Raw genomic sequence first — 455825 nt, 5'->3', positions numbered from 1 at the left:
GTGAGGTGTGGGTACAGACCGCACTTCGCTTCGCCGGCTACCACGGCAACCCGGACCTGACGGCAGACACCCTGGTGGATGGTTGGGTACGCACCCGAGATGTCGGCCACCTCGACGGGGATGGCTACCTGTACCTGGTGGACCGGTTGCAGGACCGGATCCTCACCCGCCGGCGTAGCTGGCCGATCTACTCCCGGCCGATCGAGGACGCGCTGGCGGGGCATCCCGACGTCCGGGCGGCGGCGGTAATCGGAGTACCCGACGAGGTGGCCGGCGAACTGCCGTACGCCTACGTGGTGCCGAGGCCCGGTGCGGCGGTGACCGACGCGGAGCTGATCGACGTGGTGACCGCCGCGCTCAGCGACACCTGGGCACCCGGCGGGGTGGAGTTCGTCGCCGCGCTACCCCTGAACCGCGCCAACAAGGTCGACAAACGGGTCCTTCGGGCGCGGTACGCGGCCAGCCACCCGTCGGCCGTCGTGCACCCGGAGGCGTCGATCGGCCGTCGCGCGTGACCCCACGGCGAGAACTGGTCGCGCTCGTCGGCGCCGACCTGCTCTCCAACCTCGGTAGCCGAATCTCGATCCTCGCCATTCCCTGGCTGGTGCTGGAGACAACCGGCAGCCCGGCGAAGATGGGGCTGGTCGCCGCCGCCGAGACCCTGCCCTACCTACTCTCCAGCGGCCTCGGCCCTCCGCTGGCCGACCGGATCGGCCTTCGCCGCACCGCTATCCTCGCCGATCTGGGTAGCGCCGCGCTGATGGTGGCGGTGGCACTCACCCCGTGGCTCGGCTTCGGCGCGCTGCTGGTCCTGGTGGCCCTGGTGGGAACGCTGCGCGGCGTCGGCGACCGGGTCAAGCACGTGATGTTCCGCCCGGCCGCGTTAGCTGCCGGGGTCCGGTTGATCCGGCTCACCTCGGTCTACGACGGGATGTCCCGGCTGACGACCCTACTCGGGGCGAGCGTTGGTGGCCTGCTCATCTGGTGGCTCGGCGCCACGTTGGCGATTCTCGTTGACGCGGCGACCTTCGCGGTCTGCGCGCTACTGATTTCCACCCTGGTACGTCGCAGCACCGGTAGGCCGGCCAGTTCGACGCCGGAACGCTATTCACGGGCACTCGCCGGCGGCCTCCGGTATCTCCGGCAGGACCGGATGGTGCTCACCATGCTGCTGGTGATCTCCGCACTGAACATGGTGGTGAACGCGAGTATCGCGGTCTACATCCCGCTCTGGGTGGCCGACGTGTTGGGCAACCCGGCCGGATTGGGGCTGGTGCTCGGTGCCTTCGCCGCCGGATCCCTGCTCGGAAACGTGCTGTTCACCAGCTTCGGCTCGCGGCTCCGCCGGGACCTGACCTTCGCGGTCGGCGCCGCGGTCAGTGGCCCACCCCGGCTGCTGGTCCTGGCCCTCAGCGACAACCTCACGGTCGTGGTCGTGGTGACCTTCGTTTCCGGGGTCGGCATCGCCGTGGTCAACCCGCTGCTCGGCGTCGCGCTCTACGAACGTCCCCCGGCCGAGCTCCAGGCCCGGGTGATCGGGCTGGCCGGTGCGCTTGCCTTCGCCGGCCTACCCCTGGGTGCCCTGCTCGGTGGCGCGTCCGTCACCACCCTCGGCCTCCAGTCCGCGCTGCTGATCGCGGCCCTGTTCATCTTCGCCGCCACCGCTGTTCCCCTCGCCGCTGTTCTGCGCCGGATCCGGACGGAAGCGCCGTTGATCGATTCCTCCGACCAAGGACGGATCTCCGCTTAGCGCCCCGGCGTCTCCTGCGCTAACGTCCGAAGATGGCAGCGACGCAGAGCGAGGCCACCGACCCTTACTGCCTTTCGGCACAGGAAAGCCATGCCCTGCTCCAGGGACATCCGTGGCGACGCTTCGTGGTGCTGGGCGACAGCGTCGCGGAAGGACTCTGTGAGCCGGTAGACGGCTACCCGGAGGTGCAGTTGGCCGACCGGATCGCCGCCGAGCTACGCGCCCGGGCGCCGGAATTCGCCTACCGCAATCTTGGGTTGCGCGGGCTGCGGGCGTACCAGGTCCGGGCCAGCCAGCTCGGCCCGGCACTGGAGTTCGCACCGGATCTCGCCCTGGTCGTCTGTGGCGGCAACGACGCGTTCCGGCCCAGTTATGACCCCGCTGCGGTGGACGCCGAGATCGCCCAGATGGTCGAAGCGCTACAGCACGCCGGGGCGACGGTCATCACGGTGGGCATGTTCGACGTCTCGCAAAGCCCCGCCATACCGCAGGTGCGCCGCGCCGGCCTCGGTCTACGCCTGCGCCGGCTGGCCGAACACACCCGTGCGGTGGCCAACCGACTCGACACGGTCCACGTACACCTGACCGACCATCCGTTGACCGCCGACCCCTCCATCTACAGCAGCGACGGCCGCCACGGGAGTGCCCGCAGCGACGCCGTCGCCGCGGCGGAGACGCTCCGTCGCCTCGCCCACCATCTCGGTGCGACGGGCACTGACCGGAGCAGTCTCCGCTGACGGGTGGCCAAGGCGGGCCGGTGGTCAGCCTTGGCGGGGCCGGCTCCCGGTGAAAGTCCCGCACGACCCGGGGGGTCAGGACCGCGGCGGGTCGGTCACCAGCAGGCCGGAGATGAGCACGCCGCGGGCCAGGTTGAGCACTCCCTGGCTACCGGGGAAGCCGATGCGAACACAGGCGCCCGCCGGCTTACGGCCGAAGAGATACGGGGCGATACTGTACGGCACCTCCGCGGTGACCAGTTCCCCGCTCTCCATGTGCACGAACTCCACCGGCACGTCGTCAGCGCGCACATAGCGTTGCAGAATGAACCCGCCCTGCGGGGCGAACCGGCCCAGCGCCTCCCGCCAGGCGTCCGCTTCGGTTTCCCGGCCGATCAGCACGTTCATCCCGGCGGATCCACCGGATGGCTTGACCACCAGGTCGTGCCGGTCCGCCACCGCCTGCTCGACCAGGTCCGGAGTGAACAGCCAGGTCTGCGGCACATACCGGTGGATCAGATCCCGGTCGACTGCCGGCAACGCATCAGCGTCCGCCCAGAGCCAGGCGAGCACCTGCTTGTTCCCCAGCAGCCACGCTGCCGCCGACACCCACATCGGGACGGTTCCCGCCCGCACCGCCGCTTCCAGGGCCTCCACCCCGGCGCTGGGCGTAACCCGGTTCGGCACGAAGAGCCGGAACAGCCCGTCAACCGGGCTGCCCCGGACGACCAGTCGCCCCTCGGTGTCCTGGGTGGCCTCGCCAACCGGTGCGACGACCAGATCCAGGCCGGCGACGGCGGCGCGGTCAACCAGCGGCGCCAACTTCCGGTAGAAGCGCTCCGGGTTCTCCAGCCCCGGATACTCGCCGTCAAAGTCGATCAACAATGCGAGCCGCGCCCCGACCGCCAAGCCAAGACCGTCCCGAATCGCGGCAAACCGCATGTCCACCGCAGATGGCGCCGCTTCCATCCGGACCCGGTCAAGGCCGCGCCGCCGGTAGAGATCAACGAAACGGCGTACTGTCGTGTCCGCATCGAGTACCCCACCGAGGCTACTGTCGATGTTGTACTCCACCACCCGCGGCACCCCGTCACTCAGCAACACATCCGGGCGGAAGCCGGCGAGCAACGCCTCCGTGAGCGGCTCGGCCTCGTCGAGCAACCGGTTCTGCCCCACGGGCATGCCGAGCAGGTGACGCAACTCCCCCGCCGTCCTGGCCCGCCGCTGACACGCTTCGAAGATCAGCTGGGCGAGCCGGTCACAGACGGAGTTGAGCACCCGCAGCGAGACGCGGTCCATCACCGGTGGTCGGGCCAGCCGCCACTGCTGGTTGTACGAAGCCCGGCCGTCGAAGACCTCGCGCCAGGACTCCACCCCGGCAGAGACCAGGTCGGAGCGGAGGTCAGCGGGCAGGTCCAGCCAGGCCTGCGCGGTGGACGGCCAGCGGTAGTCAACATCGGTCATGTGGTCATCCATCCTTGCTGACGTGGGCGATGGCGTGCCGCAACAGCTCACGGCCCGGTTGTACGGCTCGGTCCAGGACCGGGGCGAACGGCAACACCGCGCCGTCCGGGCGGGTGACCCGACGCGGCGGCGCATGCAGTCGGACCTGTTCGACCACGGTGGCGATGACCTCACCGGCGATGCCGCAGGAACGGTTCGAGTCGTCCACCACCACCAGCCGCCCGGTCCGGGCCACCGAGCCGAGCAGTCCGTCCCAGTCAAACGGGTACAGGGTGCGCGGGTCGAAGACCTCCACCGAGACCTCGCCGGCCAGTTCGTCGGCGACAGCGAGCGCATCGTGCACCAGATGCCCGACGGCGACCACCGTCACATCGTCGCCGGTCCGATGCACCCGCCCCCGCCCCAACGGCACCGGCACCGGGTCACTGACCTCGGCGCGGAGTTCCATCGCCGCGGCCGGGGCGAACACCACCACCGGGTCGTCGCAACGGATCGCCGACACCAGCAGTCCGTACGCGTCCGCCGGGGTGGCCGGCACCACAGTGGTCACCCCGGCATGGGCGAAGAGGCTGTACGGATGGTCGGAGTGCTGCCCCGCCCACCCGGTACGCGACCCGGACCCGGGCACCAGGTAGGTGACCGGCACCGCGCACTGGCCGCCGGTCATCAACGGGAACTTGTGCGCGTGGTTGACAATCTGTTCGAAGACCAGAAACAGCAGTGCCGGGATCTGGAACTCCACCACCGGCCGAGCCCCGACCAACGCCGCACCGGTGGCGAAGCTGGTGAACGCCTGCTCCGAGAGCGGGGTGTCGCGGACCCGCTCGGGGCCGAAGCGCTTCAGTAGACCGGCGGTGACCGCCGACGCGGCGACCCGGATGTCCTCCCCGAGCAGGAACACCTCCTCGTCGCGGGCCAACTCGTCGGCGAGCGCCCGGTTGAGCGCTTTGCGGTAGGACAGCCGCGGCATCTATCCACCTCCGGTACGGGCGGTCAGCCCACTGGCATACAGATACTCCAGCGCGGTGGCGGGGTCGGGCTCGGCGGCGGCGAGCGCCTGCGCCACCGCCGCCTCGAGCACCGCCTCCACGTCGGCGTCGACCGCCGCCCGATCGGCGGCCGGCAGCCGGGAGCCGGCGATTCGCACCGGATCCCGGGACCGCCCCCGCGCGACCTCCTCCGGTGAGCGATAGTCGAGGCGGACCGCGTGTTCGAAGGTGTGGTGGGCGTCAAACCGAAACGTGCGGGCCTCCAGGAACTCGGGACCCCCATCGGCGCGCATCCGGGCGAGGGCGGCAGCGGTGCTGGCGTGCACCGCTGCCGGGTCCTGACCATCCACCGTGCTCGCCCGGATGCCGAAGGCCTCTGCCCGCGCCGAGATACTGCCCGCCACCGCGTCGGCCACCGGCATGGTGGTGGCGTAGCCGTTGTTCTCGCAGACGAACAGCACCGGCACCCGCCAGAGTGCGGCCAGGTTGAACGCCTCCAGCAGCATCCCCTCATTGACCGCGCCGTCACCGAAGAAGCTGACCCCCACCAGGTCCTCGCCGCGCCGACGCCGAGCCCAGACGGCGCCGGTCACGATCGCACCGCCCGCGCCGACGATGGCGTTGGCCCCGAGAACGCCGGCGGCGAAGTCAGCGGCGTGCATCGACCCGCCCCGGCCCCGGTTCAGGCCCGTCACCCGACCACACAGCTCCGCCATCATCTGGCCCGGGTCAGCGCCCTTCGCGAGCACGTGCCCGTGCCCCCGATGGGTGCCGGCGACCACGTCGTCGGGGCGCAGCGCCGCGCACACCCCGGCCGCGATCCCCTCCTGGCCCAGGTACGGATGGATGCCGCCGACGATGTCCCCGGAGCGGACGAGTGCGATCGCCCGCTCCTCGAACCGGCGGATCAGCCGCACCGTACGGTAGAGCCGGATCGGGTCGGCTCCGCTCACCCGCGCCCCGAAGCCGCTGCCGGGGCCCCCTTGACCGCGGCAAAGATGTCGTCCCACAACCGGGCGCGGGCGGTGAGCGCGGTGTTGACGACATCCGCGCACTCCTGCCACCTGGTGTCGTCGTCGCCACAGAGGTCGGCGAGCATCTGCATGGCCATGGGGGTGTGCTGCTCGCCATCGACCTCGATGTGTCGCTCCAGGTAGTCCACGAACCGGGTCAGTCGTCCGGACTGGTGGTTGACGGCGACTACCTGGGTGAACATCTCCGGGATCAGATCCTCCCGACCGAACGCGAACGCGGCGGCCTGGCAGTGCACCGGCGTGGTGTCGATGATCCGCCAGGTGGTGCTGGCGAACGCCATGGACGGGGCGGGCACCCCGGCCGCCGCCAACGATTCGGTTACCGAGCGGCCGGCGCGCAACGACTCGATCAACTCCTCCACCGGCTTCGTGTCGGCGCCGGCCTCGGTCATGCCCTGCATGTACAGCTCGAAGTGGCTAAGGTAGCCCGACCCCAGTTCGTCACTCTCCTCGACCATCACGATGTCGTTGATCAGGCGGCGGCTGCCGGTCGGCCCGGTCGGGATCCACGGCACCGTCACGCAGGTGAGCTGCCGCTGCAGCGACTTGAGCAGGGACATGAAGTCCCAGACCGCGAAGACGTGGTGCTCCATGAAGGTGACCAGCGCCGAATGGTTGTCAAGGCTGGCGTACAGCGGATGCTTGACCACCCGGTCTCGGCTGTCCGCCACCGCCCTTTCCAGCCGCTCGATCCCCGGGTGCGTCTTTCCCCAGTCGTACCGTGACATGACTCAGCCTCCCTGCTTGGCGTGGTGACGCCAGATGACCGGGCAATATTCGGGGTCCGCGTAGTCCGGCCGCCCGTCGTCGGTACGGCGAACCAGCACGTCGTGGTTGTACGCGGCGTTCTCACCGGTGGAGAGCGGATACGCCCGCCACCGGTTGTCGCCGTCCTGCAGGTGCAGCGAGATCGCCTGGCGGGGCTGTCCGCTGACGTTCGCACCGCTGCCGTGGTAGGTCCGGCAGTGGTGGAAGCTCATGTGCCCCTTCGGGATCACCATCGGGATCTTCCGGACTTCGGCGTCGTTGTGTCCGGCGTTGCGGGCCAGCATGTCGTCGAGTTGGTCGCGGTCACGGTCAGCGAAGTGCCGCACCACGGTGTCGTCGGCGCCGACCTCGACCCACCGGTGTGAGCCGTCGACCATGACAATGGTGCCCAACTCCTCCCCGCAGTCGTGGAACGGGATGAAGGCGGTCAGCATCCGCTCCGACGACGAGGACGCCCAGTAGTGCTTGTCAAAGTGCCAGGGCACGATGTTCGACGGCTCCCCGTCGATGGGCGGCTTGAGGATCAACGTGGACTGGAAGATCCGGATCTCGTCGGCCTGCGCCAGCCGGGCGGCGACCGCCCCGATCAGCCGCTTGCGCAGGATCGCCCCGAGCCCGTCGTGCTCGTGGTGGACGTAGTCGTTGTGCCGCTGCACCGCGCCCCTGGCCGGCTCCCAGTAGGCGAGCTTCGGGGGCCGCACCGGTAGCCGGCGGTGCCGTTCACCGGCGTAGTACCGGTCGGTAGCCGCGGCGAGGGCGTCCACCTCGTCGTCGGTGAGCAGTTTCTTCGACAGATACCAGCCGTGCTCGGCATAGAATTCCACGTCCTCGTCGGACGGGAGCAGCGACCTTTCCTCATCGGTCAGGCATGATTCGAAATCGGTAATAGTCATCCCGTCACCTCCTGGGTAGCGGCCAAACCTCCGGCGGAGGCCACCACCGCCAATTCCCGCTCCTTGGCCTCATAGAGCGCCTTGATGTTGCCGCTGCCGAAGGTCCGCGCTCCACGCCGCTCGATCAGCTCCAGGAAGAGCGTGCGGCGCACGTGCATCGACTCAGTGAAGATCTGCAGCAGTTGGCCGTCGTGGTCCCGGTCAACCAGTACCCCGAATTCCCGCAACTGCTCCACGGACCCGTCGACCTGGCCGACCCGGTTCTCCAGGTCGTCGTAGTAGGCCGCCGGCGTGCGCGCGAACCGCACCCCGCGCTGGCGCAGCGCGCCGATCGCCGCGATGATGTCGTCGGTGCGCAACCCGAGGTGCTGCACGCCCGCACCGGAGTGCTGGGCGAGGAAGGCGTCGATCTGCCCGGCCCGCCGACGGGTATCCGGTTCGAGCAACACCAACGTCACCCGCCCGGACCGGCTCTGCACCACGGTGGAGTTCATCGCCTGGCCGTCAACCTCCACGTACTCGTGGAAGATCTCGTCGAAGCCGAAGACCTCGCGGTAGCCACGAACCGTCTCGGCGAGTTGCCCGGGCGGCACGCACACGGCCAGGTGGTCGATCTCGGCAAGCAGGTTCTCGGCGGCATGTACCGGCGGCAGCTCCGCCAGGCCCGGCAGGAAGTCACCACCGCCTCGACGGCGCTCGACCAACCGGTGCCGCACATCGGCGAAACCCGCCACCTCGGCGATGACGACCTCGGCGTCCGCACTGGTGATGGTGGTCGGCGGCAGCTCACCGATTGCCCCCCGGGCCAGCAGTTCGGCGTACGCCTCGGCGGCGTCGTCAACCGCCAGGGCGACCACCGCGATGCCGTCGCCATGCCGCCGCACATACGCCGCCGCCGGATGATCGGCGGTCAGCCCGGAGGTGAGCAGCAACCGGATGTCCGCGTGCCGGAGCAGCAGCGATCGCTGCCCGGTCAGCCCGGTCTCCGGGCCACCCTGGCCGCGCGGCCGCAGCCCCACCGCGTTGCCGAAGTAAGCGGCTGCCTCGCGGGTGTCGTCTACGTAGAGTTCGATGTGGTCTATTCCACGGATGTCCATGTCCCAGCCTTTCCCACAGATCCCCCGCGCTGGTCGTGCGGGCGCTCCGCCCGCGAAGGTCGCACCGTCATGTCCGCGGCCGGGTGGCTCGCGCGAGTAGCAGGCTCACGTTCTGCCCCCCGAACCCGAAGGAGTTGGTCAGCGCATAGCCGGTCTCGGTCGCCCGGGGCTCCTTCCGGATGTGATCAGCCGGGCAGGCCGGGTCCGGGTCATCGAGGTTCCAGGTCGGCGGAAGCAGGCCCCGCCCAAGTGCCAGGGCGGTCGCCGCCGTCTCCAGTACTCCGGAGGCCCCGAGCAGGTGGCCGGTGAGCGCCTTGGTGGAGCTGACCGGTACCCCGTTCGCCCCAAAGACCTCGGCGAGTGCCGTGGTCTCGGCGATGTCGCCGAGTGTGGTCCCGGTGCCGTGCGCGTTGACGTAGCCGACTTCGGCCGCCGGCACCGGCACGCGACGGCCGGTGAGCGCCCGCCGGATGGACTCCGCCGCGCCGGTGCCGTCGGGCCTGGGTGCGGTCGGATGGTAGGCGTCGGTCGTCACGCCGTACCCGGCGATCTCCGCGTACCCGGTGGCACCCCGGGCCGCGGCGTGGGCGGCGCTTTCCAGCACCAGCAGGACCGCTCCCTCGGCGAGCACGAACCCGTTCCGGCGAAGGTCGAACGGTCGGCTGGCCTCCGTCGGGTCGGCCCACCCGCGGGCGAGAGCGCGGGCGTTGCCGAAGGTGTCCGCGAAGGTCGGGAAGAGCGGCGCCTCGCTGGCCCCGCAGAGCACCACGTCCGCCTCGCCGGCCTGGATCAACCGAACGGCGTCGGCGACCGCCTGGACACCGGAGGCGCAGGCGGTGCCGACCGAAGAGCTGTAGCCCCGGATTCCGTGCCGGATCGCGATCCGGGCCGACGGCATGTTCGGCAGCACCCCGGTGAGCAGGTACGGGCTGACTCCCGCTCGCCCCCGGGCCGCCCGGGTGAGCACCTGCGTCTCCAGGGTGGCCAGCCCGCCGACCCCGCCGACGATCACCGCCGCCCGCTCTGGGGCAACGTCCCGACCCACCTCGAGACCGGCATCGGCGAGGGCGTCCGCGGCGGTGAGCAGGGCGAGCAGCACGATCCGGTCCAGGACCCTGGTGTCCGGACCGGTGGATACCGACCGCGGGTCGATCGCCGGTAGCACCCCGGCGACCTCCAGGCTTGCGGCGGCGGGGTGGTCGGCCGGCGGACGGGCCAGCCCGGAGCGGCCGGTGCACAGCGCCTCGAAGGTGGCGGCAGCCCCCCGGCCTACCGGGGTGTACAAACCCATCCCGGTGATGACCGCGGTCATCGGGACGCCTCGCTCAGGTAGCGTTCCCGCAGCGCCACCTTGCGAACCTTGCCCGTCACCGTGACCGGAATGTCGGCGGAGCGGACCGGAACCACCCGCCGTAGGGTCGCCCCGACCTCCCCACCCAGCGCCTCCCGAACCGCCGCGGTGCGGTCCGTGGTCTCGTCCGCGTCGGTGGCCAGTTCCAGCAGCACGTCGGTGACGACACCGGCCGGCTGGCGCACCATGACCACCGTGCAGTCGGTGACCTCGGGGCAGGCGGCGAGGATTCGTTCCTCGGAGAGCGCGGTGTAGAAGCGCTTTCCGTCAACCGAGTCGACCGAGTCGACCGCCCGGTCCAGGTGGTAGTACCAGCCGTCGGCGTCGGCGTAGACCAGGTCTCCGGTCAGGTACCAGCCACGCTGACGGTGGCGGTGGGTGGTGACCGAGTCGTTCCAGTAGCCGCGGAACAGCGACGGCGAGTCGATACCCAGCCAGCCGGCCTCGCCGGTGGGCACCGGCTCGCCCGCCGCGTCCAGCACGGCGACCTTCGTGAACCGGTACGGCCGACCAATGCACCGCCCGTACCGCTCGGTCTCCCGGGTGTGGGTGATGTGGAACATGGAGTGTCCCATCTCGGAGGAGCCGAGACCGTCGATGAACACTGAGCCCGGCACCCGGGTGACCCCCGTGCGGGTCATCATGTCCCGGGAGCCGACCGCCACCAGGTGCCGGATGTGTGGCTCGTGCGACGAGTCACCGGTGTTGAACCACAGCCGTACCGAGGCCAGGTCGTACCCGGCCAGATCACACCGGGCCAGCTCGGCCCAGGTGACCGAGAAGCCGAACACCCCGTCCGGGCGCCAGCGCTGGATGGCGTCCAGGACCCGCTCCCCACCTTGTTCGGAGAGGAGGAGCATCTCCGCGCGGTTGCCGAGCACCTGGTTGACCATGAGGACGGTGGCGGTGTGTGGGGCGGGCAAGGCACTCAGGATCCGGCTGGTGCCCTGCGCCTGCGGCATGCTCAGTAGGTGCCGGGTCGCCGCGAAGAGGCTGGCGTGCGAGTGCAGCACCGCCTTCGGCACTCCGGTGGTGCCGGAGGTGTGAGTGATCACGATCGGGTCGTCCGGGTGGTGCCGGTAGTGGGCGGGCGCCGCGTCCGGGTCACCGCTGCCGGCCTCGGCCGGGGTGCCCAGCACCGGGACGCCAAGGTCGTGTTCGGCGAGCAGCGTGCGGTGTGCCTCGTCGGCGAGCACCGCGACGCCCCGCAACCGCCGGATGTACTCGGCGGCGATGGTCGGCTGCAGCTGCCCGTTCATCAGCGCCGGGATCGCGCCCAGCCGGGTCAACGCGAGGTAGCTCAGCACCATGTCAGCAACCGCGGTGGCCCAGACCGCCACCGGGTCACGGGGACCGATTCCCCGTTCGTGCAGCCAGGCGGCCCGAGCTGCCACCCGACGGTCGAGCTGTCCCAGCGTGAGCGCCGTCTCGGCCGGGTGCCCGTCCAGCGCTGTGTCGAAGGTCAGGCAGGGCGTATCCGGGTCGGTGCCGTGCGCAAGCACCCGCTCGAGCACGTTCCCGGCGCCAATCTGACTATCCGCGGCGAGCGGCCCACGAATTCCCCTTGGTCTCATGGTCGGTCTCCTCCCCCCAGCAGCACGGCGACAGCTGACTCCACATCGCCGTCGTCCGGTGCCGTGTCGATCAGGATCAGCAACACCGCGTCGGCGTCGCCGTCGTACAGCAACAGGTCGGCCTGGGCGAACCCGGCCGCCCGCGGGTCGTCGGTCGGCGCGAGGCAGACCACCGGTCCACCCAGCCCCCAGCGGGCGGCCACGTGACCGGCCACGCTGTTCGGCACCGACTGGAAAAAGAACAGCGGTCCCGGCCGACGGTCGGCGGCGACCGCGGCCCGCACGTGCGCCGCGCTGGCCTCGTCGCCGGTCGGGCTGACCAGCACGATCGCGGTACGCTCGGCGTCGGCGTCGGCGTCACGGGCCGGCGTGGCACGGTGCGCCCGGCGCAGGCACCGATCCGCTACCGCCGCCACCAGCGGGTTGAACGCCGAGTGGACGAATCCTGGTAGCGGCGGTACCACGTCGTCGCCCGGCTCCGGCCAGGCCGCCTGGGCTCGAATGGACAGTCCACTTGGGCCGGTCACGTCGCCCCCACCAGCAGCGCGGTGCTCGCGCCGCCGAAGGCGGCGTTGAGGGTGAGCGCGTAGCCGGTAGCCGCCGGTCGGGGCGCGTCCCGGATGACATCGAGCGGGCAGTCCGGGTCCGGTCCAAGCCAGCCGGCGTTCACCGGCAGCTTGCCGCGCTGCAGCGCGAGCACCGTCACCACCAGTTCCAGTAGGCCGGACGCCTCCAGGGCATGCCCGTGCAGGGCTTTGGTGGAGCTCACCGGTACCCGCTGGGCCGTCGGGCCCAGCGCGGTCCGCAGCGCCGCCGCCTCGGCCGCGTCGCCCGGCCCGGACCCGGTGGCATTGGCGTTGACGTAGCCGATCTCCGCTGGGTCACGGCCGGCGCGGACCAGCGCGGCGGTGATCGCCCGGGCCAGGCCACGGCCCTTCGGTTCCGGCTGGCACGGATGGAAGGCGTCACCCGCCCGTCCCCAGCCGAGCAGGCCGGCGATCGGTTGCCGGGCGGTGTCGGCGCGTTCCAGCACCACCGCCGCCACTCCGTCGCCGAGCAGCAGGCCGGTCCGCCCGAGGCTGAACGGTCGCACCGCCGCATCGGTGGCGAGTGCCCGGCCGACGTCGAAGAGGGCGTACTGGTCGGGCTCGACCAGGTAGCCGGCGGCGACCACGGCCCGGTTGACCTCGCCGCGACGCAGCAACACCGCCGCGTCGGCGACCGCGTTGGTTCCCGAGACACACGCCGTGGTGTATGTGCGCACGGCGGGGAAACCGGTGGCCGTGGCGAGGCCAGCGCTCAACGCCGGTACGGACCTCCCGCCGTGCATCGCGAGCAGCAGAGCCGCCTCAGCGCGTTGGGACGCGGTGAGCCCCGCCGAACGACACGCCATCATCACCGCCTCGGTCAGTTCGTCGGCGAGCGAACCGGTGTCCGGCAGGGTGGCCGCCGCGTTGATCCGCCGGGGGCTGGTGTTGAACCGACGGACCGGCCGGAACGCGGGGATTCCGGCAAGCACCCCGGCCACCTGCGCCGCGGCACCCCGACCGAGTGCACTGGTCGCGTGGACACCGGTGAGGAGAACATCGGCCGGCTCACCCATTGGCGGCGGCCAGGGCGGTCTGGAACACCACCAGTGCGTCGTCAACGGTGCGCATCCCGGCGAGTTGGTCGTCGGTGAGGTCGAGTCGCCGGTCATAGCGCTGCTCGACCAGGTGCACGAGCCAGGCCAGCTCCATCGAGCCGATCCGCTCGGGCTGGCCCATGGGTCGGTCGGTGAGCTGGGCGAGCATGGCCACCAGGTCGCCTCGCACCAGGTCGGGTTGACCGGCCATCAGGAGCGGTCGCTCGGCGCCCCGGCAACCCGGTTGGCGACCATCGTGGTGAACTCGCCCACCGTCATCAGAGCCAGCTGCTCCGACTCCTCCTCGGCGAACGTCAGCCCGTACCGGTCCTCGACCCGGACAGCCAGGTCGGCGAGGGCCAGGGACTCCAGGTCCACTCCCGCAGGCCCGAGAGTGGCGTCGTCGTCGATCCCCTCCACGTCGTAGTTCATGTCGGTAAGTTGCTCGATGACGAAGGCGCGGACCTCGGCTCGCATGGTTAACCTCTCTCCGTGAACCTGTCACCGGTGTCCGGTCGGGACACCGTTTACGTCTGGATCGGTCGGGGTGTCGGCGGTCAGCCGGCCTCAGCCGAGTGGCTGCTGCGACAGGCCGCCGCTGGTGTGCTGGACTGTCCGAAGGCGGACCTCGTGGTGACCCACCGGCCTGGCGCGGCTGCGCTGGTCACCAGGGACACGGGCCGGGGCCGGGTCACCGTGCCGGCGAGTGTGAGCCGTGGCGGCGGCGTGACGGTGGTCGCCGTCCGGACCGGCGGGCCGGTGGGGGTGGACGTCGAGCAGTGCCGTCAGCTGCCCGCGCTGGGCCTGGCCCACCGCTGGTTCGACTCGGCCGAAGTGGCCTGGCTCGCCGCCCGCCCCGAAGCCGGACAGAGTCGGGACTTCCTGCGGTTGTGGACCGCGAAGGAGGCCGTCGGCAAGGCACTCGGCCTCGGTCTGCGCGCCGGGGGTCCGGCCCGGCGGATGCCGATCCCCGGCCCCGGAGGGATGCGCCCGGTGCCAGCTGTCGCCGATGTCTGGGTCGGCCATCCCCACTGTCCCGGGACGCTGCTCCTGGCGGTGGCGGCGGTCGGCGGCGAAGCTGAGATGGTCGTCGTCGGGGAGGCGGAGCAACCTGGTCACGATGTCCCTGCCGTCCGCAGTGTGTCCACCGAGCGGACCAGCTTGCCGGTGGTCGTGCGGGGCAGTTGGTCGAGCAGCCGCAGGGTACGGGGCCGCTTGTAGCTGGCGAGCCGCTCGGCGAGCTGTTGGTCCAGGGCCGCCTCGGTGAGGGTGCCCACCGGCTGCACGTACGCGGTGATGCCGTCGTCCCAGACCACCACCGCGGCGGCGACCCCAGGAAGGTCGGCGACCGTGTTCTCCACCTCGGTGAGATCGACCTTCATCCCGCCGACGGAGACCTGGGAGTCGAGCCGGCCCCGGATGGTCACCAGGCCGCTGGCCGGGTCCACGGTGCCCGCGTCCCGGGTGTGTAGCCAACCTTCGGACCAGCGGGACGGATCGGTGCCGCCGAGATACGGGGAGGCGGGGCAGCTCACCCGTAGCTCGCCGGCGATCTCGCGAACCTCGACGCCGGGGGCGGGGATGATCCCTGGCCGGTGTCGTCCATGCAGGTCCGTGCCGATGACTCCGACCTCGGTCATCCCATACATGTTGCCCAGCGGCACGCCGAACCGATCGGTGAAGGAGCGAGCCGTGGCGGCCGGCACCAGTTCCCCGCCGGTGATCATCCGGGCAAACATGGGCAGTGGCCGGTCGAGCTGGGTCGCGGCCAGTAGTCCGATATGGAAGGGAACGCCGAGAACGGTGGCCGGGCTGTCGGCGGCGCCGATCGCATCGAGCACCGCCGCGCCGCTGAGTCGTTCCGGTGGGACCAGTTCGACGCCGGCGTGCAGCCCGTAGAGCAGGCCACCGACGAGGCCGAGCACGTGCACCATGGACGGAAGCAAAATGAGTCGTTCGCCGGGTAGGGCCACACCATCGAGCTGGGTGTAGCGACGCACCTCAGCGATCAGGTCGGCGGCGGTCCGACCGATCACCTTGGCGGGCCCGGTGGAGCCGGAGCTGAGTTGGACCACCGCGTGGTCGGTGGCGGCCGGGCGGTCGCCGTACGCGGTGACTCCCTCGGTGACCTCGACGAAGACTCGTAGTGCCGCGCCACCGGTGCGGACCGGCGCCACGACCACCTGTGGGGTGAGCCGTCGCAGCGCGCGGTCGGCCTCGTGGTCGGTGAGGCGATGGTCCAGCAGGATGGCCTGGGCACCGCTCCGCCAGGTGGCGAGCAGGTTCACCACGTACGCCAGGGACGGCGGCAGCCGTAGCGCGACGGCACCCCCGGGGCGCAGTCCAGCGGCGCCGAGGCGGGTCTGCGCCTCGGTGACCAGCCGGTGTAGAGTGCCGCGGTCAACCGGGGCGGGAAGCCGGAAGCAGACGTCGGCCGGTTTGCCGGTAAACAGAAAATCGTCCACCCAGTCGGGATCGGTCGAATTGGAATAGTGGGGGGAGGGTTTCCCGTTCACTGCCGTTCACCGCCCAGCGCAAATAAGGGCATTCCTGCCCTTGAGGAAGTTTCACTGAGATGCTGAGGCCGACCCTACGGCAGACTTCAGATCCGCTAACAGGTGCGAAAGGATAGATCAAAAAAAGCGGGTGGCCGGATTGCCGGCAACCACTTCGCCGTGCAGGATCGCGCGCGTGCACCCACACCGAAACCAACGGGTGACCCTTCATGCGTTAGGAGGACCTTCAATACCCGAACGCATGATGCGCCGCCCCCACGACCGCCTCCCCCGCCGATCGCATCCGCGTGCGGGGATACCCATCCTCAAATATGACATTTATTCTTCCACACCTATTGCCCAAATAAGCCGGGTAATAGGGCAGCCGTACTTCGTAACCAAGCTGTCGGAGCACCCTTGTGGGTAGACATGCTGGTGCGTCGGTGCGGGCGGCTGCTTGCGGTTCGAACAGGAACGACAACCGTCAGGTGGGGTTGCCGTAGGGTCGAGGCCATGTCGCTGCCTGTACCCGATGGCGTCCTGGCCGCTGTGCGGGACTTCGTGGCCCGGATCGACGCGCTGGAACCGGGCGCGCCGCCTCTGGGGGACCTGACGATCTGTCTGAACGGGCAGGAGTCGCGGCTGGCTTTGCGCACCCCGGTCGCCCGGGCATTGGTGGCGGCGTTGCGGGGATACCACGATCCGCGGGACCGGGGTCGCTGCGACCATTGTGGTAGCCCGCGGCTTGACGACAACTTCCTGTGTCGGGACTGCGGACGACCCAACGGGCTATTTGGGCAGATGCTCGCGGAGCGGGCAGCGCGGCACGCCGAGCCGGCAGCGATTTCGGCCACGCCGGTCGACGAGAGCCGGCACGCGCGGCCGCGCCCGGCGGGTCAGTTCGACTGCTCGAGCAACTCCGAGTAATACTTCACCAGGTCGTCGAAGGAAGGCGGCGAACCGGCGCGGCTCGTCGACCTCGACGACCCGGGCCCGCACCACCATGTCCGGGAGAACACCACCGTGACCTTCCCGCCCTCGACCGGCTCGACATCCACCCGGAAGCCGCACCACGAGGAGTGTTCACCGCGTGAACCGGTCATAGCAAACTGCCATTACAGGACCGCGTGGGGCAAGGGCACACGCCACGGCCATGCCGGGCGGGCCGGCATGGCCGTGGGCGCTGCGCCAGTCAGTCGTGGCAGGAGCCCGCTGTCGCGTCGCCGTAGCTGGCCAGCCAGGGTGCGCGATGGCCGTGGTGCCGTCAGGGCAGAGTGGGAGTCTGGGCAAGAATGTGGAAGCGCAGGGAGCGGGCATCGGTGAAACACTCCCGCATCGGGCGAACCAGGTCACGGTGCTCCGGGCTCCGCTCCCACGCCTCGAAGTCCGCCAGACTCGCCCACTCGCTGGTGATCAACCACTGCTCCGGGTCCGCCGCCGACCGGCACACCTGGTCAACCCGGTGTCCCGGCACCCCGTCCGCGACGAGGTGGCGCACCGCCTCGTACGCGGCCAGGAACGCCTCCGTCCGCTCGACCGGCACCCGCACCAGGAACACCACCCGCGCCTGCGCCGCACCGACGCCAGACCGGGTCAACGCCTTTCGCTCGTCCAGTTCGGTCACTACTCACCGCCGTCACTCGGCGCCGCCCCAAGCAGGACCAGCGCACTGTTGAACCCGTCGAAGCCGCGGGCGCAGACCAACGACAACCGGTTTACCGGCCGCCGCTGCTCCCGCAGGAAATCCAGCTCGCAACCCGGCGCGACCTCCTCCGGTCCCGCGGATGCGGGCAGCGTGTCATGCGCGAAGGCCAGCAACGCGGTCGCCACGTCCAAGGCGGCTCCCCCCTGATGGGCCCGCCCGGTCAACGACTTCTGCGTGGTGACCGGGGGCAGCCGATCCCCGAAGACAGCGCGCAACGCGATCGCCTCGCTGCGGTCGTAACGCGGCACCCCCAACGCATCCGGCACCACCATGTCGACCGCGTCCGCGCCGACCCCCGCCCGGTCCAGCGCCAGCCGCATCGCCCGGGCGTACTGCACCGGGTCCCCCGCTGTGTCCGCAGTGGTGTGCGCGCCGTCGTGGGTGGCACCCCACCCCATCACCTCACCGTAGATCCGGGCCCCGCGGGCCAGGGCATGGCTCAACTCCTCCACGACGAAGACCGCACCCCCCTCGGCCGGCAGGTAACCACTCGCCGACGCGTCGAAGGGTCGGTACGCCCGCTCCGGGTCCGCCCCCTCGCTGAGCATCCCGGAGGCGAGCTGACAGGCGAGCGCGTACGGGCTCAACGGGCACTCGGTCGCCCCCGCTATCACCACCGGGGTCCCCCGGCGGACCGCCCGGGCGGCGTGCGCCAGGCTGTCCAGCCCACCGGCGGTCTCGGACACCAGCACCCCGCACGGCCCCTTGAACTGGTGGTGGATCGAGAGCTGACCGACGCTGGCGGCGTAGAACCAGGCGATCGACTGATACGCCCCGACCGTCCGGCTGGACCCGCCCCACAGCCGTTGCAGCTCCCGCTGCCCAAACAGGTTCCCCCCGGAGGAACTGGCCAGGGCGACCGCGTAGCCGTACGGGTCCGGAGCCCGCGGGGGCAGTCCCGCGTCGGCCAGGGCCAGCCGGGTGGCGGCGAACCCGAGATGCGTCCACCGGTCGGTCTGCACCAACCGGCGGTTGTCGGCGTAGGCGGCGGCGTCGAACCCCGACACCTCACCGCCGAAACGGGTCGGGTAGCTGGATGGGTCGAACAGGGTGATCGGCCCGGTGCGGCGGGTTCCGGTCCGCACCGTCTGCCAGTGCGCGTCCGCGCCGATACCGCTCGGCGCGACCACCCCGATCCCGGTCACCACCGCCCGCGCGGTCACGACGTCACCGCCGACAACCGCCGGAACACCATCGCGGACTGGAACCCGCCGAACCCGCTGCCCACCGACAACGCCACGTCCACCGGCAGTTCCCGCGCCTCGTTCGGCACGTAGTCCAGGTCGCACTCCGGGTCGCGCGTCGCCCAGTTGGCCGTCGGTGGGACCACGCCGAACTCGATGGCCAGCGCGCAGGCGGCCATCTCGATCGAACCGATCGCACCGAGAGAGTGCCCCACCATCGACTTGATCGAACTGATCGGCACCCGGTACGCGGACTCCCCGAGCGCCCGCTTGAACGCCGCGGTCTCATGCCGGTCGTTCTGTCGGGTGCCGGAGCCATGGGCGCTGATGTAGGAGACCTGATCGGCCCGGATCCGCCCCTGGCCGAGCGCGTCGGTGATGGCGAGCCCCATCTCCAGCCCATCCGGACGGAGCCCGGTCATGTGGTAGCCGTTGCTGCGGCCGGCGTACCCGGCGACCTCGCAGTAGATGTGCGCGCCCCGCCGCCGGGCCCGCTCCTCCTCCTCCAGCACCAGCACCGCGGCGCCCTCGGCGAGGACGAAGCCGTGCCGGTCGGCGTCGAACGGGCGGGAGGCGTGCTCCGGGTCGTCGTTGTCCGGGCTGGTCGCCTGGATGGCGTCGAACGAGGCGACGGTGACCGGGGAGATTGGCGAGTCGGCGGCGCCGCTGAGCACCACGTCCGCCTCCCCGTCGGCGATGAGTTGGTGGGCGTGGCCGATCGCGTCGATCCCGGACGTGCAGCCGGTGGAGACCACCTGAACCGGGCCGTGCAGCCCGTGTCGGCAGGCCACGTCGGCGGCGAGGCTGCTCGGTACCAACGCCTGGTACAGGTATGGGCCACCCAGGGCGGCGTCAACCAGCCAGTTCCGACCGCCGTCGCTGACCGTGACGTACTCCTTCTCCAACGCCATCGTCCCACCGACTGCGGTGCCCAGGACCACCCCGGTGCGATCACGCAACGCCTCGGTGAAGTCCAGGCCGGCGTCAACGACCGCCTCGGCCGCGCAGGCGAGCGCGAACTGCACGTACCGGTCAGCACGACGCTGTTCGGGAATGCTGAGGCCGGCGGCCACCGGCTCGAAGTCACACTCGGCGGCGATTCGCGACCGGAACGGCGACGGATCGAAGAAGGAGATCCGCCGGGTCGCCGTACGCCCCTCGGTGATCGTCTTCCAGAACCTGTCCCGAGTGGCGCCACCCGGCGCGACCACCCCGACGCCGGTCACCACCGAGCGGCGCCCGGTCACGGCGCCACTCCGATCTTCCCGGTCATGACCCACCTCGTTGCGTGACGAGTTCGGTATCGACGTGGCCCAGTTCGGGACGGGGAGCGAGCGGACCGAGGTGGAACACGACCTCGGCGTCCACGGTGCCGGTGTTGCGCAGTCGATGCCGGACGTTGATCGGGACGAAGAGCGCCTCGCCGGTCGCCAGCGGGACCGGCGCGTCGTCCAGGTCTACGGTGATCGCACCCTGTGCGACGTAGAGGAACTCCTCGCTGTAGGGGTGGTAGTGCTCGGCGATCCGCTCCCCCGGTCGCAGCGTCGCCACCCCCATGAAGCCGGAGGTGCTGCCGACCGTCCGCGGACCGAGCAGTACCCGCAGCTCGCCGCCGCGGCGGGTGTCGGCGGCCACGTCCGCCGCGGCCACCACCCCGGGCTCCCGCTCACTCATGCCCGGCTCCCGTCTCCTGCGCGGCCCGCCGTTCGATCTTCTCCTTGATCACCGCGAGCTGCACCGCGCTGTTGGTGTTGATCCGATCGGTCATCTCGGCGTTGGTCAGCGGGGCGGTCGGCTTCATGGCGAAGTCCTGCGTCCAGATCATCCGGGTGCCACCGGCCTCCTCGACGTAGCGCCAGTGGATCCGCATGTACTCGAACGGCCCCGGCTCCACCCGCTGCGCGTGGACCTCCCGACCATCCGGATCGGCCGTGCGCTCGCTGACCCAGCTCCACGCGACTCCGTTCTCGTCGGGGTGCATGGTGAGCCGGAACCGGACGGTGTCCCCCTCCCGGTGCAGGATCTCGGCCACCGCGTACTCGGTGAACAGGTCGGGCCAGCCGGCGACGTCGTTGGTGACCTCCCAGACCAGCGCTAGGGGTGCGGCGATCACGATCTCGTTCTCCGTGTGCCCGGCCGGCTCGACGCGGCGGGCGACCAGATCCGCGACGCCGGCGATGCTGAGCTGGCCGGTCTCCTCGGGAATTCGCACCTGCCACCGGTCGGCGACCACGGCGGAGAGTTCGAGCAGGGCCAGGGAGTCCATGCCCAGCTCCTCCAGCGAGGCGGCCGGGGCGCGGGTGGCGGCGTCGGCGTCGAGCCCGCAGTGGGCCACCAGGATGTCGGTGATGTCGGCGGCCAGTGGGCGGCCGTCGGTAACGGTCATGCGTTCCTCCTCGGTTGCTTGGGCAGATCGGCGAGTAGCGTCTCGACCAGACCGGTGCAGTGGCGGCCCTTACGGAACCCGGCGTCGTCGAGCACCCGCCGGACGAACGGGATGGTGGTGTGGACGCCGGGGCCAGCGACGTCGAACTCGCCGAGGGCACGTTCCAGCCGGTTGAGGGCCAGCTCCCGGTCCGGAGCCCAGACCGCCACCTTGGCCAACAACGAGTCGTAGTGGGGGCCGACGACGTAGCCGGGATACCCGTGGGTGTCGACCCGGGTGAAGGGGCCGCCCGGGGGGACGAACCGCTCCAGCCGGCCGGGAGTCGGTGCGAAGTCCCGATCCGGATCCTCGACGTTGACCCGGCACTCGACCGCGACGCCGTGCGTCACGATCTCCTCCTGCCGCCACCGCAGCGTTCCACCAGCGGCCAGGTGCAGTTGCTCGTGCACCAGGTCGATTCCGGTCACCATCTCGGTGACCGGGTGCTCCACCTGGATCCGACAATTGATCTCCAGGAAGTGGAACTGTTCCGCCGGATCAACCAGGAACTCCACTGTCCCCGCACCGGTGAATCCGGCCTCCAGCGCGCCGCGCAGCGCGCTGTCGGCGATCGCGTCGAGGACGGTCGCGGACAGGGCCGGGGCGGGCGCCTCCTCCACGAGCTTCTGGTGTCGGCGCTGCACCGAGCAGTCCCGGGTGCCCAGGTGCACTCCGTTGCCGTGGGCATCGCAGAGCACCTGCACCTCCACATGCCGGGCGTTGCCGAGGTACCGCTCGACGTACACCCGGTCGTCACCGAAGGCGACCTGGGCGGCGGCCCGGGTCCGCGCGTACGCGCGCGGCAGCTCGGCCGGCGCGGAGACGACGGTCATCCCCCGGCCACCGCCCCCGGCGGCGGCTTTCACGATCACCGGGTAGCCCACCTCGGCGGCCACCCGGGCGGCGTCGGCGGCGGTCGGCACCGGTGCGATGCTGCCCGGTGGCAGCGGCAGGCCGGCGCGGCTCATCAGCGCCCGAGCCGACGACTTGTCGCCCAGGACGGCCATCACCTGCGGCGGCGGCCCGACGAAGACGAGGCCGTTGTCGGCGCAGATCTCGGCGAAGTCGGCGTCCTCGGAGAGGAAGCCGTAGCCGGGGTGCACCGCCTGCGCGCCGACCAGGCGGGCCGCCTCGACGATGGCCGCCGGGTTCAGGTAGCTGCGGCGGCTCGAGGCCGGTCCGATCAGGACCGCCTCGTCGGCGAGCCGCACCGCGGCCGAGTCAGCGTCCGCCGTGGAGTAGACCACCGCGGTACGGATTCCCAACTCGCGGCAGGCGCGCAGCACCCGCAGCGCGATCTCGCCCCGGTTGGCGATGAGTACCTTGCCGAACATCAGCCCACCCACCTCAGGCCGAATCCACCGCGAGCAACGGCTGGTCGTACTCCACCGGTTGGCCGTCGTCGACGAGGACCTCGGTGATGCGCCCGGCGCGGTCAGCGGTCACCTCGTTCATCAGCTTCATCGCCTCGACGATGCCGACGACCTGGCCGGGATGGATCTGGTCGCCGACGGCGACGAACGGCGCAGCGCCGGGCTCCGGCGCCCGATAGAAGGTGCCGACTATCGGCGACCGAACGGCGTGCCGAGTGACGGGCGTGGCTGCTGGTTGCGGGGGGACGACCGGCGCCGTGGCGAGGAGCGGTTGCGAAGGGACGACCGGCGGCCCGGCGAGGACCGGCTGCGGGGGCGGTTGTCCGGCGTCAGCCGCCGCGTGCCACTCCACCTCCAGGATCGCGTCGCCGCTGGCCAGCCGGATCCGCCGGATCGGCCCGGCCAACTCGGCGAGGAGCTCCCGGGCCTGTCGGCGCAGCCCGGTCAGCGCGGCGTCCGCCGCAACGTGGGATACCGCGGCCGCAGTGGCGTCGAAGGCGCCGGCGGCCCCCGGTTCCGGGTCCGCCGTCGCGTCACCGTTGAGAGTCGTGACGCCGATCGGCGCCAGTTCGGCGGTCATCGGGCACCCGCCTTGGCTCCGAGGCCGGCGGCACCGAACCGACGGAACCGCCGCCTCCGTTGGCGAACCAGGGTCACGGTGGGCACGTCGAGCAAGGGCATCAGGTGCGCCAGCACCGCCTCCCGCACCGCCTGCATCGCGGCCGGCGGGTCGTGGTGCGCGGCTGGTGCCGGTTCCGGCACCACCGCGTCCACCACCCCGAGACGACAGAGGTCGCCGCTGGTCAGCCGCAGCGCGCGGGCCGCCTGCGGCGCCGCGGAACGGTCCGGCCAGAGAATCGCCGCACACCCCTCCGGGCTGATCACCGAGTAGACGGCATGTTCCAGCATCAGCACCCGGTCGGCGACCGCGAGCGCCAGCGCGCCACCGCTGCCGCCCTCACCGGTGATCACCGCGACGACCGGGGTTGGCAGCATCGTCAGGGTCAGGATGTTCTCCGCGATCGCCGCGGCCTGGCCTTGTTCCTCCGCGCCCACGCCCGGGTCGGCACCTGGGGTATCGACGAGGGTGACGACGGGCAGCCCCCACCGCGCGGCCAGCCGGACCAGCCGGAGCACCTTCCGGTGCCCGGCCGGACTCGCCATTCCGAAGTTACGCGCCATCAGGTCGGCGGTGGTGTGGCCCTTCTGGTGGCCGACCACCAGGACCGGGCGGCCGGCCAGCTCCGCCACACCGCCGACGACCGCGGGGCAGTCCGCGCCCAGCCGATCACCATGTAGCTCGATGAAGCTGTCGAAGGCCGTCTCCAGATAGTCCAGGGTGGTTGGTCGACCCGGGTGCCGGGCCAGCCGGACCGTCTCCCAGGCATCCCGTCCGTCGGCACCGTGCCCCGGTGCCGACGGGCCTTCCACAGGTGGGCGCTCCGGTTGGGGGTCGACGCCCGCCCGTGGGCGCCCGCCGGATGCGGCGGCGAGCAGCGTGGCGAGACAACCGCGGAGGGCGTGCCGGGGCACCACCAGATCAACCTGGCCGTGTCGCAGCAGAAACTCGGCGGTTTGGAACCCGTCGGGCAGCTCCCGGCCGGTGACCTGGCGAATCACCCGAGGACCGGCGAAGCCCATCCGGGCGCCGCTCTCGGCCACCACCACGTCGGTGTTGGTGGCGAACGAGGCGGCAACGCCGCCGTACGTCGGGTCGGTGAGCACACTGACGCTCGGCACTCCGGCCTCCCGCAATGCGGCGACGGCCTGGCTGACCGTCGCCATCTGCATCAGCGACAGCACCCCTTCCTGCATCCGCGCTCCGCCGGAGGCGGTCACCACCACCAGCGGAACCCGGTCGGCGAGGGCACGTTCGGCGGCCCGGGTGATCAGCTCTCCGACCGCGCAACCGAGGCTGCCGCCGAGGAAGCGGAAGTCCATCACGGCGATCACACAGGGCATGCCGGCCACTGCGGCGGTACCGCAGACGACCGCCTCGGCCAGCCCGGTGCCGCTGCGCGCCGCGGTGAGCCGATGCGGGTAGGGAACGACGTCGACGAAGCCGATCGGATCCACCTCCGGCGCCGGGTCAGCGAGCGCGGTGAACGATCCGGGGTCCACCAGCTGGGCCAGGCGGGCCGGCGCGTCAAGCCGGGAATGTGCGCCGCACTCCGGGCACACGTCCAGGTTCCGCCGCAGCCGCTTGCGATACAGCAGGCTGGCGCAGCCGCCGCAACGCGACCAGAGCTGCCCGCCCCGGGGCGTGGTCGGGTTCACGGCCGGGTTCCAGGAGCATCGAACCGGTAGACACACCGGGCCATCGCGTCTCGCGGTTCCCGCCAGGTCGGCAGGTACGGCGAGACGTACGGACGCAACCGCTCACTGACCCGGACGAACTCCGGGTGCTGCCGGGCCCCGGCGACCGCCGTCTCCCCCGGTAGCTCCGTCTCCAGGAGGTGCAGGTACAGGTCTTGTAGCCGGTACAGCGACCGGTGCTGGACCCCGGCCAGGCGAGGCAACTCGGTCGCGTCGGACTCGGCGAAGATCTCGGCGATCCGCTCCTCCGCGCTCGGGTCGACCTTCGCGACGATCAACGAACGCTCCATTGATGAACCTCCCCCAACGGCTGCGGGCGCCGGCGGCGCCGTACGCCGAAAAGCCGGATGACTATGCGCACCATGGCGGCGCCACCGTCACCGGGGCGTCACCGGAGCCGTCCCCAGCCCAGACTTTGGTGACGGTGCGTTGACGCTGACTGTGTAGGAGCTGTGACATGCAACCTGCACATAGTGGCCTATCCCCAGTTCAGAGCGGGTTTCATAGCAGTCACACACCGATCGGGGATGTTGACGGTGCGTGACTAGATTGATAATCTCCGTCACGGTTAACCCGGTGGCCGTGACCCGACGCCGTGCCGCGGGACCAGCTACCCCGACCTGTGGGGTCACGGGCAGCCGCGCCGGGGGACACAACCGAGGAACATTCCGCAGGGGGTCCGCCATGGCCGCTGGTCCGTCCATGCCGACCGCCGGGGACCGTCCGGGTACTCCGATCCGGCTGCACCTGCTGGGCGGGTTCCGGCTGTTGCACAGCAACGCCCCGGTGGTCGTACCGCGCGGGCTGCAACGCGTACTCGCGCTGGTCGGCCTGCGCCCCGGCACCACCCGCAGCCACCTCGCCGGGCTGCTCTGGCCAGACACGCCGGAGGAGCGCGCCCTCTCCTCGCTCCGCACCGCCCTGTGGCGGTTACGGCAGGACCCCTACTGCCCGCTGCACACCAGTGGGGACACCCTCCGACTCGGACCCGGCGTCCAGGTCGACGTGGACGCGCTGGTCGGCATGGCCGCCCGGATCCGGGACGGGGACGACCCGAACACCGCCGCGGCCGTACTCGCGAAGGGCCGCCACGACCTCCTGCCCGGCTGGTACGACGACTGGGTGTTGGCCGAACGGGAGCGGCTACGCCAGCTGCGACTCCACATGCTCGAGGAGCTGGCCGACCACTATCTGGCAGCGGGCCGGCACGGTGAGGCGCTCGAAGCGGCGTTGGAAGCGCTGGCCGCCGAGCCGCTCCGCGAGACCCCCCACCGCCTGGTGGTCCGCATCCACCTCGCCGAGGGTAATGCCTTCGAGGCGGTGCACGCGTTCTACGTCTACCGAGACCTACTGCGTCGAGAGCTACGGCTCGAGCCGTCGGCCGCGATGACCGCCCTGCTTGACGACACGCTCCGGCCGATCCGGCAGGCCAGCCGTGACCCCCACGGACGCCGACAGCCGCCGACTCCCCGCGTCACCAGGACGGACATGGATGTGACGGGCAGGTGACAGGGAGCTCGGCAGCGTGGAGACGGCATCCGCCCCGAACCGGCCGCACGGGGCACCACGGTGGAAGGAATCTTCAAAATGAGCCGACTACTGATCGTCAGCAGGATCGTCCCCGGCGCGGAGGGACGGGTGGCCCAGATCTTCGCTGAGTCCGACGCCACCGAGTTGCCCAGCCTCACCGGCGTCCGGCACCGCTCCCTGTACTGCCTGCATGACCTGTGCGTCCACCTGATGGAGACCGCCGACGTGGACCCGGACACCCTGGCCGGCGCCCGGAACCATCCGCTCTACCGACAGGTCAACGAGCGACTCTCCGCACACACCTCCCCGTACCTGCCGACCTGGCGCTCACCGCGCGACGCCATCGCCGGCTGCTTCTACCGTTGGGACTCCGCGGCTGCCGCCGCGCCCCACGTGGCGGGCTGACGCCCACGTGTCCCGCGACCAACCGCACGTTCTGATCATCGGGGCGGGGACCGGTGGGCTCTGCCTGGCGCAGGGACTGCGCCAGGCCGGAATCGCCGTGACCGTCTATGAGCGGTACCGCACCCGAGGCGATGGCCTGCTCGGTTACCGGGTGGGCATCGGACCAACCGGCAGCCGGGCGTTGCGCGAGTGCCTGCCGTCCGACCTTTTCCACACCTACCTGGCCACCTGTGCCAAGTCCCCCCGCTACTTCAACGTCATCACCCAACGGCTCCGGCAGACCGCGTCCTTTCCGCTACGACCGGAGACCGACCTGGTGAACACCGAGCGCTCCGTCGCCCGGATGACCCTGCGCCAGGTCCTGCTCACCGGACTGGAGGACGTGGTCCACTTCGACAAGGCCCTCACCCACTTCGAGCAGCGCGATGACGGCAGCGTCACCGCGTACTTCGCGGACGGGGACAGTGCCACCGGCGACCTGTTGGTAGGCGCCGACGGCACCCACTCGGCGGTCCGGCGCCAGTATCTGCCGCACGCCGTCACCCGAAACGCGGGCACCATCAACATCGCCACCCGGGTCCCGTTCACCGAGGAGGTACGGGCGCTGCTGCCGGAGCGGATCGAGCAGGGCATCTCGCTCATCTTCGGCAGCGGTGGGGTGATGGGTGTCCTGCACGTCATGGAGTTTCCGTGGGACCGCTCGGGCGCCCTCAAGGACGGCCTCGATCCGGCCGACGTGGCGCTGTTGAACCGCTGGCCCGGCCGGGCGCACGACAGCACCCGCGACAACGTGAACCTGGTGGTCTGGAGTACCGCCCGGCGGTTCCCGCCGGACATCATGCGCCAACGCGGCGACGAGCTGATTCGGACCGCGCTCGGCCTGACCCGCAACTGGCACCCGCACCTGCGCCAGCTGCTGGACATCGCCGACCCGGCCAGTGCGCTGCCGGTCAAGGTCTCCACCAGCGAACCGGTTCCGCCCTGGAAGAGCAGCACTGTCACCCTGCTCGGCGACGCCATCCACACGATGACGCCGGGGCGCGGGGTGGGTGCGAACACCGCCCTGCGGGATGCCGCCCTGCTGACCCGGCAGCTGTGCCATACCGCCGCCGGGGAGAAGACGCTGTTGCAGGCGGTAGCCGACTACGAGGCGGCCATGCTGCCATACGGCTTCGCGCGGGTGGCGGATTCGTTGAACCGCAGCGGCACCAGCGGCGACGACCCCATGTACAAGCCGGTCGTCGGGCGGCTCGCCCTGCTCGGGGCCCGGGGCTACTTCGGCGTCACCAGCCGGGTGCCGCGGCTCGCCCGTCGGTTCGTCGATGACTTCTACAGCTACCGAGGCGAGGAGGAGGACTGACCACAACGGCCGGACCCCAGCCCGGGGTCCGGCCACGCCAACCCTTAGGCGACGTTGAGTTGCGCCGTGACCACTGTGGGTGTGCTCCGATCTGGCTACGAGCTGTGTTACCTGGCCATGCTGTCGTACCGCACCGGGAATGTGGCAAGCTGCGGCGAGCTTTCTCGACTAACTCGCTAAATCGAAAAGGGGAGGTCTGCCGTGGCGTGGTCGGACTGGCCGTTGATTGTCGTGGCCCTGCTAGTGGGCGCCGCCGCCGGCTGGGTGGTCCGCGGCCGGCGTCAAGCCGCGCGGGGTGACACCACTGGGGATGGTACGCCGGCACCCGCGACGAGGATCGCCGTAGGGGAGCCCGCCCCCACCTCCACCGACCGCGACACCAGCACCAACACCAACACCAGCGCCAACACCAACGGTCCTGACGCGACCGCACCGGCTCCGGCCCCGGCTCCTGCCGCGTCAGAGCCGGCGTCGGCGACAGAGCAGATCGACCTGGCGCCAGCGGCCCGGGAGCACACCGCGACGGCCGACAGCGGCCAGGCCGAGGAGCCGGCCGACGCCGACACGACGGCGCCCCCGGTGGCCGCCCCACAACCGGTGGCGCCCGACACCGAGCCGGCGGACCCGGCCCCGGTCGCCGCGGAGTCCGGACCGGAGCCGGACACCACGGACGACTTCCGCCGAATCCAGGGGGTCGGGCCGAAAATGGCCGCGGCGCTCCACGCCGCCGGCATCCGCACCTACCGGCAACTCGCCGAGTTGGACGAGCCGGCGCTGCGGGAGATGATTCGCGCCGCCGGCCTGCGTGGCGCGGCCAGCCTGCCGACCTGGCCTCAGCAGGCGAAGGCGCTGGCGAAGGCGCCCGAGCCAGCGGGTGCGCTGCCGACCGAGAGCGGCTCGGGCACCTAACGGCGTGGCCCGGCGACACCGGCCGACGGACGTCCGACCGCACCGGGGACGGCTCTGCCGTCCCCGGTGCGGTCGGATACCCACCTGATCGCGGGTGGTGTTACCGGAAGCAGTTCAGCACCGGGCCGGTGCTACCCAGACAGTTGGTCTGCTGGTTCTCCCCGACCACAGTCTGCGAGTCCAGCGTTGCCTGCGCCTTGTCCACAAGCAGACCGCCGGCCGGCAGCGTTGACTGGTTCCCGGTTACGTGACTGCGGTAGAGCGCGATCCGGCCCATGCCGACCGCGATCCCGCCGCCGGTGGACTTCGCTGCGACGGCGCGGTTGTTCCGGACCGCACTGTCCCGAACCAACAGGTTCGACTTGGCCGCGTGAATGCCGCCGCCCGAGCCGTGTGCCGTGTTGCCCTCCACCACGCTGTCATCCAGCGGCACGAGGCCCTGGGAGGTGGATACGCCGCCGCCGTTGCCGGTCGCGAGGTTGTCCCGGATCTCCATTCCCCGCAGGAAGATCAGCGCGTCCGAGTTCGCGATCCCACCCCCGGTTCCCGCCTGGTTGCCGACAACGGTCGAATCGGAGACGCGGGTACGGGCCGAGAAGCTGGCCAGACCCCCACCCTGCGCCGCCGAGTTCTGCTCGAAGGTGCTCGTGTGCACCTCCGCCGCGGCCTGGTAGTTGCCCAGCCCGCCGCCGTAGGCCGTGGCGCTGTTACCCGTGAAGGTCGAAGAGTGCAGGGCCAGCACCCCGTTGTTGAGCAGCCCCCCACCCTTGCCCGCCGCTCCGAGGGCGTGGTTGTTGATCAGCGTGCTGTCCCGAACGACCATGTTGCCGTCGTTGAACAGGGCTCCCCCGCCGCCCTCCGCCGAGGACGAGGTGTTGTTCATCGCCGTCACCTGCTCGATCAACGCCGATGCGCCGTGCACCACGTGGACAGCACCTCCCTCGGCGTCCGAGTGACCACCGACGAGCCGGACGTTACGCAGAGTTAGCTCACCGGCATCACGGACAGTGAAGAAACGGAACACCTCGGCATCCTGCGCACGCTCGATCGTGGCCTGCTCACCTTCGATGGTGACCGGGTGGTAGATGACCGGCAGCCCCGCCTTGTCGTCGGCGGGGTCACGCGGCGGCTTCTCGGCCGCGCCCGGGTTCTCGGCCGCGTCCGCCGCCTCCCGCGCGTCCCGGATCCCACCGTCGTACAGATCGGGCTGCTGGAAGGCGTCGGTGAGCGTGTAGGTACACCTCGGCGCGAGCCGCAGCACCCCGCCGCCCTCAGCGTTGACCCGGACCAACGCGGCGATCAGCTGGGCGCTGTCACAGGGCACCGGCGCCCCGAGGGACTCTCCGCCGAGTTCACCGGCGGAGTCACCCTGGGCCACGGAGGCGTTCTCGCTGCCGTGCGGTCGCTCGTGCGCCGCGGCCGTGCCGGCGAACCCCGCCGCTCCGACGACCAGGCCGCTGGCTACCAGCCCGCCGGCGAGCAGCCGTCGGGGCCGGCGCCGGCCCCCCGGCGGTCGCTGGCTGTCGTGATACGTGGACATCGTGCTCTCCTGCCTTCCCCTCGCACCTGAGCCGACCGGACGATTCCGGACGGTAGGGCACCGACCACGTGGTCGTCACCGAACGTCACGGTACGGACCAAAGAGAGAGCGGGCTCGACAACGTGAATAAATCACCTCTTTACCTCACATTCTGGAACGCAGTGCCAACCGGCGGCCGACCGGCCGATGGTCGGCATCGCCGGCGGCCGCACCGCCCCCCACGGCTCGTGGACAACCAAAAACGACATCCTCATCCCACTTTGGGGAGATATCCTCGTATTCATACTGTTTTGACGTTTGTGTCGGTTTAGCTCAAGGATGGTTGCTACCGCCTGCCTGGTAGCCGAGGAACGGCACCCGGCTCCGTCCGGGTGGCTGACTTCTCATCCGCGACAGGGAAGGACACCAAGACCGCGATGAACCATCCGCACCACGACCACGACCACGACCACGAACCAACCCCGCCAGGTGGAGGCCGGACGAGAGGACGATGGTGGACCCTCGGGCTGGCCGGGGTAGCAGGCCTGGCCTTGACCGCCGCCGCCGCCACCCCGGCCGCCGCCGCCATCGGGCGCACTCTCGCCCCCGACGACCGACCCTCCGCCGACGGGCACCGCGAGGCGAACAAGGGCGACGGCAAGGGACGCAAGGAGAACAAGGCCAAGGGCACCCCCGTCCCCTGCAGCGCGGACAAACTCATCGCCGCGATCACCCTCGCCAACGCCCGCGGCGGCGGCATCCTCGACCTCGCCAAGGACTGCACCTACCTGCTCACCACCAACATCGAAGGCAACGGCCTCCCCGCGATCACCACCCCAATCACGCTCAATGGCAGCAAGCACACCACCATCGAACGCTCCACCGCCGCCGATCCATTCAGAATCCTCAGCGTCGACACCGGCGGCAACCTCACCCTCAACAAACTGTCGATCACTGGCGGTGTGGCCGAGGAGGACGGCGGGGGCGTCCTCGTCAACCAGGGCGGAGAGTTGACCGTCACACACAGCACCATCACCCGCAACATCGCCGAGGACAACGGCGGCGGCATCGCCAACAACGGCACCACCAGGGTCAAGGGCTCCACATTCACCCTCAATCGAGCCCAGGTGGGTGGTGGCATCCAGAGCAACGGCCACCTCAGTGTGGCCGAAACAGAGATCAACCTCAACGCCGCCGGGGATGTCGGTGGCGGCATTGACGTAGGCGAGGATGGCACCGCGCTGGTGCACAAGAGCGTGGTGAACGACAACACGGCGGAAATTGCCGGCGGACTGAACATCGACTCCGGGATTCTCCGGCTCACCCACTCGGAAGTCGTCGGCAACTCCGGCGCCGATGACGGTGGCGGAATCGTCCTCGGCGAGGCGCAAGCCACGCTACAGCAGGTGAAGATCGTAAAGAACACCTCCTTCGAGGGCGCGGGAGTAGCCGTCTTCTCCGATTCCACGCTGGTGGCCGAAAAGACCCTGATCAAGAACAACATCTCCCTTGGGGAGGGTGGCGGAATTTACAACGACGGCCAGGCCGTACTGCGCAAAACCGAAATCGTCAGCAATCTTGCGGACGAGGCGGGTGGCGGCATCTTCAACGACAGCGACGGCACAATCAGCCTCTTCACCACCAAGGTCATTAAAAACATCTCCGCCGAGGACGGTGGCGGGATCTTCAACGAAGCCGGCGGCACGGTGAACCTCAACACCGCCACCGGCACCGTGGTGGCCAAGAACCGGCCGAACAACTGCTCCGGCGACGTGCCTGACTGCGCCGGATAACAGCATCCGAACGCCTCGGACCCGAGGGGTTTCGTTCCCGCCAGCTGTCGGTGGGGGGCGGAACCCCTCGAGTCGCGCCGCCGCCCCGCCCGGCTCAGTCCCCGTTCAGGACTCGGCTACGACCACGAAACTCGGCGATCACCACATTGTCGGCTCTGGTGACCGTGACGTCGTAGATCCCGCTGCGGCCGTAGCGGAGGCGTTCGGCGGCGTGGGCAAGCAGCAGATCCCCCTCGCGCGCCGGCCGGACGAAGATGATGTCACCGCCGGCCGCTACTGTCACCGGTCCGTGGCTGTTACCGGCCAATGCGAAGGCGGTGTCGGCGAGCAGGAACAGATAGCCGCCGTGGGCGATACCGTGACCATTGACCATCGCCCCGGTTACCCGCATCCGGGCCACCGCCGCCCCCGCCGCCGCCTCAACCAGCTCGATACCGAGCGCACGCGAGGCGACATCAGCAGCAAACATGTCGTACGCGGCGTTGCGCCGTGGTGGCTGGGGCGGACGATCCGACATCGCCGCTCTCCTCACTGCGCCGAACGAACGCTTCGACGATCTTGCCACCGTACGCCACCGCCGCGGGTCCGGCACCACCGACGCCCGGCCGGACCCCGCTACCGCGTGGCCGTGCTGCCCCGCCGTTAGGGTGGGCTCGGTCAACGGCGGGGTGGATGGGGGAACGGGTGTCCGGACCGGAGCAGCGACGCGTCGACCCCGACGTCGACCTGGCCGTGCCCGCCGATCGCGCCGAGCTGCCCGCCCGCCCGGCCGCGGTGCTCGCCGCCGTCTCCGCCGGCGGTGTGCTGGGCGCGCTGGCCCGTGCCGGCCTCTCGGCTGCGCTGCCGCACGCTCCCGCGGGCTTCCCGTGGCCGACGTTCGCGGTCAACCTGAGCGGATGTCTGCTCATCGGCGTGCTGATGGCGGTGCTCGCCAAGCGGGCCGACCCACCGGTGCTGGCCCGGCCGTTCCTCGGGGTCGGGGTGCTCGGCGGCTACACCACCTTCGCCACCCACGCCGTGGAGGCGCGGCAGTTGGCCGCCGACGGCGCGGCGACGACCGCCCTGGCATACCTCGTGGCGACCCTGGCCGGTGCGCTGCTCGCCGTCTGGGTCGGCTACGCGGCCACCGACCGGTTCACCCCATCGGTCGGCGGGACCGGGACGGAACAGCGGGCGGTGCGCAGATGACCGCGCTGCTCGTCGCGCTCGGCGCGGCCGTCGGGGCGCCGCTGCGCTACCTCGCCGACCGAGCGGTACAGGACCACTTCGGTGCCCGCTTCCCCTGGGGAACGTTGACCGTCAACGTGGCCGGCTCGCTGCTACTCGGGTTCCTGCTGGGACTCCCGCTCCCGCCGGCGGCCGGCGTGCTGCTCGGCACCGGGCTCTGCGGCGCCCTCACCACATACTCGACAGCCAGTTACGAGACCCTGCGCCTGGCCACCGCCGGTCGGTTTCGTCCGGCGGCGGCCAACGCGGTACTCGGCGTCGCCGCCGCGGTGGCCGCGGCGGCGCTCGGCCACCTCGCGGCGACCGCCCTGCCCTGGGCGTGAGCCGGGCCCGCCGTGCTCCTCACCAACCCGGAGTGGGTCACCCGCGCGGCAGCCGCCCTCCGGGAGCCAGCTCAGTGGCCCGACGTGGCCAGAACGGGCTCCGCGGCGAACGCCGCGACCAGACCGACCACGAAGACCGCCGGGGGACACACGCCCGCCCGAGCCGCCACCGCAGCGATCTCGTCCAGGCGTGCCGGCAACGAACGCTGCCCCGTGTGGCCGGCGTCCTGCACGGCGAGGGCCGGGGTGTCCGGGGCGCGCCCGTGCGCGATCAGCTCCGCGGCGACGGCGCCGATCGTCTCGACTCCCATCAGCACCACCAGCGTGCCCCGGGACCGGCCCAGCGCCGCCCAGTCGACCAGCGAGTCCGGATGTCCCGGCGGTAGGTGCCCGGAGACGACGGTGAACTCGTGCGCCGTCCCGCGATGGGTGACCGGCACCCCGGCCAGGGCCGCCGCGGCCACCGCGCTGGTCACCCCCGGCACCACGGTCACCGGAACCCCGGCCGCCGCGCAGGCCAACACCTCCTCGTGTCCGCGTCCGAAGACATACGGGTCGCCGCCCTTGAGCCGGACCACCCGCCGCCCGGCACGGGCGTGCCGGACCAATGCGGTGTTGATGGTCTCCTGCCCGACGGAGGGTCCCCGGGGTGACTTCGCCGCGTCCACCACCTGCACCCCCGGGCGTAGTCCGGCGAGCAGTTCCTGCGGGGCGAGCCGGTCCACCACCACCACGTCGGCGACCGCCAGCAACGCCCGGCCTCGGACGGTGATCAGGTCTGCCGGACCCGGCCCGCCTCCGACAACCGCCACCGCACCCGGCCGCAACACGGGCTCGGGATGCTGGTGCTGGTGCTGGTGCTGGTGCTGGTGACTGTGCCCGCCCACCGGGTCGTCCGGATGGTCGTGCGGGGTCTGCGGTCGACCCACCTTGTCGACGAAGCCCGGCATCGACACCCGGTACGCGCAGGTGTCGCAGTTCATCCGGATGTCGCCCCGCATGGCCTCGGCGTGGCGTTCCAGCACCAGGTCGGCGAGGGAGTCGCAGTCACCGATCAGGTCCGCCACCCGCAGGTCCAGCCCCGGGTGGGCGGCGGCGTACTCCCGGGACTGGGCCCGAATGCGATCCGGTAGCACCCCGGCGAAGAGGAAGTACGGAGCGACGACGATCCGCCGCGCCCCGAGCCGGCGCAGCCGATCCAGGACCGCCGGCACGGACGGCTCAGCGAGCGAGATGAAGCCCGGCTCAACGCCCGCGTAGCCCCGTCCCTCCCACAACAACCGGGCCACCTTGGCCACCTCGGCGTTCGCGTCCGGGTCGGTGGAGCCGCGCCCGATCAACGCCACCCAGGTGTCGGCCCGATCCGCACCGCCCAGCGCGGCGTCAATCCGCTCCTCGAGAGCGGTGTGCAGCAACGGGTGCGGGCCGAGCGGTCGGCCATAGGCGTAGGACAGGCCGGGGTGGCGCTGCTGTTCCCGAGCCAGCGCGGCCGGGATGTCGCCCTTGCCGTGTCCGGCCGCGGTCAACACCAGCGGCAGCGCCACCAGTGCCCGGTGTCCCCGGCCGGCGAGCGCGCCGACCGCGTCGGTCAGGGGCGGACGAGACAACTCGATGAAGCCGCCCTCGACGTCGCCGACCGTACCGCCGGCACGAGTGCGGACCCGTTCGACCAGCGCGGCGAACTGCGCCACCCCCTCGGCGCTGCGGGTACCGTGCCCGACGATGACCAGTGCGGTCACTCTTCCCCCTCCACATAGAGCAGGGCGTTGAGGGCGGCGGCGGCCACCGCCGACCCGCCCTTCTCGCCCCGGTTCGAGATTCCCGGCAGGCCGCTGACCCGCAGCGCGGCCTTCGACTCCGCGGCGCCGACGAAGCCCACCGGTAGGCCGACCACCAGGGCCGGCCGGGCATCCAGAGCGAGCAGTTCGGTCAGCGCGGTGGGTGCACAGCCCACCACCCACACCGCACCGGGCCCCACCCGGTCCAGGGCGATGCGCACCGCGGCGGCCGAGCGGGTGATCCCGGCCTGCCGGGCCAGCGCGGCGGTGCCCGCCTCGGCAACCGGGCAGACCGTTTCCCGGCCGGTGATCCCGGCGGCGACCATCGCCACATCGGCCACGACCGGCGCACCGGACCGGAGCGCGGCCAGCCCAGCGGCCAGCGCGGCCTCGTCACAGACCAGATCTGTCACGTAGCTCAGGTCCGCGCTGGCGTGTACCACCCGCTCGATGACCGCGCGGGTCAGCGGCGACAGGTGCCGAAGATCAACCCGCTCCCGCAGAATCCGGTACGACTCGACCTCGATCGGATGCACCGGCCGGCTCACCCGTCCTCCCGCACCGCTGCGGCGTTGTCCGGGATGATGATCATCGACTCCTCCTGTCGCGGGCCGGCGGTGCGGATGGCACCAACCGGGCAGATCTCTAGACACTCCAGGCAACCGGTGCAGCGGTCGGCCCGGATGACGAGGCCGCCGGGCACCGGCCGGATGGCGTGCGTGGGGCAGGTCAGCAGGCAGGCCCCGCAGCCCTGGCAGCCGTCAACCCGCACCGGAGCGGGGCCGGTCACGTCCGCCACCGGTAGCCGCGCGGGGTGACCATCCGGCCGGCGACCCGGCGCGTCTGGCTACTGCCCACGACCACGACGCTGTACATGTCGACGATCGCCGGGTCAAGGGTCGCCAGGGTGGCCAGGTGCACCCGCTGCCCGTCCCGGCTGGCGTTGCGGACCACCCCGACGGGTGTATCCGGCGGTCGGTGCTCCGCGAGGAGCCGCAGCGCCGCCGGCAACTGCCAGTCCCGGTTGCGGCTACGCGGGTTGTAGAGCACCGCGACGAAGTCCCCCTGCGCCGCGGCGGCCACCCGACGGGCGATGACCTCCCACGGGGTGTGCAGGTCGGACAGGCTCAGGTAGGCGTGGTCGTGCCCCAGCGGCGCCCCGAGCAGGGCCGCCGCCGCGAGGGCGGCGGTCACCCCGGGCACACCCACCACATCGACCCGCCCGTCGGCGTACTCCAGGGCCGGGCTCGCCATCGCGTACACCCCGGCGTCGCCGGATCCGACCAGGGCGACGGCCTGGCCGGCAGTGGCCTCGGCGACGGCGGACCGGGCCCGCTCCTCCTCGGCGCCGAGCCCGCTGGCGAGCACCCGGGTCCCCGGGCGCAACAGGTCGCGGATCTGGTCCAGGTACTGGTCCAAACCGACCACGACAGCGGATCGCCGTAGCTCGGTCACCGCCCGGGGGGTACGCAGTTCGGCCGCTCCGGGTCCGAGGCCGACCAGGGCGAGCCGGCCGCGCGGCGCATGCCGGGCGACCGCGACGGTCGCCATCGCGGTCGCGGTCTTGGCTACCAGCAGCTCAGCGTCCCCGCCGAGTAGGGCCGCGGCCTCCGCGACGCTCGGCGTGCCGACCGCGGCGCGAACCACCTCGCTGGGGTTGGGCACCGCAACCGCCGCGAGTTCCGCGGCGGACCAGGTCGTCAGGGGTATCCGCAGCGCGTCGGCGGTGGTGCGAATACCGTCCTCATCGGCCTTGATGTCGGCGCTGGCCAGACAGCGCAGGCTCGCCGCGCTGAGGCCCGCGGTGGCGAGCACCCGATCCAGCAGGGCACGCACCTCCGCCGCTGGCACGCCGCGGCTCGCCCCAACCCCGGCGACCAGTGCGGGGGGCCGAAGCACGGCGGTCCGCTCATCCAGGGGCACGATCCGGTCGGTGACCAGCACCCGGTAGCCCGCCGCGGGGGCACCGGCGGGGCCGGCCGGGACGACCTGGACGTTGGCTGGCAGTGCCGGCAGTGGCCAGGGCGCGTCGGCGACCACCGTGACCGGCTCGCCGTCCAGAATCGCCCGGCTTACCGCGGCGACCGCCCCTTCGACCGGCCAACCCAGGGTGTCCAGGCCGGGCAGGTCGACCGCATCGGTGGCGGTGGTGACCACCGGCGCCGCGTCGAGTAGCGCCCCGACCTCGGCAGCGAGGGCGTTGGCGCCCCCGGCGTGCCCACCGAGCAGGGCCACCGCGTACCGGGCCGCCTCGTCCACCGTCACCACCGCCGGATCGCTACGCTTGTCGTCGAGCAGCGGTGCAAGGAGACGGACCACCGCTCCGGTGGCCAGAAACGCGACGACCTGGTCGCACTCCAACCAGGCGGCCCGGAGTCCGGCGGCGGCGCTCTCCGCCTCCAGCAGCCGGGCCTGTGGCCAGGCATCGGCGAGGACACGGGCGTGCCGGCGCCCCGCCGCGGTGACCGCGACCAGACCGATCCGACGCGACCGAGTCTCGGTGCGTTCAACGTGCTTCACAGGAGCTCCCCGGTGAGGACGACCACCGGATTGGTGGCCGCGAGACGGATCGACCCGCCGGGCAGGTCGGCGAGGCGGGCGGCGGAGAGTTGGACACCGTTGACCAGGTAGCCGGCGACACGCAGCACGTCCCGGGCCGGGGCGACCCGGTCCAGCGCGGCGAGCGCGACGAGCACCCGCGCCGGCCGGCGGGCCGCCACCGCGGCGAGCACCCCGGTGCCGCCCCCGCCGACGAAGACCGCGTCGGCGTCGGGGAGCCCGTCCAGGGCGGCCGGGGCGGCACCGGGAACCACCCGTACGTCCACGCCGTGCCGAGCGGCGTTGCCGTGAACCAGGTCCACGGCGGCGGGATCCCGCTCCACCGCGACGACGGCCGCGCCGAGCAGGGCACACTCGATGCCCACCGAGCCGCTGCCGGCGCCCACGTCCCATACCAGCCGGCCGAGCCGGGGCCGCAGCCCGGCCACGACCAGCGCCCGCACCTCCGCCTTGGTAATCATCGAATCGCGGTGCCGGTACGCCCCCTCGGGCAGCGCCCACCCCACGGCTGGGGCGGCGGCCGGCTGGTTGTCCACCCGGGCCGCTCCGACCGGTCCGGGGGCGAGGCTCAGCAGCACGTGCGGATCGGTCCAGTTACCGGCCGCCGCCTCCGCCGGGGTCGTCCAGGTGATCCGTTCGGCGTCGGTGCCGAGGTGCTCGGCCACCACCAGACGACGCGACCAGCCGGCCAGACCGGCGCCGAGCTCCGCGGCCCCCGCGCCCGGCGCGGTGAGCACCGCGACCCGGGGCAGTGCCCGGCAGGCGTTGAGCGCCTCCCGAACATCCCGGCCGTGGGCGCTGACCACGGCCGCGCCATCCCAGGAGAGCCCGGCGCGGGCGAAGGCGGCGGCGACGCTGGACACCGCCGGTAGCACCCGCACCGGCAGCCCGGCTGCCCGCAGTCGCCGCACGATCCCGAAGCAGCCCGGATCACCGCTGGCGAGGACGACGGCCGGGGTGCCGGCGGCAACCGCGGTGGTGAGCCGCTCCAGGGCCGGCACCAACGGACCGAGCACGACCGTCTCCACGCCGGCCGGCACCGGCGCAGCCGCCAGGTGCCGGGCCGCACCGACCACAAGCCCCGCCCGCGCCAGCTCGGCGGCGAGGGCGGGGTGGGCCGGGTTACCGGCGGCGTCCACACCGGCCACCGTCACCACCGTCGCACCGGCACCGGCACCGGCACCGGCTCCATCGACGACGGAGTCACCGACGCCGTCGGCACCGGTCTCCCGCCGATCCACCCCCGGCGTACCCGTCACCGGGCCCACCGCCCGCTGGCGGCCACGCATCGCCGCCCGGTGAAGTCCACCATCGCCACGTCAACGGCGACGGTGTCCTTGGCGAAGCGGCGCAGCACCGCGCGGACCTGACCGCAGAGCAGGTCACCGGCGGGACCGAGCAGGCCGGCGGCCTCCCACAACTCGTACGCGTGCCGACCGGTGTTGGCAGCGGTGACGGCGGCGGCCAGCTCGGCGGTGCCGCCCGCCTCGACGGTGACGGCGCCGAGGAGCGACAGATCCACCTTGGAACGGGTGTAGTGGGTCATCAGCACCCCGGCGGCGAGCTTGGCCAGTTTGCCGGCCATCCCGACAAAGGCCACTCCGGACAGTCCGTGCGTGACCGCGGCGGTGACCGCCGCACCGGTGAAGTCACCCACCTCCACGAAGCACACCTCAGGCAGCTCCGGCAGCAGCGCTCGGGCGGCCCGCTCGGTCCGCCCACCCGTGCACAGCACCACGGTCGACTCTCCCTGAGCGGCCGCCACCTGTACGGCCTGCACGACACTGGCCCGCCAGGACGCGGTGGAGAACGGCCTGACCACGCCGGTCGTACCGAGGATCGAAATGCCGCCGAGGATGCCGAGCCGACGGTTCGTGGTCTTCCGGGCCATGATCTCGCCACCCGGGACACTGATCACCACCCGGACGCCGAGGACGGCCAGGTCGACCAGCTCGGCGACCGCCGCGCCGATCATCTGGCGCGGGGTGTCGTTGATCGCCGGTCCGCCGACCGGCAGTCCCAACCCCGGCTTGGTCACCGTGCCCACCCCGGGCCCACCCGCCAGGGCCAGCCCCGGGACCCGTCGCCAGCCGACCGTGGCGGTCAGCTCGGCGCCGTGGGTGACGTCCGGGTCATCGCCGGCGTCCTTGACCACCACCGCCTCGGCGCCGTCAGCCGTACGGTCGCAGCGGGCCACCGGGAAGCGCACCCGCCGCCCGGCCGGCAGTCCGATCTCGACCTGCTCCGGCGACACGCCGGTGACCAGGGCGGTCAGCGCAGCCTTCGTCGCGGCCGTCGCGCAGGCGCCGGTGGTCCAGCCGGTACGCAGCGCCACGGGCCGGACCTTCGCGGTACGCGGCAGGTCCGGCTCACGCAACGGCGGCACATCGTAGGCCATCAGGTCGGCCGATCCGCCCGAGCGGTGACCTCCTGACGAAGGGCGGCCCGCGCGGCCGGCTCCGCCCGCCGGTGACCGTGGAAGTGCCCCGGATGGTAAAGGTGCGAACGGGTACCGGCGGCCGCCAGCGCCGGCCCGACCAGGATGAGGGTGTGCTTCCAGAGCCGGTGTTCCTTGACCGTCGCCGCGAGGGTGCCGACGGTACAGTGCGCCACCAGTTCGTCCGGCCAGGTCGCCTGATACGCCACGACCGCCGGGGTGTCGGCCGAATACCCCCCGGCGAGCAGCTCGGCCTGCACCTGACCGGAGCGGGCGGCGGAGAGGAACAACGCCATCGTCGTGCCGTGCCGGGCGAACTCGCGCACCCGCTCCCCCGGCGGCATCGGCGTCTTCCCACCCTCCAACCGGGTGAGGATGACCGACTGGGCGATTTCGGGAACGGTCAGCTCCCGACCGATCCGGGCGGCGACCGCGGTGAACGAGGAGACCCCCGGCACGATCTCCACGGCCAGCCCGAGCGCCCGACACAGGTCAAGCTGCTCCTGCACCGCTCCCCACAGCGCCGGATCGCCCGAGTGGATCCGGGCCACGGTCAGCCCGTCGGCGGCGGCCCGGCGGAACAGGGGCAACACGCCCTCCATCGGCAGCCGCGACGAGTCGACGATCTCGGCGTCCGGTCGGGCGTGCGCCAGCACGTCGGCGTGGACCAGGCTGGCCGCCCAGACCACCACGTCGGCGGCGGCGATCACCCGGGCCGCGCGCAGGGTCAGCAGATCCGCCGCACCGGGTCCCGCACCCACGAACCAGATGGTGCCGCTCACAGTTTCCCCCCTCGGCGGTCCCGGCGGGCCGGGACCAGCAGTGTCGACAGGTACGGCGGGTCGTCCCCGGCCTCGGCGGCCGGACCGACGCGGTCGCCGGCCAGGCCCAGCCCGCTACCCAGCACCGCGTCGGTGAGTCGACCCTGCCGGCGGAGCTCGGCCAGCAACTCCGGGTGCCGCCGCCACCCCTTGTAGGCGACGACCGTGCCCGGCCCGGCGACCGCGTCGGCGAAGAGCGCCAGCCCGGCGGTTGCCGGCAGCAGGGTCAGTGGCTCTCGCCCCTCGCAGAGTGGAACTCCGCTTCTGGCGGCGAGTTCCTGCATGGCGGTTATGCCGGGGACGGTGTGCACGGCGACCGCCGGCCGCAGTTCGCGGAGGGTCTGCGCCAGATAGCCGAAGGTGGAGTAGACGTTGGGGTCGCCGATGGTGGCGAAGGCCAGAGCCCGGGCGCCATCGTCGACGGCGGTGGCGACCGCCTGCGCGGCGGCGTTCCACGCGCTCTCCCGCCGGCGGGTCACCCCACCCCGGTCGTCCAGGGCGAACGGCAGCCGGCGCAGCCGCTCCGGCGGAAGGTACGGGGCGATCGTGGTCTCGGCCCGGCCGGGAGCCACGGCGCCCGCCGGCCGGTCCAGCACGGGTACGAAGACCACGTCGGCCTCGCGCAGCACCCGTACCGCGCGCACGGTGAGTAGCTCGGGGTCGCCGGGGCCCACCCCGACCCCGGTCAGCGTCACGGTCATCGGGTCGCCGCCGCTACCAGCCGCCGGGCTGCTCGGGGATGGCCGGCCCAGTGGGTGTGCAGGTACGAGGCGTGGATCCGGCCGGCGACAAAGCCGTGCGCGGCCCCGTCCCAGCGCCATGCCGGCTGCTCACCATGACCGGGATCGGTGCCGGTGCGGTGGAACTCGTGCCCACGGACCAGGTCCCCGGCGGCGTGCGGCACCGAATCGGCGGCGGCGACCGCCGCCCGGTAACCAAGGGTGAGCCGTCCGGTCATCCGGGCGGTCAGGTCAAGTCGGCCGCACATCGGCACCCCGTCCAGTTCGCGTCCCAGATAAAGCAGTCCGGCGCACTCGGCCACCACCGGTCCGTCGAAGGCGGCCAGATCAGCGCGCAGCCCGGTGTTGGCGGCGAGCGCCTCCACATACACCTCGGGAAAGCCGCCGCCGACAACCACGGCCCGGGTACCGGCGGGCAGCGCCTCATCTCGCAGCGGATCGAACGGCACCACGGTGGCACCGGCAGCCGTGAGCAGCTCGGTCGACTCGATGTAGCCGAAGGTGAAGGCCGGGCCACCGGCGACGGCGACCACCGGACGGTCGGATCCGGCCGGTCCGCCGACGGCGGCGGTCGGGTCCCAGGCCGGCGCGGTCAGTGGCGGCGCGCTTCGGGCCAACTCCAGCACCGCGTCGAGGTCCACCGTCGCTCCCACCAGGTCGGCCAGCGCGTCAACCACGGCGATCGACTCGGCGGCCCGCTCGGCGACCGGCACCAGGCCGAGGTGGCGGGCGGGAGCGGCGACCTCGGCAGCCCGGGTGACCGCGCCCAGCACGGGTACGCCGACCTCGGCCAGGGCCTCGCGCAACAGCGACTCGTGCCGGGGCGAGCCGACCCGGTTGAGCACCACCCCGCCGATTCGCACCGCCGGGTCGAAGGCACCCATTCCGAGGGCCAGGGCGGCGGCGCTGCGCCCCTGGCCGGTGGTGTCGAGCACCAGCAGCACGGGCGCGGCGACGAGCCGGGCGACGTGGGCGGTGGAGGCGTACCCGCGCTGGCCGACCGCACCGTCGTGCAGCCCCATCACCCCCTCGATCACGGCGATGTCGGCGGGGCGGGGCATGGCCGCGCCGTACCGCAGCAGACCGGCGATCCGCTCCTCCCCCACCAGCCACGGGTCGAGGTTGCGGCCGGGTCGGCCGGCGGCGAGGGCGTGGTAGCCGGGGTCGATGTAGTCCGGACCGACCTTGTGTGGACTGACCAGGTGGCCCCGACGGCGCAGCGCGGCGAGCAGCCCGGTGGCGATCGTGGTCTTGCCGTGGCCGCTGGCCGGCGCGGCGACCACGACCCGCGGCAGGGACCAGGGGACGCTCACCATTCGATGCCCTTCTGGCCCTTCTGGCCGGCGTCCATCGGATGCTTCACCTTGGTCAGCTCGGCAACCAGGTCGGCGGCGGCCACCAGGCGCGGGTCGGCGTCCCGACCGGTGATGACGACGTGTTGAAACCCGGGTCGGGTGGTGAGGGTGTCGACCACCTCGGCGACGTCCACCCAGCCCCACTTCATCGGGTAGGTGAACTCGTCGAGCACGTAGAGGCCGTACCGCTGGGCGGCCAGGTCGCGCTGGATCTGCCGCCACCCCTCGCGGGCGTCGGCGGCGTGGTCGGCCGCGCCCTCACGCTGGATCCAGGACCAGCCCTCACCCATCTTGTGCCAGCTCACCGGGGCGCCCTGACCGGTCTGCTCGTGCACCTCGCCGAGGGCGCGGAAGGCGCTCTCCTCCCCCACCCGCCACTTGGCGCTCTTGACGAACTGGAACACCCCGATCGGCAGGCCCGCGGTCCAGGCCCGCAGCGCGAGACCGAAGGCGGCGGTGGACTTCCCCTTCATCGATCCGGTGTGGACGACCAACAACGGGCGGTTTCGCCGCTGCCGGGTCGTGAGCCCGTCGGCCGGCACATGCGTCGGCTTACCCTGTGGCATCAGTGCACGCTCCGCTCGACGGCGACACCGGCGGTCGCCAAGGCCGCCAACGGGGCGGTCGTCACGGTGGGCAGGGGGTGGTGGGCGGCGGCCAACTGGGTGGCCAGGCGGCGGGCCAGATCGAGGCGGACGGGGCCGGACTCGCAGTCCACGACGACACAGGGCGTGCCGGTCGCGCGTAGCACCGCCGCCGCCCGCGCCGCGCGGGGCAACGGGTCGGCGCCGGCGGTGGCCCGACCATCGGTCAGGACCAGGGTCAACGGTTGCCGGCGGGGGTCCCGCAGGCGCTCCACCCGCAGCAGCTCGGCGGCGGCGAGCAGGCCCTCCGCGAGCGGGGTACGCCCGCCGGTGGGCAGCTCGGCCAGCCGGGTGGAGGCGGCGAGCACCGAGGCGGTAGCGGGCAGCAGGACCTGCGCGCCAGCACCACGGAAGGCGACCACCGCCACCTTGTCGCGGCGCTGGTAGGCGTCGGTGAGCAGGGCGAGCACCGCGCCCTTGACGGCACTCATCCGCTGCCGGGCACCCATCGAACCGCTGGCGTCCACCACGAAGAGCACCAGGTTGCCCGCCCGCCCCTCCCGAACCGCCTCCCGTACGTCAACCGGGTGTATCTGCAGCGGTCCACGCGTCCGTCCCCGGGCGACCTGGTGTCCGGCGGCGGCCCGGACCGTCGCCGGCAGGTGCAGCGCACCGAGGCGGCCAGCCGGCACCCGGGCGCCGGTGGTGCGGCCGCGCCCGGTCCGCGCCCGCGACCGCCGGCCCGGCACCCCCTCGCCGATGCCCGGCACGGTGAACAACCGCGCCCGGAGCCCGAGCTGCGGCGCGGCCACCGGGTGCGGGACCCCACCCGGATGCGCGTCCCGGCTCGGATGCGCGGACCGGGGCGCACCGTCCTCGGGGCCTACGGGCCGTTGCGAACCGGACGGGTCAGCCATCGAGTCGGCGCTGCCACCGGGATGGATGTCTGCCGCGGAGCCGATATCGGGCTCGGGCCCGGTGTCGCCAGCCGGGCCGCCCGCACCACTGGGGCCGGTGTCCCCGCCCGGGCCACCGTCGGGTGTGGTGCCACCCCCCGGACCACCGTCGGGACCGGCGTCATCTCCCGGACCACGGTCGGGACCGGTGTCGTCGTCCGGGTCATCGGGATGCTCCTCCTGCGCCCGGTTCAGCGCCTCGTCGAGGCGTTGCTCGTCCAGTCCCGGCGGGTCGAACGGGTCCCGGCGGCGACGGTGCGGCAGAGCGAGTCGGGCGGCCACCCGAACGTCTTCCGCGGTCACCCGGTCCCGGCGCTGCCAGGCGGCGTGCGCCACGGCCGTCCGGGCGGTGACGATGTCGGCCCGCATCCCGTCCACGTCGAACGCCGCACAGACCTCGGCGATCTGCCGCAGTGCCGCGTCGGTCAGCACCACCCGGTCCAGCCGGGCGCGGGCGTCGGCCACCCGCCCGGCGACCGCCGCGTCCTCCCCCGCCCAGCGGGCGGCGAAGCCGGCCGGGTCCGCGTCGGCGTCGAGTCGGCGGCGCACCACCTCCACCCGTACCGCCGGGTCGCGGCTGGCCGTCACCTCCACGGTCAGCCCGAACCGGTCGAGGAATTGTGGACGCAGCTCCCCCTCCTCCGGGTTCATCGTGCCGACCAGCAGAAACCGGGCCGCGTGGCGGACCGACACGCCCTCCCGCTCCACGTGGCAGCGCCCCATCGCGGCGGCGTCCAACAGCAGGTCAACCAGATGGTCGTGGAGCAGGTTCACCTCGTCGACATAGAGCACCCCCCGGTGGGCGGCGGCGAGCAGGCCGGGCTCGTAGGCGCGGACCCCGTCGGCGAGCACCCGCTCCAGGTCGAGCGAGCCGACCACCCGGTCCTCGGCGGCGCCGACCGGCAGCTCGACCAACGCGGCCGGGCGACGTTCGGTCGCCGGCGCCGCCGGGTGGGGCCCGTCCGGGCAGCCGGGGTCGGGCGTCCGCGGATCGCAGGCGAACCGGCAGCCGGCGACCCGGACCACCGGCGGCAGCAGGGCGGCGAGGGCGCGCACCGCGGTTGACTTGGCGGTGCCCTTCTCGCCCCGCACCAGCACCCCGCCGATCGTCGGGTTGACCGCGTTCAGCAACAGCGCCAGGCGCATGTCGGCCATGCCGAGTACGGCCGAGAACGGGTAGTTCGCCCCGGGGGCCTCCGGTCGCGGCGGCCGTGAGACCCGCAGTCCCGGTTCACTCGTCGTGCTCATCCGCGGTCCTCCAGATCACCCTCGCTGGCCAGATACGTCTCCCGAAGCCGGTCCAGGGTGCTCGGCTCCGGCTTTGCCCACAGCCCCCGGTCGGCGGCCTCAAGCAGCCGCTCGGTCATGCCGCGCAGCGCCCACGGGTTGGACCGCTCCAGGAACTCCCGGGTCTCTTCGTCAAACAGGTACGCCTCGGCGAGCCGCTCGTACATCCAGTCGTCGACCACGCCCGCGGTGGCGTCGTAGCCGAACAGGTAGTCGACGGTGGCCGCCAGCTCGAATGCGCCCTTGTAGCCGTGCCGGCGCATCGCCGCGACCCACCTCGGGTTGACCACCCGGGCCCGGAACACCCGGCGGGTCTCCTCGCTGAGGGTGCGGGTCCGCACGTCGTGCGGCATCGCCGAGTCGCCGACGTACGCGGCCGGGGCGGTGCCGGTGAGGTGCCGGACCATCGCCACCATCCCGCCGTGGTACTGGAAGTAGTCGTCGGAGTCGACGATGTCGTGCTCCCGGGTGTCCTGGTTCTTCACCGCCACGGCGATCCGCGCGAAGGCGCGTTCCATGTCGGTGCGGGCCTCCCGGCCGTCCAGCCCCCGCCCGTACGCGTAGCCGCCCCACACCGCGTACACCTCGGCCAGGTCGGCGTCGCTGCGCCAGTTCCGGGCGTCGATCAGCGGAAGCAGCCCGGCCCCGTAGGCGCCCGGCTTCGACCCGAAGATCCGGGCGGTGGCCCGGCGCTCGTCGCCGTGTCCGGCGAGGTCCTCGGCCACGTGTGCCCGGAGGTGGTTGTCCGCGGCCGACTCGTCCAGCGCGGCCACCTGTCGTACCGCGTCGTCCAGGAGCACCACCACGTGCGGAAAGGCGTCCCGGAAGAAGCCGGAGATACGGACGGTCACATCGATGCGGGGACGACCCAACTCGGCCAGGGGCACCACCTCGACCCCGGTCACCCGCCGGGACCGGTCGTCCCAGGTGGGTCGACAGCCGAGCAGCGCGAGCACCTCGGCGATGTCGTCGCCCTGCGTCCGCATGGCGCTGGTGCCCCACACGGTGAGCCCGACCGAGCGCGGGTACGCCCCGGTGTCGGCGAGGTGCCGGCTCAGCAGCGAGTCGGCCAGGGCCACGCCGACGTCCCAGGCGTTGCGGCTCGGGATCGCCTTCGGGTCGACCGAGTAGAAGTTGCGTCCGGTGGGCAGCACGTTGACCAGGCCCCGGGTGGGTGAGCCGGACGGACCCGGGGGCACGAACCGCCCACTGAGGGCGGCGAGGGTGTGCGCCAGCTCGTCGGTGGTGCGCTCCAGCCGCGGCACCAGTTCGGTGGCGGCGAAGCGCAGCACCGCGGCGGCCTCCGGAATCGCCCGACCGGTGACCTCGGAGACGACCTCCTCCGTCCGGTCGGAGGGCCAGCCGAGCGTCTCCATTCCCAGAGCGAGACGCCGGGCCACACCCTCGATCAGATCGACGGCGTCGGCGGCGGTGCTGGCGGGCCCGTCGGCCGCCTCGGCCAACGGGGCCGGCACCCGCACCCGGGCTCCGGGCGCGGCGAGCAACGCGGACTCGTCCAGGCCGTAGCTGGCGGCGAGAGCCTGCCGCAGGCCGGGCAGGGCCCGGGTCCCGCCCCACACCTGTGGGGCGCGCAGCACGGCGAGCACCAGGTTGACCCGCGCCTCGCCGACGGGTGCTTCGGCCAGCACGTGCAGGCCGTCGCGGATCTGCACGTCCTTGACCTCGCAGAGGTAACCGTCGAGGTGCAACACGAAGTCGTCGAAGTCGTCGGCGGCCGGCATCTCCGACTGGTGCAGGTCGTGGTGCAGCTCCGCGGTACGCACCAGCTCCCAGATCTGTCCCCGGACGACGGGCACCTTCGCCGGGTCGAGCGCCTGCACGGTGGCGTACTCGTCGAGTAGCTGCTCCAGCTTCGCCAGGTCCCCGTACGTCTCGGCGCGGGCCATCGGCGGCACCAGGTGGTCGACGACGACCGCGTGTGCGCGGCGCTTGGCCTGCGTCCCCTCTCCCGGGTCGTTGACGATGAACGGGTACACCAGCGGCAGGTCGCCGAGGACCGCGTCCGGGGCGCAGTCGGCGGCCAGTCCGAGGCCCTTGCCCGGTAGCCACTCCAGGGTGCCGTGCTTGCCCAGGTGCACCACGGCATCCGCGCCGAAGCCGCCCGTCGCGGCGGGGGCGGCGAGCCACCGGTACGCGGCCAGGTAGTGGTGACTCGGGGGCAGGTCCGGATCGTGGTAGATGGCGATCGGGTTCTCCCCGAAGCCGCGGGGCGGCTGGATCAGCAGGACCACGTTGCCGAACTGCAGGCCGGCCAGGACGAGGTCGCCGCCGTCGGTGTACAGCTCGCCCGGCGGCTCCCCCCAGTGCCTGACCAGGTCGGCGCGCAATTGCGCCGGCACCTGGTCGAACCACCGCCGGTACGTCTCCCGCGGCACCCGCGCGCTGGCGGCGGCGAGCTGCTCGGGGGTGAGCCACTCGACGTCGTGGCCGCCGGCGGCGATGAGCGCGTGGATGAGGGCGTCCCCGTCGTCCGGGACCGGCGCCGCGCCGAGGTCGTAGCCGGCGGCGGCGAGCGCGGCGAGTAGCCGCACCGCGCTGGCCGGGGTGTCCAGGCCAACGGCGTTGCCGACCCGGGAGTGCTTCGTCGGATACGAGCTGAGCACCACCGCCACCCGTTTGTCGCCGTTCGGCAGGTGCCGCAGCCGGGCGTGCCGGACGGCGATTCCGGCCACCCGGGCGGCGCGCTCCGGCTCTGGCGCATAGACCGACAGCCCGTCGGCGTCGAGCTGTTTGAACGAGAACGGCACGGAGACGATCCGCCCGTCGAACTCGGGGATCGCCACCTGCATCGCCGCGTCCAACGGGGACAGTCCGGCGTCGCTGTCGGCCCACTGCTCCCGCGTGCTGGTGAGGCAGAGCGCCTGGATGACCGGCAGGTCGAGGGCGGCGAGCGCACCCACGTCCCAGGCGTCCTCGTCGCCCCCGCCGGCCGCGTCGGCGGCCACGGTGCCCCCGGCGGCGAGCACGGTGACCAGCAGCGCGTCGCAGCGGGCGAAGAGTTCCAGTGGGCCCGCGCCGGCGGTCAGCCCGCGCAGCGAGCCGCAGAAGATCGGCACCGCGTTGCCCCCCGCGGTCTCCACGGCGTCGGCGAGCGTGTCCACGAAGGCCGTGTTGCCGGCGAGCGCGTGCGCCCGGTAGAAGACGATGCCGACGGTCGGCCGGTCTGGGCTGATCGACCGTTCCCCGTGCGTCCCGTACGCCGGGGTCGGTGCGGGGGGCGCGAACCCCTCCCCGGTGAGCAGCACCGTGTCGGAGAGGAACCGGGCCAGCTGCGCCAGGTTCTCCGGGCCCCCCTCGACCAGGTAGGACAGGGCTTGGGTGGTGACACCGGAGGGCACGGTGGAGGCGGCGGTCAGCTCGGCGTCGGGGACGCTCTCCCCGCCCAGCACCACCGTCGGCACGTCCGAGGCGAGGACCGCGGCCAATCCGTCCGGCCACGCGGCCCGGCCGCCGAGCAGGCGTACGACGGCCAGGTCCACGCCGTCGAGCAGTTCCGGTACGCCGTCAACGGCGACCCGGGTCGGGTTGGCCAGGCGATAGTCGGCCCCGCTCGCCCGCGCGGCGAGCAGGTCGGTGTCGGCGGTGGAGAGCAGCAGAATGCGCACGGCAAACTCCGGAGAGTGACGCCCGCGCGGAGGTGCGGGCGATCAGCGGAATGGGAGACGATTCGGCTTCACGGGCGCCGCCTCGGGCCACCCGACCGGGCGGCCGACTGGGCGCGCGTCAGGCAGCGATCAACCGCGGGCAGCGGGGCGAAGAGCGACGGCACCAATCACGGCAGTGGGGCCACTCTCGACAGCGGGCCCCATCACGGCAGCGGGCCCCATCACGGCAGGGGGCCCCATCGCGGCAGCGCCGGGCCGCGGACCGATCGCGGGCACACCGCCACCCGCCAGGTTGATACGACATCTGTCGATGAATGGGATGCTATGTGCATCGGGTCCTCCTCGGGTATCCACGCCCTGGGGTGCGCCGACGGCCGAAGTATCCTGGCTCCCGGATCGACGCTCACCCCCGGCCTTCCAACCGCGCGACGCACGGTCGTGGCTCCACAAGGAGGATCGCTCCCCGGTGACAGTGGCGGGACCGCGCCGGATTCACACCGGCTTCCTTCACTGCCGTCCGGCCGCGAACTCTGCCACACCGCTACGTCCCGGTCAACGCAACCGAGGTGCGACCAGAGGTCAACCGGTCCCGGAGCCATGGCCCCGGGCGCGGCGACTACCGAAGGCGCCGCTCCGGGTGGGCCCGGTTCCAGGCACGCATCCGCTCCGGATAGCCCATCTTGGCCGCTTCGTACAACGGCAGGGCCAGCCGGCGGGCAAGCTCCGCGGCAACCCGTGGCGACCTGGTACGGCGGCGAATCCACTCACCGTCGTGCGCGATCGCCACCACCGTCGTGTCCGTCGCCGTCGTCTCCGGCTCCAGGTAGAACTCGACTCCGGTTCGGCTGGCGACGAACTGCTCCAGCGCCACCAGGTCCGCACGGTTACCCTCCCGGTCGAGCTTGGTCGGCACCCCGTCAGACCCCCAGGTACGCGACCGCTTCCGACTGAACCAGCCCATGCCGCTCCTCCTTGCGTCTCCGGTGCCGCCGGCCTCCAGTGCACCACCCTTGGCTGAGCGCCGGCTGTACACCCCCTGACGCCGAGCTGAGGGTGCGCCGCCAGCGGGTGTGGCCAGGTCCGCAGGGCCGGCCGGCTCAGCGCGCCGGGGGCGGGAGTGAGGCATGCGTCACCGCGAGCACGAGCCGGTCCCAGGAGTCGTTCAGACTGCGGCCGGTGAGCTCGGTGAGCCGGCGGAGCCGATGGCGCATGGTCTGCGGGTGCAGTCCGATCGCGGCCGCGGCCTCGATCGCCGACCCGTGGGTGAGGTACGCGTGCAGCCCTTCGCGCAGGTGGGCGTTGGCGGGGGTGAGCACCGGCCCGAGGACCGCGGCGTGCAGTGCGGCACGGTCAACGGGGGGCGCGCCGTGCAGTACCGCGACGGTGAGCGCGTCGCCGCGGTCGAGGAGGGTCCGGCGGGCGAACGCCGCCACGGGTGCATGCTCGAGCGCGGCTACCGCAGCCCGGTAGTCCTGCGGCAGGGTCGCCGGGGAAGCGCCACTGATCAAGCAGGCCCGCCAACCGCCGGCGGCCACGGCCGCCGCGACCGCGGACTGATCGTGCTCGTCCGGGAGCAGCAAGACGCCCGCGCCGGCCCGCACCGTGCTCAGCAGCGCACCGGTACTCAAGTCGACCGGGCCGTGGTCCGCGCCGACGGCTGGCGACGCAACGAGCGCGGCGACGCGGGCCGGGTGGGTCTCCGGACTCGTCGGGTCGCCGACGGCGAGGAGGAGGCCGAAGCTGGCGGGAACACGGACGTTGAGCTGCTCGGTACGGTCGGCGAGGGCCCCGGCTGAGGTCTGGCGACCGGCGAGCAGATCGTGCAGGAACTCGTCGATCAGTCGACGCCGGTCGGTGACCAACTCGGCGGCCTTGTGCTGGTAGCCGTTGGCCAGCGCCTCGGACAGCTCGTCGAGCGCGGCGACGAGGGCCTGCACCAGCGCGGCGAGGTCGGCGACGGTCAGCCCGGGCGGGGCGTGCTCGGCGACAGCGTCGGTGATGATGGCCGCCGCGACCCGATAGGCACGCAGCACCGCCAGCAGTGGTCGACCGTCGGTGGCACGGGTGGCACCGATGCCCCGAAAGCGGCCGATGTCCCGGACGGTCAGCCGAGTGCCATCCACCCACATCTCGGTGAGCCGGGTGACGGCCCACTGGGCGATGGCCGTAACCTCCCGCAGTTGGGTGTCGCTGAGTTCGCGGTAGATCGGGACCTGGTCAACGACCGCGCCGACCATCTCGTCCACGAGGGTCGAGCTACGCTCGGTGAGCATTCGATGCACGACCAGGCGTTCCGCGAGGCCCACCCCGGTCACCGCCCCTCGCACTGCCAGCCGGCACGACCTCCCCGGACCGCGCGGATTGACAATACTCATGCTCACCTGGCGCGGAAGTGGTGGCGTCGCCCGGTTGGCTGCGGCACGGTGGGGCAACCCCCGGCGCCGCCCCGCTCCCGCGAGCGGCCCGGAAGCGGGTCACTGCCCGCCCGCACCGATAGGAGGCAGCCGTGGAAGCTGACGTCGTCGTGGTCGGAGCCGGTCTGGCCGGGCTGGTCGCCGCCGCCGAGGCGGCAGACCTCGGCCGGAGCGTGCTCCTCGTGGACCAGGAGGGGGAGCAGAACCTGGGCGGGCAGGCCTTCTGGAGCCTGGGCGGACTCTTCCTGGTTGACAGCCCCGAGCAGCGGCGGATGGGCGTCCGGGACTCCCTCGAGCTGGCCCGGCAGGACTGGTTCGGCAGCGCCCAGTTCGACCGGGACGAGGACCGGTGGCCACGCGCCTGGGCCGAGGCCTACCTGGAGTTCGCCGCCGGAGAGAAACGGTCCTGGTTGCGGCAGTACGGGCATCGCGTCTTCCCGGTGGTCGGCTGGGCCGAACGCGGCGACGGCCGGCCCGGTGGGCACGGCAACTCGGTTCCACGGTTCCACATCACCTGGGGCACCGGTCCCGGCGTGGTGGAGCCGTTCGAGCGACGGGTACGGGCGCACGTCGACACCGGGCGGATCCGGTTCGCGTTCCGCCACCAGGTTGACGGGCTACTCGTGGAGGCCGGTGCGGTGGTCGGGGTGCACGGCAGCCGGCTGGAGCCGACCACGGCCGAGCGCGGCCGGCCGAGCAGCCGCACCGTGGTCGGCGAGTTCCAGGCCCGGGCCCAGGCCGTCATCGTCACCAGCGGCGGCATCGGTGGCAACCACGACCTGATCCGCCGGGCGTGGCCGGCACGGCTCGGCAGCCCGCCGAAGCGGATGGTGGCCGGAGTGCCGGCCCACGTGGACGGCCGGATGCTGGGCATCGCCGAGGAGGCCGGCGCCAACATCATCAACCCGGACCGGATGTGGCACTACGTCGAAGGGCTACGGAACTGGGATCCGATCTGGGAGAACCACGGAATTCGCATCCTGCCCGGCCCCTCCTCTCTCTGGCTGGACGCTGCCGGCAACCGGCTGCCGGCTCCGTACTTCCCCGGCTTCGACACCCTCGGCACCCTGCGCCACCTGCGCCGCAGCGGCTACGACTACTCCTGGTTCCTGCTCACCCAGAAGATCATCGAGAAGGAGTTCGCGCTCTCCGGCTCCGAGCAGAACCCGGACCTGACCGGCAAGGACCTCAAGCTGCTGCTGTCCCGGGTACGGGCCGGCGCTCCGGGGCCGGTCGAGGCGTTCAAGCGGCACGGCGAGGACTTCGTCGTCGCGGACACCCTCGACGACCTCGTCACCGGGATGAACCGCATCGCCGACCCCGACGTGCCGGCGATCGAGGTAGGCCGGATCCGTACGCTCGTCACCGAACGGGACCGGCAGCTCACCAACACCTTCTGCAAGGATGCCCAGGTCAAGGCGATCCGCTCCGCCCGCAACTACCGCGGTGACCGGCTCCTGCGGGTCGCCGCGCCGCATCGCCTCCTGGACCCGAAGGCCGGGCCGTTGATCGCCGTACGGCTCAACATCCTCTCCCGCAAGACCCTCGGTGGGCTGGAGACCGACCTGGACGGTCGCTGCCGCACCCGCGACGGCGACGTCTTTCCCGGTCTCTACGCCGCCGGCGAGGTGGCCGGGTTCGGCGGTGGCGGCATGATGGGCTACAACGCCCTGGAGGGCTCCTTCCTCGGCGGCTGCCTCTTCTCCGGCCGGGTCGCCGGCCGCGCCGCCGCCCGCCAGCTCAGCTGACGGGCTGGGCCGGGCGGGGCCACCGTTCGAAGGTGTGGATCCACAGGCCGTGGGCGACGCCGACCTGCACCGCGGTCGGGCCGAGCACCGCGAACGCAGTGACCAGGCACGTCAGCAGGGCCCGGCCCGGCCGGGACGGTCAGCGGGGAGGCGGGTCACCGGTAGCAACGCCAGCGACGGCAGCAGCAGCACCGGCACGACCAGCAGGGCATGCAGCGTCCCGACCCGGTCCCCGAGCAGGCCCAGCAGCGGTGGTCCGGCGAGGAACGCGGTGTAGCCGATCACGGCCACCACGCTGACCCGGGCCGCGGCGTGCTCCTCCTCATTGGCCGCAGCGCTCATCCCCACCGGGAAGCTGAGGGAAATGCCGAGGCCCCACAGCGCCACGCCGGCGACCGCAACCGGTCCGGAACCGGCCAGCACCGCCACGCCCACACCGACCACGGCGAGCAGGATCGTGATGCCGAGCACGGGCACCCGGCCCCAGCGGTCCAGGGCGAGGGTGCCGACGGTCCGTCCTAGGGTCATGCCGATCACGAACACGCCGTAGACGGCGGCTCCGGCCGCCTCGGTGACGCCGTAGCCATCCACGAACGCGACCGCGACCCAGTCGGTGGCGACCCCTTCACTGAACGCTGCTACCAGCACAAACAGGCCAATCAGCAGGGTCCGTGGTTCCCGCCAGGCGGCCAGCACCGCCCGGCGGCGGGCCGGGGAGCCCCCGTCGGCGTCCGGCGTCGGCTCGGGGACCGGTAGGAACGCCCGGGTGCCGAACACCGTGCCGAGCAGCACCGCTCCGCCAACGAGCGGCAGGTGGACCGCCAACGCCAGCCCCACCTCAGCGGCCACCGCACCGAGGCCAGCCCCCGCCACCGAGCCCAGGCTCCACGCCGCGTGGAACCGCGGCATCACCGTACGACCGAGCCGCCGCTCCACCACGGCACCCTCGATGTTCATCGCGACATCACAGGTACCGGTGCCGTAGCCAAGGACAACCAGACCCACCGCCACCCCGGGCAGCCAGCCCGCCGCGCTCGCGCTGACGCCGGCGATCCCCAAGCCCACGGAGACCAACAGGGTCGCCAGCGCCACCGTCCGGGCGGTGCCCAGTCGCTGGGCGACCAGACCGGAGGTGGGCATCGCCAGTACCGCTCCCGCCGACATCGCGAGCAACAGCAGCCCGAGCCGGCCCGCGGACAGATCAAGCGCCTCCCGGACCGCCGGCACCCGGGCGAACCAGGACCCGATGGCGAGGCCGTTGAGGGCGAACACCACCGCGACACCGGTGCGGGCGGTGCGCACCAACCGGTGTGCGGCAGCGGGCGCGGCCGGGGTTGTGACGCTGCTCACCACAGGTTCCTTTCGCTTGAGTATTGGTCCTGGCTGCACGAGCACACCCCTGAGAACGTTCTCAGTGCAAACCGAAAAGTACTCACAGGCCGCCGCCGTCGGGCCGAGCAATAATGTCCTGACGACAAGCGTCGCCCCGGCGACGGGAACGGGGGGGACCACGATGCCGGCACCGCAGCGCGCGCCGACCCTGGCGGATGTGGCTCGGGTGGCCGACGTCTCCCGGGCCACCGCCTCTCGGGTACTGGCCAACAACGGGTACGCCGCGGCCCATACCCGCGACCGGGTCACCGCCGCCGCCGAAAAGCTCGGCTACGTGCCGGACCCGGCCGCCCGCGCCCTGGTCCGGGGCACGGGTGTGCGGCTGGTCACGGTGGTCCACGGCACCTCGCCCCGGGTGCTCGAGGACCCGTACGTCGACCAGGTTGTCGGCGCCGCCGCCCGGGTGTGCGCCCCGCACGGCGTCGGTGTGGCCCTGCACTGGCTACCGACCCGGAACCTGGCCCAGCTGCGCCAACTCGGCGAACAGCGCGGGGTGAGCGGGCTGATCCTGGTCAACACCACCCCTGCGGTCCTGGCCGCCGTGCCGCCCACGCTGCGCGGCCGGGTCGCCTCGCTCGGCGTCGGCTCCCCCGTGGTGGCCTCCTTCGACATCGACAACGGCGGCGGCACCACCGCGCTGGTGGAGCACCTCTACGCGACGGGCCGCCGCCGCATCGCCATGATCAGTGGTTCTCGCTGGCTGCCCTGCGCCGGCCGCTCGGTACGCGCCTACCGGGGAGTGCTGCGCGCGGCGGGGCTACCGCCCCGGCTGGTTCGGGGTGACTTCACCGCGGGCCGAGGGCGTGCCGCAGCCCGGGAGGTGCTGGCCCGCTGGCCAGACACCGACGCGATCGTCGGCGCCAGCGACGTGACCTCGTTCGGCGTGATCAACGGGCTTCTCAGCGATGGTGTCCAGGTCCCCGGGGACATCGCGGTGACCGGCTTTGACGACACTCCACTGGCCGCGATGACCAACCCCTCGCTCACCACGTCCACCCACCCGGTGGCCGGAATCGCGACAGCGGCCGTGACCGCCGTACTCAACGGCGATGCGGTCCTACCGCCAACGCTCTTTCCGTCCCGCCCGGTGCACCGGATGAGCGGCTGACGCAACACGCCACTGCGCATAATAGATCCCGTTTCCACCTTTACCTCAGAAGGACGTGGCGATGACAGGCACTCCAGCCGACCCGGGTGTCCTACATCCGATGCCCGAACAGCCACGGCTGGTGCTGTTGAAGCCACTGATCACCTCGCCGCTGATCGACGTCGGAGAGTTCACCTACTACGACGACCCGGACGATCCGACGGCTTTCGAGGTTCGCAACGTCCTCTACCACTACGGGCCGGAGCGACTGGTAATCGGGAAGTTCTGCGCGTTGGGCGAGGGCGTACGGTTCATCATGAACGGCGCCAATCACCGCATGGACGGGCCCTCAACCTTCCCGTTTCCGATTATGGGTGGCTCCTGGAGCGAACACTTTGACCTCATCACCAACCTGCCCGGGCGGGGAGACACGGTGGTGGGTAACGACGTGTGGTTCGGTTACCACACCACGGTAATGCCCGGCGTCCGTATCGGCAGCGGGGCAATCGTTGCTTCTGGATCTGTCGTCGTTGACGATGTCCCCGAATACAGCATCGTCGGCGGCAACCCGGCCCGGGTGATCCGCCGCCGCTTCCCCGAAGGAGAGGTCGCCCGCCTGATGGCGCTGGCCTGGTGGGACTGGCCGCTACCACTCATCACCGATCACATTCGCACGATCATGTCCGGCAGCATCGACGCCCTGGAGACCGTCGCGCCGCCACAGGGCTGACGGGTCTCATCCATGGGAATCATCAATTCGGGCCGCTGCGGGGAACGACTCATTCGTCGTTCCCGGCGGAACCGGCATACTTCCGGTCTGCTCGCTGTCGAGCTGCCCCATGAGGAGGGGCACGACGGGCGCACGACGTTCAGTCGTATTGCTGGGGCAGCTCGACAGTGGCCGGACCAAGAACCATCAGGCCGGGCGCCCTTTGATGACCCGCCATCGGCGTCCGCCTCAGAGTTTCCTCCGCCAGCTCGGCTCCCTGGAACAGCGACGATTCGTTGATCACCGAGCCCCGCCCCGCCACCGAACCACCGCCACCCTGGGCAGCCAGCCGACAGCGCTCGCACAGACACCGGTTACTCGAGCGGTGGCGCTGGGGCCGGGCCGCACGAGCACACCCCGAGAACCTTCTCCACCCGCACCGAATCTCCCCGCGCCGGCTCGCGGGCAGTCAGCCGAGCGCAGATCGGCACGCCGCGCCGCTGCCGCCCCACTGGCCCGGTCCTTGTTAACGTGAGTACGCGGCGACACCGCACCTGCCGGCACTCCCCTCGTACCTGGCACCGACCGCACCACCCTTCGGCCCGGCGGACCGGTTGACGGACGAGGGAGGCGACATGGCCGACGGCCCGCCGGCGGAGGCTCCCCCGCCGCCCGTAGCCCCCGATCCGGATCAGCACCGCCAGGCCGCTCCGGGCGCCACGCGACCTGGCCGCTGGGCCCGGCCGGTGCGGGCATGCCGACGGAGCGCGACACGGCTGGCAGCCGGAGCACGGCGAGTAGCCGCCCGGCTGACACCAACGGCCCGTCGGTTCGCCACCCAGCTGGTCTCGGCGGTCCGGCGACTCACCACCTGGCTGGCACCGACCACCCGGCGGCTGTGGCGGTGGCTGCTCACCGTGGCCCGTACCGTCGACACGGCCGCGAAGCAGGGGCCAGCCCCGCCTCCGCCACCGGATCCGATCGAGCGGCGGGAGCCGGCCGGTCCGATCACCGTCTTCGCCCGGGGCTACGTCTTCACCTTCACCATCCGCGCCGACCTCACCTGGCGTTCGCAGGGACTGCGACCGGATCAACTGGCCTGGTACGCCCACTACTTCCTGCCACCGGCCAGCCAACGGCTCACCAGCATCGCCGCCGATCTCGCCCGCACCGTCGCACCGCACCGGGCCGGTGAGCTGGAAGCGCAGCTGCAGCGGAAGCTCGCCCACCAGGAACCGTGGTCGTTCGAGCGCGGCGGTCAGACGATCACCTGCCGGCCCGAGGCGTGGGTGCAACTCGACGAACGAGTCCGTCAAGCCCTCCAGCCCTACTGGGAACGGGTGATCGCGCTGGACTGCCGGCACGAGGAGCTGCTACGCCGCGCCCGCTACGCCGAGCAGCTCAACCGCCGCTGGTCGGCGATTCTCGCCGACCTGCCCGACGGCGATGTCCCGGAGACGGTCCGCGAGGAGCTCGCCCGCGCCCGGGAGCGGACCCTCTCCGAGCAGCGGGCCGCCGCGCGGTGGAGCGGCGAACTACTACGCCAACGCCACACCGGCCCGGAGTCCGAAACGGAGCCGGAGGTCTCCGGCTAACGCCCCGGACTCGGGCTGCGCGCCGCTCAACTGGGAACGTCGCGGCGGCGGAAGCCGGCCAGCCCGGCGGCGATCAGCGCACCGGCCACGGCGGTGAGCAGCACCAGCGGCAGCACGGTCGCCTCGACCGCCGGCACCGCCGGGACATGGGTGTACGGCGAGAGGTTGAGCACCGCCTGCGGCAGGTCGAGTGCCGCGCCGAGCTGCCCCAACAGCAGGAATCCGATCAGCACCGCCCAGGACAGCGACACCGACCACCGGGGAACCAACCCGAGCAGCGCGGTCACCAGGCCCGCCACCACCAGCAACGCCGGTAGCAGGAGCAGCCCGGTCCCGCCCAGTTCAAGCGCGCACCGGCCCGGATCGCCGGCTGCGAGTCCGTAGCCGAAGCCAGTCGCGAGCCCGGCCAGCAGCACGAGGACCGCCGCGCCCAGGACGGCGCCCACCACCTGGGTGGCCAGCCAGCGAACCCGGCCCACCGCGGTCGCGAGTACCGCCTCCAGGACGCCGCCCGACTCGTCGGCGCGGGTACGCAGCAACGCCTGCACCACGTACGCGCCGATGGCCAACGCGAACACTCCCAGCATCGCGGCGAGGAACGCGTCAACCAGGTCGTCGGCCCCGCCCCCCATCGCGGCGATCAGGTCGGCGGCAGCGGGATTCTCGGCGATCACGTCGTTGACCTCGTCCGCGGCGAAGCCCATCGAGACCCCGAGGATCACCACCGCCACCGACCAGCCGACCAGGGAACCGCGGTGCAGCCGCCAGAGCAGTCCGCTCGGGCTGAGCAGGCCGGCGGCGGCACGGGCCGGCCCCCGGCGGTCACTGAGCAACCCGGCGCCGAGGTCCCGCCGACGGGCGAGACCGAACGCGGCCAGGGTGGCGCCGACCAGCAACACGACCGGCAGGCCCAGAACCCACCACCGTTCCGCGCCGAATGCGCGTACCTGATTGCCCCAGCCGAGCGGGGAGAGCCAGGACGGCCAGGCGCTCACCAGGTGCAGGCCGTCCCGCTCACCGAGGACATCCCCGGCGGCGCGGAGCAGGAACGCCACCCCGACGGTGGCCGCGGCCAGCGCGTTCGCACCACGGGAGGTAACCGTGAGCTGGGCGGCGACGGCGGCGAGGGCGGTGAAGGCGACACCGACTCCGCCGACCGCCCCACCGGCGGCGAGGGATCCGGCCAGCGGCAGGCCGGCGGCCGCGAAGGCCAGCCCGAGGAGGAGGGCGGCGGCGATGTTGGCCCCGACGACCACGAGCAACGGGGCGGTGAGCAACGCGTGCCGGCCGACGACCGCCGCACCGAGCAGCTCCGCCCGGCCGGTCTCCTCGTTCTGTCGAGTGTGCCGGACGACGGCGAACGTGCTGACCAGGGCGGCAAGCAGGGTTAACGTCAGGTACGCCTCGGCGACGACGATCGAGCCCAGGTCGGCGTTGAAGATCGGCCCGTTGAAGGCGCGTGCCACCACGCTGGTGAGCGCGGTGTCGGCATAGCTGAGGCGAGCGGCCTCGTCGGGATAGAACTCGATGACACTACCGGCGAGGGCGAAACCGAGTAGCGGCGTACCGAGCAGCCAGGCCCCGAGCTTGATCCGGTCGCGGCGCAGGACCAGCCGGGCCAGTCGGCCGGTGCCGGTGAATGCGCTCACCGGGCCCGCTCCGCGCCGCGGTCGGCGACGACCTGGCCGTCGTCGGCCCCGTCGTAGTGCCGCAGGAACAGCTCCTCCAGAGTGGGTGGTGCGCTCACCAGCGCCCGGACCTCGAAGCGGATCAGGTGGGCGAGCAACGCGTCGAGGTGCTCCGGCTCAACCTCCACCCGGACCCGGCCGTCAACGGCCCGGACCTCGTGCACGCCGGGTAGCTCCGCGACACCGGTCAACGGGCGCACCGTCTCGACGGTGACCGTCGTGCGGGCGAGGTGCCGCAGCTCGCTCAGGGAGCCGGACTCGACGGTCCGGCCGGCGCGGATGATGCTGACCCGGTCGCAGAGCGCCTCCACCTCGGCGAGCACGTGACTGGAGAGCAGCACCGTGGCGCCGTTGCCGGTGAGCCGCCGCACCTCTTCCTGGAACACCGCCTCCATCAACGGGTCGAGCCCGGAGGTCGGCTCGTCGAGCACGTACAGCTCGACCTCGGAGGCGAAGGCGGCGACGATCGCCACCTTCTGCCGGTTGCCCTTGGAGTAGGCCCGGCACTTCTTGGTCGGATCGAGGTCGAATCGCTCCAACAGCTCGTCGCGACGGCGCTGGTCCAAGCCACCGCGCAGGGCCCCGAACAGGTCGATCGCCTCCCCGCCGGAGAGGTTGGGCCACAGGTTCACGTCGCCCGGCACGTAGGCGAGTCGGCGGTGCAGCGTCACCGCGTCGCGCCACGGGTCACCGTCGAGGAGCCGCACCGTGCCGGCGTCACCGCGCAGCAGCCCGAGCAGGACGCGGATGGTGGTGGACTTCCCGGAGCCGTTGGGCCCGAGAAAGCCGTGCACCTCCCCCGCCTCCACCTGCAGGTTGAGCCCGTCGAGCGCCCGGACCGCGCCGAAGCTCTTCACCAGGCCGTCAATCGCGATAACGGGCATGGGATCTCCTGTCGCCGTCAGTTCGCGCCAGGTGCGCGCGTCGGTACCCCCGCCCGGGTGAACCGGTCGCCACCACCCTAGGGGGCCCGCGCCACGCTATACCGGTCGCGGGTCCGCCTCGACGCTCGGTCCGGACGGCGAAGCGCCACCGGTGCGCCGGTCGCCGGCTGGCCGACCACGACGCCCGATGCTGGCCGCGGGAGAACACTGCGTGGTCTGGCCGGTGCCGGGCACCGGGGCGGGTTTGAGTGACCCCGAGCCCGGGTACCCGGCGCACCCGTCCGCGGGACGGGGCCCGGGCCAGGCCCGGTGGCCAGGTGAAACGGTGCGACGGGACGGTGGCCATGGATTCGACGCTCGGCCATCGGCCCTCCCGGACCGCCGGACAGCGGCCAGAGGGGCACTGAGCGTGTGCGGCATCAGCGGGGAAGCGCGTTTTGACGGATCGAGGCCGGACACCGAGGCGGTGATCCGGATGAGCCAGGCGATGGAGTCCCGCGGCCCGGACGACACCGGCCACTGGACGGACGGCTGGGTAGCCCTCGGACACCGCCGGCTCACCATCATCGATCTCTCCGACGCCGGTGCTCAGCCGATGGTGCGCGAGGACCTCGGCTCAGCGCTGGTCTTCAACGGGTGTATCTACAACTATCCGCAGTTGCGCGAGGAGCTCCGAGCCGCCGGGCACACCTTCCGCTCCACCAGTGACACCGAAGTCATCCTGGTGGCGTACGCCGAGTGGGGGGAAGCCTTCGTCGACCACCTGGTCGGCATGTTCGCAATCGGGCTGTTCGACCGAACCCGCCAGCGGCTGCTGCTGGCCCGCGACCGGCTCGGCATCAAGCCGCTCTACCTGGCGGAGTCCCCCGGTCGCCTGCGCTTCGCCTCAACCCTGCCCGCGCTACTGCACGCCGGCGAGGTGGACACCGACATCGACCCGGTTGCCCTGCACCACTACCTCTCCTGGCACTCGATCGTGCCGGCGCCGCGGACCGTACTGCGCGGCGTCCGGAAGCTGCCCCCGGCGACGCTGCGGGTGGTCGAGGCGGACGGGCGCAGCCGCGAACACGTCTACTGGCGGCCGGAGTACGCCCGCGACCCCGCCCACGCCGGTCGGGATGCCCGGGACTGGCAGGCAGCGGTCGGGGACGCCCTGCGCGCAGCGGTTCGCCGGCGGTTGGTGGCGGACGTCCCGGTCGGGGTGCTGCTCTCCGGTGGACTGGACTCCAGTCTCATCGTGGCCCTGCTCGCCGAGGCGGGCCAACACCAGCTGCAGACGTTCAGCATCGGGTTCGACAGCCAGGGCGACGAGGTCGGTGACGAGTTCCACTACTCCGACCAGGTGGCCCGGGCCTTCGGCACCGACCACCGGCGGATCCGGCTCGCCGACAACGACCTCCTGCCGGCGGTGCGGGCCACGATCGCCGCGATGACCGAGCCGATGGGCAGCCACGACGTGGTGGCCTTCCACCTGCTCAGCGAGCAGGTGGCCAAGCACGTCAAGGTGGCCCAGTCGGGGCAGGGCGCCGACGAGGTGTTCGCCGGGTACGGCTACCACCAGCCGCTCGCGACGGCACCCCGGGACGGGGCGGCGGAGGTGTTCGCCGCCTCCTTCTTCGACCGTGACCACGCCGAGCTGTCCCGGGTTGTCAGTCCGGCGTACGCCCATGACCGGGACGCCAGCCGGGAACTGCTCGTCGCCGAGTTGGCCGCGCCGGGCGCGGAGACGGCGCTGGACGCGGTGCTACGCCTGGATACGCACCGGATGCTCCCCGATGACCCGGTCAAGCGGGTGGACAGTATGTCCATGGCGTGGGGCTTGGAGGTCCGCACCCCCTTCCTGGACCAGGACCTGGTCGCGCTCGCCGCGGCCTGTCCGCCTGAGCACAAGGTGGCGCAGGGCGGCAAGGGCGTGCTCAAAGAGATCGCCCGGGAGGTGCTCCCGGGCGAGGTGATCGACCGGCCGAAGGGGTACTTTCCGGTGCCGGCGCTGCGCAACGTCTCCGGGCGGGTGCGAGAGCTGGTGCTCGACGCGCTGCGGGCACCGGCCGCCCAGGAACGGGGGCTGTTCCAGCCCGAGTATGTTGACGAACTGCTCGCCGATCCGGCGGCGACGCAGGCCGCGGCCGGCAGCAACAAACTGTGGCAGCTCGGACTGCTGGAGCTGTGGCTGCAGACACACCATCGGTAGGGCGGGCGGCCGCTACGACGGGCTTCAGCCCAGCGGCAGGACGGGCGGTCCGGCTCAGGCCGGGACGGGGCGGGTCTGTGCGGCCAGGTGGGCCAGCACGGCGCGGACATCGCAGCCGGTCCGCTCCAGTATCCGACGCTGTCGTGCCGCACCGGTGCCCTCGTCCCGGAGCCGAGTTAGCTGGTCGCGCACATACCCCCGGTCGCCCTGACGCTCCAGGGCGGGCGTGACGAGGGCGAACATCTCGTCCACCAGGTCCCAGGCCGGCCGGGCGTGCCCGGTACGGAGGTCCACAAGGTCACCGTCGAGCCCGTCGTGAGCGGCTCGCCAGTGGGCGGCGGAGACCAGGCAGCCACGGATCCGGGTCGCACGGGCACCGTCCCGGACCTCCGCCGCGAGGGTCGCGACGAGGGCTCGTACCAACGCAGCCACCAGCACCGTGTCGTCAACCGTGGGACAGACGTCGCCGACCCGCACCTCGACCGTGGGGTACGCGACGGAGGGCCGGACATACCAGTAGACCATTCCGGCGTCGAGCATGATCCCCGCCTTGATCAGATCCGCCACCGTGGCGTCGTAGTCGGCGGCCGAGTCGAAGTAGGGGGTGGGGCCGATACTCGGCCAACGCTCCAGCTGCATTCCTCGCCAGCTCGCGTGCCCGGTGTCCTGGCCGTCGTGCAGCGGGGAGTTGACGGTGAGGGCCTGCACGACCGGCAACCACGGGCGCAGGTGATTGCAGACCTGGACCGCCAGTTCCCGATCGGGCACGCCGACGTGCACGTGGCAGCCGCAGACCGCCGGGTCGTGCGCGACCGGTCCGAACCGCCGGGACATCGCGTGGTAGCGAGGTTCGTCCGGTACGGTCCGGTGCGCCTCGTTCACCGGAGTCGCTCCCACCGCGACGAGGCGGGCGCCGGCGGCCTCGGCCGCGTCAATGGCGGCGGTGCGCAGCGCCACCAGGTGTCGCCGCAGCTCCGTCAGGTCGGATACGACCGGCGTGACCATCTCGACCATGCTGTGTCGAAACTCCTGCCGGCTCTGCTCATAGGCGGTGCCGGACAACCCGTCGAGTACCCGAGCGGCGACCGGCATGCTCTCCCCCGTATTGGAGTCCAGCAGCAGAAACTCCTCCTCCACCCCGAGGGTGAGGGTGTCCAGGTCGGGACGGTCGGTGGCCGGACGGTACGTCATGGCGATCGGCGTCCGTTCGTCGGGCGGCGCGCGAGACGCCGCGTTGCCGGGGTGCCGCAGTGCCGATTTCCCGGCCGGCGGGGCGGGAAACACCCCGGCTCATGACAGCCCGACAGCGGTCAGGACGCGGCGCAGGCGGCGCAGTTGCCGAAGATCTCCAGGGTGTGCCCGACCTCGGTGAAGCCGTGCTCGGCCGCTACCTGGTCGGCCCAGCGTTCGACCGCCGGGCCGGCCACCTCCACGGTCCGGCCGCAGGACCGGCAGACCAGGTGGTGGTGGTGACGACTCTGGCTGCACTGGCGGAAGAGCTGTTCGCCGCCGGGCAGCCGGGTGGAGTCGATCTCACCGGCGTCCACCAGAAGCTGCAGGGTGCGGTAGACGGTGGTCAGGCCCACCCGGGCGTCGCGGTCGCGGAGCATCTGGTGCAGTTGCTGCGCGGTATGGAACCCGTCGACTTCCCCAAGCAGTGCGAGCACCTCGGCTCGCTGCCGGGTGTTCCGGGTTGCGTTCGGAATCGTCTGCGGCACCGTACTCCCCACCATCTCACGTGTGCTGACTGCCGGGGCAGCTCCGGCGTACCCACATTATGCGCGGTCGGGTCGACCCAGCCCGCGGCGTCCACCCGCGGCGCCGGCCGCCCCGTCGATCCCGCCGCCGACGGTTCGACCTGACCATCGGGTCAGGTCGGCACGCCGGCGCCCGAGTGGAACCCAGACCTCGTGGTTGCGAGGAATCTTAACCCTGATGCCTTGCAACCGCCGGGAAGAAGCGGGTCAACAGCTCTTGGATGCAGACGCTAGGGTGATCGGGTGACGAGGTTCCGGATCGGGGAAGCGGCCGAGCTGCTCGGGGTGAGCGCCGACACCGTCCGCCGCTGGATCGACGCCGGGCGCATTCGGGCAGAACGCGACGAGCACGGACACCGCGCCGTGGACGGGGTGGATCTGGCGGCGTTCGCCCGCGCGCAGGCGGCCGAGCGCGACGAGCGGTCCGACGCCTCGTCGGCCCGCAACCGACTACGCGGCATCGTCGTCGGCGTCGTCCGGGACACCGTGATGGCCCAGGTCGACATCCAGGCCGGCCCGTTCCGCATCGTCTCCCTGATGAGCCGGGAGGCCGTTGACGAACTGGACCTGCGGGTCGGCTCGCTGGCCGTCGCCGTGATCAAGTCGACGAACGTACTGGTCGAGCGGGCTACGCCGCCGGCCGGCACCCGGGGAAGGCCGGTGCCGTGAGGCCGCGCACCGCGGTCATGGCGGGCGCCGTCACGCTGGTCCTGGCCGGCTGTGGCGCCCCGGGCGGCGAAACCGCCGACGGTGGCGTGACCGGCACGGTGACCGTCTTCGCCGCCGCGTCCCTCACCGCGACGTTCGACCGGATCGGACGCGACTTCGAGGCAGCCCACCCGGGCAGCACCGTCGTGTTCAACTTCGCCGGCAGCTCCGCCCTCGCCACCCAGATCACCGAAGGCGCCCCGGCGGATGTCTTCGCCTCCGCCGCCCCGCACCACCTGGCCGCCGTCACCACCGCCGACGGCACGGACGGCACACCGGCCGTCTTCGTCCGCAACCAGCTCGTCATCGCGGTCGCCGCCGGCAACCCCGAGGGGGTACGGAGCCTGGGTGACCTGACCCGGCCCGGGCTGAAGGTGGCGCTCTGTGCCGAGCAGGTGCCGTGTGGGTCGGCCGCCCGGCGGGCGCTCGACGTCGCCGGAGTCGCGCCGACCCCGGTCACCCTGGAGGCGGACGTTCGGGGGGCCCTGGCGAAGGTACGGCTGGGTGAGGTGGACGCCGCCCTCGTCTACCGCACCGACACCCGGGCCGCCGCCCCGGAGGTGGCGGCGGTGGAGTTCCCCGAGTCCGCCCAGGCCGTCAACGATTACCCGATCGCCGTGTTGGCCGATGCGCCGAACCCGACCGCGGCCCACGCGTTCGTGACCCACGTCCGGTCCGCCGAGTCACAGGCGGTGCTCACCGAGGCCGGGTTCCAGGCGCCGTGACGCTCATCGACCAGCCGGTCCGGCCGGCGGGCTCCCGCCGGCCGCGTAGTGCCCGGCGGCCGGGCAGTGGCGTTCCGGTCGCGTTGCTGCTGCCGGCGCTGCTCGGTCTGGCCTTCCTGACCCTGCCGCTGATCGGTCTGCTGGCCCGCACCCCGTGGAGCACCCTGCCGCAGCGGCTCGCCGAACCCGGGGTGCTCGCCGCGCTGCGGCTGTCGCTGCTCACCGCCACCCTGGCGACCCTGCTCTGCCTGCTGCTCGGGGTACCGCTGGCGTGGCTGCTCGCCCGGGTGGAGTTCCCCGGCCGGCGGCTGGTGCGCGCCCTGGTGACCGTGCCCCTGGTACTCCCACCGGTGGTGGGCGGGGTGGCCCTGCTGCTGGTCTTCGGTCGGCGCGGGCTGATCGGCGGCTGGCTCGACCAGACCTTCGGATTCACGCTGCCGTTCACCACCACCGGCGTGGTGTTCGCCGAGGCGTTCGTGGCAATGCCGTTCCTGGTCATCGCCGTGGAGGGGGCACTACGCGGTGCCGACCGCCGGTACGAGGAGGCCGCGGCCACCCTCGGCGCCGGCCGGTGGACCACGTTCACACACGTCACCGTGCCACTGGTCGGCCCAGGCCTGGCCGCCGGCGCGGTGCTGTGCTGGGCCCGCGCGCTGGGCGAGTTCGGTGCCACGATCACCTTCGCCGGCAACTACCCGGGCCGGACCCAGACCATGCCGCTCGCGGTCTACCTGGCGCTGGAGACCGATGTCGAGGCCGCGATCGTACTCAGCCTGGTTCTGCTCGTCGTCTCGGTCGTGATCCTGGCGGGGCTACGCGACCGATGGATCACCACACCATGACCGGGCACCTCCTGGACGCGCGCCTCGCGGTGGAGCGGGGCGACTTCCGGCTGGACGTACCACTGCGAGTCGCCGCCGGTGAGGTGGTGGCGCTGCTGGGTCCAAACGGCGCCGGCAAGACCACCGCCCTACGGGCGCTTGCCGGTCTGCAGCCCCTGACCGCCGGCCACATCACGGTGGCGGGCAGCGACCTGGACCGGCCGGACCGGCGCACGTTCGTCCCCGCCGAGCACCGTTCGGTCGGCGTGGTCTTCCAGGACTATCTGCTCTTCCCCCACCTGAACGCGCGCGACAACGTGGCCTTCGGCCCCCGCCGGCACGGCGCCAACCGGCGGACGGCCCGGCGCAGCGCCGGCGAATGGCTGGCCCGGGTGGGGCTGGTCGAGCACGCCCGCCGGCGACCCGGGCAGCTCTCCGGCGGGCAGGCCCAGCGGGTGGCGCTGGCCCGGGCGCTCGCGGTACGGCCGGCCGTGCTGCTGCTCGACGAGCCGCTGGCCGCCCTGGACGCCCGTACCCGCCTGGAGACCCGCGCCGAGCTGCACCGGCACCTGGCCGCCCACCCCGGCGCCACCGTGCTGGTCACGCACGACCCGCTCGACGCACTGGTGCTGGCCGACCGGCTGGTGATCGTGGAGGAGGGCCGGGTGGTCCAGGAGGGGGATGCGGCCGCGGTCACCGCCCGGCCCCGTACCGACTACGTCGCCCAGCTGGTCGGGCTGAACCTGCACCGGGGCCAGGCCGAGAACAACTCTGTTCGGGTCGCCGACGACCTCCTGCTCACCGTCCCGGAGCACCTCGACGGGGACGCCTTCGTCGCGTTCCGCCCCTCGGCGGTGGCGCTGCACGACGACCAGCCCGCCGGTAGCCCACCCAACACCTGGCCGGCGACGGTCGCCGGGGTGCAGCGCCATGGCGACAACCTGCGGGTGCAGTTGGACGGGCCACTCCGGGCGGCGGCCGACGTACCACCCGCGACCGCGGCGACCCTGCGCCTGATCCCAGGCCAACGGGTGTGGGCCGCGGTCCGGGTGGCGGAGACGCACGCCTACCCGGCGGGCTAGTTCGGGCCCCTCAGGTGCCGGGGCGGTACGGGGCGAGCGGGTTGGCCAGCGTGCCGACGAGTTGCAGCGCCCCGGCCGGGTCGGCGAGGTCAACCATCTGCTGGTTGTCGCGCAGCTGCAGCCGGTTGAGGCAGGAGAGCGCGAACTCGGGCGCGAAGAGGTCGTACCGGCGGGCCCGCTCGGCCAGGTGCGGCACCCGGTCCAGGTATCCGGCGGCGGATTCGGCGACCGTCCGCCAGAAGGTCTCCTCCGGGCAGACCCCTGCCTCGACCAGCACGGCGTTGAGGTGCCGCAGGAAGCAGTCGATGACGTCAGTGAAGATCGACAGCAGTCGCATCTCTTCCGGTACGTCGGCGCGGATCCGCTCCACCGCCGGCGGCAACGGCGCGTCGGCGCTCATCACCGCGATCTCCTCGGCGATATCCTTGAAGATCACCCGCTCGACCACGCCCTCGTGCAGGACCAGGATGACGTTCTCGCCGTGCGGCATGAACACGAGGTCGTGCGCGTAGAAGGCGTGCAGCAACGGCACCAGGTAGGCGTCGAGGTAGCGGCGGAGCCAGGCCGCCGGGGTCAGCCCCGAGGCGGCGATCAGCGCGGCGGTGTGGGACCGGCCGTCCGGGTCAACGTGCAGGAGCGAGGCCATGGTGGCCAGTCGCCGGCCCGGCGCCAACCCCTGCACCGGGCTCTCCCGCCACAGCGCCGCCAGCATCTTTCGGTACGGGGAGTAGCGATCTGTCGCCGCCTCGTACTGCCGATGCCGGTAGCCGACGGCAGCCCGCTCGCGCAGGATGGTCAGGCCGGTGCCGCGGAACACCTCGTCGCCGTCGATCAGGTCGGCGAGCCAGTCGTTGATGGCCGGGGTGGCCGCCATGTAGGCGGCTGACAGGCCCCGCATGAAGCCCATGTTCAACACGGACAGCGCGGTCTTCACATAGTGCCGGCCGGGTTCGGTCAGGTTGAAGAAGGTCCGGATGGACTGCTGGGCCCGGTAGTCGTCCGGCCCCGCACCGAGGTAGACCAGGTGCCGGCGGGCCACCTCCCCGGCGAAGGTCACCGAGAGCTTGTGCTGCCACTGCCAGGGATGCACCGGGATGAGGTGATGGTCGGCGAGGTCCAGGCCGAGCCCGGCCAGGATGGCGGCGAACCGGGCCCGGGTCTGCTCATCCAACTCGGCACGGATCAGGGTGTCGTAGTCCAGCTCGGCCGAGCAGCTGAAGGTCGAGTGGTCCCGGTGCGCGGCGAGCCAGCTGAGCCGCACCGGCGCGGCGGCCTCCGGCGCGTACCGGTGGTACTCGTCAGAGCTGAACCCGAGGCGGCCGTTGTTGGCCACGAAGCAGGGGTGCCCCTCGGTCATCGCCGACTCCACGGTCTGGAAGTCGGCGGCGACCAGTTCCTCCGCCGCCGGCCCACCTCGGGCGAGCTTGTACGCGGTCCCGGCGAGGGTGGCGGTGATCTCCTCCAGGTAGACGGGCAGGACCCGGTCGGAGAGACCGAGCGCGCCGCGCAGCTCCAGGCAGAAGTCGCCGGCGTCAACGGACAGCTGCCCGGACTCCCCGTGTCGGGTGATGCTGTCGGGGTCGATCTGCCAGTGCTCCAGGGCGAGCAGCCGGGCGGTGAAGCGGTACTCGATCATGCCGTCGTCGCTGCGGACGCGGTAGCGCCCCGGCTCGGCCGGCATCGGCTCCGGGGTGAGCAGCCGTTCGTGCGCGAACTCGGCGAGGGCCTTGCGCACCAGCAGCCGGTTGGCCTGCTCCCAGCGCGCCGGGGTGAGGTGCGTGACGGCATCGCCGGGGTTCATGCGGGCGCTCCTTCGGTGGCGGCGCGGAAGGCCGCGCGGGTGCAAATGCTCAGGAGGGCGGTCTTCGCCGGTAGCTGCACCGGGCCGACGACCTGGAAGCCCACGGCGGCATTGCGGGCGTGGACAGCGGTGTTCCGGATGTCCGGCTCCACCACGACCCGCTGGGTGGCGGGGTCGGCGAAGAGCCAGTCCAGCACCGTCGTGAGGACGGCATGGGTGAACCCGGGCACGGGCGTCTCGGTGGGCGCGCAGAGGAAGTGCATACCGACATCACCGGGGTGCGCGTCGTACCGGCCCACGAGTTCCACGTGGGCCGGGTCGTAGCGTTCGGCGAGGAACACCGGCGTCCCCTCGTGCCACCCGAGGTACGCGTCGTGGTGCGGGTGGTCGGCGATGCGCCGGTACTCGGCGGCGACCTGCGCCACGTCGGCGTCCTGCATCAGCCAGAAGGCCGCCTTCGGAGCCGTTACCCAGCGGTGCAGCAGCGGGGCGTGACCCTCCGGGTCGAGAGCGCGCAGCGTGAACTCGCCCAGGAGCGGGTCCTGGCGGGTGTGCACGGTCACGAGTCCACCGCCGCCGGGGCCCCGAACTCCTGGAAGGTGACGCTCTTCTCCACCGGGTAGTACTCCCGGCCGAGCAGCTCCCGGATGAGGTACGCGTTCCGGTACGGTCCCATGCCCAGGTCAGGTGAGGTGACGCTGTGCGTGTGGGTGCCGCCGTTCTGGAGGAAGACCTCTCGTCCGGTGTGGTCGATGCTGTAGTTTCGGGCGAGGTCGAACCGGCCGTGGCTGTCCCAACGGAGCCGGTCCCGGATCCCGTCCACGAACGCCGGCACCTGGAACCGGTAGCCGGTGGCCAGCACCAGGCCCTCGGTGTCGAGGGTGAAGTCCCGACCCTGCTCGTGGTGGCGCAGACCCAACGTGTATGTACCGGCGTCGTGGGCGGCGCTGACCAGCTCGGTGTTGGTGAGCAGCCGGGTACGGACCGGGCCGTCGACGCTGCGCGCGTACAACAGGTCGAAGATGCTGTTGATGAGGTCGGAGTTGATTCCCTTGAGCAGCCCGACCTGCTCCTTCTCAAGCTGGTAGCGGGTCTCCTCCGGCAGCGCGTGGAAGTAGTCCACGTAGTCCGGTGACGTCATCTCCAGCGTCAGCTTCGTGTACTCGAGCGGGAAGTAGCGGGGCGACCGCGTCACCCAGTTGAGCTGGTAACCGTAGGTGTCGATGTCGGTGAGCAGTTCGTGGTAGATCTCGGCGGCACTCTGCCCACTACCGACGATCGTGATGCTCCGCTTGCTCCGCAGTGCGTCCCGGTGCTCGAGGTAGCGGGAGTTGTGGAACACGTCCCCGCCCAGCCCCTGGCAGACGGCGGGCAGCTCGGGCGAGGTGCCGGTGCCGAGCACCAGGCGCCGGGCCCGGTGGGTGACCGGGCCGTCGGCGGTCTCCGCGTGCACCACGTACTCGCCGTTGGCCGCGTCGTACTCCACCGTGGTGACGGTGTGCCCGAAGCGCAGGGTCGACAGCCGGTCTGCCGCCCACCGGCAGTAGGCGTCGTACTCCGCCCGCAGCGGGAAGAAGCTCTCCCGGATGTAGAAGGGGTAGAGCCGGCCGGTCTCCTTCAGGTAGTTGACGAAGGAGAACGGCGAGGTGGGGTCGGCGAAGGTCACCAGGTCGGCGAGGAACGGCGTCTGCAGTCGGGTGGACTCCAGCAGCATGCCGGGGTGCCAGGAGACGTCGGCCCGGGCCTCCAGGAAGAGCCCGTCCAGCTCGGAGATCGGCTCGGTCAGGCAGGCCAAACCCAGGTTGTAGGGGCCGAGCCCGATCGCGATGAAGTCGTGGGTGGTCATGTGCTTCTCCAGACGGGGTGTTGCGAAGTGGTTGATCAGGCGACCGAGCAGGACAGATCGGCGGGGCGGACGCTCCGCCCGGAGGCGTGGTCGTGCGCGTACCGGCCGGCGTGTTCGGCGATCAGGTCCAGCACGAGGGTCACGTCCGCGCTCGTGGTCGCGGGGTTGAGCAGGGTGAACTTGAGGTGGGCCCGGCCGTCCACCATGGTGCCGGCCACCATGGCGGTGCCGGAGGCGGCGAGTTGGGCCCGGGCGTGCCGGTTGGCCTCGTCGGCCAGCTCGGCGTCGGTGCCGGCGGGGCACCAGCGGAAGACGACGGTGCTCAGCGGGGAGCGGGCGACCACCTCGAAGCGGGGGTCGGCGTCGGCGAGGGCCCAGGCGTCAACGGCGCGGCGGCAGACCTCGTCGAAGAGGGCGCCGATCGCGTCCGGGCCCATCACCCGCAGGGTCAACCACAGCTTCAGCGCGTCGAACCGGCGGGTGGTCTGCAGACTCTTGTCCACCTGGTTCGGAATGCGCTCGGCGACCGCCCGGGCCGGGTTGAGGTAGTCGGCGTGGTAGGTGGCGTGCCGCAGCACCTGGCGGTCCCGGACCAGCAGCGCGCTGGAGCTGACCGGTTGGAAGAAGGACTTGTGGTAGTCGACGGTCACCGAGTTGGCCTGCTCGATGCCGTCGAGCAGGTGCCGGCGGGTCGGCGAGACCAGCAGGCCGCAGCCGTACGCGGCGTCAACGTGCAGCCAGGCGCCGGCGGTGGCGCAGCGCCCAGCGATCTCCGGCAGCGGGTCCACGGTGCCGAAGTCGGTGGTACCGGCGGTGGCGACCACCGCCATCACCGGCAGGTCGGCCCGCTGGCAACGTTCCAGTTCCCGGTCCAGCGCCTGCGGGCACATCCGGCGGGCCGCGTCGGTCCCGACGGTGATCACCGCGTCGGGCGCCAGTCCGAGCAGCTTCGCGGCCTTCTGGACGCTGAAGTGCCCGGCGGCGGAGGTGAGGATCCGCAGCCGGGGCAGGAGCGCGGCCCGGGCGTCGGCATCGGCGGCGTGCGCGACGGCCTCCTCCCGGGCCAGCAGCAGGGCGTGCAGGTTGGACTGGGTTCCCCCGCTGGTGAAGATCCCGTCGGCGGCCGCTCCGAGGCCGATCCGGGCGGCCGTCCACTCGATCAGGTGACGCTCGATGAAGGTGGCGCCAGCGCTCTGGTCCCAGGTGTCCAGCGACGGGTTGACCGCGGTGAGCATCGCCTCGCCGAGCAGCGCGGGAATCGCCACCGGGCAGTTGAGGTGGGCCAGCGAGCGGGGGTGGTGGAACCAGACCGCGTCGCGCAGCCACAGCTCGTCCAACTCGGCCAGGGCGGTGGTGTGGTCGCCGAGCGGCCGGTCGAGCTCGATTCCGCCGACGAGCGGGGCTAACTCGTCCGGGGTGACCCCGGTGAAGGGTCGGTCGACCGCGGCGACCCGCTGGGCCACCCGCTCCACCCCGTCGGCGAGCGCCTGTCGATAGTGGTCGACCGAGCCGTTGCCGAGCAGGTAGGCCTGGGCGGCCTCGACAGTGCCCGGGGACGCGGACCCCGCGTCGGTTCGGGCCGAGCTGGGCCCTTGGTCGAGCGGTACGGCGGCAACGGGGCCTGCGGACGGGTTCATCGGTGATCCTCATCTTCATGGTGCCCAGATGCGGGCAGCCGCCATCGTCCGCCGTGCGCTGACGGCGGTTGCGGTGAGTGGCTTCGGGCGGTCCCGGCCGGCGTCGCCGGCCGGGACCCGACGGTCAGCTGACCTTCTTCGCACCCTTGATCGCGGTGGCCAGGTTCTCCAGCAGCGGAGCGGCACCAGCGTACGAGAAGCGGGGCACGGCGTCCCAGGCGGTGATCTGGTTGGCCGCCACGGCCGGCAGCTGCGCCCAGGTCGGCTTGGCGGCGAGGTCGTCGGCCTGCAGCGCGGTGCCGCGGTTGTCGAGCAGCAGCAGGTCGGCCGGGAACTTGCCGGCGTTTTCCCAGCTGAGTGCCTCGAAGTAGTCGCCCGCCTCCAGTTTGGTGGGCACCACGAGGTCAACGCCGAGCTCGGCGAAGTACATCAGGTCGGTGCTGACCTGCGGGTTGGAGACGTAGAACAGGTCGGGGCTGCCGGAGCAGGCCATCACCTTGATACCGGGGTTGGCCTTGACGGCTTCGCGGACCGACTCCGCGGCGGCGTCGAAGCGGGCCTTCGCCTTGGTCACCGCCGACGCGGACAGGTCCGCGCCGAGGGACTCGGCGAGCTGCGCGTATCGCTTGATCGGCTGGGTCATCGGCACCCGAGCCGTGGTGATCGCCGCGACCGGGGCGAGGGAGACGATCTTGTCCTTGCTCTCGTCCGGCACGTACCAGAGCGCATCGGGGTCGTACATGTGGGTGACCAGCAGTTCGGGCCGCAGGCCGGCGTACTTCTCCAGGTTGAACTCGCCCCAGGTGTTGCCGAGGATCTCCACGCTCTCCACGTTCAGCTCCCCGGCCTGCGGGTCCTTGCTGCCGTCGGCGCGGGTGGTTTCGCCGAACACGCCAACGACCTGCTCGTTGACGCCGAAGTCGACCAGCGCCGCGGCCACTCCGGTGAAGGCGACCACGCGGGTCGGAGGCGCGTCGGCGGAGAGCTTCTCGCCTCGGTCGTCGGTGAAGGACCAGGGGCCGGAGTCAGTGTCGGCGGTGGGGGTGTCGGTATCCTCGCTGCCGCAGCCGGCGAGGAGAGCGGCCAGGCTGAGACCGCCGGCGGCGGCGAGCAGGCCACGACGGGAAAGTCGACGGGCGGACGCGGGATGCGACATGTTAGATCTTTCGGTCGGGGTCGCGGGTGACCATGGATAGCGAGGTTAGGCTAACCTAACCAATGATGCTGTCAAGTCCCGCCCCCGCGATTCGCACCAACTCGGAGCCCACCCTGTCCGTCACTCATTCACCGCCGTCCGCTGCGCAAACGGTTTCGGCGCACCCCAGCCGACGCGGTCGCACCGTCACCCGCGCCAGCGGCCTCGCCGCCGCTGTGCTCCTGCTCGCCGTCGTCGCGGTGCTCAGCATCGCCGTCGGGGCGAAGGCCCTCCCCCTCGCCGACGTCTGGCCCGCCCTGCTCGACCCCGGCGCGGACGAGTACACCGTGGTCCACCAGATGCGACTTCCCCGCACGCTGCTCGGTCTGCTCGCCGGGGCCGCCCTCGGGGTGGCCGGGGCGGTCATGCAGGCACTCACCCGCAACCCGCTCGCCGACCCCGGGCTACTCGGCATCAACGCCGGCGCCTCCGCGGCGGTAGCCACCGGCACGGCCCTCGTCGGCGTCGCGGGACTGAACGGACAGATCTGGTTCGCGCTGATCGGCGCTGCCGCCGTCACCGCCGCCGGCTACGTCGTGGGCGGTGGGCGCGGCGCCACCCCCGCGCGACTGGCCCTCGCCGGCGCCGCGCTCAACGCCACCCTCTACTCGTATGTGAGCGCGATCATGCTGCTCGACACCGCCTCGCTGGAACGGCTGCGGTTCTGGACCGTGGGATCACTGGCCAGCGCCGAACTGGCCATCGTCGGCACGGTGGCACCGTTCGTCGCCGCGGGGCTGCTGCTCGCCCTCGCCGTGGCCCGCCCACTGAACGCCCTCGCCCTCGGCGACGACACCGCACGGGCGCTCGGCGCGCGGCCGGCGCTGATCCGGGCAGCGGTCATCGCGGCGGTCACCCTGCTCTGTGGCGCCGCCACCGCCGCCTGTGGACCGATCGTCTTCGTCGGGCTGCTGGTCCCGCACCTGGTACGCGCGCTGACCGGGCCGGACCTACGGTGGCTACTGCCCTACTGCGCCGTGCTCGCACCCGTGCTCCTGCTCGGCGCCGACGTGCTCGGCCGGGTCCTCAGCCGCCCCGGCGAACTCCAGGTCGGCATGGTCACCGCCGTGCTGGGTGGGCCGCTCTTCCTCTGGTTGGTACTCCGTGGGCGGGTGGGGCAGCCATGATCGTCTTGCGTACTCCTGGTGACGTCTCGCTGCGCCTGCACCCGCGCGCCCTCGCCGTCGGCCTGACCTGCGCGCTGCTCACCCTGGCCGTGGGTGTGCTGGCACTCGGTAGCGGCGACTACCCGATGAGCGCCGCCGACGTACTCCGCACCCTGGCCGGCGACGGTACGCCGGCCGAGGAGTTCATCGTCCACGAGCTACGGCTCCCCCGCCTCGCCACCGCGATCGCGGTGGGGGCCGCACTGGCTCTGGCCGGCGCCGTCTTCCAGACCCTGGTCCGCAACCCCCTGGGCAGTCCCGACCTGCTCGGCTTCACCCAGGGCGCGGCGACCGGCGCGCTGGTGGTAGTTGTCGTCGGCGGTACCAGCACGATGCTCTCCGGCGCCGCCGCCGTCAGCGGATTCGCCACCGGCCTCCTAGTCTACGTGATCGCCTGGCGACGTGGAGTGCACGGCTACCGACTCGTGCTGGCCGGCATCGGGGTCGCTGCGATCCTTACCGGGATCAACGGGTGGCTGCTCACCCGCGCCCCGCTGATGGACGCCGCCCGGGCCGTACTCTGGCTCACCGGCAGCCTCGACGGCCGGGACTGGATACACGCCCTGCCGGTCCTGATCGCCCTCGCCCTACTCGGGCCGGCGGTGCTGGCCGGCGCCGGACCCGCCCTGCGGCTGATGGAGATGGGCGATGACTCCGCCAACGCCCTCGGCGTGCCGGTCGAACGACTACGGCTGGCCCTGCTCGGCGCGGCCGTACTGCTGGTCTCCCTCGCCTCGGCGGCTGCCGGCCCGGTCAACTTCGTGGCGCTCACCGCGCCGCACCTGGCCCGACGACTCACCCGCGCACCCGGGCCCAACCTGCTGCCCTCGGCGCTGCTCGGGGCGCTCCTACTGGTCGTTGCCGACGAGATCGCTCAGCGCGCCGTCCCCGGCCACCAACTGCCGGTAGGCGTCGTGACCGGCTTGATCGGCGGCGGATACCTGATCTGGCTACTGGCGGCCGAGCGCCGGGCGGGCCGACTGTGACAACGACGGAGAACGGAGCACCGAAGATGCGGTCCCGGTTGCGCGGTAGCGCGATGACCCTGGCCTACGAACGGCGGACCATCTCCCGCGAGTTGACCGTTGAGATTCCGGACCGGTCATTCACCGTCGTCATCGGCCCGAACGCGTGCGGCAAGTCCACCCTGCTGCGGGCCCTGTCCCGGCTGCTCCAGCCGAGCGCCGGTGCGGTCCTGTTGGACGGGGCGGACATCCACCGACGCCCCGCCCGGGAGATCGCGAAGACCCTCGGCCTGCTGCCCCAGTCGTCGATCGCCCCCGACGGGATCGGGGTGGCCGAACTCGTCTCCCGGGGCCGATACCCCCACCAGGGGCTGCTGCGGCAGTGGTCCCGCCAGGACGAGGCGGTGGTCGCCGAGTCGATGGCGGCCACCGGCGTCACCGACCTCGCCGACCGTCCGGTAGCCGAACTCTCCGGCGGGCAACGACAGCGGGTCTGGCTCGCCATGGCCCTCGCCCAGCAGACCCCGCTGCTACTGCTCGACGAACCCACCACGTATCTGGATATCGCCCACCAGATCGAGATCCTGGACCTCTGCGCCCGGCTACACGAGGAGGAGGGCCGTACGCTGGTCGCCGTGCTCCATGACCTGAACCAGGCCGCCCGCTACGCGACCCACCTGATCGCGATGCGCGACGGGCAGGTGGTGGCGACGGGCCCGCCCCAGACGGTGGTTACCGCCGCGCTCGTCGAGGAGGTCTTCGGCCTCCCCTGCCGGGTCATCGACGATCCGGAGACCGGCACCCCGCTGGTGGTGCCGGCGGCCCGGCGCCGGACCCCGATCGGAGTCACGGCGTGAGACTCTTCCGCGACCGGTGGGGGGTGCCGCACCTGCGGGCCGCCGAGCACGACGAGCTGGCCTACGCCCAGGGCCGGGTCACCGCGTACGACCGGGCCTGGCAGATCGAGGTGGAGCGGCACCGATCGGTGGGGGCGAGCGCCGCGTTCCTCGGCCCCGAGGCGGTGCCGTGGGACCGGCTCGCCCGCCAGGCCCGTATCGCCGACACCGCCCGGCGCTGCCACGCCCGCCTCGACCCGGCGACCGCCTCCTGGGTGGGCCGGTACGTGGCTGGAGTCAACGCCGGCCTGGCCGCGGGGGCGGCGCGCGACCCGCGCTTCGCCACCGCCGGGCTCGACGCCGGTCGGTGGGAGCCGTGGACCCCGCTGGCGATCTGGCTGGCCCACCACGTCCTGTTCGCCGGCTTCCCCAGCAAGCTCTGGCGCGAGCATGTCGCCCGGCGACTCGGCCCGGACGCCGTCGCGCTCTTCCAGGCGGACGCGCCGGTCAGCTCCGGCAGTAACGGCTGGCTGCTGGCCGGCGAACGTACTGCCACCGGCGCCGCCATACTCGCCGGCGACCCACACCGGTACATCGAGGACCCGGGCATCTACCAGCAGATCCGCCTCGCCGGCCCGGCGTACGACGTGGTCGGCCTGGCAGTGCCGGGGGTTCCCGGCATCGCCCACTTCGGGCACACCGGCGAGGTCGCCTGGGCGATCACCAACGCGATGGCCGACTACCAGGACCTGTACGCCGAGCGGCTACGTCGACGGGGCGGCGGCGTGGAGGCGTACGGGCCGGACGGCTGGCAGCTGACGCGCACCCACGCAGAGACGATCACAGTGGCCGGCGGCGAGCCGGTCGAGGTGGAGGTGGTGGAGACCGACCGGGGGCCGGTGATCGTCGGCGGGCCGGAGTCGGCCGAGGCGATCAGTCTCCGCTACCCGCCCCGGGTCACCGGCGAACTGGGCTTCGCCGCGTTGCCGGCGCTGCTGCGGGCTCGCACCGTCGCCGATGTTGACGCCGCCGTGGAGCACTGGGTGGAGCCGGTCAATGTGGTGCTCGCCGCCGACACCGCCGGTGGGCTGCTACACCGGGTCGCCGGTGCGGTGCCGGCCCGTCCACCCGACAACGGCCTACGGGTCGTGCCGGCGTGGGAGCCCCGGTACGCCTGGTCTGGCTGGTGCGCGATGCCGCGGGCTACCGTCACCGAGGTCGCCGTGATGGCCAACGAGAGTGCGGTCTCCGCTCCGCTGGGGGTCGAGTTCGCACCCCCGCACCGGGCCCGGCGCATCCGCGAACTACTCGACGCGACCGCCGGTTGGACGGCGGAGCGAATGGCCGACGTGCACACCGACACGTACTCGGCCGCCGCCGGGCCGCTGCTGACCCTCCTGGCGGGCCTGGCGGAGCTGCCGACGCCGGCCGCCGCGCTGCGGGACCGGCTGCTGCGCTGGGATCGACGGATGGCTGCCGACAGCGCCGACGCGGGTGCCTTCGCCGCCGTCCGGGCCGCCCTGGTCCGGCGGATCGCCGCGCATCCGGCGCTGGCGGCGCTCGCCGACCCACCGGCGTACCCGGAGGTTTTCGCGCCCTGGCTGGCGCTGACCCCTCGGGTGGGGACGGCGCTGGGCGCGCTGCTCGCTCCCGACGCACTCCCCGGGCTGGACGCGCCGGCCCTGGTCCGGGCCGCGCTGCTGGAGGTCGCGGGCAGCGACCTCGACCCCGCCGTCGGCGGCGAGGCAGCCCGGTGGGGCGCCCGGCACCGGCTCGCGCCCTGGCGGGCGGTGCCGGTCAACGTGCTCGCGGCGAGCATGGTCGCGCACAATCCGGTACCGGACTCCTCGGAGGCGGATGCCGGACCGGAACTCGGCGGGGAGCACGACTGTGTGCTCTCCACCTCCAGCGTGCCGGGGGTAACCGACCTGTGCCGGCGCGGACCGGCCGCCCGGTACGCCTGGGACCTCGCCCGGCGCGAGAACAGCCGCTGGGTGGTACCCCTCGGCGCGGATGGCGTGCCGGGCTCGGCGCACGACGACGACCAGTTGGCAGCCTGGCAACGCGGGGAGCTGCTGCCGGTGGTCACCGACTGGGACAAGCTGACGGAGGAGCGAGATGGGTGACCGGGTGGCCTTCGGGCGGGTAGTCGCGGGCTTCGGCGAGGTGCAGCTGCGGCCGGTGGATCCGGAGGGCGACCTGGACCTCATCCACAGCTGGGTCAGCCAGGAGCGGGCCCGGTTCTGGGGGATGCGTGACGCCGGTCGGGATCGGGTGGCGGAGATCTACCGCTACCTGGACTCACTCCCCACTCACCAGGCCTGGCTGGCGCTACGCGACGGGGGGCCGGCGGCGCTGTTCCAGACGTACCAGCCGGGCGCCGATCCGGTCGGCGAGGTATACCCGGTCCAGCCCGGCGACCACGGCATACATTTTCTGATCGGCCCCCCGCCCCGCCCCGCCCGCCCCGAGCCGGGCTTCACCGGCCACCTCTTCGACTTCCTGGTCGACTTCGTCTTCGCCGACCCCACCCACCAGCGGATCGTCGCCGAGCCGGACGCCCGCAACGAGCGCGCACAGGCTCGGCTGCGCCGCACCGGCTTCGTCGATGGGCCGCTGGTCGACCTGCCGGGCAAGCAGGCCCGACTGATGTTCCTGGACCGCGCCGACGCGGGCCGCTGACTGACCGGCAGCGGGAAGGTCCGGACACCGGAAGGCTCGGGCACCGGAAGCTCGAGCACCCGAGCACACCAGCTGCTGCCGTCAGCCGGGACAGCGGTCGGAGAGGGCATAGCGGACCAACGCGACATCGCCGATCTGCCGCACCTCGGCGACCTGGGCCCGGCGACCGGCATGCCACGGAAAAGAGCCGTCTCGCACGAAGCGGGGTGCCCGGCCGTCCCCGACGAAGAACGGGGCGACCACCAGGTGCAGCTCGTCAACGAGCCCACTGGAGAGGAACTGGGTGTGCATGCTCGCGCCCCCCTCCACCAGCAACCGGCCAATCCCCCGCGCGGCCAGATCGGCGAGCACCGGCGCCAGGTTGACCGGTTCCCCGGCGTCAACCACGGTGGCGACCTGGCCGAGGCGCTCCCGGGCCTTCTCCATCCCCGAGGTGGCACAGTAGATCAACCGTACGGTGGCACCGGTGGTGAATACCCGGGCCCCCGGGTCAAGGTCGCCACCGCCGGTGACGGTCACCCGGGCAGGCGAGGCAGCCCGGCCACGGGCGACCCGCTCGGCCCGTCGCGCCGCGGACCGCACCAGCAGCCGCGGATCGTCTCGCCGGATGGTGCCCGCACCGACCAGGATCGCGTCGCAGCCAGCCCGCACCTCGTCGATCCGGTCCAGATCAGCGTCGTTGGAGAGCACCAGCCGCCGACCGGTCGCGTCGTCGATGTAGCCGTCCAACGACGCAGCACAACTGAGCAGGACGTACGGGCGCTCAGTCATGTACGAAGGACAGGTCGAGGGCGTGCTCGCCGCGAGTCGCCTTGACCGCCAGATAGTCGGCGTTGGCCGCGGAGAGGAAGACCCCGGTGGTCACCCGTTCGCTGACGGCGATGCCGTGTCGGCTCAGCTGTGCGCACTTGTCCGGGTTATTGCTGAGCAGCGCGACCCGGTCCACGCCGAGAGCGGTGAGCATCTGCGCGGCGACGGTGTAGTCCCGCTCGTCCGCCCGGTGGCCGAGGGCGACGTTCGCCTCGTACGTGTCCAACCCGGCGTCCTGCAACGCGTACGCCGCCAACTTCGCGTACAGGCCGATGCCCCGGCCCTCCTGGCGCAGGTAGAGCAGGTAGCCACCGCGCTCGGCGATCCGTTCGACCGCCTCGCGCAGTTGCGGGCCGCAGTCGCAGCGCTGGCTGCCGAACACGTCCCCGGTAAGGCACTCACTGTGCGGTCGTACCAGCGGCACCGAGCGCTCCGTCGGCACAGCCGCCGGGTCAGTCCGGTCGCCGAGCCCGAAAGCCAGGTGCTCGCGACCGTCCACCAGACCAGCGAAGGAGTAGACCCGGGCCGTGGTGGCATACCCGTCTGGAAATCGTAACGGGACGATGACCTGGGTGCTGATCGTGGCAATGGGATGCATCGGACTCCTCGTCAGCGGGTGCCAGCCGGCACGCGGACACGACGGGCCGCCAGGACGGCGGCCCCGGGAAGACTGGCGACGAGCACCAGAGCTCCATAGACGATGGCGGTAGAGACGCCCTCAGCGGCGGTGAGACCGGCCGCGCCGAAGGCCCACGCGGCCACGCCCTCGCGGGGCCCGAAGCCAGCGATGTTCGCCGGAACTCCCATGGCGAGCAGGGCCAGTAGGGTCAACGGCAACAGCAGCGACAGCGGCGCCGTCGAGCCGGCGGTTCGGGCGGCGAGCACAAAGGTCGCCAGGTGCCCCGCCACCGCCAGGGTCGAGGCGAGCAGCACCCCGAGCCAGGTGCGGCGAGCCAGTAGGCCGACGCGGATGTCGGCGATGGCGACGCGGACCACCCGCGCCCACCGCGACTGACCGGCCGGACGCCGCCACGCCAGGAGCGCTGCGCCGAGGCCGACCCCGGCCAGCGTGATGGTCACCACCGGCAGATACGGCCGGACCGGGGACGGGAACGTGGCCAGCACCACCACCGCGACCACCGCGAGGACCGCCTGGCCGGCGGTCCGCTCCCAGAGGACGGCCCGGACACCCCGACCGAGGTCCCCCGTGGCCTGCCCGTGGCGGACCGCCCGGTGTACGTCGCCCAGCATCCCGCCGGGCAGGGTCGCGTTGAGAAAGACCGCCCGGTAGCAGTGGGCGACGGCGGTTCGCAGCGGCAGCCGGACCCCCAGTCCCCGGGCCACCAGGCTCCAGCGCCATGCGCCGCAGACCGTGGTGATCCCGCCGATCGCCAGCGCCGCCGCCAAGGCCGGAGCGGTGATCAGACGCAGCCCATCGAGAAACGGGCCGGTGCCCACCACCCAGAGCAACAGAGCCAGCAGACCGAGACCGCCCAGTGTCCGGGCCCACGCCCAGAGCCGGCCGTCGGCCGCCGCTGTGCGTGACACCATCGCCATCCGGTCCCCCCTCGCGAGTCGCCGACCCGGGGGGTCCGCCGGCTCTACCCGCTCCACCTCCGTGAGGTAGGCACCCTCCACAGCGGTCACCGATGCACCGTCGGCAGGGCCAACAGGTCCTGGTGGTCTACCAGCACGGACAACCGGCCGGCGGCGAGTTCGTCCCGGCGACGACGCGCGTACCCGGTCAGCGGGCCGGCCAGCTGGGGGCGCTGCTCCCGGGCCGCGTCGAGCCAGCCGGCGAACCACTCCCCCAACAGGCCCGCGTCGGCGGAACCGAGCCGCCACGGGCTGGACCGCAGCGTGACCGCAGCGCCCTGCCCGACGAAGGCCGCGGCGGTGCGGGCCACCGCGTCCGGACCGAGTAGCCGCCGTCCCCGAACAGTACGGCGCTGGTGGTCGTTGAAGGCCGCGGCGACCTCCGCGTCGAGCGGGTCCATGGGGTCGAGCCGGACGTGGCCGACCACCGAGAGCGTAAAGAGGGCCGGCCGCCCGGCGCAGGCCGCCGCCACCCGTCCGACCTCCTCAGCGGTGAGCATGTCCAGCAGCGCGGAGGCGGTGATCAGGTCGGCCTCGGCCAGCTCGGTGGCGGTAAGCCGGGTCAGGTCTCCCCGCCGGGTCTCGACGGTGACCGGGCTCCCGTCGGCGGCGACCGGTGGCGGGTCGGCGGCGACCCGGGCCAGCAGGCCGGCGTCCCCGTCGTGCAGAACCCAGTGTTGGGGCCCGGGTAGGCGGGGAGCGAGCCACCGGCCCATCGCACCGGTACCGCTGCCAAGGTCGTGGACCACCACCGGGCGGGTGCCGGTGAGCCGGGCCCGCAGCCGGTCGGCGAGGTCGACGACGCGGGCGGCGGCGTCGGCCGGTTCACGCCGGGTGAGCCAGTCCGCGAAGGCCGCCGGCAGGCCCAGCTCGACGTCACCGCCCCGCTTCGTCATCTCGCTCCTTCCAGCGCCGCCGCGAGCGACATGGTGGTGGTGGTCCAGCCGGTGAGAGTCTCCCGGCGTGCGCGCGCGGCGCGGCGCAGCCGGTCCCGCAAGGCCGGGTCGGCGAGCCAGCGGCGGAGCGCGCCGGCGAGGGCCGCCGGGTCGTCTGGGGGCACCAACATTCCGGGCACCGTCCCGTCGGGGGCGCGGCCGAGGGTGTCGGGCAACCCACCGGCGGTGGTAGCCAGCACCGGTACGCCCCGCGCCAGCGCCTCCGTCACCACCATTCCGTACGTCTCGACCCGAGAGGCCAGCACCAGCAGGTCGGCAGTGGCGTACCCACCGGCCAGTGCGGAGCCGGTACGGGGTCCGGCGAGGTGCACCCGCCGGGCGAGGCCCAGGTCGTCGATCCGTCGCCGGAGCCGCTGGACGAAACCCGGGTCCTGGGTGAGCGACCCGAGGCAGTCACAGCGCCAGGCTAGCTCCCTGACGATGGCGAGGGCGTCCACCAGCGTGTCGTGTCCCTTGTGTGGGGTGAGGGCGGCGACGCAGAGCAGCCGCTGGCCCGCTGCCGAGCCGGGTACGGGGACGGCCCGGTCAACCCCGGGCACCGCGACGCGCACCCGCTCGGCGGGCAGCCGGTACCGGTCGAGCAGCCACCGGCGGGTCCAGGTACTGGTCGCCACGATCACCGCCGCGTGCCGCAGGGCGACCCGTTCCGCCGCGCTGGCCAGCGGCAGGTGCACCAGCACCGCCAGGCGCAACCGCCCGGCATTCGGGGCCAGGAGCTCCGGCACCGCGCTGGCGACGAGCCCGTCGAAGAGGACGAGTGACCCGGACGGCAGCGCGTCGAGCACCCCGGCGAGGACGGAGCGTTCCGCGCTCGCCGGGTACGGCCAGGCACCGGGCACCGGGTGCTCGTGGATCGACCAGCCGGCGGCCGCCAGCCCGTCCAGGACCCGCCGGTCGTACCGGTTGCCACCACTCGGCGTGGTCGGATCGTCCACGTCGCCCGGCAGCACCGCGTGCAGGGCGCGGGTCACAACGACCGTTCGTAGCTGGCCCAGGCGACATGCGACTCGTGCAGGGTGACGCTGATGCCGGTCAATCCACCGGCGCCCGCGCCCAGCTCCCCCGCCCGCACCCGCGCCGCGAGCCGGTCGGCGACGGTGCGGGCCAGTACCTCGGTGGTGGTGTTCACCCCGGCGAACTCGGGCTCGTCGTCCAGGTTGCGGTAGGTCAGCTCGGCGAGGACCGCGCGCAGCTGCGCGGTGGCCCGACCGATGTCGACCACGATTCCGTCAGCGTCCAGGTCACCGCGGCGGAAGGTCGCGTCCACCACGAACGTCGCCCCGTGTAGTCGCTGGGCGGGACCGAACACCTCGCCCTGAAAGCTGTGGGCAATCATCATGTGGTCCCGGACGGTCACGCTGAACACAGTGTCACTCTCCGTCGTAGGTAATGAGGTGGCAGCGGGCCGGCAACCGCCGGTCGGCGAGCCGGGGCAGCACGTCGGGCAGGTCCGCGAACCGGGACTCCCCGGTCAGCAGGGTGTCGAAGACCGGGTCGGCGAGGAGATCCAGCGCCAGGGTGAGCCGGTCGGCGGGGCTACGCCGACTCCGCCGGGCCGGGGCGACCCGTCCCACCTGGCTGCTCCGCAGGGTGAGCCGGCCGGTGTGGAACTGCGCGCCGAGCGGCAGCGCCACCTCGCGGTCGCCGTACCAGCTCAGCTCCAGCACCGTGCCCTCCGGCGCCACCAGTTCCAGGCAGCGACGCAGGCCGGCGGCGGTCGCGCTGGCGTGCACCACCAGGTCCTGTCCGGCCGCCGCGGCGGCCGGTGCGGCGTACTCGACGCCGAGCGCCCCGGCGAGCGCGGCCCGCGTCGGGTCCACATCGACAAGCTGTACCCGCACGCCGGGGAACCGGGCCAGTAGGGCCGCGACGGCCGCGCCGACCATCCCGGCACCGACCACGGTGACCCGGTCGCCGACCAGGGGTGGCTCGTCCCAGAGCGCGTTCACCGCGGTCTCGACCGTGCCAGCGAGCACCGCACGCGCCGCCGGTACCTGCTCGGGCACCACCACCACGGCCTCGGCCGGGACCACGTACGCCGTCTGGTGCGGGTACAGGCAGAAGACGGTGCGCCCGCGCAGTCCGGGCGGACCCTGTTCGACCACGCCGACGCTCAGGTAGCCATACTTGACCGGGGCCGGGAAGTCACCCTCCTGGAACGGGGCACGCATCGCCGAATACTGTCCGCTCGGGACACCGCCGGTGAACACCAGCGTCTCGGTGCCGCGGCTCACGCCGGAGTAGCGGGTCCGGACGAGCACCTCGCCGGCGTCCGGGGTGGGCACCGGCACCGAGCGGATCTCACCCCGCCCGGGCGTGGCCAGCCAGAAGGCGCGTGCGGTCTGGTTCACCGGTTGCTCCTCTCCGCGGCACCGGCGAACCGGAGCGACGCGCCGTCCGTAGGCCCTGTCAGAGTTGTCGATCATAGACGCGGAGGCGTGGTGGCCACGATTCGGAGCGGTCCGCTGACCGGACTGTCCGTTCAGATTCTCCTGTTGGTCGGGCTGGCCGGGACGGTGGGGCTCGGCGCCGTCGGTTGGTTCGCCGGCCTCGCGTACGGGCTGGTGCTGTGCCGGGCGCTCAGTCACGGTCTGCACCGGGCAGCGAGGAACCTCGGGCCGGCCGACCGGGTGACGCTGACCCGGGCGGTGCTCATCGGAGCGGTCGTCGCGCTGGTGGCTGACGGGCTCACCGGCCGCCCGACGCCAGTCGGGCTGCTCACCGCTCTCGCCGCGGTGGCGCTGTCGCTGGACGCGGTCGACGGGTACGTGGCCCGGCGCACCGGCACCGAGAGCGCGTTCGGCGCCCGGTTCGACATGGAGATCGACAGCATCCTGGTGGCCGTCCTCAGTCTGCACGTGGCACCCGTGGTGGGGCCCTGGGTGCTCGTCCTCGGTGCGATGCGGTACCTCTTCCTCGTCGCCGGCTGGGCCCTGCCCTGGCTGAGCGGGCCGCTGCCGCCGCGCTACTGGCGGAAGGTGGTCGCCGCGGCCCTCGGCGTGGTGTTGCTGGTGGTGACGTCCCGACTGCTGCCGAGCACGGTCGGCGGGCTGCTCTCGCTGGCGGTGTTGGTGCTGCAGCTGGAGTCGTTTGGCCGGGACGTGGCCTGGCGGTGGCGGCACCGGGACCGCACGCCGGCGACCCCGCTGGCGACGGCACCCACCGAGGCAGCGCGACTGCGCTGGCCGGCATGGTGGCGGCGGGTACCCGCCACGCTGGCGGTGCTGCTGGCGTTGGTCGCCCTCACCGTGCCGCGGCAGCCCAGTCAGCTGGTACCGGCCGCGCTACTGCGGATCCCGCTGGAAGGTCTCGCGTTGGCGGCTGTCCTGCTCGCCGTTCCCACCCGGTTACGGCGGCCGGTGGCCGCACTGGCGGGGACGCTGCTCGGGCTGTTGGTGGTGGTCAAGGCCGCCGACCTGGGCTTCCACACCACCCTCGGGCGGCCGGTCGACCTGGCCCTGGACTGGAGCCTCCTCGACGAGACGTTCACCTTCGTCAGCACCTCGGTTGGCCGGGGGAGCGCGATCGCGGCGTCCGTCGGCGCCGGCCTGCTGGTGGTGGCGCTGCTGACGGTCACCACCTGGGCGGTCCTCCGGCTGAGTCGGCTGCTGACCGGGCACCCGGACAACGCGCGGCGGGTACTCACGGGCCTGGTGGCGCTCTGGCTGGTGACGGCCGCCACCGGGGTACGGATCGTCCCTGCTCTCCCGGTGGCCGACGCGGCCACGACCGACCTGGTCCGGGCACACGCCGCACAGGTGCAGGCACGCCTTCAGGACCGCGCGAGCTTCCCCGACCGGGTGAACATCGACCCGTACCGCCTGGTCCCTGACGATCAGCTGCTGACCGCGCTGGAGGGCAAGGATGTCCTGGTCGCCTTCGTAGAGAGCTACGGGCGGGACGTGGTGCAGGAGCCGGAGTTCGGCACTGTCGAGGCGGTGCTCGACGAGGGGCAGCGGCGGCTCTCCGCCGCTGGCTTCGGTACCCGGAGCGCCTTTCTCACCTCGCCCACCGCCGGAGGGGGCAGCTGGCTGGCCCACGCGACGCTCCTCTCCGGGCTCTGGATCGACAACAACCAGCGGCACCGTACGCTGCTGGCCAGCGATCGCACCCCCCTCGGCGCGGCGTTCCAGCGGGCTGGTTGGCGGACGGTGGGGGTGATGCCGGCGGTCAACCAGCCCTGGCCGGAGGGGGCCTTCTACGGCTACGAACGGTTCTACGACGAGTACCACCTCGGCTACCAGGGCCCCCGATTCGGCTTCGCCCCGATGCCCGACCAGTACACCCTCTCCACCTTCCACCAGCGGGAACTGGCCGGCACCGATCACCGGCCGGTGATGGCCGAACTGGCACTGGTCTCCAGCCACTCGCCCTGGACCCAGATTCCGAGGCTGGTTGACTGGGACACCGTCGGCGACGGCCGGGTGTTCCACGACGCCAGCGAACGCAGCTCGTCAACGCCGCCCCGCGTCGGGTACCGCCGCTCCATCGAGTACACCCTCGGCGCACTCATCTCCTACGTGCAGCGGTACGGCGACGACAACCTGGTGCTGATCGTGGTCGGCGACCACCAGCCGGCACCAGTGATCACCGGTCCGGGCGCCAGCCGGGACGTACCGGTCCACCTCGTCGCCCGCGATCCGGGCGTGTTGGCACGGATCGACGAATGGGGCTGGCCGGACGGGCTCTCTCCCGCACCGGAGGCTCCGGTGTGGCGGATGGACGAATTCCGGGACCGCTTCCTGGCCGCCTTCTCCCCCGCCCTCGCCGCATCGGTCAGGCCGGGTCGGGGCGACCGAGGCGCCAGTAGCCCATGAAGGCCACCGCCCGGCGATCCACGCCGCGTTCGGTGACAAGATGACGACGGAGGGTGCGGATGACGCCCGCCTCGCCCGCCAACCAGGCGTAGAGCGGGACCGGGGGAACGGAGCTGGGCACCTCCCAGAGGAGCTCCGCGTCCAGGTTGATCTCCGCGACCGGCGTCCCGACCGACGGGCCGGACATCAGCTCCGCGGCCGCGGCCGACACGGCCGGCACGAGTCGGGCGCCGTGTGGGTGCCCGCCCCGGGCCAGCCAGCGCACCGCCACCCCGGGTGGCGCCGCCACCGACTGCACGTCGTCGACCTCGGGCACCTCCAGCAGCACCCGACCACGGGCGGTGACCGGGAGCCGTTCCAGGATGGCGCAGATCGCCGGAACGGCCGTCTCGTCGCCGGCGAGCAGAAGTTTCGCGGCGGCCGGTGGCCGGAACTCGACACCGCCGTGTTCGCCGTCGTAACCCGCATCCGGGCCGACGATCGCGACCTGGTCCCCGGGTTGCACCCGGCACGCCCAGCGGGTCGCCGGCCCGCCGTCACCGTGCAGAACGAGGTCGACGTCAACCTCGGAGAGCTCGGGGCGCGCGGCGCGGACGGTGTAGGTGCGGATCGGGTTGCGCTGGCACTCCGGCAGTGCGCGCCAGCGGGCGTACCAGTCCGGACCCTCCGGCAACCCGGCTCCCCGTTCACCCGGCAGCGGGAATGCGAGCTTGACGCGCTGGTCGTAGCCGTTGTCGGCGAAGCGGTCCAGGTCCGGGCCGGTGAAGGTAACCCGCACAAACGACGGGCCGAGCCGACGCACGGCGCGAACCTCGACGGTGAACAGCCGCCAGGGCGCAACGGGCAGGGTCTGGGTCATGATGCCTTCCGGGGTCGGACGTGGGAACCGGTCCCGCGCCGCACTCGACCCAGTTAGGTTAGCCTTACCTTGACCGCTGTCAAGTGGAGATCGACGCAGTCGACCGGCTCGACCGGCCGGCAGTTCGCCATCGCTGCCCCAAGGGCGGGGCAGGTCTTCAGCCCACACCCCGACGGCGGTAGCGTGTCGCCACACCGTTGCCCGTGGGGTGGCCCCCGCCCCGGCGTGGCGCCAGCGATCGTACGGAGGGTGCAGCCATGTCCCACGGCGACGAGTCGTTCGCGGCCAGCGACTACAAGGTGTCGCGGCCGGCTTTCGACGTCACCATGCGCGGGTTCGACAAGCGGCAGGTGGAGCGGCACCTTGACCAGCTCGACGGCGAGCTGCTCCGGGCCGTGACCGACCGCAACCAGGCACAGGTCCGAGCCGAGGCACTGACGGCCCAGCTCGCCGACCTGGAGACGGAGGTCGCCGAACTACGCGAGCGGCCGGCCCGGGTCGACCGCGCCGCGTTCCGCGATCTGGGACCGATGGTCGAAGAAATCCTGGCGCTGGCCGAACGGCAGGCCGACGTGATCGGCGAGGCGGCCGGACAGCGGGCGGCCGAGCTCACGGCAGAGGCGGAGCGGACGCTCACTGACGCCCAGGAACAGGCGACCAGCACGATGCGCGACTTCGAAACGGAGTTGGCTGCCCGGCGCGCCGAACAGGAGCAGGTGGACGAGGAGCGGCGGGCCGCCGCCCAGGCCGAGTTGGCCGAGATCCGCGCCGCCGCCGACCAACTGCGGGAGGCGGGCGAGGCCGCCCACGAGCGGGCCCGGCAGGAGGCGATCCGGGTTGACGAGCAGAGCGCCCAGCGGATCGAGCAGGCCCGGGCCGAGGCCGAGGCGTTCCTCAGCTCCGCCCGCACCCAGATCCAGCAGGAGGTGCAGGCGGCCCGGACCCGAACCCAGGAGGAGCTGACCCGCTGGCAGTCCACTGTGGAAAGGGAGCTGGCCGACAAGCGTACCGGCGCCGAGCAGGAGCTGACCGAGCAGCGAGCCACAGCCGAACGGGAACTCGCGGCCCAACGCACCGCCGCCGAGCAGGAGATCGCCGCGCTCATCGCCGAGGCGCAGGAGTACGCCGCGAAGGTACGCCAGCGAATCGATGAGCAGGCCGCCAGCCACCAGCAGCAGCTCGCCGCGGTGCAGCAGGACATCCGCGACCGCCGGGAGGGACTCGGCCGGCTCCAGTCCGAGCTGGAAGCCGGCCAGCAGCAGCTCGCACAGGTCCGCCAGGACGGCAATGCCATCGATCAGGAGCTGATCAAGCAGCAACAACGACTCGGCACGACCCGCCGGGAGCTCGCCGACGAGCTGCACCGGCTGGAGGAGGCACGGCGCGCGGCCGACTACGCCGACCAACACGCCAAGGAGGTCAGGTCGCGGGTCAAGCGTGAGGCGAAGCGGGTGGCCGACCTGGCCGCGGCGGCGGTCATGGCAGCCGCGACAGGCGGTGCCGCGACCGCGGAGTACCCGCAGGTAGTCGCCCGCAACGCCCCCGCCAGCGGCGACGCACCAACACCAGCAGCTGGCCAGCCGCACAACTCGGCCGACGGCCAGCAGCCAGAACAGCCGGACGAGGGCACCGGTGGCGCAGCCGGCGACGTCGGACACAACGGCGGCGGGACATCGGAGCTGCCCGGCGCCACCTCGGTACACCGCGACGAGCCGACCCTGCCCGGCGAGACGGTACCGGTCGCCGGCTGATCGCCACCGCTGCGGTGCCGGACAGCTCGACCACCACCGCTGCGTCGGTACCGGACAGCTCGACCGCCACCGCTCAATCCGAGCCGGACAGCTCGGCGTAGTCGGCAGCGGTGAGCGGCCCCTCCGACAACGACCCGTCTGCGCGGGGGACGCCCAGCGGCTCACCGTCGCGCAGGAACGACACCGCGTCAACCTCCGGGCGAGCGGTGAGGGTGCAGACGATCTGGCCGAAGGCGAAGACCTCGTCGCTCCGACCGGCGCCGTCCGCCACCGACGGCACGTCCACCTCGGCCCGCGTCCCGGTGAGGCGGATGCCGGCCACGGTGACCGCGCCGAAGAGCGCGGTGGCCAGCCCCTCGGCCCGCTCGGCCTCGTTCGGACCGGCCAGCAGATGCTCCAAGTGCTGGTTGACCGTGGGCAACAGGTCGAGGCGACGGCGGACCAGGACCAGGCGGTCATCGCGGACGAAGTAGAGCGCTTCGGTGAACCGGCCGGCCGGGTCGGAGACCGCCGTACCCGGGGTCGGGAACGGCCCGTACGGCGCCTCTACCGCCCGTGGCCCGTCGTCGGTGGGTACGCCGCAACCCGCCAGCAGCACGAGCAGCGCGGCCACCGCCAGGCGGGCGTTCATTCCATGCTCCCGGGCAGCTCCACCCGAAACCGCGCCCCGCCCCCGGGTCGGTCGGTGACCGTCGCGTCTCCGCCGTGGGCGGTGGCGTGCTGCGCGACGATCGCCAGGCCGAGCCCGGTGCCATCGGTGCCCCCGCGGGCGCAGGCGGCGCGGCTGCGAACGAAGCGGTCGAAGATCACTGCTCGGTCGGCCACCGGTACGCCCGGACCGACGTCGTCCACCTCGACGACGCCGGTGGTGCCGACGGCCGACAGCCGGATGGCGACCGGGCCACCGCCGTAACGGACCGCGTTCTCGAGCAGGTTGACCAACAGCTGCTCGGTACGCCGCCGGTCCACCCGCCACTCCGTCGGCGTGCCGGGTTCGGGCCGCACCAGGTTCTCCGGCAGTCCCCGACTCTGGCACACCTCACCGGCGAGCGCGACGATGTCCACCGACTCCCGCTGGGCGGGCTGGTCGGTACGGGCCAGCTCCAGGAGATCGTTGACCAGCTGCTGGAACCGGCCGATCTCGTCGGCCACCAGCCCCGCCGCGGTCGCGGTCCGTTCGTCGTGGTGTCCCCGCCGACTGGTCAGCACGCTCGCGGCGGCGTAGAGGGTCTGCAACGGCGAGCGGAGCTCGTGGCTCACGTCGGCAGCGAAGCGCCGGTCCCGCTCGATCCGTCTGGCCAGTTGGTCAACCATATCGTTGAAGGAGGTCGACAGACGGGTCAGATCCGGGTCCGTGGCCGGCGCCAGCCGGGTCGTGAAGTCGCCGGCGGAGATCCGCTCGGCGGCGTCCGCGACGGCGGTCAACGGACGCAGACTGTGCCGGGTCGCGTACCAGCCGAAGGCGGCGCCGGAGCCCGCCACCATGATCGCCACCGCGGTCAACGCCAGCGCGAGAACCTGGAAGGTCTCCTCCAACTCACGTAGGGAGGTCAGCTCGTAGTAGCTGGCACCGTCGGGCAGGGGCACCCCGACCAGCAGTGTCGTATGCCCGGCCAACCGGACCCGCTGCACCCCGGGCTGTCCGGCCCGGACCTGCTTCTGCAGTTCCGCCGGAACGCTCGTCGCCGCCGTCTCGGCGGTACGCCCGTACCAGGAGCCGTCGAGGTGGAGCAGGGGTCGCCGGGAGGTGCCGGTGTCCAGCGAACGGAGCACCTCGACAACGTCGGGTTCATCGGTATTCAGCCCGATGCGGACAACCCCGGCGTCGAAGTAGGCCGCCCGCACCGCCGTGCGTTCCCGCTCATCGAGCAGGCTGCGCCGGGTCAGGTCATAGGAGATCAACGCCATCGACGCGGCCAGCAACGCGGCGCCGACGGCGAACCCCGCCGTCACCCGCGCGCGGAGCCCGAGATGTCTCATCGCTGCAACTTGTAGCCGAGGCCACGGAGCGTAACCAGGTGTCGCGGGTTACCCGGTTCCGCCTCGATCTTCTGGCGCAGGCGCCCGACGTGCACGTCCACCAGGCGCTCGTCGCCACTGTCGTATTCCCATACCCGCTGTAGCAGCTGCTGCCGGGACAGCACCCGCCCGGCATGCTCGGCCAGCTCGCAGAGGAGCCGGAACTCGGTGCGGGTCAACGGCACCGGCTCGCCGGCACGACGCACCTCCCCCGCCTCCGCGCTGATTTCCAGGTCGCCGATAACCTGCACCGCGAGCGGGGTAGCCACCGCCCGGGCACGCCGTCGCAGCGCCCGCAGCCGGGCGGACAACTCCTTGATGGCGACCGGTTTGACCACGTAGTCGTCGGCGCCGGCCTCCAACGCGGCGACGATGTCGTGGGTGTCGTCCCGGGCGCTGACGACCACTATCGGGACATCGTCGTCGCGGCGCAGCTGACGGATCCCCTCAAATCCATCGATACCGGGCAGCATCAGGTCGAACAACACGTTGTCGGCCGGATCGGACCGCTGCATCCGCAGCCCCTCCTCGGCGGTCGCCGCCCCCCGCGCGGTGTAGCCCTCCTCTTCCAGAGCGAGCAGCAGCGCCAACCGGATCCGGTCGTCGTCCTCGATCACCAGTACCGCGGTCATTACGGCATCATCCCCGGCGCCCCGGCGACCACCCACTCCGGGGCAGCCGACAGATTGTCATCTGACTGTCATCCAACTGCACCGGCCGCTACACGACCCGCTTAGAGGGTGAGAGGCGTGTCGGGCCGTTCGTCGCGCCAACCCGGCCCCTTCCCACCGAGAGGAGGCAGCAGTGACCGGCAACGCCCTCATCCACGCCCTCGTCATCGGCGCCTCCGTCGGCTTGCTCGGGCGGTTCGTTCTCCCGGGCCGGGACGCTGCCCCGGCGTGGCTGGCCATCGCCGTGGGTGTCGGCGCCGCCCTGCTCGGCACCATCATCGCCCGAGTCGCTGGCGTCGATGTCGCCGCTCCCTCCGTGCTGCGGCTGGCCGTGCAGGCTGGCTTCGCCGGCGCCGCAGTTACCCTCGCGGTCGTGACGGCGCGACACACGCCAGGGCCGACCAGGCGGTCCAGTCGCCGGTTGCGGGCCACCGGCGACCCCTCGACGCCAGCGGACCAGGAAGGGAACCAACCATGACCGTCGTGCCAGACGACAACATGATGACCCTGATCTGCGATGGTTGCGGAGAGACCGCCGCCAGCACGGCCGTCGTACTGCCCGACGACGAAGTGGTCTGGACACTCGTATCCGAGCATGGCTGGAGCGGATCTCCGTTCGCCACCGGTCCACACCGATGCGCCGGATGCACCCCGCCCCCACCCGGCCAAGGCGTTCCCGTCCAGCCGCTCGGGGATCCCGACCATGACGAGGTCACCGAGGCCGCCACGACGGTGGATCCGCTGCGCACCGCGCTGAGCGAGGCCATCGAGCACGAGGGGCGCGTCGTCGTTGACCTCTCCGCCGTTGAGCAGATCGACTCCACCGGCCTCGGCTTGCTCGTCCGGGCCCGGCAGGAGGCTCGTCAGCGCGGCGCGGAGCTGTGCCTCCACGCGCCCTCCCGGTTCGTGTTGACCGTGCTACACACGATGCGCCTGGACACCGCCTTCCCCGTCGTGACCAACCAACCAGACACAGCTAACGAACCCAAGGTGCTGGTGTGAGCAGCGGACGGGCGCGTCGCGACCCGCGACCGACCGCACCTCGCTGCCAGCTCCAGCGATGAGGACTGCCACATGGTCTTGCCCTGGCCCCCACCCGAGGACGACCCCTTCCACCCCGCCTGGGACCCGGCGGCACACCACGACGAGGACGCTCGGCTCGCCGCGATAGCCGCCCAACGGCTCAGCACTGATTGGACGACGCGCCGCCAGCAGATCACCGTCTCCGTGCAGAATCGAGTGATCATCCTGGCCGGCCTGACCGCCGACCTCGAAACGCGGCAGGTCGCGGGCGAACTCGCGTGGGATATCCCGGGCGTGGCTGACGTGTGCAACACCCTGCGAGTAGCGCAGCATGGACGCCGACAGCGCTGACCGTGAGCGACGAGGGCAAGCTGACCATGGACGAACTGAAGCCGCTCTCAGGGTTTCCTGCCGTTGGCAAGGTACGGCCGGTCGGGCAAACTGGGTCGGCCGCCGCCTAGAGTGATACCGAGGGGAACCAAGTTGTTCTGGTCGGGCTGCCGCCACCGGCGCCCGCGCTCGCCCTGGTCTATCTCGGCACCCGCTTCGCCCAGCCGTGGCTGACCTGGGCCGGGGTGCCCGTCGGCGTGCTCACCGGCATCGTCGTCGCCCGGGTGCTGGGCGGTCTGGCGAGTCGCCACTACACCCCTTCTGACCTGCAGTTTTGTCGGATCTCAGCATCTTTTGGGCGACAGCTCCGCCGGGTGATATGACTGAGTTATCGGCAATCAATGACGCTCGTCGTCATCCCCTCCTCGCGCAGCGCCGGTCCGAGCGTGTCCCTGAGACCGGCTCGGCGAGTGACCCTTGAGGAGCTGCGGTGCGGAAGAAGCTGATCTGGCGGAATCGACGGCCCTTCGAGAACGCTGTCGTCTTCACCTCGCCCATGTGCGGCACGGTGATGCTCGTCCTGGGGGCGCCACCTTCGTTGGGGGTCGCCATGCCGCAGCCGATCCGCATCGGCTGGCAGCTGGGGCTGATCGTCGCCGGCCTGATCGGCATCGCCGGACTGTTGTGGCCAGGCCGGTACGCCACCGGGCTCGGGCTGGAACTGGCGTCCATGCTGATGCTCGGCACTGTCACCAGCATGTACGCGATCACCATGGGGGTGGGTGGCGGTCTGGCGGCCGTCACCTCCGTCGGCTTCCTCACCGCGGTGGCGCTCGCTTCATGGTGGCGGGGCGGAGAGCTCCTACACGATCTGTACCGGCTGGTCGAGCCGCAACGCCCAGCCCCGGACCTGGCTGGTGAGTTCCCATGACACCCCCACCCCCGCCCCCACCCCCACCCGCGACCGACGCAGCAGCTGCCGCCCCACAGTGGCTTCAGGTCGTGCTGTCGGTACTCGGCGTCCTGGGCGGCGCCGGCGGATTCGCCACCATCGCCGCGGTGGTGGTGAAGCGGGGGAAGTTCCGCGCCGAGGCGGCTGGTGTGATCACCGATTCCGCCCTGACCCTGGTGCAGCCGATGCGGATCCGGATGGCCGAGTTGGAGGCCGAGGCGCAGACGATCCGGGAGCAGCTACGCGCCTCGAACGAGCGAAGCCGTCGACTCCAGGCCAGCATCGCCCACCTTCGCACCACACTGGACAGCTGGTACGCACTGATCTTCGCGCCGGACGCCTCCCTCCAGTCGATCCGACACGCAGTCCGCGAGGACCGCCGACGCACCCGGACGGCGGGCGAGGTCGGGGCCGAGCCGACCGGTGACCGATAGCCGTCCCGGTCGGGCTGGTCCCCGTGGTGTTCGCGCTCGCCACCGCGGGGGTCGGCGACGCGACGCCGTTCACTGGGTCGCGGCGAGCTCAAGGACCTCACCCGCCACCGGCAACGCCGCGTCCCGGTAGGCAGGAACGAGACCGAGACGGGTCCGCCGGTCCAACAGGTCATCAACGGTACGGGCGAGTTCGTGCCGGGCGGCCCAGAGTAGCTCGGCGCCGGTGACCGGGATCTCTGCGCCGATCGGCCGGTGGAGATGCGCCGGCGCCTGGGCCAGGACATGGACCGCCTCGACCCCGTAGCGGGCGACCAACCGCCGGGGGGCCGGGACCCGTGCCAGGTGGGCGGGGCTCGCGGCGCCCGGGAGCGGGAGCCGGCGAGTACGGCAGGCGCCGGCGGCCAGGTTCCGACGACGCACCGCGGTGTCCACCGCGTCCTCGGCCATCCGCCGATAGGTGGTGAGCTTTCCGCCGACAACACTGATGATCCCGTCTGGGTCGTCGATGACGGCGTGCTGTCGGGAAAGATCGGCGGTACGGTCGGCGGCGTCGGCGAGCAGCGGCCGGAGCCCGGCATAGGCGCCGACGACGTCGCCGCGGTGTAGTGGCCGGTCGAGGACGCCATTGAGCACGTCGAGCAAGAACGCGATGTCGGCCTCGGTGGGCTCCGGTACGTCCGGGATGGGTCCGGCGAGTGGCTCGTCGGTCAGCCCGACGTAGACCAGGCCATCGGGCTGGGGCAGCACGAGGACGTAGCGGGTGAACTCGCCGGGGACCGGGATGGTCAGACCGGCCCAGAGCCCATCCAGCGCTGCGGCGGGCAGCACGAGGTGGGTGCCGCGGGAGGGCCGCAGGCGCACGTGTGGGGTCAGGCTGCTTGCCCAGACACCGGTCGCGTTGATCACGGCGCGGGCGGCGATGCGCACGGTCTCCCCGGTACGGGTGTCCTCGACGGTGGCGCCGTCGCCGTGCAGGTCGACCACGCGCGCACGGGACAGGATGCGGGCGGAGCGCGCCGCCGCCGCACGGGCCAGACCGACCACGAGCCGGGCGTCGTCGCAGAGCTGACCGTCCCAGGACAGCCGGGCGCCGCGGAGGCCGACTCGGCGCAACGCCGGCGCCATCGCGCCCGCCTCGGCCGGGCCGAGCCGCCGCGTGCCCGGCAGGGTCCGACGGGTGGTCCCCACGCTGACGCGTAGCAGGTCGCCGACGCGGAGCCCAACCGCCGCGGCCCGGTCCCGCCAACCAGCGGTGTAGTCGGTTCTGGGCAGCAGCATCGGCAGTGCCCGGATCAGGTGCGGGGCGGTGCGGGTCATCAGGACGTGACGTTCGACCGCGCTCTCGTGGGCGATGCGAACCTGACCGTGGGCGAGGTAGCGCAGTCCACCGTGGACCAGTTTGGAACTCCAGCGGGACGTGCCGTGGGCCAGGTCCTGGGCTTCGACGGCGGCCACGGAGAGGCCACGGCTGGCCGCGTCCAGCGCCACGCCCGCGCCGGTGACGCCGAGCCCGACGACGAGGAGGTCAACGGCGGCACCGTCGGCCAGTTCGGCGAGTTCCCGGTCCCGGCGCGGCCCGGTCAGCGTGGCGTCCATGCCCACACCCCCTTGCAAAGAAGTGACACTGGATGTCACTGTGTCACACATGAATGGAGCTGGGGAAGACGCCGACCGATGGACCCGCTGGGGGTCGGCCTCACGAGCACAACCCCTGCCGGACTCCGCGTCGGAGCTCCTGGCGCAGCTACTGGAGCTGACACCCGGGCCCCCAGCCGTACCCCTGCCCGACGTCGCGATGCCCGCGGCCGAACCCGGCGGCGCGGTCCTGGCCGCACTCCGGGAGACCGTCGGCACCGAACACGTGCTGACCTCCCAGCCGATCCGGGCCCGTCACGCGACCGGCCTGTCCACACCCGACCTACTCCGACGGCGCCGGGGCCGGCTCCACCACGCCCCACAGGCGGTGGTCCGCCCGGCCGACCACGCCGAGGTCCTCGCCCTACTCGAGCTCTGCTCCCAGCACCGGGTGGCCGTGGTCCCCTTCGGTGGTGGCACCTCGGTCGTCGGCGGACTGACACCTACCGCGCCGGCCCACGTCACCATCGACCTGAGCCGGTTGGACCGGGTCCTCGCCGTGGACGCCATCTCCCGCACCGCGACCCTCCAGGCGGGACTTCCCGCCCCCCGCGCCGCCGAGTTGCTCGCCGAACACGGACTCACCCTCGGCCACGTTCCGCAGTCCTACGAATACGCCACCATCGGTGGCTTCGCCGCCACCCGCTCCTGCGGGCAGGCGTCAACCGGGTACGGCCGCTTCGACGACCTGGTGACCGCCCTGACCGTCGCCACCCCCCGCGGCACCATCCGGGTGGGACGCGCCCCCGCCTCCGCCGCCGGCCCCGACCTGCGCCAGCTCTTCCTGGGCAGTGAAGGAAGCCTGGGCGTCATCACCGACGTCACCGTGCGGGTACGACCGATCCCGGCGCAGACCCACTACGAGGGCTGGCGGTTCGACTCCTTCACCGCCGGGCTGCACGCCATCCGGAAACTGGCACAGGACGGGCCGCAGGCCACGGTGCTGCGGCTCTCCGACGAGGTCGAGACCCTGGTCGGGGCGAGCGGTCAGAGCCAGTCCGACGGCGGCTGCCTCCTGGTCATCGGGTACGAGGGCGAGCAGGTTCACGCCACCGCCGAGACGGCCGCCGCGGTGCTGGCGGCGCAGGGCGGCCAACCGCTGGGCGCCGAGCCGGGACGGCAGTGGCTGCAGCACCGCTTCGACGCTCCGTACCTGCGCGACGCGCTGCTGGACGCGGGGGCCTTCGCGGAGACCCTGGAGACCGCGGCGTACTGGTCTCGGCTGCCCGAGGTGCACGAGCGGGTCCGGGCGGCGATCCTGGACGCGCTGCCGGAGGGCGCGCTGGTACTGGCGCACGTCTCCCACGTCTACGAGACCGGCGCCTCGCTGTACTTCACCGTGATCTGCTCCCCCGGCTCCGATCCGATCGACCGGTGGCGCACCGCGAAGGCGGCGGCCAGCGACGCGATCGCCCGCGCCGGGGGCACCATCACCCACCATCACGGAGTCGGCACCGACCACCGCGACTGGTATGCGGCCGAGATCGGGGAGCTCGCCGTTGACCTGCTCCGCACGGTCAAGCGGCAGCTGGATCCGGCCGGCATCCTCAACCCCGGCATCCTGGTGCCGTAGCCGTACCAGCTCGGTGCTGGGCCACACCGAGCCGGCTAATCAGCGCGGGATGGGCACGCCACCCGGGCAGGCCAGCCGAGGAACCGGTCGAACAGATCGGCGGCGCTGCCCGTGACGCTCGCGTTGTGCCGGTGCAGGTCGTCGATCGCGTCGTGCAGGCAGCCAGCCAGGTAGAGGAACAGGCTCACCCGCGCTTCTCGATACTCAGCCAGGAGCGCAAGCTTCGCCGCGCCGCAGGGCCACGGCTGCCCGCATCGGTGGCACAGCCAGAACGGACGCAGCGGCAGATGCTCCGACGACATCTTCGGCCCGACCGCAACCGGAGGCACGCCATGCCTGCTCATCGACGCTCGCTGTCCCGCGCCTGACGCTCAAACACGATCCGCCACACGTGCGTCAGCAGTGGCGGATCAGCCGAGCACGGCCGCGTCGATGCCGGGACCGGCGCTGTGCGGTCTGCCGTCAGTTCGCCGGTCGCAGCGTACCGAGACACATACGTCGTCATCGCCGGCATCCGAACAACGCGTGTGCGCGGTGGGCTTGCCGGCATGCCGGCAAGCCCACCGCCGTCGGCCGGCGGCTGGGAGCAGACCGCCGGTCACCCACCCACGCAGCCCCGCTGGCGGTACGCGAATGGGGAGTCACCGTGCGGTCGACGGAGTGCCCGGCACAAGCCCTGGCCGGTGGTTTGGGTCCCATTCCGACCTGTCCCCGATCGACACGTCCATCTGGATCTCCCTGCCGTAAGGTTGCCGCTGGCCCACCGGCGCACCGCTTGGATCGGTTGCGTCGGCACAACCAGGCTGGCCCAGTCGGCGCACGGCCGGAATGTCTCGGCGATGCACCCGCGGTGCACCTACCGTCACCCCATGTGCGGCTAGCATCACCTCCACCGATGACTGTCCGTTCCGGAAGGACGTGCAATGGCGACGGTGACGACCTGGACCGGCCGGGACGCCAACGCGCTGCGACATGCGTTACGGATGAGCATGACCGGGTTCGCCGAGCACCTCGGCGCGGCGCGGCGGACCGTGGCCAAGTGGAGCAGCCAGGGCGACAAGGTGCTTCCCCGCGCCGACATGCAGGCCGCGCTCGACACCGTGCTGTCCCGAGCCACACCTGAGGCACGGGAACGCTTCGAGGCCCTGCGTACGGTGGGCACCAGCGGTACAGCTGCGGGTGCCGCACGGCCGGGTGCCGGCGGGCATGCGGATACTGGCGATGGCGGAGACCGCGACTCGGATTCTGGGGGTGAGGTGCGACGGAGAGCCCTCCTACGCGGAGTAGCGATCGGCGTCGCTGCCATGCCCAACGTCGCTCCATTGCTCGACGCGCTCTTCTCGCCCGCTCCCGCAGCGGATGCGGCTCTCACCTTTCCGCAGTTCTCCCGATCCGTCGCCGCCGCCAAGGTCGACTATCAGGCCTGCCGGTACGAACGGGTACTCGACCGACTCGTGATGCTATTGCCCTGCCTCGAAGCGGTGCGATCGGGCGCGACGGGTGAGCAACGGCAACGCGTCGAGGTCCTGGCAGCTGACCTGTACCACGTCGTCGGCAGCGTCCTGCTGAAAGTGGGCGACCGCGGGCCGGCCCTGGTAGCAGCCGAACGGAGCACCCGCGCCGCTGCCCTGAGCCAGGACCCGGTGGCGATTGCCGCGAGCGCCCGGATCATGACCCATGCGCTGATGGGCAACGGCCACGACGACCAGGCAGTCACCCTCGCCGCGAAAGCGGCCGACTCACTCGACCGGGACACCCGCCTCGCGTCGACCGATGCGGTGGCCGTCTACGGTGCCCTCGTCCTTCGAGGGGCCATCGCCGCCGCCCGCCGAGACGACCGGGACACCGCCTACGCGATGCGCGATGGAGCGACCCGCGCCGCGACCCACCTCGGCTACGACGGCAACGATCGGTGGACCGGTTTCGGCGCCGCCAATGTCCTGCTCCACCAGGTCACCATCGCGCTGGCCCTCGGCGATGCCGGCACCGCCATCGCGGTCGCCCGCACCGTTCCTCTCGACAAGGTGACGCTGGTAGAACGCCGGGCATCGCTGTATGTGGACGTGGCACGCGCCTACACCCAGTGGGGCCGCTACGAACACGGCCTCCACGCGCTGCGCAACGCCTACGAGGTGGCACCCGAGGAGATCCGCTGTCGGCCGAACGTCCACCGCGTCGCCAGCGACCTCGCCATTCTCGCCACCGGCTCCACCCGCACCGCCGCTGTCGACTTCGCCCAGAGCGCCGGGATCGCGCGGTGATCGGCGGACACCTCCAGATCGTTGTCTGCGGCGCCGGCCCGGCGACCAACGCAGCCCAGCTGGTCAAGGCCGCACAGGGCCGATCCTGGACAGCCACGGTCACCGCCACACCGAGCGCGATGAACTTCATCGAGCCGCAGCCACTCGAGAGCCTCACCGGCCATCCGGTCCGGTCGACCTACCAATCGTCACCCGGCACCCGCCGGTCGCTGCCCGCCACCAACGCCCTGGTCATCGCCCCCGCGACCTACAACTCAATCAACAAGATCGCCCTCGGTCTGGCGGACAACTACGCCATGACCTCAGTCGCCGAGCTGATCGGCAGGCAGGTACCGACCGTCGTCGTCCCGTTCGTCAACGCTGCCCTCGCCGCCCGGGCGCCGTTCCGGCACGCCGTGGCCAGCCTCCGCGACGAGGGGGTACACGTCCTACTCGGCCCCGACGACCAATGGGAACCGCACCCGCCCGGCAGCGGCAACGAGCGGCAGCAAGCGTTCCCCTGGACAACAGCGTTCACGACAGCGGTCCGGCTCGCCCACGAACCTCGACCGCCTGCTACCGGCCACCTCTGAGCATGCAGGAGATCAGCGGGATGAGTTCTGGTCCGGCCGCAGGTAGCCGTCCACCAACCGGGCCAGCTCCCGGTCCAGGCTGGCGGCGGAGAGACCGTCGGCGACGGTCCGAGCGGAGAGCACGAAGGACTGCGTGGTCAGCAGGACAACCCGGGCCATGGTCTCGGCCTCGCCGGACCGGACCGAGCCGTCGGCCCGGCCATGGGCGACGGCGTCCACCAGGAAGCGCAACATCTCCTCCTGGCCCGCACCCCGCCGGTCGAGGAGGTACGGGATCAGCACCTCCGGATCAACGTCGCGGATCTTGCACAGCAACGGGTGTTCCCGCATCACCCGCGCTCCCGCCACCACCCGCTCGACCAGGCGGGATCGGGCGTTTCCGGTGCCCTCGTCGGTCGCCGTGGCCAGCAGCACATGCTGCCACTCCCGGGTCATCAGATCGCCGATCAGCGACTGCGCGTCCGGCCAGCGCCGGTAGACGGTCATCCGGGAAACCCCGGCGCGACGCGCCACGTCGGTCACGGTCGTGCGACGTACGCCATAGGCGAGGACACAGTCATGGGCGGCGTCCAGAACCGCGTCCTCGATGCCACGCTCGCCGGTCCTACTCCGCTCCACCACGCCGAATGTCTACCATCCCCCGCTGCTACGGATTCTGGCCAACCGGCCCCTCCGACCGGGCTCTGGTACGGGTCACCAGAAAGCCGAAGGCCGCGGCGGTGAAGAACATGACGATGCCGTAGACCGCACCGGGGATGGCCATCCGGGTGTTGTCGAGCAACGCCGGGCTGAGCGCGACGGTGATCGCCAGGGTGCTGTTGTGGATGCCGATCTCGAATCCGGACGCGGTCGCGGCGCCCCGATCAACCCCGGCCAGCCGGGGCACCCCGTAGCCGACCGCGAGGCTGAGCACGTTGAACGCCAACACCACCAGACCGACCGAGACGAAGTAGTCGGCGAGATTCTCCCGTTCGTTCAGCACCGCGCCGACGACCACCGCGACGAGCACCACAACCGACAGGACCCGGACCGGCCGGTCCAGGCGTACGGCGGCGTGGGGCGCCCGGGCCCGGATCAGCATGCCGATCACGACCGGGATGAGCACGATGGCGAAGACCTGCAGCACCTTGTCGAACTGCAGACCCAGGCCCCCGCTGTCGGCGAGGAAGTACGCCGCCGAGAGGTTGACCACGATCGGCAGGGTGACCACGGCCAGCACCGAGTTGATGGCGGTCAGGGTGATGTTGAGGGCGACGTGCCCGCCGAACAGGTGGCTGAAGAGGTTGGCGGTGGTGCCCCCGGGCGATGCGGCCAGCAGCATCATCCCGAGGGCGAGCTCCGGGGCCAGGCCGAAGGCGAGCACCAGCCCGAAGCAGAGCGCCGGTAGCACCAGCACCTGACACACCAGGGCGATGAGGGCGGCTTTCGGATATCGGGCCACCCGGCGAAAGTCCGCCACGGTCAGCCCGAGGCCCAGGCCGAGCATGATGATGCCGAGTGCGACGGGCAGTCCGATCAGGGTCAATGCCGAGTCCATGGCAGCACATGATCAACCCTCACGTTCGCCGCCGCAATCCCCCGGGCGGCTCGCGCTGCCCGGCCTGGGCCCGCGTCAGCCGTTGGCCACGAGGTCCCCGCAGCTCGTCTCGTTCGGCAGCAACGGTCGCAGCTGCACCGTCCAGCTCTTGCCGTCCGAGGTCCACGGCGCCGCCGCGGTGCTCTCCTCCGCCGCCGCGAGCAGCGTCTGCAGCTCAGCTCCGGTGACGGTCACACAGCCCGGCCCGTTGTCGGAACCGAGGGGCTCGCCGGGCAACGTCGGCCCGGGCCAGGCCACCTCGGGCTGGCCGAGGCCCTCGGGGTCGGTGAACGGTACCGCGACGCCCGCGACCACGGTGGGCACGTAGGGCTTCGCGCTGTCCCCCTTGGTCGGCGCCAGCAGACCCGAGTCGCTGGTGAGTGACGCGACGAACGCCCGCAGCCGCGTCCGGGCCGCCCGCTGGTCGGCGGTGAGGCCGTACGCGCCGTCGCCCGCCTCGGTGAGAGCCGGGACGTCGATCTGCTCGGTGCCGTTCGCGCCACGTACCGTGAATCGGGCTGTCTGGGCGTCGGCGATCGTCGGAGTGCCGAAGTCCACCGCGCCGTCCACGCCCGCGGCCCGCGCCGACTCCAGCAGCGTCGACACGGCCTCGGGGGCGATCGGGTGAACCTGGAGGTTGGGCAGCGCGGGCCCAGGATAGATCAGGATCGTGGGGCCCTCGCTGATCACCCGCCCGTCACCGTAGACGCTGATGGCCGGGATGCGGCTGGCCAGCGCGGACGGCATCCCGAACCCACCGATGGAGGTCATCTGGAACACCACCGCGTCAGCGGGGTGCGACCCCTCCGGCTGGCCGGGACCGTCAGCGTTGGCCGCCTCACCCTGCGGGCCGCAGGCGGTGACGAGCAGGAGCAGCGACACGGCGGGCGCCGTCCAGCGGAGTCGACTATTGGTCATGTCGGATCAGACGTGGCCGGGCGCCGGAAGGTTCCCGTGGGGCGACGATCCCTCGCCGCCCCACCGGCCATCCGGTCAGGTGCGACCGACCACGTCCCGCCGGAACACCAGGCGCGCCACCTGGGCGGTCACCGCGGCAAGCCCGGTTAGTACCAGGACCGCGACCACGCTGACGTCCTCCAACGGATGCTCGCCGACGTGCGCGAAGGGTGACAACCGCACGGCGCTGGTGGGAATCTCGAGGATCGGGGCGAAGTACCCGACAATCAGCCCGTAGCCGAGCACCACCCAGATCAGCGGCAGCACCCGCGGCACCATCGCATAGAGCAACGCGGCGGCGGCGAGGAGCAGCCAGACCGCCGGGGTGTGCGCCACGTGGCCGAGCAGCAGACCACCGAAGGACCCGGCGTCGCCGGTGCTCACCGCCGCCCCAACGCCCATACCGGCGCCAGCGACCAGCAACAGCCACGGTACGCCGACCGCCGTCACCACGAGGTGGCTGCCGATCCAGGCCGAGCGGCTGACCGCCGTCGCGAGGACCGACTCGGCGCGCCCCTCGCTCTCTTCGGCGCGCAGGGTCTGCAGGGCGAGCACCGCGTAGACCCCGACGGCGAGGGCCATGGTCAGGCCCATGGTGCCGAGGTAGCCGTCCAGCAGGTTCTCCGCCCCGCCCATGATGGCGACCATGTCCTCGGGGGCATCGGTGAACCCGTCGAGCAGTGGTTGGGTGAACGAGCCGTAGGCGAGGCCGGCGGCGAGCAGTCCCACAGTCCACCCGATCAGGCTGGCCCGGTGCAGCCGGAACGCGAGCGCGAGCGGCCCGTCCAGCCAGGCCGCCGCCCGGGCCGGGCCCGGGCGGGGCGGCACGAGCCCGGCACCGAAGTCCCGGCGGACGGAGAGCGCGTACCCGGCGGCAGCGGCGGTCGCCGCGAAGGCCAGCGAGATCACCAGGGGCCACCAGCGGTCGTGCACGTACGGCGCGGTCTGCTGGGACCAGCCGAGCGGGGACAGCCAGGACAGCCAGGACGCGCCGCTGCCCTGCACTGCCGCCATGTCACCCAGCCCGCGCAGCACGAACGCGGCTCCGAGCAGGGCACCGGCCGTGCCGGAGGCGGCCCGCGGATACTCCGACAGCTGAACGGTGACGGCCGCGACTCCGGCGAATACCAGCGCCACCGCACCGACCGCGGCGCCGAACAGCAACGACCCGCCGAGGTCGTAGCCCCGGCTGGCCATCAGGCCACCGATCAGGGCTGCGACGACCACGGCCATCGTGGTGGCGAGCGCCAGCACGGCGGTGAGCTGGGCGTGCCGGCCGACCACGTTGGCGCGGATCAACTCGGCCCGACCGGAGCGCTCCTCCACGCGGGTGTGCCGCACGACGGTCAACAGCCCCATCAGGCCCGCGCCGATGGCCACGTAGAGGCCGTACTGCCCGGCGAGGAAACGCTCGATGGTCAGGTCGTCGAAGCCGAATCCCGGGCCGCCGAAGAGCGCACCGGCCGGGCTGCCGGAAAAGGCGGTCAGCCCCTCCAGGTCCGCCGGGCTCTCGACGAAGGTCTCCAGCGCGGTGGCGAAGTATCCCATCAGCAGTGCCAGGCCGAGGGTCCAGGCCGGGAAGCGGATCCGGTCGCGGCGCAGCATGAACCGCAGCAGGGTGCCGGTCCCGGTGACCCGGCCGCCGCCCCGGCCGCGCGTCGCGACCACCGGACGGCGCACCATCACGGTGGCCATCACGCCACCGCCCCGTGGCGGGCCGGCTCATCGCCGTAGTGCCGCAGCAACAGCTGTTCCAGGGTCGGTGGCCGGACGGTCAGCCCGCGTACGCCGAGGTCGCCGAGCCGCCGGATGACGACGGCGAGGTGATCGCCGTCAACCTCGAAGCGGACGTGCCCGTCGATGTCCTGCAGCCCGTGCACGCCGGCCAGGGTGGCGAGCGAGGCGGCCGGACTGTCGACGATCGCGTCCACGGAGGTCCGGGTCAGGTGACGCAGTTCGGTCAGGGAGCCGGTCTCGACGATCCGCCCCTGCCGGATGATCGAGATCTGGTCGGCCAGCACCTCGACCTGGGCGAGGATGTGGCTGGAGAGCAGGACGGTCCGGCCGGCCACGCAGGCCTCCCGGATGCACTCCTGAAACACCGCCTCCATCAGCGGGTCCAGCCCGGCGGTCGGCTCGTCGAGCAGCAGCAGGTCCACGTCGCTGGCCAGCGCCGCGATCAGGGCGACCTTCTGCCGGTTGCCCTTCGAGTAGGTCCGCCCCTTCTTACGCGGATCGAGGTCGAAGCGTTGGCACAGCTCGTCGCGGCGAACCGGGTCGGTCCCGCCGCGCAGGCGGGCGAAGAGGTCGATCGCTTCGCCGCCGGTCAGGTTCGGCCACAGTTCCACGTCGCCGGGGACGTAGGCGAGCCGGCGGTGCAGTCGCACCGCGTCGGCCCACGGATCACCGCCGAGTAGCCGGACCCGGCCGCGGTCGGCGCGGAGCAGCCCCAGCAGGATCCGGATGGTGGTGGACTTGCCGGCACCGTTGGGGCCGAGGAAGCCGTGCACGGTACCGGTCTCGACCTGCAGGTCGAGACCGTCCAGTGCCTTGGTGCGGCCGAAGAGCTTGTCGATGCGTTGAATGTCGATTGCCGTGGTCATGGTCGTAGACCTCGTTCGGGGGAGGACCCGGGCACGGTGAAGCCCCAGGGTTGGTCTGATGTCGCCGGTCACGCGGAGGGCCACGAAGAGTCGGTGGGTGGCCGCCGTGGAGAAATTCACGCCGGGGGGCGTGACAGCCGGTACGCAGTTCCTTTTGCGTCGCCCGCCGCGGGCGGATCCGGGACGTACATCAGATAGTCGTCGAGCATCGAGCGGTCGACGTGCAGCCCTTGGGTGGAACGCCCGAGGGCCGGCGTCTCGAAGCCCCCGCCAACCGATGCCACTCCGCTAGATTAAACAGTCGTTCAATGGTTGGGCAAGCGCATAGCGGCCGACAGTCCACCCGCCGCCGGACGCCCTAGGTTGGGCTGATGTCCCGCCCCACGCCCTCCGCCGATCTCCCCACCGCCGCACCGAACCCGCTTGCCCAGCTCACGCTGGACCAGCTCCGGCGACGCACCAGCGTGAAGTGGGGCAGATACGCCCCGGACATGCTTCCGCTCTGGGTGGTGGAGATGGACGTCCCCCTCGCCCCCGCCGTTACCGACGCGCTCCAGCGCGCCATCGCGCTCGGCGACACCGGCTACGCCCACCCGACGGGGTACGCGGAGGCGTTCGGCGAATTCGCCGCCGAACGCTCGGGCTGGACCGACTTCTCCCCCGGCCGAACCGCGGTGGTACCCGACGTGATGCTGGGCATCGTCGAGGTGCTCCGGCTGGTGACCGACCCCGGCGACACCGTGGTCGTCTGTTCCCCCGTCTACCCGCCCTTCTACGCGTTCGCCCGCCACGCCGGACGGCAGGTGGTCGAGGCCCCGCTCGGAGCCGACCTACGAATCGATCTCGCGGCCCTCAAGGAGGCCTTCCGGCGTGTCCCTCAGCTCCGGGAACGCCTTCGGCACTGGTGGAGCGGGCTGGGTCCGACTGAACCTCGCCACCTCCCCCGCCAACCTCACCGACGCCGTCACCCGGATGGGTCGGGCCGCCCAGGAGGCGGGAGCCGCCGCCGCAAAGTGATCCCCCACAGTTGGCGACCCGAAACGGCGAGAGAGCGACGTGCCGGGAAGGTCGTACGCTACCGTTCAGCACGATGCTCAGCCGTCCCGTACGGGCATTTTTGTGCCCGTCGTTCGCGCCGAACGGCGACCCCCGGAGGTACCCACCGTGACCGACGACACCGATGTCACCTCGTGGGCTCTCCAGGCAGGACGCGGTGACCAGGCGGCTGCCGCCGCCTTCATCCGGGCGACCCAGCAACAGGTTCGGCGCTTCCTGGCCGCCCTGATCTCCCCCGCCGAGGCGGATGACCTGGCGCAGGAGACCTACCTGCGCGCGCTGCGGTCGCTTCCCTCATTCGCCGGCCGCTCCTCAGCGCGTACCTGGTTGTTCAGCATCGCCCGGCGGGTCGCCGTGGACCACGTGCGAACCGCCACGTCCCGCCCGCGGACGGTCCCGATGACCAGCTCACACGACCTCGCCGACGCCGACGAGAGCGGCTTCGACCAGCAGGTGACCCTGGAGCAGATCATCGCGGCGCTCCCGACCGACCGCCGGGAGGCCTTCGTCGTCACCCAGGTTCTCGGCCTCTCCTACGCCGAGGCCGCACAGGTGTGCGGCTGCCCGGTCGGCACGATCAGGTCACGGGTGTCCCGGGCTCGGGAGGAGCTGGTTGTCGCGCTACAGGCCCGCTCCGGCGGATCGGACCGCCACCCCGCAGCCGGCTGAAGACCTTCCCGTCCCGGGCGGGAACCAGCGCCGACACCGGTCCGACTACCGGTACATGGGGTGTGAGCAGTGGCGCGAGGTGTTGTCGGCGCAGTTGGACGGGGAGGAGACCCCGGCTGAGCGGGCAGCAGCCGACTCCCACCTGGCCAGCTGCGGTGCGTGCCAGACGTGGTTCGACCAGGCGGCGGCGATCACCCGACGGGCCCGGCTGTCGGTCAGCGTGGTCGGCCCCGACCTCACCGACGCGGTCCTGGCCGCGCTCCCCGCAACGACCCCGGCGGCGGCCCCGACGGGGGTGACGACGCGGCCGCCGTGGCGACAGCGGCTGGTCATCGCCCTGCGGGCAGCGCTCGGGCTGACGGGGGCGCTGCAGGTCACACTGGGTCTGACGCAGGTCGGTCAGGCGGCGGCGGGCCCGCACATCCACGCCGGCGGGCCGTTGGCCTCGGGCCACCTCTGGCACGAGGCAGCGGCGTGGAACATCGCCGTCGGTGCCGGGTTCCTGTTCGTGGCCGCCCGCCGCACCCCGCCGACCGGGCTGCTACCCATGTTGAGCGCCTTCGTCGGCACCCTGGTGCTCTTGTCGGTCAACGACCTGATGACCGGCCGGGTGGAGACCGCCCGGCTGGTCAGTCACGGATTCCTCTTCGTTGGCTACGCGATCGTCGTGGCCATGTCCCGGCCAGGCCTACACCCGGACGGCCCGCCCACCGACCTTCGCCCTGATCGGCCCCGCTGGCGCATCCCGGCCGAGGATGAGCCGCCCCCACCGGGTCTGCGGCTCGTACCCCCGCCGTTTCCGGGCTCGGCGTGCCATCGGGACAACGCTGCGGCCTGAGCGTCGCGATCCCGGTGAAGTTGCTAACCGAATCACGGGGAACTTTCCCGCCCTGCCTCACCGACCAACAGGCAAACCGTACTCAGAGAGGTCTACATGCCCATTAACGTCACCGGTCGGCGCCTACGCCCGGCCGCCCTGGTCGCCGCTGCCCTGCTGACCGCCGCCATGACCGGTTGTGGCTCGTCCGGCGACTCGTCGGCGACCAACCCCACCCCGTCGGAGTCGGCCGTTCCGGCGGCGGATGCCCCCGCCGACGTGGTCGGAGTCAACGACCCGTGGGTGAAGGCCGCCGACAAGGGGATGACCGCGGCGTTCGCCACCCTGGTGAACGAGAGCGACGCCGACGTGACCCTGACCGGCGTCAGCACCGAGGTGTCGCCGATGGAACTGCATGAGATGGCCATGAAGGATGGGGAGATGGTCATGCAGGCCAAGGAGGGCGGCATCGTGATCAAGGCGAAGAGCAGCCACATGCTCGAGCCCGGCGGCGACCACCTCATGATGCTGGATCTGAAGCGACCGGTACAGGCCGGGGATGAGCTGACCTTCACCCTCACCTTCGCCGATGGGCGGACCCAATCGTTCACGGCGGTGGCGAAGCCGTTCACCGGTGCGGAGGAGAGCTACAACCCCGAGCACGGTATGCCGGACATGTCCATGAGCCCCAGCGCCGCGTCATGACTGGGAGCGGCCCCCGCGCGGTGAGCCGACGCGGTCTGCTCGCGGGCGGTGCCCTGGCTGCCGGTGGCGCGCTCGGCGCCGCCGTGGCCGTCACCGCCGTCGGCTCCGACGACCCCGCGACCCGCCCCGCCGAGATGACGCCGGTGGCGGAGATCGGGCTCGCCGTCGAACCGTTCCACGGCACCCGCCAGGCGGGGGTCGCCACCGAACCGCAGGCGCATGCGGCGTTCGTCGCGCTCGCTCTCCGGCCGGAGACGGACCGGGAGGCGCTGGGACGGATGCTGCGACTGCTCTCCGACGACGCCGCCCGCCTCACCCAGGGCCGTCCCGCCCTGGCCGACACCGAGCCGGAGCTCGGGCTACTGCCAGCCCGGCTGACCGTGACCTTCGGCTTCGGCCCCGGCTTCTACCAGGCGGCCAACCTCGACGAACGGCGGCCACCATCGGTGGTCGCCCTCCCGGCACTGCGCATCGACCGACTCTCCCCCCACTGGTCCGGCGGGGACCTGCTGCTGCAGATCTGCGCCGACGACCCGCTGACCGTCGCGCACGCCCAGCGGGTACTGGTGAAGGACAGCCGCCCCTTCGCCACCGTCGCCTGGGTACAGCAAGGCTTCCGGCGCGCGGCCGGAGCCGAGCCGGGGCGCACCCAGCGCAACCTCTTCGGCCAGCTCGACGGCACCGCCAACCCGAAGCCGGGCACTCCCCTGGAGACCGCGGTGTGGGTACCGGACGGGCCGTCGTGGCTACGCGACAGCACCACCCTGGTCATCCGGCGGATCAGCATGAACCTGGAGACGTGGGACCTCCTCGGCCGCACCGATCGAGAGTTGTCCGTGGGCCGCCGGCTCGACACCGGCGCGCCGTTGACGGGCACGGACGAACACGACGAGCCCGACTTCGACGCCCTCGGGTCGGGCGGGCTCACCGTCATCCCGGACTTCTCGCACCTGACCCGCTCCCACGTCACCGAGGACCGGCTCCGGATTCTGCGCCGCCCCTACAATTACGACGGCGTGCCCGGTGCCGACGGCACTGCGGACAGCGGCCTGATCTTCGCCTCGTACCAAGCCGACATCACCCGTCAGTTCCTACCCATCCAACGACGCCTGGCCGAACGGGACCTACTCAACGAGTGGACCACCCCGATCGGCTCCGCCGTCTTCGCGATCCCACCCGGCTGCCCCGAAGGCGGCTGGATCGGCCAGCAACTGCTCGGCTGACCTCGACAGGAGAACCATGCGGACCAACACCCGCCCGAGACCCGCCGGCTTCCTCGCCGCCGTCCTCGCCGCCGCCGCGCTGCTACTCGTACCGGCTTCCCCGGCCGCCGCGCACAATTCCCTCAAGGCCACCACCCCGGCCAAGAACGCCGAGCTGGACAAGGCGCCGACCGAGATCACCCTGGAGTTCCTCCAGAAGCTGGATCCGGCGTTCACCACCATCGTCCTCTCGGACGCCGCAGAGCAGAAGGTCCCCACCGGTGAACCCGTGGTCACCGGGGCAGCGGGCACGATAAGCATCGATGCGCCTCTGGTGAACGGCACCTACACCGTCGCGTACCGGGTCGTCTCCGCCGACGGACACCCGGTCCAGGGCTCGTACGCGTTCACCGTCGCCGATCCCGCTGGCGCCGAGGCGCCGGTTCCGACGCCGGCAGAGTCGTCCCCCGCGGCCGAGCCCACCACACCGCCGACGGAGTCCGCGTCGGCCAGCCCGGTGGCGGCGACCGACGGCGGCGGCAGCGGGACCGGCCCGGCGGCGGTGATCGGCGGCGGGATCCTGGTGGTCCTGCTAGCCGGCGGCCTGGTGCTACTACGCCGCCGACGCGGCACGGCCTGACCAACGGGCGCCAACGGGCGCCGAGCACCGCTCGGTGCCCGTTGGCGCCGCTGTCCCAGCGGGATCAGCACCGTTGCCGTGGCCCGGCACGGCGTGACCGCTGCCCCGGCCACGCCGCGCGTCGGGTTGCGGCGATCACCGGTCGTCCGACGCGGCATCGTTGCGCGGCGCGGCATCGTTGAGTAGCGCGGAGAGTTCGGCCACCGCGCGCGGGCGGGCCCCCGCCAGCTCCGGAATCCGGTCCAGGAGCCGGTGCACCAGCGGCGCCCACGCCGGCGCCAGGTGTGCCGCCGCGAGCAGCGCCGGATCGGCCAGGCCATCCACCGTTGCTACGGTGCGCACCCCGCCGCCAGCGACCACCGCCACCGCGTCCGCCCAGCGGAAGGCGAGGTCGACATCGTGGGTGGAGAGCACCACCGTCGTACCCGCTGTGTGCAGGTCGTCCAGGGTACGCAGCAGTGCTTCCACCCCGGCTGGGTCAAGCCCGGCGGTCGGTTCGTCGAGAATGAGCAGCCGCGGGTGCATCGCCACCGCACCGGCGATGGCCACCCGTTTGCGCTGGCCGTAGGAGAGCAGATGGGTGGGCCGCTCAGCGATCGCCGACACACCGAGCGCCGCCAGCGCCGCGTCGCAGCGCCGCCGAACCTGCTCGGCCGGGAGCCCCAGGTTGACCGGCCCGAAGGAGACATCCTGCCGGACGTTGGCGGAGAAGAGCTGGTCGTCCGGGTCCTGCACCACCAGTTGCACCTGCTGCCGCAGCTCCCGTAGGCCGGCCCGGGTATACCGGACCGGGATGCCGCCGACAGCGACCTGGCCCCCGGCGGGCCGCAGCGCGCCGGCCGCCAGCCGGAACAGCGTGGTCTTGCCGCCACCGTTCGGGCCCAGCACGGCCAACCGCTGCCCCGGGTCGACCCGAAGGTCGACCCGGGCCAGGATCGGCCGACGCGGCTGGTAGGCGAAGCTGACGTCGTCGAACTCCAGCAGTGGGGCGTTCACCAAGGGGACACCAATCCAGCACTGAAAGTAACGATCGCGCCAAGCAGCATCGCGGTCGCCGCGACGAACGGCACCGACACCCGACGGGCCGCCACCTGCACGGCGAGTGAACCGGTGTAGCCCCGCACCGCCAGTCCCTCCTCCAGCCGCCGCGCCCGGTGCATCGCCCGGACGAACACCGCCCCCGCCTGACCGGCCAGGGAGCGGTAGGCGGTCCGCCAGGTACGGAAGCCAAGCCGGGCCGCCTGCGCCTGCCGGACCGCACGCACGCTCTCCACCAGCAGGAAGAGCATCCGGTACGTCAGCGCGGCAACCTCGGTCACCGCCGGAGGGATCCCCAGCCGGTGCAGTCGTGGCAGGACATCCGACAACGGTGTGGTGGCGGTGAACAGCAACAGACAGGTCAACGCCGCCACGGAACGGCCCGCGGTCTGCGCCGCCACCGGCAGGCTGGCGGGGTCGATGGCCAGTCGGGCCGGAGCCGGCATCGACACCAGTAACGGAACCGTCGACGTGACCACGAAAAGCAGCGGCACCCGGGCCGCCCGCAGCACCACGACCAGTGGTACCCGTGCGGCGGCCAGCAGCACCACCGCCGCACCACCGGACAGGAGCGCGCCGGGCCAGGCGGGCAGGGCCACCGCGCAGATCAGCAGCCCGAGCGCGAGCAGCGCCTTCTCGGCGGGGTGCCGATTTCGCCAGGGCCCGGTGTGCGCGGCGATGTCGAGGGCGAACACGCTAGCCGCGCTGCCGGCCGGCAGCGTCGCGCAGCCGCTGCCGGGTCCGGGCAACACCGAAGCAGTAGCCGAGCAGACCGGCCCCGAGCGCGGCCTGGAGGGCGAAGAACGCCGACTCCAGCTCGGCCGACGGCGGCTCGTAGATCGGTGAGAACCATGGCTGGTAGTCGGGGTGGTCGTCCACAATGGCCTGCTCGGCAAGGGCGTCCGCCCCGGAGAAGGGTTCCTCCCCCGACCCGAGGCCGAACGCCAGCGGCACCACCGCCAGGAGCAGCACCGCGAGCAGCAGTAGCAGGTTGACCAAGGAGAAGCGCCTCATACCCGTACCTCCGCCGCCGGGCGCAGCAGGCCGAGCCGACGCAGGTCATCCCCGCTGGTCCGACTCAGCAGGCGGACCACCAGCACGGTCAGCAGTCCCTCGCTGATCGCCAGTGGGATCTGGGTCACGGCGAAGATCCCGCCGAACTTCGCCAACGCACCGACGATGCCGGACATCGGGTCGGGGAACGCCAGGGCCAACTGGACGACGGTGACCCCGTACGTTGCCAGGCTGCCCAGGGCCGCAGCGGCGAACACCGCCGGGCCCAGGCCGCCACCAGCGCGACGGACCACTGTGTAGCTCCCATACGCTACCCACGGGCCGACGATCGCCATCGAGAAGATGTTCGCGCCCAGGGTGCTCAGCCCGCCGTGGGCCAGCAGCAGCGCCTGGAACAACAGCACGATGCCGCCCAGCACGCTCATCACCGGCGGTCGGAACAGCACCGCCCCCAGCCCGGTGCCGGTCGGGTGGGAGCTCGACCCGGTCACCGACGGGATCTTCAATGCGGACAGCGCGAAGGTGAAGGCACCGGCTGCCCCGAGCAGCAGTTTCGATTCTGGATCTGCACGGACCTGCCGGACCAGGGCCCGGCTCCCGTGGACGACGAATGGCGCGGACACGACGAACCATGCCGCCGCCTGTTCCGGAGGGAGATACCCCTCGGCGATATGCATCGAATGACCTTCCCTTCCAGCACCTCGTGGATGAGATCCGTGTCAAGGCCGGTCTCCTGGCTTCCGGATCGACGTTCACTCCAGCCTTCCCAGGCCTGGCGGGGCCCAGTGGCATAGTCAGAGATCACTACCCGGTCACAGTGGCGAGGGCCGCGCCGGTCTTTCACCGGCTTCCCGTGCACCTTGACGGCGAGAGGCTATCGGGCGCCCGCCCTGACGGCAAGCTGTCGGCTCACGCCGATCGGTACCCGCCTCCGCCGGTCGCCGCGAACCGAACGCCGTTGCTCCGGCCCGAGCCGAGACGTTCAGCCCAGGCCAGAGCCCGGTTTCCTGGCGGTCAGGAGGGCGTAGCCGAGCACACCGTCGGCGACCGCGGCCCGGGCCGCGGCCAGGACCGCCGGGGCCCGGGCGAAGTCCAGGCCGAGCGCCGCCGCCTGATCCGCAGCGGTCAGCCGCAGCACGGTCAGGCGCGCCTCGATCTGGTCGATCATCGTGGTGACGGCGGGGTCGCGCCGTTCGGTGTGGGTTGTCGTCAGCCCCGCGCCGGCCAGCAGGGCGACGTACTCGTCGAGCGGGCGCGCATCGGCAACGCAGGCGATCCACGCGCCCAACCCTTTCAGTTCGGGGGGCAACCGGTCGGGGACGGCGACGACGTCGGCCAACCCCAGTCGACCACCCGGGACCAGTACCCGGGCCAGCTCCCCCGCTGCGGTGGGCTTGTCGGGGAAGGTGCAGAAAGCGCATTCGCAGACCACCACGTCAACCGAGTGTGAGTCGACCCCCAGCCGCTCGGCGTCTCCCTGCCGGAACCGCACCTGGTCGGCGAGCCCAACGGACCGGGCTCCCCGGGTGGCCGCCGCGACGTTGGGACCGGCGAGGTCCACACCGGTCACCGTGCAGCCGTACTCGGACGCCAGCAGCAGCGCGCTGGCACCCCGTCCGCTCGCCACGTCGAGCACACGTTCACCGCTGGTCAGCGCCAGTCGGGCGGCGAGTCGGCGGGTCAGCGACGAGCCACCGGGATGGTACGCCTCGCCGAGGAGCAGGGCGACCAGGTCCGAACCGTAGACCGCGGCGCAGCAACCCTTCGGGTACGCCGCGGGCTCACCCGTCGTCACCGGATCCGCCGCCCGACGTTGGTGGCGTCCGGTGCCACCCGCCGCCCGCCGGCGATGCCGTCGGAACGCTGGGCGACCTTGGACCCGTACGGGGAATCGGTGATCATTGAGCGCAGCGCGAGTGCGTTGGGCACCACGTCGGCGACCGGCACCCCGGACATCTGCTCGCGGACCTGTTCCCGGTAGCCGACCGAGTTGTAGGCGCAGAACGGAATCAGTCTGCCGTCCGGAGTGATCTCCTCGACGCAACACTTCATCAGCTGCCGCACGTTGAGGGTGTACGGGTCCTGGAAGTCCTGGATCACGATCATGAAGGCCCGGTCGGTCAGATTCGCCACCGCCTCGGGTAGGTTGACGCCGCAGGCGTCGGCGCAGTCCAGCGCCGCGGCAGTCTGGGCGAGGCGCGCGCTGGTCGTGTCGGTGCCCATGAAAGCCGACGCCGACCAGAGCTTCTCCAGCGCTTCTCGGACAGCGGGGTCTGGCACCACCCGGTTGGCGACGTAGTCGAGGTGTTCGGCAACATCGAGCAGCCGGGGAATCGGCACCACCGCGAAGTCCTCGGCGCCGGGCGTGCCCGAGGTGAGCAGATAGGTGATCGACCGGCAGGTCGGAAAGCAGCACGGCACCGGGAAGAAGTCCTCGGCCCGGAACCAGTCGGGTCGCTGCCGCGCGACGAGGTGAATGATGTCGGAGTTGGTCAGCCGGGTCAGCGGGTCGAAGGGCGTGTGTCGGCCGGAGTGGGTGACCGGCTGGAACGAGACGCTGCGCACCGCCGGGTGCGCGAGGCCGTGGCTGATGATGGCACCGAGTTCGTGCTCGTTGAGCCCCCGTTCGACCGCGGCCACCAGGGTGACGGTCAGGCCGACCTCGGCGCAGTTGTCCAACGCTCGCTGCTTGATCTCGCGCAGGTCCCGACCGCGGATCTCCCGGTGTGTTCGCTCGTCGAACCCGTCGAACTGCAGATAGATGTTGACCGCCCGACCGGGACGGTTCCGCTCGCCGAGCGCTGCCACGAACGCCCGGTCGCTGGCGAGCCGGATTCCGTTGGTGTTCAGATTGACCGCCCGAATCGGGCGGGCCTGTGCGGCGTCAACGAAGTCCAGGATCTGCCGATGGATGGTGGGCTCTCCGCCGGAGAACATCACCACCTCGGCCTCGCCCTCACTCGCCACGAAGACGTCGAGCATCCGCTCACACTGCGCGAGGCTGATGGCGTACCCATCGGGCTGGTGACCGGAGTCGGCGAAGCAGATCGGGCAGTCGAGGTTGCAGCCGGTGTTGACCTCGATAATGCCCAGGCAGGCGTGCTGCTTGTGTTCCGGGCACAGACCGCAGTCCGCCGGGCAGCCGTCGCGCACCTCGGTCTGGAAGGTCAGCGGGATCGTGCCGGGCTTGTTGAATCGGGCACTGTCGAGGTACATCCGCGCGTCGCCGTACACCAACGCCTCGAACTGGCCGTGCTCCGGACAGCGCTTACGGAGATAGACCTTGTCGTCGCGGAGGTTGACCTGCCCGTCGACGACGACCTTGCAGACCGGGCAGATCGACTTTGTGTACTCGACGAACACCTCATCCCGGTCCCGCTTCATGGCTCTCACCATTCCACGCCGCGCCGCCCCGGCGCCCCGGCTTGGTCGAATACTGCCCGGCGTGGGCTGACCGGATCGGCCACAGCTGGCTCGCGCTGGAGGCTGGGTGGAGGGCCACCCCGGCGCGGGCGGGTCAGCGCGACACTGGCACGCGCGCGCGGAGCAGGGCCGCCACCCGCTCACACCACTCGCGATTCTCCTGCTCGAAGCGACGCCCCCGCAGGCAGGTGAGGTACGACCCGATCCGGTCGCTCTCGCGCAGGAACGTCTCCTCGGTCAGGTCACCGCGCAGCTGCCGGAGCGTCCGGTCGAAGAGTTCCACCTTGGCGGCGGCGATGACCGCCCGCTCCTCGAGCTGGGCGATGACCGGTGCCGGGTCGAGCCGGTCCACGGCCTGGACCATGACGAGCAGGTCCTCCCGGATCGACGACGGCTTCGACGGCACGGCGGCGAAGGCGGCCAGTTCGGCGAGGCCGGCAGGGGTGACCGTGAACAGCCGCTTGTTGGGGCGGTCATGCTGGATGACCTGGCGACCGGCGATCAGCCCCGCCCGTTCCAGCTTGGTCAACTCGGCGTAGAGCTGCTGGGGTACCGCGTACCAGAAGTTGGAGCAGGAAACATCGAAGATTTTGGCTAGCTGGTAGCCGCTGTACTCCCCATCGAGCAACACCGCCAACACCGCGTGCCGCAGCGCCATGGCCACACCTCCCGGTCCGGGTGAGGACGGAGTTCGGCGGGCCGGCACCGGGTCGCCGGCCCTTCCCCCGAACCATACTCAATGATATGACTATTCATATTGAGGACTACCGGTGGTAGTCCTCCCGACCGTCGATCCTGCCCACCGGCACCCTGCCCACCGGCACCCTGCTCACCGTCACCACGCGGAACGAGGCGGCCCCCACCGGCCTCTCCCGCGCCCGGGACCCCCGGGGACCTGGAAGGACACCCCAATGAAGCTTGGCTACACGACCGGCTACTGGTCCTCCGGGCCGCCGGAGGGCGTCACGGCGGCGATCGCCGAGGCCGACCGACTCGGCTTCGACTCCGTCTGGGCCGCCGAGGCATACGGATCGGACTGCCTCACCCCACTCGCGTGGTGGGGAGCGAGCACCTCCACCGTCCGCCTGGGCACCAACATCATGCAGATGTCGGCCCGTACTCCGACCGCGGCGGCGATGGCCGCACTCACCCTCGACCACCTCTCCGGCGGGCGGTTCGTCCTCGGGCTCGGCGTCTCCGGCCCACAGGTCGTGGAGGGGTGGTACGGCCAGCCGTATCCGCGCCCGCTGGCCCGCACCCGGGAGTACATCGACATCATCCGCGCCGTCCTCGCCCGGTCCGAGCCGGTCACGTACGACGGCGACTTCTTCCAACTACCGCATCGCGGCGGCACCGGCCTGGGTAAGCCGCTGAAGGCCACCGTCCACCCGCTGCGCGCCGACATCCCGATCTTCCTCGGCGCCGAGGGGCCGAAGAACGTCGCCCTGGCCGCCGAGATCGCCGACGGCTGGCTACCGATCTTTTTCTCCCCCAAGGCGGACAGCTTCTATCGGGCCGCGCTGGCCGAGGGCTTCGCCCGCCCTGGCGCCCGCCGGGACCTGGACACATTCGAGGTCGCCGCGACCGTACCGATCGTCGTCCACGACGACATCGAGCGGGCGGCGGACCGGCTCCGACCCTTCGTCGCGCTCTATGTGGGCGGTATGGGAGCCAAGTCAGTCAACTTCCACCGGGATGTCTTCGCCCGCCTCGGCTACGAAAAGGAGTGCGACGTCATCACCGAGGCGTACCTGGCGGGCGACAAGAAGCGGGCCACCGCCGCCGTGCCGACCGCGCTGGTGGAGGACATCGCCCTGATCGGCCCGGTCGCCAAGGTCCGCGATGAGCTGCAGCGGTGGCGCGAGACGGTGGTCACCACGCTGCTCGTCCAGGGCAACGCCCAGCAGCTACGACAGATCGCCGAGGTGGTGGGCTGAACACCCGTCCAGCTGCTCGGCGACCCCGGTTGGCCCACCTGACGGCTGCCCCGCGCCGTCGCACGGCCAACCGGGTCGCCGAGTCGATCCACACCGGCGGGTCAGCTGGCGCCGTCGGAACAGATGACCTGCCGGATCACGTCGCCACGACCGAGAGCGGCGAGGGCGTCCCCGACCTCCTCCAGCCGCAGCCGGTGCGTGATCATCTCACTCAGGTCGAGTCGGCCGGCCCGCCAGAGGTCAAACATCCGGTCAAAGTCTCGCGGCGCCTGCGACGCACCGTAGAGCGAGGAAGTGATGCTCTTCCCCTCGAACAACAGCTCGAAGGGGCTGAAGGTGACCTGCTGGTCAGATCGACCGGCACCCACGACCACCACCGTCCCACCCCGACGTGCCGCAGTCCACGCCGCACGCAGCGTCTGCGGCACCGCCACCACGTCGAAGACGGAGTCGAAGCCCTCACCGTCGGTGAGTTGAGCCGACAGCTCCCCCAACGCCTCCGGGCCGCAGCCGTGGGTCGCCCCGAAGCGTAGGGCGGTCTGCTGCTTGGCCTCGACCGTGTCGACCGCGACGATGACGGCGGCGCCCGCGAGCCGCGCTCCCTGGATCGCGGCGATGCCCACGCCGCCGCAGCCGATCACCGCGACCGCGGCACCCGGCTCGACCCGGGCCGTGTTGATCACGGCACCGACGCCGGTCATCACGCCACAGCCGACCAGCGCCGCCACCTCGTACGGGACATCGGGGGCCACCTTCACGGCGCCGGCCCGGGGAACCACGATCTCTTCGGCGAACGCGCCACACCCGGCCATCGCGAAGACCGGGGTCTCGCCGACCAGGAAACGCGGCTGGGCGTAGCCCGCCAGCACGTTGGCCAAGCACAGATAGGACTCTCCCCGCGCGCAGGAGGGACAGGACCCACACGCGGGAAGCCAGTTGATCACAACCCGGTCCCCCTCGGCCAGGTCGTCCACTCCATCGCCGACCGCGACGACATCGCCGGATGCCTCGTGCCCCAGCACCACGGGCATCGGGTGTGGCAGCACCCCATCGCGCGTGGAGCGGTCGGAGTGACACACCCCGGCCGCGCGAACCCGGATCCGCACCTCCCCCGCACCCGGCCCGATCACCGTCACGTCATCGCGAATCTCGACCCTGTCGTCACCCACCGTGTGAAAGATCGCCGCCCGCACGAGATCACCTCCAAAAGTGGAACCTGTTCTAGACTAGGGGTCAACAAGGGTGCGGGCAAGCGGCTGGGGCGCAGCCGGGGCGACCGGCATAATTCGACCGTGACCACAAAGAAAGCCAGCAGCGCGGGCCTGCCGTCGGACCGTCGCGCCCACCTCGTCCGCCTCGCCGGTGAGCTGTTCGCCGAGAAGGGCTTCCGCGCCACCACCGTGCGGGAGATCGCCGACGCGGCCGGCATCCTCTCCGGCAGCCTCTACCACCACTTCGACTCCAAGGAGTCGATCGGGGACGAGCTTCTCTCCGGATTCCTCAACGAGGTGCTCACCGGATACCGGGAGGCGGTCGCCGACATGGACGACCCACGCCGCACGATCGAGCAGTTCGTCCGCTCCAGCGCGGCGACGCTGGCCCGGCATCGCGCCGCCCTGACCATGCTGCAGAACGACTGGAACCACTTCCGCGCCGTGCCCCGCTTCGACTACCTGCGTACCGCCACCCGGGAGATCGAACACCTCTGGGTTGACCAGCTGGAGCGGGGGAAACAGAGCGGACTCTTCCGCTCCGACCTGGACGCCAAGCTGACCTACCGACTGCTGCGGGATGTGTTGTGGATACCGACGCGGTGGGGACAGAGCGGCAGTAACGGCTGGGATGCCGACCAGATCGCCGACGCGGTCATTCGCCTGATCTTCGACGGCATTCTGGCCCCGAAGAGCGGGTCGGCTGGGGGGTCACGGGCGGATCACTCTCCTCGGGCGAAGCCAACGAGAAGCTGATACGCTCCCAAGCAAGCGATTGGTCACCACTGTGCCCGGCGGAGCCACCGACTGCCCGCGGACGAGGGAGCACCAATGACAGATCAGCAGTTCACACTGGATGGCACGGTCGCGATCGTGACCGGGGCGGGTAACGGTTTGGGGCGCGCTGAAGCCCTCGAGCTGGCGGCAAACGGGGCCCGGCTCATCCTCAACGACCTTCCCGGCGACGCCGTCACGGCGGTGGCCGCCGAGATCGCGGCGGCGGGCGGCGAGGCGACGGTGTGCCCGGGCGACGTCGGCGACTGGTCGACCGGTGAGTCCCTCCTGAACGCCGCCCTCGACACGTACGGCCGACTGGACATCCTGGTCAACAACGCCGGCGTCCTCCGCGATCGGATGGTCTTCACCATGTCGGCGCAGGAGTGGGACCTCGTCCTGCGGGTGCACCTGCGGGGCCACTTCGTCACCACCCGCTTCGCCACCGCCTACTGGCGCGAACGCAGCAAGGCTCTCGGCACCCCGGTGTACGGCCGGATCATCAACACCTCCTCGGAGGCATTTCTGCTCGGTTCGCCCGGCCAGCCAAACTACGCCGCCGCGAAAGCTGGCGTGGTGGCGCTCACCGTCGCGACCGCGCGGAGCTGCGCCCGGTACGGTGTCCGAGCCAACGCCATCTGCCCACGGGCGCGCACGGCGATGACCAGCGAGCTCATGGGACCCTCCCCCGAGGAGGCGACCGATCCGTTGTCCCCCACACACGTCGCACCGCTCGTGCGGTATCTCGCCAGTCCGGCCGGAGCTCCGATCAACGGCGAGGTCTTCGTCATCCACGGTGGCGTGGCCGCGGTGCTGGCCCCACCCACCGTCCGCGCAAGTTTCCACACCAATGGCGAGTCCTGGTCGCCTACCGCCCTCCACGAGGCCATGGGACCGCTCTTCGACGAGCAGGGCTCCGGAGCGGGCTACGCCTGCGAGGCCACCCTGCCGCTGGCGGCGACCACGTTCGGCGAGAGCCGGTAGCCAACCCGGGTGCGGCAAGACGGCGGCGGACCGGGGGTCGCCGCCGCCGGCCCCAGCAACCGCCGCCGATCGCCGACCAGGACACTTCGCCGGGTCGGCGACGACGGCCGCCACCTACATGAGCTCATCCGTGGTGGGCAGGAGGACGGCCTTCACCTCGGTGAATGACTCCGCCGAGCCACGTCCGCCCTCCCGCCCGAGACCGGACTGGCCGAATCCGCCGAAGGCCGCGTGGGGCTCCACCTGGTAGCCATTGACGCCGACGGTTCCCGCCCGCACGGCTCGGGTCAGGCGCATGGCCCGCTTCACATCGCTGGTCCACACCGTGGCGGCGAGTCCGTACTCGGTGTCGTTCGCGAGGCGCACCGCCTCCTGCTCGTCGGTGAACGGCGTCACCCCAAGCACCGGACCGAAGATCTCCTCCCGGGCGATGGCCATATCATTGGCCACGTCGGCGAAGAGTGCCGGCGTCACAAAGTTGCCGGCCGCCAGCTCTCCGCCAACCCGTTCACCGCCGCAGACCAGGCGGGCCCCCTCCGCCTGCCCCTTTCCGACATAGCCGAGCACGCGGTCCAGCTGCCGCGCGTTGATCAGTGGTGCGGCGGTGGTCTCGGCCGCGAAGGGATCTCCGTACTGCACCAGGGCGGTCGCACCGGCGGCGATCGCCAGGAAGTCGTCGTAGACCTCCCGCTGGACCAGCGCCCGAGTATGGGCCACGCAGACCTGGCCGGACAGTCCCACCGTGACGGTTCCCATGGTCAGTGCCGCCGCGGCGTAGATGTCGGCATCGGCGAAGACAATCGATGGGCTCTTTCCCCCGAGCTCCAGACTCACCCTGGTGATTCTGTCCGCCGCAGCGTGCAGGATGCGCCGGCCCACGCCCCGGCTACCGGTGAAGGTGATCTTGTCAACCAGTGGATGGGTGACCAGTGCCTCGCCGGTCGTCTCCCCGGGCCCGGTCACCACGTTGAGCACACCCGGCGGTACGCCCGCCTCCTCGAGAATCCGCACCAGTCGCAGCACGGCGAAGGTGGCGTACTCCGACGGCTTCAGCACCACGGTGCATCCGGTGGCCAACGCCGGCGCGAGCTTCTGCGCCGCCAGCAGGAGGGGCGCGTTCCACGGGATGACCGCCGCCACCACCCCGATCGGCTCGCGCAGGGTGAACACCATGTGGTCACCCCCCTGGTAGGGCGACAGCGTCTCGCCACCGAGCTTGTCGACCCAGCCAGCATGATGGTCGAAAATGTCGGCCGCGCACTCGGCCGACACCGCATACGCGTCACCAAAGCTCAACGGCACACTGTTGTCGAGCGCCTGGAGCGCAAGCAGTTCGTCGGCGTGCTCCCGGATGAGGTCAGCGGTCCGCCGCAGCACCCGGATGCGCTCCTTCGCGCGGCTGTGGGGCCAGGGCCCCTCGTCGAACGCGGTTCGGGCGGCTCGGACGGCGGTGTCCACATCGGCGGCGTCCGCGACCGCGAACTGCCCCACCTCCTCACCCGTCGCCGGATGCAGGTGCACCCACGTCCGGTCGTCCCGCGACGGCCGCCAGTCACCCGCGAGGAGCAGTTCCCCCCGGGTCAGTCCCACCGCGTCCCGTCGTGACTTGATCGAGAGAACCATGCCCACCTCCACGACCGACCAGGTATAACCTGTTCTATTTCTCGGCAGGATACGCCGAACCCGAGGGCACTGCCAGGCTCCGGGCGATGCATCGATACATGGCTGGGCTTCGTGATAGATTCAGGCCAAGCAAGCGCTAGGTTTCGCGTGGGCGACGTTCGGTCCGGCCATGCGTGTCGCAACCGTTGCGGAGCATCCGGTGACTTCCGCTGCGGAGCATCCGGTCGAGCTGGAGGCATCAACGATGGGCATCGACATTCGCGGCGACGGACGGATCAGCGAGGTGGTCATCGCCATTCCCCCGGTCAACGCCCTGGCGAGCGACGACTGGTTCGCGCTGGCCGAGGCCATCCACACCGCTGCTGCCAGCCCCGCCGCGGCGGCCGTGATCCTCACCGCCGAGGGGCGAGGATTCTGTGCCGGCGTGGACCTCAAAGAGCTCCAGCACAGCACCGACCACGCGGCGCTGATCGGCGTCAACCGGGGCTGCTACGCCGCCTTCGCCGCCGTCTACGAGTGTCCGGTGCCGGTCGTGGCAGCCGTCCACGGCTTCTGCCTCGGTGGCGGTGTCGGCCTCGCCGGAACCGCCGACATCGTCGTGGCCGCCGACGATGCCACCTTCGGCCTACCGGAGGTGGACCGGGGCGCGTTGGGCGCTGCGACGCACCTGTCCCGGCTGGTGCCGCAGCAACTCATGCGGGCGATGGTCTACACCTGCCGACAGATCACCGCGCCGGAGCTGCGGGACTTCGGGTCGGTGCTCGACGTGGTGCCACGGGAACGGCTGGCGGCCACGGCTCGCCGGGTGGCCGAGGAGATCGCGGCCAAGGACCCGGTCATCATTCGCCGGGCGAAGGAGTCACTCAACGGGATCGACCCCATTGACCTCCGCCGGTCCTACCGCTACGAGCAGGGCTTCACCTACGAGCTGAACCTCGCGGGCGTCTCTGACCGGGCCAGACAGGGCTTCTTCGACCGAGGCAGGCACTGACCACCGACGAGGGAGGGGGCCCGACCCATGGCCGACAAGGTAATGAGCATCGCGGAGGTGGTCGGCGAGCTGCGCTCCGGCATGACGATCGGCATCGGAGGTTGGGGGTCACGACGGAAGCCGATGGCGCTGGTCCGGGCCATCGCACGATCCGCCCTCACCGATCTCACCGTCGTGTCCTATGGCGGACCTGATATCGGCCTGTTGGTGGCGGCGGGGCGGGTGCGGCGAGTGGTGACCGGATTCGTCTCCCTCGACAGCATCCCCCTCGAGCCCCACTTTCGACGAGCCCGGCAGCAGGGGGCCGTCGAGCTGACCGAGTTGGACGAGGGGATGCTGCACTGGGGACTGCTCGCCGCCGCTCGGCGACTTCCCTACCTGCCGATCCGCGCCGGGCTGGGCTCCGATGTCCTGCGGGTGAACCCCGAACTCCGTACGGTGCGGTCCCCCTACTCCGACGGCGAAGAGCTGGTGGCGATGCCGGCCCTCACCCTGGATGTCGCACTCGTACACCTGAACCGGGCCGACCGCCAGGGCAATGGGCAGTACCTGGGTCCGGACCCATACTTCGATGACCTCTTCTGCCTCGCCGCCGCCCGGAGCTTCATCTCCTGCGAGCGGTTGGTAGACCCGGCCGAGCTACGTTCCGGCGGCCCGGCGCAGCGCCTCCTGATCAGCCGAATGATGGTCAGCGGCGTCATCGAGACCCCGCGTGGCGCACACTTCACCAGCTGCGTGCCGGACTACGACCGCGACGAGGCGTTCCAGCGTGAGTACGCGGAAGCCGCCGCCAGCCCGCAGGCCTGGAGCCGGTTCCGGGCTCGCTACCTCGATGCGGATGAGGCCCACTACCAGCGAGCCGTGTCGTGACCGGGGCCAGCCGCGTCGAGGTCTGCATCGTCGCCTGCGCCGAGGCGTGGCGGGGCGACGGCGAGATCCTCGCCAGCGGGATCGGACTGATCCCCCGACTGGGCGCCCAGTTGGCCCGCCACACCTTCGCTCCCGACCTGGTGCTCAGCGACGGCGAGGCCACGTTGGTCGGCGACGACGGGGCCGAGGGGTGGCTTCCCTACCGCGCGGTGCTCGGCATCGCCGCCGCCGGTCGTCGCCACGTGATGATGGGCGCCAGCCAGCTGGACCGGTACGGCAACCAGAACATCTCCTGCATCGGCTCCTGGGCACAGCCCACCGCCCAGCTGCTCGGGGTACGCGGCGCCCCGGGGAACACCATCAACCATCCCACCAGCTACTGGGTGCCCCGCCACACCCGACGGGTCTTCGTGGAGCGGGTCGACATGGTCTCCGGCATCGGCTACGACCGGGCCGCCGCCCTCGGTCCCCCGGGCAACCGGTTCCACGAGATCCGGATGGTGGTGACGGACAAGGCGGTCCTCGACTTCCCGTCACCAGATCGGGGGATGCGGTTGCGCTCGGTACACCCCGGCGTCAGCGTGGACGAGGTCGTGGCCGCGACCGGCTTCCCGTTGCAGCTACCGGATCAACTACCGGAGACCAGGACCCCCAGCGATCACGAGCTGCGACTCATCCGCGATCTACTGGATCCGGCTGGGTTACGAGATCACGAACTGGGTCGGTGAATCCCCGACGCCCGTCCGGCTGTTCCTGCCCGGTAACGACAGGGAGACCGCCATGCACCCGGCACTGCGCACCCCACTGACCGAGCTGGTCGGCGTCCGGTACCCCATCGTGCAGACCGGCATGGGCTATGTCTCGGGTGCCCGGCTGACCGCGGCGACAGCCCAGGCTGGCGGCCTCGGCATCATCGCCTCGGCCACGATGAACCTCGACGAGTTACGCTCCGCGATCCACGAGGTGCGTCGGTGCACCTCCGCGCCGTTCGGGGTCAACCTGCGCGCAGACGCGACGGACGTGCGGGAGCGGATCGAGTTGGTCATCGCGGAGTCGGTCCGGGTCGTCTCGTTCGCGCTCGCGCCGCGCCGCGACCTCATCAGCCGGCTCCGCGACGCCGGGGTGATCACCATCCCCTCCGTCGGCGCCCTCCGGCACGCGGAGAAGGTGGCCGGCTGGGGGGCCGACGCCGTCCTGGTCCAGGGGGGCGAGGGTGGTGGGCACACGGGGACGGTGCCCACCAGCCTGCTCCTACCCCAGGTGGTGGACGCGGTCGACATACCGGTGGTCGCGGCGGGTGGCTTCTTCGACGGCCGCGGCCTGGTCTCAGCCCTCGCCTACGGCGCGGCGGGAATCGCCATGGGCACCCGGTTCCTGTTGACCAGCGACAGCTCGGTCGGGGCCGCAGTGAAACAGACCTATCTCGACAGCGGCCCCACCGACACCGTCGTCACCACGCAGGTCGACGGCGTACCGCACCGGGTTCTCCGGACCCGGTTCGTGGACCGGCTCGAACGATCGGGCCGCATCAGCACCCTCGCCAGCGCACTCGGCCGGGCCCTCGCGCTGCGCCGACACACCGCGATGCCGTGGTCGACCCTGATTCGGGACGGCCTCGCCACCCGACGCAGCCGCGAACTCTCCTGGTCCCAGACCCTGATGGCCGCCAACACCCCGGTCCTCCTCCGGGCGGCGATGGTGGACGGCCGGGCCGACCTCGGGGTGATGGCTGCCGGGCAGGTGGTGGGGCTCATCGACGACCTGCCCTCGTGCGCGGAGCTCATCGACCGGATCATGGTCGAGGCAGATGGCTGCCTTTGCCGGCTTACAACCGCTCGATGACGGTGACGTTCGCCTGGCCACCCCCCTCGCACATGGTCTGCAACCCGTACCGGCCGCCGGAACGATCCAGCTCGTGCAGCAGGGTGGTCATCAGCCGTGCACCGGTCGCACCGAGCGGATGCCCAAGGGCGATCGCCCCACCGTTGACATTGACCCGATCCAGGTCCGCACCGGTTTCGCGCAGCCAGGCGAGCACCACGCTGGCGAACGCCTCGTTGATTTCGATCAGGTCGATCTGGTCGAGCGTCATCCCGGCCCGCCGCAACGCGACCTCGGTTGCCCGAATCGGCGCGGTCAGCATCAGCACCGGGTCGTCGCCGCGGGCGCTGAGATGGTGGACGCGGGCCCGGGGCGACAGCCCATGCACCCGAAGTCCCCGCTCGGAGGCGACCAGCACGACGCTGGCCGCGTCGGCGAGCTGGCTGGCGAGAGCCGCGGTGGTCGTCCCGTCGGGACGTAGTGGGGTAAGGGTGGCCATCGCCGCCAGGGAGGTATCGGGTCGCGGGCACTCGTCGACCGCGCAGCCGGCACAGGGCACGATCTCAGCGGCGAACCGTCCCGATTCCCGGGCGCGGACCGCCCGCTCGTGACTGAGCAACGCGTACCGTTCCAGCTCGGGACGAGTGATCCCCCACCGGGCGGCGATGAGGTCCGCGCTGCGGAACTGGGAGATCTCTTCCTCGCCATAGCGAGCCGCCCACCCGACGGAGCCGGCGTACGGGCCGTGCGGGGCCATCGCGCTCGCGATCGGCACCTGACTCATGCTCTGGACCCCACCGGCGACCACCAGGTCTGCGGTGCCGGCCAGAACAGCCTGGGCGGCGAAGTGCACCGCCTGTTGAGACGAGCCACACTGTCGGTCGACGGTCACCCCGGGCACCTCCTCCGGCAGGCCTGCCGCCAGCCAAGCCGTCCGGGCGATGTCACCGGACTGGGGCCCGAGGGTGTCCACGCACCCGAGGACGACATCATCAACCGCGGCCGGGTCAACCCCCACTCGGTCCAGCAGGGACGCGATGACCTGACCGCCGAGGTCTGCGGGGTGCATGTCGGCCAGCCCACCACCGCGCCGCCCCACCGGGCTACGCACCGCGTCGACAAGGTAAGCCTCGCTCATCTTCGCCTCCTCCGTTATGCTAGAACGCGTTATAAATCTAACCGAATGGGGCAGCGCTATGCACCTCTCCTACTCGGTCGAACAACAACAACTCCGTTCCCGACTGCGCGCGTACTTCGCTGAGCTGATGAGCCCCGAGGTCCGCGAGGCACTCACCATGACCGATGGCGAGTACGGAGACGGCAAGGTCTACCGCGACATCGTGCGACGCCTGGGCCAGGATGGCTGGCTGACGCTCGGCTGGCCCCGGGAGTACGGCGGTGGCAACCGGTCCATGCTGGATCAACTCATCTTCACCGACGAGGCGGCGGTCGCGGGGGTGCCGGTTCCGTTTCTGACCATCAACACCATCGGACCGACGCTGATGCGCTTCGGCACCGAGCGACAACGCGCCGAGTACCTACCCCGGATCGCCGCCGGCGAGCTGCACTTCTCGATTGGCTACTCCGAACCGGAGGCGGGCACCGACCTGGCCGCCCTGCGCACCACCGCGGTCCGCGACGGTGAGACCTATCTGGTCAACGGCCAGAAGATGTGGACCAGCCTCGTCCAGTACGCGGACCACGTCTGGCTGGCCTGCCGCACGGCACCGGAGGCCGCCCCGCACGAGGGCCTGTCAATCCTCGTCGTGCCAACCGACTCGCCGGGCTTCTCGTGGACTCCGGTGCGCACCGTCGCCGGACCGACCACCAGCGCCACCTACTACACCGATGTCCGGGTACCGCGCTCCGCGCTGGTGGGCGTGGAGAACCAGGGCTGGCCCCTGATCACCAACCAGCTCAACCACGAGCGGGTCGCGCTCACCTCGGCCGCCCCGATCCGACACGCGTTACGGGAGGTGCGGGACTGGGCCCTCGCCACCAGCCTGCCGGGCGGGAGACGGGTCATCGACCAGGAGTGGGTCCAGCTGCACCTGGCCCGGGTGCACGCCAAGGCCGAGTTCCTCAAGGTCTACAACTGGCGACTCGCCGCCGAGTCAGCCAGCGGCCTCGACCCGGCCGCCGCCTCGGCCACCAAGGTCTACGGGACCGAATTCGCCATCGAAGCGTACCGGCTGCTCATGGAGGTGCTCGGCACGAACGCGGCGGTACGGCAGGGTTCCCGCGGTGCCTTGCTGCGCGGGCGGGTGGAGAGGCTGCATCGCTCCGCCCTGATCCTCACCTTCGGCGGCGGCACCAACGAGGTGCAGCGAGACATCATCGCCACCGTCGGCCTGGGTCTGCCAGCGGCCCGTCGGCGCACCCAACGGCAGGAGTGGTCATGAGATTCGCCCCAAGCGAGAGCCACCGCGACCTCACCCGGCTGACCCGGCAGATCCTCACCGACCAGGTCACCACGGACCGGCTCCGGGACCTCGAGGCGAAGGACACCTGCCTGGACCGACCACTCTGGCGGGAGCTCGCCACAGCCGGGGTGCTCGCCGCCGCACTGCCCCACCGGGCGGGCGGCAACGGGCTCGGCCTGATGGAGCAGTGCGGCGTTCTGGTCGAGGTGGGCCGGAGCGTCGCCCCCGTGCCCTACCTGTCCAGCATCGTGACGGCGGCGGCCGGACTGGCCACCTTCGGTGACGACCAGCAGGTCACGCGGTGGGTCATTCCCGCCCGGGAAGGGGCCACCGTCCTGACCGCCGCCCTCGCGGAGGGCGAGGTGGGTGCCGAACGCGTCGCCGGCCATTGGGTGTTGACCGGGACGAAGACGACCGTGCCAGCCGCGCCGGAGGCCGACCTGGTGCTGGTCCCGGCCAAGTTCGGCCGCAGGACCGCGGTCTTCCTCGTCTGCCCGGACGACCCCGGGGTTACCGTGGAGCCGCAGCAGGTGGCGGGGGGCGAGGGGGCCGGCTGGCTGGACCTGGCCCGGGTAACCCTTCCCGACGACCGCCTGCTCGGCACGGTCGCGGACGGCGACGCCATCGCCGCCTGGCTCACCACCCGGTCCACCATCGGATCCTGCGCCGTCCAACTCGGCGTGACCGAGCGGGCGCTGGAGTTGACCGCGGAGTACGTCCGCAACCGGACCCAGTTCGGTCGCCCGATCGGCACCTTCCAGGCGGTGGCGCAGCGGCTCGCCGACACCTACATCGATGTCGAGGCGATCCGGCTCACGCTCTGGCAGGCGGCCTGGCGGCTCGCCGAAGGACTCCCCTGCCCAACCGAGGTGGCGACAGCCAAGTTCTGGGCTGCCGACGCCGGGCACCGGGTCGCGCACACCGCCGTTCACCTCCACGGCGGCGTGGGTATCGACCTTGACCACCAACTACACCGCTACTTTCTCGCCGCGAAGCACCACGAGTTCCGGTTGGGCGGTGCCACCGCCCAACTTCGGGCGATCGGGGCCGCCCTCACCTCGACCGAGCTGGAGGACCAGGACGGCTCGGCCGGCGAGACACTCCCCGCCGCCTGATCCCAGTGGGTGCCGCGGCGGCCCGAACCAACCGCCGCACGGGTCTGAACCCGAGGCGTTGACGGCGCGGAGAGTACACCATAGATTGACATACGTGGATTTAATGGGGATTGGCGCACGGGGCCTCCAACGCCAGCCCGAGAACCACTCCCCCTCCGACCTGATTGGCGGTGACCACCGCGACCGGGTTAACCCCGGCGACGGTCGCCACGAGCGGGGTCGGCCGCCAGCCACCGGCGACTCTGTCACCGACCTGGCGGTCGATCGCGATCGACACCGCGAGCCGGTCACCACCAGGCGGGAGACCTGAGCCGAGGGACGGTCGGCGCACGCCCGACGCCACCAATGGGCATCGGACACCGATCACGACCAACGATTGAAGGGGCCGAGCATGACAGGTACGAGCCTTTCCCGACGTGGCCTACTCCGGGCCACCACGCTCGGCGCCGGCGCCGCCGTCGCCGGAGCCGCCCTGGGCCAGCAGGTAGCCCAGGCGGGTGGTCCGGTACCCGCGTTGGCGGGAAAGACCGCCGTGGTCATTGGTAGTGGCTTCGGCGGGGCGGTCGCCGCCTACCGACTCGGCCAGGCCGGAGTGGTCACCACCGTGCTGGAGCGGGGTCGCCGCTGGGATGTGGACGGCTCCGGCACCACGTTCTGCAGCATCAATGAGCCGGACTGGCGGTGTGGCTGGTTCCTGGACCGCCCACCACTGGGCATCAACCTCGGCGCGGCAATTGAGAAACGCGCTGGTTTGATCGCCCGCCACGACGGAGATGGCATCTCGGTGCTGAGCGGAACCGGAGTAGGCGGTGGCTCCCTCGCCATCGGGATGTTCCTACCGCAGCCGCGGCGCAGCGAGTGGGAGCAGGCGTACCCGGCCGAGATCAGCTTCGACGAGATGAACAATGTCTACTGGCCCCGGGCTCGGCAACGCCTCGGCGCCGCGCCGATCCCCGAGGACGTGCAGAGCACCGGTCCCTACCGGGGAGCCCGCGCCTGGCTCGACTACCTGTCGGAGTTCAAGCAGACCCCCCTGCCCATCCCGTTCGCCGTGGACTGGGACGTGGTCCGCGCCGAACTCGCCGGCGACGCCGTGCCCTGCCACACAATCGGCGAGGGCCCGTACGGCAGCAACTCCGGGGCGAAGAACAGCGTGGACCGCAACTACCTCGCCTGGGCCGCCGCGACCGGCAACGTGACCACACTGGCGTTACACGAGGTGACCGACATCCATGAGGTGTCCGGCCAGGACAAGTTCGAGATCAGGTGCCGCCAGATCGACGAGCACGGCACGGTCCTCTCCACCAAGACCTTCGTCTGTGACTACCTGTTCATGGCGGCCGGCTCCGTCTACACCACCTCGCTGCTGCTCACCTCCCGGGCCAAGGGCGGGCTCCCCCGCCTGGTCAACCAGGAGGTGGGTAAGGGCTGGGGCAACAACGGCGACTTCCTGGTGACCCGGATCAACCTACGAAAGGACGTCGGCCACGCCCAGGGCGGTCCGGGTAACGTCAAGTACATCGACGAGGACAACCCGTACGCGCCCACCTCGATGGCGTGGGAGGCGGCACCGGTTCCCCGTTGGATGCCGCGTACCACCGCGCACCTGGTGACCAGCATGGCTCCGGAACGAGGCGAGATCCGCTACGACCCGGATACCGGGACCGGCAAGGTGCACTGGCCGTACGGGGCGCTGGAGACCACCTCCGAGAAGGCGGCAATTGACCTGGTTACCCGGTTGTGGTGGGAGACCGAGGGCCGCAAGGGATACCTCCTGCACGGCCTACCGACCTACGCCCGGGGCATCGGCACCGGGCTCGGCGCGGCGAACACCTGGCACCCATTGGGTGGCATGGTCATGGGCAAGGCGACCGACTTCGGCGGTCGTAGCCTCGACTACCCCAACCTCTACTGTGTCGACGGATCGATCCTGCCGGGTACGGCCTGCCTGGCCAACCCTTCCCTGACCATCACCGCGAACGCCGAACGCTGCATGGACCGGTTCCTCGCCGCGCACTCCTGACCCGTACGGGGGCCCGGCCGCGAGCCGGGCCCCCGGTCAGCGATACCGCACCGGCATCTCTCGGATCCCGTTGATCCAGCCCGACCGCAGCCGCTGCGGATCGGCCACCTTGCGGATGTCCGGCATGTGGTCGGCGATCGAGTTGAAGATCAGTTCGATCTCCAGGCGGGCGAGGTTCGCACCCAGGCAGAAGTGCACACCACTACCGCCGAACCCCAGGTGCGGATTGGGGCTACGGGTGATGTCGAACCGTTCCGGCTCCTCGAACACCGACTCGTCGAAGTTGGCCGACCCGTAGAAGAGCGCTACCCGCTGGCCGGCGGAGATCGCCTGTCCGCCCAGGGTGGTGTCGACCAACGCGGTGCGTTGGAAGACGTTCACCGGGGTCGCCCAGCGGATGATCTCCTCGACCGCGCTGCGGGGACGCTCGGCCTTGAACAGTTCCCACTGTTCTGGGTGCTCGAGGAAGGCCAACATGCCGTGGGTGATCGCGTTCCGGGTCGTCTCGTTGCCCGCTACCGCCAGGAGCATCACGAAGAAGCCGAATTCGTCAGTGGTCAGGTGCTCTCCGTCGATCTGCGCGTTGACCAGCTTGGTCACCAGATCGTCGCTCGGGTTGCGCTGCCGCTCGTCGGCCATCTCCATCGCGTACCCGAGCAGCTCGGCGGCGGCGGCCATGGGATCCACGCCGTACGCCGGATCGTCGTAGCCGATCAACTGGTTCGACCAGTCGAAGACCTTCCGGCGGTGGTGCTGTGGCACCCCGATCAGCTCCGCGATCGCCTGCAGCGGCAGTTCACAGGCGACGTCGGTGACGAAGTCACCGGTGCCACGCACGGCCGCGTCCCGCACGATGCGCTCGGCCCGCTCCGCCAGCGACCCGCGCAACGCGTGGATCGCTCTGGGAGTGAAGCCGCGGGACACGATGGCCCGTAGTTTGGTGTGCTCCGGCGGGTCGACGTTGAGCATGATGACCCGCTGCATCTCGAGATCCGCGCGGGTCGTGCCCGGCTGGAATCGGGCGATCGCGGTGTTCTCCCGGGTCGAGTAGGTTTCGCTGTCCCGAGACACCGCCATGACATCGGCGTACCGGGTGACCACCCAGTACCCGTCGTCGTCGAAACCGGCCGAGCCCCTTGGTTGGACGTTCCACCAGACCGGGGCCGTCCGGCGCAGCTCGGCGAACTCCTCCCGAGGCACCCGGCGCTCCAGGACGGTGGGGTCGGTGAAGTCAAATCCCACTGGAATACGCGGCTCAGTCATCGAACCTCCTACTGTAACCTGTTCTAATATTGAAACAGATCACATGTTGTTTCGACAACGCAGCGTGAGCTCCGGCGCGGAGCACGTTCGCTCTCCGAAGGGACGGTGCAATGGGCACTCCGGTGATCGTTGACGCGGTTCGCACACCGATCGGCAAACGGGGCGGCTGGCTGGCGGGGCTGCACGCCGCCGAGCTGCTCGGCGCGGCACAACGCGCCCTCGTCACCCATGCAGACCTCGACCCGGACACCGTCGAGCAGGTCATCGGTGGGTGCGTCACCCAGGGCGGCGAGCAGTCCAACAACATCACCCGCACCGCCTGGCTACACGCCGGCCTGCCGTACCGGACGGGCTGTCTCACCATCGACGCCCAGTGCGGTTCCTCCCAGCACGCCGCACATCTGGTCGCCGGGCTCATCGCCACCGACGCCATCGAGGTCGGCATCGCCTGTGGTGTCGAGGCGATGAGCCGGGTACCGCTCCGCGCGAATCTCGGCGTTGACGCCGGCACACCCCGGCCGGCCTCGTGGGAGATCGACCTACCCAACCAGTACGTCGCCGCCGAACGGATCGCCGTCCGGCGAGGACTGTCCCGCACGGCGGTGGACGAGTTCGGCGTCCGCTCGCAGGCCAACGCCGCTCGGGCCTGGGCGCAGCGGCACTACGACCGCGAGGTCGTACCGGTGACCGCGCCGGTCCTCGACAGCGAGGGGCAGCCAACCGGAGACACCCGCACGGTGGAGCGGGACCAGGGCCTGCGGGACACCACCCTCGCGGCGCTGAACCGACTGCGACCGGTGGTCGAGGGCGGGCTGCACACCGCCGGCACCTCGTCGCAGATCTCCGACGGCGCCGCGTCGGTACTGCTGATGGAGGCGGATCGGGCCCGCGCGCTCGGGCTCCGCCCACGGGCCAGGATCGTCGCCCAGTGCCTGGTCGGCGCCGAGCCCTACTACCACCTGGACGGCCCCGTGCAGGCGACCGAACGCGTGCTGGCCCGCGCCGGCATGAAGATCGAGGATATCGATCGGTTCGAGGTCAACGAGGCGTTCGCCGCCGTCGTGCTGTCCTGGCTGTCGACCCACCGCGCCGACCCGGAGAAGGTGAACGTCAACGGAGGCGCGATCGCCCTCGGACATCCGGTGGGCAGCACCGGGGCCCGACTTCTCACCACCGCCCTACACGAGTTGGAGCGAACCGCCACCCGCACCGCGTTGATCACGATGTGCGCCGGTGGCGCCATGTCCACCGCGACCATCATCGAGCGCCTCTGACCCCTCCGGCGGCGACGTCCGCCGTCGGGTGCACTCAGGGATGCTGGCTACTGACCGACACCACCTCACCGGTGAGATAGGAGGCGTAGTCGCTGGCGAGGAAGGCGATGACGGCCGCGATCTCCCAGGGCTGCGCCGCCCGGCCGAACGCCTCCCGGCCGGTGAGCTCGGCGAGCAGGTCCGCACTGGTCACCTTCGACAGGTTGGGGTGCATGGCGAGGCTGGGCGCCACGGCGTTGACGCGAATGCCGTGGGGTGCCACGTCCAGCGCTGCACACCGGGTGAACGCCATCACCCCCGCCTTGGCCGCCGCATAGTGCGCCTGACCGGCCTGGGCCCGCCAGCCCAGCACCGACGCGTTGTTGACCACCACACCACCGTGGCCCTGCGCCAGCATCTGCCGTACCGCTGCCCGCGTACAGCGAAAGGTGCCGGTCAGAGTCACGTCCAGCACCCGCGACCACTCGTCGTCGGTCATCTCCAGGACCGACGCGGTGCCACCGAGCCCGGCGTTGTTGATCACTACGTCCAGTCGCCCAAAATCGGCCACGGCGGCGTTGACTAACCCCTCGACCGCTCGCTCGTCGGTCACGTCGCACGGTACCGACCGAACCCGGCCCGGGTAGTCAGCCGAGAGCCGTTCGTGGCTCTCGGCGAGCCGCCGGAGATGCCGGTCGCTGATCACGACGAGTGCCCCCTCGTCCAGGCAGCGCTCCACCACAGCCGTCCCGATCCCGGATCCCGCCGCCGCGGTCACCGCCACCACTTTTTCCGCGAGCAGTTCCCGACCGGCCGGGCGAAGCGGCGGCGTCGGGCCCGGGGGCCTCATCCGCGGGCCTGCCGCGGTAGACCGAGAACCCGTTCGGCGATGATGCCCCGTTGGATCTCGTCCGACCCGCCGTAGATCGTTTCCGCGCGACCGAACAGGAAGAGGCGCTGCCAGTCGTCCAGGTCGTAGGGGGCATCCTGGGCAACCGTTCCCGCCGCACCGCGCACCTGCATCGCCAACTCGCCGAGCTGCTGATGCCACCGCGACCAGAGCAGCTTCACCGCGGATGCTCCCTGCGCGGAGCCCGACTGGTCCGCCTCGACCATCGTCCGTAGGGTGTGCGCGCGCAGCGCCCAGAGCCCGACAGCGGCGCGGGCAAGCCGGTCGCGCAGCTCGGGCTCCCCGGCGACGCCGGTGTGCCGGGCGAGCGCCACCAGACGGTCCAGCTCCCGCTGGAACCCGACCTGTTGGCCGAGCGTCGCCGCGCCCCGCTCGAACGCGAGGGTGCCCATCGCCACCCGCCACCCCTGGCCCACCTCGCCGACCACCATGTCCCGCGCGGTGCGCGCGCCGTCGAAGAAGACCTCGTTGAACTCCGAGGTACCGGTCAGCTGGCGGATGGGCCGCACCGTAACGCCGGGTTGCCGCATCGGCACCAGCAGATAGGAGAGCCCGGCCTGGCGTGGCCCGGTGCCGGCGGGCTCGGTCCGGGCCAGGAGGAAGCACCAGTGCGCCACGTGCGCCAGCGAGGTCCACACCTTCTGCCCATCGATAATCCACTCGTCGCCGACGAGTCGGGCTCGGGTCGCCACGGCGGCGAGATCAGACCCTGCCCCCGGTTCGGAGTACCCCTGGCACCACAGCTGTTCGACAGCGCGAATCCCGGGTAGGAAGCGCCGGCGTTGCTCCGGCGTACCGTAGGCGATCAATGTCGGGCCGAGCAGCTCCTCACCCAGGTGGCCGACGCGCGCCGGGGCACCGGCCCGGGCGTACTCCTCGTGGAAGGCGACCTGTTGGGCGAGCGTCGCGCCCCGACCGCCGTGCTCGACCGGCCAGCCGAGACACGTCCAACCGGCGGCGGCCAGCCGGCGGTTGAACGCCAGCCGTTCGCGGTATGCCTCGTGCTCCCGGCCCGGTCCACCCGCCCCCCGCAGCTCAGCGCTGACATTCTCCGCCAGCCAGGCGCGCACCGCCCGCCGGAACTCGTCGTCGTGCACTGGTGTCACCTCCCGAAGCGCGCGTAGGCTCACCCTACCAAGCACTTGCTTGCGTGAGGAGGTGTCGATGGAACGCCGAGCAGAACAGGAAACCACGCCACCCGACCCGACCGACAAACCACTCGAGCAGGTGCTTCGGCAGGAGGCAGCCCAGTGACAGAGGACGAGTTGGTACGACTCGAACGCCAGGGCGCAACCGCGGTGATCACAATGAACCGGCCCCGCTACCGAAACGCCCAGAACTCGGCAATGACCTATGCCCTCGACTCCGCTTTCACCACGGCCGTGAATGACGACTCGGTCGCGGTCATCGTGCTCGCCGGAGCCGGTGAGCACTTCTCCGCGGGCCACGACATCGGCTCACCCGGCCGAGACGTCGAGAAGAGCTTCGAGCGCCGGGCGGTGCTCTGGTGGGACCACGTCGGCCGGTCCGGTGCCGACCAGCGGTACGCCCGGGAGATGGAGGTCTACCTTGGCATGTGCCGGCGCTGGCGGGAGCTTCCGAAGCCAACCATCGCGATGGTGCAGGGGGCCTGCCTCGCCGGCGGGCTCATGCTCGCCTGGGTCTGCGACCTGATCATCGCGGCCGAGGACGCATACTTCGCCGACCCCGTGGTCCGCATGGGTATCCCGGGTGTGGAGTACTTCGCCCATCCATGGACGTTGGGCCCCCGCTTCGCCAAGGAGATCCTCTTCACCGGGGACCGATTCGATGCCCGGCGCGCATACGAGGTCGGCATGGTCAACCGGGTCGTCCCCCGCGCGGAGCTGCACTCACACACCCTCGGTCTCGCGCAACGAATCGCCGAGATGCCCCGCTTCGGACTGGCCCTGACCAAACGGGCCGTCAACCAGGCAGAGGATCTCATGGGAATGCGCTCGGCGATGGACGCCGCCTTCGGTCTGCACCACCTCGCACACGCGCACAACGCGGAGGTGGCCGGCGACTCGCTGGCCGGAATGGACGCCGCAAGCATGAAGGCGAGGTCCAGGTCGTGAGTTCGGTCGGCACGATGAACCTCGACCTCGACCACGAGACCCACGCGTTCCGGGCGGAGGTCCGGTCGTGGCTGGCCACGAACGTGCCCGCCACCCCGTTGCCGCCCGTGGACACCCCCGAGGGTGACCGGGCCCACCGGGCGTGGGAGCGACGCCTCGCCACGGCCGGGCTGTCGGTGGTGTCCTGGCCCACCACCTACGGTGGACGCGATGTCTCACCCCTGCAGTGGCTGATCTTCGAGGAGGAGTACCACCGCGCGCGGGCTCCGGTCCGGATCAACCAGAACGGCCTCTTCCTCTTGGCCCCAACCCTGTTCACCCACGGTACGGCCGCGCAGCGGGCTCGCCTGCTGCCCCGAATGGCGCGGGCCGATGACGTGTGGGCGCAGGCCTGGTCGGAGCCGGAGGCCGGCAGCGACCTGGCCGGGATCCGCTCCCGTGCGGTACGCACCGACGGTGGGTGGCTCCTGTCCGGGCAGAAGACCTGGAGCACCCGGGCGGCACAGGCCGATCACGCGTTCGGGCTCTTCCGCACCGGAGCGGACCGTCACCGCGGCCTGACCTACCTGATGTTCGACCTCCGCGCCGCGGGCGTCACGGTCCGGCCGATCCAACAGGTAGGCGGTGCGGCCGGCTTCGCCGAGATCTTCCTCGACCAGGTGTTCGTGTCCGACGCTGACGTGCTCGGCGAGGTAGACCAGGGTTGGCGCGTCGCGATGAGCACCGCGGGCCACGAGCGCGGGCTGTCACTGCGCAGTCCGGGACGCTTCACCGCCGCCGCCGAGCGGCTCGTGCGGCTGTGGCGCCGAGCCGGTGCGCACGCCGCCGACCCGGCGCTGTCCGACCGCGTCGTCGCCGGCTGGATCGCCGCCCGGGCGTACCAGCTGCACAGCTACGGCACGGCTACCCGGGAGGCCGCCGACCGGACGTCAGAGCCACCGCCATCCCCCGGCCGATCCGATCGACCAGCGCAGGCCGGTGCGACGGCGTTGCGGGACAGTGGCCACGCCGCCAGCATGACCAAGGTCTTCTGGTCCGAACTGGACGTCGCCCTGCACGAGGTGGCGCTCGACCTGCTCGGGCCGTACGCCGAAACGGGCGGTCTCCGGACGGATTCGGTGGGCCGGGCGGGCGATGCCGGCGGCGCGGAGGCCTGGCTGGACGGCTACCTGTTCTCTCTGGCCGGTCCGATCTATGCCGGCACCAACGAGATCCAGCGCACAGTGATCGCCGAACGGGTACTCGGCCTGCCGCGGGATCGACGATGAAGCTAACCCCCTCCGCGGAGCAACAGCAGTTCGCCGCCGCCATACACGCGATGTTGACCGAAGCGGACATTCCCGCCGTTGCCCGGAAGTGGACCGCCGGTGACCCGGCCGCCGGGCAGGCGCTCTGGCGCCGGCTGGCGGAGCTCGGCGTGACCGGTCTGGCGGTGCCGGCACGGTGGGGTGGCGTGGCCGCGCACCCGGCGGACCTCGTCGTCGCATGCGAGGAGCTCGGGCACCACGCCCTGCCCGGTCCGGCCGCCGAGTCCATCGCTGCCCTACCCATCTTGCTCACGACGCTCGGCGACGACGCGCTCTGCGAGACCTGGCTGCCCCGGCTCGCCAACGGTGAGGTGATCGGGACGCTCGCCGTCCCGCCGCACGTGCCGTACGCGACGGACGCTGATGTCGCGTCCCTGGTGCTCCGGGCGGATGAGCAGACGCTGCGCCGTGGGGTGCCGGGGCCACGGTTGCGCTCGGTGGACGGCACCCGACGACTGGCCGAGGTGGCCGACGGAGCGCTGTTGGCGACCGGTCCGGCCGTCGGCCCGGCTGTCGCCCACGCCCTCGACGCCGGCGCGTTGGCCTGCGCGGCGCAGCTGCTCGGAGCCGGCCACGCCCTGCTCGAGACGACCCTGCGGTACGCCGGCCAACGCACCCAGTTCGGCCAGCCGATCGGGCAGTTCCAGGCGGTCAAGCACCAGCTCGCCGACGTGGCGATCGGCCTCGAGTTCGCCCGGCCGCTGCTGTACGCCGCCGCCGTCGCCCTCGCCGATCACCCACCCACGGCTGCCCGCGACGTCTCCGCCGCGAAGGTGGCCTGCGCCGACGCCGCCCAGCGGGCGGCCCGCACCGCGCTGCAGGTGCACGGGGCGATCGGGTACGCCCGGGAGTCCGGCCTCGACTCCTGGCTGACCAGAATCTGGGCGCTGGCTCGGACCTGGGGCACCCAGTCCTGGCACCGCGATCGGATCCGGACCGCACTGGCCACTGGAGCTCTGACATGACGACGGAGCAGCAAGCCCTACGGATGAGCGTCCGCGGTGTGCTGTCCCGGCACACCGCCAACCGGTCCATCGCCGAACTGACCGAGTCGACGGCGGGAGACGACGCCGAGCTCTGGCAGGTGCTGTGTGGCCAGATCGGAGTGGCGGGGCTCGCCGTACCCGAACGGTTCGGTGGGCTCGGTGCCGGCCTGGGCGAGGCCCATATCGTGCTAGACGAGTTGGGCCGTACCCTCACCCCCGCGCCGATGCTCGGCTGCGCGGTCCTCGCCAGCCAGGCCCTGCTGCACAGCGGGGACGAGGCGGCCTGCCGCCGGATCCTGCCCGACCTTGTCGGCGGAGAACGGCTGGCCGCGCTCGCCTGGACCGACCAGCACGGCGACTGGGATCCACACCGGCCCGCGTTCACCGCGACGAAGGGCGGCCGGCTCACCGGCGAGGCGCACTACGTGCTCGACGCCCCCTTGGCCGACGTGCTGCTGGTCGCCGCGAGCACCTCCGCGGGGGTCCGACTCTTCGAGGTGGATCCAGACGCTGCCGGCGTCCGACGACGCCCGGTCACCACCGTGGACCTGACTCGCCGGCTGGGGGTGGTCGTGCTCGACGGGGCAACCGGTCGTCAGCTGGGCGAGGTGAACCCGCTGGAGCGGGTCCGGGACATCGCCTGCGTCGCGCTCAGCGCCGAGCAGGTCGGTGCGGCTACCCGGGCGGTGGAGCTGACCGTGGCGTACGCGCTGAGCCGGGTGCAGTTCGGCCGGCCGATCGGCGCCTTCCAGGCGATCGCGCACCGGTTGGCCGACCTGCACGTCGCGGTGGAGAGCGCTCGCTCCCTGTCGTACGCGGCGGTGTCGAGCCTCGACTCCGACGCACCCGACGCCCACCTGCTCGCCGCCGGGGCCGCGGTCCACTGCGCCGAGGCGCTGGAGCAGGCCGCCGCGCAGATGATCCAGCTACACGGCGGCATCGGCATCACCTGGGAACACGACGCGCACCGCTACTTCAAACGGGCCCACGGGGCAGCTCACCTCTTCGGGCACCCGCGGGCGCATCTCGCCCGGCTCGCGGAGGCGGTCATCGGCACTCAGTCGTGACCGGAGGCGCCGAAGCGGTCCAGGGCGCTGACGACCGCGTCTCCGACACCGTGTCCGGCGCCGTGACCGGCCTCGTCAACCAGCTCCAACCGCGCGGTGGGCCAGCCCTTGGACAGTTGCCACGGGACGTCCACCGGGCTGCCCAGGTCGAGCCGGCCGTGCACCAGCGCACCGGGAATTCCGGCGAGCCGGTGTGCACCTGCCAGCAACTCGCCGTCGGCGAACCAACCGTCGTGTGCCCAGTAGTGGGTGACAAGGCGGGCGAAGGTCATCCGGAACGCCGGGTCCTCGAACCGGGGGTCGGGTCCACTGCCGGGTAGGTTCGAGACGATTGCGTCCTCCCAGGCGCACCAGGCGCGGGCGGCGCGGTCCCGTACCGTCTCGTCCGGACTGGCCAGCAGCCGGGCGTAGGCGGCGGGCAGGTTGCCGTCGCGTTCGGCGGCCGGTACCGCATCCCGGAATCTGTCCCACTGTTCGGGAAAGATCCGTCCGAGGTCACGGGTGATCCACCGATGCTCAGCCGGGGTGCTGGTGACGACGCTGAACAACACCATCTCGGTGACTCGATCGGGGTGCCGCTGGGCGTAGCCAAGGCCGAGCGCGCTGCCCCACGATCCGCCGAGCAGCAACCACCGGTCGATGTTCAGGTGTTCGCGCAGCTTTTCGATGTCGGCCAGCAGGTGCGGCATGGTGTTGGTCGACAGGTCGGTTCGCACGTCGCCCGCGTCCGGTGTGCTGCGCCCGCACCCCCGCTGGTCGAACAGGACTATCCGGTAGACGGCCGGATCGAAGAACCGCCGCCAGCCCGCACTGGCGCCGGAACCGGGGCCACCGTGCAACACCAGCGCTGGCTTGCCGAGTGGGTTGCCGCAGCTCTCCCAATAGACGAGGTGGCCGTCCCCGACGTCGAGCACGCCAGCCGCGAAGGGTTCGATCTCGGGATACAAACGCGTCATCCGCGTGATTCAACCAGTTGAGCGCCCGAGCAGGAGGCCGCTGGTCGGTACGCCGGTGCCGGCGGTCACCAGCACCGGGCCGGCCTCGGCGACCTGGTTGACCGAACTTCCCCGGACCTGCCGGACCGCCTCCACGATGCCGTTCATCCCATGGATGTAGGCCTCCCCGAGCTGCCCACCGTGCGGGTTGACCGGGAGCCGACCGCCCAGTTCGATCGCGCCGTCGGCGATGAAGTGCCGTGCCTCGCCCGGCGGACAGAACCCCAGTTCCTCCAACTGCATCAGGACGTACGGGGTGAAGTGGTCATACAACACCGCGACCCGCACCTCCTCGGGGACGAGACCGGACTGCTCCCAGAGTTGCCGCCCGACCACGCCGAGCTCCGGTAGGCCCGTCAGGGTGTCGCGGTAGTAACTGGTCATGATGTACTGATCCGCGCCGCTGCCCTGCGCGGCAGCGGTAATCACCGCGGGGGGCTGCCGCAGGTCGGCGGCCTGCTCGACGCCGGCCACCACCACGGCAACCGCTCCATCACTCTCCTGACAGCAGTCCAGGAGCCGAAGCGGCTCGGCGATCCACCGGGACGCCTGGTGGTCGGCGAGGGTGATCGGTCGTTCGAAGAACCAGGCTCGCGGGTTGGTCGCGGCATGCCGGCGCGCAGCCACCGCCACCCGGCCGAAGTCCTCCCCGGTGGCCCCGAAGACGTGCTGGTAGCGCCGGGCGACCATGGCCACGGTAGCGGCCGGGGTGCCCAACCCCATCGGGTAGTGCCAGCCATTGTCGACGCCGGAGCTGGTCGGTGCGCTCGAGACGTCCCGCGACACCCGGCCGAAGCGGCGGCCGGAGCGCTCGTTGAGCGCGCGGTAACACACCACGACCCGCGCCACCCCGGCGCTGATCGCCAGGGCCGCCTGCTGCACCGTGGCGCAGGCGGCGCCGCCGCCGTAGCCGACCTGACTGAAAAAGCCCAGCTCCCCGGCACCGATCTCCCGGGCCAGGGCGATCTCGGCGGTGCTGTCCATGGAGAAGGTCACCAGACCGTCGACATCGGCCGGCGCCAGCCCGGCGTCAACGAGTGCGGCACGAACCGCCTCCACCGCCAGTTGGAGCTCGCTGCGGCCGGAGTTCTTGGAGAACTCCGTCTCGCCGACCCCGACGATCGCCGCTCTTCCCGAGATCACGGAAGCCTCCCGACCTCAACCTGCCCGGTGACGTGATCGCCCCCGGTAACCCGCCCCACCACGGCCACCACACACCCTGTCGCCGACACCTGCGTCACCTGACCGGTCAGGACGAGCGTGTCGTACGCGTAGCAGGGCGCCCCGAGCCGGATAGCGATGCGGTGCACCATCGCTGTCACTCCCGCCCAGTCGGTCACGTACCGCTGCACCAGTCCGGTCGTGGTCAGAATGTTGAGGAAGATGTCCTTCGAGCCCCGCCGAACGGCCTGGTCCCGATCATGGTGCACATCCTGGAAGTCCCGGGTGGCGACCGCGGTGCTGATCACGAAGGTCGGGGTGACCGGGATCCGCAGTTCCGGCAGAACGACGCCGACCGCCATGTTCATGGCAGCAGCCGCCATGCCGGCAGGGTCAGCTCGGTGTCCACCGGTATGAAGTCGACCTGGACCGCGGCGCCGATCCGCACCCGCGCCGGATCTGCGCCGAGCAGCTCGCCCACCATCCGTACCCCTTCGGTCAACTCCACCAACGCGACCACGATCGGCAACCGCCGCCCCGGCACCGGGGGGTGGCGGTGCACCACGAAACTGAAGACCTCACCCGTACCCCGGGCGACCTGGTGGTCCTGGCGGTCGGCGCCGCACTGTCGGCAGAGCGGCCCCGGCGGATGTCGCAGCTGACCACAACCGCCGCACCGCTGGATGCGCAGCTCGCCGGCGGCGGTGCCGGCCCAGAAGAAGGCGGTGTCCCGGGTGATGACGGGCCGGAGCACGTCAGCCGCCGCCGGAGCCGGCTCGGGTGCCGGTGCCGGAGCCGGGGCCCGCTCGGACGTCGCCGCCGGAGTCGGCTCGGATGCCGGAGCGGCCGCGGTGGAGCCCGGCGGCCGGAACTTGAGCACCCGGAAGGTCATCGACGCTACGGCCTCCGCACCGACGTACCAGGTACTGTCGGTGGTGACAAACCAGCCCTCGCCGAGCGCCGTGCGTTTTGGTCCGCTCACGTCTACCAGCCGGCTGCGCACCTCGACCCGTTCGCCGTCGCGCAGATACCGGTGGTACGTCTGCTCGCAGTTCGTCGCCACCACCGAGGTGAACCCGGCCTGATCAAGTACGGCGGACATGGCCGACAGCGGATCGGCGGGATCCGCGGCCGGGTGCAGGCCGCGCATCGTCCACACCTGCGTCATCGCTGGTGGTGCCAGACCGACCTGCTCGTAGCGGGGATTGCGGTCGCCGATCGCCTCCAGCCAGTTCCGGATCATCGGTAGGTTGACCGGGTCGCGTGCCGGCCGGGCCGGCCCCGCACCGGCGTCCCGGATCCGCTCCGCGGCGGCGTTGACGGTGTCCTCCATCGGTTCCTCCCTCCTCCCCCGGCGACCGGCCTGATCCACAGTCAGCCCACGGTTGCCCGGGGCAGGCCGAGGACGCGTTCGGCCACCAGGGAGAGCAGGATCTGGGTGGTTCCGCCGGCGATACTGAGGCATCGGGTGAGGAGGAAGTGGTGGACTGGCTCCGCACTCGCGCCGTCGGCCGCCGCACCGTCCGGACCGCAGAGCGTCAGCGCCGTCTCGGCCACCGCCTGCCGATGGTTGACACCGATCAGCTTGGCCACCGCCGACTCTGGCCCACCTCCACCAGCACCGAGCTGCCGTAGCGTGGCCCGGCACTCCACCAGGGAGACCGCGAGACCGTCCGCGATGTGGCCACCCAGGCGCTCCCGCATCCCCGGCTCACTGGCGGCTCCACCCGCCCCCACCATCCGGACCAGTCGGTCCACGTCGGCACCGAATCCGGGGCCGCGCCCCATGGCGACCCGCTCGTAGGAGAGCGTCGCCCGGGCCAGCCGCCAGCCCTGTCCTGGTTCGCCCACCACACCCTCGTCTGGGACGAAGACGTCGTCCAGGAAGACCTCGTTGAAGACCGACCGCCCGGTGATCTCGCGCAGCGGACGGATCTCGATGCCGGGGCTGCGCATGTCGACCAGGAAATAGGTCAGCCCACGATGCTTGCGCGCCGTGGGATCGGTACGAGCCAGGCAGATCGCCCAGTCCGCCTCGGCCGCCAGCGACGTCCAGACCTTCTGGCCGGACAACCGCCAACCACCCGGCACCCGGTTCGCCCGGGTGCGCAGCGAGGCCAGGTCCGAACCGGCCTCCGGCTCGCTGAAGAGCTGACACCAGGTGAGCGCGCCACGCAGGGACGGGCCGGCGAACCGATCCCGCTGGGCGGCACTGCCGTAGCGCAGAATCGTGGGGACGGCCCAGCCGGCGATCGCCAGGTCCGGGCGGATGATGCCGGCCCGGTCCAGCTCCTCGTCGATGAGGAGCTGCCGGGCGGGTGCGGCGTCGAGCCCGTACGGCGCGGGCCAGTGTGGTGCGAGGTATCCGCCGTCCGCCAGCCGGGCCCGGCGCTCGGCCTCGGGAAGCTGTGCGATCGCGCGGAGCTCGGCGCGTACCGCCAACCGGTCCGCGGAGTCAGCGTCACTCTCCGCTCCGGACGGCGGCGGCGCCGCTTCCGTCGCGGCACGGTACTCGTCGCCAACCGCCCACACGTGCCGACGCGCCCCGGCCAACGTCAGCTCCGCGCAACGCTGCCGCCATCGGGCACCGCCGCCGAGTAACTGCCGTAGGGCAAGTGCTCGACGCAGGTAGAGGTGGGCGTCGTGTTCCCAGGTGAACCCGATCCCGCCAAGCACCTGAATACAGTCCTTGGCGTTGTCCACCGCCGCGTCGAGGGCGATCGCGGCGGCCGTGGCGGCGGCCAGGGGGAGCTCCTCCGGCGCCTCGTCGTAGGCGCGGGCCGCATCCCAGGCCACCGCGTTGGCCCGCTCCGCCCGGCAGAGCATCCCGGCGCAGAGGTGCCCGACCGCCTGGAACGACCCGATCGCCTGGTCGAACTGGCGCCGCACCTTGGCATGCTCGGTGGCGGTGCGCAGGCACCAGGAGGCCACCGCTGCCGCCTCGACCGCGGCCAGCAGCGCCGCGCAGTCGCGGAGTCGGTCCGGCCCGGGTGTGGGCAGGAGCTGATCGGGCTCGACGAGCACTTCCGCCAACCGCACGTCGGCCAGGGGCCGGGAGAAGTCCACCGGCGTGCGTGCGGTGAGGTGGACCCCCGGGTGCTCCGGATCGAGCACGAACGACAGTGCTTTGGGTTCGGTGCCGGCGGTCAACATCAGGTGGGTGGCGCTCCCCGCACCGAGTACGGCGTTGACCTGCCCGGTCACCCGGTAGGCTCCCCCGGCAACCGGCACGGCCGTCAACGCTCCTGGAGCGAGCGCCACCCCGACCGAGATCTTGCCGGCCGCAAGGTCCGGCAACAGGCTCTTCGCGACGGGTGCCGGCCCGGTGGACGCGAGTGTCAGAGCCGCGAGCAGGGTGGGCATGACCGGGCCGGGGACCAGGGCGACGGTGAGCTGTTCCAGCACGGCGGCCAGCTCGCCGACCCGGCCACCGTCACCACCGAGCTGCTCCGGCACGGCCAGGGCGAAGCAGCCAAGGCCGGTGAGGCCGGCCCAGTGCCGATCAGTCCCTGCGGACGGGCCGTCCTCCAGCGCCCGTACGGTGGCCAGGACATTGGCTCCGGCAGCCCACTGCCGGATCGCGTCCTGGAGCGCCAACTGGTCGGTGGTCATCGCGATCGGCATCGACCCTCCCCACTCCACACACCTCCCGCTAGTAGAACATGTTCTACTGCATGCCGCTAGCCACCCGAGCGCACGGCGCCCGCCCGTTGCTAGACTTGGGATGGCATGGCCGCTGCCGATTCGACAAGATCACGGAAGGCAAGATGGTGGCGTCGAGAACACATACCAGAAGCCCGGGCGCGGGCAGCCTGACCGACACCGAGCAGGGGTCGGCGGCACAGCGGGAACGCCGACGGCGCATCCTGGACGCCACCCTCGTCCTGGCCTCCAGGGGTGGATACGACGCGGTGCAGATGCGCACCGTCGCCGAACACGCCAACGTCGCCCTCGGCACGCTGTACCGCTACTTCCCCTCCAAAATCCACCTACTGGTTTCCGCCCTGGCCCGAGAGTTCGAGCGAACGCAGGACCGGCTCCGTCGCACCGCCATTCCGGGCGAGACGGCACACGAGCGGACCGCGTTCGTCCTCGGCCGGGTCACTCGCGCCATGCAGCGCGACCCGATGCTCACCGAAGCGATGACCCGGGCGTTCATGTTCGCCGACCCGACCGCCGCCACCGAGGTCAACGCCGTCGCCCGACTCATGGAAGACATGTTCATCCTGGCCATGCGGGACGGCAAGCCATCGGCGGACGACCGGGCCAAGGCCCGCGTCATCGGTGATGTCTGGCTCTCCAGCCTGGTCGCCTGGGTCACCCGGCGCGCCTCGGCCAACGACGTGCACGAGCACCTCGAACTCGCCGCCCGCCTGCTGTTGCGCTGACGGACAAGGCGACATAGCTGGGGCGGCCCGCCGCCACCGGGCTGCGAACGACACCGGCCCCCGGTCCACAGGACGACCGGGGGCCGATTTGTCGTAATCGATAGATACTCACCTTAGGTGGTGGCGCAGTCACCCAGCTTGTCCTACGGTGCTGGGGCGAAGGTCGGCGGCGCACCACGGGCTCCACGCGGGCCAGAATCCTGGCTGGGTCAACGATGTGGCGTAGGAGGGAACCATGACGCGATCGTTGCCCACGACGGCGATCCCGTTGTTCTCGTCCGCGACGCCGCCGTTGACCGCAGCGCCGGGCGGGCTGAGCTCTCCGCTGGTGGGCCTGCCGCGTCGGATCCGCTGGTAGGAAGCCGGTCTTGGCGTTGCCGATGCAGGGTATCCGCCGGGAAGGACAGGAGAGCACCCACGATGACCTATCAGCACGACCGGGACCTGCATCTCACCCACAGCCCGGAGCGGGGCTACTGGCACTTCATGCTCTATATCGAACCGCCGGCCTACACCGGGGGCGCCATCAACGCCGGCCGGCAGCTCGACACCTACGCCAGCCGATACGCGGCCGAGTGGCGGGACCGACTCACGCCCTGCACCCCAGACGCCCTTCACGTCACCCTCGTCGCCCCGGACGAGGCACCCCAGCTCTGGCACCCCTGCGTCTACGACGACCCCGACTCTCCCTCCGCGGTCGCCGGTGACGGCTGCCTCTGCTGGCGCGCCTTCCGTGATCCGATCACCTGGCTGCCCGTCGCCGTGCACCACTACCGGACCGTCACCGGCAACCACGAGCACTGGGAACATCACACCTACGCCCCCCTCGCCCTTCCCGACGGGGAGCAGCTGACCGCCCTGATCATCGACCGCGAGGCCGACATGGTCTGGGCCCGCACCGACCGCGGCACCCTGCACATCCTGCCCGAGAAACAGACCGCCGGCTACAGCACCGGATACCCGGGCAGCGGGCCGGCCGAACTCGCCAGGATGATCGAGAAGATCGTCGCCTCCGACGGCTACGACGTGACCCCGGGCACGCCCAAGCAACGACCGGCCGAGACCGTTTTCGGCTGGGCCAGCAGCCACGCCGCCGCCCACACTCAGGAGCTCACCCTTCAGCAGCTCATGCTCCTCTGCCGCACCGGCGTCGTGGCCTAGCCAGCACGCCGAGGCTGCCTCCGCCAGCGGCTCCACCGGCCACGACGGCTCCATCGGCCACAACGGCTCCACCGGCCACGACAGCTCCGCGGCGCCGGATCAGTCGTACTCGACGGAGGCATCGCCGGCCTCCCAGTACGGGGCCTCGCCGAAGAGCCGCCAGGACTGTTCCGGTCGGGGCACGACGAACACCCCGGTCGCCTCGACCAAGAGGTCGTCGGGGTGGGCAGCGGTCGCGATGCCGCCGTGGGCGGTGGTCTTCCGGCCGTTCACGGCCGTAACCCGGGCCGTCAGGCGCAGCGGCGTGCGCAACGGGATGGGTGCGCGATAGCGGGTGTCGAGCCGGACGGTCATCCCCGCGTTGCCCCTGGCGCTCGCCACATAGCCGAGTAGCTGGTCCAGCAGTTGGGCACTGACTCCGCCATGGGCGTACCGGGGCGGCCCCTCGAAGGCCGGCCCAAGGGTGCACACGCCGACGGCAACCCCGTCAACCAGGTCGATACGCAGTGGCGGAGCCAGGGCACTGCCGACGCCGGTTACCGGGTTGTACATCCGGACTCCACCCAACAGGTCGTCGGCGCTCGGTATCCGCGTCACCTCCCGCTCGTGCATGGTCAACGGGCGAGCCGCTCGGCGCAGGTCGGCCGTGACCTGACGGAGTTGGTCTGCCGGAACCTCCGTGGTAACCGCCTGCTCGACCAGGTCACGTAAGGCGTCTCCCAACTCCGCGATGGCCTCCCGCCGGTCCAGCAGAGCGGGGCTGGCGTCCCGCTGCTCCCGCATGGGGTGGTGGCTACGCCAACGCTCGTGATTCGACCTACTCATCGTCACCGTCGTGCACCTCGTTTTCGACCGGTTAACGGCCATCATGACACCGTCCGGTGCCGGCTCGATCGCGTCCGCGTCGCTCGCGGCGGTCCGGGCCGGGCATCGTCACGACCGCCGGCTGACGCAACCAAGATCGATATCTTGATTGAAGTATGTACATGCGGTACTTCCCGGCGCCGATCTGAATACAGTAACGTGTTCCACCATCTGTTTCCGCTGGGCTGGGGGTCCGATGACGACCGTGGTCGAGTACGACGTAGTGGTGGTGGGTGCCGGCGCGGCCGGCATGGTGGGTGCGCTTACCGCGGCGAAACGCGGCCTGCAGGCCGTTGTGGTGGAGAAAGCCGATGTCTACGGCGGCACCACCGCCCGCTCCGGGGCGGGAATCTGGATACCCAACAACGAGGTGCTCCTCGATGCCGGAGTACCGGACACTCCGACCAAGGCCGCCGAGTACCTGGCCGCGGTCGTCGGCGACGAGGTCCCCGCCGCCCGCCTGCAGGCGTACCTGTCGGCCGGGCCCGCCATGATCTCCTTCCTGTTGGAACACACACCGCTGCGGTTCGCCTGGATGGAGGGCTACCCCGACTACTACCCCGAGTTGCCCGGTGGCCTGCCCAGCGGTCGGTCGATCGAGCCGCAACCGCTCGACGCCAATGTCCTCGGCGCCGAGTACGCCGCCCTGAACGCCCCCTACATGGCCACTCCGCCCGGCACCGTCGTCATGGATGTCGACTACAAGTGGCTGGCCCTCATCGCCCGCCACCCCCGCGGGCTGACGACGGCCACCGAGATTGTCCAGCGCTACCTGGCGGCGTGGGTCAAGGGGGAGAAGCCGATCACCATGGGCCAGGCGCTCGCGGGCGGGCTGCGCGCCGGACTGCTCGCCGCCGACGTACCGGTCTGGCTGAACACCCCCCTGACCGAGTTGGTCGTCAGCGAGGGGCGAGTCACCGGGGTACGGGTGGTCCGGGACGGCGAGGAGGTCCTCCTCACCGCCCGGCGCGGAGTCATCGTCGGGTCCGGCGGTTTCGAGCACAACGAGGCGATGCGCAAGCAGTACCAGGAAGCTCCCACCGGCACTGACTGGACCGTCGGCGCGTCGTCGAACACCGGGGACGGCATCCGGGCCTGCGCCGAGGCGGGCGCCGCCCTGGACCTCATGGACAGTGCCTGGTGGGGGCCGATGATCCCGCTGCCGACCGGCCCCTACTTCTGTCTCTCCGAACGCACCCTGCCGGGAAACATCTTCGTCAACCCGGACGGGGAGCGGTTCGTCAACGAGGCCGCCCCCTACGGCGACGTGGTCCGCACCATGTACGCGCAGGACGCCTTCCCCGCCTGGATGATCACGGATCAGCGGTACCGCAACCGCTACCTGTTCCGTGACCTCCCACCGCTGCTGCCCTATCCCAGCGAGTGGTATGACTCCGGCGTCCTGGTCTGGGACTGGAGCATCAAGGGCCTGGCCGACAAGATCGGCGTCCCCTCGGCGACCCTGAGCGCCACCGTCACCCGCTTCAACACCCTCGCGAAGGCCGGTCGCGACACCGATTTCCATCGGGGCGAGAGTAGCTACGACCACTACTACGCCGATCCCACCAACGAGCCGAACCCCTGCCTGGCCGCGCTGGTGCTGCCACCGTTCTACGCGATGCGGATCGTCCCCGGCGACCTCGGCACCAACGGCGGCGTCCGAACCGACGAGCGGGGCCGGGCGTTGCGGGAGGACGGCACGGTCATTCCCGGCCTCTACGCCGCCGGCAACGCGAGCGCGGCCGTCATGGGGAAGGGTTACGCCGGAGCAGGGTCGACGCTCGGTCCAGCAATGACCTTCGGGTACCTGGCCGCGTTGGACATCGCCGAGGCGTCCCACGGCTGACGGCAACCGTCTCGGGCCACCAGCACCCCTTACGCTGGCCGTTGGCGGTCACTGCCTCGCCCGGGTCGCCCTTGCGGCCAACACCCGGGCGAGCGGATGCCCGTCGGCGGAGTAGTCGGCGTAACAACGTTGAAGGTCGAGGAATCGATGCGCGCTGTCTGGATCACCAAGGCGGGTGGGCCCGAGGTCCTTGCGGTACGGGAAACCCCCGATCCGCAACCGGGTCCCGGTGAGGTGCGCATCGCGGTCCGCGCCTGCGGGTTGAACTTCGCCGAGGTCATGGCCCGGCAGGGGCTGTATCCGGACGCCCCGAAACCGCCGTCGGTGGTGGGCTACGAGGTGGCCGGGGTCGTGGACGCCGTTGACGCCGAGGTCACCGGCCTCGAGGTGGGGCAACGGGTGCTGGCCCTGGTGCGCTTCGGTGGCCACGCCGACACCGTTTGCGTGCCCGCCGTGCGGGTGCTGCCGATGCCCGACGGCCTCGACTTCATCGAGGGAGCCGCGATCCCGGTCAACTACCTGACCGCCTACCACATGCTCTTTCGGGTGGCGAACCTCCGCCCCGAGGCCCGCGTCCTGGTGCACATGGCCGCGGGTGGGGTCGGCACCGCGGTGCTGCAGCTGTGCCGCACCGTACCGGGAGTGGTCACCTTCGGTACCGCCTCGACGGCCAAGCACGCCGTGCTCCGCGAGGAGGGCTGCACCCATCCCATCGACTACCGCACCGAGGACTATGTCGCCCGGGTGCGGGAGCTCACCGGCGGCGAGGGCCTCGACCTGGTGCTGGACTCCCTGGGCGGTCGCGACTGGAAGCGCGGAATGAGCCTGCTCCGGCCGGTGGGGCAGCTCATCGCGTACGGCTTCGCCAACCTGTCCACCGGTGAGCGGCGCAGCCTTCGCCGGCTCGTCGGTCAGCTCACCGGCGTGCCGCTGCTGACGCCGTACGGGATGATGGACCGCAACCACACGGTCAGTGGCGTCAATCTGGGACACCTGTGGGAGCGCACCGACCTGCTGCGCGAGGAGCTGACCGCACTGCTGGACCTGTGGCGCGAGGGTGCGATCAAGCCCCGGATCGACCAGGTGTTTCCGTTCGAGGAGGCCGCGGCGGCGCACCGCCGGATCGGCGAGCGTCGCAACATCGGCAAGGTGGTCCTCGTCCCCTGACGAGCTTCCCAAGCTCGCGCCCTGGGCCTTCAGTAGCCGGGCGTCCGGGCTGCTCCGCGATATCGCCCACGGTATGGGGCCCGGCTGCGGACTCCGCTGTCTGCGCAACGCCCGCAGGAGCTGGCAGCCCGGGGCAATCGCGACGGGTTCGCCGCGATCGCGACCGCCGGCCGCAACCCGGCCCACGACCAGGAGCACCGCCACTGTCCAGACAACCGCCAGCACTGTTGGCCGGAGCTTGTTCGGGCTCCGGCCAACAGCTTTCTTTTCTTGGGGTGTGCATGCCCGACGCAAGGGGTGGGCGGAGACCCTGGGCCTCCTGACAATGACCATCACCCGGGGCGTGCCAGTTACCGGGCGCGGTGTTAGTTAGGAGAGGGCGGCGATATGGAAGCCTTGATCGGTGAGTGTGCCGGTGGAGTCGAAGGTTTGAACGAAGATGCCGTTAGTTGTGCCGGAACGACGGATCACGGCGATCTCGCCAGGGTTGGGCGTGCCCGAGTTGCCGGACAGGCCGAGGGTAGCGATGTAGGCGGATGTGGTGAGGTCACGGCTGAAAATGACCTCGTAGGTGCCGACATTTATTCGCCTGGCATAGACGGCTTGAAACCCCCTGGCGAGGACGCCGGTCGGCTCAACGACCGCGTAGGAGGTCTGCGTAGATGATGAGATTTCCGCGTTGGTCGTGGGTGCTAGCGCCGCTCGGGCCCGTTCGGCCTCAGCTTTGCTGATCGGCGGCTGCGCAGTGGGGTGAGCCGGGTCAGGATTGGCTGGAGCCTGTGCGGGTGCCCCGACCGCGACACCGACTAAGGCGAACGCAGCGGCAAGCCCGACGGCAGTACGTTGCATGCGCATCTGTCAACCTTTGACGTGGAGTTGAGTGGTCCGGCGGTTGTTCAGCCGACCAGCAGGTAGGAGTTGGCGAAGCCGCTGGGGTTGCAGACGTTGAGCTGTCGCCGTACGGAGGAGTACGAGAAGCCGGGTGGGACGGTGCAGGCCCAGATCCCGGCCTGGGGCACCCGCAGGTAGTAGGAGTTGGCGAAGCCGCTGGAACTGCAGACGTTGAGCTGTCGCCGCACGGAGGAGTACGTGTATCCAGACGGTACGGTGCAGGCCCAGAGCCGGTCGCTGGGGGCAACGACATAGTAGGAGTTGGCGAAGCCGCCGGGGTTACAGACGTTGAGCTCTCGCCGTACCGCCGTGTAGGTGTATCCAGACGGCACCGAGCAGGACCAGAAAGCACTCGCCTGCGTGACAGGCTCGGTCGATTGAGCAGCGCCGTAGGCGGCCGCAGGTGCGACGGCCAGGCCGGCGACCAGGAGGATCGCAGCGGCGATGAGTCGGGACATCACCTGACGGATGCGGGGCATGGAACCTCCAGATGCTACAGGGATTGGATTCATCCCCCGAAGCCTAGAAACGCTTTGTTAGCACCCGATGAATAAGTGAACCTCGATCAAATGATCGACGCGACCCCTGCCGGTACACACCAACTACCGGCACAGATTCAGCGCCGCAGACCTCCGAAGGTCACAGACGAATCCTCGGGAGGTCCCACGACAGCGTGTTTTGTTCACCGCCTCGGCGGCCGTTTTCGACGCCGAGGTCTCACCGATGGTATGGTGCCAAGCAAGCGCTTGGCAGGAGGGTCGATGGGGCGACTGGACGGCAAGGTGGCGCTCATTACCGGCGGCGCACGCGGCATGGGCAAGGCACATGCCCGGCAGTTCGTCGCCGAGGGTGCTCGGGTGGTCATCGGCGACATCCTTGACGACCGCGGCACAGCCCTCGCCGACAGCCTCGGTGATGATCGTTGCCGCTATGCGCACCACGACGTCACCAGCGAAGACGAGTGGGCGGCCGCCGTCGCCACCACGCTGGCGGCGTTCGACCGAATCGACGTTCTGGTCAACAACGCCGGCGTCTTCCGGCACGCGGCGATCGCCACGATGGACCCGGCCGAGTTCCGCCACGTGATCGACGTCAACCTCACCGGCTGCTGGCTCGGCATCCACACCGTGGCGCCGGCGATGACGAGGTCCGGCGGCGGATCGATTGTGAACGTGTCGTCGATCGAGGGCTTCGTCGGCGCGGCCGGCCTCTCGGCTTACAGCGCCAGCAAGTTCGGGATCCGCGGAATCACCCGGTCCGCGGCCCAGGAGCTCGGGCCGGCCGGCATCCGGGTCAACTCGGTCCACCCCGGTGGCGTGCTGACCCCGATGGCGCTGGCCGCCGCCGAGACCATGCCCACCCTTGACTCGGACGCGTTTCTCACCTCGCTGCCGATCGCCCGACTCGCCGAGCCGGTGGAGATCTCCCGGCTGGTGGCGTTCCTCGCCTCCGACGAATCGTCATACACCACGGGTGCCGAGTTCGTGGCCGACGGCGGGCTACTGTCCGGACCGGGATACTGAGATGACCTCGCTGGATCGAGCGACGGCCGCACCCGGCCCGGGTGGCGGCGCGGAAGGCGAGGAGCCGTGAACCAGCGCGCCACGGTGGCGATGCCACCCGCGGACGTCGAGGAACACCTGACCCACGGCCAGAAGCTCCAACTCGCGACCGTCAACCGGGACGGCACGCCGCACCTGGTCAGCATGTTCTACGCGATGCACGGCGGACGCATCGCCTTCTGGACCTACCGCGTTTCGCAGAAGGCCCGGAACCTGGCCCGCGACCCACGGGTGACCTGCCTGGTCGAGGCGGGCGACGGCTACTTCGAGCTGCGCGGCGTCCAGGTGACCGGCGAGGTCACCCGGATCGACGACCTGGCGGGGGTGACCGCGGTCGGCCGTCTGATCGCCGCACGGATGCCCAGCCCGCTGGCGGCGGGCGGTCTGCCGCCCGGTGAGGTGGCAGCGGCACTCGACGACTATGTCGCGCACGCGGCAGCCAAGCGGGCGGCCTATCTGGTGGAGCCGCGGCGAGTGGTCAGCTGGGACCACCGCCGACTGGTGACCTGAGGGCCGCCCTGGTCACCAGTCACCCCCCGGTGGCCAGAGTTTCTCCTCCGCCGCGGACACGCGCCAGGACTGTCGCCACGCCGGTCCTGGGCCGACCGTCCTGCGCCAGAAAGTCCGCCTACGAATGTCGACGCAGAACCTCGGTGAAGGATCTGCGGAAGAACCGCCTCCTACCGAGGTTCTACGTCTCCGCTTCATACCGGCCCGAGCTGGCGCGTCCGGAGCCTCTCAGACATTCCGGACAACAAATATTTCGGCAATTGACCAAGACACACTGCCCAGCACCAGCGCCGTGCTGCCGACCGGCCCTTGCCAGCATCCCCGCCGCCCACGCGCAGCCCGATCCGCCCCGACCGAGCTGATCCGGAAGCGGCCACCCCGATCGTCCAGGCCGCCCTCGTCCCGGAGGCCGCCGAGAAAGCTCGCTACCTACGAAGACTGATCAGCAGTAGGGCCGCGCAGGTCCTCGAGATAGCCCGGCCACTCGCCACCACCGTGCACCGCCACCGCCGCCCCGGTCACATAGGAGGCCAGCGGGGAGGCCAACAGCAGGCAGACGCCGGCGACCTCGGCCGGCGTGGCGGGTCGCCCCAGGGGCACCGTGCGCGCCACCGCCGCCGGGTCCAGCCGGAGGCTCCCGTCGCCGGCGACCGGACCGGGGACGACACTGTTCACCCGCACCGCCGGCGCCCACTCGGCGGCCAGGCTCGTCGCCAGGTGGTGCAGTCCGGCCTTGGCGGCGCCGTACGCGGCGGAGCCGGGTGATGGACGCGTGCCGCTGACACTCCCCACCATGATGATGACCCCGCCGCCGGGCTGCTGTTGCATGACCGTGTTGGCCGCCTGCGCAACATGCAACGGAGCGACCAGGTTGAGCTCCACAATCTTGGCGTGCAGCCGGGGTGAGGCGCTGGCCGCCACCGCCGCCGGCGCCCCACCGGCGTTGTTCACCACCACGTCGAGGCGACCGAACCGGTCAACCGCCGCCGCCACCAGGGCGGCCGCCTGCGCGGGGTCACGGACATCAGCCGGCACGAAATCGGGCACCACCGAGGACGGTGGGGTCCGGCCACAGACCAGCACCCGGGCACCCGCCGCGAGGAAGGCCGCGGCGATCGCGGCACCGATCCCCCGCGTCCCCCCAGTGACGACCACACCGCGACCGGTGAAATCGAGAGACTCCATTGATGGATGTTAACTCTCGGACATCCATCGGGTCGACCCGACGATACGATCCGACCAGACCATCCAGGACCCTGCCACGACCCGGTAGAACACGTTACAGTTCATAGATGAAGTTCAGCCTCGGGATCGCACTCAGCCCGCTCGACCAACTCACCGACCTGGCGCACGCCGCCGAGGAGTGCGGCTTCTCCGCCATCGCCCTCCCCGACTCGCTCTTCTACTCCGAAGAGGTCAGCGCCAAGTACCCGTACACGCCGGACGGCAGCCGGTTCTGGGACGCGCAGACGCCCTGGGTCGACCCGCTGGTGACCGCCGCCGCGCTCGGCGCCGCCACCACCCGGATCCGGTTCTACACCCAGGTGCTCAAACTCGGTCCCCGCAACCCGGTCCTGTTGGCACGACAGGTCGGGTCGGTGGCGAACCTGACCGGAAACCGGTTCGGGCTCGGCGTCGGGCTGGGCTGGTCGCCGGAGGAGTCACTCTGGTGCGGCTCGCCGTTCGCCGACCGGGGCGCGCGGGGCGACGAGGCGATTGAGGTGCTGCGGCTGATCCTGGGCGGTGGCATGGTGGAGCACCACGGCAAGCACTTCGACTTCGGCCGGCTACAGATGAGCCCGGCCCCGACCGCGCAGGTCCCGATCTACGTGGGTGGTCACACCGATGCGGCGTTGCGCCGCGCGGCGAGGCTGGGCGACGGCTGGTCCTCCGCCATGATGCGCTTCGACGAGCTGCGCGCGACGATCGACCAGCTTGCCCGGCTACGCGTCGAGTACGACCGGGCCGACCAGCCGTTCGAGATCCAGGCGGTCTGCATTGATCGATTCGGCCTGGCGGGCTTCCAGCAACAGGCCGAGGCCGGCGTCACCGACGCGATCGTGATGCCCTGGCGCTTCTACGGCGTCGGCTTCGACGGCGACCTCGCCGCCAAGCGGGACGGCATCCGCCGCTTCGCCGACGAGGTGATCAGTAAGATCCACTAGGCGAAGGTGGCGTCCACCGCAGCCGGGGTCAGTCCGAAGTCAGCGAGATCGTAGCGGTGTGCGGGGCGCGTTCGCCGCCGGTGCAGCGAGCTCATCGCAGCTCGCGCGGCAGCGGTCAACCGGGTCCCCAACCGGTCGTAGATCGTCTCCACCACCCGGAGCGGGTCGGCGACGAAGTCGTCGTAGGAGACGTCGATGAAGTGTGCCGGGTCGTGTCGCTCGCGGTCGGCCATGAACCGCCGCAGCCCACGCGACCAGAGCTGCGCCTGCGCCCCACCGAGCACCTCCCCGCGGAACAGCTCCGACCAGCCCTCGCACGCCTGTGCGTTGAGGCTGCAGACCGAGGCGACCACCTCCCGCGGCGCGCGATGAGTCTGGATCACCACGGCGTCGGGGTAGACGGCGAGCAGCGCGTCGAGGGCGAACAGATGGCTCGGGTTCTTCAACACCCAGCGGCGATCTCGGTCCTGCAGGCCGATGAGCTGAAGGTTGCGCCGATGCCGCCGATAGGCAGCGGTCCAGTCCTGCGCACTCAACCACCGCGAGTAGCTCGGCAGGTAGGCCAGGCACTCGAAGGACACCGACATCATTGACTGCCGCAGCAAGCGCCAGCACTCCTCCACCTGGTCGGCCGCGGTGTGGTGCGCACCCCGCAGGCCCGGGTTGGTTTCGTGGTACTGCTCGTAGCCGGCCTGCAGACTCGCGTAGCCGGGGTTCGACTCCCAGGTGGCCCGCGGCGGGCGGGGTTGGGGTACCTCGGTCAGCCACAGCTCGAGCCCCTGGTGTGCGGGGTCGGCGGTGAGTAGCCGATGCAGTGCGGTGGTGCCGGTTCGGGGCAGGCCGGTCACGAAGACCGGCCGGGCGACCGGGACCTCGGCGTACTCCGGGAACTGCCGCCACGCGGCCTCGCTGAGCAGTCGGGACACCAGTGCCGCGCGGAGAAATGCCCGGGAGACCTTGCTCCCGGTGGGCGTGAGGGCCGCCTCCGTCCGGTACGCGGCGAGCAGCTCGCCCATCCCCTCGCGGTAGTCGTCGTCGCCGAAGTCGTCGAGCCCGGTGAGCCGGGTCGCCGAGGCGTGGAGGTCCTCGATCGTGCCGACGTCCGTACGGGTGCTGCTCATGCTCGCTCCCGGGGTTCAGTGATGGAACTCGCCACAGTTGACGTCGAGGCACTGGCCGGTGATGCCCCGAGCCAGGCCGGAGCCGAGGAACAGCACGGCGTCGGCGACCTCGTCCGGCACCGGCAGCCGGCGCAGGTCGGTGGTGGCGGCGACCTCGTCGTAGAGCTGCTGGGGCGGCACCCCCCGCTGGTTCGCCTGGTAGTCGAACCAGAGGCGCAGGCTGTCGGCCCAGATCCAGCCGGGTGCCACCGAGTTGACCCGTACGCCCTTCGGCCCGAGCTCACTGGCGAGATTCTGGGCGGCGGCGAGGAGTGCGGCCTTGGCCAGCTTGTAGGGGCCGAAGCCCTGCCGGGAGTGACGCAGCACGGCAGAGTTGACCATGACCACAGCGCCGCCGGACTCCACCAACGCGGGCGTCAGCAGCCGAGTCAGGCGCAGCGCCGCCAGCACGTTTGCCTCGAAGCTCGACCGCAGGTCGGCCAACTCGACCTTCCCTAGACCGCGCATCGGCGGCATCTCGAAGGCGTTACCGACCAACACGTCAACGCGGCCGAACTCGGCCAGGGCGACCCGCACCAGCGCGGCGCTCGACTCACCGTCGGTGAGGTCGGTGGGTACCGTCAGGGCCCGTTGACCCACCGCGCGCACCTTGCCGGCGACCTCGGCGAGGAAGGGCCCGGTGCGGGCGGCGAGCACCACGTCGGCGCCGGCCTGCGCGGCCCGCACCGCGATGGCCTGGCCCAGCCCGGGGCCGACCCCGGCCACCACAACGATCTTCTCCGCGAGCAGCACGGCTCAGCCCAGCATCCGGGCCGCGGTCGCGGCCTGCCGGGCGGCGATGCGTTCCTGCCACGCCGCCCGCCCGATCGGCTCGTAGTGCGGCACCTGCTTGGGTAGGTCATCCACCGCGACCACCTCCACCCGCGGCCCGTCCGCGGCGGTCAACGCGTGCGAGAGCCGCTGCCAACGCAGCTGCACGTAGCCCCGATCGTGGCCGGTGCACTCCAGCCAGTTCGCCATTCCCGGGTCGCGTTCGCTGATCACGTATCGGATCATGCCGTCCGGGTCGATTCGAGCCTGGGGCACGGTGAGGCTCGTCTGGTGGTTGCTGTAGTCCAGCGAGATGTACCACATGCTGCCCAGCTGGATGCCCTGGTAGGGCGCGTCGGAGACCGGCACGGTGATCACCATGGCCTGGTCCTCGGCGAGTTGGTAGTGGCCCACCGAGGAGTATTGGGTCGCCAGCCCGCCGGGGGTGAGCCGGGGCGGGGTCAGGGTGTTCACCGGCAGGTTCAGGTAGAACCGCTCGGCGAACGCGAGGAAGGTGTGAATCCGACCGGTGAGGATCTTGCCGGCCACCGCGTAGCGTTTGGCGAGGGTCGCCTCGGTCAGCGGCGGCGGTGTCCCGCCGATGGTGTCGGGGCGGTGAATGCGCAGCATCCCGGGGCGTTCGGCCGCCCAGTCGCTGAACACCTCGCGCACCACGAGCATGGCCGAGCCGGGGGCGAGTGGGAACGCGTTCGGGCCGGAGAGCCCCGGCCCGAACCGAATCTCGAAGCTGCCGTCGGCAGCGACTTCGATCTCGCGGTCGTCGAAGGCGGTGAGGCTGCCCGGGACGTTGACCGGGGAGTAGGAGCCGTCGAGGACCTGGAAGCTCAGGTCGGCGGTGCTGCCCCGGCGGCCGGTCACCACATACTCCGCGTCGTCGTGGAGCCACGCGTGAAAGTAGAGGGTGTCGGGATTGTCGAGGCCCATCTTCGTATACGGGCCGGTGGAGCGGACGAAGTAGGGGAATTCGCGGTCGTAGGACCAGGCCATCTGGATCGAGCTCCGGATGCCACCAGCCAGGTAGTCGTAGCCCTCGAGCAGGTCCTGTTGGCCGTGGACGTGGGCCGCCTCGGCGATGACCCGCTCGGCTTCCGCGATGGCCTGAGAAAACGGCTGAGTAAGCACGAAACAATGATAGAACGTGTTCTAGTTATTGGTCAATGTGATGCCGCGAACGGAACGTCCTCGGCACCACACGGTGCAGTTTTCACGACCACCTTCCCAGCCCCGCTTGGCCAATCCCGTCGGGACACCCCTTAGCACAGCCTTCCGAGGTGAACCAGTTTCTCCTCCGCCTCGGCGACCAGATCCGCCCACACGTCGGCGACGGGGCGCACCGCATTCATCCGACCCACGATCTGCCCCACCGGCATCGGAACGATTGTCGGGTCATCAGAATCCATCAGCCGGCTGTGCGCCGACGCCACCAGCAGGTTCTGGAGTGGCATCGGCAGCGGCCGGGGCGCCCCCTCCTCGCTCCAGGCCTCGGTCCACCGATTGCGCAGCAGCCGGGCCGGCTTGCCGGTGTAGATCCGGCTGCGGACCGTGTCCGCCGACCCGGCCCGGAGTAGCGCCGCACGCAGCGCGGAGCTGCTCTGGTATTCGGCCGTGCCGAGCCAGACCGAGCCCATCCAGACACCACCCGCGCCGAGCGCGAGCGCCGCCGCGATCTGGCGGCCACTCCCGATGCCCCCGGCGGCCAACACCGGCACCTGCTCGCCGACCGCGTCCACCACCTCCGGCACCAGCACCATGCTGGCGATCTCACCGGTGTGGCCGCCGGCCTCGTACCCCTGCGCGACCACCAGATCGACCCCGCTCGCCACGTGCCGGCGGGCATGATCGGCGCGGCCGGCCAACGCGGCCACCAGCACCCCCCGCGCGTGCGCCTGGGCGATCACGTCGGGCGGCGGCGAACCGAGAGCATTGGCGATCAGTCGGACCGGGTGCGTCAACGCCACCTCGACGTGACTGCGGGCCACCGAGTGCAGCCAACCGAGCACGCCGGCCTGGTGCTCGCCGTTGCCGCCGAGTGGCGGCACGCCGAGGCGCAGCAGGGTGCGCTCCACAAAGTCGCGATGCCCCGCCGGAATCAGCCGGTCCAGATCAGCCGGAGCGCCCTCGGCCGGCTCGGTGCTGGGCATCACCACGTCCACCCCGTACGGCCGGCCTTCGGTCTCCTCGTCGAGCCAGGTGAGGACCGCGTCGAGCTCCTCCGGGTCGTTGAATCGCACGCAGCCCAACACGCCCAGCCCGCCGGCCCGACTGATCGCCGCGACCACCTGCTCGGAGGGGCTGAAGCCGACGATCGGATGCGCGATACCGAGCCGGTCGCACAGCTCAGTCCGCATGGCGGACCTCCTCGGCCGGGTGTTGTTCGGCATGCCGCTGCGCCCACTTGTAGTCAGCCTTGCCGCTGATCGTGCGGGAGATCTCGGCCACCAGCCAGATCGACCGCGGCACCTTGTAACCGGCGATCCGCTCCCGTAGATGCGTCCGCACCGCCGCCAGATCCAGCGTGCCGCCGGCCCGGGGCTGGATCACCGCCGCCACCCGCTGCCCGAGCCGCTCGTCGGGCACCCCGACGACCAGCGCGTCGAAGATGTCGGGGTGCGTCTTCAACGCCCCCTCGACCTCCTCCGGGAAGACCTTCTCACCGCCGGTGTTGACACAGGTGCTACCCCGACCGAGCAACGTGATGGTGCCGTCGACCTCGAGCCGGGCGAGGTCACCGGGGAGCGCGTACCGCACGCTGTCCACCTCGATCAGCAGGGCGGCGGTCTTGACCGGGTCCTTGTAGTAGCCGAGGGGGAGGAAACCGCTCTTCGCCAGCCGCCCCTCCGCGCCCGGCGGCACCGGCCGCCCGTCCGGGCCGAGCACCACCGTGTCCGGCCCAGGTGTGACCCGCGGGTCCTGCACCGCGCCACCGGGCACCTCGGCGACCACGCCCAGCCCGATGAAACCGGTCTCCGACGCCCCGATCGCGTCGGTGACCAGCACGTCGGGCAACAACTCCAGGTACTGCCGCTTGACCCCCGGGGAGAAGAGAGCACCACTGGACGAGACCGCGGCCACCGACGAGCCGTCGTAGCCACCGGCGGCGTACGCCTCGATGATCGGACGGGCCATCGCGTCGCCGATCAGCACCAGCACGTTGACCCGGCGCCGCTCGACCGTCCGCCAGACCTCCTCCGGGTCGAAGCGCGACAGCAGCACCACGGTGTCACCGGCGAAGAGCGCGGCGAGCACGGCCCACTGCGCGTTGCCGTGAATCAGGGGGGCCATGCAGAGGCGTACCATCGCGGTCCCGCTGGCGCCGCGGGTGGACTGGGCCCACTCGTCCTCGAGCGGAATGCCGGTCATGAAGTCGACGCCACCGCCGAGCGCGCGCCACACGTCCTCGTGCCGCCAGAGCACCCCCTTCGGGTAGCCGGTGGTACCACCGGTGTAGAGCAGGTAGAGGTCATCCGCCGAGCGCTCGCCGAAATCCCGGGCGGGGTCGCCGGCGGCGAGCGCGTCCGCGTACGGCACGCCGCCGTACCCGCCGATCTCCTCCGCCGAGCCGTCGGGTAGGGCCACCACGGTGTGCGGACCGGCGGCGTCGGCCAGCACGGTAGCGACGCGGGGCGCGAAGCGACGGTCGTGGATCAACGCCGACAATTCCGCGTCGGCGAAGAGGAAGCGCAGCTCGTTCTCGACGTACCGGTAGTTGATGTTGACGACCGCGGCGCGCGCCTTGAAGACGGCGATCATGGCCACCACGGCCTCGATCGAGTTACCCGCGTAGAGGCCGACATGGTCACCGGGGCGCACGCCGCGGTCACGTAGGAAGTGGGCCAGCCGGTTGGCGCGCTCCTCCAGCTCCGGGTAGCTGATCGCCTGCTCGCCGAGGAACACGGCGGGACGGTCACCGAAGGCGTCAACCGCATGTTCAAACAGGTCTGCGATATTTGCCACCATCACTCAAAAGTAGAACCTGTTATCGTCGCTGACAAGCCTTGGAAATCGTCGAAGGAGGCGCCCGTGGAATCGGCAGCCGACCAGCCCCACGCACTCGTGGAGCAACGTGGACAAATACTGATCGTGACGATGAACCGGCCACGGGTCCGCAACGCGCTCTCCCCCGAGATGCTCGCGATCATGCGGGACGCGTGGGACCGCGCGGACAACGATCCGGAGATCCGAGCCTGCATCCTCACCGGGGCCGGGGGCACCTTCTGCGCGGGCGCGGACCTCCGCGCGATGACCCAGTCCCACCCCGGAGACCGGTTCAACGGCGCCGACCTCTCCCGGATCGACGCGCTACTCAAGGGTCGACGGCTGACCAAACCGCTCATCGCCGCGGTGGAGGGGCCGGCGGTGGCGGGCGGCACCGAGATCCTCCAGGCGACGGATCTCCGCGTGGCCGGGGCGAGCGCCCGCTTCGCGGTCTCCGAGGTGTGCTGGGGCCTGTTCCCCCTCGGCGGCTCCGCCGTCCGGCTGGTACGACAGATCCCGTACGCCGTCGCGGCGGAGATGCTGCTGACGGGACGCCAGTTGGGTGCCGCCGAGGCCCGGGACGTGGGCCTGATCGGACACGTGGTGCCGGACGGGCAGGCCCTGAACAAGGCCCTCGAACTGGCCGGGATGATCGCCGCGAACGGCCCACTGGCAGTGCAGGCGATCCTGCGCACGATGCGGGAGACTGAGGGCCTGGCCGAGAACGAGGCGTTCGCTCTGGAGGCACCGATCGGCACGGCGGTGTTCCGCACCACCGACGCCAAGGAGGGCCCGCGCGCCTTCGTCGAGAAGCGCACCCCCCAGTTCCACGGGCGGTAGCCAGGTCAGATCGCGCGCTGCTGCGCGGCCCAGTACGGGTCGCGCAGTACTCGCTTGTAGAGCTTGCCGTTCGGGTCGCGGGGCAACTCCTCGACGTAGTCCACGCTTCGGGGCAGCTTGAAGCGGGCCAGCCGGCCGGTCAGGAACGCCAGCAGCTCGCTGGTCAGCTCCGGGCCCGTCGCCACCCCCAGCTCCGGCTGCACCACGGCCTTGATCTCCTCACCCCACTCGTCGTGCGGGATGCCGAAGACCGCGACATCCGCCACCGCCGAATGAGCGGCGAGCTCCCCCTCGATCTCGGCCGGATAGACGTTCACCCCACCGGTAATGATCATGTCGCTCTTCCGGTCACACAGGTAGAGGTAACCATCGTCGTCGAGGTAGCCGATGTCGCCGACGGTGAACATGCGGCCGCGCCAGGACTGCCGGGTCTTCTCGGCGTCGCCGAGGTATTCGAAGGTCGTCTCACCCATCTGCAGATACACCGTCCCGGGCTCACCTGTTGGCGCGTCGTTGCCGTCCGGGTCGAGCACCCGCACCTGCGAGCCCGGCCAGGCCTGCCCGACCGAGCCGGGCCGGGCCAGCCAGTCCTGGGCGGTGATCAGGGTGCCGCCGCCCTCACTGGCGGCGTAGTACTCCACCACCACCGGCCCCCACCAGTCGAGCATCCGCCGTTTGACCTCGTGCGGACACGGCGCCGCACCGTGGATCATCACGCGCATCGACGACAGGTCGTACGCCGTCCGAACCTTTTCCGGCAGGGCGAGCAGGCGACGGAACTGGGTCGGCACCATGTGGCTGTGGGTGACCCGGTGCCGTTCGATCAGCCGCAGCATCTCGTGCGGGTCCCACCGGTCCATCAGCACCACCGGATGGCCGAGCTGCAGCGAGATGACCGCGAAGTTCATCACCGCGGTGTGGTAGAGCGGCGAACAGCACAGGTGCACATGGGAGTCGAAGGGTTCGAGGCCGAACAGCCCGAAGAACCATTGTGACACCGGCGGAACGGTGTCCGGGTCGGCGCCGGTCAGCGGCCGACGTACGCCCTTGGGCCGCCCGGACGTTCCGGAGGTGTAGACCATCAACGCACCGAGGGTGCGCGGCGTGGGGCGGTCGGAGGCGTCGGCGCCGACGTCGGCGAGCGGCCGGAACCCGGGAACCGCACCGGCCGCGGCGAAGCACCCGTCGGCCGGGATACCGGCCTCGACGGCGGCGGCCGCGGCCACCTCGGCGAATCGGCGGTGCGCGACGAACGCACGGGCACCGCTGTCGCGCAGAATGTAGGCGATCTCGGCGGCGGTCAGGTGCCAGTTCAGCGGCACCGAGTACAGCCCCGTCTCCAGGGTGGCGAACTCGGCGGCGAGCAGGTCGGCACTGTTGGGCAGCAGCATCGCCACGGTGTCCCCGGGTGCCAGCCCGAGCGCCTGGAGGCCGCGCCCGATCCGGTCGGCCTCGGCGGCCAACTCGCCATATGTGATGACCCGGCCATCCGGGTCAACGACGGCGATCCCATCCGGATCCTGACTCGCGATGTTCCACAGCCCGATGCCAGTCATGGACCAGACTCTATAACGTGTTCCACTTCCTGAACAGCGGACGGGGAGCGACCTTGATTCGCCCCGATAGAACATGTTTCACTGACCCTCGTGGATACCGCTTCGGCGCCCCCGCTCGCCGCCCCGCTGGACATCGCCTTCGACTACACCCGCTCCCTCGGTCCGGTCCTCGGGCGATTCATGACCGGCCTGCGCGACCGTCGAGTGCTCGGTGCCCGCACCGCCGACGGCCGCGTCCACGTTCCCCCCCTCGAATACGACCCGGTGACCCACACCCCGGTCACCGAGCTCGTTCCCGTCTCACCCACCGGCACCGTGACCAGTTGGACCTGGACCGACCGGCCGCTTGCCGGGCAACCCCTCGACCGACCGTTCGGCTGGGCACTGATCCGGCTCGACGGAGCCGACACGGCGCTACTGCACGCCGTCGATGCCGGCACCCGGGAGTCGATGCGGACCGGCATGCGGGTCCGCGTCCGCTGGGCCGCGAAGCGATCCGGACACATCCGCGACATCGCCTGCTTCGAGCCCGACCCGGGCCCACCCCACGCGCCCAACGACAGCACCAGCGACGATCCCGGCAGCAGCAGCACACCCGGCAGCGCGCCCGGCACCAGCAGCACACCCGGCACCGGCAGCGATCCCGCCAGCAGCGGCGATCCCGTGACCGGCATCGTGACTCCGATCCGGCTCTCCTACACGCACACCACCTCCGTCGAGGAGAGTCGATACCTGCACGCACTCTCCGAAGGACGGCTACTCGGCCAGCGCTGCCCGGCCTGCCGCAAGGTCTACGTACCGCCCCGGGTCTGCCCGGCCGACGGCGTGCCGACCGAGGAGGAGGTGCCGGTCCGCGACCACGGCACGGTCACCACGTTCTGCGTGGTCAACGTTCCCTTCGCCGGGCAGCGACTGGAGCCGCCGTACGTGGTCGCCCAGGTCCTCCTCGACGGTGCCGACATCCCGATCCCCCACCTGATCCTCGGCCAGGCCGGCGACGCCCGGATGGGCATGCGGGTGGCCGCGGTCTGGCGGGACCCGACGACCTGGTCCACCACCCCGGAGAACATCGCGCACTTCCGCCCCACCGGCGAACCGGATGCGCCGTACGAGTCCTACCAGGAGCACCTGTGAACCCTGCCGTCGCCGTCATCGGCTTCGCCCAGGCACCCTGCCGTCCCTCCGCGGGGACCACCAGTGGCGTCGAAACCCTCGTCCCGCTCTTCCACCAAGCCCTGTCGGCGGCCGGCCTCGACCGCCGCGAGGTGGACTTCTGGTGCTCCGGCTCCTCGGACTACCTCGCCGGCCGGGCGTTCTCCTTCGTCAACGCGATCGACGCGATCGGGGCGTACCCGCCGATCTGTGAGTCGCACGTGGAGATGGACGCAGCCTGGGCGTTCTACGAGGCGTACGTCAAGATTCTGGCTGGCGAGGCGAAGACCGCGTTGGTCTACGGCTTCGGCAAGTCCTCGGCCGGCCTGCTGCGCCGGGTGCTGGCGCTCCAACTCGACCCGTACGTGGCCGCGCCGCTCTGGCCCGACTCGGTGAGTGTCGCCGCGCTCCAGGCCCGGCTCGCCATCGACGCCGGGGTCGTCACCGAGCAGGCCATGGCCGAGGTGGCGGCCCGCAGCCGGGCCGACGCCGCCACCAACCCCTACGCCCAGGTGTCCGGCCAGCCCACCGTGGACGAGTTGGTCGCCACCCCCTACCTCGCCGATCCGCTCCGGGCGCACGACTGCGCACCCGTCTCCGACGGCGCCGCCGCGCTAGTCCTAGCCGCCGGCGAGCGCGCCCGCCGACACCGGGAACAGCCGGCCTGGATCAGCGGCGTGGCGCACCGGGTCGACCCGCAGGGCCTCGGCGAACGGGACCTGACCACGGTGCCGTCCGCGACCGCCGCGGCCGAGGCGGTGGCCCTGCCGGCGGACCTCGACGTGGCCGAACTGCACGCCCCCTTCACCCACCAGGAACTACTGCTGCGCACGGCACTCGGCCTCGGCGACCGGGTCCGGATCAACCCGTCCGGGGGTGCGCTCTGCGGCAACCCCATGTTCTCGGCCGGGCTGGCGCGCATCGGCGCCGCCGCCGAACAGGTCATGACCGGCCAGGCCCGGCGGGCGGCCGGACACGCCACCAGTGGGCCGGCGTTGCAGCAAAACCTCATCTGTGTGCTGGAGGCGAGGTCATGAGACGAGCAGCCGTGCTGGGTACCGGGCAGACGCAGCACCAGACGCGCCGTACCGACGTGTCGATGGCCGGGCTGTGCCGGGAGGCGATCGACCGGGCGCTGGCCGACGCCGGCGTCGACTGGCCGCAGATCGACGCGGTCGTGCTGGGCAAGGCGCCGGACCTGTTCGAGGGCGTGATGATGCCGGAGCTGTTCCTCGCCGACGCGCTGGGAGCCGCCGGGCGCCCGTTGCTGCGGGTGCACACGGCGGGCTCGGTTGGCGGTGCCACCGGGGTCGTGGCGACCAGCCTGGTCCGGGCTGGCGTGCACCAACGCGTACTCGCGGTCGCGTTCGAGAAGCAGTCGGAGTCCAACGCCATGTGGGCGCTCTCCATCCAACCGCCCTTCACCGCGCCGATCGGGGCCGGGGCCGGTGGCTACTTCGCACCGCACGTCCGGGCCTACATCCGACGCTCGAACGCACCTGAGCACGTCGGGGCGATGGTCGCGGTGAAGGACCGGCGAAACGGTGCGCTCAACCCCTACGCGCACCTGCGCCAGCCGGAGATCACGCTGGAGTCGGTGCGGGCCTCGCCGATGTTGTGGGACCCAATCCGGTACGACGAGACCTGCCCCTCCTCCGACGGCGCCTGCGCGATCGTGATCGGCGACCAGGCGGCAGCCGAGGCGAGCGAGCGGCCGGTGGCCTGGATCCGGGCGACGGCGATGCGTACCGAGCCGACCTACTTCGCCGGCAAGGACCACGTGAACCCGAGGGCCGGCGCCGAGGCCGCCCAGGCGCTGTGGCAGGCGGCCGGGATCACCGACCCCCTCACCGAGGTCGACGTGGCGGAGATCTACGTACCGTTCTCCTGGTTCGAGCCGATGTGGCTGGAAAACCTGGGCTTTGCCGAGGCCGGGCACGGCTGGAAGCTCACCGAGTCGGGCGAGACCCAGATCGGTGGGCGCCTGCCCGTCAACCCGTCCGGCGGTGTGCTCTGTTCCAACCCGATCGGCGCCTCCGGCATGCTGCGCTTCGCCGAGGCGGCCAAGCAGGTGATGGGACGGGCCGGCGAGCACCAGGTGGCTGGAGCGAAAGCGGCGCTGGGTCACGCGTACGGCGGCGGGTCGCAGTTCTTCTCGATGTGGGTCGTCGGCGAGACCCCGGGTCGGTGAAGTAGGTACAGGTGCCAATTCCGATGGGGAGGTCCAGATGAACACCTTCAAAACCCTGTTCCTCAGTGCGGCGATCGGTGTGGCGCTCGCCGCCCTCGGCATCGCGGCCACCATGGCAGCCCTCAGCCCGACCGCCGCCGAGGTCGCGCGAGAGATGGCCAGCGAGGAGGACTTCGACCCCGCCGCCCCACCCGCCTTCTACGGCACCCGCTGACAGCTCACCGCGCTGTCGAACGGCAGCGGCGATCCACCGGTTGTCGCGGTATTCGGAAACCAAAGCAAGCCGCGCCGGCCCACAGGGCCAGGGCTGACCGCACCGGCGGCACAGCCAAAGTGGACGCAGCGGTAGATGCTCCGATGGCATCAGCCGGTTCACCTTTCGGCAATCTCCGGTACCGCTCATGGTCGTTCACGCTCCCGGGCCTGCTGTTCGAACACCATCCGCCACACGTGCGTCAGCAGGGGCTGATCGACTGCGTCCGACCGTACCGGCGGAGTCGCCGTAGTCCCCCGAGACAGCTCGCCTGTCAGGGCGTACCGCGAGACGTACACGGTCATGGCCGAACTTGATCCGGTCCGGTCGCCACGAGGACCGGACCGAGTTCCTGCCGGTATGTGGATCCGCACTCTGACCCAACGGACGACACTGGCCCATCCGATTCTGAGTCAGACGAACTGTCGTCGGCAATGTGGTCGCCGGCATCGAGCGGATCCATCTTGCTCGTCATACGCACTGGTCCCTCCGCATCGTTCTTGGGGCTTGAGGTGGCGCCGGGGCGGGCGGGCAGTGAGGACGGCGGCCTTGCTGTGCCGCTTGGTGCCATCGGCCAGCACCCGTCCCGGGCCATGCCTCTACGCAACCGTGGATCGTGGTGGGACTCCAGCGCGGCAACTGCGCAAAAGTGGCGCACCCCAGTTGCGCGGTGACTGCTGAGCTGGATGAATGGACCGGAAAGCAACCACGGCGGAAGGAACGGCGCGTGGCGGGCAAGCGGAACCGGCTGGCTCAGCGCCGAAAGTCGGTCGGGCTGAGCCAGGAACGCTTGGCCGAAAAGCTTGGCGTCGATCGATCAACCGTTGTCCGGTGGGAGCGGGCGGAGACGGACCCACAGCCCTGGCATCGGCCTCGGCTGGCCACGGCTCTGCGTGTGTCGGTCGAGGAACTGGCCGATCTACTGGCCGACGTAGGCCGGCCGCCAGGACCACCGAACGAACGCCTCGAATATGTGCTACGCCACGTGGGCCCTCACGGTGCTTCAGGAAGGGCTACCGACGCACATACAAACCATCGTTCTATTCCTGCCCGGACCGCGTCAGAGTGTCGAGTAACTCTGCCGCCACCTGCTCCGGCTCGGCCAGGCAACGCCATGCCGGCACCCGACGGACCGGCATGGCACCACCGATGACATCGATGCGGGCGAGTACCCGACGTAGTCCCCGGCCCACGGGGTCGCCCGCCGGATCGTCAACAACGACGGCCAGCTCGGCAGCTCCGCGCCCCACCACGAGGTCAACAGCCCGCCCAGCCACGGGGACGTCACGTCGCACGGTAAGACCGACGCTCCGAAGTGCCAGGTGCAATCGGTCTGCTGGCACGGTCGCGGTGCCTGGTTGAGCTTCGGCGGCATCCTGGACCAACGCCAAGGCGGACAGCAGGCCGCGTTGCCCCGACCACCACGACCGGTCACCGACCACGACAAGCTGGGATCGCGCCCTGGTGATGGCGACGTTCCACAGGTTGGTCTGGTGTACCAGCCAGCCCCGGGTGCGGTCCGGAATGCCATGCGCCCCGATCGGTGAGACGACCATGATGTCCTGCTCGCTGCCCTGAAACTTGTGAATCGTCGCGCAGAGCACGTTGTCTGTGCGGCCGGCGTCGCGAAGGGCCGCGGCCAGGCGACACTGGTGCGCAGCGAGCGGCGTGACCACCCCGATCGAGACATCGGGGTACGCCGTCCGTAGTTCCGTCACCTCGGCTACGACCGCGTCGATCTCGACCTGGTTGAACCCGGACCCGGTGGTGCCGCGGCTGAACTGGCCGGGCACGTGGCGCCAACGAACTGCGGGATCGGCCGCAGCGGCCAGTCGGGCAGGATCTGTCAGCACCGTGAGCCGACCCTGGTAGACCTCCCGGTTTGGCACCTGCACGATGTCTGGATGGCACCGGTAGTGCTCGTCAAGGAGGTACGTCGCGCCCGCGGCGGTGACGAAGGCGTCGTACGCGGAATGGGTGGTGTAGGTAAGCCGCCGGGCGGTGAGCCAACCGGTACTCAGGTCCGCTCGGGCCCGTTCCGTGACGTCGTCGGCCTCGGACAAGTCCACGACGGGTGCGAGCTGACGCGGATCACCGATGAGCAGTGCCCGCTTGGCGCGGTAGAGCATGGGCAGAATCGCGGGAATCGTGCACTGCGCCGCCTCGTCGATCACCACGAGGTCGTACAACGCGGGACTCCGCTTCAACCGCCGGGCGGACAGGGCGGTGACGGCCCAGCCCGGCAGCACCCGGAGCAGCTCTGGAAAGTAGGCCCAACTGTCCGACTGTGGCTTGGCCATCTCGTCGGCTCGGTCCTGCAGCAGACGTGCTCCCGCAGCCACCCTGCGGGCGATCTGGGCGCGCAGCAGGTTCACGCTGAGGGTCGGTCGCTCGGTGCCGATCAGGTCGGCCAGTCGCTGCCAGGAAGCCTCGGTGTCGGGCAACTCGGTGAGGAGCCGCCGGCCTTCCCGCCAACGCAGCTCGAGCACCGCCCGCTCCGCGAGCGCCTCGACAGCGTGGCGATCCGCGACCTGGTACGACCGCAGCCGCCACCGGTACCACCAACCGAACCACCTACTGGCTATCGCGCGGTCGGTCAGCCGGACGAGGTGTGCCAGGGCCCTGTCGTCGGCGGGCAGCGGTGCCACACCGTCGCCGGCATCGGTCCCACGCTCAACAGCCAGATCGGCGAGGTCGCGTTCGAGCAACCGCTGTTGGTCGAGCGTCGCGCGGAGTCTGGCAGCTTCTTCGCCCAGGAGCCGCAGTTCGTGTCGGAGCGTATGGTCGTCCGGCGTCGTGGGCCGCTCACCCGGCGGGTACGCCGCGAGAATGTCAGCGACGTGCTTCGGCTCCTGCGTCCGGTGTTCCTTGTTGCCGGTGCGCATCAGCAGACCCGGGCCGATCAGGTCGGTCACCCGGTCGAGCACCGAGTTGACGGCCTGGTTGCTGGTAGAGCCGATCAGCACGCTCTGTCCGGCGGCGGTGGCGGTCGCCAGCAGGGCCGTGACGAGTTGACTCTTGCCGGTGCCGGGCGGCCCCTGGGCCACTGTCAACGGCTGGGACATCGCCGCCTGGATGATCTCTTCCTGCGCCTCGTTCGCCGCGCTCATCGCCACCGTCACGACTGGCGTAGCCGCGGCTTCGTCCGGGCGGAGAGCCAGCGCGCCCAGTGCCGTCCCCTGGATGAGCCGCGGATTCTTCACCATGCCCCGTAGATCGTCAACGAGCTGCCGCTGCGGCGACTCGGCAGCATCGACGGTGTACAGGATTGCGGCGTTCTGCACCCCGTTCACCGGTCCCGACCTGATGGTGCCGCCGAGCACGGCCGGGTCCAACTCCGTGACCGGTCTCAGCCCGAACGTCTTCACCAAGACATCAACGCTGGCAGCGAGAGAGGTTGGATCGCCGGGCGCGAATGCCTGCTCGACACGTTGCCGTAGTTCGTCGCCCTCCACCTCAGAGAGCTGGAACAGGTCGACGAGTGCGGCGCTGGGGCGGGGCGGAAAGGAGGCGTGCAGGACGTGGTCCGCGCCAACGGTGACATCGCAGACAAGGAGCGGAGCGAGCCGGAGTGGCTTGTGCCGGGCCGGCCGAACGGCGACGACCGGATAGCCGTATTGCAGTTCCCGGCCCTCGGCGCGGGCCCGAGCGGCGAGTTTGGCTGCCGACCCGGCCAGCTGCACGGGCGTAGCCGAGGAGAAGACCACTTCGGACCCTGGTGGTGCCGCGACGTACGTCCCGGTCGCCTGCGGGTCGATGAACGATTGCAACACGGTTGAACGCTGCATGCAGTTGATGTAATAGGTCACCAGGCGACGCCACTGATCCGCGTCGAACGGCGCCTCGTCCGTCGGGCGCGAAGTAACGGCGGTGACCTGCCGCGCCGCGGCGGCGGAGCCCGGCGCCGTCACCAGTCGGATCGGCTCGGTGACACCCTCACTCGACTCAACCGGCGTGTGCTGGCGGCGCCGGGCCATCTCCGTCGGGGCATACCGGGAGAGGTCGTTGGTGGTGATCCAACCATCGTCCGAGGGCCCCTCGGCCGCGCCCCGTAGACCATTGAGCAGCACCTCGGTGAAGACGGACGGGTGGTCCGGCCCCTGCGCCTTCGACGCCTTCAGGTGCGTGCTCGACGTCAGGATGAAGGTGCCACGCTGACGCCTGAGGCGACGCGGCTCGTCCCGCACCCCGCCCCGGAACCGGTGCCGCGCCGTGAACGCGCCAGAGAAGCAACAGTCAAGCAGGACCACCTTCTGACTGGCCTTCGTGTCGTTGAGTAGATGACGCAGCATTCCGTCGGTGTCGAACGCGGTGGTGTGCAACTGCCCGGTGACCGTGTCGGTCGCGGCCAGGAACAGTGACTGGCCGTCGCCGTGCAGCACCCCGTGGCCGGAGTAGTAGAGCAAAGCCAGGTCACCCGTGCGTCGCGCGCCGTAGAACTCCTCGACGACCTGACGCAGGTGCGCCGCTGGCAGGTCCAGTTCAGCGCGTACGGTGTCGAACTCCCCGGCACCGTCCAGCAGCGTCTTGAGCTGCGCCACATCCTGGCGTACCGAGGGAAGGGGTGCGAGGTCACCGTCCATCTGGCAGGTGGCGGTGCCGAGCAGCAGGGCGTGCCGTCCCATCAGAGACGGGCCCGTTCGATTGCGGCCCGCGCTGTTCTGACCAATTCATCGGTCTGGGCGTGGGTGGGCCGGTCGATAGTCATTTCAATGTCCCCGACTCGCAGGTGTACCCGGCGGCCGGTGTGGCGCTGGAGGAAGCTCAAGACCACGTCAACCAGCGCGTGGACGTAGCCGGGGTCGGTGCCCGTCAGTACGGTTACCACGCCGAGCATCAGCTCTGCCGCGCCTTTGGCGTCCGGGTCGACAGCGGGGTTACCAACGCGCTCCACCTCGCCGCCGATCTCGCGGAGACTCTCCGCCAGCTCGTCGGTCAGCTCACCGAGGACGAACTCGTCGTCGTCGGTAAGCGGCGTGAAATCGATCTGAACCAGGACGCGAGCCATCCAACCTCCTGCACGAGCGGTGCGACCAATCTACGGAAAATGATCGCGTTGGGGCCGAGACTGTCGGCTTGCCGATCAAATACCGCCTACGCACCGCCCATCGGCCTCCTGTGTAGAGTTGAGAACTACTCCAATTGGGAGTCCCAGGTGCATCTGGCCTCGCCGGCCCCGGCGGGCTTGACTGCCCGCCGGGCAACGCCGTCTGGAGGGAACATCCTCAAACATTCGCAGAAGCGCACGAGGTCGCCAGGCGGGTGCGCACCACCAGGTTGTGCAGGGCGCCCACGACTGCCGGGGCTGCGGAGTCGGGCAGCGCCGACATGTCTCGGGCCGCCTCCAACTCGGCGCGAAGCCGCGGCACGTCGGCGGCGAGTCGCGGCGCAGCGCCCGTGGGCAACGGTCCCTGCTCGGCCTCCCGCTTGGCGGCGATGAGGTCGGGCACGTACGGCAACCCGGTCCCGAGCACACCGAGGTCCGTCTCGAGACGACCGGTCCGCATCAGGTGGATCCCGGTGAGCAGAACGCGCAGCGTGTACAGCGCGGGTTTGAGCTTCCCGGTCCGGGCGTACAGGTTCTGCTGGGTGGCCGCGAAACCGAGGTAGTGGTGCGCATGGTGACGGGTGATCAGTCGTGGGGCCAGCGACGTGAGCTCGGCGTGCACCGGGCTGGTGACGACCACCAGCGGCGACAACACCTGCTCCAGGACGTACCCGTTGCGGCTGTTCAACAGTTTGGCGCACTTCAGCAGGTCGTGGCTGACCACGTCCAGCTCGACACCGTCGCGTACGCCGGTGTACTGCAACGTCTGCGGCCCGGTGCGCAAACCGACCACCTTTGCTGGCGACAGTAGGTGCGCGCCGCGCAGATCCAGGTCGGAGTCGACGGACGCGAACCCGTACAGGTGCGCACCGCTGACGGTGGCGAACAACAGCGGCTGGGGCAGCATGCGCTCGGCCGCAGCGGCCCACGACGGCACTTCGGTGGTCACTACAGGTTCGCTTCCCGTACGGCGACGAGTAGCCGATCCACGGCATCGCGGTCGGGCAGTTCCGGTAGCGCGGTGGCGGCCGCCGCCTCGGCGAGCTCGGCGAGCAGGTCCGCCGCCCAGGCGGCGACTGTCTCCCAGGGCAGCTCGCCGCGCCGCACCGCGAGCAGCTTGTCGCGCAGATAACGCACGTCGACGAGGACATCCCCGGTACGCAGCACGTGCGCACCGGCCACCAGTAGCCGGATCATGTGCATGGCCTGCTTGTGGTTCGTCTCGCCGGTACGATCGCGGCGGGACGCCACCCGGTTCAGCTGATCCCGGGCGTAGCCGCCGTACGTCTCGGCCACCCGCCGCGACAGGAACGCCTGCCGCGCCGCCAGCAACCGTTCCCCATCCGGGGTGATCGTCTCGACCTGCGAGGACCAATGCACCTCCAGAACCGTCGGGTTGCCCTGCAGAGCGAGCAGGCAGAAGCGTTCGAACTCCCAGGAGAACTGCTCCGCAACCGGCCCGTCAACGTGGGTGGGCGGCTTGTCCAGGTGCCAGAACGCGCGGGTCGGCGCCGCGAACACACCACGCCGGTCGTAGTCAGAATCCGGTCCGTGCAGTCCGTACGCCCGTGATCCGACCACGACGGCGAGGACGGTACGCCGCTCGACAAGCTCGATCACGCCCAGCGACGCTACCGGAGCATCACCCGGCAATGCATGATCTTTTCCCGGCGGGACCGGGCGTCGCTGGAACGGTGAACCCTTGGCGGGCGGGGCTGCGGTACGGGATAGAGCGTCTGAAGGAGTTCAGGCTCGTCCTCCCGGACAGGACGAGGTCACACCCAGGACGTCATGGACGGTGTGCCAGCCGCTCATGTGCTCGACGGTGAACTCGCTGGCCTGCCATGAACAGGTTCGGGACATCAGAGATTATGACGTCAGACTACGTCGCGAAGGCGAAGCCGGGCGTCGGTCTCACCGGCGGGGCAGCTCGACAGTCAGCGGCGCCACCACTGCGACCGCGACGGGTTTGGCTGAGGAAGTCATGAGGCTTCACCGCAGGATCGCCGTTTCGATCTTCCCGCTGGCTCGGCCAGCCGGCAGTGGCGACGCCGGCTCACGTGGTGCACCTCATCCTCCCCCATACAGGTGACTCGCTGGGCGGTCGCCCTAGGGGTTTGCCGATTCCGGTTGCCGACCAGCACGCGGTGTTCAACACTTTTCTCACGTATCCGATTTGAGGGGTTTGATATGGCTAGGTGCGATGTCTGCGGTAACGACTACAAGATGCCATTTCAGGTGCACATGGCGAACGGCGACGTGCACACCTTCGACAGCCTCGAGTGCGCCAACCACAAGCTCGCCATGAACTGCGAGCACTGCCAGGTCAAGATCGTGGGCCATGGCATCGAGGTCTCCGGCCGCTTCTACTGCGGCACCCACTGCGCCCGAGCCGAGGAAGGGTCCCTGGCCGCCGACCTGCGCGGCACGTTGGCTGCCCAGCCGGCCTAAGTGGGGCGGAGGGGGCGGCAGGACCGGCCGCTGACGGTGGCAATCGGGCCACCGTGAGCCCAACCGATCCAGGACGCATGGACCGTCGTCCGGGCGCCACCATAGACGGCAGCCTCGGTGGCGAATCCGTGTGTGCCGCCGCCCCCACCACCGCCGACAACCACGACTGCCAATCTGCCCACCGACCCCGCCGGCTGGCGAACTCGCGTCGGTGTCGGCCGTGCGACGGGACACCGCCATCCGGTAACCCCGGTCGGCACAGTCCATCTTGGAACCCGCGACTGGACTACGCCGGCATGCTCGTACCGGCCGCTGCCACGAAACCAGGCGGTAAGGATGTCACGGTGGGAAGCGCCGGTAGGGATCGCGCACACCCGACCCTGGCGAGTCCTCAACATCGCGCTGGTCGTCTCGTTCATCAGCTGGATCGACATCGGTGCCATCACCGTGATGTTGCCCTCCATCGACGAGGCCCTCGGCACCGACGACAACGTTCTCCAGTGGGTCGTCTCCGGCTACTCACTGATGTTCGCGCTCGCCCTCGTCCCCGCCGGGAGACTCGGCGACGCCAAAGGCCGCCGTCAGGCCATGCTCATCGGCCTGGCCATGTTCGTCGGAGCCAGCACGATGGCAGGACTGGCCACCTCCGGCGCGGTACTGGTGGTCGCCCGACTCCTCCAGGGCGCGGCGGCGGGCGTCCTCGCACCCCAGATCACCGCCCTCGTGGAGCGACTGTTCCCCCCCAGGGAGCGCGGACGCCCCTTCGGCGCGGTCGGTGCCACCTCCAACGCGGCCACCGCCGTCGGCCCACTGATCGGCGGCCTGGTCATCGCCGAGGGCGGAACGGACCACGGCTGGCGGCTCGTCTTCTTGATCAACGTCCCGATCGGGATCACGGCGGCGATACTCATCTGGCGCTTCTTTCCGAAAAGGCCGCCTCGTCGCCAGGCCGACCGTCACCACGACCTGGTCGGGACGCTGCTGCTCGCCCTCGGGATCATGTTGGTGATCCTGCCGGCGCTGCAATGGCAACAGTGGATGGGGTGGTTACCGTGGCTGCTGGTGCCAGCCGGGTTCGGTGTCCTCGTCGCCTTCCGATCCTGGGAAACCTCCACCATCCGGCGCCACCCGCCGGTCTTTGACTTTCGCCTGTTCACCCACCGGCCGTACCGCCTGGGGCTGCTGCTCGGATTCCTCTTCTACGCCGGGTTCGTCTCCCTACCGCTGATCTTCAGCTTCCACCTGCAGTACGGGCTCGGCACCAGTCCACTGAACACCGGCCTGACGCTCGCACCGCTCGCGGTGGGCTCCACCCTCGGCGCCGTGCTCGGCGGACGCTACGTTGGTCGGCTTGGCCGTGCCCTGCTGGTCATCGGACTCACCATCGTCCTGGCGAGCCTCGCCATCATGACCGCTCTCACCGGCTTGCAGGGGGGCGCCTTCTCGGCCGCGACCGTGTTCCCGCTCTTCCTCGCCGGAATCGGCAGCGGCCTCGTCATCACACCGAACAACACCCTGGCACTGGCCCAGGTACCCAAGCCCGACGCCGGCAGCGCCGCCGGCATGTATCGCACCACGCGACAGGTGGGAGCCGCGGTGGGGCTGGCGATGATCACCGCGACCCTGCTCGCGGCGGTGGCCGCCAACGACGGACGCTGGTCGACCGCACTTCGATACGCACTCGCCGTGGAGATCGGCGTCATCGTCGCCGCTCTTCTCATCTGCCTCGTCGACATCCTCGGCGACCGCCGCGACGAACGGAAGCGCGCAGCGTAAACCAACCGGTGATACAGAGCGTGGTGGAGCTCGTTCAGCTGTTGCCGTCGCGCAAATCAGGAATCCACCTGAGCGGCGGTTGCTGGTCCGGGCCCCCAGGGCCGTCCCCGGCGCACGAGCACGAACCCGGCCCCGGCGGCGAGGAACCCCACCACCAGGATGCCGATCGGCAGGTAGCGACCGAACAGGAGCAACTGCGCCCGACCATCCTTGGCCTGTTCGATCACCGCGTCGGCGGTCACGTCGTCGTACTGGAAGGTGGCGCTCAAGATGACCACCGGCGGCCCGACGTCTGGCACCAGCTCGTGGTGCTGCTGGTCGCGGTAGCCCAGAATGCCACCGGTCATCGGCTCCACCCAGAGCGTGCGGGAGGCGCGGTAGCTCATCGTTGCGGCTGTCGCCTCCGGTGCAAGGAAGCCAAGCAGCTGGGTCAGCGTCTCCTCGTCCAGGTCGAGGCCCCGCTGCGGGATGGTCTGCTCGAAACGGTACGTCTCCAGGCCAGCGATCTCCTCCGCGCCCTGGTACAGCATCGGCAACGACTGCTGCAGGGTGCTGTCGAAGTACTGGTAGGTCTGCTTCTTCGTATCGAAGGGGAACAGGTACAGCTGCCCGGTGTACGCGATGCTCCCCGCCTTACACCCGGTGGCACCCAGCTCCTCGACTGCTTCGTCGTTGTAGCACTGGCCTTCCCACTCGGCGGCGGCGCCGGATACCCGGTCGAGGGCGATGCGGCTCTCGGAGCGCTCGACCGGCAGGTCACGATCGACCCAGTCGGTTGCTTGATACACGTTCCAGATCAGGGTTTCACCCGCAAGGCTGCCGGTGAGCTCTGCGGCGGTCTCGTTGTCTGGTTTGATGCCGGTGACCGAACGCAGAGTGCCGGTTTCGACGGTCACCGCAGGGTCACCGCCGGGCAGCGTCCAGGCGCCGACAAAGGTGGCTGATGGCGCGACAACGACGATGTCTGGCGGTGTCACATCGTAGGGCACCTGCTTGAGCGCGGGCACGATCAGCCATACCAGACCCACGGCTGCGACAACACAGAGTAGCCCCAGGCCGAAAAGAGCCGCGCCGATTTTCTGTCGCATCAGCACACCCTCCCTTGAGGTGAAACTTGTTCTAATATACTGCGACACACCCCACAGGGAAACCCCTCGGCAACACACCTTTCGCCGAAGCGTCATCCACTGGCGCCGATACCCGCCCCCGCGTAGGCTGACCAAGCACTTGCTTGGCCCACATCATGCCGGGAGGTCCCGATGATGCCGTCGATCCCAGCGGCCCTGCACCGGGCGGCGCGTGAGTTCAGCTCGGCGCCGGCTCTGGTGGAGCCCGGCGTCGCGCCGCTGAGCTACGCGGAGCTCCTCGCCGAGGTGCGGCGCGCGGCACAGGCCCTGATCGCCGCGGGGCTACGCCCGGGCGACCGGCTCGCACTCTGGGCACCGAACTCGACGCAGTGGGTGCTGGCCGCCCTCGGCGCGAGCTTCGCGGGCCTCACCCTGGTGCCGGTCAACACCCGGTTCACCGGGATCGAGGCGCTCGACGTGATCCATCGAAGCGGTGCCAGCGGACTCGTCGTGGTGGACCCGTTCCTCGGCACCGACCGACTCGCCGCGCTGCGAGCCGCCGCGATAGCGGAAGGCAAACAGCTCCCCCGCCTGGTCGTGCGGGTGCCCTCCGGTTGGGAGGAGTTCGTATCCCGGGGCGGGTCGGTTCCCGGGCTGGAGGCCGACGCCCGCGCCGCCGCGGTCAACCCCGACGACCTGAGCGACATCCTGTTCACCTCGGGCACCACCGGTCGCAGCAAGGGCGTGATGAGCGCGCACCGGCAGTCGCTGGCCGTCGCTTCCGCCTGGGCCGATATCGCAGGGCTGACCTCCGACGACCGTTACCTCGTGATCAACCCTTTCTTTCACAGCTTCGGCCTGAAGGCCGGCATCCTCGCCTGTCTGGTCAGCGGGACCGCCATCGTGCCGCAGGCGGTCTTCGACGTACCCCAGGCGATGGCCCTGATCGCAGACCAGCGGATCACCGTCCTACCCGGGCCGCCCACCCTCTACGCCAGCTTGATCGGTCATCCCGACGCTGGGCGCTTCGACCTGTCGAGCCTGCGCCTGGCCGTCACCGGGGCGGCCACCGTGCCACCGGCCCTCGTCGATCAGATCCGCACGGAGCTCGGCGCGGACGTGCTCACCGCGTACGGGCTGACCGAGGCGGTGGTCGCCACGATGTGCCGGGCCGGCGACGACGCGCAGACCGTGGCGCAGACCTCCGGACGCGCAGCGGCCGGATTCGAGGTCCGCATCGCCGACCCGGGCGGCGAGGTGCTGCTGCGGGGACCGAACACGATGCTCGGCTACCTCGACGACCCGGGCGCCACCGCGGCGGCGATCGACGCCGAGGGGTGGCTGCACACCGGCGACATCGGCCACCTTGACGAGCGCGGCTACCTGACCATCACCGACCGGCTCAAGGACATGTATGTCTGCGGTGGCTTCAACGTGTATCCGGCTGAAATCGAACGGGCGCTCGCGCAGCTTCCGGGAGTGGCCGAGTCCGCGGTGATCGGCGTGCCGGACCCACGGCTCGGCGAGGTCGGCAAGGCCTACCTGATCTGCCGCCCGGGTCACTCGGTCAACGCGACTGAGGTGATCGAGTTCTGCCGGAGCCGACTCGCCAACTACAAGGTGCCGCGATCGGTGGAGGTCCGGTCCGAGCTGCCGCACAACGCCTCGGGCAAGATTCTCAAGTATCTGCTCCGCGCGGAGAGTTGATGGCTGCCGAGGCGCGCTAGATCCAGTCGGTGTGCCGGGGCCACGCCAGCAGCGTGTCGACCACCTCGGGCGGCTCACCGGAGGGCATCGGCGCGACGGCGCAGTAGCGACCCTTGAAAAACAGCAGTGGGCCGTCGTCGCGGCACTCGCCGAGCGCGGTTACCCGGCCCACCACGATCGCGTGGTCACCGCCCGGGTGCACGGCCTCGACCCGGCAGTCGGCCCAGGTCAACGCTCCGGTAAGGATCGGCATACCGGCCGGGGAGGGAGCCCAGGCGACCTCGGCGAACTTGTCCGCCCCCGATGCGCCGAAGACCCGGGACAGCGGCCCGTGCGCCTCCGCCAACACGTTGACACCGAACACCCCGGTGTCACGGATCCGACGCCAGGTGGTGGAGCCCGCCTGCGGGCAGAACAACAGGAGCGGTGGGTCCAGCGACAGTGGGGCGAAGGCCTGGCAGGCGAACCCCGCCGGGCCTTCGTCGTCGAGCGTCGTGATCACGGTCACGCCGGTGCAGAAGTGGCCGAACACCCGCCGAAACTGCTGGGTGTCCACCACGGCTGCGGTCGTCACCCGACTCGCTGGAACTGGTGACCCCACACGCTGTGTGCGGTCGTCTGCCGAGCGATCCAGGTGCGGTCGTCCACGGTGTCGCCGTCGGTGCCGTACTCGATGTCGAACCCACTCGGTGTGCGCAGATAGAACGAGATCATGCCGTCGTTGGCGTGCCGGCCCAGGGTCGCGACCATCGGGGTCTTGTTTCGGGTGCCACGGTCCAGGGCCCGACCAACGTCATCGATCGTCTCAGTCTCGATCATCAGGTGGACCAGGCCGCTGGGGGCTGGTATCGGGGCCAGGGCGACGCTGTGGTGTCGCGGGTTACAGCCGAGGAAGCGCATCCAGAGTGGCTGGTCGCTGGGCGGCAGGCCAATGGTCTCGGGAAGTAGTCGCATCGAGTCGCGCAGCCGGAAGCCGAGCACCTCGGTCCAGAAACGTAGCCCGGCGGCGTCGTCGAAGGTCGGCAGCACCACATGCCCCATGCCCTGCGCACCGGTGACGAAGCGGGTGCCGTACAGGCTGTGTGCCGGGCGGCTGTCGAGCTCGGCCCCGCAGTAGAACTCCAGGCGGTTACCGGAGGGGTCGTCAACGCTGATCATCTGCGCCACCCGACGGTTGGCCAGTTCGTCGGTCTCGGCCGTCTTGATCACGGTGCCGGCCCCCTCGAGGACGCCGGTCAGCTGGTCGAGCGCGGCGGGGTCAGCCAGCTCCCAACCGCTGGCGGCCAACCGGTCCCGCTCGCCGGGTACCACCACGATCCGAGCGGGTAGGTCGTCCATGCGGAGATAGGCGGCCTCCGGGTCGGGGCCACGGCCCTCGGTCATGCCGAGCACCTTGACGCCGAACTCCCGCCAGGCGGGAACGTCGGTGGCTTCGACCCGGAGGTAGCCGAGGGATCGAATGATACTCACGGGCGGTTCCCTTCCAGGAAATCGAAGGCGAGGCGATTGAACTCGTCGAACTTCTCCAGGTGTGCCCAGTGTCCGCAGCCACCGAAGACGTGCAGCCGGCAGCGGCGGATCAGCTTGAGCGCGACCAGCGCTCCGTCGAGCGGATTGACCCGGTCCTCCCGACCCCAGACCAGAAGGACCTCGTTGCGCAGCCGGTGGGCGTCGCGCCAGAGCAGACCCTCCTCGTAGAGGCCCGGGTCGGTGAACGAGGCGCCCAGCGCACGCATGCCGCGCAGGGTGTCCGGGTCGGTCGCGGCGCGCATCCGTTCATCGATCAACTCGTCGGTGACGAAGGACTGGTCGAAGACGAGCGTCCGCAGGAACTCCGCCAGCTTCTCCCGACTGGGGCCGGGTGGGGCGCCGAACGCGGTCAGCCGCTTGACCCCCTCGGTCGGGTCGGAGGCGAAGACGTTGAGGCTGAGCCCGCCGGGCCCCATCAGCAGCAGCCGGCCGGCCCGCTCCGGGTAGCGCAGGGCGAACCGGACCGCGGTGCCGCCGCCGAGCGAGTTGCCGATGAAGTCGACCCGGTCCAGGCCCACCTCGTCGAGCAGGGCCGCGAGCCGGTCGGCCGAGTGCGTGAAGTACTGCCGGCCACTCGGGCAACTCTCGGACCCGCCGTATCCCGGTTGGTCAACGGCGAGGGTGTCGAATCGCTCGGCGAAGACCGGCACCGTCCGCCCGAAGTTGCTCCATGCCGAGGCGCCCGGCCCGCCGCCGTGCAGCAGCACGACCGGGCGTACGCCCGCCGGTCCGGCCCGGTGGTAGTGCAGCCCGGCGGCGGTGGCTTCGATGATGATTGTGCTGGTCGTCATGGCGTCCTCACACCATCGCGTCCGCGATGGACAGCCCGAACTCGCCGCTGCCATACATGGACAGGGCACGTTCGGGGTCGTTGATGGCGTGCACCCGCCCGGCGTGTGCGTCGCGCCAGAAGCGCTGGATCGGGTGGCTCGTGTAGATCGCCCGACCACCGGAGTTCTCGAAGAGCCGGTCCGCGGCCTGGATCGCCAGTTCCGTGCCCCGAACCTGGTTGCGACGCGCCCGCAGGCGCAGCCGCATCGGCAGCTTTTCCCCCGCCGTGACCAGGCCCATCAGCTCGCTCATGTCGGCGGTGAGCGTGAGCCAGGCCGCGTCCACGTCGGCAGCCGCCCGGGCGACCCGCACCTGCGAGTAGGGGTCTTCGGCGGCCCGTACCCCGGCGTAGGCGGCGCGGACCCGCTCCCGCATGTGGTGCACGTGGGCCTCGTACATCCCGGTCGCCATCCCGATGATCGGAGTGGTGATCGTGTACGGGAAGATCGAGCCGTACGGGATGCGGTAGAGCGGTCCGGGGTTGCGCTCCTGGCCGGGGCAGACGCACCGAGCGGTGTCGCCGAAGCTGAGCGACCGATAGGCCGGGACGAACGCGTCGGAGACGACGATGTCGTTACTACCGGTGCCCCGCAGACCGATCGTGTGCCAGACATCCTCGATCGTGTAGTCGGTCGCGGGAAGCAGGAACGTGCGGAAGTCGGCGGGGCTGTCGTCCTGGCCGGGCACGATGCCACCGAGCAGGACCCAGTTGGCGTGGTCGCATCCGGACGAGAAGCTCCACCGTCCAGTCACCCGGTATCCCCCGTCGACTTCTTGGATCTTGCCGGTGGGGGCGTAGGAGGAGGACATCAGGGTGCTGGGGTCAGCGCCCCAGACGTCCTGCTGGGCCCGTTCGGGGAAGAGGGCCAGCTGCCAGTTGTGCACCCCGATCACCGATGCGACCCAGCCGGTCGATCCGCAGGCGCTGGCGATGTCGCGAACGCAGCTGAAGAAGGCCGTCGGGTCGGCCTCGAGCCCACCGCACCAGGCCGGCTGCAGCAGCCGGAAGAAGCCGGTGGAGGCCAGTGATTTGAGGTGCTCGGCGGAGAGCGTTCGACGGTCCTCTGTCTCCTGGGCCGCCTCCCGCAGGACGGGTAACAGCTCCCGCACCCCCCGTGCGACCAGTTCGGCGCCCTCCATGAGATCCCCTCCGGTGGCTTGGCTGACGAACGTGACGATCCCTATAATAGAACACGTTCTACTTGACGGCTACCATGCAAGCAGCAGGACCTGTAACACGTTCCATCACAACTGAGGAGCGACATGACCAACGTCGAGGCAGTACGCACGATAGACAGCGGGGTTCTGCCCACCAGGTTTGCCCGCGGCTGGCACTGCCTGGGACTGGCCGACTCGTTCCGCGACGGCAAACCGCACGTCGTGGAGGCATTCGGCACCAAACTCGTGGTTTTCGCCGACTCGACCGGCACCCTGCACGTGCTCGACGGGTACTGCCGCCACATGGGCGGCGATCTGACGATGGGCACCATCAAGGGCGACGAGATCGCCTGCCCGTTCCACGACTGGCGCTGGCGCGGCGACGGTCGCTGCACCGCGGTGCCGTACGCCCATCGAGTTCCGCCCCGCGCCCGTACCCGCTCCTGGACCACCTGCGAGGAGAACCGCCAACTGTTCATCTGGAACGACCCGCAGGGTGCCCCGCCACCGCCGTCCGCGGCGATCCCACGCATCGACGCCGCCTTCTCCCCCGAGTGGACCAGCTGGACCTGGGACTCCATCCGGATCGACGGCGCCAACTGCCGGGAAGTTATCGACAATGTGGTCGACATGGCGCACTTCTTCTACATCCACTTCGCGTTCCCGACGTTTTTCAAGAACGTGTTCGAGGGCCAGGTAGCCGCGCAGTACCTGCAGACCCGACCCCGGCCGGACGTACCGACCGCCACGCGGCAGTCCGGGGAGGCGACGCTCCGCTCGGAAGCCGCCTACTACGGCCCCTCCTACATGATCGACTACCTCTTCAACGACTACCACGGCACCGAGGTGGAGTCCGTACTGATCAACTGCCACTACCCCATCTCGGCCAACTCGTTCATGTTGCAGTGGGGCATCATCGTCAAACAGCTACCCGGCCTCACCGCTGCGCAGGCCGACAAGGCGGCAGCGAAGTTCGCGGCCGGGATCGGGGTCGGCTTCCAGCAGGACGTCGAGATCTGGAAGCACAAGAGCCGGGTTGACAATCCGCTCCTCTGCGCCGAAGACGGCCCGGTGTACCAGCTCCGCCGCTGGTACGAGCAGTTCTACGTGGACGTGGAAGAGGTCACCGAAGACATGGTGGCCCGCTACGAGTTCGAGGTCGACACCAGCAGGGCCGTCGAGACCTGGACCGCCGAGGTGGCGGCCAACCTCGACCGACAAGCCGACTCCGCGTCATGAACCGCACCGACCCGCCGACCGAACGGCAGGAACATCTGGTCGGCGGCTATGTGGAGCTCTCCTGCGCCCGCTGCGCCGCCCAGGTCCGGGTACGCAAGTCGAGCCCGCAGCAGACCAGCGTGCAGTGGAGCACCCGCGCCGCCCGCCAATGCCCCGCGCTGACCAGCGACGAACAGCGGCCCGCACCGGTGCCGACCTGCCCCGACCTCCGCACGAGCATTCAGCACGCGGTGCGTACCGGAAGCCTGGGGGTGGCGTGATGTACCACCGGCTGCGCGTCACCGATGTGATCGAAGAGACGCCCGATGCCCACTCCCTGGTCCTGCGCGTGCCACCGGAGCTGGCCACCGAGTTCACCTACCGCCCCGGCCAGTACCTCACGGTCCGCGTGCCGCACGGCCAGGGAATCGTGGCCCGCTGCTACTCGCTGTCCAGCTCTCCGCAGACCGAGACCGACCTGAGGATCACCGTCAAACGCGTACCCGGCGGGCCGGCATCGAACTGGATCTGCGACGACATCCGCGCCGGAGCCAACCTGGAGCTCATGCCGCCGGCCGGCTCGTTCACCCCCGACTCGCTCGACGACAACCTACTTCTGCTCGCCGGAGGCAGCGGCATCACCCCGGTGATGTCCATCATCAAGTCCGTACTCGCGGCCGGCCGTGGCCAGCTTGCCCTGGTGTACGCGAACCGCGACCCGCACTCGATCATCTTCGCCACCGAGTTGGTGACGCTGAGCGAGCTACACGGCCACCGACTGAGCGTGACCCACTGGCTGGACAGCGAACGCGGCACCCCAGATCCCACCACGCTGGCAACTCTGATCAGCCCCTATGCCGGTTGGGAGAGCTACGTCTGCGGTCCGGCGCCCTTCGTCGTGGTAGCCCAGGAGACGCTACGGCGCGCTGGCGTGCCGGCGGACCGGGTCAAGGTCGAACGCTTCGAGGTCGAACGGCGCTCGGCCGACGACCGCGACGCCACCCTCGAAGTAGAACTCGACGGTCAGATCCACCGAATGCCATGGCCGGCCGGTGCCCGCCTGCTGGACGTGCTCATCGCCGCCGGGCTGAACGCGCCGTTCTCCTGCCGCCAGGGTCACTGCGGCGCCTGCGCCTGCCGGCTGCTGGACGGCCAGGTCGACCTCGCGCACAACGAGATCCTGGAGGAGGACGACTTCGCCGAGGGCTACATCCTCGCCTGCCAGGCCGTGGCCCGAAGCGACGAGGTGTCGATCACCTACTACTGACCGATGGCCACCCGCCGCCACGTTCCCGAGGGGCGGTTGGCGCGGCCCGACAGTCAGCCGCCGCTCTCCTGGCTCCGGATCGCGGCGCTCCGACCCGCCCGCCGCCCCGAGAAGACACAGTCGGCCAACGACAGCCCACTGACGTAGCTACGGGAGCAGATGCCCACCGCGGTGCGGCCGGCGGCGTACAGGCCGGGTACACCCGCCCCGTCGGCGCCCAGGGCCTGCCCGGTCTCTTCGTCCACCCGGAGGCCACCGAGGGTGAGCATGGGTGCGGGCGCGAGGAGCCGGGCCCGCACCGAGACATCGACCAGCGAGTACGGCGGAACGGCCAAGGGCCGAACCTGGTCGGTGGGCTTGCCGGCCGGGTCGGGGCCAGCCGCCTGATAGGCCGCGAGGGTCTCGACCAGTTGCTCGGGATTCACTCCGGCGCGACGCGCGGCCGCCGCTGGTGTCGCCCCGGTGACCCGGCCGAAGGTCAGCAGCCACCGGGCCTGCAAGCGCTGGAACCAGAGCGTCTGGGCTCGCAGCTGCCGGCGGCACTCGGCGCGCAACGCGCCGTCGAGCAGCAGCCAGGCCCGCGCGTCCGGCGCGCGCAGGATCGCCTCGCCGACGGCGGCGCCGTAGCGGGACTCGTCGCAGATCCGTCGGCCGTCCCGGTCGACGAGCAGGCCGCCGAGCATCGCCGCGGGTGGGGCGAGGAAGCGCCAGATGCTCATCCGGTCGAGGTGGGCGGTGGCCGCGCCGGCCGCCACGCCGAGCCGGATCCCGGAGCCGTCGTCACCGGGCGTGCCCAGCCGCAGCCCACCGCGGTACTCCGGCGCGTGGGTACGAAGCAGGTCGCGGTCAAAGACGAACCCGCCGGCGCAGAGCACGACGCCGCCGGCCGCCCGGACGCGCAACCGGCGGCCGTACCGCCGCTCCAGCCAGGCGACGGGCCGGTGCAGCGCGCGCCCCAGGGCCGGCAGGTAGACACCCGGCCGGACCGAGCATCGGTGCAGCAGACGATGGGCGAGCCGGACCCATCGGGCGGCACCGCGCAGGGTCCGGCACTCGACTCCGGCTATTCGGCCGTCGGCGCCGGTGACGAGCCGCTCGGCCCGGGTCTGCGCGAGCAGCTCGACGCCGCGGTCGCGGGTGGCAGCGGCGAGCCGGGCCGCGAACAGCCGGCCGGAGGTGCCGCGGGCGTGCACCCGGTGGCCGCGTGGCGCTGGTGGTGCCCGGTGCGCGAGGGACTGCTCACTTCCGGAGTAGTACAGGTAGTGGCGATCGGTCGGGTAAGAGGTCTTGTATGGACAGAGACTCGCCGCGAAGGGCACACCGAGGCCGGCCAACCAGTCGATCGTGTCGGCGCTCTGCTCGCAGAACCGGCGCAGGGTCGCGGGAGAGACGGTGTCGCCGACCTCCTCGCGCAGGTAGTCCAGCATCGCCTGGGGGGTGTCGGTGACTCCGGCCGCGCGCTGCTGCCGGGTGCCGCCGCCGGCATAGATCACCCCACCGGACAACGCGGTGGTGCCGCCGCCGGAGAACCGGTCGAGCACCAGGACGCGCGCTCCCGTGCCGGCTGCCTCGACCGCGGCGCAGGCTCCGGCCGCGCCGAAGCCGACCACCACGACGTCGGCCGTCTGGTCCCACTCCTCGGTCACCGCGCCTCCGTAGTGTTCCGCAGGTCAACGTGGTCGGTGGCGCCGACCACGAGGCGGACACCGTCGCCGATCGGTGGTGGCGAGCCGGATAAAACTATAACCTGTTCTCGTGTCGATTCCAGAGCGAGAGTTCGATGTGGTCGTCGTCGGCAGCGGCGGCGCCGGCATGGTCGCGGCCCTCACCGCGGCGCACCGGGGGCTGAGCGCGATCGTGCTGGAGAAGGCCGAGACATACGGCGGTTCCACCGCCCGCTCCGGCGGCGGGCTCTGGCTTCCCGGCAACGAGGTACTGACCCGGGCTGGGGTCGCCGACCGGGCTGAGGACGCACGCACCTACCTGGCGTACGTCGCCGGACCAGACGCCACCACGGCTCGACAGAACGCGTTCCTCGCCGCCGCACCGGAGGTCGTCGCCTTCGTCCGCCACCACACCCCACTCGACTTCGCCTGGGTGCCCGGCTATCCGGACTACTACCCCGAGGCTCCCGGTGGGCTTCCCGGCGGGCGCAGCATCGAGCCGCTCCTGCTCGACACCCGGTTGGTCCGCGCTGACCTGGCGACGCTGGCCGCGCCGTACCGGGCAGCGCCGGAGGGGGTGGCGGTGACCCAGGTCGACTACCGGTGGTTGTCGCTGGGCCTCCGACATCCGCGGGCGATCCGCACCGTGGCCCGGCTCGCCGCCCGCGGCCTGAGCGCCCGGATCCGGCGCCGGCAGCTGCTCACCATGGGCCAGGCGCTCGCCGCCGGGCTCCGCGCCGGCCTGCGCGGCGCCGGCGTCCCGGTCCGGCTCAACACGCCAATGACCGACCTCCTCATCGATCGGGGCCGGGTCACCGGGGTTACCGCCCAGCACGCCGGGGCCCCGGTGCTGTTCCACGCCCGACGAGGTGTGCTGCTGGCCAGCGGCGGGTTTGAGCAGAACCAGTCGATGCGCCAGGAGCACCAGCCGGGGATCGGCACGGAGTGGACCGCCGGCGCGGCCGGCAACACGGGGGACGGCATCGAGGCGGGCAAACGGCTCGGTGCCGCCCTCGACCTGATGGATGAGGCCTGGTGGGGGCCGTCGATTCCGCTCCCCGGGGGGCCCTACTTCTGTCTCGCCGAACGCAACCAGCCCGGCTGTCTCATGGTTGACGCCACCGGCCGGCGCTTCGTCAACGAAGCGGCCCCCTACGTGGACGCGGTGCACGCCATGCTCAGCCCGGGGGTGGACCAACCGGCGTGGCTGGTGGCCGACCAGACCTACCGAGACCGCTACCTGTTCGGCGGGCGGGCCCCACGCTCCCCGCTTCCACGACGCTGGTTCACCTCGGGGGCAGCGCACCGCGCCGACACCCTGGACGAACTGGCCGGGCAGATCGGTGTGCCCGCCACCGCGTTGGGCAGCACCGTCCGCCGGTTCAACGAGTTCGCGCAGCGCGGTCGGGACGACGACTTCCACCGCGGGGACTCGGCCTACGACCGCTACTACGGCGACCCGCGACATCGACCCAACCCGTGCCTGGGCGCCGTGGCCCGGCCCCCGTTCTACGCGTTCCGCATGGTCCCGGGCGACCTGGGCACCAAGGGTGGCCTGCGAACCGACGAACGAGCCCGGGTGCTGCGCCCGGACGGCACAGTCGTGCCCGCGCTGTACGCGGCGGGCAACGTCAGCGCCTCGGTGATGGGGCGCAGCTACGCCGGCGCCGGCGCGACCCTCGGCCCGGCCCTCGCCTTCGGCTACCTGGCCGCGCTCGACCTGGCCACGACGGCCGCCGCCCCCACCCCCCTGCAGGAGGACTGATGCCCATCGACCCCGCCGTCGCCGTCGGCGCCGAACTTCCCGGCCGTGACCTGAGCTGGGACAGCACCGACGTACTGCTGTACCACCTCGCCGTCGGAGCTGGCCCCGACGAGCTGTCCTACGTCTACGAGGGCGCGCTGCGGGGGGTCCTGCCCACCTTCGCCACGGTGGCCACCACCCTGCGGGATACCGAGCCACCCACACTGACCATGCCTGGCATCGACATCGATCTGGCCCAGGTTGTCCACGGTCGGCAGGAGCTCGAACTACACCAACCGATTCCGGCGAAGGGCAGCTGTGCGGCCCGCTCGCGGATCGCCGCCGTGTATGACAAGGGCAGCGCGGCGGTGATCGTCACCGAGACCAGCACCGAGCTGTTCACCAGTCGGATCAGCATCTTCGTCAAGGGCGCGGGCGGATTCGGCGGAGAACGGGGGCCGACCACTCGGGTGCCGGTGCCCGACCGGGAAGCCGATGCGGTGGCGCTCTCCCCCACCGATGCGCGGCAGGCCCTCTGGTACCGGCTCTGCGGCGATCGCAACCCGCTGCACGTCGACCCGGACTTCGCCGCCCACGCCGGGTTCCCCCGGCCGATCCTGCACGGGCTCTGCACGTACGGAATCGTGGCGAAGGCGGCGGTCGACACCCTGCTCGACGGCGATCCGGAACGGGTGGCCGGCTACCGGGCCCGCTTCGCGGGCGTCGTCTTCCCTGGCGAAACCCTGCGCACCGAGATGTGGCGGGAAGACGGTCAGCTGTTGCTACGCGCCGCGGTTGCCGACCGAAACGACGCCCCGGCCCTCTCCGACGTGAGCATCACCCTCCGCTGAGGACTAGCGCGGCACCCGGGGCAGACCGAGCCCCACCGACGCGATCAGTTCCCGCTGGATCTCGTTGACCCCGCCACCGAAGGTCAGCGCGAGGTTCCGCTTGGTCTGGACGTCAAGCCAGGTCAGCAGTTCAGCCGTCGCCGGGTCAGCGGGATCACCGCGCCGCCACACGACCTCTTCGAGCTCCTGGCTGAGCTGCAGCAGCCACTCCGACGAGAAGACCTTGGTGACCGAGGCATCCGCCGCGTTGGGCTCGTCCCCGGTCGCCGACCAGTTGAGCAGTTCGTTGATGCGCTGGCAGGCGGCGACGCGAGCGAGGACGCGTCGGACATCCGGGGCTTCGAGCAGGCTCCTCGAGTACGCCCAGTCGTGCACCCGTTCACCGAGGGCACCGAGCCGCCCCGCCGGGCCCAGCATCACCCGCTCGTGATTGAGCTGCGTGGTCAGTAGTCGCCAGCCGTCGTTCTCGGCACCGACTCGCCGGGCTACCGGCACGCGCACATCAGTCAGGTAGACCGAGTTGACGTGGTGTGCCCCATCGCACGTGATGATCGGCGTCCAGGAATAGCCGGGATGTTTCGTATCCACGATGAGAATGGAGAGGCCGTGGTGCCGGGGTGCGCCGGGGTCGGTGCGACAGGCGAGCCAGAGGTAGTCGGCGTCGTGCGCCCCGGTGGTAAAGGTCTTCTGACCGTTCACCACGTACGCGTCTGCGTCGCGCACCGCCCGAGTGCGCAGCGCGGCGAGATCGGTGCCGGCCTCGGGCTCGGTGTAGCCGATCGCGAAGTGCAGCTCCCCGGCCAGAATGCGGGGTAGGAAGAACTCCTGCTGTTCGGGCGAGCCGTGGGCGAGCAGCGTCGGCGCCACGGTCTGCAGCGTGACCGCGGGCAGCGGAACGTCGGCGCGGGCGGCTTCGTTGACGAAGATCTGCTGCTCTACGGGGCCAAGCCCGCCACCGCCGAACCGGGTCGGGAAGCCCAGACCCAGCCAGCCGTCCCGGCCAAGTCGACGGATCAGATCGCGGTAAACCCCGCCGTGCCGCTCGCGCAGCAGGATGGCGCGCTCCGCTGGTGGCAACACCTCGGCGAGGTACGTGCGCAGCCGCGCCCGCAGCGCGTGCTGCTTCTCAGTCAAATCGATGAACACCATGGGCTCCCAGTTGGTGCAGGCAGTACTCGGTGCCGCCAAGGTGCCGGACCAGGTCCCGGACCAGGGCGGTATGTCGGTGTAGCGGGTAGTCGGCGACCAGCCCCAGCCCCCCGTGCAGGTGATGGCAGGTGCGCAGCGCCGGCAGGGCCGTGCTGCTCAGCCAGTACGCTCCGGTCCACACGTCGGCGTCCTGGCCCACCTCGGCACTCCAGCTGGCGGCGAGCGCGGCCACGTGCGTCGTGCGAGCGGCGACGTACACGTCGGCGATCTGCTGGGCGACCGCCTGGAACGTGGCCAGCGGGCGGCCGAACTGCTGCCGGTCTCGCACGTGGTCGGCGGTCAGCTGCACGGCACCGGCCAGCGCGCCGTCACCCAGCGCACAGGCTCCGGAGACGGCGAACCGGCGCAGGTCGGCCTCTGCATCGCCCAGTGGCTCCGCCGCGGCACCCTCGAGTCGCACCATGAACTCGTCGGTCCCGGCCGAGGTCGGGGTGCGCAGCAGCGTCCCCCCCGGCCCGGCCGGATCGACCAGGGCGACCGTCGGCCCGCCCCCGCGCACTCGCACCGGGACCAGAATCCGGTAGGCCGCGTCCGCGTCCGGAACCGGGCCGCTGACCCCGGTGATCCGCCAGTCGTCGGTGACCGGCAGCGGCGTCCCCAGGGCAGCCGTCAGAACCCGACCCTCGAGCACACCCGGAAGCAGCTCACGTTGCTGCTCGGGACTGCCCGCGCGAGCCACCGGGAGGACACCGAGCGACAACGTGGACCAGGCGGGAACCCGGGCAGCACGCCGCCCGATTTCGGTGAGGAGCACGCCAATCGCCATCGCGCCCAGTCCAGCGCCGCCCAACCGCTCCGGCACGGCGAGGCCGATCAGGCCGGACTGGCCGAGGGCCTTCCACAAGCGCTCCGGCGTGCCCTCGCTGTCGCTCAGCACCTCGTCGGCGAGACGAACGATCGACTGCTGGGCATCGTCGAGCTCAAAGTTCGGTCCCATTCGGCTATTAGAACACGTTTCAATTCAGGCCGACAGGCACCTTTTCTGATCACCAGGGCGGGCACGAACACCAAGACCAGCCACACCGCGATCCAGGGCCGCAGGATTCGTGGAACCACAGCGTGGCCGGCCGGAGGCGACCTCAGTCCAGCAGCGCGACGAGCTTCGCCAACGCCTGCTGACACGCCGTGGTGGCCTGCTTCTGCAGCATGCCGTCCATCGCGCCTTTCAGCGCCGGGCCGGCAAACTCCATCCCGTAGGTGATGTGCGAGCCCCCACCGCTCGACTCGACCGCGATCACCATCTTGGCCTTGACCCCCATCGGGCCGTCACCCGCCTGCTCGAGGCGCCCCGGCGCCTCCGCCTTCGTCACCCGCCAGGCCATCTCGGCCGGCATGCCCATCAGCTTCACCCGCTGCTGGTACGTGGTCCCCTCGCCGAGAGTCTCCGGCACCTCGCCGGCGAAGCCCTCGTGCATCGTGTTCCACTCGCCAACCCTCGGCAGGGCCACCACGAGCTTCCAGACCTGCGTCGGATCCGCCTTCGCGTCGGCCTCGACCGTCACTGCAGCCATCGTGACCTCCTCTTCGAAATCTAATCTAGAACAGGTTATAGCAGGGGCATTGATTCCACCAGTTTTGATCATTACGGCGAACCAGAGCTCACCGAGCTCCAGCAACCGGAATGCGATGGTCGCCCCCGCACAAGCAGGGACGACCTCGACCAGATGTAATGTGGACGCCCGCGGGCTACCACGCGATCACGCAGAATAGTTGCGTAGCTGCTCCCTTCGGGCGCGGTGCCCTCCGGTCACGGCGCGGAGCAGGTCAGCCCGACCGGCGTAGCGCCGGTGCCGGTGCCGGTGAAGCCGAAGGTGGTGCTGCTCCCGGGCGCCAACTGACCGTTGTACGACTCGTTGAGCACCACATTCGCGCCATCGGTGACCGTCCACCTGCCGCTCCACAGTGAGCTGATCACCGTCCCGCCCGGGTCGGTCCAGGTGACCCGCCAGCCCACGATGGCGGCGGCACCGGTGTTTGCCACTGTGACCTCACCCTGGAAACCTCCCGACCACGTATTCGTCATCAGGTACGTGGCGGTACAGCCGCCGCCTCCACCACCGCCCGGTGGGGTGGTGGAGGCACGGGCCGGGGAGGCGGTGGAGACGTTTCCGGCCGCGTCCCGAGCCCGCACGGTAAAGATGTATTCGGTCTCGGCCGCGAGGTTGGTCACCTGATAGGTGGCGCCGGCGACGGTGGCGACCGTGCTCGGCGGACCGCCGTCGGTCGCGCTCCGTACCTCGTACCCGACGACTCCGACGTTGTCTGTGGACGCTTCCCAGGTCAGGGTGACCGTGGAGGAGGTCAGGTCACTGGCCACGGGACGCCCCGGTGCGGTCGGCGCGACGGTGTCGTTCCCGCCGCCGGCGTAGCGTTCGGTGAGGCTGATGCCGCTGGTCGAGGCTTCGCCACCGAGGCGTACCTGATGGTCCAGGCTGACGAACTTGCCGTTGTACCGCCAGAGCGCCGGCTTGAGCACCTGTTCGTACTTGACCTCGTCCCAGGTTTGCCAGTCATGTTGCAGCAGGCCGCCGGTGTCGCCGGAGTTCGGGTTCAGGCACCAGAAGGTGTGGTGGATTCGCTCTTCGGCCATCAGGTCCCGCAGGGCCGTGAGCCACCGGTCCTGCCGTTCGTCCTGCCCGAACCGGCCACCCCACTCGCCGACCAGCAGCGGCGCGGTGTCCTCCTCGTGGAGGTAGAGCCAGTTTGGTCGCCACACGTCGTTGGTCAGGGTGGTCTTGTCGAAGTCCTTCTGGAACCACGGCTGCTCGTGCACCAGCGGCCCGTAGTCGTGCGGCGAATAGACCAACTTGTCCTGGTGGGCGCCCAGGTCGATCGGGTGGTCCTTCGCCCCCCGCAGGTTGCCACCCCACCAGTTGTAGTAGTAGTTGGGGCTCTGGTCCGGGTCGGTGTTGGGCGATTCCCAGCTCTCCCCCGGGCGCGGGTAGACCTCGATGCCCTCGCAGAGAATCAACACGTTCGCGTTGATGGCGAGGATTCGATTACCCGCCGTCTCGCAGGCGTGTTTGAAGTTGTCGATGTCGCTGGTGTCGTCCCACTTGGCTCGGGGCGGGTTGTTCGGGGTGCCGTGCGGCTCGTTCTGGATGTCCATCGCCACGATGGTGTCGTTGTGCCGGTACCGTGCGGCGACCCACTCCCAGCCCTGGTAGAACAGCTCCGGAGTGATTTCTCCCTTGTACCACATCGGATAGAAGTGGCCGGAGTTATCCGCCTCCGCACTGTGCACATCGAGCATGACCTTCAGCCCGTACTCCTCGCAGAGGGCGAGCCAATAGTCGAAGATCTGCAGATTGTCCAGGCCGGCCAGCTCCGGGTTGACCGACAGGTTCACGTTCGGCAGCACCGTCTGACCGGCCCTCCACTCCAGCAGCAGCTCCGTGGAGATCGGCACCCGTACGATGTTGATTCCGCGCTCGGCCATCTGCCGGGTGATGGTCTCGATGTTGCCGGCCCAGAGTCCGTGGAAGACCCGTTCGGTGGCGTTGTAGCCGAACCAGTTCGCGCCGGTCAACCACACCGGGTTGCCCGCCTCGTCCACGATCTTGTTGCCGTCGGTGTGCAGCCAGTCGGCCGTCGGTGCGGTCGAGACGACCTGCGCCTCCGGCTCGGGCGCACTGGTGGCGAACGCGGCCGGGGCGGCGGCCGTCAGCCCGAGAGCTACGCAGGCCGCCACCGCGGCAGCCGGAAATCGTGATTTCACAGACACGGGAAGCTCCTAGTGGCGGTGAGGGACGGTTGGGAGCGCTTCCAGAGATAGATTAAGCTGACTGGCGTCGTAACGGAAGGGTAAACTTTCCGTAATCGCTGCTTAACGGATTAAGGCGGGTATCCGGCCAGTCGCTCGACCTCGGTGCGGGGCGTAGGGTGTGCCGGCACCGGGTAGCCAAGGGCATGGCGCGGTACACCGACCCAAAGCTGCGGAGAAGACTCAAAGACGAGATCAAGGCATCCGACAAGGGCGCCCGGCCCGGACAGTGGTCGGCCCGAAAGTCACAACTGCTGGTCAAGGAGTACGAGAAGCAGGGCGGGGGCTACCAGGGGCCACGAGACGAACGGCAGCGATCCCTGCGACAGTGGGGCCGGGAGAAGTGGCAGACCCGAGAGGGCGACACCCGGGCACGCCAGGACGGCGAGACGAAGCGTTACCTACCCGAACGCGTCTGGAAGCAACTCCCCGAGAAGGAACGCCGCGCCACCGACACCAAGAAACGTAAGGCGTCGAGGAGCGGACGGCAGTACGTGGCCAACACCGGGCCGGCCAGCCGTACCCGCCGCGACACCACGTCGGTCGACCGGCTACTCGACCTGCGGGTCCCCGACGCGGCGAAACGGCTGACCGGGCTCGACACCCGCCAACTCCGGTCCGCGCTTCGGCGCGAACGCGCCGGCAAGAGCCGCAAGACGTTGGTCCGCCGAATCGAGGCGGAACTGGCGCGCAGGTAGGGCACCCGTGACCAGGGCCCACCCGCGGAGGTAATCCCGAGGGTGGGCCCGGCTGCGGCTAGCGCCAGGTGTCGGTGTTGGTGCGGGTCCCGGTGGCCGGGGTGGTGAAGCTCCGGTTCGACTGGGACTCCCAGGTCACCGAACCGTCCGGATTCTTCTTCACATACTTGTACTCGATGTGGGTGCTCGGCGGCAGGTCGACGGTTGCCCGCCAGACCGGGTAGTCGGCTGCGGAGAGCGCGATGGCGTTGTCCGGATTCCAGCTGCCCAGTTCCGCGACATTACCGACCACGAAGACGTTCTGCCCGAAGTAGGTGTTGACGGTGGCGTGGAACGAGCTGGGGATCGCCGGAGCGGGGATCGAGTCGCCCCGGAAGGTCTCGGTCAGCGCGTACGTCCCGGAGGCAGGAGTGGTGAAGCTCCGGTTCTCACCGGGCTCCCAGGTCACGTCTCCCCCGCCGGTCACCTTGATGAACTTGTACTCGACCGCGGTGGACGGGGGCAGGTCGATCGTGCCGCGATAGGTGTTCCCACCCTGCGGGATCAGCCGCACCGCAGCGGCCGGGGACCAGGAGCCGAGCTCGGAGATGCTACCGACGGCGTAGATCTCCTGATCGGCGCTGGGGGTCGCGCTGACCGTGAAGGTCGTGGCGATCTCGTCGGTGGGGTCACCGGTGGGGCTGACCGTCGGCGAGGGCGTCGTCCCGGGACGGGCGTTGACGTGGATGGCGACAGCGTTGTTCGCCGGGATGCTCACGGTGGCCTGACCGCCGGTGACACTCACCGTAGCGCCGGTGCAGCCGCTACCGTCGACCGCGCCGGAGATGACGTCACAGTAGTCACCGTCAGCGAGGCCGGTGGTGAAGGTGGCGGTGGTGGTGCCACCGGAGTCGTTGATGCCGATCCAGGCCCGGTCGCCCCGGTGAAAGCCGATCACGTTGTCATTGACCGCGGTGAAGTCGGCGATGCTCTGGACCGAACGCGCCGCGTTGGCCCAGCCCACCATGCCCTTGATGCCGGTGCTCTGGCTCAGGCAGTTCCAGGCGCCACCGCAGACCGTGTCGGTGACATACCCGCCACCGTTGTGTGGCGGGGACTGGTTCCGATTCGACCAGGTGAAACTGTCGAAGACCGACGGCTTGCCATGCGGGTAGGCCAGCGCGAAGTAGTTGGCGAGCACGTAGTCGGTGCCGTCCTTGTACGACAGCACCACCCCGTCTCGCTCCAGGTCGTGATTGGTGACCATGGAGAAGACGTTGGCACTCGGCGCATCGAGGTTCCAGTTTGGAATGTCGCCCAACGTCGCAATCGAGCCCTGGAAGGCGGAGCGAATGCCCTTGGCGTACGCGAAGTCGAGCACGTCGCCGTTGCCGATGAACGCCCGGGCCTGGAGGGCGGGGTTGCTGGCGCCGTCGAAGATCTCCTGGGCGACGTAGGGACGTCTCCCCTCCGCGACGGTGTCGTCCAGCCGGCTGAGGATCGCCGCGAAGTCGTCCTTCCGGATGTGCTTGACCGCGTCCACCCGGAAACCGTCGACACCGAGGCCGATCAGGTCGTTCAGGTACCCCGCGATCGTGTCGCGCACGTGCTCCTTCTCGGTGTAGAGATCGGCCAGGGAGAGCAGCTCACAGCTGGTTACCTGGGCCTCGTTGTCCCAGTCGTTGATGGAGCCGTCGGTCGGGCAGTTGTCGCCCGGGCGATGGAAGTCGCCTCCGCCATAGGGAACCGCGGGGTAGCTGTAGCCGGAGAACTCGGTGCCGGCGTAGCCGCGTGTGCCCGGCGGGTTGTTGGTGCCGGCCATGTGGTTGACGATCGCATCCACATAGACGCGCACACCCGCATCGTGACAGGTGGTAACCATGCTGGCGAACTGCTCCCGGTTACCGAACCGGCTCTCCAGCTGGTACGAGACGGGCTGGTAGACCTCGTACCAGGGGTGCACCCCGTCGGCGCTGTTGGGTAGGTACACCGACTCCTGCGGCGGGGCCACCTGCACCGCGCCGTAGCCAGCGGGGCCGAGGTGGTCGGTGCAGGCGGTGGCGACCGAGTTCCAGTTCCACTGCCACAGGTTGGCGGTCACCTCGCTGTCGTTGAGGACGACAGCGGCGCGGGCGGAGCTGGCGGTGGTCGCGGCGGTGACGACCGCTGTGCCGCCCACCGCGACCAGCGCGGCGGCGAGCACCAGACGGCCGGCGCGGCCAACTGGATGTGGTCTCGCGGTTTCCATGACGGGGACCTCTCGTGCGAAGGGGCGCTCGGCAAGGGCGGACGGCCATCCGGTAGCGAACACGATGCGGCATCCATGAAAGAAGTTGCAAGAGTTTTCGGAAACATTCTCGAAACTTCACTGCCCGCCGTCAGGCGACCACCCAAGCCACTCACCCACAGGGCGCTAGGGTGTGCGGCATGGCCCACGTGGACATAGCAGTACAACAGGGCGACGAGGTCGTCGTGGCCGACTACACAAACTCCCGCTTCCAGCTCGCCTCGATCAGCAAGCAGTTCACCGCCGCTGCCCTGCTCCTGCTGGTGGAGGAGGGCACGCTACTCCTCGAGGATCCCATCAGCCGCTGGATCGACGGCTGCCCGGAACAGTGGCGGGACATCACCCTGCACCACCTGCTAAGCCACACCTCCGGCCTCGGCCACTGGGACGACTACCCCATGATCAATCTGGGGCAGTGGGTCGAGCCGAGCGAACTACTGAAACCTTTCACTCCGTACCGGTGCAATTCCCACCCGACGCGGGCTGGAGATACAGCAGCCCGGGGTACGTGCTGTTGGCGCAGATCGTTCAACGATCCGCCGACAGGCCCTACCGGGCCTTCCTGGCAGACCGTATCTTCGACCGCCTCGGTCTGACCCAGACCTTCGCCGGAATGCCCACCGCACGGCCGAACCTGGCACTCGGCCACGACGCGGACGGCCAGCCGTTGCCGACCTGGGAGCTGGACGTGGTCGGCATGGGAACCGGCGACGTGTGGTCAACCGCCAACGACATGCTGACCTGGCTCGACGCCCTCCAGCGCGGCCGGCTGTTGAGCGAGCCCTACCGCACGCTGATGCTGACCGAGCAGGCCCGGACCGGCAAGGGTCCGGAGGAGAGCGGCTACGGCTACGGCGTCTTCCTGGGCGAGGTCAACAACCGGCGGTGGTGGCACCACAGCGGCCACAACGCGGGCTACAAGACGTTCGTCGGGCACATTCCGGAACTGGACCGCCGGTTCGTGGTGCTCAGCAATACCGAGGCGACCACCCCCAGCATCCTGGAGCCGCTGCTCACCTAACCGCGATCGGCGCGAGTACCTCACGTTCGCGGGTGGACAGGGCGGCGAGCGGGTCGCGGAGGCGGAGCAACAGCTGCCGTACGATAGCCGCCCCGGCGTCCGTCACCACTGTTGAGCAGGGCGGAGGCGTACTCGCTCTGCACGTACTGACTGAGCACCACGACTGCTAGATGCGGCTGTTCCGCACGCCGCGTGGGCGCCCGTCCGATTCGTTCAAGACGGAGGCGCGAACCACTCGTACCGTCGTGGCCATGGCACCCACCTTCAACGCGATCGGCCTTGCGGTGGCCGACATGGCAGCATCCCTGTCCTTCTACCGCCGACTCGGCCTGCTGTTTCCGGCCGGCGCGGAGGATGAACCGCACGTCGAGGTGACCGTCTCCGGCGGCATCCGACTCATGTGGGACACCCACGCCTCACTGCGGTCGTTCGACCCCGACTACGAACCCGGAGCGCCCTCCGGCGGATGGGCCTTTCGCTGCGCGGACGCGGCCGAGGTGGAGAAGCTCCACGCCGACCTCGTCGCCGCCGGGTACCCGTCGGTCCAGGAACCCTGGGACGCACCGTGGGGACAACGCTATGCACAGGTGCGTGACCCGGATGGCAACGTCGTGGACCTCTTCGCCCAGCTCACGTCACCGCAGTAGCGCAGTGAGCGGCACCCCGGCCAACGCCCGCACCTCCCGGGCGAGGTGGGCCTGGTCGGCGTAGCCCGCCTCGACTGCTACCGACGCGAAGGGCTGACCGGTCCGCGCCAGCGCGACGGCCCGCTGCATCCGCAGGATCCGGTGCAGGGTCTTCGGCCCATAACCGAACGCGGCACTGCTGCGTCGCTGCAACTGCCGGGAGCTCAGGCCGCAGCGCGCCGCGAACCGGCCAACGGACAATCCAGCCCGCGCGGCACCGGCCAAAGCGATCATCACACGGTCGGTGCCGCGCCAGCGACCGCGCGCGGCGGCCGTCAAGGCGGCGAGCGGATCCGTCGCCTCGGCGATGGCGCGGACGAACGCCGCCGGCCACACCGCTTCCAACGGCACCTGCCGATCGACCACCTCACCGGCGGGGATGCCGAGCACACCGGGCCCGGTCCCGGCGCCGAACCGCAGCGCGGCGTAGCGACTGCCCGGCGCGGAGGGCGCCACCCGGGCGGTCGTGTCCGGCCCGGCGACAAAGACCGCACCGTCCCGCCAGATCAGGTCGAGGCAGCCGTCGGGCAGCACCCGCGCCGGAGCGCCATCCGGTGCCGTGACGCTCCGCCACGCGACGACGTACGGCAGCGGCGATGCCCGTTCCTCGTACACGCCCGCGATCCTCCTCCGCAGGTATGACGACGCGGCAGCCTCCGCTCCCCCAACGAAGACCTATTGCAGCTGGAAGTCAGCGAAGTCGAACCCGGGCGCCACCACACAGCTGACCAGGACCGGTTGGGCACCGGCGGGGATCGCGGCCTGCCACGTCCCGCCCGGAATCAGCACCTGTGGACGCTGACCGGCGGAGACATCCACACCGAGAGTGACGTCCCTGGATTCGTCGGCCGGCTGCTGGCCAGAACCGCCACATTGCAGCGTCAGCGGACCGCCCGAGTGCCACAACCACAGCTCGTCGGAACGCACCACATGCCAACGGGACCGCTCACCGGGATGCAGCAGGAAGTAGATGGCGGTTGCCGCGCTACGGCTGCCGTCGTATCCGGTGGGACGCAGCGTCTGCGTCGAGCGCCACGTCTCTCGGTACCAGCCGCCCTCGGGGTGGGGCTCGAGGTCGAGCAGTGCAACCAGCTCTGACCGCTGCACATCCGGCACGCGACACTCCTTTCGCTGAGGTGTCGCCCAGGGCGAACCACCGGACCCAGCACGAAGGCGACGGCCTGACGGTAACAGGGACGGCAGACGTACCATCAAGAGCCGCGAGGCGGCGGAGCGATCCCACCCATCCCGTGCGTCGGGCGGCCGTCGGTTCCCGCAACTCGGCGGCCCCGACCAGGCCCACCGCGTACTGTCTTCCTGAACAGACGCCCATGGCAGACGCATCGCGCTTACTCGGGCGACCGGAAGCCCCGTTCCGACTGGGAGTGCGACATGAGTACGGGTACGAATCGCTGCGTCCTGATCACTGGAACGTCCTCCGGCATCGGATTGGCCACCGCCATCGCCTGCGCCCGAGCGGGCTGGACGACCGTGGCCACGATGCGGGACACCACAAAGGCGGAGGCGCTGAACGCCGCCGCGGCGAACGCCGGGGTGTCCCTGGACATCCGTGCTCTCGACGTCACCGACGGATCGGTCCGGGAATACATCGACGCGGTGGCGGCCGAGCACGGCCGACTCGATGCAGTGGTCAACAACGCCGGTGCCGCGCACCTCGGAACGCTGGAAAACGACGGCCTCGCCGACATCCGTGCCTGCCTGGAGGTGAACTTCTTCGGCGTGATCCAGGTATCCCAGGCGGCGATGCCGCACCTGCGGGCCAGCAGCGGCCGCCTCCTGACCATCAGCAGCGTCGGCGGCGGTGTTGGTCAGCCGTTCAACGAGGCGTACTGTGCCGCCAAATTCGCCGTCGAGGGCTACATGCAGTCGCTGGCGCCGGTCGCCCGGACGGTTGGCGTGCAGGTCGGTGTCGTCGAGCCGGCCGCAGTGACCAGCGAGTTCGTGGCCAACGCCAAGGTGGACGTCGCGGCCATGGTGGCGGAGGCCGGGCCGTACGCGCCGGCGCTGACCGCGTACGTACAGCGGGTCCAGACGATGTACGAGGCGGACACCGGCAGGCCCCAGACGTCCGACGAGGTCGCCACTGTGGTCATGGAGGTTCTGACCGCGTCGGAGATGCCCTTCCGGACGCAGACCTCGACCGAGGCGCGTGACTTTGTGGGCCAGTCACTGTCGGACCTCAATGGTGCGGCCGTCCTGGCGGAGACCCGGAGCTGGGTCGGCCAGTAGGGACGGCCTTGTCCTGATCGATGCGCGGTGGGGCCGAGCTGGAGGAAGCTAGCCGCTCCGGCGTCGGACGAACCCGGCGCAGCAGCGACGCCGACAGCACAGCGAGGAGCACCGCCAGCCCGGCGCTCACCCCGCCGGCGGTGTTGAAGCCACTGGTGAACGCGGCTCGCGCCGCTTCCAGCAGCGCCGCGCCAGCCGGCTCGGGCAGCTGCTCGGCGACGACGATGGCGCCGGCGAGGGATTCCGCCGCCGCCTCGCCGGCATCTCCCTGCAGGCCCACCGGGATGGCGGCGGCGAGCGCACTGCCGTAGACGGCTGTGCCGATGCTGCCCAGCAGCGCGACGCCGAGCGCGACACCGAGTTCGGTGCTGGTCTCGGAGATCGAGGATGCGGACCCGGCCCGCTGTGGTGGGGCGGCCCCGATGATCAGGTCGGTACCCAACACGGCACCGGGGCCGAACCCGAAATAGACGAACACCAGGCCGAGTACGGCCAGGCCGAGCCCGCCGGCACTGCCCACCAGACTGATCAGCGAGTAGCCGACCGCCGCGAGCGCCATGCCGCCGGCCACCACGTAGCCCGGTGTGACGCGCCGTGCGAGCAGCGGCGCCAGCATCGACCCGAGCAGCATGGCGACCGCGTATGGCACCATCCACAGGCCGGCTCGCAGCGGGGAGAGGCCCGCGACGAGTTGGGCGTACTGCGCGAAGAGCAGCGCGATGCCGCCGATGGTGGTCCCACCGACCAGCATGATGAGCAGAGCCGCGCTGAAGGTGCGGTTGGCGAAGAGGCGGACCTCCAGCAGCGGGTGGGCGAGCCGGCGCTGCCGGCGGACGAAGACCGCACCGACCACGAGGCCGACCAGCATGGCCAACGGCGGCGCCACACCGAGGCCGTCCTTGGCCAGCTCCTTGAGGCCCCAGATGACCGGTAGGACGGTGACCAGGGAGAGCACGACGCTCACGAGGTCCAACCGGCCGGCGTCAGGGTTTCGATAATCCGGCAACAGGACCGGCGCGGCGATCAGCAGTACGGCCATCACGGGTACGGCTAGCAGGAACACCGAGCCCCACCAGAAGGACTCGAGCAGGGCCCCGCCGACCAGTGGGCCGAGGATCAAGCCGATCATGAAACAGCTCATCCAGATCCCGATGGCCATGGTGCGCTGCTGCGGATTGCGGAACATGTTGCTGATCAGCGACAGGGTGGACGGCATCAGCGTCGCGCCGGCGACCCCCAACAGCGCCCGCGTGCCGATCAGCATCTCGGCGCTGTGCGAGTACGCGGCGACGATGGAGGCCAGGCCGAAGGCAACGGCTCCGACCATCAGCAGCCGTCGTCGACCGATCCGGTCACCGAGGGTGCCCATCGTTACCAAGAATCCGGCGATCATGAACCCGTAGCTGTCCATAATCCACAACAGTTGGGCGGCGTCCGGCGCCAAATCGGCGCTCAACTGTGGTAATGCCAGGTAGAGCACGTTGAGGTCAAGTGCCAGCAGCAGCGTGGGCAGGGCGAGCACCGCGAGCCCAACCCACTCCCGCCGGCCAGCCCGGCTCTCATTGATGTCCATCAGGGGCCTCCGTCGGGTACCCGCACCGGCCCCAGCTCTACCCGTCGTAGTCGTCGTGCAGCCGCCACCAGCTGTACGGTGTGCCCTGCGGCCGCCCGTCCGGAGTGTCCTCCCAGGCCTCCTGCCGGCCCAGCGGGGTCAGGTCGAGCAGGGTCCAGGTGCTGCCGAGGGCCTCTACGCCGCGGCCGGTGGTGAAGTATGTGCGGTACACATCGTCGCCGTCGCGCAGGAAGACACTCAGGCCAAAGGACTCCCCCGCCTCCGACGTCAGCCCGAAGTCGGGGTTGAAGTCGGTGCCGTAGGACGAGTACCAGGGCAACGTCCAGCCCATCCGCTCCTGGAACGGCGTGATCTCAGCCCGGGGCGCTCGCGAGATCAACGCGAGTGTGGTGTCCCGCGCGGTGAGGTGGGCCGGATGCCCGAGGTTGTCCACGAACATGGAGCAGCCCTCGCAGTGGTGCGACGAGCCGGGCGTGAACATGAAGTGGTAGACGACCAGCTGCCGCCGTCCCTCGAACATGTCGGCCAGCCCCACCCGGCCGGCGGGCCCCTCAAAGACGTACGTCTGCTCGATGCGCGTCATCGGCAGCCGGCGGCGCTCCGCGGCGAGCGCGTCCCGGGCTCGGGTCGCCTCCTTCTCCTTGACCAGTAGCCGCTCACGCGCGGCCTGCCACTCCTGGGCGGACACAACCGGTGGCAGGTTCACGATCCTTCTCCGTTCCTGGGGTGCAGCCGGTGGGTCCCGGCTTTCTGGTCCACCCTGTCCGGCGGCAGTCTCGGTCCACTCCCAGTCCACTCCCGGCGATTTCACGGCCGTTGTCGGGGTGCTGGGTTACGGTTGGCCCCATGCGTTTCGGGCTCCTCGGTCCGCTGGGCGTCTGGACGGCGGACGGCACACCGGTCACCGTGCCCGATACGAAGGTCCGGCTCCTGCTCGCCGCTCTGCTGGCCCACGAGGGACAGCCGGTGTCCATCGACCGGCTCCTCGACCACCTGTGGGCGGACCTCCCCCCGGCCAACCCGACCGGGGCACTGCAGACGAAGGTCTGGCGCCTGCGCCGTGCCCTGAACGCCGCGACCCCCGGCGCCCGCGACCGCGTGCTCTCCCACCCACCGGGTTACCTGCTCCGCACCCGCCCGGAGCCGACCGATGCCGAACGGTTCACGGCCCTACTGGAGCGGGCCGCCAACACCGCCGCCGCGCACACCCGGGCCGCGCTTCTCGACGAGGCGCTGGGGCTGTGGCGCGGCCCGGTACTGGCCGACTTCCCCGAGGCTTCGTTCGCCACGGCACTGGCCGCGCGGCTGGCAGAGCAGCGGTTGACCGCCATCGAGGACCGGGCCGAGGCCCGGCTCGCCCTCGGCCAACACCACCCGCACAGCGGGGAGCTCGCCGGCCTGCTGACCCGCCACCCGTACCGGGAGCGCCTGCGTGCCCTGCACCTGCGGGTGCTGTACCGCGCGGGCCGACAGGGTGAGGCGCTGGACAGCTACGACCAATTCCGCCGACAGCTCGCCGACGAACTGGGCGTGGATCCCGGTCCCGAGCTGGTCGCCCTCCACCGGGCGATCCTGTCGCAGGACCCGGCGCTGCTCGCCCCGCCGCCGGCGGGTAGCCCGGTTACCATCGCGCCCGCACCATCGGGCACAGCGCTTCCCGCACGGGCGCGGGGAAACCTTCCCGTTGCGCTGACCGAGCTGATCGGCCGGGAGGAGGCGGTACGCGACCTCCACCGCCTCCTCGACGCCGGCCGGATGGTAACCCTGGTGGGCTCCGGCGGGGTGGGCAAGACCCGGCTGGCGGTCGAGGCGGCCCGCCAGGTAGCCGACGCGTACCCGGACGGGGTGTGGCTGGTCGAGCTCGCGGCCCTGGAAGCCGACCCGGCGGTCCTGGCCGGGGCGATCCTCGCGGTGCTCGGCGTCCGCGAGGACGCGGAGCGCCCGCCCGCAACGCCGGCCGAACGTCTGCTGGCGGCGCTGCGCGGTCGCCAACTCCTGCTGCTCCTGGACAACTGCGAACACGTCGTCGAGCCCGTCGCCGCGCTGGCCGACCGGGTGCTGCGACAGGCGCCGGGCGTCCGCCTGCTGGCCAGCAGCCAGGAGCCGCTGGGCGTCGCCGGTGAGCAGGTGTGCGCCGTGCCTCCACTGGCCCTGCCGGATCCCGCGGTCGGCGACCCGGTGCTGCTGGCCCGGGCGAGCGCGGTCCGGCTCTTCGTCACCCGGGCGACCGCCGCCGCGCCCGCGTTCGCGCTTGACGAGGCGAACGCCCGGGACGTTGGCGAGTTGTGCCACCGGCTCGATGGCATCCCGCTGGCACTGGAGCTGGCCGCCACCCGGGTCCGCGCACTGGGAGTCCGCGGTCTGCTGACCCGGATCGACGACCGATTCCGGGTACTGACCCGGGGACACCGGGGCGCACCACCCCGCCAGCAGACCCTCCGCGCGATGATCGACTGGAGCTGGGAGCTGCTCGGCGCGCCCGAGCAGCTCGTCCTGCGGCGGCTTGCGGTGCACGCGGACGGCTGCACGCTGGAGGCCGCCGAGGTGGTGTGTTCCGACGATGATCTCCCTGCCGACCAGGTGCTCGACCTGTTGGCCCGCCTGGTCGACCGCTCGCTGGCGGTCTCGGCCGAGACGCCGGTCGGGCCGCGGTACCGGCTGTTGGAGTCCGTGGCAGCCTACTGCGCCGAGCGGCTGCGCGAGGCAGACGAGGTGGCGACGGTCCGCCACCGTCACCGGCGCTACTACACCGCGCTGGCCCGCCGGGCCGACGAGGAGCTGCGCGGCCCGAAGCAACGGCGGTGGCTGGTCCGACTCGACCAGGAGACTGCCAACCTACGGCAGGCGCTGGACGACGCGGTCACCGATAGCGACGCGGCGGGGGCGCTCGACCTGAGCACCGCGCTGGCCTGGTACGGCTACCTGCGGGGCCGGCTGCGGGAGACGCGCCGATCAATCGAGGCCGCGCTCGTCGTCGCCGGGCCGGCGCCGGAGACGCCCCGGGCCGCCGCCGCCTGCTGGCGCGCCGGGCTGGCGTTGCTGGAGTGCGGCGGCGAACACGCACCGCTGGTCGCCCCCGCACTGGCCGGCTGGCCGGCCGGGGAGGAGTTGGCGGCGCGGGCGCGGGCCGTGGCCTTCCTCGGGCTCGCCCTGCTCAACACCGGCGATGTGGCCGGCAGCACGACCCTGGTCAACGAGGTGTTGCCGGAGTTCGAGCGACTCGGCGACCGATGGGGCGTCGCCACCGCGCTGAGCCTGCGGGCGAGTCAGGCACTGGCCCGCGGCGACCTGACGGCGGTACGCCGGGACGGCGAACGTGCCGTCGCCCTCTTCCGCGAGCTGGGCGACCGGTGGGGCCAGTTGCAGGCGTCCCTCCCGCTCACCAACCGGGCCGAGGCCACCGGGGACTACTCGGAAGCGACCCGGCTGCACCGGGAGGGCCTGGAGTTGGCCGAGGAGTTGGGGTTGTGGCTGGAGGCCGCGGACCGCCTCTCCGGCCTGGGCCGCATCGCCCTCCTCGCCGGCGACTACGACCGGGCGCGCGAATTCCACGAGCGCGCACGACGCCTGGCCGCCGCGCAGAGCTGCAAACCGGCGGAGCTGTACGCGCAGATCGGGCTGGGCCTCGGTGCCCGCCGCGAGGGTCGCCTCGCCGATGCCGAACGGCTGTTGCGGCGCCTCCTGGACTGGACCCGGCAGCCCGGCCTCGACGCTGACGTGGTGCGGGCCCTACTCCTGGCGGAGTTGGGTTTCATCGCCGAGCTGCGGGGGGCCGCCACCGCCGCGGGTAACCTCCATGCCGAGTCGTTCGCTTTGGCGAGCGCCGTCGGCGACCCCCGGGCGCAGGCGCTGGCGCTGGAGGGGCTGGCCGGCGTGGCGACCATCGACGGCCGCCCCACGGCGGCGGCCCGGCTACTCGGCGCAGCGGCGATGGCGCGTGACTCGGTGGGCGCGCCGCTACCCGCCGGGGAGCGGGGAGACGTGGACCGAATCACCGCCGTCGCCCACACCGCGCTGGGCGCCCCGGGGTTCGCCGAGGAGTTCGGCCGGGGCAGAGGGCTGCGCCCGGAGCAGGCGTACACCTCCTCCGGCACGGCCGGAGCCCGCACTCCGCCTGGGGCCGGCGCCACTCGGTCCCCGGCGGACGTGGGGTGACTCAGCCCGGCTCCTTCCAGACCCTGACGACCGAACCGACGAGAAAGGGGGGAAGCAACAGGCTGCCGATGATGCCAAACGCACTCAGCTCCGCCTGGCCAACCAGCACGGCGATGAGCACCGTCACGGAGATACTGGAAACCCCTGCCGCGATGCAGCTGAGTGTGACGACCCGAACTTTCTTCCGGGTGCTGAAACTCCGGAAACGGCGGAGCAAACCGGGGCGCCGGGAGACCGGCGGTGGCTGTGGGACCTCCTCCGGCTCTCGGGCCGGCAGTTCCACCCGGACCTGCGCTGGCACCGCCTGATCCACTGTGTCAGTGGTCAAGCCCCGATAGAGCGTCGGCTCAAGGCGGATCGAGATCCCGTCCTCGCCAAGGAGTTGTCGGCCACCGTCGGGCCAGGTGAGCAGCGCGGCACACTTGTCGTAGTGGACCGTGGCGAACTCGTCACTGCCCTTGCTGACCAGGCTCACCCCCTCGGTTCCGACGACGAGTCGCTGTGCCAGACCGCCCAGCCCGGGGTAGTCGGTGCCGGTGACCTTGGTGGCTGAGGAGGTCGGCGCGGCAACGAATCCGGCCCAGTCCGCAGTCCGCCCACACGGCGTCATCAGCAACGAATCAGCGAGTACCTGGGTCGCGATCTCGTGCACCGCCTCCGGGGTAACCTCCTTCACCCGCCGTAGCAGGTCATCGCTGGCGGTAACACCCTCCCCGGTAAGCACGTCGAACGCAGCTGAGGCTAGCCGGGAACTGTCGGCATCCTCGGCGGAGAGCGCCTCCGTGGCCTTGCCGATCACCGCGGCGATGTTCGCCTCGTCAGTCCGGCCGACCCGAACCTTCGCCAGTACGTCGATGAATCCACCGAGCACCGCGTCCTGCTTCTCCGGCAGGGCATCGGCGAGAGCGGTTATGGTCGCGTACCCGTCGCCGCGCGGTTCGTAGTTGGTGGCCGCGGTGTAGGACAGTCCGTCCCGTTGGCGCAGCGCCTGAAAGAGTTCCCGCTCCAGCGCCCCGGCGAAGACGCTGGCGGTGACGCTACGGGGGGCCACGGCGTTGACGGCGGTCAGGCCGCCGGAGCCGGAGAAGAACGCCGGGGTCTGGGGCAGCGCCGACGAGGGTGCGGGGACCGGCATCCGCTGGCCGGATGGAAGGTCGATTCGCAGCCCGGCCGGTAGCTCCGCCCCCGCGAGCCACAGCACCGCGTTTTCTTTGGTGAAGTAGCGCCGAGCCCAGTCCTGCAGGTCCTCCAGGGAGACCGCGTGCAGGCCCCACTCGGGATAGCTGAGCAGACCGTGGCCGCGGGCACCGTATCGCCACAGCGGCAGACCATCGAGGCCGGAGCCGCCACGGCTGTTCCACTCGGTCCGCAGAATCGCTTTTTCCGTCTCCACCCGGCTGGCCGGCAACTCGCGCAGACCTTTGCACACACCGGTCAGGAACGTGGTGATGTCGTCAACCGATCCCTGTAGGTGAAAGTGGGTGACGACGTTGCCGGTGGTGCCGTTGTAGTGATAGTCGGCGGTACCCAGCGGGTACAACACGAGATGTTCCAGCAGGTGGGTGATCCCCCGCCGGGCCAGGGTCTCGTCGGCCTGACCGACCCGAAACATCAGTCCGGCGTGGGCGGGCCCCGTTGTCGGGGCAAGTAGCGCCGGTACCCCGTCAACTTCCAGCTGCCGGATCATCACCAGCCACCCTTCGCCATCGCCTCACGGCGAAAACCGTCGAACATCTCCACCGGGTCATTGAAATATCCCCAGACGTTTTCACTGACCAGGTTGCCGATCGCGGCGAAGTACGGGGCGGCGAGGGCGTGGTCGCCGATGACGCTGTAGATCAACGCGAACCGGCTGACCGCGTCCACCCAGCCGTGTTCCGTGCCGAAAGCCGGATGCAGCACCGATCTGGCGGCAGCCTCGCGCAGCTCCTCCCGAATCCGTTGGTCTCCGCAGTAGTCGGCCCGTTCTTTGCCCTCCAGGTCGATCAGATGCTCGTAGTGGGCTTGGGCGACCAGGCTGCCCTGTGCCGCGCCCTCCGGCGCAGCCAACATCGCCGCCCAGGCGAAGGAGTGCATCTCCTCGAATGAACCGCCCCACTTCGGACAGATCTGCTGCAGGTACTGCAGCTGCCCCGGAAGATGATGCGGGTCGCTCTCGGCGAGCCGGTCGTAGCGACGACGTGCCTCAGCCTGGCCGAGTTGCAGACCCCGGGCGGTAAGCAGGCGGCAATACCAGATCGCCGGATCGTCCGGTCGGTACGCGGCCGCGTCAATCAACATCTGCTCCGCGCCACGCAGGATCTGGTGGAACTCGCGGAACTGGTTCTGGCTGACGTGCTGGGCCTGATAGCCGGTTCGCACCTCCCAGGCCTGCACGATCAGGCATTCGCCGAGCAGCGCGGCGGCAAGCCCGTCGGCCGGATCGGCCTCGACCTGCCGCCGGGCGAGTGGCGCGGTCGGTGGCAGCGAGCCGGCGTAAGAAATCATTTCGGTCCGGGTAGCCGGGCGCTGGCCGTCAACCAACCGACGCAGCGCGACCCAGTCCCCGTCCAGCACAGCAGCGCGCAGGTCGGAGAGCTCGCGATAGGCGGTAGCGAGGTCGGTGGTGAGCGCGGGCGCGGCAAGCATGCGGGGATCCTAAGCCCACTGCGGCTGAACCGACTAATACTCCAGCCGGGGATTGTGATCACGGTTCGGTGAGGGCTTGTCGGGTGTAGTGGCTGGTCATGGCTCGTGCTTGGTGACGGCGTCGGCGTACGGACCAGAGCAGTGGGTCGCAGCGGCGGCGGCCGGGTTCGATGATCAGGGTGTTGAACAGGTGGCGTAGTTCGTTGACGGTCAGTGCGATCAGCCCGGCCGGGTCGGGGCGGCTGCGGTGCGTGGTCGCGGCGGCGAGGAAGGCGTGGGCGAGGATCGCCAGGGTGGTCCAGCGGTGCCAGGACGTCCAGCGGCGGTTCTGGTGCTGGTCCAGGCCGAGTTCGGTCTTTGCGGCTTGGAACGACTCTTCGATCTTCCAGCGGCGGCCGGCGACCAGGACGAGGCTGCGTAGCGGGACCACCTCGGGTGCCCAGCAGCGGTAGAAGGCCAGCTCACCAGTGCGGCGGTTGCGGCGGATCAGCAGCCAGTGGTGCCCGCCGTGGGTGTCGGCGGCGTGCGGCAGTGCCGTGAAGGACCAGTCGTAGTAGCGGTGTCCCTTCGCGCCTCGACCCGCGGACACCCGCTGCCAGGCGGTGGCAGGAAGACCGGCGGCGAGGGCGTCAACGCGGGAGACGCCAAGCCCGGTGATCACCTGATGTGAACAGGCCACGGCTAGGACGTAGCCCAGTCGTAACTGACGCAGCCGTGCGCTCAGGCGCGGATCGTTGCCGTAGGCCTCGTCGCCGGCTACCCATCGGCATGGCAGCCCGGCGGTGACCGCTGCGGCAATCATCCGAGACGCCAGCTGCGGCTTGGTCGCGAACCGCACCTGCTCAGGGACACCGGCCTCGGTACGGCGCTCGGCGTCGTCGCACCAGGACTTGGGCAGGTACAGCGCCGTGTCGAGCATCGCGTGACGAGCGTCGGTGGCGTAGGCGAGGTGCACGGCGACTTGACAGTTCTCAATCTTCCCGGCGGTGCCTGAGTATTGCCGCTGGACGCCGACGGTGTGCCGGCCCTTCTTCAGATCGCCCGTCTCGTCGATGACCAGCACAGCCTCGGCATCACCGAGGTGGTGGCCGACGAAGGCGCGGACATCGGCCCGCACCTGCGCATCGTCCCACTTCACCCGGGTCAGCAGGTCCTGCATCCCGTCCGGACCCGTGTCACCGGCATGCTCCGCGATCGTCCAGCAGTTCTTCCGCGGCAACGGCGCCAGCAAGCCCCGGACAAAGTCACGCACCCGACGGCGAGGCTCCGGCCTGCGGAAACGCTGCCCGACCGTCAGCATCAAGTCGTCGAACAACACCCGCCACCGCTGGGCGTCTACCCTGTATCCGGCAGCCACCGCTGCATCATGGTCAGTCCACACAACCGTCCATGATCGGCGGTGGCTGCCCTCGTTCCCGCATCGCATCAAACCCCAGCTCAGTCAAGGTCAACAACCCCGGCTGGAGTACTAACCGGATTAACCGACGACCGGCCGCGACACAGTAGCAGTGACTCGGGTTCGCGATGGGTCGCGGTGTCAACCGCGCCCGACGCCGGCTACCGTTCCCCGGGAAGAGACAGTTCCGTCGGGTGTGGAAATGAGTCGGGCCGATAGCTGCAGGACGGGTCCTCGGCCCAGACATCGCCGGTCACCGCATACGCCCGGGCCCGTGATCCGCCGCAGGCGGTGCGAAACTCGCAGGCGCCGCAGCGACCGCCGAGCCGATCCGGATCACGCAGCCCGGTGAACAACGCCGAGTCCCGGTAGATGTCACGGAGCGACCGCTGCCGTACGTTGCCCGCCGCTACCGGCAGGAAGCCGCTGGGATGCACGTCGCCGCGGTGGGACACGAAGGCGAACCCGTTGCCGGCACTCACCCGTAGCGGCGCACGTCGGACCCGGTCGGCGGTACCGGTCAACCCGCGCGAATCGAGGTCGTCGCGCAGTTGCCGGTACAGCCGCCCGAGGCCCAGGCAGCGGACGGGGTCGTCGCCCCGCCGGGCCAGCGCCTCGCGTTGCAGGCACACCCGGCGGTAGTGGTGCGCCTCGGTGGTTTTGACCGCGATGGTCTCACCGAGGTCGTACAGCACGTTGAGCACGTCCTCGGTCTGGGCGGGATCCAGGCTCCGCAGCCCCTGTCCCCGCCCGGTCGGGACGAGGAAGAAGACGCTCCAGAGCAGGGCACCGTAAGCGCGTACCTGGGCGGCGAGCTCTGGCAGATCATAAACGTTATTCATGGTCACGGTGCTGTTGATCTGCACCTTGAGGCCCAGGTCGACGGCGTCGCGCCAGGCCTTCATGGTCAGCTCCCACACCCCGGGGACCCCCCGGAAGCCGTCATGGCTGGTGGCGGTGGCAGCGTCGAGACTCAGCGAGACCGCCCGTGCCCCGGCAGCGTGCAACGCTGCCAGCGCCGGACGGGTGAGGGTGGGTGTCCCCGATGGCGAGACCGACACGGGCAGGCCAAGCTCGGTGCCACGGCGGACCAACAACTCCAGGTCGGGGCGCTGGAACGGGTCTCCGCCCGTGATCACGAACAGCGGCGCGGGCCGCCCGAACTCGGCGACCTGCGCCAGCAGAGCGGTGGCCTCGCCGGTGTTCAGCTCGGCCCGGTCCCGATCGGGGCGGGCGGAGGCCCGGCAGTGCAGGCAGGCGAGCGGGCACGCCTGGGTGGCCTCCCAGATCACGATGAAGGGACGTTCCCCCACGTTCTGTCTTGGTATCCGCACCGGGCTACCCGGGCTCCGGTGCGATGCCCGCTGCCGGCTCGTCGTCCTGGGGCGCTGGCGCACGGTCGGCGTTGGCATCACGTCTGCTGGGCCGCGGTGTCTGCCGGCTGTGGGGTCAGCCGGTCCCAGGCGGATATCGGCAGCGCGATGACCGCGGCCGGGAACAGCCCGTGTTCCTCGTTGTCGATGTGCCGGTGCAGCCGGTCCAGTGCGGCCAGCACCGCCGGCCAGTCCGGTGCCGCACGGTCGACGGTGCTGAGGACGCCGTGGATGTCGTCGTGCTCGTCGCACAGCTGCTCCACCGCTTCGGTGAGGCTGCCCTCGGCGCGCAGTTCGAGAAAGAGGCCGCGTTCCTCGGTTTCGGTGTGCGGCATCAGCAGCGCGAGCAGGTCGTCCAGGAGATCAACGCGGTTCTCCGCGCCGGACGTGATGGCGGTACGCAGCCGTCCGGCGGCGTTGGCGATCGCCTCGTGTTCGGCGGTCAGCCGCCCGATCAGCGGGAACTCCCGACAGCCGCAGTAGTTGCACATGACCGACCTCCCGACCGTGATGTGGGGAATACATCAACCTTGCCCCGATAAACCCGGAGCACCTAGGGTCGTTCGGCCTATCCTCGTCTGGAATAGGTCACCTGCCCGGCGGCCCGGATTCGACGGCCGGTCCGCCCCGGATTCGGGGCGGACCGGCCGTCGACCTACGTCTCGAGACCGGGACGTACGGGTGCCGTCGCACCCGGTTGGGGTCACGCCGGGCGCGCGCTCGCCCCCACCAGCGGAGCGGCGGCCACGGCGGCCGGCTCCTCGGCTGCGGCCCGATCCCGCAACCGGTCCCGCATCCAGATCCCCCACCAGATCAGTCCACGACCCAGGCAGACGAGGGTCACCGCGAAGAACAGGGTGTAGACGACATTGAAGACCATCAGCACGCCGTAGACCGCAGCCACCGAAGCGCCAAAGATGAACTGGGCTCGGCCCTTCATGGGGGTGGTACCCGGATCGGTGATCATATAGTTGGTGAACAGGACGAACGCGACGCCGGTGATGGGCACGAGGGCCGCCCAGAGCTGCACATCCCAGATGAGGTGTCGCAGCACGGCCTGGATCACGAAGCCGCCGACCCAACCCACGATGAGTGGGATCTTCTTGGTGAGAACGCCGTTGAGGACGGTCCCGGCGGTGATAATGATCAGTGGCACGAGGATCTGCATCACGTCCGGCACATTCTCGGTGAAGTGGTACGGCGGAGCGATGTTGACCCAGGAGAAGACGAGCAGGGTCACCGTGATGCCCAGGTTGGACGGGTTCATGAAGTGCCGCATCCGGCCGCGGATGGGCGCCTGGAAGAGCGCCTTCTGTCCGATCGCGACCACGACCGCGAACGCGATTGGCCAGAACTGATCGTTGGCGTAGAGCAGCATGTTCGCCGCGAGCGCCGTGATGTGCGCGGGGAGCAGGAAGGTATAGACACCCCAGGCACCGTTGCCCAGGAAAGCCGGCCGCCGACGGTGCGCCCAGGCCGTGGTCAGTTCGACGATGATCTCAATGGTGTAGCCGACGGCCACCGCGAGGAGCGGCCAGGTCCACGGCTGTTCGAAACCGAGCACCGTGTAGCCGAGAATGTTGAAGACGCTCATGGAGATCGCGAAGTTCCGCAGTGCCAGGTACCGGGGATCGCGGCTGTCCAACCGCGGCGGGCTGTCCCGGGTGGCCGAGGCGTGGCGATCGAAGCTGGCGGCGGTAGCGGTGCGGGGCGAGGCGGGTTCGGTGGACGGCACGGTGCCGGATGCCCCCGCATCAGCCCGGACGCTGTCTCGGACGTCGGTCATTGTGCCTTCATCTCCTGAACTTCTTCGGTGAGCAGCAGGTCGTGCCAGCCGGCCGTGAGGTCAAGGGTCTGTGTCTGCGGGTCTCCGGTGCGATCGCGCCAATGGATCTCGGCGGATACTGGTTGGCTACCGGCTTCGCCGAGTCCGAAAAAGACGTCAAAGCTACGCTTGCCCGAGTGGCCGCTGCCACCGTCGAGTTGTGCTACCCGGGTGCGACCGTCGGCGGTACGGACGACGACCTTGGCGCCATAGGCAGGTGTACCGGGCACGCCGGTGGGAGCTCCTGGGGCTGCCGGCCGGTAGAGCCGGAGGCCGAGGAAGTTGCTCTGGCCGGCGAGGTCGTTGCGGTAGTAGGACGGCGCACCCCACTGTCGGGCCACAGCAAAGTCCTGACCCCCATCACCGTTGGTGTCGGCGACCGCCACGCCACGGCTCGGTGTCGTTTCGGTCATGCCGAGTTCGGCGGCGATGTCGGCAAAACGGCCGTTGCCCTCCCGGACCCAGAAGGCGAAGGGCTGGGAACCGGCGATGTCGTCCCCCGGCTCAGCGTTCGGCCACATGGCCGGGTTCCGAAGCATGAGGTCATTGCTCATCGCCAGTTCCTGGAGCAGGTTCCACCGGTTGGTCTCGCCCTTGACGAAGCCGGCGGTCTGCACGACGGACATCTCGCCGCTGTTGTTGAAGTCCGCGATCTTGGCGTCCCATCCCCACCCGGTCCAGGCCAGGTTGAGCGAGGCTGCGTTGTTGTCGAAGACCGCGATGCCCTGGCTCAGTCGCCGCCGGGCGTCAGCAGCATCGACCGCGTTGTTCTTCCAGACGAAGTTGCTCTCCTCCAGGCCCCAGGAGGTGGTGATGTTGCTGACAAACATGTCGAACTTGCCACGGCCGCTCAGGTCGCCGAACTCGATCGACATTCCCTTGAATGAGTCATGTCCGATGACCAGCGACTTTGGGGTGAAGGCACCCCGCCGCCCCTCGGTCAACTCGAAACGGATCTTGCCTGGGGTGGAGACGTTGTGAAAGAAGCGATCCTTGCCGAAGTCGTTGGCCAGGTACAGCTCCGGCAGGAGGTCGCCATCGATATCCGCCGATCCTGCGCCGAGGGTCCAGCCCGTGGCGTACTGCGGCTTGATGGCCGGTTCCTCGACGTAGGTCGCCGTTGGCTGGTCCCCTATGGTGGCTGAGACCCAACGCAGGAGGTGCGCGCCGCCGGCGTTCTCGGCGCGCGACAGTGAGTGGTTCATCTCCACGTTCGGCTGGCCGGCAGGGTCGAGCACCTGACTGTCCGGGAAGTAGTTGAACACCCCGATGTCCGGGTGTCCGTCCCCGTCGAAGTCGGCGACCGCGACGGCGTTGGTGTTCCAGAGCCTGCCCTGGTAGACGCCGTCGTTGGAGTTCTGTTCGGCGACCAACTCAGTCGGATGGAAGGTCGCCGCGCCGAGGGTCGAACCCGCGTTGGAGCTGTGCATGAACAGCACCGGCGTCCGACCCCAGTAGTAGACCAACAAGTCGATCAGGCCGTCCTCGTTGAAGTCGCCGGGGACACAGCCCATCGGGGCCATCGCCGAGTGCGTGGGCAGTGGCTTCGGGTCGAGCACGAACGGTGCGTACCGGGCCGGGCCGTCCGGCGACGGGGTGACGACCACGGTGTCGCTCCGGGTGTCCACCAGGCACAGATCGTTGGCGATGCGATCACCATCGATATCGTTGATAGCGACCGCCGCGCCGACCGATGACACCCAAGCCCGGATGTGCTCGTAGGACGGGTTGACCGGCCGGACCGTCCGTTGGGGCAGCCCCGGCGGCAACGCGATAGGCAGCTCCGTGAAGCCGTACCGGGAGGCGAGCGCCTGCCGTTCGGAGGCCGATGCGCTGGGCAGGCGGGCCACCGCGAAAAGCGCGGCCCCCAGGACGAGCACGAGGAGTGCGGGAAGCGTTCGACGGATCACACCGACAGGTTGGGGTGACAATGGTTCCCTCCAGGTAAGGGCCACTACCGATTCCGGGTACGGCAATTCAGCCGACAGGTCGGGGCGGACCGGTGGTCACCAGTAGCCAGGGACAGATGAGACGCGACCTATTATCGCGACATGACTACCGCACTGAGGATGCTGCAGTTCTCAGTCGATCAACGAATGGCCCGGCAATCCCTTCACGTTGCCGGCCATTGAGATAGGCCAGAACTAGCTCCCAGCACACTTATCGTGCCGGGAGCACCGCCAGAGTTCTTCTCAAAAGTTGCTCAATGGCTGAACCGTTGCCCCGCTATGCTGAAGACATCAGCACCGGACAGCACTCCGCCTCTTTGGTATTGCTGGATTCATCGCAGTGCCAGGTGGTGTTCACGCGCCATCCGGCGCAGGGCGGCCAGGGCCACCCCGAACAGCACTCCGCGGACCATTGCCGGGCCCTTCCGGTTATTCTCGTCGGCTTCGCAGGCCAGCTCCAGCTCGGCCTTCGCCACCTCCTCCGCCGCCCGAGCAAAGGGGGCGAAGAAGGCGCCACCTGCGTCGCAGCCGAGAAGGCGCAGGCTCGCCAGCACCTCGGTCAGCACCTCCCGGCCGTCTGCGCTGACGTGATGGCTCCAGCCCATCGACGCCACCAGCGCCTCGACCTCCTCCCGAGCGCAGGCCACGGCCAACGGCCCGAGCGAATGGGCGCCGTCCAGGGCGAGCGCTCGGTCCAGGACCTGATATGCCTCAGCCAACGAAACTTGATCATCATCAATCGCAGCAAGTACGCCACGTACGGAGGCGAGGTCAAGACCACCAACCCCGGTGAGCGTGCGAATGAGGCGGATACGTCGCAGATGCCGCTCACCGTAGTCAGCCTGGTTGCGGCCAGTGGGATTCCCAGGCGGCAGAAGTCCCTCGCGCAGGTAAAACTTGATCGTCGGGACTGAAACGCCACTTTGCCGACATAGCTCCGAGATTCGCAAGCGTCCTCCCCTGGCAAAACGTTGCGGAGCAATCCTGCCACAGGTATCAGCAAAGGGCCATTCATCGATTTTCGTAGCTGTCACCGACCCGACGGACCTACAGAAAACCACACCTACCAGGCGAAATCGACCCCCGCCGCTCACCGACCGCAGCGCGCTTGGATAGTGGCGAGTTCCAAGAGACAAAACTGTAGTGCCAACATCCAGAAGTGGTTAACACCACACCCGGACTAAGGGCAAGAATTGATAAGACCACCGCCATAACGCTGAGCTACCCTTCAGCAACTCTTCGCCTTGACCGCCTCCTGGAGCTAGGCTAATATCGGCTCTCTAGCGGCAATAAATTGCCGAAGATACGTTTCCAGTAATGGCAAAAACCGCAGCAATGCCGCACCGTATCCGCACGTTCTGGGGGAGACTTGAAATGCAGGACGCCGCCGAAAGAGCTGTCGTTCGCGCCATCGACAAGATGCGGAACAACCTCTCTGAACAATTAACTGTGGACGATATGGCACGCGCGGCCATGTTCAGTAAGTTTCACTTCACCCGAATCTTTCAGAGGGTTACGGGAGTATCACCAGGTCGGTTCCTTTCGGCGATCCGCCTCCAGGAGGCGAAGCGACTCCTCATGACGACCAATCTGAACGTGACAGACATCAGCCTCCGCGTGGGCTACAACAGCGTCGGCACCTTTAGCACCCGGTTCACCAAAAGCGTGGGACTACCGCCCACGACCTACCGGCGGATGGGTGGCTACACCGGACGAATCTCGACCCAGAAGATCTCGACCGGAACTGCGACCGTGAGCGGCCGAGTCACGATGGACAGCAACGGCTCATCCCCCGGCCTGATCTTTATGGGGCTGTTCCAGCACCGGATCCCTGAGGGTCTGCCGATCCGCTGTGCGATCCTCGACACGCCCGGCCACTTTCGCTTCACCAATGTCCCGGACGGGACCTGGTATCTGCTGTGCCACGCTATGTCTGGTGAGGTATTTCGACTTCAACCCAAGAATGTGATGGTGGCGACCGTCGGACCACTCGTCGTCCGGGGCCACCAGCGGTACGAGGTCGATGCGCAACTCAAACCGGTGTCCAAGCTGGACCCACCGGTCCTGCTCGCCCTCCTCGACACGCGGAAGGCCGCCTTCGAGCGGCAGTACGGCGCCTCCTCGACCCCGGCCATCGCCGCCTGAACCGGCTTCCCCGCCAGCTCAGGCGGCGGGTAGGCACGGGACGATCCAGGTACGCGACGTCCCAAACCCGACGGTGCTCGCCCGAACCACGAACCGACCACCCCATGTGTGCGCCACCTCGCCGCGTGGGGATCACATCATCGAAAGAGCTGGCGGTGAAACACCCCAACTCCAACCCCTGGATCAGGCAGCGTCGCGGAGCTGTGGAGCCAAGGGGTGTTTCCGGCCTGACCTACCGGCGCTGTGCCTGGTGCGGAGGGCGCCGTGTTGGCTGACCGCGACGGTCAAGAATCGTTCAAAGCTACGGTCGATGTAGCCGACACGAACGTCGATCTAAGGGGACGTTCTGATGGTACGCCAAGGCCCGGTCGGGGAACCGAGGCCGGTTCGACAGCAAGGACGCGCTGCTGGCCGGTGGCGTAGAGGTGCGGGCGTTGCGGTATCAGCGCGCGAGTCAGGACAAGAAGGAGCGGGGCAAGAGCGTCCACGACCAGGGTGTGTTGAATCTGGCGGCGGTCACGAAGCGGTCGTGGACGGATGCGGGGGTCGTTCACCGACAACCATCGGTCGGCAAGCCGGCGCGCGTCGAAGGAGCGGGAGCAGTTCGAGTTGTTGATCGAGCAGATCCGCGCCGGTAAGGGTGACGTGCTGGTGGTCTGGGAGATCTCCCACAAGGAACGTGACCTCGCGGTGTACGTGAGGATCCGGGATATGTGCCACGAGGTCGGTCTGTACTTCTGGCTGGTTGGCGGGGTGCCAGGAACCCGACACCGAGATCCGCAGGGCGGTCGCCGCCGACGGCACGGTCAGTGAGTATTCGCATACACAGATAGTGCGGAAGGCGGAGTTGAACCGGCTGGGGCCCCCGGGCCCAAAGGGTGGGATCTGGCGGCGGGCCCTACGGGTTCTCATCGACAAGGTCATCAATACGAGCGGCCGTACACTATGAGTAATTGGGCATGGCCGGTGCTGTTCCAGCTTCCGTCCGCGTGCCGGGAGGCGAACCTGCACCACCGCCTCGCCGGCGCCGGCCTGGCCGCCGTCATCGCCACCACCAGCGCCAAGCGGCGCACCGCCCTTGCCGCCAGCCCCGCCCACCAGATCTGGCAGCTACCCGGCCGCGTAGGCCGGCACCGCCTCATCGACCTGCCCTACACCGATACCCCTCACGACGAGGAATACCCCAGCCACGACCAGCCCGCCCCCGGATGAGCGGGCCGCCTGATGCGGCGGACACGCGGCGCGTACGGCGGCCCAGAGCTCCCGACACACCGCCGTACCCACCCGCACCCGCCGAAACCGCCGGAGCGGGAGCCGTCGCTAGCCGCTGATCGGTCGCTCGTACACGGTGCGGTGCTTTCCTGGCCCCTTGTAGTGGCTGATGATCACTGGTGGTGTCCTTCGGTGAGTTCAATCGAGGCAGCGAGGTCCCGCGCGGCGACGGTGGGGTCCAGGGAGTCGGTGACTCCGCGACCGACGACGAGGATGTCCCAGGAGCGTCGTCGGCTAGCTTCGACGTCGGTGGGTTCGAAGCCACCGGAGACCGCGACCGGCAGCTTCGTCCACGACCTGATGAGCTACGCCTGGTCGAGAGGGTGAACGCCGGCCACGCCCAGGTCGATGTTCGTGGTGATGGCGAAGCGGTCGGCTCCCGCGCGTTCCATGTCCTGGACCCAGCCCTGGATTAGTCGCCCCTCGGACACCTCGATCATGACGGGGATGCCCAAGCGCCTGCTCGCACGGCCCTGAAGACCGCGCTGAACAAGGAAGTGACCGAACACCTCGGCTGTGCCACACACGATCAGGGTTTGCCCGCCAGCCATGCGTCCGCTCGGGCGACGTGGAGAGTGGTGGCGAACCCGACGTGTGCGGAGGGGTTGGCACATCCTCGGTCTGCCGATCGGCGCGGAGCGCACCGATCAGTTCGTGGCACTCCCGGGGCCCCACGACCTCACCTCCAGCGAGGCCCCGTCCGAGCTGGCCCCACGGCCTCAGTCGGCTCGCCGCACCATCATCGGCAGGCCGCCGCGCACCCGCAGGGACAGCATCGGTTCAGGCACTACCGCTCGGCCCGGCAACCCCTCAAGCCGTAGGTCACGCAGGAGCACCGCCAGAACCAGGGTGGCCTCCAGCATCCCGAGATTGTTGCCGACGCAGAAGCGCGGGCCGGCCCCGAATGGTATGTAGGCGTACCTCGGCCGATTGGCGAGACGGGCAGGATCAAACCGCTCCGGGTCAAACCGCCCTGGCTCCTCCCAGAACCGGGGGTGCCGGTGCAGGGTGTACGGACAGATCAGAAGGTCGGCTCCGGCCGGTACCCGGTAGCCGCCGACCTCGTCCTCCGCCCGCGCCTTCCGGGTGAGGATCCACACCGGCGGATACAGCCGGATCGCCTCCTGCACCACCATCGCCGTGTACTGGAGCTGGTGCAGATCCGCATAACCGGGGACCCGGTCGCCGAGCACACTCGTCGCCTCGTGCCGGACCCGCTCACGCAGCTGGGGGTGCTTGTCCAGTAGATACAAACTCCAGCCCAGCGTGCTCGCTGTCGTCTCGTGCCCGGCCAACAGGAGGGTGACCAGCTCGTCCCGCAACCGCTGGCGCCCCAGGGCTGGGTCCGCCTCCGCACGGGTGGACAGGATCAGGCGGGACAACACATCATCTCGCCCCTCAACGTCCTGGCCACGCTCGGCGGCCAACACATCGACAACCTCCTGCAGATGCCGACGGGCGCGCCGGAATCGCCGCTGCCGACGCAGGGGAATCCAGGTCGGTACCGCGCTCAGCGTTTCCAGTTCGAACATCGCCTGATCCTGGACGGCCGCGAAGGACTCACCGACGCCATGGAAGCCGGTCAGCTCTGCGTCGAGCAGGGTCCGACCCAGCACTCCCAGAGTCAACCGGGTCATCTCGTCCAGTACGTCCACCGGCGGCCCATCAACCCGCGTCGCGAGGCGTTCGGCGAGGCGGGTGGCCTCCTGCCCGACCACCCCGGCGTACTGGGTCAGGCGCCGATTCAGGAACGCCGGTTGGATCACCCGTCGCTGCCTGCGCCACAGCTCCCCGTCGCTGGTCAGCAGGCCATCGCCGAGGGCACGACGGGCATTTACCAGCCCGATGCCCTTCGCATAGTTAGCGTGGTTGTCTGCCAGGACGTGCTTGGCGTGGTCGGGGTGGTTGAAGAAGTACAGTCGCTTCGGGCCGACCGGCAGCCGGGCGACGTCGCCGTACTCGGTCGCCGCCGACGTCAACATGCCAAGTCGGTCACGCCCCAGGGCCAGCAGCAGGCGCAGGCCCGCTGTGACCGGAGGACCGGGTGGGACCCGCCCACCCCGTTTCGTGATCACCGTCATGCCACGTCCCCCATCTGTCGCTCGAGCTGGTGGAACCGCCCGGACATGAACAACAGGGCCTCGTCGTCCGGCCGGCGCTGGGCAGACAGCAACCGGCCGACGAAGATGGTGTGGTCGCCACCGTCGTACGCATCCCACACCTGGCACTCGAAGTGAGCCTGCGCCCCGGTAATCAGCGGTACCCCCGTCAGTGCGCCCGGCTGCCAGTCCACTCGGTCGAACTGTTCGGCACCCAACGGGCGGCGTGCATCAGCGAAGTACCGTGCCACCGGCTCCTGCCGCGTCGTGAGTACGGAGACGCCGAACTCACCCGCCTCCCCCAGAAGGCTGTGCATTATGGCCGTCCGACCCACGCAGACCAATAGCAGTGGTGGGTCCAGCGACACCGCAGTGAACGAGTTGGCGGTCATCCCGTGTGGGGTTTCGCCGCCGACTGTCACCACAGTCACGCCGGTGGCGAATGCACCATAGACCCTCCGCAATGCCTTTGAGTCGGTCGTGGCGGCGGCGATTGTCCGTTGTGGCTTCACATCTGGCTCCTCGTCGACGGTCACAACCTCGCCGCCGCATAGGGCTCCAGCGCCCGGATCAGCGCCTCGGGCACCCGCGCCGGCACGGTCTTGGTGTTCGGCCCCCGCATACAGGCGACCCGCTGACTGCCACGGGCCACCATCACTTCCCCGCCGTCTGGTGCGAGTCGTACGTAGTCGAAGCTGAACTCCACCTGGGTCTGTGCGAGCTGGGCCAAGCGCATTCGGATCGACAACTCGTCGAAGGCCGTGATCTCGGCGAAGAACTCGCAGTCCACCCGGAGCGTGAACAGCTTCAGGTCGTTGCGGAGGTCAGCCAACACCTCCGGCGCTCGCTCCTTGAGGAACATTTCCCGGCAACGCCCCTGCCAGCGCAGGTAGTTGACGTAATAGACATTGCCGACGAGGTTGGTCTCCTCGAAACCGACGGTATGCACGTATTCGAAGTACTTGTCCACGGTCAGTGCTGTCCTTCCGTCAGGATGGCGAAGACAACCGGCTCCGTCAGATCCCGGACGGTCGCCACCAGGGTGGCGATCCGCAGGTGGCCGGAGCCGAACAGCTGCCAGCCCGGTCGATCCGAGCGCAACAGGGTAAGCGGTGCCCGGTGGGACAGGCCCGCCTTGCGCAGGCACTCGATCGCCGCCCAGATACGGGTGGCCGAGGCGTGGTACGACTCGTCTATGTCGGTGGCGACCAGGCGCGCCAGCTCCGAAAACGGACCAAGTAGGCCCTGCCACACCGACTCATCGCGTTCACGGACCAACTCCATGTCGCAGGCGACGGTCCGCTCGGCGACCACGGCCAGGGTCAGCCCGGAGGTGTGCGACGCCGAGAGCTGGCGACCATCGCGCAGTTCCGGCCGACCGTCAGGTCGATAGTTCACCTGCACCGGGTGGCCCAGGGAGTGACCGGCGGCGACGGCGGTGATCGCACGCCGCTCGCGCAGCCACTCATCGGCTCGGTCGGAGGTCTCCGGTTGTGCAGCGGCTGAGTGCGGTACCACCGTCACCGCGACCTGGGCACCGACCAGATCACCAACACTGCGCTCCAGGTAGGAGCCCAGCAGCGCGGCGACCCACCTGCCGCGGCCGTCCTTCTTGCGAACCGCGCGAAGGCGCAGCCCGTCCCAGCGTTCCACCACCACGCCGTCGGCGGAGCGCAAGGCGATGTCGTACACGTAGGTGTCGCCGTCCCGGCTGCGTTCGACCGCGCAGTAGCGCAGCTCCTCGTCGCCACCGAGCCGCGGCCCCGCGGCGTACAGGCGATCGATACCAGCCGGCAGCAGCGTGCCGTCCGGGACGCAGACCTGGTTGCCGTGCATCAGCGCATCGCGGACGCCCGGATCACCGAGTAGCAGGGTGGCCGGCAGATACCCGGCAAACCAGCGGGTGTCGGCCACCGCTGCCACCACCGCATCGACGTTGCGGGCCGCGGCCCGGTGATAGCGGCGCAGGCGTTGGAAGAGACCGCCCTGAAACAGGGTGTCACCGTAGAGCTCCAACGCGGGGTTCAGCGGCACCGCCGGCAGCCCGGCGGGGACCTCGTCGGGTGGGCCGACCGGCGCCGGCAGTCCGGTGAATCGTAGGCGGGCACGGAAGTGGGCGGCGGCGAAGTCGGTTTCGGCGCTGTGGATGACCGCGTCAACCACACCCTCCTCCACCACCAGGGTGGCGATCCGGATGAGGGTACGGCCCTGCGGCGGCACCACGATCGGACGGAGGAACTCCGCCTGCTCGATCACCGGGGTCTCCACGCGCCCGGCAACCGCCGCGGCGACCTGGGCCATGGCCTCCATGCCGAACACCGCCGGAAACAACAGGTTTCCGTCCAGCCGATGGTCCTCGAGGTATAGGTCGGTAGCCGGATTCAGCTCGGTCTCCACGACCATCTCGACGCCGTCATACCAGACCAACGGTCGGTCAACGAAGCGCAACAGTGGCAGCTCGGGTCGCGTCCTGCGGACCGTGTCGACTCCCTCGACCCGACCGCTCACCACCACCTTGGCGGGAACCTGCGGATCCGCGACCAGCCGGCGCAGCAGCTGCACACCCTGATCCGGCGTAACCGGGGTGATGCCATCGCGGGAGAGCGTCTCCACCACCGACAGCCGCTCGCCCATGCCCACCCCGGACCAGACCGACCACTCCAGGCAGAGTGCACGACACTGCGGGTGCCGTTGACCGAACTCCTCGGTCAGCTCGGCCAGCCAGTCGTTGGCGACGGCGTAGTGGGCCTCACCGCTCAGTCCGGCACGACCGATGATGCTGCCGAAGGTGACCAGCAGCTTCAGGCGGTCGCCGGCGACGGCTTCGAGCACCGACCGCAGCCCGTCGATCTTCGGAGCGAAGGTACGTCGGAGCGTCTCCATGGTGACGCCGGTCAGCGCGGCTGGTTCGTTACGACCGGCACCGTGCAGCACCGCGGTCACGGACCCCACCGCGTCAACCACGCCGGCGACGGCCTGCCGGACCTGCTCGGCATCGGCGACATCGGCGCGGGCGTAGTGCACCCGGACCCCGGCATCGCGCATCCGGTCAAGGTTGGCGGCCAACTCCGAGTCGTCGGCCGGGTCGGAGCGGCCCAACACCGCCAGCGTGGCCCCGCTGTCGGTGGCGAGCGCCAACGCACACTCGGCGGTGATGCCCTTGCCGCCTCCGGTGGCGAGCAGCACATCGTCGGGGCCCAGCACGGGGACGTTCCGCTCCGCCTGCACCGGCAGCACCCGCAGTGTCGGCACCCGACGGTGGCCCGCCTCGTCGTAGTGCACCTCGCTGAAGGTGGTGGTCGCCGCAACCTCCTGGACGACCCGATCGACCGCTCCCGGCCCTGGCCGGATGTCGACGATGGTCGTACGGACCTGCGGCGCCTCGAGCCGCAGAGTCTTCGCCACGCCGGCAGCGCCGGCACCCTGCTGCACCAGGACGAACCGACGAGCACCAGCGTTGATCCCGGCGCGGGCGCCCGCCAGCGCCACCTGCAGGTCCGCCTCGGCGCATCGTTCCGGAAGGCAGACGAGCACTCCCTCCCCGACTCCGCCCTCCTGCAACGCGTGCTGAAGTGGCTCGGCGAGTGGGTGGCCATCAGTGGCGTACAGCTGCCACCTACCGGAAGGAGCAGCGCCGGAGCGGGCCGGCATCGGCACCTCCTCCAGCTCCACCGACCAGGCGCGGCACCAGTCGGCGACACCGTTGACGAGCATCGAACCTGGCTGCTCGCCGGGGGTGCCCACGCCGGAGCGGGTGAGTTGGTCAAGCGTTTCGGCGAGCTGCCCGACGGTCGCCGTGGCGAAGTTGGTCGGGGTCTGCGCCGTCGGGATCTGGAGGTGCTGCGCGGCCTGGTTAACGAGTTGCCCGACGGTGATCGAGCTCAGATGCAGGTCATCGAGGAGCTGGCTGCTGTCGTGCACCATCTCCATCGGCAGCTCCGCGCGCTCGGCAGCCAGCCGACGTAGCAGCTCCAGGCTGGTCTCCTCAGCGCGGCCGCTCTCCGACGCTGCTGGCGCAACGGCGGGGTCGGCCGGGCCGTTGCCGCGTACTGCGGTGCCCTCGGGCAGGTGCAGGGTGGGTGCTGACTCACACGGACTGGCAAAGAACCGGAACTCCTGCCCCAGCTCCAACGGCCGTACCAGCCGGTCGTGAAAGAGGATTTCGTCTACCGGGGCGGCGCCCAGGACATAGGCAGCACCAGCCACCCGGAGCAGTCCGACTATGGATTCGTCGTCGGTGTCCAGCGCTATCGCTGGGACGTCGGTGGCAGCCGCGGCCAGCCCGGAGAGCACCCTGCCGGGACCAACCTCGATGAAGAGGTCGACCTCCTTGGCGGCCAGGGCGACCGCCTGGCTGAACAGCACGGGGTCGGTGATCTGCCGGTGCAGCAGTGTCACCACGTCGGTGTCCGGGGCAAGCTCCTCCCCGGTGACGGTGGAGATCACCGAACCGGCCACCCGGTCGAACCGCTCCCCCGACAGTGCCTCTCGGAGGGCGTCCGCAGCAGGTGCCACCAGGCTGGAGTGGAAGGCGTGCGACACCGACAGCGGGGTGGCCCGCAGCCCGTCGGCAGTTGCCCGCTCGCAGGCCTGCCCGACCGCCGCCACCGTACCCGCCACCACGGTGTGCTCGGGACCGTTGTGGGCAGCGATCACCACCGGCAGCCCGGCGATCAACCCGGCGACCCGCTCGGCCGATGCGTTCAGGTCGGCCATCGTCCCGGACGCGCTGTGCTCCCCCATCGTCCGGCCACGAAGCCGGGCGATGCGCAGCAGCGCCTCGTCCTCGATGGCACCAGCCCAGTGCAGCGCGGCGATCTCACCGAGGCTGTGCCCGACGGCCACGCTGGCATCCAGCTTCAACAACGACAGGGCACGCAGCCCGGCCAACGCACCGGTGACGATCCGGGGTTGCGCCACCTCGGTGGCGACCATGTCACCGCCAACGGGCAGGCCGGCTCGCTCGTACACCTCGGCGACGTCGGAGAATCGGCGTCGGAGGGCACCGCCGGAGGTACCCCGTCCGGAGCCCTGCCCCGGGAAGAGGTAGCCGATCCGGGCAGCGGGGCCGCGTACGTGACCGAGCAGGCACCGGCCATCGGGGCTGATCAGCCGCACCGTGTTGGCGTCCAGAGCGTCGCAGACCCGGCGTAGCTGCCGCTCGGCGTCCGCCGGGGAGGTGACCACCACGGCCGCCCGGTAGGGCAGATCCCGCAGTTCACGGTGCAGGGTCGCGGCGAGGTCGGCGAGTTGGGCGTAGGAGACGGTGGGGGCGAACTCCACCAACCGACCGAGCCGCTCGCGCAGCTGGGTCGGGGACGCCCCGTCAACCAGAAGCAGCTCCGCGTCCTGAAGCGAGGTGGCCAGGTTGCGCGACCGGCTGTCCAGCCGGGTCGACCGGCGGGGCCGGTCGCCGGCGAGCACGATGTGGGTGTTGATGCCGCCGAAACCCATGGCGGTGACGCCGGCGTGTAAGGGCACCTCCCGTGGCCAGGGCTCCGCCTGACGCAGGGCCCGCAGGGCCTCGCCGTGCTCGGTGAACACCTCGTGCGGCTCGACACAGCCGACCGTCGGGGGCAGGATCTCGTGGTGCACGGCCATCGCGGCCTTGATCAGACCGGCGACCCCGGCGGCGGCCTTGGTGTGGCCGATCATGCCCTTGATCGAGCTGATCGCCGCGGGTGGGGCGTCGGGGTCAGCGGCACGTCGGGCCAGCGACAACGCATTCAGCTCGGTGGCGTCGCCGACGGCGGTGCCGGTACCGTGGCCCTCGAAGAGTCCCACCGTCTCGATACCGAAGCCAGCCCGGTCGTAGGCCCGGCGCAACGCGAGTTGGTAGCCGCTGATCTCGGGCCGGGTGATGCCGCCCTTGCCGTCGGAGGAGATGCCCCAGCCCGCGATGGTGGCGTAGGTCCGGTGCCCGGCACGGTTGGCGTCCGACTCCCGCATCAGCACGACCATGCCGCAGCCCTCACCGGGCCAGAAGCCGTTGGAACCGCGGTCGTACACCCGCATCTCGTGTCGGGCCAGCGCGCCGGTCTTGGCGAACCCGATGATCTCGAAGGGGTCGATGGAGAGGTCCACACCCCCGGCGATCGCCACGTCGACCTCGCCGTCAACGAGGGTCTTGCAGGCGGTGGCGACGGAGAGCAGGGACGACGAGCAGGCGCCGTCCACCGTGTAACCGCCACCGTTGAAGTCGAAGTAGTTACAGATCCGGCCGGCGATGGTGTTCGACAGTCCGCCCGCGAGGGTGTCCTCGTCCACCGGTGGGAACGGGCCCTTGAAGGTCGCCTCGAAGTCAGCCAGAAACCCGCTGAGCTGGTCGTCGTCCCAGTCCTGTTCCTTGAGCGCGGCGGCGACCATGCGCCGGATGTAGGGCCAGCGCAGCCGGAGCTGGTTGGCGCGGGAGAACTCTCCGGTGAGGGTGTTTCCCACCACCACACCGGTGCGTTCCCGGGGCAACCCCTCGCCCATCGGAAACCCGGCGTCGGCCATGGCCGACGCCGCCATGTCCAGCGCCAGCCAGTGGGTCAGGTCGGTGGAGCGGTAGGTGCTCCCGGCAATCTTGTAGGCGACCCGATCAAACTCGTATCCCTCGATCACCGCAGCGTTGGGGGAATAGAACTTGTCCGGGGTCGTGGCGTCCGGGTCCCAGTAGTCGTCGAGACTCATCCGCTCCGGGGGCAGCCGGCGGAACGCACGTCGGCCGGCGAGAGCGTTCTCCCAGAGCTCTCGTGGGGTTGTGGCGTCCGGGTACCGGCACGCCATCCCGACCACAGCGATCCTGGTCATAAGATCTCCTCTGAATTTTGCGGTAGTGGTCGGCGGTCGACAGGGTGGCCGCGAGTTGGCTCTGCGGTCTGGCGATTTCCTCGCCGCTGACCTCAGCTCCGTGCCTGGAACTCCGCGGCAATCGCCCGTCGCCACCGCTCGAAGGCGGGGACGGCGTCGGACTGGTCGCGGGGGATGGTGGCGTCGGTCACCTTGGCCGCCTCCGCCGGCGTCATGCCGCAGAACACTGCGACGGCCAACTCGGTGTGGGGCACAACCAGGCCAGCCCGGACCCGGGCGCCGGCGGCAAAGGCACTGCCCTGGGCCACGGCGCGGCGGTGATCGCCGGCGCGCTCCCAGAAGCGGACCAGCTCCGTCTCGGCGGCACCGCCGGCGTAGGTGGCCGCCAGGCCAGCACCCGCGTACAGGTCGGCGCGGCGTTCCGCAGAGAAGCCGGCGATCATTTCCGTGACGCGGTCCGCGTCGGTGCCGCCGATGAACCACATGGCCCGACCGATGCCCTGATCGATCACCCGGCCGCCGTACTCGGTGGGTCCGGCCGCAGGCCAGGGAAAGGTGTGGTGTCGGTGTTGACGATGCACGTACTTCTCGGTGTGGAAGTACGCCTGGTGGAACCCGTAGCCATCGAGGACCAGCCAGCGCAACAGCGGGTCCGGCGCGTAGAGCTGACCCCAGCGAAACCGCGGTAGCCGCGCCATGGCCCAGCCCACTCCGATGTACGCCATGTAGACGTGCCCGTCGCCGCGGCCGTCGAGCATGGCCGGCACGTGCCGAGGTCGTCCCGGGCGCAGCCCGTCCCGGACTGCGAAGCCCATCGCGGCACCCTCGTACGCGAAGCCACGAAAACGGATAGGAATGGTTTCCAGACGGGCTTCGACGGTGGAGATGTTCGGCCCTTCGGCGGCATACCCGTAGCCGGCCAGAAAAGAGGAGCCGACGGTCTCCAGCAGCGTCCGCGATACTTCATCCTTGACGTGGAAGCCACGAACGTCCAGCTTGGTCTGGGAAATGTTCGGCGTCAGAATCCTGCGACGCAGACCACGAAGGTTCTGCATTGGCACCTTTCCCCCAAGAAGAGTGGGTATGACGACCCACTCGCACATGGCCGTCTATTTAGATGATGACAAAGGCCTTCGCCGTCATGTTCTTCAACCGTGCGGACCCAGTCGATGGGTCGATCACATTCGACGCTGCCCGGGGTGGTGCGACCCCTGCATTCCGGTCAGGCCCTGGCCGCGTCGGCAGGCACAAGGTGGGTGCGGAGCTGGCGGCGCCACACCTCGTACGCCGGCAGGCCGGGCTCAGCGGCAACGGAGACGACGTCGCTGGCGAGTCGCGCCGCATCCGCCACCGACCGGTCGCCCAACGCCCACATGGCGACCTCGCTGTGCTCCGGCACGTACCCCGCATGGCTGCGCGCCTTGGCCGCGAACGCCGCCCCCTGGGCAAGATCACCAAGGTGCTGCCCGGCGGAGTGGCGGATCGAGGCCAGGTCGCTCGGAGTGCTGCCCCCGGCGAAGGTCGCCGCGAGGCCAACCCCGCTCCACAGGTCGCCGTGCCGCTGCTCGGCGAAGGCCCGCACAGCGGCGGTGACATCGGCGGTGCGCCCTCCGTGGATGAACCACAACGCGCGGCCGACACCCTGGTCCACCGCCCGGGCGAAATAGTCCGGGTGACCCTGCCACGGGTACGCCCCAAGGCGTTCCTGCCGGGTGACGTACCGCTCGACCTCGAAGTACGCCCGATCGAAGCCGTAGCCATCCACGGCCAGCCAGGTCATCGTCGGGTGGTACGGGGAGCCGCTGAGGTCGGGTACCACGTGCCGCCACAGCCGCCGCGGCAGTCGGGCCATCGCGAACCCGATGCCGATGTAGGCGAGAAAGAGATGACGGTCGCCGGGGCCGCGCAGCAGGTCCCTGGTCCTCGTGCCGCGACGCGGCGGCAGCACGTCGAGGATCGTGCAGGCCATGGTGGCACCCTCGTAGGCGAACCCGGCCATCTCCTGGTCGACGAGGTCGAGCCGGCGCTCAAGCTCCCACAGGTCGGGGACGTCAATGCCCCACTCGAAGCCGCAGATGACCGACTGCGGGACCGCCTCCAGCCGCCGGGTAGCCGGCGACGGCTCTCCGGGAAAGCCGCGTCGGGCGAAGGTGACCTCAGCCAGCGACGGCGACATGAGCAGGCGGCGCACCGAACCCAGCACGCTCGACATGGCAGTCTCCCTGTCGGTACGACATCTTCCGCCGGATTCGGCGGCGTCTCTATCGTCCGGGCCGCCCCGGCGTACGTCCTCTTCTGCGTTGCGCACCCTCGGAGAAGGCCTGCCGGTACGGCGGGAAATTGTGGCTTCCACCCACATGCCTCCGCAAAGAAAAAGGTGCACCTCTGACCGGCGCCATCGATGATGCAGTGATTGGGCGTCGCATCCGCCGACCACATTCAAACCCTTTCATCTCTCCCTACGCCTTCATCGACGCACAACGAAAACGAAGCTGCCGAAAAGTGACCGCGGCTTCGACGGATGCACGTCAAACAGAGACGAAGGGAACGCCATGCAAACGGAAAACCCCGACTCCGAGCAGACCCGGGTCATGACGCTCGAAGCGTTTGCCGACACTATTGTTCCGGGTCGGAAACGCTCACCTGACGACCGGGCGATCGCTGGTGTCTCGACTGACGGTGGCGCCGTCGCCAGTGGGGCACTGGCCCTGCTGGAGGATCCGGCCAGCGGATTCGCCGCGGCCCTTGCACCGCTGAGCGAGGCGCTGAACTCACATGCCGCGAGCTACGCCGAGTCGCATGGCCTGCCACTCACCCCCGGTACGCCGCCGTTCGTGGCCCTCTCCTACGACCACCGCACCGCCCTCCTCAGCGACCTGCTGAAGCCAGGGCACCCCGAGCAGGAGATGTGGGTGGGATTGGCGCTCTTCAGCAACATGGCCTTCGACAGCGCGGCGCACATCGGCGTCCATGAGGCTCTTGCCGCCGGGCATCCGGGCCTGCTGGCAATCGGCATCGCCCGGCCCGATGACGACGGCCTCTGGCGCTTTCCCGAGTACTCCTACGGCCGTCCCCTAGCACCCCTACACCCCGACACCGTTCCCTCCGGGAGTCCCGCATGAGCAATACCGCCAGCACCGACGTTGTGATCATCGGCAGCGGGTTCGGCGGCGCCATACCCGCGTACCACCTGGCCGCCGGCGGCGCAAAGGTGGTGGTTCTCGAACGTGGACCATGGCTGTCCGCCGAGGAGTTCGACCACGACTTCAAGCTCGGTTCCTCGTACACCCGCATCTTCGACTTCACCGTCGGCGACGGCATGAGCCTGCTCGGCGGCAACTGCGTCGGCGGAGGCAGCGTCGTCTACTTCGCCACCATGCCCCGCGCGCCACGGTTCGTCTTCGAACGCCGCGGCAGCATCGGCCAGCGGATGTGGCCGGCGGCCATCACCCGGGACAGCCTGGATCCCTGGTACGACCGGGCGACCGAGGCCCTGCCGGTCACGAAGCAGAGCTGGGAGAACATCCCCTACGCCGGCGGCCTCTTCGCGGCGGCCTGTGCGCACGCCGGCCGGACCGCCAACCCGGTGCCCTCGGCGGTCGACGTAGACATGTGTACGAACTGCAACTGGATGATGGCTGGCTGTCGCTTCGACGCCAAACGCTCGCTACTGCTGAACTACCTGCCGGCCGCTCTTGCCCACGGTGCCGAGGTCCGCCCGCTGCACGAGGTGCAGCACCTGTCGCGCACCGACGACGGTGGCTACCGGGTGCACTACCGAAACGTTGACGCCGAGGACTACCGAATCCTGCACGACAGCGGCACGATCGACGCCAAGATCGTAATCGTCGCGGCGGGCGCCGGCGCCACGCCCGTGATCCTGCAGCGCTCCGAGCCGACCCTCGGCGCCATGCCCCCCGCGGTCGGCCGCTACTTCTCCAGCAATGGTGAGCGGCTGAACACCGCCGTGTTCGACGAGGACCGGGTCCGCGAGGTGCTCGGTCTGTCCCGACCCGGCGGCAAGGCATACGCCGCCAACCAGATCGGACGCGGACCGACCGTGGCATCCTGGGATCGACTCGACGGAAACCTGCCCGAGTTCGAGCGCTACTCCCTGGAGCAGCTCTACTTCCCGCCCGGCCTCGGCACCATCCTCGCCCAGGTACCCGACGCAACCGGACCGAGTTGGTTCGGCCTGGAGAAGAAGGAGATGATGCGTCGCTGGCAGTCCTGGTTGACCATCTTCACCATGTCCGAGGACGACAACGAGGGTGTCTTCGGGCCACCACCTGCCACCGGAAACGCCGACCGCATCTCCCAGCAGATGCTCGGTCGTGGGCCACTACGCTACCGCCCCACCCCGAACACGTTGCGCGGCTGGGCCGCCTCCGACGCCGACGTCAAGGACATCCTGGAGCGCGACGGGCTGGCTCGGGTAACGCCGTGGACCAACGATGTCGTCGGCGCGTACACCGTGCATCCACTCTCCTCCTGCCGGATCGGTGACAACCCCGAGACATCCGCCTTGGACGACCGGCACGAACTGCGGCAACACCCAGGAATCTTCGTCACCGACGGTTCCGCGGTACCCGGTGCCCTGACGGTGAACCCGGCACTGACCATCGCCGCACTCGCCGAACGGGCCATGCCCGGCATCATCCGGGCCGCGCAGGAACGCGGCGTACGGGTCACCTATGGCGGAACTTTGCCGGAGGGTTCCAGCGCCGTGCCGGCGACCGCTGTCAGCTGAGGACGTGCCGTGGGCCGGCGGCGCAAGGCCACCGGCCCCAGCGTCCGGTGCGAGGAGGGAACTCATGGGCCGATGGCTGGCTCGGGCGACTGGTCGAACAATGCTGACCCACATCCGACACGTCACCCCGGTCCCGCCGAACACCGCCACCGGGGCCGTCGCCGAGGTCTACCGCCAGCTCGCCACCGACTTCGGCGTCTACGCACCGCCGGTCGTGCTGCACTCCCCCGCACCCGAGGCGCTGCGCGCCTGCTGGGCACTGCTGCGGGAGACGCTGCTGGCCGACGGGCTGGTCTCCCGGCGAGCCAAGGAGGTGGTGGCCGAGGCGGTGTCGCTCGGTAACCGCTGCCCGTACTGCGTTGATGTGCACGGGGCGGCGGCCACCGGGCTGATCGACCGTCCCGGGAGGCATCCCGTGGACCGAGATCCGGCCGCCGACCCGGAACTGGAGGCGCTGGCGGAGTGGGGACGGCGCAGCGGCGAGCCGTCCGACCGCCCGAGGCCGCCCTTTCCCCTCGCACACGCACCGGAGCTGATCGGTGTGGCAGTGGTCTTCCACTACCTCAACCGAATGGTGCACGTGTTTCTCCAGGAGTCGCCGTTGCCGGCCACCTCGGGCCCGGTCCGCAAGGTGGCCCTGCGGATCGCCAGTCGGGTGATGGGGGGACTGGCCGGGGTCGGGGCTGTGCCGGGCCGGTCGGTGGACCTGCTACCACCGGCCCCGATCCCGGCGACGCTCGGCTGGTCACTCGGGCAACCGCACATCGCGGCAGCGATGGCACGGTCAACGCGGGCTCTGTACACCGCTGGGGCGCAGGTGCTGCCCGAGCGCACCCGGGCCCTGGTGCTGGCAACGGTCGCCGACCCGCCCGCAACAACCCTGGCCGCCGGTGCGTTCTTCGACGCGGCGCTCACCGCGCTGCCCCCTGACGAACGGCCCCTCGGTCGGCTGGCACTGCTGACCGCGCTCGCCCCGTACCGCGTCACCGCCGGTGACATCACAGCCTGTCGGGTCGCCGGTGCCGACGACCACACGCTGGTCATGGCGGCTGCGTGGGCGAGCCTGAACGCGGCCCATCTCATCGGCGCCGGGCTGGACAACGATCTGACCCGCGAGCATGGACGATCTCGAAACGGAGGCGAAGGGTGAGCCCGGATCGAGCGGAGATGGCGGTCCGCACAGCGGGAGATGACGTCACTCGCCCGGCGCGCCGATGATGAAGGCAACCGAAGTGCCAAGGCACCGACTGATTCCCCCTTACCCGCCCGAACGCCGAACCCGGCGGCAGCCGTCGCCGGTATCGCCCGGTCGCGTGAAGCACGTCGGGCCCAGGGTGTCGCAGCAGCGAGAGGATGAGCGCGTGGCAGAGCAGGACATATTCGCTGCCCTGAAAGCCGAGGGCGAGAGTGTCGACCACCTGGTCGCCGGGCTGGACAAGGACGCCTGGGAAACGCCGACGCCGGCCGAGGGTTGGACGGTGGCACACCAGATCGCGCACCTGGCTGCCACCTTCCGGATGGCAGGTCTCGCAGCCGCTGCCCCGGACGAGTTCCGACGCATGATGTCCCAGATGAGTAACTCGTTCGAGTCCAACGTCCAGGCGGCGATGGCCCCATACGTGGCACAGCCGCCGAGCCGGCTGCTGGCGGCGTGGCGCGACGAGCGGGCCACCACCCAGAAGGCCCTCGCCGCCGTCGCGGATGGCACTCTGCTGCCGTGGCTGGTCCGCCCGATCCCCGCGCCCGTGCTGGCAGCCGCCGGGATGATGGAGTTGTTCGGGCACGGCCAGGACATCGCAGACGCCCTCGGGACAGCGCGTCAACACACCGACCGGCTTCGCTACCTGGTGGAGTTCGCCCTCCGCACCTGGGACTTCGGCTACCTGGCCCGTGGCCTTGAGGTGCCGGACACACGGTTCCAGTTCCGCGTCACCGCGCCCTCCGGCGCGCGCTGGCAGTTCGGTCCGGTCGAGGCCGAGCAGACCATCACCGGATCCGCCACCGACCTGTGCCTGCTGGTAACCCGACGTCGCCACCGCGACGACCTGGCGCTGAAGGCCACAGGCGACGAAGCCGACCGGTGGCTGGACGTCGCGCAGGCATACCGCGGGCCGGCCGGTGCCGGCCGACGCCCCGGGCAGTTCGCCCGCTGACGTCCCCGGGTGCCCTGGCGGGAGAGCCGCCAGGGCACCCGCTCACCTCCGCATCGACCAGGCCTGGGCGAGCAGCGATCGTACGAGCGCGTGCCGCGAGGTAGCGGCGGTCCCGCCTGGGCTTCCAGAAACTCGGAGACCCATCGCCCGGCACTCACCGGTCGAAGGGTGGCCAGAACATCATGAGAAAGTTGACCGGCACGTCCTCGTCGACGACGGAGTCCGGCCGTTGGTCTTCCGCCAGACCCCGAACGAACGCCGTGGCCAGGCCATCTCCGCCACGATCACACTCATCGGCGCCGGCTCCCCCCTCGTTCATCGTCGGTCGTCCCCGGTCGGCCGGAGGATGCGACACCCGCCGCGCGGCGGAATCTCGTCGCGAGGCGATCGAACGCCAGCGCGAGCTCGTCTCCGTCGATCACCTCAAGGTCGAGGTCGAGCTGCGCCATCCACAGCGCGAGCCGGTCCGGGTGATCGGAACCCAGCACGACCTGGCAGGTGAAATCGTCAACCGCCTCGATCTCGACCGGGATGCGGAGCTTCGCGGCGACCTCGGCGGCGGGAGCACGTACGAGTAGCCGGGCGCGGTATGTCCAGGCCGCCCTGCTGACCCGTCCCACGACGTACTCGACGACGTTGTCCGCCGGAGCCGCACGCGGGTGAAACCGCACGCCCGTCGGTGCGTGCACCACCATGCGGTCGACCCGGAAGACCCGCCAGTCGCCCCGGTCGAGATCCCAGGCGAGTAGGTACCAGAGCGACCCCCAGCTCACCAGCCGTTGCGGCTCGGCATGGCGAACCCCTTCGCTGCCGCCCGGCTTGGTGTAGCCGAAGCGAAGCCGTTCCTGGCCGCGGATCGCGGCAGCGACCGCGCCGAGGACCGACAGATCCAGCGGCGGCCGTGCCCCCGGAACAACGCTCGTCGCCTCCCGCACCGCCGCAACGCGCCGACGCAGGCGCGCGGGCAGCACCTGCTCCAGCTTCGCGAGCGCGGTAAGCGATGTCTCCTCGACACCGAGCCGTTGGGTCGCGACCGCACCCAGCCCGACCGCGACCGCCACCGCCTCGTCGTCGTCAAGCAGCAGTGGGGGCATCGCCGTACCGGCGGCCAGCCGGTACCCACCCGCGATGCCCGGGCGCGCGTCCACGGGATAGCCGAGCGACCGCAGTTTGGCGACATCGGCGCGGACCGTCCTCGTGCTCACCTCCAGCCGGCGGGCGAGCTCGGCGCTCGTCCAGTCACGCTTGAGCTGAAGCAGTGACAGCAGTTCGAGCAGGCGGGCCGAGGTCTCCAACACGTCCCCCAGCATGACAGCGATTGCGGAAGCTCACCTGCCGCATCTATCCGGAGGAGGTCGACGTAGGCGAAACAGCCGGACCATCCGGCACCCGGCCCGCAACCAACCCACCGAGCGTTGTGCCCTTGCGTTCGTCTCACCGCTCACTCGCGAGCCTGGTGAATCAGGATCGCCACCTGCACGCGGTTCGCGCAATCCAGCTTCGCCATGATCCGGGAGACGTACACCTTGACCGTCGCCACGCTCATGAACAGGTCGCCACTGATCTCCGCGTTCGACCTTCCCGCAGCCACCCCCTCGGCGACCTCCCGTTCTCGCTTAGTCAGGTGCGCCACGCTGCCCGGGCGACGGTCACCTGGTCATGGCGCCCGTCGTTGTCCGCCCCCTGAACCACGTAGTCGATCAGTCGCTCGACCACGGCCGGAGAGAGCATCGACTCGCCCGCCGCCACAGCACGCACCGAATCCTGGATCTGCCGCGGTGGCATGTCCTTGAGCAAGAAGCCATTGGCACCCGCCCGCAGCGCCCGCAGGATGTGGTCGTCGGTGTGGAAAGTGGTCAGCACGATCACCGCTGGTGGTTCGTCGAACGATCGCACCGCCGCGGTGGCGGACAGACCGTCCAGACCCGGCATCCGAATGTCCATCAGCACCACGTCCGGGCGTAGCCGCTCGGCAACAGCGACCGCATCGGCGCCGTCCGCCGCCTCCGCCACCACCTCGATATCCTCGGCCGCGTTGAGCACCGCCGACAGTCCGACCCGAACCAGCGCGTCGTCGTCCACCACGAGCACCTTGATCACGCCGGCCACGGTAGCCACGCCTCCAGCTGGAACACGACTCGCCCTTCCGGAACACGCCGCATGCCGTACGACAGTCGGCCACCAGCCAGCGCGACCCGCTCCGCCAGCCCAACGAGGCCGAAGTGGCTACCGGGAACCGGTGTGCGGCCCCGGCTGCCCAGGGCGTTGCGCAGCCGTACCCGGACCTCCCGCGCGCCGGTGCGCTCCAGCAGAATCTCTACGGGCCGGTTCGGCGCGTGCTTGCGCGCATTCGTCAAACCCTCCTGAACCAACCGATAGATCGTCCGGCCGACAAGTTCGGGTGGATCGCCGGTAGCTCGAAAGTCGACCCGGATCTCGGTGCCGGCAGCCCGCGCCTCGGCGACGAGCCGGGCGAGATCGGCAATTCCCGGCTGCGGGCGCAGTCCGTCGGTGTCGGTGCCGGCACGCAGCACGCCGAGGATCTCCCGGAGATCCTCGAGCGCCCGATGCGACTGCAGCCGAATGCCCGTCACGGACTCCACGACGCCGGGCGGCAGATCGGAACGGACTTCCAGCGCGCCGGCCTGCAGGCTCACCAGCGAGATACGGTGCGCCAGTACGTCGTGCATCTCCCCGGCAATCCGCTGCCGTTCCTGCACGCGCAACCGCTCGGCCCGCTCCTGCGCCTCGATCTCGGCCCGCTCGGCCCGCTCGTACAACCCAGCGATCGCCTCGTACCGGACCCGCGTGGTGCTGCCCGCCGCCAGCACGAGCGACATCAACGCCACATAGAGGATATTGGTGTTGAAGGCGCTCAGCGCGGGAGCCGGAAGCAGTACCGAGTAGGGGACGTAGATCAACAGGCTGGCCCCGAACGTGGCCGCCGTGGTGGACCAGCTGCAGAGCGCGCTGACCGTGTAGACGGCGATCAGCACCGCGACGATCACCAGATCGGTAACGGTGAGCAGCAGGGCGAGCACCACCGTGACGGCGACCGGATACCGCCGCCGGAACAACAGTGCGACGGTACCGAGCACCGCGAGGCCAAATGCCGCGTTCAGCGCATCCCCGGTGAGCTGGCCACGTTGCTCGGCCGACCCGGCGATGGCCAGCGCGCCCAGCGCCGAGACCGCCAACAGAGCAAGGTCGGCGAGGCGGTCCCGGACCGGAGTGGCCGGACGGGAGACGGTCACGACTGGACGAGCGGGCGCCAGAACTGATGCACACCCTCGTCCCGAATGACGTAACCCATCTTCTCCAGCGCCGCGCTGAGGGCGTGGATCTCGCGGTGCGCCTTGTTCCTCAGCGCCGACTGCCGGGCCGCGAGCACGTCGTTGGCCGCAGCCGGCAGTTCCGGCGTGGCGGCCGTCCAGGATCGGAAGAGGTCGGCGTACGGATCGTGGTCGTGCCAGGGGTAGCCGTGCCGGCGGAACCCCGCGGCGATTGTCGCCTGGTGCGCCTGGTGCCGGTCCCGGACCAGCTGGCACGACCGCAAGTCGAGGACCACGAGCTTCTTGCCGTCCAGGAACACCGCCGACACCCGGTCGCGGGCGAACGTACGGGTGTCGTCGCCCTTTGTCACCCGCAGCTCGGCATCGTCGATCGTCACCCGAAGCGACTCACTCATCGCGGCGAACGCCGTCACCAACGCGAGCACCAGCCAGATGGCGAGGTTCACGGCAACCTCCCATGGCTTGTCGATCCCGCCAACGAGCCAAAAGATCGGCTTGAGCGGCAGTGCTGTCTCCCAGCTCAACATCCACCGAGCCAGCGGCGGAAGGGAAAGCCCGACCAGGAGCACCAACCCAGGCAGGCCCAGGAACAGTGCGAGCCGATCGGACAGGGGAGCGATCAGAACCGTCTGTCCACCGCCACTGTCGGGACTGGCACGAGGTCCGTCGCGGAACTCGTTGGTGGTCATTTCGCATGCCTTCCGACTCATCGGGCATCTCCGATACAGCCCGGCTCGACTCTCACGCTAATCGGCGATCGACATGCCGCACCAGTAGCCGATGGTTGAGATCGCGTCTGCTCGTCAGGACCACCGGCAGCCGCAGAGTCAGGCCTTTGACCTGCAGTTTCCGGGATGCGGCGAGACCGTGACAGCGCCCCAGCCGGCCTGTTCACCTTCGTCTAAAATTCGCCGTCTTGGGCCACGTGGTCCAGCACCCCCTGATTGCGCAGCGCTGCCATCGCATCGCCCCTAATCACCGCCCGCAGGAGCGACCGGTCCGGGGAACTACGCCGATGGCTACGGTAGTGCGGTGCCCGGCCGACGATGGGGGGCGCTGGCCGGGCACCGGTCAGGTATCGACGGGACACGCTCGTCGCCCCGAAGTTCGGATGAGAGCCAATCTCGCGGCGTTGGCCGGGGAAACCGACACGGGCCCGGAGCCGGACCCGTGCGTTGGCGCTGACCCGAACAGCCGTTGCCCGGTCCCGGTCGGGGCCTGGATAGGGCTTGAAGACTGAGTGCAGGACAGCCAGCCGCCGCAAGGGAATGGCGAACCGTGTCGACCGCGCGGTCCGGCCTCGGGTGGTTAACCTGCCCCCGCCGTCTGTCGAGTGGCCGGCGCGCTGGCAGCCCAACCAGTCGGGTTAGCCTGCGGTCATGGCGAGCGCTGAACTGAACGAGTTGATCGTCGCGGATGCCGAGGCACTGCGCACGTGGTTGGCGGCACACCATGTGACGTCGCCTGGGGTCTGGCTCGCCCTGACCAGGAGAGGCGGCACCACCACCACGCTGACATGGCAGCAGGCGGTGGATGAGGCCCTGTGTTTCGGCTGGATAGACGGACAGGGCCGGAAGCGGGATCGGGAGACATCCTGGATCCGGTTTACCCCGCGCCGGCCCCGCAGTTCCTGGTCGCAACGCAATGTCGGTCATGTGGCCCGGCTGGAGGCGCAGGGGCGAATGATGCCCGCCGGCTGGGTCGCGGTGGAAGCCGCCAAGGCGGACGGACGGTGGGCGGCCGCCTACGCCCCGCCGTCGGAGGCCGAGGTGCCGGACGACCTACTCGCTGCCATCGCCGCCAACCCTGCGGCCCAGGCCATGTTCGACGTACTCACCAGGACCAACCGATTCGCTCTCATCCAACGCCTTGCTGCCGTCAAGCGGACGCAGACCCGCGAGCGCAAGATCGGCGAATTCGTCACCATGCTGGCCCGCCACGAGACGATCTACCCGCAGAAGGCCACACCGCCGACCTCGCCGCAGTCGGCGGCCTCGTGATCCAGCGCACTGATCTGTTCCGCTCCCGTAAGCGCTAGCCGCTGTGGCCCTGCTTCGGGCCGCGAAGGTGAAAGCGCCCTGCTGAAGCGAGCCGCGACTGTGGCTACGGCAGCACGTAGTTCGGCGCCTTCTTCCACCGAAAAGTCAAAGGGGACAGCAGCGAGCCACTCCTGGGCGTACATCGTGGGGTTTCGGGTGCTGCCGACCAGGACGCAGCGGTCGCCGTCCGGCTCGAGGCGGCCCATCGGCGGCCGGATCCACGGTGCCACCTTCTCCCGTGGCGCGTGGAACACCACCCGGGTGGGGTACTCCCAGCCCGCGCCGAGATTCTCCGCAAGCGCGGCAACCGGATCCAGGTCATCGGGCGGCATAGAGCTGTGCGGCAACTGCCGCACAGCCCGAATCCGATCGATACGGTACGTGCGGATCGCGTCCGCGTGGTGCGAGTGGCACAGCAGGTACCAGCGTCCATACCGCACGACGACTGCCCACGGGTCGACCTCGGCTTCTCGTTCCTCGCCGCTCTCGCCGCGGTGGGTGACCAGGACGCGACGCCGGTCGGCGACGGCGGTGACCAGGGCGCTTGTGGTGGCGGGATCCGGGCGGGCCACTCGCCGGTCCGGGGTGGCCGAGACGTACGCCCGCAGCGCCGCCGCCTGCCGTCCCACACTCTCGGGAAGAGCCCGGATGACTGTGCTGAGCGCCGAGCCGATCGGGTCGTCGGCGTCTATCGCCGCCGGCTGCCCGTCGAGCACGGCCATGACCAGGCTGAGTGCTTGTTCCTGGGTGAAGACGACCGGCGGTAGCCGGGTGCCGCGGCCCAGTCGGTAGCCGCCATGCGGCCCGCGGACCGACTCGACCAGGATGCCGGCCTCACGAAGGATGCCGACGTAGCGTCGTGCGGCCCGCTCCGTCACCCCTAACCGGGAGGCGAGCTGATCGGCAGTCACGCCGGGACGTGCCTGCAGGAGCTCGAGCGTGCGGAGGGCCCGGGCGGTAGGGCTCGGACCGGTTCGCACAGCGGAAACATTACCGGAAGTAGAACGTCCGGAATCACCGCTAGGTTGCCTCCATGACTGCAGACCAGATCGTGCTTCTCGGTGGCCTATGGCTCGATGGGTCGGTGTGGAACACCGTCGAGTGCGAGTTAGAAAAAAGAGGCCGCCACGCGGTACCAGTGACCCTGCCAGGACAGGGCGACGGGAACAGCTCGGCGACGCTGGCAGATCAGTTGGCCGCGGTGGTGGCCGTCGTCGACAGTGGTCCCGGTAGGTCTGTGGTGGTGGGACACTCCGCCGCGTGCACCCTCGCCTGGATGGCGGCCGACGCACGGCCCGATCGCGTGGCCAAGGTCGTGCTGATCGGCGGCGTTCCCGCCGGCGATGGGCGGCCGTACGCCGACTTCTTCGAGATCAGCGACGGTGTCATGCCGTTCCCGGGTTGGCGACCGTTCGACGGGGCGGACGCGGCCGACCTGGATGAGCAGGCCAGACAAGCCTTCGCGGCGGCGGCGATCCCGGTTCCCGAGGGTGTGGCCAAGGGCGTCGTACGGCTGGGGGACGAGCGGCGATTCACCGTCCCGATCGTCGTGGTGTGCCCGGAGTTCACGCCCGCCGCGGCGCAGGAATCGATCGCTGCGGGAGAGGTGCCCGAGCTGGCCCGAGCCACACACGTCGACATGATCGACATTGATTCCGGACACTGGCCGATGATGACGCGTCCGACCGAGCTGGCGCGGATCCTCGCCACGGTCTAGCCACGGTGACGCAGCCACGCACGTACCTCGGCAGCAGTATTCATGCCTTGCACCGCAGGGCCCACCAGGGCCCCTGGCCGCCCCGAGGGGTAGGTTGCTGGGTCGCGAGCCGTCGGTCCGCCAGCTCAGCGCGGGAAAGGACAGCGTATGTGAACATCACAACTGATCTCCTTGCTCCACGCCCCGTTGCTACGGTTTGCTCATCGACATGGCTCGCATCGCGTACGAACACACGGAAGCGGGTGCGTTCGCCTCCACCCGGCACCTCGGCGACCAGGAGGCCGCCGAGTGGCGGGCAGCTGCGGCCCGACACCTGGACCCGCGCCCGGGTCTTCGGCTGGTGGACCTGGGTGCCGGCACGGGTAGCTGGGCCAAGGCGTTCTCCTCCTGGTTTCCCGGCATCGAGGTGACCGCAGTCGAGCCATCAGCGGCGATGCGCGAACGATCGGTATACCAACCCGTTCTCGCGGGCGACGACACCAACATCCCGCTCACTGACGCAAGTGCCGACGCCGCCTGGATCTCCACCGTCATCCATCACGTGCCAGACCTGGATGCCGCAGCCCGCGAGCTACACCGCGTCCTGCGCCCCGGTGCACTCGTCCTGATCCGGTCCGCGTTCGCCGGCCGACACGAGGCGATCACGCTGTTCCGCTACTTTCCCGAGGCGGTCCGGGTTCTGGACACCTACCCAAGCGTCACCCAGGTCGAATCCGCCTTCGCCGGTGCGGGCTTCTCCACGGTCAGCCTGGAGCAGGTCCCGCAGATCACCGCCCCCTCGCTACACGAAGCGGCGCGCACCCTGCGCCGAGCGGCACACACCCCGCTGCAACTGATCACCGACCAGGAGTACGACACCGGCGTACGCCGCCTGCGTCAGGCAGCGCTCACCGACACCGGACCGGTGATCGACGTCCTGGACCTGCTCGTGCTGCGCAGAGAGTGATCCGGAAGCTGGACCGGTGGGGTGATCCCGCGGCTCAACAATGGCTGGACCGGCTTGATGGCCACGAGGACTGGCCGCCGATCCCTGCTTGGCGAACGACCAAGGACGTCGCGAACGTATCAGCCGCTGAGGTCCCGAGTGTTCTTCACGCACTGCCGGATGGCAAGCTCGTGTCCCGTGACCGATGACTTTGGGAGCGGACGGCCTGCACGGCAAGCGCCGGCCGAATCAGCAGACGCCGATGTGCGAGCTCGACGGACTGTCCGCGTACGACTTCGCCCGTCGGTCCCCAGAGCCACTGGGTGGATGGCAGGAAGAGGAGGGCAGCGGCCTGTGGATTGGCGTCCGGTGAGGCGCGCGAACAACTGGGCGACAATTGATCGGACCGCGCAGGACCGACGGCTCACATCATGCCGACCTCTCCGGCACCTGTCGGGCGGTGGGGATGTCGTGCGAGGCCCTGATCTCGTCGAGGCTCACCGTTGAGGGCGGTCGTCGTCGCGGCCGCGGTCGCGTTCATCATTTCCCTATTCGCCACGCCGGTAGCGATCCGAGTATTCACCGCGCTCAAGGCCGGACAGCCGATCCGTTCCCTCGGCCTCGCCTCGAACGAGGGCAAGAAGGGCACGCCTGCGATGGGTGGCGTGGTGTTCATCGTGGCGACCGTCGTCGCCTACGTCGCCGGGCACCTAGCGCTGGTCACGCTGCCCGAGGGGCAGATCGCGCAGGTGCAGCCGACCATGACGGGCCTCGTCCTGCTCGGCCTCTTCGTCTTCTGCGGCGCGCTCGGCTTCGTCGACGACTTCCTCAAGGTCCGCCAGCGCAACTCCGACGGACTGTCCGCCCGGGGCAAACTACTCGGCCAGGCGATCATCGGCACCGGGTTCGGCATCGCCGCGCTCTACGTGGCGAGCTCCAACGGCCAGACCGTGGCCAGCGAGCACATCTCATTCGTCCGAGACATCAGCTGGCTGGACGTCGGCAAGGTTGGCTCGGTGATCGTGTTCGTATTCGTGATCACGGCCATGTCGAACGGGGTGAACCTCACGGACGGCCTCGACGGCCTGGCCACCGGCGCGTCAGCCCTGGTGCTCGGCGCGTACGCGCTGATCGGGTTCTGGCAATACCGGCACTGGTGCGCCGACGAGGCGTACGCTCAGGCGAACGACTACTGCTACCAGGTCCGCGATCCGCTGGAAATAGCCATCATCGCGGCTGCGGCCGCCGGCGCTTGCGTGGGGTTCCTGTGGTGGAACACGTCCCCGGCGCGGATCTTCATGGGCGACGTCGGCGCGCTCGGGCTCGGCGCCCTGATCGGCGGACTCGCGGTGGCAACCCGCACCACACTGCTGTCGATCCTGATCGGCGGTCTCTTCGTCATCATCACGGTCACCTGGGTGATCCAGATTGTCTCGTTCCGCACCACCGGAAAGCGAGTCTTCCGGATGGTGCCGCTGCACCACCACTTTGAACTGGCCGGATGGAGCGAAGTCAACATTGTGGTCCGGTTCTGGACCGTGGCCGGCGTCTGCCTGGCGATTGGCCTAGGAGTGTTTTACTCGGACTACCTGGCGGCCGTGGGATAGGGCCACGCGATTGATTCGGAATGTGACATGCCACCAGCCAGGCGTACGACACCGGCGGCGTCACGCAGCGCTCACCGCCACCAGACCGGTGATCGACGACCCGGTTCCCGCCACGCCCGTACGCCTTACGCACCTCGTCCACCGCGTCGGTGCCGTTGACCGATGTCCGCGTGTCCTGGTTCCTGTTCACCCTCATGCTCCCCGTAGAAAGTCGTCGCCGAACGGCTCCAGCTCGGCCCGGATCAGCCGGATCACGTCGCCGGTATGGTCGTTCAGAAAGAAGTGCCCGCCGGGGAACACCCGGACGTCGCAGCCACCGGTGGTGTGCCGGCACCAGTCGTGCGCCTCGTCCAGGGTGGTCAGCGGGTCGGCGTCGCCGGTGAGCACGGTGATCGGGGCGTCCAGCCGTTGATCCGGGTCGGCCCGGTAGGTCTCCACCGCCTTGTAGTCCCCCCGCACCGCGGGCAGGATCATTGGCAGCAGCTCCGGGTCGCTCAGCAGCCGCGGGTCCGAGCCGCTGAGCCTGGCCAGTTCCCGCAGCACCCCGGCGTCGTCCTGGGTGTGCACGTACCGCTCGGCACGGACCCGGGACGGAGCCCGCCGGCCGGAGACGAACAGTCGCAGCGGCGGCCGGCCCGTCCGCAGTTGCAGCCGCAGCCCCACCTCGTAGGCGAGCACGGCGCCCATGCTGTGGCCGAAGAGCGCCACCGGCCGGTCCCACCACGGTCGCAGCGCATTGAACACCCCGTCAGCGAGGTCGGTGACCGAATCCAGCACCGGCTCCTGCTGGCGGTCCTGCCGGCCCGGATACTGGATCGCCAACACGTCAACGGCGGGTGAGAGGGCCTTGGAGACCGGAAACAGGTAGCTGGCCGAACCGCCGGCGTGCGGCAGCGCCACGAGCCGGATCGCGCTGGCCGGCGCCGGATGGAACCGCCGCACCCAGAGGTCGCTCTCGAAGGTCATCACTGGTCCCTTACGGATCGGCGCTGCGGGTAGCTCCGCAACGGGGCTTCTGGAGCGGGATGTTCCCGTGCCGGCGCGACCGCCGAGTCGGCGTCCGGCAGAGCGCCCCGGCGTACCGTGGGCGGACGCGGGGCGAGGTCGACCGGGCCGGTGCCCTCAGACCACGGGACGGTCAGGTCGCCCGCCCCGTCGAACGGGCTCTGCCCGGACACCGACACACCCACGTTGCGCAGCAACCTGGCCGCCAGGATCGCCGTCGCCAGCAGGATCCCGGCCGAGACGATCGCGGCGGCCCGCAACTCGTCGGTGAAGGCCGCTCGCGCCAGCGTCACCAGGGTTTCCGCCGCGGTCGCGGAGAGCATCCGGCTCACCTCGACCGCGCCACCCAGGGTCTCCCGGGCGGCGTTCCAGGAGTCCGGTGGCACCCCCTCCGGTGCTGTGCCGGAGAGCTCCCGCCGGTAGACGTACGCGCCGATACTGCCGAGGATCGCGACGCCGAGCGCCGCACCGAACTGGCTGCCGGTCTCGGAGAGTCCGGCGGCGGATCCGGCCCGCTCCGGGGGTGCGGTGGAGACGATCAGCTCGGCGCTCAGCGTCAGCACCAGGGCAACGCCACCCGCCAGCATTGCGTGGCCGAGCACCGCCGGGGCCAGGCCCGACTCGTCGCCGACCTGGGCGAGCACCACGCACCCGGCGGTCGCCACCAGAAGGCCGCCGGCGGCGACGTTGGCGCACCGGAAGCGCTGGGCGAGCGTCGGGGCCAACACGGCCGCGCCGATGCCCGCCGCACCGGCAGCCGACAGTGACCAGGGAATGAGCAGGCCAGCCAGCACGAAGGCGTAGACGTCGGTGATCCAGAGGAGTTGGCTGCTGGTCGGCTCGAGGTCCGCTGTTATGAACGGCAGAGCGTACGACAGCACCGTCATGTCCATGCTGATGACCAGTGTCACCAGGACGAGTAGCGCGAGGCCGATCCACTCGCGGCGGCCGGCCTTTGCCTGCGCTCTAGCCATGACCGGAAGCTATACCACATCTTTATACAAACGTATATATCCAGTGGATGAATCCAGGGGTGGTTCCGAGTAGGGTGACGGCCGTGGGTCATCGAGAACGCCTGCTGGTGGGGGCCAGGAACTGCCTTTACGAACGCGGCTACACGCGCACCACCACCCGTGACATCGTCGCCGCTTCGGACACCAATCTGGCGTCGATCGGCTACCACTTCGGTTCCAAGGACGCGCTGCTGACCGCAGCGCTGGTGCAGGCCTTCGAGGAGTGGGGCGCCGAGATCGACCGGGTGCTGCGGGACGGCACCCAGCCTGATCTGATGGACCGACTGGAGTCCATGTGGACCGGCCTGGTCGACTCCTTCGGCACGCACCGACCACTCTGGGTCGCCGGGATCGAGGCGTTCGCACTGGCCGAGCACCTGCCGGCACTGCGAGAACAACTGGCGGAGAGCTATGCCCGCGCCCGCCCAGCCCTGGCCACCTTCGTCATCCGCGATGGCGGCGAGAACGTCGCGGAGAAGACCCGTGAGGCCATCGGCTCGTTCCTGTTGGCACTGATGACCGGGCTGACGGTGCAACGGCTACTCGACCCCGAGGCCGCCCCGTCCGGCCATGAGATGGCCGAGGCGCTCCGGCTGATCGTCGGCACGGTCAACGACTCCGGACAGCCGGCCTCGTGCCACAAGGGCCAGCGGCAGCAGCATCGATCCGATCACAGCCACCAGCATGGACGTGGCGACCGCGGATGACCACGTCGGATTCACGGCCCGGCCGGCACCAGAATCGTCAAGCAGCATGCTGAGCGGGTGCACCGCGAGCATCCCGATCGGCGTGAGCAGGATCAGCATCGCCCACATGCCGCTGTAGTCGCGCCGGACGGCCAGGCCGAACGCGATCAGCAACACGCTGACCAGCAACATCGCCGCAGCGGCGGGCAGGGCTATCGCGGCGGGATAGTAGTAGCCGCTGAGCCTGTAAAATCCAGACCCCACACCGACGACAGCCGGCAGGACCGCCGCCGCAACGGCGACCGGCATGAGCCGCACCCACCAGAGGTGCTGGACCGTCGCACCGAGCGCGACGACACCGAGCGCAATCTGGGGCAACAGCACCAACAGCGGCGGACGGGGCAATCCGGTCAGCGCTGCGGCCGGCACGACAGCGGCAGTCACCAGTACGGCCAGACCGGCCGCCCAACGAAACCATCGGCCGCTCGCCGCTACAAACAACACGGCGGCGATTGACCAGACCGCCCACGCCACTACGGCGAGCGACAGGAACGGCCCGACGTGCGGAGACCAGGGCGGTATGGGGGTAAACGCCTCGATAGTCGCCCACCCGGCCGCACACGTGGTCGCCGTCGTCAGTGCGAGCAGGCCGGCGAGCCGGAAGCCGGGACCGAGGTCCCGTGCGGCGCGCAGGTGCTGGCGCAGCCCACCGGCCGCGAGGTCCGCGATGTCCGCCGGCGCGGGTCTCCCACGGTCGCATGCGGCCAGGCACAGGTAGGTGTCCACCAGTTCGGAGCCCCGCGTGCGCCGATAGTCGGCCGGATAGAACAGCGCTATCCAGCGTGCGTAGCGCCGTTCGAGATCGGTCATTGCAGGGCGCCCTCGGTCATGCCCTTCCGGGCGGTCCGACTGGCCTTCCGGCACGTTCATGCGAATCCTCGGCTCGGGCGGGGCGCGACCTTGGCGGCGCGCAGCTGGGCGGTTGCCGCCTGGACGTTGCGGCGCATGCGTTCGACCTCGGCGGCCAGCAGCTCGCCGCCCGGCTCGGTGAGCCGGTAGTAGCGGCGCAGCCGACCATCGACGACCTCCTCGTGGTCTACGGCCACCAGGCCCCCGTCAACCAGCCGGTCCAGCGCGCCGTAGAGCGTGCCGGGCCGCAGCGAGATGCGGCCGTCGGACAGCCGGGCCACCTCAGCGATCAGGCCGTAGCCGTGCATCGGCCTGCCAGCGAGGGCCGTGAGGATGAGGAAAGTGGGTTCACGCAGTGGGGCTTCCACGCGGCACAATATATCGGCTACGAAGGCATTAGGGAACATCGCCACCGGCCGCAACCGAACAGTCTTCGGTCTGTGACAGCTGACCCTGGCCACCACGGTCGGCGCCCTCATGGGGTGGCCTCGTCGGCGCGCTGACCCGGGCCTGGCCGACTCCGGCGTGAGCTTCTGCGCTCTTCGCCCCCAGTTCTTCCAGGGCCTACGACTGCGCCTGGTGTGCACCCCGACCGGGATGCCGATCCCGTGGTCCCACCGAAGCCCGAAAGCGGCACGCGAGCGGCCCTCGCCGCGATGGTGGAGGTTGAGGCGGACGTGCTGGCCGAACAGAACGTCGAGCTGCCGCGTCCGTCACACAGAAAGGAGACGGCCCAGCACCACAGCAGACCAGCGCACCCGTCACCGGCCCCGGATCACCGATGACCGCTGACCATCCGGAACACCTCGCCTGACCTCACCACCGCTCCACAAGGTGTTCCCTGCCCAACGGGGGATCGTATGATGCGGGCCACTAATCGACGGTCTTATTGATGAGTCCATGCTCGGACACCTCGAGCCACACGGACGCGTCCTGCTGCTCGACGCCGATCCGAACGTCCAGCCACAGAGCAGCAAGATTGCCATCAGCGACCCCCCGTCGGATGCGCAAATGCCAATGGTCCGGATACTCAATGTTGAACCGCAGGAACGCGTCCCTGCCGTGGATACGCTCACGGGTCTGCGGCATCTCGTAGACCACCCTGTCGGCGAGCAGGGCAACGGTGCCCCACCCCGTGAGTTCTCGTCATGGGTTTGTCGGTGGCCAGTGCCAGACTGCAGTCCGGTTGACTCTTGAGGAGGACAGCGTGGGAGCCTGGGACAGCGGACCGTTCGACAACGACACCGCCGCCGACTGGTGCGGTGACCTCGACGACGCCAACCCGGGTGACCGCCCGAGGCTGATCCGTGCCGCTCTGAACCGCGTCGCCGACGAGGACGACTACCTCGACTCCAACTACGCCTGTGAAGCGATCGCCGCAGCCGCCACTCTTGCCGCACAGCTGCCCGGGGATCAACCGACCCCCTCGGCTTACGCGCCCGAGTTTCTGCGCGGCGGCAGTAGCCCGAAGGTCTCCAACGACCTGGCGGCACTTGCGGTACGCGCCATCGACCGAATCATGGCCGACGACTCCGAATGGCGCGATCTCTGGCAAGAGGCCACGGATGGAGATACCAATTCCGCCTTCGACGCCGTCCGCGACCTTCGTACGGCCCTGTCCGCGCGGCGGGATGGCGGCTGACACATTCAGCGATCCGGACGCCGACGTCCGTATTTCCTCGCTCCAAGCAGAAGCGCACTCGATGACGGACACAATCGTTCCGTAGTGTCACCTGGCTGACTGACTGCACCAACTGGTCCACGTCCTGGCCCAACAGACTTTCTCGCCAAACAGGCTTGCCCGCCACTAATCCGCAAGGAAATGGTGGACTGGCTCCCCAGGGTTCAGTCCGTGCTCTCGTACGCCCTCGGGCTACTCCGAAATCGCCCTGCTCGTCCCAGCATGACCCCTGACTACAAGCAGACGGGCACCGACTGCCCGCACCGAATCGCGGCGCCAAACGGGATTCAGGCATGCGCGCGTGGTAGCGACGCCAACCCGGGCCTTCAGCGGCACGGTACCGACGTCTCCGCACGGGCAAGCGGTTGCGTACGTGGGTGGGTGGGGGTGAGGGGACCTCCTCGGCAAGCATGTCGAGGAAGGCGTGGGCGATGGGGTGGGCTGGCTGCGGGTATACGCGGTCAGGGGGCGCAGCAGCGCGGGGTCCGGGCGGAGCGTGGGGCGTCAGCCAGGGCCGCTCGGGCAGACGGCGGCATCCCACGACCGGCGGCGGTCAACCGCAGGCCGCGGGGCAGGCGCAGGGCGGCGGCCTGGCGAAAGACCCTTGTCGGTGATCGTCACGATCTGCTTGAGCTGACGCGGCGCAGTCATGCACCGAACTTATCGAGTCAAGAACATCCTGTCATTGGACGCGTGGCTGGTGGTGGGTGCACCCTAGGTCCGCACTGCGAGGAACTCCGGTTCTCCCGGTTTCTCATTGACACGCGACGCGAAGGGCAGGGAATTTCTCATGGATACGGGTATTCGGCGGCCGGCGCTCACGGTAGGGAACATCTCGCTGTCGTTTCACCGCGCCGCGGCCGCGGTCACCCGCCGCGTTCTGGAGGATTCCGGGCACGAAATACGCACCATCGAGGCACCCCACCAGCAGCTCTTCGAGTTGCAGGCCGCGGGAGAGGTCGATGTGCTCGTCTCGGCCTGGTTGCCCTCCAGCCACGGGGAATACCTGGCCCCGTACCGCGACCAGGTGCAGGTCCTGCCCGCGCACTACGAGCCGTACTGCGTCTGGGCCGTGCCCCCGTACGTCCCGGCCGATGCCGTGGGCGAGGTCGCCGACCTGGCCCGCCCCGACGTGGCCGACCGGATGTCCGGAACCATCGACGGCATCAACCCCGGAGCCGGCATCAGCCGCTTCTCCGCCCAGATGGTCCGTGAATACGGTCTCGACCAGCACGGTTACGCGTTCCAACCGGGAACCGAAGCTTCCTTCATCAGCCGGGTGGAGCGCGGAATCGCCGAGCGCGAATGGTTCGTGATTCCGCTCTGGCGGCCACAGTATCTGAATCTGCTCCACGGCCTGCGGCCGCTATCCGAGCCCAAGGGCCTGCTGGGCGGAGTGGACTCGGCGAGCCCGGTCATCACCAACCGCGCCATGGACGTCATCGCCCCCGAGGCGCTGGACCGTCTACGCCGCCTCCACCTCGGTAACGAGGGGGTGGAGGTGATCGACAAGCTCATCAACGTCGACGGCCTGGCACCGCTGGACGCCGCCGACCGCTACCTGGGCCGCGGGGCCGCCGCCACCGGCTGATCCCGCCCCTTGTTCCATCCCGCGCCAACGCGCACATCCCCAAGGAGAGAACCAGCATGACCGCCCCCGTTTCCAACCTGGGCCTGGACCACGTCGCCCTGCGTACCTACGACATCGACGCCAGCGTCCGCTTCTACACCGAGGCACTGGGCTTCCGGATCGCGCACGAGTGGAGCGCGCCCGAGGCCGGCGTCAACCGCTGCGTCTTCCTCGACGCCGGTGACGACCGGGTGATCGAGCTCTTCGACGCCGCCTCCACCCCGCCCGGCGGTTCGGCCCGGGAGCTCGACGCCGAGCCCCGTCCCAGCGACGAGGAGCGGGCGCAGGCCGCCACCCTGGTGCACTTCGCGATCCGTACCGAGGAGCCGGCCGTGCTCTTCCAGCGGGCCGTCGCCGCCGGCGCCCGTCCGCTGATGGCGCCCACGCGGATCGAGACCAAGGGGGCCACCGCCATGACCCTCGAGGTCGGCTTCGTATACGGCCCCAACGGCGAGGTCATCGAGTTCATCAAGCGGCCCCGCCCGCAGCAGTCCTGACCGCTGGGCGACGTTGATCTGGCCAGACCTGGCAGCGACGTGAAGATCTCCCGGTCCGGGGTGTCCCGGACCGGGATTTCGTCGAGAGCGCCGATCGGAGCCGGCCGGGCGCCAGCGTGCGCCGGATCCGATCGGTGGTGATCGAATCCGCGGCTACCGCTCAGGGCCTTCCGGCGACCGTTACGCCATCGCCGTGGCGGCGGGCCTGACAACCACTGGTCCCTTCGGCGACCGGCGCCGGGTGATGCGCCGGGGCCTCGCGGTGACAGATGCGGTACGTCCATGGCGGTCGAGTGAGCGACCGGCCCACTGGTAGGCGGGCCAGCAATTGTGCGAGATCACCTTGGACCCGATGGTGGTACCACCGAGCGCCACCCGGCGTACCGCCTCGATAGTCGAGCAAACGGTTCTCGCGCTTACCGGTCACACCGGTTCGAGGGCAGCACGACCAGCGCGGTGGCGACGGCGGCCCAGGTGGCGAGCACCAACCAGGCACCGGTGGTCGTCCAGGGCCAGGCCGTGCCCGGCTGCTGGCCAAGCTCGACGCCCGCAACCGAGTGCACCTCGTCATCCTCGCGTACGAGGGCGGCCTGGTGCGCAAGTCGGGCTGAGCCGGCATGCCGTCACCTCGTGAACGTGCGTGTCGTTGCCGGGTGTTCGTCCTCCCGTCCGGACGTCGCCACCCCGGGCGACGCGACATGGCAGGTCCCGAGGCCGCGTGCTCTCGTAGGCCTCGGCGGTGTCCGTAAAACGAACCTCGCGACGGCATCGCTGAGGCTTCAGCAGCTACCACCGGTCGGCGACCCGAGTCGCCTCAGGAGTTCCCTCGCCGGCGCCGTTGGAGTAGCTGCCGCGATAGGCGCCGCTCTCCAGGATCGCCACGTCCTCATCGCCCCTACCGGGGATCGCAACGTGCCTTCGCGACCCGGCTTGTCACCCTGAGCGATAGTCCGTGCTCGGCCGTTCGGCCGTCCGCCTACTCTGCCGTTTGGCGGATTGAGGACCGCGCGGCCCGTACTGCTGAGGAATCTGTCGGTCGCCACCGCTATGGTTCCGTCGCTGCCCCGCCAGAAGGCGCATTCGCGCTGGTGGCGTTGCCGGCCGTGTGCCAGTGGCTACCGCGCGCTGTCACACGTTACCCGGCCCGGCGGCAACCGTCTCGTCTGAGCAGGAGGTTCGTGAGTGGGCAGCACCCGTAGCTTGGAGTTCGTAGGCGGTGGGTCCGCGAAATTCTGGGAGGTCACTTGGGATGGCCGTGAGGTGGCCGTCCGGTATGGCCGGATCGGCACGACCGGCCAGACGACCACCAAGACCCTGAACACCGAGGACGCGGCTGCTGTCCACGTCGACAAGCTGATCGCGGAAAAGCTGCGTAAGGGGTACCTCGAATCGAGCACCGACTCACCACAGCAATCAGCCGCCACCCCGGTCGCGTCGGCGCCGACGGTCGTCGGGGCCCGCCAGGAGGGTGAGCCGGTCGCGGCGGGGGTCAACGCCTCCGTGGCGCCTGCCGTTGACGAGGACGCCTTCGTCGTGCCGCCGTCGTGGCGCCGCAACCTCTTGCCCCGTCGGGGTGCTGCCGGTGCGGCGACACGCAAGCCCGACCTGGCCGCCCGCGCCAAGGCGGTGACGCTGCTCGACAAGCTTTCCGGGCACATCGAGCGGGCCCTCCGGCACCCCCAGACCGAGCCGGAGGTGGCCGCAGCCGGCCTCCAACAGCTGGCGGGAAGCCCGTCCCCGCAGGGGGCGGCTGCGGTCGCCGCCGCCATGATGAACGGATCCACCTGGCGCGAGCGGGACGAGACGCGGGGGCTCGCCGACCTGTGGTTGGCCGACTATGGACTTTCCTTTGCCGTGGCGGCGGCGGCTGAGCTGCTGTCGCTGGGCTGGAACCACGGCGGCAACCACCAGCCAGGAACCACTCCGATTCACCATCTACGGCCGGACGAGATTCGGTCGTGGTGGGCGCACGAGTCCGGGCTGACGGTCGCCGGACGGGTCCGCGCCGCGCTCGCCGTCGCACCGGACGACCGGTATGCCGCCGCCATGACTGCCCTCGGCCCGTTCCGGCAAGGAACTCTGCACCAGCAGGTGGCGACGGCGTTTCTCGCGCCCACCGAGACCGACTGGCACGACGAGACCGTCGCGGCCGTCTCCGCCGCCGGAAACCGAGTGCTGGCGACGATCCTCCTGACCGTGGTGACCTCCCCGACGCACGTCGCCCAGGCGGTTGACCACGCCCACGACCACTCTGTTCTCCGGTCGACGGCGCTGCTCTACTCGTTCGTGGCCGCTGCCGGCCCGGCGGCGACGCCCACGCTCGCCGCCTGGTTCGACAACGCGTACGCCGAGGCCGACGTCAAACGCAGGCTGCTCGCAGTGTTGGCCGCGGTGCCGGGCGACGAGGCGTTCCAACTGCTGCTCGACCGGTGCGACCAGAAGTACGTCCCAGCTGCGTTGCGGGACGCCGCCGAACGGTTTCCCGTCCGTGGGCTTCGGCTGCTCGCGGGGAGCGGGCGGCGCGGTCTGGATGACCTGCTGCGGGCGCACGTGCTCGCCAACCCCGAGGTGGCGGAGCGGATGCTCCCCACGCTGCCGGACGACGCGGCTGGACGGATCCGCGCCGCCCTGGCGGCGACGGTCGCGGTTACCGAGGCATCCGCGGAGGCCCTTCCCCACCTGCTCGCCCGTCCGCCCTGGCTCATCAGGCGGCCGGCCCGCCGACCGATCGTCATTGACGGCCTGGTGTGCCGGGATGAGCCGACGATCGTGTGGGCTGCTGGCGAGCACGACACGTGGCGCGACGACAGTAGCCACTACCGGCGCTGGTCCAATCGTGACGACAGCTGGGAGTCGGTGGCGGCGCGGGTGCGCGACGGCCGGGGCAACTGGTGGGAGGCGGCTGACTTCTTTATTCGCGCGCCCGACGAGATCGCCCGCCCGCTGATCGGCGACTGGCGTCCGGAAAACCTGTGGGACGGCGGGTCGTGGATGCGCATGGTGGTGGGCCGTTTCGAACTCGACGCCCTACCCGCCGCCCTCGACGCTGCCCGGCGCAGTCCGGTGACACTGGCCGGAATGCTGCTGCCGTACGCGGCCCCGGAGATCGCGGTCTTGATGGTCGACTGGCTTGGCCGGCTCAAGTCGACCCGTACGACGGTCCAGGCCTGGTTGACCCGGCACACCGCAGCGGCCGCCCGGGCACTGGTCCCGCCGGCGCTGGGCCGGCCCGGAACCGAACGACGCCAGGCCGAGCGGGCGCTGTGGGCGTTGGCTGGCAGTGGGCACGCCGACGAGGTCCGCATGGCCGCAAAAGGTTATGGACCAGCGGCGGCTGAGGCGATCGAGGAGCTGCTGGCCGTTGACCCGCTCGACGCACTGCCGGCAAGGATCCCGAAACTGCCGGGCTGGGCAGACCCGGGGCTGCTGCCCCGCATCCAGCTGCGCGACGGATCGGGTGCCCTGCCGCTACCGGCCGCCGGCCACGTGATCACCATGCTCGCGATGTCGCGCCCCGACGACCCGTACGCTGGGGTCGCGGTCGTCAAGGACGCCTGCGAGCCGCGCAGCCTCGCCGACCTCGCCTGGGCGCTGTTCCAGAATTGGCAGGCCGCGGGTACCCCGTCGAAGGAGAGTTGGGTACTCAACGCGCTCGGGCTCGTCGGCGACGACGAAACCGTGCGCCGGCTCGCGCCGGTGATCCGGGCCTGGCCCGGCGAGGGCGGTCACACGCGGGCGGTCGCCGGCCTCGACGTGCTCGCCGCGATCGGCACCGACGTGGCGCTGATGCATCTGCACAGTGTCGCGCAGAAGGTGAAGTTCAAGGGCCTCAAGGAGCGCGCCAACGCCAAGATGCGCGAGGTCGCGGCCGGGCTGGGGTTGGCGCCGGATCAGCTCGCCGACCGGCTCGTACCGGACCTGGGGCTCGACGCGACGGGCAGCCTCACCCTCGACTACGGCCCGCGGCAGTTCGCGGTGGGCTTCGACGAGCGCCTCAAGCCGTTTGTGCGGGACGCTGACGGAAAGCGGCGCAAGGATCTACCGAAGCCCGGAGTCAAGGACGACGCCACCCTCGCGCCCGCCGCCCACCAGCGGTTCGCCGGACTGAAGAAGGACGTCCGTACCATCGCCAGCGAGCAGATCCGCCGGCTGGAGCAGGCGATGGTGACGCGGCGACGGTGGACGGGGGCCGAGTTCCGTCAGCTCTTCGTGGGGCACCCGCTGGTGTGGCATCTGGTACGGCGGTTGGTGTGGGGGCGGTACGACGAGCGGGGTGAGCTGGTCGGTGCCCTGCGGGTGGCCGAAGACCGGACGTTCGCCGATGTCGACGACGACCCGGTGTCGCTCCCCGACGACGCCGTGGTCGGCGTCGCCCACCCGGCGCACCTGGCCGATAGCGTGGCCGCCTGGGGCGAGGTATTCGCCGACTACGAAATTCTGCAACCGTTCCCGCAACTCGGCCGGGACGTGCACACGCTGACCGAGACGGAGCTGACAGCACACCGGCTGACCCGGTTCGAGGGGATCACCGTGCACGTGGGCAAGCTGCTCGGCCTGGAGCGCCGCGGGTGGCACCGGACGTCGCCGGAGGACGCCGGTGTCCAGTGCAATGTCGAGCGCGAACTACCGGGCGGGGGCGCCGTCGTGATCGGGCTCGACCCGGGCATCGCCGTCGGCCTGGTCGACGAGTTCGTTGACCAGAAGCTGTACGAGATCTGGGTACGGCGTGCCCAGGACAGTTACTGGAGCGACAAGCGGGTGGTGTCGTTCGGTGACCTTGACCCGGTTACCGCTTCCGAGATCATCCGTGACCTTGAGGAGATCACCGCATGAGCGTGGCCAACGGGCGATCGGCCGGCGCGGTGCGCGCCGACGGCGGTACTACGCCCCGGGTGCAGCGGCCGCCGGCCGAGGTGCGCCACGCCGACGAGTTGGCGCGGCTGCGCGCCGAGGACACCGCGGAGCGGCCGCCCGGCTGGGCGCTGAGCCTGCAGGCGGCCCGGCGGTTCATTCTCGGTGACGAGCAGGCCGACATCCGTCGTAAGTTCGTCGGTGACCCGTCGCTCATCGACCGGGCCCTGGTCACCCTCGCCACCAGTCGCGGCCTCATGCTCGTCGGCGAGCCGGGCACCGCCAAGTCGCTGCTGTCGGAGCTGCTGGCCGCCGCGGTCAGTGGGAACTCCACACTGACCATTCAGGGCGGCGCGGCGACAACCGAGGATCAGATCAAGTACTCGTGGAACTACGCCCTGCTTGTCGCCGAGGGTCCATCCCGGCGATCCCTGGTTCCGGCGCCGCTGCTGCACGGCATGACGGAGGGCAGGGTGGTCCGGTTCGAAGAGATCACCCGCTGTCCCCTGGAGGTGCAGGACTGCCTGCTGTCACCGCTGTCCGACCGGGTACTCGCGCTGCCGGAGCTGACCGGCGACGACGCGATGGTCTTCGCCCAGGAAGGATTCAACATCATCGCCACGGCTAATACCCGTGACCGCGGTGTCAACGACATGAGCTCTGCGCTCAAGCGGCGGTTCAACTTCGAGACGGTCTTCCCGATCGCCGACTTCGACACCGAACTGGCGCTGGTCGGCGCTGAGGCGGGCGAACTGCTACGTCGCTCCGGGGTGACTGTCGAGCCCCGGCGCGACGTTCTCGAGGTGCTGGTCACCGCCTTCCGCGAGCTGCGCGTCGGCCAGACGTCCCGCGGCGACGCGATGGAGCGCCTGTCGGCCGTGATGAGCACCGCTGAGGCGGTGTCGGTCGCCCACGCCGTCGGGCTACGCGGCTGGTTCCTGCGAGGCGAACCGGGCACGGCCGCCGATCTCGTGTCGTGCCTCGCCGGCACGGCCGCGAAGGACAACCCGGACGACCTGGCCCGGCTGCGACGCTACCTCGAGCAGCAGGCCAGTCGGCGCTCCGGCGGGCCGTGGAAGGAGTTGCACACCGCCCGGCACCTGCTGCCCGGCTGATGGGAGCCACCTTCATCGGCGTGCGCCACCACAGCCCGGCCTGCGCCCGGCTCGTCGCCGAGACAATCTCGGCACTACGGCCGGCGTACGTGCTGGTCGAAGGACCAGTCGACATGAACGGCCGGCTCGACGAACTGCTACTCGACCACGAGCTGCCCGTCGCGGTCTTCACAAGCTACCGGGATGCGGAACGGCAGCATGTCTCCTGGGCACCGTTCTGCGCGTACTCCCCGGAGTGGGTCGCGCTGACCACGGGCCGCGAGGTGGGTGCCCAGCTGCGCTTCATCGACCTGCCCGCCTGGCATCCCGCGTTCGCCCGACGGCGTAACCGCTACGCGGACGCCGAGCAGCGGTACGCCGACGTGCTGGAGTCGCTGTGCCGCACGTTCGGGGCCGACAACGTCGACACGCTGTGGGACCACCTGTTCGAGGTCCCCCCGGCCGACGGCCTCGCCGAGCGGCTCGCCGTCTACTTCGACCTGGTCCGCGGTGAGTCGACGGCCGGTCCGGAGGACACCGAGCGGGAGGCGTACATGGCCCGGTGGGTGCGGGCGGCCGTCGCCGACGCCGGGGACCGGCCGGTCGTCGTCGTCACCGGTGGGTTTCACCGGCCGGCACTCGTCCAGCTCAGCGCCACCACCAACAGCGCCCCCTCCCCGGTCGACCCCACCTGGCCGCAGGCTCCGGGACTCCCGGCCACAGCGGCCGGCGGCAGCTACCTGGTGCCGTACTCGTTCCGCCGGCTCGACGCCTTCGACGGCTACCAGTCCGGGATGCCGTCGCCGGACTACTACCAACGGCTCTGGGACGCTGGTCCGGAGTCCGCCGCGGACCAGCTGATGGCCGCGGTGGTCGGGCGGCTGCGGGAACGGCGGCAGGCGGTGTCGACGGCGGACCTGATCGCGGCGCGAGCCTCGGCGGAAGGGCTCGCCCGGGTACGCGGCCACCGACTCCTCGCCCGGGTCGACGTCCTCGACGGACTGGCCGCCGCACTGGTCAACGAGGCGCTCGACGTACCCCTGCCCTGGTCGACCCGGGGCATCCTGCGCACGGGCACCCATCCCGCGATAGTCGAGATGGTCGCCGCCCTCAGCGGCGACCGTGTCGGCCGGCTGCATCCGTCGACCCCACTGCCGCCGCTGGTGCAGAACGCCGAGGCCGATCTGGAGCGGCACGGGCTCGGTCGGCCCGGCGACGTACGCCTGAAGCTGACCGACCCGACCGATCTGGAGCGCAGCCGGATCCTGCACCGGCTGCGAGTCCTGCGGATCCCCGGCTTCACCCGGCACGCCGGCCCCACCACCGGCATCGACCCGGTCCTCAACGAGGAGTGGAGCGTACGCGCCGACGACGACCGGCTGCCGGCCCTCATCGAGGGCGGTGGCTACGGCCGGACGCTCGATGAGGCAGCGGCCGCGGTGCTGGCAGATCGGATCGCCGCCGCCCGAGGTGACATGGACCAGTTGGCCGCCGCTTTGTTCGACGCGGCCCTGTGCGGCAGCGGCGCGGTCTCCGACCGGGTACTGCACGATGTCACCGGGGCGGTCGCCGCCGCACCCGAGATGGGACCCGTCGGCCGGGTGCTGGCCGTCGTACTCGCGTTGTGGCGCCACGACCACCTGCTGGGCACCGCTCGCACCGGCACGCTGGGCGCGGTCGTCAAAGCCGGTGTAGAGCGCGTCCTGTGGCTCGCCGAGGGGGTTTGCGGCGGGGCGGCGCCAGCCGAGTCGGCGCGGATCGACGCGCTGGTGGCAGTCCGCGACGCCCTCGTACACGCCCGTTCCGCGCTCGGGCTCGACCGCGAAGCGGCCCTGGCCGTGGCGGCCCGGATCGCCAGCAACGCGGACGTGCCGCCGGACCTCCGTGGGGCGACGTTCGGCTTCGCCTGGTCGCTCGGCGCCCAGGTCGAGCCCGTTCGCGCCGTACGCGGCGCGTTCGCCCCGGCGTCGGTCGGTGACTGGCTCGCCGGGACGTTCGCGCTGGCCCGCGAGGAGGTCCTCGCAGCCGACGGCGTCCTCGACCTGCTCGACGAACTGCTCAGCGGGATGGGCGAGCAGGAGTTCCTCATCGCCCTGCCGGCGTTGCGTCACGCGTTCGCATACTTCCCACCCCGGGAACGCGAGACGATCGCCCGGCACGTGCTGGCCCGGCGCGGCGCCGCCGGGTCGGGTCGGGCACTGCTGCGGCTGCCCACCGCGCCCGACGTGGTCGCGGCCGGCCGCGACCTCGACGAACGGGTCAACGCGCTTCTCGCCCGGGAAGGACTGTTGGGCACGTGACCGATTCCGAACTCGAACGGTGGCGGCTCGTGCTCGGCGAGCCCGGCGACGCCGCCCTCGGCGGCCGACCGCTCGCGGCCGAGACCGCGGCCCGCGACGCGGCGCTCGAATGGTTGTACGGCCGCGACGAGGAACTCGGTCGCCGGGGTGTACGCCGCGCCGGCAGCCGGTACGGCGGCGACGGTCCCACGACGCTGACCACAGTCGACTGGCTCGACGACATCACCCGACTCTTCCCCCGCGAAACCATCGAGCGACTGCAACGCGACGCGGTGGAGCGGTACGAGATCCACGATGTGGTGACCAACCCCGCCGTTCTGGAGCGCGTGGAGCCCAACCAAGCCTTACTCAGAGCGGTGCTGCGCACGAAGCACCTGATGAACCCGCAGGTCCTGCGGCTGGCCCGGCGCATCGTCGAAGCGGTCATCCGCCAGCTCATGGACCAGCTGGCAACCGAGGTGCGGGTGGCGTTCACCGGCGCACGGGCCCGGCGGCCGAGCCGGTTCCGGCAGGCACGCAACTTCGACGTCCGGCGCACCATCAACGCCAACCTCGGCCACTACCGGCCCGAAGAGCAGCAGCTGTTTATCGAGACACCATACTTTTTCTCGCGCACCCGCCAGCACATCGACCAGTGGCAGGTGATCCTGCTCGTCGACCAGTCCGGGTCGATGACCGACTCGGTCATCCACTCCGCGGTCACCGCCGCCTGCCTGTGGGGACTGCCCGGCGTCCGCACCCACCTGGTCGCGTTCGACACCGACATCGTCGACCTGACCAGCGAAGTCGACGACCCGGTCGAGCTGCTGATGAAGGTCCAGCTCGGCGGTGGCACCAACATTGGCCGCGCGGTCGACTACGCCGCGCAGCTCATCGAGCAGCCCCGGCGGGCCATCGTCGCGCTGATCACGGATTTCTACGAGGGCGGATCGGAGGAGCGCCTGGTGCGGGCCGTACGCGGCCTGGTTGAGCAGGGCACCAAGGTGCTCGGGCTGGCCGCGCTCGACCAACAGGCCAACCCGGTATACGACCGTGGGGCCGCGCAACGCCTCGCCGACGTCGGCGCGTCCGTCGGCGCGATGACACCGGGCGAGCTCGCCACGTTCGTCGCCGAGCAGGTGGGCCGATGAACGCACCCCCCGCCACCAGCCGCGGCGACCTGCTGGCCCTGACGCCCGATTCGCTGGCCGCCCTGACCAACCGAGGGCTCGTCAAGCGGGCCACCAAGGAGCTCGACCAGGCCGCGCCGGCCGTCACCGTGGACGGCGACGGCACCCTGCGCGGCACCTTCCCCGACGGCATCGCGGCGCGCCTGCCAATCGGCGGCCTGGACGCTGGCGCCTGCTCCTGCCACGCCACCACGGTCTGCCGCCACCTCATCGGACTCATCCTCGCCTACCAGCGGCAACACACCGCGACCAGCTCTCACGCCGACCAACGGCAACACACCGCTGCCAGCTCGCTCGCCGACCCCGGCCCGCGGCCGGGTTCCCCGATCGACGTTCCGTCCGCCGCACCGCCGAGCACCGGCACTGGCCCGGCCGCGTGGTCACCGGGCTCGTTCACCGACGAGCAGCTCACCAGCCGCATCGGCGCCCGACTGATGGCCGCCGCCCGGCGGGTGGAGCGCGCCGGATACCTGGCCCGGGTACGCCGCCCCACATCCACCGATCCCGTCCCCACCGTCGAACTGGGCTCGGCCACCGTACGCTTCCTCGTCCCCCACGACCTCGGCTTCGTACACACCGACGCCGTCGCCGGGGTCCGCGACGACGTGGTAGCACTCGCCGTGTGGGCGTTCCGGGTCGCCGACGAGCACGCGCCCGGCCTGGCCGAGGCGCGGGTCGAGGTCGGCGGGCCGACCAACGACGACGGCAGCGGCTCGGGGCTCGAAGCGACGCTCCTGCTCGCCGACCGGGTGCTGCGCGACGGCGCCGTGCATATCGGCACCGGTATGGCGGCGGCGGTCGCCGAACAGCAACAGACCCTGGACGCCGTCGGGCTGCGCTGGCCGCTGCTGGCCCTCGACGACCTGGCCGACCAACTGACGGCGTACCGGGAACGCAGCGCCCGGTACCGACCGGACACGCTGGCCGGACTGATCCTGGAGCTGCATGCCCGTCACCGGGCGGTCTGTAACGACGGCGGCAGTCCGCGGGCTCTGGTGCTCGGCACAGACGAGGCAGCCGAAACCCCCCTTCGCCGGGTGCGGCTCGACTCCCTCGGCTGCCGGGTGTCGGCGGTTGGCGAGCAACGTACGGTGGAGATCTTCCACGCGCACGCCGAGACGGCCACGGTGCTGGTGCTACGGCGTAGCTGGGGCGGGGAGGCCGATGGCCCCGCCCTGGCCCGCCGACGCATCGGTGGAGCCACCGTCGGTGCCTTGGCCGCGGGCAACGTGGTAACCGAGTCCGCCGTACGCAGCGCGAGCCGCGCTGTTCGGCTGGCCACCAGCCGGGTCGCCCAAACCACAGTCAACCCGTCGCAGGGGCGCTGGGACGCACTACCCGAGGCGCTGGTCGTGCGGGACATCGACGCGCTCGGCGTCGAGCTCGACGCGCTACCACCGCGGGTGGTCCGGCCCCGCATCGAGGCCGAGCTGGTACGCGTCGTGGCGGTCGCCGACGTCCTCACCGTCAACTACTCGCCCGGTCAGCAGCGCCTCGACGCCGTCATCGTTGACGCGCACGGCACCCACGCCACGGTCACCGCCACCCACACGGGTGCCGCGCCCGGCCGACTCGACGCGGTGGCGGCGGCCCTCACCGGCAAGAACGGCCAGGTCCAACACGTCAGCGGGATCGTGCACCGCTCCGCCGGCGGAGTGGTGATCGATCCCCTGGCGTTCGCCGTGGATGGCGCGATGGTCGTACCGGACCTGGCGCCTTCGGTGGCGAGTCACCTCGGCATCGACGACGGCGACGAGCCCAGCCAGCTGGTCGCCGCGCTGCACGAAAGCCGCACGCTACTCACCACCGTTGCCCACCAGGGGCTACTGCACCTGCCGGCCACATACCCCGACCGCCTGCTCGGCGCAGCCCGCGAGCTGACGAAGGTTGGGCTGCGACGGGTGGCCAGCGCCGTCAACGTCTTCGCCGGGACGCTCGGCGCAGACCCCGGCGAAGGCGCGGTGCAGGCATGGGTGGACGCCTACCTGCGCGTGGAGGTGGCCCTCGACCTGTGCTAATGAGCCGTAGCCGCCGCGCATCTACGCCGTATCAAAAAACGCTGTCTTCGGTGCCACCGCCGGTCACGCCCGACAGGCGCCGGGCCGGCAGGGTCAGGACCAGCACGACCGCGAGCACCGGAATCGCCGCAGCGATGAGAAAGGCTGTGCCGGCGTTGGTGTGGCTGACCAGCACACCGGCGAGAGCGTAGCCGCCGGCGCCACCGAGACCGGTCGCGGAAGCGAGCCACGTGAACGCCTCGGTCCGGCAGCGCGCGGGCGCGAGAAGACCGCAGATCGTGGCCAGCGTGGTCGCTGCCGGTGCGATCGCGAGTCCGGCCAGGAACATCAGGGGATAGAGGACGGCGAGGTTCTGACCAGTCAACAGGGTGCAGAAACCGAGGCCGGTCAGGCCCAGCAGGACGCCGCACTGCCGCCGGATACCTCCGGGCCAGTCCCGCGTGCCGAACGCGAGCCCTCCCGCCACGCTCCCGGCCGCCCAGACCGCCAACAACCCTCCCGCTGCGGACGTCGACCCGAGTTCGATGGCCCGGGCGATGACCCCGACCTCGATGAACCCGACCGCCGCCATCTGCATCGCCACGATGGGCAGGAGGGGAGCGAGGGCCAACAACCTGCGGTCCAACAACCCGCGGCTTCGGGTGATCGCCCGGATGTGCTCACCCTTCGACCAACCCGCCATGGCGGCGAACAGCCCGGTACCGACCAGACTCACCACGCCGGCGATAAGCAGCGCGGTCATGGGCGAAGCCACTACCACCAGTGCGGCGACGAGCGCGGGACCTCCGATGAACATGACCTCCGTGCCGATCGTGTCCAGGCTCAGGGCACTGGTCCGCTCGCTCGGCTTGCTGAAACTGCGGATGAACACGGAGCGGATAGCCGCACCCAGTGGCGGGGTCGACCCGCCAGCGACCGCTGCGAGCGGCCAGATGAACGGCGCGGGCACCACGACGAGGGCGATGATGCCCGCCGCATTGATCGCCGCCGCGACGACCAGCACGTACGGCCCCCGGCGGTCGACCATCCGGCCGAGGACGACGAAGCCGAAACTCGCGGTAACCGCATAGACGGCCACAACCGCGCCTCCGGCCCCTAACCCGCCGAGGTGCTGTTGGGCGAACAGGAGCAACGCGAGCGGGACCATGGTCTGGGTGAGGCGTGCGATCAGCGAGCCGAGGAACGCCCACCGAACCGTCCGGTGCGAGACCACCACGAGGTACCGACGCACTCCGACGGGGACAGCCACCGGCGGCGCGGAGGTCTGGTCCGGGGCGGTACTCACGCCTGCCCTCCCCCGGGCATGGTTTGTGGGAACCCGTAGAGGATCAGTCGGACGGGCTCCTGCGCCTCCGAGGACGCCAGTTCGGCGCGACGAACGTGCTCCCGGGTGATCGACTCCACTTCCCGCCCCCAGGCGTGCAGTTCGGCGGGCGACATCAGCGCGGTGCGGCTGTGCATCGTCACCGACGAGTTCCACCCGGCGTGATGCGCGTCGCGCCTGGCCACGAACTCCTGCAACAGGGCCTGGTCCCGGTGCAGCCGGACGCGCACGAACTGCTCCTGCGCCGTCTCCAGCTCTGGGTCATCCGTCGACACGTCCTCCAGGGGCACGTCGGTCTCCCGAGTCGCCCGGCGCCAGGGGCGCTCCCGAAGGCTGGCTCCCGCCACCACGGCCGGCTCGACCAGGCCCTGCGCGGCGAGGATACGCAGGTGATAGGAGCAGGTCTTCGGGGTGAGGCCGAGCAGCGTGGCACTTTCACTCGCCGTCAGCGTGTCCCGCACCCGAAGCAAGTCGAGGAGAGCCAGGCGGGTCGGATGTGCCAACGCCCGCAGTCCCTCAAGCGTGGCCACCGAACGAGTTGTGGAAGACATGTTCCGGAACACTACTTCCGAAGTTGCCGGGCAGTCAAGGAACGGACGGGGTGACGACGATCGCGTACCGCCAGCCGATCCGCTTCGCCAGCTGCACCCGGAGCCGGAGAATCTGCGGCGACAGGCGTAACCGGCACCGCTCAGCCCGGTGGTCACCGATCCGGTCACCCGTAAAGTCGAGAGCCCCTTCTATATCCTCAAAGCTCGATGTGCTGCGCAGGAGGGCGGAAGGCGCGATGAGCGGGAACTGGCAGACCGAACCGGATAAGCCCCACCCGCCGACCTGGCAAGGCAACCCGACAGACGGAACCCCACCGCTGGGCGACCCACCACCGAAAGCCACGCCACCCCCGCCCGCCACATCCCACTCACGGGCACCAGACCCACCGAGCGAGGCCGCGACACCCGCAGCAGCCCCGCCACCGGATCGATCCCAACCTCGGCAAGGCGCGACAGCAGGCGCAAGGGGTGAGGGGCTGCCGTCACCGGCACCCGCCACGCCCTCCCTACCCACTCTCGCCGTCGACCACTTCATGCCCGGAGCCTCGAATCTGACATCGCGCAGGAGACTCCAACTGCTGGCCCTTGTCGGGATCATCGGTGCGGTCATCACACTCATCGGCCTGACAGTCAACTTCTACTTCGATTTGGGAACCACAACCTCGCGCGTGGCGGCTGAGCAAACCGCAGAGCAGAAGGTCAACCTGACGAAGGTCCCGTCTATTGACGTAGCTCAGTACGATCAGGAAACGCCCGCGGCTTCTGGTATATCGTCCTGGACCGTGAGTTGGAACCGGATGAGCAACATCAACTACAAGCCCTTCCGGTCGATAACAAATTCGGCGACAGGGCATGAGAACTCCTTCGCGGACTTGGCGGACGCCTGATCTACAGGCCGAGTGCGCCGAGCCGGGTGTCGCCCGCCATCCTCAAGGAACACCCACGTAGCTTTGTGAGTGGGAACGCCACAGTCTTTCACCTCAACCTCTTCAGCGAAAGGAGCACTCCACTGTCAATAACCAGAATGCGCGCAATCAATGTGTCATGCCAGCCCTCCAACGCGCAGGTGATCGTCGAACTCCCTCCCCAGGGTGGCGCCACCTACGAGGGGGTCATGTTCGATCTCAGTAGCCACGATCCAATTCCCTACGTGATGGACGAGGCCAGCGATCAGGGCGATCCCTACTTCAAGAATCGGAAAATCGATCTCGGCGGTGGCATGTCACCAGGTGGCTTAAGGGTGGAGGCACTGGTGTGGGAGGAGTCCTGCGAATGGGAGATCGAGGCGACCTATCATGACTCCAGCCCAGAGCGTGGAGGTACGGTACTGCTCCGAGACGGCGAGAAGCCGTTCTTCGCCGAGGCGCGACCAGTACGGCCAGCCCAGCACTGGGTAGCCGACCCGTACCAGGAACCCGCACAGCTGGTTCCCTGTCACGAGGCGTCGAGTATCTTCTGTCCGCACTCGCCCTGACAGGAATGCATAATACGGTGATCTCTGCTTCGTCCGGCTACCCCGGCCACTCGTGCGGTACCCGACGAAGGGGCTCGTTGAGGTGGCACTACCCCCGTTTGGCCGCTATGCCCCGTCAGGACGGTTCATAGGCCAGATTGGGTCGCAGCCACCGCTCGGCGTCGACGACGCTGATGGCGCGGCGGGCGGCGTAGTCTTCGATCTGGTCCCTGCCGATGCGGCCCACGGTGAAGTATTTCGCCGCCGGGTTGGCGAAAATCAGCCCACTGACGCTGGCTGCCGGCGTCATCGCGAAGGACTCCGTCAGACCGATGCCGAGGTCGGTGGCTTTCAGCAGGTCGAACAGGTCCCGCTTCTCGCTGTGGTCCGGGCTGGCGGGATAGCCGAGCGCCGGACGAATGCCCCGGAAGCGTTCGGCGTGCAGATCGGCGAGGTCCGGCGTGGCGTCTGGTTCGAACCAGTCGCGGCGGGCCTTCAGGTGGATGTACTCGGCGAAGGCTTCGGCAAGCCTGTCGGCCAGTGCCTTGACCATGATTGCGCGGTAGTCGTCGTGCTGGGCCTCGTAGTGCGCGGCCAGGGCATCCGCGCCGTGGATCGTCACGGCGAAGCCACCCAGGTGGTCACCCTCGGGGGCCACGTAGTCGGCCAGGCAGCGGTTGTTCCGGCCGGCCGGCTTTACCGTCTGCTGGCGTAACATCGGCAGGCGTACCCCGTTGCCGAGGACGATGTCGTCGCCCTCGGAGTGCGCGGGCCAGAAGCCGTAGACACCTCGGGCTTGGAAGGAGTCGTCCTTCGTGATCTGGTCCAACAGGGTGTTGGCGTCGTCGTAGAGCTCGCGGGCGACCGGCTGATCCAGGATCGCCGGGAACTTGCCCTTGAGTTCCCAGGCCAGAAAGAGGAACTGCCAGTCGATCATCTCGCGCAGCTCGGGCAGGGTGGGCTGGACCGTCTGCCAGCCGGTGAAGGCCGGGGTCGGCAGGTCGCTGAAGTCGACCTGCTCGCGGTTGGCGCGGGCCTCAGCCAAGCCGAGCATCGGCTGGGAGTGCCGGTTGGCGTGCGCCTCGCGCAGCTGCTCCTGCTCGACCCGGTTGGCGCGGTCCAGCTCGCGGGCCCGACCGTCGTCGAGCAGGTCGGAGACCACGCCGACAACCCGGGACGCGTCGAGCACGTGCACGGTTGTGCCGTCGTACGAGGGGGCGATGCGCACGGCGGTGTGTTGACGCGATGTCGTGGCCCCGCCGATCAGCAGGGGCACCTTGAGGCCGCGGCGCTGCATCTCGGCGCCGACGGTGACCATCTCGTCCAGTGATGGCGTGATCAAGCCGGACAGGCCGATGGCGTCGGCGCCCTCGGCGACTGCCGTGTCCAGAATCCGGCCGGCGGGAACCATCACGCCCAGGTCGATGACCTCATAGTTGTTGCAGCCCAGGACCACGCCGACGATGTTCTTGCCGATGTCGTGCACATCGCCCTTCACGGTTGCCAGCACGACCTTGCCCTGCCCGCGACCCGGGTCGATCCGGCCCTCCAGGCGGGCCTGCTCCTTCTCCGCTTCCATGAACGGTTCGAGGTAGGCCACCGAGCGCTTCATGACCCGGGCGCTCTTGACCACCTGCGGCAGGAACATCTTGCCGGCGCCGAACAGGTCGCCGACGATCTTCATTCCGTCCATCAGCGGACCCTCGATGACATTGAGGGGTCGGGCGAGGCCCTGCCGGGCCTCCTCCGTGTCCTCTTCAATGAAGTCGACGATGCCGTGGACCAGCGCGTATGACAGCCGCTCGTGCACCGGCGCCTCGCGCCAGGAGAGGTCGACCGCCCGCTTCGTCCCGGAACCGGTAACGGTCGACGCGAAGGTGACCAGGCGGTCGGTGGCGTCCGGGCGCCGATCGAAAATCACGTCCTCAACGAGTTCGACGAGGTCGGCGGGGATGTCGGCGTACACGGCGAGCTGGCCGGCGTTGACGATGCCCATGTCCAACCCGGCGCGGACAGCGTGCAACAGGAACGCCGAATGCATCGCCTCACGAACCACGTCGTTGCCCCGGAAGGAGAATGACAGGTTGGAGATGCCGCCGCTGGTGCGGGCACCCGGGCAGCGCTCCTTGATCAGCGGGAGGGCGTCGATGAACGCCTTCGCGTATCCGTTGTGCTCGGCGATGCCGGTGGCGACCGCGAGGACGTTCGGGTCAAAGATGATGTCCTCCGGCGCGAACCCGACCTGCTCGACGAGCAGATCGTAGGCCCGGGCGCAGATGGACACCTTCCGTTCGGTGGTGTCGGCCTGGCCGTGCTCGTCGAAGGCCATCACCACCACGCCGGCGCCGTAATCGTGGATCCGGCGGGCCTGTGCCAGGAACGACTCCGTGCCCTCCTTGAGGCTGATGGAGTTGACCACGGCCTTGCCCTGCACGCACTTGAGGCCGGCTTCGAGCACCGTCCACTTCGAGCTGTCGATCACCACCGGGATCCGGGCGACCTCGGGCTCGGTGGCGATAAGATTGAGGAAGGTCGTCATGGCGCGCTCGCTGTCGAGCAGGTCCGCGTCCATGTTGACGTCGAGCAGGTTGGCGCCGCCGCGAACCTGCTCCAGGGCCACGTCGACCGCGCCCTGATAGTTGTCCGACTCGATGAGTCGACGGAACTTGGCCGAGCCGGTGACGTTGGTGCGCTCACCGATCATCACGAACCCGGTGTCCGGTCCGATCGCGAACGGCTCCAACCCACTGAATCGGGTGGCTTCGGGCCGGGCGGCAACCGTCCGTGGCGGGGTGTCGGCCACGGCGGCGGCGATCCGGGCGATGTGCTCCGGTGAGGTACCGCAGCAGCCACCGGCGATGTTGAGCAGGCCGGACGCGGCGAACTCGCCGAGCAGGCCGGCGGTCTCCTCCGGCGTTTGGTCGTAGCCGCCGAAAGCGTTCGGCAGACCGGCGTTGGGGTGACACGCCACGTAGGTCCCAGCGATCTTGGAAAGCTCCTCGATGTGTGGGCGCATCTCGGCCGCCCCCAGCGAGCAGTTCACGCCGACGACCAACGGATCGGCCCGCTCTACCGAGCGCCAGAAAGCCTCCACGGTCTGCCCCGACAGCGTCCGGCCGCTGAGGTCGACGATGGTCACGGAAATCCACAGCGGCAGCTGCGGCGCGACCTCACGAGCTGCGGCGATTGCCGCTTTCGCGTTCAGCGTGTCGAAGATCGTCTCGATCAGCAGGAGGTCGACACCGCCCTCGGCCAGGGCCGAGATCTGCTCCGCGTACGCCGCGCGCACCTCGTCGAAGTCGACGGCGCGATACGCCGGGTCCTCGACCCGTGGCGACAGCGACAGCGTCACGTTCAGCGGCCCGACTGAGCCGGCCACGAATCGGCTACCGAACTCGTCCGCCGCCTGCCGGGCCAGCCGCGCACCCTGAACGTTCATCTCCCGCACCAGTGACTCGAGCCCGTAGTCGGCCTGGCCAATGCTCGTCGCCGTGAAGGTATTGGTGGTGGTGATGTCGGCACCGGCGGCCAGATACTGCCGGTGTACGTCCAGAATGACGTCGGGCCGGGTGAGGTTGAGCAGGTCGGGATCGCCGCTGACGTCCTGCGGATGGTCGACGATCAGGTCGCCTCGATAGTCCGCGGCGGTGAGCTTCGCGGCCTGCAGCATCGTTCCCCAGGCGCCGTCCAACACCAGAACCCGCTGCGACATCAGCTGTCGCAGCGACGATGCCGCGCTCTTCTGGCTCGATAACGCGCTCACGCGGCCGCCTCCAAAGCTCGGAGGCGCCCTTGTTGAAGAACTTCAGGGCCGAGCGTGGCGGGCTCCGCCCGTCGCAGCGCCTCTCGACCCAACACGCAGATAGTACCCGACCCGCTCGCCTGAGTGTCCCCCGTGAGGCGTCGGCAGCTGGCTGCTGCGGTCACGCGGCAAGCCCGATCATGACGAGCACCGCCCTTCACCGGCGACGTAGCGGCGGAGCCACATCGCCGTCACTCCGCGCACGTCGGCGGCAGATTTCCGGCTCCGAGCGGCGGACTCGGAGACCGTACGGCGGTCGATCCCCAGGTCGCCGGGCGCGTCACCGGAGGCCAACTCCTCGACGCGGACGCGGAGAGCCTGCGCGTCGTCGAACGGACGGCTCTGCGCGGAACTAGCGGCCATAGATACGGAGACGGCAGGCGGGTGGCGGGACCTATCTCGGCTCCGACGCGGGCCTGCCATCGCTGTACGACGTGGCGCTGCTCGGCCTGATGTGGACGACGTGGACCGGCTTCATGCAGGTCACGGCGCTGCTCGCGTCGGAAGAGGTGCCCGCGGAAAGCTTCCTGCCGTACGCACAGGCATGGTTCGAGCACGTCATCTCGCCGGAGGTGCCCACCCTCGCCGGCCAGGTGGACACCGGCGCCTACCCGGACAACGAGTCGACGCTCGGAATGCAGGCGGTGGCGATCGCGCACCTGGTACACGCGAGCCGGACACAGGGCGTGGACGCGGCGCTGCCGGAGTTCCTGCACGCGCGCGGAGCAGGCCAGCCGTCGCGGGCACGCGGACGACGGGTGCGGCGCCGTGTTCGAGGTCCTGCGCAATCCCACGGCCCAGGCGCTCACCGCCACCGCGCCCGCCACGACCGGCACAGAGACGCTGCGCATCGTCGACATCAACTGTCGTACCCCTGCGACAGTGTCCCGGTATGGTGAACGTAGAGCTGCTGCGGTCCGTGTTCCAGACGGCTTGGGGTCCTGACACGTGCGACCCGCATGACCTGGCTGACTGGCGGCCTGGAAACCCGGCCCGAGGCCAGTGCGGAACAACCACACTCGTAGCCCAGGATCTGCTGGGCGGTGAGCTGGTCCTGGGCGAGGTCCACGTCGAGGGCGTGAAGACCGGCTACCACTGGTGGAACAAGCTCCCCGATGGCACAGACGTCGACCTGACGATCGGGCAGTTCCACCCCGGTGAGATCGTCACCGGCGGCGCGATCCGCCGCCGCCCACCTGGAACACCGCTCAATCGCTGCCGCGGTCAATACGAGCTACTCCGGCACCGGGTGCTCAGCACACTGGCCGACCATCACCCGAGACTGAGTGTCGACCGTCCCGATCTCCCAGGCCGGCACGCAGCGAAGCACCCGCCGACGACTCGCCCACTCGGCCGGGTGGACCGCCGATCCGCATCGCCGTGGTCGCGCTGACTGATCCGACCGGTGCGGTGCTGCTTCAACTCCGCGATCCGCGCGCGGCGGCCGAGCCCGGCCAGTGGGCGCTCCCTGGCGGGCACGCCGAGGCCGGCGAAACTCCAACGCTAGCCGCCGTCCGGGAATTGGCCGAGGAAGCCGGCCTGACCGCGAGCCTTCACCCGATTGGGCAGGACCTACGCCCGGATCTGACCGGCGCAGCCTCGGCCGTCGAACTGCACGCCTTCACCGGCACCACCGCGGAGACGACGATCATGCTCGGCGAGGGCCGCCCAATGCGGTTCGTGCCGATCGCGGAACTACCCGAGGTGGACCTGAGCCCAATGGCAGCGGCCGTATTGCACCGGCTTGTCACCGGCGTGGCCGAATCGACATCCACCGATCAACTATAATCGCTCGCTCAGCCCAGCGGGGTGCCCTGCGCGGCTATGAAAGGTACCGAGCCGCTTACGCCGGTCTCGCTGGCATCGCCACAGATGGCGTGCCCGCGCCGGAAGCAGACGGCGTTACATTCGACGGTACGGACGATTCCGGCTAACCTCGGATGGGGCTGGTGACGTGCAGATTACCCAGGTCAGGGTGATCCAGAACCGCGACCTGGGCGTCGCACGCGGCGCCACGCGACACAATAGGGGCCGTGAGCGGATCCTTACGATCGGCACCTACCGCGACGACGAGGTGGAGGCTCGGACGACACCGGTGCGGCACCTCGTCGGACAGCTGACCGGCCGGTCCACGGTGATTGCCCTCACCGGATTGCCACCGCCACAGGTCGGCGAGCTCATCAGTCGCATGGCCGGAGTCGACGTCACCGCGGACGTGGCCGATCGAGTACACCGGCAGACTGGCGGCAACCCGCTCTTTATTGAGCAGACCGCGCGCCTGTGGAGCGGCGAGGAGGCGGCAGCGCCTTGTCCCGAGCAGGCACTAACTTGGCCACGCCCGATAGGCGGCTGTCTGCCGCTACGGCCGCGCCGCCCCGGAGGTCTCGGACGTCAACGAGTGAGTCGGGCTGGCCGGCCTGGCCTGCTGCGCCTCGATCGCCCGGATGTGCCGGTACGCGGACCACAACGGTGGGAATGCTCCAACAGCAAAGAAAAGGTCCACCATTGTCCAGAACCACGGGATCTGCCGGAGCGGCCCGCAGATCAGCGCCAGCGGTATAATCCCGGCGCAGGCGATCATGCCGAGCTGGACCACCCAGACGAACGTAGACGACCTGCACGAGCGCGCCGGAACCCAGGCCGCGATCCACCTGCACGGCAGCCTCTTCACACCCCACTGCGTGACAGCGGCTGCTCACCCGGCAACCTTCCCGGACCCACCCGACGGCGAGGCAACAGAGCCGCACGAAGGCCGCCGCGTCTCGCCGCCCCGGTGCGCCTCCTGCCAGGCACTCGTCCGCCCCGGCGTGGTGTGGTTCGGTGAGGCACTATCCGAGGCCGCGTTGACCACAGCGGCCGAAGTCGCCACCGCCTGCGACGTGCTGCTGACGGTCGGCACCTCCGGGGTCGTGTACCCCGCCGCCGAGATACCCCGGATCGCGGCGAGCTCGGGCGCCACCGTAATCCAGGTCAACCCACAGCCGACCCCACTTGACCGGATCGCCGCCATCAACCTGCGCGGCACCGCCGCACAGGTCCTCCCGACCCTGGTCGCAGCCGCGCGGCGGTAACTCAGGAGAGAACTCGGCGTCCGGCTGCCTGGTCCCGCCAGCCGAGTCGCACAGTACGCCGGCTCCTCGGTGAGAGGCACTAACGCGCCGAGGCCCGCCGCACCGACGAATGGCACGACATGCACCTCCACTCCCGTCTCGACAACGACCGGTCGCCCGAAGCTGAGCACGCCTGTGCTGCCACAGGGTTGCGGCCGAATGACGTGAATCAAGCCCTCATTTCGGGTGGCGGAGTTTACCGCTGCGGCTGGGCTGCCAAGCCAGGACATGAGCGCGGGCTATCTGTCGCCATCACCCGAAAGAGCCGAGTTGACGACATCGCAGCAGCGCTCAACGAGGCTGAGCCTGCGCAGAAGCTCGCCCTGTACCGGCTCCTCCGACCCGAGCTAACCTGCAACGACACAACACATACGGTGCACGCCGAAGTGGATCTTGGCACCCGCCGTTGGGTGGTTCGTGTCCGAGGGTGAGAAAGCCGATGATCAGCAGGATGAGCGTCAGCGTTGCCGAAAACGTGGCCGCCCCCGTCATGGTCGCGGAAGCGGCATGGGCACCACTGAGATAGCCAAATGCGCCCCCGGCCATGCCGATGATCAGGCTCAACAACAGGCCCCAGGCCAGCCAGAAGCCACGCACTGCGAACGTAGTCATGGTGATGCCCTTTCCGTTTCGTGTTAGCCGTACGACGGCCGGAGCCTGTCGGCGACTACCACGCTCGGGGTCCATCAGTCCAACGGAAAGGAGCGTGGACATGATTGGACGATGACCATCCCCACCGCTGGTCACCGGCACCTCGATCGCCTCCGAGCCCTACCCTGGACGAGTTCCATGAGCGGCGGTGACGGGCAGGGAGCATGCGGTGAGTCAAGCGGACGAACGGGATTTGCCTGCCTGGTTGGACCACGTGCAAGATCCGAGGCAGTTCGGAGACTGTCTGCGGCGGTTGATGACCACGCGCGGTGCCTCCATCGACAGGGTGGCCCGGCATAGCCACCAGGCCGGGCTGGGCATCTCTCGCAGCACGGCCTCGAACCTGATAAACGGAAGAACGGTCACCGAGAAAGCGCTGCGAGGCTTCCTGTCCGGCTGCGGGCTACCGCAGCAAGAGCATGGTCCGTGGCTGGCCAAGCGTCGGGGGATCTACCCAAGCCGCACCGCGGTCCCGCAGACGGCTTCACCATCCAGTTGGGTCATGTCGGTAGAGGCCCGCGGGCACTTCATCCACCGTGCCTGCGGGCACCGTAGCGGGTTGGCCAACACTGATCTGTTCCGTGGTCGAGACGCCGCGCTCTCGAAGGTGTCCGTGTGGTTGACCGCGGCACGGTCACCGGGACGACCATTGGTGGTTACGGGGCAGCCGGGCAGCGGCAAGTCGGCCCTACTGGGTCGCGCGGTGTTGCGTCTGGACGGGGACCACACTAGCCGTGGCGCGGCGGTCCACGCTCGTGGCCTCAATGCAGCCGAGATCCGCAAAGCGTTGGCCCCACTCGCCGGTCTCCCCGAGGTTGGCAGCACTCTTGATCTGCTGCACGCCCTAGGTGACGTGGGCGGCACGCCCCTCCGGGTCGCAGTCGACGCCCTAGACGAGGCCGCCACGGACGCCGACCGTAGAGCGATCACTGATCTGTTGGTCGGCTTGGCCCAGCTGCCACGACTGCGCGTAGTCGTAGCCACCCGCGCGTTGGGCGGGCGAGACCGCCATGCCTCTGGCACTGTGCTGCACAGCCTGGGAGCCAGCTCTGCGGAAAGCGTCAATCTGATCGATCTGGACGCGGATGCCTACTTCGACTCTGCCGGGCTTCGGGCCTTCGCTACCGCTGTGCTCACTCAGGATCTGCCGGGCGGCTGTTGGGCCGACTACCGGGCGGATTCGGCGCTAACTGACCGCCTCGCAGCGGTCGTCGCCGAACGCGCCGGAAGCAACCACCTGGTGGCGGCATTAGGGGCAACTGAACTCGGTTGGCGCGACCGGACAGTCGACCCGGCGGACCTGGGATTTGACCCTACTGCGGTCCCCTCGACGGTGGGCGAAGCGATCACCAAGTACCTCGACACCCTGCCGAGCCCGCAGCGAGCCATGACGCGGGCACTCTTGACTTCGCTGGCCTACGCTCGCGGGGGCGGAATCGACGAGCGACGCTGGATAGCGTTCACCGTGGCGTTGGGCGATCCGGTTACCCGGATGCACGTTCAGGACCTGTTGCACTCGCCTGCGTCCGCGTATCTGGAGTACAGCGAGACCGCCGGCGGTGACCGCACCATCCGGCTCTTTCACCAGGCGCTCAACGATGAGCTGCTCCGTCAGCAGGACGATCCACGTCGCGACGAGCAAGCTCTGCTGTCGACTCTGCGCCCCACTCCGGGCTGCGAGTGGAGGTGGAAGCATGCCGACGCCTATCGACGAAGCCATTCCGCCGACCACGCTGATGCGGCCGGACTGTTGCCGGTGCTGCTCAATGACTCCCAGTTCCTGACAGTGGCGGACCTCGACCGTCTGCTGTCGCTACTGCCGGTGGACCCGACGCCGGAGGTCGCACCCATTGCAACGGTTCTGCGACAGGCGACCGATGCGAGGGCGCTCTCTCCGCAGCGCCGGGCACGCCTCTTCGCACTCGGCGCAGCCCACCTTGGTTTGCCTCGCCTGCTGGCCTCGATGGAGTCACTGACCGCCGACTTCTTCCGAATCGGATGGGCGCACTCCCTCGGTACCCCTCATCAGGTGATCGGTGGGCATTCGGGGGAAGGCGTAGTCGTATCGATCGGAAGGTTCACGGGGCGGACGGTGATTGTCAGCGGCGACGCCAATGGAGCGGTGCACATCGCCGACGCTGCCAGCGGCCGCCTGCTGGCCGAACTGCCCGAGCACCCGGGCGGAGTAGACGCCGTCACCGTCGGTATGGTGGCTGGTCACGATGTCGTGGTGACGGTAGGGAACGGCCAGGTCCGCCTCGCCGACACTCTGACCTCAAGTTCGGTACTGGCCAGCGGTACCGGCCCGCTCGCGCTAGGCCGGATAGGCGACCTCGACGTGGTGGTCGTCGGCGACGATAGCGGACTCCTGGTACTCGATCCGATGTCCGGTCGGACCGTGTACCGAGTGCCGGATGAACTGCCTCCTTCTGCGGCGGTCTCCATCGGTCGCGTCGGTAAGCGCGATGTGATCGCATACTCAGCACGCAGCGGCGTCGTGCTAATCGATGGTCACGATCGCACCACAATTCACGAGCTTCCCTGCGATGTCGAGGATGGCGTGAACGCGATATCTTTCACCCGTCTAAACAACCACGAGCTGGTCGTTACCAGCGGCATGGGTCCGGTTCTACTGCACGACCCGCTTACTGGCGAGCGGGTCCGCACACTCGGCCACTACGCGATGACGACATGCGTCGCCACCGTTGATGACCGCGTCTTCGTGTTGGCCGCCTATACGGACGGCAGCATCGACCTGATCGACCTCGGCACAGGCACGGTGGCACGCACGATCAGCGGGCACACGGGCGCGGTGGCGGGCCTCGCCGTAGGTTCGGTTGGCGGACGTGGGGTGGTCGTGTCCGGCAGCCTGGACGCCATGGTGCGCGTTCACGACCTCAGCTTGATGGCGACCCCGGGTACCCCACAGACTGGGCACCAGGCCAAGGTAGAAGCGGTGGCGGCGGTGCTCGTTGACGGGCGAACAATGGTGGTGTCCGCTGGCGACGATGTACGGATCTTCGATGCGGACACCGGCCGGCTGGTCGGCCCTCCGCTGCCAGGCATACGTTCGCACATGAGTCTGGCGGCCGGTCGAGTCGCGGATCGTGACGTCATCGTCTGCGGCGGCTCCGCCGGTTCGCTCCAGGTCTTCGATGCAGTGACGCACGACGAGATCGCCGACTGGAGTGATGAGAGCTGGTACTGCGTGAAGGCTCTCGCTCTCGGGACAGTAGACGGCCGAGACGTTCTCGCAGTCGGCGCTAATGACGGCAGCGTGCGGGTGCTAGACGCCTCGGCGGGAAATCAAATTTGCCGCATCCCCTCCTCCGCGCGGGAGATGGCCACCGGAAGATCCAAAGCCGGTGGTTTCGTGGCCGTCTTGGGTGATGATTTCATCTGTCGCGTCTTCGATGCTACGACCGGGGCTCAACTGAGTGACCTGTCGGAAGCCGCTGGACGACTGTGTACGGTCGCTACCGGGTCGCTCCGAGGTCAAGATGTCGTGGTCACCGGCGGACACGACGGGCAGGTGCTGCTCGTCGATCCGCTGACCGGGGTCGCGCGGGAAAAATTGAGAGAACATCACGGCGAGGTGCTCGATGTCGCGACCACGTACATCGACGATGACCTCGTCGTAGTCAGCGGGGGTCGCGATGCGACGGTACAGGTGGCCGCAGTTTGTGCAGACGGCGTATTCGTCACCGACGTGGTCGATGTGGTGACCGCCCTCACCGCTGGACACGACGGTCGGATCTTCGTCGCAAGCGGCAGTTCGATTTTCAGCATCGCGCCAACCACAGTTCAGCGCTAGGTGGGCAGAGCAGGAGAATTCCGCGCCGGGCCCGGCCATGGGCGCTGTCAGCGGGTGGCCGTCACCCGGCAAGACCGGCGGTCAGCTGTCCGCGAAGCCATTCCGGGTCCCATGTCGAGACCGGCGGTCCACCGGCGAACCGGAACGACGGCACCGACCGGACGCCCACCTGACGGGCGAGTTGCTCGTCGTCGCGGACCCGGTCGGCGTACCCGTCGCCGGTCAGCACCACGGTGACGTGTTCGCCGTCCATGCCTGCGGCCTCGGCCTGCTCGCGCAGCACGGCGTGGTCGGAGAGGTCGGCCGACCGGGCATGGTACGCGTCGAAGAGGCGGTCAAGCAGCGGCTCGACCCGGCCGGTGTGCTGTGCCAACTGCACCACCCGGTGCATGTCGAAGGTGTTGACCGGCCGCACGATCTCCGGGCGCAGCACCGCTCCGTAGGGCGCGCCAATGGTACGGATCCGGTCGAAGACGTCCTCGATCTCGGCCGGCGACATCTCCCAGTCATCGGTCATGATGTCCACGAGCCGACGCCCCTGGCCCGGCGGCAGTTGAGGCCGCAGCTCGAAGGCGCGGTGGACGGTCCGGACGTCCGCGGCAGCCGGAAGCCGGGACCGGGCGGCCTGCCAGCCCAGCCGGCCGAGATAGCACCACGGGCACATCACGTCGGACCAGATCTCCACGGTCAGCACGCTGCTGTTCCTCTCCCGGATCTGGTTCGGGCCGGCTCGGGCACGGGCAGCACCTCGGGCGGGCCGTGCTGGTCGAAGACCACCGCCCGCATCGTCCGGCCCACCGTCTTACCCGTTCGGGAGTCAGTCACCGGGCCAGGTTAAAAGCTCAACCCTACTTGAGGTCAAGCCAACCAATCTCGTCTTCGATGGCCGGTCGTGGCCAGGTGTGACACCGCCAGCGCTTCCACACCGGGCGGCGCCGCGGCCGACCGGTGCCGGATGATGCCGAGCATCGCGCCATACACCATGGACAGTCCGACCCCGGTCCACCCGGACGGGAAGCCTTCCCAGTGCGCGATGCCGAACGTCGCCGCGATCCCGCCAGGAATCGGCTCGTCCCACGGTCCTCGTAGGCTGGGCTGCCGGCTGCGCTCCTCGGGACAGCGGCACGGCGCAGTGCAGGCACCGGAGCAGGTGCCCGGCTATGCCAGCTGGCTCGTCGTGCCCGTACTGATTGGTGACGCTGGCCAGGGCGGGTTCGCTGGCCGGTTCTTGACTGCTTCTTGCCCTTTTCCAGACGTGCCTTTACCTTGCGCTGCCATCGTGAGGCCTGCCGAAGCTGCGCACCTCCGACCCACCGCTTCCGGCGGTGCGTCACCACCTTTGTGGTTCACCGAGTGAGGAAGACGTCTGTTGCTCAACACCAGGAGAAACGCTGTTCCGTCGACCGGCGATGAGGGGGCAAACGGTGCCACCTCATCGGCCCTGCCAGCCCTGGGACGAGACCGCTACCTCGACCTCCTGCGGTCCGTCGCCATCGTTCGCGTGGTGGTGCTACACACCGCCGGGGCGCCCTGGATGACACTGGCCTTTCCATCTATGGGCATCATGTTCACGCTCGGTGGAGCGATGATGGCTGCGTCCCTCGACCGCCGAAAGGGTTTCACGACCGTCATTCGGGGCAGGATGCGTCGGCTACTACCCCCGCTGTGGATGGTGGCGGCGGTTGCCCTGCCGTTGATGTGGTGGGAGGCACACGGGTCGGATGCGCCGTTCCGCCCAACGTGGCAGTACCTCTTCTGGCTCCTGCCGGTGGGTGACCCGCCCGTCGGTGAGTCCGAGCTGGGTGGCGGCTTCACCGGCGTGCTGTGGTATCTGCGCGCGTACCTGTGGTTCGTCCTGCTCTCGCCTTTGCTGCTGCGCATCTTCCGCCTGAGTCCCTGGGCGGTGCTGGCGGTGGCAGTGTGCGGGGTGGTTGCCCTCGACCTGTCAGCCGTCGGGGGTGAGGGGATCCTGAGCTCGATGCTGACGGGCTCGGAAGGGCTGTTGAGCAGCTTCGTCGTCTACCTGGCCTGCTGGCTTGTGGGATTCGCCCACCACGACGGTCTGTTGTCCCGCATCAGCGCCTGGGCCACCGTGCTCCTGGCCGCCGGGCTGACAGCCGTAGGCTTGTGGTGGACCTACCGGGCCGAGCAAGAGATCGAATTCAGCTCGCTCAGCCTCTATGACAGCCTGGTGTTGAATACACTGCTGTCACTCGCATTCGCCTTGGTGTTGCTGCGCTTCCGGCCGGGTGCCGGGCTGATCGACCGGGTCGCCCCACTCCGGGGGCTGACCGAACGGATCAACTCCCGGGCGGTGACCATCTACCTATGGCACTACCCGTTGCTGCCTCTGGTGTGGTGGCTGAGTGAGGACGGCCTGTTCGCCGGATGGCCCGTGCCGGAGGTGGTGGCCATGATCTGCGTGGAGTTCTCGCTGGTCCTGGTCGCGGCGTGTGCGTTCGGTTGGGTCGAGGATCTGGCTGCCCGCAGACGTCCCTCGCTGCTGGGCGGGGGCAGGAAACGGCCCCCGGCGCGTGCGTGAAGGTCCGCAGACCGACGGCTCAGAGGGGCCGCGGGGCAGCCACGCATCATCAGGACCGAGGTTGGGCTGTGAGCGCCAGGTGATCGGTTCAGCGCCGCGGCAGGTCGAAGCCGATCGTGGCGCCCCCGCCGTCGCGGTTGCGCGCGAAGACCGCCCCGCCGTGAGCGGTCACCACATCTCGGACGATCGCCAGGCCCAGCCCCGAGCCGCGCATGCCCTGGGCCTCGGGAGCTCGGTAGAACCGGTCGAAGAGCCGCCCTTCGGGTAGGTCTGGTATCCCGGGTCCGCGGTCCCGCACCTCAACCCGGCCCCGGTGGATCACGATCTCCACCGGGGCCCCGGAGGAATCAAACTTGGTGGCGTTCTCGACCAGGTTGGTAAGGGCTCGTTCCAGGGCCTGTGGCCGGCCCGTGACGACGGTAGTGTCGGCCTGCGTCGTGGATCTCCCGGCTGGATCGGGTACGGAAACGCTGGGCAACCCTTCCCGCGATCTCCGCGAGCTCAACGCGCTCGGTCGCCTCCAGTTCTCGGGTGTCCGTCGCAAGCTCCACCAGCTCGTTGACCAGCTTGATCAACTCCCTGGACTCCATCGTGAGGTCGGTCAGCAGTGGACCGCGGGCGGCCAGGGGCAGTTCGTCGAACCGGTGCAGCAGGGCGATGTTGGTCCGCATGCTGGTCAGTGGGGTGCGAAGCTCATGGCCTGCCTCCTGCACCAGCCGTTGCTGGGCGTCCCTGGACCGGGCGAGCTGACCCAGCATCCGGTCGAAGGCCCTGCCGAGGCGGCCGACCTCGTCTCGCCCGCCCGCAGGCACGGGAAGATCCAGTCGTCCGGTGACGGTTACCTCCTCCGCCACCCTGGTCAGTCGGACAAGGCCGCGGGTCACCCGAGTCGTCACGAACCAGCCACACACCCCGGCCGCCAGCGAGATCGCGACGCCGACCGCCGTGATTCTGGTCCTGAGGCTCGTGAGTAGCGAGTCCACCTCGCTGAGCTGTTGCGCCACCTGGATCGCTCCGCGCCCGCCGCCGAGCGCGACCGTGATAATTCGTACCCGGGTGTGATCCAGCTGGGCCTCGCTGCTCCGGGTGTGCCCCGGATCCCCGGCCGCGGCCACCGCCCGGTCCGCGTCCGACACCGGAAGCGGCTGGGGGTGGCCCTCGTCAACGACCTGCCCTCCGGGTCCGAGGATCTGGCCGATGAGCGTGTCGGATCCAGCGAGGACGTCACCGAGATCAATGCCGAGGTCGTCGTCCAGCTCGACCAGGTCCTCCGGCGTCAGATCACCGGCGTCGATCGTCAGCTCCGCCACGGCCTCCGCCGCCCGGTCGAAGTCGTCGTCGGTCTCCTGCCAGATCAACCCGGACGCCTGACCATAGCTCAGCGCGCCGACACCGACGGCGACCAGCGCCGCGACCGTGGCGAACAGCAGGGAGAAGGTCAGCCGCAAGCTGGGGCGGGTCATGTCGCGCAGAGTCATGACTCGCGGAGCGTGTACCCGACTCCCCGGACCGTGTGAATGATCTCGGGTGCGCCCGGGCGGGCCAGCTTGCGCCGCAGGTAGCTGATGAAGACGCTCAGGTTCTTCGAACCAGTGCCGAAGTCGTAGCCCCAAATGCGGTCGTGAATCGTGGTGCGGTCCAGCACCACCCCGCAGTTACGTATCAGTAGTTCGAGCAGGTCGAACTCTGTCCGCGACAGGACAATCTCCGCACCACCCCGCCATGCTCGGCGCGCTGCCAGGTCGAGCCGTACCCCGGCTGCTGTCAGCTGGTCGCTGGCAGGGCTGTCCGGGCCGATGCCCGGGGCCGCCCGACGCAACAGGGCGCGCAGCCTGGCCAGGAGTTCGTCCGGCTCGAAGGGCTTGACGAGGTAGTCGTCCGCGCCGGCGTCGAGCCCCGCAACCCGGTCGGAGACCTGGGTTCGTGCAGTGAGCACGAGGATCGGGGTTCGGTCGCCCTGTGCCCGCAGGACCCGGCAGACCGTGAGGCCGTCCAGGCCGGGCATCATCACATCCAGGACGAGTAAGTCCGGGTTGTCCCGGCGGACCGCAGCAATCGCCTCGAGGCCGTCACCCATGGCGACGACGTGGTAGCCCTCGAGCAGCAGGGATTGCTCGACGGCGCGGCGGATGGCGGGATCATCCTCGACGAGGAGGACGGTGGGCACGGACACCACCGGACTGTGCCACATCTCGTCCGACCGGAGCCACCGCACCGGACCCCCACATTCCACCAGGCCTTCCTCTTCAACACCCCTGCGCTGGCCAGTCTTCGCCACCCCTGCGCTGACCGGCGCCAGACTGTGCGTCCTGCGGTCACCGATCACGCCACCCGCCGCGGCCGCGTCCGCGTCCGCGTCCTGGACACCGTACGAGCCCGCCGTGGCGGCACACCGCTCCCCCGGCCGTTGCGGCACGCCGCTCCCCGCCGTGGCGGCGGGCCCGTCCCGGCCTGCAGGTAGCCGTGCGACGATGCGATCGTGCAGGACGCGAGCTACGCCGCACGCGCCGACTGGTACGCGGAGTACGTGCGCGGTCCAGCCGCCTGGTACACCTTGGACATTGGCGCCGCCCTCGCCGACCTGGTCGGCCCGGGACCCCGGGCGCTGCCTCGACATTGGGTGCGGACCCGGCGTGCAGGCCCCCATGCTGGAGGCGCTCGGCTGGACGGTGGCGGGCATCGACCTGTCCCTGGGCCAGCTTCGCCATGCCCGCGCCCAACTGCCGGTGGTGGCGGGCAACGGCGCCACGCTGCCGATCGCCGGTGAGAGCCTCGATGTGGCCGTCGCCACCTCATCCACACCGACGTGGGCGACTCGGCCGCCGTCGTGGCCGAGGCCCGCCGGGTGCTACGGCCAGGGGGTCGGTGACGTTCACCGGGCCCGGGCTCGGCGTCGGGATCCGGCCCCGGTCGGGGTGCGGCACCGCACCCTGACGGAGCTGCTCGACGCGGTCACCGGAGCCGGCCTCCAACTGCTCCAGGTGACCGAGTACAAGATGACCGGACCAGTGCCCGGACTGCTCGGCATCGTCGGCAGGCGTCGCTCATCACGCCGACGTTGACCAGCTGGACGCAGCAGAGCCTCATCACTCCGTGTCGCCGTAACCCTGGCTCTGCCGCTCAACCTCGGCCTGGGCCGTGACCACGTCGCGGATCTGATGGAGGTGTTCCGCGACTGATGCAGACCGTAGCGGCGCAAGATCTCATCCCTCTTTCACCGTCGCCAAGTCTCCTTCAGCCGCCTGGCCGAAACTCGTGGACCACCTTAATCAGCCCAACAATGTGCCGGTTGAACTCGTCGAGTTCCTCAGCCAGCACCCACAGCTCGAGGATGTCGCGGCCGCCGACCTGCCGGACCGGGTAGCGGGAGGCGAACGCGCGGGCGACCTCGAACCGGGTCACGTAACCGACGCCGGAGACGGGCACGTTCCAGTCCCGGGCGATCATGATCGCGTACTGCTCGCTAAGGACCGGGTAGAAGATCGGCTGGTCGGGCAGCCGCGGCGGCCACGCTTTCCAGCCGGAAGCGCGCGCGAGGTCCAACTCCTCGGGGCCGGTCGGCCGCCACAGAGTCGTCGTCCCGGCCATCGCGGCACTCCTTCCTGGCGGGCGAACGGTACCGGCTGGCCCACGGCGTGGACCAGCCAATTCCGCCTTCGTTGTCGTACCGGTCAATCGAAGCCGAACGCCGGGGGCTCAGCGCTGCCGCCGGCCGGCCACTGCTGACAGCGCAGGTCAGCTTCGGAGGATGCGCGCGGGCGACGACGCCAAGGTGGTCGACGAGACCTTCGTCTTAGACGTTCGCCACCTTCACAGCTACGCTCCGTTTCGGAGTCAGGTACGTGATGGTCCGCACTCTGTCGTCGACATACAGATGCCACTGCCTCCCCGAGGGATCTCGGACGGTGAAGTGCTTGAAAGCTTTCCTCCCTCCGCCCCGCGCCTCGGCGGTGACTTCCTGGTGAATTCCCCACACCACCTCAATAGCGGGGCCCTCGCCTCTGGAGTCGGCAGCTTTCAGCAAAGCAGCTGCCATTGCTTTATACCTGTCAGCTCTCGCTGGATCAGGGTCGTTGAATTCGAGAACTCGCCTCTTGAGGCTGTTGTTCGTCTGGTCAATGATCCCTTGCAGCTCTTCTTTGCTCACGTCATCGAAGAACCCATCACCCTGGACGTCCACCCCTGGGTGCGCTTGCCGGAACGGGTCCACCTTCCGGTAGTTTTTGTGAAATACGAGCGGCATTGATCCTCCCCACCACGGAGACCATTGTGTTGCCGGACTACTGGCCATCGTACGACTTGAATACGTGGTTGCCGACAATCGCCAACGTCATGAATCCGACTGAATCTCATGTATCAAATGCGTGGGCACGCCCTCAGGCGGCACACGGTGCGGTTGGACACGGTCCACGCCGAGACGGCCAAGTCCACCACCGTGGCCGACTTCGAGCGGGCATCTCTGAACCGGCGCCGCGGCGCGACGCCACCTACGAACCCGAACGTGCCGCCGGCCCACCGCTGGAACGAACTGATTGACATACGGCAAACGCCGGGAGATGCGGTGGCGTTCGGGGTGGCGGGTGACCGACAGGGCACCGGGGGCGCGATCGTCGCGGCATGGCCGGGCAGCCCGCGGAGCTCCAGCACCTCGCGCTCATGCTGATCAACGACGGGCGCCGATCATACGCCGACGGAGTCATGCACCACAGGACCGGCGGCTGACGACATTCCGCGCCCAACCCATGCGCGCTCGGAGTTGGATCCAACAGCTGAGGTGTTTGCGTGGACAGCCGCGGACAGGCTTTTGTGAGTCACTGCGACCATGGCTGCATGATTCGGTGCTCCGGCGCCCGCGTACGGCGCCTGGCTTGCCTGACTGCTGCAGTGACTGTTGTCGCAGTCCTGGTGACGGTGACGGTGGTGTGGGGGCAGCTTCTACTGGCGAATGCCCGGGCCGCACTCAGCTGGAACGTACTCGAGCGCGCCTCATGGATCGCTGCGGTGATGGCGGTCGTCGTTCCTGCCACGGTCGCAGGCCGCACCGCATGGCTTAGGCGAAGAGTGCGACGGCAGACGTCAGTCCGAATCGGTCGGATTCCCCCAGAGCCAGCCTGGTTTCAACAGCGGCCCGATCTGCTCGGTCAGACCGGCGCTCGATGGCGCAGTCGGAACCCCGTGCCTACGCAGGTACTCTCGGGGCTGGGTGGGGTCGGCAAGACCCAGATTGCCGCAGCTTTCGCCCGTCAGGCTGCCAGCCGCGGTGACCTGAAGCTGCTGGTCTGGATACCCGTATGCGGCCAAGACTCGATCATCACGGCGTACGCAGAGGCCGCAGCCGCCCTGGCACTAGTCAACGACCATGCCCATCCGCGACAGGCGGCCGACCAGCTGATGGCATGGCTGGAGCACGCCGATCAAAACTGGCTAATCGTTTGGGATAAACTCGACAATCCTGGCGATGCTGCCGATTGGTGGCCTCCTATGAATACGCATGGCCGGACCGTCGTCACCACCCGACGCCGCGATGCCGTGCTCGGCTCAGGAGACCGCACCCTGATCACCGTCGACCTGTTCACCACCGACGAGTCCGTGGCATATCTCAGGCGCGCCGTCGGCAAGCCCGTTCAACGCCAGCATGCCGTCGCCCTGGCCAAAGACCTGGACCACCTTCCGCTCGCCCTGGCACAGGCTGCCGCCTTCATCCGCGACCGCGATCTGGACTGCGTTGCCTATCGACGCAGGCTCAGTGACGTGAGCCTCCGCCTCGCCGATGTGGTCCCGCCTGCGGACGGACTTCCGGACAACCACCGGACGGCGCTCGCCGCGACCTGGACGCTGTCGATCGAAACGGCCGACAAGGCCGGCCCGCCCGGCATGGCACATTCCGTCCTCAACCTTGCCTGCGTCCTGCAACCCGAGGCGATCCCATTGGCTTTCTTTACGAGTAGGCCTGCCCTCGACTACATAACCTTGGAAGGCGAACTCGGGCAGGAAAGTGACATCCTCAATGTCCTGCACACTCTCGATCGGCTGAACCTGATCACCTGCAACCAGCGCACTTCCCTGGTACACACGCATGTGCTGATCCAGCGTGCCATTCGCGATGACCTGGATGCAGACAGCCTGGACGTGCTGCCCTGGATCGCCGCCGACGCGCTGCTGGAGATCTGGCCAGCGGTCGAGCCTGATCGACTACACGAACAGATACTGCGCGCCAACGCGCTCGTCCTCTTCGAGACGGCGCGCGCATCCCTGATCGAACCCCGCACTCACCCCCTGTACTTCCGCACAACCGACAGTCTCGTCGAAGCGGGGAACCACGATGCTGCGAACGCCATACTGCGACAGCTTCTCACCAAACAGACCCGCCTGATCGGGGCTGATCATGCCGATTCGCTTACCACCCGCCGACATCTCGCCGCCGCCATGGAAGAGAATGATCCACGTACAGCTGCGGCCTACGGGAAACTGTTCGACGACTGTGTGCGCATCATGGGCCCGGAACATCCCTATACCCTGGTCGCCCGCTGTGAAGTCGTGAAACGGAACGCCGACCACGACTATCCAGAGCATACCCTGGCCCGATTCGAGGAGCTGCTCGGCGACTGCCGCCGCATCCTCGGACCAGACGATCCAGTCACGCTCGGCGTGCAGGAATCCTTGGCTGATTGGCACGGAGATGCCGGTCACTTCGACGCGGCGAACGAGGTATACCACCAGGTCCTCGCAGCGCAAACCCGGATATTCGGCCCCGACCACCCCACCACGCTGGGCACCCGCAACAACCTTCTGTGCGTTCAGCATGAATCCGGAATACCCCTCGACGGATCCACCGGATTCCATGAACTTGTCGAGGAATACACGCGAGTATTCGGCCCGGACCACCCACGCACCCTCGCCACCCGGCTCAATTTCGCCTTCACCATCGGCGAGGAAGGTGACGTAGAAGGTGCTGCCGACACCTGCCAGACGCTGCTCGATGACTATGCCCGAGTCTTCGGCGCCGACCACTTCGAAGTCCTGGTCATGCGCTTGGCGCTGTCATACTGGCAGGCTCACGTCGACGCAGCTCGCAGTACCAGGTGTGCGTCACCGAAACGCTGAGACCACTGCCAGGCTGACGGGTACCCACAGGCCGGACACCACAACTCGCAGAACCGGGGATCAGGCGAGCTGTATTTGATGGCGCGACCCACCTCATGTGCAGTTGGTGGGTGCAGGCCGGCCGTTCCCGATAGGTGGTGTTCACATGGCCAGCCCTCTTCTCGCGACGCTTCGCGATCCACGTCGCGGGTTCTCTGCCGTCGTGGGTCGGCGAACCCCACCGCGCGTTCTACGGCAACCAGTTCGGCGGTACCGCTGTTCACCCACTACGGCGTCGAACAGTGGGTGCCCGAAATCGGCGGTCCGATCGACCTGATAGGGAGATCCCGTACATCCAGGTCGAGTCGTTGCGGCAGGTGCAGCAGCCGACCAATCCCTACGGTGGCCGGCCGGCGCACGGACCGGGTGGGCGGTGAGCTCGCCCGCCGGCCGGGTCCACCGCTTGCACCCCGACGGACGCCTGCGTTCAGCCGCTGGCGCCGAAAGTGGTGTCAAGGACAGACGTCGACGGTCCAGGTCTTGACGCCGGAGGTGATGGCAGCGCCGGTACACGCGAGCGAGGCCGTGACGCCAGAGGTGACGCTGAGCGGGCGATGCCGGCAGAGCGGGTGGCGCGCCGGACCGGTGCGGGCAACCGTCACCAGGACGCCTTGCGGATGCCTGGTAGTTCGCCGCGCAACGCCATCTCCCGGAACCGGACCCGGGACAACCCGAAGCGGGTCAGCACACCACGCGGGCGACCGTCGACCACGTCCCGGTTGCGCAGCCGAACCCGGCTCGAATCTCGGGGTAGGCGGGCCAGCTGACGCACGGCGTCGGCGCGGACGGCCGGGTCGGTGTCCGGGTGCGCGATCAGCCGCTTCAGCTCCGCCCGGCGGTCGGCATGCCGGGCGACCAGCTCCTCCCGGCGGGCCTGCCGGTTACGCAAGCTCCTGCGGGCCATGTCAGCGCGCCTCGCGGAACTCGACGTGCCGGCGGACGATCGGGTCGTACTTGCGCAGCACCAGCCGGTCCCGGTCGTTGCGGCGGTTCTTGCGGGTGACGTACGTGTAGCCGGTGTCGGCGGTGCTTTTCAGCCGCACGATGGGACGGATGTCGGTCTGGCGGGCCATCAGAGCTTCACTCCCTGGGCGCGCAGCTCGGCGACAACCTTCTCGATGCCCTTGCGGTCCACGGTCTTGAGTGCCTTTGCGGTCAGGGTGAGACTGACCCACCGCCGCTCCGACGGCAGCCAGTAGCGATGGCTCTGCAGGTTCGGGTTCCAGCGGCGTCGGGTACGCCGGTGGGAATGGGACACGGCGTTGCCAAAGCTCGGCTGCGCGCCGGTGACGTCACAACGTCGGGACACAGTGCTCGCTCCTCGATGAGACTCAAACGGTAACGACAACGGTTTTCAGTTTGACATCCACCGTCGGGCAGATCCAACCCGGGGCCGTCGGCGATCTCCACCCGAATGGGGCGCTGGGCGCGGACAGTCGGACCACGCTGGCTTCGGGAGCCTCCCGTATGCTTATAATGACAATCGTTTTCAGTAAGTCGAGAGGAAATTCCATGTCGTCGTCACCACAGGCCCCGACCCATGCCGTGACAGCCGACGCCGATACCCGCCCGTCATTGACCGTGCTGTCCGGGTTCTGGCCGGCGGCGACGTTCGCTGCCGCCCGCGCGCTGCTCGCCGCGGACACCTCGCTGCTGCTGATCCGGCACGATCTGGCCGGGATCCGGGACGGCGTCGTGCGGCGGGTGATCCGCACCGGCACCGGCATCGTCGAGGACGAGCGGGTCGAACTGCGGCACGGCTGCGTCTCCTGCACCCTGCGCGAGGACGTACTGCCCGCCCTCGTCCGGCTCACCCGCACGCACCCCGGCCGGGACCTGGTGTTGATGCTGCCGGAGGCGGTGGAGCCGGAGGCGGTAGCCGCTACCGCCGCGCACTACCTCGTCAACGGCGCCCCAATCACCGACCTCATCCGGGTGGACTCCTACGTCACCGTCCTCGACGCCGAGCACCTGCTCGACGGACTGGCCAGCACCGACGACCTCATCGCACTCGGCATCCAGGCCGCCGACAACGATCACCGCGCGCTCGCCGACGTCGTCGTCCGGCAAATCGAGTACGCCGACACCCTGGTGCTGTGGGGGCAGTCCCGCGACGGCGAATTCGATACCAGCCGGATGTCTGTCCTGCTACAGCGGATGGCGCCTTGGGCAACCCACCTACGAGTCGACGGCGACCTCGTGGACGCCGGCATGCTGACCCGTCAGTTGCGCCACACCCACCGGCACCGGCCGGAGACCCCCGGGGTACTCGCCCGCGCTCTGCAGGGCTATCTCCTGGGCACACACGCACCGGAGCCCGACAGCGGGGTCGTTTCCGCCGTTTTCCGCGCCCGCCGCCCGTTTCACCCGCAGCGCCTGCACGACGTCCTCGAAGAGGTCAACGCCGAGGCTATCCGCTCCCGCGGTCACCTCTGGTTGGCCAGCCAAGCCGACACCGTCATCGCCTGGGAATTCGCCGGCGGCGGCCTGGCCATGGGATCCCTCGGGCACTGGCTGGTCAGCCTGCCCGAGGATCGCTGGGACCAGGTCGAAGACCAACGCCGGCTCGCCGCAGCGATGGACTGGGACCCCTACTACGGCGATCGACACCAGCACCTGGTCTTTATCGGCCTCGGCATCGACCCCGTCGAGCTGCAACAGAGCCTCGCCGGATGCCTGCTCACCGACGCCGAACTCGCCGACGGCGAGGACACCTGGCGCACCTACCCCGACCCGTTCGCCGGTTGTTTTCCCCTCGCCGTAGCGGAGCGGGCCGACACCGACACCGACACCGAAGGAGCACGATCCAGATGAAGCCCGGCATCCACCCCGAGTACCGGCCCGTCGTCTACCGTGACAAGGGCGCCGACTTCGCCTTCCTCACCCGCTCCACCGCCACCAGTGACCAGACGATCGAGTGGACCGACGGCAACACCTACCCGGTTATCGACGTCCAGATATCCTCGGCCAGCCACCCCTTCTGGACCGGCAGGCAGCGCCTGCTCGACACCGCCGGCCGGGTCGAGAAGTTCCGCCAGAAGTACGCCCGCCGCGGGCCCCGAAGTGGATGAGCAGCAATCACTGCCGATAGCCACGACCATCGTTGCGGAGGCACAGCTTCGGGTCGCGGGTCTCACGCCCACCGCGCAGCGCCGCACTCGCGCTGCTGGTCGGGCCGGCGAGGGCGCACCGGCACCGCTGGGCGTGTCGATCAGCGACTGGCGCGGCCGGCCGAACCCACAACTCGCCGCGGCTGACCAGTAGACCGGTTCCCGCTCCCACGGTGGCACCAGCCCGCGGTGGGCCACGCGCACCGGCACGGCCGGACTCCCCGCCGGTGCGCGTGCGCCTAGCGCTGACGTGCCAGCCGGCGCTGGTGTCACCGACAGCGGCATATGGGACGGCGTCTGACACGCAGCTGCCCGTCGGGCCTTGGGGGCACTATCGTTCTGGCGTGCACATCCGTTTTGACGTCCCGGCCGATCCCGCCTACCCGAGCCGCGTGGCCGCTGCGCTCACCATTGATCAGCTGCGTAAGTACCTATACGTCGGCGCGGCGCTGGCAGCGGCGGGAGCGGCCGGCCTCGCCGTATCGCGGAGCCTCGGGTGGGGCGACCAGATCCAGCCGCTGTGGCTGACGATGCTCATGGGTGGCCTGCTGGCGATGCTGTACTGGCCATGGGTCCGGCTGCGCGCCCGGCGTCGGTCCAGTGACTACGCTGTCGAGGGCGCCTATGAGATTACTGACGACAACATTCTGATGCGCAGCGGCTCGCAGTCCAGCGGCATCGCCTGGGACGGGGTCGATCAGGTTAAGGCCACCCCCGAGTTCTGGATCCTGTACGTCGGTCAGATGCCGGCGACCGTAATCCCCCGTCGGTTGCTGTCTGCCGAGGACGCCGAGACGCTCCGCGCCTACCTGGCCGAACGCGGGCTGCTTCAGGTCCGATGAGATCGCATTCGGGGACGAAGCCGTAGAGCCGATCGAGTCACACCGGCATTGGTGGGCACGTGCGGCCGCCCTCGACGCTGGCGCAGACCCGGCGCCAGTTATGTCGGCGCCAGCCGCCTGGAGCAGCTCCACGACCGCATCCCCCGACCCTAACCAGGAAGGGCCCCGCCCCCTGCCGGCCCGTAGACGGTAGGGGTGGAGCCCCTCGTGGTACCTGGACGAGGGGTCAGTCCGGGCAGCCGGTGACATCGACGCAGTTGTTCGGCCGGTTCTTTGCCACGACGGTGCCGGTGGCAGCATTCAGCTCGACTGCGCCGCCGTTGTTGAAGATGCCCCCACCATCAACGGCTGCGGTGTTCTTGATCACTTTCCCGTCGAAGACGGTGACGATGCTGGTGTTGTAGATGCCGCCGCCCTGGAGGTTGGCGGTATTCCCGGCGACCTTCGTGTCTCGCAACACCAAGTCGCCATTGTTGGCGATCCCACCACCGTCAGTCGCGGCGGCGTTGTTTTCGATCACGCCGTCTTCGATGACCATGGTCATACCGATATCCATGAACAGCCCGCCGGAGACGCCGCTTGTCGCGGTGTTGTCGGCGATGACGACGGACCGAAACGTGTACGCCCCTCCTCCGACCGCGGTGACACCGCCGCCGGCGGTGGCAGTGTTGCTCATGATGTGGGTGTTGGTGACAGTGCCCGTACCCGTTCCTATAACGAGCCCGCCGCCTGACGGAGCATGATTGCCGGTAATCGTGCTGTGGTCGACCCGGGTGGCGCCCGCGCTGGCGATGCCACCGCCGAACAGAAGGGCGGTGTTGGCGTCGACACGGGACTTGCTGACTGTGAGCAGGCCGCTGCTGACGTTGATCCCACCGCCGCCGCTGTTGGCGGTGTTGTGGCTGACGGTGGAGCGCCGCACGCGGACGGTGCCGTTGGCATCGATGCCGCCTCCCGCGACGTTGGCGATGTTGCGGGAGATGGTGCTGTGGTTGGCGGTGAGTGCTCCGCCGGCGTTGACGAGAATGCCCCCGCCACTGTCGTCGGTGTGGCCGCCGGTGATCTTCAGATGGTGGAGGGTGAGGTCACCGCCGGCCTCGACGGTGAGGATTCTGAACAGGGGTGCGGCGGCGGCGCGTCCGATAGTGGTGTTCGTGCCGCCGTTGAGGGTGATGGGGGCGGTGATGGCGGGCAGGCCGGCGTCGTCGATGGCGGCGGTGAGCAGGTAGGTGCACTTCTTGGCGAGCTCGAGCACGGCACCGCCGCGGGCGTTGGCCAGGGTGATCGCGGCGATGAGCTTGTCCGCGTCGCAGGGGACCGGGATGCCCTTCGGCCGCACCTCCTTCTTCCCCCTTATGTCGCCCTTGCCCCTGCCCCGGTTGTCGTGCTCGCCGCCGTCGCGGTTGCCGCGGTGGTCGTTGGCGGACGTCCGATCGTCCGTGGCATTGGTGGGGTGTTCGGAGGCGTCGGCGGCAGGGGCGGCGGTGACGCCGCCGACGGTGCCTAGGGCCAGGCCGGTCACGCCGGCCAGTCCGACGGCCCACCATCGTGGCCGCGCCCGGCGCACACCTGGTCGGTCCGGTTTGTGTTCGTGGCGCTGATAGTTCATCGCGGTGTTGGTGTCCTTCCCCGTCACGGACGAGGAACCACCAACCCCGGAGGGCAGGACCGGAGTGGTGTTCCTCGGCTACCAGCAGGCGGCAGCAACCACTCCGAGCTAAACCGACACCAACCCCATCGAGACATGAACCCGAAAAACATGCCTAACCGAGACACCCATCCGCCACGACACCAGCCACACCCTCCGGGAACTGTCTCGCTAGTGGCTCTGCCTCACCTTCGGTGGTGACGGAGGGTGTTGACGCCTTCGGTGCCGCCGTTGTGGAGCGGGTAGGTCAGGGCGGCGTTGACCGCGTTGCGGTCAAGGCCGAGGCCGCGGGTGAACGTGTGTCGGTGGGGCAGGTCCGTGGCCGCTCGCGCTTCCCGCACCTCAAGACCGATCAGCCGACCGCTTGCTTCGAAGTCCAGATTGATCATTTCGTGCACACCGACTGGATCACAGGGATACGTCATCGCCGCCCGAGTGCCGGGAAGTAGATGTGGGCCGCTTTGGCGACCTCGTCGTACGTGACCTTCAACGGCACCATGGTGCACCGCCTGCCAGCGTCGACCGGTACCCACCGCCAGTGCACTCACATGTCGCGAGGCGCTCGTCACCGAGTTAATCTGATGCCGGTGCGTCGGCGTTCCGGCCGTGCCGAGGTCGGTGCGTTCAGCCGGCCTGCCAGCCGGCCGGGTCGACGCCGCCGGGTACTGGCGTCGCGGGGTCGTAGGGCTGTCGGGTGAAGATGAAGGTGCCGAGGTCGAGGTAGCTGACGGCACCTGTCGGGTCGCGTTGCACCCGCAGCCGTTCGCCGGCGAAGTAGCCGTTGGTCCCTTCCCAGTCGCCGTCGTCGGTGGGGCGTAGCCGGGTGCCGTGTCCGCCGGGAACTGGAGTCAGTTCCAGGCAGCCATCCGCCTGTGGACGGAGCACGTACGGGGCTGGTCCCCAGTACCAGGGGCCAGCAAGATCCAATAGCTGTGGGTCGACCGAGGGCAGCGGGCGCCACGGCGCCGGGATCCGCGGCTCCCGCTCGGCGACCGTCTGCAGCAGGTCCGCGGCGATAGCACCGGCGGCCAGGCCGGAGGTCACGTTACCCAGCACGACCGCGCCCAGAGCGTCGTCGGGGCTGACCCACACGGTCGCGACAAAGCCCGGCATCGAGCCGGTGTGCCCGGCCAACAGCCGCCCGTCGCGGCGCAGCAGCTGCATACCGAGCCCATAGCCGATGCTCCAGTCCGTCGCCTCCGGCGGGCTCGCCGGGTTGCGCATCTGCGCAACGGTGTCCGGTTGCAGCACCCTGTCGTCGCCGTCAATGAGGAACGCGGCGAACCTGGCCAGGTCCGTGGCGGTCGACCACAGCTGCCCGGCAGGCGCCATCAGACCGGTGTCCACGGCGGGCTCCGCCAGCAGCACATCGGCCCAGGGATGCACTGCCCAGCCAGTGGCGTGCGGCGCGACCGGCAGCAGGGTGGTACGGGGCATCGCGAGCGGCTCCAGCACCTCGCGCCGCAGCACCTCGCCCCACGCCTGGCCGCGAACCCGCTGCACGAGCGCGCCGAGCAGCGCAAAGCCGGGGTTGGAGTAGTGGTGGCGCTGTCCGGCCGGATGCACCTGCGGATCGCTGCCCAGCACGTCGGCCAGGTCGGGTCGCAGCGCGCCCGGGGTTCGTTCCCACCACGGGCCGGGCGTCTCAGCGATCAGCCCGGCGGTGTGCGCCAACAGGGCACCGATCGTGGCCTCGCCCGCCACCGTGCCGGGCAGGTGCTCGGCCAGCGGGTCGGTAAGCGCGAGCCGCCCCTCGTCGCGCAGGCGTAGCACCAGCACCGCCAGGAACGTCTTGGTGATCGAGCCAATCCGGTACTGGATACCGCCGTCGGGCACCCTACCGTCCACCGTGCCCCACCCGCCCTCCCACACAGGACGGCCGTCACGCACCACGGCAGCGACGACCGACGGTGCCCGACCCGCCACCTGACCCGTGGCCAACCGGTGGTCCAGCGCACGTCGGGTCTCAGGCAGCAACGGCGACGAAATCAGTGACATGCGCGCAACCTACCGCGCTGCCCCTCGACGATGCGACGCGTTCGGATCCGACCCGCGTGACGGACTGCAGTCGGCTGGGCGGAGAAGCGGTCGCTGGTTCTGATCGACTTGCAGGTCGTGTTGTCGACCGTACAGATTGTTTTCATCAGCGGTTGCCCGATCTGGTATGCCGCTCCCATCAATTGCCGGATACCGGCGGGAATCGTCGTCGCCCTCCTGCCCGACACCGTGTCCGACAACGGCGCCGCCACCGGCTACCTGCTGGGTGTGCCGGTGGTCGCGGCCCTGCTGCCCCTCGCCGCCGACCTGACCGGCCGCACCGTCGGCGCCACAACGGCGCTGTGCGCGCTGGTGATGCTGGTCTGGGGCCTGCTCCTGGGTCTCGGCGACGGGGTCTACGTCGCGGTCCCGGCGCTCGTCCTCGGCGCGGCGGCGATCGCATCGATCACCCCGCGGCGTGGGCTGCCCGTCCGCGAGCGCGGCGATCGTCCGGTCGACGCCTGACGGTCCCGACGACACGTGTCATGTGCTCAGTCGAACGAGATCCGCAGCAGGGTGTGAAGCGCTCGGCGTACGCCCGCACGCCGGCCGCCATCGCACGCTCGTGCTGCGCACCGCGCCGACGTCATCGAATCGATGGATCACGACATGGAGGCGCGGCGCCGGGAATTCGTCCTGGGCGGACTCTCCCGGGCAAGCGCCCGCAGGCGGACGACGGTCGTCGATCAGCGCCTGCTGGAGGTCCACCTTCGCGAACAGCTCGCCGCCGAGGCCGAGGAAACCGTCCGGGCCACCTACGCGGAGGGCTACGGCGACGGGATCCTGCACCGCGGGACCGCCGGCAAGCTGAGTTCCCCTACCTGTCCCCCACAACGAATCAGACCCCCTCACCGGAGGGGGCCTGACCTGCAGTGCAGGAGATCATATTTAAGTCTCCGAGGAGCGATCGATACCGACGCCCCACCGTCAGCACATCCGGTCCCCGACATCATGACCGACTAACGTCGTTAATAGATCACGCTGGCCCGCTACCGTGCGCTGGCACCCGCTTCCGGCCGCCCTCCCGAACCAGCGCCCAGTTGGGACTTCCGGCGAGTGCGGGCGCCACCGATCTTTATCCCGATGGTCAGCCGCAGAATGTGGTTGAGCCCCGCCATCTGCCCAGGAATTCGTAGGACAGCCTTTGGCAGGTGTCCGACGTGCAGCGGGCCGACGCCGTTCAGCACGTGGTCGAGCGCGGCCAACCCGGCGGCCCCGACCAGAAGGTTGGTTGCGTCGTCCTGGTCCATCCGCTCCGAAGGCCAGCAGAATTCGTCCTCGATCACGCGCAGCGGGGGAACAGCCACCGGGTGCCGCCTACGGTGCGATCTCGCTGAAATAGCACGAGCTCCAGCGATCCTCTCGTCCGTTGAAAGGGGTGAGCAGCAGCTCGTGGCTTGTCTCGGGCCGCCTCAGATCCGAGACCGAACGGCTGTTGCCACCCCGTCCGGAGCACCGGAACCTGCTCCCCCGGACGGTTGATCCTTGACCAGGTTGAGCGAATGCGGACGATCACGGTGAGACACTGGTGGCCCTCCGGCCGCGGGATACCCGGCCGAGAATCAGCAACGCCACCAGGGTCGCGCCGAGCAGGATCAGCGTGGCCGCTGCTGCGTCGAACGTCCGACCCCGGTCTGTCAAGGTAAAGACGGTGACCGGCAACGTGCGCCAATCCGGCGGATACACCATGATCGTGGCACCGACCTCGCCCATCGACAACGCGACCGCGAGTGCGGCAGCCGCCGACATTGCCGGCAGCAGCATCGGCAGGCGGACCCGCCAAAGCACCAGCGCGGGCCGCGCCCCCAGCGACGCGGCGACCTGTGCGTACGAGTCGTCGATGCGGGTCAGCGCGCTGGACACGGTGGCGTAGGAAAAGGACAGGACGAGCACCAGGTGGGCGATCAACACGATCCAGCGCGTGCCGTTGAGCAGTAGCGGCGGTCGGCTGTACGCGACCAGGAGCCCGAGCCCAACCACCACTGATGGAATGGCAACCGGTAGGTGCAGGAGCCCGTCGGCGCCTTTGCGCAGCCAGCGGGGTGCCGCGGCCAGCGCGAGCGCCGCCCAGGTGCCGACGGCCACGGCGGCCAGCCCGGCGACAGCCGCGGTCTGCAGGCTGACGAGGAGGCTGCCCTGGTTCTCGCCGGTCAGGGCGGAACCCAGGTGGGCGACGGTAAAGCCGCCGGGCAGGACATCGTTCCACTCCGTAGCCAGTGCGGCAGCCACCAACACCGCCAGCGGTGCTGCCACGATCACCAGGAAGACGGCGGCGAACAGCGCCCAGATGGGCCAGCGGGCGCTACGGGACCAGATCAGCACCACGGGCTCCCTTACGTCTGAAGATGCGGCGATAGAGCAGGTAGAGCAGGGCGGACAGGGCGACCTCGACGACGGCAACCACGCAGGCGCTCGGATAGTCGAACGTGACCACGCCCTTGGCGTGCACCAACATCGGCAACGTGATGACGTCCTTGGCACCGATAAATAGCACGATGCCGAACTCGTTGAGGGTCAACAGCAGGGTCAGCACACCACCGGCGGCAACCGCCGGGGCTATTTCCGGCAGCACGACGCGGCGCAGGACCTGAGCTGGCCGAGCACCGAGGGAGGCAGCGACCGCGAGGCGTTCCGCCGGCAGGTGAGTAAGGGCGGCGAGGGCCGGCCGCATCACGAACGGCGTGTAGAAGGTGATCTCCGCGAGGATGACGCACCACCGTGAGTAGAGGAAGTCGCCGAGTTGCAGCACACCGGCGGCACCGTAGAGAAACGTGAAACTGAGCGCGATCAAGAAGGAGGGGAAAGCGAGTAGAGTGTCGACCGCCCGGGCAGCCGCACCGGAACCAGGGAACGGGACCAGCGCCAGTACCACAGCGAAGAAGGTGCCGAGCATGATGCAACCAGCAGTAGCCGCACCCGCGATAAGCACGGTGTTGCCGATCGCCCGGTGAAACTCACCTGCGGCCAGCACGGAGCGCCATGTCTCCAATGTCCTTACACCATCCTCGTTGGTCACCGACTGGACGCCGACGAGCACAAGCGGGTAGATCAGGAAGCCGGCCAGCACCACCAACGGGGGAAGCGCCCAGAGCAGCGGTGAGACCCGGGCGGCGCGAGCGGGCCTTTCAACGGCGAGGGCCGCGGTGGTCATGCCACACCTGCCACATTCTGCGGAAAGCTCTCGCCGGCGTCCCCGGCGGTTGACCTGGCACCCGCCCTGGCTACCACTGCGGCACCGTGCTCCGGCAACCGAACCCGTACCGGGGAGCCGACCCGCGGTAGCCCGTCGACGCTGGGCACATCGGCATGCACGCTGACTCCGCCCGGCTCGTCGAGCCCGGCGATAAGACAGGTCAAGCGATAGTTTGCACCCCGCCACTGCAAGCCGGTGAGGACCGCTGCCAGGCCAGGCCCGTCACGACGTACCCCGATGGTGTGTGGCCTTACCGCAAGCCGCACGTGGGCACCGGGAACGAGCGGTCCAGGCGCCACGGCAGTGACAGTGACCGCGCCCACATCGACCGTGCCGTTGGCATCACGAACCGTGGCTGGCAAGAGGTTGGCCCCGCCCAGGAAGGCAGCCGTGAACTCGCTGGGTGGCTGTCGGTAGAGGCCCTGGGCGGTATCCAGATCGAGTAGCTCGGCCTCGCGCATGACGGCGATCCGGTGTGCCAGAGTGAGCGCCTCGGTCTGATCGTGGGTGACATAGAGGATCGCGATGTCCGGGAGTTCGTCCCGAAGCTGACGCAGCTCGTCGAGCATGTCGGCACGCAGCTGCGCGTCGAGGGCGGAGAGCGGTTCGTCGAGCAGTAGCACCGGCGGCCGGATCGCCAACGCGCGGGCGATCGCCACCCGCTGCTGCTGTCCGCCGGACAGCTCTCGCGGGTAGCGGCGGCCATAGCCCTCCATACCGGTGAGCTCCAGCATCTCCTCGACCCGTCGGGCTGACTCCGTGCGCCGCATCCGCCGAGCGCGCAAGCCGAACCCAATGTTGTCGGCGACGGTGAGATGCGGAAAGAGGGCATACTGCTGCACCACGACGCCGAGGCCACGCTTGTGTGGTGGCACCCCGGTGACGTCTTGGCCGGCGAGCAGGACCCGACCGGACGTCGGCCGGACGAATCCGGCCAGCGCTTTCAGGGCGGTTGACTTGCCCGACCCGGAAGGGCCGAGCAAGGCCACCGTCTCGCCGGTGGCTACGTCGAGCGAGAAATCCCGCAGCGCCGTGACCTGCCCGTAGCGGACGCTGACGCGGTCAAACTGGACCGCCGACGACTCGGTCATACCGTGTTCCTCCTTGGATCCGCTGTCTCCGGTCCGCACTGGCGAGGACCGGAGACAGCGGTGGGACTGGGTGCGGTCGGTCAGGTCAGGCCGAGGGCCGTGTTGTAGGCAGCGATGTCGGCGTCCATTTCCATCAGGATCTTGGCCCAGTCGGCCGGCCAGATCTCCACGCCCTGCAGCACCTGCTCGACCTGCTGGAATTGGGCGTCGGTGGGCGTGACATCGGCGCGCGCCGGAACCCCGTACGCCTGCTGGGACACCTGCTCCTGGGCGGACGCGGAGAGCAGGAAGTCGGCCAGCTCCCGGCCAGCATCGGCGTGTGGGGCATCGGCCGCTAGGCCCATGGTGTAAGGGATGGACAAGGTAGAGGCTTTGCCGTCCGGACCGGCCGGAAAGAAGATCTCGAAGTTGGATCTGTCGTTGTTGATCGACGCGAGATTCATCTGGACGTCACCGTTGGCCACGTAGATCTCGCCCTTGCTGACTTTGGGCTGCAACTTGCCCGTGGACGACGACGGCCCGACGTTGTTGGCCTCGAGCTTCGCCAGGAACTCCAGGGCCTTGTCCTTGCCGAGGAGGTGCTGCAGGTGCAGCAGCACGGCGGTACCGTCGCCGGCCTGGCCGGGCGTCGAATACTGCAACTTTCGGGCGAAGGTGGGGCTGAGTAGCTCGTCGAACGTCTTCGGGGCGGCGTCAAGCTTGTCCGGGTTGTAAATGAAGCAAAGGTAGTTGTTTACCAACGGCACGTAGGTGTCGGTCGCGCCGGTCACCTGGTCGGCGCCAGCCGGCGTGTAGGGCTGCAGCAGACCGTCGGCGTCGGCCTTCTGGATGTACGGCGGCAGCGTGACGACGAGGTCCGCCTGGACGTTCGCCTTCTCCTTCTGCAGCCGGGAGACGACCTCGCCGGAACCGGCCTCGATCATCTGCACCGTGATGCCGGTCTGCTTTTCGAATTCGACGAACTGCCTGCTGTACCAGTCGCCGAGGCCATCAGCGGAGTAGACGGTTACGGTGGTGTCACTGTCGGCCCCACCGGAGTCGGAGGTGCCTGATCCACATGCGGCGAGGGCGAGTGAGGCCGCCCCGAGGGTAGCGAGGGCTAGCGGGAGGCGTCGCATGGCCATTACTCCTCAGGGGTGTCGGTGGGAAGAAGCAGAGTCTCGAGATCGCCGACGGAGTGGAGAACGTGGGTGGCCCCGGCAGCACGCAGTGTGGCGGCATCGTGCGCGCCGGTGCGTACTCCGGCGACGATGGCAGCACCGGCGCGGCGACCGGCGAGCACGTCCGAGGCGGTGTCACCGACAGTGGCAACCTGCCGGACGTCATCGACCCCCAGCCGCAACAGGGCGGTGAGCACCAAGTCGGGATAGGGACGCCCTCGGCCGGCCTCGGCCGGCACCAGAGTCAGATCAGTTAGGTCCTGCCAGCCCAGGGCGGAGAGGATGCGGTCGGCGGTAGCCCGGGAGAAGCCGGTGGTGAGCGTGGTACGCACCCCAGCGGCACGGAGCTTGGTGATCAATTGCTCGGCCCCGTCGATCGGTGCGCAGAGCCCGGCGTCCACGAGAAGCTCATATGCCCGTTCAAACGCACCATTGAGACTCCGTGCCGCCGCCTCATCGCCCCCGCTGAGGTGCCGGAATACAGTGAATTTCGATTCGCCCATGGTGTCGCGCACGTAGCGCAGCGCAGTGTCCCGGCCGGTGGCGATCAAGTCGACCTCATCCAGTGCACGAGTGAATGCCTGCTCGACGAGGCCATCGTCGGCGACCGTGGTGCCGGCCATGTCGAAGCAGACGAGTCGCGTCGTACCCACCAGGGCGCTCACCAGTTCAGCTCTTTCGCGGTCTGCTCGGCAATCGCCGGCGCGCAGGTCATACCCCGTCCGCCCGGCCCGGTGACCACGACGCCGTTGTCGCCGACCCGTTGGCGTTGCACGATCTCGTTCGGGTCGAGGCACTGGGCGTAGACGCCGTGCCAACGGCGCCGGATCGCCGGCAGCGGCCGGCCAAGCAACGCCGAGGCGACGTCGACGAGGTGTTCGTAGGGCTCCTCGACCTGGTCGAAGGCGAACGGCTCGGCGTAGGCGTGGGTGTCGCCGATGGTCAGGCCACCGTCTAGGCGTTGCACCATCAACAGCTGCATGGCATGTTCGGCGGCGACCGGCGGTTGCGGCTGGACGGAGTTCATCTCATCGAGCTGCGGCCCCCGGTAACCGGGGTAGTAACGGAAGGTGTCCCCGTCGGCGACCGAGGTGGTTAGCGGTACATCGAGCGGCGCGGTCTGGGCCATCTGCAACCAGACTCGGCGCACCGGCAGGTTGGGGGCGAGTTCGCGGACCAGGCCGGTGAGTACCGCGCCGGTGGCCAGGATGACCTGGTCGCCCACGTGCACGTCGCCGTGGTCGTCCCGGACTCCGCGATCGTTGAGGTCACGCACCTCCCGGCCAGGCAACCACTGGTAGCGGTGGCTGGCGGCGAGCGCCGCACGCAGTGCCGGCAACGCCACCCGGGATTCCACGGCGGCGTCGCGCTCGCACCAGAGGGCGGCGGCGAAGTCGCCGCCAAGGGCCGGGTTGACCACCCGCGTCTCGTCCCGGTCGAGCAGCTTGAACCCACGGGCCGGGGCGTCGGGAGCCGCCGCGGCGGCCTCGGCGACGGCGACTTCCTCGGGGGTTCGACAGACGGCGAGTGACCCGTTGGCGCGGAAGCCGATGCCGGCCACCTCGGTGCCGATCTCCTCCCAGAGTTCGCGAGCCCGCAGGGCGGTCTCCAACTCGGCACCGCTGGCGCGTCCAGAAACCCAGACCAGGCCGAAGTTGCGGACGGTCGCGCCGCGCGCTTCCTTGTCCCGTTCCAGATGCAGCACCTCGTGGCCGCGTCGGATGGCCTGCCAGGCGTGCATGGTGCCGAGCACTCCGCCGCCCACGATGATCATTCGCATGTTCTCTCCCTTGCTCAGCGAGCAGCTTTGGGGAGAGCCCTGACCTCCAGGTGCAGGGAGGATGACGCGCCGGTGAATGAGCCCGAAAGGTTCGTACCTTTAGCAGCAAACGGTGCGCGTCCCGGTCGGTCGAACGAAACCCAGGTCAGCCGAGGAGTCGGGTGGCGAACCCTATCCGGTCACCGCGATACAGAGAACGGACTCGCTCAATCGGCACCCGGTCCTGGTCCGCCGAGACCCGCTGCATGAGCAGCATCGGCTGGGCCGGGTTCGTGCCGAGCAGCATCGCCTCTCGCGGGTTGGCCAGCACCGTCTCGATGCGCTCGGTAGCCTCGGCATAGCGAATGCCGTACCGGTCGATCATGTGCTGGTAGAGCGAGCCGGTCCCGTCGAAATCAGTCATCAGGTCGGCGAACCGGCGTACCGGCAGGTAGGTGCTCTCCAGCCCCAACGGCTCGCCATCAGCGAGCAGCACCCGCTCCAGGTGCACCACCTCGTCAGTGGCAGCTACTCCGAGATCCGCCGCGAGCGAGTCACCGGCGGGCTGACGGTCGATCGTGACCACACGACGGCTCGGCTGGTGGCCCATCGTGTGTAGCGCCTCGGTGTAGCTGTGCAGGCCAAGCGGCTGGAACAGCTTGGGAGCGGCGACGAACGTGCCGCGTCCACGGTACGCGCGCAGGCGTCCCTCCATGGTCAGCTCAGAGATCGCCTGCCGTAACGTGGAGCGAGCCACCCCGTATGTCGCAGCGAGCTGGCGTTCCGGCGGCAGCAGGGCACCCTCCCCCAGTTCGGCCAGGAGATCAGCCAGTCGGTTTTTGACCACAAAATACTTGGGAACCCGACCATGCTCGGGCACTCCCTCACGAACCGCCTCGACAAACACCGGCTGACCCTATCCCGCAGGAGCGCACCGCCCATCGTGGAAGCCGGCCGGGTAGCGCAGGCCCGTACGACCGGTTTCGCCGTCATCGCCGGCACCTCGGGCATCCATCCCACGACTCAGAGCAGCGGACCACCGGTAGGGTGCCGGCCATGCCTGCCGTGGTCGACGCCGAAAGTTTGCTGGTCTTCCTTGCCGGGCTCGACGGGGTTTACGACGCGCCCCCACCGCTGGGAGACCCGGTGGGTGCTGCGGCAGGGCTCCGTGATGACCAGCGAGGAGCAGGAGAAATTTCTCGCCCATCCGGCGGCGGCCGACGCGGTGACGTTGCGTCGCGCCGACGAAGCAGCCAAGATTGTCGGGCATCAGGTTCCCGGTCTCGACGTGTGGGCACCGCGCCTACTCACGTACACCAGCGGTGTGTGACGGCCACCGACCCGGCCCGTAAACAGACGCTGCCGACCAAAGCCTAGGCACCTCGCTGACCCGACCCGTCGGTACCGCCGAAAGGGGTCACCACGAGATCATTCCGGGGTTGCGCGACGCGCGAACCCGTCAGCTGGCAGCAGCTGCCCTTGTAGCGGATGGCCGCACTCTCGGCATCAGCCTCCCGGCACCACCTCAGCATCGCCCCCGACGCGCGGCGCTGCCACGGTGCCGTCCTGGATCCGGCAGGCCGGACAGGATCTGCCCACTCCGCCCGACGATCACGGCCCGACCCACGGCCAGGCATTCGACTCGACCGGACGCCCGTTGTCGCCGGGCTGAAGGGGTTTCCGTGGACGCTCACCGATCATGTGGAGTCACGCGCCGCTCAGCAGATGCGCCGGCGCGGCGCACCGCGCGCGTCTCACGATCTACGTGCAAGATCCGAACGCTCCGGCTGGGTGCGAACGGTCGGCCAGTACGAGGGAACCGGAAAGGGGATCGCGTAGTGAGCTACGTCGTCACGTGGGGTCGGGGTAGCCGCCGGCCCGGCTCCACCATCGCGGAGGAGGTTAGGGGTTCGAATCCCTTCGGGCGCGCAAGATCGTGAGGGTCTGAGCTGTGGAAACGCGGATCAGGCCCTTTGGGGGCTGTCTCGCTAGCGGTGTTTCCGGCGATCTTGGTTAGTAGGTTTCAGCGGCTGGGAAGCGGTCGCTGAAGGTGATGGCGAAGGCGTTCAACGCGGGTTTCCAGCGCATCGTCCATCGGGTTCTGCCTGCTCCGGTGGGGTCCAGGGAGCGAGTCACCAGGTACAGACACTTCAACGCGGCCTGCTCGTTGGGGAAGTGGCCGCGGGCCTTGACCGCCCGCCGGTAGCGGGCGTTGAGCGACTCGATCGCGTTGGTCGAGCAGATGACCTTGCGGATCTCCAGGTCGTAGTCGAGGAACGGGATGAACTCCGCCCAGGCGTTGTCCCACAAGCGGATCACCGCCGGATACCGGCCGCGCCACTTGTCGGCCAGGTCGTCGAACGCCGCTCGGGCGGCGTCGGCGTTGACGGCGGTGTAGATCGGCTTGATGTCGCGTTTGATCTCGTCCCAGTACTTGCGGGAGGTGAGCCGGAAGGTGTTGCGGATCAGATGGATCACGCAGGTCTGCACCACCGTGCGGGGCCACACGTTCGTCACGACCTCGGGCAGGCCCTTCAACCCGTCGCAGACGAGGAAGAACACGTCCTTGACGCCGCGGTTGCGTAGGTCGGTGAGCACGCTCATCCAGAACTTCGCGCCCTCACCACCTGCGCCGGCCCACAGACCGAGGATGTCCTTGTCGCCGTCGAGGGTGACGCCGATCGCGGCATAGAACGGCCGGTTGGCGACCTGCCCGTCACGGACCTTGACCACGATGGCGTCGATGAACACCGCGGCGTACATCTCGTCCAGGGGCCGGTGCGACCAATCCGCCATCTCCTCGAGCACCTTGTCGGTGATCCGGGAGATCGTCTCCTTCGACACCGAAGCCCCGTAAATCTCGGCGAAGTGCGCGCTGATCTCCCCGGTCGTGAGGCCTTTGGCATACAGCGACAACACGACCTCGTCGACCCCCGACAAGCGCCGCTGCCGCTTACGGACGATCTGCGGCTCGAACGTGCCCGCCCGGTCCCGCGGCACATCGATCTGCACCGGGCCGTTGCCGTCGGTCAACACCGTCTTCGACCGAGTGCCGTTACGGATGTTGCCCGACCCGACACCGGCCTGGTCGTGCTTTTCGTAGCCGAGGTGCTCGGTCATCTCCTCGTTCAGTGCGGTCTCCAGGACCGTCTTGGTCAGCTGCTTGAGCAGCCCGTCCGGGCCCGTCAACGACAGCCCTTGTTCCTTGGCGGCTCGGACCAACTCGACGGCGGCTTTCGCCTCCGCGGTCGACTCGGGCCGCTTCTTACGTCCGGTCTGATCGTTCAGTGTCGCGGTCATCACGGCACCCTCCTCACCAGGCACAACGCCTGGCAGGTCAGGCCGGAAACACCGTTAGATCCACACTCCCCGGTCAGATGCTAACCTCGGTCTTTCATTTGAGGGTGGCTGCATAGCCGACTCTCGATGAGTACGATTCGCGTGGTTGCTGACGTTTGACGGCATGTTGAGGACCCGGCGTGGGGCCGGGTTCCTCCGTGTCGACTGGTAGTGGTGTGGGGCTGCGGGATCAGCCGGTGGGCCGGGGTAACGCGGCGAGAGCGGTGAATGCGCTGGTCAACGCGTCGGTCCAGGGCCAGCCGTTGGCGATAGCGAGACGGGTTCGGCGGGCGGTGCGGGTGATCCGGGCCGCGACGTGCAGCAGCCGGTAGCGCAGTTTCTTGGGCTCAGCGGTGGCGAGGTCACCGTCCAGCAGCAGATTCTGGGTCCAGGCGAGCAGGTCGATGCCGGTCAACGCGAGTTGGAGCCAGGCCTGGTTGATCGCGAGCAGTCGGGACGGGAACCGGCCGAAGCCGGTGTCTTTTCCGGTGCGGATGCGGTCTTCGACCCGGGCGTGAGCCCGGTGGCGGGCTTCCAGGAACTGGATGCTGCCGGCGCCGGGTGGGGTGTCGGTGGCGACGAGTTGGTGCCGCCAGCCCTCGACGGTGTCGAACAGCGACAGTTGAGCGCCGGGGTGCGGGCGTTCCCGGCGGACCAGGAAGCGGGTGCCCTCGGGCCAGCCGCTGGCGTCGAACAGGCCAGTGATCTCGCAGACTTCGGCATGTTCGCGCAGGTCACCGTCAGTGTCGACGGCGGGGACCCAGCCAGTCGCGGCCCGGATCGCTTCATGCACGGGTTCGGTGATCGCGGCGCCGACCGAGAACCGGATGTCGAGGTGCTGATCCCGCAGGCTGCGAATATGGGCGAGGAATCGGTGACTGGAACCGGCAGCATCGGCGCGGAGCAGGATCGGGGTGCCGTGCCGGCAGACGTCGGGGATCTGGGCGAGGGCGTGGTCGAGGACGGTGATGTGGTCGGCGGTGGTGTTGGAACCGGCCCGGCCCTCCCGCAACAGCCCGGCAAGAGCTTCGCCGGTGTTGTCCAGGAAGCACAGCAACGGGTGGTAGCCGAAGGTCTTCTTCCAGGTGCGGGTCGCCGCTTCCTTCTCGGAGTGACAGATCACGATGGTCGCGTCGATGTCTAGGACCAGGCCGTCGACCAACTGGCCGGCGACCGCCGGTTGCGGCAGGTCACCGCGGGTGTCGGCGTGCTGGGCCCAGGCGACCTCCCGAGCTCGGGCCCGCGCGGCACGCAGCTCGGTCAGCAGCGTCTCGTCGAGTCGCGACAACAGTCGCCAGGCCGTGGGGTCGGAGGCGACCGTCCCGAACAGGGCCGTCTGGTCACGCAGCACGGCCAAATCGGCGATGGCCTCACCGCCGTCGGCGAGCATCACCGCCAGATCGACAGCGACACGGCCCGGATCATGGCCTCTGCGGCGCTGCCGCAGACTCGCCAAGGCCTCACTGAACGCGCTGGTCAACCCGGTGGCATCGGCGAGATCAGCGAGCAGCCGGGCACCGGCATGACCGACCACGCCCCGCCCGTTCCCGGTCACGATGATCTTCGGACGTGTTGCGGTAGCCTGCACCCTGCAAGTGCCTTCCGTGGCGGGACTATGGGACCTTCGACAAGCCCTATTTTCCCTGATCAGAAGGCACTTCTTCGTTCTCGGTCCACTCTTTGGACAGCCCCTAATGAAGGCCCGAGGCTAAGGGCTGTCTCGTGACGGTGAAGGCCGTTGCCCGGCACCGGGTTGGCGTCTGCTGCTGCCTGCACCGCGACGACGAATGTGCGCCAGACAGGGGCTCGGCTTCCCTCAACGCTTGATCTTGGTGTGGGTCAGCGGCGAGCAGGGTCCTCCTCGGGCCGGATCCAATCGAAGGTGCGCTCCACCGCCCGTCGCCAGTTTTCCCGTTCCCGTGTCCGGACTGCGGCATCCATCTCCGGCACCCATCGGGCAGCCGGATGCCAGTTGCTGCGCAGGCCCTCCAGGTCTGGCCAGTACTCGACCGCAAGCCCGGCTGCGTATGCGGCCCCGAGGGAGACCGTCTCGGCCGCCATCGGGCGCACCACCGGCACTGCAAGTACGTCCGCGACGAACTGCATCAGCAAATTGTTCGCGGTCATCCCGCCGTCCACCCGTAAGGCGGTCAGCTCCAGCCCGGAGTCGGCGTTCATGGCGTCGACCACCTCACGGGTCTGCCACCCGGTCGCCTCCAGCACGGCCCGGGCCAGGTGCCCCTTGGTGATATATGAGGTGAGTCCGACGATCGTGCCGCGCGCCTCGCTGCGCCAGTGTGGGGCGAAAAGCCCGGAGAAGGCGGGCACAATGTAGCAGCCGCCGTTGTCGTCGACCGTTCGGGCGAGGGTCTCGATTTCCGGTGCGGTGCTGATCAACTCCAGCCGGTCGCGGAACCACTGCACCAGGGATCCTGTGATCGCGATGGACCCCTCCAGGGCGTACAGGGCGGGCTCGTCGCCGATCCGGTAGCCGACGGTGGTGAGCAGGCCGTGCCGCGAAGGCACCGGCTCGGTACCGGTGTTCAGCAGCAGGAAGCTGCCGGTGCCATAGGTGCACTTGGCGTCGCCTGGGTCGAAGCAGGTCTGACCGAACAGGGCGGCCTGCTGGTCACCGAGGGCCGCCGCGATCCGGACGCCGGGCAGGACGGCTGTGGCGGTGCCGTACACCTCCGACGAGGAGCGGATCTGCGGCAGCATGGCCGCCGGCACGCCGAAGAAGCTCAGCAGTCTGGGATGCCAGTCGAGAGTGCGCAGATCCATCAACATGGTACGGCTGGCGTTGGTGACGTCGGTCAGGTGCAGGCCGCCGTCCGGGCCGCCGGTGAGGTTCCAGATCAGCCAGCTCTCCATGGTCCCGAAGAGCACCTCGCCGCGTTCGGCGCGTTCGGCGAGGCCGGGGATGTGGTCGAGCAGCCAGCGCAGCTTCGGGCCGGAGAAGTACGTGGTCAGCGGCAGCCCGCACAGCTCCTGGATGTGCTCGGCGCCGCTGGCGCGGGAAAGGGCTTCCACCACCAGGTCGGTGCGGGTGTCCTGCCAGATGAGCGCGGGAGCCACCGGGACACCGGTGCGCCGGTCCCAGACGACCGTGGTTTCGCGCTGGTTGGCGATCCCGATCGCGGCGATCTGGTCGATGCTGAGGCCGGCCTGGTTGAGGGCGCGGGGAACGACCTTGCCGACGTTGCGCCAGATCTCCATAGCGTCGTGCTCTACCCAGCCCGGCCGGGGAAAGTGCTGCCGGTGTTCCCGCTGGGCAACTGAGACGAGATTGCCACGGCGGTCGAAGACGATGCATCGGGTGGACGTGGTTCCCTGATCGATGGCGACGACAAAGCGCTCGGTCATTACTCGTCCTTCGTGAAGCCGGGTGGTGGGTGACGGATCACCAGCGCGTGGCGCCGAGATCGCGGGACACCGCGCGGGCGGCGTCGCGGACGTACGTGACGAGGGCTGGGCGGGGGTTGCCGGACCCGTCGCAGGTGCGGTGCACCGGACCGGAGAGCCCGATCGCGCCCACGACCAGGCCGCCATAGCCACGGATCGGCGCGGCGATGCCGGCCTCGCCAGGGGTCATCTCACCGATTTCGGCCCCCCAGCCATTGTCCCGGATTTCGCTGAGGGCCCGGGTGAGTGCTCGTGCGGTGACCAGGGTGCGTCGGGTGTAGGGCTCGGGTTCGCGTTGCGTAACCGCGTTGGCGGCGCCCACGTCGTAGGCGAGCAGGACTTTGCCGAGCGCGGTGGCGTGCGGGGGAAGAAGGGACCCGACGTCCAGCGTCTGGAGGATGTCGTCGGGCCGGAACACGTGGTGGACCACAAGTACCTTGCCGTCCAGCAGAGTGCCGATACGGACCGCCTCGCCGCTGCGCGCGGCGAGTGGGTCCGCCCAGTTGATGGAACGGGACCGGAGCTCGTTGACGTCGAGGTAGCTCGTGCCGAGGTGCAGCAGCGTGGCACCGAGTTGGTACTTGCCGGAGGTCTTGTCCTGTTCCACGAATCCGACGTCTTGCAGCGTACGTATGATGCCGTGCGCCGTGCCCTTGGGCAGGTTGAGAGAACGGGCGATCTCCCCGATGCCGAGCCGGCCGGAACTGCTGGCCAGCAGGCGGAGGATCGCCGCGGCACGCGCGATGGACTGCACCTGACCCGGCATGGGGCGGATGCTAGAGCGTTCGGGGCCAACGCAACAGTGTTCGGCATTGTCGACCGGGGTTCGTTGACCTGCCTCCTCATGTTTCCTACGGTTCACCGCACGGCGACGTCCGACACCTCGCCGACATCGCACGGCCCTCCGTCCCCCGGTCGCGGAGGTCCGCCACCCCCACCTGGAGACACCATGACACAGCGTGTGAGAGCGCCCGGACTCCTTGGCGAGCTGGCCGCCGAGTTCGCCGGCACCGCGATCCTGATTCTCTTCGGCGTGGGCGTCGTCGCCCAGGTCACTGCCGGTGGCACCGGTGAGTTCGACAGCATCGCCTGGGCCTGGGGCCTTGGCGTCGCGCTGGGCATCTACGTCGCTGGCCGGATCAGTGGCGCCCACCTCAATCCGGCGGTGACGCTCGCCCTCGCGGTGTTCAAGGGCTTCTCGTGGCGCAAGGTGATGCCCTATGCCCTCGCACAGACCGCCGGGGCGTTCGTCGCGGCCCTGATCATTCGCTGGAACTACAGCGAGGTGCTGCAGCGGTTTGACCCGGGCTTGACCAGCAAGAGCCAGGGCGTCTTCTCGACCCTGCCGGGTGCTGGCATCACCGAGTGGGGCGCCCTGCGTGACCAGATCATCGGCACGGCGATCCTGCTGTTTCTGATCCTTGCCGTAACCGACGCCCGCAACTCTCTGCCCGGTGCCAACCTTGCCCCACTGATCGTCGGCCTGATCGTGGTCGCGATTGGCATGGCGTTCGCCGTCAACGCCGGCTACGCGATCAACCCGGCCCGTGACTTCGGCCCCCGCCTCGCGTCCTTCCTCACCGGGTACGAGACGGCCTTCCTGGACCCGAGCGGATATCCGTATTTTTGGGTGCCCATCGTCGGACCGCTGGTCGGTGGTGTCATCGGCGCCGGCCTCTATCAATTGTTCGTCGGCCGATTCCTGCCGAGCGATGAGCCGCAGCCGGGCGCGAACAGCGCCGAGACTGCGACCGAAACGGCTGCGATGTCCGAGCGCGCCCGCGTCTGATCGACATATCCCGACGACCCGTAGAGGTGACCTCCCGTATGGCTGACTTCGTTGGTGCGGTGGACCAGGGCACCACCAGTACCCGTTTCATGGTTTTTGATCACGGTGGTAACGACGTCGGTCGCCACCAGCTCGAGCATCAGCAGATCCTGCCGCGGCCCGGTTGGGTCGAACACAATCCGGTGGAGATCTGGGAGCGGACCCAGACCGTCATCCAGACCGTGCTCTACGAGCACCGCCTGACCGTCACCGACCTCGCCGCGCTCGGGATCACCAACCAGCGTGAGACCACCGTGGTATGGAACAGGCGCACCGGTCGGCCCTACCACAACGCCATCGTGTGGCAGGACACCCGCACCGACCGGATCGCCTCGGCACTGGAGCGCTCGGGGCGGGGCGACATCATCCGCCGTAAGGCCGGCCTGCCACCGGCCACATACTTCTCCGCCGGCAAGATCCAGTGGATCCTCGACAACGTCGATGGGGTCCGGGAAGCAGCCGAGCGTGGAGAGGCCGTCTTCGGCAACACCGACACCTGGCTACTGTGGAACCTGACCGGCGGCACCGACGGCGGCGTGCACGTCACCGATCCGACCAACGCCAGCCGCACCATGCTGATGAACCTGGACACGCTGGACTGGGACGACGAACTACTGTCGTTCTTCGACATCCCACGCGCCATGTTGCCCCGGATCCGACCATCGTCCGACCCGGACTCCTACGGTGCCACCACGGCGCGTGGTCCGTTCACCGGATCGGTCCCGCTCACCGCGGACCTCGGCGACCAGCAGGCAGCCACCGTCGGTCAGGTCTGCTTCGCCCCGGGCGAGGCCAAGAACACCTACGGTACGGGCAACTTCATGCTCCTCAACACCGGCACGGAGATCGTCCGCTCCCAGGCCGGCCTACTCACCACCGTCTGCTACCAGTTCAGCGACCAGGCGCCGGTATACGCCCTGGAAGGCTCCATCGCGGTCACCGGATCAGCCGTGCAGTGGCTACGCGACCAGTTGAAAATCATCAACACCGCAGGGCAGAGCGAGATCCTGGCCCGCCAGGTGCCCGACAACGGCGGAGTGTACTTCGTACCCGCCTTCTCCGGCCTGTTCGCCCCGTACTGGCGCTCCGACGCCCGCGGCGCGATCGTCGGCCTGTCCCGGTTCAACACCGACGCCCACATCGCCCGGGCCACCCTCGAGTCGATCTGCTACCAGAGCCGAGACGTCGCCGAGGCCATGGCCAAAGACTCCGGCGTACCGCTGGAATGTCTCAAGGTCGACGGCGGCGTCACCGACAACGACCTGTGCATGCAACTGCAAGCCGACATCCTCGGCGTACCGGTAAGCCGGCCCGTGGTCGCCGAGACCACCGCGCTCGGCGCCGCGTACGCCGCCGGCCTCGCCGTCGGATTCTGGCGCAGCACCGACGAACTACGCGAGAACTGGAACGAAAGCCACCGCTGGCAGCCCACCTGGCCACCAGAACAACGCCAAGCCGAGTACGAACGCTGGAAGCAGGCCGTCCAACGCACCCTGAACTGGGTCGACGTCGACTGACCACCACCGCATCCGAGAAACCCGGGAGGCCGGCGTCCCCGCTGGCCTCCCAGACACAGGAGAGAGAACGCATGCACTCCGCGACACTGTCACTGGCCGCCCGCGAGCGGTCGCTGGCCGCGCTGAGCAGCGGCCCGGAACTGGACGTCCTGGTGGTCGGTGGCGGCGTCACCGGCGCCGGCTGCGCCCTGGACGCCGTCACCCGGGGCCTGTCGGTCGGTCTCGTCGAGGCCCGCGACTGGGCCAGCGGCACGTCGAGCCGCTCCAGTAAACTCATCCACGGTGGTCTGCGCTACCTGGAGATGCTTGACTTCGGGCTGGTCCGCGAGGCGCTGCGCGAGCGGGGCCTACTACTGCAGCGACTCGCCCCGCACCTGGTCCGGCCGGTGCCGTTTCTCTACCCACTGCGGCACCGCGGCTGGGAACGGCTGTACGCGGGCGCCGGTGTCCTGCTCTACGACACGATGAGCCTTTCCGGCAGCAACTCCCGCGGGGTACCGGCCCACCGGCACCTGACCCGACGTGGCGCGGTCCGCGCTTGCCCGTCCCTGCGTCCGGAGTCGCTGGTGGGCGCGTTGCAGTACTACGACGCTCAGGTCGATGACGCCCGGCTGGTGACGTGTCTCGTCCGTACCGCCGCAGCCCACGGCGCGTACCCCGTTTCCCGAGCCCGGGTCGTGGGCCTCCTGCGCGACGGAGACCGCATCACCGGGGCGCGGGTCCACGACCTGGAGACCGACCAGGTCCTCGAGGTCCGCGCCCGGCAGGTCATCAACGCCACCGGCGTCTGGACCGACGAAATCCAGTCTCTCGTTGGGGAGCGTGGGCCGGTGCAGGTTCGCGCGTCGAAAGGTATCCACCTCGTCGTGCCCCGCGACCGGATCCGCTCCACCACCGGCCTGATCCTGCGAACCGAATCCAGCGTGCTGTTCGTGATCCCGTGGGGTCGGCACTGGCTGATCGGCACCACCGACACCGACTGGGATCTGGACAAGGCGCACCCGGCAGCGACCAGCCGCGACATCGACTACCTGCTGGAACGGGTCAACGAGGTACTGGCCAGTCCGCTGACCCGCGACGACGTCGAGGGCGTATACGCGGGCCTGCGGCCGCTGCTGTCCGGGCATTCGGATGCGACCGCCAAGCTGTCCCGTGAGCACACCGTGGCGAACCCGGCGCCGGGTCTGGTGATGGTCGCCGGCGGGAAGTACACAACGTACCGGGTGATGGCCCGCGACGCTGTCGACGAGGCCGTGCGGGGACTCGGCGGTGGGGTGCCGCGGTCCTGCACCGACCGGGTTCCCCTGCTCGGCGCCGAGGGCTATGTCGCCCGATGGAACCAGCGCCGTCGCATCGCGCGACAGTACAACCTGACCGTGGAGCGGGTTGAGCATCTGTTGCGCCGCTACGGCGCCGCCGTCGACGAGGTGTTGGACCTGCTGGGAGAGGATCCGACCCTCGTTGAGCCGCTCGACGGCGCCGACGACTATCTGCGTGTGGAGGTCGTCCACGCGGCGTCAGCCGAGGGTGCCCTGCACCTGGAGGACGTGCTTACCCGGCGTACACACATAACGATCGAGACGTTCGACCGGGGCCTGGCAGCCGCCCGACCGGCGGCGCAGTTGATGGCGTCGGTGCTCGGCTGGGACGCCGAGCGTGTGGACCGCGAGGTGGCGCACTACGTCGCACAGGTGGACGCCGAACGGATGGCGCACGACCAGATCGACGACCAGGCCGCCGACGCGGCCCGGCTGGTCGTGCCGGATGTGGTGCCGCAGGTAGCGCTCGCGGCCTGACCTGGCGCGCGCGCCGCATGCGTTCCGCCACGTCCCGCCCGACAGGCCGGAGTCAGCTACGGCCGACCCGGCTCGGATCTGCGTGAAGCCCGAACATGATCAATTACCGGCCCCAACCTACGGAAGAGAGCTGGTTTCCGGGTTAGTACTGCAACGGCAGTAGGCGAATCGAGTTCGGCTCGCGTTCGTTGGTCCGATTGTGGCGGATGTTGATGTCGATCGTTGGCATGGGGAGTTGGGCCGGTTGCATGCCCGTATCGGGCCCCGGTTTCGCCGTTCGGAGCCACGGCGGCGGACCTGTGCGGGCTGGGTGTCGGGGTTGGGGCGTAAGAACGGCTGGACCCTGGCTGAGCAGGCCGGGGATGTGTCGCCGGACGGGATGCAGCGGCTGTTGCGGTGGGCGGACTGGGACATCGACGCGGTCCGTGATGATGTGCGGGACTACGTGGTCGAGCACCTCGGCGACCCGGCTGGTGTGTTGATCGTCGACGACACCGGGTTCCTGAAGAAGGGCACCCGGTCGGCCGGGGTGCAACGGCAGTACTCCGGCACCGCCGGACGTGTCGAGAACTGCCAGGTCGGGACGTTCCTGGCTTACCGTTCGTCGAAGGGTCACGCGTTGATCGACCGGCAGCTCTACCTCCCGGCGTCGTGGACCGATGACCGGGACCGGTGCCCGAGCCGCCGGGATCCCGGACGACGTCGAGTTCGCCACCAAGGTGCAGATGGCCCGCCAGATGCTGGCCCGAGCCCTCGACGCCGGGGTGCCGGTGGGGTGGGTGACCATGGACGAGGCCTACGGCCAGTCGAAGTCACTGCGGCTGTGGCTGGAACACCAGGATATGGGTTATGTAGTCGCGACCCGCCGCAACGACGACATGATCACCACCACGATGGGCACCTGCCGAGCAGACAAGCTGATCGCCGCCCTACCGGCTCGGGCATGGTGCCGGCTGTCCGCCGGCGCCGGCGCCCACGACCCCCGCGAGTACTGGTGGGCGCGGGTACCGGTGCACATCGGCTGGCAACCCGGTCGCGGGCACTGGCTCCTGGCCCGTCACAGCATGACGACCGGCGAGATCGCCTACTACGTCTGCTACGGACCCCGCCGCACCCGCCTGATCGACCTCGCCCACATCGCCGGAGCGCGGCGGGCGATCGAGGAGTGCTTCCAACAGGCCAAAAACGAAGCCGGCCTCGACGAATACCAGGTCCGCGACTGGCGAGCCTGGTACACCCACATCACCCTCGCGATGGCCGCCCACGCCTGGCTGTCCGTCGCCCGATCCCTTACCGCAAAAGGGGATCCAGCCCCAGCGACGACATGATGATCGGCTACACCGTACCGGAGATCCGAAGACTGCTCACCACACTCGTAGTGCGATCAACCCACCCACCAGAACGCGTCTGGGCCTGGTCCCGATGGCGCCGACGACGCCAACACCAAGCCCGCACCAGCCACTACCGACGACACGGCTACCCCTGACCACCTGCCGCTGCAGTACTAGCCCGTCGAGTCGCGCGCGCTCTGCGGAATCCTGCAGGGCCTCACCGACAGAAGGGACAAGATATGGAGCCTGAAGATCCGCAGTCGGCCAGGCTGTTCGAGCTGGTGGCCGCCCACAGGTCACCGGGTACGCAGCGGGCCCCCGGCCACGCCTCCTGGAGAATCGGCACCTGATCGTGCGGCACGGCCGGCGCCACCATCGTCGCCTCCTGCTCCGCCGCGAGATCGGCCGCCCGCCGGGCGATCGTGCGCAGGACAGCCGCCGAAGCCCACGGGTCGGTGCGGGACCGGACCAGCGCTCCACCCACGTACCGGGTAGTGCCACCGACCACCAGGACACGCTCGGCGGGACCGGGCAGGATGGCCCCGACTCGATCATCCAGCAGGCCGCGCGGGATCCCCGGGCGCCGAGGCCAGGAGACCTGAAGGGCACCGAGCAGCACGCCGCCGTCCGTCTCCTCGAGACAGTCGGTCAACCATCGGGGTTCGGCGCGCATCGCGCGGAGCGACTCCTCGTGGAAGTCCGGCCAGCCGAACTCGAACCGCCCGGACAGGGCCGGCTTGCTTCCGGCTCAGCTCGAGCGCCGTTGAACAATCATGATCAAAGACTAGTGCAGCTCCACACGACAGCGACCGGCACCACGGGGCGAAGACGTCCGCGGTATCCGGCCCCTCCAACCCCGGCGGCCGCGCCCGGACCCCGGGCAGGGTGGTAGGCGATGTCGATGTCCGACCTGCCTATGATCGCCGGATGGAAGCGACCGATGTGATCAAGGCTCTGGCCGATCCGCAGCGATTCCGGGTGCTCGCGGCAGTGGCACTCGGAGCCTCCAGCCGGGACGAGATCAGGTCCCGGGCGAGCGTGGACGCCCGCGGCGTGCAAGCCGCGATCGGACGACTGGAGTCCATCGGGCTCCTCACCAACGACGACGGCGCCCTTCGCGTCAACCACGAGAGACTGCGGGGTCTCCTGCAGACCGAGGCCGCACCCAGCCCCCGGGACGACGTCAGCCGGTTCGTGCAGGACGGCCGCCTGACCAGCCTGCCGTCGAAACGTACCCGGCGGCACACCGTGCTCGCCCACATCGTGGAGCAGTCGTTCGATGAGAAGAACACGTTCGACGAAAAGGCGGTGAACGCCGTTCTCGAGCGTTGGTGCGAGGGCAGCGGCGTCGACCACGTTGCGATCCGGCGCTACCTGATCGACCATCAGCTCATGTTCCGCGTCCAGGGTGTCTATGCCCGTACCCCGGACGTTCTCCCGGCGACGGGCGAAGCAGAAAGATACATGGATGCAATCGGTCTCGGCTGACCCGCTCTCCGCCGCCCAGCGCCGCCTCTGGTTCCTGCACCGCGCCGACCCGGCCGACACCGCGTTCCACGTTCCGATCGCCGTCCGGCTCCGGGGCCGGCTGGACGAGTCCGCCCTGGCCGGGGCGGTCACCGCAGTCGTCGAGCGGCACGCGGTGCTGCGCACCCTCGTCAGTGACCAGGGTCAGTGAGTGCTGCCGGCCGGCGGCCACCGCTACCCCGGGCTGCGCCGGCACCCGGACGGCACCGATGTGGGGGAGCTGGCCCGGACACCGTTCGACCTGACCGCCGAGGTGCCCTTCCGTGCGCATCTGGTGTCCTCCGGACCGGACGACCACGTTCTGCTGTTGCTGCTGCACCACATCGCCACCGACGGGCAGTCCGACGTGCTCCTGCTCAGCGATCTCGCCGAGGCCTACCGATCGGGCGGGCTGGACCGGCCGGACCCGACGGTAACGTGTGCGGAGTACGCCGCCTGGCAGCGCGGGCTGCTGGGGGACCAGGACATGCCGACCGCCTACAGCGAGCGGATGCTGGCGCACTGGCGGGCGGCGCTCGACGGGATGCCGCACGAGCTCAACATTCCGCGTGACGCGGTCGCCCCGACGGAGGCGGAGGACTGGCACGACGCCTGGTTCGAGGTGCCCAGCCCGGACTGGGCGGCCCTGAACGCTCTGGCTCGGCGGGAGCGGGTCACGCCGTACATGATGGTGCACGCTGCCGTCGCGGCGGTGCTGTTCCGGATCGGCGCCGGACCGGATCTCCCTCTGGGTACGGTCGTCGCCGGGCGCCACGACGGGGCACTCGAAGAGGTGGTCGGCTTCTTCAACAACCCGCTACTGATCCGCACCCGGGTGGACGCCACGCAGTCGTTCACCGGCCTGCTCGGCGAGGTCCGGCAGGCGGCGCTGACCGCGTTCGCCCACCAGGAGATCCCGTTCGACTGGATCGTCTCCACGGTCAATCCCGCCCGCGGCAGTCACCATCCGCTCTTCCAGCTCAGCGTCGAGTATCACCGAGCGGACGACGGCTTCCCGGAACTGCCCGGCCTGGAGGTGACGCCGGTCAAGCTGCCCCTGTCGGCCGCCAAACTGGACCTGAGTTGGGACTTCAGCGAACGGACCGGTACCGGTCCGGTGCTGCAGCTCAGCTACGACAACACCAGGTACGGCCGGGAGTTCGTTCTCCGGCTCGGCCGCTGGACAGTCGAAACTCTGGGTGTCGTGGCCCGCGATCCCATGGTCCGCGTCGGTGACCTGCCGTTGAGCGGCGACGACTCAGATGCGCAGGTGCACCGTGCCGCCCATCCTGGCATCGACGTGGGCCTGGTGCGGCGTCTGCGGGAGGTCGCGGCCCGACAACCCGGGAGCCCGGCGATTGTCGCCGACGACGAGACGGTGACCTACGCCGATCTGATCGCCCGCGCGAGCCGGCTCGCCGCTCGGCTCAAGGCCGCGGGAGCCGGGCACGGAACGATCGTGCCGTCGCTGGCGGTCCACGGTGCCGAGGTGGTCACCGCTGTCCTGGCCATTCGTGAATTCGGCGGCGTCTACCTTCCCCTCGATCCGGCCACACCGGTACGCCGGAACACCGAGTTCCTCGAGCAGGTCGCCGCCGGCCTGCTCCTGACCGTTCCGGCCACCCAGGAGGCGGGTCTGGAGCTGGCAGCCGCCGCCGGGCTACCCGAACCGCTCGTCGTCGGCCGCGACGGCGAGGAACCGGGACCATACGAGGAGACGGCGACCGACACCGCGTACATCATCTTCACCTCGGGGTCGACGGGCCGGCCCAAGGGCGCGCTGGTCCGCGCCGACGGCATGATCAACAACATACTCGGTGAGGCCGAGGCCCTGTCGATCACCTGCCGGAACTGATGGCCTCGACCGCGCCGCTGACCTTCGACATCTCGGTCTGGCAAATGATGACTCCGCTGCTGTTCGGTGGAACCGTACGGCCGGTTCCCGACGACGTGGCACGCGGCCCGATGGCCCTGTTCGAGCTGGCCGCCCGAGAACGCTGGACCATGCTGCAGGTGGTGCCCAGCCTCCTCGACGCCGCGCTGGACGACTGGGACGCCGGTAATCCCCGTCCCGGGCTCGCCCTGCGTCGGCTCGCGGTCACCGGCGAGGCGCTGCCGCCGTCGACATGCCGGCGATGGGCCAGCTTCTATCCGGACATACCGTTGGTCAACATGTACGGACCGACGGAGTGCTCCGACGACGTCGCGCATGCGGTGATCCGATCGGACGATCCGGTGCACGGCCCCCGCACCCCCATCGGTCGGGCGACGCGGGGCAGCCGACTGTACGTCCTCGACGAGGATCTGCGGCCGGCGCTGCTAGGTGCCCCCGGGGAGCTCTACGTCGGCGGTATTGTCGTCGGGAAGGGGTACCTGGGCGACGCCCGGCGTACCGCCATGACATTCGTGGCCGACCCGTTCGACCCCCGCCCCGGCAGCCGGATGTATCGCACGGGTGACGTAGTCCGGCGGCGGTCCGACGGCCAGTTGGAGTTCTGTGGCCGCAGCGACCACCAGGTCAAGATCCGGGGCCGACGCATCGAGCTGGGCGAGATCGAGCACACGCTGCGTTCGATCCCGGGTGTCAACGCCGCTGCCGTTGTCGTGCTAGGCCCGCCGGGTGCACACCCACGCCTGGCTAGCCCAGAAGGACCGCCGGTGGTGCGTCGGCGGCGACCCGGGAAACCGAGCTGGCCACGGAGACTAATTAGTACATTTGATCGAAATCGAGGGGTATCGTCCGAAGATGACATCCTCGGAACTGCCTCCAGACCTGTCCGGCTTGAGTCCTCGTCAACGGCAGATCCTGGCCGTGATACGGCAGTGGGTCGAGCGCTACGGGTATCCACCGACGGTGCGGGAGATCGGCGCTGCGGTCGGGCTTGGGTCCCCATCGTCGGTGGCGTACCACCTGAAGGTGCTTCAACAGCGCGGCTTCCTGCGCCGGGCTGCACGTGGGCCACGCGCCGTTGACGCCCGCCCATCGCGACGCCCAGGCGCCTCTGGCGGTCCGGACGTGCGCTCTGTCGTTCAGGTTCCACTGCTGGGCTCGATCGCAGCCGGCGCTCCAATTCTGGCCGAGGAGTACCTCGAGGAAGTCCTGACGTTGCCCAGGAAGCTCGTTGGCCACGGAAAGCTGTTCGCGTTGCAGGTCCGCGGAGATTCAATGATCGAAGCTGGTATCGCGGATGGGGATGTCGTCGTGGTGCGGCAGCAACCGGTCGCTAACAGTGGCGACATTGTTGCCGCGATGATCGACGAGGAGGCCACCGTCAAGGTCTTGCACATCAGCGATGGCGCCGTGAACCTGCTACCCCGCAACCCGCGCTACCCCGTCATCCCCGGTGACCGCGCGACGATTCTCGGCAAGGTGGTCTGTGTGCTGCGTCGTAGCTGAGGTGTCCGCCAGTAGCGTGCGGCGAGAGATCAGTGCTGGGGTGGATACCAACATTAGACGGGGTCTGAGTCCTGATGGAAGGGCAACCACCCGGTAGGGCTCAGCAAGCTCGTTACACACATCCGGATCAGTGCCTCGGTGAGGGCCGGATAGCTAGCGAACGGCCCGAAGTCAGCCTCGAAATCGATTAACATGTTTATTGCCTCCTCCGATGGTTGATGAATCAACCATCGGGCCACCATGTTCGCGAGCCGTTTCTGCACGCCTATCTCATCGGCGATGGCTACACCGAACATGATCGGCACGATCTGATTTAGGCTGCCTACTTGGCTTAGCCACTCGCGGTGGGCATGGGTGAGAACGTGCTCACTCTCCCAGCGGCGTAGCGTGAGCTGGTCAGTGACACTACGGCCCTCGGTCAGCGCGACCAGCGTTGCGGTTTGCACCAACGAGTCAACAGCCTCGATCGCCGCGGCCGTCGGGTTCGAGAGAGCTGTGGTAATCGAAGTCGCTATTTCCGAAGGCGGTAAGGCGTCAGGAGCGAGACCGGGAAGGATGCTACGGACGCGGCTAACGGAGGCATCCAGCGGTGGGATGCCGCAGCAAGCCTGGAACAACTGCCACGTTAAGGCGGACAGTCGCTTCCGCTCCACTGCCAGGTCGAGTGTCCAACGTCGCTTCTGTTGCGACCAAGGATGCCGGCACCCGTCGACCAGTATCTGCAGTGCGTAGATGCTGGCGCTGTGCCAGCCACGAGTTGAGGGGCGCACTCGTTCAGCCGCTTGCCGCACGGCAAAATCGGCGTGTGCCAGACAGGAGTGCAGATCCAGCTGCTCTGCCAAGTTCAAAACCGCCCGATATGCTGTACCAGCATGCCGGGGCGGCAGATCCGGTAGATCAAACTGCTTAATTCGATCATTGAAGGCGCGGAACGTTTCACCCGCTATAATGACCGACGTCCATTGTAGGATCGCAACGTGGTCAGTATCCCCAGGTGTGCGTCGTTGGCTCGCCAGACGCAGACCAGCGAGTCGCTGAGTTAACGCGCGGTCAAAAGTGCGGCGCCGAATCACCGGCTTGTCTGCTGTGGCACCGGGTAGGTGCCAATACGCCCAAGATAGATCGGTGCCAGCGCAAACGGGTGAACCCAATCGGGCCGGATCGTCGCTAACGGCTTCCAGCGCCTCGCGAAACGACTGCTGCTGGCGACACACCGCGACGGGCGAAGACGGATGCACCCGAAGCACACCCGCTCGTAGCGTCTCGTCCAGGGCCGCAGCGCCGATTTCCGGCATCGGCGCAAAAGGGAGAGGTCCGCCTTCGGCGCTCTGGATCACCGGGCTCGTTTCGTGTCCGCCGCGGAGTAGGGTCAGCGCCCCCAGCACTGCGACCATGGGAACAGTGGTCAGCGAGTCAGGATCGAGTTCGGCTGGCGCATCCGAGCCATGAGCCTCAGCGACATGATCCTGGAGTTCTCGTTCCCAGTCAGCTTCAGCTACGGCCACTGCCCTGTTGCGCGCCGACCGCTGCCGGGCGGCGGATCGACGTTGCGCGGCTCTAGGCGTTGCCTCTCTGGATACCTCTAATGAGAACCCATCGTCGCAGCCTCGACAGACATCCATGATCCCGTCGTCAACGTAGTCCTCCATGTCCTCGCGGCAGCGCAGCACCAGCTCAGCGCCGCAACCCTCACACGTAGCACCCGGGACGATGGCGTGGACGCCAGCAGCAGCCGATGCATCGAACAGCCGATATGGCATGCCATGTAGCAAGTACAGATCGGGCAGTGAGTAATGCCAGGGGAACTCTTCCTCGCTGCTCCCAGTTTCAAGATCATGGAACGCCCAGTACTGTCTCCCGAACTCAACAAGATCAGCGGGCGCGTCTCGTACTGGCTCGATGATGAGTCCATCAGCGGAGGCATTATGCACATCATCTGTCATGGTGCTCGAATCCTCGCACGACCAAGACGCGAACCGAAGTCGCGGCTCCTCCCGGGCTGTCGGTGATGAGTGATGCCGTCGGCATCACCAGGGTCGGTGACGCTTACCTACCAGTACGCCGGTGGAAGCACCGCCCTCACGGAGCAGGGCCCGCCTCAACGACGTTTTCCAACGTCCACCCCCCGACCAAGTCGGGCGCGCCGCAGCGGAGAAGGATCTTTGTGTGACGCCGGACGACGAGCAATGATCTCCACCTCCAACCAGTCCGGCCATCGCCCGCTAATGACCGCGCACGGTCATCTCGCGGGTCGCTGAGTCGGAAGTGACCTTCTCGCAGACACTCAGTAACTCAGGGTGATTGAGCAGCCTGATATAGCCCTGGGGCGGCGCGAACGCGCCGAGCTCGGCCTTGAGTTGCTCCAACGGCATTCCCGGATATTCCACAACACGCAAGATCGGAATCGCGTACGCCTGAGGCAGGTCCTGCACGTACGCGAACACGCTCTCACCGTTGCCAACGCGGGCCCGCTCGGCGATGTCAGCGACTCGCTGCGGCGTGTCCACGACAGCCGGACCAAGGTCAATGACGGCGGCGAGACGGGCCACCGGGGCGGTCAGATAGACATACCAGCGCGCCGGCCGGCCCGCCAGGAACCGGCGCCGGAACTCATACCGCTTCTCACCGGACCACATCAGCTCGTAATAGACAGGGTTCAACGACATCATCACTGGCTCGACATCATCGTCGCCAAACAGGCCAGGCTGCACAGGGCTCATCGTCATCCGACCATCCTGTGGGCTGTCCAGTCGCAGGGACGGTTACCCGCGCCGGAGTTCCCAAGTGCGCCCCCAAGAGTAGTCACGAAACGGATCGGGCGGACCCGGGGTAGGACGATCCAAGTAGGCCATGGGTGAGCAGCCCGGCATATGCCTCCGCCCACGGCCAGCACCGCCGCGGGGTGCCGCACACCGGGCAGCGTCCGTCGACCTGCCGGTGCTCGTTCAGGTCCCGCCACCAGCGGCGGACGGTCGCGTCGGCGGGCGTCACCGCCGGCCCCGGCGCTGCGGGGGCGCCCAGTTGCCCTGCCCGACGGAGCCGAGGTAGTCGTATGCGGTCTCGGTGGGCGGGCACGGCCACCCACAACCGCACACAGGGCACCGGTCCACCCGCGGCCAGTGCCCGGTGATGATCCGCCGGGCGGACAGGATCATCCGGGCGCGTAGCTGCGCCGCCGACAGGCCGGCCGGAGTAGGCCGGCCGTGGGCGGCCATCACCGGCGGCGGTTGGCCGGTTGCCGGGCCAGCGGGGTCAGCAACGGCCGCGTATCGAGGAGCACCGTCGGCTGGTCCCACAGCGGGTGGTAGGCGCCGGCCCGCGCCGCGTACCGGGTAGCGGGGCCGACCGCGTCCAGCCGTGCGGGTCGGCGGCGGAGTCTGCGGAATATCCGGATCATGCGCTCCCTCACCCTCGATGGCCCCAGTTACCCGACGCAACGGGGGTAACGCCGGGTAACTGGGGTGTCACATTGAGGATGAGGGTTGGTCTAGTGCTGCTCCAGGTACGCTCCGTGCCACAAATGAATGTCGATGGGCCAACTAGTACGCGGTGTACGAGCTCACGCGGGCGAACCAACCAGCGCGGCTAGGTCGGCCAACTCGGCGGACATGGCCCGCCGTCGCCGCTCCGTAATGCTCTGCACGATGTCCCGCGCGTACCGCTGCTGCCTAAGCCATGCCGGCGCGTACTCTCGCAGTTCCACCAGTGTGTTGGTCGCCTCTGGATACCGCCGCTGCTGCGCATACGCCCACGCCACATCCAAACGATGTCGCTGCCAACTCGACCCCACCGGCGTCGGCCCCGGTGGCACCAGTCTCGCCAACTCAAGGACACGGTCAGGGCTATCGGCGACTGCCGCATTTTCGGCTCGCTGCATCTGCACACGGTGCGTGTCGAAGCCACCCACCATCATCAAATGCCCGGGCTCGGGTCGCCGCTCGCCAATTCGTACCGCCGCGGCATGAGCGGCGTCCACCACTTCGGTGGCAGTATCGGGCTGATTGTCGCGCGCATAGGCGGCAGCGGCACCCATCAGCAGCCACCCCCACGCGGATAGCTCCGCAGGTGTGGCCCGCCGAAACTGCGGCTCGATCTGGTCGGCGGTCGAAATTGCTAGCTCAGTAGCCTCCGCTAGGCGCCCCTGCCGCATCAGCAGCCAGCACATCCCCTGAATCACAGTCGCCCCGACTACACTGTCGCCGGCCCGCTGGGCCGCATCCAACGCCTCGGTAAGGGCTATCTGGGCCAGGTCGCCGGCCCGTAGCTGGATCAGGAAATTGCCGGTGAGGTGACGGCTCCGAGCGAGCAACGCATACGCAGCGGCTCGGTCGGCGTCTGATGCAGCCTCCGCGGTGACCCGAGCATCCAGCAGCAACGACGGCAACGCCGTCAACGTCGCCGCGTAGTCGTTGCTCTGATACAGGCGATCAGCGGTTTCTAGCCGCACCCGAAGCGAATCAAGGGGCAACGGCTCTTCGGTCCGCGGGGGCGAGAGAGCGCCCGCGAGGCCACGCACTGGGGCCACCGCCCGCCGAATCTCCGCCAGCGATAGTGGTCGGTGGTCCGGCTCGTTACGAGCCGCCGCCCGCGACGCGTCCCCGATCAATGCTGTCGTGGGCACCGCCAACGCTCGGGCTAGAGCGTGCAGGGTGTCCAACCGGGCTGAGTCGCGGATTCCCTGCTCTAACTTACGGATGATCTCGACGCTGACGCCTGAGGCTTCCGCGAGCTGCTCTTGCGTGATTTTGCTCTGACGTCTCGTTCGAGCGAGGTGTTCACCGACAGATGCCACGTTGGCCTCCCAGGTTGAGGACTGGGCGGCGGGCCGCCGGCCTCAACCCCGGCGGGCCGCCAGCATCGACGGTACTCCCCGCCTGCACGTCACGCCGTCACCTGCCCGTATGGATGTTCCGGCGCGTCGTGGCGTACGCCCTACCACGGAATGGTGGTTCCGAACAGGTTCGAGCTGTCCGCTATGAAGTAGCGGACATTCAAAACGTCACTGGACGGCCGGCCAGAACCATTCGCCGATATCACTTGTCTACTATGGATACGCTACTAAAATTGTTCCGGCTGATCAGTGATCACGAGCAACGGTGACGGGGGACCTTCGTACTGGGTCGTGGCCCTCGGTCGCGCACCATCGCCGCCCCAGCCGGGCGGATTCATCGACACGCCTACGAGAAGTCTTCCCATCTGTTCGTACGTGTGTTCGACTAGCACGCTCCCGTCAGCACTCAATGGAGGTCTTCGACAGCGCATGAACTATCCCTCCCACCCCCACCGTCGCCGTCGCCCCGCCATGCCACTGGTCGCCCGCGTGGCCAACGCCGCCTACCAGCGCGCAATGACCAGCAAGCGCGAACGCCTACACCAGCAGGAAAACCGGCGCCTCCGACAGGAGAACGCGTGGCTCCGGAACGAGGTCCGGCACTGCCGGGATGCCATCGACGGGATGGGCCACGACATGGAGGTGCGGCGCCAGGACTCGTCCTGGGTGAACTGCTCGCCCAGGCAGGCGCCCGCAGGCGGACGACGGTCGTCGATCAGCGGCACCTGTTGGAGGTTCACCTCCGCGAACAGCTCGCCGCCGAGTTGGAGGAGGCTCGACGTGGGGGCTACGCGAAGGGGTATGCCGACGGGGCCATGCGCCGCAGGACCGACGGTCAAAACTGAGTTCCCCTACCTGTCCCCTACAACGAATCAGGCCCCCTCACCGGAGGGGGCCTGACCTGCATTGCAGGAGATCATATTTAAGTGTCCGAGGGGGGACTTGAACCCCCACGCCCTATACGGGCACTAGCACCTCAAGCTAGCGCGTCTGCCATTCCGCCACCCGGACTTGCCTCGTCCAGCCTACCGTTGATTACCGAAGTGATCTTCTCACCTGTCGGCTACCCGGCGGGCCGCACGAGGAGTTACTGTACACCGCCCGGATGGATCATGCACATCGGCTCTCGGCGGGGGCAATACCGGACAGGAGGCGGGTGGCAATACCGGACAGGAGGGCTGTGGCAGTAGCGTCGGGCACGGCGGGCCGGCAGCATGGCCACGTGTCGTATCCCTCGCCCTCTACCTTGGCCGCGGTGCAGCATCGGGCTCTCGCTCTGCGTCACGCCGGTGACCTGGCCGGCGCGCGTCAACTCCTCACCGACGTGGTGGAGTCGGCCCATCCGCCACCGTACGGCCCTGATCATCCCGAGGTGCTCGGCGCCGCACACCTCCTGGCGCGGCTGCACCGGGAGGGCGGCGACCCGAGCGCCGCCCGTCGGGTGTTGGAGGAGGCCCTCGCGGCGGCCGAGCGTCTCCGGTCGGACGCCGATTCCCTGTTGCTGGCGCTCGTCTTCGAGTTGGCGACCGTAGCGGACGAGCTTGGCAACCGACACGAGGCCCGCCGCAACTTCCACCGGATCTTGACCGCCGGTCCGGCCACGCTCGGCGCCGACCATGCGTCGGTCCGCGCAGCGCGGGCCTACCTCGCCGAGACCGGCCCAGCTGACGGCTCCGGTACCCCGAGCTCTGCGTTCCCCGCGCAGCGCAGCCCGGGGCGTCCGGGGGCCGGGATGGTCGCGGCGCCGCCCTCGGACGTTCGACGGACGCAGCCACCGGTTCCACCGGAGGCCGCGCCGTCTCGACCGGGTCTGTCTCCCAATGATGCCGGCCCTGCGACACCGCAGCGGCCGGCGGCCGGACCGAGGCCGGACGGGCACGGCGGCAGGCGACGGCCCCGACCACACCAGCCTTGGGGACCGCGATCCACGTACGGCACTTCCGACGCCTCCCCCGCACCTGGGGTTCCGGCCGGTGAACCCACGCCGGACCCACCTCGGATGATGGATGACACGGTGGTCGGTCTGCTGCCTGCCACGCCTTCGGCACCGGAGCCGCGGCGGCGCGGCCGGAACCGGACCGCGGTGGTCGCGGTGCTCGCCGCGGCGGGCGTGGCCGCGGTGGCGATCGTCGGCACGGGTGTGGTGATGTTTCTTCGGACCGATCCGGCGGTCGCTCCGCTACCGGAGACGCCGCGGGCGTCGGCGGCGGGAACGCCGAGCGGGGTCCAGAGTGCGCCGCCGCCGACGGAGCTGAGTTTGCGGGATGACCTGACCTCGGTGACTCTCACCTGGACGGATCCGTCCGGCGGCGTTGTTCCGTTCGTGGTTGCCGCCGGTCAGGCAGGGCAGCAGTTGGGGGCGAAGGATCGGGTGGAGCCGGGGCGGACCAGCTACACGCTCAATGGTCTGAGTGCCGGGGTGGACTACTGCTTCACGGTGCTGGCGGTGTATTCCACGGAGACGTTCACCACCTCCGGGCAGGTGTGCACCAATCGCGAGCGGTAACTCGTCCGGAAGTACGCTGCGTGCACAGTGGCGGACGGTACGGGTTCCCCCAACGTTGCCACGCCAAATAGGATGGCACCCGACTTCCGGGAGGGCCGCCGTTTCGGACCCGTCACCTGCGTGAACGATACGGGGAGGCAGTTGGTTGTGGCCACCGTCAACGATGTCGGGACTCCACGCCGCCGGTTTCGTGGTGGGCTGGTCACCATCGCCACTGTGACGGCGCTGCTGGCGGCGATGGGGCTGACTGTGCTCGGGGTGGGCGCCGCTGACAACGCGGTGGCCACCTTCGACGCCAGTTCCTGGCTGTGGAGCAGTGTTCGCGGTGAGTTGGCTCGGGTCAACGGGGTGACGGCGCGGGTGGATACCCGGCTGGAGGTTCCGGGTGCGCGGCAGCATCCGGTGCAGGTCGCCCAGACCGACCGGCTGCTCGTTCTGCGGGATCTGAGCACGGGCCAGGTCAGTTCGCTGGACCTCGCCACGTTGCGGATCCTCGCGACCTCCCCCACCACGCCCGGTCTCGGGGTGAACGTCGTGCTGCACGAGGAGGCGGCCTTCGTGGTGGACGCGGTGCAGGGCGTGGTCCGGCAGCTCGACCCGCGGTCGCTGACACCGATCGGCAACTCGGTCCACTTTCCCCCCGGCATCACCGGTGGCTCATTTGATGGTGCGGGTCGCCTGTGGGTTGCGGTGCCGAGTGAGGGAACCGTCTCGGCGATCAGCGCCGCGCCGCTGCCGTCACCGTCTTCCGCCGCCGAGGGGGGCCTGAACCCAGAGCTGATCGAGACGTACGACATCACCGAACCGCATCACGAGTTGATGGTCTCGGCGCTGGACGACGGGGTGGCGGTGCTCGACCGGACGGCAGGTTCACTGATCATGGTGCGCCAGGGGGATGTGACGCGGACACCGCTGGTGACCTCCGCACCGGCGGTGCTGCCCGCCCGCACCAACGGGTCGGCGGTGCCGGTGACGGTGCCGTCGCAACGACAGGTGCACGTGGTCACCGGCGGAGTGGTCACGAACTTCACGGTGCCCGGCGATGGGGGCGACCTCAGCCCGGCGGTGTGGTGGGCGGGTCGGTTCTACTGTGCCGACGAGGCCACCGGCACCGTGTATGTGCTCGACGAGTCCGGCCGGCTGGTCGAGTCGATGTCCGGCGCACCGGCTGGTCCGCTTGAGCTGGAGGTTCGGGAGAACCACCTGTTCATCAATGCTCCGGACGCGTCGACCGCCCGGGTGGTCGATGACCGGCACCGGATGCGGGAGGTCGACAAGTACGCCAACGATGTGCTGGGGGGTGACCCGCCGCCCGCTCCCCCGCCGCCGCCCCCGCCGCCGAAGAAGCCGAAGGAGAGCCGGCCGGGTCCACCGCAGGCGGTCACCGCGGCGGCCGGGGACGCCCAGGCCCGGGTGAGCTGGCGGGCTGCCGCCGCCAATAACGCCGAGATCATCAAGTACGTGGTGTCTGGCGGTGGGCAGCGCGTCGAGGTCGGCGCCAACCAGCGGGCGGTGGAGATCAAGGGGCTGACCAACGGGGAGACGTACGCGTTCTCGGTGTTCGCGGTCAACGCCAAGGGGGACGGTCCGGCCCGCACCAGTAATCCGGTGACACCGACGGCGGAGGTGCCGGACCCGCCCGCGAGCGCGACCGCCGAGGCACGCCCGGACGGGACGGTCGCGGTGCGCTGGCCGGCGGCGAACGGGCAGGGCAACACGATCAACCGGTACGTGGTGACGGCCACCTCGGCCGGCACGAACTCCCTGGCCGGGGAGGCGACCGGGACAGAGCTGGTGGTGCCGGCGGGCGAGTTGGAGTTCGGCCGGCAGTACGCATTCTCGGTCGTCGCGGTCAATGACAAGGGTGCGGGTTCGACGGCCTCGCCGGTGAGTAACACGGTGGTCCCGTACGCGCCGCCGGGGGAACCGGTGGAGTTGCAGGCCACGACGGTGCCGGAGCAGCCGGGAACAATCGCGGTGCAGTGGGGGCCGGCGGCGGAGAACGGCCGGCCGGTGACGGCGTACCTGGTGGACGTGGGCGGTCAGCAGAGCGAGGTGACCGACACTCGGACGACGGTCGGCGGGCTGGGTGACGGGCAGCAGGTCACGGTCACGGTGCGGGCGGTCAACGAGGCCGGGCCGGGGCCGGAGGCGACGGTCACCGCGCAGACCGTGGCCGTGCCGAAGGTGACGGTGACCGGTTCGTCGGCGACTGCCACCTCGGTGACGGTGAGTTTCACTGTGGATGCCGGTGGCGGCAGGGCGACCTGCGCGCTCAGCACCAGCGGTAAGCCGGCGACGTCCGGCCCGTGTTCCCGGATCACGTTGTCCGGGCTGACGCCGAGCACGGGGTACACGTTCACGGTGACGGCGACGAACGCGGCCGGCCCGGGCAGCGCGACCCGGGCGCAGTCGACCGCGGTGCTGTACGGGACGGCGACCTGCGAAAACGGCGACTCCGGGGACCAGGCTACCTACTGTGACGCCGACGTTGACGGCCGCAACGGTAACGAGGTCTTCTCGGTGCCGCGGCAGGATGACCCCCGGCAGGTCGGGTGGGCCAAGCCGGGCACGCGGTTGAAGGCGTACTGCCGGCAGTCGGGCGAAGAGGTGTACGCCTACGTCTACAACGGGCACAAGGAGAGCACGTGGTGGGTGCAGGTCGACTTCCAGGGGCGCAACTACATTCCGTGGGCCTGGCTGAACCTCGACGGTGGTGACGACATCAACGTTCTGCCAACCTGCTGAACCGACGCCAGGCAAGGAGCACCAGCGTGAGTTCCCCCGAGTTGCTCGGTCAGTCGGAGGTGCAGGGCTTCGCCGCCCTCGCCGCCCGGTTGGCCGAGAACATCAACGCGGTTGTTCTGGGCAAGCCGGAGGTGGTCCGGTTGGCCCTGACGGCCCTCTTCGCGCGGGGTCATGTGCTGCTGGAGGATGTGCCGGGGGTCGGTAAGACGACGCTGGCCCGGGCGGTCGCCGCCACGGTGCAGGGGCAGTGGCGGCGGATCCAGTTCACTCCGGACCTGTTGCCGTCGGACGTGTCCGGGGTGACGATCTACAACCAGGCCAGCCGGGAGTTCGAGTTTCATCCGGGGCCGGTCTTCGCCAACATCGTCATCGCCGACGAGATCAACCGGGCGTCGCCGAAGACCCAGTCGGCGCTGCTGGAGGTGATGGAGGAGCGCACGGTGACCGTGGACGGGGTGCGCCATCCGGTTCCGCAGCCGTTCCTGGTGGTGGCGACGCAGAACCCGGTGGAGATGGATGGCACGTACCGGCTGCCGGAGGCGCAGTTGGACCGGTTCCTGGTGAAGTTGTCGGTCGGCTATCCGGATGAGGCGGTGGAGGTGGAGGTGCTGCGGGGCGCGACGGCGCGTTCTCCCGAGGCGCTGACCCCGGTCACCGACACCGCGACGGTCGAGGAGATGGTGCGGATGGCGCGCCGGGTGCACATCGCCGAGCCGTTGTACGCGTACGCGGTGCGGATCGCCGCGGCGACCCGGGACCATCGGCAGGTTCGGGTGGGGGTGAGCCCGCGTGGGGTGATCGCGTTGACGCGGGCGGCCTGCGCGTACGCGCTGATCGATGGACGGGGTTGGATTATGCCGGAGGATCTGAAGCTGCTCACGGAGCCCGTCTTCGCGCATCGGCTGCTGCTCACCCCGGAGGCGCAGGTGCGGGGGGTAACCCCGACGGAGGTGCTGCGCCAGGCCGTCGCCTCGGTGCCGGTGCCGCTGCCGTCCGGGCAGGCCGCCGCGGTCCGCGGTTGAGCGGTGGGGGTTACTGCCCGGGGGGTCGGGTTGGGTGTTGCTGCCGCTGCCCTGCTGGCGGCGGGCTTCCGGTTCGCGTACCCGGAGTTGGCCTTGTTGGGTGCGGCGGGGGCGACCGCGGGCGGCTACGCGTTGGCGGTAGCCGCGTGGCGGCCCCGGTTGTCGGTGGTCCGCCGGGCCGAACCGGACCGGGTGGGGCGCGGTGAGCCGGCGACGATGACGGTGACCGTCCACAACAGTGGCCAGCTCTCCTCGGCGAACCTGGTCGCCGAGGACCGCTGTGGCGGGCTGCCGGTGCCGGTGCCGGTGTTGCGGCTGCGACCGGGGAAGGACACCACCGCCCGGTACGACGTGCCGACGACCCGCCGCGGTGTGGTGCCGGTGGGGCCGCTGTGGGTGATGCGGCGGGACCCGCTGGGGTTGGTGTCGTTGTCGCGCCCGTACGGCGAGACGGTGCCGGTGTGGGTGCATCCGCGGGTCCATCCGCTGAACGTGGTGCCCACCGGCGCGGGGCGCAGCCTGGATGGTCGGGTGGATTCCGTCCCGCATGGTTCGATCACCTTCGACTCACTGCGGGAGTACGTGGTCGGGGACGAGCTGCGTCGGGTGCACTGGCGGACCAGCGCGCGGGTGGGTGAGCTGATGGTCCGGGAGAACGTGGACACCAGCCTGCCTCGCCTGGTGGTGTTGCTGGACAACCGGGCGGTGGCTCATCCGCGGCGGTCGGCGGGGCTGGCGGAGTCGTTCGAGTCGGCGTGTGAGGCGGCGGCGTCGGTGCTGACCGCCGCGTACCGGGCCGACCTGCCGGTGGTGCTGGTGCTGGTGGCTCCGGAGGAGGAGGCCGACGCGGCGGGTGCTGGGGGGACCGGCCGGGAGCAGGAGGTCGGCGCGGCGGGTGCGCCGGGTGCCGGGGTGGCGGGCCCGCTGGACCGGTTGGCGGCGGCGGGACTTGGTGCCGACACCCTGGACGCCACGCTGACCCGGCTGCGGGGGGATCGTCTCGGTGACACGCTGATCGCGCTCACCGGTCCGGGCGGGCGGGCCACGCTCGGCCGGTTCGGTGCGCTCCGGGGCGCGTACCCGTCGGTGGTTGTCGGGGTCTTCGGGGCGGCGGAGCCGGCACAGTCGCCGACGACCGGCCTGGTGGTGATCGACGCTGTGGACGGGGCCGCGTTCGCCGCCGAGTGGGATCGGGTGCGACGGTGGTGAGGATGTCCGAGCGCGGTGCCCGCCGCGATGCCGGTCTCCCCGCGGGCAGGAGCCGCGGGGTCGCACAGGTGTCCGCACCCGGGTCGTTTCTGACCTCGGAGCTGCCGCTGGCGGTGGTGCTGGTCGTGCTGGTGGCGCTGGCTGGGGTGGTCCTCGGGCGGATGTACGCCGGGGGTCTGCTCCCGCTGCTGGTTGCCGGTGCCGCGACCGGCTCGGTGCTGGTGGGAGTGCTCTGTCGGCGGCTGCCCTCGTGGCTGGTGGCGCCGCTGTCGGTCCTGGGCCTGGCGGCGTGGACGCTGTGGTCGTTGCGGGTCGCCGCTGATCGCGCCGACCTGCCCGGCCCGCTCGTGGAGGTTGCGGGCGAGGCCGCCCGCAACGGTATCCCCCGACTGTTGACCGCCATGATTCCGGTGGAGCCGACGCCGGACACGGTCCTCGTTCCGGTGGTGGCCGCCTGGCTGGCCGGGCTGGCCGCCGGCGAGGTGACGGTGCGGGCGGGTCGGGTGCTGCTCGGGTACCTGCCGCCGGTGCTGCTCTTCGCGGGCGCCGTCTACCTGGTCGGGCCGAACGCCGAGCCGGCGGTCGGGCCGACGCTGGTCTTCGTGGCGGTGGCGGTGGTTGGGCTCGCGTTGCCGGGACGGGTCCGACCGGCCGGTGCGGACCGGATGGCGGGGCTGCCGCCGAAGGCGCGCGCGGCGGCGCGGGTCCGGCTCGTCGGGGCGTCCACCGCCGGTATGGCGGTCGTGGTGGCACTGGCGGTCCTACTCGGTCCAGTGCTGGCCGGCATGATCGGCGGCCGACCGGTTGATCCGCGCCGGTATGTGGAGCCGCCCCGCGTGGACTCGCTGGACGAGAATCCGTTGATCCGCATCTCTGGTTGGGCGCTGTATCCGGAGCAGGAGTTGCTGGACGTGACGACCCTCGCCACCGACGAGGCAGACCCGGCGGGTGCCGGGGCGCGGATCCGGCTGGCGGTGCTCAGTGACTATGACGGGGTTACCTGGCAGGTCGGCGCGACGTACCGCAACGCCGGCCGGATCCTCCCGGCGACGGAACCGGCCCCGGGGAGCATCGTCGAGACGGTCCGCCAGGAGCTCACCGTCGCCGAGTTGACCGGGCGGTTGTTGCCGGCCGTCGCCACCCCGCGGGAGGTGACCGGGGCGCGGGTGGCGTACGACCCGGCGACCGGGACCCTGATCCACCCGGAAGGGCTGGCCCCCGGGCTGCGGTACACGGTGACGTCCGCCCGGGAGCGGCCGGAGGCCAACCTGCTGGCTATCGCGGATGTGCCGGCCGGCGCGGAGGTGGCGCGGGTGCTGCGGGTCGCCGACGGGGTGCCGGAGTCGCTGAGCCAGCTGGCGGAGCAGCTCGGCGAGTCGGCCGGCGCCCCATACCAGCGGGCTGTTGAGGTGGAGCAGTTCCTCGCCGCGCACTACCGGCTGGTTCCGGACTCCCCGAGCGGGCACGCGTACCCGAATCTGGAGTTCTTCCTGTTCGGCCCGCGCGACGCGGGCGGGCAGCGGGGAACGTCGGAGCAGTTCGCGGCGGCGTTCGCGGTGCTGGGCCGGCTGGTGGGGCTACCGACCCGGGTGGTGGTCGGTTTCCGGCCAGCGGGCGACGGGCCGGTACGGGCCGCGGACGCGTACGCCTGGCCGGAGGTGTTGTTCGACGGGCTGGGCTGGGTGCCGTTCGATCCGCTGCCCCAGCCGGACACCGAGCCTCGGCCGGTCGAGGAGGGGTTGCGTCCCCCACCGGACGAGCCGCCGTCGCCGACGCCGACGCCGAGCACGGGGCCGACGGCCACTTCGCAGGCCGCCGGCGCACCGGTGGGGCCGGCGGACGCCGCCGGCGATTCACCGTCGGTGCTGCTGGTCGGGGGTGTTGCGGTCGGGGCTGGGCTGACTCTGGCGGCGATGCTGCTGCTGACGCTGCTGTGGCTACGCGGGGCGCTGAGCCGGGGCCGGCTGGAGCGGGGCTCCCCCGGCGAGCGGGTGGATGGCGCCTGGCGGGAGGTGACCGACGCACTGCGGCTCGCTGGGCAGCCGGCTACCGGTGATCTGGCCGCCACCGAGGTCGCCGTGGTGGCGCGCGACGTGTTGGTGAAAGCCCGCGGGGGCGACGGTGAGCCGCCACCGGTCGCGGCGGTGGGGGTCACCGAGTTGGCGGACCTGCTCAACCGGGTGGCCTTCGCTCCGGGCACGCTCACCGCGCAGCAGGCGGAGCGGGCCGTGGCGATCGCCCGGGCGTATGTCACGGCGCTGCGGGGGGCCCGTCCCTGGTGGCGCCGTCTGCTGTGGCCGGTTCACCCTGGTCCGCTGGTTCGGGACCGGGCGGATCGGCGCCGGCGGAGCGCCCGGACCTGACTGTCGTCCCGGTCAGCCGGCGAACGAGTTTACGGAGCCCGGCCTGCCAGCCATCGGGATCCTCCGCGCGGCGGCGGGCGTACTCGGCGACCTCCGGGTGCGGCAGGATCAGGAACCGTTCCTCGGCGAGCCCGATGACCACCGCGTCGGCCACCTGGTCCGGGGTGAGCACCGTGCCGGAGGCGGCGACGACCCGGGCGGCCAGGTGCCCCGCGGCCAGCCCTTCGGAGAGCATCGGGGTGTCTACTCCCTGTGGGCACAGCGCACTGACCCGGATGCCCCGATCTCGGTAGGTGATGGCGAGCCATTCGGCGAAGGCGACGGCAGCATGTTTCGTGGCGGCGTAGGGCGCGTCCCCCACCGCGGTCAGCACACCCGCGGCCGAACAGGTCATGAGCAGGTGCCCACCGCCCCGGGCGAGCAGCGCCGGCAGCACCGCCCGGGCGGTGTAGACGTGGGAGAGCACGTTGACCCGCCAGGCCCGATCCCAGTCGGTGTCCGGGGCGGCCACTCCCCCGCCGGTAGCCACGCCCGCGTTGGCGCAGAACAGGTCGATCCGCCCGTAGCGTCGCTCGGTCTCGGCGACCAGCGCGTGGACCTGCTCCTCGTCGGTGACGTCCACCTGGACGGGCCGGGCGACGGGGCCGACCGCGTCGGCGACCGCGCGGGCGGCCGTGCGGTCCAGATCCGCTACCACCACGGCCGCCGCTCCCTCTGCCGCGAACCGCCGGGCCAGCGCGGACCCGATCCCCCCGGCCCCGCCGGTGATCACTGCCACCCGGTCGGTGAGGTTCATCGGAGCTCACCCCCGCCCAGCCCGGCCAGCACATCGAGGAGTGCCGCGGCGTCGCCGGCTGCCAGCTCGGGTGTTGGCAGCAGCGCCAGCACGGGGACGTCCACCCCGGCCGCGGCGTACCGCTGCACCTGGGCCCGACACTCCTGGGGGCTGCCGTGCAGGACGAGCGCGTCCACCACCTCGTCCGGCACCGCCGCCCCGGCGCCCCGCCGGTCTCCCGCGGCCCAGGCCGTCCACATCGGGTCGAAGACCTCGGCGCGCCCCAGCCAGCGGTGGAACTCCGCGTACGCCGGGACGGTCAGGTAGCTGGTGATGAGCCGGCGGCCCAGCGCGCGGGCGTACCGGGCGTCCGTGGTCGGGCAGACGAAGATCCGCGCGACGACCTCGAAGCCGGGGCGACGTCGGCCGAGCGCGCCCAGCACCTGCGGCAGGTCGGTGGCGGCGAGCCAGTTGAGGATCACGCCGTCGGCGTCGGCGGCGGCGAGCCGCAGCATGCCGGGGCGCAGCGCGGCGAGCAGCAGCGACGGGGGGACGGCCGGCGGGCGTTCCAGGGTGAAGCGCCGGACGGCGAAGGTGTCGTACGCTCCGTCGACTGTCTCTCCGGCCAGGGCGGCGCGCAGGAAACGGAGCACGTCGCGGGTACGCCGGTACGGCTCGCTGAACTCGCCGGCATTCCAGTCCCGGACGATCACCGGCGAGGAGGCGCCGATGCCGAGGGCGAACCGATCGGGGGCGGTCTCGGCGAGGGCGGCGGCGCTCATCGCGAGCAGAGCCGGTCCGCGGGTGAAGACCGGTGCTATCGCGGTGCCCAGCCGCAGCCGCGGCGCCCAGGCGGCGGCCAGCGCCAGCGGTGTGAAGGCGTCCGCCCCGTTCACCTCGGCCGACCAGGCGTCGGTGAAGCCGACCTGGTCGAGTGCGCGGTAGACCGTGGCGTGGTCGGCCAGCGGGATGCCGCTCAACGGTACCGTCATGCCCCATCGCGTCGTCATCGGTCGATGATGTCCGGCCGGCGGGCGGTGGGCAAGATCTGGTCTGGCCTCCCGGCCCGGTCACCGCGCTACGCTGCGGCTCGTGACTTTCTCCCTCGTCGCCTGCTCCGCTGACGGCCGGCTACACGGAGTGGTCGTGGCCAGCAGGTTCCTCGCGGCCGGGGCGCTGGTGCCCGCCGCGGAGGCCGAGGTGGGCGCGATCGCCACCCAGGCACACGTGAACCTGGCCTACCGGCCGCAGGGCCTGGCGCTGCTACGGACCGGGGTTGGCGCGGCGGGCGTGGTCGCCGGGCTGGTCGCCGCCGACGACGAGCGCGACCATCGCCAGCTCGGTGTCGTGGGTGCGACCGGCCCAGGTGCCGGTTGGACCGGGCCGGCCTGCCGCCCCTGGGCGGGCGGGCAGTCCGGGGATGGCTGGGCTGCGCAGGGCAACATCCTCGCCGGTCCGCAGGTGATCGACGAGGTCCGCGACGGCTGGCTCGGTGGCGGGGGGCTGCCGTTCCCGCAGCGCCTTGTGGCCGCGTTGCGTGCCGGAGACGAGGCGGGTGGGGACCGGCGCGGGCGGCAGAGCGCCGGGCTGCTGGTCGTCAAGCGTGGCGCCGGGTACGCCGGCACCGGCGACATCCTGATCGATCTGCGGGTTGACGACCACCCGGATCCGGTCACCGAGCTGGGCCGGCTTCTCGCCGCCCACACCCGGCTGTTCAGCCGTCCGGACCCGGGCACCCTGCTGGACCTCACCGGGCCGCTCGCGGTCGAGGTGGCCGGCCTGCTCACCGCGCTCGGGCACTCCGCCGATCCGGCGGCTCCGCAGGAGGCACTGGTCGCTTGGGCGGGTCTGGAGAACCTGGAGCGGCGGCTGGTGCCGGGCCGGATCGACCCGGTCGTGCTGGAGCAGTTACGCCGGGCCACCCCGCAGGTTCCCGCGCCCCGCGCCCGACCCGCGTCCTGAGCGAACTGGCGCCGAGCCCAGCAGCACGGCGGTCTCGGGGGCTGATCCGGATGCAACTCCTCCAGCGGAGGTCTCGGAGCCGCACCGGCAGCGTTCAGGGCGCGAAGCTCAGCCAACGGAAGTCGACGGCGGCAACGGTCGCCTGCTCGCCGGGGGTCAACGGCGACCGGCCGGTCGTCTTGCGGATCAGGGTCAGCCGGTCCCAGCCCAGGGCGGCCGGCACCGGATGTCCACCGGTGAGCAGGTCGGCCACCACGGTGGCGGCGGCCGGGGTCAGCCACGGCTGCCGGTCCAGCGCCGCGGCCAGGTCCAGGCCGTGCACCCCCACCTCGACCACCCGGGTACGCAGGAACTCCACCATCGTCATCGCGTCACCGTGCCGGGTGCGGACCAACCGGCCGGGGGGCTGCGCGGCGACCGCGTCGAGCGTGGCCCGCAGGGCCCGGTCCAGGTCGGCGGCGAGTGTCGTGGCATCCAGGGACCGTGCCGCTCGGTGGCCACCTTCGATGCGGTCGGCGTCTATTGGCGGGGTGAACCTGGCCGCGCCGAAGTAGCCGGCGGCGTCAACCTGCACCCGCGGCGGGGCGGGGGCGGCGAGCATCCCGGCGAGCCGACCGACCCCGGCATGCACGTGGGCAAGCAGCTCGCGGACGGTCCACGGCGGGCAGTTGGTGGGCCGCTCCAGGTCGGCCTCGGTCAGATCCCGCAGCTCAGCAGCGAGCTGGACGCATTCGTCCCGAAACGCCGCCCGTACCGGCGTGCGCTCCGGCGGGTTTCCGACGGCCGCTTCCACCATGGTCGGTTCCACCATCGCTCAGCCCGCGTTTCGGGGGATGAGGCGGTACGCACTGACCAGGACCAGGGCCATCACGATGGCCATCGTACCGGCGATCTCGGCGGCACCACCCGCGTAGCCGGCGAAGAGGGGCCGGCGGGCCAACTCGTTCGGGGCGATCTGGGGGAAGTCGGCGAGCCAGGCCAGGGCAAGACCGCCGGCGACGATCGCGAGCAGGCCGCCCGTGCCGAGTAACACGGCGGCGAGCGGGTGCGCGTCGCCGGGGTCGACCCTCGCCCGTTCTCGCTGCATGATCAATAGCACCAGCCCACCGAGCGCCGCCCAGACCCCGACCACCAGGTACGCGGCGATCGCGTCGCTGGGTCGGTGCCATCCGGCGGAGACAGTGGCCACTCCGACGGCGGCGGCGTAGCCGGTGCCGAGCAACGCGCCCAGGACTCGGGCCGTCGGTGGCAGAACGAGGACCAGCGCCACCGCGAACGAGGCGGCGACGGTGGCGTGGCCGCTGGGCAGGCTGTTGCCGGCGAAGATCCGTTGCGGGTCGATGCCGAAGTCAGGGCGGGCGAGGCTGTACTTGAGCGCCTGGGTGGTGAGGTTGGCGCCGACGATGAGCAGGGTTGCGGTGAGCGCGAGCGCGACCCGGCCACGGATCAACGCGATGAACCCGATCACGGCGGTGGCGGTCAGCAGCGCCGCCAGCGACATCGCGTTGAGGATGTGGTTTACCGGTCCGTCGATGCGGTCCTGGCCGATCCGGTTACCGGTGAGGGCAACCGTGTCGAGCCACTGGCCGAGCTCGGTCTGCACGGCGACCCACCACACCCCGATGAGGGCAGCGGTCTGCGCCAGCGCCAGCACGGCCAACCAGACCGCCGTCCCACGCCTCGCCGTGTCGTGCACCCGCACAACCTAACGGCAGGCGACATCGACTGCCCGCATAACCCACGCCATGACGACTTTCACCTGTTCAGCGGAGAACGGCGGAAAGTCGGAGTGTCAGCAGCCGAGACCCCAGATAGTTGACCCATGTCAGATCCGGCCGCCGAACGTTGACGGGGGCCGCGATGCCTGCGCGCCACGTCGGGACTCTGATCGCGGTGGTGGTGACCCTCGGGTGGCTCGTGATCGGCGGTGTGGCCCACTCGTTCCCCGGCCGCCTGGACCAGGTCGAGATCGACAACTTCCAGACGTTTCTGCCCGCTGATGCGGAGTCGCAGCAGGCGCAGCAAGACAGCCGTGACATCACCGGTACGGATGCCACGCCCGCCCTGGTGGTCTACGAGCGTTCGGCCGGGATCACCGTTGATGACCAGGAACGGGCGGACTCAGACCTGACCCGCTTCGGTCAGGTGCGGTGGGTTGTCGGGCCCATCGCGCCCCCCGTCCAGAGCCAGGACGGGCAGGCCCTGCTGGTGGTCGTCCCGATCGACAACGCCGTGGGGCAGGCGGAGAACGACGTCATCGATCAGTTGCGCGCGATCACCGGCGGCGACCAGGGCGGACTGACCATCGAGGTCACCGGCCCGGCCGCCTTACGGGGCGACCTGATCACGGTCTTGGCCGGAGTGGGCGGCGAGCTGCTGGTCGTCACCCTGGGTGCGGTGCTGGTAGTCCTACTGATCATCTACCGTAGTCCGGTCTTGTGGGCGCTTCCGCTGATCGCCGCCGGGCTCTCGTACGTGTTGGCCACGGTCTTCGTCTACTGGCTGGCCGACGCGGATGTGATCAAGCTGAGTGGGGAGTCGCGGGGGATCCTCACCGTGCTCGTCTTCGGCGCGGGCACCGACTATGCGCTGCTGCTCATAGCGCGTTATCGGGAGGAGCTGACCAAAAGGGAACGCCCGGTTGACGCGATGAGGGTGGCGTGGCGCGGCGCCGCCCCGGCGATCATCGCCTCCGGCTCGACGGTCATCCTCGGCCTGCTCGCCCTGCTGTTGTCGGTGCTCAGCTCCACCCGCTCCCTCGGACCGGTCTCCGCCATCGGCATCGCCTGCACGCTGCTGGTGATGCTCACTTTCCTCCCCGCGCTGCTCGTCCTGGGTGGGCGACGGGTGTTCTGGCCGCGGACTCCGCGCCCGCAGCAGCGGGCCGCGACCACCTCGCACCGCCTCTGGACCCCGGTCGCCCGCCTCATCGGCCGGCGAGACCGACTGGTGTGGGTGATCGCCGCCATCGGTCTCGGCATGGCCGCGATCGGGGTCACCCAGCTCGGAAAGCAGGCAATCAACCAGGATGACCTGCTCTTCTCCGGAAACCGGTCGTCGGTCAGCGGGCAGCGTCTACTTGACCAGCACTATCCCGGCGGCACCGGCAGCCCGGCCATCATCGTGACCAACGCGGAGACCGTCGACCAGGTCACCGTCGCAGCCCGTCAGGTGTCGGGAATCGCCTCCGTGGCGCCGGTCACCGCGGCGGGTGGGGCGTCGACCACAGCTGCAGAGGCCGGGGCCGCACCGAAGGTCGTGAACGGACGGGCACAGCTCAACGCGACCATGAGTGACGCACCGGACGGTGACAGCGCTGAGCAGACCCTGCGGCGGCTCCGCACCGCCGTTCATGCGGTGCCCGGCTCCGACTCCGTGGTCGGTGGCTTCACGGCAACAAATGTGGACACGGCCAACGCCGCCGACCGGGATCAGCAGGTTATCTTTCCGGTCGTCCTGGCCGTGATCCTGCTCTGCCTGGCGGTGTTGTTGCGCGCCCTGCTCGCACCGCTACTCCTGGTCCTGACCGTGGTTCTCTCGTTTACCGCCACCGTGGGAATCTGCGTGCTGATCTTCCGGTATCTGCTCAACGTCCCCAAGGTAGATCCGGAGTTCCTCCTGTTCGCATTCGTCTTTCTGGTCGCCCTGGGGGTGGACTACAACGTCTTTCTGATGAGCCGGGTCCGGCAGGAGTCAGAGCGGCTGGGTACCCGACGCGGGGTACTGTCCGCACTCACCGTCACCGGCGGGGTGATCACGTCAGCCGGTGTCGTGCTCGCGGCGACCTTCGCGGCACTGACCGTGCTCCCGGTTCGACTCCTGGTGGAGCTGGGCATCGCCCTTCCGGTCGGGCTTCTCATCGACACCATCGTCGTGCGCTCCCTGCTGGTGCCGGCCCTCACCCATGACATTGGTCGCCGAATCTGGTGGCCGAGCCGGCTCGAGCGAAGTGACGGTGGCCCGGCGGGCACCGGCTGAGGTTGCGATCAGCTTCGTTGACCCCGAACCCGAAAGAGGAAACGCGCGTCACCACGATCGGGAACGAGTAACCAAGTCGATCAGAACAGCGACAAACGCGATGACGAAGAAGCAGATAATGACCGCCATCGGAATTCGGAAGGCGAGGAGCCAGTCACCGGTTCGGTCCAGGCTGGTGAAGAGCGCGGTGCCGACGACGGCGACCCCGAACGCACCCCCAAAGCGCTGCCCCGTCTGCAGCATCCCCCCGGCACTGCCGCCCTGGGCCGGTGGCACGTGCGCCAGGGCCAGGGTCTGGTTCGGAGCAATGACCAACCCGCCCCCGACGCCGGCGGTGACCAGTCCACCGCCCAAGCCGGCCAGGAGCAGGGGCAGGGTGGCCGCGTGCGGGGAGCGTGGATCCGGCAGGAACAGATCTGCGATCAACAGCATGACGAGCCCGACTGCTCCACAGGCCAGCCCCGCGGCGATCAATGGCCGCCCGATCCGTCCGGCCTTGGCGCCAGCGGCCACCGAGCCAAGGGCCGTGCCCAGAGCCAACGGCATGAGAGCGATTCCCGCCACCAACTCGTCGTGCCCCAGACCTTGCTGCAGATACTCCGATACCAGGTAGTAGATGGCCTCGTAGCCGGCGAAGTAGAACGTGGCGATAAATGCGCCCAGGGCAAATGACCGGATCCGGAACAGGCCCAGGTTGAATATCGGCTCGCCGCGGCGGGCATAGGACCGTTCCCAGTAGAAGAAGGCGACCAGCGTCGCCAGGCCGGCCGGCAGGAGCAGCCAGCGGAGCAGCCCCGGCCACTGCTCTCCCTGCATCAGCCACAGCAGCCCCAACCCGCACATCAGTAGGAGGGCACCGATCAGGTCCAGGTCGGGTCGCCTCCCCCGCTCGGCGACGGGAAACAGCCGCCACCCGAAGACGGCGACGACGACCCCAAGCGGAACATTGATCAAAAAGATCCACCGCCAGCCCTGCTCGCCGCCGAGGGTAACCAGGGCGCCGCCGAGTATCGGACCGGCCAGTCGGGAGCTACTGACTCCGACGGCCAGCAGCCCGAGCGGGCGTCCGCGGTCTCGGGGCGAGAACATCCGCTGGACCGTCCCGAACACCTGGGGTAGCGCGACGCCGACGCCAACTCCCTGCGCCAACCGAGCGATGATCAGCCATTTTCCGGAGGGGGCGAAGCCGGAAACCATGCTCGCCACAACGAACACCATGACGCCGGCCACGAATATGTTGCGCCGGCCACGCTGGTCGCCGAACCGGCCGGCCGGCACCAGCGTCAGTCCGAACGTAAGAAAGTAGCCGGAGACCAGCCATTGCTGACCGCTCGGGCTCAGGTCGAACACATTTCGGATCGTCGGCAGAGCGATCACGATCAAGGAGATGTTCAACCCGCCCAGAAACACCGCCAGCAGCCCGACGGTCGCCGCCGACCATGGTCGGACCGGCCGCCCCGACCCGGTCCGGGGCGCTTCCCCCACACCCAGCTCACCCTCGTTCATCCGGCTGTCCGGCACCGGAGAAAACCATCGTGGCCAAACTCCCCGAAGCCCACCATATGGGTGACACCAGCAGACGGCCGGATCATCGGCACCGACTCACCCCAACGTGCGGGCGAAGCGATGGCGTGACACCTGACGTATCCGCCGGCCCTGCGCGCTGCCGCAGCCCGTGCCCGTTACGGGAGCTGGCCAGCTACCCGGCGGTGACCACCGGGAGTCGATTGGCACTCGGCCCATAGAAGGACTCCACTATAGAATCACGATCATGGAGATCCTACGGTTCGCCGCGTTCACCACCGATCCCGCCGGCGGCAATCCGGCTGGTGTGGTGTTGGACGCCACCGGCGCCGACGACGCGGAGATGCAGCACGTCGCGGCCGAGGTCGGGTATTCCGAAACGGCGTTCCTCATGCCCGGCGACGAGGGACAGTTCGCCGTTCGCTACTTCAGCCCGAAGGCGGAGGTCCCGTTCTGCGGCCACGCGACCATTGCGTCCGCCGCGGCGTATGCCGAGCGACACGGCCCAGGGGTGTTGCAGCTGAACACCCGCGCCGGCCCGGTCGAGGTCTCCACCACTGTACGGGCGGACGGCACCATCACCGCGACGCTGGTCAGCGTCGAGCCGCGCACCCAACCGATCGCCGCGGACGACCTCACGGCACTACTCGACGCGTTGCGCTGGAAGTCGGAGGAGCTGGCGACGACGCTGCCAGCACGGGTCGCCTTCGCCGGGGCATGGCACCCGATCATCGCCGCTGGAAGCCGAGCACGCCTGGCTGATCTCGACTATGACATGGCAGCGCTGACCAGCCTGATGGCCGAGCGCGACTGGACCACGATCAATCTGGTGTACCGGGAGTCCGCACAGGTCATCCACGCGCGGAACCCGTTCCCCCCGGGGGGCGTCGTGGAGGACCCCGCCACCGGTGCGGCCGCCGCGGCGCTCGGTGGCTACCTACGCGAGCTCGGCCTGGTCGTGCCCCCCACGACGGTTACCGTGCACCAGGGCCAGGAGATGGGCCGTCCGAGCCTGCTCACCATCGACATCCCTGAAGGGTCCGGAACCGGGATCGCGGTGACCGGCGCCGCGGTGGCCCTGGCCCCGCTCGGAGGTGCCGGTACGGGCGCAGCAACGGATGCGGACGCAGCGACTCGGGGCCGAACCCCGGCATGACCGGAACCGCACTCAGCCCCATGAAGCCGGGCGTTCGGGCGGACAGCGGTCACCGGGGGGCGCGGTGGCGGCTGGGGCCGCCAGGAGGCAGCACGCCACCTGGCCGGCCCAGCACCTCTGGATCCGACGAGCCGGGGGCCATCGGCCCTGACTCCGGCGGCATGCCAGCCGAGCCGGGCGGCGAGTGCTGCGGGATACATCCCCCCGTTGCGCTCCGATTGGAGCTGATCCATCCCGCCGGCAATCCCCGTCCGGGTCCGCGCCCCGTCACCAGATAGCTCTGGAAACGTGCGTTCGGTCTGCGACACTTTCACTAAACACACGTTTCCCAGCGCAGAGTCGATCTTACGCTCACGTTCGGTACTCCTGTCAACACCCGTGTCGCAGGCGCCCGCGGTCTCGACACTGTCGTTTACATCACCAAAGGCAAATGTCACAGTGGACAACCGACCCCGGGGAGCGGGTGTTACCGTCCGGTCTGCCGTCCTTACGCCTTGACGAGCAGCGCTTCTGCGCCGACCGGCCGGAATCCCGCCGCTTGGAACGCACGCACACTGCGGGCGTTGCCCGCGGCCTGCTGCGCCCAGATCGGCTGCCCGGTCGGCACCAGGTGCCGAGCGGCCGTGGCCAGCGCCCGTCCGAGGCCCGCCTCACGTCGCCCCTCGTCAACCTCGATCGCCGCCTCCCAGCGGCCGGCCACGCCCCGGCCGAGGATGACCAATCCCCCGTCGGCGGCCCAGATCCGGATATCGTCCCGGCGCTGGCGTGCCCTGACTTCCCGGGGATGGGCTGCGCCGGCGAGTTCGGTCAGCCGCAGCGGGGGTGCACCCGCCAGCGGGGGCGCGACTGTCAGTAGGTCGATCGCGTCCATGCAACGTCCGGTGCGCTCGAGCAGCGCACCCAGGAACGGTGGATGCATGGTGGCTGCCAGGCGGTCGCAGTCGAGTGCGGCCAGAGTTCCCCGGACCCAACGCGGATCCTCGTCGGTGAAGACCACGGAGTGGGCGGTGAACGCGATCACCCCGGCGTCCCGGTCGCAGGGCTGCGGCAGCACGGTCGTCCCGCCGTCCGGCGGCGGAAAGCGCCCGGCGGCCGCGGCGTCCAGGATCTCGGCCAGCTCACTTCCCATGGTCATTTCCTTCCGACGCTGCGCGACCCAGGCTGGGGACGGTGACCAACCACGCCTCCCCGTGTCAACGGCCAGCGTGCCCGGTCCGGACACACCAGCCGATGATAGAAAGCCTGCTCCAGATGGAGGGGCTTCGCAGCCTGGCCCACGTGGGTGGGGCACAGCGAAGGGCCCCGGACGGGGCCCTTCGTGCTGTCGGCCTACCTCGACCGCGGTCCTTACCAGCGGACCGACCGCCGGCCATTCACCGCTTGTCGTACGCCTCCATCACGCCAACCGGGATGCGTCCGCGGTCCGAAACCTGATACCCGTTGGCCCGCGCCCAGTCCCGGATCTCCTCGTTCCGCGCGCGGGTGGAACGCTGCGCGGTCGCGGCGGCTCCCCGCACCGCCCTGGTGATCCCGCCGTGGCCACTGGCCCTGCCGACGCGCTGACCAACGGCGATATAGGGCGCGAGCGCCTGCCGGAGCGCGGATGCGTTCTCGTCCGATAGTTCGATGGTGTAGGCCCTGCCGTCGAGACCGAACTCAATCGTCTGGTCGGCCTCACCACCGGTTAGGTCGTCAATCAGTTGGGTGATTACCTGTCGCGCCATGCTCGGGTTAGCTCCATTTCACGAGTACGAAGACGAGGACATTAGCATCCAGACAGGGTAGTTGCTAAAGGACCCACACGCGGGTTTCGCACGGCCACCAAATCTTTCCCGTGGGTAGCGGTTACCGCACCCGCCGTGGCTGTTCCTCAGACCACCGATCCGGGAGCCCGACCATCGGCGGCAAACCTTCTGGAAGCGTCTATCCCCGCCCACGCCCCCGCGCCGTGTCGAGAGTCGAGGCCACCAATTGCGGGCACGGCCACTATTATCGTCGCGGCGCGGCCTCGTATTCCCGCCGACACCCCGCCACCGCCGCCAACTCCCGGCCACCGCGGTTCGGCGCCCAACGCGGCACCGAACCCACTTCGGTCCGCCGTCCGGACTGCCCCGGCCACCTCCAGATTACAACCACCCCTTAGATGATTTTCCTATATTGTCCGCTTATGCACTCCCGGTCCCGCCGGTCATCGCCGTCCCGACGGGCCGCCCTGATCAGCCTCTGCACCGCCGCCATGCTGGTGTGGCTCGCGTTCTCCAACCTCGGGGTGGCGTTGCCAACCATCGCCACTGAGCTGAGCGTCAATCTGACCGATATGCAGTGGGCGAACAACGCCCTGAGCATCGCCTGCGGAACCCTCCTGCTGGCCGGCGGTCGCCTCACCGACCTACACGGTCATCGGAAGATGCTGCTGCTCGGCTTGGTGATCTTCGGGGTCGCCGCCCTGGCGACCGCCTTCACGCCCAACCTCGCCGGCCTCATCGCCGGCCGCGCGTTGATGGGCGCTGGTAGCGCACTCATCCTGCCCTCCACGCTGGCGATGATCCCGGCGCTCTTCAAGCGGACCGAGCAGCCCACGGCCTTCGCCGCATGGGCCGCGGCGACCTGGGCCGGGCAGGCAGTCGGACCAGCCGTCGGCGGCACCCTGACCACCCTGCTCGGCTGGCGGTCACTGTTCTGGTTGACCGCACCGGTGGTAGTCGTCTTGTACATCGTGACCAAACGAAACGCACCCGAGGCGCAGAAGGGCCGGGGGCGGGTCGACCTGGTCGGGCTGTTCACCGGGGCCGGGGCCGCACTGTGCCTGCTCTTCGCGCTGACCGAGGGGCAACAGGTCGGCTTCAACGATCCGCTGATCATTGCTCTCTTCGGCGCCACCGCGGCGCTCGCCATGGCGTTCATCTTTGTCGAACTGAGAGTCGCCGACCCGCTGGTGGATCTACGGCTGTTCCGCACCCGCAGCTTTGACGGCGCTCTCATCGTCAACCTGACGATGAACATGTCCTTCGCCGGCGCCCTCTTCGTGCTCTCCCTCTACCTACAGGACGTCCGGGGCTACAGCGCGTTCGCGGCCGGCCTGCTCCTGGTTCCGGCCGCCGGAACGATCCTGATATTCAACGCCGTCGGCGCACGGATCGTCACCCGACACGACGCCCGCTCCCCCTCGGTCTGGGGCCTCGTCCTGGTCGGCGTCGGCAGCCTCGCCATCAGCACCCTGCTGCCCTCCCTGTCGGTGCTCGCGGTGATCCTGGGCCTGCTCATCATCGGTGTCGGGCTGGGCATACTCTCCGTGCCCGTGGCCGACACCATCGTCGGTGGCCCACCGGTCGCCCTCGCCGGCGCCGCGTCCGGGCTCTACAAGACCAGCAGCATGCTGGGGGGTGCGCTCGGCGTCGTCCTGCTCACCGCCGCGACCACCCGCTTCGGTCGGGCCGAGGCCGCCCCGGTGAGCACCGCGGCCGGGCTTACCGAAGCCGAGTCCAGCCAGGTCGTCAACGCGCTGACCAACTCCCAGACGGCGACCGCCGTCCTCGACACGCTGCCAGCGAGCGAACGGAACCTCGTGATCGCGGCCTATCATCAGGCATTCTCGGACGGAGTGTCGACCGCCCTCGTGCTCGGTGGGGTGATCGCGGTGATCGGCGCGGTGCTGGCCGCCTGGATCTGGCCCCGCCAGCGAAAGGGCCGTAGCCCGCGACCACCCCAGCAGACCTGACCGCTCAGCCCAGGTTCTGTCGGCGGACGCTGAGCCCCTTACCCCCGAACTCCTGACAGACGAAAACAGGCTGGCGGGGCTTACTGAGAGCCGGTGCGTAGCGGTAGCCGATCTCGGCGAAGTCGACGATGTCCGCCGGGTTCTCCACCTGAGCGGTCAGCAGCCACCGGGCGAAGGCACCGCGGGCGATCTTGGCGTGCACGACAACGAACCGCGGTTCCCCGGACGTCGGGTTGACGGTCAGGAAGCGGGGGCTGACGAACCGGTCGCGGGGCAGAAACCGGGTGACGGTCCGGTTGTACTCGACGGCGGCCAGATCAATGATGACGCCGGTCGACGGTAGGCACCGGGCAACGGCATCACCCCAGAACTGGTAGAGGTTGGCATACGGCGGGTCCGGTAGGCGATAGCCCATCTCCAGCCGGTACGGCTGGATGCCATCGTCTGGCCGCAGGATGCCGTACAGCCCGGAGAGGATGCGCAACCGACCTTCGGCGTACGCCCGGTCGGCCGGGGTGAGGTCACAGGCGCGGAGCCCGCTGTAGATGTCACCGGCGAAGCTGTCGATCGCTGGTGACTGCCGCTGCGGGTCGGTGCCCCAGTCGGCGAAGAGCCCGTGCGTTCGGTCGGCCAGCTCCGGGGAGAGCGCCATGACGGTGGCGAGCTGCTCCACCGAGAGGGTCTTGAGGTACGCCGCCAGCTCCTCGGCCCGGTCCCGTAGGGCGGGCACGGTGAGGGTCGCGCCGCCCTGGGGCGCCGGTCGCATCGCCTTGGAGGTGTGAATCAGAATGATCATTTTCGCCTCGTGCCGAGATCAAGATCCCCTGAGCATAGCGGCCCGATGGGCACCTCCGCGGCGGCGAACCGGGAGGGCAGGGCCGGCCAGCGGGTTCTCCCGGCCACCGCGCCGCAGCACGCGGCGACACCAGCCGCTTCGTACGCCGACGGGATTCGCCACCAACAACCAGGGCAGCGCGGATGCGAATCCGGGACATACGCACCCCGGTCCACCCTCCAGGTGACAGCAGGCCCGTCGGCGAGATCTCCCTCGTTACTCCGGTTCTAATGTGGGTTCGCCTTCGGCAGTAGCGGCGTTGAGATGACATGACCTTCTGGAGGCAACCGTATGCCGGGAACGAACCTTCAGGAGCGCACGACGACCCCCGCCGCCCCGCCCCGGGTGGTGCAGGCTGCCAACACGGTGACCGCGGTACGCACGATCGGCGCGGTCACGCTCGCGATCGCCGCGGCCGCCACCCGGGAGCCGGTCCTGGCGGTAGCCGCCTATCTTGTGTACTGGGTCGGCGACATGTTGGACGGCTGGACAGCCCGCCGGCTGAACCAGGAGACCCGCTTCGGCGCGGTCTTCGACATCCTGGCCGACCGGCTCTGCTGCGTCCTCTGCATCATCCCACTGCTGCAGGCGCGACCCGAGATGGTGGCTCCTATCGCGGTCTTTCTGCTGCAGTTCGTCGTCGTCGATCTGGTGCTCAGCCTGTCGTTTCTCCGTTTCGGGCTGCTTAGTCCGAACTATTTTTTCCGCGTACACCGTGGTGTCTTTCGGTGGAACTGGTCCCCGGCGGCAAAGGCCGCCAACACCAGCGCGCTGGTGCTGCTCGTGCTCTTCGTGCCGAGCCCAGGGCCAGCGCTCACGCTGGCCCTGGCGGTGACCGTGGTCAAGGTCGTCTCCCTGGTGGTGGTACGGCGGCTGGTTCCGGTCCGCAGGAACGGGGCCGAACCATGATCGAGGCCGGGGTCGCGACCTTCCTGATGGCGCTCGCCTCGGCCTTCATCCCGGCGGTGCCGGTGGAGCCGTACCTCATCGGTGCGGCCGCCGTAACCGGACAGAACGCCGTCCTGCTGGGTGTCACCGCCAGCGCCGGGCAGACCATCGGCAAGGCGCTGATGCTGCTGGGCCTCCGCGGCACCCTCCGCTCCGTGCGGCTGCGCCGCTGGTCACAGCGGCACAGCGCCCGCTTTGCACCACTGCCGGAGCCGGCAGTGGTGACCACGGCGGGAGTGCCGCACGGGACAGGGCCGAGCGATCCGGGTGTCGGCGCTGGGGAGCCTGCGGCCGTGCCGCCCCGAGCGACCGTCCGGACGGTCCTCCGCCGGTCGATCCCCGCCGTGGTCGCGGTGACCCGCCGCTGGAACAACCGACTCATCGCCCTGCTCGACCGGCCGTTCGTGGCGGTACCGGTGGTGTTGCTGAGCGCGGCGGTGGGCCTGCCCCCACTCCTACTGGTCGTCTTCTGCATCAGCGCGAGCCGAATGTCGGTGGGCATGTTCGCGGTCACGTGCTTCGTCGGCCGCACGGCTCGATTCGCCGCGGTCAGCATGTTGCCGCAGCTCGCTCCCGTCCTCGGCTAACGCGTGGGGGCATCCGCGTGGGGGTATCCCCCGTCCGGCGGATCCCCCCACGCCCGCGCTGGTCAGCGCTCACTCCGCACCACGGGCTCCGGCGTCGCCGCCCAGCCGTCGGCGCTGGCGATCGCGCTCAGTCCCGGGCCATCATGGCCGCCGCCTCCCGCTCGACGTCAACGTAGGCCTCACCGGAGACATCCGCGATGACCTGCTTGATCGTGGCACCGGTCAGCTTCCAGGGACGGGCACCGGAGTAGTCATAGGTGACGGGCGCACCGCGGTCCTGGCCGACGTTGAAGCCTTCCCCGGCGAGGGCGAACTTGCCGAGTTGGGTCTGCATCCCCTTGCACTCACCCACCTTCTTCTTGCCGATGAACAGCGAGGCGTTGCCGATGCAGGCACTGGGCTGGTCGGAGCCGGGTGGAGAGATCAACTTCTCCTTCTCGAACGCGACGCCGAGCACCGCCTTTCCCTTCGGCACATCGATGTTCGAGGAGATGACCTGCTCCTTCTCCCCCAGGTAGTTGTAGACGTACTTCAGCTTGCCATCCTTGAGGTAGAGGGCGTGGCCGCCGAAGTTGGAGCCCTGCGCGAAGAGGACACCTTCCGCGTCGGGACCATCGATGACAACGTCGGCCGCCAGGATGTAGGACCGCCCCCGGATGTTGACCGCGACCGCCTCGGGCACCTCCAGCGTGTTCGGATAGTAGACGTAGTGGTCTCGCGGCGGCGCCACCTGCGGTCGCGGCGTGCTGAGCAACTCGGCGATGGGCCGGTCGTCCACCGGGAGACCAAAGAACTTGCCGGCCTCGTGATACCAGAGCGCCGCCAACTCCGCGGCCAGTTCGGGATGCTGGTCGGCCACGTTATGGATCTCGGCGCGGTCGACGTCGGTGTGGTAGAGCGCCCACTGGTCCAGACCAAAGTGACCCCAGTCCGCCGGTGAGCTCGGGTGCAGGGCGTCGACCTTCCAGCCGTCCCGCCACAGCGCCCGCGTACCCAGCATCTGGTAGAACTGGCTTTGCTTGGCGGTCTTGGCCTTCGGCTTTTCGAAGGTGTGTTTGAGGCTGGAGCCCTCCAGTGGCCACTGTTCGAAGCCCTTGACCGTCTCCGGCAACTCGATGCCGAGGCAGTCGTACACCGTGGGCACGATGTCGGTGACGTGCGCGTACTGGTCGCGTAGCTCGCCTTTTGCCTTGATCCCGGCCGGCCAGTGCACGATCATCGGGTCGCAGACTCCACCCTCCCACGCGTCCTGCTTGAACAGCTTGAACGGGGTGTTGAAGGCGAAGGCCCAACCGGTCGAATAGTGGTTGTATGTGCCGGGCGAGCCAAGAATATCGAGCATCTTGATATTCTCGTCGATATTGCTCGGGACACCGTTGAAGAACGTGTTCTCATTGACGGCGCCGTCCGCCCCGCCCTCACCTGACGCTCCGTTGTCTGAGATCACGAAGATGAGGGTGTTGTCCAGCTCTCCGGTGTCCTCGAGGTAGGCGATCAGTCGGCCGATCTCGTGGTCGGCGTAGCTGGAGAAGCCGGCGAAGACCTCCGCCATCCGGATCTGCAGCTTCTTCTCGTCGGCACTGAGCGAATCCCACGGCCGTACGTCGCTCTGGGCGGGCGAGGGTTTGCCGTCCGCGCTGCGTACGTCGCTGAGCGGGTTGATCGGTGAGAGCTCGGTCCCCTTCGGGAGGATCCCCAGCTTGATCTGCTTGGCCAGGATCTTCTCGCGGATCGCCTCGTACCCCAGGTCGAACGTGCCCTTGTACTTGTCGGCCCAGGCCTTCGGTACGTGGTGCGGGGCGTGGTTCGCCCCGGGGCAGAAGTACATGAAGAACGGCCGGTCCGGAGCGACCTGCTTGGCGTCACCGATCATGCCTATCGCCCGGTCAACGAGGTCGGCGGTGAGCAGGTATCCGTCCTTGCCTTCCTTCCACTCGTCAATACTGACCGGGTCGGTGGGCTGGTCGATGAACTGCTGGTCCTGGACGAGGTTCGGGTAGTACTGGTTGGCCTCTCCACCGAGGAAGCCGTAGAAGCGTTCGAAGCCCCGGTGGGTGGGCCAGTTCCGCTTGGAGGAGGCCATGTTGGTCTCGTCTTCGGCGACACAGTGCCACTTGCCCAGCGCGTAGGTGTTGTAGCCCCGGTCGCTGAGGATCTCCCCGATAAGAGCTGCCTCCCCGGGGATGTGCCCGTTCATCCCCGGGAATCCCTGGGTCGCCTCGGCAACGCAGGACATGCCGACGGTGGTGTGGTTGCGCCCGCTCAGCAGCGCGGCCCGGGTGGGCGAGCAGAGCGCGGTGGTGTGGAACTGGGTGTACTTCAGTCCGTTGTTGGCGAGCTTGCTCATGTTCGGCATCTCGATGGGCCCACCGAAGAAGTCCCAGGAGCCGAAGCCCGTGTCGTCCCAGACCAGGAACAACACGTTCGGCGCGCCTTTCGGCGCCTGGGGTTGGGCATAGGGGTCCCAGTCCGGTGTCGAGTCCTTGGCGCCCAGGTTGATAACGCCCTTGAATGCTTTACTCATGAACGACTTCCCCTTCTCCCGCGCCAAGGGCGGGAACGCGACCTGCCCGTACTTTCCCGATCAGCTCTTCGCGGTGTCGGATGGTGCCACCTGGCCGGTGACCAACATTCGGATGCTCACCAGGAGAACCCAGGCGGGGAAGATGAGCGTGAACCAGAGATTCTGGTTGGTGAAGATCAAGAGCAGCACGGCCAAAATGTAGGTCAGCATCCAGAGCCACTTCGGCATCAGGCGGGTCTTCATCCCCACCGTTCCGAGCGCGAACATGAACACCGCCGCCATACGTACCGCGTAGATCCCACTCGCCTCGAGCATGATCGAGCGACCAAACCCGACCGTCTCGGTACCCAAGGACTGGGACCCGCCTTCGGGAACACCCTCCACAATGGCGCCCGCCACCACGACAGCGACGAATATCATGGCCAGGAAGAGAACCCCGCTCCCGATGAGCAGAGTGGAGAAGAACCAGTCTCCCAAATTGCCCATGTACTCGCGCACCACGCCCATGAACCAGAGGAAGAAGATTCCGGCGAACGGGATCAGGAACAGCGCCACCCGCATCCGGCCAGCTTCTTGCCGTACCCACTCCACATCGGCGAAAGGCTCCTTCGGGAGCGCCGACCGAAGCAGTATGATACTGATGGCGAAGACCACGGCGAAAAGTATGCCCGCGATCGCTACCCCGCGCGGATTTCGGAGCGCCCGAAACGTTTCTTGATCAGAACTCTTGCCCATTGGCAACACCCTTCACCAGCCGTTTCAACGGTCCCATGGAATGCGCACCCCTCCTTTTCTCGTTCTACCAGAGAACGGGGCGCCCAGTGGCCGGAATGCGTCCGGCCACGAGCGGGGTTCGGAAGTGCAGCCTCATGCCCGCCCCGGACCGCCGATTCCCTGCCGGTCCGGCACCACGGCCCGGTCGTGGTCGACCTTGCCCCCGAAGCTCGCGGCAAGGGTCTGGTCCAGCCGGTCCAGCTCGGCGTCCACCGCCGCTCGCCGGTCGGCCGGAAGCACCTCGCGAAGGTCTTCGAGCATGGCGCGGAGCCGCCGCAGCACCTGGACGGAGCTGGCCCCGTACTCGCGGATCTCGGTGACCGCGAGCGTGAGGTAGTCCTCCCACGTCCGGCCGGGCACAGTCAGCCGTGGCTGGCCGGATTCGTCGCAGTACCGCATCGTGCCGAGGGGCTGCGCCCCGATCATCCGGAGCAGCTCCTCCAGGTAGTCCATCATCTGCACCGCTGTTGTCGGATCGTTGACGGCCGAGGAGAGCGCCCGCGCCGCGCTGTCCACCAGAATCCGTACCGGAAAGGCCGGATCACGCTCGATGGTCCGCTCGATCCCCAGGGCCACCATGGCGTGGATCTGCTTGGTGGAGTCACCCGACGGCCTCGTCCCGAATATCTCCATCACCGGTTGCCCGGCGATGATGTAGTCGCCGGCCGCCACCTTTGACCGGAGCTGACAGCCGTGCTGGCTGGCCCAGCGGACCAGGGCTGCCTCATTCAACGCCTGCACCGACCCGGATCGTTGGGCCTGAAGCACCAGAGTTGGTTCCCCGGCCGGCTCCTCCCTGGTCACCACCGACCCGCCCGACTGGTCGCGCGCCGCCATCAGCTTCCGGGCCGTCTTGGTCACGTCGGCCGCGACCGCCACCGGTCGGAGTTGATGCACCAGATGGTTGAGGAAGACCACGAAGAGCACAAAGCTAACGATGAGGAGAATCCCCGAGATGCCGACACCGAGCGGCGGGATCTCCGCTGACCCACCAAGAGCCAGGAGCGTGAAGGCGAAGGAGACCGTCCCGAGGATAAACGTCACGACGGCCAGGTGGAATCGGTCCCGGTACAACAACCGCAGGTAGCGCGGAAAACTGTCGGCATGGAGTTCGAGCACGACCACGCTCACGGCCACCACAAATCCGGCCAGCACCCCCGCGACCTCGACCACGATCGTGAGGAGTTCCTGTGCCGCGGACGGCTCGAACTCCCACGCCGACGGCAGGGTGATGACGGCGTCAATCTCGCGGACCACGAGGGCGAGCAGCCCTCCCACCACCAACCCCAGCAGCGGGAAGAACCACATGCTTCCCACCAGGTTCTGGCGAATTCGGAAGAACTTTGCCCACAGCATCATCGCACTCCTCACCGCTTCGGGTAGGGACCCGACCGGAGCTGCTGACGACCCGCCGCCGAACCGCATAAGGGCAACCCGTGTCTGCGGTTGTCCGCTGCGGGCCGGAACCAGCCCCGGGGCCAAGCGGCTGTCGTCTGTGAGCCTTACACACGTTCTGGTTCGGCTCCGGCGGAACCGTCAATCCGCGCTGCGGTGAACCGCCGTTGCGCGCAACGAGTCGACCCCGCGCCACCGGCGTCGGTGCGTTTGGCGATTCCCGCGGCGAGGTATCGCATCGGTGCCAGACTGTGAAGCACAGAGTAAAAGGGGGGTCCGGCTCCCTCCCGACCCGGACCACACCGAGTGCGGAGGCAGGGGTGGCGGAGGAGACGGAGACCCGCTGGCGGCGCCGGTACGCCGAGCTGTTGCAGGAGCTGCGCATCGCGCAGATGGGGGTGCAGATCCTCTTCGCCTTCCTGCTCGCCCTCCCGTTCAGCTCCGCGTTCGGCGAGACCAACACCTTCCAGCGGACGCTCTACATCATCTCGTTCCTCTCCACCGCCGCCGCGGCGGTGGCGACCATCGCCCCGGTGGCGTTCCACCGGGCGCTGTTCCGGCAGGGGCGTGGCCCGGAACTGGCCCGCTTCACCCACTCGATGACCACCACCGGCTTGTTGCTGTTGATCCTGGCCGTGATCGTCGCGGTGCTCCTCATCACGGATTTCGTCCTCGCGCTGCCGATCGCGCTCGCGCTGACCGGCCTGACCCTGCTCTGGCTGCTGCTGCTCTGGGTGCTCGTGCCGATCGGCCGCAGTCGGACCGGCAGCGACTCCGGTACTACCGGATGACGCACCGGAAGCCGAGGTGGCAGGTCGAGGTGTCGATCGCTTCGCCCTGCCGGGCCGCCGGCCGATACCGCATGCAGTAGTTGGGGGCGCACAGGTGGGATCCGCCCTTGATGACATGGCGAGGAATGACCGCGTTCGGTCCGTCGGCGGTGACCGGCGTCGTACAGCACGCCTTGGCCGACGGGTCGGCGGGGTACGTGAAGACGTCCCGGGTCCATTCCCAGACGTTGCCGGCCATGTCGTAGAGGCGGTGACCGTTGGGCGGGAAGGCTCCCACCGGGGAGGTTCCCGCGTACCCGTCGAGGAGCAGGTTCTGCCAGGGAAACGCGCCCTGCCAGGTGTTGGCCATCAGCTTGCCCTCGGGGGCGAACTCGTTGCCCCAGGTGAAGGCGGCACCATCGAGCCCGCCACGGGCGGCGAGTTCCCACTCGGACTCGGTCGGGAGTTCCTTGCCGGCCCAGGTCGCGAAGGCCACCGCGTCGGAGTACGCGACGTGGGTGACCGGATGCAGGTCTCTGCCGTCGATGGTGCTACCTGGCCCCTCGGGCTGACGCCAGGTCGCGCCCGGTGTCCACGACCACCAGTTGCGGTAGTCGGCGAGGCTGACCGGCCCGGAGGCCTTGTGAAACACGAGGGAGCCCGGGACGAGCAGCTCCGGGTCGGCGTCGGGATAGTCCGCCGCCGTCGGTGCCACCTCGGCCATCGTCACGTGCCCGGTCTCCCGGACGAATCGGGCGAAATCTCCGACGGTCACCAGGTACTGATCGATCCAGAATCCATCGACCTCAACCCATCGGACGGGCCCCTCTTCTGGGTAGAAATCGATTGATCCCATGCGAAACTGACCGCCCGGAATCCAGACCATCTCTGGTCCCGGGCGGGTGGTCGCTGGGGGGCTGAGCGCTTCGTGCACCACGCCCCTCACCCTAAACCAGCCAAAGCATGACAACTTGACGATTATCCGAACACCTGGATGAGCACGGTGTTGCCGGGCGGAAATCCACCAGCGCCACCGAGATAGGCGATCGCGCCGATTTAGACCTGCTTTGTCCGGCTATCTGAGCCAAGCTGGGGGCGAGTCATCCCATCGGGTGTTCTCACAGTCACCGGTGAGGAATGAGGCACATGACGGGCACGACGGAGCACGCGAGCCGGGCGTTGCTGGCCGTGGGCGGCCTGGTCCGCCAGGCCGAGGTCGCCCCCGACGGCCGGGCCCTCTACCAGGTCGGCGGGCGGGAGGCGGATGCCTTCTATCGAGACCGATGGTCGTACGACAAGGTGGTGCGCTCCACCCATGGCGTGAACTGCACCGGTTCGTGCTCCTGGAAGGTGTACGTCCGCGACGGCATCATCACCTGGGAACAGCAGCAGACCGACTACCCGAGTGTCGGCCCGGATCGGCCGGAGTACGAGCCGCGGGGCTGCCCACGGGGGGCAGCGTTCTCCTGGTACACCTACTCGCCGACGCGGGTGCGCTACCCGTACGCCCGGGGTGTGCTGATGGAGATGTACCGCGAAGCCCGGCAGCGACTGGGTGATCCAATCGCGGCGTGGGCCGAGATTCAGGCCGATCCGCGACGGCGACGTCGGTACCAACAGGCGCGGGGCAAGGGCGGCCTGGTCCGGATCTCCTGGGATGAGGCGCTGGAGCTGGTCGCCGCGGCGCATGTGCACACCATCGCCGAGTACGGACCGGATCGGATCGCCGGCTTCTCCCCCATCCCGGCGATGTCGATGGTGTCGCACGCGGTGGGAGCGCGGTTCCTGTCGCTGATCGGCGGATCGATGCTGTCGTTCTACGACTGGTACGCGGACCTACCGGTGGCGTCCCCGCAGATGTTCGGCGACCAGACCGACGTGCCGGAGTCCGGGGACTGGTGGGACGCCTCCTACTTCATCATGTGGGGCTCCAACGTGCCGGTGACCCGCACCCCGGATGCGCACTGGATGGCCGAGGCGCGCTACCGGGGCCAGAAGGTCGTGGTGGTCAGCCCGGACTTCGCCGACAACGTCAAGTTCGCCGACGAGTGGATGCCCGCCCAGCCCGGCACCGACGGGGCGCTGGCGATGGCGATGGGGCACGTCATCCTCAAGGAGTTCTTCGTCGACTGGAACACACCCCGGTTCTTCGACTACGTGCGCCGCTTCACGGACCTGCCGTACCTGGTCGGCCTGGAGCCGGCGGCCGACGGCGGCTACCGTCCGGGGAAGTTCGTCACCGCCGCCGACCTGGGGGAAGACGACAAGGAAGCGGCCTTCCGGCCGGTGCTGTGGGATTCCGTAACGGACGGGCCAGCGGTGCCGAACGGATCGCTCGGGGACCGCTACCGCGAGACCGGCGTCGGCCGGTGGAACCTGGAGCTGGGCGAGATCGTGCCCCGGCTGAGCTGTACCGGCGGCGAGGCGGTGCAGGTGGTGCTGCCCCGGTTTGACACCGACCAGCCGGCGGTGCTGCGACGCGGCGTGCCCACCGCCCGGGTCGGCGAACGGCTGGTCACCACCGTGTTCGACCTGATGCTCGCCCAGTACGGCGTCGCCCGTCCCGGCCTACCCGGTAGCTGGCCGACCGGGTACGACGACGCGGCCGAGCCGTACACACCGGCGTGGCAGGAGCCGATCACGGGCGTACCGGCGGCGCAGGTGGCCCGGGTGGCCCGGGAGTTCGCGGACAACGCCGAGCGCTCCGGTGGCCGTTCGATGATCGTGATGGGGGCCGGGACGAACCACTGGTTCCACTCCGACACCACCTACCGGGCGATGCTGGCGCTGACCACGCTGACCGGCTGCCAGGGGGTCAACGGCGGCGGGTGGGCACACTACGTGGGGCAGGAGAAGTGCCGGCCGGTGACCGGCTGGCAGCAGCTCGCGTTCGCGCTGGACTGGGTCCGGCCGCCCCGGCAGATGATCGGCACCGCCTTCTGGTACGTCCACACCGACCAGTGGCGCTACGACACGTACTCCGCCGACGCCCTCGCCGCTCCCACCGGCACCGGCGCCTTCGCCGGCAAGCACACCATCGACCTGTTGGCGCAGTCGACCCGGCTGGGCTGGATGCCGTCGATGCCCACCTTCGACCGTAACCCGCTTGATCTCGCCGACGAGGCGCTGGCCGCGAACCCCGACGACCCGGCGCGCTACGTCGCCGACGCACTGGTCGATGGCCGACTCGGCTTCGCCGGCACCGACCCGGACGCCCCGGAGAACTGGCCCCGGGTGTTGACGGTGTGGCGGGCGAACCTGCTCGGCTCCTCCAGCAAGGGCAACGAGTACTTCCTGCGTCACCTGCTCGGCACCGAGTCGAACCTGCGGGCGGAGCAGGCTCCGGCCGACAGTCGCCCGGCCGATGTCGTGTGGCGCGACGAGGCCCCGGAGGGAAAGCTCGACCTGCTGCTGAGCCTCGACTTCCGGATGACCTCGACCACGCTCTTCTCCGACGTGGTGCTACCGGCGGCCACCTGGTACGAGAAACATGATCTCAGCACCACCGACATGCACCCGTTCGTGAACGCCTTCACCCCGGCGATCAACCCACCGTGGCAGACCCGCACCGACTTCACCGCCTTCCACGGGATCGCCAAGGCCTTCTCCGCCCTGGCCCGCCGGCATCTCGGGGTGCGCAAGGACCTGGTCGCGACGGCACTACTGCACGACACCCCGGATGCGATGGCTACCCCGGGCGGGGTGGTGCGCGACTGGAAAACCGGCGACGCGCCCGCGGTGCCGGGCAAGACGATGCCGAAGTTCGTGGTCGTGGAGCGGGACTACGGTGCGGTCGCCGACCAGATGGCCGCTCTCGGCCCCCTCCTGGACCGGCTGGGCACCACGAACAAGGCGGTCACCGTCGATGTCAACCGGGAGATCGACTACCTGCGGCGGGTCAACGGCGCGGTGCGGGGTGGCGCAGCCGACGGCCGGCCCCGGCTGGACACCGACATTCGGGCGTGTGAGGCCATCCTGGCGCTGTCGGGCACCACGAACGGCCGCATCGCCACCGAGGGCTTCCGCTTCCTGGAACGGCGTACCGGTCAACGCCTGGCGGACCTCGCCGCCGAGGCGGAGGGGAAGCAGATCACGTTCGCGGACACCCAGTCCCGCCCGGTTCCGGTGATCACGAGTCCGGAGTGGTCGGGCAGTGAGCACGGTGGTCGCCGGTACTCGGCGTTCACGATCAACACGGAGCGGCTGAAGCCGTGGCACACGTTGACCGGGCGGCAGCACTTCTTCCTGGACCACGACTGGATCCATGAGACGGGCGAGGCGCTGCCGATCTTCCGGCCACCGTTGGACATCCACCGGCTCTTCGGCGAGCCGCGGCTCGGCATCAACGGAGAGTTGGAGATCACCGTACGGTATCTGACCCCGCACTCGAAGTGGGCTATCCACTCGGAGTACCAGGACAACCTGCTCATGCTGACGCTGTCCCGCGGTGGGCCGACGATGTGGATGAGTGAGGCGGACGCGGCGAAGATCGGGGTACGGGACAACGAGTGGATCGAGGCGGTCAACCGCAACGGTGTGCTGGTGTGCCGGGCGGTGGTCAGCTACAAGATGCCCGAGGGCACCGTCTACGTCTACCACGCGCAGGAACGGGTGATAGACGTGCCGAAGGCGCAGCTCAACGGCCGCCGCGGTGGGATACACAACTCGCTGACCCGGCTGCTGGTCAAACCCACCCACCTGATCGGCGGATACGCGCAGTTCGCCTTCGCGTTCAACTATCTCGGGCCGACCGGCAACCAGCGCGACGAGGTGACGGTGGTCCGACGCCGTGCGCAGGAGGTGCGGTACTGATGCGGGTGATGGCGCAGATGGCGATGGTCATGAACCTGGACAAGTGCATCGGGTGTCATACCTGCTCGGTGACCTGCAAGCAGGCGTGGACCAACCGATCCGGGGTGGAGTACGTCTGGTTCAACAACGTGGAGACCCGCCCCGGCCAGGGCTACCCGCGCACCTACGAGAACCAGCAGCGCTGGCAGGGCGGCTGGGTGCGCACCCGCTCCGGGCGGCTCAAGCCCCGCTCCGGCGGGCGCCTGAAGCGGATGTTCACGATCTTCGCCAACCCGAAGTTGCCCTCCATGCAGGACTACTACGAGCCCTGGACCTACGACTACGAGCACCTGATCACCGCGCCGTCCAGCGACGACATCCCGGTCGCCCGGCCGAAGTCCCTGCTCACCGGCGAGGACATGAAGATCACCTGGAGTGCGAACTGGGACGACTCCCTGGCCGGCGGAAACGAGATCACGGCGGGTGATCCGGTGTTGGCGAAGGTGTCCGAGCAGGTACGACAGGAGTACGAGAAGACTTTCATGTTCTTCCTGCCCCGGATCTGTGAACACTGCCTCAACCCGTCCTGCGCCGCGTCCTGTCCCTCCGGGGCGATCTACAAACGCAGCGAGGACGGCATCGTGCTGGTCGATCAGGACCGCTGCCGCGGCTGGCGGATGTGCATCACCGGCTGCCCGTACAAGAAGGTGTACTTCAACCACCGCACCGGCAAGGCGGAGAAGTGCACGTTCTGTTTCCCCCGCATCGAGATCGGCCAGCCCACGATCTGCTCCGAGACCTGCGTCGGCCGGCTGCGCTACCTCGGCCTCCTGCTCTACGACAGCGACCGGGTGGCCGAGGCCGCCGCCACCGAAGCCGAAGAGGATCTCTACGCGGCGCAACGCTCGGTCTTCCTCGACCCCCACGACCCCGCCGTCGTGTCCGCCGCGCGGGCGGGCGGGATACCCGAGGACTGGATCGAGGCCGCCCAGCAGTCCCCGATCTGGGACCTGATCATGAAGTACGAGGTGGCACTGCCACTGCACCCGGAGTATCGGACCATGCCGATGGTCTGGTACATCCCACCCCTGTCCCCCGTGGTGGACGTGCTGCGCGACACCGGCCACGACGGTGAGGAGGCCGGCAACCTCTTCGGCGCGATCGACGCTCTCCGCATCCCCGTCGACTACCTCGCGGAGCTCTTCACCGCCGGCGATCCGGCACCCGTTCGCGCGGCGCTCGGCCGGCTCGCCGCCATGCGTGCCTACCAACGCCGCGGCAACCTCGGTGAGACACCGGACGACGCCATCCCCGCCAGCGTCGGCATGACCACCGACGAGATGGACGACATGTACCGCCTCCTGGCGGTCGCCAAGTACGAGCAGCGCTACGTCATCCCCGCCGCCCACGCCGAGGACGCCCACCGGCTGGAAAAGATCGCCACCGAGTGCTCCCTGGACTACGAGGGCGGCCCCGGGATGAGCGGCGGCGGACCCTACGGACAGGGCCCCTTCGGGGAATCCTCCGGCACGCCCGTACCGATCCAGGTGGAGACCTTCGACGCGCAACGCAGCCGGCAGCGGGCCGACTCCCTGACCGAGGCCGGCGACCGGGCCCAGCGGACCAACCTGATCGACGCCGGTGGTGCGGGCAGCCGGACCGGCGCCCGGCCCCAGAAGGATCCGGCCGGCGAGGGCGGCGACGTGACCAGCCCCGGCGTCCTCGACATCAACCGGGACCAGCCATGACGACCGGACCGACGACCTGGCGGCCCGTCGCCGCCCGCGCCGCCTCGTTACTGCTGCGCTACCCCGACGAGGAGGTCCTCGCCGCGCTGCCGATCATCCGGGCCGCCCTCGACGCACTCCCGGATGCCGTGGCGAAGCCCCTCCGACAGGTGCTGACCCATCGGGAGGCAACCGCCCCGGGCGAGCTGCGCGCCGCGTACGTGCAGCTGTTCGACTTCCGCCGCCGGTGCTGTCTGCACCTGAGCTACTACACCTGTGGCGACACCCGCCGCCGCGGGGAGGCGCTCGTCGGCTTCGCCGCCGCGTACAAGGCCGCCGGCCTGGTGGTGGTGGATGGCGAGTTGCCCGACTACCTGCCGGCGCTGCTCGACCTCGCCGCCGAGGACGACAGCGGATGGCGGCTGCTGCACGACAACCGGGTCGGCCTCGACCTGCTCGCCGAGTCGCTGGGCAAGGAGGAGTCCCCGTACCGGCACGCGGTCGAGGCGATCCGGGTCATGCTGCCCGCCCCGCGCCCCGCCGACCTCGCCGCCGCGCTCCGGCTGGCCCGCACCGGCCCGCCGGTCGAAGAGGTTGGTCTCGAACCGTACGGACTCGTCGACACCACCGGGGGGCGCAGATGAACACGGTGCACGTGCTGCTCTGGGTGGTCTACCCGTACCTGGCCATCACGATCCTGATCGGAGGGCTGATCTGGCGCTATCGCTACGACAAGTTCGGCTGGACGACCCGCTCCACCCAGCTGTACGAGACCGCCTTGTTGCGCTGGGGCAGCCCGCTGTTCCACTTCGGCGTACTCATGGTGCTGATCGGACATGTGGTCGGCCTCCTCATCCCCAAGTCCTGGACCGAGGCCGTCGGCATCACCGAGCACAACTACCACTTCATGGCCGTCTTCATCGGCACCGTCGCCGGCTTCTGCACCCTCGCCGGAATGGTCATCCTGATCGCCCGCCGCCGCTTCACCGGCCCCGTCTTCGCCGCCACCACCCGCAACGACAAAGCGATGTACGCGTTTCTCGCGGCCGTCATCGTGCTGGGACTCTGGAACACGGTGCGGGGCAACATCACCGACGGGGGCTACGACTACCGCGCGAACCTCTCGCCCTGGTTTCGGTCGTTGTTCTATTTCAGCCCCGATCCCGAACTCATGACCAGCGTGCCGATCGGCTTCCAACTCCACGTCGTGGCCGCGTTCGCCCTCTTCGCGTTCTGGCCGTTCACCCGGCTGGTGCACGCCTTCAGCGCGCCGATCGGCTACGTCACCCGGCCGTACGTCGTCTACCGCAGCTACGGGACCCGATCGCGCCCAGCTCGGCCGGGCTGGGAAGGGCCGCCGACGCTGCCAACCCGCTCCTCGTCCCGAAGCCGACGGTGACGAGTTCCGCGCAGAATCCAGGACCTTCGGCCCTGATCTGGGCTGTTGTCTGCCTGTTCGCTGGAATCAGGTCACGTTTCCACAGACTCACTCGGGGGCGAGCCGAGGAAATCGCGGCCTTCACGCCGATCGATACCAAGGAGTGGTCTTGCTCTCGCAATCCTCAGCAGCAGTGGTTACGGCGACCCTGCCCGCTGTGCAGGCGCACGGTGAAGCGATCACCAGCCGGTTCTACCAGCGAATGTTCGAGGCCCATCCGGAGCTACTGAACATCTTCAACAAGGGCAACCAGGCCACCGGGGAGCAGCCGGCCGCGCTCGCCGCCTCCGTGGTCGCCTACGCCGAGCACCTCGTCGACGGCGGCGACGAGAAGTCGTGGGAGCTGATCCTGCGCCGGATCGCCCACAAACACGCCTCGCTCGGGATCACCGCCACCCAGTACACGATCGTCGGCCGCCACCTGCTCGCCGCGGTCGGCGAGGTGCTCGGTGCGGCCGTGACCGACGAGGTCGCAGCGGCCTGGGACGAGGTGTACTGGCTGCTCGCCTGCGAGCTGATCGCCCGGGAGGCCCGGCTCTACACCCAGGCCGGGGTGGGCGAGGACGGGTCGGTGTGGCGGCACTGGCAGGTCGTGGAGTGCATTCAGGAGACCGCGGATGTCATCTCCTTCCGCCTGGTCCCCGCCGACGGTGGCCCGCTACCCACCTTCACGCCCGGGCAGTACGTCTCCGTCGCGGTCGACCTGGACGGCGGGGGGCAGCAGATCCGGCAGTACAGCCTCTCCGGCCGACCCGGCGAAACCTACTGGCAGATCACCGTCAAGCGGGTACGCGCCACCGGCGACGCCCCCGAAGGCGTGGTCTCGACCCTCCTGCACGACCGGGTGACCGCCGGTGACACGCTCCGCCTCAGCCCCCCGTTCGGCGAGGTCAACGCGGTCGGGGATGGGGGTCCGCTGGTGCTGGTCAGCGCCGGCATCGGCCTCACCCCGGCGATGTCGGCCCTGCACCACCTGGCCGCGACCGAGACCGACCGGGAGGTGGTGCTGGTGCACGCCGACCGCAGCGCCGCCGCCCACGCCCGCCGCCACGAACTCCCCGATCTGGCGGAGCAGTTGCCGAACCTGTCGGTGCTGCTGTGGTACGAGGATGCCGCCGACGGCGAGTTGGACCGGCTGAAGGCGGAGGTCACCGCCGGCCAGCTGGACCCGAGCCGGGTCCCGCTACCGACCGGAGCTGACATCCACCTCTGCGGGCCGGTGCCGTTCATGTACCAGGTCCGCGCCGAACTCCTCCGCCGGGGCGTGCCGAAGGACCGGATCTGCTACGACGTCTTCGGCCCGGGAATGCTGCGCGACTGACTCCCTCGGGCTGATCCCATGGTGGGATCCTGACGGGCTGACCCCATGGCCGCGCGGCCATGGGGTCAGCCCGTCAGGAGACCAACACCAGCGTGCCGAACACCAGGACCGAGCAGGCGATCTCGATCATGCCGACCGGGGCGGGACGCAGCGCCCGGCCGGGCAGCAGCCACGCCCGGACCACCAACACCAGGAAGACCGGGGCAAGCCCGACGTCGAGCAGGGTCGCCACGACGAGCGCCACCAGGTGGAAGCCGATGGACAGGCGCCGGTAGGAAGTGCTGCCGCGCTCCCGGATCATGGTCTTGACGTAGCAGACGGTGCCAGTGAGGTAGAGCAACAACACCACGAAGGCCGGGACAACCCGCTCCGGCGACACCCCCGCGACCGTGGCCACGACAAAGATCAGCAGGCAGCTCTGCAGCACCGAGGCGAGGTCGTTGAGCAGGGCCCGCTCGCGCCGGCGCCAGGCGTACCCGGCGTTGACCGCCAGCAGCGCCGCAAAGGCCGGGGCATACCAGAGCACAGCCGGCCGAACAATCACCACCGCCAGCGCCAACGGCGCCGCGACCAGGGCGTAGAGCCGGATCTGGGCAAGGTAGCGACGCGGTCGACGGCTCTTGATGGCCTGGAAGACGTAGTAGGAGAGCAGGTAGCCGGTCAACCAGGCGCCGAGCAGCGGCAGCTGCGGCCAGCCCGGTCCGACCACGGCGACCCCGACCAGGTACGGCAGGAGCAGCATCGCCCAGGCGCCGTGCTGCGGCGGCAGATAGCGGCGGAGCAGCCGCTGGCGGTTGACGGGCCGGCGGGCGGTGGCGGAGCCGGTGGTCCCGGGTGCCGTCGGCGACTGGGTGCTCATACCGGCCGGGTGGCGTCAGTCGGGAGAGAGAGCCGCACCACGCAGGCGGTGGGCGCGCCGAACGGCTCCAGCACGGCGTCGCTCGCCGGGGCGCCCGCCTGTTCCAGCGCGCCCCGGACGACGCCGAGGTGCAGCCCGCAGATGGCATCCGGATTCTGACTCACCAGCTCGAGGAAGGGACAGGTGTGCAGGTGGATCTCGGTGTGCCCGTCCGCCGTCTGCTTCAGGTCCGGGTCGAAGCCCAGGCCGCGCAGGACCGCTATGGCGGTGTCGACCGGTTTCTCCCCTCGGGGTGTCGCCGCCGCGAGATGCCGCCCCCAGTCGTGGCCGGCGCTGGCGGCCTCGGCCCGGGCATCGCCCCGGCTCTGCCGAGACAGGTGATCGAGCAGGGCCGCGGTGAGGGCGCGGTACGGCGCCGGCGCGGGGGCCTCCTCGGGCACCGTCCGGTAGCGCCAGGCCGGCCGTCCCGGCTGGCCCCCGCTGGCGCGGGCCTTGACCAGCAGACCGGCGTTGACGAGCCGGTCGAGGTGGCTGCGGGCGGTGGAGGGGTGCAGGCCGGTCCGCGCGCTGATCTCGGCGATGGTGAGGCCACCTTCCGCAGCGCGGGTCAGTTCCAGGATTGACGCCCGGCTGACGGTGCCGAGCGCCCGATGCCGGGTGGTGTCGATGGCCTGCCCGGTCGGCCCGATGTTCACGGTTGTCACGCCTGACAATGTTACAACGTCAAACATCGTCAAAACCCGGCGGCGAATCCGCCTCCAGCGCCACCGCCTGCGCGGCACCACCGTGGGTGGGGGCCGGGAAGCCGGGACGGGGTAGCTGGGGGCCAGGGGCCGGGAAGCCGGGACGGGCGGCGGGCTACGGTCGGAGGATCCGACGCGCGGAGAGGTGGTCCGGTGCGGCTACTCAGCTGGTTGTCCGAGTCCGTTGACGAGCGGCCGGGCGCGGTCCAGATCAACGACCGGGGCGTGTCCTGGGTTGAGCTGCGGCGGCTCGCCGCGGCCGTCGCCGACGACCTGCACGGCCTGGACCGGGTGGCTGTCGAGGCCAGCACAGATCTGGCGACGGTGGCCGGTGTCGCCGGGGCGCTGCTGGCGGGCGCGGCGGTCGTGCCGGTGCCGCCGGACGCCGGGCCGCGGGAACGGGACCACATCCTGCGCGACTCGGGCGCCGAGGCGGTACTGGTGCCAGCACCCGGGCAACGTCGGGGGGATTACCCCGACCGGCCCCTTATCCCGGTCAACCTCACCCGCCGGGCGGACAGCAGCCGCCCGGAGCCCGACCCCGCCGGCCCCGCGCTGATCCTCTACACCAGCGGCACCACCGGGGCGCCGAAGGGGGTGGTGCTCTCCCGCCAGGCCATCGCCGCCTGCCTGGACGGGCTCGCCGACGCCTGGGGCTGGACCCCGGACGATCTGCTGGTGCACGGCCTGCCCCTGTTTCACGTGCACGGCCTGGTCCTCGGTGCGCTCGGCCCACTGCGGCTGGGCAGCCGACTGCACCACGTGGGCCGACCCACCCCGGAGCGGTACGCGGGCGCGGCCGGCTCGCTCTATTTCGGGGTGCCGACCATCTGGTCCCGGATCGCCGCCGTGCCGGCGGCCGCCCGGGCTCTGCGCTCGGCCCGGCTGCTGGTTTCGGGCAGCGCCGCCCTACCCACGGCCGTCGGCACCGGTCTCGCCACGCTGACCGGCCGCCGTGTCGTGCAGCGGTACGGCATGACCGAGACGTTGATCACGGTCAGCGCCCGCGCCGACGGTCCGCACCGGCCGGACGCGGTGGGGCTGCCGCTACCCGGGGTGCGTACCCGCCTGGTTGACGACGACGGTGCTCCGTTGCCCACCGATGGGGAGACGATGGGCGAGTTGCAGGTGCGCGGCCCCACTCTCTTCGACGGGTACCTGCACCGGCCGGAGGCCGATGCGGCCAGCCGCACCTCCGACGGGTGGTTCCGCACCGGCGACGTGGCCACGATTGGTCCGGACGGCTGGCATCGGATCGTCGGCCGGGCCGCCACCGACCTGATCAAGAGTGGCGGCTATCGGATCGGGGCCGGCGAGGTGGAGGATGCGCTGCTGGCCCATCCAGGGGTCCGGGAGGCCGCCGTGGTCGGCATCCCCGACTCCGACCTCGGCCAGCAGGTGACGGCGTACGTGGTGAGCGACGGCGTAGCGGAGTCGGAGTTGATCGACTTCGTGGCCCGGCAGCTGTCGGTACACAAACGACCGCGGCAGGTGCGGCGGGTTGACGCCCTACCCCGCAACGCGCTGGGCAAAGTGCAGAAGTCTCGCCTGCCGGAGTGATCGGTGGCACCTGCCGGGCCCAGAATTCGATCTGGTTGAGGTGCGGAAGCCACTCCTGACGCCACTCAGATCAAATAAACGACACATTAAGATCGCTAATCTCAGCGCGATAAACAGAATTGACATACATGTAAACAATAAGTTAACTTAACCGTGAGAGCGCTCTCGTGATCCCACCGCCACCACCCCCTGGAGGAGGTCACGCGAATGAGCCGCAAGCTGAGCGCGCTGATGGGGCTCGCCCTCGGCACCTGTCTCGTTGTCACCGCCACCCCCGCCGCCGCCCACCCGACCGTCGTCCCACTCGCGGGCGCGTCCGCCACCTCAACGAACCCCACCACGCCGGCCGCCGCACCGGCGATGCTCCCCGCCGGCCAACTCGACGCACTGCACCGAGACCTCGGCCTGACCGCCGAGGAGGTGGCCGCGCGACTCGCCGTTGACGCCACCGCGTCGTCGATCGAGCCGCTGATGCGGGCCAAGCTGGCCGAGGCGTACGCCGGAATCTGGGTCACCGCCGACGGACGCACCACGGTGGTCGGGTTGACCGACCCCACGCTCGCCGACACGGTTCGCGCGGCCGGGGCGAAGCCCCGGATCGTGACCCGCAGCCTCGCCGAGCTGCGAGGGCTCACCACCAAGCTGGACCGGCGGGCAGCACTCGCCGGCGCCGCGGTACATGCCTGGCAGATCGCTCTGCCCAGCAACACGGTGTCGATTGAGACCAGCAACGCCGCGGCGGCCACCACGTTCGCCCGCGCGGCAGGGCTGCCCGACGACGCGGTATCGGTGGTGGCCAGCACCGAGGCCTACCGCCCGCTCTACGACATCCGCGGCGGCGACCAGTACGTCATCAACAGCCGCCTCATCTGCTCGATTGGCTTCGCGGTCGCTGGCGGGTTCGTCACCGCCGGACACTGCGGCAACGTCGGCGAGCCCACCACCGGTTCCGGGGCCGCACAGGGGGTCATCCGGGGCTCCTCGTTCCCCGGCGACGACCTCGGCTGGATCGAGACCAACGCCAACTGGATCCCCCGACCCTGGGTGTCCACCTACGACGGCAATGTGGTCACGGTGACCGGCTCGCAGGAAGCCGCGGTCGGTGCCGCGGTCTGTCGGTCTGGCCGGACCACCGGTTGGCAGTGCGGCACCATCACCGCCAAGAACGTCACCGTCAACTACTCCGCCGGACCCGTCTACGGGATGGTCCGCAGCACCGCCTGCGCCCAGCCCGGCGACTCCGGCGGGTCCTTCGTCGCCGGCTCCCAGGCACAGGGCGTCACCTCGGGTGGCTCGGGCAACTGCACCACCGGTGGCAGCACCGTCTACCAGCCGGTCAACGAGATCTTGTCCCGCTACGGACTGTCACTGACCACGTCTGGCGGCGGATCAACCCACCGGATCATCGGGCTCGCCGACAAGTGCGTGGACGTGCCGGGTGCCAACGGGGCCGACGGCCAGTACCTGAACCTGTGGCACTGCAACGGCACCAACGCCCAGGACTGGACCTTCCCGGGCGATGGAACGATCCGGGCGTTCGGCCTCTGCATGGACGTGGCCTGGGGATCGGTCCAGAACGGCGCTGTGGTGCAACTGGCCTACTGCAGCGGCAACCCGGCCCAGCAGTGGGTGCTCACCAGCGCGGGAGAACTCGTCAACCCCCAGGCGAACAAGTGCCTTGATGTCAAGAACGCAAACAGCGCCGACGGTGCTCGGCTGCAGATCTACCAGTGCCACGGTGGGGCCAATCAGCAGTGGCGCCTCGGATGAGGAAGTCCGTACTCCAGTTCGCAGATATGGCGACCGGTGGACGATAGGAGCGCGGAACCGCGGTGAACGCGCCTGCGTTCACCGCAGTTCCGCGTGGGGGAATCACGGTGGTGATGCCCCGGTCACTTGACCGAGATCTGTCCCAGCCGATCGATGTCGTCGCGCAGCGTGGCACGTACCGTCGTCCACGTGTCGTCGCCGGGATAGAGCGTGCTGCGTAGGTACGCCGCGGTGAGCTGCTGGACGAGGGCGACTCGCTCGGGACTTTCGTCGGTCGTTTCCGTGACGGTGTAACCGGCGATTCCGCCCAGGGAGTGCTCCGCCCCATACAGGGTGAGCAGGCTCTTGGGGCCGGGGCTCAGGTGGTACGGATCGGTGAACCAGTCCGGCCCACGCACGGAGAGCGGCGACTGGTCCTTGTCCCCCGCGACCACGAGCGCCGGCGTTGTCATCTCCACGAAGCTCGGGCTCATGAAGGGGAAGTGCTCGGCCGCGAAGGGACTCAGGTCGGCCCCGCCGGTGCCGGTCGTGGAGAGCAGCACACCGGCGGTGACTCGCGGGTCGGACATGTTCTCGCCGGGAAGGCCATCAGCTCCGAGGACCCGCGCGCCCAGCAGCATGCCCACCGTCTGTCCACCCCAGGAGTGTCCAACCGCGGCGATCCGGCTACGGTCGAGTCGTCCGGCGAGACCGGGAACAGCGGCTTCGATGAGGTCGAGGTGGTCGAGCGTGCGCTTCAGGTCGGCGACGCGGAAGCGCCAGATCTCCGGGTGTCGGGGATCGTCGGGCGCGATGTTCAGCGTGCGGGAGTCGAGGTGGGTGGGCTGGGCCACCACAAAGCCATGCGCTGCCCAGTAGTCGACCAGCGGGGCGTATGCCCGCATCGACTTGCCGAAGCCGTGCGAGAAGATGATGATTGGCAGTTCGCGTCCAGCCACGGGGGCCGAGATCCGGATCTGCAGGTCCTCGCCACGGTCCGCGGCCGGCAGGGTCACCGGGCTGACCGAGACGATCGGGCTGGGCGCTCCTGCCGCTACGTCGCTGTTGAACATGGATGAAGCTCCTTGAAGTGCTGGGTGAGGCGCATACGTGGACCTGAGCGATCGGTCCGACACACAAGCAAGCGGAACACTGTTCCGCCTGCCCTGCAACAATACGGAACCCGGCTCCGTATACCATTGATTGTGATGGAGGTAACAGCATCGTGAGCGCATCCGACCACGGGCCGCAGACGTCCACGCGGAAGCGGGCCGATGCCCGACGCAACGAGCGGAGCCTGCTCGACGCGGCGGCCGCCGCCTTTCTCGCCGCCGGCGTAGACGTGCCGGTACGCGAGATCGCCGCCCGGGCCGGGGTGGGTGTCGGCACGATCTACCGCCACTTCCCGACGCGCGCCGACCTCGTCATCGCCGTCTACCGACACCAGGTCGAAGCCGCCGCCGAGGCCGGCCCGACGCTGCTGGCGACGAGCGACACCCCGTCCGCCGCCCTCGCGCAGTGGATCGACCTCTTCGTCGACTTCCTGGTCACCAAGCACGGCCTCGCCGAAGCGCTCCAGTCCGACGACACCGCCTTCGAGGCGCTGCACGCCTACTTCCTCGACCGCCTCGTCCCCGTGTGCACCCGGCTACTCGACGCCGCGGCCGCCGCAGGGGAGGTACGCCCCGACGTGGCGGCCTACGAACTCATGCGCGGCGTGGGCAACCTGTGCATCGGCGCCGGCCGGGACCCCCACTACGACGCGCGCCGCCTGGTCAAGCTCCTCATCGCCGGACTGCGCCCCTGACCTGGTCACTCCCGCCCACAACCGCACCGCGGCATGCTCCGTCCCGCGAGTGCGCCCTGGCTCAGGTGCCGGCCGACACACCGGCCTCGGGCGCCGCCGAGACCTGGATAGGCCGGCTCCGTACTGACGACGGCGCGTCGCGCGTCGGGCACCCCCTCAAAGCATGCTCCAGTATTCACGAATAATACTTCCCCTGTTAACTCCGTCGAGCCGTGGCCACGATGCTGCATTCGTGTCTTCGGGTGCCTATATTGGCGAGCAGCACACCGGACAACGACGGGATAGTGATCATGGCGCAGGCGGCCCAGCCCAGGGCGACCGACGGGGCGAAGGGGTGGACCTTCCTGACCAATCACGCGCATGTACTGCTGGCCATCGCCCGAGAGCCGACGACGCGACTGCGCGATGTCGCCACCGCGGTCGGCATCACCGAACGCGCCGCGCAGGCCATCGTCGCCGACCTGGAAGCCGCCGGCTACCTGCACCGAGAGCGGGTTGGCCGGCGTAATGCGTACACCATCAACCCCACCGGTGCATTCCGGCACCCGGCCGAGGCCGACCACCGCATCGGCGAACTGATCGACCTGTTCACCGACGCACCGAACCCCTGACCCCTCGCCCCCACACCTGCCCGTTTCATCCCTCGCCCACCGCCCGGCCCAGACCCGAGGAGCACGTACGAGATGAGGATCGGGGTCTCCGGGACGCACGGGACCGGAAAGACGACACTGGTCGAGGCGCTGTGCGCTCGATTGCCGGGCCATGTGGCGGTGGACGAGCCGTACTACCTGCTCGAGGAGGAGGGGTACGAGTTCCAGTACCCACCGTCGCCAGCGGACCACCGGATGCTGATGACACGATCGGCCCGAAGTCTCTGCTCGCCGCCGTCGCCGTCCGCCACGATCTTCGACCGCACCCCGTTGGACTACCTGGCGTACCTGGTGGCGACCGGCGCGGACCCGTCGGAGGAGGCGGGTCAGGCGCCCCTCCGAGCCGCCTTCACCCACCTCGACCTGCTGGTCATCACGGTGATCACACCCGAGACGGAACGACTGCTCCCCGGAGCGCAATGGCCCGGCCTCCGGGCACAGATGAACGACGCACTGCTGGAACTCGTCTACGCCGACCCGCTCGACGCCTGGCCGGACACCCCGGTGCTGGAACTCGGCGGCCCGCTGGACGGCAGAGCCGACCTGGTCCTCGACGCCGTCGCGCAACTCGGCTAACCGAGATCGGGAGCGGCGCCGACCGCCAACGACCCGGAAACCCATTCGGGTGTGCAGGGCCAGGCTGGCGACGTTCTCCGGGAAGACGCCGGACTGGATGGTCCAGATCCCGGCCCTCGGACCACGGATCATCCCGTAGGCACCTTGCTAACGTCTATCGAACCCACGCCTGCGGACCGACCCGCATACAGACTGACTCACTTGCAGGCTGATTCGAGAAATGTCAACCTAGACGAATGCCGAAGCAAGGGACACCACTCCCCCACACCGTCCTGGGCGGCGACACCCCCTGCTGCCCGCCCCTGGCGCAGCAGCGCGTTCCCGCGGAAGTCGCCACCGCACTCGCTCCGGCGTTCAAGGCGCTCGGGGACCCGGTGCGGCTCCAGCTCATGTCAATGATCGCTTCAGCCGAGAACGGCGAGGCGTGCGTGTGCGACCTGACTCCCGCTTTCGACCTGAGCGGGCCAACGATCTCGCACCACCTCCGGACCCTGCGCGAAGCGGGGCTCGTGGACGCCGAACGGCGGGGCACCTGGGTCTACTACCGGGCCCGGAAGGCCGTCCTCAGCCAACTGGCGGCGCTACTCGCGAGCGGCGGTGGGACGACGGCCCCGTAGGCCGACAGCACCACCTCACACAGCTCGGCGCCACCACCACCTCCACCCGACAACGCCGTCACCCAGTCGCGAAACCCCCGCTACCAGAGTCGACAAACTTGTCACACTCGTCTCATCCGGGCATGAACACCCTTCAGATGAGGAGCAGCCATCGTGCGCGACTGGAGCCACCTGGTACCAGGCTGGGCACTGTTCCTCACCTTTCTGACGTGCTTCGTCGGAATCGCGGTGCTGGGTGCGCTCCTGCTGCACGGGCGAGCCAGGCGGACGTTCAGCGCCGAGCCGAAATGGCTGAACCTCATCACGCACACCATCATGATCACCGGCACCTTCTACGCGCTCCTGCTCGCCCTGACCGCCTTCTCCGCGTACGGGACCTACACCCAGGCCGGCCTCGCGGTCGCTACCGAGGCGGCGGACCTGAGCGCCCTCTACCGCACGGTGTCCAAGCATCCCGAGCCCGCCCGAACTCAACTTCAGGGCCTGCTACACGCCCATGTCGACTTCATGGTCGACGAAGCCTGGCCCGCCTACCAGCGAGGACACAGCGCGGATGGCGAGCTCAAGGCAGAGAACAACGTCCACGACGTGTTGCTGACGTTCAATCCAGAGTCAGCGAAGGACGGGCAGCTCAACAGTCTCGCCCTGGCGGAGCTGGAAAAGTGGAGCGAAGCGCGCCAACTCCGCTACACCTACACCACCGCCGCACTTCCGACGACGCTGTGGTTCGCACTCCTGTTCGGCGCACTGGTCGTCATTCTGCTGTCCTGCCTGATCCCCACCCGGACCCGACGCGCTCTCATGATTCTCGTATGCGCCGTCGCCACCATGATCAGCCTTCTCCTCTTCGTGGTCGAGGGCATTGACGAGCCCTTCCGAGGGTCGATGATCGTTTCTGTTGATCCCTATCTCAAAGCCGGCCAAACATTCAACTAACCCCCACGCAACGACCTCACCGACGCAGTCGAGACCTGCGGCCAGCTGGAGTCGTTGTACAGGCCGTGGTCGGACGCGGCCGGTTGGCGGAGAGACAGAGGGTAGGGGTAGGGGTCGGTGGAGAGTTTCTGGACCGGCACGGTCGCGAACGTGCGAGGAAGCGGGGTCCGGCCCGCGATTCTGTCGGGGCTGTTCGCGGTGCCGCTGATGGTGGCGATCATGCTGGGCACAACCTCGGTCGGCGCGGCACCCGTGCTCGCGCAGAGCGTTCCGGCGGCGGCAGCAAGCCCACCTGGTACCGGCCTGGCCTGGGGCGACAACGCCGATAGCCAGTTAGGCGATGGGACCACCACCAACAGCAGCACCCCCGTGGCGGTGGACCTGCCGGCCGGCACCACGATCACCGCCATCGCCGCCGGCCAGGGCCACAGTTTGGCGGTGACCTCCGGCGGCACCGTGCTGGCTTGGGGCGCCAACAGCTCCGGCCAGTTGGGCGACGGGACCACCACCCCCAGCAGCACCCCCGTGGCGGTGGACCTGCCGGCCGGCACCACCATCACCGCCATCGCCGCCGGCGACCGCCACAGTCTGGCGCTGACCTCCACCGGCACCGTACTGGCCTGGGGCCACAGCCTCACCGGCCAGTTAGGCGATGGAACCACCACCAACAGCAGCACCCCTGTCGCGGTGGACCTGCCGGTCGGCACCACCATCACCGCCGTAGCCGCCGGCAACGCCCACAGTCTGGCGCTGACCTCCACCGGCGCCATGCTGGCCTGGGGCGCCAACAGCTCCGGCCAGCTGGGCGACGGGACCACCACCCCCAGCAGCACCCCCATAGCGGTGGACCTGCCGGCCGGCACCACCATCACCGCCATCGCCGCCAGTAGCAGCAGCCACAGTCTGGCGGTAACCTCCACTGGCACCATGCTGGCCTGGGGCGCCAATTTCACCGGCCAACTGGGCAATGGGACCACCACCCCCAGCAGCACCCCCGTTGCAGTAGACCTGCCGGCCGGCACCACCATCACCGCCATCGCCGCCGGCCAGGGCCACAGTCTGGCGCTGACCTCCACCGGCGCCATGCTGGCCTGGGGCGGCAACGGTTCCGGCCAGCTGGGCGACGGGAGCACCACCACCAGCAACACCCCGATAGCGGTGGATCTGCCGGCCGACACCACCATCACCGCCGTCGCCGCCGGGGCCGGCCACAGCCTGGCGCTGACCTCCACCGGCACCATACTGGCCTGGGGCTACAACGCCTCAGGCCAGCTGGGCGACGGGACCAACAGCAACAGCAGCACCCCTGTTGCGGTGGACCTGCCAGCCGACACCACCACCACCGCCGTCACCGGCGGCAGCTTCCACAGTCTGGCTATCGTCCCGTCAGCACCAACATCGACCACGACCCTGCAGGTGTCCCCACCGAACCCGACACCGGATCAACCCGTCACACTCACCGCTACCGCGACCTGCACCGGCAGCACCCCCACCGGAACCGTGACCTTCCTCGACGGCACGACGGTCCTGGGCACGGAACCCCTGTCCGGCAGTCCCACCGCCACCGCAACCCTCACCGTCACCCACCTGGCACCCGGCACACACCACATCCAGGCGCGCTACAACGGCGACAGCAACTGCCCAGCCTCAACATCCAACTCCACGACAGTCACCGTCCCAGAGCCCACCGTCCCAAAACCCACCATCCCCGTAACCGGCACCAGTCTGCCCACCATCCTCACCGCCGGAATCCTGCTCACCCTCACCGGCACGGCCCTGACCCTTGCCACCCGCCGACGCCGACCAACACGCAGGGCCTGAGGACCATCCGTGTCGGTCCGGCATCTTCACGCAGCGCGATGTCGGCGTCGAGGTAGCCGGCCGTCACGGTCGCGCATGATCAGACGCGGTACGCGCATACCGGCAGCGGCAGTGCCGCGGGGTTGGCAGCGAACAGCTCCGCGGCTGTCCGACGTTCTCTGGTTACCGATAACGGCCGAGGCTGGTGCGATAGGTCGCGAAGGTCCACACATGCCCCTGGGCTGACGACATGACCTTCATCGACGGGTCAGCGGTTGGCGTGGTGTCCGCCCACGGGTGCGGCAGGGCTGGCAAACGGGCCAGCCCTGGAAGCATGTCGGCGCCCGTGACACGGGAAGGTACCCTAACTGGCCGGTCGCAGGTTCCTGCCCGCACCCCTCTCCACCAACCCTCAGGAGGGCAACACATGACAGACCTACCGCCGAGTCAGCACCCCTCTCCGGCACCGAACCCGATGCCGGGCTACCCGCCGTATCCGCCCCATGGGTACGTCGCGCCATTCAACACCTATGCGATTCTCGCTTTGGTCTTCGGCGCGATGGTGTTCCCGCCGTTGGGTATCTACTTTGCTAAGAAGGCCAAGGACCAGATTGCCCGGACAGGCGAACGCGGGGCAGAGCTGGCCACCGCTGGTGCCGTGGTTGGTTGGATCTTCACCATCCTCTACGTACTGATGTTCGTCGTCTGGTGCGGCGTGGCTGCGGTCATCATCGGCTCCGAATCAGGGGTACAAACCTGAGGCGAATCGCCGGCAACGCTGACCCCTACAGCGCTCACCCGCCCCCCACTCTGGTTGTCGTGAGCGGACCTCCCGGCTCAGGAAAGACCACCCTCGCGCACACACTTGCTCGGACGATCGGCGCTCCGGCGATCTGCCGGGACGAGATCAAGGAAGGAATGGTGCACGCGTCGACGTCCGCCTCCGGCTTGTTTACGGCTGGAGCGGACGACGAAGCGGCTTTGCGGACTCTACCGACGTTCTTTGGCGTGTTGGAGTTGCTGCTTCGCGCCGGAGTGACGACCGTGGCGGAGGCCGCGTTCCAGGATCGGCTCTGGCGGCCGGGCCCGCAACCGTTGGAGGAGGTTGCGGAGCTTCGGGTCGCGCACTGCGTGGTCGACGCGAACGACGCTCCATTCCTGGAGGTCGACACCACAGACGGCTACCACCCCCCCCACTGCCGGAGATCGTCTCGTTTGTGGATAGATCGAAGTAGGTCCCGTCGCGGAGACAGGATCGCAGCACGTGCGCGCCCTGGGCAGGGCAGATGCGCAAGGACGGCGCACTCCGGCGTGTTGCCGGAGTGCGCTGCCTGAGAGGCTTCAGGTTGGCTCGGCGAAGACTGTCTTGACCAGGGTGTCCAGGGCCGGGGGAAGGGCTTCGGCTGGGGTGGTCGCGGTGTCTCCGGTGGTCAGCCCGGCGGTCATGGTCCGGCGGCCGTCGGGGGTGCTGTACATGAGTGCGCCGTAGCCGCCAGGTGCGCCGCCGTTGTGGTGGTAGACGATGCCCGTCGGACCCAGGTCCTGCACGAACACGCCGAGGCCGTAGTTGATCGGACCGGCCGGCTTTCGCATCTCGGCCAGTAGCGGGGCGGGTAGCAGCGCGCCGGCGTTGAGGGCGGCGAAGAAGACGTTCAGATCCCGCGTGGTGGAGATGGCCCCACCGGCACCGAGCAGCATGGACAGGTTCTGCCGGGAGACGTCGGCCACCGTCCAGGTGTCGGCGTCCTGATAGCGGTAGTAGCCGTGGGCGTACGGCTCGGGCAGGTCGGTGATATTGCCGGCCAGCACGGTGTCGTGCAGGCCGAGCGGGTCGAGGATCCGTTGTTGCATCCATTGGCCGTATGACCGGCCGGTGACCGCCTCGATGAGCAGTGCGGCGAGGGTGTAGTTGGTGTTGGAGTAGCTCCAGTCGGTGCCGGGTTCGAAGCGGGCTGGCTTGGACAGTGCCAGCCGTACCAGCTCCTGGGGGTGGTAGGTGGTCAGCCGACTGTCCACCCACTCTTTGCCGGTGGCGGGGATGCCCGGTACGACGGTGCCATCGGGCAGGTACTCGCCGGTGTAGTTGAACAGGCCGCTGGTGTGTTGCAGCAGCATCCGTGGGGTGATCCGGGGGACAGCCCAAGCTCGCTGAGGTGGTCGGCCGCTGGGGCGTCCAGCCCGACCTCTCCCTCGCCGACCAGTTGCAGGATGGCGGTGGCGGTGAAGGTCTTGGCCACGCTGCCGGCCCAGAATCGACCGTTCGTGGGTGGGCGTTCGGCATCGCCGAGTTGACGGACGCCGGCGCTGCCCACCCATTCGCCGTGATCGTCGTGCAGGCGCAGCTGCAACCCGGCGAAGCCCGCGTCGACGAATGCCTCGATAGCCTTGTGCAGGTCTGGCCGGTACGGCCCGGTGGTAGTCGGATTAGCCATGGTGGATGCTCCTCAGCGGCTGGTGGCGGTGATGTCGCCGTGGGCGGTGGTGGCGTGGATCTTGAGGCTGGCGGCGGCGCCGTCAGTGTTGCGCAGCGCGTTGTGGACCCGGCCCAAGCTGGTGCCGGCGTCCAGGACGGCGGACGAGTCGCGGGCGGCCGCGACGGTGATGTCGCCCTGGTCGGTGCGCAGCGTGACGGTGCCGTCGGTGGCCTCGGCGATCCGAAGGTCGCCCTTGTTGGTGCTGATCTGTGCCGAGCCGTTCAGTCGCCCGACCGTGATGTCACCGCTGGCGAGGGTCAGCCGGGCGGTCGCGGTCTCGTCGACCTTGATCGAGCCGGCCGCACCCTCGAAGGTGACGTCGCCAAGGCGCCCGACGCCGCGGATATCGGCGCTGGCCGTCTTGCCCTCGATGTTCGATCCGGCCGGCAGTTGGACGGTCACCTCCACGGAGCCGGACGAACCGCGGAGCGGGTTGCTGGGCTTCGCGGCCTCGATGCGCAGCATGCCGTCGGCGTAGTTGACCTGGACCCGCTCGGCCGCCGCCACGTCGCGGTTCTTTGCGGCGTCCGTGGGTCGGACCTCGACCATGGTGTCGGCCCGGTCGGCGGCGATGATCTGAATACGCCCGGCGGGGATCTCGAACGTCGCCGAGATGGGGGTGGGGGTGTCGAAATTCCGCACGACCAGCTCCTTCACTACTTGTTTCTGACACCAGAAACGCTACGTTGCCTTCATGGATGCGGCAACAGGAACGTTGCATGAAATGCCAGTAATCGCAGCTCAGAGCCGGTTATAAATTGCAATGAGCCTGGAGACAACGCAACATGTGAGCGGGACAGCGTTGCAATGGATGAGGAGTGAACGCTATCGTGGCGGCTTCGACCGACGAAGGGGGGCCACGATGCCGGGGGGCAGGCTCACGCAGCAGGACCGCCAGCAGATCGCCGCCGGCCTGGCCGACGGCCTCGCCTACGCGGAGATCGCCCGGCGTCTTGCCCGGCCGACCTCGACCATCACCCGGGAGGTCATGCGCAACGGCGGCGCGACGGCCTACCGAGGCGACCTCGCCCACCACGCCACCGAGCGTCGCGCGCGTCGGCGCCGGACCACCGTGCCGGTTCGTACGAGTAACCCGCCGGCAGCACGCGGACGCGACACCGAGGCGGTACGGGAGTACGAGGAGACCTTCGCCGGCGTGTTCATGGCGTCCGGACTGCCGAAGATGACCGCGCGGACGTTGGCCTGCCTCTACACCACCGACGCCGGGAGCCTCACCGCCGCGCAGATCGCCGGGCGGCTGCAGGTCAGCCCGGCTTCGGTCTCCAAGGCGATCGCGTTCCTGGAAAGCCAGGGGCTGGTCCGGCGGGAGCGCGACGAGCGGCGGCGGGAACGCTACGTGGTCGACAACGACGTGATGTACCAGTCCACGATGGCCAGCGCGAAGGCGACCGCCCACCTGGGCGAGATCGCCCGGCAGGGGGTGAGCGTCCTGGGCCCGGGCAGCCCGGCCGCTGCCCGGCTGGAAAACATCGCCCGCTTCGTCGACTTCGTCTCGGAGAGCATCGCCCGCGCCGCCGAGCAGGCACGCGAGATCCTGCACACCAGGATCGAAGCCTCTCCATCGGAAGAGACGCGCTGAGCCAGCCGCACCCACGCGCCGAGGCACCCAGCCATGTTCGTGATCGACCAAAGGCCGCTCCGGGAAGGCCCTGAGTCCTTCCGAACTCGCCACCGAGTCATCCGGGCCTGACCTCCGCACGGCTACACCCACGCCAGGAACCGGCGATACAGATCCGCGTTTCTGTGCACCTGCGACAGCTGCACGTCAGCCTCCGCCATCAGCGCCGCAAGGTAGACCCGTAAGGCGATGCGGTCGTCGTGGTATTCCGCCAGCAGAGCTAGGCGAGCAGCGGGGCAGGGCCACTCGACCCGACAGGTGTCGCAGCCCCACAAGGGCCGCATCGGCAGATGCCGCTCATTCGCCATCAGGAGGCCCGGATCCGCGCCAGCGCGGCGAGCAGGACCACGCGTAGCGCGTACTCATCGACCGCCGGCGGGTAGCCAACCGGGGCTACACCGACCGCCCGGCCGACCGATGGCCAACGATCAGCCGGCCGGGCGGTCACCGCAGCGCCCCGATCACGATCCCGGCGATGACGATCACCACAATCAGGATGGCCAACACCTTCTGCCTGGTCGTCGGTGGCGGGGTGGGCACCGACGAGGTGGCTCGCCGTACCCGATCACCATCGGCCAACGGCGGCGCCCCGTGCGGATCATGGTTGGCCCGCACCTCGGCAGGCTTGTCCTCGTCGGCCATCACAGCCTCCGTAGCCCCGCCAGCACGGCCGCAAGCACGTCGTCACTCGGACGCACGCAGCCGACACCAGCACAGCCGACAACGCTGCCGGCGAGTAGCCGTCGCTCCGAGTCGACTCCGGTCACGACTGCGAGCTGATTGCTACTTGTCGAGTCAGGCGACGCAGTTCGGCGTGCGCGCTGCGGCAGTTGGTCGAGGGATAGGTACTCGGTAGCTGTCCTCATGCTGCTCCTGTTTGAAGGGCACACTGCGGTGCTTGCTTTACCTCCGGGGGGTGGCATCCACCACTGCCCTGTAGCCCACGATCAGCGCAATCAATCTCAGATGCAATGTCTCGGGCTACGAATCTCTAGGCAGGACGACACTTTTAGGGAATGATGCGAATGCCATCTCATGACATGCCCCGCCAGCGCATCAGGATGAGACAGGAGAGACCACCAATGACCGACGTCGGATCGACAGTGCCGAGGCGGCAACTTGGCAGGCTGCTTCGACAGGCACGGGAACAGGCCAACATAGGGCTGGAAGCCGCTGCCACTGATCTTGAATGGTCCCGCGCCAAGATGTATCGCATCGAGTCGGGGCAGGCGCCCATCCGCGTATTGGACGTTGATCAAATGTGCCGGCTGTATGGCGCGTCAGCCGAGATGACGGAGGTCATGAAGAGCCTCGCCAAGGAGTCGAAGAGCAGGGGCTGGTATCACTCCTACGGCGAGGCGATCCCCCGCTGGTTCGAGCTGTATGTCGGATTGGAGTCAGCGGCCAGCCGGATCCGGACCTACGAGCATGCTGTCGTACCGGGGCTACTCCAGACGCCGACATATGCCGAGCAGGCCATTCGCACCGAGCCGGGCAACCCTCCGGAGGAGGTGGCGAAGCTCGTGGAGTTACGCGCCGAGCGACAGCGCCTGCTGCACCGCAAGCGGCCCGCCGCCCCAACCCTGGACGTCATCCTGGAAGAGGCACTACTGCACAAGAACGTGCCCGGGATGCGTACGCAGATCGAACGACTGCTCGACGCCAGCACGGCCCCGAACATCTCCGTGCGGGTGATGCCCCTCGGCGGCAAACTCAGTCCGATGGTGACCTCGGGAAGCTTTGTCATCCTGGACTTCCCCAAAATCGGGCTTCGGCCCGCCGAGCCGACGACGGTCTACAATGAAGGGCTGTCCGGCGCCCTCTACCTCGATCAAATAGCGGAGGTGCGGACGTATGCCGACGCCTGGAATGCGCTGACCGCGCAAGCGCTGGACACCGACGACTCGCGGAAAGCCCTACTCACGATCAAGGAGAAGTACTATGACGAGGCTCAGTAACGCGATGTGGCGCAAGTCCAGCCGGAGCTCGGGCCACGGGAACTGCGTGGAGGTGGCCGACAGCCTTCCGGGTGTCGTGGGTGTTCGGGACTCCAAGGACCCGACCGGGCCCGCCCTCACCTTCGGCCCGGCGGCGTGGCGCCGGTTCGTCACCTTCACCAAACAGCGCTGACCCGCAGCCAGAGAGCGGGCCCGGCCTCCCCAGGGGGAAACCGGGCCCGCTCCCGCACTACCTGAGCTGCTGATCGTCGGCGGTGGCGGGCCACCGGATGGCGCCCGGCGCCCCGCCCCAGCCGGTTGGATCAGTAGACGTCGACGCCGTAGGCGTTCAGGGCTTCCACGACCGGCTGGAAGAAGGTCGTGCCACCGAAGAAGCAGTTGCCGCTGCCGCCGGAGGTGAGGCCGACCGCAGTGGAGCCACTGAACAACGCACCGCCGCTGTCGCCCTTCTGCGCGCAGACGTTGGTGCGAATCAGGCCACGAACCGTGCCCTCTTCGTAGTTGACGGTGGCGTTGAGCCCGGTGACCGAGCCGCTGTGCAGACCGGTGGTCCGACCAGAACGCTGCACGGACTGGCCGACGAAGGCGTTACCGGCGGAGGTGATGTCCTGGTACCGGCCGTTGTAGAGGTACACGTTGCCCGGCTCGTAGCCGCTGAGGCGCACGATGCCGTAGTCGTTGCCGGGGAAGCTGGACCCGACCGTGGGGCCGAGATAGGTGTTCTGCGAGCTGTCCTCGTACCAGTGCGAAATGGGATCGGTGCAGTGCCCGGCGGTGAGAGCGTAGTAGCTGCTGCCGCTGCGGACGTTGAAGCCGAGCGAGCACACGCCGCCGCCGCCCCAGATCGCCTCGCCTCCGGAGATCTGGGTGCTGTACACACCCGTCTCCTGCTCAATGCGCACCGCACCGCCGATACGGTCCACAACGGACTCGACCCGCGCCAACTTGCTGCCGGTCACCGTGCTGTCGACGGAGACGACGACCTGGTTGGTCTCCGGGTCCGTCCACCATGCGGTGCCGGGAATCTTGGTCAGGCTCTCCAGCTTGGCGGTGGCACGCCGCAGTTCGGCGGCATCCCGCTTGACGATCTTCGGGGTAGCGCCGGCCTTGGCGACCTGCCGGGCGGCGGCGTCATCGGTCACCGCGACGGTGACTGCGCCATTGGCGTCGGCGAAGACACCGGCGGCGCGATCGCCGAGCTGCTCGGCGAGGTCGACGGCGGCCTCCGGTGAAGCGTTGGGAGCCGCGTGCGCCGGGCTACCAATGAGCGCGCCGACCACCAGGGTTCCGGCCACGGCCACTGCCGCGGCCCGACGCATCATGAACCTCGTGGGTCGCATGTAGTACCTCCGTTTGGGGGTTAGGGAGGAACGGCCCCACCGAGGTCGGCGGAGCCGGTGAAACAACCTGACCAAGTGGCTCGGCGGTCAGGCTGAATGAAGTATTCAGATGTTCACATTGCTTGGCAAGACTGTTGGTTTCCAATTTAGATGACTCGGCGCAGCACTTTGTTCCGTTATGACCTTGCGTATGGCGAAAAATCCCTGGGGCCTCGTGCGGCGAGACCGGCACCAGCTGGGGCCGCGACTGTTACGACGAAGTTAATTCGCCGCCGAACGGGCAATATTGACAAAAGCCAAGCCATCACCTGATTATCTCCTCAATGTCGGAGGTCGATGTCGGGGCATGAAGAGAGGGCGGGCCTGCCCGGCTGGGCCAGCTACCGCTACCGCGCCTCCCCCTCCCGGTTCTCCTGGCGACTGCGGCTGCACCTGGTGTGCACCCCGACCGGGATGCCGATCCGGTGAGCAGCGGCCACCCCGAAGATCGGCCAACGGGAGGTCCTCGCCGCGATGCCACAGGCCAAGGCAGGCGTGGTCGCCGAACATGACGGGATCCTGCTGACCTCGGACAAGGGCCTCGCCTCCACGCCGTTCGCGCAGCGACCGGCCGATCAGGGCATCGAGCTGTGTCCTACGTCACGCCAAAAGGAGAAGGCCCGCCACGGCGAGGCGACACTCACGAAGGTCCGCCAGTTGACCGAGTCGGTCAACGACACCCTCTGGCACAACAACACCACCGGCGCCCCCGTCACCCGCGTCACTGACCGCCTACGACCACCGAAGGATTCGGACCATCTCGTCTAGGTTTGGAGGCCGGTCCGCTGTTCGCCACGTCAGCATGGTCGTCCGTGCTGGTCGCGACGACGGGAGGAGAAAGAGTGGACAGCACTTCGGAGCACCAGACGCCGACACCGGAGCCGGAGTCCCTCACCGACCTACTCGGTGGGCGACGTGGCGCGATCGACGCCACCGTGCCGCCGGTGGCGTTCGCGGCCGGCTGGCTCCTCGGCGGCGAGTCGCTGCAGATCGGGGTCGGCACCGCGCTGGTGACCGGCGCGGCCGTGGCGGGCTGGCGCTGGCGCCGTGGACATCGACCCAGGTCAGTACTGGTGGGCCTGCTCGCCGTCTGCGTCGGCGCGCTGATCGCGCTTCGGACCGGACGAGCCGAGGACTTCTTCCTGGTGCAGCTCCTCGCGAACGCGGCCAGCGCACTCGCCTGGATGGTCAGCATCGTGATCCGCTGGCCGCTTTTGGGAGTGGTCGTCGGCGGCGTGTTGCGCCAGCGGACCCGCTGGCGCCGAGACCCGGCGCTCCTACGGGCCTACGGGCGCGGCAGTTGGGTCTGGACCGCCAGCTTCCTGCTGCGGGTCTCGGTCTTCCTACCGCTGTGGCTCGGCGGTCAGGTGGTCGCGCTGAGCGTGACCCGTGTAGCGCTGAGCTGGCCGCTGGTCGCCGCCGTCCTCGGGGTGAGTTGGGTGGTGGTGCGCCGTTCGCTGCCGGCCGACCATCCCGGATTACGGCATCCGGTGCTCCCGGGCGAGGCGTCGGCGCAGGCCGAACAGGCGCCGCAGCGCGAGTCGGCGGACAGCCCGAGCTAGACAGAAAGGGAGAGGCCGCCACGGGGGGAGCGGCCTCTCCGGTGACGTACATTACCCCGTCGGGATCCGCTCCGCGCCCCCGGGGGCACACTAATTTTGGCCAGTTTGCAGATTAAGCACACTCAGGCCAATCGGGCATCCCCGGACCGCCCCGCCTCCTCTCGTATAGAGTCGGCGATCCGGGGGCAATGTCCGTTACGGCCCTAATCTGTAGTTAGGCGTTCGGAAAGAGCCGCCCAAAGTCGGCGTACGCCATCGCGACATCGGCCTGGGCCCAGAACCGGTGGTAGCGGAACGTCGGCTCGGGCCCGCCGTCCAGATAGGCCTGGACCTTCGGCCAGTCCGGATCGTTGAGGTAGAACGACCGAATCTCGACGAAACTCCTGCCCGCCTCGATCACGTCGCCGTTGGGCATCGTGCCCGTCCAGTCCGACGGCAGGTAGAGGCCCTGCCCGGTGCTGGCGTCGTAGACATCATCGAAACGCTCGTAGTCGCCCCGCGACTCCACTGTCGACACACCCAGGGCGTCACTGGCGGCGTGTAGCGCGTCCACCAACCCCTTCGCCGTGTTCTTCGCGGCCACGTTCCCCGACCTCGCCGCATACGCGGTCAGGGTCCGGGCGTAGGCCGCGGCGGCACCGACGTCCTGGCCGGTGTCGGTTACCTCGACGTGCAGGTCGGTGTTGGGCTCCGGGTTGGTCGGGTTCCACGTGTTCGGCTGACCCGTCCAGGTGAGCTCGGCCGGGATCGACCAGTCGGCGCCCAGCGTGGTGTTGGCGATCGCCCACGGCACCCACCGGTCCAGCAACGCCTCGGCCCGGGCGTCACCGGTCTCGAGGTACAGCTCGGCGATCCGGTGCATCGACCAGACCTGCATGCCGAACCACTGGTTCGACGGCGGATCGTGGTAGACCGGCTTCTCGTCGTAGAACATGCCGTAGAAGGTCGGCGTGCCCGCCGGCGGCTGGCCGTACCGGCCGCCCCAGCTGTTGGTCGCACCACCGGCGATCGCGCCCTCGGCGGACTGGAGCCAGGTATACAGCTCCAGCTGCCGCTCCAGACTCTGGGCCCAGTCGGTGGTCGCGCTCGGCGACCTCGGCTCCAGTTCCGGCACGGTCGTCAGGGCCCAGGCGGCGAAGGGGTTCTGGTAGCCGAAGTGGTTGTGGCTGGAGCCGATCCGCCACGACCAGTTCTGATCCTGCTCGTACGCACCGCCCCAGGCGTAGTACCAGGACAGGAGGTAGTGCGCGGACTCCCGGCCGCTGCCGGCGGGGCAGGTGGACGCCCCGACACAGTTGCCGATCTGCTTGAAGTACTTGTCGAACATCGCGTACCGCAGGTAGTCGCCCAGCTTGGCGGCCTTGGCCACGGTGTCCGCCACCTCCGCGGCCCGGCCCTGCTGCGTGGCCCAGGTCAGCGCCCAGTAGGCGGCCTGCACCGCCCGCGCGTCGGCGTCCGGCGCGTTGGTGTACTTCCACTGCTTCGCCGGCGCGTTCTGCTCCTGGACGGAGATGTCCAGGAAGCCGTACTGCCCGCCGTGGGTGAAGGTCTCGCAGGACGGCTGCGGGACGGTCTCCCAGACCGACTCCTGCTGCCCACGCTGGAAGGTGTTGATGTACGCCGGCCGGGTGGTGCCGTCGCCGCACCGACCAAAGCCGTAGGTGTTGTCCACGTCGAGCAACCAGTGCATGCCGTAGATGTCACCGGTGCCGTAGGTGGACTGGAGTTCGGCCCGCAACGGGTCCTGGCCGACCGGGACACTCGGTTGCAGCTGCGCCGGGTACTGGCTGGGCAGGTCGTACTCGGCGGCGTACTGGGCGGTGCCGGGGGCGCCCGCGGTCGGCTGGTCGGCGGAGGAGGGGATGATGTGGTTCTCCAGCACCGTCCAGGCGTTGTTGAACGGCACCCAGTCCTCGGTCACCCGGCCGTACTGCGCCTCCAACCAGAGCCAGAAACTGAATGCCTCACTCGTGGTCTCGTGGCCGTGGTCTGGCGCCTCGACGATCAGGGTCTCGATGGAGTGGTACGGCACCCCCTCGGGGCTGAAGTACCCAGAGTTCTTGATCTTGCCGTACTGGGTGAGGAATCGTGCGATGTACTCGTTGTCGCCGCCGGGAACGTCGTTGTCAATCTCCGTTGCGGTAATCGCCAGAGCGGCGAGGCCGGCGGCGGAGGCGATGATCGTCGCGCTCCCCCCGGCAGTGTCGGCGTCCTCGGCCGCCGACACGGTCACGTCGACACCGGTGTTCCAGTTCCCGGTGGTCAACGTCAGCGAGGTGGGGGCGACGGTGAGATCGGAGTCACCGGTACGGCCGAGGCTCACCAGGACGTTCGCGGCCGGCGCTGCACTCAACGTCAGCGTCACGGTGGCGCTGCCGCCCTCCGGTACGGCCACCGTGGCAGGGGTGGCGACCAGGTGCGGACCGGTGGCGGGCGCGACGGTGAAGGACTGCTCCGCGATCGCACTGAGCCCGGTGTCGTCGTACGCCCTGGCCTGCACCGTGTAGGAGCCAGCCGGCAGCCCCGGCAGGGTGTACGCGTACGGGGCGGTGGTGTCGGTGTTGACCAGCAGACCGTTGCGGTAGAACTCGACCCTACTGATGCTCCCGTCCGGGTCGCTGGCGGTGGCCGTCAGCGGCACGTCGGCCGGCGCCTCGAAGGGCCCCGCCGGCACGTTCAGGGTCACCGTCGGCGGCTGCGGCGCACCACCGCAGGAAACGCCGTTGACGGAGAACGAGGTCGGGTCGGCGTTGGTACCGCTGTACGCGGCGTTGAAGCCGATCTGCGCGGTGCCGCCGGTGCCGAGGTGGGCGTTCCACGACTCGTTGGTGGCGGTGACGTCGTTGCCGCTCTGGCTCCACTGCGCCGACCAGCCATGGGTGATGGTCTGGTTGCCGGCGAAGGAAAACCGTAGGGTCCAGCCCGTGATCGGGTCGCCGAGATTGGTGAGGGTGATGTTCGCGGTGAAGCCGCTGCCCCAGTCGTTGGTGGTGTAGCCGACGTCGCAGGCCGGCGTGGCCGACGCGGCCGGCGCGGGTAGGGCCGCCCCGCCGGCTACCGCCAGCACCGCCGCGGTGGCTATCGCCCAGCCGCGGCGTCGGTTCATGGGTCTCATGCGCGGTGTCTCCTCGGACCAGGCCGGAGCCGAGACTCCGGCGGGGCGCCTGGCCGTTTCCTGCTGCGGGCGAGGCACCCGGGGTGAAGGGAACCCGGCCAAGGCCGGGACCGCTGACGTGGCGTGGACGGGCACCGTCCACCTCGGGTGCCGCACCGGACGTCCCGGCTGCCCTCGGCCCCGCGTTCCCGCGACGGCGGCTCACCCCATCAGCTTGCCACGCCTGGAAACGCTCCCACAAGGAGGAGTGAATCGATCCAGCCAGATGTTTCGATTTTGTTAAGCCACTTTCACGAGGCAGTTACGAGACGTTACAGTCGCACCAAGAAAATTGGGAGCGCTTCCACCTCGACTCCCACTTCCACAGTGGAAGGAGGTGAATCCACAAGCCACTCGCGTGACCCGGCTCCCAGGTGACACGCGCGGGCCAGACGCCACCGTCCGACCGGCGTGTCCCGCACCGATGGGGGCGGGGGCTGCCCTCCCCCGCCCCCATCCCGCGCCCTGGCGACAGTGCGACCGGGGCGCACCGCCCCACACCCTGCCCAGAATCCCCTCGCTCCCGGACTCCCGCCGGGAGAACCGAAGGCGTACTCTGTCTTTGGGAGCGCTCCCGGTCCGGTTTCAGCACTAGCAGAGGAGACTCCCCCGATGTCGACACTCCCCCACCCCGCGCAGCCCGACCGCTCGGCGCACCAGCCGGCGGGCACCCTGCGCTTCCCATCCAACTTTGGCTGGGGAGCCGCCACCTCCGCCTACCAGATCGAAGGCGCGGCCAAGGAGGACGGCCGGGGCGAGTCGATCTGGGACACGTTCAGCCACACCCCCGGCCGGACCCGTAACGGCGACACCGGTGACATCGCCGCGGACCACTACCACCGCTACGACGCGGACCTCGACCTCATGGCCGAGCTGGGCCTGCGCAGCTACCGGTTCTCCATCGCCTGGCCCCGCATCCAGGCCGACGGCACCGGTGCGCCCAACCAACGCGGACTGGACTTCTACCGGCGCCTACTCGACGGACTACACGGACGCGGCATCCAGCCGGTGGCGACACTGTTCCACTGGGACCTCCCCCAGGCCCTCCAGGACCGGGGCGGCTGGGAATCCCGGGAGGTCGCCTACCGCTTCGCCGACTACGCCGAACACGTCTTCCAGGCCCTCGGGGACCGGGTGCCGACCTGGCTGACCATCAACGAACCGAAGACCGTCGTGCAGAACGGTTACCTCTCCGGCCACCACGCCCCCGGCCACCAGGACCCGCAGGCCGCGTATCTGGTCGCGCACCACCTGCAGCTCGCGCACGGACTCGCCGTTCGGGTCTACCGGGCCGTCGGTGGGGCCGGGCGCATCGGCCCGGCGTTCAACCTGCACCCGTGCTACCCGGCCGACTCCTCCCCCGACGCGACCGAGGCCGCCTGGCGCTACGACGGCTACGAGAACCGGCTCTACCTCGACTCGACGCTCACCGGCCGCTACCCCCAGGACGTGCTCGACGACCTCGGTCCCGGCCACCGCATGGTCCGCGGCATCCACGACGGCGACCTCGGCATCATCTCCGCCCCCGTTGACCTGTTGGCGGTGCAGTACTACACCCCGTACTACGTCACCGCCGCGGGCACCACCGTGCGCCGCTGGCCCACCTCCGAGGCCGCCTGGCAGCAGATCTACCCCGAGGGCATGTACGACATCCTCACCCGGGTCACCCGGGACTACGGCCTCATCCCGCTGACCGTCACCGAGAACGGCCTACCCACCCCGGACACCCTCGCGGCCGACGGAACGGTTGACGATGGCGGGCGGATCCAGTTCCTCCGCGACCACCTGGCCGCCGCGCACCGCGCCATCGCCGCCGGGGTACCGCTGGAGAGCTTCCACGTCTGGTCCCTGCTCGACAACTTCGAATGGGCCGAGGGCTACGACCAGCGCTGGGGGCTGGTCTACGTGGACTACCCGACCCAACGTCGAGTGCCCAAGCGCAGCGCGCACTGGTACCGCGAGGTGATCGCGGCGGGCGGGTTCTGACCGCGGGGCGCAGCCCACGCCCGCTCGGAGAAGGGTGCAACGGCGTCGGTGGCGCGGAAGTCAGGAAGGAACGGTCGACTCGCCGGTCCGGTCCAGGTCGGCGACTCCGGCGGCGTCGCCGATCCGACCAAGGGCCACCAGCGCCGCGCCGGTCGCGCCGATCTCCGGGTTCCGCTGATGCCAGACCGACCGGGGAGCGAGGGCCACGGCAAAGGCCCGACGCCACCACTCGGACGCCGCCATCGCCCCGCCGCCCAGGACCACCTCGACCGGCCGCGAGCCCAGCTCCGACTCCAGAGCGGCCAGGTCCACCGCGACCAGCTCACTCAGGCCCCGCATCAGGCCGGCCAGAATCTCCACGGCGGTGGTGCCGAAGCCGAGCCCGGCCAACGCACCGGAACCCGCCGGAGCCAGTCCGGGCGGCCGATCGCCCCCGAAACAGACGTCCGCCGCCGGACCCCCGCCGACGACGGGCACCCGGGCCAGGGCCGCGTCCAGCTCGGCCCGGTCAGGGAGCCGCAGCTCCCGGTTGGCCCAGGCGAAGAGGTTGCCGCCGGCGGAGTAGGCCTTCCCGGTGACGATATGCCGCTGGTCAACCCGGTAGCGCCAGAGGCCCGGTGCCAGCCGGGGCAGCGGCTCCCCCGGCGCGACGGCCCGCACCACCCGGAACGCCGCCGAGGTACCCACCGTCACCGCCGCCCGTCCTGGATCAACGCAGCCCGAGCCGACATTCGACGCGGCCCCGTCCCCGATCGGGGCCGTCCACCGCGCCCCGGCCAGCGGCGGCCAGCGGCGGGCGTACTCCGCGCGCAGCCGGCCGTGCCAGCCCACCGGCGCCAACTCCGGCAACTCGCGCGGGCCGATGCCGGCCAGCGCACACGCCTCCGGGTCCCAGTCCATCGTGCCCAGGTCGAGCAGGCCGGTGCCGGACGCCTGCGACACCGACATCGGGACCGGGCCCAGCAGCACGCCGAGGACGTACTCGGCCAGCCCGGCGAAGCGGGTGGCGTGGCCACCGAGTCGCGCCCGCAGCCACGGCAGCCGGACCGACCAGTAACAGCGATGCCACCAGGTACCGGTGCGCTGGTGGAAAGCCCCCGGGTCGACCGGGCCGGGCTGCCCTGGTGCCGGTGCCGGCCGGGTGTCCAGCCAGGTGAGCACCGGGCCGATCGGGGCACCGTCAGCCTCGAGCGCGACCACCGAGTGCCACTGCGCGGAGATCGCCACCAGTTCGACGCCGTCCAGGTGCCCGCCGGCGGCCAACTCGTCCAGGCACTGCCCCAGGCCGGCGAGGTAGCCCTGCGCGTCCAGCGTGCCGGCGCCGTCCCCGCCGACGGCGAGGCCCACCCGCCGCCGGGCCAACGCCCCGGGCAGCAGCCGGGCTGCCTCGTCGAGCACCAGGCCACGCACCGAGGAGGTGCCCAGATCCAGCGCGAGTGTGGTCATCGTCGGTCACGCTATCCGGACCAGCGGGGTGAGGCTCTCGCTTCCGCTCTCGATGACAACGCGTTAGGGTGGTACTCATGCTCGCGCACCTTCACCGCTGGTGGCCCGCCGACCCGGCGGCCACACTCCGCGCGTAGCTTCACGCGGCCGCCCGTCGAGGCGGCCGTCGGTCTCTGACCGGCACCGGACCGCCCAACGGGTGGCACCGGAACCGAGGAGACCCGATGACCCACCCTTCCCCGCTACTCGCCGCCATCGCGGCCGGCACCGACCCCGGCCCGTTCGCGCTCGTCCGTCGCGAGGGCGCCGACCACCTCGACCTCTACACCGGGTCGGTACGGGTGGTCGAACGACTCGCCGACATCCCGCTGCCGACCGGGGCGACGGGACCGGCCACCCTCGCGCTGGTGCCCTACCGGCAGGTGGCCGAACGGGGCTTCGACTGCGTCGACGATGGCGCCCCACTGGAGTGCCTGGTGATCGACCGGCACGAAGAGATCGACCTCCCGGTGGCGCTCGCGGCGCTGCCGGACGCCGCGGTGGTGACCCGGAACGCGGGCTTCGACAGCTCCGACGAGGAGTACGCGGCCACCGTTGACCGGGTCCTGGCCGACGAGATCGGGCAGGGCGCAGGTGCCAACTTCGTCATCCACCGCACCCTGCACGCCACCGTGCAGGGTGCACCGCTGCGGGCGGCGCTGGCGGCGCTGCGCTCGCTGTTACTACGCGAACGTGGCGCCTACTGGACGTTCGTCGTGCACACCGGCACCCGGACACTGGTGGGGGCGAGCCCGGAGCGGCACGTCAGCGTGGACGACGGGCTGGTCCTGATGAACCCGATCAGCGGCACCTTCCGCCACACCGGCGCCGCTGCCGACCGGGCTGACCTACTGCGCTTCCTCGCCGACCCGAAGGAGGTCGAGGAGCTGTACATGGTCCTCGACGAGGAGTTGAAAATGATGGCCTCCGTGGCCGAGCGGGGAGGCCAGGTGGTCGGCCCGTACCTGAAGGAGATGTCCCACCTCGCCCACACCGAGTACCTGCTGGCGGGGCGGGGCTCGAAGGACGTCCGCGACGTGCTGCGGGAGACGATGTTCGCCCCCACGGTGACCGGCAGCCCGATGGAGAACGCGTGCCGGGTCATCGCGCGACACGAGCGCACCGGGCGCGGCTACTACGCGGGCGTGCTGGCGCTGCTCGGTCGGGACGAGAGCGGCCGGCAGACCCTCGACGCCCCGATCCTGATCCGTACCGCCGAGCTCTCCCCCACCGGTGAGCTGCGGGTGTCGGTCGGGGCGACCCTGGTCCGCCACTCGGTCGCCGCCGGGGAGGTCGCGGAGACCCACGCCAAGGCCGCCGCGGTGCTCGCCGCGCTGGGCCTCGGCCCGCAGGCGCCCGCGGCAGCCACAGGGGCGGCGCCCCGGCTCGCCGACGACCCGGAGGTACGCGCGGCGCTGGCCGCCCGCAACGCGCCGCTGGCCCGGTTCTGGCTGGACCAACGGCCGGAGGACACCCCCGGCCGTCCCGGGCTCACCGGCCGCCGGGCATTGATCGTGGACGGGGAGGACACCTTCACCGGCATGCTCGCCCACCAGCTACGCGCGCTCGGCCTCAGCGTTACCGTGCGGCCGTGGGACGCGCCCGGCCCGCGGGACGAATACGACCTGGTGGTGGTCGGCCCCGGGCCCGGCGACCCGGCGGAGCTGACCCAGCCGAAGATGGCGGCGCTGCGCCGGCTGCTCACCGAACTCCTCACCACCGGCCAGCCAACCCTCACGGTCTGCCTCGGCCACCAGCTCCTCTGCGGGCTGCTCGGGCTGCCCCTACACCGACGGGACGCCCCGTACCAGGGGCTGCAGCGGGAGGTGGAAATCTTCGGCGTCCAGCGGCGAGTGGGCTTCTACTCGACCTTCACCGCCCAAGCGGACACGGACCGCCTACCCACCCCGTACGGCTCGGTGGAGGTTGCTCGGGACGACACGAGCGGCGCGGTACACGCGCTGCGCGGAGCCACCGTGGCCGGGGTGCAGTTCCACCCCGAGTCGGTGCTCAGCCCGGACGGCGTGGATCTCCTCGCCGAACTGTTGGGCGACCTGCTTCCCGCGGCGAGCCGCCAGTGCGTCTAGCAACGAAAACGGCGGCGGGAACCCCACGCGGGTTAACCAACGTACGAACGGGAAGTCCACCGCGCGTTCTGCCCTACAACGAGGAGGCGACCACCGGGGCGATCGTCTCGACGATCCGCGAAGACCTGATGGAGCAGGTTCCCCTCGTGGATGAGCTGGTTGTGGTCGATTCCCGGTCCACCGACCGCACCGCGGAGGTGGCCCGGGCCGCCGGCGCGGAGGTGGTCAGCCAGGACGAGATCACCCAGGGCCTGCCCCGGCTGGCCGGCAAGGGCGACGCGCTCTGGGCCAGCCTGGCCGCCACTGACGGTAACCTCGTCGCCTTCGTCGATGCTGACCTGCGCGAATTCCGGCCGCACGTCGTCCGTGGTCTGCTCGGTCGGGTGGGTCAGGGGATCCGGACCAGCAGCAGTGCGGCCACGGCGCTACCAGCCGCGACTCCCAGGAGAACGCGCATGATGCCGGTGGCGAGGTTGCCCTGCTCGATCAGCGTGCCGGCTGTCGCGATCGCGATGCCCGAGCCAGCGGAGAGGATCGAGAGCGTGGTCCCGGATGCCTCACCGGCTCGCTCGGCCGGGACCATGGCCTGGGTGCCGAGGTTGGTCAGGGTGAGCCCGGTCCGGTAGCCGAACCCGGCGACAGCCAGACCGATCAGGTACAGCCAGATCTCCCCGCCAAAGGCCACCACGACCAGGCCGACCGCACCGACCAGGGTGGCCGCGGCGATCAACCGACGCACCGCGACCCGTTGGCTGAGCCGACCCGCGAACGGACCAGCGATGCCGCCGCTGATCGAGGCGGCGAGGACCGCCAGGCCCGCGACGAACGGCGAGTAGCCCCGTACCTGTTGCAGGTGGATTGTGGTGGCGAAGATCGTGACCACGAAGGCGATGTTGGCGACCAGCCCCATCAGGGTCACCGCCACGAACCTGGCGTCGTGGAAGAGATCCAGCCGGACCAGTGGACTCTCCGCGGCCCGTTCCCGGAGCACGAACGCGGCCAGCAACACCAGCCCACCGACGGCGAGGGCGGTGGCCACCACCGGCCGCCAGGCGTCCATCCGGTCCGCGGCCACGGTGATCGCGAGGATCCCGAGCACCACCACGACCAGACCCGCCAGGTCAACCGCCCGCGACACCGTCGGGTCCCGCGACTCCGGCAGCCAGGCGACGCTGGCGACGATGGCGACAACGCAGAGCGGCACGTTCACCAGGAGCACGCTGCGCCAGCTGAACCACTCGGTGACCCCGCCGCCGAGCAGCGGCCCCAGCGCCAGCGCCACCGCCCCGATGCCGTAGGCGTTGCCGATCGCTCGCTTCGCCCGCTTCCCCGGGTAGGCCTCGGTGATCACCGCGAAGGCGAGGGGGAAGACGATGCCCGAACCCATCCCCTGCACGGCCCGGAAAGCGATCACGATCGGCGGGTCGGAGCCCAGACCGGCACCGAGCGAAGCCGCCCCGAAGATGAGCAGGCCGACCACCAGCATGCGGCGACGCCCGAGGATGTCGCCGAGCTTGCCACCGGGAAGGAGAAACGCCGCCTGGGCCAGGATGTAGCCGCTGACCACCCAGTGCAGATCGGTGGTGCTCGTCCCCAACTCCGCCGCCATCGTCGGCAAGGCGAGATTCAACGCATAGAAGTCCAGCTGCACGAGGAAGATGCAGGCAGCGGCCGCGAACATGGTCAGCTGACGTCGCGGCCGGTCCGCTTCCCCCGCCGAAGCGTCACCTTGGCCATGGGGCCGGGGCAGACGCGGACGGAACGACACACCGAACCGTACCATTTATACGAAAATGTCTTCCTTATTCCGCAAGTCTGTACGTCACGTACGGCTACCACGACACCGTCACCCTGGACACCCTGCCCTGACTCCGCTCAGGCGGGCAGCGGCCGCACAAGGGCCGGCACCGCCGAATCCGGTGGTGCCGGCCCTCGTGTTCCCACTACCTGGCTCAGGCGACGAAGCTGAGGTAACCCAGAAAAGCGCCGTAGCCAATGAAGGCGGCCCCCAGCACCCGAAGCCCCTGTGCTGACCCACGCCCCTGTTCCGCGGGTCGGAGCACCAGTTGGGGGATCCAGTAGTAGCTGATACCGCGCAGGGTGAAGAAGACTCCCAGCAGGGTCACCAGCACCTCCGGCACGCCACGCCACTCGAAGTGGGTGACCAGTACGCCGAAGCCGACGAGGAGGTGCACCATGCCGGAGATGTTCACCGCCATCAGATCCGACCGGTCAGCCCGCTGGGTGAGTCGCAGATAGAACTGGGTGGCCACGATAAACGCGACTCCGGAGGTCAACAGATACAGCGAGAGGATTCTTCCGAGCGTCTGGGTCAGGTCCATGTTCGCCGCCTCAGGGGGTGTGAGTAACAATCGATCAGGTGCGGAAGATCCCGTCGCCGAGTAGCTCCGACGCAACGCGCCCGTAGGTTGACTCCACCGCTGCCGCACCATCGAGGTTGGTCAGGTCGACGCCGAGCAGCCGCTGCACGTGTTCGTGGAGCGCGAGTGCACCCAGGGACCAGATCGCGAGAAGCGCCGCCCGTTCGTAGGGGTGATCCGTCGACCGGACCAGGCCCGACGCGACTCCTTCGGCGAGGTAGCCGACCGCGTCATTGACCATCTCGTCAACCAACGCGGCCGTGTGCGGGGAGCCGTCGGCCAGCGCCCGGGCCAGGTATCGCAGCAGCGGCGGCCCATCGCGCAGGTCACGCAGCTCCGCCGGGTCGATTCTGCCGGCCCGCATCACCTGCTGCTTGTGCTCCCGCACGAAGGCCGCGACATGTTTGTCGCAGGCCACCCGCAGCCCATCCTTCGTACCGAAGTAGTGAATGATCAGTGATGGGTGGACGTCGGCTGCCGCCGCTATGGCACGGACCCCGGTGGCCGCCACTCCCTGATCGGCGAAGAGCGTGATTGCGGCAGCAAGGATGCGACTCTTCGTGGAGGACCTGTCGCCTCTCGGCGGCGATTCATCGGACACACCAGACACACTAAACGAACGTTCGATTAATGTCTAGCGATAACAATGATCACCATGATCATTTCCGCTACTCACGCCGACTGGGGCCATCGAGTGTGGTTGACGTCGATCCGCACGCGGTGGGTGTGCACCCACGCCACTCCATTCCACTCGGCGTCGGCCAGGTGCGCGCGGTCCGCGTCTACGCCATGTCGGTGCCGGAATACTTCGCGAAGGCCAGCGGGCCAGAGCCAGCGGGCGGAGAGTCCCGCCACGAACACCACACCCGCCAGGAGCGCCCATGCCGCGGTCAAGCCGGCCCCCGCGCCAACCCAGCCGACGAGCGGGTAGGTGAGCAGCCAGCAGAGGTGGGACAGGGAGAACTGGGCGGCGAACAACGCCGGCCGGTCGACGGCCGCCGACGAGGCACGCAGCACCCGGTTGACCGTAACGACAATCAGGCCACCGGCGAAGCCGATGAGCGACCAGACACCCATCGCCAACGGCCAGGACGGCACCATCGACAGCAGCAGTGCGCCGAAGAGGGCGAGCAGGGCCGTGCCAGCACCGATGAGCAGCACACCCCGATCCCTGCGTCGGCGCAGCAGCAGCGGCGCGCCGAGCGCCGCCGCGACGCTGCCGAAGCCGGAGCCGGCGAGCAGAAGTGGCACCTGCGCTTCGGTGGCGTCAAGCAGATCACGCACCACGTTGACCGTGCTGACCAGGGTGACGGCGCCGGAGCCGGCGACCACCATGTTCAGCGCCAGCACCGCCCGCAACCGCGGCGTGCCCACGAACATCCGCATCCCCGCGAAAAGGCGCTCGGCGAACCGGACCCGGCTGCTACGTTGCGCCCTGGGCACCGCTGCCGCGCTGACCAACAACGCGGATACGAGAAATCCCACCGCCGTCCCCACAAACAAGTCTGTGAACCTGAGAACGAGCAGCAACGCGGCGGCGATTACCGGGCTGGCGATATTCTCCAGGGCGACCACAAGTTGCGATGCGGAGAGCGCCTTCGTGTAGTCCTCCTCATCCGGAATGACATCCGGGAGCACGGACTGGAAGGTGGGCGTGAAAGTGGCCGACGCGGCCTGCAGTACCGCGATGAGCAGATAGATCTGCCAGATCGCCTCGACCCACGGCAGCAGCAGGACGACGCCGCACCGGACCAGGTCGGCGCCCACCATCACCGCGCCCCGCGGCACCCGGTCCAGCACCGCTCCCACCAGCGGCGACACACACACGTAGGCGACCATCTTGATCGCCAGCGCGGTGCCGAGGACCGCCCCGGCCCGCGCGCCCGCGAGGTCGTAGGCGAGCAGTCCGAGTGCCACCGTCGCCAGGCCGCTGCCGACGAGTGCGACTATCTGGGCAGTGAAGAGCCATCGATAGGCTGGATTGCACAGCAGTTCACGCACAATGCATCTGCCGCCTTCCTGAATCTCCTCGCCGAGGAGATTACCGACCGAGTTTGAATGCGACAATGCTGCTGTTGCCAGATTGGTGCAACGAATAATCTGACGTAACTGCGTGTCGACGCGACTGCCGTCACGATGTCGTTTCAGGGAACCGGCCCACCCACCGCCACCGGCGACACCCGCGACGGCGACGCCGAGGTCTCGTCCGCCCCGCCGCTGCGGGAAGGCCCTGGTGTTGACGAAACGGAACACTGATCCGTATAGTTGCGGAACAACGCTCCGCTTTCTGCCCGGGGGGCCAGCCCGCGCGGGCAGCCGAGACGAGTTATCCAACGAGAGGACCAGACGAGATGAGTGAGCCGACCCAGCCTGCCCACACGTTCGGTGTCACCCCCACCCCTGTCCTGTCCGTCAGTCCAGTGGTGCTGCCTGCTCCCGGCCGGGCCGTGGATTTGCAGGTACGCGTCTCCGCGCCCACGACCGGAGGCGAGCTACCGATCCTCCTCCTCTCACACGGGCACGGCCCCTCGCACCATCTGTCCTCACTGAATGGCTACGCCCCGCTCGCGAACTACTGGGCGGCGCACGGCTTCGTCGTCATCCAGCCCACCCACCTCAACTCGAGAACGCTGAACCTGAGCCCAGGTGATCCCGAGGCCCCCCTGTACTGGCGGTCGCGGGGTGAGGACATGAAACGCGTCCTCGACCAGCTCGACCAAATCGAGGCCGCGATCGGGCAGCTACCCGGGCGCCTGGACCGGGACCGCGTCGCCGTGGCCGGACACTCGATGGGCGGACACACCGCGAGCCTGCTGCTGGGCGCACGGCTGACCGACCCGCGCGACGGAACGGAGGTGGACCTCTCCGAGCCCCGGATCAAGGCGGGTGTGCTGCTCGCCGCGCCCGGCCGGGGAGGCGACGCCCTCACCGACTTCACCCGCGACAACTACTCCTTCTTCGCCACCACCGACTTCTCCACGATGACGACACCCGCGCTCGTGGTCGCCGGCGACCACGACACCTCCGCCCACCTGACGGTCCTGGGCCCGCAATGGCACACCGACCCCTACTTCCTCGCCCCCGGCCCCAAGTCCCTGCTCACTCTCTTCGGTGCGGAGCATGGGCTCGGCGGCGTCGCCGGATACGACGTGGCCGAGACCACGGACGAGAGCCCCGCGCGGGTCGCCGCCGTCCAGCGGCTCACCGAGGCCTACCTCCGCTCGACCCTCTATCCCGGGGTACCAGCCTGGCAGGAGGCACAGGACGAACTGACCGGCGGGCCCAACCCGGTCGGCCGGGTCGAGTCCAAGTCAACGCTCGCACGGTAGCCTCGGCGCGCTATCCTGGCGCCGCCAGCGGGACGGCCGCGATCTGCTGCCAGAGGTAGGTGTGGCCGTCCCGACGCAGCTCGACCAGGCTGACGGTCTCGACCTGGACGGTTACCGACGGAATCGACCGCGCGGTCGCCACCTGCGCGATGACCGGTTTCGCGACAGTGGGTCGACGGTTGTAGGCGATGCTGACGTGTGGATCGAAGGTCGCGGGGTGGTCAGGTACGGCCTCGGCTCCTCGCACGTGCGCGGTCGCGGCGACCACGGCCTGCCGGAGAAGGTGGAACGGCCGGTGCGGACCCACGTTCAGAAAGACGGAGTTCGCCGATCCGGTGAGGGGGCCGACAGTCGCGGTGAAAGGCCGGATGGACGCACACCGCTCGCCGGCCGCGGCGGCCACCGCGAGCGCCTGCGAGCTGGTGATCTCGTCGGTGAAGGAGACCCGTTGCACGGTCAGGTGCAGACTCGCGACGGGAACCAGATCCAGGGTTTCCAGGTGCCCCAGCCGGGCCTGACAGCGCGCGGCGAGTCGCTGGACCGCCGGGCGCTCGTCAAACCGGACAATCCAGTGGTAGGACCGTCGGCCCGCCTTCCAGCCGGGCCGCTCCCAGTGGTTGACGAGCCGGTCCAGCTGTCGATAGCGGCGCCAGTCCGACCGGATGTACTCGTACTCGTCCGGGCGATCCTCCGCGCCCTCACCCGGTCTCATCGGTGGGCCTCCCCGGGCCGCTCGCGCCGCGCCGCGAGTACCGCACCTACCACGGCGCTGGTATCTCGGAGGTCGGGAAGAACCGCGTCGGCTCCGCTGGCGGCCAGGGAATCGACACCGTACTCGCCGGTGGCCACCCCCACCGTGAACACGCCGCTGGAGCGGCCAGCCCTGATGTCACGTGGGGTGTCCCCGATCAACACCGTGGGGGCCGGCGGGAATGGGATCCCGTACTTCGCCGTGGCCTTCCTTCGCGCGACCGGCACCAGGTCGGCACGCACCTCCGTGTCCGAGCCGTACGCGCCCACCTCGTAGTCGAGGGCGCCGGCCAACCCGAATACGGAAACCTTGATCTGGGCGTTGTGCCGAGTGTTTCCCGTCAGCACGGACTGGACGACATCACCCCGCCCAGCCAACGCCGCGATGGCCGCCCGTGCCCCCACCTTGGCGTGTCCACGTTCCGCCAACCGCGACGTGAGCGATGCGAAGACCCTGTTCATTACGTCAACCGCCTGTTCCAGCACGTCCGGGGTGGCGTCGATGCCGTGCTGTCGCAGCACGAGCCGCAGGACCGCGGGATCGGTCCTGCCCGCGGGAACAATCGGGTGCTCCGGGTGCCGGCCGGTCAGCCGGGCGAAGGTCAACGCGTACGCCTCCTTGCTCACCCCACCGTTGTCGATCAGGGTGCCGTCGATGTCCCAGAGCACCAGCAGCGGGCTGGCGACACCGGGCGCCCCGCGAGCAGGCTCCCGTCCGGTGTGGTCACCGTGCTCGACGGCGGGCGCTCGCTCACCCCTGGCTGTCACATAAGTCGTTGTAACACCTGGCCTAGTACAGTGCGGTAAATCCTATTCCGTAACCCGCCGTAAGCGGCCAACCAGGCAAGTCGTACGGTGGTCAGCGGAGGTTCCACATGCGCGTATCGGTATTTAGCACGAAACCATACGATCGGGAGTTCCTGTCGGCGGCCAACTCGGCCGGCGACCACGAACTGGAATTCCTCGAACCCCGGCTGACCCCGCAGACCGCCAAGCTCGCCAGCGGCGCAGCGGCAGTCTGCGCGTTCGTCAACGACGACCTCGGCACCGAGGTGCTGGAGCGGCTGGCCGCCGACGGCGTCCGACTGATCGCGCTCCGCTCCGCCGGCTTCAACCACGTGGACCTGGCCACCGCCCGCCGGCTCGGCCTCACCGTGGTCCGGGTGCCGGAGTACTCCCCGTACGCGGTGGCCGAGCACACGGTTGCCCTGATCCTCGCCCTCAATCGCAAGGTCTACCGGGCCTACAACCGGGTCCGGGAGCACAACTTCGCGCTCACCGGACTACTCGGCTTCGACCTGCACGGCCGGACCGTCGGCGTCGTCGGCACCGGAAAGATCGGGTTCTGTGTGGCCCGTATCCTGTCCGGGTTCGGCTGCCGGGTCATCGCCAGCGACCCGTACCCGGATGACGCGGTGGCCGCGGCCGGGATCGAGTACGTGCCGCTGCCGCGCCTGCTGAGCGACTCGGACGTGATCACCCTGCACTGCCCGCTGACCCCGGACACCGAGCACCTGATCAATCCCGAACGGATCGCCCAGATGCGCCGGGGGGCAATGCTGATCAATACCAGCCGTGGGGCGCTGGTGGACACCCGGGCGGTGATTGACGGGCTCAAGAACGGCCAGATCGGCTATCTCGGTCTCGACGTGTACGAGGAGGAGACCGACCTGTTCTTCGAGGACCTCTCCGACCGGGTCCTTGATGACGACGACTTCTCCCGACTCAACACCTTTCCCAACGTGTTGATCACCGGCCACCAGGCCTTCTTCACCGAGGACGCGATGCGCAACATCGCCGCCACCACGATCAACAGCCTCAGCACCATCGAGCGGGAGGGCGCGGACGCCGTCTCCCAGTCGGCCCGGGTCCGCTGAGCGCGCTAACCGCACACCGGCACCCTGTGCGATATTGACTGGCATGTCTGCACTGCGTACTCCGGACAGCCGGTTCAGCAACCTGCCCGATTTCCCCTACGAGCCCCACTACGTCGACCTGGACGGCCTGCGGATGGCCTACGTCACGGCCGGCCCGGCGGATGGGCAACCGGTGCTGCTGTTGCACGGGGAACCCAGCTGGTCATTCCTGTATCGGAAGGTCATCCCGGTGCTCGCCGAGGCCGGGCTGCGGGCCATTGCACCGGATCTCATCGGCTTCGGCCGGTCCGACAAACCGGCCGAGCACAGCGAGCACAGCTATGCCCGACACGTCGAGTGGATCCGCAGCTTCGCCTTCGACAAGTTGGACCTGACCGGAGTGACGCTGGTCGGGCAGGACTGGGGCGGCCTGATCGGGCTCCGCCTGGTCGCCGAGCACCCGGACCGTTTCGCCCGGGTTGTCGCTGCCAACACCGGGCTTCCCACCGGTGACCAGCCGATGCCGGAGATCTGGTGGCAGTTCCGGCGGATGGTCGAGACGGCCCCCGAGCTGACGGTGTCCCGGCTGGTGCAGTCGGGCTGCCAGAGTGAGCTGACCGAGGCGGAGCTGGCGGCCTACGACGCGCCGTTCCCGGACGAGTCCTACCTCGCCGGTGCCCGCACCATGCCCACCCTGGTGCCGACCGCACCCGACGATCCGGCCAGCACCGCCAACCGCGCCGCCTGGACCCAACTCTCCCGTTGGGAGCGCCCGTTCCTGGTGGCGTTCAGCGACCAGGATCCGATCACCGGGGGGATGGCGCCGGTGTTGCGCCGCACCGTGCCGGGGGCTGCCGGACTCGACCACCCGGTGATCAAGGGAGCCGGGCACTTCCTCCAGGAGGACGCGGGAGAGCAGCTCGGCAACGTGATCGCGGAGTTCGTTCGGTCCGCCTCGACCGCATCCTAGCCGGGCCCCATCTCATCGAGTGAGCGAACAGTTACCCAGCGCGCGCCAGGTGGACTAGCCTTACCTGCGCGTTCGCCAGCGACGTCGACACGCCTCGGCCAACCCTGCCCGCCCGATCGGCCGGTTTTCCAGCGAACCCACACCGCTGCGTCGCTGATTGGGCAGGATCGTCCGCAACAAGGAGGTGCCGTTGTGCAGGACACCCGCGCTGTCGCCCTGACCGTCAAGGTGAGCGGCCTGCCACCGGTCAAAGCCGAAGCGCTGTCCATCTTCGCCGCCGGGCATCGGCAGGCGACGAGGGTCCGCGCCCTACTCCAAGCGGCCTGTGCGGCGGCTCAGCAGACCGGCTGGACCCCACTGTCCGGGCCGATCGAGGTGGACCTCGTGCTGCGCTGCCCGCCGGGGCACCGCACATCCGACGCCAGCACGCTGCTTGGCGGGGTATGTGCGGTGCTCCAGGACAAGAAGCGGGTGGCCAGCATCGGTCTGGCCCACCTCGGCGTCCTGGTGGACGTCGCACTCTACGACGATGACCGGCAGATCAGAGCAATGACGTACCGGGAGGAACCCGCGGAGGACTACTCGTACGAGGTGCGGGTCGCCGCCGTGCCGGCCGCGGTGTAACCGACGCCGACGGCGGGGTACCCGGTCGCCGAGAAAGGGAGCGCCGATGTCAGAGCCACACGTCACGCTGGAGCCCCGGGACCCCGTGCAGAAGAAGCTGCGTGGCCCGCTGGAGGAGCAGCTGACCTCGGCGCTTCAGGCCGCCACCGACCGGGTCCGGGAAAGCTACGCCGGCGAGCCGGTCGAGCAGGTCTGCCAGCGGCTGCTGGACGAGACCCGTGCCGGTCTGCACCCAGACATCGCGGCCGGGTTCCAGCCCGACATGGACGAGTTCTGTCGGGTGGCGGTGGCTATCGTCCGCGGCACGGACACGTGAACGCTCTTGGGCGTCAGATGTCGCTTGGCGCTCCGCATCAGAAGTGGTGCAGCAGGTCGGGGAAGGCGGTGAGGTGCAGCACCGCCGCGTCGTCGTGGTCCAGGGCGTCGTGCTCCAACACCCAGGTGTTCTCGTTCGGAACGTAGACGGCGTTCATCCCCGCCGCGCGGGCCGGCAGAATGTCTGACTTCGGCGAATTCCCGATCATCCAGGCACGAGACGGCGTGAAATCGTGCTCGTTGGCCAGCCACCGGTAGGTGGTCACGTCCTTCTCCGGCACGATGTGCGCGGCCCGGGAATGGTGCAGCAGATCCGAGGCGTCCAGCTTCCGCTGCTGCTCCTCCCGGTCGCCCTTGGTGAGCAGAAACAGCTCGTGCCGGCCGGCCAACTCGTCCAACGCCGCAGCCACCCCCGGCATCAGCTCGACCCGGTGCTCGACCAGGGCGACGGCCAGCTCCTCGATTCCCCGCCGCTCGGCGGGCGTGGCCGGCCGCTCCCGCAGCCGCTCGAAACACTCACCGAGACTACGCAGAAAGACCTTGCTGCCGTAGCCGTGCGCGACGGCGTTGGCCTGCTCGATGTCGTCGAGGATCGTACGGATCTCGGTGCGCTCCAACGTCGGGTGCGCCACCCAGGTCAGAAAGTCCTCGATGACCCGCTCGAAGACGATGTTGTTCTCCCAGAGCGTGTCGTCGGCATCGAAGATCAGCACCTGCCCGTGTCGGCGTGCACCTGCCATGTCGCCCTCCCGTCAACAGTCGGCGCCACCGTAGCGGCCCCCACCGACCCGGTCACCTCATTTTGCCGCCCCACCGCCGGGCGGCCGGCGGCCGGATCCGAGCTTCTCCGGGCCGTACCGTCTCTTTCGGAGCGGGTGTGCTCTCGGGCGGTGCCGCCACTGCACTACAGTGACGTAGCTTCTGCGCGTCCACGATCCGGGGAGGGTGAGCGGGCATGATGGGACCGTCGCACGCGCTGTCTGGCGCGACGGTGTGGCTGGCCGGCTCCTTGGCGCTGGACCACTTCGCCGGCTACGAGCAGTCGCCGCTCGCACTCGCCGTCGGCACCGCGGTCTGCGCGGGGGGTGCGCTCTTCCCCGACCTCGACCTCTCCGGCAAGGTCACCCGAAACCAGGGTGGCGCCACGGTCGCCCGCACCTTCGGCGTCTTCTCCCTCTTCGTCGCCGAGGTGACCGAGAAGGTGTCGCTCGGCGTCTACTATGCGACGAAGTTGAGTCGGGACCCGCGCCGCACCAACGGGCACCGCACCCTGACCCACACCATCCCCTTCACCGTGCTGGTCGGTTGGGGCACCACCGCGCTCTGCGCCGCGTACGGCAAGTGGGCGGTGATCGGCATCCTCTTCTTCATGTTCGGTCTCGCCCTGCGCGGCCTCTTCGACGACTGGGCCGAACGCGCCGGCTGGCTCGTGGTGACCCTCGCCTCGCTCGCCGCGGCGTGGTTCACCTTCGCCACCCTGCCGGGGGACCGCGGCTACCCGATGATCGGGCTGGCCGTCGGCGTCGGCTGCTTCGTCCACATCCTCGGCGACATGATCACCCGGGCCGGGGTACCGATCCTCTGGCCGATCCCGATCAAACGTCGGATGTGGCGGATGATCAGTCTGCCGGACGCGATCGCACTTCGGGCGGGCGGCCGGACCGAGGTGGTCTTCGTCCGGACCGCGCTCACCATCGTCGCGGTGCTCTCCGCCATCGGGCTGGTCGCTCCGCACCTGCTCAATCGCTTCAACATCGGGGCCTGACAGCCGTGCCGGTGGCCACCGAGGACGCCGACGACGCCGACGTCCCGGCGTTCTGGCAGGGGCTCGGCCTACCCGGCCTCGCCGACGTACACGTGCACTTCCTCCCGCCCCGGCTGCTGCGCCGGGTGTGGGCATACTTCGACGCGGCCGGCCCACTCCTCGGTACCACCTGGCCCATCCGCTACCGGTGGAGCGACGCGGAGCGACTGGCTCACCTGCGCCGGATGGGGGTACGGGCGTTCAGTGCCCTGGCGTACGCGCACCGCCCCGCGATGGCCGCCGACCTGAACTCCTGGACCCTCGACTTCGCCCGCGCGAACCCGGACTGTCTCCCCTCGGCCACGTTCTTCCCCGAGCCGGCGGCCCCCCGGTACGTCACCGAGGCGCTCACCGCCGGTGCCCGGGTGTTCAAGGTGCACGTGCAGGTTGGCGGGTTCGCCCCGACCGATCCGCTGCTCGATCCGGTGTGGGGGCTGCTCGCCGACGCCGGGGTACCGGTGGTGGTGCACGCCGGACACGCGCCGGCCGGCACCGCACACACCGGCCCCGACCCCTTCGCCGCCCTACTCGCCCGGCACCCGCGGCTCGCCGCGGTGGTGGCACACCTCGGCGCACCGGACTACGAGGCCTTCCTCGACCTCACCGACCGGTACGAGAACGTGCGGCTGGACACCACCATGGCCTTCACCCCGTTCTTCGACCGGGCCGTGCCCTTCCCCGCCGCGGAGCTGCCCCGGCTACGCGAGCTGGGCCTGGCCGGCAAGGTGCTGCACGGCAGCGACTTTCCCAACCTGCCCTACGCGTACGCCGCGCAGCTCACCGCGCTGGCCCAGCTCGACCTGGGCGACGCCTGGTTGCGGGCGGTGTGCTGGACCAACGCCGCCGACCTGTTTGATCTGCCGGGCTGACTACGCGCCGACCCGCTGCGGTGGGACGGTCAACCCGTACAGGGCCACCAGCTCCGGGCTGTCGACCCGGCTGCCGTCGGCGACGGTGTCACAGGAGATGTCGACGATCTGGTCCTTGTGCGCCAGCAGGTACGGACGGGCGCCGACATCCGCGCTGGCCAACGTGGCGATGCCGGACCAGTGTCGGCGGCCGAACAGCATCGGGTAGCCGCGCAGTCCGCCGTAGGTGGCGCAGACCAGCACGTCCGGGTACGGCAGTGCGGCGACCCGCTGGACCGCCGCCGCGGTCAGGCCCGGCATGTCCACCGGAACGACGACCACCGCCTCGATGGCGTCGTCGTCGATGGCCGCGAGGCCAGCCTTGATCGAGGAGCCCACTCCGGTTCCCCAGGCCCGGTTCACCACCACGGTGGCTCGGGTGAGGTCAGCGGTTTCCTGTACCTGGTCGGCGGCGGCGCCGAGGACGACTACGATCTGCTCGCAGCCGGCCGCCGTCATCGTGTCGATCATCGTGCTCACCAGTGGTTTCTCGCCCTGGCACAGCAGCGCCTCGGGGCCACCGATCCGGCGCCCGCCACCCGCGGCGATGATCATTCCTGCGGTCCGGTTCAGCGGGGCCACCTCCGTCTTGGTAACGGACCGGGCAGGCCACCTGCCCGGTCCGGGACGCACAACGGACCCAACGAGCAGTCAGCGTTCAGGTTCCGGGCATGAATCGGATATTACGACCATCAGGGACAAAAGGCTAAAGTCAGGCGGGTGGCCCGGACTGGCGTCGCCCTACCGGGCTCGGGGCTGAACAGCAGCTCAAGACGCGTCGGCGTAGCACTCAACGGTGGAGAGATCGAGCGGGAAACGTACCGGCGTCCGCCCGAAGAGCAACGCGCTCGCCCGCTCCCCGCACCGGGTCACCGCGGCGGCGACCGCCGCGGCCCGCTCGGCGCGACAGTGCACGATCACCTCGTCGTGCTGAAAGAAGACCAGCTCGGCGTCGCTACCGGACAGCCCCACGCCGCTACCGGCCGGCCGGGCGTCGCTGCCGGCCAACTCCCCCCGGAGCGTGGCCAACAGCGTCGCGGCCCATTCTGCGGCGGTGGCCTGGATGACGAAGTTCCGGGTGAACCGGCCGCGCGCCCGGGCCCGCGCCGACCGACCTTGCTCACCCCCGGCCGGTACCGGATCCGCCTCAGCAAGCTCGCCCGCGCCCGGCGGGCAGGTACGGCCGAGCCAGGAACGGACCAACTCGCCGGCCTCGCCGCTGCGCGCGGCTGACTCCACATAGCCGAAGGCCGCCGGATAGTTACGCCGCAGCACCTCCAATGCCGGTGCCGCCGAACCGCCGGTCTGCCCGTACATGGCGCCGAGCAGAGCCACCTTCGCCCGCGCCCGGTCCCCACCGAACGCATCGGCGGCCAAAGCGGCGTACAGGTCCCCCGCCCGGGCCGCGGCGGCGAGCCGGGTGTCGCCGGAGACCGCCGCCAGGATCCGCGGCTCGAGCTGCCCCGCGTCGGCGACCACGAACGTCCAACCCGGGTCCGCCACCACCGCCCGCCGGATCACCTTCGGGATCTGAAGCGCCCCACCACCTCGGGTCGCCCACCGGCCGGAGACCACGCCGCCGGGGACGTACTCCGGACGGAACCGCCCCTCCCGCACCCAGGCGTCCTGCCAGGCCCAGCCGTGCGCCGTCCAGATCCGGTAGAGCTCCTTGTACGCCAGGACCAGCGGCGCCGCGGGGTGGTCGACGCCACGCAGCACCCAGGACCGGGTGTTCGGCACCTCCACCCCCGCCCGGGCGAACGCCCGCACCAGCTCCAGCGGCGAATCGACGTGCAGCTGCGGCACGTCGAAGGCGGCCGCGATCCGGGCGGCCAGCTCCGCCAGCCGACGTGGCGGCCCACCCACCGGGGAGGGGCCACCAAGCAGCTCGCCGAGGAGGGCGTCATGCACATCCACCCGCCACGGCAGCCCCGCCGCCCCCAACTCGACGGCGATCAGCGCCCCCGCCGACTCGGCCGCGACCAACAGCCGAAATCGGCCCGGGTGCTCGGTGGCGGCGATCCGGGCGAGCTGGTCGGCGTAGACCCGGCTCAGAGCCGCGATGCCGGGACCCGGCGGAGCCGGCGGCGACTCGAAGAGCGCACCCTGGCCGTGGCCCGGGGGCTCGGCCAACCGCGGCGGCGGATCGGGCGGCACCGGCGCGCCGGTCAGGCGTGCCCAGGCGGCCGTGAAGGAACGCGGCTCACCCCACCGACCCGCGTGACCGAGGAGCAACGCCTCGGTCAGCTCGATGTCGTGACAACGGTCGACCCGGACCCCGGCGCGCAGCAACACGGGGTAGAGCGCCGCACCGGACGCCCAGACCCAGCGGGGGCGCTCTCTTCGCTCGCGGTCGGCCATCGCGACCGCCAGGTCGGCGACCTGCTCCGGCGGCCCGATCGGCACTCCGGCAGCGTCGAGCGGCTGCAGCACTCCCCCGCCGACCCCGGAGCCCGCCCCCGGCGCAGCGGGGAGTCGAGGGTCCGCACCCGCCACCACCGCCACCACCGCCGCCATGATCACGATTCTGCCCGCCCGGTACGACATCGCCGGCCAGCCCGGCGACACATCAGTCGCGAGACTGGCCGGCAGCGGATCCGCTGGACTGGTGGGCCGGCGGCGGGGCGGGCCGGATTCGCCGGGCGGGCGGCGAGGGGCGGGCGGCGGTTCGCCGAGTTGGCGCCGGGCTACTTGCTGATGCCCGCGGTCAAGCCCGACTGCACCTGGCGCTGGAAGACGATGTACACGATCAACACCGGCAACATCGCCATGGTGACCCCGGCGAAGAGGCCAGACCAGTCGGACTTGTACCCCTGATTGACCGACAGCTCGATCAGGCCCTGGGCGATGACCTGGTTCTTCGGCTCACCGTCTGCGGACTGCATCAGCAGCGTCGGCAGATACCACTGGTTCCACTGCCCGAGCACGTTGAAGATACCGATGCTGATCAGGCCGGGCTTCGCCATCGGCAGCATCACGCTGAAGAAGAGCCGGCTGTGTGAGGCCCCGTCCACCAGGCCCGCTTCGGCGATCGCGTTCGGCAGGGTCCGGAAGAAGGAGTGCATGAAGAAGACCGTGAAGGCCAGTGACCATGCCGCGTACACCAGGATCAGCATCAGGTGCTTGTTCGGCCCGAGCGGCGGGAAGAGCACCCCGGTGTTGTAGACGCCCTTGAACAGCGGTACGGCAGCGAGGTAGATCGGCAGCGTGAGGCCGGACAGGAACATGTAGTAGATCAGCCGGTTACCGGGGAACTCGTAGCGCGCCAACACGTACGCGGCCATCGAGCCGAGCAGCATGGTCAGCGTGACGCTGCCGGCCAACACGAGCACGGTGTTGAGGAAGAAGTCGCCGAGTTGCCCCTCGGTCCAGGCCCGGCCGAAGTTCTCCCAACGCAGCGTCTCCGGGATCAGCGACAGCGGCTGCCGGATAACCTCCGCGTCGCTCTTCAGGGCCGACATGACCACCCAGATCAGCGGGTAGACGACCATGATCGCCCAGACCAGCAGGAACAGGTGGGAGAAGCCGTTGAAGAACTGTGCGCCGGGCCGCCGGCCGCCGGACCCGATGCGGCGTGCCGACGTGGTGCGGGCCGGCGGAACGAGATCCGGCCCGACGGGACCGGGGTCGTGGGTCACCGTACTCATCGTCGACTCCTCAGTACTCGATCCGCTCGCGGCGGGTGATTCTCAGCTGCGCCGCGGCCAGGAGGATCGTGAAGATCGCCAAAGCCACACCCATCGCGCAGGCGTAGCCGAACTGGCCCTTCTGGAAGGCGGTGAAGTTGAGCACCGACGCGAAAATCTCGCTGGCGTGGTTCGGGCCGCCCTGGCTGGGTGTCATCACGAAGACCAGGGCGTACATGTCCAGGGCGATGAAGCCCAGATAGATCCAGGCCACCGAGACGGTGTCCCGCAGCAGCGGCAGCGTGATCCGGAAGAACGTGTGGAACCGACCGGCACCGTCGAGGATGGCCGCCTCGAAGACATCCTTCGGAATCGACTGCATCGCCGCGGAGAAGAGCACCATGTAGAACCCGGCGCCGCTCCAGACCGCGATCAGCAGCAGCCACCAGAGCACCGCGGGGACACCGAGGAAGGGCTCCGGGTCGAACGTGAACAGAATCGGGTCCTCCGGATCAACCAGCCCGATCTTCATCAACACACCGTTGATCAGACCCTGCCCGTCGGCCCGGTAGATCTGCTGCCACATGACGGCGACGACGACCAGGGACAGCACCTGCGGGAAGAAGAAAATGACCTTGTAAAGGCCGGAGCCGAAGACACCCCGGATGCCGGCCCTGTCCTCGCGCCCGCCCACGTTGAGCAGGAACGCGAGAAACAGAGCCAGCGCGATCGTGAACAGCGGCACGGTGATCAGGAAGAACACGTTGTGCCAGAAGGCCTTCCTGATCAGCTCGTCGGAGAAGAGCCGGACGTAGTTCTCCAGCCCGACGAACTGCTGCCGGTCGGAGTAGCCGCCCCAGTCGGTCAACGAGTAGCCAGCCGCCTGGGCGAAGGGCCAGACCACGTAGAAGAGGTAGAGCGCGACCGGCAGGGCCAGGAAGCCCGTGGCGAAACGCGCGACACCGTGCCGCATGAGACTCAATGCCTCCGTTCGGGTCAGGCGGAGCGGGTCTGCTTCTTGATCGACGAGTCACTGGCGACCTTGTCGGCGGCGCCCTGCATCCCGTCAACGAACTGCTGGGCGGTCAGCCGACCCGCCATCAGCTCCGCGGAGAGGTTCTGGCTCTCCTTGTCCAGGTCGGCGTAGAAGTTCCAGAACTTGACCGAGACCAGGTCCTGCGGAGCGTTACTCATCAGCTCGTTGGCGCTGGCCAACGCCGAGTCCTGGACGTTGTCCCCGGAGCCCCTGGTGGAGGCGAGGGATTTGGTCAGCTCGGCGAACTTCGCCGAGCCCTCCTTGGAGAGCACCGCCCGCAGGAACTCCTTGGCGGCGGCCTTGTTCGGCGCCTTCGACGGCACGACGATGCCCTCGCCCGCACCGGCGTAGACGTCGTTCGGCGCCTTGTCGCCCGCCCCCAGGCTCCAGTAGTCCGACAGCTTCATCTCGAAGCCCGGGGGAATGGTCTGCGCCATCTCGTTCTTCAGCCAGGTGCCGACCTGGATGAAGGCGGCCTTGCCGTCGAGCCACGCCTGCTGCGACTGGGTGTGGTCGAGCTGGCCGGGGAGCAGCAGCTTGTCCTTGACCAGCTTCTCCCACGCCTCCAGGGCCGGCAGCACCCCGTCGGCCTTCCAGGCGTTCTCCTTGAGGTTGTCGATGTCGATCACCGCCTGCTTGCCGGCGGACTTCCAGATCGTCGCCATCAGCGCCCAGCGCGGGTAGTAGCCGTGCACCGCGTCGTAGACGTACGGGGCCATGCCCCTCGCCTTGATCTTCGGCGCGAGGGCGAAGAAATCGTCGAAGGTCTTCGGCGGCTGCCAACCCTCCTTCTCGAAGAGGGCGGCGTTGTACCAGTTACCCCAGACCGTGTAGGCGACGTTCACCACGTAGAACTTGCCCTGGTAGGTGCCGTCGTTGACGGTCCCTGGCAGCAGGGTGTCCGCCACCGTGCCCTCGCTGTCCCACGCCGGGGCGGCGAGCAGGTCCTCCAGCGGCTCGATCGCGCCCTCGTTGACGAGGGTGCTGATATCCATGAGGTCGGCGCCCGAGTTCATGATGACGTCGCTGGGCTGGGTCGCCATCTTCGGCTGCTCTTCGGTCTTGATCTTCTGGGTCGAGGACATGTTGACCGTGACGTTCGGACGCTTGGCCTTGAAGACCGCCTCGTCCTCCTTGGCCCACTGGTCGCCCAGCCCGCCGTCGAAGATGACCACCTTGACCGAGCTGCCGTCCTGGACGCCGAACGGGTTGTCCTTGCTCTTCGCGGCACCGGAGTTGTCGTCCTGGGCCGGGTCGCTGCCGGCGCAGGCGCTGAGCAGGCCGGCGGCCGGGAGGGTCAGCAGACCCGCGGCGGCGGCACGACGTAGCAGGGCCCGGCGGTTGAGGTCGGGGGTAGCGGACATGCGACTCTCCTTAGCGGTAGATCGGGGGGTACCACTGCGGACGGGTGAATCCGTCGTACGGCCTCGGCGGTCAGCGGGACCGCTTCGGCGTACCGAGGTGCGCTGGTCATGAGCTGGCTTCCTTCGCCGCCTTGTGCCCCTCAACGGCCTGGGCGGTACGTCGCAGGGCCGCGTGGGCTCGGTCGTGGGTGCGCTGGGCGACGGCGATGTAGAGCAGGTCGAGCACGACCAGCTGGGGGTGCCGGGCGGACAGCGCGTCGGGGCGGAAGGTGGTGGCACCACTGGCGGTGAGCAGCACGATCTCCGCCAGCTCGGCGAGCGGCGAGCGGGCGAAGCCGGTCACCGCGACGGTGGTCGCACCCCGGCTGCCGGCCTCCGCCAGCATCTCGATGGTTTCCCGCGTCCGGCCGCCGTGCGAGACGCCGAGGGCGACGTCACCGGCCCCCAACAGGGCCGCCGAGGCCAGCCCTTCGTGCACGTCGTTCCACGCCCAGGCGGCGACTCCGATGCGGTGGAGCATGAACTGCATCTCCTCGCCGACCAGGGCGCTGCCGCTGGCGCCGAAGATGTTCACCCGGCCCGCGCCGGCGATCGCCGTGGCGGCCCGCTCCACCTCGGCGAGGTCGAGCAGGGCGGCGGTGTCGTGCATCGCCCGGGTGTCAGCGGCGATGATCTGTTCGAGCACCCGGCGCAGCGGATCGCCGGGCTGAATCTCCCGGCCGATGTCGATGGTCCAACCGGCCAGGCGGGCCCGACCGCTCTCGGCGGCGATGCCGAGCCGGAGGTCCGCATAGCCCTCGAAGCCCATCGCCCGGCAGAAACGGGTGATGGTGGCCGGGGAGGTGCCACTGCCCTCGGCCAGCTCGACGATGGTGGCGCGGGTGACGGCCTCCGGGTCGCTGAGCACGTGTTCGGCGACCCGGCGCAGGGCCCCGGTCAGGTCACCCACCCCGGCCCGGACCCGGGCCAACACACCGTCGGCCGCATCAGCACGGACGCCGCGGCGGTCACACCCGTCGGCGTCGGCCACCACGGTCTCCGCGGCGGTGCCCACCTCGTGATCAACCATCCGAGACTCTTTCCGCAAAGAATGTTTACTGTTGGTAAAAGTTCTTACTGAACCCCCCTTCATGTCAAGACCATGGATGAAGTTTTCAAAACGTTATCTTTGGCTCCGACCTTCTGTCCGCGGCAGCGGAAATCGCCCAGCAACCGGCGCCAGACCAGCGCGGAAGCGCACCGGACAGCGACCGCGCCGCCAACCCGCCGGACTGCCGACACTGTCCCGGAGCGCGCCGGACCAGGTGTGATCACATCCGGACAAAACGGCTGGACGCGTAGTTCGACCCTTTCCCGACCTCACAGACGGTTACGGATGAGATATGCCGGTTTGGGGGTGTGGTCGGGGGCGTGGTGGTGGTGGAATCTCGGCGGCCGTCGGGGCGTTACACCCTGCGTACGGCCGTGGAGGTGGCCCGCTTGGGCGGGTGACACCGGGTGCGGGTCGCCGGGAATGCCGGTGGCCGGCCGGTCGTTACATCTGGACCCGGCGCCGTGCGTGTCCCCGGACCGCGGTAGCCGACCCCCTTCTCTTTTCTTCTCGTTTTGTTTTGAGCGCCGGACGGTGCTTGCACCCTGTTGCCGCCTGACCCCCTTCGGGCGTGCGTGATGGGTGTCGACCCCCGAATGGAGCAACCCCCATGGTGAACACGATTCTGCGTCGTAGTGTGCTTGGTATCGCTGGTCTGGCCCTGTCCACCGGTGTCGTCGCCGGCCCCCTGGCCACCCTCACCGACACCACCACCACCCCCGCCGCCGCTGCTGGTGTGGTGCAGGTGGAGAAGCCGGACATGGGCACGCTGATCCCGCACGGCACCCAGGGCGAGCAGTCCCGCATCGACCTGGGCGACGAGCAGGTATCGAATGTGAAGGCCATCATCGAGGCCACGAAGAAGGCCGGCATGGACGAACGCGCCGCCGTGGTCGCGATCGCTACCAGCTTGCAGGAGTCGAAGCTGGAGAACCTGGGACACCTGGGTGCGCGTAACGACCACGACTCGCAGGGCCTGTTCCAGCAGCGCCCCTCCTCCGGTTGGGGCAGCGTGGAGCAGATCACCGACCCCGAGTACTCCACCACCGCCTTCCTCAACGGCCTCAAGCAGGTCGACGGCTGGCAGGAACTGCCGTTGACCGAAGCCGCCCAGAAGGTCCAGGTGTCGGCCTACCCGTTCCACTACGCCCAGTGGGAGACCCAGGCCGCCGACCTCGTCGCCGCGCACTGGACCAACTGACCCCACCGCAGCACCACACCCCCCGCCCACAGACCTGACCCAACCAAGGGGGAAAGAAACTGTTGGCCGGCACCCGGTTCGGGTGCCGGCCAACAGCCGTGTCTGGGCGAACGCCGACCGGTGAGCGGCACCGTCCCCTACGCTTGCGCTCATGGGCCGCCTGCGCCGACTCGCCGAGGCGACACCGGCGAGCCGGAACCGCTACCTCGACCTGCTCCGGGCCCTCGCCATCATCATGGTCGTTCTCGGTCACTGGAGCGTCGTGGACATCGGGCACGACGCCTCCGGGCAGCCCACCGCGCGCTCCGCGCTGCCCGACCTCCCCTGGGCCTACCCACTGACCTGGGCGGTCCAGGTCATGCCGATCTTCTTTCTGGTCGGTGGGTACGCCAACGCCGCCTCCCTGAGCTCACACCTCCATCGGGGCGGTGACGCCACCGGCTGGCTGCTCGGCCGCAGCGCCCGCCTGCTTCGGCCCACCAGCATGCTGATCCTCGTCCTCGCCGCCGTTGGCCTCGCCGCCCGGCTCGGCGGCGCTGACCCGTCGTTGGTCCGGACCGTGGTCTACTTCGCCACCATCCCGCTGTGGTTCCTCGCCGCGTACCTCCTCGTGGTGCCGCTGACCCCGGTGATGTACGCGCTGCACCGGCGGTACGGGCTCCTCGTACCGGTGGCGCTGGCCGTCCTGGTCGCGGCGGGGGACCTGACGCGCGAACTCGGTCTGCACGACACCGCCCTGCCGAACTATCTCTTCGGCTGGCTGGCCATTCACCAGATCGGCTTCGCCTGGTACGACGCGGACAAGAAAGACGCTGACGCTGCGGCACCGCGTGGCCGCTCGACGGGACTCCGCACCCGGCGGCTACCGCTGTCCCGGCGGGCCGGCTGGACGGCGCTGCTCGGTGGGCTGGCGGTGGCGGTGCTGCTGACCGGTCCCGGCCCGTACCCGGTAAGCATGATCAATATTCCGGGTGAGCGGCTGAACAACGCCGCCCCGCCCAGCCTCGCGCTCCTGGCGGTGAGCACCGCACAGCTCGGGCTCCTCCTACTGCTGCGCCGACCGGCGCAGCGCTGGCTACGCCGCGACCGCCCCTGGATGGCGGTGATCGCGGTGAACAGCGTCGTCCTGACGGTCTTCCTGTGGCACCTGAGCGCGGCGATCCTGGCGATCGGGGCCCTGGACGCGGTGGGGTTGCTACCGACCCCGGCCGCCGGCACGGCCGCCTGGCTGGCCTGGCGGATCCCCTGGGTCCTGATCCTCGCTGTGTTCCTGGCCGTCCTGGTCGCCATCTTCGGTCCGATCGAGGCGCGCACCGGCCGCCCCCCGGCCGCCCGAGGACCCGCTCCGCCGTCGGACGACCGGGCGGAGCACCACTGGCGGGTCACCGGCCGCAGCGTGCTCGCCGTCGCCGCCTTCGTCGCCGTCGTCGCCGCGCTCGTCGTCAACGCGACGGCCCCACGGGACGCCCCGCTGCTGCTCGGGCTGCCCGTCCCGGCGCTGGTGGCCTACCTGGCCGGGGCGGGCACCCTGCGGCTGCTCAGGTCTGGGTGGGGAACCCCAGGTTGACCCCACCGTGTCGGGGGTCCAGCCAGCGGCTGGTGACCACCTTGCCCCGGGTGAAGAAGCGCACCCCGTCCTCCCCGTGCGCGTGCAGGTCACCGAAGAGCGACGCCTTCCAGCCGCCGAAGGAGTAGTACGCCATCGGCACCGGGATCGGCACGTTGATCCCCACCATGCCCACCTCCACCTCGTGCTGGTAACGCCGGGCGGCGCCCCCATCATTGGTGAAGATGGCCGTCCCATTGCCGTACGGGTTGGTGTTGACCAGGTGGACGGCCTCCTCGTACGAACCGACCCGGACCACCGACAGCACCGGGCCGAAGATCTCGTCGGTGTAGACCGACATCTCCGGGGTGACCCGGTCGAACAGGGTCGGCCCCAACCAGTAGCCGTTCGGGTCCCCGTCCGGACGCACGTCCCGACCGTCCACCACCGGCACCGCGCCCGCCGCCACGCCCGCCTCGACGTACGAGCGCACCCGCTCGGCGTGCGCGGCGGTGACCAGCGGGCCCATGTCGCAGCCGCGCCGGCCGTCGCCGGTGCGCAGCCCCGCCATCCGCTCGGCGATCTTCGCGACCAGCGCGTCCGCGACCGGCTCCACCGCGACCAGCGCCGAGATCGCCATACAGCGCTCCCCCGCCGACCCGAACCCCGCGTTGACGGCGGCGTCGGCGGCCAGGTCCAGATCCGCGTCCGGGAGCACCACCATGTGGTTCTTCGCCCCACCGAGGGCCTGCACCCGCTTGCCCGCCAGCGACGCCCGCTGGTGCACGTGCCGGGCGACCGGCGTGGAGCCGACGAACGACACCGCCCGCACCGCCGGATGATCCAACAGGGCGTCCACGGCCTCCTTGTCCCCGTTGACCACGTTGAGCACCCCCGGCGGCAGGCCCGCCTCGGCGAACCACTCCGCCAGCAACAGCGCCGCGCTCGGGTCCTTCTCACTGGGCTTGAGCACCACCGCGTTGCCCGTGGCCACCGCGACCGGCACGAACCAGAGCGGCACCATCACCGGGAAGTTGAAGGGGCTGATCACCGCCACCACCCCGAGGGGCTGGCGCAGGTTGTAGGAGTCCACCTCGGTCGAGACGTTCTCGCTGAACCCGCCGCGCATCGCCGCGGGGATGCCGCAGGCGTACTCGATGACCTCCAGCCCGCGCTGCACCTCGCCGGCGGCGTCGGCGAGCACCTTGCCGTGCTCCGCGGTGATCACCTCGGCGAGCCGGTCGCGCCGGGCGTGGACCAGCTCGCGGAAGGCGAAGAGCACCGCCGTGCGCCGCGACAGGGAGGCGTCTCGCCAACTCCGCGCGGCCCGGTCGGCGGCCTCGACCGCTGCCGCCACCTCCGCCGCGGAGGCCAGCTCGACCTCCGCGGTACGCGCGCCGGTGGCCGGGTCGAAGACGTCGCCGCGACGCACCGCCGTGCCGGTGAGCAGCTTGCCGTCCACGAAGTGCCCGATGAGACTCACGCCGCCACCTCCGCCGCGGTCCCGCCGGACCGGATCGCGTCCACCAGAATTGCCAGGCCCTCCCGGGCCTCCTCCTCGGTCAGGGTCAACGGCGGGCCCATCCGCACCACGTTCCCGTACAGGCCGCCCTTGCCGACGAGCAGGCCACCGGCCCGGCACGCCTCGAACACCTGGGTCGCGCGCCCGGGATCCGGGTCCGCGGTGCCCGGAAGGACGAACTCGACGCCGAGCATCAGCCCCTTCCCGCGTACCTCGGCGACCCCGGGGAGCCCGCCGACCGCGGCGCGCAGCCCCTCGTTGAGGATCGTGCCGACCCGGTCCGCGTTGGCCTGCAGATCGTTGTCGAGCAGGTAGTCGAGGACGGCGTTGCCGGCGGCGGCGGAGATCGGGTTGCCGCCGAAGGTGGAGAAGCTGATCGCCGGCACCGACTCGACCACCTCGGCCCGCCCGACCACACCGGCGAGCGCGAACCCGTTGCCGACGCCCTTGGCGAAGGTGATCATGTCCGGGGTCACGCCGTGGGCCTGGTAGCCCCAGAAGTGCGTGCCGGTCCGCCCCCAGCCGGTCTGCACCTCGTCCGAGATGAGCAGGATGCCGTGCTCGTCGAGCACCTTGCGCCAACCGCCGAGCAGCCCGTCCGGGCCGTGGACGAATCCGCCGACGCCCTGAATCGGCTCGGCGATCAGGCAGGCGACATCACCCGAGGTCTGGGTGGCCAGAACCTCCCGCAGGTCCTCCACCGCCGCGTCGATCCGATCCGCCTCGGGAAGCCGGGCCAGCAGGCCCCGCAGCCGCTCCCCCGAGTGCAGCCAGGCCACCTGCAACGGGTTCAGCGGACTCGCCGACCAGCCCCGGTTGCCGGTGACCCCGATGGTCGCGTACGACCGGCCGTGATAGCTGTTGCGCACGGCGAGGATCTGGTGCGAACGCCGATAGTTGGTGGCCATCAGCAACGCGGCCTCGTTGGCCTCGGTGCCGGAGTTGGTGAAGAAGACCCGCGCGTCCGGGATGCCGGACAGCCGGGCCACCTTCTCAGCCAACTCCACCTGCTGTCGGATCAGGTAGAGCGTCGAGGTGTGCACGATCCCGGTACGCAGCTGGCGCTCCACCGCCGCGCGGATCTCCGGAATGTCGTAGCCGATGCTGTTGGTCAGCACGCCGCCGAAGAAATCCAGGTACGTGCGGCCCTGCGCGTCGGTGACCCGACGCCCCTGACCAGCGACGAGTTCGAGCGGTTCGTCGTAGTAGAGCGGCATCCAGGACGGGAGCACCGCCCGGTGCCGGGCCAGCAGATCGTCGGTGGTCATAGTGACACCTCTCAACGAAGCGGGTGATGACGGCACGCTCTCACCACCGCGCACCGCGAACAACTGGCACCGTGTAGCGTCACCGCACCGTCCACCTGACACCACGTCAACCGGCCGGCGGTTGTCGCGTCCCGTGCGGATTGAGGACCCCATGATTGTCGAGCCGCGAATTTTTCGAGCAGTCTGAGACAGGGCCGTGACGGCTGCGGGAAGCAGCACAACGGCTCCGGTCACAGCGAAACACCAGGCCAAAGAGAGGGGAGACAGCAGCAGGCCGATCCCGGCCGCCCCCGCGGCATTTCCCGTGTTGAAGGCGGTATTCACCCAGGTACCGGCCTCCGTACTGCGGGCCTGGGAATCCACTTCGCCGGCAATCAGATAGGCCGTGGTCAGCGCCGGCGCCATCAGAAACCCAACGGCACCGGCCAGCGCAACCAGCCCGACCATTCCAGTGGCCTGGCCGGACAGCACACAGAAAACTCCGAGAAAAGCGGCCAGAATCGGCAGCCGGGTGCGCGTGGACAGCCGCCAGCGCACCGCACCGTAGAGCAGCCCGCCCAGCGCGCTGCTGACCGCCAGCGCCGCCGACACCCAGGACACGGAGGCAGCGGCGCCGTGCCGGTCCGCGAAGGCGACGGCCAGGAGAGTGAAGGCCCCCATGCAGGCCCCCAGCCCGGCGGTAGCAAGAACCGGATCGGCCAGGGACGTCCACCAGCGTGCGTCCCGGCGGGGCGGGGCGGCCCCCTGCTCGCCGCCGGTGTCGGGCTGCGGCGCGGCTGAACCGCGGAAGGAGGCGGCGACCGGGGAACCCGCGAGGACAGCCGTGCCGCCGAACAGCAGCACCGCGCTCAGGGCGACTCCGAGGGCGGGCTCGGCGAGCGCCGTGAGCACCCCGGCCAGCAGGGGCCCGACGACGTAGAGCAGTTCCTCCGCGACAGTGTCCAACGAGTAGGCCCGCTGGAGCAGTTGCTCGTCGTCGTCCGGGACCAGATCACGCCACAGGGTGCGCATGAACGGTCCCAGCGGGGGCGCGCACGCGCCGGCCGCGGTGCCGAGCACCCACAGCGCTGCACCGGGGGCGCCGGGCTGCCAGGCCACCGCCGCGATCAGGCCGAGCAGCGACGCACATGCCGCCGCCATGGGCAGCAGCGCCCGGTGCACACCGTGCCGGTCGATGAGGCGGGCGCGGTACGGGGCCAGCAGGGAACTGGCGAGTCCGAAGACGGCCAGGACACCACCGGCGACGGCGTACGACCCCGTCGCGTGTTCGACGGTGAGCACCAGCGCCAGGAAGACGATGCCGTAGGCGAACCGGGCGACGAGCGCGGCACCGAACGTGCGGGCCGCCTGCGGTAGCCGGAGGACGGTGAGATAGGAGGGGGCATGCACAGGGGATGCGGATGACACGGGGGACTCCTGCGGGTTCACGCGTCCCGGTGGCGGGCACGGGACGGGCTGCGGACCAGGGGGTACGGGATCGCGGAGGGCAGGGTTCGTCCGGGGCCGGGGTGCGGCCGTGGGCGGCTACGGACGGAGGCCCGTGACGGTGCCGGCGCCGGACGGAGCACCCGGCATACGGGCAAGGGACAGGGTCACGGCGGCCTTGAGAGCGTCGGCCGTAGCCGTGCCCAGGCCATGACGGTCCAGAGTGGCCAGCGCAGATGGCCGACGCAGCACCGTAGAGTACGAAGGATTCCCTAACCGGGAAGACATATGACGTTCCTCATCGAACGTGGCGCGCGTACGCGCGCCAAAGGCAGGTCAAAGACAGCAGGGCCCTGATCCGCACCAGGGCAGAGGCAGTCTTTGGTCTACGCACGAAGGAAGAACATTCCGGTGACAGTAGCAGCACCCACGGGGCCGGCCCCGACGACGGGGTGGCCGACCGCCGGAGCAGCGGGAGTTCGCTGACGCCATCACCGTCGGTGCGCCAGTCCGACACCCCGGTCCAGCAGCCTCGCAGCAACGTCCGTACCCGATGGGTGTTTTCCTCCCCTATCACCGGTGAGTACACGTCAATGGTCTCCGGAGTGCTGGCCCTGCGCGGAGGCATACGCCGGGCGGTCACCCACGACCTACTCGGAGCACCACGAATCGCAAGATAAACCCCGCAATGATGGAGTTCCCTACCCGCCTGGTCGACCAGAGAATAGGGCTCCCCTCCTGGTGGGAGGCTTTTATCACTCCCGCCGCTTTTTTAGTTCTCCATCGACAATAATGAGAACGCCACCGATTGTGACTACTCCGATCAGAGCAGCGGAAAGCCAGGATGATCTAAATCCGTTCAAAGTCATGGAGGTGAACCAGAAGGCACCCCCGGTCATTATAAGGATCCTGGCAACGTGGTTCAGTCGTCCCATACCGCGCTCCTCCTCGCTGGGGCGGACTATCCTCAGTAGCAGCCCTTGTCCCCACTGCCTGTCTGCCTGCGGCACCGTCTGTCCGGCCATCGGATCGATCCACGACCCACCAGGACCGCCCTCGATCTGCTACCGCCCAGCGGCCGAGCGGTGTGCACGGGGGCTCACCCCACGGCGGCGCTTGAAGGCGGTGCTGAGCGCGAAGGAGCTGCCGTAGCCCACCCGGCGGGCGACCGCACCGACGGTGGCGTGCGGCTCCCGAAGCAGGTCGGCGGCGAGACTCAACCGCCAGCCGGTCAGATAGGACATGGGCGGTTCACCAACCAGTGCGGTGAACCGCCGGGCAAACGCCGCCCGGGAGACTCCGGCTTCGGCGGCCAGAGATGCCACGGTCCACGGCCGGGCCGGGTCGTGGTGCAGCATTCGCAGGGCGGGGCCGACGACGGGATCGCTATGCGCTTGGTACCAGCCGGGGGGCTCGGCACCGGGACGGGCGAACCATTCCCGCAGCACGGCGATGAGCAGCAGGTCCAGCAGCCGGTCGAGAACCGCCTCCTGACCGGGGTCATCCTTGACGATCTCGTCGGCCAGCAGTGGGATCAACGGAGAGTCCCAGGAGTCGCCGGGCACGATGAGCAGCGGCGGCAGTGCGGTCAGCAGCCGTTGGCTGACCGCACTGCCGCATCGGGTACGCACCGGTCAGCAGCATCGTCGGGCCGTCCGCGCTGTTGCCCCAGGTCCGCACCCCCCACTCACTCATTCCGCAGAGTTCCCCACCATCGGGGCCGGTGCAGCGTTGGCCAGGATGAATGACGGCCTGCGGTGCCGTGGAGGGGTCGTCGGCGACCCGGTACGGGGCGGGGCCGCGGACGATCGCGATGTCCCCCGGGGTCAGCCGGACCGCCGTACCCTCCTCCGGCGCGACCCAAGCGTCACCTCGGACCAGGGCCACCAGGGTGAGGGGCGCCTCGTCCCGGATCGCCAGGGACCACGGCGGGGTCAGGACCGAGCGCAACAGGAACGCACCCTGGGCTCGGGGTCCATCAAGGAGACCTACGACTGCGTCCATGTAGACGATTGAACACAAGCTCGCGCGGATTAGCTATGTCCCGTCTCAGGCTGGCGCACTTCACTGGGCGTATGACAGACCAACGAAAGCAACAACACACCCTGGTCCTCGGCGGCACCGGCAAGACCGGCCGACGCATCGTGGCCCGGCTGCGAGATCAGGGCGTACCGGTGCGGGTTGGCTCCCGCACCGCCCGACAGCCCTTCGACTGGACCGAACCGGCGACCTGGGCACCGACCCTGCGGGACGTGAACGCCGTCTACCTCTCCTACCACCCGGACCTCGCCGAGCCGGGCGCGCTGAAGACGGTCGCCGCGTTCACCGATCTCGCGGTGGCGGCCGGGGTCTCCCGGCTGGTGCTGCTCTCCGGGCGCGGGGAGGAGATTGCCCGGTCCGCCGAGGAGCACGTCCAGGCCGCCGGGGTGGAGTGGACGGTCCTGCGGTCGAGCTGGTTCAACCAGAACTTCAGCGAGGACTACCTCCTGGAGCCGGTCCGCGGCGGTGAGGTCGTTCTCCCGGTCGGGGCCGTACCCGAGCCGTTCGTGGACGCCGACGACATCGCCGACGTGGCGGTGGCGGCACTCACCGGCCATGGGCACGCCGGGCAGCTCTACGAGCTGACCGGGCCCCGGCTGCTCACCTTCGGCGAGGCGATCGCCGACATCGCCACCAGCACGGGCCGGACCATCGAGCTCGTGCAGGTCTCCTCCGCGGAGTACGCGGACGGACTCGCCGCCGCCGGTGTCCCGGCTGGCACGATCGAGTTGTTGACGTACCTCTTCACGACCCTGCTGGACGGGCGCAATGCCCGGCTGAGCGACGGTGTTACGCGGGCCCTCGGCCGGCCGCCGCGCGACTTCGCCGACTACGCCACGCGCACCGCGGCCACCGGCGTCTGGGGCGGGGCATAGCCTGCGGTGCCATGCGGATCGACTCAGGCCACGCCGCTGAGGACAGCGGCCTGAGTCGGTCCGCGTGGATCCAGCGGCGGAGTCGCCGCCAGGGTCACGCGGCGAAGCCACCGTCCACCGCGATGGCGGCACCAGTGACATAGCGACCAGCGTCACCCGCGAGGTGGGCGACGGTCGCGGCGACGTCCGACGACTGGCCGAAACGACCGAGTGCGGTGAGGCTCTGCTGCACATCGGCGCCCTCGGCGTCGGCGGGGTTCATGTCGGTCTCCGTCGGCCCGGGATGGACCAGGTTGGCGGTGATCCCCCTGGCACCCAACTCGCGGGCCAACGACCTGGTCAGGCCGATCAATGCGGTCTTACTCGTCGAATACAGCGAGACACCGGGGAGCGGCACCCGCTGGGCCAGGCAACTGCCGATATTGATGATCCTTCCGCCTTCGGTCATGTGCCGTACCGCCGCCTGGGAAGCCACGAAGGGTGCCCGTACATTGACGCTCAACACGCGGTCGATGTCCTCCAGTGACATGTCTTCGACCAGACCGCGCACCAGAATCCCCGCGTTGTTGACCACGATGTCGAGCCGCCCGAACTCCGCGACGGCCTGATCCACGGCCGTGCGCACAGCAGTCGGGTCTGCACTGTCAGCCTGGACCGCCCAGGCCCGGCGCCCCAGCGCCTTGATCCGGTCGACGACATCCGCCGCGCGCTCCACACTGTCCCGGTAGGTCAACGCGACGTCGGCGCCGTCCGCTGCCAGCCTCAGCGCCACGGCCTCGCCGATGCCACGGCTGCCGCCGGTCACGAATGCCACCTTGCCGCCAAGTACCGCACTCATGTTCGCTCATCTCTCCTGTTGTGTTCGTGAACACATGTCATGTTCACCTGCTGCGAGCAGGGAGTCTGGCGGCAATCCGACGTCGCGTTCGGCCGAGAAGTGCCGAGCACCACCCCTTAACGTGACGTGGCGTCTTCGTCTTCCAGATAGGCCGCGGCGGTCCATGCCACCACCGGGTCATCGTCGCGGGACAACCGTCGCAGGACGGGCTGCGCAACAGTTCGAGGCAGCTCCAGGATGGCCTGGGTGAGCCGGCTGCGGGCGGCGGAGTCCGCGGTGGGGTCGGCGAGTTCGGCGGCGAGCGCGCTGACGATCTGTTCAGCGCGGGCTGGCTCCTCGGCCAGGGCCCCCAGGTGCTCAGCCGCCTCGACGTCGCGCCCGCCCTCGACCACCAGGTCGACGAGGGCGGGCACGGCCACCGCCTCGCCGTGCGCACCCAGTGCCAGGGCCGCGTGTCGGCGGACCGTCGGGTCCGGGTCGTCGAGGGCGTCCACGAGCACCGCGGTCGCCTCGTCACCGGTCAACTCGGCAACCGCCCGGATAGCGCGGCGGCGGATGTCCACGTTCTCGGAGCGGGCGCCGGACGCCAACGTTGCCAGGGCGTCGCCGTCCGCCCGTCCGAGCGCCCAGCGCAGCGCGCCGGCCACATTCGGGTCGGCTTCGGCGAGGACCGCGCCGGCCAGTAGCTCGGCGGGCACCCGCACCTCCGCGGCGGGGACCAGGGCGCTGCGCTGGCGCAGGGCGACGTCAGGTGAGTTGAGTCCGGTGAGGAGTTCGGTGACGCGCAGGACGTCCGGCCATCCGGTGGGCGCCGCGGCGGCGACCGTACGCAGCCGGTCGAGTAGCTCCCGTTCCCGGTCCAGCCGCTCCTCGGTCCAGCTGATGAGGTCGCGGACCAGACCGGCGGGCGTGCAGGTGGGATCCTGGAGCACCCGGGCGATCTGAGGCAGCGACAGCCCCAGCGACCGCAGGCCCGCCACGTGAAAGAGCCGCCGTGCGTCCTCGTCGGAGTATTCGCGGTAACCGCCCGGGGTGCGACCGGTCGGTCGTACCAGCCCCAGCGAGTCGTAGTGCCGAAGCATGCGGGTGCTCACTCCGGAGCGGCGTGCCACGTCGCCGATCAGCATGGCGGTTCCTTCCCCCTCCCCATCGGGTCCAGCTTGCCGGCGGCGAGCCGTCGCGCCTCCTCGGCGAGTTCGTCGTAGTCGGCCTCCGGGTCGCGGAGCAGCAGCAGCGTGGCGTGGGCGTGTTCCCGCGCCGTCGGCTCCGGGCGGTTGACGCCGACGGCGAGGGCCGGCAGGGCCGCCGTACCGAGGCCGACCAGTGCCCGACTGAGGCTCAGCCGCACGTCCCGGTCCCCGCGGCCAAGCTGGCTGACCAGCTCCACGGCCAACGCCTCCTCCTTGTCTTCGGGGACGAGAGCGACAGCGGCCCGCCAGGCGGTCCGCGCGACCTCGTCGTCGGGGTCGCGCAGCAGAGTCCCGACGATCGAGGGGTACACGCTCCGGTTATTGATCTTGGAAAGCGAGTGCAGGGCCTGACTACGGGCCTGGGCCTGCTCAGACGTGAGCTCGGCGAGGAGTTTGGGCAGCGTGACCGCCTCCGGCAGGCGGGTGAGTGCCCAGGTGAGCATGTCTCTTACGAAGAAGTCCGGCTCGACCGCGCACCGCCGCACCAGCGCGGTGACAACACTCGGGTCGCGGTGCCCGCCGAGCAGCATGGCCGCCTGCAGCCGGGCTGACGACGCCTCGGCGCTCAGGGCCGCCACCGCGCGGCGGGTGTTCTGCACCTGGTTCATGGGTAGTACCACCTCCCGGCACAGTCAAGACCTTGTCACGGTGTCAAGGTCAAGCGGATCGGTCGAGCCGCCTCGGCTTCACCTGGAAACTGTGACAGGCTGCCGCCGGCACACCCGGACGAGGAGGTGCGGTGACGGAGCGGCCGACATCGGTGCTGATGCTCTCCCTCGGCGGCACGATCGCCATGACCGGCGGCGCTGGCGGCGTCGTGCCGACCCTCACCGCCGAAGACCTCATCGCCGCCGTACCCGGTGCCGCCGACACCGGCATCGACGTACAGGTCCAGACCTTCTGCCAGCTTCCGAGCGCCTCCCTGCGCCTCGACGACCTCACCGCGCTCGCCGCCCTGGTCGCCGAACGCACCACCATCGGCGACGTGGAGGGCGTCGTGGTCACCCAGGGCACCGACACCATCGAGGAAACCGCCTACCTGCTCGACCTACTGCACGGCGGCGACGCTCCCATCGTGGTGACCGGGGCGATGCGCAACCCGACCCAGGCCGGCGCCGACGGGCCGGCCAACGTCCTCGCCGCGATCCACACCGCCGCCAGCCCCACCGCCCGTGGCCTCGGCGCGCTGGTGGTCTTCGCCGACGAGATCCACGCCGCGCGGTACGTCCGCAAGACGCACTCCACCAGTGGCGGCACCTTTCGCTCGCCGAACACCGGCCCGCTCGGCCACGTCGTCGAAGGCGCGGTTCGGCTGCTCGCCTACCCGCCCCACCGGCTGACCGTGCCGCTGGCGGCGATCACCCGGACACCCCGGGTCGGGCTGCACACCGTCACCGTCGGCGACGACGGAGCCCTGCTCGCCGGCGCCGAGCACCTGGACGGTCTCGTCGTGGCCGGCTTCGGTGTCGGCCACGTACCCCAACTGCTCATCGACCAGCTCACCGCCCTCACGGCGACGATCCCGGTCGTGCTCACCTCCCGCATCGGCGCCGGCCCGGTCCTGGAAGCCACCTACGCCTTCCCCGGCTCGGAGAGCGACCTGCGGCAGCGAGGGCTGATCGGCGCGGGCTTCCTCGACAGCTACAAGGCGCGTATCCTGCTGCACACCCTGCTCGCCGCCGGCGCCGACCGCGACGTCATCGCCGCCGGGTTCGCCGCCGCCGGTGGCACCGGAGAGCCCGCCCACTGGCCCTGGGCCAGCGCCCCCTGAGGGCCTCCGCCTCCGCCCGCTCATCTACACATCATCAATCGACTCTGACGGCTGGAATGGACGCGCCGACGAGCTGTTGGGCAATGAGCAGGGAGATGCGGGTGATCACGCAGCAGCATGTAGTCCGACCCCGTCCAACCCCCTGAGGGCTTCCGCATCGCCGCCGCTCCGGTCGCCGTGGCGGGCATATGCACCTCCTCAGTCCAGCCGTACGCACTGGTCGCCCCGACCTGAACCCAGGCTGGGTCAAGACGTCCGCCGCCTGGCGGGACAATCGGTTACGTGATTCTCTTGTCAGATTTTTGAACCCGGGGGTAACATTCTCAAGTAGAGTATGACGCCCGACACAGGATGTCGGGCGTCCACCAGAGATAATTCGCTGGTCTTTGTCATCTACAGACGTGGCTAGCCGGCGCATTCGGACGTTACATCCGCAGAAGGGTGTAGGCGATTTGGTTGCGAAGCAGGTCTACGGCCGCCTGGATGCTGTGACATTGGTTCGGGCCCTGATGGAACGACCTCTCAACGAAGGCGGTCGCCCCACCACCACAAGGTCTCCGGTAATTGTCCTCGAAGCCCCGGCAGGTGGCGGCAAAACAGCCCTACTGGAGGCGATGGCTGAACTACTTCATCAGCGCGTACCCTACGCTTTCGTTGATCTGGCCACGGTTACCACCCGAGCCGACCGCGACGCCACTGTCACCAATCTCCTGTCCGCGCTTGCCTTCGAACTGTCACGCAGGTGCCACAGATACGGAACACTTCGCTTTCCTCGGTTCGTTGTCGGTCAACTCGTGATGAGACTCGACCTGTCCCGCGACGATCCTGGCTTGGCCCGTAAGCAGGCAACCGACGCGCTGAAGGCGCACCGCCGCCTCGACCAGATGCTCGATATTTTGGAGGAGGCGGCTGGCACGGTAACCGGCCTCACACCGATTCAGCCCCACATACCGAGCAACATGGTGCGTGGAACCCTTTCACTGCTGGTGGACGGCATGACCCGATGGCTCCCCCGGCTCACCCTCGGCCGTTTCCAGGACTGGTACGGCCACCGTGACCGCGGGCTCCAGGATGACCCGATCAGCACACTGGTTGGGCTGAATCGCTGGGCTCACTCCCACGCCACCGGGGGTGCTCAACAGCGCATCGACAACCTGATGTCAGCGGCCTTTCTCGCCGACCTTCGACATGGGTTTGCCAGTAGCCGGCGGAGTGTGGGGTGGTCGCTCAACTGTGTCGCCCTGCTGGACAACGCCGACTCTGACCTGGCCCGCGACCTCCTCGAAACACTGGTTCGGGTACGCGGCGACGACCTCGATCACGGCTACGCCGTTCCCGACCCACTCACGGTCGTCGCCACGAGCAGGGGACGCCTCCTCGCCAAGGTCAACCGCGCCGACCAGGTAGCGCTGTCCATACCGTTGGTCGATAGCTACAAGGCCCTCGACCGGCGGGTACAGCCGTGGTGGCTGCGGTGCCGGCTAGACGATCTCACCGTCGACGAGGTCAACCTCATGGTGACGGATCTGTCGCTGGACCGCGACGATGATCATCAACTCGCGGCCCTGATCCACCAGTTCACCGGGGGTCACCCGGGGGCGACCCGGATCATGCTTGAGGCGATCACCGCCATCACTACCCGGTGGCGGTCGCTGGCCGAGGTACTCGACGGCGATTCCGGCGGGGTAGCGGTGGAGGAACGGCTACTACAGCTCTTCCTGGACGGGGTCCCCGACGAGGCGAGAGAGGATCTCATCACCTGCTCGGCGGCGCGCACCCGGCACCACGCCATCGAACTGGCGGTCAGACGGCGGGACCTTTTCACCGCGCCGGATCTGGTCATCGGCGAGTTGCGGGAGTCACCGATGTGGCTCCTTCGGGACGAGTGGGGCCCCACCGTGCTGCGCCGGCTGCTGCTACGCCGGCTGGCCGGGCGGCGGGATGGGGCAGCGACCTGGTCGGTGGTCCACCGCTGGCTACGAGAGGCAAGCCCGCTCGAGCACCGGGACGAGCGGGACACCCGTACCGCTCTCACCGCCGAGCTCGCCTACGCCCTCGCGGACGGCGACATCGAATTCGTGACTCGCAAACTCGATCAACACGCGGTGGGTCGTGCCACGACCTGGCTGGCAATGGTGGAGGCCGTGACGTCGGTACCCGGTCGGTTGGACCCGGACGTCGAGCACACCGTGCAGGCGCGTGGCTTGACCAGCTGGCTCGGGTCCGGCGACGAACGGCAGCTGGCCTGCATCGCCGGGCTGGTGGCCCGGTTGTGGATCGCCGCCGACCCGTTCCGCGACACCGGCCGCCGCGGATTACACCGGCAGATAGCCCGGGACTATGACGAGTTAGCGCTCTATCACCCGGAATGGGACGACGAGCTGTACACGCAGAAAAACCGCCACCAGCAGTTGGCTCGCGTCTGGAGCGCCGGGCTGCACCAGAAGGAGACACCGTGACCAGGTCACCCATCGCGCGTGTCCGGCCGGACATCTTCGAGCCACCCACCACACCGCTGGAGAGAAGGCGGCGCAGTCGCAGGCGCATCGCCGCTGTCCTGGCCCTGGTGATCGTCGCGCCGAGTCTGCTGTGGGGCGGAACCCTCGCGTACCGGGATCTGTCCTGCGGACCAATCGGTAATGGGATTTCCCGAGTCGACGGGCAGTGCGTCGGAGTAACCGACGGATCCTTTGTCTTCCATCCGTACATCGAACAGATACAACAGAAAATTAGGAAGGAAAACGAGAAGGTACGCAATGGCGGGTACGGCAATCTGCCCTACGTGCGAATTGCCGTGCTGATGCCCATGACGGCGGACGACCGCAGCGCGCTGACAATGGCCCGGATTCGGTACAGCCTGCAGGGGGCGTACGCGGCGCAGCGGCGGGCCAACGGCGGGGCGGACGACGGGTTCGGCGACCCGACACCGCTGATCCAGTTGTTGCTAGCCAACGAGGGCAGCAACCAGCAACAGTGGCGTCCGCCGGTCAGCCGGTTGGCCAGCATGACCACGGGGGCGCACCCGCTGGTTGCGGTGGTCGGTCTGGGAGTGAGCATTCCCGCGACGCAACTCGCGGCCGAGGAGCTGTCGAGACACCAGGTGGCCACGGTCGGTGCGGTACTCACCGCGGACACATTGCGGGCGGACAGCTTTGTTCAGGTTTCGCCGTCTAACGGCCATTACGCACTGGCGTTGAGAAATTATCTCGACCAGGAGTACCCCGAGGGTCACCGCGATCGTCGCCGAGGAATCGTGGTCTACGACCAGAACTCCGACATGTACACCCGGACACTCCGGGAGGCGTACGAGCAACACCTGGAAGACTTCATGGTCGAAGGTCCCGCACAGCAGTTCAACGGAATTCTGAACGAGGAGGAGCCCGTTCCACTATTCGACCACGTCAGCACGCAGGTCTGTGCCGCGAAAGCAGTCCGGATCTTCTACGCCGGTCGAGTGAAGGAACTAAAGAATCACCTTATTCCCAGCCTCGCCAGGAAACACTGCGCCGACCGTGAGGAAAATAATGAACAACTAACCATCATGCTCGGCAGCACCGGCCTGTCCTCACTCCGGGACGAAGAGACCGTGGACCTGCTCAAGCGACACCGAATTCGAGTTGTCTACGCATCGTCAATCGACTCTGACGGCTGGAACGAACGCGCCGACGAAGTGTTGGGAAACGAGCAGGAGGATGGGTTACCAGATGTGCTGACTGGTATGCCGGTCGGGTACCCGAGCTTCTACCAGAAGCTGCACGCACTGTTTTCCACCCAGGAGGCCGACGACGCGCTCGCCGACGGCTACGCGACGATGCACCATGATGCGGTCGCCACGGCTGTCCTCGCGACCCGGCAGGCAGCTCGAGAACGGAAGGAGGCCGTCCCCACCCACAAGCATGTCGCGTCGGCACTGTGGAAACTCAACATCCTCGGCGAGGTTCCAGCGGCTGGCGGAACCCTGAGCTTCAGCCCGGAAGGGCTGGGCTGGCCCAGCGGCAAACCCATTCCGATCCTTTCGATCCCACCAGACGCACAGCCACCCCTGCCAACAGCGAAGCCCTATCTCACCTGAGGCGCCACCCCGCCCGTTCCTCAACGGCGAGGTAGGCCGACACCGCCGGCTGAGGCCGAGCCGCGGGTGGAGAGCTCCTCGGCATCAGCCGGCGGTGTCGCGGACCGCCTGGGCGAAGACCTCGGAGCGGTGCGCGAAGTTGCGGAATCGCCCGTAGCTCGGCGCCGCCGGTGACAGCAGCACCACCCCGCCGGCCGGTGTGACCCGCCGGGCCAGTCGAACGGCCTCGACCAGATCGCCGGTGACCTCGCACCAGACCTTCGGCAGCCCGTCCAGCGCGGCGACGATCCGCGCCCCGCTGTCCGGTACGCCGATCACCGTGATCTCCCGCTCGGCGAGGTGATCTCGCAGCGGCGTGTAGTCCAGCCCCCGGTCGGCACCGCCGACGATCACGGTGAGCGGCCGCCCGTCGTACGCGTCGATCGCGTGCATGGCTGCGTACGGGCTGGTGGCGAGGGTGTCGTCGACAAAGGTGAGACCGGACGGATCAACGATCTCGGTGAGCCGGTGGGCCAGCCCCTGGAACCCGGCGACGGCGACCGCCAGGGTGTCCCGGCGCGCGAGCACGTCAACACCGAGCACGTCGAGCACGGCCAGCGCCACGCAGAGGTTGCCCTCGTTGTGCCGTCCCACCAGCGGCAGCACCGCCCGGGGGAAGAGCGGCTGGTCGCCGAGGTGGAACCAGGGCGCGCCGTCCGGGCCGCCCGCCACATGGATGGTGTCGGGGGTGCCGGCTCGCACGACGGGCCGGTCACCGAGTTCGGCGGCGAGCCGGGGGTCGGCGCCGTTGACCACAACGGTCTCCGGGCCGTGGGCCAGCAGGTTGAGCTTGTCGCGGTAGTACTCCCGTTCGCCGCCGTGGGCGTCCAGGTGTTCGGGGAAGAGCGCGGTCACCACCGCGACCCGGGGTGAGTCGCTCAGGTCGCTGCACTGGTAGCTGGAGAGCTCCAGCACGTAGAGGTCGGCCGCGGGCAGGTCCAACGTCGGCACCCCGATGTTGCCGCCGAAGACGTTGGGCTGGTCCACCGCGGCGAGCAGGTGGCTGATCAGGCTGGACGTGGTGCTCTTGCCCTTGCTGCCGGTGACCCCGACGGTACGGGCGGCGTGGTCGGCCATCCAGAGCGCGGTGCCCTGGGTGACCGGCACCTGGCGCCGCCGCAGCTCGGCCAGCCACGGGTGGGTGTTCGGCACACCCGGCGAGCGGACCACCACGTCGGCGGCGGCCAGCCGTTGCGCCCCCGCGTCACCGGTGACCAACGGTGCCGCCGTCGCCAGGAATCCGTCCCAGGGCGGGCTGACCGTCGAGCCACCATCGTCCACGGCGACCAGGTCCGCCGGGCCGTGCGCGGCGATCGCGATCACCGCCGCTCGTCCCTCCCGGCCGGTCCCCCAGACCGCGACTTTGCGTCCGCGCAGGTCAGACAGGCGCACTGGCTCTCCCTCGGAATATCGACGATGTCGGTGGGCGGTCCGGGCGCACTCGGGCACGGCGGACGAACCAGGGCCTAGTATGGCGTGTGCCCAACGAGCAGCTGCGGCGGATGGACGCCTTCACCTTCCCGTCCTACTCCTTCGACCTGTCCACCGGGGAGGCGTTGTTCGACTACGCCCTCACCGGGCCGGACGGCGAGCAACGTTTCACGGAGGTGATCACCCTCCCGCTGCCCGCGTCACCCCCCTCGGATGAGCGGGTAGCCACTCTGGAGCGGGTCCTGGAGCTGCTGCACGTGATCGCCGGGGTCAGCTACTACAAGACCGCAGCCCCGCACCGACTGGTGCTGCCGGCTCCGCTGGGGCCGGCCGCCGTCGCGCTGGTCACCGCCGTCTACACCAAGGGCCTCGGCGAGTACGCGTACCGCAACGCGCTGCCGCACGTGCTGCGGCTGCGTCCCGAGGTACCGCCCGGTGAGGTCACCCCACCGGTTGGGTACGACACCGACGACCGGCGACCGTTGTCGGCGGTGGGGGGCGGCAAGGACTCGATCGTCAGCCTGGAGGCGCTGCGCCGGGACGGGCTGGACCCGTTGCCGTTCTCGGTCAACCCCAACCGGGTGATCGAGGCGGTGAACGTCGCCTCCGGGCTACCGGCGCTGGCCGCCCGGCGGCGCATCGACCCGGTGCTGTTCGACCTGAACGCCGCCGGCGCGTTGAACGGCCACATTCCGGTGACCGCGATCAACTCGCTGATCGCGGTGGCCACCTCGGTGCTGAACGGGCTGGGCCCGGTGGTGATGTCCAACGAGCGCTCGGCGTCGGACCCGAACCTGGTCTGGGAGGGGCACCAGATCAATCACCAGTGGTCCAAGGGCGTCGAGGCGGAGGGGCTGCTGCGCGGGGCGCTCGCGGAACACGCCGGTCTCACCGACCCGTACTTCTCCCTGCTGCGCCAGCTCTCGGAGCTGCACATCGCCCGGACCTTCGCCCAGATCGACGGCTACGACGCCGTGGTGACCAGCTGCAACGCCGCGTTCAAGCTGCGCGGTGCGAGTGATCGCTGGTGCCGGGACTGCCCCAAGTGCCGGTTCGTCTTCCTCGCCCTGGCGCCGTTCATGCCGCGCGAGCGGATCACCCGGGTCTTCGGTGGTGACCTGCTGGCCGACCCGGCGCAGCTACCCGGCTACCGGGAGCTGCTGGGCGTGGACGGGCACAAGCCGTTCGAGTGTGTCGGCGAGGTCGAGGAGTCGGTGGTGGCGCTGAGCCTGCTCGCGGAGCAGCCGGAGTGGCGCGACGCGCCGGTGGTACGCGCGCTGGTCGACGCGGTCCCGGAGTCGGCCTGGAAGACGGCAGCCAGCTCGGCCGTCTTCACGCCGGGGGGACCCTGCTTCATCCCCGCCCGGTACGCCGACGCTCTCGACTCCCTCACCGAACGGGTTCGGAACCTGCCCGGGTGACGTTGGCCGCCACGGGCCGGCGGATCGCGTCCAGCGCCAGCAGGGCCACGTGCAGACCGAGGCAGGCGTCAACCGAGTCGAGGTCCACGTCGAGGATTCGACCGATCCGGGCCAGGCGTTCGTAGAACGCCGGGCGGGACAGGTGCGCGGCGACGGCGCCGGCCGACTTGTTGCGGCCCTGTTCCAGGTACGCGCGCAGGGTGCCGAGCAGCTGCTCCCGGGGGTGCTGCGCGTCGTAGGAGAGCAGGGCGCCCAGCTCTCGCTCGACGAAGGTCTGCAGGGACGGCTCGTCGCGCAGCAGGTGCAGCAGGCCGGCGAGCCCGACGTGCGGTAGCCGGTAGATCGGCAGGTCCCGCCGGTCCCGGCGGGCCGCCTCGGCCACCTGCCGCGCCTCGACCAGGGAGCGGCGCGCCTCCCGCAGACTGCCCACGCCGGAGCCGGCGCCGATCACGGCGGTGCCGGCCGGGTCGGGGCGGCCCGGGCTCCGCCCGCTGCCCCCTCGGCCGTTGACGTCGGTGGGGAACACGTCCGGGCGGGCCCGGGCCAGGGCGGTGACGAAGGCCGTGAGCGCCCGTTCCTCGCCGGAGCGGTCCGGCAACGCGAGCAGTACGCCGACGGTCTGGTCGTCGAGCGCGCTGGTCAACGCGGTCAGCTGCGCCTCGTGTACGGCGTGGCCGACCGCCTCGGCGAGCTCCCGCAGCCGGGCCGAACCGGCCCGCGGGCCTCCCCCGGTGAGGTGACCGCCCTCGTCTGACCTGGCCGGCGCCGGATCGTCGGCCCGATACCGGACCACCACCCCCACCAGGTGCCGCCCCGTCAACGGCACGCCGAGGGCGCGGGCCCGCAGCGCCACCTCGTCCACCGGCCGGGAGTGGTCGAGTAGGGCCGCCAGCAGGGTGCGGTGTAACTGCCGTTCCAGGCCTTCGGCGTCGCGCCGGATCAGCCGGCCCAGGGCGAGGCTGGACGCCGCCCGTTCCACGAGGATCGTCAGTCGGGTGGGCGGGGTGTCCGGCCGGTCCCCGGGGGGCGTCGCGCCGGCACCGAGCCACCGCACCAGCAGCCGCCCCCAGTCCTGCCCCCGAGCACCGACCATGGTCACCAGCCAGCCGTTGTCCCCGTCGTACGCGGTCCGGCCCGCTGGCGCTATCCGCCGGGAGAGCTGTTCCCAGCCGTCGAGCAGCAGAGCGGCGCTGCCCCCGGCCGGGTCGTACGCGAGCACCTGCCGGGACAGGTTCTCCAGCACCACCGCGCAGCCGGAGAGTTCGGCCGCCTGCTGGACCACCTCCCCCGGTCCCGCGCCCTCCATCGAGAGCTCGGTGAAGCGCTGATGGATCTCCTCGGTGGCGCGCAACTCGGTCAGCTGGGCGTCCACGATCAGCGCGTGGACCGCCTCGGTGACCCGCACGAAGGGGGTGGCGCGGCGCAGCTCGACCAGGGGCAGCCCGTGCCGGGCGGCGGCGGCGACCATCGCCCGGGGCACCCCGCCGAAGTAACGGCGGCCCAGCTCGACGACGAGGCCGGCGACGCCAACAGCGGCCAGGTCCGCGATGAACGCCCGCAGCCCGGCGTTGTCGGCCGGCAGCCCGATCCCCGTGGTGAGGACCAGTTCCGAGCCGCCGAGTAGGGAGGCGATGTCGGGCACCTCGGCCACATGCACCCAGCGGACCCGTCGGTCCAACGCGGCTTCGCCGGCGACGAGGCGGGGCGCGCCGGAACGCACCGGTTCCAGCGCGAGCACTTCCCGAATGGTGGGGAACACGGGCGACACGCTACCGCGCATGACGTTGGTCACTAAACTCCCGTGCCCGGCGACGGCTGGGGTTGAGCGGGGGTGAGCAGCGCGGCGCGGGGGGACCGTTACCGGTGGTCAGAGTGGGTCGTCCCGGCCGAGTTCCCAGCATGCCACGGCGGTGGCTGCGGCCACGTTGAGGGAGTCGACACCGCGTCGCATCGGGATCACCACGCGGACGTCGCTGCCGTCCATCGCCTCCCGGGTCAGGCCCGAGCCCTCCGCGCCGAGCAGCAGCGCCGCCCGGGCCCGCTGGCCCGGGTCGAGATGCTGGATCGGCACCGCGTCGGGGGCGGGGGTCAGGGCCAGCACGGAGAAACCGGCGGCGCGGACCTCGGCGAGCGCGTCGGGCCAGGGGCCGAGCGTCGCGTAGGGCACGGCGAAGACCTCCCCCATGCTGACCCGGACACTGCGGCGGTAGAGCGGGTCGGCGCAGGTCGGGGAGAGCAGCACCGCGTCCACGCCGAGCCCGGCGACGGCCCGAAAGATCGAACCCAGATTGGTGTGGTTGTTCACGTCTTCGAGGATCACCACCCGGCGGGCCGTGGCGAGCACGTCGGCCGCCGTCGGCTGCGGCCGACGACGGAACGACGCCAGCACCCCCCGGTGTACGTGGAAGCCGGTCACCTGGCGCAGCACGTCCGCAGTGGCGGCGTAGACCGGGGCATCCCCGTTGTCCAGGTCGGCGATCTGCGCCACCCGCTTGGCGTCCACCAGGTAGGACCGCGCCGGGTACCCGGCGCGCAGCGCGCGCCGCAGCACCAGCTCGCCCTCGGCGATGAAGAGGCCGTGCGGTGGCTCCCAGCGGGTCCGCAGCTCCACGTCGGTGAGGGCACGGTAGTCGGCGATCCGGTCGTCGTCGGGGTCGGTGATCTGGTGGACGGGCACCGGACGATTCTGCCGGACGACGCGAACGACGCCCAGTCCACCCGCCCTGCCCCAGGAGCACCCCCAGCTGGTGGCGCAACCGACGCGGCGGCGGTGCCGCGCGTCGCGCCCCTCCGGCGGTGCCGCGCATCGCGCCCCTCCGGCGGTGCCGCGCATCGCGCCCCTCCGGCGGTGCCGCGCGTCGCCGGACTGCCGACGTGCGGATCGGCGTCGCGGATGATGACATCCTCCTGGTTCCCGGAACAGGCCACAGCACCGGCCATCGGTGACCGGAGTTCCGTTACGCTGATCGATAGCCGCGCCTGGGGAGGAGCTGCGAGGTGACGGAGCAACTCGGACCGCTCTTGCGCCGACTGCGGAATCAAGCGGGGTTGACGCAGGAGGCGGTGGCGGAACGGTCCGGGGTGAGTGTCCGCACGATTCGCCGTCTGGAGTCGGCGAGAAACATTGATCATCGCTTGGGAACGCTGAACCTGTTGGCTGACGCACTTGAGCTCGGGTCCGCCGACCGCGAGCTGCTGGCGACGATGCTGGCGAGAGCCGGCACCCCGTCCACGGCCATGACTCAGGCCGCCCCCACGGCTCCTGGCCCAACTGAGTCGGCCAGCGAGTCACCCCGGTCACCGTCGGATCGGGCTCCCGTGTCGGCACCGCCGGCCGCCGTGCAGGCGGCTGCGGACGCGTTGGCGAGGGAAACCCGGCGGCGGTGGCAACGTGAGGAGGAGCGGCGCCAGGTCCACGACCCGTTTCCGTTGCCGCTGCGCTGGCGGTCGGCCCCCGCACCGCTGATGGACTACGCGACGAACATCCAGCGCGTTCCACCGGGAGCTACGACGCAGCTGGACCTGGGTGGTGAGCTACACAGTGTCGCCGCGGTCTACCGGAGGATCCGGTCCGGACGGTTGGTGATCCTGGGCCGAGCGGGTTCGGGCAAGTCAATCCTGTTGATCAGACTTGTCCTGGATTCCCTGGCGACCCTTTCCCCTCCCGATCGAGTGCCGCTGATCTTCAACATCGGCACCTGGGACGCGACCAGCACCACCTTGCGGGACTGGCTGATCGGTCAGCTGTTGCGGGACCACCCACACCTGGCCCGCCGGACTCCAGGCGGACCGACGCTGGCCGCCACACTGGTCGACGCGGATCTCATCCTGCCCGTCCTGGACGGGTTTGACGAGATCGCCGAAGGCCTACGGCGGGACGCGCTCAAAGCCCTCAACGCGACCTCACTGCCGCTGGTGCTGACCAGCCGCCGGGACGAGTACGCCGACGCGGTGCGGGGAGCCGGGGCGCCGCTGAACTGGGCAGCGGGAATCGAACTTGTTGACCTCACCCTCGACGATCTCACGGCCTACCTACCCCGAACCGCCCGGCCGGCCGGCCGCGACGAGGCCGGGGCGGGGTGGAAACCCGTACTGGAACAGCTGCAGGCCCAGCGGTCCCCGGCGGGCGGGGTCCTCACGAAGGTGCTGACCACTCCCCTGATGGTCGCCCTGGCGCGGGCGATGTACAGCGAGGCACCGGGCCGGGATCCGGCCGAGCTGCTGGACAGCATCCGCTTCCCCAACACGGAGTCCATGGAGAAACACCTGTTGGCCGGTTTCGTCTCGGCGGTGTACCGGCCGTGGGTCCCCGAGCGTGACGCCGGCGGCCCCCGCAGCCGGAACTGGCACCCGCAGCGCGCCGGGCACTGGCTCGGCTACCTCGCCCACCAGCTGGTGCGGCCACACCAACCGCGGCGAGACCTTGCGTGGTGGCAGCTCGGTGAATCCCTTCGTCGTTCGACCCGGATCGCCGCCGCGACCGTGGTCTCCGCGCTGTGTATCGCCGGATCAACCTGGACGATCGGGCTGGTCACGGCCCAGGCCGACCGCGGTCAGGTCCTGCTGGAAGGGGCCATGATGGGCCTGTCGGCCGGCCTCGCGTTCGGGACTGTCTACGCGGCGATTATCGCCTTCGGCGGCACCTTCCAACCGGCTCACGTGCGGCTCCGGCTACGTCGCGGCCGAAGCGGCAGCGCCCGCCCGCCCACTCGGGCGTTCTTGCTCCGGTTCGCGGTGGTCCTGCTGGGCGGATTCGTGATGGGCGTCGGCTGCGCCTGCGCCGTCGCCGTCATCCGCGCGCGGTACTGGGAGACCCCGTTCACGAGTCCCGAAGCGATCCGGGCCACCCTCATCAACATGCTGGTCTTCGGGCTGATCTTTGGCTTGGCGGTCGGGCTGGTGTTCGGGCTCCTGGCCGCGCTGGAGGTGCCGGTGGACGTGTCCTTCGCCGCCACTCCGGTCCACCTCCTGGCGGCGAACCGGACGACTGTGGGCCAACAGGTCCTCATCCTCGCCCCCATGCTCGCTCTGGCCATCGCCTTCGGTGGACGGCTGGTCGTCAACCTGCTCCAGGGACCTCTCGGGCCACTGAGCTGGGAGCTACCCGACGCGCTGATCATCGGTGCTGCCGGTGGTCTGGGCAGCGCCCTGTCGTACGCGTTCTGCTTCACCGCCTGGGGGCAGTGGGTGATTCTGTGCCGGGTGTGGCTGCCGCTGACCGGCCGGCTGCCGTGGAACACGATCGCCTTTCTGGAACATGCCTACCACCGAGGCGTACTCCGGCAGAGCGGTGCGGTTTACCAGTTCCGCCATTTCCGGCTTCAGGAGCACCTCAACCACTCGTACCGCAAGCGGTAGGCACTACCATCCACATTCACCCGCGCCCTACACCGCGCGGGCGTAAATGGCTAGGAAATCGTCAGCAATCCAACAATTAATTTCCATCAACCGCATGTGTCGTACGGTGGGGCGGAACGCAATTACAAAGGAGGTCCACATGCGAGCCTTGCCGACTATGCAGCGAATGCGCAGCCGATGGCTGGGGGCGATTTCCGTCGGGGCTGATGCTCGGTAGCACTCTCGGCGCTGGCACCGCGAACGCGGATCCAGAAAAGCGCGTCCATAATTCCATGCAGATTGTCTTCAGCCCATTCTCGCCCGACAATTTCTGCACTATCGGCGCGGTGGGTTCCGATGATTACGGTCGAGAAATAGCAATCTCGGCCGGTCACTGCATCATCGATCCGAACTACTCCGATCGCGAGATCCCCGAAAACGTCATCCCCGTCTACCATCGACAGGACATAGCGTTTGGACCGATCGGGTACGTTCGCTACTTCAAGGACCCGGATGGGTCGATGACGGGTCACCTGACCAAGGACTATATGATCATCGAACTGGTACCGGAGGTGACACCCTCCGCACAGGGGCCGTACCTGAAACAGACCGGTGAAGTGGAGGTCCCGGGCGGCACGGCCAGCCCGAACGCGTTGAGTCCCGCGCTGGATAACGAACGGCTCCTCGGTGCCGGATGGCTCAGCAGCAATGAAATCATCGTCATGGGCCAGCTTGGCATCTGGTATGCCGGCATAACTCATAATACGAATGGCATCTACCGGTCCTTCGCCCAACACCAGGCAGGCGACTCCGGAGGTCCGACGATCTGGCACGTGCCGGGCAGCGCCTACCCGTCCGAGGAGAACGGATTCCAGGCCGAAGGGCCGTGGGCTGGCATCACCAAGGGGATAGGTCTGCAACTTCCGCCGTACCAATACACCAGCTCCGCCAACATCCTCGCCGACCTTCGCGCGCGAGACGCCGCCGACCCCGCTGACATCTACGGTGCGGGCTTCGAGGTGACCCACAACCCGTGACCCCGTCGACCGGTGACACCGGTTCCAGAAACGACGCGCCCGCCCCGAGGGGCGGGCGCGTCGGTGTCGGATCGGTCAGCTGCCGTCGGGGAGTCGGGTGACGAAGGCCCGCCACGCCGCCGGGCCGAAGACCAGCGCCGGCCCGGCCGGGTCCTTGGAGTCCCGGACGCCGACGAGGCCGGGGAGATTGTCGGCGACCTCAACGCACGAGCCACCGTTGTTGCCGCTCTTGCGCCATCGCGCACCGGTCAAGTCCATGATCCCGCCGCTTCTCTGATCAGCTCCAAGGAGGAAGCTCGGGGGAGGGATTCGCCCCTGATGCGCTCCCACCTTCGGCTCCGGGTAGCAACGTCGGTGGCCTGTCGGAGGATCTGCGCGGGCGCCTGACTGTCGACGTGGGCGACGTGCTCGACCTCGGGCAGTTCGGCGAGGATGAAGCCGCCGCCGAGCCCCGGATACATCCCGATGTCCTTGGGCACCAGGTGGACCTGCACCGTGTCGTCGGTGGCGCGCTCGGCGAGAAACTCGAGCTGCTCGCGCATCAGCCGGCGGTCACCGTAGGCCGACTGGTAGAGCACCCCCTCGAAGATGACGGCGGTCAGCAGCGGGGGACGGTCGGTGCGGAGGATGGCCTGTCGACTGATCCGGGAGGCGACAAGCTCGTCGACCTCGCCCGGGGTCAGCGCCTCGCCGGCGAGGTCGCGCGGGCGTAGTCCTCCGTCTGGAGCAGGCCGGGTATCCAGGTGTGCTCGAACCAGCGCACCGCGACCGCTTCGCGCTCCCAGTCAACCCATTCCCGCAACCACTCCGGCTCGCGACGTTTGACGACATCGGGCCAGAGCTCCTCAACCTCCCGACCGAGGATGGTGGCCACCTGCAGGCGGCGACGGGGCCGCGGAACACGTCCCGGCGTAATCCAACGCGCCGCAGCCGACGAAGGTCTCCGTGGCGTTCCCCTCGGAGCTGCCGGTCTTGCCGGCGACCGGCCGGCCAGCCAGGATCTGCTTCACCGAGGTGGCGCCGTCGATCGGAGCTGCCGGTCTTGCCGGCGACCGGCCGGCCAGCCAGGATCTGCTTCACCGAGGTGGCGCCGTCGAGCCGTCCGGCGCGGTCACCGAGACCACCGGCAGCGGCTCGCAGTACGTCCCCTCGGCCGCGACGGTGGCGTACGCGTTAGCCAGGTCCAGCGGGGTGGCGGCGGCCGGGGGACGAACGTACTGGCACGTCGGGACGGCTCGTGGCAGATGGTGCATGAGCATCTGCTTAGCTGACCTGGACCGACGATGACTGATCCGCGCCCTCGTCGGGTTGCAGCGCCCGGTACCACATGGAGCGGCCCCCGCCGAGCGTGGTCATGGCGAGTCGACCGGCTGTAGCGGCAGCCCACCGATGGATTCCAGATCCAGGGGCGCGGTCAGACCCGACAGCTCGACCAGCCGGACGCCGTCGCCGTCGCCGTCCGACAACCGGATCCACGGGTCCGTACCGTCGAGGAGTGACTGCCAGGCCGCACGGGTGGCCGCTGGGACCGCGACGTGAACGCGCGCGACCGCGGTGGCTCCGTTGGCGTGCACGACCCGCTCCGGCCGGGCTGACGGCCGGTAGGCCGACATCGCGAACGGCAGGCTCGGGTCCTGTGGCACAGCGAGCTGCCAGCGCAGGGTGACGCCGTCCGGGGTCGCCCTGCGCATGTTCAGAATTCGGCTCATCGGCACGCCCGCGGCGACGAGCCGATCCCGTTCGGCACCGATCGACTCGTCGTCGGTCTCGACGGACACATCGATCCACGAACGGTCCTGTCCGGCCCACCGTTCCACCCGCCGCCGCAGGCCACGGCCGCCGTACAACTGGACCGCCCACCGTAGGGGCAGAGACAGCCGCGGAACCCGAACCAGCTCAATAAACGGACCCTCCTCGAACCAGATCAGCGCATTCGAACTACGGTCGGGCCGCCGACCGTACACGACCGTGAACCCGACCTGCTGGAACGCTCGCACAGCGGCGTGGATGTCATCCACCCGGTGCAGGATGTGGCTGCAACGCATGCGATTTCCCTACGAAGAAACGGTTAGGACTCGGACAATATGGTTACGAAATAGGGGTGATCATCGCCGACTTGACCTAGGCCTGGACCGGCTCGGCGTGTTCGTGTTCGTGTAGGTCACCCAAGTCCCACTCGGGAAACGGGTCGGGCAGTGCCCGCCACAAGGGTTCCCCGGCGGCGACCTCTGAATCGGTGAGCAGGCAGGCGGTCAGGGCAGCCCGCAGCCCTTCGCTGTCCAGGTTGACGCCGATGAGGACCAGTTCCTGCTGCCGGTCACCGAACACCGGATGCCAGCGAGACTCCAGGTCCGCCCGTTCGACCGGGTCCTCCGGCCACTCCCCAGACACCGCGATCGGCACGCCCGCCGGGTCGCACCGCCCGGACGCACCGGCCTGTGACCAGAGGGCCATCACGTCGGGCCGGCTGGCCAGCCACAGGAACCCTTTCGATCGCACCACTCCGAAGGTATCCAAGCCGTCGGCGAGCAGCTCCCACAGGCGCTGCGGGTGGAACGGCCGGTGGTCGCGGAACACGATGCTGGAGATGCCGTATTCCTCGGTCTCCGGCACGTGCTCGCCGTTGAGCTCAGCCACCCACCCGGGCGTGGTCTCCGCCCGCTCCAGGTCGAACCAGCCGGTATTGAGGATCATCGCTGGTGATACCCGGCCGTGCATTGCACGGACCTGACGGGCGGCCGGGTTGAGTCGGGTCAGCAGAGCCTCCACGACCGCCAGGTCCTCCGGGGCCAACAGATCGGTCTTGTTCACCACCAGCACATCGGCGAACTCGATCTGGTCAACCAGCAGGTCGGCGATGCTCCGGTCATCCCCCTCGTACGCGGCCAGGCCGCGCGACTCAAGCGTCTCCCCCGCCTCGATCCGAGCCAGCAGACCAGCGGCATCGACCACAGTGACCGTGGTATCCAACCGGGCCAGGTCGTCCAGGATCTGTCCGGCCTCCACGCCGAAGGCGAACGTGGCGGCCACCGGCATCGGTTCGGAGATCCCACTGGACTCGATCAGCAGATAGTCGAACCGGCCCAGGCGCGCCAGCCGCGCCACCTCGTCAAGCAGGTCGTCGCGCAGCGTGCAGCAGATGCAGCCGTTTGTCAGCTCCACCAGCCGCTCTTCGGTACGCGACAACGCACCGCCGTCGCGGACCAACGCGGCGTCAATGTTGATCTCACTCATGTCGTTGACGATCACCGCTACCCGCAGTCCGTCGCGGTTAGCCAAAACATGGTTGAGCAGGCTGGTCTTGCCAGCCCGAGGAACCCCGACAGCACCGTCACCGGCAGCCGGTCACTCACGGCGCATCCACCACCTGGCGCCCCTTGTACAGGCCGCAGTGCGTGCACGCCCGGTGCGGCACCACCATCTCCTTGCGTGGACAGGGGCAGGGGGTCAACTGCGGCACGCTCGCCTTCCACTGCGCCCGCCGGTGCCGGGTGTTCGACCGCGACATCTTCCGCTTTGGAACGGCCACGAGGATCTCCTTCTTCGACAGGTCGCACCAGAGCCTATCGGTAACGGTTGTCGTTTCCATAACCGCGGGTTCCGATCTTCGGCGTGAGGTGGGACACCGCGGCGGTCAGCTCGGCGCCTAGGAGCAGGTTCTGGGTCCCGCAGCGAGGGCGGCGGCTACTACCAGACCAGCAACGCGCCGAGCAGCGGACCGCACGTCCCCCGGATACCGACATCCGCCGCGCCACCGATGTGCTACACCGTGGTCGACCACCGCGAGCCCTGGGTGACCGGCGCGATCTGGAACGCGAAGGCGAGGATGACCGATGAGACCGGACCCTCGCCCGGTCGGCCGGTGCGGTCGAGCGCAGCGCGAAGCTGGCGGAGCCAATCCACGCCGAGCTGGCGCCCCTTGGGAAGTCGATCCGCTCGATCCCCACGCCATGCAGTGATCATCGCCAGCACCAGGATCCGGCACTCGCGGAGCAAACGATTGTCGACACCGGGATAGTGATCGCCGACCTCTTCGGGCACGTGGGCGAGGTCGAATTCGACCGGTCCCCGGCAGCACGTCTTTGTATGCCCGGAGCTCACCGCCCGCCGGGAGGTCCTCGGTGACCGTCTCACCATCTCGCTGAGGTAGGTTCTGGCCACATACCCCTCCGTGATGCGTACGCCGATCAATTCTCCGAAGGACGATGCCGCGCGGAGATCGCGGCCCGCATGGCGGAGGGTGACTGGATGATCGACCATGAGATGGCACACGGGCTGGCCGATGAGCCCATCCGTGTGCTGGCGGCATACCGGGTGCGGGCCGGCCGCATCGACCGCGTCCACCTCTTCGGCTGATGGAGTGTCCTGATGAGCAGATATGTGATTACCGGGGCCACTGGCGGCATCGGCGGAGCCGTCGCGGAGCTGCTGCATGAGCAGGGGCATCAACTGGTCTTGGTGGGTAGCCACCGCGGGCGTCTCGACGCAGCGGCTGGGCGGATGCGAGACCCTTGAGCTCGATCTGCTGGACGTGGAGGGCATCGCCGCGCATGGATCCGCGCTGGCCGCCGGAGACAGCCCCATCGATGGTCTCGTGCACAGCGCGGGTCTGGCCCAGCTGGGCTCCATCGCCGACGCCGAGGCCAACAGTTGGATGGAACAGTACAAAGTCAACGTGGCAGGCCCGGCTGAGCTGACCCGTTGTCTGTTGCCTGCGCTCCGGGCCGCGCGCGGCCACGTGGTCTTTGTCAACTCCGGTCAGGGCCTTCGCACCAGCCCCGGGTGGGGGGCATACTCCGCGAGCAAGCACGCGGCCCGCGCACTCGCGCAGGCGTTGCGCGCGGAGGAGGGCCCCCACGGAATTCGCGTGACGAGCGTCTACCCCGGCAGGACAGCCACCGAGATGCAGCGAGCCATCCATCGGCAGGAGGGCGCCCAGTACGTGGCGGACGCGTATATCCAGCCGCGCAGCGTAGCCCGGACCGTGTTGGCCGCGCTCATGTCGCCCCGTGACATGGAGATCACCGACGTGTCCGTCGCCGTTCCTGGTGCGTGACGTGCGACAGCAGCCCACCGCGGGGTTCCACCCGCACCATCAGCCCACGGCCGGTTGTCCCACGATCGCCTCGGTCAGACCTCGGTCATGCCATTCAGGCTCGGTGCATCGCCGACACCGGGCTGGGGAAGCGGGCGAAAGCGTCGCCCGTCACTCAGCCGGTGGAGCCTCAGCCACGGCCCTCAAGCCAGCGGCGCAACTCGGCGAAGGGACCACGGTCATCGCCGGGCTCCGGCTGCCCACGGTCCGGCTCAGGCCGTTCGACCGGGCGGCGCGGATCACCGACCAGTTCCCGGCTGGGCGCGACGAACGCCTGCTCCGGCTGCCCCTGCACGGCGGTGGAGATCACCTCGGCGACCGCGTCGATCACCTGCGCCTGCACCGCGCTGCCGACCGCATCGGTGGTGTCGTCGGGGTTCGCGGCGATGCCGGCGACCGCGACCTGCGGGGTGAAGCCGACGAAGCTCTCCGTGGCGTTCCCCTCTGAGCTGCCGGTCTTGCCGGCGACCGGCCGGCCATCCAGGATCCGGTCCACCGAGGTGGCGGTGCCGCCGTTGCACTGGTTGGTCGAGGACTGCTGGCCGACCGGGCAGCGGGCGGCATCGGTGGCGGCCCGCGCCACCTCCGCGTCGAGCACCCGCTCACAGGAGGATGCGACCGGCACCGCCGAGCCGTCCGGCGCAGTCACCGAGACCACCGGCAGCGGCTCGCAGTACGTTCCCTCGGCCGCGACGGTGGCGTACGCGTTGGCCAGGTCCAGCGGGGTGGCGGCGGCCACACCGAGGGTGAACGAACCCCAGTTCTCCGCGTTGTTCTCGGCGAACGCCGCGTCCGCGTCGGACCGGAAGGTGATGCCGAGGCGCTGCGCCATCTCCACCACCTTCTCCGGGCCGACCTGCTCGGAGAGCCAGACGAAGTATGTGTTCACCGAACGGCCGAAGCCGTCCCACATCATCCGGTAACCGTCCATCCACGCCGGGTTGGCGTTGCCCGGGCACCAGCGTCCGTCGCAGCTCGCGTCGCCCTCGGCCGGGTACCGGGTGGGCAGCTGGCTGGGCGCGTCGAAACCGGTGGCGAGGGGCATCCCCGCCTCCAGGGCGGCGAGCATGGTGAACAGCTTGAAGGTCGAACCGGCCTGGTAGCCGGCGATGCTGCCGCCGCCGGAGATGAGCGGGTTCACCGTGTTCGGGTAGTTCGGCTGCCCGGCCGGGTTCTCCGCCAGGCTGTAGTGCCGGTTCACCGCCATCGCGAGCACCCGGCCGGTGCCGGGCTCCACCGCCGCGAGCGGCAGCGCCCGCTCGTTGTCGTACCCGTAGACGCTGGTGACCTGCTGCTGCGCCGTCGCCTGCAGCTCCGGGTCCAGCGAGGTGACCACCGTGTAGCCGCCCCGGCGCAGCGCCTGCTCCCGCTCCTCGACGGTCTCCCCGAAGGCAGGCTGGGTGAGCCACCACTGGCGTACGTAGTCGCAGAAGAAGCCCCAGTCGTCCGCGCCGCCGGACGAGGCGGTGCAGCCGTTCGGCTGGGAGGTGGGACGCAACGTCAGCGGCTCCACCTTCGCGGTGGCGGCCTCGGCAGCGGTGATCTCGCCGGTGGCGACCATCGCGTCGAGCACGTATGCCCGCCGGTTTAGCGCCGCCTCCTGGTCGCCGTCGATCGGGTTGTACGCCTCGGGCGACTGCACCAGGCCGGCGAGCAGCGCCGACTCGCTGAGAGTCAGCTCCGCCGGGTTCTTGGCGAAGTACCGCTGGCTGGCCGCCGAGACGCCGTACGCGCCGGCGCCGAAGTAGGCGATGTTCAGGTAGCGGTTGAGGATCTCATCCTTGCTGAGCTGCTGCTCGAGCGCGTTGGCGTAGCGGATCTCCTGGAGCTTGCGCTCGACGGTCTGCGCGGTGGCGGCGGCGCGCTCCTCGGCCGTCAGCCCGGGATCGGTCTTGAGTACGTTACGGACGTACTGCATGGTCAGGGTCGAGCCGCCCTGCGAGGTCTCGCCGCCGGTCACGTTGGCGACCAGGGCTCGGGCCATCCCCCGCAGGTCCACGCCGCCGTGGTCGTAGAAGCGGCGATCCTCGGCTGCCACGATCGCCGCCTGCAGCGACGGCGCGATCTCGTCCAGCCCCACGTCGGTGCGGTTGACGTCGTAGAAGCTCGCGATCAGCGTCGTGCCGTCGTTGGCGTAGAGGTAGGAGCGCTGCGGGGTGGCGGGGGTCCGCAGCACGTCCGGCAGGGACGAGTAGCTCCCGAGCGCCGACCGGGCCGCGAACCCGAGCACCAGGTTGCCCGGCAGCACGGCGACCGCCAGGACGAGACCAGCGAGCAGGCCGGCGAGCAGCACGGTGAACAGCCGAGACAGCGGCGTACGGGGCAGGGCCATGGCGTCCAGGATTGCCAGGGAGGCGGCCTAGCAGCCAATCTGAGCGGCGACTGTCAGCCAATTCACCGGCTACTGCCAGCTGTTTCCCCACCTAACCGCCCCGGGTTGTCGCTTGGGTGGAGGAAACAGGCAGTGGGGAGCACTCCCCCGACAGCGCCCAGTCGCGACCTTCCGGAATGCCTCGTCATCAACCTTCGGCCGAGCGTCAGTGTGACCCGAACGCACCTACGACACCGATGCGACGTGCAGTTATTCTACCTTTCAGTGCAGTTATTCTGCCTTTCAATCTAAAAAGTAGAGTTTGACCTGTTTGAAAGTTTGATCAACACGATCCAGCATGATCACGCACCGGCGGATCCGCATCGAGTGGTGCGTGGCGGCCTCCCCGATCCGCCTGCCGCCGAGCCGCCCGCTTCCTGGCACGACCCGCCGCGATCGGACGCCCCAGAGCGGAAGGCACTGCTGGTCGACGTTCATCAGCGACTATGTCCGAACCACGGCCCCGGCCGATCCGCCACCTGGTGACGGCGTTGCGTCCCCCGCGATTCAGTGGACAGCCGTTGCGACACATCGCTTGATACGTCGCGTTCGCGACATGGATCATGTGCATCAGGCCCACCTCCACACCCCTCTTGTGGGGACCCGAGTGACGAAATGACGGACACGTTGGAAACGCATCCCCATCACACGGGGCAGCTCGCGGCGTCGAGTCCGCACCAGGAAGGAAAAGTGTGACTGTGCTCCAGGTAACACACACCGGCTGCGCCACTGACGGCGACCGATTCCGACGGCCGCCGACGGGCACCCGCCCACCCTGTTACCGCATCTAGGCAGCCCATGCCGACGGAGCCCGGGCGCTGTCGCTGCCGTGCGCCACCACGCACCGCGTCCGGAGCCAACGGAGGAACCTCATCCCGATCCCCCATGGAGAATCCATATGTCGTCGCACTCTGCCGCCGCACCCGACCCCGAGACCGCCACACCGCTGCACACGCTGGCACCCGAACTCACGTTCCCCCAGTTCGAGCGAGCCACGCCGTTCGACCCCCCGGAGGCCTACACCGAGCTCAGCGGCCGCTGCCCGGTGGCACCGGTCAGGATGGCCGACGGAAAGCCATCGTGGCTGATCACCAGCTTCGAAGGGGTCCGCGCGGCACTCAGCGACCCTCGCCTC

General features: G+C 69.9%; 402 protein-coding genes, 1 tRNA gene, 30 pseudogenes and 3 riboswitches (2 of these 436 cut by a window edge). Of the genes and pseudogenes, 189 read left to right on the top strand and 244 right to left on the bottom strand.

The window, feature by feature from the left end; all coding sequences use genetic code 11:
* The 3 genes in view from AC1UKG_RS07490 to AC1UKG_RS07480 are tightly spaced (at most 32 nt apart) and all read left to right on the top strand, a layout consistent with a single transcriptional unit that may run on beyond the window.
* Positions 1-515, top strand: the 3' end of a protein-coding gene (locus AC1UKG_RS07490) for a class I adenylate-forming enzyme family protein (RefSeq protein ID WP_482642639.1). Its footprint begins 1051 nt before the window's first position; the window shows 515 of its 1566 coding nt (coding positions 1052-1566); its start codon lies off the left edge, out of view; it ends in the stop codon at positions 513-515.
* The gene (locus AC1UKG_RS07485; protein ID WP_482642640.1) at positions 512-1750 is read left to right on the top strand and encodes an MFS transporter; all 1239 of its coding nucleotides are present in this window, start codon (positions 512-514) and stop codon (positions 1748-1750) included. Before AC1UKG_RS07490 ends, AC1UKG_RS07485 begins: the two co-directional genes overlap by 4 nt.
* A gap of 32 nt (positions 1751-1782) precedes the next feature.
* On the top strand, positions 1783-2487 hold the full coding sequence (locus tag AC1UKG_RS07480) for an SGNH/GDSL hydrolase family protein (RefSeq protein WP_026271122.1): 705 nt from the start codon (positions 1783-1785) through the stop codon (positions 2485-2487).
* A 75-nt stretch (positions 2488-2562) separates the two neighbouring features.
* Here the strand turns inward: AC1UKG_RS07480 and AC1UKG_RS07475 are convergent, their stop codons facing one another.
* The 12 genes from AC1UKG_RS07475 to AC1UKG_RS07420 all read right to left on the bottom strand — a co-directional run bounded on the left by AC1UKG_RS07475 (position 2563) and on the right by AC1UKG_RS07420 (position 13737).
* Positions 2563-3930, bottom strand: coding sequence for a hypothetical protein (locus AC1UKG_RS07475; RefSeq protein ID WP_018813358.1), 1368 nt, complete (start codon positions 3928-3930; stop codon positions 2563-2565).
* A gap of 4 nt (positions 3931-3934) precedes the next feature.
* Positions 3935-4900 (bottom strand): transketolase C-terminal domain-containing protein, encoded by a 966-nt coding sequence (locus AC1UKG_RS07470; RefSeq protein WP_018742322.1) that lies wholly within the window; start codon positions 4898-4900, stop codon positions 3935-3937.
* Complete coding sequence (locus AC1UKG_RS07465) at positions 4901-5872, bottom strand: thiamine pyrophosphate-dependent dehydrogenase E1 component subunit alpha (protein WP_029122840.1); 972 nt, start codon at positions 5870-5872, stop codon at positions 4901-4903.
* Positions 5869-6681: a DUF3050 domain-containing protein gene (locus AC1UKG_RS07460; RefSeq protein WP_482642641.1), complete on the bottom strand. Its 813-nt coding sequence runs from the start codon at positions 6679-6681 to the stop codon at positions 5869-5871. The genes AC1UKG_RS07465 and AC1UKG_RS07460 overlap by 4 nt, the downstream gene beginning before the upstream one ends.
* A 3-nt stretch (positions 6682-6684) precedes the next feature.
* A complete protein-coding gene (locus AC1UKG_RS07455) occupies positions 6685-7614 on the bottom strand; it encodes a phytanoyl-CoA dioxygenase family protein (RefSeq protein WP_018813360.1) in 930 nt (309 codons plus the stop codon).
* On the bottom strand, positions 7611-8711 hold the full coding sequence (hppD, locus tag AC1UKG_RS07450; RefSeq protein WP_482642642.1) for a 4-hydroxyphenylpyruvate dioxygenase: 1101 nt from the start codon (positions 8709-8711) through the stop codon (positions 7611-7613). The genes AC1UKG_RS07455 and hppD overlap by 4 nt, the downstream gene beginning before the upstream one ends.
* Positions 8712-8778: 67 nt before the next feature.
* Positions 8779-10023, bottom strand: a complete 1245-nt coding sequence (locus tag AC1UKG_RS07445) for a beta-ketoacyl-[acyl-carrier-protein] synthase family protein (protein ID WP_482642643.1) — start codon at positions 10021-10023, stop codon at positions 8779-8781.
* Positions 10020-11636 (bottom strand): class I adenylate-forming enzyme family protein, encoded by a 1617-nt coding sequence (locus tag AC1UKG_RS07440; RefSeq protein WP_026271123.1) that lies wholly within the window; start codon positions 11634-11636, stop codon positions 10020-10022. The genes AC1UKG_RS07445 and AC1UKG_RS07440 overlap by 4 nt, the downstream gene beginning before the upstream one ends.
* A complete protein-coding gene (locus AC1UKG_RS07435; protein ID WP_029122844.1) occupies positions 11633-12163 on the bottom strand; it encodes a beta-ketoacyl synthase chain length factor in 531 nt (176 codons plus the stop codon). Before AC1UKG_RS07435 ends, AC1UKG_RS07440 begins: the two co-directional genes overlap by 4 nt.
* Positions 12160-13239 carry a beta-ketoacyl synthase N-terminal-like domain-containing protein gene (locus tag AC1UKG_RS07430; RefSeq protein WP_018742314.1) on the bottom strand — a complete coding sequence of 360 codons (1080 nt, stop codon included), beginning with the start codon at positions 13237-13239 and terminating at the stop codon, positions 12160-12162. The genes AC1UKG_RS07435 and AC1UKG_RS07430 overlap by 4 nt, the downstream gene beginning before the upstream one ends.
* On the bottom strand, positions 13232-13471 hold the full coding sequence (locus AC1UKG_RS07425) for a hypothetical protein (RefSeq protein ID WP_018742313.1): 240 nt from the start codon (positions 13469-13471) through the stop codon (positions 13232-13234). Before AC1UKG_RS07425 ends, AC1UKG_RS07430 begins: the two co-directional genes overlap by 8 nt.
* Positions 13471-13737 (bottom strand): acyl carrier protein, encoded by a 267-nt coding sequence (locus tag AC1UKG_RS07420; RefSeq protein ID WP_018742312.1) that lies wholly within the window; start codon positions 13735-13737, stop codon positions 13471-13473. The genes AC1UKG_RS07425 and AC1UKG_RS07420 overlap by 1 nt, the downstream gene beginning before the upstream one ends.
* Positions 13738-13752: 15 nt before the next feature.
* Here AC1UKG_RS07420 and AC1UKG_RS07415 point away from each other — a divergent pair, with 15 nt between their 5' ends.
* The gene (locus AC1UKG_RS07415) at positions 13753-14481 is read left to right on the top strand and encodes a 4'-phosphopantetheinyl transferase family protein (protein ID WP_482642644.1); all 729 of its coding nucleotides are present in this window, start codon (positions 13753-13755) and stop codon (positions 14479-14481) included.
* Here AC1UKG_RS07415 and AC1UKG_RS07410 read toward each other — a convergent pair.
* Positions 14376-15776 carry a class I adenylate-forming enzyme family protein gene (locus AC1UKG_RS07410; RefSeq protein WP_018813364.1) on the bottom strand — a complete coding sequence of 467 codons (1401 nt, stop codon included), beginning with the start codon at positions 15774-15776 and terminating at the stop codon, positions 14376-14378. The genes AC1UKG_RS07415 and AC1UKG_RS07410 overlap by 106 nt on opposite strands.
* A 492-nt stretch (positions 15777-16268) precedes the next feature.
* Here AC1UKG_RS07410 and AC1UKG_RS07405 point away from each other — a divergent pair, with 492 nt between their 5' ends.
* Entirely contained in the window at positions 16269-16682 is a 414-nt protein-coding gene (locus AC1UKG_RS07405; RefSeq protein WP_018742309.1) for a hypothetical protein, read from the top strand.
* A 337-nt stretch (positions 16683-17019) separates the two neighbouring features.
* Here the strand turns inward: AC1UKG_RS07405 and AC1UKG_RS07400 are convergent, their stop codons facing one another.
* The 9 genes from AC1UKG_RS07400 to AC1UKG_RS07360 are packed head-to-tail and all read right to left on the bottom strand — an operon-like array spanning position 17020 to position 25048.
* Complete coding sequence (locus AC1UKG_RS07400) at positions 17020-17379, bottom strand: antibiotic biosynthesis monooxygenase family protein (protein ID WP_029122848.1); 360 nt, start codon at positions 17377-17379, stop codon at positions 17020-17022.
* On the bottom strand, positions 17379-18623 hold the full coding sequence (locus tag AC1UKG_RS07395; RefSeq protein WP_029122849.1) for a beta-ketoacyl synthase N-terminal-like domain-containing protein: 1245 nt from the start codon (positions 18621-18623) through the stop codon (positions 17379-17381). The genes AC1UKG_RS07400 and AC1UKG_RS07395 overlap by 1 nt, the downstream gene beginning before the upstream one ends.
* Positions 18620-19891: a beta-ketoacyl-[acyl-carrier-protein] synthase family protein gene (locus AC1UKG_RS07390; RefSeq protein ID WP_018813365.1), complete on the bottom strand. Its 1272-nt coding sequence runs from the start codon at positions 19889-19891 to the stop codon at positions 18620-18622. Before AC1UKG_RS07390 ends, AC1UKG_RS07395 begins: the two co-directional genes overlap by 4 nt.
* 22 nt (positions 19892-19913) lie before the next feature.
* The gene (locus AC1UKG_RS07385; protein ID WP_018736550.1) at positions 19914-20318 is read right to left on the bottom strand and encodes a cupin domain-containing protein; all 405 of its coding nucleotides are present in this window, start codon (positions 20316-20318) and stop codon (positions 19914-19916) included.
* Positions 20311-21030, bottom strand: a complete 720-nt coding sequence (locus AC1UKG_RS07380; RefSeq protein ID WP_018813366.1) for an SRPBCC family protein — start codon at positions 21028-21030, stop codon at positions 20311-20313. Before AC1UKG_RS07380 ends, AC1UKG_RS07385 begins: the two co-directional genes overlap by 8 nt.
* Entirely contained in the window at positions 21027-22403 is a 1377-nt protein-coding gene (locus AC1UKG_RS07375; protein WP_019872376.1) for an acetyl-CoA carboxylase biotin carboxylase subunit, read from the bottom strand. Before AC1UKG_RS07375 ends, AC1UKG_RS07380 begins: the two co-directional genes overlap by 4 nt.
* A 13-nt stretch (positions 22404-22416) precedes the next feature.
* Positions 22417-23022, bottom strand: a complete 606-nt coding sequence (gene accB, locus AC1UKG_RS07370; protein ID WP_018742305.1) for an acetyl-CoA carboxylase biotin carboxyl carrier protein — start codon at positions 23020-23022, stop codon at positions 22417-22419.
* The gene (locus tag AC1UKG_RS07365; protein WP_018742304.1) at positions 23019-24719 is read right to left on the bottom strand and encodes an acetyl-CoA carboxylase carboxyl transferase subunit; all 1701 of its coding nucleotides are present in this window, start codon (positions 24717-24719) and stop codon (positions 23019-23021) included. Before AC1UKG_RS07365 ends, accB begins: the two co-directional genes overlap by 4 nt.
* On the bottom strand, positions 24716-25048 hold the full coding sequence (locus AC1UKG_RS07360; protein WP_018730480.1) for a TcmI family type II polyketide cyclase: 333 nt from the start codon (positions 25046-25048) through the stop codon (positions 24716-24718). Before AC1UKG_RS07360 ends, AC1UKG_RS07365 begins: the two co-directional genes overlap by 4 nt.
* A 2-nt stretch (positions 25049-25050) precedes the next feature.
* Here AC1UKG_RS07360 and AC1UKG_RS07355 point away from each other — a divergent pair, with 2 nt between their 5' ends.
* The 5 genes from AC1UKG_RS07355 to AC1UKG_RS07335 all read left to right on the top strand — a co-directional run bounded on the left by AC1UKG_RS07355 (position 25051) and on the right by AC1UKG_RS07335 (position 28962).
* On the top strand, positions 25051-25191 hold the full coding sequence (locus tag AC1UKG_RS07355) for a hypothetical protein (protein WP_018739776.1): 141 nt from the start codon (positions 25051-25053) through the stop codon (positions 25189-25191).
* A gap of 251 nt (positions 25192-25442) precedes the next feature.
* Positions 25443-26267 carry a BTAD domain-containing putative transcriptional regulator gene (locus tag AC1UKG_RS07350; protein ID WP_018742303.1) on the top strand — a complete coding sequence of 275 codons (825 nt, stop codon included), beginning with the start codon at positions 25443-25445 and terminating at the stop codon, positions 26265-26267.
* 78 nt (positions 26268-26345) lie between these two features.
* Positions 26346-26693, top strand: coding sequence for a TcmI family type II polyketide cyclase (locus AC1UKG_RS07345; protein ID WP_018742302.1), 348 nt, complete (start codon positions 26346-26348; stop codon positions 26691-26693).
* 7 nt (positions 26694-26700) lie between these two features.
* The gene (locus AC1UKG_RS07340) at positions 26701-28053 is read left to right on the top strand and encodes an FAD-dependent monooxygenase (protein WP_018742301.1); all 1353 of its coding nucleotides are present in this window, start codon (positions 26701-26703) and stop codon (positions 28051-28053) included.
* Between the two features lie 201 nt (positions 28054-28254).
* Entirely contained in the window at positions 28255-28962 is a 708-nt protein-coding gene (locus tag AC1UKG_RS07335) for a helix-hairpin-helix domain-containing protein (RefSeq protein ID WP_018742300.1), read from the top strand.
* 100 nt (positions 28963-29062) lie between these two features.
* Here AC1UKG_RS07335 and AC1UKG_RS07330 read toward each other — a convergent pair whose 3' ends face one another.
* Positions 29063-30502: a membrane protein gene (locus AC1UKG_RS07330; protein ID WP_018742299.1), complete on the bottom strand. Its 1440-nt coding sequence runs from the start codon at positions 30500-30502 to the stop codon at positions 29063-29065.
* 416 nt (positions 30503-30918) lie between these two features.
* Here AC1UKG_RS07330 and AC1UKG_RS07325 point away from each other — a divergent pair, with 416 nt between their 5' ends.
* Positions 30919-32274 (top strand): hypothetical protein, encoded by a 1356-nt coding sequence (locus AC1UKG_RS07325; RefSeq protein ID WP_026325092.1) that lies wholly within the window; start codon positions 30919-30921, stop codon positions 32272-32274.
* Between the two features lie 94 nt (positions 32275-32368).
* On the opposite strand, the gene paaI is transcribed toward AC1UKG_RS07325, so the two are convergent.
* Positions 32369-32791: a hydroxyphenylacetyl-CoA thioesterase PaaI gene (paaI, locus tag AC1UKG_RS07320; protein WP_018742297.1), complete on the bottom strand. Its 423-nt coding sequence runs from the start codon at positions 32789-32791 to the stop codon at positions 32369-32371.
* A 155-nt stretch (positions 32792-32946) separates the two neighbouring features.
* Here paaI and AC1UKG_RS07315 point away from each other — a divergent pair, with 155 nt between their 5' ends.
* Both AC1UKG_RS07315 and crcB read left to right on the top strand, forming a co-directional pair.
* Complete coding sequence (locus tag AC1UKG_RS07315; RefSeq protein ID WP_018742296.1) at positions 32947-33462, top strand: FluC/FEX family fluoride channel; 516 nt, start codon at positions 32947-32949, stop codon at positions 33460-33462.
* The gene (gene crcB, locus AC1UKG_RS07310) at positions 33459-33824 is read left to right on the top strand and encodes a fluoride efflux transporter CrcB (protein ID WP_018742295.1); all 366 of its coding nucleotides are present in this window, start codon (positions 33459-33461) and stop codon (positions 33822-33824) included. Before AC1UKG_RS07315 ends, crcB begins: the two co-directional genes overlap by 4 nt.
* Positions 33825-33895: 71 nt before the next feature.
* Here the strand turns inward: crcB and cobA are convergent, their stop codons facing one another.
* The 14 genes from cobA to AC1UKG_RS07240 form a co-directional block, all read right to left on the bottom strand.
* Positions 33896-35563, bottom strand: coding sequence for a uroporphyrinogen-III C-methyltransferase (gene cobA, locus AC1UKG_RS07305; RefSeq protein WP_482642645.1), 1668 nt, complete (start codon positions 35561-35563; stop codon positions 33896-33898).
* Positions 35560-36150: a precorrin-8X methylmutase gene (locus AC1UKG_RS07300; RefSeq protein ID WP_018742293.1), complete on the bottom strand. Its 591-nt coding sequence runs from the start codon at positions 36148-36150 to the stop codon at positions 35560-35562. The genes cobA and AC1UKG_RS07300 overlap by 4 nt, the downstream gene beginning before the upstream one ends.
* Positions 36147-36401, bottom strand: a complete 255-nt coding sequence (locus AC1UKG_RS07295) for a 4Fe-4S binding protein (RefSeq protein ID WP_018742292.1) — start codon at positions 36399-36401, stop codon at positions 36147-36149. The genes AC1UKG_RS07300 and AC1UKG_RS07295 overlap by 4 nt, the downstream gene beginning before the upstream one ends.
* Entirely contained in the window at positions 36389-38122 is a 1734-nt protein-coding gene (gene cobJ, locus AC1UKG_RS07290; protein ID WP_018742291.1) for a precorrin-3B C(17)-methyltransferase, read from the bottom strand. The genes AC1UKG_RS07295 and cobJ overlap by 13 nt, the downstream gene beginning before the upstream one ends.
* On the bottom strand, positions 38119-39450 hold the full coding sequence (gene cbiE, locus AC1UKG_RS07285; RefSeq protein WP_482642646.1) for a precorrin-6y C5,15-methyltransferase (decarboxylating) subunit CbiE: 1332 nt from the start codon (positions 39448-39450) through the stop codon (positions 38119-38121). The genes cobJ and cbiE overlap by 4 nt, the downstream gene beginning before the upstream one ends.
* Positions 39417-40559, bottom strand: coding sequence for a cobalt-precorrin-5B (C(1))-methyltransferase (locus tag AC1UKG_RS07280; protein ID WP_482642647.1), 1143 nt, complete (start codon positions 40557-40559; stop codon positions 39417-39419). The genes cbiE and AC1UKG_RS07280 overlap by 34 nt, the downstream gene beginning before the upstream one ends.
* A complete protein-coding gene (gene cobM / locus AC1UKG_RS07275; protein WP_018742288.1) occupies positions 40559-41380 on the bottom strand; it encodes a precorrin-4 C(11)-methyltransferase in 822 nt (273 codons plus the stop codon). Before cobM ends, AC1UKG_RS07280 begins: the two co-directional genes overlap by 1 nt.
* On the bottom strand, positions 41377-42120 hold the full coding sequence (gene cobI, locus AC1UKG_RS07270) for a precorrin-2 C(20)-methyltransferase (protein WP_018734300.1): 744 nt from the start codon (positions 42118-42120) through the stop codon (positions 41377-41379). The genes cobM and cobI overlap by 4 nt, the downstream gene beginning before the upstream one ends.
* Positions 42117-43475, bottom strand: coding sequence for a cobyrinic acid a,c-diamide synthase CobB (locus AC1UKG_RS07265; protein ID WP_029122860.1), 1359 nt, complete (start codon positions 43473-43475; stop codon positions 42117-42119). The genes cobI and AC1UKG_RS07265 overlap by 4 nt, the downstream gene beginning before the upstream one ends.
* Positions 43469-44080, bottom strand: coding sequence for a cob(I)yrinic acid a,c-diamide adenosyltransferase (cobO, locus tag AC1UKG_RS07260; protein ID WP_018813376.1), 612 nt, complete (start codon positions 44078-44080; stop codon positions 43469-43471). Before cobO ends, AC1UKG_RS07265 begins: the two co-directional genes overlap by 7 nt.
* A complete protein-coding gene (locus AC1UKG_RS07255; RefSeq protein WP_018742285.1) occupies positions 44080-46302 on the bottom strand; it encodes a VWA domain-containing protein in 2223 nt (740 codons plus the stop codon). The genes cobO and AC1UKG_RS07255 overlap by 1 nt, the downstream gene beginning before the upstream one ends.
* A complete protein-coding gene (cobN, locus tag AC1UKG_RS07250) occupies positions 46299-49967 on the bottom strand; it encodes a cobaltochelatase subunit CobN (protein WP_482642648.1) in 3669 nt (1222 codons plus the stop codon). The genes AC1UKG_RS07255 and cobN overlap by 4 nt, the downstream gene beginning before the upstream one ends.
* A 377-nt stretch (positions 49968-50344) precedes the next feature.
* Positions 50345-50475: riboswitch (cobalamin riboswitch) on the bottom strand.
* A gap of 108 nt (positions 50476-50583) precedes the next feature.
* Entirely contained in the window at positions 50584-50928 is a 345-nt protein-coding gene (locus AC1UKG_RS07245) for a hypothetical protein (protein WP_018742283.1), read from the bottom strand.
* A gap of 136 nt (positions 50929-51064) precedes the next feature.
* The gene (locus tag AC1UKG_RS07240) at positions 51065-52273 is read right to left on the bottom strand and encodes a PucR family transcriptional regulator (protein ID WP_482642668.1); all 1209 of its coding nucleotides are present in this window, start codon (positions 52271-52273) and stop codon (positions 51065-51067) included.
* Positions 52274-52473: 200 nt separating this feature from the next.
* Between AC1UKG_RS07240 and AC1UKG_RS07235 the strand changes: the two genes are divergently transcribed.
* Positions 52474-54129: an FAD-binding dehydrogenase gene (locus tag AC1UKG_RS07235; protein WP_018736573.1), complete on the top strand. Its 1656-nt coding sequence runs from the start codon at positions 52474-52476 to the stop codon at positions 54127-54129.
* 111 nt (positions 54130-54240) lie between these two features.
* On the opposite strand, the gene AC1UKG_RS07230 is transcribed toward AC1UKG_RS07235, so the two are convergent.
* On the bottom strand, positions 54241-55479 hold the full coding sequence (locus tag AC1UKG_RS07230) for an MFS transporter (protein ID WP_482642649.1): 1239 nt from the start codon (positions 55477-55479) through the stop codon (positions 54241-54243).
* Positions 55480-55642: 163 nt separating this feature from the next.
* Between AC1UKG_RS07230 and AC1UKG_RS07225 the strand changes: the two genes are divergently transcribed.
* From AC1UKG_RS07225 to AC1UKG_RS07215, 3 genes are all read left to right on the top strand, one after another.
* A complete protein-coding gene (locus AC1UKG_RS07225; protein WP_018742279.1) occupies positions 55643-56629 on the top strand; it encodes a LacI family DNA-binding transcriptional regulator in 987 nt (328 codons plus the stop codon).
* A 61-nt stretch (positions 56630-56690) separates the two neighbouring features.
* Positions 56691-57338, top strand: coding sequence for a CatB-related O-acetyltransferase (locus tag AC1UKG_RS07220; RefSeq protein ID WP_018813381.1), 648 nt, complete (start codon positions 56691-56693; stop codon positions 57336-57338).
* A gap of 614 nt (positions 57339-57952) precedes the next feature.
* Positions 57953-58912: a hypothetical protein gene (locus AC1UKG_RS07215; protein ID WP_018742276.1), complete on the top strand. Its 960-nt coding sequence runs from the start codon at positions 57953-57955 to the stop codon at positions 58910-58912.
* 26 nt (positions 58913-58938) lie between these two features.
* On the opposite strand, the gene AC1UKG_RS07210 is transcribed toward AC1UKG_RS07215, so the two are convergent.
* Complete coding sequence (locus tag AC1UKG_RS07210; RefSeq protein ID WP_482643192.1) at positions 58939-60561, bottom strand: ABC transporter permease; 1623 nt, start codon at positions 60559-60561, stop codon at positions 58939-58941.
* On the bottom strand, positions 60558-61484 hold the full coding sequence (locus tag AC1UKG_RS07205) for an ABC transporter ATP-binding protein (RefSeq protein WP_482642650.1): 927 nt from the start codon (positions 61482-61484) through the stop codon (positions 60558-60560). Before AC1UKG_RS07205 ends, AC1UKG_RS07210 begins: the two co-directional genes overlap by 4 nt.
* A 409-nt stretch (positions 61485-61893) precedes the next feature.
* Here AC1UKG_RS07205 and AC1UKG_RS07200 point away from each other — a divergent pair, with 409 nt between their 5' ends.
* Positions 61894-63675: an N-acetylglutaminylglutamine amidotransferase gene (locus tag AC1UKG_RS07200; protein ID WP_080641875.1), complete on the top strand. Its 1782-nt coding sequence runs from the start codon at positions 61894-61896 to the stop codon at positions 63673-63675.
* A 54-nt stretch (positions 63676-63729) separates the two neighbouring features.
* On the opposite strand, the gene AC1UKG_RS07195 is transcribed toward AC1UKG_RS07200, so the two are convergent.
* Positions 63730-64866 carry a glutamate--cysteine ligase gene (locus AC1UKG_RS07195; RefSeq protein ID WP_018742272.1) on the bottom strand — a complete coding sequence of 379 codons (1137 nt, stop codon included), beginning with the start codon at positions 64864-64866 and terminating at the stop codon, positions 63730-63732.
* A 119-nt stretch (positions 64867-64985) separates the two neighbouring features.
* Positions 64986-65408 carry a Fur family transcriptional regulator gene (locus AC1UKG_RS07190; protein WP_018742271.1) on the bottom strand — a complete coding sequence of 141 codons (423 nt, stop codon included), beginning with the start codon at positions 65406-65408 and terminating at the stop codon, positions 64986-64988.
* A 267-nt stretch (positions 65409-65675) separates the two neighbouring features.
* Here AC1UKG_RS07190 and AC1UKG_RS07185 point away from each other — a divergent pair, with 267 nt between their 5' ends.
* From AC1UKG_RS07185 to AC1UKG_RS07170, 4 genes are read left to right on the top strand one after another with little or no spacing between them, the layout of a single operon-like run.
* Positions 65676-66101: a TOBE domain-containing protein gene (locus AC1UKG_RS07185; RefSeq protein WP_018730517.1), complete on the top strand. Its 426-nt coding sequence runs from the start codon at positions 65676-65678 to the stop codon at positions 66099-66101.
* The gene (gene modA, locus AC1UKG_RS07180; protein ID WP_026325090.1) at positions 66098-66865 is read left to right on the top strand and encodes a molybdate ABC transporter substrate-binding protein; all 768 of its coding nucleotides are present in this window, start codon (positions 66098-66100) and stop codon (positions 66863-66865) included. Before AC1UKG_RS07185 ends, modA begins: the two co-directional genes overlap by 4 nt.
* The gene (locus AC1UKG_RS07175; RefSeq protein WP_018742269.1) at positions 66862-67707 is read left to right on the top strand and encodes an ABC transporter permease; all 846 of its coding nucleotides are present in this window, start codon (positions 66862-66864) and stop codon (positions 67705-67707) included. Before modA ends, AC1UKG_RS07175 begins: the two co-directional genes overlap by 4 nt.
* The gene (locus AC1UKG_RS07170) at positions 67704-68768 is read left to right on the top strand and encodes an ABC transporter ATP-binding protein (protein ID WP_018742268.1); all 1065 of its coding nucleotides are present in this window, start codon (positions 67704-67706) and stop codon (positions 68766-68768) included. The genes AC1UKG_RS07175 and AC1UKG_RS07170 overlap by 4 nt, the downstream gene beginning before the upstream one ends.
* A gap of 10 nt (positions 68769-68778) precedes the next feature.
* Here the strand turns inward: AC1UKG_RS07170 and AC1UKG_RS07165 are convergent, their stop codons facing one another.
* From AC1UKG_RS07165 to AC1UKG_RS07145, 5 genes are all read right to left on the bottom strand, one after another.
* Positions 68779-70569 (bottom strand): IucA/IucC family protein, encoded by a 1791-nt coding sequence (locus AC1UKG_RS07165; RefSeq protein ID WP_482642651.1) that lies wholly within the window; start codon positions 70567-70569, stop codon positions 68779-68781.
* Positions 70566-71132, bottom strand: coding sequence for a GNAT family N-acetyltransferase (locus AC1UKG_RS07160; protein ID WP_482642652.1), 567 nt, complete (start codon positions 71130-71132; stop codon positions 70566-70568). The genes AC1UKG_RS07165 and AC1UKG_RS07160 overlap by 4 nt, the downstream gene beginning before the upstream one ends.
* Positions 71129-72415 (bottom strand): SidA/IucD/PvdA family monooxygenase, encoded by a 1287-nt coding sequence (locus AC1UKG_RS07155; RefSeq protein WP_018742265.1) that lies wholly within the window; start codon positions 72413-72415, stop codon positions 71129-71131. The genes AC1UKG_RS07160 and AC1UKG_RS07155 overlap by 4 nt, the downstream gene beginning before the upstream one ends.
* Before the next feature lie 35 nt (positions 72416-72450).
* Positions 72451-74052 carry a pyridoxal phosphate-dependent decarboxylase family protein gene (locus AC1UKG_RS07150; RefSeq protein ID WP_482642653.1) on the bottom strand — a complete coding sequence of 534 codons (1602 nt, stop codon included), beginning with the start codon at positions 74050-74052 and terminating at the stop codon, positions 72451-72453.
* Between the two features lie 124 nt (positions 74053-74176).
* Positions 74177-75208 carry an ABC transporter substrate-binding protein gene (locus AC1UKG_RS07145; protein WP_018742263.1) on the bottom strand — a complete coding sequence of 344 codons (1032 nt, stop codon included), beginning with the start codon at positions 75206-75208 and terminating at the stop codon, positions 74177-74179.
* Between the two features lie 65 nt (positions 75209-75273).
* On the opposite strand from AC1UKG_RS07145, the gene AC1UKG_RS07140 reads away from it, so the two are divergent.
* From AC1UKG_RS07140 to AC1UKG_RS07120, 5 genes are read left to right on the top strand one after another with little or no spacing between them, the layout of a single operon-like run.
* On the top strand, positions 75274-76374 hold the full coding sequence (locus AC1UKG_RS07140) for an iron chelate uptake ABC transporter family permease subunit (RefSeq protein WP_026271126.1): 1101 nt from the start codon (positions 75274-75276) through the stop codon (positions 76372-76374).
* Positions 76371-77399, top strand: coding sequence for an iron chelate uptake ABC transporter family permease subunit (locus AC1UKG_RS07135; RefSeq protein ID WP_018742261.1), 1029 nt, complete (start codon positions 76371-76373; stop codon positions 77397-77399). The genes AC1UKG_RS07140 and AC1UKG_RS07135 overlap by 4 nt, the downstream gene beginning before the upstream one ends.
* A gap of 26 nt (positions 77400-77425) precedes the next feature.
* Complete coding sequence (locus AC1UKG_RS07130) at positions 77426-78235, top strand: ABC transporter ATP-binding protein (RefSeq protein WP_018813391.1); 810 nt, start codon at positions 77426-77428, stop codon at positions 78233-78235.
* Entirely contained in the window at positions 78232-80340 is a 2109-nt protein-coding gene (locus AC1UKG_RS07125) for a penicillin acylase family protein (protein WP_482642654.1), read from the top strand. Before AC1UKG_RS07130 ends, AC1UKG_RS07125 begins: the two co-directional genes overlap by 4 nt.
* Entirely contained in the window at positions 80333-80896 is a 564-nt protein-coding gene (locus AC1UKG_RS07120; RefSeq protein ID WP_018742258.1) for a GNAT family N-acetyltransferase, read from the top strand. The genes AC1UKG_RS07125 and AC1UKG_RS07120 overlap by 8 nt, the downstream gene beginning before the upstream one ends.
* Positions 80897-80977: 81 nt before the next feature.
* Here the strand turns inward: AC1UKG_RS07120 and AC1UKG_RS07115 are convergent, their stop codons facing one another.
* The 7 genes from AC1UKG_RS07115 to AC1UKG_RS07085 form a co-directional block, all read right to left on the bottom strand.
* A complete protein-coding gene (locus tag AC1UKG_RS07115; protein ID WP_018742257.1) occupies positions 80978-81667 on the bottom strand; it encodes a dihydrofolate reductase family protein in 690 nt (229 codons plus the stop codon).
* Entirely contained in the window at positions 81660-82304 is a 645-nt protein-coding gene (locus AC1UKG_RS07110) for a GTP cyclohydrolase II (protein ID WP_018742256.1), read from the bottom strand. The genes AC1UKG_RS07115 and AC1UKG_RS07110 overlap by 8 nt, the downstream gene beginning before the upstream one ends.
* 11 nt (positions 82305-82315) lie before the next feature.
* Entirely contained in the window at positions 82316-83263 is a 948-nt protein-coding gene (locus AC1UKG_RS07105; RefSeq protein ID WP_026325089.1) for a lysylphosphatidylglycerol synthase transmembrane domain-containing protein, read from the bottom strand.
* 86 nt (positions 83264-83349) lie between these two features.
* Positions 83350-84198 carry a small ribosomal subunit Rsm22 family protein gene (locus tag AC1UKG_RS07100; RefSeq protein WP_482642655.1) on the bottom strand — a complete coding sequence of 283 codons (849 nt, stop codon included), beginning with the start codon at positions 84196-84198 and terminating at the stop codon, positions 83350-83352.
* Positions 84195-85229, bottom strand: a complete 1035-nt coding sequence (locus tag AC1UKG_RS07095; protein ID WP_029122881.1) for a glycosyltransferase family 4 protein — start codon at positions 85227-85229, stop codon at positions 84195-84197. The genes AC1UKG_RS07100 and AC1UKG_RS07095 overlap by 4 nt, the downstream gene beginning before the upstream one ends.
* Positions 85226-85624, bottom strand: coding sequence for a 6-pyruvoyl trahydropterin synthase family protein (locus tag AC1UKG_RS07090; RefSeq protein WP_018730536.1), 399 nt, complete (start codon positions 85622-85624; stop codon positions 85226-85228). The genes AC1UKG_RS07095 and AC1UKG_RS07090 overlap by 4 nt, the downstream gene beginning before the upstream one ends.
* A 4-nt stretch (positions 85625-85628) precedes the next feature.
* Positions 85629-86609: a dehydrogenase gene (locus AC1UKG_RS07085; RefSeq protein WP_018813395.1), complete on the bottom strand. Its 981-nt coding sequence runs from the start codon at positions 86607-86609 to the stop codon at positions 85629-85631.
* An 87-nt stretch (positions 86610-86696) separates the two neighbouring features.
* Between AC1UKG_RS07085 and AC1UKG_RS07080 the strand changes: the two genes are divergently transcribed.
* The gene (locus AC1UKG_RS07080; protein WP_482642656.1) at positions 86697-89075 is read left to right on the top strand and encodes a CDP-alcohol phosphatidyltransferase family protein; all 2379 of its coding nucleotides are present in this window, start codon (positions 86697-86699) and stop codon (positions 89073-89075) included.
* Here the strand turns inward: AC1UKG_RS07080 and AC1UKG_RS07075 are convergent.
* Positions 89035-89934, bottom strand: a complete 900-nt coding sequence (locus AC1UKG_RS07075; protein ID WP_018742250.1) for a siderophore-interacting protein — start codon at positions 89932-89934, stop codon at positions 89035-89037. The two genes, AC1UKG_RS07080 and AC1UKG_RS07075, sit on opposite strands and share 41 nt — an antisense overlap.
* Positions 89935-90191: 257 nt before the next feature.
* Here AC1UKG_RS07075 and AC1UKG_RS07070 point away from each other — a divergent pair, with 257 nt between their 5' ends.
* On the top strand, positions 90192-91685 hold the full coding sequence (locus tag AC1UKG_RS07070) for a hypothetical protein (protein WP_018742249.1): 1494 nt from the start codon (positions 90192-90194) through the stop codon (positions 91683-91685).
* Positions 91686-91758: 73 nt separating this feature from the next.
* Here the strand turns inward: AC1UKG_RS07070 and AC1UKG_RS07065 are convergent, their stop codons facing one another.
* Genes AC1UKG_RS07065 through AC1UKG_RS07055 form a run of 3 tightly spaced genes read right to left on the bottom strand, consistent with a single transcriptional unit; the run spans position 91759 to position 94336 of the window.
* The gene (locus tag AC1UKG_RS07065) at positions 91759-92316 is read right to left on the bottom strand and encodes a GerMN domain-containing protein (protein ID WP_018742248.1); all 558 of its coding nucleotides are present in this window, start codon (positions 92314-92316) and stop codon (positions 91759-91761) included.
* Entirely contained in the window at positions 92313-93665 is a 1353-nt protein-coding gene (locus AC1UKG_RS07060; protein ID WP_026271129.1) for a sensor histidine kinase, read from the bottom strand. The genes AC1UKG_RS07065 and AC1UKG_RS07060 overlap by 4 nt, the downstream gene beginning before the upstream one ends.
* Positions 93662-94336 (bottom strand): response regulator transcription factor, encoded by a 675-nt coding sequence (locus tag AC1UKG_RS07055; RefSeq protein ID WP_018742246.1) that lies wholly within the window; start codon positions 94334-94336, stop codon positions 93662-93664. The genes AC1UKG_RS07060 and AC1UKG_RS07055 overlap by 4 nt, the downstream gene beginning before the upstream one ends.
* A 172-nt stretch (positions 94337-94508) precedes the next feature.
* On the opposite strand from AC1UKG_RS07055, the gene AC1UKG_RS07050 reads away from it, so the two are divergent.
* The 5 genes from AC1UKG_RS07050 (at position 94509) to AC1UKG_RS07030 (ending at position 97114) form a co-directional block, all read left to right on the top strand.
* Positions 94509-94853, top strand: coding sequence for a hypothetical protein (locus AC1UKG_RS07050; protein WP_018742245.1), 345 nt, complete (start codon positions 94509-94511; stop codon positions 94851-94853).
* On the top strand, positions 94850-95377 hold the full coding sequence (locus tag AC1UKG_RS07045) for an STAS domain-containing protein (protein ID WP_018742244.1): 528 nt from the start codon (positions 94850-94852) through the stop codon (positions 95375-95377). Before AC1UKG_RS07050 ends, AC1UKG_RS07045 begins: the two co-directional genes overlap by 4 nt.
* 72 nt (positions 95378-95449) lie before the next feature.
* Positions 95450-95749, top strand: coding sequence for a BON domain-containing protein (locus tag AC1UKG_RS07040; protein WP_018742243.1), 300 nt, complete (start codon positions 95450-95452; stop codon positions 95747-95749).
* Positions 95750-96218: 469 nt separating this feature from the next.
* A complete protein-coding gene (locus tag AC1UKG_RS07035; protein WP_018742242.1) occupies positions 96219-96659 on the top strand; it encodes a hypothetical protein in 441 nt (146 codons plus the stop codon).
* A gap of 71 nt (positions 96660-96730) precedes the next feature.
* Positions 96731-97114 carry a hypothetical protein gene (locus AC1UKG_RS07030; protein WP_018813399.1) on the top strand — a complete coding sequence of 128 codons (384 nt, stop codon included), beginning with the start codon at positions 96731-96733 and terminating at the stop codon, positions 97112-97114.
* Between the two features lie 69 nt (positions 97115-97183).
* Here AC1UKG_RS07030 and AC1UKG_RS07025 read toward each other — a convergent pair whose 3' ends face one another.
* A complete protein-coding gene (locus tag AC1UKG_RS07025) occupies positions 97184-98710 on the bottom strand; it encodes an FAD-dependent oxidoreductase (RefSeq protein WP_475889389.1) in 1527 nt (508 codons plus the stop codon).
* Positions 98711-98759: 49 nt separating this feature from the next.
* Here AC1UKG_RS07025 and AC1UKG_RS07020 point away from each other — a divergent pair, with 49 nt between their 5' ends.
* On the top strand, positions 98760-100322 hold the full coding sequence (locus AC1UKG_RS07020) for an FAD-binding oxidoreductase (RefSeq protein ID WP_482642657.1): 1563 nt from the start codon (positions 98760-98762) through the stop codon (positions 100320-100322).
* A gap of 35 nt (positions 100323-100357) precedes the next feature.
* On the opposite strand, the gene AC1UKG_RS07015 is transcribed toward AC1UKG_RS07020, so the two are convergent.
* Together AC1UKG_RS07015 and amcA (AC1UKG_RS07010) are read right to left on the bottom strand one after the other, a co-directional pair.
* Positions 100358-100666: a hypothetical protein gene (locus AC1UKG_RS07015; RefSeq protein ID WP_482642658.1), complete on the bottom strand. Its 309-nt coding sequence runs from the start codon at positions 100664-100666 to the stop codon at positions 100358-100360.
* Positions 100663-100827, bottom strand: coding sequence for a multiple cyclophane-containing RiPP AmcA (gene amcA / locus AC1UKG_RS07010; RefSeq protein ID WP_475889384.1), 165 nt, complete (start codon positions 100825-100827; stop codon positions 100663-100665). Before amcA (AC1UKG_RS07010) ends, AC1UKG_RS07015 begins: the two co-directional genes overlap by 4 nt.
* A 418-nt stretch (positions 100828-101245) precedes the next feature.
* On the opposite strand from amcA (AC1UKG_RS07010), the gene AC1UKG_RS07005 reads away from it, so the two are divergent.
* A complete protein-coding gene (locus tag AC1UKG_RS07005) occupies positions 101246-102583 on the top strand; it encodes a hypothetical protein (RefSeq protein ID WP_482642227.1) in 1338 nt (445 codons plus the stop codon).
* Complete coding sequence (locus AC1UKG_RS07000) at positions 102580-103155, top strand: flavoprotein (protein WP_482642228.1); 576 nt, start codon at positions 102580-102582, stop codon at positions 103153-103155. The genes AC1UKG_RS07005 and AC1UKG_RS07000 overlap by 4 nt, the downstream gene beginning before the upstream one ends.
* Before the next feature lie 12 nt (positions 103156-103167).
* On the opposite strand, the gene AC1UKG_RS06995 is transcribed toward AC1UKG_RS07000, so the two are convergent.
* From AC1UKG_RS06995 to AC1UKG_RS06970, 6 genes are all read right to left on the bottom strand, one after another.
* On the bottom strand, positions 103168-103776 hold the full coding sequence (locus AC1UKG_RS06995) for a TetR/AcrR family transcriptional regulator (protein ID WP_018813403.1): 609 nt from the start codon (positions 103774-103776) through the stop codon (positions 103168-103170).
* Positions 103777-103801: 25 nt separating this feature from the next.
* Positions 103802-104692: a bile acid:sodium symporter family protein gene (locus AC1UKG_RS06990; RefSeq protein WP_018742234.1), complete on the bottom strand. Its 891-nt coding sequence runs from the start codon at positions 104690-104692 to the stop codon at positions 103802-103804.
* Positions 104693-104767: 75 nt separating this feature from the next.
* On the bottom strand, positions 104768-105649 hold the full coding sequence (locus AC1UKG_RS06985) for a hypothetical protein (protein ID WP_482642229.1): 882 nt from the start codon (positions 105647-105649) through the stop codon (positions 104768-104770).
* A gap of 75 nt (positions 105650-105724) precedes the next feature.
* Entirely contained in the window at positions 105725-107383 is a 1659-nt protein-coding gene (locus tag AC1UKG_RS06980) for an ABC transporter permease (protein ID WP_482642230.1), read from the bottom strand.
* Positions 107383-108291, bottom strand: coding sequence for an ABC transporter ATP-binding protein (locus AC1UKG_RS06975; RefSeq protein ID WP_018742231.1), 909 nt, complete (start codon positions 108289-108291; stop codon positions 107383-107385). The genes AC1UKG_RS06980 and AC1UKG_RS06975 overlap by 1 nt, the downstream gene beginning before the upstream one ends.
* Before the next feature lie 116 nt (positions 108292-108407).
* Positions 108408-108575, bottom strand: a complete 168-nt coding sequence (locus AC1UKG_RS06970; protein ID WP_196230258.1) for a hypothetical protein — start codon at positions 108573-108575, stop codon at positions 108408-108410.
* An 87-nt stretch (positions 108576-108662) separates the two neighbouring features.
* Here AC1UKG_RS06970 and AC1UKG_RS06965 point away from each other — a divergent pair.
* The 7 genes and pseudogenes from AC1UKG_RS06965 to AC1UKG_RS06935 all read left to right on the top strand — a co-directional run.
* Positions 108663-109163, top strand: a pseudogene (locus tag AC1UKG_RS06965) (aminotransferase class I/II-fold pyridoxal phosphate-dependent enzyme); the annotation flags it as partial.
* Positions 109162-109308 (top strand): hypothetical protein, encoded by a 147-nt coding sequence (locus tag AC1UKG_RS06960; protein WP_018813405.1) that lies wholly within the window; start codon positions 109162-109164, stop codon positions 109306-109308. The pseudogene AC1UKG_RS06965 and the gene AC1UKG_RS06960, both read left to right, overlap by 2 nt.
* 147 nt (positions 109309-109455) lie before the next feature.
* Positions 109456-110016 carry a sigma-70 family RNA polymerase sigma factor gene (locus AC1UKG_RS06955; protein ID WP_482642231.1) on the top strand — a complete coding sequence of 187 codons (561 nt, stop codon included), beginning with the start codon at positions 109456-109458 and terminating at the stop codon, positions 110014-110016.
* A 55-nt stretch (positions 110017-110071) separates the two neighbouring features.
* Positions 110072-110854 carry a zf-HC2 domain-containing protein gene (locus AC1UKG_RS06950; RefSeq protein WP_482642232.1) on the top strand — a complete coding sequence of 261 codons (783 nt, stop codon included), beginning with the start codon at positions 110072-110074 and terminating at the stop codon, positions 110852-110854.
* A gap of 96 nt (positions 110855-110950) precedes the next feature.
* Entirely contained in the window at positions 110951-111538 is a 588-nt protein-coding gene (locus tag AC1UKG_RS06945; RefSeq protein WP_018742228.1) for a copper chaperone PCu(A)C, read from the top strand.
* Positions 111535-112761 carry a Dyp-type peroxidase gene (locus AC1UKG_RS06940; protein ID WP_026271133.1) on the top strand — a complete coding sequence of 409 codons (1227 nt, stop codon included), beginning with the start codon at positions 111535-111537 and terminating at the stop codon, positions 112759-112761. The genes AC1UKG_RS06945 and AC1UKG_RS06940 overlap by 4 nt, the downstream gene beginning before the upstream one ends.
* A 16-nt stretch (positions 112762-112777) precedes the next feature.
* Positions 112778-113380 (top strand): copper resistance CopC family protein, encoded by a 603-nt coding sequence (locus tag AC1UKG_RS06935; RefSeq protein ID WP_029122898.1) that lies wholly within the window; start codon positions 112778-112780, stop codon positions 113378-113380.
* 135 nt (positions 113381-113515) lie between these two features.
* Here AC1UKG_RS06935 and AC1UKG_RS06930 read toward each other — a convergent pair whose 3' ends face one another.
* The 7 genes from AC1UKG_RS06930 to AC1UKG_RS06900 all read right to left on the bottom strand — a co-directional run bounded on the left by AC1UKG_RS06930 (position 113516) and on the right by AC1UKG_RS06900 (position 119513).
* Entirely contained in the window at positions 113516-114376 is an 861-nt protein-coding gene (locus AC1UKG_RS06930) for an energy-coupling factor ABC transporter ATP-binding protein (RefSeq protein ID WP_482642233.1), read from the bottom strand.
* The gene (cbiQ, locus tag AC1UKG_RS06925) at positions 114373-115113 is read right to left on the bottom strand and encodes a cobalt ECF transporter T component CbiQ (RefSeq protein ID WP_482642234.1); all 741 of its coding nucleotides are present in this window, start codon (positions 115111-115113) and stop codon (positions 114373-114375) included. Before cbiQ ends, AC1UKG_RS06930 begins: the two co-directional genes overlap by 4 nt.
* Before the next feature lies 1 nt (position 115114).
* Positions 115115-115432 (bottom strand): energy-coupling factor ABC transporter substrate-binding protein, encoded by a 318-nt coding sequence (locus AC1UKG_RS06920; protein ID WP_018742223.1) that lies wholly within the window; start codon positions 115430-115432, stop codon positions 115115-115117.
* Positions 115429-116109 carry an energy-coupling factor ABC transporter permease gene (locus AC1UKG_RS06915; RefSeq protein ID WP_018742222.1) on the bottom strand — a complete coding sequence of 227 codons (681 nt, stop codon included), beginning with the start codon at positions 116107-116109 and terminating at the stop codon, positions 115429-115431. Before AC1UKG_RS06915 ends, AC1UKG_RS06920 begins: the two co-directional genes overlap by 4 nt.
* 29 nt (positions 116110-116138) lie before the next feature.
* Positions 116139-116310: riboswitch (cobalamin riboswitch) on the bottom strand.
* Between the two features lie 104 nt (positions 116311-116414).
* A complete protein-coding gene (locus tag AC1UKG_RS06910) occupies positions 116415-117227 on the bottom strand; it encodes a methyltransferase domain-containing protein (protein WP_018742221.1) in 813 nt (270 codons plus the stop codon).
* Positions 117224-118816: a radical SAM protein gene (locus AC1UKG_RS06905; protein ID WP_018742220.1), complete on the bottom strand. Its 1593-nt coding sequence runs from the start codon at positions 118814-118816 to the stop codon at positions 117224-117226. Before AC1UKG_RS06905 ends, AC1UKG_RS06910 begins: the two co-directional genes overlap by 4 nt.
* A gap of 133 nt (positions 118817-118949) precedes the next feature.
* Positions 118950-119513, bottom strand: a complete 564-nt coding sequence (locus AC1UKG_RS06900) for a PadR family transcriptional regulator (protein WP_018742219.1) — start codon at positions 119511-119513, stop codon at positions 118950-118952.
* Positions 119514-119766: 253 nt separating this feature from the next.
* Between AC1UKG_RS06900 and AC1UKG_RS06895 the strand changes: the two genes are divergently transcribed.
* Positions 119767-120792, top strand: coding sequence for an LLM class F420-dependent oxidoreductase (locus tag AC1UKG_RS06895; RefSeq protein WP_018742218.1), 1026 nt, complete (start codon positions 119767-119769; stop codon positions 120790-120792).
* A 101-nt stretch (positions 120793-120893) separates the two neighbouring features.
* On the opposite strand, the gene AC1UKG_RS06890 is transcribed toward AC1UKG_RS06895, so the two are convergent.
* Positions 120894-121985, bottom strand: a complete 1092-nt coding sequence (locus AC1UKG_RS06890) for a Zn-dependent alcohol dehydrogenase (protein ID WP_018742217.1) — start codon at positions 121983-121985, stop codon at positions 120894-120896.
* Between the two features lie 99 nt (positions 121986-122084).
* On the opposite strand from AC1UKG_RS06890, the gene AC1UKG_RS06885 reads away from it, so the two are divergent.
* Together AC1UKG_RS06885 and AC1UKG_RS06880 are read left to right on the top strand one after the other, a co-directional pair.
* The gene (locus tag AC1UKG_RS06885; RefSeq protein ID WP_482642235.1) at positions 122085-122759 is read left to right on the top strand and encodes a TetR/AcrR family transcriptional regulator; all 675 of its coding nucleotides are present in this window, start codon (positions 122085-122087) and stop codon (positions 122757-122759) included.
* Between the two features lie 75 nt (positions 122760-122834).
* On the top strand, positions 122835-123761 hold the full coding sequence (locus AC1UKG_RS06880) for an SDR family NAD(P)-dependent oxidoreductase (RefSeq protein ID WP_482642236.1): 927 nt from the start codon (positions 122835-122837) through the stop codon (positions 123759-123761).
* A gap of 114 nt (positions 123762-123875) precedes the next feature.
* Here the strand turns inward: AC1UKG_RS06880 and AC1UKG_RS06875 are convergent, their stop codons facing one another.
* Positions 123876-125384, bottom strand: coding sequence for an aldehyde dehydrogenase family protein (locus AC1UKG_RS06875; protein ID WP_482642237.1), 1509 nt, complete (start codon positions 125382-125384; stop codon positions 123876-123878).
* Positions 125385-125628: 244 nt separating this feature from the next.
* Between AC1UKG_RS06875 and AC1UKG_RS06870 the strand changes: the two genes are divergently transcribed.
* From AC1UKG_RS06870 to AC1UKG_RS06855, 4 genes are read left to right on the top strand one after another with little or no spacing between them, the layout of a single operon-like run.
* Positions 125629-126375, top strand: a complete 747-nt coding sequence (locus tag AC1UKG_RS06870) for an enoyl-CoA hydratase family protein (RefSeq protein ID WP_026271136.1) — start codon at positions 125629-125631, stop codon at positions 126373-126375.
* A gap of 27 nt (positions 126376-126402) precedes the next feature.
* Positions 126403-127245 (top strand): CoA-transferase, encoded by an 843-nt coding sequence (locus AC1UKG_RS06865; RefSeq protein ID WP_018742212.1) that lies wholly within the window; start codon positions 126403-126405, stop codon positions 127243-127245.
* A complete protein-coding gene (locus AC1UKG_RS06860; RefSeq protein WP_018742211.1) occupies positions 127242-127973 on the top strand; it encodes a CoA-transferase in 732 nt (243 codons plus the stop codon). The genes AC1UKG_RS06865 and AC1UKG_RS06860 overlap by 4 nt, the downstream gene beginning before the upstream one ends.
* Positions 127974-127998: 25 nt before the next feature.
* Complete coding sequence (locus AC1UKG_RS06855) at positions 127999-129087, top strand: NAD(P)H-dependent flavin oxidoreductase (RefSeq protein ID WP_482642269.1); 1089 nt, start codon at positions 127999-128001, stop codon at positions 129085-129087.
* On the opposite strand, the gene AC1UKG_RS06850 is transcribed toward AC1UKG_RS06855, so the two are convergent.
* Entirely contained in the window at positions 129071-130204 is a 1134-nt protein-coding gene (locus AC1UKG_RS06850) for an acetyl-CoA C-acetyltransferase (RefSeq protein ID WP_018813416.1), read from the bottom strand. The two genes, AC1UKG_RS06855 and AC1UKG_RS06850, sit on opposite strands and share 17 nt — an antisense overlap.
* A gap of 58 nt (positions 130205-130262) precedes the next feature.
* On the opposite strand from AC1UKG_RS06850, the gene AC1UKG_RS06845 reads away from it, so the two are divergent.
* From AC1UKG_RS06845 to AC1UKG_RS06835, 3 genes are all read left to right on the top strand, one after another.
* Positions 130263-131468, top strand: coding sequence for an acyl-CoA dehydrogenase family protein (locus AC1UKG_RS06845; protein ID WP_029122911.1), 1206 nt, complete (start codon positions 130263-130265; stop codon positions 131466-131468).
* Entirely contained in the window at positions 131465-132604 is a 1140-nt protein-coding gene (locus tag AC1UKG_RS06840) for an acyl-CoA dehydrogenase family protein (RefSeq protein ID WP_482642238.1), read from the top strand. The genes AC1UKG_RS06845 and AC1UKG_RS06840 overlap by 4 nt, the downstream gene beginning before the upstream one ends.
* Before the next feature lie 391 nt (positions 132605-132995).
* On the top strand, positions 132996-134627 hold the full coding sequence (locus tag AC1UKG_RS06835) for a GMC oxidoreductase (protein WP_475889366.1): 1632 nt from the start codon (positions 132996-132998) through the stop codon (positions 134625-134627).
* 36 nt (positions 134628-134663) lie between these two features.
* On the opposite strand, the gene AC1UKG_RS06830 is transcribed toward AC1UKG_RS06835, so the two are convergent.
* Entirely contained in the window at positions 134664-135890 is a 1227-nt protein-coding gene (locus tag AC1UKG_RS06830) for a cytochrome P450 (RefSeq protein ID WP_026271138.1), read from the bottom strand.
* Between the two features lie 110 nt (positions 135891-136000).
* Between AC1UKG_RS06830 and AC1UKG_RS06825 the strand changes: the two genes are divergently transcribed.
* Positions 136001-137164, top strand: coding sequence for a steroid 3-ketoacyl-CoA thiolase (locus AC1UKG_RS06825; protein WP_029122914.1), 1164 nt, complete (start codon positions 136001-136003; stop codon positions 137162-137164).
* Positions 137165-137198: 34 nt separating this feature from the next.
* On the opposite strand, the gene AC1UKG_RS06820 is transcribed toward AC1UKG_RS06825, so the two are convergent.
* Both AC1UKG_RS06820 and AC1UKG_RS06815 read right to left on the bottom strand, forming a co-directional pair.
* Complete coding sequence (locus AC1UKG_RS06820; RefSeq protein WP_026271139.1) at positions 137199-137993, bottom strand: SDR family oxidoreductase; 795 nt, start codon at positions 137991-137993, stop codon at positions 137199-137201.
* Positions 137990-139150 (bottom strand): acyl-CoA dehydrogenase family protein, encoded by a 1161-nt coding sequence (locus tag AC1UKG_RS06815; RefSeq protein WP_018813419.1) that lies wholly within the window; start codon positions 139148-139150, stop codon positions 137990-137992. The genes AC1UKG_RS06820 and AC1UKG_RS06815 overlap by 4 nt, the downstream gene beginning before the upstream one ends.
* A 153-nt stretch (positions 139151-139303) precedes the next feature.
* Between AC1UKG_RS06815 and AC1UKG_RS06810 the strand changes: the two genes are divergently transcribed.
* The 4 genes from AC1UKG_RS06810 to AC1UKG_RS06795 are packed head-to-tail and all read left to right on the top strand — an operon-like array spanning position 139304 to position 143509.
* Entirely contained in the window at positions 139304-140149 is an 846-nt protein-coding gene (locus AC1UKG_RS06810) for an enoyl-CoA hydratase (RefSeq protein WP_029122916.1), read from the top strand.
* Complete coding sequence (locus tag AC1UKG_RS06805) at positions 140146-141417, top strand: acyl-CoA dehydrogenase family protein (protein WP_029122917.1); 1272 nt, start codon at positions 140146-140148, stop codon at positions 141415-141417. The genes AC1UKG_RS06810 and AC1UKG_RS06805 overlap by 4 nt, the downstream gene beginning before the upstream one ends.
* A complete protein-coding gene (locus tag AC1UKG_RS06800; protein WP_482642239.1) occupies positions 141414-142421 on the top strand; it encodes an acyl-CoA dehydrogenase family protein in 1008 nt (335 codons plus the stop codon). The genes AC1UKG_RS06805 and AC1UKG_RS06800 overlap by 4 nt, the downstream gene beginning before the upstream one ends.
* Complete coding sequence (locus AC1UKG_RS06795) at positions 142418-143509, top strand: acyl-CoA dehydrogenase family protein (RefSeq protein WP_018742197.1); 1092 nt, start codon at positions 142418-142420, stop codon at positions 143507-143509. The genes AC1UKG_RS06800 and AC1UKG_RS06795 overlap by 4 nt, the downstream gene beginning before the upstream one ends.
* Here the strand turns inward: AC1UKG_RS06795 and pip are convergent.
* The 5 genes from pip to AC1UKG_RS06770 are packed head-to-tail and all read right to left on the bottom strand — an operon-like array spanning position 143500 to position 149289.
* Positions 143500-144465, bottom strand: a complete 966-nt coding sequence (gene pip / locus AC1UKG_RS06790) for a prolyl aminopeptidase (protein WP_482642240.1) — start codon at positions 144463-144465, stop codon at positions 143500-143502. The two genes, AC1UKG_RS06795 and pip, sit on opposite strands and share 10 nt — an antisense overlap.
* A 9-nt stretch (positions 144466-144474) precedes the next feature.
* Positions 144475-145647: a lipid-transfer protein gene (locus AC1UKG_RS06785; RefSeq protein WP_482642241.1), complete on the bottom strand. Its 1173-nt coding sequence runs from the start codon at positions 145645-145647 to the stop codon at positions 144475-144477.
* The gene (locus AC1UKG_RS06780) at positions 145644-146033 is read right to left on the bottom strand and encodes a MaoC/PaaZ C-terminal domain-containing protein (RefSeq protein ID WP_018742194.1); all 390 of its coding nucleotides are present in this window, start codon (positions 146031-146033) and stop codon (positions 145644-145646) included. The genes AC1UKG_RS06785 and AC1UKG_RS06780 overlap by 4 nt, the downstream gene beginning before the upstream one ends.
* Complete coding sequence (locus AC1UKG_RS06775; protein ID WP_018742193.1) at positions 146030-146998, bottom strand: OB-fold domain-containing protein; 969 nt, start codon at positions 146996-146998, stop codon at positions 146030-146032. The genes AC1UKG_RS06780 and AC1UKG_RS06775 overlap by 4 nt, the downstream gene beginning before the upstream one ends.
* Positions 146999-147039: 41 nt before the next feature.
* Positions 147040-149289: an acyl-CoA dehydrogenase family protein gene (locus AC1UKG_RS06770; RefSeq protein WP_018813423.1), complete on the bottom strand. Its 2250-nt coding sequence runs from the start codon at positions 149287-149289 to the stop codon at positions 147040-147042.
* Positions 149290-149432: 143 nt separating this feature from the next.
* Here AC1UKG_RS06770 and kstR point away from each other — a divergent pair, with 143 nt between their 5' ends.
* The 3 genes from kstR (at position 149433) to AC1UKG_RS06755 (ending at position 151214) form a co-directional block, all read left to right on the top strand.
* Positions 149433-150053 carry a cholesterol catabolism transcriptional regulator KstR gene (kstR, locus tag AC1UKG_RS06765; RefSeq protein WP_018813424.1) on the top strand — a complete coding sequence of 207 codons (621 nt, stop codon included), beginning with the start codon at positions 149433-149435 and terminating at the stop codon, positions 150051-150053.
* A 235-nt stretch (positions 150054-150288) separates the two neighbouring features.
* A complete protein-coding gene (locus tag AC1UKG_RS06760; protein ID WP_475889354.1) occupies positions 150289-150411 on the top strand; it encodes a hypothetical protein in 123 nt (40 codons plus the stop codon).
* Positions 150412-150473: 62 nt separating this feature from the next.
* A complete protein-coding gene (locus AC1UKG_RS06755) occupies positions 150474-151214 on the top strand; it encodes a hypothetical protein (protein WP_018742190.1) in 741 nt (246 codons plus the stop codon).
* A 99-nt stretch (positions 151215-151313) separates the two neighbouring features.
* On the opposite strand, the gene AC1UKG_RS06750 is transcribed toward AC1UKG_RS06755, so the two are convergent.
* Positions 151314-151997, bottom strand: coding sequence for a hotdog domain-containing protein (locus AC1UKG_RS06750; protein ID WP_475889404.1), 684 nt, complete (start codon positions 151995-151997; stop codon positions 151314-151316).
* A 277-nt stretch (positions 151998-152274) separates the two neighbouring features.
* On the opposite strand from AC1UKG_RS06750, the gene kstD (AC1UKG_RS06745) reads away from it, so the two are divergent.
* Positions 152275-153924: a 3-oxosteroid 1-dehydrogenase gene (gene kstD / locus AC1UKG_RS06745; RefSeq protein WP_018742188.1), complete on the top strand. Its 1650-nt coding sequence runs from the start codon at positions 152275-152277 to the stop codon at positions 153922-153924.
* A gap of 147 nt (positions 153925-154071) precedes the next feature.
* The gene (locus AC1UKG_RS06740) at positions 154072-155091 is read left to right on the top strand and encodes a synaptic vesicle VAT-1 family membrane protein (RefSeq protein WP_018742187.1); all 1020 of its coding nucleotides are present in this window, start codon (positions 154072-154074) and stop codon (positions 155089-155091) included.
* 369 nt (positions 155092-155460) lie between these two features.
* On the opposite strand, the gene AC1UKG_RS06735 is transcribed toward AC1UKG_RS06740, so the two are convergent.
* Positions 155461-155946 carry a hypothetical protein gene (locus tag AC1UKG_RS06735; protein ID WP_018742186.1) on the bottom strand — a complete coding sequence of 162 codons (486 nt, stop codon included), beginning with the start codon at positions 155944-155946 and terminating at the stop codon, positions 155461-155463.
* Positions 155947-155987: 41 nt separating this feature from the next.
* Entirely contained in the window at positions 155988-156461 is a 474-nt protein-coding gene (locus AC1UKG_RS06730; protein WP_018742185.1) for a hypothetical protein, read from the bottom strand.
* Between the two features lie 282 nt (positions 156462-156743).
* Between AC1UKG_RS06730 and AC1UKG_RS06725 the strand changes: the two genes are divergently transcribed.
* Together AC1UKG_RS06725 and AC1UKG_RS06720 are read left to right on the top strand one after the other, a co-directional pair.
* A complete protein-coding gene (locus AC1UKG_RS06725) occupies positions 156744-157505 on the top strand; it encodes a glucose 1-dehydrogenase (protein WP_018814533.1) in 762 nt (253 codons plus the stop codon).
* A gap of 66 nt (positions 157506-157571) precedes the next feature.
* Positions 157572-158054 (top strand): pyridoxamine 5'-phosphate oxidase family protein, encoded by a 483-nt coding sequence (locus AC1UKG_RS06720; RefSeq protein WP_482642242.1) that lies wholly within the window; start codon positions 157572-157574, stop codon positions 158052-158054.
* A gap of 429 nt (positions 158055-158483) precedes the next feature.
* Here AC1UKG_RS06720 and AC1UKG_RS06715 read toward each other — a convergent pair whose 3' ends face one another.
* Entirely contained in the window at positions 158484-159239 is a 756-nt protein-coding gene (locus AC1UKG_RS06715) for an SDR family oxidoreductase (RefSeq protein WP_018744488.1), read from the bottom strand.
* Positions 159240-159346: 107 nt separating this feature from the next.
* On the opposite strand from AC1UKG_RS06715, the gene AC1UKG_RS06710 reads away from it, so the two are divergent.
* Positions 159347-160219, top strand: coding sequence for a TIGR03619 family F420-dependent LLM class oxidoreductase (locus AC1UKG_RS06710; protein WP_018814532.1), 873 nt, complete (start codon positions 159347-159349; stop codon positions 160217-160219).
* Here AC1UKG_RS06710 and AC1UKG_RS06705 read toward each other — a convergent pair.
* The 5 genes from AC1UKG_RS06705 to AC1UKG_RS06685 form a co-directional block, all read right to left on the bottom strand.
* Entirely contained in the window at positions 160216-161340 is a 1125-nt protein-coding gene (locus AC1UKG_RS06705; protein ID WP_018744486.1) for a sulfotransferase family protein, read from the bottom strand. The two genes, AC1UKG_RS06710 and AC1UKG_RS06705, sit on opposite strands and share 4 nt — an antisense overlap.
* 15 nt (positions 161341-161355) lie before the next feature.
* Complete coding sequence (locus AC1UKG_RS06700) at positions 161356-162132, bottom strand: SDR family oxidoreductase (protein ID WP_018744485.1); 777 nt, start codon at positions 162130-162132, stop codon at positions 161356-161358.
* 3 nt (positions 162133-162135) lie between these two features.
* Positions 162136-163293 carry a hypothetical protein gene (locus tag AC1UKG_RS06695; RefSeq protein ID WP_018814531.1) on the bottom strand — a complete coding sequence of 386 codons (1158 nt, stop codon included), beginning with the start codon at positions 163291-163293 and terminating at the stop codon, positions 162136-162138.
* A gap of 131 nt (positions 163294-163424) precedes the next feature.
* On the bottom strand, positions 163425-164519 hold the full coding sequence (locus AC1UKG_RS06690; RefSeq protein ID WP_482642243.1) for an NAD(P)H-dependent flavin oxidoreductase: 1095 nt from the start codon (positions 164517-164519) through the stop codon (positions 163425-163427).
* The gene (locus AC1UKG_RS06685; RefSeq protein WP_482642244.1) at positions 164509-166128 is read right to left on the bottom strand and encodes an acyl-CoA synthetase; all 1620 of its coding nucleotides are present in this window, start codon (positions 166126-166128) and stop codon (positions 164509-164511) included. The genes AC1UKG_RS06690 and AC1UKG_RS06685 overlap by 11 nt, the downstream gene beginning before the upstream one ends.
* 63 nt (positions 166129-166191) lie before the next feature.
* Between AC1UKG_RS06685 and AC1UKG_RS06680 the strand changes: the two genes are divergently transcribed.
* A complete protein-coding gene (locus AC1UKG_RS06680; RefSeq protein ID WP_018814528.1) occupies positions 166192-166986 on the top strand; it encodes a crotonase/enoyl-CoA hydratase family protein in 795 nt (264 codons plus the stop codon).
* Between the two features lie 5 nt (positions 166987-166991).
* On the opposite strand, the gene AC1UKG_RS06675 is transcribed toward AC1UKG_RS06680, so the two are convergent.
* On the bottom strand, positions 166992-168542 hold the full coding sequence (locus AC1UKG_RS06675) for an acyl-CoA synthetase (protein WP_482642245.1): 1551 nt from the start codon (positions 168540-168542) through the stop codon (positions 166992-166994).
* Between the two features lie 90 nt (positions 168543-168632).
* Between AC1UKG_RS06675 and AC1UKG_RS06670 the strand changes: the two genes are divergently transcribed.
* From AC1UKG_RS06670 to AC1UKG_RS06655, 4 genes are read left to right on the top strand one after another with little or no spacing between them, the layout of a single operon-like run.
* Positions 168633-169676 (top strand): OB-fold nucleic acid binding domain-containing protein, encoded by a 1044-nt coding sequence (locus tag AC1UKG_RS06670; RefSeq protein ID WP_018814526.1) that lies wholly within the window; start codon positions 168633-168635, stop codon positions 169674-169676.
* Positions 169673-170731 (top strand): thiolase domain-containing protein, encoded by a 1059-nt coding sequence (locus AC1UKG_RS06665; protein ID WP_018814525.1) that lies wholly within the window; start codon positions 169673-169675, stop codon positions 170729-170731. Before AC1UKG_RS06670 ends, AC1UKG_RS06665 begins: the two co-directional genes overlap by 4 nt.
* Positions 170728-171885, top strand: a complete 1158-nt coding sequence (locus AC1UKG_RS06660; RefSeq protein ID WP_026271498.1) for a thiolase domain-containing protein — start codon at positions 170728-170730, stop codon at positions 171883-171885. Before AC1UKG_RS06665 ends, AC1UKG_RS06660 begins: the two co-directional genes overlap by 4 nt.
* Positions 171886-171922: 37 nt before the next feature.
* Positions 171923-172099, top strand: a complete 177-nt coding sequence (locus AC1UKG_RS06655) for a hypothetical protein (protein ID WP_018219362.1) — start codon at positions 171923-171925, stop codon at positions 172097-172099.
* Positions 172100-172284: 185 nt separating this feature from the next.
* Here AC1UKG_RS06655 and amcA (AC1UKG_RS06650) read toward each other — a convergent pair whose 3' ends face one another.
* Entirely contained in the window at positions 172285-172443 is a 159-nt protein-coding gene (gene amcA, locus AC1UKG_RS06650) for a multiple cyclophane-containing RiPP AmcA (RefSeq protein WP_018814524.1), read from the bottom strand.
* 311 nt (positions 172444-172754) lie between these two features.
* On the opposite strand from amcA (AC1UKG_RS06650), the gene AC1UKG_RS06645 reads away from it, so the two are divergent.
* Positions 172755-173291, top strand: a complete 537-nt coding sequence (locus tag AC1UKG_RS06645) for a helix-turn-helix transcriptional regulator (RefSeq protein ID WP_482643191.1) — start codon at positions 172755-172757, stop codon at positions 173289-173291.
* On the opposite strand, the gene AC1UKG_RS06640 is transcribed toward AC1UKG_RS06645, so the two are convergent.
* The 4 genes from AC1UKG_RS06640 to AC1UKG_RS06625 form a co-directional block, all read right to left on the bottom strand.
* Positions 173179-176763, bottom strand: a complete 3585-nt coding sequence (locus tag AC1UKG_RS06640; RefSeq protein WP_482642246.1) for an AAA domain-containing protein — start codon at positions 176761-176763, stop codon at positions 173179-173181. The genes AC1UKG_RS06645 and AC1UKG_RS06640 overlap by 113 nt on opposite strands.
* A complete protein-coding gene (locus AC1UKG_RS06635) occupies positions 176763-177146 on the bottom strand; it encodes a hypothetical protein (protein WP_018744475.1) in 384 nt (127 codons plus the stop codon). Before AC1UKG_RS06635 ends, AC1UKG_RS06640 begins: the two co-directional genes overlap by 1 nt.
* 217 nt (positions 177147-177363) lie before the next feature.
* Positions 177364-178134, bottom strand: coding sequence for a nucleotidyltransferase domain-containing protein (locus AC1UKG_RS06630; protein WP_482642247.1), 771 nt, complete (start codon positions 178132-178134; stop codon positions 177364-177366).
* Complete coding sequence (locus AC1UKG_RS06625) at positions 178134-178805, bottom strand: nucleotidyltransferase domain-containing protein (RefSeq protein WP_482642248.1); 672 nt, start codon at positions 178803-178805, stop codon at positions 178134-178136. Before AC1UKG_RS06625 ends, AC1UKG_RS06630 begins: the two co-directional genes overlap by 1 nt.
* Before the next feature lie 570 nt (positions 178806-179375).
* Here AC1UKG_RS06625 and AC1UKG_RS06620 point away from each other — a divergent pair.
* Both AC1UKG_RS06620 and AC1UKG_RS06615 read left to right on the top strand, forming a co-directional pair.
* Complete coding sequence (locus AC1UKG_RS06620) at positions 179376-179636, top strand: hypothetical protein (RefSeq protein WP_026271497.1); 261 nt, start codon at positions 179376-179378, stop codon at positions 179634-179636.
* A gap of 336 nt (positions 179637-179972) precedes the next feature.
* Positions 179973-181412, top strand: coding sequence for an MFS transporter (locus tag AC1UKG_RS06615; protein ID WP_018814519.1), 1440 nt, complete (start codon positions 179973-179975; stop codon positions 181410-181412).
* A 56-nt stretch (positions 181413-181468) separates the two neighbouring features.
* Here the strand turns inward: AC1UKG_RS06615 and pgfA are convergent, their stop codons facing one another.
* Entirely contained in the window at positions 181469-182506 is a 1038-nt protein-coding gene (gene pgfA / locus AC1UKG_RS06610; RefSeq protein WP_018814518.1) for a cell envelope lipid trafficking protein PgfA, read from the bottom strand.
* A 165-nt stretch (positions 182507-182671) separates the two neighbouring features.
* On the opposite strand from pgfA, the gene AC1UKG_RS06605 reads away from it, so the two are divergent.
* Positions 182672-184186 carry a FadD3 family acyl-CoA ligase gene (locus tag AC1UKG_RS06605; protein WP_482642249.1) on the top strand — a complete coding sequence of 505 codons (1515 nt, stop codon included), beginning with the start codon at positions 182672-182674 and terminating at the stop codon, positions 184184-184186.
* A gap of 16 nt (positions 184187-184202) precedes the next feature.
* Here the strand turns inward: AC1UKG_RS06605 and hsaB are convergent, their stop codons facing one another.
* From hsaB to hsaA, 4 genes are read right to left on the bottom strand one after another with little or no spacing between them, the layout of a single operon-like run.
* A complete protein-coding gene (gene hsaB, locus AC1UKG_RS06600; protein ID WP_029123484.1) occupies positions 184203-184760 on the bottom strand; it encodes a 3-hydroxy-9,10-secoandrosta-1,3,5(10)-triene-9,17-dione monooxygenase reductase subunit in 558 nt (185 codons plus the stop codon).
* Positions 184757-185656, bottom strand: a complete 900-nt coding sequence (hsaC, locus tag AC1UKG_RS06595) for an iron-dependent extradiol dioxygenase HsaC (protein ID WP_018814515.1) — start codon at positions 185654-185656, stop codon at positions 184757-184759. The genes hsaB and hsaC overlap by 4 nt, the downstream gene beginning before the upstream one ends.
* Entirely contained in the window at positions 185653-186507 is an 855-nt protein-coding gene (gene hsaD / locus AC1UKG_RS06590; RefSeq protein ID WP_482642250.1) for a 4,5:9,10-diseco-3-hydroxy-5,9,17-trioxoandrosta-1(10),2-diene-4-oate hydrolase, read from the bottom strand. The genes hsaC and hsaD overlap by 4 nt, the downstream gene beginning before the upstream one ends.
* 7 nt (positions 186508-186514) lie before the next feature.
* Entirely contained in the window at positions 186515-187687 is a 1173-nt protein-coding gene (gene hsaA / locus AC1UKG_RS06585) for a 3-hydroxy-9,10-secoandrosta-1,3,5(10)-triene-9,17-dione monooxygenase oxygenase subunit (RefSeq protein ID WP_482642251.1), read from the bottom strand.
* Between the two features lie 123 nt (positions 187688-187810).
* On the opposite strand from hsaA, the gene AC1UKG_RS06580 reads away from it, so the two are divergent.
* From AC1UKG_RS06580 to AC1UKG_RS06570, 3 genes are read left to right on the top strand one after another with little or no spacing between them, the layout of a single operon-like run.
* Complete coding sequence (locus AC1UKG_RS06580) at positions 187811-188944, top strand: 3-ketosteroid-9-alpha-monooxygenase, oxygenase component (protein ID WP_482642252.1); 1134 nt, start codon at positions 187811-187813, stop codon at positions 188942-188944.
* Complete coding sequence (locus tag AC1UKG_RS06575) at positions 188941-189204, top strand: hypothetical protein (protein ID WP_018744463.1); 264 nt, start codon at positions 188941-188943, stop codon at positions 189202-189204. The genes AC1UKG_RS06580 and AC1UKG_RS06575 overlap by 4 nt, the downstream gene beginning before the upstream one ends.
* Positions 189204-190190 (top strand): ferredoxin--NADP reductase, encoded by a 987-nt coding sequence (locus AC1UKG_RS06570; RefSeq protein ID WP_018744462.1) that lies wholly within the window; start codon positions 189204-189206, stop codon positions 190188-190190. The genes AC1UKG_RS06575 and AC1UKG_RS06570 overlap by 1 nt, the downstream gene beginning before the upstream one ends.
* 53 nt (positions 190191-190243) lie before the next feature.
* Here the strand turns inward: AC1UKG_RS06570 and AC1UKG_RS06565 are convergent, their stop codons facing one another.
* Positions 190244-191836, bottom strand: a complete 1593-nt coding sequence (locus AC1UKG_RS06565) for an FAD-binding protein (RefSeq protein WP_475889332.1) — start codon at positions 191834-191836, stop codon at positions 190244-190246.
* Between the two features lie 109 nt (positions 191837-191945).
* Here AC1UKG_RS06565 and kstD (AC1UKG_RS06560) point away from each other — a divergent pair, with 109 nt between their 5' ends.
* Positions 191946-193619 (top strand): 3-oxosteroid 1-dehydrogenase, encoded by a 1674-nt coding sequence (gene kstD / locus AC1UKG_RS06560; RefSeq protein WP_029123488.1) that lies wholly within the window; start codon positions 191946-191948, stop codon positions 193617-193619.
* Entirely contained in the window at positions 193619-194449 is an 831-nt protein-coding gene (locus AC1UKG_RS06555; RefSeq protein WP_482642253.1) for a MaoC/PaaZ C-terminal domain-containing protein, read from the top strand. The genes kstD (AC1UKG_RS06560) and AC1UKG_RS06555 overlap by 1 nt, the downstream gene beginning before the upstream one ends.
* Before the next feature lie 3 nt (positions 194450-194452).
* On the opposite strand, the gene AC1UKG_RS06550 is transcribed toward AC1UKG_RS06555, so the two are convergent.
* From AC1UKG_RS06550 to AC1UKG_RS06535, 4 genes are all read right to left on the bottom strand, one after another.
* A complete protein-coding gene (locus AC1UKG_RS06550) occupies positions 194453-195595 on the bottom strand; it encodes an acyl-CoA dehydrogenase family protein (RefSeq protein ID WP_026271496.1) in 1143 nt (380 codons plus the stop codon).
* Positions 195576-196595 carry an acyl-CoA dehydrogenase family protein gene (locus AC1UKG_RS06545; protein ID WP_482642254.1) on the bottom strand — a complete coding sequence of 340 codons (1020 nt, stop codon included), beginning with the start codon at positions 196593-196595 and terminating at the stop codon, positions 195576-195578. The genes AC1UKG_RS06550 and AC1UKG_RS06545 overlap by 20 nt, the downstream gene beginning before the upstream one ends.
* A 142-nt stretch (positions 196596-196737) precedes the next feature.
* Positions 196738-197169, bottom strand: coding sequence for a type II toxin-antitoxin system Rv0910 family toxin (locus tag AC1UKG_RS06540; protein ID WP_018731837.1), 432 nt, complete (start codon positions 197167-197169; stop codon positions 196738-196740).
* A 236-nt stretch (positions 197170-197405) separates the two neighbouring features.
* Positions 197406-199349 (bottom strand): cellulase family glycosylhydrolase, encoded by a 1944-nt coding sequence (locus AC1UKG_RS06535; RefSeq protein ID WP_482642270.1) that lies wholly within the window; start codon positions 199347-199349, stop codon positions 197406-197408.
* Between the two features lie 218 nt (positions 199350-199567).
* On the opposite strand from AC1UKG_RS06535, the gene AC1UKG_RS06530 reads away from it, so the two are divergent.
* Complete coding sequence (locus AC1UKG_RS06530) at positions 199568-200119, top strand: hypothetical protein (protein WP_482642255.1); 552 nt, start codon at positions 199568-199570, stop codon at positions 200117-200119.
* Between the two features lie 58 nt (positions 200120-200177).
* Here AC1UKG_RS06530 and AC1UKG_RS06525 read toward each other — a convergent pair whose 3' ends face one another.
* Positions 200178-202346 (bottom strand): carbohydrate-binding module family 20 domain-containing protein, encoded by a 2169-nt coding sequence (locus AC1UKG_RS06525; RefSeq protein ID WP_482642256.1) that lies wholly within the window; start codon positions 202344-202346, stop codon positions 200178-200180.
* A gap of 179 nt (positions 202347-202525) precedes the next feature.
* Between AC1UKG_RS06525 and AC1UKG_RS06520 the strand changes: the two are divergent.
* Positions 202526-203406 (top strand): annotated as a pseudogene (locus AC1UKG_RS06520) (serine hydrolase domain-containing protein).
* 1 nt (position 203407) lies between these two features.
* On the opposite strand, the pseudogene AC1UKG_RS06515 reads toward AC1UKG_RS06520, so the two are convergent.
* Positions 203408-203606 (bottom strand): annotated as a pseudogene (locus AC1UKG_RS06515) (DNA-binding response regulator); the annotation flags it as partial.
* A gap of 51 nt (positions 203607-203657) precedes the next feature.
* On the opposite strand from AC1UKG_RS06515, the gene AC1UKG_RS06510 reads away from it, so the two are divergent.
* Positions 203658-204053 (top strand): VOC family protein, encoded by a 396-nt coding sequence (locus AC1UKG_RS06510; protein WP_026325346.1) that lies wholly within the window; start codon positions 203658-203660, stop codon positions 204051-204053.
* Here the strand turns inward: AC1UKG_RS06510 and AC1UKG_RS06505 are convergent.
* Together AC1UKG_RS06505 and AC1UKG_RS06500 are read right to left on the bottom strand one after the other, a co-directional pair.
* Positions 204042-204707, bottom strand: coding sequence for a helix-turn-helix domain-containing protein (locus AC1UKG_RS06505; protein ID WP_018814503.1), 666 nt, complete (start codon positions 204705-204707; stop codon positions 204042-204044). The genes AC1UKG_RS06510 and AC1UKG_RS06505 overlap by 12 nt on opposite strands.
* Before the next feature lie 60 nt (positions 204708-204767).
* A complete protein-coding gene (locus AC1UKG_RS06500; protein ID WP_018744451.1) occupies positions 204768-205208 on the bottom strand; it encodes a cupin domain-containing protein in 441 nt (146 codons plus the stop codon).
* A 276-nt stretch (positions 205209-205484) separates the two neighbouring features.
* Between AC1UKG_RS06500 and AC1UKG_RS06495 the strand changes: the two genes are divergently transcribed.
* A complete protein-coding gene (locus AC1UKG_RS06495; RefSeq protein WP_482642257.1) occupies positions 205485-206342 on the top strand; it encodes an SDR family NAD(P)-dependent oxidoreductase in 858 nt (285 codons plus the stop codon).
* Here the strand turns inward: AC1UKG_RS06495 and AC1UKG_RS06490 are convergent.
* Entirely contained in the window at positions 206293-207915 is a 1623-nt protein-coding gene (locus AC1UKG_RS06490; RefSeq protein WP_482642258.1) for an MFS transporter, read from the bottom strand. The genes AC1UKG_RS06495 and AC1UKG_RS06490 overlap by 50 nt on opposite strands.
* 37 nt (positions 207916-207952) lie before the next feature.
* Positions 207953-208621 carry a DUF899 domain-containing protein gene (locus tag AC1UKG_RS06485; RefSeq protein WP_018744447.1) on the bottom strand — a complete coding sequence of 223 codons (669 nt, stop codon included), beginning with the start codon at positions 208619-208621 and terminating at the stop codon, positions 207953-207955.
* Between the two features lie 140 nt (positions 208622-208761).
* Between AC1UKG_RS06485 and AC1UKG_RS06480 the strand changes: the two genes are divergently transcribed.
* On the top strand, positions 208762-212070 hold the full coding sequence (locus AC1UKG_RS06480) for an ATP-binding protein (protein ID WP_482642259.1): 3309 nt from the start codon (positions 208762-208764) through the stop codon (positions 212068-212070).
* 1 nt (position 212071) lies between these two features.
* On the opposite strand, the gene AC1UKG_RS06475 is transcribed toward AC1UKG_RS06480, so the two are convergent.
* From AC1UKG_RS06475 to AC1UKG_RS06435, 9 genes and pseudogenes are all read right to left on the bottom strand, one after another.
* The gene (locus AC1UKG_RS06475; protein ID WP_482642260.1) at positions 212072-213757 is read right to left on the bottom strand and encodes a M16 family metallopeptidase; all 1686 of its coding nucleotides are present in this window, start codon (positions 213755-213757) and stop codon (positions 212072-212074) included.
* Positions 213757-214698, bottom strand: a complete 942-nt coding sequence (locus AC1UKG_RS06470) for a hypothetical protein (RefSeq protein WP_018814497.1) — start codon at positions 214696-214698, stop codon at positions 213757-213759. The genes AC1UKG_RS06475 and AC1UKG_RS06470 overlap by 1 nt, the downstream gene beginning before the upstream one ends.
* Before the next feature lie 58 nt (positions 214699-214756).
* The gene (locus AC1UKG_RS06465) at positions 214757-215998 is read right to left on the bottom strand and encodes an IS701 family transposase (protein ID WP_482642271.1); all 1242 of its coding nucleotides are present in this window, start codon (positions 215996-215998) and stop codon (positions 214757-214759) included.
* A gap of 257 nt (positions 215999-216255) precedes the next feature.
* Positions 216256-217407, bottom strand: coding sequence for a TIGR04053 family radical SAM/SPASM domain-containing protein (locus AC1UKG_RS06460; protein WP_018814496.1), 1152 nt, complete (start codon positions 217405-217407; stop codon positions 216256-216258).
* A 98-nt stretch (positions 217408-217505) separates the two neighbouring features.
* Complete coding sequence (locus AC1UKG_RS06455; RefSeq protein ID WP_018744442.1) at positions 217506-217958, bottom strand: hemerythrin domain-containing protein; 453 nt, start codon at positions 217956-217958, stop codon at positions 217506-217508.
* A 212-nt stretch (positions 217959-218170) separates the two neighbouring features.
* The gene (locus AC1UKG_RS06450; RefSeq protein ID WP_018744441.1) at positions 218171-219253 is read right to left on the bottom strand and encodes a hypothetical protein; all 1083 of its coding nucleotides are present in this window, start codon (positions 219251-219253) and stop codon (positions 218171-218173) included.
* The gene (locus AC1UKG_RS06445; RefSeq protein WP_475889398.1) at positions 219250-221172 is read right to left on the bottom strand and encodes an ASPIC/UnbV domain-containing protein; all 1923 of its coding nucleotides are present in this window, start codon (positions 221170-221172) and stop codon (positions 219250-219252) included. Before AC1UKG_RS06445 ends, AC1UKG_RS06450 begins: the two co-directional genes overlap by 4 nt.
* A 401-nt stretch (positions 221173-221573) precedes the next feature.
* A complete protein-coding gene (locus AC1UKG_RS06440; protein ID WP_018744439.1) occupies positions 221574-221960 on the bottom strand; it encodes a hypothetical protein in 387 nt (128 codons plus the stop codon).
* 81 nt (positions 221961-222041) lie between these two features.
* A pseudogene (locus AC1UKG_RS06435) lies at positions 222042-222275 on the bottom strand (MerR family transcriptional regulator); the annotation flags it as partial.
* Between the two features lie 385 nt (positions 222276-222660).
* Here AC1UKG_RS06435 and AC1UKG_RS06430 point away from each other — a divergent pair.
* From AC1UKG_RS06430 to AC1UKG_RS06420, 3 genes are all read left to right on the top strand, one after another.
* The gene (locus AC1UKG_RS06430; RefSeq protein WP_080641950.1) at positions 222661-223386 is read left to right on the top strand and encodes a helix-turn-helix transcriptional regulator; all 726 of its coding nucleotides are present in this window, start codon (positions 222661-222663) and stop codon (positions 223384-223386) included.
* A 537-nt stretch (positions 223387-223923) separates the two neighbouring features.
* Positions 223924-224199, top strand: a complete 276-nt coding sequence (locus tag AC1UKG_RS06425) for a recombinase family protein (RefSeq protein ID WP_018744436.1) — start codon at positions 223924-223926, stop codon at positions 224197-224199.
* Between the two features lie 132 nt (positions 224200-224331).
* Positions 224332-224598 carry a hypothetical protein gene (locus AC1UKG_RS06420; protein ID WP_018744435.1) on the top strand — a complete coding sequence of 89 codons (267 nt, stop codon included), beginning with the start codon at positions 224332-224334 and terminating at the stop codon, positions 224596-224598.
* 365 nt (positions 224599-224963) lie between these two features.
* Here AC1UKG_RS06420 and AC1UKG_RS06415 read toward each other — a convergent pair whose 3' ends face one another.
* The 7 genes from AC1UKG_RS06415 to AC1UKG_RS06385 all read right to left on the bottom strand — a co-directional run bounded on the left by AC1UKG_RS06415 (position 224964) and on the right by AC1UKG_RS06385 (position 235764).
* Positions 224964-225098 (bottom strand): hypothetical protein, encoded by a 135-nt coding sequence (locus AC1UKG_RS06415; protein WP_482642261.1) that lies wholly within the window; start codon positions 225096-225098, stop codon positions 224964-224966.
* A 279-nt stretch (positions 225099-225377) separates the two neighbouring features.
* Positions 225378-226739: a cytochrome P450 gene (locus AC1UKG_RS06410; RefSeq protein WP_018744433.1), complete on the bottom strand. Its 1362-nt coding sequence runs from the start codon at positions 226737-226739 to the stop codon at positions 225378-225380.
* On the bottom strand, positions 226736-227293 hold the full coding sequence (locus tag AC1UKG_RS06405) for a flavin reductase family protein (RefSeq protein ID WP_018744432.1): 558 nt from the start codon (positions 227291-227293) through the stop codon (positions 226736-226738). Before AC1UKG_RS06405 ends, AC1UKG_RS06410 begins: the two co-directional genes overlap by 4 nt.
* Positions 227290-227727: an acyl-CoA thioesterase gene (locus tag AC1UKG_RS06400; RefSeq protein WP_018744431.1), complete on the bottom strand. Its 438-nt coding sequence runs from the start codon at positions 227725-227727 to the stop codon at positions 227290-227292. Before AC1UKG_RS06400 ends, AC1UKG_RS06405 begins: the two co-directional genes overlap by 4 nt.
* Positions 227728-227729: 2 nt before the next feature.
* On the bottom strand, positions 227730-233552 hold the full coding sequence (locus AC1UKG_RS06395; protein ID WP_482642262.1) for a type I polyketide synthase: 5823 nt from the start codon (positions 233550-233552) through the stop codon (positions 227730-227732).
* A gap of 92 nt (positions 233553-233644) precedes the next feature.
* A complete protein-coding gene (locus AC1UKG_RS06390; RefSeq protein ID WP_018744429.1) occupies positions 233645-234607 on the bottom strand; it encodes a DUF1702 family protein in 963 nt (320 codons plus the stop codon).
* 167 nt (positions 234608-234774) lie between these two features.
* Positions 234775-235764, bottom strand: a complete 990-nt coding sequence (locus tag AC1UKG_RS06385) for a DUF1702 family protein (protein WP_018744428.1) — start codon at positions 235762-235764, stop codon at positions 234775-234777.
* 340 nt (positions 235765-236104) lie between these two features.
* Between AC1UKG_RS06385 and AC1UKG_RS06380 the strand changes: the two genes are divergently transcribed.
* The 4 genes from AC1UKG_RS06380 to AC1UKG_RS06365 all read left to right on the top strand — a co-directional run bounded on the left by AC1UKG_RS06380 (position 236105) and on the right by AC1UKG_RS06365 (position 240455).
* Positions 236105-236674 (top strand): DUF5987 family protein, encoded by a 570-nt coding sequence (locus AC1UKG_RS06380; RefSeq protein WP_018744427.1) that lies wholly within the window; start codon positions 236105-236107, stop codon positions 236672-236674.
* Positions 236671-238302, top strand: a complete 1632-nt coding sequence (locus AC1UKG_RS06375; protein ID WP_475889322.1) for a GMC family oxidoreductase N-terminal domain-containing protein — start codon at positions 236671-236673, stop codon at positions 238300-238302. Before AC1UKG_RS06380 ends, AC1UKG_RS06375 begins: the two co-directional genes overlap by 4 nt.
* A 100-nt stretch (positions 238303-238402) precedes the next feature.
* Positions 238403-239452 (top strand): carboxymuconolactone decarboxylase family protein, encoded by a 1050-nt coding sequence (locus tag AC1UKG_RS06370; protein WP_018744425.1) that lies wholly within the window; start codon positions 238403-238405, stop codon positions 239450-239452.
* Positions 239453-239663: 211 nt separating this feature from the next.
* Complete coding sequence (locus AC1UKG_RS06365) at positions 239664-240455, top strand: TIGR03084 family metal-binding protein (RefSeq protein ID WP_482642263.1); 792 nt, start codon at positions 239664-239666, stop codon at positions 240453-240455.
* 154 nt (positions 240456-240609) lie between these two features.
* On the opposite strand, the gene AC1UKG_RS06360 is transcribed toward AC1UKG_RS06365, so the two are convergent.
* From AC1UKG_RS06360 to AC1UKG_RS06340, 5 genes and pseudogenes are all read right to left on the bottom strand, one after another.
* Positions 240610-240774 carry a hypothetical protein gene (locus tag AC1UKG_RS06360; RefSeq protein ID WP_482642264.1) on the bottom strand — a complete coding sequence of 55 codons (165 nt, stop codon included), beginning with the start codon at positions 240772-240774 and terminating at the stop codon, positions 240610-240612.
* The gene (locus AC1UKG_RS06355) at positions 240746-241753 is read right to left on the bottom strand and encodes a helix-turn-helix transcriptional regulator (protein WP_482642272.1); all 1008 of its coding nucleotides are present in this window, start codon (positions 241751-241753) and stop codon (positions 240746-240748) included. Before AC1UKG_RS06355 ends, AC1UKG_RS06360 begins: the two co-directional genes overlap by 29 nt.
* Before the next feature lie 143 nt (positions 241754-241896).
* Positions 241897-242564: pseudogene (locus AC1UKG_RS06350) on the bottom strand (response regulator).
* Complete coding sequence (locus tag AC1UKG_RS06345) at positions 242552-243709, bottom strand: histidine kinase (protein WP_482642265.1); 1158 nt, start codon at positions 243707-243709, stop codon at positions 242552-242554. Before AC1UKG_RS06345 ends, AC1UKG_RS06350 begins: the two are co-directional and overlap by 13 nt.
* Positions 243706-244437, bottom strand: a complete 732-nt coding sequence (locus AC1UKG_RS06340; RefSeq protein ID WP_482642273.1) for a YqeB family protein — start codon at positions 244435-244437, stop codon at positions 243706-243708. The genes AC1UKG_RS06345 and AC1UKG_RS06340 overlap by 4 nt, the downstream gene beginning before the upstream one ends.
* A 690-nt stretch (positions 244438-245127) precedes the next feature.
* Between AC1UKG_RS06340 and AC1UKG_RS06335 the strand changes: the two genes are divergently transcribed.
* Positions 245128-245748 carry a YdeI/OmpD-associated family protein gene (locus AC1UKG_RS06335; protein ID WP_018814488.1) on the top strand — a complete coding sequence of 207 codons (621 nt, stop codon included), beginning with the start codon at positions 245128-245130 and terminating at the stop codon, positions 245746-245748.
* On the opposite strand, the gene AC1UKG_RS06330 is transcribed toward AC1UKG_RS06335, so the two are convergent.
* Positions 245697-246716: a helix-turn-helix transcriptional regulator gene (locus AC1UKG_RS06330; protein WP_482642274.1), complete on the bottom strand. Its 1020-nt coding sequence runs from the start codon at positions 246714-246716 to the stop codon at positions 245697-245699. The two genes, AC1UKG_RS06335 and AC1UKG_RS06330, sit on opposite strands and share 52 nt — an antisense overlap.
* A 104-nt stretch (positions 246717-246820) precedes the next feature.
* On the opposite strand from AC1UKG_RS06330, the gene AC1UKG_RS06325 reads away from it, so the two are divergent.
* From AC1UKG_RS06325 to mraY, 4 genes are all read left to right on the top strand, one after another.
* Positions 246821-247504 (top strand): alpha/beta fold hydrolase, encoded by a 684-nt coding sequence (locus AC1UKG_RS06325; RefSeq protein ID WP_026271488.1) that lies wholly within the window; start codon positions 246821-246823, stop codon positions 247502-247504.
* A 208-nt stretch (positions 247505-247712) separates the two neighbouring features.
* The gene (locus AC1UKG_RS06320; RefSeq protein WP_026271487.1) at positions 247713-248450 is read left to right on the top strand and encodes a class I SAM-dependent methyltransferase; all 738 of its coding nucleotides are present in this window, start codon (positions 247713-247715) and stop codon (positions 248448-248450) included.
* Positions 248451-248634: 184 nt separating this feature from the next.
* Entirely contained in the window at positions 248635-248802 is a 168-nt protein-coding gene (locus tag AC1UKG_RS06315; RefSeq protein ID WP_018814484.1) for a hypothetical protein, read from the top strand.
* Positions 248803-248932: 130 nt separating this feature from the next.
* Positions 248933-250036 carry a phospho-N-acetylmuramoyl-pentapeptide-transferase gene (mraY, locus tag AC1UKG_RS06310; RefSeq protein ID WP_482642266.1) on the top strand — a complete coding sequence of 368 codons (1104 nt, stop codon included), beginning with the start codon at positions 248933-248935 and terminating at the stop codon, positions 250034-250036.
* 97 nt (positions 250037-250133) lie between these two features.
* Here the strand turns inward: mraY and AC1UKG_RS06305 are convergent.
* From AC1UKG_RS06305 to AC1UKG_RS06295, 3 genes and pseudogenes are all read right to left on the bottom strand, one after another.
* Positions 250134-250232: pseudogene (locus AC1UKG_RS06305) on the bottom strand (ABC transporter ATP-binding protein); the annotation flags it as partial.
* On the bottom strand, positions 250229-251002 hold the full coding sequence (locus tag AC1UKG_RS06300; RefSeq protein ID WP_018744412.1) for an alpha/beta fold hydrolase: 774 nt from the start codon (positions 251000-251002) through the stop codon (positions 250229-250231). The gene AC1UKG_RS06300 and the pseudogene AC1UKG_RS06305, both read right to left, overlap by 4 nt.
* Positions 251002-252015: an MFS transporter gene (locus AC1UKG_RS06295; RefSeq protein WP_482642267.1), complete on the bottom strand. Its 1014-nt coding sequence runs from the start codon at positions 252013-252015 to the stop codon at positions 251002-251004. The genes AC1UKG_RS06300 and AC1UKG_RS06295 overlap by 1 nt, the downstream gene beginning before the upstream one ends.
* Before the next feature lie 83 nt (positions 252016-252098).
* Here AC1UKG_RS06295 and AC1UKG_RS06290 point away from each other — a divergent pair, with 83 nt between their 5' ends.
* Positions 252099-252761, top strand: coding sequence for a TetR family transcriptional regulator (locus AC1UKG_RS06290; protein ID WP_475889315.1), 663 nt, complete (start codon positions 252099-252101; stop codon positions 252759-252761).
* Positions 252762-253666: 905 nt separating this feature from the next.
* On the opposite strand, the gene AC1UKG_RS06285 is transcribed toward AC1UKG_RS06290, so the two are convergent.
* Both AC1UKG_RS06285 and AC1UKG_RS06280 read right to left on the bottom strand, forming a co-directional pair.
* Positions 253667-254017: a PadR family transcriptional regulator gene (locus AC1UKG_RS06285; protein WP_018731777.1), complete on the bottom strand. Its 351-nt coding sequence runs from the start codon at positions 254015-254017 to the stop codon at positions 253667-253669.
* A 505-nt stretch (positions 254018-254522) separates the two neighbouring features.
* Positions 254523-254777 (bottom strand): annotated as a pseudogene (locus AC1UKG_RS06280) (nuclear transport factor 2 family protein); the annotation flags it as partial.
* A gap of 79 nt (positions 254778-254856) precedes the next feature.
* Between AC1UKG_RS06280 and AC1UKG_RS06275 the strand changes: the two are divergent.
* Complete coding sequence (locus AC1UKG_RS06275; RefSeq protein WP_482642268.1) at positions 254857-255291, top strand: DUF4259 domain-containing protein; 435 nt, start codon at positions 254857-254859, stop codon at positions 255289-255291.
* Positions 255292-255679: 388 nt separating this feature from the next.
* Here the strand turns inward: AC1UKG_RS06275 and AC1UKG_RS06270 are convergent.
* Positions 255680-255825 (bottom strand): annotated as a pseudogene (locus AC1UKG_RS06270) (LysR family transcriptional regulator); the annotation flags it as partial.
* A gap of 295 nt (positions 255826-256120) precedes the next feature.
* Here AC1UKG_RS06270 and AC1UKG_RS06265 point away from each other — a divergent pair.
* Positions 256121-256921: a glycine betaine ABC transporter substrate-binding protein gene (locus AC1UKG_RS06265; RefSeq protein WP_018744405.1), complete on the top strand. Its 801-nt coding sequence runs from the start codon at positions 256121-256123 to the stop codon at positions 256919-256921.
* Between the two features lie 56 nt (positions 256922-256977).
* Positions 256978-257457 carry a VOC family protein gene (locus AC1UKG_RS06260; RefSeq protein WP_018740510.1) on the top strand — a complete coding sequence of 160 codons (480 nt, stop codon included), beginning with the start codon at positions 256978-256980 and terminating at the stop codon, positions 257455-257457.
* 416 nt (positions 257458-257873) lie between these two features.
* Here AC1UKG_RS06260 and AC1UKG_RS06255 read toward each other — a convergent pair whose 3' ends face one another.
* Positions 257874-258020, bottom strand: coding sequence for a hypothetical protein (locus AC1UKG_RS06255; protein WP_018744404.1), 147 nt, complete (start codon positions 258018-258020; stop codon positions 257874-257876).
* A gap of 619 nt (positions 258021-258639) precedes the next feature.
* Here AC1UKG_RS06255 and AC1UKG_RS06250 point away from each other — a divergent pair.
* Genes AC1UKG_RS06250 through AC1UKG_RS06230 form a run of 5 tightly spaced genes read left to right on the top strand, consistent with a single transcriptional unit; the run spans position 258640 to position 268889 of the window.
* Positions 258640-262290: a DUF4132 domain-containing protein gene (locus tag AC1UKG_RS06250; RefSeq protein WP_482642996.1), complete on the top strand. Its 3651-nt coding sequence runs from the start codon at positions 258640-258642 to the stop codon at positions 262288-262290.
* Positions 262287-263423 carry an ATP-binding protein gene (locus AC1UKG_RS06245; protein ID WP_018744402.1) on the top strand — a complete coding sequence of 379 codons (1137 nt, stop codon included), beginning with the start codon at positions 262287-262289 and terminating at the stop codon, positions 263421-263423. The genes AC1UKG_RS06250 and AC1UKG_RS06245 overlap by 4 nt, the downstream gene beginning before the upstream one ends.
* The gene (locus AC1UKG_RS06240) at positions 263423-265702 is read left to right on the top strand and encodes a DUF5682 family protein (RefSeq protein ID WP_018744401.1); all 2280 of its coding nucleotides are present in this window, start codon (positions 263423-263425) and stop codon (positions 265700-265702) included. The genes AC1UKG_RS06245 and AC1UKG_RS06240 overlap by 1 nt, the downstream gene beginning before the upstream one ends.
* Positions 265699-266832 carry a VWA domain-containing protein gene (locus tag AC1UKG_RS06235; RefSeq protein WP_018814476.1) on the top strand — a complete coding sequence of 378 codons (1134 nt, stop codon included), beginning with the start codon at positions 265699-265701 and terminating at the stop codon, positions 266830-266832. The genes AC1UKG_RS06240 and AC1UKG_RS06235 overlap by 4 nt, the downstream gene beginning before the upstream one ends.
* The gene (locus AC1UKG_RS06230; RefSeq protein WP_482642997.1) at positions 266829-268889 is read left to right on the top strand and encodes a hypothetical protein; all 2061 of its coding nucleotides are present in this window, start codon (positions 266829-266831) and stop codon (positions 268887-268889) included. The genes AC1UKG_RS06235 and AC1UKG_RS06230 overlap by 4 nt, the downstream gene beginning before the upstream one ends.
* Positions 268890-268920: 31 nt before the next feature.
* Here AC1UKG_RS06230 and AC1UKG_RS06225 read toward each other — a convergent pair whose 3' ends face one another.
* Both AC1UKG_RS06225 and AC1UKG_RS06220 read right to left on the bottom strand, forming a co-directional pair.
* Positions 268921-270174 carry an MFS transporter gene (locus AC1UKG_RS06225; protein ID WP_018814474.1) on the bottom strand — a complete coding sequence of 418 codons (1254 nt, stop codon included), beginning with the start codon at positions 270172-270174 and terminating at the stop codon, positions 268921-268923.
* On the bottom strand, positions 270171-270743 hold the full coding sequence (locus AC1UKG_RS06220) for a winged helix-turn-helix domain-containing protein (RefSeq protein ID WP_018744397.1): 573 nt from the start codon (positions 270741-270743) through the stop codon (positions 270171-270173). The genes AC1UKG_RS06225 and AC1UKG_RS06220 overlap by 4 nt, the downstream gene beginning before the upstream one ends.
* A 554-nt stretch (positions 270744-271297) precedes the next feature.
* Here AC1UKG_RS06220 and AC1UKG_RS06215 point away from each other — a divergent pair.
* A complete protein-coding gene (locus AC1UKG_RS06215; RefSeq protein WP_482642998.1) occupies positions 271298-271651 on the top strand; it encodes a hypothetical protein in 354 nt (117 codons plus the stop codon).
* A gap of 137 nt (positions 271652-271788) precedes the next feature.
* On the top strand, positions 271789-272238 hold the full coding sequence (locus AC1UKG_RS06210; protein WP_018744395.1) for a hypothetical protein: 450 nt from the start codon (positions 271789-271791) through the stop codon (positions 272236-272238).
* Between the two features lie 115 nt (positions 272239-272353).
* On the opposite strand, the gene metH is transcribed toward AC1UKG_RS06210, so the two are convergent.
* Together metH and AC1UKG_RS06200 are read right to left on the bottom strand one after the other, a co-directional pair.
* Positions 272354-275929, bottom strand: a complete 3576-nt coding sequence (gene metH, locus AC1UKG_RS06205) for a methionine synthase (RefSeq protein ID WP_018744394.1) — start codon at positions 275927-275929, stop codon at positions 272354-272356.
* Positions 275930-275994: 65 nt separating this feature from the next.
* A riboswitch (S-adenosyl-L-homocysteine riboswitch) is annotated at positions 275995-276071 on the bottom strand.
* An 86-nt stretch (positions 276072-276157) separates the two neighbouring features.
* Positions 276158-276382: a hypothetical protein gene (locus AC1UKG_RS06200; RefSeq protein ID WP_029123528.1), complete on the bottom strand. Its 225-nt coding sequence runs from the start codon at positions 276380-276382 to the stop codon at positions 276158-276160.
* Positions 276383-276453: 71 nt separating this feature from the next.
* Between AC1UKG_RS06200 and AC1UKG_RS06195 the strand changes: the two genes are divergently transcribed.
* The 3 genes from AC1UKG_RS06195 to AC1UKG_RS06185 are packed head-to-tail and all read left to right on the top strand — an operon-like array spanning position 276454 to position 277807.
* The gene (locus tag AC1UKG_RS06195; RefSeq protein WP_482642999.1) at positions 276454-276918 is read left to right on the top strand and encodes an imine reductase family protein; all 465 of its coding nucleotides are present in this window, start codon (positions 276454-276456) and stop codon (positions 276916-276918) included.
* On the top strand, positions 276912-277412 hold the full coding sequence (locus tag AC1UKG_RS06190) for a YunG family protein (protein ID WP_482643000.1): 501 nt from the start codon (positions 276912-276914) through the stop codon (positions 277410-277412). Before AC1UKG_RS06195 ends, AC1UKG_RS06190 begins: the two co-directional genes overlap by 7 nt.
* Positions 277400-277807 carry an NUDIX domain-containing protein gene (locus AC1UKG_RS06185; protein WP_482643001.1) on the top strand — a complete coding sequence of 136 codons (408 nt, stop codon included), beginning with the start codon at positions 277400-277402 and terminating at the stop codon, positions 277805-277807. The genes AC1UKG_RS06190 and AC1UKG_RS06185 overlap by 13 nt, the downstream gene beginning before the upstream one ends.
* 571 nt (positions 277808-278378) lie before the next feature.
* On the opposite strand, the pseudogene AC1UKG_RS06180 reads toward AC1UKG_RS06185, so the two are convergent.
* A pseudogene (locus tag AC1UKG_RS06180) lies at positions 278379-278666 on the bottom strand (hypothetical protein); the annotation flags it as partial.
* On the opposite strand from AC1UKG_RS06180, the pseudogene AC1UKG_RS06175 reads away from it, so the two are divergent.
* From AC1UKG_RS06175 to AC1UKG_RS06165, 3 pseudogenes are all read left to right on the top strand, one after another.
* Positions 278617-279090, top strand: a pseudogene (locus AC1UKG_RS06175) (SIR2 family NAD-dependent protein deacylase); the annotation flags it as partial. The pseudogenes AC1UKG_RS06180 and AC1UKG_RS06175 sit on opposite strands and share 50 nt — an antisense overlap.
* 42 nt (positions 279091-279132) lie before the next feature.
* Positions 279133-279242: pseudogene (locus tag AC1UKG_RS06170) on the top strand (GNAT family N-acetyltransferase); the annotation flags it as partial.
* Positions 279243-279928: 686 nt separating this feature from the next.
* Positions 279929-280186, top strand: a pseudogene (locus AC1UKG_RS06165) (helix-turn-helix domain-containing protein); the annotation flags it as partial.
* A gap of 483 nt (positions 280187-280669) precedes the next feature.
* Here the strand turns inward: AC1UKG_RS06165 and AC1UKG_RS06160 are convergent.
* A complete protein-coding gene (locus AC1UKG_RS06160) occupies positions 280670-280792 on the bottom strand; it encodes a hypothetical protein (RefSeq protein ID WP_482643016.1) in 123 nt (40 codons plus the stop codon).
* A gap of 12 nt (positions 280793-280804) precedes the next feature.
* On the opposite strand from AC1UKG_RS06160, the gene AC1UKG_RS06155 reads away from it, so the two are divergent.
* A complete protein-coding gene (locus AC1UKG_RS06155; RefSeq protein ID WP_482643017.1) occupies positions 280805-283594 on the top strand; it encodes a WD40 repeat domain-containing protein in 2790 nt (929 codons plus the stop codon).
* A gap of 61 nt (positions 283595-283655) precedes the next feature.
* Here the strand turns inward: AC1UKG_RS06155 and AC1UKG_RS06150 are convergent, their stop codons facing one another.
* Together AC1UKG_RS06150 and AC1UKG_RS06145 are read right to left on the bottom strand one after the other, a co-directional pair.
* The gene (locus tag AC1UKG_RS06150) at positions 283656-284288 is read right to left on the bottom strand and encodes a DsbA family oxidoreductase (RefSeq protein ID WP_018744387.1); all 633 of its coding nucleotides are present in this window, start codon (positions 284286-284288) and stop codon (positions 283656-283658) included.
* Positions 284282-284419, bottom strand: a complete 138-nt coding sequence (locus AC1UKG_RS06145) for a hypothetical protein (protein WP_155244492.1) — start codon at positions 284417-284419, stop codon at positions 284282-284284. The genes AC1UKG_RS06150 and AC1UKG_RS06145 overlap by 7 nt, the downstream gene beginning before the upstream one ends.
* 544 nt (positions 284420-284963) lie before the next feature.
* On the opposite strand from AC1UKG_RS06145, the gene AC1UKG_RS06140 reads away from it, so the two are divergent.
* On the top strand, positions 284964-286136 hold the full coding sequence (locus tag AC1UKG_RS06140; protein ID WP_482643002.1) for an acyltransferase family protein: 1173 nt from the start codon (positions 284964-284966) through the stop codon (positions 286134-286136).
* Between the two features lie 88 nt (positions 286137-286224).
* Here the strand turns inward: AC1UKG_RS06140 and AC1UKG_RS06135 are convergent.
* A pseudogene (locus AC1UKG_RS06135) lies at positions 286225-287599 on the bottom strand (HAMP domain-containing histidine kinase).
* Positions 287600-287610: 11 nt separating this feature from the next.
* On the bottom strand, positions 287611-288327 hold the full coding sequence (locus AC1UKG_RS06130; RefSeq protein WP_026325338.1) for a response regulator transcription factor: 717 nt from the start codon (positions 288325-288327) through the stop codon (positions 287611-287613).
* 442 nt (positions 288328-288769) lie between these two features.
* On the opposite strand from AC1UKG_RS06130, the gene AC1UKG_RS06125 reads away from it, so the two are divergent.
* Positions 288770-289198 (top strand): class I SAM-dependent methyltransferase, encoded by a 429-nt coding sequence (locus AC1UKG_RS06125; protein ID WP_482643003.1) that lies wholly within the window; start codon positions 288770-288772, stop codon positions 289196-289198.
* Between the two features lie 172 nt (positions 289199-289370).
* On the opposite strand, the gene AC1UKG_RS06120 is transcribed toward AC1UKG_RS06125, so the two are convergent.
* Together AC1UKG_RS06120 and AC1UKG_RS06115 are read right to left on the bottom strand one after the other, a co-directional pair.
* Positions 289371-289724, bottom strand: coding sequence for an ADP-ribosylation/crystallin J1 (locus AC1UKG_RS06120; protein WP_482643004.1), 354 nt, complete (start codon positions 289722-289724; stop codon positions 289371-289373).
* 205 nt (positions 289725-289929) lie between these two features.
* Entirely contained in the window at positions 289930-290379 is a 450-nt protein-coding gene (locus tag AC1UKG_RS06115) for a hypothetical protein (protein WP_026271483.1), read from the bottom strand.
* 932 nt (positions 290380-291311) lie between these two features.
* On the opposite strand from AC1UKG_RS06115, the gene AC1UKG_RS06110 reads away from it, so the two are divergent.
* Positions 291312-293240 (top strand): tetratricopeptide repeat protein, encoded by a 1929-nt coding sequence (locus tag AC1UKG_RS06110; protein WP_482643005.1) that lies wholly within the window; start codon positions 291312-291314, stop codon positions 293238-293240.
* A 637-nt stretch (positions 293241-293877) separates the two neighbouring features.
* Here AC1UKG_RS06110 and rpsN read toward each other — a convergent pair.
* From rpsN to rpmB, 3 genes are read right to left on the bottom strand one after another with little or no spacing between them, the layout of a single operon-like run.
* On the bottom strand, positions 293878-294183 hold the full coding sequence (rpsN, locus tag AC1UKG_RS06105) for a 30S ribosomal protein S14 (RefSeq protein WP_026271482.1): 306 nt from the start codon (positions 294181-294183) through the stop codon (positions 293878-293880).
* Between the two features lies 1 nt (position 294184).
* The gene (gene rpmG / locus AC1UKG_RS06100) at positions 294185-294352 is read right to left on the bottom strand and encodes a 50S ribosomal protein L33 (protein WP_018814461.1); all 168 of its coding nucleotides are present in this window, start codon (positions 294350-294352) and stop codon (positions 294185-294187) included.
* Entirely contained in the window at positions 294352-294588 is a 237-nt protein-coding gene (gene rpmB, locus AC1UKG_RS06095; RefSeq protein ID WP_018814460.1) for a 50S ribosomal protein L28, read from the bottom strand. The genes rpmG and rpmB overlap by 1 nt, the downstream gene beginning before the upstream one ends.
* Positions 294589-294791: 203 nt before the next feature.
* On the opposite strand from rpmB, the gene AC1UKG_RS06090 reads away from it, so the two are divergent.
* The gene (locus tag AC1UKG_RS06090; RefSeq protein ID WP_482643006.1) at positions 294792-296093 is read left to right on the top strand and encodes a CobW family GTP-binding protein; all 1302 of its coding nucleotides are present in this window, start codon (positions 294792-294794) and stop codon (positions 296091-296093) included.
* On the top strand, positions 296090-296350 hold the full coding sequence (locus AC1UKG_RS06085; RefSeq protein ID WP_018223705.1) for a type B 50S ribosomal protein L31: 261 nt from the start codon (positions 296090-296092) through the stop codon (positions 296348-296350). Before AC1UKG_RS06090 ends, AC1UKG_RS06085 begins: the two co-directional genes overlap by 4 nt.
* Positions 296351-296357: 7 nt before the next feature.
* Here the strand turns inward: AC1UKG_RS06085 and AC1UKG_RS06080 are convergent, their stop codons facing one another.
* Positions 296358-296561, bottom strand: coding sequence for a hypothetical protein (locus AC1UKG_RS06080; protein WP_482643007.1), 204 nt, complete (start codon positions 296559-296561; stop codon positions 296358-296360).
* Between the two features lie 172 nt (positions 296562-296733).
* Between AC1UKG_RS06080 and AC1UKG_RS06075 the strand changes: the two genes are divergently transcribed.
* Positions 296734-297231 carry a YcxB family protein gene (locus tag AC1UKG_RS06075; protein WP_018744372.1) on the top strand — a complete coding sequence of 166 codons (498 nt, stop codon included), beginning with the start codon at positions 296734-296736 and terminating at the stop codon, positions 297229-297231.
* A gap of 226 nt (positions 297232-297457) precedes the next feature.
* Here the strand turns inward: AC1UKG_RS06075 and AC1UKG_RS06070 are convergent, their stop codons facing one another.
* From AC1UKG_RS06070 to AC1UKG_RS06060, 3 genes are all read right to left on the bottom strand, one after another.
* Entirely contained in the window at positions 297458-298840 is a 1383-nt protein-coding gene (locus AC1UKG_RS06070) for a right-handed parallel beta-helix repeat-containing protein (RefSeq protein WP_482643015.1), read from the bottom strand.
* 224 nt (positions 298841-299064) lie between these two features.
* Positions 299065-299304 (bottom strand): hypothetical protein, encoded by a 240-nt coding sequence (locus AC1UKG_RS06065; RefSeq protein ID WP_482643018.1) that lies wholly within the window; start codon positions 299302-299304, stop codon positions 299065-299067.
* Between the two features lie 199 nt (positions 299305-299503).
* Positions 299504-300877, bottom strand: coding sequence for a serine hydrolase domain-containing protein (locus tag AC1UKG_RS06060; protein ID WP_482643008.1), 1374 nt, complete (start codon positions 300875-300877; stop codon positions 299504-299506).
* Positions 300878-300994: 117 nt separating this feature from the next.
* Here AC1UKG_RS06060 and AC1UKG_RS06055 point away from each other — a divergent pair, with 117 nt between their 5' ends.
* Positions 300995-301381 carry a hypothetical protein gene (locus AC1UKG_RS06055; protein ID WP_482643009.1) on the top strand — a complete coding sequence of 129 codons (387 nt, stop codon included), beginning with the start codon at positions 300995-300997 and terminating at the stop codon, positions 301379-301381.
* An 18-nt stretch (positions 301382-301399) separates the two neighbouring features.
* On the opposite strand, the gene AC1UKG_RS06050 is transcribed toward AC1UKG_RS06055, so the two are convergent.
* The 9 genes from AC1UKG_RS06050 to AC1UKG_RS06010 all read right to left on the bottom strand — a co-directional run bounded on the left by AC1UKG_RS06050 (position 301400) and on the right by AC1UKG_RS06010 (position 309026).
* Positions 301400-301705, bottom strand: a complete 306-nt coding sequence (locus tag AC1UKG_RS06050; RefSeq protein ID WP_155244483.1) for a hypothetical protein — start codon at positions 301703-301705, stop codon at positions 301400-301402.
* A 200-nt stretch (positions 301706-301905) separates the two neighbouring features.
* Positions 301906-302223 carry a hypothetical protein gene (locus AC1UKG_RS06045; protein ID WP_482643010.1) on the bottom strand — a complete coding sequence of 106 codons (318 nt, stop codon included), beginning with the start codon at positions 302221-302223 and terminating at the stop codon, positions 301906-301908.
* Between the two features lie 205 nt (positions 302224-302428).
* Complete coding sequence (locus AC1UKG_RS06040) at positions 302429-303241, bottom strand: ABC transporter permease subunit (RefSeq protein ID WP_018744364.1); 813 nt, start codon at positions 303239-303241, stop codon at positions 302429-302431.
* Positions 303219-304067 carry a 2-aminoethylphosphonate ABC transporter permease subunit gene (locus AC1UKG_RS06035; protein ID WP_482643011.1) on the bottom strand — a complete coding sequence of 283 codons (849 nt, stop codon included), beginning with the start codon at positions 304065-304067 and terminating at the stop codon, positions 303219-303221. Before AC1UKG_RS06035 ends, AC1UKG_RS06040 begins: the two co-directional genes overlap by 23 nt.
* A complete protein-coding gene (locus AC1UKG_RS06030) occupies positions 304064-305200 on the bottom strand; it encodes an ABC transporter ATP-binding protein (RefSeq protein WP_482643012.1) in 1137 nt (378 codons plus the stop codon). Before AC1UKG_RS06030 ends, AC1UKG_RS06035 begins: the two co-directional genes overlap by 4 nt.
* 80 nt (positions 305201-305280) lie before the next feature.
* On the bottom strand, positions 305281-306324 hold the full coding sequence (locus tag AC1UKG_RS06025) for a 2-aminoethylphosphonate ABC transporter substrate-binding protein (RefSeq protein ID WP_482643013.1): 1044 nt from the start codon (positions 306322-306324) through the stop codon (positions 305281-305283).
* Positions 306324-307025 carry a phosphonatase-like hydrolase gene (locus tag AC1UKG_RS06020; protein ID WP_482643014.1) on the bottom strand — a complete coding sequence of 234 codons (702 nt, stop codon included), beginning with the start codon at positions 307023-307025 and terminating at the stop codon, positions 306324-306326. The genes AC1UKG_RS06025 and AC1UKG_RS06020 overlap by 1 nt, the downstream gene beginning before the upstream one ends.
* Complete coding sequence (locus tag AC1UKG_RS06015) at positions 307022-308140, bottom strand: TIGR03364 family FAD-dependent oxidoreductase (RefSeq protein WP_026271479.1); 1119 nt, start codon at positions 308138-308140, stop codon at positions 307022-307024. The genes AC1UKG_RS06020 and AC1UKG_RS06015 overlap by 4 nt, the downstream gene beginning before the upstream one ends.
* Before the next feature lie 145 nt (positions 308141-308285).
* Positions 308286-309026, bottom strand: a complete 741-nt coding sequence (locus tag AC1UKG_RS06010; protein WP_018744358.1) for a GntR family transcriptional regulator — start codon at positions 309024-309026, stop codon at positions 308286-308288.
* Between the two features lie 149 nt (positions 309027-309175).
* On the opposite strand from AC1UKG_RS06010, the pseudogene AC1UKG_RS06005 reads away from it, so the two are divergent.
* Positions 309176-309449, top strand: a pseudogene (locus AC1UKG_RS06005) (hypothetical protein).
* A 121-nt stretch (positions 309450-309570) separates the two neighbouring features.
* Positions 309571-309958 (top strand): annotated as a pseudogene (locus AC1UKG_RS06000) (DddA-like double-stranded DNA deaminase toxin); the annotation flags it as partial.
* 174 nt (positions 309959-310132) lie between these two features.
* Here AC1UKG_RS06000 and AC1UKG_RS05995 read toward each other — a convergent pair.
* The 4 genes from AC1UKG_RS05995 to AC1UKG_RS05980 all read right to left on the bottom strand — a co-directional run bounded on the left by AC1UKG_RS05995 (position 310133) and on the right by AC1UKG_RS05980 (position 315626).
* Positions 310133-311419 carry an IS256 family transposase gene (locus AC1UKG_RS05995; protein ID WP_482641803.1) on the bottom strand — a complete coding sequence of 429 codons (1287 nt, stop codon included), beginning with the start codon at positions 311417-311419 and terminating at the stop codon, positions 310133-310135.
* Positions 311420-311648: 229 nt separating this feature from the next.
* Positions 311649-313046, bottom strand: coding sequence for an IS1380 family transposase (locus AC1UKG_RS05990; protein WP_482642074.1), 1398 nt, complete (start codon positions 313044-313046; stop codon positions 311649-311651).
* Positions 313047-313297: 251 nt separating this feature from the next.
* The gene (gene glpK, locus AC1UKG_RS05985) at positions 313298-314821 is read right to left on the bottom strand and encodes a glycerol kinase GlpK (RefSeq protein WP_018739229.1); all 1524 of its coding nucleotides are present in this window, start codon (positions 314819-314821) and stop codon (positions 313298-313300) included.
* A 37-nt stretch (positions 314822-314858) separates the two neighbouring features.
* Positions 314859-315626: an IclR family transcriptional regulator gene (locus AC1UKG_RS05980; protein ID WP_018745002.1), complete on the bottom strand. Its 768-nt coding sequence runs from the start codon at positions 315624-315626 to the stop codon at positions 314859-314861.
* A gap of 183 nt (positions 315627-315809) precedes the next feature.
* Here AC1UKG_RS05980 and AC1UKG_RS05975 point away from each other — a divergent pair, with 183 nt between their 5' ends.
* The 4 genes and pseudogenes from AC1UKG_RS05975 (at position 315810) to AC1UKG_RS05960 (ending at position 321329) form a co-directional block, all read left to right on the top strand.
* Positions 315810-316649 (top strand): MIP/aquaporin family protein, encoded by an 840-nt coding sequence (locus tag AC1UKG_RS05975; protein ID WP_012184592.1) that lies wholly within the window; start codon positions 315810-315812, stop codon positions 316647-316649.
* Between the two features lie 38 nt (positions 316650-316687).
* On the top strand, positions 316688-318205 hold the full coding sequence (gene glpK, locus AC1UKG_RS05970; RefSeq protein WP_012184593.1) for a glycerol kinase GlpK: 1518 nt from the start codon (positions 316688-316690) through the stop codon (positions 318203-318205).
* 71 nt (positions 318206-318276) lie between these two features.
* Positions 318277-320001, top strand: a complete 1725-nt coding sequence (locus tag AC1UKG_RS05965; protein WP_482642073.1) for a glycerol-3-phosphate dehydrogenase/oxidase — start codon at positions 318277-318279, stop codon at positions 319999-320001.
* Positions 320002-320200: 199 nt separating this feature from the next.
* Positions 320201-321329, top strand: a pseudogene (locus AC1UKG_RS05960) (IS701 family transposase).
* A 220-nt stretch (positions 321330-321549) separates the two neighbouring features.
* Here the strand turns inward: AC1UKG_RS05960 and AC1UKG_RS05955 are convergent.
* Positions 321550-322005 (bottom strand): hypothetical protein, encoded by a 456-nt coding sequence (locus AC1UKG_RS05955; protein ID WP_475889673.1) that lies wholly within the window; start codon positions 322003-322005, stop codon positions 321550-321552.
* 254 nt (positions 322006-322259) lie between these two features.
* Here AC1UKG_RS05955 and AC1UKG_RS05950 point away from each other — a divergent pair, with 254 nt between their 5' ends.
* The 5 genes and pseudogenes from AC1UKG_RS05950 (at position 322260) to lexA (ending at position 326235) form a co-directional block, all read left to right on the top strand.
* Complete coding sequence (locus AC1UKG_RS05950) at positions 322260-322820, top strand: DUF2087 domain-containing protein (RefSeq protein ID WP_018745007.1); 561 nt, start codon at positions 322260-322262, stop codon at positions 322818-322820.
* Positions 322747-324048: pseudogene (locus AC1UKG_RS05945) on the top strand (condensation domain-containing protein); the annotation flags it as partial. The gene AC1UKG_RS05950 and the pseudogene AC1UKG_RS05945, both read left to right, overlap by 74 nt.
* A gap of 9 nt (positions 324049-324057) precedes the next feature.
* Positions 324058-324693 (top strand): AMP-binding protein, encoded by a 636-nt coding sequence (locus AC1UKG_RS05940; RefSeq protein ID WP_482642080.1) that lies wholly within the window; start codon positions 324058-324060, stop codon positions 324691-324693.
* Positions 324693-325202, top strand: a pseudogene (locus AC1UKG_RS05935) (AMP-binding protein); the annotation flags it as partial. The gene AC1UKG_RS05940 and the pseudogene AC1UKG_RS05935, both read left to right, overlap by 1 nt.
* Positions 325203-325584: 382 nt before the next feature.
* The gene (gene lexA / locus AC1UKG_RS05930) at positions 325585-326235 is read left to right on the top strand and encodes a transcriptional repressor LexA (protein WP_026271407.1); all 651 of its coding nucleotides are present in this window, start codon (positions 325585-325587) and stop codon (positions 326233-326235) included.
* A gap of 53 nt (positions 326236-326288) precedes the next feature.
* On the opposite strand, the gene AC1UKG_RS05925 is transcribed toward lexA, so the two are convergent.
* From AC1UKG_RS05925 to AC1UKG_RS05895, 7 genes and pseudogenes are all read right to left on the bottom strand, one after another.
* A complete protein-coding gene (locus AC1UKG_RS05925; protein WP_482642072.1) occupies positions 326289-328178 on the bottom strand; it encodes a hypothetical protein in 1890 nt (629 codons plus the stop codon).
* A 279-nt stretch (positions 328179-328457) separates the two neighbouring features.
* Positions 328458-328961: a hypothetical protein gene (locus tag AC1UKG_RS05920; RefSeq protein WP_018814207.1), complete on the bottom strand. Its 504-nt coding sequence runs from the start codon at positions 328959-328961 to the stop codon at positions 328458-328460.
* Between the two features lie 76 nt (positions 328962-329037).
* Positions 329038-329226 carry a hypothetical protein gene (locus AC1UKG_RS05915; RefSeq protein ID WP_482642071.1) on the bottom strand — a complete coding sequence of 63 codons (189 nt, stop codon included), beginning with the start codon at positions 329224-329226 and terminating at the stop codon, positions 329038-329040.
* A complete protein-coding gene (locus AC1UKG_RS05910; RefSeq protein ID WP_482642070.1) occupies positions 329223-329450 on the bottom strand; it encodes a hypothetical protein in 228 nt (75 codons plus the stop codon). Before AC1UKG_RS05910 ends, AC1UKG_RS05915 begins: the two co-directional genes overlap by 4 nt.
* On the bottom strand, positions 329450-329632 hold the full coding sequence (locus tag AC1UKG_RS05905) for a hypothetical protein (RefSeq protein ID WP_482642069.1): 183 nt from the start codon (positions 329630-329632) through the stop codon (positions 329450-329452). The genes AC1UKG_RS05910 and AC1UKG_RS05905 overlap by 1 nt, the downstream gene beginning before the upstream one ends.
* 162 nt (positions 329633-329794) lie before the next feature.
* Positions 329795-330682 carry a hypothetical protein gene (locus AC1UKG_RS05900; protein WP_482642079.1) on the bottom strand — a complete coding sequence of 296 codons (888 nt, stop codon included), beginning with the start codon at positions 330680-330682 and terminating at the stop codon, positions 329795-329797.
* Positions 330683-330856: 174 nt separating this feature from the next.
* Positions 330857-331027, bottom strand: a pseudogene (locus tag AC1UKG_RS05895) (helix-turn-helix domain-containing protein); the annotation flags it as partial.
* 617 nt (positions 331028-331644) lie between these two features.
* On the opposite strand from AC1UKG_RS05895, the gene AC1UKG_RS05890 reads away from it, so the two are divergent.
* Positions 331645-331911, top strand: coding sequence for a hypothetical protein (locus tag AC1UKG_RS05890; protein WP_475889663.1), 267 nt, complete (start codon positions 331645-331647; stop codon positions 331909-331911).
* 82 nt (positions 331912-331993) lie between these two features.
* Here AC1UKG_RS05890 and AC1UKG_RS05885 read toward each other — a convergent pair.
* Positions 331994-332077: transfer RNA gene (locus tag AC1UKG_RS05885), tRNA-Leu, on the bottom strand.
* A gap of 235 nt (positions 332078-332312) precedes the next feature.
* On the opposite strand from AC1UKG_RS05885, the gene AC1UKG_RS05880 reads away from it, so the two are divergent.
* The 5 genes from AC1UKG_RS05880 to AC1UKG_RS05860 all read left to right on the top strand — a co-directional run bounded on the left by AC1UKG_RS05880 (position 332313) and on the right by AC1UKG_RS05860 (position 340914).
* A complete protein-coding gene (locus tag AC1UKG_RS05880; RefSeq protein WP_482642078.1) occupies positions 332313-333572 on the top strand; it encodes a fibronectin type III domain-containing protein in 1260 nt (419 codons plus the stop codon).
* 147 nt (positions 333573-333719) lie between these two features.
* Positions 333720-336320 (top strand): fibronectin type III domain-containing protein, encoded by a 2601-nt coding sequence (locus tag AC1UKG_RS05875; RefSeq protein ID WP_482642068.1) that lies wholly within the window; start codon positions 333720-333722, stop codon positions 336318-336320.
* 26 nt (positions 336321-336346) lie between these two features.
* Positions 336347-337342, top strand: a complete 996-nt coding sequence (locus tag AC1UKG_RS05870) for an AAA family ATPase (protein ID WP_018745345.1) — start codon at positions 336347-336349, stop codon at positions 337340-337342.
* Positions 337343-337345: 3 nt separating this feature from the next.
* The gene (locus tag AC1UKG_RS05865) at positions 337346-338551 is read left to right on the top strand and encodes a DUF58 domain-containing protein (RefSeq protein WP_026271401.1); all 1206 of its coding nucleotides are present in this window, start codon (positions 337346-337348) and stop codon (positions 338549-338551) included.
* Positions 338552-338619: 68 nt separating this feature from the next.
* The gene (locus AC1UKG_RS05860) at positions 338620-340914 is read left to right on the top strand and encodes a transglutaminase TgpA family protein (RefSeq protein WP_482642077.1); all 2295 of its coding nucleotides are present in this window, start codon (positions 338620-338622) and stop codon (positions 340912-340914) included.
* Here the strand turns inward: AC1UKG_RS05860 and AC1UKG_RS05855 are convergent.
* Positions 340802-341710, bottom strand: coding sequence for an SDR family oxidoreductase (locus AC1UKG_RS05855; RefSeq protein WP_018814199.1), 909 nt, complete (start codon positions 341708-341710; stop codon positions 340802-340804). The two genes, AC1UKG_RS05860 and AC1UKG_RS05855, sit on opposite strands and share 113 nt — an antisense overlap.
* Entirely contained in the window at positions 341707-342681 is a 975-nt protein-coding gene (locus AC1UKG_RS05850; RefSeq protein ID WP_018745349.1) for an LLM class F420-dependent oxidoreductase, read from the bottom strand. The genes AC1UKG_RS05855 and AC1UKG_RS05850 overlap by 4 nt, the downstream gene beginning before the upstream one ends.
* Positions 342682-342781: 100 nt before the next feature.
* Between AC1UKG_RS05850 and AC1UKG_RS05845 the strand changes: the two genes are divergently transcribed.
* Positions 342782-343651, top strand: a complete 870-nt coding sequence (locus AC1UKG_RS05845; RefSeq protein ID WP_482642067.1) for a DUF1028 domain-containing protein — start codon at positions 342782-342784, stop codon at positions 343649-343651.
* 94 nt (positions 343652-343745) lie between these two features.
* Here AC1UKG_RS05845 and AC1UKG_RS05840 read toward each other — a convergent pair whose 3' ends face one another.
* Both AC1UKG_RS05840 and AC1UKG_RS05835 read right to left on the bottom strand, forming a co-directional pair.
* The gene (locus AC1UKG_RS05840; protein WP_026325467.1) at positions 343746-344447 is read right to left on the bottom strand and encodes a maleylpyruvate isomerase N-terminal domain-containing protein; all 702 of its coding nucleotides are present in this window, start codon (positions 344445-344447) and stop codon (positions 343746-343748) included.
* Positions 344448-344465: 18 nt separating this feature from the next.
* Positions 344466-345353 carry a phosphatase PAP2 family protein gene (locus AC1UKG_RS05835; RefSeq protein ID WP_475889654.1) on the bottom strand — a complete coding sequence of 296 codons (888 nt, stop codon included), beginning with the start codon at positions 345351-345353 and terminating at the stop codon, positions 344466-344468.
* Positions 345354-345511: 158 nt separating this feature from the next.
* Here AC1UKG_RS05835 and AC1UKG_RS05830 point away from each other — a divergent pair, with 158 nt between their 5' ends.
* Positions 345512-347629, top strand: coding sequence for an MMPL family transporter (locus AC1UKG_RS05830; RefSeq protein ID WP_018745353.1), 2118 nt, complete (start codon positions 345512-345514; stop codon positions 347627-347629).
* Between the two features lie 48 nt (positions 347630-347677).
* Here AC1UKG_RS05830 and AC1UKG_RS05825 read toward each other — a convergent pair whose 3' ends face one another.
* Complete coding sequence (locus AC1UKG_RS05825) at positions 347678-349135, bottom strand: MFS transporter (RefSeq protein ID WP_026271398.1); 1458 nt, start codon at positions 349133-349135, stop codon at positions 347678-347680.
* A gap of 265 nt (positions 349136-349400) precedes the next feature.
* Between AC1UKG_RS05825 and AC1UKG_RS05820 the strand changes: the two genes are divergently transcribed.
* The gene (locus AC1UKG_RS05820) at positions 349401-350309 is read left to right on the top strand and encodes a PhzF family phenazine biosynthesis isomerase (protein WP_018814194.1); all 909 of its coding nucleotides are present in this window, start codon (positions 349401-349403) and stop codon (positions 350307-350309) included.
* Positions 350310-350796: 487 nt separating this feature from the next.
* Here AC1UKG_RS05820 and AC1UKG_RS05815 read toward each other — a convergent pair whose 3' ends face one another.
* Complete coding sequence (locus AC1UKG_RS05815) at positions 350797-351438, bottom strand: GNAT family N-acetyltransferase (RefSeq protein ID WP_482642066.1); 642 nt, start codon at positions 351436-351438, stop codon at positions 350797-350799.
* Positions 351439-351682: 244 nt separating this feature from the next.
* Positions 351683-352033: a histone-like nucleoid-structuring protein Lsr2 gene (locus tag AC1UKG_RS05810; protein ID WP_018732357.1), complete on the bottom strand. Its 351-nt coding sequence runs from the start codon at positions 352031-352033 to the stop codon at positions 351683-351685.
* Positions 352034-352476: 443 nt separating this feature from the next.
* Between AC1UKG_RS05810 and AC1UKG_RS05805 the strand changes: the two genes are divergently transcribed.
* On the top strand, positions 352477-354027 hold the full coding sequence (locus tag AC1UKG_RS05805) for an MFS transporter (protein ID WP_018814193.1): 1551 nt from the start codon (positions 352477-352479) through the stop codon (positions 354025-354027).
* 4 nt (positions 354028-354031) lie between these two features.
* Here AC1UKG_RS05805 and AC1UKG_RS05800 read toward each other — a convergent pair whose 3' ends face one another.
* On the bottom strand, positions 354032-354823 hold the full coding sequence (locus AC1UKG_RS05800) for a YaaA family protein (RefSeq protein WP_018814192.1): 792 nt from the start codon (positions 354821-354823) through the stop codon (positions 354032-354034).
* Positions 354824-355153: 330 nt separating this feature from the next.
* Here AC1UKG_RS05800 and AC1UKG_RS05795 point away from each other — a divergent pair, with 330 nt between their 5' ends.
* Both AC1UKG_RS05795 and AC1UKG_RS05790 read left to right on the top strand, forming a co-directional pair.
* Positions 355154-355771, top strand: a complete 618-nt coding sequence (locus AC1UKG_RS05795) for a CDP-alcohol phosphatidyltransferase family protein (RefSeq protein ID WP_018745359.1) — start codon at positions 355154-355156, stop codon at positions 355769-355771.
* Positions 355768-356397, top strand: coding sequence for a hypothetical protein (locus AC1UKG_RS05790; RefSeq protein WP_018745360.1), 630 nt, complete (start codon positions 355768-355770; stop codon positions 356395-356397). The genes AC1UKG_RS05795 and AC1UKG_RS05790 overlap by 4 nt, the downstream gene beginning before the upstream one ends.
* Before the next feature lie 127 nt (positions 356398-356524).
* Here the strand turns inward: AC1UKG_RS05790 and AC1UKG_RS05785 are convergent, their stop codons facing one another.
* The 3 genes from AC1UKG_RS05785 to AC1UKG_RS05775 all read right to left on the bottom strand — a co-directional run bounded on the left by AC1UKG_RS05785 (position 356525) and on the right by AC1UKG_RS05775 (position 361054).
* A complete protein-coding gene (locus AC1UKG_RS05785) occupies positions 356525-358921 on the bottom strand; it encodes an arylsulfatase (protein ID WP_018814190.1) in 2397 nt (798 codons plus the stop codon).
* A 60-nt stretch (positions 358922-358981) separates the two neighbouring features.
* Complete coding sequence (locus AC1UKG_RS05780) at positions 358982-359656, bottom strand: hypothetical protein (protein WP_482642065.1); 675 nt, start codon at positions 359654-359656, stop codon at positions 358982-358984.
* A gap of 132 nt (positions 359657-359788) precedes the next feature.
* Positions 359789-361054, bottom strand: coding sequence for a DUF2254 domain-containing protein (locus AC1UKG_RS05775; RefSeq protein ID WP_018745363.1), 1266 nt, complete (start codon positions 361052-361054; stop codon positions 359789-359791).
* A 356-nt stretch (positions 361055-361410) separates the two neighbouring features.
* On the opposite strand from AC1UKG_RS05775, the gene AC1UKG_RS05770 reads away from it, so the two are divergent.
* A complete protein-coding gene (locus AC1UKG_RS05770) occupies positions 361411-361881 on the top strand; it encodes a DUF6328 family protein (RefSeq protein WP_018745364.1) in 471 nt (156 codons plus the stop codon).
* Here AC1UKG_RS05770 and AC1UKG_RS05765 read toward each other — a convergent pair.
* A complete protein-coding gene (locus AC1UKG_RS05765; protein ID WP_482642064.1) occupies positions 361871-362806 on the bottom strand; it encodes a formylglycine-generating enzyme family protein in 936 nt (311 codons plus the stop codon). The two genes, AC1UKG_RS05770 and AC1UKG_RS05765, sit on opposite strands and share 11 nt — an antisense overlap.
* Before the next feature lie 200 nt (positions 362807-363006).
* Between AC1UKG_RS05765 and AC1UKG_RS05760 the strand changes: the two genes are divergently transcribed.
* The 5 genes from AC1UKG_RS05760 (at position 363007) to AC1UKG_RS05740 (ending at position 371137) form a co-directional block, all read left to right on the top strand.
* Entirely contained in the window at positions 363007-366672 is a 3666-nt protein-coding gene (locus AC1UKG_RS05760; protein ID WP_482642063.1) for a nitrate reductase subunit alpha, read from the top strand.
* Complete coding sequence (gene narH, locus AC1UKG_RS05755; RefSeq protein WP_482642062.1) at positions 366672-368399, top strand: nitrate reductase subunit beta; 1728 nt, start codon at positions 366672-366674, stop codon at positions 368397-368399. The genes AC1UKG_RS05760 and narH overlap by 1 nt, the downstream gene beginning before the upstream one ends.
* Positions 368396-369022, top strand: a complete 627-nt coding sequence (gene narJ, locus AC1UKG_RS05750) for a nitrate reductase molybdenum cofactor assembly chaperone (protein ID WP_018745368.1) — start codon at positions 368396-368398, stop codon at positions 369020-369022. The genes narH and narJ overlap by 4 nt, the downstream gene beginning before the upstream one ends.
* The gene (gene narI / locus AC1UKG_RS05745) at positions 369019-369777 is read left to right on the top strand and encodes a respiratory nitrate reductase subunit gamma (RefSeq protein WP_482642061.1); all 759 of its coding nucleotides are present in this window, start codon (positions 369019-369021) and stop codon (positions 369775-369777) included. The genes narJ and narI overlap by 4 nt, the downstream gene beginning before the upstream one ends.
* 142 nt (positions 369778-369919) lie before the next feature.
* Positions 369920-371137, top strand: coding sequence for a globin domain-containing protein (locus tag AC1UKG_RS05740; protein ID WP_482642060.1), 1218 nt, complete (start codon positions 369920-369922; stop codon positions 371135-371137).
* A 73-nt stretch (positions 371138-371210) separates the two neighbouring features.
* Here AC1UKG_RS05740 and AC1UKG_RS05735 read toward each other — a convergent pair whose 3' ends face one another.
* Both AC1UKG_RS05735 and AC1UKG_RS05730 read right to left on the bottom strand, forming a co-directional pair.
* Positions 371211-371996: a YwiC-like family protein gene (locus tag AC1UKG_RS05735; protein WP_482642059.1), complete on the bottom strand. Its 786-nt coding sequence runs from the start codon at positions 371994-371996 to the stop codon at positions 371211-371213.
* Positions 371993-372691: a helix-turn-helix domain-containing protein gene (locus AC1UKG_RS05730; RefSeq protein WP_018745372.1), complete on the bottom strand. Its 699-nt coding sequence runs from the start codon at positions 372689-372691 to the stop codon at positions 371993-371995. The genes AC1UKG_RS05735 and AC1UKG_RS05730 overlap by 4 nt, the downstream gene beginning before the upstream one ends.
* A 201-nt stretch (positions 372692-372892) precedes the next feature.
* Between AC1UKG_RS05730 and AC1UKG_RS05725 the strand changes: the two genes are divergently transcribed.
* Entirely contained in the window at positions 372893-374299 is a 1407-nt protein-coding gene (locus tag AC1UKG_RS05725) for an acyl-CoA synthetase (protein ID WP_482642058.1), read from the top strand.
* Between the two features lie 207 nt (positions 374300-374506).
* Positions 374507-376069 carry a ricin-type beta-trefoil lectin domain protein gene (locus tag AC1UKG_RS05720; protein ID WP_018814182.1) on the top strand — a complete coding sequence of 521 codons (1563 nt, stop codon included), beginning with the start codon at positions 374507-374509 and terminating at the stop codon, positions 376067-376069.
* Between the two features lie 122 nt (positions 376070-376191).
* Here the strand turns inward: AC1UKG_RS05720 and AC1UKG_RS05715 are convergent, their stop codons facing one another.
* Positions 376192-377121 carry an alpha/beta hydrolase gene (locus AC1UKG_RS05715; protein WP_018745375.1) on the bottom strand — a complete coding sequence of 310 codons (930 nt, stop codon included), beginning with the start codon at positions 377119-377121 and terminating at the stop codon, positions 376192-376194.
* Positions 377122-377273: 152 nt separating this feature from the next.
* Here AC1UKG_RS05715 and AC1UKG_RS05710 point away from each other — a divergent pair, with 152 nt between their 5' ends.
* The 3 genes from AC1UKG_RS05710 to AC1UKG_RS05700 all read left to right on the top strand — a co-directional run bounded on the left by AC1UKG_RS05710 (position 377274) and on the right by AC1UKG_RS05700 (position 379081).
* Positions 377274-377855: a TetR/AcrR family transcriptional regulator gene (locus tag AC1UKG_RS05710; protein ID WP_018745376.1), complete on the top strand. Its 582-nt coding sequence runs from the start codon at positions 377274-377276 to the stop codon at positions 377853-377855.
* A 281-nt stretch (positions 377856-378136) separates the two neighbouring features.
* Positions 378137-378466: a MarR family transcriptional regulator gene (locus tag AC1UKG_RS05705; protein WP_018732334.1), complete on the top strand. Its 330-nt coding sequence runs from the start codon at positions 378137-378139 to the stop codon at positions 378464-378466.
* A 72-nt stretch (positions 378467-378538) separates the two neighbouring features.
* A complete protein-coding gene (locus AC1UKG_RS05700; RefSeq protein WP_482642057.1) occupies positions 378539-379081 on the top strand; it encodes an AAA family ATPase in 543 nt (180 codons plus the stop codon).
* On the opposite strand, the pseudogene AC1UKG_RS05695 reads toward AC1UKG_RS05700, so the two are convergent.
* Positions 379058-379195, bottom strand: a pseudogene (locus tag AC1UKG_RS05695) (GNAT family N-acetyltransferase); the annotation flags it as partial. The gene AC1UKG_RS05700 and the pseudogene AC1UKG_RS05695 sit on opposite strands and share 24 nt — an antisense overlap.
* Positions 379196-379317: 122 nt before the next feature.
* Between AC1UKG_RS05695 and AC1UKG_RS05690 the strand changes: the two are divergent.
* From AC1UKG_RS05690 to AC1UKG_RS05670, 5 genes are all read left to right on the top strand, one after another.
* A complete protein-coding gene (locus tag AC1UKG_RS05690) occupies positions 379318-379698 on the top strand; it encodes a metalloregulator ArsR/SmtB family transcription factor (protein ID WP_018745379.1) in 381 nt (126 codons plus the stop codon).
* A 153-nt stretch (positions 379699-379851) separates the two neighbouring features.
* Entirely contained in the window at positions 379852-380634 is a 783-nt protein-coding gene (locus AC1UKG_RS05685) for a bestrophin-like domain (RefSeq protein WP_018745380.1), read from the top strand.
* A gap of 117 nt (positions 380635-380751) precedes the next feature.
* Complete coding sequence (locus AC1UKG_RS05680) at positions 380752-382455, top strand: RCC1 domain-containing protein (protein WP_018745381.1); 1704 nt, start codon at positions 380752-380754, stop codon at positions 382453-382455.
* Positions 382456-382909: 454 nt separating this feature from the next.
* Positions 382910-383194 (top strand): DUF4190 domain-containing protein, encoded by a 285-nt coding sequence (locus tag AC1UKG_RS05675; protein WP_018745382.1) that lies wholly within the window; start codon positions 382910-382912, stop codon positions 383192-383194.
* Complete coding sequence (locus AC1UKG_RS05670; RefSeq protein WP_482642056.1) at positions 383143-383769, top strand: P-loop nucleotide/nucleoside kinase family protein; 627 nt, start codon at positions 383143-383145, stop codon at positions 383767-383769. Before AC1UKG_RS05675 ends, AC1UKG_RS05670 begins: the two co-directional genes overlap by 52 nt.
* Before the next feature lie 6 nt (positions 383770-383775).
* Here the strand turns inward: AC1UKG_RS05670 and AC1UKG_RS05665 are convergent, their stop codons facing one another.
* Genes AC1UKG_RS05665 through AC1UKG_RS05655 form a run of 3 tightly spaced genes read right to left on the bottom strand, consistent with a single transcriptional unit; the run spans position 383776 to position 385550 of the window.
* Complete coding sequence (locus AC1UKG_RS05665; RefSeq protein WP_482642055.1) at positions 383776-384549, bottom strand: serine hydrolase domain-containing protein; 774 nt, start codon at positions 384547-384549, stop codon at positions 383776-383778.
* A complete protein-coding gene (locus tag AC1UKG_RS05660) occupies positions 384435-384866 on the bottom strand; it encodes a serine hydrolase (RefSeq protein ID WP_482642054.1) in 432 nt (143 codons plus the stop codon). The genes AC1UKG_RS05665 and AC1UKG_RS05660 overlap by 115 nt, the downstream gene beginning before the upstream one ends.
* Positions 384867-384878: 12 nt before the next feature.
* Positions 384879-385550 (bottom strand): DUF4097 family beta strand repeat-containing protein, encoded by a 672-nt coding sequence (locus AC1UKG_RS05655; protein WP_482642053.1) that lies wholly within the window; start codon positions 385548-385550, stop codon positions 384879-384881.
* A 220-nt stretch (positions 385551-385770) separates the two neighbouring features.
* On the opposite strand from AC1UKG_RS05655, the gene AC1UKG_RS05650 reads away from it, so the two are divergent.
* Positions 385771-386508 carry a helix-turn-helix domain-containing protein gene (locus AC1UKG_RS05650; protein ID WP_482642052.1) on the top strand — a complete coding sequence of 246 codons (738 nt, stop codon included), beginning with the start codon at positions 385771-385773 and terminating at the stop codon, positions 386506-386508.
* 122 nt (positions 386509-386630) lie between these two features.
* Here AC1UKG_RS05650 and AC1UKG_RS05645 read toward each other — a convergent pair whose 3' ends face one another.
* From AC1UKG_RS05645 to AC1UKG_RS05630, 4 genes are read right to left on the bottom strand one after another with little or no spacing between them, the layout of a single operon-like run.
* The gene (locus tag AC1UKG_RS05645) at positions 386631-386855 is read right to left on the bottom strand and encodes a hypothetical protein (protein ID WP_018745387.1); all 225 of its coding nucleotides are present in this window, start codon (positions 386853-386855) and stop codon (positions 386631-386633) included.
* Complete coding sequence (locus AC1UKG_RS05640) at positions 386855-386995, bottom strand: hypothetical protein (protein WP_482642051.1); 141 nt, start codon at positions 386993-386995, stop codon at positions 386855-386857. The genes AC1UKG_RS05645 and AC1UKG_RS05640 overlap by 1 nt, the downstream gene beginning before the upstream one ends.
* Complete coding sequence (locus AC1UKG_RS05635; protein ID WP_482642050.1) at positions 386992-387189, bottom strand: hypothetical protein; 198 nt, start codon at positions 387187-387189, stop codon at positions 386992-386994. The genes AC1UKG_RS05640 and AC1UKG_RS05635 overlap by 4 nt, the downstream gene beginning before the upstream one ends.
* A complete protein-coding gene (locus tag AC1UKG_RS05630) occupies positions 387189-387413 on the bottom strand; it encodes a hypothetical protein (RefSeq protein WP_482642049.1) in 225 nt (74 codons plus the stop codon). The genes AC1UKG_RS05635 and AC1UKG_RS05630 overlap by 1 nt, the downstream gene beginning before the upstream one ends.
* Before the next feature lie 150 nt (positions 387414-387563).
* On the opposite strand from AC1UKG_RS05630, the gene AC1UKG_RS05625 reads away from it, so the two are divergent.
* Positions 387564-388505, top strand: a complete 942-nt coding sequence (locus AC1UKG_RS05625; protein WP_482642048.1) for a helix-turn-helix domain-containing protein — start codon at positions 387564-387566, stop codon at positions 388503-388505.
* Positions 388489-388677, top strand: coding sequence for a DUF397 domain-containing protein (locus AC1UKG_RS05620; protein WP_482642047.1), 189 nt, complete (start codon positions 388489-388491; stop codon positions 388675-388677). The genes AC1UKG_RS05625 and AC1UKG_RS05620 overlap by 17 nt, the downstream gene beginning before the upstream one ends.
* Positions 388678-388807: 130 nt before the next feature.
* Here AC1UKG_RS05620 and AC1UKG_RS05615 read toward each other — a convergent pair whose 3' ends face one another.
* Positions 388808-389845 (bottom strand): S1 family peptidase, encoded by a 1038-nt coding sequence (locus AC1UKG_RS05615; protein ID WP_482642046.1) that lies wholly within the window; start codon positions 389843-389845, stop codon positions 388808-388810.
* A 351-nt stretch (positions 389846-390196) separates the two neighbouring features.
* On the opposite strand from AC1UKG_RS05615, the pseudogene AC1UKG_RS05610 reads away from it, so the two are divergent.
* Both AC1UKG_RS05610 and AC1UKG_RS05605 read left to right on the top strand, forming a co-directional pair.
* Positions 390197-390626, top strand: a pseudogene (locus tag AC1UKG_RS05610) (IS982 family transposase); the annotation flags it as partial.
* A 100-nt stretch (positions 390627-390726) separates the two neighbouring features.
* Positions 390727-391446, top strand: coding sequence for a DUF3159 domain-containing protein (locus tag AC1UKG_RS05605; protein ID WP_482642045.1), 720 nt, complete (start codon positions 390727-390729; stop codon positions 391444-391446).
* A 214-nt stretch (positions 391447-391660) separates the two neighbouring features.
* On the opposite strand, the gene AC1UKG_RS05600 is transcribed toward AC1UKG_RS05605, so the two are convergent.
* A complete protein-coding gene (locus AC1UKG_RS05600; RefSeq protein WP_482642076.1) occupies positions 391661-394552 on the bottom strand; it encodes a glycoside hydrolase family 48 protein in 2892 nt (963 codons plus the stop codon).
* 660 nt (positions 394553-395212) lie between these two features.
* Here AC1UKG_RS05600 and AC1UKG_RS05595 point away from each other — a divergent pair.
* The gene (locus AC1UKG_RS05595; RefSeq protein ID WP_482642044.1) at positions 395213-396586 is read left to right on the top strand and encodes a GH1 family beta-glucosidase; all 1374 of its coding nucleotides are present in this window, start codon (positions 395213-395215) and stop codon (positions 396584-396586) included.
* 60 nt (positions 396587-396646) lie between these two features.
* On the opposite strand, the gene AC1UKG_RS05590 is transcribed toward AC1UKG_RS05595, so the two are convergent.
* A complete protein-coding gene (locus AC1UKG_RS05590) occupies positions 396647-398032 on the bottom strand; it encodes an FGGY family carbohydrate kinase (RefSeq protein ID WP_482642043.1) in 1386 nt (461 codons plus the stop codon).
* Positions 398033-398256: 224 nt separating this feature from the next.
* On the opposite strand from AC1UKG_RS05590, the gene AC1UKG_RS05585 reads away from it, so the two are divergent.
* Positions 398257-400158 carry an anthranilate synthase family protein gene (locus AC1UKG_RS05585; RefSeq protein ID WP_482642042.1) on the top strand — a complete coding sequence of 634 codons (1902 nt, stop codon included), beginning with the start codon at positions 398257-398259 and terminating at the stop codon, positions 400156-400158.
* Between the two features lie 68 nt (positions 400159-400226).
* Positions 400227-400538: pseudogene (locus AC1UKG_RS05580) on the top strand (glycosyltransferase); the annotation flags it as partial.
* Between the two features lie 8 nt (positions 400539-400546).
* Here the strand turns inward: AC1UKG_RS05580 and AC1UKG_RS05575 are convergent.
* The 4 genes from AC1UKG_RS05575 to AC1UKG_RS05560 all read right to left on the bottom strand — a co-directional run bounded on the left by AC1UKG_RS05575 (position 400547) and on the right by AC1UKG_RS05560 (position 404540).
* The gene (locus AC1UKG_RS05575) at positions 400547-401941 is read right to left on the bottom strand and encodes an MFS transporter (RefSeq protein ID WP_482642041.1); all 1395 of its coding nucleotides are present in this window, start codon (positions 401939-401941) and stop codon (positions 400547-400549) included.
* A gap of 169 nt (positions 401942-402110) precedes the next feature.
* A complete protein-coding gene (locus AC1UKG_RS05570) occupies positions 402111-402500 on the bottom strand; it encodes a hypothetical protein (RefSeq protein ID WP_482642040.1) in 390 nt (129 codons plus the stop codon).
* Positions 402501-402534: 34 nt separating this feature from the next.
* On the bottom strand, positions 402535-403167 hold the full coding sequence (locus AC1UKG_RS05565; RefSeq protein WP_482642075.1) for a TetR/AcrR family transcriptional regulator: 633 nt from the start codon (positions 403165-403167) through the stop codon (positions 402535-402537).
* Between the two features lie 44 nt (positions 403168-403211).
* The gene (locus AC1UKG_RS05560; RefSeq protein WP_482642039.1) at positions 403212-404540 is read right to left on the bottom strand and encodes an MFS transporter; all 1329 of its coding nucleotides are present in this window, start codon (positions 404538-404540) and stop codon (positions 403212-403214) included.
* Between the two features lie 350 nt (positions 404541-404890).
* Between AC1UKG_RS05560 and AC1UKG_RS05555 the strand changes: the two genes are divergently transcribed.
* A complete protein-coding gene (locus tag AC1UKG_RS05555; RefSeq protein ID WP_482643190.1) occupies positions 404891-405868 on the top strand; it encodes an alpha/beta hydrolase family protein in 978 nt (325 codons plus the stop codon).
* Between the two features lie 10 nt (positions 405869-405878).
* Here the strand turns inward: AC1UKG_RS05555 and AC1UKG_RS05550 are convergent, their stop codons facing one another.
* Complete coding sequence (locus tag AC1UKG_RS05550; protein WP_482642747.1) at positions 405879-406580, bottom strand: 2'-5' RNA ligase family protein; 702 nt, start codon at positions 406578-406580, stop codon at positions 405879-405881.
* Positions 406577-407386 (bottom strand): haloacid dehalogenase-like hydrolase, encoded by an 810-nt coding sequence (locus tag AC1UKG_RS05545; protein WP_018814160.1) that lies wholly within the window; start codon positions 407384-407386, stop codon positions 406577-406579. The genes AC1UKG_RS05550 and AC1UKG_RS05545 overlap by 4 nt, the downstream gene beginning before the upstream one ends.
* 107 nt (positions 407387-407493) lie before the next feature.
* Between AC1UKG_RS05545 and AC1UKG_RS05540 the strand changes: the two genes are divergently transcribed.
* From AC1UKG_RS05540 to AC1UKG_RS05525, 4 genes are all read left to right on the top strand, one after another.
* Positions 407494-408495, top strand: coding sequence for a 2-hydroxyacid dehydrogenase (locus tag AC1UKG_RS05540; RefSeq protein WP_029124427.1), 1002 nt, complete (start codon positions 407494-407496; stop codon positions 408493-408495).
* 43 nt (positions 408496-408538) lie between these two features.
* Complete coding sequence (locus tag AC1UKG_RS05535; protein ID WP_018745407.1) at positions 408539-409444, top strand: haloalkane dehalogenase; 906 nt, start codon at positions 408539-408541, stop codon at positions 409442-409444.
* 192 nt (positions 409445-409636) lie between these two features.
* Positions 409637-410068: a hypothetical protein gene (locus tag AC1UKG_RS05530; protein ID WP_018745408.1), complete on the top strand. Its 432-nt coding sequence runs from the start codon at positions 409637-409639 to the stop codon at positions 410066-410068.
* Positions 410069-410114: 46 nt separating this feature from the next.
* Entirely contained in the window at positions 410115-410384 is a 270-nt protein-coding gene (locus tag AC1UKG_RS05525; protein ID WP_018745409.1) for a hypothetical protein, read from the top strand.
* Between the two features lie 37 nt (positions 410385-410421).
* On the opposite strand, the gene AC1UKG_RS05520 is transcribed toward AC1UKG_RS05525, so the two are convergent.
* On the bottom strand, positions 410422-411123 hold the full coding sequence (locus AC1UKG_RS05520; RefSeq protein ID WP_482643189.1) for an HAD family hydrolase: 702 nt from the start codon (positions 411121-411123) through the stop codon (positions 410422-410424).
* Between the two features lie 215 nt (positions 411124-411338).
* On the opposite strand from AC1UKG_RS05520, the gene AC1UKG_RS05515 reads away from it, so the two are divergent.
* Positions 411339-412148 carry a metal-dependent hydrolase gene (locus AC1UKG_RS05515; RefSeq protein ID WP_018745410.1) on the top strand — a complete coding sequence of 270 codons (810 nt, stop codon included), beginning with the start codon at positions 411339-411341 and terminating at the stop codon, positions 412146-412148.
* Positions 412149-412153: 5 nt separating this feature from the next.
* Complete coding sequence (locus AC1UKG_RS05510; RefSeq protein ID WP_018814158.1) at positions 412154-413056, top strand: amidohydrolase family protein; 903 nt, start codon at positions 412154-412156, stop codon at positions 413054-413056.
* Here AC1UKG_RS05510 and AC1UKG_RS05505 read toward each other — a convergent pair whose 3' ends face one another.
* The 6 genes from AC1UKG_RS05505 to AC1UKG_RS05480 form a co-directional block, all read right to left on the bottom strand.
* Complete coding sequence (locus tag AC1UKG_RS05505) at positions 413057-413650, bottom strand: nucleotidyltransferase family protein (protein ID WP_018745412.1); 594 nt, start codon at positions 413648-413650, stop codon at positions 413057-413059.
* Between the two features lie 213 nt (positions 413651-413863).
* Entirely contained in the window at positions 413864-415642 is a 1779-nt protein-coding gene (locus AC1UKG_RS05500) for a bifunctional 3'-5' exonuclease/DNA polymerase (RefSeq protein ID WP_482642745.1), read from the bottom strand.
* 140 nt (positions 415643-415782) lie between these two features.
* Positions 415783-416742: a carbohydrate ABC transporter permease gene (locus AC1UKG_RS05495; protein ID WP_018745414.1), complete on the bottom strand. Its 960-nt coding sequence runs from the start codon at positions 416740-416742 to the stop codon at positions 415783-415785.
* Positions 416743-416752: 10 nt separating this feature from the next.
* Positions 416753-417694: a carbohydrate ABC transporter permease gene (locus AC1UKG_RS05490; RefSeq protein WP_018745415.1), complete on the bottom strand. Its 942-nt coding sequence runs from the start codon at positions 417692-417694 to the stop codon at positions 416753-416755.
* A gap of 23 nt (positions 417695-417717) precedes the next feature.
* Positions 417718-419121: an N-acetylglucosamine/diacetylchitobiose ABC transporter substrate-binding protein gene (gene ngcE / locus AC1UKG_RS05485; RefSeq protein WP_018745416.1), complete on the bottom strand. Its 1404-nt coding sequence runs from the start codon at positions 419119-419121 to the stop codon at positions 417718-417720.
* 106 nt (positions 419122-419227) lie between these two features.
* Complete coding sequence (locus AC1UKG_RS05480) at positions 419228-420190, bottom strand: MurR/RpiR family transcriptional regulator (protein ID WP_018745417.1); 963 nt, start codon at positions 420188-420190, stop codon at positions 419228-419230.
* 631 nt (positions 420191-420821) lie between these two features.
* Here AC1UKG_RS05480 and AC1UKG_RS05475 point away from each other — a divergent pair.
* Both AC1UKG_RS05475 and AC1UKG_RS05470 read left to right on the top strand, forming a co-directional pair.
* Positions 420822-421412 (top strand): hypothetical protein, encoded by a 591-nt coding sequence (locus AC1UKG_RS05475; protein ID WP_482643188.1) that lies wholly within the window; start codon positions 420822-420824, stop codon positions 421410-421412.
* A 151-nt stretch (positions 421413-421563) separates the two neighbouring features.
* Complete coding sequence (locus AC1UKG_RS05470; RefSeq protein ID WP_482642743.1) at positions 421564-422979, top strand: acyltransferase family protein; 1416 nt, start codon at positions 421564-421566, stop codon at positions 422977-422979.
* Here the strand turns inward: AC1UKG_RS05470 and AC1UKG_RS05465 are convergent.
* The 4 genes and pseudogenes from AC1UKG_RS05465 to AC1UKG_RS05450 form a co-directional block, all read right to left on the bottom strand.
* On the bottom strand, positions 422951-424441 hold the full coding sequence (locus tag AC1UKG_RS05465; protein ID WP_018737104.1) for a CoA-acylating methylmalonate-semialdehyde dehydrogenase: 1491 nt from the start codon (positions 424439-424441) through the stop codon (positions 422951-422953). The two genes, AC1UKG_RS05470 and AC1UKG_RS05465, sit on opposite strands and share 29 nt — an antisense overlap.
* Positions 424438-425748, bottom strand: a complete 1311-nt coding sequence (locus AC1UKG_RS05460; RefSeq protein WP_482642742.1) for an aspartate aminotransferase family protein — start codon at positions 425746-425748, stop codon at positions 424438-424440. The genes AC1UKG_RS05465 and AC1UKG_RS05460 overlap by 4 nt, the downstream gene beginning before the upstream one ends.
* Positions 425749-426396: 648 nt before the next feature.
* Positions 426397-427137: pseudogene (locus AC1UKG_RS05455) on the bottom strand (MFS transporter); the annotation flags it as partial.
* Positions 427138-428237: 1100 nt separating this feature from the next.
* Positions 428238-429177: pseudogene (locus AC1UKG_RS05450) on the bottom strand (AraC family transcriptional regulator).
* A 71-nt stretch (positions 429178-429248) separates the two neighbouring features.
* Here AC1UKG_RS05450 and AC1UKG_RS05445 point away from each other — a divergent pair.
* Positions 429249-430088 (top strand): NAD(P)H-binding protein, encoded by an 840-nt coding sequence (locus AC1UKG_RS05445; RefSeq protein ID WP_026271387.1) that lies wholly within the window; start codon positions 429249-429251, stop codon positions 430086-430088.
* Between the two features lie 94 nt (positions 430089-430182).
* On the opposite strand, the gene AC1UKG_RS05440 is transcribed toward AC1UKG_RS05445, so the two are convergent.
* The 3 genes from AC1UKG_RS05440 to AC1UKG_RS05430 form a co-directional block, all read right to left on the bottom strand.
* Positions 430183-430926 carry a 3-oxoacyl-ACP reductase family protein gene (locus AC1UKG_RS05440; RefSeq protein WP_482642740.1) on the bottom strand — a complete coding sequence of 248 codons (744 nt, stop codon included), beginning with the start codon at positions 430924-430926 and terminating at the stop codon, positions 430183-430185.
* 116 nt (positions 430927-431042) lie between these two features.
* Positions 431043-432053, bottom strand: coding sequence for a HEAT repeat domain-containing protein (locus AC1UKG_RS05435; RefSeq protein WP_482642739.1), 1011 nt, complete (start codon positions 432051-432053; stop codon positions 431043-431045).
* Entirely contained in the window at positions 432047-432724 is a 678-nt protein-coding gene (locus tag AC1UKG_RS05430) for a HEAT repeat domain-containing protein (RefSeq protein ID WP_475890812.1), read from the bottom strand. The genes AC1UKG_RS05435 and AC1UKG_RS05430 overlap by 7 nt, the downstream gene beginning before the upstream one ends.
* 131 nt (positions 432725-432855) lie before the next feature.
* Here AC1UKG_RS05430 and AC1UKG_RS05425 point away from each other — a divergent pair, with 131 nt between their 5' ends.
* The 3 genes from AC1UKG_RS05425 (at position 432856) to AC1UKG_RS05415 (ending at position 437959) form a co-directional block, all read left to right on the top strand.
* Positions 432856-433887: an asparaginase gene (locus AC1UKG_RS05425; RefSeq protein WP_482642738.1), complete on the top strand. Its 1032-nt coding sequence runs from the start codon at positions 432856-432858 to the stop codon at positions 433885-433887.
* 797 nt (positions 433888-434684) lie between these two features.
* Entirely contained in the window at positions 434685-436346 is a 1662-nt protein-coding gene (locus AC1UKG_RS05420) for a hypothetical protein (protein ID WP_482642750.1), read from the top strand.
* Entirely contained in the window at positions 436343-437959 is a 1617-nt protein-coding gene (locus AC1UKG_RS05415; RefSeq protein ID WP_482642737.1) for a hypothetical protein, read from the top strand. Before AC1UKG_RS05420 ends, AC1UKG_RS05415 begins: the two co-directional genes overlap by 4 nt.
* A gap of 84 nt (positions 437960-438043) precedes the next feature.
* Here the strand turns inward: AC1UKG_RS05415 and murD are convergent, their stop codons facing one another.
* Positions 438044-439390, bottom strand: coding sequence for a UDP-N-acetylmuramoyl-L-alanine--D-glutamate ligase (murD, locus tag AC1UKG_RS05410; protein WP_482642736.1), 1347 nt, complete (start codon positions 439388-439390; stop codon positions 438044-438046).
* A gap of 86 nt (positions 439391-439476) precedes the next feature.
* On the opposite strand from murD, the gene AC1UKG_RS05405 reads away from it, so the two are divergent.
* Positions 439477-440850 carry a MurL-like N-terminal domain-containing gene (locus AC1UKG_RS05405; protein ID WP_018814145.1) on the top strand — a complete coding sequence of 458 codons (1374 nt, stop codon included), beginning with the start codon at positions 439477-439479 and terminating at the stop codon, positions 440848-440850.
* Here the strand turns inward: AC1UKG_RS05405 and AC1UKG_RS05400 are convergent.
* Positions 440819-442609: a PucR family transcriptional regulator gene (locus tag AC1UKG_RS05400; RefSeq protein WP_018744338.1), complete on the bottom strand. Its 1791-nt coding sequence runs from the start codon at positions 442607-442609 to the stop codon at positions 440819-440821. The two genes, AC1UKG_RS05405 and AC1UKG_RS05400, sit on opposite strands and share 32 nt — an antisense overlap.
* 108 nt (positions 442610-442717) lie before the next feature.
* A complete protein-coding gene (locus tag AC1UKG_RS05395) occupies positions 442718-443527 on the bottom strand; it encodes a TrmH family RNA methyltransferase (protein ID WP_018814143.1) in 810 nt (269 codons plus the stop codon).
* A 320-nt stretch (positions 443528-443847) separates the two neighbouring features.
* Between AC1UKG_RS05395 and AC1UKG_RS05390 the strand changes: the two genes are divergently transcribed.
* Together AC1UKG_RS05390 and AC1UKG_RS05385 are read left to right on the top strand one after the other, a co-directional pair.
* Positions 443848-446208 carry a helix-turn-helix domain-containing protein gene (locus tag AC1UKG_RS05390; RefSeq protein ID WP_482642735.1) on the top strand — a complete coding sequence of 787 codons (2361 nt, stop codon included), beginning with the start codon at positions 443848-443850 and terminating at the stop codon, positions 446206-446208.
* 139 nt (positions 446209-446347) lie between these two features.
* Positions 446348-447224, top strand: a pseudogene (locus AC1UKG_RS05385) (hypothetical protein).
* 75 nt (positions 447225-447299) lie between these two features.
* Here the strand turns inward: AC1UKG_RS05385 and AC1UKG_RS05380 are convergent.
* The 7 genes and pseudogenes from AC1UKG_RS05380 to AC1UKG_RS05350 form a co-directional block, all read right to left on the bottom strand.
* Positions 447300-447482 (bottom strand): DUF397 domain-containing protein, encoded by a 183-nt coding sequence (locus tag AC1UKG_RS05380; protein ID WP_482642734.1) that lies wholly within the window; start codon positions 447480-447482, stop codon positions 447300-447302.
* Positions 447473-448152: pseudogene (locus tag AC1UKG_RS05375) on the bottom strand (DUF5753 domain-containing protein); the annotation flags it as partial. The pseudogene AC1UKG_RS05375 and the gene AC1UKG_RS05380, both read right to left, overlap by 10 nt.
* 1 nt (position 448153) lies before the next feature.
* Positions 448154-448426: pseudogene (locus tag AC1UKG_RS05370) on the bottom strand (transglycosylase domain-containing protein); the annotation flags it as partial.
* A 150-nt stretch (positions 448427-448576) separates the two neighbouring features.
* The gene (locus AC1UKG_RS05365) at positions 448577-449269 is read right to left on the bottom strand and encodes a VOC family protein (RefSeq protein WP_018744330.1); all 693 of its coding nucleotides are present in this window, start codon (positions 449267-449269) and stop codon (positions 448577-448579) included.
* A gap of 76 nt (positions 449270-449345) precedes the next feature.
* Positions 449346-450577: pseudogene (locus AC1UKG_RS05360) on the bottom strand (GTP-binding protein).
* Entirely contained in the window at positions 450574-450753 is a 180-nt protein-coding gene (rpmF, locus tag AC1UKG_RS05355) for a 50S ribosomal protein L32 (protein WP_026271383.1), read from the bottom strand. Before rpmF ends, AC1UKG_RS05360 begins: the two are co-directional and overlap by 4 nt.
* A gap of 233 nt (positions 450754-450986) precedes the next feature.
* A complete protein-coding gene (locus tag AC1UKG_RS05350) occupies positions 450987-451187 on the bottom strand; it encodes a hypothetical protein (protein WP_482642733.1) in 201 nt (66 codons plus the stop codon).
* A gap of 189 nt (positions 451188-451376) precedes the next feature.
* On the opposite strand from AC1UKG_RS05350, the pseudogene AC1UKG_RS05345 reads away from it, so the two are divergent.
* Positions 451377-451580: pseudogene (locus AC1UKG_RS05345) on the top strand (nuclear transport factor 2 family protein); the annotation flags it as partial.
* 9 nt (positions 451581-451589) lie between these two features.
* A pseudogene (locus tag AC1UKG_RS05340) lies at positions 451590-452280 on the top strand (SDR family oxidoreductase).
* Between the two features lie 169 nt (positions 452281-452449).
* Here AC1UKG_RS05340 and AC1UKG_RS05335 read toward each other — a convergent pair.
* Entirely contained in the window at positions 452450-454651 is a 2202-nt protein-coding gene (locus AC1UKG_RS05335) for a transglycosylase domain-containing protein (RefSeq protein WP_482642732.1), read from the bottom strand.
* Between the two features lie 937 nt (positions 454652-455588).
* Between AC1UKG_RS05335 and AC1UKG_RS05330 the strand changes: the two genes are divergently transcribed.
* A protein-coding gene (locus AC1UKG_RS05330) for a cytochrome P450 (RefSeq protein WP_018814137.1) crosses the window boundary here: on the top strand, positions 455589-455825 show its start. It continues 1011 nt past the right edge of the window; the window shows 237 of its 1248 coding nt (coding positions 1-237); the start codon lies at positions 455589-455591; the stop codon falls past the right edge of the window.

The organism is Salinispora sp. CH2A1_6, assembly GCF_056820975.1.
Note: the sequence above shows the minus strand (reverse complement) of the source record. Positions and strands in the feature narration are given on the sequence as shown.

Excerpts from the sequence above, each read along its gene's own strand:
- AC1UKG_RS07480 (WP_026271122.1), top strand. The coding sequence starts at position 1,783 with ATGGCAGCGACGCAGAGCGAGGCCACCGACCCTTACTGCCTTTCGGCA.
- AC1UKG_RS07475 (WP_018813358.1), bottom strand. The coding sequence starts at position 3,930 with ATGACCGATGTTGACTACCGCTGGCCGTCCACCGCGCAGGCCTGGCTG.
- AC1UKG_RS07470 (WP_018742322.1), bottom strand. The coding sequence starts at position 4,900 with ATGCCGCGGCTGTCCTACCGCAAAGCGCTCAACCGGGCGCTCGCCGAC.
- AC1UKG_RS07460 (WP_482642641.1), bottom strand. The coding sequence starts at position 6,681 with ATGTCACGGTACGACTGGGGAAAGACGCACCCGGGGATCGAGCGGCTG.
- AC1UKG_RS07455 (WP_018813360.1), bottom strand. The coding sequence starts at position 7,614 with ATGACTATTACCGATTTCGAATCATGCCTGACCGATGAGGAAAGGTCG.
- hppD (WP_482642642.1), bottom strand. The coding sequence starts at position 8,711 with ATGGACATCCGTGGAATAGACCACATCGAACTCTACGTAGACGACACC.
- AC1UKG_RS07445 (WP_482642643.1), bottom strand. The coding sequence starts at position 10,023 with ATGACCGCGGTCATCACCGGGATGGGTTTGTACACCCCGGTAGGCCGG.
- AC1UKG_RS07440 (WP_026271123.1), bottom strand. The coding sequence starts at position 11,636 with ATGAGACCAAGGGGAATTCGTGGGCCGCTCGCCGCGGATAGTCAGATT.
- AC1UKG_RS07430 (WP_018742314.1), bottom strand. The coding sequence starts at position 13,239 with ATGGGTGAGCCGGCCGATGTTCTCCTCACCGGTGTCCACGCGACCAGT.
- AC1UKG_RS07425 (WP_018742313.1), bottom strand. The coding sequence starts at position 13,471 with ATGGCCGGTCAACCCGACCTGGTGCGAGGCGACCTGGTGGCCATGCTC.
- AC1UKG_RS07420 (WP_018742312.1), bottom strand. The coding sequence starts at position 13,737 with ATGCGAGCCGAGGTCCGCGCCTTCGTCATCGAGCAACTTACCGACATG.
- AC1UKG_RS07405 (WP_018742309.1), top strand. The coding sequence starts at position 16,269 with ATGTCGCTGCCTGTACCCGATGGCGTCCTGGCCGCTGTGCGGGACTTC.
- AC1UKG_RS07385 (WP_018736550.1), bottom strand. The coding sequence starts at position 20,318 with ATGAGTGAGCGGGAGCCCGGGGTGGTGGCCGCGGCGGACGTGGCCGCC.
- AC1UKG_RS07380 (WP_018813366.1), bottom strand. The coding sequence starts at position 21,030 with ATGACCGTTACCGACGGCCGCCCACTGGCCGCCGACATCACCGACATC.
- AC1UKG_RS07375 (WP_019872376.1), bottom strand. The coding sequence starts at position 22,403 with ATGTTCGGCAAGGTACTCATCGCCAACCGGGGCGAGATCGCGCTGCGG.
- accB (WP_018742305.1), bottom strand. The coding sequence starts at position 23,022 with ATGACCGCCGAACTGGCGCCGATCGGCGTCACGACTCTCAACGGTGAC.
- AC1UKG_RS07360 (WP_018730480.1), bottom strand. The coding sequence starts at position 25,048 with ATGGAGCGTTCGTTGATCGTCGCGAAGGTCGACCCGAGCGCGGAGGAG.
- AC1UKG_RS07355 (WP_018739776.1), top strand. The coding sequence starts at position 25,051 with ATGAACCTCCCCCAACGGCTGCGGGCGCCGGCGGCGCCGTACGCCGAA.
- AC1UKG_RS07350 (WP_018742303.1), top strand. The coding sequence starts at position 25,443 with ATGGCCGCTGGTCCGTCCATGCCGACCGCCGGGGACCGTCCGGGTACT.
- AC1UKG_RS07345 (WP_018742302.1), top strand. The coding sequence starts at position 26,346 with ATGAGCCGACTACTGATCGTCAGCAGGATCGTCCCCGGCGCGGAGGGA.
- AC1UKG_RS07330 (WP_018742299.1), bottom strand. The coding sequence starts at position 30,502 with ATGTCCACGTATCACGACAGCCAGCGACCGCCGGGGGGCCGGCGCCGG.
- AC1UKG_RS07325 (WP_026325092.1), top strand. The coding sequence starts at position 30,919 with ATGAACCATCCGCACCACGACCACGACCACGACCACGAACCAACCCCG.
- paaI (WP_018742297.1), bottom strand. The coding sequence starts at position 32,791 with ATGTCGGATCGTCCGCCCCAGCCACCACGGCGCAACGCCGCGTACGAC.
- AC1UKG_RS07315 (WP_018742296.1), top strand. The coding sequence starts at position 32,947 with ATGGGGGAACGGGTGTCCGGACCGGAGCAGCGACGCGTCGACCCCGAC.
- crcB (WP_018742295.1), top strand. The coding sequence starts at position 33,459 with ATGACCGCGCTGCTCGTCGCGCTCGGCGCGGCCGTCGGGGCGCCGCTG.
- cbiE (WP_482642646.1), bottom strand. The coding sequence starts at position 39,450 with ATGCGTGGCCGCCAGCGGGCGGTGGGCCCGGTGACGGGTACGCCGGGG.
- AC1UKG_RS07280 (WP_482642647.1), bottom strand. The coding sequence starts at position 40,559 with ATGGCCTACGATGTGCCGCCGTTGCGTGAGCCGGACCTGCCGCGTACC.
- cobI (WP_018734300.1), bottom strand. The coding sequence starts at position 42,120 with ATGACCGTGACGCTGACCGGGGTCGGGGTGGGCCCCGGCGACCCCGAG.
- AC1UKG_RS07265 (WP_029122860.1), bottom strand. The coding sequence starts at position 43,475 with ATGGTGAGCGTCCCCTGGTCCCTGCCGCGGGTCGTGGTCGCCGCGCCG.
- cobO (WP_018813376.1), bottom strand. The coding sequence starts at position 44,080 with ATGCCACAGGGTAAGCCGACGCATGTGCCGGCCGACGGGCTCACGACC.
- AC1UKG_RS07255 (WP_018742285.1), bottom strand. The coding sequence starts at position 46,302 with ATGAGCACGACGAGTGAACCGGGACTGCGGGTCTCACGGCCGCCGCGA.
- AC1UKG_RS07245 (WP_018742283.1), bottom strand. The coding sequence starts at position 50,928 with ATGGGCTGGTTCAGTCGGAAGCGGTCGCGTACCTGGGGGTCTGACGGG.
- AC1UKG_RS07225 (WP_018742279.1), top strand. The coding sequence starts at position 55,643 with ATGCCGGCACCGCAGCGCGCGCCGACCCTGGCGGATGTGGCTCGGGTG.
- AC1UKG_RS07220 (WP_018813381.1), top strand. The coding sequence starts at position 56,691 with ATGACAGGCACTCCAGCCGACCCGGGTGTCCTACATCCGATGCCCGAA.
- AC1UKG_RS07215 (WP_018742276.1), top strand. The coding sequence starts at position 57,953 with ATGGCCGACGGCCCGCCGGCGGAGGCTCCCCCGCCGCCCGTAGCCCCC.
- AC1UKG_RS07205 (WP_482642650.1), bottom strand. The coding sequence starts at position 61,484 with ATGCCCGTTATCGCGATTGACGGCCTGGTGAAGAGCTTCGGCGCGGTC.
- AC1UKG_RS07195 (WP_018742272.1), bottom strand. The coding sequence starts at position 64,866 with ATGACGTACCGTCCGGCCACCGACCGTCCCGACCTGGACACCCTCACC.
- AC1UKG_RS07190 (WP_018742271.1), bottom strand. The coding sequence starts at position 65,408 with ATGGTGGGGAGTACGGTGCCGCAGACGATTCCGAACGCAACCCGGAAC.
- AC1UKG_RS07170 (WP_018742268.1), top strand. The coding sequence starts at position 67,704 with ATGACCGGGCACCTCCTGGACGCGCGCCTCGCGGTGGAGCGGGGCGAC.
- AC1UKG_RS07165 (WP_482642651.1), bottom strand. The coding sequence starts at position 70,569 with ATGAACCCCGGCGATGCCGTCACGCACCTCACCCCGGCGCGCTGGGAG.
- AC1UKG_RS07155 (WP_018742265.1), bottom strand. The coding sequence starts at position 72,415 with ATGACCACCCACGACTTCATCGCGATCGGGCTCGGCCCCTACAACCTG.
- AC1UKG_RS07150 (WP_482642653.1), bottom strand. The coding sequence starts at position 74,052 with ATGAACCCGTCCGCAGGCCCCGTTGCCGCCGTACCGCTCGACCAAGGG.
- AC1UKG_RS07145 (WP_018742263.1), bottom strand. The coding sequence starts at position 75,208 with ATGTCGCATCCCGCGTCCGCCCGTCGACTTTCCCGTCGTGGCCTGCTC.
- AC1UKG_RS07140 (WP_026271126.1), top strand. The coding sequence starts at position 75,274 with ATGCTGTCAAGTCCCGCCCCCGCGATTCGCACCAACTCGGAGCCCACC.
- AC1UKG_RS07135 (WP_018742261.1), top strand. The coding sequence starts at position 76,371 with ATGATCGTCTTGCGTACTCCTGGTGACGTCTCGCTGCGCCTGCACCCG.
- AC1UKG_RS07130 (WP_018813391.1), top strand. The coding sequence starts at position 77,426 with ATGCGGTCCCGGTTGCGCGGTAGCGCGATGACCCTGGCCTACGAACGG.
- AC1UKG_RS07120 (WP_018742258.1), top strand. The coding sequence starts at position 80,333 with ATGGGTGACCGGGTGGCCTTCGGGCGGGTAGTCGCGGGCTTCGGCGAG.
- AC1UKG_RS07115 (WP_018742257.1), bottom strand. The coding sequence starts at position 81,667 with ATGACTGAGCGCCCGTACGTCCTGCTCAGTTGTGCTGCGTCGTTGGAC.
- AC1UKG_RS07110 (WP_018742256.1), bottom strand. The coding sequence starts at position 82,304 with ATGCATCCCATTGCCACGATCAGCACCCAGGTCATCGTCCCGTTACGA.
- AC1UKG_RS07105 (WP_026325089.1), bottom strand. The coding sequence starts at position 83,263 with ATGGCGATGGTGTCACGCACAGCGGCGGCCGACGGCCGGCTCTGGGCG.
- AC1UKG_RS07100 (WP_482642655.1), bottom strand. The coding sequence starts at position 84,198 with ATGACGAAGCGGGGCGGTGACGTCGAGCTGGGCCTGCCGGCGGCCTTC.
- AC1UKG_RS07075 (WP_018742250.1), bottom strand. The coding sequence starts at position 89,934 with ATGACCCAGACCCTGCCCGTTGCGCCCTGGCGGCTGTTCACCGTCGAG.
- AC1UKG_RS07070 (WP_018742249.1), top strand. The coding sequence starts at position 90,192 with ATGTCCCACGGCGACGAGTCGTTCGCGGCCAGCGACTACAAGGTGTCG.
- AC1UKG_RS07065 (WP_018742248.1), bottom strand. The coding sequence starts at position 92,316 with ATGAACGCCCGCCTGGCGGTGGCCGCGCTGCTCGTGCTGCTGGCGGGT.
- AC1UKG_RS07060 (WP_026271129.1), bottom strand. The coding sequence starts at position 93,665 with ATGAGACATCTCGGGCTCCGCGCGCGGGTGACGGCGGGGTTCGCCGTC.
- AC1UKG_RS07055 (WP_018742246.1), bottom strand. The coding sequence starts at position 94,336 with ATGACCGCGGTACTGGTGATCGAGGACGACGACCGGATCCGGTTGGCG.
- AC1UKG_RS07045 (WP_018742244.1), top strand. The coding sequence starts at position 94,850 with ATGACCGTCGTGCCAGACGACAACATGATGACCCTGATCTGCGATGGT.
- AC1UKG_RS07040 (WP_018742243.1), top strand. The coding sequence starts at position 95,450 with ATGGTCTTGCCCTGGCCCCCACCCGAGGACGACCCCTTCCACCCCGCC.
- AC1UKG_RS07025 (WP_475889389.1), bottom strand. The coding sequence starts at position 98,710 with ATGGACGCCACGCTGACCGGGCCGCGCCGGGACCGGGAACTCGCCGAA.
- AC1UKG_RS07020 (WP_482642657.1), top strand. The coding sequence starts at position 98,760 with ATGAATGGAGCTGGGGAAGACGCCGACCGATGGACCCGCTGGGGGTCG.
- AC1UKG_RS07015 (WP_482642658.1), bottom strand. The coding sequence starts at position 100,666 with ATGAGCAGGCATGGCGTGCCTCCGGTTGCGGTCGGGCCGAAGATGTCG.
- amcA (WP_475889384.1), bottom strand. The coding sequence starts at position 100,827 with ATGACGACGTATGTGTCTCGGTACGCTGCGACCGGCGAACTGACGGCA.
- AC1UKG_RS07005 (WP_482642227.1), top strand. The coding sequence starts at position 101,246 with ATGGCGACGGTGACGACCTGGACCGGCCGGGACGCCAACGCGCTGCGA.
- AC1UKG_RS06990 (WP_018742234.1), bottom strand. The coding sequence starts at position 104,692 with ATGGACTCGGCATTGACCCTGATCGGACTGCCCGTCGCACTCGGCATC.
- AC1UKG_RS06985 (WP_482642229.1), bottom strand. The coding sequence starts at position 105,649 with ATGACCAATAGTCGACTCCGCTGGACGGCGCCCGCCGTGTCGCTGCTC.
- AC1UKG_RS06980 (WP_482642230.1), bottom strand. The coding sequence starts at position 107,383 with ATGGCCACCGTGATGGTGCGCCGTCCGGTGGTCGCGACGCGCGGCCGG.
- AC1UKG_RS06975 (WP_018742231.1), bottom strand. The coding sequence starts at position 108,291 with ATGACCACGGCAATCGACATTCAACGCATCGACAAGCTCTTCGGCCGC.
- AC1UKG_RS06950 (WP_482642232.1), top strand. The coding sequence starts at position 110,072 with ATGGGGTGTGAGCAGTGGCGCGAGGTGTTGTCGGCGCAGTTGGACGGG.
- AC1UKG_RS06945 (WP_018742228.1), top strand. The coding sequence starts at position 110,951 with ATGCCCATTAACGTCACCGGTCGGCGCCTACGCCCGGCCGCCCTGGTC.
- AC1UKG_RS06940 (WP_026271133.1), top strand. The coding sequence starts at position 111,535 with ATGACTGGGAGCGGCCCCCGCGCGGTGAGCCGACGCGGTCTGCTCGCG.
- AC1UKG_RS06935 (WP_029122898.1), top strand. The coding sequence starts at position 112,778 with ATGCGGACCAACACCCGCCCGAGACCCGCCGGCTTCCTCGCCGCCGTC.
- AC1UKG_RS06920 (WP_018742223.1), bottom strand. The coding sequence starts at position 115,432 with ATGAGGCGCTTCTCCTTGGTCAACCTGCTACTGCTGCTCGCGGTGCTG.
- AC1UKG_RS06915 (WP_018742222.1), bottom strand. The coding sequence starts at position 116,109 with ATGCATATCGCCGAGGGGTATCTCCCTCCGGAACAGGCGGCGGCATGG.
- AC1UKG_RS06905 (WP_018742220.1), bottom strand. The coding sequence starts at position 118,816 with ATGAAGCGGGACCGGGATGAGGTGTTCGTCGAGTACACAAAGTCGATC.
- AC1UKG_RS06900 (WP_018742219.1), bottom strand. The coding sequence starts at position 119,513 with ATGGCGCTGCGGCACGCGGTGTTGGCGGTGTTGCTCGATGGGGAGTAC.
- AC1UKG_RS06895 (WP_018742218.1), top strand. The coding sequence starts at position 119,767 with ATGAAGCTTGGCTACACGACCGGCTACTGGTCCTCCGGGCCGCCGGAG.
- AC1UKG_RS06880 (WP_482642236.1), top strand. The coding sequence starts at position 122,835 with ATGACAGATCAGCAGTTCACACTGGATGGCACGGTCGCGATCGTGACC.
- AC1UKG_RS06875 (WP_482642237.1), bottom strand. The coding sequence starts at position 125,384 with ATGGTTCTCTCGATCAAGTCACGACGGGACGCGGTGGGACTGACCCGG.
- AC1UKG_RS06870 (WP_026271136.1), top strand. The coding sequence starts at position 125,629 with ATGGGCATCGACATTCGCGGCGACGGACGGATCAGCGAGGTGGTCATC.
- AC1UKG_RS06865 (WP_018742212.1), top strand. The coding sequence starts at position 126,403 with ATGGCCGACAAGGTAATGAGCATCGCGGAGGTGGTCGGCGAGCTGCGC.
- AC1UKG_RS06850 (WP_018813416.1), bottom strand. The coding sequence starts at position 130,204 with ATGAGCGAGGCTTACCTTGTCGACGCGGTGCGTAGCCCGGTGGGGCGG.
- AC1UKG_RS06845 (WP_029122911.1), top strand. The coding sequence starts at position 130,263 with ATGCACCTCTCCTACTCGGTCGAACAACAACAACTCCGTTCCCGACTG.
- AC1UKG_RS06840 (WP_482642238.1), top strand. The coding sequence starts at position 131,465 with ATGAGATTCGCCCCAAGCGAGAGCCACCGCGACCTCACCCGGCTGACC.
- AC1UKG_RS06835 (WP_475889366.1), top strand. The coding sequence starts at position 132,996 with ATGACAGGTACGAGCCTTTCCCGACGTGGCCTACTCCGGGCCACCACG.
- AC1UKG_RS06830 (WP_026271138.1), bottom strand. The coding sequence starts at position 135,890 with ATGACTGAGCCGCGTATTCCAGTGGGATTTGACTTCACCGACCCCACC.
- AC1UKG_RS06825 (WP_029122914.1), top strand. The coding sequence starts at position 136,001 with ATGGGCACTCCGGTGATCGTTGACGCGGTTCGCACACCGATCGGCAAA.
- AC1UKG_RS06820 (WP_026271139.1), bottom strand. The coding sequence starts at position 137,993 with ATGAGGCCCCCGGGCCCGACGCCGCCGCTTCGCCCGGCCGGTCGGGAA.
- AC1UKG_RS06800 (WP_482642239.1), top strand. The coding sequence starts at position 141,414 with ATGAAGCTAACCCCCTCCGCGGAGCAACAGCAGTTCGCCGCCGCCATA.
- AC1UKG_RS06795 (WP_018742197.1), top strand. The coding sequence starts at position 142,418 with ATGACGACGGAGCAGCAAGCCCTACGGATGAGCGTCCGCGGTGTGCTG.
- pip (WP_482642240.1), bottom strand. The coding sequence starts at position 144,465 with ATGACGCGTTTGTATCCCGAGATCGAACCCTTCGCGGCTGGCGTGCTC.
- AC1UKG_RS06780 (WP_018742194.1), bottom strand. The coding sequence starts at position 146,033 with ATGAACATGGCGGTCGGCGTCGTTCTGCCGGAACTGCGGATCCCGGTC.
- AC1UKG_RS06775 (WP_018742193.1), bottom strand. The coding sequence starts at position 146,998 with ATGGAGGACACCGTCAACGCCGCCGCGGAGCGGATCCGGGACGCCGGT.
- AC1UKG_RS06770 (WP_018813423.1), bottom strand. The coding sequence starts at position 149,289 with ATGCCGATCGCGATGACCACCGACCAGTTGGCGCTCCAGGACGCGATC.
- kstR (WP_018813424.1), top strand. The coding sequence starts at position 149,433 with ATGGTGGCGTCGAGAACACATACCAGAAGCCCGGGCGCGGGCAGCCTG.
- AC1UKG_RS06760 (WP_475889354.1), top strand. The coding sequence starts at position 150,289 with ATGACGCGATCGTTGCCCACGACGGCGATCCCGTTGTTCTCGTCCGCG.
- AC1UKG_RS06755 (WP_018742190.1), top strand. The coding sequence starts at position 150,474 with ATGACCTATCAGCACGACCGGGACCTGCATCTCACCCACAGCCCGGAG.
- AC1UKG_RS06750 (WP_475889404.1), bottom strand. The coding sequence starts at position 151,997 with ATGCGGGAGCAGCGGGACGCCAGCCCCGCTCTGCTGGACCGGCGGGAG.
- kstD (WP_018742188.1), top strand. The coding sequence starts at position 152,275 with ATGACGACCGTGGTCGAGTACGACGTAGTGGTGGTGGGTGCCGGCGCG.
- AC1UKG_RS06740 (WP_018742187.1), top strand. The coding sequence starts at position 154,072 with ATGCGCGCTGTCTGGATCACCAAGGCGGGTGGGCCCGAGGTCCTTGCG.
- AC1UKG_RS06735 (WP_018742186.1), bottom strand. The coding sequence starts at position 155,946 with ATGCGCATGCAACGTACTGCCGTCGGGCTTGCCGCTGCGTTCGCCTTA.
- AC1UKG_RS06730 (WP_018742185.1), bottom strand. The coding sequence starts at position 156,461 with ATGCCCCGCATCCGTCAGGTGATGTCCCGACTCATCGCCGCTGCGATC.
- AC1UKG_RS06725 (WP_018814533.1), top strand. The coding sequence starts at position 156,744 with ATGGGGCGACTGGACGGCAAGGTGGCGCTCATTACCGGCGGCGCACGC.
- AC1UKG_RS06715 (WP_018744488.1), bottom strand. The coding sequence starts at position 159,239 with ATGGAGTCTCTCGATTTCACCGGTCGCGGTGTGGTCGTCACTGGGGGG.
- AC1UKG_RS06710 (WP_018814532.1), top strand. The coding sequence starts at position 159,347 with ATGAAGTTCAGCCTCGGGATCGCACTCAGCCCGCTCGACCAACTCACC.
- AC1UKG_RS06705 (WP_018744486.1), bottom strand. The coding sequence starts at position 161,340 with ATGAGCAGCACCCGTACGGACGTCGGCACGATCGAGGACCTCCACGCC.
- AC1UKG_RS06690 (WP_482642243.1), bottom strand. The coding sequence starts at position 164,519 with ATGCGGACTGAGCTGTGCGACCGGCTCGGTATCGCGCATCCGATCGTC.
- AC1UKG_RS06685 (WP_482642244.1), bottom strand. The coding sequence starts at position 166,128 with ATGGTGGCAAATATCGCAGACCTGTTTGAACATGCGGTTGACGCCTTC.
- AC1UKG_RS06675 (WP_482642245.1), bottom strand. The coding sequence starts at position 168,542 with ATGACTGGCATCGGGCTGTGGAACATCGCGAGTCAGGATCCGGATGGG.
- AC1UKG_RS06660 (WP_026271498.1), top strand. The coding sequence starts at position 170,728 with ATGAGACGAGCAGCCGTGCTGGGTACCGGGCAGACGCAGCACCAGACG.
- AC1UKG_RS06655 (WP_018219362.1), top strand. The coding sequence starts at position 171,923 with ATGAACACCTTCAAAACCCTGTTCCTCAGTGCGGCGATCGGTGTGGCG.
- amcA (WP_018814524.1), bottom strand. The coding sequence starts at position 172,443 with ATGACCGTGTACGTCTCGCGGTACGCCCTGACAGGCGAGCTGTCTCGG.
- AC1UKG_RS06640 (WP_482642246.1), bottom strand. The coding sequence starts at position 176,763 with ATGGGACGGCACGCCCTGCTGCTCGGCACCGCCACCTGCCAGATGGAC.
- AC1UKG_RS06635 (WP_018744475.1), bottom strand. The coding sequence starts at position 177,146 with ATGGCTCGCGTCCTGGTTCAGATCGATTTCACGCCGCTTACCGACGAC.
- AC1UKG_RS06620 (WP_026271497.1), top strand. The coding sequence starts at position 179,376 with ATGGCTAGGTGCGATGTCTGCGGTAACGACTACAAGATGCCATTTCAG.
- AC1UKG_RS06615 (WP_018814519.1), top strand. The coding sequence starts at position 179,973 with ATGTCACGGTGGGAAGCGCCGGTAGGGATCGCGCACACCCGACCCTGG.
- AC1UKG_RS06605 (WP_482642249.1), top strand. The coding sequence starts at position 182,672 with ATGATGCCGTCGATCCCAGCGGCCCTGCACCGGGCGGCGCGTGAGTTC.
- hsaD (WP_482642250.1), bottom strand. The coding sequence starts at position 186,507 with ATGACGACCAGCACAATCATCATCGAAGCCACCGCCGCCGGGCTGCAC.
- hsaA (WP_482642251.1), bottom strand. The coding sequence starts at position 187,687 with ATGGAGGGCGCCGAACTGGTCGCACGGGGGGTGCGGGAGCTGTTACCC.
- AC1UKG_RS06580 (WP_482642252.1), top strand. The coding sequence starts at position 187,811 with ATGACCAACGTCGAGGCAGTACGCACGATAGACAGCGGGGTTCTGCCC.
- AC1UKG_RS06575 (WP_018744463.1), top strand. The coding sequence starts at position 188,941 with ATGAACCGCACCGACCCGCCGACCGAACGGCAGGAACATCTGGTCGGC.
- AC1UKG_RS06570 (WP_018744462.1), top strand. The coding sequence starts at position 189,204 with ATGTACCACCGGCTGCGCGTCACCGATGTGATCGAAGAGACGCCCGAT.
- AC1UKG_RS06555 (WP_482642253.1), top strand. The coding sequence starts at position 193,619 with ATGCCCATCGACCCCGCCGTCGCCGTCGGCGCCGAACTTCCCGGCCGT.
- AC1UKG_RS06545 (WP_482642254.1), bottom strand. The coding sequence starts at position 196,595 with ATGGGACCGAACTTTGAGCTCGACGATGCCCAGCAGTCGATCGTTCGT.
- AC1UKG_RS06540 (WP_018731837.1), bottom strand. The coding sequence starts at position 197,169 with ATGGCTGCAGTGACGGTCGAGGCCGACGCGAAGGCGGATCCGACGCAG.
- AC1UKG_RS06530 (WP_482642255.1), top strand. The coding sequence starts at position 199,568 with ATGGCGCGGTACACCGACCCAAAGCTGCGGAGAAGACTCAAAGACGAG.
- AC1UKG_RS06525 (WP_482642256.1), bottom strand. The coding sequence starts at position 202,346 with ATGGAAACCGCGAGACCACATCCAGTTGGCCGCGCCGGCCGTCTGGTG.
- AC1UKG_RS06510 (WP_026325346.1), top strand. The coding sequence starts at position 203,658 with ATGGCACCCACCTTCAACGCGATCGGCCTTGCGGTGGCCGACATGGCA.
- AC1UKG_RS06495 (WP_482642257.1), top strand. The coding sequence starts at position 205,485 with ATGAGTACGGGTACGAATCGCTGCGTCCTGATCACTGGAACGTCCTCC.
- AC1UKG_RS06490 (WP_482642258.1), bottom strand. The coding sequence starts at position 207,915 with ATGGACATCAATGAGAGCCGGGCTGGCCGGCGGGAGTGGGTTGGGCTC.
- AC1UKG_RS06480 (WP_482642259.1), top strand. The coding sequence starts at position 208,762 with ATGCGTTTCGGGCTCCTCGGTCCGCTGGGCGTCTGGACGGCGGACGGC.
- AC1UKG_RS06475 (WP_482642260.1), bottom strand. The coding sequence starts at position 213,757 with ATGATCCGGCAGCTGGAAGTTGACGGGGTACCGGCGCTACTTGCCCCG.
- AC1UKG_RS06470 (WP_018814497.1), bottom strand. The coding sequence starts at position 214,698 with ATGCTTGCCGCGCCCGCGCTCACCACCGACCTCGCTACCGCCTATCGC.
- AC1UKG_RS06465 (WP_482642271.1), bottom strand. The coding sequence starts at position 215,998 with ATGCTGACGGTCGGGCAGCGTTTCCGCAGGCCGGAGCCTCGCCGTCGG.
- AC1UKG_RS06455 (WP_018744442.1), bottom strand. The coding sequence starts at position 217,958 with ATGTGCAACTACTGCGGCTGTCGGGAGTTCCCGCTGATCGGGCGGCTG.
- AC1UKG_RS06450 (WP_018744441.1), bottom strand. The coding sequence starts at position 219,253 with ATGACCGACGTCCGAGACAGCGTCCGGGCTGATGCGGGGGCATCCGGC.
- AC1UKG_RS06430 (WP_080641950.1), top strand. The coding sequence starts at position 222,661 with ATGCGGAACAACCTCTCTGAACAATTAACTGTGGACGATATGGCACGC.
- AC1UKG_RS06425 (WP_018744436.1), top strand. The coding sequence starts at position 223,924 with ATGCGGGGGTCGTTCACCGACAACCATCGGTCGGCAAGCCGGCGCGCG.
- AC1UKG_RS06420 (WP_018744435.1), top strand. The coding sequence starts at position 224,332 with ATGAGTAATTGGGCATGGCCGGTGCTGTTCCAGCTTCCGTCCGCGTGC.
- AC1UKG_RS06415 (WP_482642261.1), bottom strand. The coding sequence starts at position 225,098 with ATGATCGAGGTGTCCGAGGGGCGACTAATCCAGGGCTGGGTCCAGGAC.
- AC1UKG_RS06410 (WP_018744433.1), bottom strand. The coding sequence starts at position 226,739 with ATGACGGTGATCACGAAACGGGGTGGGCGGGTCCCACCCGGTCCTCCG.
- AC1UKG_RS06395 (WP_482642262.1), bottom strand. The coding sequence starts at position 233,552 with ATGACCAGGATCGCTGTGGTCGGGATGGCGTGCCGGTACCCGGACGCC.
- AC1UKG_RS06390 (WP_018744429.1), bottom strand. The coding sequence starts at position 234,607 with ATGCAGAACCTTCGTGGTCTGCGTCGCAGGATTCTGACGCCGAACATT.
- AC1UKG_RS06385 (WP_018744428.1), bottom strand. The coding sequence starts at position 235,764 with ATGTCGAGCGTGCTGGGTTCGGTGCGCCGCCTGCTCATGTCGCCGTCG.
- AC1UKG_RS06380 (WP_018744427.1), top strand. The coding sequence starts at position 236,105 with ATGCAAACGGAAAACCCCGACTCCGAGCAGACCCGGGTCATGACGCTC.
- AC1UKG_RS06375 (WP_475889322.1), top strand. The coding sequence starts at position 236,671 with ATGAGCAATACCGCCAGCACCGACGTTGTGATCATCGGCAGCGGGTTC.
- AC1UKG_RS06370 (WP_018744425.1), top strand. The coding sequence starts at position 238,403 with ATGCTGACCCACATCCGACACGTCACCCCGGTCCCGCCGAACACCGCC.
- AC1UKG_RS06360 (WP_482642264.1), bottom strand. The coding sequence starts at position 240,774 with ATGAACGAGGGGGGAGCCGGCGCCGATGAGTGTGATCGTGGCGGAGAT.
- AC1UKG_RS06340 (WP_482642273.1), bottom strand. The coding sequence starts at position 244,437 with ATGACCACCAACGAGTTCCGCGACGGACCTCGTGCCAGTCCCGACAGT.
- AC1UKG_RS06335 (WP_018814488.1), top strand. The coding sequence starts at position 245,128 with ATGGCGAGCGCTGAACTGAACGAGTTGATCGTCGCGGATGCCGAGGCA.
- AC1UKG_RS06325 (WP_026271488.1), top strand. The coding sequence starts at position 246,821 with ATGACTGCAGACCAGATCGTGCTTCTCGGTGGCCTATGGCTCGATGGG.
- AC1UKG_RS06320 (WP_026271487.1), top strand. The coding sequence starts at position 247,713 with ATGGCTCGCATCGCGTACGAACACACGGAAGCGGGTGCGTTCGCCTCC.
- AC1UKG_RS06315 (WP_018814484.1), top strand. The coding sequence starts at position 248,635 with ATGACTTTGGGAGCGGACGGCCTGCACGGCAAGCGCCGGCCGAATCAG.
- AC1UKG_RS06300 (WP_018744412.1), bottom strand. The coding sequence starts at position 251,002 with ATGACCTTCGAGAGCGACCTCTGGGTGCGGCGGTTCCATCCGGCGCCG.
- AC1UKG_RS06295 (WP_482642267.1), bottom strand. The coding sequence starts at position 252,015 with ATGGCTAGAGCGCAGGCAAAGGCCGGCCGCCGCGAGTGGATCGGCCTC.
- AC1UKG_RS06265 (WP_018744405.1), top strand. The coding sequence starts at position 256,121 with ATGGATACGGGTATTCGGCGGCCGGCGCTCACGGTAGGGAACATCTCG.
- AC1UKG_RS06260 (WP_018740510.1), top strand. The coding sequence starts at position 256,978 with ATGACCGCCCCCGTTTCCAACCTGGGCCTGGACCACGTCGCCCTGCGT.
- AC1UKG_RS06245 (WP_018744402.1), top strand. The coding sequence starts at position 262,287 with ATGAGCGTGGCCAACGGGCGATCGGCCGGCGCGGTGCGCGCCGACGGC.
- AC1UKG_RS06240 (WP_018744401.1), top strand. The coding sequence starts at position 263,423 with ATGGGAGCCACCTTCATCGGCGTGCGCCACCACAGCCCGGCCTGCGCC.
- AC1UKG_RS06230 (WP_482642997.1), top strand. The coding sequence starts at position 266,829 with ATGAACGCACCCCCCGCCACCAGCCGCGGCGACCTGCTGGCCCTGACG.
- AC1UKG_RS06215 (WP_482642998.1), top strand. The coding sequence starts at position 271,298 with ATGCCCGGAGCCTCGAATCTGACATCGCGCAGGAGACTCCAACTGCTG.
- AC1UKG_RS06210 (WP_018744395.1), top strand. The coding sequence starts at position 271,789 with ATGCGCGCAATCAATGTGTCATGCCAGCCCTCCAACGCGCAGGTGATC.
- metH (WP_018744394.1), bottom strand. The coding sequence starts at position 275,929 with ATGTCGCAGCGGGTTCTGGTGTTGGACGGCGCCTGGGGAACGATGCTG.
- AC1UKG_RS06200 (WP_029123528.1), bottom strand. The coding sequence starts at position 276,382 with ATGGCCGCTAGTTCCGCGCAGAGCCGTCCGTTCGACGACGCGCAGGCT.
- AC1UKG_RS06190 (WP_482643000.1), top strand. The coding sequence starts at position 276,912 with ATGGTGAACGTAGAGCTGCTGCGGTCCGTGTTCCAGACGGCTTGGGGT.
- AC1UKG_RS06160 (WP_482643016.1), bottom strand. The coding sequence starts at position 280,792 with ATGGCGGTCTCGCCCGCCCAACGCGCGGGTGGCTACGACTACGCGCAG.
- AC1UKG_RS06130 (WP_026325338.1), bottom strand. The coding sequence starts at position 288,327 with ATGTGGCACAGTCCGGTGGTGTCCGTGCCCACCGTCCTCCTCGTCGAG.
- AC1UKG_RS06120 (WP_482643004.1), bottom strand. The coding sequence starts at position 289,724 with ATGGCCGGGACGACGACTCTGTGGCGGCCGACCGGCCCCGAGGAGTTG.
- AC1UKG_RS06115 (WP_026271483.1), bottom strand. The coding sequence starts at position 290,379 with ATGCCGCTCGTATTTCACAAAAACTACCGGAAGGTGGACCCGTTCCGG.
- rpsN (WP_026271482.1), bottom strand. The coding sequence starts at position 294,183 with ATGGCCCGCAGGAGCTTGCGTAACCGGCAGGCCCGCCGGGAGGAGCTG.
- rpmG (WP_018814461.1), bottom strand. The coding sequence starts at position 294,352 with ATGGCCCGCCAGACCGACATCCGTCCCATCGTGCGGCTGAAAAGCACC.
- AC1UKG_RS06090 (WP_482643006.1), top strand. The coding sequence starts at position 294,792 with ATGTCGTCGTCACCACAGGCCCCGACCCATGCCGTGACAGCCGACGCC.
- AC1UKG_RS06085 (WP_018223705.1), top strand. The coding sequence starts at position 296,090 with ATGAAGCCCGGCATCCACCCCGAGTACCGGCCCGTCGTCTACCGTGAC.
- AC1UKG_RS06070 (WP_482643015.1), bottom strand. The coding sequence starts at position 298,840 with ATGAACTATCAGCGCCACGAACACAAACCGGACCGACCAGGTGTGCGC.
- AC1UKG_RS06065 (WP_482643018.1), bottom strand. The coding sequence starts at position 299,304 with ATGACGTATCCCTGTGATCCAGTCGGTGTGCACGAAATGATCAATCTG.
- AC1UKG_RS06060 (WP_482643008.1), bottom strand. The coding sequence starts at position 300,877 with ATGTCACTGATTTCGTCGCCGTTGCTGCCTGAGACCCGACGTGCGCTG.
- AC1UKG_RS06035 (WP_482643011.1), bottom strand. The coding sequence starts at position 304,067 with ATGACCACCGCGGCCCTCGCCGTTGAAAGGCCCGCTCGCGCCGCCCGG.
- AC1UKG_RS06030 (WP_482643012.1), bottom strand. The coding sequence starts at position 305,200 with ATGACCGAGTCGTCGGCGGTCCAGTTTGACCGCGTCAGCGTCCGCTAC.
- AC1UKG_RS06025 (WP_482643013.1), bottom strand. The coding sequence starts at position 306,324 with ATGGCCATGCGACGCCTCCCGCTAGCCCTCGCTACCCTCGGGGCGGCC.
- AC1UKG_RS06015 (WP_026271479.1), bottom strand. The coding sequence starts at position 308,140 with ATGCGAATGATCATCGTGGGCGGCGGAGTGCTCGGCACCATGCACGCC.
- AC1UKG_RS05995 (WP_482641803.1), bottom strand. The coding sequence starts at position 311,419 with ATGACCGCGACACTGAACGATCAGACCGGACGTAAGAAGCGGCCCGAG.
- glpK (WP_018739229.1), bottom strand. The coding sequence starts at position 314,821 with ATGACCGAGCGCTTTGTCGTCGCCATCGATCAGGGAACCACGTCCACC.
- AC1UKG_RS05980 (WP_018745002.1), bottom strand. The coding sequence starts at position 315,626 with ATGCCGGGTCAGGTGCAGTCCATCGCGCGTGCCGCGGCGATCCTCCGC.
- AC1UKG_RS05975 (WP_012184592.1), top strand. The coding sequence starts at position 315,810 with ATGACACAGCGTGTGAGAGCGCCCGGACTCCTTGGCGAGCTGGCCGCC.
- glpK (WP_012184593.1), top strand. The coding sequence starts at position 316,688 with ATGGCTGACTTCGTTGGTGCGGTGGACCAGGGCACCACCAGTACCCGT.
- AC1UKG_RS05965 (WP_482642073.1), top strand. The coding sequence starts at position 318,277 with ATGCACTCCGCGACACTGTCACTGGCCGCCCGCGAGCGGTCGCTGGCC.
- AC1UKG_RS05955 (WP_475889673.1), bottom strand. The coding sequence starts at position 322,005 with ATGCGCGCCGAACCCCGATGGTTGACCGACTGTCTCGAGGAGACGGAC.
- AC1UKG_RS05950 (WP_018745007.1), top strand. The coding sequence starts at position 322,260 with ATGGAAGCGACCGATGTGATCAAGGCTCTGGCCGATCCGCAGCGATTC.
- AC1UKG_RS05940 (WP_482642080.1), top strand. The coding sequence starts at position 324,058 with ATGGTCCGCGTCGGTGACCTGCCGTTGAGCGGCGACGACTCAGATGCG.
- lexA (WP_026271407.1), top strand. The coding sequence starts at position 325,585 with ATGACATCCTCGGAACTGCCTCCAGACCTGTCCGGCTTGAGTCCTCGT.
- AC1UKG_RS05925 (WP_482642072.1), bottom strand. The coding sequence starts at position 328,178 with ATGACAGATGATGTGCATAATGCCTCCGCTGATGGACTCATCATCGAG.
- AC1UKG_RS05920 (WP_018814207.1), bottom strand. The coding sequence starts at position 328,961 with ATGACGATGAGCCCTGTGCAGCCTGGCCTGTTTGGCGACGATGATGTC.
- AC1UKG_RS05910 (WP_482642070.1), bottom strand. The coding sequence starts at position 329,450 with ATGGCCGCCCACGGCCGGCCTACTCCGGCCGGCCTGTCGGCGGCGCAG.
- AC1UKG_RS05905 (WP_482642069.1), bottom strand. The coding sequence starts at position 329,632 with ATGATCCGGATATTCCGCAGACTCCGCCGCCGACCCGCACGGCTGGAC.
- AC1UKG_RS05855 (WP_018814199.1), bottom strand. The coding sequence starts at position 341,710 with ATGAACCTCACCGACCGGGTGGCAGTGATCACCGGCGGGGCCGGGGGG.
- AC1UKG_RS05850 (WP_018745349.1), bottom strand. The coding sequence starts at position 342,681 with ATGACGGTACCGTTGAGCGGCATCCCGCTGGCCGACCACGCCACGGTC.
- AC1UKG_RS05840 (WP_026325467.1), bottom strand. The coding sequence starts at position 344,447 with ATGGTGGAAGCGGCCGTCGGAAACCCGCCGGAGCGCACGCCGGTACGG.
- AC1UKG_RS05830 (WP_018745353.1), top strand. The coding sequence starts at position 345,512 with ATGCCTGCGCGCCACGTCGGGACTCTGATCGCGGTGGTGGTGACCCTC.
- AC1UKG_RS05825 (WP_026271398.1), bottom strand. The coding sequence starts at position 349,135 with ATGAACGAGGGTGAGCTGGGTGTGGGGGAAGCGCCCCGGACCGGGTCG.
- AC1UKG_RS05820 (WP_018814194.1), top strand. The coding sequence starts at position 349,401 with ATGGAGATCCTACGGTTCGCCGCGTTCACCACCGATCCCGCCGGCGGC.
- AC1UKG_RS05815 (WP_482642066.1), bottom strand. The coding sequence starts at position 351,438 with ATGGGAAGTGAGCTGGCCGAGATCCTGGACGCCGCGGCCGCCGGGCGC.
- AC1UKG_RS05810 (WP_018732357.1), bottom strand. The coding sequence starts at position 352,033 with ATGGCGCGACAGGTAATCACCCAACTGATTGACGACCTAACCGGTGGT.
- AC1UKG_RS05805 (WP_018814193.1), top strand. The coding sequence starts at position 352,477 with ATGCACTCCCGGTCCCGCCGGTCATCGCCGTCCCGACGGGCCGCCCTG.
- AC1UKG_RS05800 (WP_018814192.1), bottom strand. The coding sequence starts at position 354,823 with ATGATCATTCTGATTCACACCTCCAAGGCGATGCGACCGGCGCCCCAG.
- AC1UKG_RS05795 (WP_018745359.1), top strand. The coding sequence starts at position 355,154 with ATGCCGGGAACGAACCTTCAGGAGCGCACGACGACCCCCGCCGCCCCG.
- AC1UKG_RS05790 (WP_018745360.1), top strand. The coding sequence starts at position 355,768 with ATGATCGAGGCCGGGGTCGCGACCTTCCTGATGGCGCTCGCCTCGGCC.
- AC1UKG_RS05785 (WP_018814190.1), bottom strand. The coding sequence starts at position 358,921 with ATGAGTAAAGCATTCAAGGGCGTTATCAACCTGGGCGCCAAGGACTCG.
- AC1UKG_RS05780 (WP_482642065.1), bottom strand. The coding sequence starts at position 359,656 with ATGGGCAAGAGTTCTGATCAAGAAACGTTTCGGGCGCTCCGAAATCCG.
- AC1UKG_RS05775 (WP_018745363.1), bottom strand. The coding sequence starts at position 361,054 with ATGATGCTGTGGGCAAAGTTCTTCCGAATTCGCCAGAACCTGGTGGGA.
- AC1UKG_RS05760 (WP_482642063.1), top strand. The coding sequence starts at position 363,007 with ATGACGGGCACGACGGAGCACGCGAGCCGGGCGTTGCTGGCCGTGGGC.
- narH (WP_482642062.1), top strand. The coding sequence starts at position 366,672 with ATGCGGGTGATGGCGCAGATGGCGATGGTCATGAACCTGGACAAGTGC.
- narJ (WP_018745368.1), top strand. The coding sequence starts at position 368,396 with ATGACGACCGGACCGACGACCTGGCGGCCCGTCGCCGCCCGCGCCGCC.
- narI (WP_482642061.1), top strand. The coding sequence starts at position 369,019 with ATGAACACGGTGCACGTGCTGCTCTGGGTGGTCTACCCGTACCTGGCC.
- AC1UKG_RS05735 (WP_482642059.1), bottom strand. The coding sequence starts at position 371,996 with ATGAGCACCCAGTCGCCGACGGCACCCGGGACCACCGGCTCCGCCACC.
- AC1UKG_RS05720 (WP_018814182.1), top strand. The coding sequence starts at position 374,507 with ATGAGCCGCAAGCTGAGCGCGCTGATGGGGCTCGCCCTCGGCACCTGT.
- AC1UKG_RS05715 (WP_018745375.1), bottom strand. The coding sequence starts at position 377,121 with ATGTTCAACAGCGACGTAGCGGCAGGAGCGCCCAGCCCGATCGTCTCG.
- AC1UKG_RS05700 (WP_482642057.1), top strand. The coding sequence starts at position 378,539 with ATGAGGATCGGGGTCTCCGGGACGCACGGGACCGGAAAGACGACACTG.
- AC1UKG_RS05690 (WP_018745379.1), top strand. The coding sequence starts at position 379,318 with ATGCCGAAGCAAGGGACACCACTCCCCCACACCGTCCTGGGCGGCGAC.
- AC1UKG_RS05675 (WP_018745382.1), top strand. The coding sequence starts at position 382,910 with ATGCCGGGCTACCCGCCGTATCCGCCCCATGGGTACGTCGCGCCATTC.
- AC1UKG_RS05665 (WP_482642055.1), bottom strand. The coding sequence starts at position 384,549 with ATGCTGCTGCAACACACCAGCGGCCTGTTCAACTACACCGGCGAGTAC.
- AC1UKG_RS05660 (WP_482642054.1), bottom strand. The coding sequence starts at position 384,866 with ATGGCTAATCCGACTACCACCGGGCCGTACCGGCCAGACCTGCACAAG.
- AC1UKG_RS05650 (WP_482642052.1), top strand. The coding sequence starts at position 385,771 with ATGCCGGGGGGCAGGCTCACGCAGCAGGACCGCCAGCAGATCGCCGCC.
- AC1UKG_RS05645 (WP_018745387.1), bottom strand. The coding sequence starts at position 386,855 with ATGGCGAATGAGCGGCATCTGCCGATGCGGCCCTTGTGGGGCTGCGAC.
- AC1UKG_RS05635 (WP_482642050.1), bottom strand. The coding sequence starts at position 387,189 with ATGGCCGACGAGGACAAGCCTGCCGAGGTGCGGGCCAACCATGATCCG.
- AC1UKG_RS05630 (WP_482642049.1), bottom strand. The coding sequence starts at position 387,413 with ATGAGGACAGCTACCGAGTACCTATCCCTCGACCAACTGCCGCAGCGC.
- AC1UKG_RS05625 (WP_482642048.1), top strand. The coding sequence starts at position 387,564 with ATGATGCGAATGCCATCTCATGACATGCCCCGCCAGCGCATCAGGATG.
- AC1UKG_RS05620 (WP_482642047.1), top strand. The coding sequence starts at position 388,489 with ATGACGAGGCTCAGTAACGCGATGTGGCGCAAGTCCAGCCGGAGCTCG.
- AC1UKG_RS05615 (WP_482642046.1), bottom strand. The coding sequence starts at position 389,845 with ATGCGACCCACGAGGTTCATGATGCGTCGGGCCGCGGCAGTGGCCGTG.
- AC1UKG_RS05600 (WP_482642076.1), bottom strand. The coding sequence starts at position 394,552 with ATGAACCGACGCCGCGGCTGGGCGATAGCCACCGCGGCGGTGCTGGCG.
- AC1UKG_RS05595 (WP_482642044.1), top strand. The coding sequence starts at position 395,213 with ATGTCGACACTCCCCCACCCCGCGCAGCCCGACCGCTCGGCGCACCAG.
- AC1UKG_RS05590 (WP_482642043.1), bottom strand. The coding sequence starts at position 398,032 with ATGACCACACTCGCGCTGGATCTGGGCACCTCCTCGGTGCGTGGCCTG.
- AC1UKG_RS05585 (WP_482642042.1), top strand. The coding sequence starts at position 398,257 with ATGACCCACCCTTCCCCGCTACTCGCCGCCATCGCGGCCGGCACCGAC.
- AC1UKG_RS05575 (WP_482642041.1), bottom strand. The coding sequence starts at position 401,941 with ATGGTACGGTTCGGTGTGTCGTTCCGTCCGCGTCTGCCCCGGCCCCAT.
- AC1UKG_RS05570 (WP_482642040.1), bottom strand. The coding sequence starts at position 402,500 with ATGGACCTGACCCAGACGCTCGGAAGAATCCTCTCGCTGTATCTGTTG.
- AC1UKG_RS05555 (WP_482643190.1), top strand. The coding sequence starts at position 404,891 with ATGAGTGAGCCGACCCAGCCTGCCCACACGTTCGGTGTCACCCCCACC.
- AC1UKG_RS05550 (WP_482642747.1), bottom strand. The coding sequence starts at position 406,580 with ATGAGACCGGGTGAGGGCGCGGAGGATCGCCCGGACGAGTACGAGTAC.
- AC1UKG_RS05540 (WP_029124427.1), top strand. The coding sequence starts at position 407,494 with ATGCGCGTATCGGTATTTAGCACGAAACCATACGATCGGGAGTTCCTG.
- AC1UKG_RS05535 (WP_018745407.1), top strand. The coding sequence starts at position 408,539 with ATGTCTGCACTGCGTACTCCGGACAGCCGGTTCAGCAACCTGCCCGAT.
- AC1UKG_RS05525 (WP_018745409.1), top strand. The coding sequence starts at position 410,115 with ATGTCAGAGCCACACGTCACGCTGGAGCCCCGGGACCCCGTGCAGAAG.
- AC1UKG_RS05520 (WP_482643189.1), bottom strand. The coding sequence starts at position 411,123 with ATGGCAGGTGCACGCCGACACGGGCAGGTGCTGATCTTCGATGCCGAC.
- AC1UKG_RS05515 (WP_018745410.1), top strand. The coding sequence starts at position 411,339 with ATGATGGGACCGTCGCACGCGCTGTCTGGCGCGACGGTGTGGCTGGCC.
- AC1UKG_RS05505 (WP_018745412.1), bottom strand. The coding sequence starts at position 413,650 with ATGATCATCGCCGCGGGTGGCGGGCGCCGGATCGGTGGCCCCGAGGCG.
- AC1UKG_RS05500 (WP_482642745.1), bottom strand. The coding sequence starts at position 415,642 with ATGTCGTACCGGGCGGGCAGAATCGTGATCATGGCGGCGGTGGTGGCG.
- AC1UKG_RS05495 (WP_018745414.1), bottom strand. The coding sequence starts at position 416,742 with ATGAGTACGGTGACCCACGACCCCGGTCCCGTCGGGCCGGATCTCGTT.
- AC1UKG_RS05490 (WP_018745415.1), bottom strand. The coding sequence starts at position 417,694 with ATGCGGCACGGTGTCGCGCGTTTCGCCACGGGCTTCCTGGCCCTGCCG.
- ngcE (WP_018745416.1), bottom strand. The coding sequence starts at position 419,121 with ATGTCCGCTACCCCCGACCTCAACCGCCGGGCCCTGCTACGTCGTGCC.
- AC1UKG_RS05480 (WP_018745417.1), bottom strand. The coding sequence starts at position 420,190 with ATGGTTGATCACGAGGTGGGCACCGCCGCGGAGACCGTGGTGGCCGAC.
- AC1UKG_RS05475 (WP_482643188.1), top strand. The coding sequence starts at position 420,822 with ATGGTGAACACGATTCTGCGTCGTAGTGTGCTTGGTATCGCTGGTCTG.
- AC1UKG_RS05470 (WP_482642743.1), top strand. The coding sequence starts at position 421,564 with ATGGGCCGCCTGCGCCGACTCGCCGAGGCGACACCGGCGAGCCGGAAC.
- AC1UKG_RS05460 (WP_482642742.1), bottom strand. The coding sequence starts at position 425,748 with ATGACCACCGACGATCTGCTGGCCCGGCACCGGGCGGTGCTCCCGTCC.
- AC1UKG_RS05445 (WP_026271387.1), top strand. The coding sequence starts at position 429,249 with ATGACAGACCAACGAAAGCAACAACACACCCTGGTCCTCGGCGGCACC.
- AC1UKG_RS05440 (WP_482642740.1), bottom strand. The coding sequence starts at position 430,926 with ATGAGTGCGGTACTTGGCGGCAAGGTGGCATTCGTGACCGGCGGCAGC.
- AC1UKG_RS05435 (WP_482642739.1), bottom strand. The coding sequence starts at position 432,053 with ATGCTGATCGGCGACGTGGCACGCCGCTCCGGAGTGAGCACCCGCATG.
- AC1UKG_RS05430 (WP_475890812.1), bottom strand. The coding sequence starts at position 432,724 with ATGAACCAGGTGCAGAACACCCGCCGCGCGGTGGCGGCCCTGAGCGCC.
- AC1UKG_RS05420 (WP_482642750.1), top strand. The coding sequence starts at position 434,685 with ATGAGACTCGACCTGTCCCGCGACGATCCTGGCTTGGCCCGTAAGCAG.
- AC1UKG_RS05380 (WP_482642734.1), bottom strand. The coding sequence starts at position 447,482 with ATGGACTTGACCGGTGCGCGATGGCGCAAGAGCGGCAACAACGGTGGC.
- AC1UKG_RS05365 (WP_018744330.1), bottom strand. The coding sequence starts at position 449,269 with ATGCGTTGCAGCCACATCCTGCACCGGGTGGATGACATCCACGCCGCT.
- AC1UKG_RS05350 (WP_482642733.1), bottom strand. The coding sequence starts at position 451,187 with ATGATCACTGCATGGCGTGGGGATCGAGCGGATCGACTTCCCAAGGGG.
- AC1UKG_RS05335 (WP_482642732.1), bottom strand. The coding sequence starts at position 454,651 with ATGGCCCTGCCCCGTACGCCGCTGTCTCGGCTGTTCACCGTGCTGCTC.